Below are 461,373 nucleotides of genomic sequence, written 5' to 3'. Positions count from 1 at the left end.
CCGGCTTTGACAATCCCGACAGCATATCTTTAACGATAAGTTCAGGGCTTTCACTGCGAGGGTTATCGTCTGTTAACACCACTCTGTCACCCAGTCGCTCCGCAATTTCAGCCATCATCGGACGCTTGCCAGCATCACGATCACCGCCGCAACCTACAATAGCCCAAAGCTGACCTTCACAATGCACGCGCAGAGCCTGCAACGCTTTTTCTAGCGCATCAGGTGTATGAGCATAATCGACGACGACTTTGGCACGCTTTTCTGCCTGAAACAGTTCCATCCTGCCTAATACGGGTTGAAGTTGACTTGCTGTAGCCACAAGGTCCTGTTTGCTGAAACCTAAGCTTAGCAGAGTGGCAAATGCCAGCATCAGGTTCGTCGCATTGAACTCACCAATCAGAGGCGCGTAAAGCTCACCTGCGCCAAACTTACCATCGAATTCGATAGTAATACCGGATTCAGCATACGCCACACGCTTGGCCCAAAGGGCATTCTTATACTCAGAAGTCGGCGTTAAAGAGACGGCAATCGCATTCGTCAACTCTCTCGCCCAGTCTGCACCCACTTCATCATCAACATTGATGATGGATTTTTCGCATTGATGCTGGGTAAAGAGCGTAAACTTAGCGCTGGCATAATCTTCCATCGTGCCATGGTAATCAAGATGGTCACGGCTCAGATTGGTAAACACACCTGCGGTAAATGACAGAGCTTTCACTCGCCCCTGCACCAGACCATGGGAAGAAACTTCCAGCGCGGTGTATTTCGCTTTCTGGTCCGCCAGTGAGGCTAACGTGTGCTGGATCTCTACCGCGTTACCCGTGGTGTTTGCAGCTTCTTGCAGCTGACCAAGAAAACCATTCCCCGTGGTCCCCATGACGGCCGCTTTGGAACCGGTTAAGTCAATCCACTGCGCAATCAGCTGGGTAATAGTCGTTTTACCATTGGTACCTGTAACACCTATAAGCTCCATTTCCGGGTAGGTGTAAAGTTGACCTGCGATGGCAGACAGACACTGATCCAGAGCATCTAAATAGATAACCGGGGTTTCACCGACCATTTCTATCGTGCCATGCACTTTGACATCACATGCTTGTGCAATAACAGCATTCGCACCGTGTTCAATAGCAGAAGGGATAAATTTTCTCCCATCCACTACGTGACCAACAATCGCAACAAATGTTGTTCCGGGTTGGACTCGTCGGCTATCGAGTTCCAGTTTAGAAACAAGAACGGACGCGAGGCTCGGGCACTCAACCCAAGAAGATAATAATGCGTCCATACTGATGGCTTTAGTCATATTTGTTCTCCGAGCTTTAGCTCAGGTTTACTCAAGTTGTTTAGCAGTAAACTAAGCGAGTTTACTGCTGGAATTTATTTTCATCTGGCGCAACGTTCAGGATCTGTAGTGCGCCTTTCATGATTTCAGAAAAAACAGGAGACGCTACCGAACCACCATAGTAATCATCACCTTGTGGCTCATTGACGATCACAACCAGTGCTATTTTAGGGTCGCTTACAGGTGCAAGCCCCGCGGTATAAGTAATGTATTCATCGCTGTATCCCCCGGCTGAAGCTTTACGAGAAGTACCGGTTTTGGCCCCAATCCGGTAGCCTGGTACTGCAGCACGGCGAGCCGAGCCCCCCTCCTGCGTCACCGTTTCTAACATATTCAGTACCTGACGCGCATGCTCAGGGCTAACCACTTGCCGTGACATATCACGGGCATTGCTTTTAATAATATGGATTGGCTCATATTTACCGAGATTACCCAGCGTCGCATAAGCGTGAGCCAACTGAATAGGTGTGATCGACAGACCATAACCAAAAGAAATTGTGGCATGCTCTATCGGAGACCAACGTGAACGGGTAGGGAAAATACCGGTGACTTCCCCGATGAGATTCAGGCCAGAAAGCTCACCAAACCCAACCGAACTGTACAAGCCGAGCAATGCTTCAACGGGCATCTGCATCGCTAACTTGGTCACACCGACGTTACTGGATTTTTTCAGTATCGTCTCTAGATTCGCTTTACCGACAGGAGAAACATCCTTTACCCGGCTGCCACCTAATCGAAGTACACCATTACCGGTATCAACAATAGTGCTGGTATCTGCTATCTCATTCTCTAAGGCGGCCAGAACGACGAAAGGTTTAATTGTTGAGCCCGGCTCCATAGAGTCGGTGATCACACGGTTGCGCATTTTGTAACTTTGCCAGTCAGTGCGATTGTTCGGGTTATACGATGGTGCATTGACCATCGCCAGTACCGCACCGGTTTTTACGTCCAACATCACTGCCGAACCGGAAGTTGCACGATGATCGGCAACTGACTGTTTAATTGCACGATAAGCTATGGATTGCAGGCGCTGATCTATGGTCAGTTGCAGCGATTTACCTTCCTGTTTTTCCTGCCACGCAATGTTTTCTACCACTCGGCCATAGCGATCTTTACGAATGGTTTTTCTGCCTTCTTCACCCGTCAACCACTCATCGTAGCTGCGCTCGACGCCCTCCAGACCGTGGCCATCAATCCCGGTAACACCAACAAGGTGAGCACTGACCTCACCTGCCGGATAATAACGGCGGGATTCTGATTTAAGTCCGACTCCAGGTAACTTCAGCTCTCGGATATAATTCGCCATTGCAGGGCTGACCTGACGCTGCAGATAAATGAAACGGCGCTTCTCATTGCGTTTAATTTTGTCAATCAAACCTTGACGATCGACACCAAGTACATCCGCTAGTGCGTACCAACTCTGGGTTTGGCTCAAAGCATTATCTTTAAAGATGGTCGCGGGATCAGCCCATACAGCCTCGACAGGTACACTGACAGCAAGTGGCTCTCCATTACGGTCTGAGATAATACCGCGTGCGGAAGGAATCGACTTTACACGTACCGAACGAAGGTCACCCTGCTTGATCAGGTTATCGGGCTCAATGATTTGAATGTAGGCAACCCGCCCGACAAGAAGGGCAAAAGCAGAGAAGACAAAAAACAGTAACAGGTGAAAACGCCAACGAATCAAGAACGATTCTTCAGCCATGACATTGGCAGATTTATTTTCGACTTTTTTCTCATCGACGGCCGCTTTAGTTTTGGCCAGGGACTTGCGTTTATTTCCTTGTCTGGAACTGGTTTTCTTTCTGATCATTTTAGTGTGATAACCACTTCTTTATCGCCATCAGGCCGTTTCATTTCAAGCTCCTTTTTTGCAAGGTCCTGAACTCGGCTGTGTTCTGCCAGGGCTGTTTCTTCCAACATCAGGTTGCGCCATTCGCTGTCTAAACGCTCTCGCTCAACCAGCGTGTGATCTCTTTCAGTGATCGCCTGACGCGCGTGGTGGGTCGCGAATACCACTCCCATTGCCGAAGCCAGAATTAGCAGCAACAGCAACAATGGCCAGCGACCAATAGTAAGTAAATCCATCGCGATCAACTTAGCAAGGTTAGGAGTGGATTTCGTCATAGTAATTAGGGTCTGTTGACCTAGAGCTTTTCAGCAACTCTTAACACAGAGCTGCGTGAACGTGGGTTCATGTCTATTTCTTGTTTAGTCGGTTTGATTGCTTTACCGACCGCTTTCATATTTGCGCTGCCAAGCTCTTTAATTTGCGCTTCGGTTAAAGGAATGCCGTGTGGAACTTCTGGCCCCTTGCTCTCTTTACGGATAAACCGCTTAACCATGCGGTCTTCCAGAGAGTGGAAGCTGATAACCGACAAACGTCCTTCAGGAGCAAGGATACTCGCGGCACCTTTAAGTGCTGTATCAATCTCTTCTAATTCACTGTTGATGTAAATACGAAAAGCCTGAAATGCGCGAGTCGCAGGGTGTTTCTTCTCTTTAAAACTCTTAGGCGCAGCTTCTGAGATCAATTTAGCTAACTGACCTGTGCGAGTAAGTGGCTCATTTTCTTCATTTTCACGATAATCAACAATTGCACGAGCAATACGGCGCGCGTGTTTGTCTTCACCAAACTCACGGATAACCCAAGTGATGTCGTCCAGATCCGCTTCCACCAACCACTGTGACACCGGAATACCAGATGTCGGATCCATCCGCATATCCAATGGGCCATCTTTCATAAAGCTGAAACCACGCTCAGCATCATCCAGCTGAGGAGAAGAAACACCAAGATCGAGCAGGACGCCATCCACTTTACCTACCAGGCCATACTCCTCGGCATATTGTGCCATACCGGAGAATGGTCCGTGAATGATGGTAAAACGAGGATCGTCGATGTTGCCTGCTTCCGCGATAGCCTGCGGATCGCGGTCAATACTATAAAGTTTGCCGTTTTCGCCTAGCTTAGACAAAATCGTACGGCTGTGACCGCCTCGGCCAAATGTCCCATCAATGTAAATACCGTCTGGCTTAATAGCTAGCCCATCAATGGATTCATTTAATAACACGGAAATATGCTGGAAGGTTTCGGTCATAGCTTTCTCGTTGAATAATCTTGAAGCGGTTTTAAGGTCCTGTTGAGCACTTACGCTGATAAACTCAGCGAGTGAACAACATTCCCTAGTGTACTGATTTCCCACATCATCGCCACCACAAGTCTCGGGTTAGACGTGACTTAATACCAAGTTTATGGGTAATGACGTAGTCTGAGTCAATAAAATGCAAAAAACCCATCATTACTATGAAGTAATGATGGGTCTCGAATAGTTGGAGTCGACACATAAGCCGGGTTCTGTTCCGCTTGCGCGGCGGTAGCCATTCGTCTAGGCCAGCAATCACTCACTGGCTCAAGCAACCTACCCGCCTCCTTACGCGAGCAACGCAATGTGGAGGCCTATTTGGTCTTGCTCCGGGTGGAGTTTACCCTGCAACGAACTATTGCTAGTCGTCCGGTGCGCTCTTACCGCACCCTTTCACCCTTACCTGTGCACCACTATTCGAAAATAGGGGCCATCGGCGGTCTTCTCTCTGCTGCACTTGTCGTAGGCTTGCGCCCCCCAGGCGTTACCTGGCACCCTGCTCTATGGAGCCCGGACTTTCCTCCCCTTTGTCAGTCTCCCGAAGGACATCAACAAAGCAGCGACTACCCAGTCAACTCCGAGGGCGGATTGTATAGAGTTCTCGACCCAGAGTCTAGTGAGATCACACATATGATGAAAGGAATGCATCAATTGGTGCCTTTTTGCTCAAGTGACATTTTACATTGCGTCAAAACCTGCAAAAAACAAAGGGCTGATGAATATCATCAGCCCATAACATAGTTAACTACACAACAGTTCTGGTTGTTAGTCCAAGTTTTCTAAGCCCCACTTGTACAGTGCATTCTTTTTAAGATTATGAATTTCCGCCACCAGTGCCGCTGCTTTTTTAAGTGGCAACTCTTTAGTCAGTATTCCTAACGTTCGCAGAGCGTCATCCGGCAGTGCATCGTCTGCAGTCTCACGGTGTCCATGAACAAGCAACACCATTTCACCACGCTGTTGGTTATCGTCACTTTTCACCCAGTCGATAAGATCACCAAGAGGCATACCCTGAATAGTTTCAAAGGTTTTAGTGAGCTCACGCGCCAAAACGACTTCTCGTTCCGGACCAAGAACGTCTAACATATCTTTTAGAGAGTCCAAAATGCGGTGTGGGGATTCATAGAAGATACAGGTGCGCTCGACCGAGGCAATTTCTAAGAACTTATCTTTGCGCCCTTTGCTTTTCGGCGGTAAAAAGCCCTCGAAACTGAAGCGGTCAGATGGCAGGCCGGAAGCACTTAACGCAGTGATTACCGCACACGCACCAGGAAGAGGCACAACTCTTACGCCCGCTTGACGACATTTTGTTACCAAATGGTATCCTGGGTCACTGATTAACGGTGTACCAGCGTCTGAAACCAAAGCGATGGACTGACCTGAAAGTAGTTTTTCCACCAAAACCTGAGCTTTTTGCTGCTCGTTGTGGTCATGCAAGGCAAAGGTTTTGGTTTGAATATTGAAGTGCGACAGTAGCTTACCCGTATGTCGAGTATCCTCTGCGGCAATGATGTCTACATTCGACAGAACTTCGATAGCACGTTGGGTGATATCTGCCAAATTTCCGATTGGAGTCGGTACGATATAGAGAGTTGGCCCATCATTCGGCAAATTATTTTTATCTGTCATTTGTTTACCATCACTTCAACGATTAATATAAAGACAATTTTGTACAAAATTTTATAGAGAACTCACGGCAATGATTAACCATAAGAGACTCAGTGTACCACGCATACTTACTCCTGTTGCACTAGCAATTACACTCGCCGCCTGTTCTTCAGGCCCGAGACAACCAGATGTAGTCGATGTAACACTTGAGCCAACCCAGTCGGTACAGCAGTACATGATCCAGGCTGACAGCACGGAAGGCAGTATACAAAACGACTGGTTGATCATGGCAACTAAAGCCGCAATTCAAGCGAATCAGTTTGATCAGGCGAACCAGCTAATCACACGTCTTTCTCGCCAGCAACTGTCTGAAGTACAGCAGGCAGAGTGGCAACTCGCACGTGGAACCATTGAGCAAAAGCAAGGGAACTACTCGCAGTTACTCCAGGCACTCAACTTTAAATCATGGTGGCAACTGCCAAACGATCAGTGGAAAGATTATTATGCACTTCGTGCAGATGCCTACCAAAGCCTTAACCAGCCCTTTGAAGCCAATCGAGAACTGGTGTCATTAAGCCAGTATGCTTCTCCTGAAGAGCAAGATGAAATCTCCAGCCGTATCTGGATGAACTTTGGTAGCTACTCAGAATCTGAGCTAACGTCACTCACAACCAATCCAAACGAAGATATTCTGAATGGCTGGTTACAACTAGCCATTTACTCAAAAGCCCTTTCAGGTAACCTCTCTCAGTTAAGAAATACTTTAGAGAATTGGCTAGCGGAAAATCCATCGCACCCAGCCGCGGTTTACACGCCAACAGAGCTTCAAAACATTCTGTCTCTGGATTTTGTCAAACCAAATAATACCGCACTGCTGTTACCACTGACGGGACAGTTTGCCCCTCAAGGACAGTTGATTCGTGAAGGCTTTATGTTTGCGATGATGAATGATGAGTACCGGGAGCCGAGCGCAAGCGTAACCGTCATTGATACCAATGCCTACAGCGCTGAACAGATCAAACAGCGCCTTATCAGTGAAAATATTGACTTTGTTGTCGGGCCGCTGCAAAAAGAAAATGTTGAGCTGTTCCAGGCAGACATCGACGGAACCGCTAAAGGACCAACGATTCCGGCACTGGCACTGAACATTCCCGAGGTTATTCAGCCTGGTGGTAATATCTGCTACTTAACACTATCGCCAGAACAAGAAGTCGCGCAAGCGGCAAAATATCTGTTCAACCAGGGCTATAACTTCCCGCTGATCCTTGCTCCAAAAGACAATTTCGGTCAGCGTGTAGTAGAAGCATTTAATGAAGAGTGGCGTAAATACAGCACCAACAAAGTCGCAACCAGCTATTTTGGTGACAACCGCCAACTTCAGAAAGACATTAACGATGTATTCGGTCTTCAAGAAAGTAAGCAACGCATTGCCCAGATGCAATCATTAATGCAGATTAAACTGGAAGCACAACCGCGCAGCCGTCGTGATGTTGATGCCGTGTACATAGTGGCAAGAAGTACTGAACTCACTCTGATTAAGCCGTTCATCGAAGTGGCGATTAACCCTGACGCAAAAGCACCAAAACTGTTCTCTAACTCTCGCAGCAACAGCGGTGGTACAGCGTATGAAGATCTTACCGGCATCATATATAGTGATATCCCGCTACTGATTGATTCAGATCCGACAATTGCAGCAGAAATGAGTGAGCTTTGGGGTCAGCAGTCCAATATGGAGATCCGTCTGAAAGCGCTTGGGATGGACGCCTATCAATTAATTGGTGAGCTACCTCAGATGAAAGTGATTCCCGGACTTTCCATCCGTGGTCAGACTGGTACTCTAAGTATCGACGAAAACTGTGTGGTACAACGAGAGCTAAGCTGGGCAGAGCGTGGGGCTCTTTAGTAAACGCCAAATAGGAACTCAATATGAAACCCTGGCTAAGCAGTTTCTGCTGCGCCAGGGTTTGCGCTTTCTAGATCAAAATTTTCTGACAAAAGTCGGGGAAATTGACTTAATCTTTCAACAAGATGAAACTATCGTCTTCGTTGAAGTCAAATACCGTAAGAACGATCGTTATGGCTCAGCCGCAGAAATGGTCACTTACGCAAAAATGCGCAAATTGGTTAAAACTGCACAAATTTGGCTCAGCCGTCAAAAACACCTGGGACATACCATTGATTATCGGTTTGATGTCATCGCCATTCACGACAGTGGCAGAGATATCAACTGGATACAAAACGCAATATCTGAAGGATAAGCAATGCTAGACAGCATTAAAGACAGCTTTACAGAAAGTATTCAAATTCAAATTGCGGCAGCAGAAGCGCTGCCAGATGCCATTACTCATGCCGCCCAAGCTATGGTTTCGAGTTTACTCAATGGCAACAAAATACTCTGTTGTGGTAACGGTGGCAGTGCCTCTAATGCGCAACAGTTTGTTTCTTGCCTTTTAAACCGTTTTGAAACTGAGCGTCCTAGCCTGCCAGCGATGGCCCTCACTGCAGACAATACAACGTTAACCGCAGTAGCCAATGACTACCATTACCAGGAAATTTTTTCTAAACAGGTACGTGCGTTTGGCCAGCCGGGTGACATTCTTCTGGCACTTTCAACCAGCGGTAACAGTAAAAACATCATCAAAGCAATGGAAGCGGCGGTAACCCGTGATATGACGATCATCGCGCTGACAGGAAAAGATGGTGGTGAGATGGCCGGTTTACTGGGTGAAAATGATGTGGAAATTCGCATCCCTTCTCACCGAACGGCTCGCATTCATGAGGTTCACCTGCTGACTTTACACTGCTTATGTGATCTCATTGACCAGGTCCTTTTCCCTGCCCACGAAGAATAACGAAAATTAAGAGTAAGAACTAAACTGGGAGTAAAAAGTAAGATGCGTAGCCTTGTCATTTTATTTACTGTGCTGAATCTCAGTGGTTGTGCTGGCCTGTTTATCGCAGGTGCAGCTACCACAGCGACCATTGTCACAGACACACGTACTACCAAGCAGATATGGCAGGATAACAACATTGAGTTTGAAGTTGCCGCAATTGGTAATAAACAACCGTTCAAAGGAAATACTCGCGTATTTGCCAGTTCTTACAACGGTACGGTCGTTCTAATGGGTCAGGCCCCGACTCAGGCACTCATCAATGACCTTGGCAACAGAACCCGCCAATTACCCGGGGTCAAAGTCATTCATAACCAGATGAAGGCTAAAGAACCACTCAGCGTTACTCAAATCAGCAACGATAGTTGGATCACCACAAAAGTGAAGTCAGCACTGCTTACTGACGACCAGCTAAATGGTGTGAAAGTAAAAGTGATCACTGAAGACAGTGAGGTCTTTTTGTTTGGCTATGTAACAAGAGAGCAAGGTGAGCGCGCGACGGATATTGCCCGTCATGTAACTGGTGTGAAACAGGTCATTAAAGGCTTTCAATACGGTGACGTGGAATCAGTGAATTAAAAATACCGCTAAAGCGGAACCAATACATTGAATAAAAAAAGCAGCGTAAACGCTGCTTTTTTACTACTTAATTACTCTTAAGCTTGGTTTGCCTTTCGGACGAGGAGCTTCAGCCTCTTCCTCGGCAGGCTCAGAATTCGTATCCTGAGGTAAGTCATCACTCACAGTGGTAAACAGTGGTGCTTGCTCTTCTTCCACTGTTTCCTCTTCAATGTGATCGTAAGCCTCTTCCGGCTCAAACATGGTACCCGCACCATTTTCGCGCGCGTAAATAGCCTGAACCGCATACATAGGTACAATTACCGAGTGCGGACGTCCACTAAAGCGGGCATGGAAGGTAATCGCATCATTACCCAACTCGAGATTACCAACGGCACGAGGTGCAATATTCAAGATAATCTGACCATCCTGAATAAACTCAACAGGTACACGTACACCAGGCATGGTTGCATCAACAACCAAATGAGGAGTTAAGTCATTGTCTACCAGCCAGTCGTAAAATGCGCGAAGCATATACGGACGGCGAGCAGTCATTTTTGCAATATCCATAACGTCTCGACCGCTTAACGAACCAGACGCATTTCACGTTCAGCTTCAGTTAATGACGCAAGGAAAGAATCACGCTCGAATACACGGTTCATGTAAACCTTGATCTCTTTTGAACCCGGACCGATAAGCTCGATACCAAGTTGAGGCAAACGCCACAACAGTGGAGCTAGGTAACAATCGATCAGGCTGAATTCTTCACTCATGAAGTATTCGTATTCAGCAAAGATTGGTGCCAGAGTCAGAAGGTCGTTACGAAGTTTCGTACGTGCTTTTTCTGATTCTTCCACATTACCTTTAACGATTTTGTCAGCTAGTGAATACCAGTTGCGTTCGATACGGTACATCATCAGGCGGCTGTTACCACGAGCAACAGGGTAAACCGGCATTAGCGGTGGATGAGGAAAACGCTCGTCCAAGTACTCCATGATGATTTTTGAGTCGTAAAGCGCGAGCTCGCGATCAACAAGAGTTGGCACTGATTTATATGGGTTTAGCTCAATAAGCTCAGCAGGAAGGTTTGCTTCATCAACAAGCTCAACTTCAACACTTACACCTTTTTCAGCTAGTACAATGCGAACCTGATGGCTATATAAATCTGATGCACTTGAGAAAAGAGTCATTACAGAACGTTTGTTGGCAGCTACAGCCATGGAGCCCTCCAGTACACTTACAAATAAAAACAATGGAGGCTTAGCCTCCATTGTAGATTAATCAAAATTGGGAATTAGCACGATATTTTAGCACAATTAATGCACATCACGCCAATACTCTTTCTTCAGCAGCACAACAATGATAGTAAGGATAACTAGGAAGCCCATTACCCACCAACCAATTGAGTGACGCTCTAACTGCACCGGGTCACCAGAATAAACTAAGAAGTTAACCAGATCGCCTACCGCTTTGTCGTATTCGCCAGTGCTCAGCTCACCAGTACCGTCTGTTTCTGTACCAACAACAATTTGTACTTCTTCACCGTCAACATGCTTCGTACCGTAAACTGGCGTTGGAATACCTTGCAGCTCTTCGAGTACATGTGGCATACCAACACTCGGGAATACAATGTTGTTCACGCCAAACGGACGAGATGGATCCACGTAGAAAGAGCGTAAGTATGTGTATAACCAGTCAGCACCACGAACACGAGCAACCAGGGTCAAATCCGGTGGCGGAGCACCAAACCAGTTTGCCGCTTGCTTAGGTGGCATAGAGTTAACCATCAGATCACCGATTTTCGCCTCTGGGTTGAAAATCAGGTTCTCCTTCATCAGGTCTGCTGGTATTTCCAAATCTGTTGCGACACGCTCATAACGCTGGTATTGCGTTGAGTGACAGCCAAAACAGTAGTTCATGAATAGCTTCGCGCCGTTTTGCAGCGAAGCTTTATCCGTTAAGTCCACGTGCGCTTTATCTAGAGGCACGCTGGCACCCGCTGCCATCGCTAGAGATGGCAACATAGCAAATAGAATTACAATCCACTTCTTCATTTGAATGTCACCCTCTCTGGTAATGGTTTGGTTGCTTCATTTTTGCTGTAGAAGAACAGCAGTACAAAGAACATGAAGTAACACAAGCTAAAGATCTGAGATAGTAGTGTGTACAGCGGCGTTGCCGGCAGTGCACCTAAAATACCAAGAGCAATAAAGGCGATAGTGAACTGAATAATATTCAGCAGGTGGATCTTGCTACGGTAACGGTACGAACGTACTTTACAGCGATCCAACCACGGAAGAACGAACAGTACTGCAATAGACGCGCCCATCAGGATAACACCCAATAGCTTGTCAGGAACCGCACGCAAGATTGCGTAGAACGGCGTGAAGTACCATACAGGAGCAATGTGCTCAGGTGTCTTCAGAGGGTTTGCTGCTTCAAAGTTAGGCGGCTCAAGGAAGTATCCACCCATTTCCGGGTTAAAGAACAGCACATAACAGAATAAGAACAAGAAGCCGGCAACACCAACCAAATCCTTAACCGTGCCATACGGATGGAAAGGAATAGAGTCAATGATGTCGTATTTCTTAGAGTAGTAATCGTGGAACTTGAACTGTGTCTGGTAATCGTCGCCCATCGTGCCTTTTGGCAGTTTAGTTTCGATACCGTCAGGGTTGTTCGAGCCTACTTCATGCAGTGCCAACACGTGAAGAACTACCAGAAGAAGTAGTACGATTGGTAGTGCAATAACGTGAAGTGCGAAGAAACGGTTCAGCGTTGCACCAGAGATGATGTAGTCACCACGGATCCAAAGCGTTAAATCATCACCGATAACTGGAATCGCACCAAACAGTGAAATGATTACCTGTGCACCCCAGTATGACATCTGCCCCCATGGTAGTAAGTAACCCATGAAAGCTTCCGCCATCAGAACCAGGAAGATCAACATACCGAAGATCCACAGTAGTTCACGAGGTTTCTGGTAAGAGCCGTAGATAAGACCACGGAACATGTGCAGGTAGACAACAACAAAGAATGCTGAAGCGCCGGTAGAGTGCATGTAACGCAACAACCAGCCGTACTCAACATCACGCATGATGTATTCAACAGACGCAAACGCACCTTCACCAGAAGGAACGTAGTTCATCGTTAGCCAAATACCGGTAAGGATTTGGTTAACCAGAACCAACATAGCCAGAGAACCAAAAAGGTACCAAAAGTTGAAGTTCTTCGGCATCGGGTATTCAGACAAATGCTTCTTGTAAGCATTCATGGCTGGAATACGTTTTTCTACCCAGTCTAACAGTGCTTGCATTATGCATCCCCCTCATCAATACCGATAACGAGTTTCGTGTCACTTAGGTACATATGCTTAGGAATAACAAGGTTCAACGGTGCAGGAACACCCTGGAACACTCGACCAGCCATATCAAATTTAGAACCGTGACAAGGACAGAAGAAGCCAGACTTAACGCCCTGAACTTGCTCTGAGAAAGAGTCCGGTAGATAGGTAGGTGAACAGCCTAAGTGTGTACAGAAGCCAACAGCTACAAAAAACTCAGGTTTGATCGAGCGGTACTCGTTCTGAGCGTATGCTGGCTGCTGTTCCATTTCAGATTGAGGATCACGAAGCTTATCATTGATAGTCTTCAGGTTATCCATCACTTCCTGAGTGCGGCGTACAATCCATACAGGCTTGCCCTGCCACTCAACACGAACCATCTGGCCCGGTTCAATTTTACTGATATCCACTTCCACCGGTGCACCCGCAGCTTTTGCTTTGGCACTCGGATTCCATGATTTTATAAAAGGAACGGCGACGGCAGCTGCCCCTAAACCACCAACAACTGCCGTTGTAGCGGTTAGAAAACGCCTGCGACCGTTATTTAAAGGCGCGTTGCTCATCCAAACATTCTCCCATTTGCTCCCTTGGATAGTTATTATTCCGCTTATAAGAGCATGGCTAACACATAATGAATTTTGTTCTAGTAATGGGGGGAAATGATAAAGAAAACCCTACTTTTTGACAAGATAAAGCTACCTTTTTGTAACATCCGTGAGGCAAATCGCCCGTGTCGTCACAAAAGCGGCAAATTTATAAATGTTTGATGTGATTTGTAACAAGAAAGCAGAAGCATGAGGCCTGACAAAACACGCTACGTGCCTTTTATATCAGATGTTTTCAGCAAATTATGCAGGAAAGTAATTTATAAGAAATGAGAATTCGGTGACTTCCATAATAAAAATTATGTAGCACACAAATTAAGGGAAAAATGAATGATGATTAAGAGAAAATATGCCCGGATATCCCGAAACTTAGAAAAAGAATAATATCGAGACAGAGTGCTGTTTTTTACGGTCGAATAAAAACAAAAAGCCCGGCATATAGCCAGGCTTTTGGTGCACAGTTTCCAGAATAACTCTGGAAAGCATAATTTCCGATAATTGGAAATTAACGCTTAGAGAACTGTGGACGACGACGTGCTTTACGTAGACCAACTTTCTTACGTTCAACGCAACGAGCGTCACGAGTAACGTAACCAGCTGCACGTAGAGCAGGACGTAGAGACTCATCGTATTCCATAAGCGCGCGAGTGATACCGTGACGGATAGCACCAGCTTGACCAGAAATACCGCCGCCTTTAACTGTTACGTAAAGGTCTAGCTTCTCAGTTAGTTCAACTAGCTCTAGAGGTTGCTTAACAACCATGCGAGAAGTTGGACGACCGAAGTATTCATCAAGGCTACGCTTGTTTACTACAATGTTGCCGCTGCCTGGTTTAATAAAAACACGTGCAGCTGAGCTTTTGCGACGGCCAGTGCCGTAGTATTGATTCTCTGCCATTTTCGAAATCCCCAATTAGATGTCTAGTACTTGTGGTTGTTGAGCAACATGGTTGTGCTCAGCGCCTGCGTAAACTTTAAGCTTACGGTACATAGCACGGCCTAGAGGACCACGTGGAAGCATGCCTTTAACTGCAAGCTCAAGAGCCATCTCAGGTTTACGATCGATCAACTTTTCAAAAGTGATAGATTTTAGACCACCTGGGAATTCAGAGTGACGGTAGTACACTTTGTTCTTAGCTTTGTTACCAGTTACAGCAACTTTCTCAGCGTTGATAACGATGATGTAATCACCAGTGTCAACGTGAGGAGTGTATTCAGCTTTATGTTTGCCACGTAGGCGAGATGCAATTTCACTTGCTAGACGGCCAAGAGTTTTACCTTCAGCGTCTACAACGTACCAGTCGCGTTTTACAGTTTCTGGTTTAGCAACGAAAGTTTTCATGCTAATAATAACCCGTTAATTAAAATTTAAACTTTAAGGAACACCCTCTTGGTGCTCCCACACTGTCTAAGAGCCCAGTCATCACCCCTTCGAGTCGTTGGTACTCTCGACCTTCTTTAGTCGAAATAACTTCGATAATCCGGTCTGCAGTAACGGTGGGTCGCAGGATTATAGAGAAGAGCGAAGAAAAAATCACCTTTTTTTGCGCCAAATCACTAATTTTTTCTTCACTTTTTTATGAACCGGACAGATTTAAGCTAAATGCTCTCTGGCAAGGTACTCATGGCTCTGCATTTCAGTCAAACGGGATAAACAGCGTTTAAACTCAAACTCCAGTTGCCCCTCGGTATATAAGCTATCCATAGGCACTTCCGCCGAAATAATCAGCTTCACATGACGCTCGTAAAACTCATCCACCAACGCAATAAACCGTCTGGCAGCATCATCAATTTTGCCACTCATCTGCTGGACGTCGGCCAGTAATACTGTGTGGTAAAACCGCGAAATTTCAATGTAGTCATTCTGGCTTCGCATGGTCTGGCATAACTGTGCAAAAGAAGCGTGCAAAACACCGTCACTGGCTTCAATCACGTCAATATTGCGATGGTTAATTTCAATCTGGTGAGCGACACTCTTTCGCTCTCCGGTTAACTGTTGGTAGTACTTATTAAGATTTACCGTTGCCTGCTCATCAAGCGGATGGTGGTAGATCTCAGCCTGCTCAAGTGTTCGCAAGCGGTAGTCTACCCCGCTATCCACATTAAGAACCTCACAGCGTTCCAGAATCATATCAATCGCAGGCAGGAAGCGGGCTCTCTGTAAACCGTTGCGGTATAAGTTCTGAGGTTCAATATTTGAGGTAGCAACCAGTACCATCTGGCGTTTGAACATTTCTTGTAATAGCGTGGCAAGAATCATTGCATCTGTAATGTCAGAAACAAAAAATTCATCAAAGCACACCACGTCTGATTCTTTTTTAAACTGATCAGCGACTTTCGACAGCGGGTTTTCCACATCCCCTAACCGCTTTAACTCATCATGAACCCGATACATAAAGCGATGAAAGTGTACGCGCATCTTTCGCTCTGTTGGCAATGCATCAAAGAATGCATCCATTAAGTAAGTCTTGCCGCGCCCTACTCCGCCCCAAAAGTACAGGCCTTTTGGCGGCTGAGGTATTTGCGTTTTTTTACCCATGAGTTTCTGCCATTTAGAAAGCTCAGGCGCTGGCGCAGACTGAAATGCAACAATAGCATGGTAAAGCTTATCCAACGCAGCGACCGCTTTATGTTGTGCTTCGTCTCGCTGAAATCCATTTTCTGCTATATCATTTTGATATCGTTCTAGTGGTGTCATCGCATTAAGTCGTATTAGAGGTACACGGAGATTGTCACCTCGGGGGCAATGTCAGAATAGAGTAAATTAGTTCGATGTCCCCGAAGACATACTTCTATTTTTCTTTATTGGCTCTTGAAGCCATAGTACCATGGACTGGCACCTCGTGTAACTAAGTAGTAAAAGACTTGTTAAAACAAATATAAGGAGCAGTTATGCCTTGGATTCATGCCATTGTGGGTTTGCTGGTCGGTACAATCATAGGCGTAGTCGTTAGTCGACTCACCATCCCTGGATACAAAAAACAAAAGTCTGTACAGAAAGAACTTGAATCAGCTAAGTTTGAACTCGAGCAACAACGTCAGGAACTCGTTGACCACTTTGCCCAATCAGCAGAAATGCTGGATACCTTAGGTAAAGATTACACCAAGCTGTATCAGCATTTCGCAAAGACATCTTCAGAACTCTTGCCTAACCTTCCAGAGCAAGACAACCCGTTTGATATGAAAACGGCGATGACTGCAGAGCAGATAAGCGAAGACCAGCCTGATTTGGGTGAACAGCCGAAAGACTACGCCAGCGGAGCTACGGGCCTGTTAAAGGATCAAGAGAAAGAAATCATCAACGCTCCTGAAGCAATAACTGCAAAAGCATCATAACTCCTTTCTTCTTCTACATCAGGTCGATACAGCATTTATTTTGTATCGGCCTCCTTGAACTTTTCTTTCCCGCCCCCCTCTAACTTAATTGTGAACTGCTACCCCTTTTGATTATCCCGGCTAATCCCTATATCAATAGTAGTTGCTTATCTTTCGAACAAAAATTAACCGAGAAAGGTAAACAGCCCCTGGATAGTTAGGATATTTCTTTTTGGCAGACACGTTTAAAGAGGAGTTCTTGGATGAAAAAATCACTGCTTGCACTAACCGTTCTTTCTTTGAGTTTGAGTTCAGTTCTGACGCCGATACAGGCTACAGCTGCATTGCCGCTCAGCATGGATGGTCAGCAATTACCTAGCCTGGCACCGATGCTGGAAAAAGTAACCCCAGCGGTTGTCAGCATCGCGGTAGAAGGTAAACAAGTGCAAACCAACCGTATTCCTGAGCAATTTCAATTTTTCTTTGGCCCTGATTTCCCTATGGAACAAACGCGCGAGCGTCCGTTCCGTGGTTTAGGATCAGGTGTCATTATTGATGCGAGCAAAGGTCATATCGTAACGAACTATCACGTAATAAAAGGGGCGGATGAGATTCGGGTACGTTTATATGACGGGCGAGAGTATGACGCAAAGTTAGTCGGCGGTGATGAGATGGCTGATGTCGCGCTGCTGAAACTGGAAAAAGCGAAAAACCTGACTCAAATTAACATTGCCGATTCGGACAAACTGCGTGTCGGTGACTTTACTGTGGCCATCGGTAACCCATTCGGTCTGGGTCAAACCGTCACTTCCGGTATCGTTTCTGCGTTAGGCCGAAGCGGTTTGAATGTAGAAAACTTTGAAAACTTCATTCAGACCGATGCTGCGATCAACAGCGGTAACTCAGGCGGCGCACTGGTCAACCTGAATGGCGAGCTGATAGGTATCAACACCGCAATTCTGGGACCAAATGGCGGCAACGTCGGGATTGGCTTTGCCATTCCTTCTAACATGATGAAAAATCTTACCTCACAGATCTTAGAGTTTGGTGAGGTGAAACGCGGCATGCTGGGCGTTCAGGGTGGCGAGGTCACGTCTGAACTGGCAGAAGCTCTTGGTTATGAATCCAGCAAAGGTGCGTTTATCGGTCAGGTCGTTCCGGACAGTGCTGCAGATAAAGCAGGCCTGAAAGCAGGTGACATCATTGTTTCGGTGAACGGTAAATCAATTGATACCTTCTCTGAGTTACGAGCCAAAGTAGCAACATTAGGCGCAGGTAAAAAAGTGACCTTAGGCGTTGTGCGTGACGGTAAAGATAAGACCTTCGATGTGACACTTGGTGAGTCGACTAACATCAAAGCGAAAGCCGAGACGCTGCACGATGGGCTAAAAGGTGCCGAGCTGAGTAACACAACGCCGAGTGATGAAGTACAAGGTGTGAAAGTAACCAGTGTTGCTGAAAATTCAGCGGCCGCGCAATACCAGCTAAAGGAAGGTGACATCATTATCGGCGTCAACCGCCAACGAGTGAAAAACCTTGCCGAACTGCGCGCAATCGTAGAGAAGCACAAAGGCGTTCTGGCACTGAACATACAACGCGGTGAACGTACTATTTACCTTGTGATTCGTTAATTCTACTGGTTCGCTGATGAACCGGTAAACGAGCTCCGTACAGACGACATTCGGTGATAGAGCTCGAAGAGTTCAGCAGTTAATCAATCTGGTAATCAAAAGGGCAGCATGATCACATCCTGCCCTTTTGTTATTTATCAATGTAATGCTATTCTTCACCTTTCTATGCCATTTTGGCGTTCATGCATGGAGAGGATATGCTTAGCTTTCTATTACGTTCTATCTTTTTAGGCTTAGCGACCGCCGCCGTTGTTTTACTGGCCGTTCCATCACTACGTCATAACGTGATTCCAGCAGCACTTGATCCGCAACCAAGCAACATCGCTTCTCTTGAGATCTCATTTAATCAGGCCGTACGAAAAGCCGCGCCTGCCGTGGTGAATATTTACAGCCGTAAATATGTAGAAAATGATCGCAGCAAGCTATCAACACAAGGTCTTGGTTCCGGAGTGATTGTGAGCGAAAAAGGCTACATCATTACCAATTACCATGTTGTCGCGCAAGCCGATCAAATTGTGGTAGCACTGCAAGATGGCAGAGCAGCAGCAGCTCAGCTTGTCGGTACAGATAAGCGCACCGATATCGCTGTATTACGTGTAGATGGCTCTAATCTGCCTGTGATACCGCTCAACTCAGAATACAAGCCCCAGGTTGGTGATGTCGTACTCGCCATCGGTAATCCGTACAACCTAGGACAAACCACCACCTTTGGCATTATCTCGGCAACCGGACGCTCTTCTATCAGTGATGGCCGCCAGGCCTTTATTCAAACCGATGCGGCGATTAACGAAGGTAACTCAGGTGGCGCACTCGTGAATACCCAAGGTGAACTCGTCGGCATTAACACCGCCTCTTTTCAACAGGCAACCGATTTAGAAACCTACGGAATTTCCTTTGCAATACCAGCTCCGCTGGCAAGTAAAATCATGCAAAAGATCATCGCTGACGGCCGTGTAATTCGTGGCTATATCGGCATCGATGGTCAGGATATCAATGCAGTGACTGCCCGCTTACTCGGTAATGAGCACATCGGCGGTATCGTAGTGCTTGGCATCGATCCAAATGGTCCGGCAAGTGCGGCGGGCTTTGAAAAGCAAGACGTTATTATTAGTATTGATGGCAATAAAGTTCAGGGTAGACAAAGCGTCATGGACCTTGTCACCGATTTGCGCCCAGGTACGACAGTCGACGTCGGCATCATCCGTAAAGGTAAGAAGATAACTCTCAAAGTGACCATCGCCGAAGACAAACAAGAGACATAAAAAAATCCCAGCCTAGGCTGGGATTTTTATTTCTATTCGCTTTCGCCTGGCTCATCCGTAGCGCCGGGCTCACCGAGCTCCACTTCAATTCCCGTTACTCGCTGTAATCCTCTTGGCAGCAGACTGCCTCGACGACCACGCTCTCCTCGGAAGTTATCCAAGTCCGTCGGCTTCAGGCCCAGCTTGCGCTTACCCGCATAAAGCGTCAGAGATGCGCCCTGCGGCAGAGCCATCAAGTGTGACAATACTTCTTCACGCTCTTTCGCCTTGGCAGCCGGAATGTTGATGATCTTGTTACCCTTACCTTTGGCTAATTGCGGCAGGTCTTTAATCGGGAACAGCAACATACGTCCCTGGTTCGTGATCGCCAGGATTTCATCAGAGTCTAAATCCTCAATCTCTTTAGGCGTCATTACTTCAGAGTTAACTGGCAAGGTAACCAGTGCTTTACCACTGCGGTTCTTCGACAGCAAATCAGAGCCTTTACATACGAAGCCGTAACCCGCATCAGAACCAACCAGCCAAAGCTGATCTTCTTCACTCATGATCACCTGACGAATACTGCTGTTAGCAGTGATGTTAAGACGACCTGTGATCGGTTCACCCTGACTACGTGCAGATGGTAAGGAGTGCGACTCAAGTGAGTAGCTGCGGCCATCACTGCCAAGGAAGACCGCTGGCTGATTACTCTTACCACGTGCATGCGCCAAGTATTTATCACCAGACTTGTAGTTCAGGCCTTCGGCATCAACGTCATGGCCCTTAGCATGGCGGACCCAGCCTTTTTCAGACAGTACAACGGTAATTGGTTCACTCGGAACTAAATCACGCTCAGTCAGTGCTTTTGCTTCTGCGCGCTCAACCAGTGGTGAACGGCGATCGTCGCCGTATTTCTCAGCGTCTGCTTTGACCTCTTTCTTCAGCAGCGTGTTCAGACGACGTTCAGAGCCTAGCAGCTGTTCCAACTTCTCGCGCTCTTTCTCCAGCTCTTCCTGCTCACCACGGATCTTCATCTCTTCCAGCTTGGCAAGATGACGAAGTTTGGTGTCCAGAATTGCGTCGGCCTGAATATCCGTAATACCGAAACGTTCCATCAGCACTGCTTTAGGATCGTCTTCAGTACGGATGATCTCAATCACTTCATCCAGGTTCAGGTAAGCAACCAACAAACCTTCTAAGATGTGCAGACGAGCCATCACTTTATCTAAGCGATACTGTAGACGACGGCGAACTGTCGTGCGGCGGAACTCAATCCACTCAGACAATATCTGAACCAGACCTTTGACCTGAGGACGGTTATCCAGACCAATCATGTTCAGGTTAACGCGGTAACTGCGCTCAAGATCGGTGGATGCAAACAAATGGTTCATCAACAGATCGCAATCAATGCGGTTAGAGCGAGGCACAATAACGATACGCGTCGGGTTCTCATGATCCGATTCGTCACGAAGATCCTCAACCATTGGCAGCTTCTTCGCACGCATCTGGTTTGCGATCTGCTCAAGCAGCTTCGAACCGGATACCTGATGAGGAATCGACGTGATGACGATATCCGAACCTTCTTTGTGCCATACCGCGCGCATCTTGATACTGCCGCGTCCGTTACGGTAAATCTTCTCGATTTCTGCCTGAGGTGAAATAATCTCCGCTTCAGTCGGGTAATCCGGACCTTTCACAAACTGCATCACATCAGGCAGCTCTGCTTTAGGGTTGTCGATCAGATGAATTGTGGCATCAGCAACTTCACGCACGTTATGCGGAGGAATATCGGTTGCCATACCAACCGCGATACCCGTTACGCCATTAAGCAGGATATGCGGCAGACGTGCTGGCAACATTTGCGGCTCTTTCATTGTGCCGTCAAAGTTTGGCTGCCATTCAACCGTCCCCTGACCTAACTCACCGAGTAGTACTTCAGCAAATTTAGACAGTTTCGCTTCGGTATAACGCATCGCCGCGAAAGATTTCGGATCATCCGGTGCACCCCAGTTACCCTGACCGTCAACCAGTGGGTAACGGTAAGAGAATGGCTGCGCCATCAATACCATCGCTTCGTAACACGCGGAATCACCGTGCGGATGGTATTTACCCAACACGTCACCAACGGTACGTGCTGATTTTTTGTATTTTGCTGATGCCGACAGACCAAGCTCTGACATCGCGTAAATGATACGTCGCTGAACCGGCTTTAAACCATCGCCAATGTATGGCAATGCGCGGTCCATAATTACGTACATTGAGTAATTCAGATAAGCGTCTTCAGTGAACTTGCGCATTGGCAACTGTTCAACGCCATCATAAGTAATTTCTGTAGACATTCGTTAAACCTCTGCCATGTCGCCGTTGTTTTGTAGCCACGAACGACGGTCATCTGCACGTTTTTTGCCAAGCAGCATATCCATCATTTCCATGGTCGCCGCAGAGTCATCGATGGTTAGTTGCACCAGACGACGTGTATTCGGATCCATGGTGGTCTCACGCAGCTGCAGCGGGTTCATCTCACCCAGACCTTTAAATCGCTGTACGTTGATTTTGGCTTTCTTCTTCGACAGACGCTCCAGAACACCATCTTTCTCATCGTCATCAAGTGCGTAATAAACTTCCTTACCACAGTCGATTCGGTACAGCGGCGGCATAGCAACGTAGATATGACCTGCTTCCACTAGAGCACGGAAGTGGCGGGTAAACAGAGCACACAACAGGGTTGCGATATGAAGACCATCCGAGTCCGCATCGGCAAGAATACAGATTTTGCCGTAACGAAGACTTTCGAGGTTGTCACTGTCAGGATCAATACCTAAGGCAACAGAAATATCATGCACTTCTTGAGACGCTAACACCTGATCAGCAGAAACTTCCCAGGTATTCAGAATCTTACCTCGAAGCGGCATTACAGCCTGAAATTCACGGTCACGTGCTTGCTTAGCAGAACCGCCCGCCGAGTCACCCTCGACAAAGAAGATTTCAGTACGGTTTAAATCCTGTACCGAACAGTCGGTCAGTTTACCTGGTAATGCTGGCCCTGAAGCGACTTTCTTACGTACGACTTTTTTACTCGCACGCATGCGGCGGTGTGCGTTAGCAATACAAACTTCTGCCAATTGCTCTGCTAGTTGCGGTTTTTCATTCAACCACAGACTGAAAGCATCTTTAACCACACCAGAGACAAACGCTGCGGTCTGGCGGGATGAAAGACGTTCTTTGGTCTGACCGGCGAATTGTGGATCCTGGATTTTCACCGACAGAACGTATGAACAACGGTCAAAGACATCATCGCCTGTCAGTTTCACACCACGCGGAAGCAAGTTACGGAACTCACAGAACTCACGCATGGCATCTAACAGCCCCTGGCGCAGACCGTTTACATGTGTACCACCCTGAGCAGTAGGGATAAGGTTAACGTAACTTTCGGTGATCATCTCACCGCCTTCTGGCTGCCAGATCACCGCCCAGTTCGCGGCTTCAGTTTCCGCTGAGAACTCACCGGTAAATGGTTCTTCCGGTAAAACGGTATAACCTTTAACCCCTTCTGCAAGATAGTCTTTTAAACCATCTTCATAGAACCATCTGTAGTCTTTGTTGTTAACTTTATCTGTGAAAGTAATTTCCAGGCCCGGACAAAGTACCGCCTTAGCGCGCAGGTTGTTGACCAGACGAGTCACAGAGAAATTGGCAGAGTCAAAGTACTTCGCATCCGGCCAGAAGTGCACGCTGGTGCCTCGGTTACGACGACCACATGTTCCCGTCACCGTCAGATCAGAGACTTTATCACCATGTTCAAACGCAATGTCGTATACCTGACCATCCCGGCGTACGGTGACTTCTACACGCTTAGAAAGCGCGTTCACAACCGAAATACCTACACCGTGAAGACCACCGGAGAACTGGTAGTTTTTATTGGAGAATTTACCACCAGCATGAAGCTTACATAAAATCAGCTCAACGCCGGATACTTTCTCTTCCGGGTGGATGTCTACAGGCATACCCCGACCATCATCGATCACTTCCAGTGATTGGTCAGCATGCAGGATAACCTGTACTTTAGTGGCATGTCCGGCCAGCGCTTCATCGACACTGTTGTCGATAACCTCTTGACCCAAATGGTTCGGGCGCGCTGTATCCGTATACATCCCTGGGCGGCGACGCACTGGCTCTAGGCCATTCAGTACTTCAATAGCCCCAGCATTATATTGTTCAGTCATAATACGGAATCGTTCTCAATGTTTACTTGTTTCCTGCGCGACTCATTAAATTGTGCGAAAACAGGAAACGAAAAAGCTACCTTGTTTGTATCTTTAATTATTTGTAAATCTGATACATAACAAAGCAGCCAGAGTCCATGACTCTTAAAATAGTTTGGAAAGCATAGTCGGAAAGCAAACCGACGATGTCAAGAAACGCTTGGATATATCAATAAAAACTATGAGCGTATTCCAAACGTTTGTTCGAATTACAAATTACAGTTCAAGAAATTTAATAATCTCTGCAGGATAACGCTCAAAGCCTACAAAACTATGATCACCACCTTGTTCGACCGTTTGCTTAGCCTCTACAAACTTATCGACCGCCTGACGGAAATCTAAAACCTCGTCGTCGGTTTGTTGCAGAAGCCAAAACGACTCTGGTGATGTGATGCTTTGTACATCAAGCGCTTTTAGCTCGTCAATATGGCGAGCTTCAAGTGTATAAGTTTCATCCGTGTATGGATTGGTTTGCTCACCTAAATAGTCGACTAACAACTCGTAGGGTTTTACCGCCGGATTAACAAGCACAGCTTTAAACCCGAACTTACTATTCAGCCAGGTTGACATAAAGCCACCTAGAGAACTTCCTACTAACCCAATTCTATATTCGTCTTTGTGCTGCTCAATAATATCCAGCAGCATTTGCGCAGCTTGCTGCGGAAAACACGGTAACTGAGGCACAATCACTTTAATGTCCGGACGATACTGCTGGCAATAATCTCTCATCAGACTAGCTTTCATTGAAAGCGGAGAGCTGTTAAAGCCGTGGATATATAATAAAAGTGAAGGTTTACTCATTGATGTCTCACACAAAAAAGCGAGCCCGAACTTTGAGCCCGGGCACGATTAGTATCCGCTGGAAGAGAAGTCTGGCTGGAATTGCCCTTCTGGCAATCGATTGACCAACGTCGTAATGTCACCGCTTGGATGCAACTCTAACTCGCGCCAGCCGGGTGATGTAGTATCCAGCGCAAAATCGTCAGAGTTCGGCTTGAACTGTACACAAGTTGAGGGGGTTGCCATCACTCGAATGCCATTATGAAGCACATTCATATCCTGATGAACATGACCGCAGACCACCCCTTTCACGGTGTCAAAACGTTCAACAACCTGCCAGAAAGCATCTGCATCTTTCAGTGTATGCTGGTCAAGCCATGCGCTCCCCACCAAAAGTGGATGGTGATGCAATAACACCAGCGTATAACGCTCCGGAAACTCAGTAAGTTTTTCTTCCAGCAGAGCAAGTTGTTGATCGCTTAAGCGTCCGTGAGGAACGCCTACAACTTGTGAGTCGAGCATAATCACTTGCCACTTGTCACCAAGCAGCACATGTTCAGTTGCCTTAATCTGCTCGGATGGAAGCACACTGCCCATGTTCGGTTTGTAGTCGTGGTTGCCCGGTAGCCAGAAACAATCTTTTTCAAGGGCGCTAATGCCCGCAGCGAATCGTTGATAGGATTCAGCACTGTGATCCTGTGAAATATCCCCGGTCGCTAAAATATAATCAAACCCCACTTTGCGGCGTAAAACTTCTTCAACCACAGCAGAAAAGCTGTCGGCTGTTTTTACGCTCAGCAAACTTCCCTCATCTGCGGCAAACAAATGAGTATCCGTGATTTGTAATAGTTTGATGCTGTCACTAGATGTTTGCAAAATGAAAACCTGATTCGTCCACTATATCGTTATTTGTTATCTTCCTTTAGTGGCGAGACGAGTGGTTATTGAAGGCTAGTGGTGTTCTACTGATGCCACTTCTTAAACAAAACGTCAGCCATTCACCAAGGAATGTGTTGAGTTGATGCTTTTCATCTTTCTGCATCAGCTTGTCGTTGGGATAATCATATTTAGCTTTGATACGGGAGAAGTCTCCGCTTGAGCATACTTCAGCTACCCTCGCATCGTGATAGAGCCTGACAGACATTGTCGGTAAAGGAAACACTGGTGTTTCATCACTCTGACATATCTCAACAACTGTGGTGTATTTTGTGACTTCATTCACGGTCAGCTGGTAAACCATATTCGCCGCCTGATAGCAACGAACGTCACCGACCTCGGCAGATGCAGGCAGCAAGGCATTTAACTTAGCGTAATTGGTCTCATAAGTTCTCATCAGACCCGCTAAATCGACATGATATCGCTGTTTTGCAGCTATCTGCGCCATTAGTTACTCTCCACCGTTTGGGGGTATCCCCACTTTGATTTCAACTCCAGATGGTTTAATTGCAACCACTGTACTGCAATAATTGAAGCAGCATTTTCAAGTTTTCCGTCTTTCACCCATTGATAGGCTTCCTCACGACTGATCACATGCACCCGGATATCTTCATCTTCATAGTCTAAACCATGAATGCCATCAGCTTTAGAGGCATCAACTTCTCCGACAAAAACATCCAACTTTTCTGAACACCCGCCTGAAGACGGGTAATAAGATGTCATTGGAATGATACGTCCAACTTCAAGCCCCGCCTCTTCCTGAGCCTCTCGGCGGACAACCTCTTCCACAGACTCATCCCGATCAATCATGCCTGCAACAATTTCAAACTGCCAAGGGTGGTCATGCTCCAAAGCGCCAACACGGATCTGTTCAATGATCACTACCTGATCCGTTTTAGGATCATAAGGCAGCATTGCTGCAGCGTGCCCACGCTCGAACATCTCCCTTTCGACGATCCCACTCCAGCCACCAGCAAACAGCCGATGTTTGAAACGATACTTCACCATTTTAAAGAAGCCATGGAACAGCGTCTCTTTCGAAACAATTTCCACATCTTGTGAAGTAAACTCATCTTGTTGCTTATTACACTGTTGCATTCAGCACCTCCCTGAGTGAATCTTGTAGTGTACTCATTGTTATTCGCTTGCTCAAAGGACTTGGCTCAACTTTTTGTATAATAGTTACAAATAATTTTAAGTGTCACTCAAATTATTTATTGCACAAGTGGATAATTACATGTAAAAAAGTGCAAAGTTTCGAGTAAATATCGTGCAAACTAAGTTAAACTACTGAGAATTAACCAATCTATGGAACGCGGGAATAGAAAATGAAAAAATTGCTTCCACTATTTATTAGTGCAGCGCTAGGTAGCATAAGTGCATCAGCTTATGCGGACTCTTTGGCTCAAATCTATGACTTAGCAAAACAGAACGATCCCCAATTGCTTAGTGTAGCAGCACAACGAGATCAGGCTTTTGAAGCCATCACATCTAGTCGCAGTGCTCTTTTACCACAAATCAATTTAACTGCTGGTTACGACTTAGTCCGCGGTGATTATAACTCTCCAAATACAACAAGTTATGACAAAAACGATCTAACTGCTGGCATCAACTTTACTCAAGAACTGTACAACCGCGCTTCATGGATAACGTTAGACACTGCTGAGAAAACAGCCCGTCAGGCAGATGCGACTTATGCAGCAACTCAGCAAGGATTGATCCTTCGAGTGTCACAAGCTTACTTTGAAGTACTGCGCGCCCAGGATAATCTGGTTTTTGTCCGTGCAGAAAAAGCCGCCGTTGGCCGTCAGCTTGAGCAAACTAAGCAGCGCTTTGAAGTTGGTCTTTCAGCCATCACTGACGTTCACGACGCGCAAGCTCAGTACGATGCGGTACTGGCAGATGAAGTATTAGCCGAAAATGATCTGATCAACAGCTACGAATCATTGCGTGAAATCACTGGCCAGGAGCACAAAAACTTGAATGTGCTTGATACCGCTCGCTTCTCTGCAAGCGGCTCAAACAGCCCAGCTGAAATGCTGATCGAAGAGGCGAAAGAGAAAAACCTGAGCCTACTGTCATCTCGTATTTCTCAGGATATTGCTCGTGACAACATTTCACTGGCAAGTTCAGGCCACTTACCGACTTTGACTTTAGACGGTGGCTACAATTACGCTGACCGTTCTCAAAGTACAAGTGATTACGATCTTGATGCGCTGAATGTGGGTATTAACCTGGCACTTCCTCTGTACTCAGGTGGTCGTGTAACTTCGCTAACCAAACAAGCAGAGTACGCGTATGTTGCAGCAAGCGAGAATCTTGAAGCGGAGTACCGTAGTGTAGTCAAAGAGGTTCGTGCACAGAATAACAACATCAACGCATCGATCGGTGCTTTACGTGCTTACGAGCAATCGGTGGTTTCTGCGCGCTCTGCTTTAGAAGCAACTGAAGCGGGTTTTGACGTTGGTACACGTACGATTGTTGACGTTCTGGACGCAACCCGTCGTTTGTACGATGCAAACCGAAACCTGTCTAACGCGCGTTATGATTACATCCTAAGTCGTCTGCAGCTACGTCAGGCAGTAGGCACTCTAAACGAGCAAGACATCTTAAGCATCGATGCTGGCTTAAAACCATCGATGTAACTCTAGATGAACATTAATACCACTCTACATAAGTATTTGATCTTTCTTGCTGATTAAAATCGCTAATAGCGGCGTTATAGATTTTGCAATTAGAATAACTAGTTACTGCAATCTATGCCTTGCTCTAAGCGACTTTCCTGTGCAAAAAGTCCTGCGCAATAAGTAGACCACTTACTTATCCAGAATGGTATAAAAACGCAGCTGCTTGTCAGCTGGCGTTTTTTTTAATTCTTCGGAATGCCTGAAAGCAAGGTCCCGGATAGGATCAAAAAAGGTCGCTTAATCAGCGACCTTTTGTGTAAATACTAAATGCAGTAGGGCTTAGCCTTTACCACCTTTAATTGCGTTGATGATTTCACTGGTTGAACAGCCGTCTTCAAAATTCAAAACACGAACCTCACCACCAGCCGCAATAACTTCTTTACCACCGGCAATCTCTTCTGGTTTGTAGTCTCCGCCTTTAACCAGCATGCTAGGAAGGACTTCAGAAATTAGGCGCTGCGGCGTGTCTTCACTAAACGGTACAACCCAGTCAACTGCACCTAAACCAGCCAATACCGCCATGCGGCGATCCGTCGGATTTACCGGACGCCCAGGGCCTTTAAGGCGCTTAACCGACTCATCAGTATTCACCGCAACAATCAGGCGATCACCCAGCTCAGCCGCATGGTTCAGGTAAGAAACATGGCCGGCGTGAAGAATATCAAAGCAGCCGTTAGTCATAACAACCTTCTCACCCTTCGCACGCGCTTTTTTCACCGCTTCAATCAGCGCTTTTTCTGAAATCACGCCGTAATCGGTGTCTTTGCTGCCGTGTACTGCTTCCGCTAGCTCAATTTCAGACAGTGTTGATGTACCTAGTTTACCGACCACAACACCTGCCGCTGCGTTCGCCAGTGCACACGATTCTTCAAATGATTTGCCCGCTGCGACTGAAGCTGCCAGCACAGAAATAACCGTATCACCGGCACCGGTTACGTCATAAACTTCTTTCGCCTGAGTCGGCAAATGGAATGGCTCCTGACCACGACGAATCAATGTCATACCGTGTTCACTGCGGGTAACCAGCAGAGCTTCAAAATCAAATTCTTCGACAAGTGCCAGGGCTTTATCCACCAGATCTTGATCGGATTTCACTTTGCCGACGACATCTTCAAACTCTTTCAGGTTCGGGGTCAGCAACGTTGCGCCGCGGTAGCGCTCAAAATCCGCACCTTTTGGGTCAATAAACACAGGGACATTTGCTGCTCGCGCTTTCTGAATATACGCTTGTACGTGCTCAAGTGTTCCTTTGGCGTAATCAGACATGATCACCGCTTTCACATTAGACAACGCTGAATCCATACGGGAAAGTACCGGCTCTGCATCGGTATTTTCGAACTTGTCTTCGAAATCCAGACGAATTAGCTGCTGACCACGGCTCATCACGCGCAGTTTGGTGATAGTCGGGTACTCTGGCAGTGCCACAAAGTCACATTTTACTTTGAGCGAGTTAAGCGTTTCAGTCAGTACCTTGGCAGGCTCATCCATTCCAGTCAGACCAACAATGTGAGCATGGCCACCCAATGAAGCGATGTTCATCGCGACGTTAGCAGCACCACCCGGACGCTCTTCATTGTTTTCTACTTTCACAACAGGAACCGGCGCTTCAGGGGAGATACGTCCGGTCGGTCCATACCAGTAACGATCCAGCATGACGTCACCGATGATTAGCACACCAGCGCTGTTGTAATCAGGTAGAATTGGTTTCATTATTGGTCTCCAAAAATTAAATCGTGCAGAGTTTAGCACAGCCCTTATCGCGGCTAAACATATCGTCTTAACTCAACCACTGCTGCCAGGCCTGTTTAACCCACCCTCGTTCAGCCACAAACTTATCTTCGACAACATCCGCCTCTAAATTAAGCAGGTTGCGGCGATGTATCTCATTTCGCATAGAGGTATAAGCGTTTATCAGCTGCATGGCCTGATCTTCGTCCATAACTCCCTGCGCAATCAGTGTTTCAAAAATTCGCACATTATCACACCAACGCGTAAGCTTAGGTTTGTCATGGCTGAAGTTGAGCACAAGATACTGGGCAAGAAACTCGATGTCCGTTATTCCCCCGGCATCTTGTTTAAGCATAAAGCGCCCGGCTTTTTTCCCGCCCAGGTGGTCACGCATCTTCTCTCGCATCTCAACCACCTCTTTTTTAAGCGCTTCCTGCTCTCTTTCTATACAGAGCACTTCATGGCGAGTATTATGAAAAGCCACGGCGAGCGGTTCATCACCATAGATCATCCGGGCACGGACCAGGGCCTGATGTTCCCATGTCCACGCTTCCTGATGCTGATACTCTTTAAAAGCATCGGTCGGACTAACGAGTAATCCGGAAGCACCTGACGGGCGTAAGCGAGTGTCTACTTCGTACAGAATGCCCGATGCAGTGCGGGTTGAAAAAATATGGATAATACGCTGCGCCAGGCGAAGGTAGAACTGACGACCATCAATTTCTTTCTTACCATCAGTGTACACACTGACCGGACAGTCATGCATGAACACAATATCCAAATCGGAGTTGTAACCCAGCTCCCATCCACCCACTTTGCCATAGCCAATGACAGCAAAACCTCTGCCTTCACGGTCTTTAACATGGGTAGGCTCGCCATATTTTTCAGAGACCTGTAACCAGGCCTGACTCACTACGGCTTCAACAATGGACTCTGCCAGATAAGTTAAGTGGTCGCTCACTTTCATCACTGGTAATACACCAGCAATATCGGCAGCAGCAATACGTAGAATACAAATCTGTTTGAACTGACGCAGCGCTTCCATCTGCTGCTCCATGTCATCTTCCGGAATTCGCGCCAGAAAATCACGCAGTTCAGTCCGGTAGCTTTCTAACGGGATTGGGTTATACAGTTGCTGCGGGTCGATAAGTTCATCAAGCAGGATCGGGTAGCGGGATAACTGCTCGGAAATCATCGGACTAGCCGTACACAGCCGCACGAGCTGTACTAGAGCCGCAGGGTGTTCATCCAGCAGCTCTAAATAAGTGGTCCTGGTGCAGATTTTGTGTAGCAAATGCAGCACTCTCGGCAAACCAAACTGCGCATCCGGATGGGCAAATATCGCATCGAATACTTTAGGCATCAGTTTAGTGAGTACTTCACGTCCGCGAGGTCCCAGCGTTTTCTTGGCGATGTCTTGCTTAAACTCAATGATGGCTTTCGCGCAGGCTGCAAAATCTTCCACCTGAATGTCATGCTGCAGAATATGTTCAATCACATCCGGCTTCTTCGCCATGTCCCATAACTCATGGAAGTAGCGAGCTACATTGTTGCCTTCATCTTCTTCATCGGCCCCAATCAAAGTGTCAAATACTTGATGAACATTACCCATATGTCGCTGGGTTTGAGTAATTAACTGTTCCCACGACCCGAACTTCATCGCAGTCGCCAGTTTCAGTCGTTCAGTATCGCAATCCGGTAGTGTCTGAGTCTGTTTATCCGCCATCGCTTGCAGCAGGTTTTCCAGCTGACGTAAATACTTATACGCCGCTTTCAGATCCTGAACTTCATGAGACGTCAACAAAGCCAGCTCTTCAATGCCTTGCAGTGTTTCTAGTAACCCCCGGTTACGCAGAGAAGGTTCTCGCCCGCCCCGGATCAACTGAAACACCTGAGCAATAAACTCAATTTCACGGATACCGCCCGCACCAAGCTTAATGTTGTTATTCAGACCACGGCGGCGTACTTCACTGCTTATCATAGACTTCATACGGCGCAGAGATTGAATGGCACTGAAGTCGATATAACGACGGAACACGAACGGACGCAGCATCTGGCGCAGTTCCTGATACTGTGGATACATTTCACAGCCCATGACCCTGGCCTTAACCATCGCATAGCGTTCCCAGTCCCGTCCCTGCTCCTGATAATAATCTTCCAGTGCCGCGTAACTCATCACCAGAGGGCCGCTCTCCCCGAACGGACGCAGACGCATGTCAACACGGTAGCAGAAGCCATCAAAGGTTTGTTGATCAAGCGCTTTAATGATTCGCTGGCCAAGACGGGTAAAGAACTGCGCATTGGCAATACTGCGGCGCGCTCCCTGAGTTTCGCCGTTTTCAGGGTAGGTAAAAATCAGATCGATATCAGACGAGAAATTAAGCTCTCCCCCGCCAAGCTTGCCCATACCAATGATCAACATCGGCTGCGCTTCACCTGTAACGTTAGTTGGCGTTCCCCACTCTTTGCAGCATGCCTGATATTGCCATTGATAAGTCTCGAAAATCAGCGCTTCTGCCAATTGTGAAAGATGGCTCAACGACTCTTCCAGACTCCAGGCATGGAGAAAGTCCTTCCAGGCGATATAAACCATTTCACGATTACGGAACTGACGCAGTACCCGATGGCCTGACATTTCATCCTGACACTCAGCCAGTAGTGCTGCGAGTCTCTTCCGGTAAGACGCCTGACGGCTCGGTTCCGCCAGCATGTCCGGCAATACCTGAGCCAGTTTTTCATCTCGGTGGATGGTCTCAGTGACAAACTGACTCAGAGTAGCAACATATTGAAATTGCTCTGCAACTTCACTTGGCCACATTTGCAAGTAACCCGCTTGCTGAGCATTTTGAACGGCAGATTCAGCGACAGAAATCAATGACGAAGGCAGCTGCATTTTTCTTCCTTGTGAAAAGCGCGAATGATGAGGTTTAAGTTATACCAGAGTTGGAATAAATAAAAACGCCCACAAAAGGTTTGTGGGCGTATTATCAAAGCTAGTAAGAGTTATACATTGAATGACTTAATTTTTTTATCAAGTTCTTCAGCGTTGTTTTGCATTGTTTCAGACGTTTCCAGAAGTTCAGTCACTACTACTACAGAAGCTTCAACCAGCTCTCTGACATTAGTCAGGTTCTTGCTCATTTCTTCAGCCACACTGCTCTGCTGACCTGAAGCCGTCGCGATCTGGAAGTTCATATCATTAATCTGCGTAACCTGGGTAACAATGCCGTCCAGTTCAGTTCCTGCATTAGAGACCAGTTCATTACCTTCTGCCGCCTCAACCACGCTTTTCTCCATCAGCTCTACTGCCGATTCTGCGCTAGTTTGCAGTTGGGCGATCATTTCCTGAATCTCAACCGTCGCCTGCTGAGTACGTTGTGCCAGATTTCGAACTTCATCTGCTACTACCGCAAATCCCCGGCCAGCTTCACCTGCTCGCGCTGCCTCTATCGCGGCGTTAAGCGCCAGCAAATTGGTTTGTTCAGAAATGCCCTGAATGGTACCCACAACACTGCCAATAGCCTCTACACGCTCTTCAACTTGATTAACCGCCTGAGCAGAAGAAGCAATATCGGTAGAAAGCAGACGCATTTTCGTCACTGTATTCTGCAGGAACTGCTGACCAGTCACAGCTTGTGATGATGCCTGCTCAGTAAGTGAAGATGCTTGCTGCGCATGTTCCGCTACTGTCTGAATTGTAGAAGACATCTCGCTCATAGCTGTCGCGAGCTGGTCAATTTCATTAAACTCTTCCTGAGCCGACTCTTTGGTTTCTGACATGCTGAGCGTCATGACTTCGGTGAGAGTCGCTAACTCATCGGAAGCAGTGATTTGTGTTTGAATCATATCGTGTAACTGCTGGCGCGTTTTTTCCAGTTCGCGTGCAACATCACCATATTCATCTTTACAGTCCATACCGAACGGAACCGATAAGTTCTTGCTGGCCATAAGTTTGATCGCATCACTTAAGTATTGAGTCTGACGCAACATGACGCGCGCAGCCGCAAGCAGAACAACAACAAAAACGATGATGAGCAAGACTGTCTGCCAGACCACCTGAGTGAGATACGCTTCATAATGCTGTTGCGCCACTTCAGTATTCTGGGTCGCTGCCAAAAGCGAATCATAAAAAGTGCTCGCGTCCCAAAGTTGTTTTGCTACGATCAAAACCGTACTGACGACCATTAACATGATCATCTTGGGTACTAGGCGAATGTCGGATATGACCCTTTCCCATGGCTTAAATGCCAGCTTTTCCATTGTCAGTTCTCCACCGAGTCTTATAGTGATTTTCAGCTCTTATAGTAATGTTTATATTCGGGTTCTATGACGCGTTTTACTTCGCGTTTCATATGAAAGTCAACGATATCAAAAACAGCATATGACCAATGAGAGTTTTATCATTTAGCCCTACCCTTTTCATGGTATTTGTGACCTAAAGCCTGTCAGATGCTGCAATTATCCGCAAAACCCGTCCACCTCTTATCGGTCCGGAATAGATAATCTGTAATATTTTTCTCTTTGAATCCCCATTGATTTGAGCTAAAGCTATCAATGGGGATTTATGAAACAGCATTGAATATATTCAATAGAAAAGGCGCTTTAGCTAACAGATTCTCTTTGGGGTTGCGGCAAGCAGGTAATCAGCACAAACAAAAACAGGACCTGTAAGGTCCTGTTTTTACTAGATGAGGTTAGATTATTCTCGCCAGTAAGGCTGAGCTTCAATGCTGATCGCGCGGGTTTGATCCATAGCATGTAAAATCGAACGCTCCTGACGATGTAGCCAGCGCTCTAACTGCTCTTTTTCATCATCCTGCAGCATATCCACCAACGGCAGCAAATGATTCAGCATCAGCAGATCATCTATACCGTGCGCCAGATCGGCCCATGGCAAACGGAAGCTGTTGCGGTCATCGCTGCTGTAAAGACTGGCAAAGCCAATTCCGGTGTAAAGATTGCGCAGCAAACGGTAACGCTGGTCAACATAATCCTGCGCTGAAAGATCCCGCTCAACCGGGAAGGCTTCCATTAACTCCGCCCAGGTACGATCCAGCTGTGTCACAGAAAAAGGTAAGATGTTGCTTGCCATTTTCTCACGTGCTTTGTCATCAAGAAACGGCTGCCATCCGCGAGCGAGGATCCAACGACTCAGATCAAGTAGCAAGCCGGTGTAGCGCGCTGAACTCAGCAACTCCAGGACTTCTTCACGGCCCGGCAATTCCTGCAGCTGTTGAGTTAACTCAGAAACTAAGAATTTACGCGCATCCAGCTTACGCAGTACATTGCCCTTGTCATCAAGTAACTCTTCAAGGTGAGCATGTTCATCCAGCCATACAAGCTCTTCTTCAAGCCATTTCAGCTCTTGGCGCAGTATTGCACTCGCCCGGCGAGGCACGATATCGCCAAAGATGGTCAGTGTCTGACGAATAAAGCGGATTGCATTGTTGATTTCACGCAGCGCTTCAACACACTCACGCTCTGCGTAAATTTGTTCATGGTAATGCCAGTGTGATAATGCGTGCTCTAAAGAGTTAATCAGGCAGTACTCTACAGTGTCAGTGCTGCTGCTGTTTACTAGAGCAAGCGGTTTAACTTCATCACCCGTGTATCCTGTCGCTAAACGGTAGCCTTTTGCTGCCTTGCTCAGGTTTCCGAGACGCATTCCGCCGCTTTCACAAAAACTGCGGGCCAGCGTGAACAGCGCATCCGTCTGACCAGATTTCAGTTCCAGCTCGACTTCACAAATGGGTTCCTGTCTCTCTTCTCCGTCCTCACCTTGCGCGACAACCATACCCTGATCGAAGGCAACCTCAACCTGACTACCATCAGGCATGCCAATCAGCCACTGCTCGCGAGTGAAATTGGTGGAAAAAAGCGGAGAAAGTTCGAATTGCAAGGTCTCGACATCTTTGCCGGCAGGCCAGATATCAGAAGGGTGAAGCGAGAGCTTAGGCTCATTGCCCGTGTGTTCAGCATTGTATTCGGGTCTTTGGTGCAAACCTGCGACGACGCGTCCTGCGGTTTTCACTGTCTGGACAAAAACATCATCAAAACGGCGAATTCTTAAACCAATGTCATGCTTTCTTAACCACTTGTCGGCGGTATCAAAGTAGGTGTTACCCAAGTCACGACAACTATGCTGAAGTACTTTTGTCTCAGAAATCTTTCCCTTTAAAGTTTCTGAAAATTCAGGAGAAACAAAAAACTTCAGTTCTATTTCGGTTTCCATAGCTATACCTTTCAAAGCAGATAGAAACAGGATATTGCGTATTTTCTTACACGGCAAGAAAGAAATATCGCCAGATTGATGATCTAAAACAGTTTAAATGAGCGATTTAATGGGTTAACATGCGCGCCTTTATAGCCATCGCTCAACATTTCGCCAAGACTCAAGAAATGGTGTATGTTTTTTTAAGGTTATAGTTATTAGGTTGAATGACCATGCCAGTAAATACAATTATGGGGTTATTTGCAAAGTCCCCAATTAAGCCTTTGCAACGCCACGTTGTCTGTGTCAACGAATGTTGTTCACACCTAGTAAACTTCTTTGAAGTCTCTTCAAAGGGTGACTGGGAAAAAGCAGCTGAAATCCGTGCTCAGATTTCTCATCTGGAGAAAGAAGCGGATGAGCTGAAACGTGAAATCCGTCTAAAACTGCCTCGCGGTTTGTTTATGCCAGTAGACCGTACTGACATGCTTGAGCTTCTGACTCAACAGGACAAACTTGCTAACTTAGCGAAAGACATCGCAGGCCGTGTATATGGTCGCCAACTTGTCATTCCTGAGGCGCTCCAACCAAATTTCCTCGCTTACGTTCAACGTTGTCTTGACGCTGCTGATCAGGCACAAAAGGTAATTAATGAACTTGATGAATTGCTAGAAACCGGCTTCAAAGGCCGTGAAGTAACACTTGTTGCTGAAATGATTCATCAGCTAGACGTCATAGAAGATGATACCGATGCAATGCAGATTGAACTTCGCCAGCAACTAATGGCAATTGAATCTGACATGAACCCTATCGATGTCATGTTCTTGTACAAGATTCTTGAATGGGTAGGTGGTATTGCCGACCAGGCGCAGCGCGTAGGTGCTCGTTTGGAAGTCATGCTGTCTCGATCTTAAAACATAAGTTAACGACATAACGAAGAGCATAATATGCACGTGTCATTAGGGACGATGACCATTTTCATCTCCTGTGGATTTGGCGCGCGCAGAATTGTGTTCCGCTTGTTATAAAACAACTAGGTATTACGATGGATATCCTTGCGAACTACGGCACTGTCCTGATTATTGTTGCAGCTGTTTTTGGTTTTATGATGGCTATTGGTATTGGTGCGAATGACGTTGCCAATGCGATGGGTACATCAGTAGGCTCAAAAGCGCTAACCGTAAAACAAGCTATCATCATTGCGATGATCTTCGAATTTGCGGGTGCATATCTTGCAGGTGGTGAAGTAACCGACACTATCCGTAAAGGTGTTATCGAAACATCTCTATTTGCCCACCAGCCTGATGTTCTGGTTTTCGGCATGATGTCAGCGCTACTAGCGGCTGGTACTTGGCTACTGCTTGCGTCTTACATGGGCTGGCCTGTGTCAACGACACACTCTATCATCGGTGCAATCATCGGTTTTGCGTGTGTATCGGTAGGTACAGAAGCAGTCGACTGGGGCAGTGTTCAAGGGATTGTAGGTAGTTGGATCATTACTCCGGTTATCTCAGGCTTCTTTGCTTACGTTATCTTTGTCAGCGCTCAACGCCTGATCTTCGATACTGAAAAGCCATTATTCAACGCTAAACGCTTTGTTCCGGTATACATGTTTATCACAACTATGGTGATTGCACTGGTAACCATCAAAAAAGGTCTGAAGCACGTTGGTCTTCACCTGACTAACGGCGAAGCATGGATGTGGTCAGCAGCGGTATCAGCTCTAGTGATGGCTGGCGGCTATGTTTACATTCAGAAGAAGTTCGCTAACCGTGAAGACGATCATGGCTTCTCTGGTGTTGAAGGTATCTTCAGTGTGCTAATGGTTATCACCGCTTGTGCAATGGCATTTGCACACGGTTCAAACGACGTAGCAAACGCGATTGGTCCTCTGTCAGCGGTAGTATCTACTGTTGAACACTTGGGTCAGGTTACCGCGAAAAGCACTATCGCATGGTGGATTCTTCCACTGGGTGGTATCGGTATCGTTGTCGGCCTTGCTACAATGGGTCACAAAGTAATGGCAACTGTTGGTACTGGCATCACTGAACTGACACCAAGCCGTGGTTTTGCCGCTCAGCTTGCAACAGCATGTACAGTAGTTCTGGCATCTGGTACTGGTCTGCCAATCTCAACCACACAGACACTGGTTGGTGCGGTTCTGGGGGTAGGTTTTGCTCGTGGTATCGCAGCCCTTAACCTGGGCGTAGTACGTAACATTGTTGCTTCTTGGATTGTTACTCTACCAGCTGGTGCGTTATTAGCCGTGGTATTCTTCTACGCAATCCAGGCGATGTTTGCTTAAAGACATCCGTCAGTAGAATGTTAGCGTTTTGTCATTATTGACGAAAATCATACAGAAAGGGAGGCATTGCCTCCCTTCTTTGTTGCACCAACGTTTGAAACTGCATACTATTCACCTAATTCCGGCTCCAATCATTCGGTGGCCACGCTAATCCAAGAAAAATCGTTAAGGGATTTACTGTGAAAAAACTAATCATCACGGTTTTGTTTACTCTGCTAGCCGCGCCAACAGCACTAGCTGCAAACCGTTATATTGCTGATGAACTATTCACTTATATGCACTCAGGTCCAAATAACACTTACCGCATCATTGGTAGTATTGACGCTGGCTCTCAGGTACAACTACTCAACGTAAACAAAGAGACTGAATACACGCAAGTACGTGACTCCCGTGGTCGTACTGGCTGGGTTCAAAGCAAATTTGTCACTAATAAAGAGAGCATGGCAATTCGCCTGCCTCGCATCGAAAAAGAGCTGGCTGAAGTAAAAGAACAACTGGCAAACGCTCGTCAGACTTCAGATACAGAAAAAGCAGGTCTGGTGGAATCCCTGGACACGCGCAACCAGCAAATCGCAGAGCTTGAGAACAAGTACTCTGAAATCAGCGATCAGCTGACTTCCGTTGAGACTGAGAACCGTGAACTTCGCGCTAAGCTTGATACGCAAAAAGATGACATGCTGCTTAAATACTTTACCTATGGTGGTGGTGTTGCTGGTGTAGGTCTGCTATTTGGTTTGGTCCTTCCTCACCTTATTCCTCGCAGAAAGCGCTCTCCTAACGGCTGGGCTTAATAACCAACCGTAGTAATACCAATTCGTAGTAGATAATTGCTCACGGACAAATACTATAAAGGCCACAGATTGTGGCCTTTTTTTATATGGGACTCGGTAAGAGTATTAGCCTTGCCACTCATAAAGTGCAGGAATACGGATCTGCTCGCCCTGAAACTCGACGATCACCGCTTGCGGTTGAATCTCTTTAAGCGTCACCTGGCCGTCCACCACTTCCCCCTGATGATATTCGACGTTATTAATTTTTACCCATCGGCGATTTGCATCACTAGCATACATATGCGTCTGTAAGTTCAGCGCAGGAAGACGCCCTCGCCATCGCTGAGTATTGCCCTCCAGATCATTCAATGATGTCGGGGGTTGCAAACCAGATTTACCCTTACCGGAAAGCGCATTCTCGACCTTCATCGCTAAACCGGGAGACAGAGAAGACAAGTCGATATCCCCCAGAGATAACCCTAACTCTTCGTCGTTAACACGGGATGATGGGGAATTGTCAGTACTGCTCACATATTCTGCTGCCGGTAAGTTAGCTTCGGTGCCACCTGAATGCTCAGCAGTTGGCCACTCTCTTGTCAGCTGAGTCAGTTTATTGCTTTCAGGGTAATCGAGCACTTGGAATCGCTGAATACTGGCTGCAGTATTGGCTTTAGTTTTAGTGTCAGTCTTTGCATTCTGCATCTCAAGATAGTAAGCAGCAGCAAGGACAGAAACTCCAACAGGTAAAAGTAACAGGCTGGTATGTTTTACAACAGACACTACACGTCCTCCCTAACTATACTTACCAGAGACGGCGCTTCAGGCTGCACACTTTGCTGTAATCGATCCAGAGTAAGCTGTCCGGCAATACCATCGACCCCAATACCTTGCATGCGCTGGAAGTACTCGACACGTTTTTTCATCTCAGTATCAAATATGGACTTACCTAAAGGTGCTTCATTGAGTGCTTCTGCAAGTAATTGATCCAGCACTTCAATTGCAGCCCCTTCCATATTCATACGTAATGTACCTTTGAGCGGCGCTTGCCAGAGTTCAATGATATTACCCTGCCACATCGGTGTCAGCCAGGAGATCGGCAGTCGTAGACGTTGCTTACCATTAAGCACTTCGACTTTATCCTTTCCGATAGCGTATAAAATCACATAGCCTGTCTCACCGTGATCATTAAGCTCTAAAATTACAGGCCTGCTTTGTTCCATCAACATTGGCCATGTCGCCACTTTTCGCTCACATACCATAGTGGATAGCGCTTCAGATAAGCAGAGGCTATCTCCGATGTAAGCGTGATACCCCCATAGACGGTATAGCTCTTTAACCAAAAGATTCGATTCTTTCTGTAAAAACAGCTGTTCACGCTGATCATTGCTGAGTTGCTCAGGCACCACTGCCCGGTCTAAAGCGCCGACCGAAACCGTTTGTTGTAAAAACTGTGAAACTGGTGGTACCGGATAATTGATTACCGCCCAACCGACGCCACACGCTGCGGCTATACCGATAAGCGCCGAGCCCCATGTAGGCCAGGTGAGTGTTCTGCGCACAAACGGGCGAGGTTTGCTGCCCTGCTGATAAATATCAGCCTGAAACTGCATAACTTCATGACAGGCGTTTGAAACTGTCTGTCTGTCGACAACCACACTGCCTTGCTGATAACTGATGTACAGCGCTTTATCACAGATAAGGTTTATCAGCCGCGGGATACCGTGGCTGTATTTGGCAATTGTCTTACAACAGCTACGACTGAACAGCTGTTGGTCACCACCGGCAGTATGCAATCGAAATGCGATGTAATCCGCTGTTTCATTTATATCAAGAGGTAGCAGGTGATAGCGTCCGGTAATACGTTGTGCAAGCTGACGTAGCTGGGTCGTTTGCAATAAACGCTGCAACTCTGGCTGACCGACCAAAAGCACTTTAAGCAGCTTTCGGGACTCTGTTTCTAAATTGGTCAGAAGACGCAGCTGCTCTAAAACTTCAGAGGCTAGATGTTGCGCTTCATCTATAACCAGCAAAGTCTGCCAACCGGCATTGTGGTTGCTCAACAGGTAATTATGAATGACTTGGCTTAGCTGTTTCAGCGTTGCATCTTGCGGGTAGATAATCTTAAATTCATCGCAGATCGCCTCAAGTAAGTCCCGCGTCGAAAAGGTTGGGTTAAGGATCAAGCCAGCCTTAGTGCTTTCGTCCAGGTTCGCCAGCATCGCTTTCGCCACCGTGGTTTTACCCGTACCGACTTCCCCTGTGAGCATGGCAAATCCGCCACCATCGCCCAGCCCGGCTTTTAAATGCGTGATCGCCTCCTTATGCCGTTGGCTCAGATACAGATAACGTGAGCTTGGAACAATCGAAAAAGGTTGCTCTACAAACCCGAAAAAGTCCTTATACATAGGATCTCCAGCTAAAAACCCGCCCGCTTAACCATCAGACACAAAATACATCTGTTGTTGAGATTAAAGAAAAGTACCATTGCTTGCTACAATGTCCAACGACATATCAGTAAATTAAGAGGTTATTCGTGCAAGTTTACTTAGTTGGTGGTGCCGTACGGGACAAATTGCTCGGGATCGAGAGTTATGATAATGACTGGGTTGTGGTTGGTGCCACACCGGAAATGATGCTCGCCAAAGGATACACTGCTGTCGGGAAAGATTTTCCCGTTTTTCTTCATCCACAGAACAAAGAAGAACATGCGCTTGCACGAACAGAGAGAAAGTCAGGAACCGGATATACAGGTTTTGAATGCTTCTTTGATCAGGATGTAACGTTAGAAGAAGATCTAATACGACGCGATCTGACCATCAATGCGATGGCAATGGATGACAATGGCAAGCTGTACGATCCATACGGCGGCCAAGATGATCTTAACAGCCGGGTTCTGCGTCATGTCTCCGATGCCTTTATCGAAGATCCGCTCAGGGTCCTGCGTGTGGCCCGCTTTGCTGCCAAGCTCGCACCATTCGGATTCACAGTAGCCGGTGAGACAATGCAACTGATGCTGGATATGTCCCAGTCCGGTGAGCTCGATACACTAACACCAGAGCGCGTCTGGCAGGAATGGCATAAATCCCTCTCTTCACCGCGTCCCGATGTCTTTCTGTCTGTATTGCGTGAGTGTGGAGCTTTGGCCATTGTACTGCCAGAAATTGATGCGCTGTTTGGTGTGCCTCAACCTGAAAAATGGCACCCTGAAATCGATACCGGAATTCATACCCTAATGGTGGCGGAGCAAGCCGCGAAACTTAGCTCTTCGCTGCCAGTACGCTTCGCCGCGCAAGTTCATGATCTCGGTAAAGGCGTCACACCAAAGAGTGAGTGGCCAAGCCACAAAATGCACTGTCATACAGGTTTAAAGCTGATAAAAAAACTGTGTGAGCGGGTGCGTGTACCCAACGAGTTCCGTGATTTAGCCCTAATGGTCTGCGAGCAGCATTCTAACATTCACCGCGCTGCCGAGTTAAAACCACAAACCATCATCAAAGTACTCAATAAATTTGATGTATGGAGAAAAGCCGAACGCCTGCAGGATATTCTGTTGTGCTGTCAGGCAGATCACTCGGGGCGAAAAGGACTGGAAGAGCAGCCTTACCCGCAGGCTGAAATTTTCACCACGGCTTACCAGGCCGCAGCCGCGGTAGATGTTCAGGCAATCATCAAAGATGGTTTCAAAGGACCGGCCATTCGCGATGAACAAGAAAAGCGCCGGATTGAAGCAGTAAGAATCGCGTTACATAAGTGAACTGAGCTTATCTCCGTCATTCCAGCGAGCCTTCGCGAGACTAGGAATCTACTATCAGCGCGCTGAGAGGTGCTAGGAATGAGCTGAGACAAAAATACTGGTGAGAAGATTCTGAATCACGCTCCTTCGTCGCTGTTCAAAATGACACAGTAGTGTAGTAATGCAGCTTGCGGTTAAGCAAGCTGCAAAACAGACGTTTTGTTATGCACTAAGCAAAAAAGCAAATAAGCCCACACCCAGAATAAGACGGTAAATCACGAACGGTGTCATGCCCATGCGTGAAATCATCTTTAGGAAGAAGTAGATACAAAGGTACGCACTCACAAACGACGTCACTATTCCTGTCAGCAAAAAGCCGACATGTACTGGCTCACCACTGGTCACCAGTTTCATGCCTAAGTAACTACCGGCAAGCGTGATGATTGGAATCGACATCAGGAATGAGAAACGAGCAGCAGCCTCACGGGTAAAGCCAAGGTAAAGTGCAGCCGTAATAGTTGCGCCAGAGCGCGAAGTACCCGGTATCATTGCTAATGCCTGAGCAATACCGATAAACAGCGCTTTCTTCCAGCCAGTCTGATATTCGTCTGCCACAAGTTTTGCGTTTTTATCCGCCCACCAAAGCAGTAAGCCAAATACGATTGTCGTTGTTGCGATGACATACGCACTACGCAAATAGACTTCAATGATGTCTTTCATCAGTAAGCCAAACACACAAGCCGGAATCGTGGCAATTACGATCATCCATGCCAGTTTCGCTTCTTTGCTGCGATCACCTTTGAAGATCGACGCAAACAAAGCCCGAAACAAAGTGATCACTTCATGACGGAAGTAAATCACGACTGCCATTAGCGTTCCGACATGCACTGCCACATCAAATGCCAGCCCCTGATCTTCCCAGCCAAGAATCGCGGAAGGTAAAATCAGGTGCGCAGAGCTGGAAATTGGCAAAAACTCCGTCAGTCCTTGGATAAGAGCCAAAATAAAGGCTTCAAAATAACTCATGTCATTAACTCAAATTGAAAGTGAAAAAGAAACAGGCGTAAGTGAATCCACCGGCTGCATCGCATGCCAGATATCTGCGACCGTACGGCCATCACCGGGGATGACTAAATGAGGCTCGAGATCATACAAAGGCTTTGTGACAAAAGGATATTTGTAAATATCGCTGCGAGGTAATTCAGGGTTTTGCTTCGATACGTACTCACCGAACAAAACTATATCGAGATCCAGTGTCCGATCCTGATACTTTTGTGCATTTTCCTCACGTCCCCACTTTAACTCAATCTCACGGAGTTGATATCTCAACTCTTCTAGTGATAAGTCAGTGCGAAAAACAATTACAAAGTTGTAGAAATTCTGACTACTAAAGCCAATCGGCTCGCATTCATATATCGGAGATACCAGTAGTTCTTCACCAAGCTTTTGCAGCTCCTGGTAAGCAACCAGAGCATGTTGCTCTCTGTCTATGTTTGTACCTACACCGATATAAGCGGTGATCATGCCTGACCTCGTTCAATCACTACCCCAACAGCACGAGCTTGCGCAACGGCACCCGGTTTTGCCAGACGAATCTTCACCCAAGGAACGGAGAAACGCTGCATAATCAGTTCGGCAACTTCTTCTGCTACTCGCTCAACCAGTAAAAAGCGGCCATTTTCAATATGATTAAGAACCGCCTCACTGACTTGCGAGTAATCTAGCGCATCCTGAACATCATCACTTTTTCCCGCTGGTTTGTTATCGTGTGCCATTTCAATATCCAGCACCAACTTTTGCTTAATTTGTTGTTCCCAGTCGTACACGCCAATCGTGGTGATAACTTCTAGTTGTTCAATAAACACTTTATCCAGAGCCATCTTATGTCCTTCTGTTTCAGAGGTCGGATACCCGTCGAGGGCAATTTGATCGTAATATTCAATACCTAAGTACGATCGCTTTGAGTTCATTGCAATCCAGCTTAGGTATAAAACCGCGAAGTACCTTTATAAACAGGTACTCACATAATGCAAGTTACTTCGCAGAGAGTATTTCTGCTCTAAGCAGATTCGCGCTATGATAGCAACTACGCTGGAACTGAGCATTAAATTCCACTCCCTCAAGGACTTCTATGGACGCACAGGCACTTATAATGACAATCGCCGCTTACTTACTGGGCTCTATATCCAGTGCGGTGTTGATTTGTCGCCTGTTAAAACTGCCAGATCCGCGTAAAGTTGGCTCCAACAACCCGGGAGCAACGAATGTGTTGCGTATTGGTGGAAAAGGCGCAGCCATATCAGTGCTACTATGTGACATGCTGAAAGGTACCATCCCTGTGTGGGGAGGCTACTTTCTCGGTATCGGACCTATTATCCTAGGTGTAATTGCTATCGCAGCCTGCCTTGGCCATATGTACCCTATTTTCTTCCATTTTAAAGGCGGAAAAGGTGTAGCTACAGCACTGGGGGCGATTGCTCCGATCGGGCTGGACCTCACCGCATTAGTTATGCTGACCTGGCTATCGGTAGCGCTCTTATTTCGCTATTCATCACTAGCAGCACTGGTCACTGTTTTGCTTACGCCTTTCTATACCTGGATGTTCAAGCCACACTACACTTTGCCTGTTGCTATGCTGTGCTGTCTGATTGTGTTCAAACACCATCAGAACATCCGCCGCTTATTGTCTGGTGAAGAGCCTAAAATTGGCCAAAAGAAGCTGAGTGAAAAAAACTCGGCATAATGCCGAGTTCTTGTATTAATACCGCTCGTTTAAAAGCAAGTGGCCTCTTGTCATCCTGAACCGCGACGAAGGAGCGTGATTCAGGATCTTCTATCCGAACACTCTATTGCCAGATAGTATTTCTATATTTTTTTCAGTGCGCTGATATTAGATTCCTAGTCTCGCCAGGGCTCGCTGGGATGACCCTATTAGAAACTTTAAGCGATTGTAACTAACCTTAACCGTGGACTTTAGCCAAGAAGCTCAGCAACATCTGATTGACGAATTCCGGTTGTTCTAGCGAACTGATGTGGCCGGCTTCCGGAATCTCCACCAGTTCACTCCCAGTAATACAATCATTCATCAGATAAGATTCAAATACCGGACGAGGCTTATCCTCACGGCCAACGGCGATTAACGTAGGTAATGCAAACTTTTCCGAATCTTCAATAACATCTCGTCGGCCAAATACCATACGACCAATCCGAGCCACTTCGACAGCGCGCTCACCTTGGAGCTCTTGTAAGCTTCGCTTAAATGACGCAATGAGCTCAGGGTTATCTTGCTCTGCATTGTTAGCAAAGAAAAGTGGTGCCACGGCTTCAATAACACTCTCGGGTACTGACTGAACCTGATTGATGCTATCTAGCATCTCAGAGTATTTCTTGAGGGTGATTTCCGGCTCCCAGCCAATAAACGTATCCATCAGAACCAGAGACTTCACTCGCTGCGGTGCCTGAGCCGTTAACTCAGCCCCCCACATGCCGCCTACAGATAAACCAACAATAGAGAACTCTTCTATCTGCAAGTGATCCATCAGAGACAACATCTGCTGTGCATAATCGACCAGCGAACGAGTCGATGCAGGTGCTGCCTCTGACTCACCGTGTGCCCATAAATCAGGCACGATACAGCGATAAAACTGGCTCAGTATTTCCACCTGCGGAGCCCACATCTGGCTGTCCCACAAATAACTGTGACCAAACAGAAGAACAGAACCTTCCCCTTTATCCAGGTAAGCGAGTTGCTGCCCTTCAATTTCAAACTTATTCATTGCTATATCCATTACTTCTTTTTCTATCCGGTCTTGTCAGTGGACCAAACACTCACAGGCAATTACAATATTCAGCGATTCTGAGTACAAATATCTCATCAGTAAAAAAGGCCTCTATCAGTAGAGGCCTAGTAGGGTCTGTTGACCTTTCGCGGTTAAATTTTGTTCGAGATAAAAGCGTTTTAATCGCGGCGAGAGGTTTGTAGCCTAGTCATTCTAAGCAAACACCTCTCAACAAAGAGTAAAACGCTTTTAGCCGAACCCTTCGGGCAGCATTTGTGGCTCCCTTCTACTGCGTTATCGGCTTATCAAGTAGAATAACTACATTTCAAAGCCTCTGCCTTGTATAAAGAACCCACAAATTGCTGCAAAAATCAGCTCGAAAGGTCAACAGACCCTAGGATAAATCGACTTAAGCGATCGGCGTTAGTTGATCAATCGGCCAGCGAGGTCTTGCTTCCACTGACAAGTCAGATACTTCACCGTTTTTCAGACGTTGCATACCAGCGTAAGCGATCATTGCGCCGTTGTCAGTACAGAACTCAGTACGAGGGTAGTACACTTCCCCACCTACTTTCTTCGCCAGTTTTTCCAGTTCTGCACGCAGACGGCGGTTTGCACTCACACCACCGGCAATGACGATACGCTTCATACCGGTCTGTTCAAGTGCTCTCTTACACTTAATCGCTAACGTCGCACATACCGCTTCTTCAAAAGCCAGTGCAATATCAGCGCGCGTTTGCTCATCATCACCATTTGCCGCAATGGTGTTCGCCGTGAACGTCTTCAAACCAGAGAAGCTCATATCCAGACCTGGTCGGTCTGTCATCGGACGCGGGAACTTAAAGCGCCCCGGCGTGCCTTTCTCAGCTAGCTTAGACAGTAATGGCCCACCTGGGTAATCCAAGCCCATCAGCTTAGCCGTTTTATCAAACGCTTCACCGGCCGCATCATCGATGGATTCGCCAAGGATCTGGTACTCACCAATTCCTTTTACTTCCACCATCATCGAGTGACCGCCCGATACCAATACAGCAACAAATGGGAACGGAGGCGGGTTATCTTCTAGCATAGGTGCCAGTAAGTGACCTTCCATATGGTGAACAGGTACCGCAGGTACACCCCATGCATAAGCAATACTTCGACCAATGGTTGCACCAACTAATAAAGCACCAACCAAACCAGGACCAGCCGTGTATGCCACGCCGTCAATGTCTTTTGAGGTAAGATTCGCTTCTTTTAGTGCCTCTTTAATAAGAGGAATGGTTTTCTTCACATGATCGCGTGAAGCCAACTCTGGCACCACGCCACCATAATCCGCGTGCAGCTTTACCTGACTGTAAAGCTTGTGTGACAACAGACCTTTCTCATCATCATAAATCGCGATGCCAGTCTCGTCACAGGAGGTTTCAATACCAATAATGCGCATGGTTTTCTCAGTATGCTTTGTGTATAGAGGAAATTTGGGCGTCATATTACCTCGCCTTGCTGCTGCAAACAAATTTTGTACAGACAATAAACGATAAAAGGCTTTACAAAGCTGTTGCGATCGGATTAAAATTCCGCACCATTTTTGATCAGCTGGTAAATGACCAATCATTTGTGATTTGGTCTGCAGAATATCAGCATTAACGAATAACCCCTGAGGTGAAAGGCATATGCCAGTAGTTAAAGTACGTGAAAACGAACCGTTCGACGTTGCTCTACGTCGTTTCAAGCGCTCTTGCGAAAAAGCAGGTATCCTTTCTGAAGTGCGTCGTCGTGAGCACTACGAAAAACCAACTACAGTTCGCAAACGCGCTAAAGCAGCAGCTCAAAAGCGTCACGCTAAGAAGCTAGCTCGCGAAAACGCTCGTCGCGTTCGCCTGTACTAATAACTGAGCTCCGGTAAAGGAATTTAGTTATGGCTCTTATTGACCAACTCAAAGAAGAGCAAAAATTAGCGATGAAAGCCAAGGACAAATTGCGCCTTGGCACTATTCGTTTAGCCTTAGCGGCAATCAAGCAACGTGAAGTTGACGAACAGATCACTCTGAACGACGACGACATTCTTGCAGTATTGACGAAAATGGTTAAACAGCGTCGCGACTCTGTATCGCAGTTTGAAGCAGCGGGTCGCCAAGATCTTGCTGATGCGGAACAAGCAGAAATTACCGTTCTTGAGGACTTTATGCCTCAACCACTGACGGACGAAGAAGTGGCTACTCTTATTGAGAAAGCGATTGCTGAATCTGGTGCAGCTGGCATGCAAGACATGGGCAAAGTAATGGGTGTTCTGAAGCCGCAAATTCAAGGGCGTGCAGATATGGGTAAAGTAAGCGGTTTAGTTCGCGCTAAATTGGCTTAACACCCGACCAATTGCAGCAAGCCGTGCTATCCTTTGGAACGCACGGCTTGTTTGTATCTGGATGAATGAAATAACATAAAGCTTAATACACGCTTTTATCTTCATTCGCACCAATCATGATTTTTCTTTTTTGTTAGGTTTTATGGCTGGACACATCCCTCGCAGTTTTATTGATGATCTCCTGGCTCGACTTGATATTGTCGATATCATCGACGCGCGCGTGAAACTTAAGAAAAAAGGCAAAAACTACGGTGCCTGCTGTCCATTCCACAATGAAAAAACGCCCTCTTTCAGCGTCAGCCAAGAAAAGCAGTTCTATCACTGCTTCGGTTGTGGCGTGCATGGTAATGCCATCGATTTCATCATGGAATTCGAACGCCTGGACTTTGTCGAGGCAATTGAAGAACTGGCCTCATACTTAGGTCTGGATGTCCCGCGCGAACAGCGCAGTGGCGGTGGTGGTCAGTTTCAGTCCGGACCACAAGCCAGCAGCAGCGAAAAACGCAACCTTTACGATTTGATGGGCAGCATCGCTCAGTTCTATCGTAATCAGTTAAAACTGCCAGCAAGCAAAGTTGCTATCGAGTACCTGAAAGACCGTGGTTTATCAGGCGAAATCGTTCAGAAGTTTGGTATCGGCTATGTGGCTGACGAATGGGACTTAGTCCGTAAAAACTTCGGCCAGCAGAAAGACGCGCAAGACATGCTCGTGACTGGCGGCATGTTGATAGAGAACGACAAAGGCAACCGCTACGATAGATTCCGCGGCCGGGTGATGTTCCCTATCCGAGACCGTCGTGGACGGGTTATAGGCTTTGGTGGCCGGGTACTGGGTGATGGCACACCGAAATACCTCAACTCGCCAGAAACACCAATATTCCATAAAGGTAAAGAGCTTTACGGTCTGTACGAAGTGTTACAGGCGTACCGTGAACCGCCACGAGTTTTGGTGGTTGAAGGTTACATGGATGTTGTCGCACTGGCTCAGTATGGCGTAGATTATTCCGTTGCTTCACTCGGCACCTCAACAACCGGTGATCACATTCAAATGCTGTTCCGCCAAACCAATACGGTGGTGTGTTGTTATGACGGAGACCGTGCTGGTAAAGAGGCCGCGTGGAGAGCATTAGAAAACGCGCTTCAGTATCTGAAAACAGGAAATACACTTAAGTTTCTGTTTTTGCCTGACGGCGAAGACCCGGACAGCTATGTACGCAAGTACGGTAAAGACGCGTTTGAGCAGCAAATAGAACAGGCAACACCATTATCAAATTACCTGTTTGATAACCTGATTGAGTTGCACCAGATTAACCTGGGCAATAATGAGGGTAAATCAGCGTTAAGAGCCTACGCGAGTGCCTTGATAGACAAGATTCCTGATCCATACTTTCAGGAGCTACTAGAAAAACTGCTCGATGAACGCACCGGTTTTGATAACCGCCTGCGCCAGGCACGTAAAAAAGTTAACGAAGCCCGGCCTCAGCCGCACAAAGAGATCAAACGAACGCCAATGCGCGAGGTTATCGCTCTGCTTATACAGAATCCGAGCTATGCTCAAATGGTACCGGATCTTGCTTCAGTAAGAGATTTATCAATACCAGGCCTCAGTTTGTTTGTTGATGTCCTTGAAAAATGCTCAGCGCATCCCAATATCAATACAGGCCAATTATTAGAGCACTGGCGAAATAGCCAGAATGAGGCGCTTCTGTCTCGTCTTGCGAGCTGGGATATTCCACTCGATGAAGACAATCAAGAAGAAATATTTTTAGACTCACTGGACAAAATTATCGCCCAGTGCGTAGAAAAGCAAATTGAAAACCTGCAGGCCAAAGCAAGAAGTGTCGGTTTATCAGCCGAAGAGAAAAGGGAGCTGCTAGCGTTAATGCTAGATTTAAAAGCGTAACCCTGTTTAATTAGTCAGCATCAATTTAATTTGCTATAGTAAGTGGTTTGCATTTCGCATACTAATTCCTTCACTAGATTACGAAGTTGGATACCGTCTATGGATCAAAATCCGCAGTCACAGCTAAAATCACTTGTTATTAAAGGCAAGGAACAAGGCTATCTGACCTACGCCGAAGTTAATGACCACCTGCCTGCTGAAATCGTAGATTCAGAACAGGTAGAAGACATCATTCAGATGATCAATGACATGGGCATTAAGGTAGTAGAAACTGCTCCTGATGCTGATGATTTAGCACTTAATGATGACACAAATATTACCGATGAAGATGCTGCTGAAGCCGCAGCCGCTGCACTTTCTAGCGTAGAAAGTGAAATTGGTCGTACAACAGACCCAGTACGCATGTACATGCGCGAAATGGGTACTGTTGAACTACTGACCCGCGAAGGCGAAATCGACATCGCAAAACGCATTGAAGAAGGTATTAACCAGGTTCAATCGTCTGTTGCGGAATACCCGGGTACTATTCCATACATTCTAGAGCAATTTGACAAGGTTCAGGCTGAAGAGCTTCGTCTTACCGATCTGATCTCTGGGTTTGTTGACCCTGACGCTGAAGATACAGCGGCTCCGACTGCAACTCACATCGGTTCTGAGCTGTCTGAATCTGAGCTGGAAGATGAAGACGGCACAGATGATGACGAAGATGAAGAAGATAGCGACGACGATTCAGAAGAAACTGAAGAAGATGTTGGTATCGACCCAGAGCTTGCTTTGGAAAAATTCAATCAACTTCGTAGTACCTACCAAAATCTGCAGTTAGCAATCAACGAGTACGGCTATGAAAGCCCGAAAGCGACAGTTGCTAACGAAATGATGCTGGATGTGTTCAAAGAATTCCGTCTGACACCAAAACAGTTCGATCACTTAGTAAACGAACTGCGTACTGCTATGGATCGCGTTCGTACTCAAGAACGCTGATCATGAAGTCAGTGGTTGAATACGGCAAAATGCCGAAGAAATCGTTCATCGCCCTGTTCACTGGTAACGAATCAAGTGATGCTTGGTTAGACGAAGTACTTGCTTCTGACAAGCCATACGCTGAAAAAATCAAGCGTAACGAAGAAGAGATCCGTCGTTCAATCACTAAGCTAAAAATGATTGAAGAAGAGACATCTCTGACCGTACAGAACGTTAAAGACATCAGCCGTCGTATGTCTATCGGTGAAGCGAAAGCACGCCGTGCGAAGAAAGAGATGGTTGAAGCGAACTTACGTCTTGTAATTTCTATCGCTAAGAAATACACCAACCGTGGCCTACAGTTCTTGGATCTGATTCAGGAAGGTAACATCGGCTTGATGAAAGCGGTAGATAAATTCGAATACCGTCGTGGTTACAAGTTCTCGACTTACGCAACGTGGTGGATCCGTCAGGCAATCACTCGTTCAATCGCGGACCAGGCACGTACGATTCGTATTCCGGTACACATGATCGAAACGATCAACAAGCTAAACCGTATCTCTCGTCAAATGCTGCAAGAGATGGGTCGCGAGCCGCTGCCAGAAGAACTGGCAGAACGCATGCAGATGCCAGAAGACAAGATCCGTAAAGTACTGAAAATCGCTAAAGAGCCAATCTCAATGGAGACACCTATCGGTGACGACGAAGATTCGCATCTAGGTGATTTCATCGAAGATACTACGCTAGAGCTACCATTAGACTCAGCAACTGCGACAAGCCTGAAAGGCGCGACGAAAGACGTGCTTGCTGGCCTGACACCGCGTGAAGCGAAAGTACTTCGTATGCGTTTCGGTATCGACATGAACACTGACCACACTCTTGAAGAAGTTGGTAAGCAGTTCGACGTTACCCGTGAGCGTATCCGTCAGATTGAAGCAAAAGCGCTACGTAAGCTTCGTCACCCAAGCCGCTCAGAAACACTGCGCAGCTTCCTGGACGAATAAGCAAAGCGTTAATTAGCTTTGAAAATCAAAAAAGGTGACCTCAGGTCACCTTTTTTATTATCGGTTATGCTAAGTGGATAAAAACTAAGCGCAATTAGCCTTACTAGCATCTAGACACCTCGCTAAGCTTCCCCTATAATCTTTGACCTATCAAGGCCCCTTAGCTCAGTGGTTAGAGCAGTCGACTCATAATCGATTGGTCCCCAGTTCAAGTCTGGGAGGGGCCACCAAATTCCAGAAGGTTAGTAAGCGTAGTGTTTACTAACCTTTTTTTGTACCTGACGATTTTGGGTCAGGTAATGGGTCAGGTAAGCCCCGATCACGCACTCTTCTCTGTCTTCTCCCAATATTAATCCGAATACTACGCTGTTGCCAAATGCGTCCTTCTGGCTGATAAAACTCTCTCATAGAGAACAAAGAGAGGTATTAAACTCGCAAACCAGCCATAAGTAACTTAAATTACACTTATAGCTAATTTCTTATACAGTCACGACAAAAGTGAGTTATAGTGAACTTATATATTAAGACGAACCCAATAGTGACAAAAGTACATTAAAAGGCACTTATGAAAAAAGGTAAGATGGTAAAGGCACAACCTATGCCTGATTTGAATACCGAGTTCAGTATGGAAACGCTGGGGAGCGCCATTCGCTCAAAACGCACCGATAGAGGCTGGCGTATTGATGATCTCGCTTCAAAAGCCAACTTATCTCGTAGAACAGTCATGAAAGTAGAAAAAGGCGATACCAGTGTCACCTTTGCCAATGTACTCATCCTCATGGACATCTTAGGGCTGTCGTTACGCCTTATCGATGTAAACCTATTTGTTCGTCCACATAGCCAAATACCCTCCCAAGCTGAAAACAGCGTGAGAAGCAATGAGGACGGTTGGTATGAGTAAGTTACAACAATTAGACGTGTTTATCGGTACGAATACCAAAATTGGTCGTTTGATTCTTCCTGTCGGAACAGAAACAGAGTTCTCATTCATCTATGAAGATGAATGGAAACACTCTGGTTTCCCAATTTCGCCACACATCCCTTTCGATGATCGGGCTTCGCCACGTAGTATTGAGAACTACCTCAGAAATCTCCTTCCTGAAGGAGAAGCCTTTGAGGAGATGATACAAAACACCACTATATCCAAAAGCAACACGTTCGGGCTGATTCGTAAGCTTGGTGCGGAAACATCTGGCGCATTGTCTTTTCGAGTTCCAGAATCAGAACCTCAAGAAACTAGTTTTAGACCTGTACCTGATGATGAACTAATAGAACGACTAGAGAGAAATCTAGCGCCATTAGTATATTGGGACGGTAAGGTTCGCCTTTCGGTTGCTGGTGTGCAAAACAAATTAAACTTACTTAAGCGCGGCGATGAATGGGGGTTTGGTGAAGGCAAATTAAGTTCGAACTACATTCTGAAGTTTGAAAGCGGTAGAGCACCGTGTATTGCTGTTAATGAGTTCTTTTGCATGACATTAGCCAAGCTAGCAGGTTTGGACGTCGCTAATGTTGAGTTAACTCGCATTGGGAACACTAGGACACTGATCATAGAGCGGTTCGATCGTGCCTATATTGAAGCTCGTGATGTCGTTCAACGAAAACATGTGATTGATGGCTGTCAGGCAACTGACTTACCACCAGGTTACAAATACGAGCGTCAGAATGGGGATGAAGGCGATGGCGTATATATGCGTGATGGCGTTTCTTTCCCACACCTACTGAGCGTCAAAACCATAGACACGGTAATCACCAACCTAAAGCTCACCCAATGGATGCTCTTTAATCTAGCAACGCTAAACTACGATGCCCATGGTAAAAATATTAGCTTCTTCGTCACCCCTAAAGGGCTGGAACTAACCCCTTTTTATGACTTATTAAACATAGAAGCTATCGCTCAAGAGGGAGCAAAACGCAACTCACGAAGCGGTAAATTGTCCGCTGATGAGGGTCGTGCCGCCAGTATCCCTCAATATTTTGCAATGTCGATTGGAGATTGGGAAAGTGAAGACTTTCAAAATCCGCCGAAAGGTAACTTCAAACGCCCTATCACCAGCTATGATTTAGCTGAATTCGGCGCTCTGCTGGGTTATTCAGGCACCAAAATGGCTTCCATAATGGTAGAAACCGTTAGTACTATAAAAAATGCCCTGAAGGAAGCGATTGACCTTACCGAAGCTCAAGGAATCGAGGATGGAGAACGTGAACACATAGAACTATGTGTGTCACTCATCCAAACAGAGTGCGAATACTTGCTAGCGCAAGCCGACAGCGTGCCAGAAATGAGTGGGCTTCTTTAATGGCTAATGCAGGGGCTATAGCAAACAATTTATAAATTATTTCTGGGCTAAACCATGCTAGCTACATTGCTAATTTAGCAACCTCTAAATCAAGTCAAGCATGGAAAGTCGCTTTGCTAAGCATCCAGTCTGAGTGATGCAGAACAGAATACTTCTCTCAATAATCCTCTCACTATGTTGTGCCAAATCGTTGGTTTTCATAGAATGGAGTGAAAGAATATGGCAAAGCTCATATAAATTATATGTTGGTTAAGTAGCAGGTTATGACTCAAGACGAGCGCATTGAAATTATCAATAAGATATCCCGAACACTATCAATATTGATGTGTGACATGAAGTTGCAGCAGTCAATGAACATCTATGCATTAAACATTCATGCGGAAGATTTTTACTGTAATGTGTTCAACTTTCTTTACCTAGGTAAAAACTTCAATAATGCGAATTCGGCTAGTTCAAACGAGGCATACATAGACCTTGTTGATCACAAATCGAAACACATGATTCAAGTGACGACATCAACGGGTAAAGAAAAAATAGATAACAGCCTCAAGATATTGGAGTCACATAACTCACATTACAAGCAGTATGAGTTTGATATCTTTTTCTTACTGGACAAGCCTAAAAACCTCCAGAAAGCAACAATTGAGTCATACAAGAACAAGTATGGTATTGAAGACATTAGAGAACATCTGAAAGATCATACAGATTTGCTCAATGATATTAAGAACTTAAAAGATGATAGGTTACGAGTCATCTATGAAGAGTTCTTCAAGGACATCAGTGAAAAGTACACTGATGAAATGACGTTGCAAATCGTATTCGACCTACTAGTTAAGGACAGTAACTCTAAGAACGTGGATTACTCTGTTGACTTCAACAATGTAGGCCTAGAAAAGAAAATTGGGATAAACAATTTAAATCGCCGAGTTTCTAATCAGTTATTTATAGGCAGTGAGGCTTCTCTGCCTATATATGAACACATTGAAGGTGCAGTCTTAACGGAGTTGCGAGTACTGATTGTTGACGGTTTATACACTAGTATTATTAAACAATATCTTTCTAATGCTGGTGCAGCTCCTAGAGAGTTAGCTAAAAAGAAAACCGACGAGCTTCACCACCTAGCGAGTAAAGATTATAAGTTAGACTTTTCTACGATACTTGGAGAACTTTGCCACAAGATTGAAGATAAAACGTACAAGGTTAGCTACCAAGAAACGTCCATGGCTTGGGTTATCATCGCTTACTTTTTTGAAGAATGTGATATTGGAATGAAACAATGATTTTGCCAACCAAAGTCTTAAAACCAGTTGACTCTTTGTATTGTATCTCAGCCTATGTGGTCGAGATTTTACAGGGGACAGATGGAGTTGATTTTGATGTCCTCTTGGATGAGCTAAACCATACGTATCCAATCGAAATTTCCATTGAAAAACTACAATATTGTTTAGACTTCCTATTCATTTTGGGAAAGCTGGAGCTAGAAAATGAAACTCTTAAAGCTGTATTCAAGTAATCCTAACTTTAAAACCATCAATTTTAATGAAGGGATGAATATTGTCGCAGGTCTACAAACTAGCTCACTGTCAACTCGTACCTGTAATGGAATCGGGAAGAGTACTTCTCTTCAATTAGTCCACTTGTTACTTGGTGGGCAATTAGATTCAAAATACCCAAGTGATAGAACGCTACAGAGCTATTTGTCTGAATACGGCACATTTTCATTGGACTTTAAAGTTGGCTCAGTACCTTACACCTCCACCGTCAACTTTAAGAGTGGTATCTACTATTTAAATGATGAAAAAATTGGAAAGTGTAAGACGTTTTCGAGCAAGCTCTCTGAGAAAATATTAATGGGAGCAATCAGTGATGTGTCTTTTAAACAAGCATTAAATTGTTTTGCTAGAAGATACCTCCCTGGTCGTAACTATTACTCTGATGCATTGATGCAGCAAGGAAGGCCTACTGAAGACTTTTACCAACGAATTACAAACCTATCGCTTCTTGGGTTAGATGTTTCTCTAGCTAAACAGTTTAAAAGTGTTCGTGAAGAGTTGGATGAAATCAAGAAAATAAAAGATTCGCTTCAGAAAGCAAACTTAACAGCTAATGAAAGTGAGCTGCGAGACCTAGAAGATAAACTAGAGCGTTTACTTAAAAGTAAAGCTAACTTTGATATTGCCCCAAATTACAATGAGTTGAAGCGTGATGCTGATTTACTGACCGATGAAATGAATAAGTTTCGAAATGAAGTATTTAAAATTGAACGTGACGTTAGGAACAAAGAGCGGGCGCTCGATGAAAGCCAAGAAGTAAAATCAGTAGATCTAGATAGAGTGGAACAGATTTTCTCTGAAGCTGCTTTCCACTTCCCAAATTCAGTTCAGGTACAGCTTCAGCAAGCACAAGATTTTCACGTACGTATTCATAGCGCTCGTCGAGAACGCTTGATATCTCAGGTAAAAATGCTCAATGATAAGCGTGAGCATCTAGAGGCTTTGTTAACAGAAAAAGAAGAGCGCCGAGATAGCATTCTTAAAGACTTGGATTCGAAAGGTGCACTTGAAGAGTTTAACTCAATCGTTGAGCATATCCGTACGACAGAAAATAAAATCGCAGAGCTATCAAGTTACCAGAATACTTTTGCTGGGGTTGAGAAACAAAAACTCGCATTAGAAAGTAAAAAAGCGGCTTTAAACCTCAAAGCTATAGAGTACATTGATGCTCAAAGCGCTCATATTCAAGGGATAGAGAAAAAGTTCCGTACATTGGTTCGACGATTCTATGATGATCATGGTGGCGCGATACGAATTCAGAAGAACAGCGGTGATGCAAAGTACCTCTTTGACATAGAACCATATATTCAAAAAGATTCATCTCAAGGTGTAGGTGAAGTAAAAATATTCTGTTATGACATGCTGTTATTTGAACTAAACAAAAAATTATTAGGGTTCATGGCTCATGATAGCGCACTATTTGGTGGGGTAGACTTACGTCAAACTAAGATGATGTTTAAGATTGCGCTGGAAATGTGTGAAAAGCATGGGCTTCAGTATTTTGTGAATATCAACAAAGACGTCTATGAAAAACTTATCTCTACAGCCCAAGAGGATGACGTTCTTACTATTGAAGATAAGCAAGCCCTACTAGATGGAACCGTGCTAGAACTATTCGATGATAAACCTGAACATACTCTCTTTGGTGAGTACTTCGGATAAGCAAACCAATTCGATATGTGTAACAAAGTTAAAAATAGCCTCGTAAGAGGCGCTTTTCTGGGTTAATTAGCTTTTCTGGGTTAATTAGCTTACCCCAGAAACAAGACTCAACATTAGTCTTCCAAAGCTCATCTCAGATAGCTTTCGGTATGGCAAAAAAGATGAGCAAGATATGAACCATTTTCTACTTTAAAGAAGAATGTGCAAAAGTGTTTCAGAGCTTACGTTCATTACCCCATTGGTTCTGACAAACCCACTTATGAAAGATAATGGGTAACACATTTTCCACCACAGAGTTCTGCGCTGAGAGATCTTTTTATCTATCAATTAAATGAGCAAACTTTAGTTTTTGATGATTTTAGCGAGAACAGTGTTCTCGCAGTAGCGTTCTTCTCAGGCAGCTAGACTCAAAAGGTTAACTTTTATGTTCTGAGAACCCCCTTCTATAAGGTTAGACTGCTTAAATCCTCACTCATATTCAACAGTCGCAAGTGTAGCGACACTTAGGATAAGCAGAGCAACCATAGAAACTTTTACCCGCATTACGACCTTTTTTAGCAACACGAATCACAAGGCTAGACTGGCAGTTTGGGCAAACCTTGGAATGAGGCTCGGGTGTAGGCTCATCAATGACTGGCTTATTCATAAAGCTACGACCATCTTCAATCATGTGGACTAGCTCGCTACCATTGACCAACCACAGGCGCTTCTCTTGAGCAAAGGCGATGGCTTCAGAAGTAAAATCTCCCGATGTTACGATGATCATTTTGCTAGCACGATTGTCGATCATCACACCATACATTTCTCTTAAGACTTGAACTCCGACTTTTCTAGCTTTCCAGTGCTTACATTGTACAAGACTCAACTCACCGTCTTTAGTTAACCAAATATCTACCCCGCCATCGGCCTGCTTTGAGAAAGATTGTTTAACGTCGTAGCCTTGCTGCTTAAAGTACTCGCCAATGTAGCTTTCAAATTCAATCCAACTGAGGGAATTAAGCGGAGTCGTGTTTTTGTGTGCTCTGATTTGAGACGTCGTCGCAAGATAATTATGCTTTCGCTGATACTGCTTAAAGAACGCAATTGGAGCTGGAATTAAAAACAAAAAAGCAAAATACGGTGCCATTTGCGGAAGATTCGGCCCAATGGCATTGAAGATGAAGTTATCACTGCGAGCCGCTAAACCTGGCAATAGGAAAGATAAACCAACATAAATGCCTGCTGAGAACAAGATACTCACCCACCACGGCGCATCCATCAAATGCCAAATAATTCCATCATTTTTCCGAGCCATAACTCCTCCCAATAAGCATCAAAATGCATTAAAGCACAATTGCCAGACCTAATACATAGAGTTAAATCATGTATTTAGTGGGAGAACAAACAGCTAGAACATTGTTCTAGCAAGAGCATTTTTATTTATTAATTAAATAACCAAACTTTAGTTTTTGATGATGTGAGCGAGAACAGTGTTCTCGCAGTAGCGTTTGAACGCTACCAGCCTTTGCCTATATACCCAAACACGAGTCGGATAATACCTAACTCTGTCTTTCGCCATTCGGAGAACATCGTTCTCCGTTCAACTGATGAAGATTTAAGAAGAAATTAGCTCCCTGAGATAGACAAAAGCAGGAACAAGGTTCCTGCAAGAGCATTTTTATTCGTGTTATTAATCATGTAAACAATGACTTACTTTATATTTACGAAGGTTAAGCGAGAACACTGTTCTCGCAGTAACAAGTTGCATCTATTTTTGTTCTTCTAGCCAGCGCTCAATGTCTTTTCTCTGCCACCCAACAACTCTAGAACTAAGCGTAACAACAGGTGGCATTTTTCCATCCCGACGCCAGCGCCACAAAGTACTTACGCTTACCCCGATTTCTTTCGCTAACTGCTCTTGTCTTACAAACATTTTATTACCGTTATTTCTCTATTATTTAGTCGCATCTTAGATTCTCATCGCCCAACTCATAATATAGAATAAGCAACAAACCATATTGACATGATAACGAATGGACTTAGATCAAAAGCGTAATGCATTGAGAGTACAGCTAGAAACAGCAATTAATGACTTAAAAAACCAGTCAGAATCTCAAGGTTGTAAAATTGCTCAGCGACGTCGAGTTGGGTATTTATACGCTGTTGATGCCGCTCGGAACATTGTTCTAGAACCATGGTTTACCAAGTTACTCAGACAACATGGAACCATACTCAAAAAGTACAGCCGTTCTAATGCTATCCATCTTGCTGAGATCATCGAAAGTTACGGTGGATTAAATAAAACAATTAAACTTATTGAAACGGTGCTAGCTCTACGTGGATTCAGTCTTCATACTCAACGACGCGTCAATTATGCCGATCAAGTACTGTTGGGCTTAAAGGATCTGCGTTCACTCACTCCACAACATCAAGAAGAAGAGGTTCGTTGGAACAGTGTTCTACCTTACTGCGCACTATGCTGGCGTCTACGCAGCCGATCTCACTACTACTGCGAAAAACACCATCCCATCAAGTCCACTAAACTTTATAAACAGCAAAAATACGCAGTTATCACTGCATTGAAACACCTGCCCAACCAGAACAGTACAGCTTACGAAAAGTACCTAGTACAACCTAACAAACAGAAAAATCTGGGACGACAACTGTATGATCTGGTCGGCGGCTATGCGCCGCATCCACGAGTATTTCTACGCCACTGTAAAGATAGCGCGAAGGCAGGAGACTGGCTCTCGCTATCAAAGAACATTGTTCAGACATGTAAAGTAAACTACCCAGCGAGCTATAAAAAAAATAAATCAGATCAAGTCAGATGATTTTGGTCAATGGTCATCATGGTGTATCGCGATAGTGAGATGTTTAGATCCTAAAGAACCAAACGCGTGGAGTGATAAAGAGTGCCTAACGCTTTTCAATGAGTTGAATACTTGGACCACACTGATTGGGATCTTGCATCGCTTCGAATGTGTAGAACGAATCAATAGCATTGAAACTAAGCGTGGCCCGAGCGTTGGATATAGAGCTAATCTAGAACAACACCAGTTGATCAAAGAGCTGTTAAAACAACAACTAAACACGAATAGCAAAACTAACTTAAGTGATATCGCCAGAACGCTTGGGCTTAGCAGACAACGCATACACCAGATCATTAAAAAACATCAATTGCTCTCCTAAGCAGCAAAGTAACTGTGCAAAAAACAATCAAATTTATTTTACATTTTTAATTATTAAATCAAATAAAAATCATAAATATAATTACGAATAATTTAATTATTAAATTTAGCCAAGATAATTATGGCAATAAAATAATTTTTACTTGTTGACTTTTTCATGTTATAACTATTATAATTATTATAAAGTTATAATTCTAATATAACGTTAATCTATTAAAATTTGGATTCATAAACGGAATGTTCTAATTTTTAGGTCTAAATTTTAGTGCCACCATTGGCACATTCACTGCCAATCCTGACACTTCCTCTGCCACTACTGGCAGTCTCGTTGCCAATCTTGGCAAAAAAATGTGCCACGCAATTTTGGTTTAAAAAACTTAGGCAAACATACAGTGCATTATTTTAATCAATAAAAAGCAAAATTTTGTGTTTATTATTTTCTATATATTAGATTCAAAGTAATGAAAACATTTAATTTAAACCACATCCCAGATCAAGAGTATATTTTTGATAATATCTCAGTGGTATTGGGGAATTTTCAGAAAGTTCTTCTAATCGAAAAAAGGCTGCCACTGTTCGGCAACACCTTCTACTGATTAGCCTCATTACAAAACTCTCACTGCACACATAAACCTATTGATGGCAGCATATTCAGAGCCTTAGCCTTAGAGACTCACCCATACCGTTACCCACTTCACCGATAATTCAGTATCTTTTCTGCTTTTATGCATCCTTTGGTATAGTCATGTAATGCATTTGTACTGAGCTGGCTAATCGCATGGAATCGACAATCAATAAATCAAAGTTATCTGAAAGCGACATCATCACGAAGTTCATTCTTCCTTCTATCAAAGGTGCGGGATGGGATGATATGTCTCAAATCCGTCAAGAGGTTAAACTGCGCGATGGTAAGGTCGTTGTTCGTGGTCAGGCAGCGGCGAGGAAAAAGGTTAAGTCTGCGGACATCGTCCTTTACCATAAACCGAGCATGCCTCTAGCCGTTGTCGAAGCAAAAGCGAATAAGCATGAAATCGGCAAAGGTATGCAACAAGGACTAGATTACGCCAGCTTACTTGAAGTCCCTTTTATCTTTGCCTCAAATGGTGACGGTTTTATCTTCCACGACAAAACCAACCCAGCTCAACTCGAAACCGAAATTCGACTTGAAGACTTCCCAACACCTCAGCAACTATGGGACAAGTACTGCGTTTGGAAAGGTTACAAAACCGAGCACCTTCCAGTCATTACTCAAGATTACCATGATGATGGTAGCGGTAAGTCTCCGCGCTACTATCAGCTACAAGCGATAAACAAAACCGTAGAAGCGGTAGCCGCAGGACAAAACCGTGTGCTACTGGTTATGGCAACGGGGACGGGCAAAACTTACACTGCATTCCAGATTATTTGGCGACTATGGAAGTCCCGAGCCAAAAAACGCATCCTGTTTTTAGCGGACAGAAACATTCTGGTCGATCAAACTAAGACCAACGACTTCCAGCCGTTTGGCACCGCTATGACCAAAGTCACTGGTCGAACAGTCGATCCCGCTTACGAAATCCACCTAGCTCTGTATCAAGCTCTGACAGGGTCAGAAGAGCACCAAAAAGCATACAAACAAGTCGATCCTGATTTCTTTGACCTTATTGTTGTTGACGAGTGTCACCGTGGCAGTGCCGCTGAGGACAGCGCATGGCGTGAGATTCTTGAGTATTTCGGTTCAGCGACTCAAATAGGACTAACCGCGACACCAAAAGAAACCGATATCGTGTCTAACACCGAGTACTTTGGCGACGCCATTTATACCTACTCTCTAAAGCAAGGTATTGAAGACGGTTTCTTAGCCCCTTACAAAGTCGTGCGTGTGGATATCGATGTAGATTTACAAGGTTGGCGACCAACCAAAGGGCAGGTCGATAAGCATGGTGAAATCATCGAAGACAGGATCTATAACCAGAAAGACTTCGACAGAACCATGGTCATTGATGAGCGAACTGAGCTTGTTGCGCAGACCATCACTAGTTACCTCAAGCGCACCGACCCGATGGCTAAAACCATTGTGTTCTGTAATGACATTGACCATGCGGAGCGTATGCGTCGGGCGCTAATCAATTGCAACCCTGAGCAAGTTGCTAAAAATGAAAAATACGTAATGAAAATTACAGGTGATGATGAAATCGGCAAAGCTCAGCTCGATAACTTCATCAACCCCAAAAAGGCTTACCCCGTAATCGCGACCACCTCAGAACTTATGACAACAGGTGTCGATGCAAAAACTTGTAAACTGGTTGTTCTTGACCAGGGCATTCAGTCGATGACCAAGTTTAAGCAGATCATCGGTCGTGGTACTCGTATTGATGATCGTTACGGAAAGCTATGGTTTACCATTCTCGACTTTAAAAAGGCGACAGAACTGTTCGCGGATGAGCGCTTTGATGGTGTCCCTGAGCGAGTTAAAGAGACAAAACCAGAAGACTTCGAAACCGATGAAGAACTCGATGAGATCATCGATGGTGAGGATGAGCTTGAACAAGATGATCCATTTGAAGGGGAAGATATCGACCCTGAAAGCATCCAAGAACCAGAAGCTCCATACGACTCAGGTTCATCTCCTTCTAACGGTAGCAATTCCGATGATGATTGGCAGGATGAAAACCGAGTTAGAAAGTTCCATGTCAACGGTGTAACGGTGAAAGCCATTGCCGAGCGTGTTCAATACTACGATGCCGACGGTAAACTCGTAACTGAATCATTCAAAGACTATACCCGCAAGACGATGGCAAAACAGTTCACCTCGATGGATGACTTTGTTAAGCGCTGGCAAGATGCCGATAAAAAGCAAGCAATCATCGATGAGCTGGCAGAAGAAGGCATCATCTGGGAAGCATTAGAGCTGGAAGTCGGCAAAGATCTCGACCCATTCGACATGATTTGTCATGTTGTGTATGACCAACCAGCACTCACCAGAAAAGAACGCGCTGACAACGTCAAAAAGCGCAACTACTTCACTAAGTACGGTGAAACGGCTCAGCAGGTATTGAACAACCTACTGGACAAGTACGCAGACGAAGGCGTTCAAGAGATTGAAAATATTCATGTACTCAAAGTTAAGCCTTTTGACGAGATGGGACGCCCTGCTGAGATCGTCAAAAAGTGCTTTGGAGGTAAAGAACAATACTTAGAAGCGATTTCTGAATTGGAAGCTGAGATTTATCAATCAGCCTAATCACCATTTAAACCAAGCTAGCGCTTCTTTAGCTTGGTTAATGACCTCAAGTCATCATGCATATCTATATTTTTGGTAACCTAAATTCAGGCAAAACAACGTTAAGCAAACAAATACAAGGACGTTTGCCTGATTTCATTTATTTATCATTAGATGAGTATCGAATTCGCTTTGGCGATGGAACCGAGCAAGGTGAGCAACTTGCTTGTGAGCATTTCCTTGCTGCGGTTAAACAACAGGAAAATGCGATTGTTGAATTTACAGGATACGGTCAAACGGCTAGCCTTCTTACTAATCAATTAGATAGAAAAACAGGCATATTAATCTGTTGCACTAGAGATATTGAGCAGAGCATCAATGCAATAGATGACGAGAAATACTCAGAAATCCCTTACCCATCATCCTATAAAAAACTGCAAGCTGTTGATGAAACTATTAGATTTTTAAAAGATAAAATCATACCGACAGAGCTAGAAGCTCACTGGCAAAGACAGATTTGGCAGTCTTACTGTTTTGACTTCTCAGATAACTTTGATACCTTCTGGGCGGCCTTCCCATTATCTCAACACACTTGGGTCAGTAAGCTGAATAAAGTATTGAGCACAGATACAAGCGTACCTACAGCTCTACTTTACGGAAGCTTGGGGGCTAATCAGTTAACAAAGCGCTCCGATATCGATTTATTTATTCAGTCATCGATTTCGGTTCAGAGTTGGCATGAAAGACTCCTCAGATTGTTCGGTGAACAATTGGCTCATACCGATATTTTGGGGTCGAAAATCACTCTTAGAACACAAGAGCGTTTGCTTATAGAAATCGTTATAGGCCAATCGCTGTCTGACATTTCTCTTTATTATCGCGAGTCACAAATCTACAACGTTCACTTCACTATTTTAAAGGGTGAGCTTGGCCTTGCAGAACAATTAGACGCCGTTACCAAAACACATACAAGCGAGCGAAAGCAAGCCAAAGAGTTGGCCGCTCAGGTTTACTTTTTGTTTTGCTCCTTACCGAACCTTATCACTAACAACGACAGTTACAAGTACCACTTTCACTGCTCTATCATCCAGCACTATTGTGTTCAGCTAGAACATTTATTGCTAAGTGAGTTTAAACACAACTACCTTCCCAAACATGCCGCCACAACATTGATTGATTTCCCATGGCAAGTATTTAACTGCTCAGCAACTCATATCAATACAGTGCAATATACTGAACTTTATCAGTACCTAATCTCACTGTTCGAACGGCTTAGAAAGAAACAACTGATTAAAAGTAATGGCTATTTCTCTGTGGAGAGTCGCTTTCTCCACGAGATCCCTAGTGAAGATAACAAGGCTTAAAAATTGAAAAATCATCAAATAAAAACAATCAACTACCAACTGTGGCTAGTGCTGATTCTGACAAGCTTAATACCATTAATCTACTCAACTACACGAATCCATTTCTTGGGCAGCATCCCTAGCCCATGGACTTTTAGTATTGCAGCACAAGTTGCATGGCTAAATGTAGGATATGAAGTCCTCAGCGAAGCATTACTTATCCCTCTAGCATTTATTCTAGGCAGAGTTATTCATAGTAATGAAGCTTTTCGCGAACGAGCCAGCCTATCTCTTTTGGTTACCTTAATTTGCTACTTTGTGGTGACCTTAATGGTATTGTGGCTAGCCCCGAACTTTGTAGATGCTATGCAGCAACAGGCTGAATTATTGGCCCAAACGATCCAATACATTCGATTGGAATCTGCCGCTATTTTGCTCTCTAGCTTCTATGCTTTTTTGTCTTTGGTTCTAGTCCTAAGAAATGAACGAAAGGCGCTGTATGGTCTCCTAATAGTACAAATGCTCATGACTGTCCTTTGTGACAGCGTCTTCGTCAGTCAACTACCTTACTCCCTTCAGTTAGGAGTGAATGGTATTGCTCTGAGTAATATCGTAGTCAATAGTCTTCTCGCACTATTTGCCCTGATTTATTTATCGAAATCAGGGATCACTCTGAGCTTCAAGTTTTCTAAAGGAGATCAATCGCAATGGCTCAAAGAATGGGCAAAGATTGGATGGAAGTCAGGGCTTGAGTCACTCGTGCGAAATACTGCCTTTATTGTCATGATTCTTCAGCTTATTAACCAAGTACAACAAGCGGGAACATTCTGGATTGCTAATCAATTTATTTGGGGCTGGCTACTACTTCCCGTTTTGACATTAGGACAACTGGTTAAGCAAGATGCTGCGACAAACAATGGGTTAACATCTGAGCGAGTTAATAGCTACCTTTGGATAACGTTAGGAATCATTGCTGTTTGGATACTCACCGCACCGCTTTGGAACAGCTTTATAGCCAATGTCATGGGGATAGAGAACCCAGAATCAATCACCAGTCTAGTTTGGCTAATGGTTGGGTTCTATGTCATTTTCAGTTTAAACAATGTCATAGACAGTTACTTTTATGGTATTGGACGCACGGATTTGATGCTATATCAATCACTTATCGTAAACACCTTGTTTTACGGTTGTGCTTTTGTGCTTTATCAAATCGGTATCTTTGTACCTACGCTTGAACGAATCGCCATAATGTTCGGCTTGGGCATTACTGCTGATGCACTCATCACTTGGGTGTTGTACCTTGCCTTACGGAGCAAAATGAGCATGAATCAACAACCAGTAAGCCATTAATTTATATATTTATCATAGATGTAAATGCCCACTAACCTCCACCGTTATTGGGCATCACCTCTCCCCCTTTTCAGTACTCATAATGACGTAGAAATGCTATAATCAGCCCCAATTTTTTCAGTCAGTTAGTAGTAGAACTCCATGTCAATCAGTTCAGTTATCAAGTCTATTCAAGACATCATGCGTAAAGATGCAGGTGTTGATGGTGACGCGCAGCGTCTAGGCCAAATGTCGTGGCTTTTATTCCTTAAAGTGTTTGATGCTCAAGAAGAAGAGCTAGAGTTCGAGTTAGATGATTACCGCGAACCTATCCCAGCAAAATACCTATGGCGTAACTGGGCGGCAGATAACCAAGGCATTACAGGTGATGAGCTGCTGGAATTCATCAATGATGACCTATTCCCGACGCTAAAAAACCTAACCGCACCGAAAGACACCAACCCACGTGGTTTTGTGGTGAGAGAAGCCTTTAGTGATGCTTTCAACTACATGAAAAATGGAACACTGCTGCGCCAGGTGATTAACAAGCTCAACGAGATCGACTTTACTGACTCTAAAGAACGCCACCTGTTTGGTGATATCTACGAGCAAATCCTACGCGACCTACAAAGTGCAGGTAATGCGGGTGAGTTCTATACCCCTCGCGCGGTGACTCGCTTTATCGTCAATCGTCTTGACCCTAAACTGGGTGAGCAGATTATGGATCCCGCCTGCGGCACGGGTGGATTCCTGGCTTGCTCGTTCGATCACGTTAAAGAGAACTACGTGACAAGCACAGCCGATCACCAAACTCTGCAAAAACAAATCCATGGTGTAGAGAAGAAACAACTGCCACATTTGCTGTGCATCACCAATATGATGCTCCACGGCATCGAAGTCCCTGTGCAGATCAAGCACGGCAACACGCTTAACAAGCCGCTTTCAAACTGGGACAGCAATATCAATGTGATTGCAACTAACCCACCGTTTGGCGGCACCGAAGAGGACGGGATTGAAAAGAACTTCCCTGCCGAAATGCAAACTCGTGAAACGGCTGACCTGTTCTTGCAGCTTATTGTCGAAGTATTGGATAAGGATGGTCGCGCTGGTGTGGTGTTGCCTGATGGCACCTTGTTTGGTGAAGGTGTAAAAACCAAAATCAAAAAGATGCTGACGGAAGAGTGTAACCTGCATACGATTGTTCGCTTACCTAATGGCGTGTTCAACCCATACACGGGTATTAAGACCAACATTCTGTTCTTTACCAAAGGCCAACCGACCAAAGAAGTGTGGTTCTATGAGCACCCTTACCCAGAAGGCGTGAAGAACTACAGCAAAACCAAACCTATGAAGTTTGAAGAGTTCCAGCAAGAGATCGATTGGTGGGGTAACGAGGCCGATGGATTCGCTAGCCGCATCGAGACCAAGCAAGCTTGGAAGGTATCGATTGAGGAGATCATCGAGCGCAACTTTAACCTTGATATTAAAAATCCGTATCAGGACGAAATCGTCAGCCATGATCCTGAAGAGTTACTGGAGAACTATCAGCAGCAACAACAAGACATCAAAGCACTACGTGACCAACTGAAAGGCATTCTCGGTGATGCGCTTAGCTCTACCATTCAAGGTAAAAAGCAAGGTGGAGAGCAATAATGGCTTTAGAAAACCTGATCACCGAGCATATTGATATTTGGACGTCGGCAGAAAAGACCAGATCGACCTCTGGTAGAGGCAGCAGTAAGAAGCTAGAACTGTATGGTGTTAAAAAGCTACGTGAGCTGATATTAGATTTAGCGGTGCGAGGAAAACTCGTTCCTCAAGATCCTAATGATGAGCCTGCTTCAGTGTTGCTTGAGCGTATCGCGCAAGAAAAGGATCAATTGGTAAAAGAAAAGAAGATTAAAAAGCCAAAACCATTACCAAAGATTTTGACAGATGAGGTCAATTTCAGCCTTCCCCCTAGCTGGCAATGGACTCACTTTAGCAATATCCTAGACTTCAGCGGTGGTGGACAGCCTCCTAAAAGCTATTTTTCAGAGGAAAAAAAAGAAGGTTTTGTTCAATTAATTCAAATTAGGGACTTAGGCCCTAATCCACAACCAGTTTATATCCCTCGTGAAAAAGCATCTAAATTCTGTACTGAGAATGATGTAATGGTTGGGCGCTATGGAGCATCTGTAGGCAAGGTATTTTGGGGGAAAGATGGAGCTTATAACGTAGCTCTGATAAAGATTCATAATGACTTTAATGCTTATACGCCAAACTTTATACATTTGCTTCTACGTAGCCCTCTAGGTCAATCACTTTTTGGTGGAATTTCAAGATCGGCACAAGATGGGTTTAGTAAAAAAGATATTGAGCATAAGTTAATTCCCTATTTATCTATAGCTGAACAACACCGTATCGTCGATAAAGTCGATGAGCTAATGACGCTTTGCGATCAGCTAGAGCAACAAACCGAAGCCAGTATCGAAGCGCACCAAGTACTGGTAACAACGTTGTTGGATACACTTACCAACTCTGCCGATGCTGACGAGTTAATGCAAAACTGGGCGCGAATCAGCGAGCATTTCGATACCTTATTCACCACTGAAGAGAGTATCGACCAGCTTAAGCAAACCATTCTACAACTGGCAGTGATGGGTAAGCTTGTTCCGCAAGATCCAACCGATGAACCAGCTTCTGAGTTACTGAAAAGAATTGCGGAAGAAAAAGCACAGTTAGTTAAAGAGAAGAAGATCAAGAAGCAAAAAGCGCTACCGCCGATTTCTGAAGATGAAAAGCCGTTTGAACTGCCGAATGGTTGGGTATGGGAAAGGATTGATAACCTATCCAACTTGATAGAGTACGGTTCATCACAAAAAACTGTTGACCCATTTCCTGGCGGCGTCCCTGTATTAAAAATGGGAGATATACAAAATGGTCAACTTATATTAGGCGACCATAAAATGATGAGCGCTGATGTAGAAGAACTTCCAAGCCTATATTTAAAAAACAACGACATACTCTACAATCGTACCAATAGCGCGGAGCTAGTAGGTAAAACAGGCATTTTTAAAGGTGAAGATGATAAATACTCATTTGCGTCCTATTTAATCAGAATTCGCTGTAACTCTAGAAATGTACTTCCAGATTACATTAACTTGTCGATGAACACACCTTTATTTAGAGCAACTCAAGTTGAACCACACATTAAAAAGCAATGCGGGCAAGCCAATGTTAACGGTACATTGATGAAGTCAATGCTGGTATCTATACCGCCTTTAAACGAACAAAAACAGATAATCAGTAAAGTAAATCAGCTGATTTCGGCATGTAATTCTCTGAGAAGAACAATAGAAAAATCCAAATTAAAGCAATTGAATATTGCTAACTCAATTGTGAAACGTTTGGTTTAAAAGTCTTAAAAGCAGCTCAAAGTAAGCTGCTTTTTCATATAAGAACAAGAATTATGAAATTAAAGCAACTATACATAAGTAACTACAAGAATCTTAATGAATTCACTTTAGACTTCTCAGAGGAATCATTTATCGAAACTTTAGTCGGTAAAAACGGTTCAGGAAAATCCAACTTCATAGAGGCACTCTTAGAGGTTTTCAGACATATATTCCAATATGATTGGCGAGACAACAGGTATGATATATTCTTCTCTTATACCCTTACTTATGAAATCGAAGGTTCAACTCAAACTATAGAATACAACTCAAATGTGAATCAGCTCATTATAAATGGACGCAGTAGAGCAACCGTAGGTCAGACCCCACTACCTGATTATATCTTAACCTATTACGCTGGGCACAACTCCACTGTAAGTGAGCATCTGAGTTCATTCGAAGAAAAGTTTGCTACAAATCTTGTTAGAGCAGATCAAACTGACAGTAGACCTTTCATAGGCCTCAATAAAAGTTACAACGATATATTACTAACAGTCTTTTCTCTTCTTCCTGATGATTCAATCGCAAAGACGTTTGTTTTTGAGAAACTTTCAATTGATGAAATTTATGATGAACTAAGAATCGAGTTAGAACGCCCTCACTATGCAACTACAGCGCGTTTTGACGTTCAATCCACAGATGAAGAAGATCCTTCGAAATATTGGAAACTTGCAGGTACAACCAGAAATATGTTGGATGAGTTAGACACTCACTGTAACGCCCCTATAGCAGAAGGAGTTAGAACTGAAGGCTACTTAGCAGGCTCGGATACTTACCAGAGATATTACTCAATCCGTCGCATCAAAGAACACTTTGCAACAAATACAGCTCATGACTTTTTCCGAATGTTAGATAACTTCAAAACATTAGGGATGCTAAAATCTGTTGTACTGAATATAAAGTTAAGAGACAACACCGATGTGGCGTCAAACGTTTTTAGTGACGGGCAATTTCAAGCCATTTACCTGTATTCGATAAGTGAAATTTTTAAGTCAGCCAATAGTATCACTATCATGGATGAACCTGACTCTTTCTTACATCCTGAATGGCAAGCACAATGCTCAGAGCAGATACAGTCTATATCCAGAGAAGCAGCATCAACAAACCACATAATCACAACGACTCACAGCGCGGTATCCTTAATAAGTAGCCCACAGACTAGAATAAGGTACTTTGAGGAGCATGAAGGATCTGTCAGAACTTTTACTCTACCAAAAAGAGAAACGGTTAGACGCCTGTGCCAAGGTGTTATTACTTACACTGAAGAAGAACAAATGCTCAGTGTCTTAAACGCCATCCACATAGAAAATAAACCCGTTTTGTTTACGGAGGGCAGTACGGATCCATTAATAATAAAGTCTGCATGGTACAAGCTATATCCAGATACTGAAATGCCATTTATCCCCTTCTATGCATTCAGTTGCTCATATATAAATCAATTGATCACTGATCAACGCATACACAATGAAATGAATGGCCGCAAGGTGTTCGCCCTGTTCGATTTTGATGAGGCCTATAATCAATGGAATAGCCTTAACGGCCGAGTTTTGCTCGACAATGTTTCGAATGGACTAGTCAAGAAGTGGGACGGCGGTGAAGCGTACGCTATCATGCTTCCAGTCCCTCAACACCCAGATATCCAGAGACAAGTGTTTAAAAATGAGGCTTTAGAGGAGCACTTTGGTGGCGCATCTTTTTGTATGATTGAGCATCTGTTCTATGGTCTGGATTTAACTGCACCATTTTTCACAAACCAAAATGTACCAGGAGGGCAGTTAATTCAATTCCAAGGCTGTAAAACTAATTTTGCTAAAACTGTAGTACCAACTCTACCTCCCGAGAACTTTGAAGTATTTCGTCCAATGCTTGACTGGATAAGAGAGCTATGTGCATAAGGGAGCGAACATGAGCCTATATAATATAACTAACAAAAACCTCACCGCACTGACGCCGACCAGTGGAGCCTCAGCAATATCACTCGATTGATTCACTTTGCAGAGCAAAGTGACATGGTTGTAGAGAAAGCAGACTGATGTAATGATTCATCTACCCAAAGTCGCAAGTAACAAGCTTTGAGTAGAACATCGTTCACCTCGAAGCATTTTTTATTTGTTAATCAAATACGCAATCTTTAGGTTTTGATAATTTAAGCGAGAACACTGTTCTCGCAGTATCAATAGCCAGCTCACCAATCCCCTGTTACGCAACTCGTTACTCAGAGAACATTGTTCTCTGTGATGAGAATCGGCTTCACTTTAAGTTGGCGTTGTCACTGACTATTACTCGCTTACATTCATCTACTTTTATTTTGGATACTGTTTGCTCGCTAATCGATACACGACCATAAGCAAATGTCCGTCCCTCACTCCCAACTGACCACACCTTTTGGTGTCACAATTGATATCATTAACCAATTTGGTGTCAGAAAATGGATGTTTTTTGATACTACCAATATGTTTACATCTCGCTAAATTTGACTACTTAAGTCAAGAATTTAGGCAAACCACCTTTGCCTAAAGAAAATCTAGAAAATAAACTTAACCCCATAGATAATAATCATGACTCTAAAGTTATTTCCATATAATTAAAAACAAATTAATTATAAAAACACTTTGACATTAAAATTCAACATGAAAAACTAAACTTTATTTATTTAATTTTTCATGTTATAACTATTATAACCGTTATAACTATTATAAAGTTATAATTCTAATATAAGGTTAGCTTTTACAAAAATGAAGGTTAAACTCAAATAAGTCTAAATTATTGCAGAAATTCTTCTGCCACGACTGGCACTTTCAACGCCAGTAGTGGCACATTGATTGCCAGTCTTGGCAAATTCTCTTGCCACGAGCTTTGATGACGGAATTTTTAAGGCTTTCATCATTTGTCTGATAAAAGTCCACTGGCTTTAGAGTTGTGCAAAAAAAGAACAGCGTTAGAATACGTTTAATGTCTCATTTTTTCTTGACTTATAGCGGTTGCAGCCATATAAGCCTGGCACTCGGCATTCTTTCTTTTCTTTAATATCTTTTCTTTTCAAACGAAATTTTGGAACATTGTTCTTTTCATCTAAATTAATAGAATTTGCTCTGCGTAATGCTTCTTCATCTGAAATTTCATTGTAGATCACTTTAAAATTATTGAGCTTAGTTTCACGTTCTTCTCTTACGGATAGATAACTCATTTCACGATTACGTTTAGAATAAACCAGAACTTTAGACATATCGACAACCCTCTTGATATATATAGATAAATTCAATGACCATTATATTTATCAAGTAATATCCTCTTTGTAAAGGACCTTTTAATACTATTTAAAAATCACTTTAGCATTTAATTATTAAATATAAATCGTTTGTTTTTTTAATTATTAAATTAGATAAATAGTAATTAATTTCACTCTTCCCTCAAAATGAAAAAGATCCGATTATGGCTATTATTGTTACCATCCCCCTAACTAAAAATAATCATATTCATCATCATAATTTCTGAGTTAGGATCCTAACCGAGAATGAACATCGAATTCTGGCTACGATTAGTATTGCTGTTTCTCCTAGCCTCATCGCAACCACGTCAAACACTACAAATTCCAAGTTAGGATCCTAACCAAGAATGAACATCGGAGTCTGGCTACGATTAGTACAGCTATTTTCCCTAGCCTCATAGCAACCACGTCAAACACTACAAATTCCAAGTTAGGATCCTAACCAAGAATGAATATCGGAATCTGGCTGCGCTTAGTACAGCTATTTCCCCTAGTCTCAAAGTAACCATATTCATCCCAAAAATTCCGAGTTAGGATCCTAACCGAGAATAGAGAACAGATTCTTACTACTATTGGTGATGCTATCCCCCTCCTCAAAGAATCATATTCATCATCATAAATTCCAAGTTAGGATCCTAACTCGGAAACACCAATCAGGGATCTCTAAGGGTATTCGCGATCACCATTCGTTATCTTCAATCACAAGTGGACAAAAATATATGTCATACTTACTTTTTGTGACTACTTATGAGCATTGACGTGAAGATTGAGACTGCATTAGAGCGCCTGCATAGGTTTGACAAGCAAGGTATACATGTTTATCGGAAGAGTGATCTCAGAAGGTTATTTTTTGATGATTCACTTACTGCATTCCAGCAAAGCTTGCTACGTTTAGTCAAAGCGGGAGTACTAGAGCGGGTGTGCAACGGTGTTTATGTATTCTCATACAGTCGTCACAAGGGCGGTTATACTATTGAATATATTGCTAAATGCTTGCGACGAGGAGAGTACAACTATATCTCTCTAGAATCGGCACTCTCAGAATACAGTGTCATTTCACAAGTGATGGTCGATCGAATTACTATCATGACAACAGGGCGTAAAGGGGAGTTTAGAACTCCCTACGGCGTTATCGAGTTCACACATACGAAACGTGATGATATTGACATTATCAGCAATACCATATCTTCAGATCGGCCCCTTCTGATTGCGAAGAAAGAAACAGCACTTCGTGATCTAAAAAGAGTTGGAAGAAACACACACTTAATTGTGACGGATCACGATTAGGCAGTTTGCATTAGATAATAGACATTGCCTTACACTCGCACAGCTCACTTCCACCACTGTTGGCGAAAAATTCGAACAAGTCTACTTGACCTGTCTACTACTCTACAGTTCATACTATCCCAATACTAAGAACACTTGGGTCAAATCGCACATGTATTTGATTTCTGAACTGGCGGCGAAGGCGGGTATCTCTCGCACCACCTTACTCTATTACGAGAAGTTAGGGCTGATTAACGGCCAGCGTCTTGACAATGGATATCGCTATTACAGCGAAAACGATTTGCAGCGACTGTTATTGATTCAGCAACTTCAAAGTGCAGGACTCTCATTGAAAGAGTGCGAACAATGCTTGGATGCGAAGTTAAGTAGAAGCTTATTGGAAAATCGGCTGACGCAACTCAACCATGACATTGATAAAAAAATCCACGCTCGTGAGTTGCTACTGGCGTTACTTGGGGAACGTCCACAAAGAGAGTTACACCATTCCCTGAGTCAAAGTGCGCCTAGCGCTTACTTAAACTGGTTAAGTACGCAGGGTTACAGTGAAAAAGAAGCGCTCCGATTAAAGTGGCTATCAAAAGATATGAACGAACACGAGAGTTACATGAAAGACTTTATGACGGTCTTTGCAACATTAGAAAGATGGGGGCCAGGGAGTCACAAGGACTCTTTAAAAGCGATTTCATTAATGTCGCCTCAGACAATGACCGATATTTTAGACATTGGTTGTGGCACTGGCATCTCAACGTTACTGCTAGCTGACAACAGTAACGCACACATTACAGCTGTGGATAATGAGCCTATTGCCATCGAACTGCTCGATAAAAAAATCCAAAACGCACAGTTACATGAGCGAATTTCTCCTGTTTGTGCCTCCATGACGGAACTGCCATTTCTGGCAAAATGTTTTGATGCCATTTGGGCGGAAGGCTGTGTGTACATTATGGGAATGGAGAACGCACTAAAGCAATGGAAGCCTCTGTTAAAAGACAATGGCGTGTTGATGGTGAGTGATTTGGTTTGGCTCACTGACTCTCCTGACGAAGAGACAAAACAGTTTTGGCTGGCAGACTACCCAGACATTCAATCGATACCTAAACGGCTAGCTCTGTTCAAAAAGCATGGCTACGACGTGATCGAACACTTTTCATTAGGCGTCGATGCATGGCAAAACTACTGGCAACCTCTGCAAGACCGAGTTGAGGAATTACAAGCTGCTATGCCTGCGTCCCAAGTGTTATTGGACATTAACAAAGAGATTTCTATTTACGAGCGCAGTGCTGCAAAAGATTTTACCTATCAGTACTTTATTTTAAAAATTGCAAACTAGAGATAGATATATGAAATGCGCTTTGTACAAACAAGAACAAGCTCAAGAAATCATTACACTGTTCAATAACACATTTTCGGATTCCGAGGGTAAAGAAGAAGGTGCATTAATTGCGAAACTCGTGGAAGACTTTCTCACTTTACCAACCAAAGATGAGGATCTTTATGTGTTTATTGCTCAAGATGAAAGTGAACGCATTATCGGTAGCATCATTTTCTCTCGCCTATCGTTTCCAAATGGTGAAAACATATTCCTTTTAGCCCCCGTGGCCGTTGCAACAGAGTGTCATGGGCAAGGTGTAGGTCAAGGATTGATCAAGTTTGGGTTAGCGACACTGAAAGAAAAAGGCGTCACCGTTGCCATTACTTACGGGGATATCAACTTTTACTCAAAAACAGGATTCGCTCCAATCAGTCAGGACATAATTCAAGCTCCGCTAGACTTGTCCTACCCTGAAGGTTGGATTGCACAATCTTTAGTCAGTAAAGCGCTCCCTAACATTGAGGGAAAACCAACATGCTTACCCGCTATCGACAATCCATATTATTGGTAGTTAATTGGCGTGAAAACTCCTTCGTTTCTGAATTTAGATGGCTATGCTTAAACGCTATTTTCTAAGCGGCGCTCTTACCATGCTCACCTAGTCACAACGGACATACCGTGTATGTTCTAAGCAATTATTCTTTGATAACCTTTAGAAACCACTGATAAATTTGAGGGCTATGATGAAAGTAAGAAAAGCCGTTTTAGATGACTTACCCTACCTTGTTAACTTCACTTCTGAAGAAGCAAGAGAGGCTGAGGGGAGTATTAAGATCCCAGAAACACTTGAAAAGGGCATTCTGGTTGCGCTGCGTGACCCTTCAATTGCTACCTATTGGGTTTTAGTTGATGAGAACGATACTCCCGTAGGGAGTGTCTCTGCGGTTCGGGAATGGAGCGACTGGAACGCTGGTTATTACTGGTGGATTCAAAGCATGTTCTTATCCAAATCACAGCGAGGCAAGGGTCGTATGTCATTGCTTTTGGATGCGGTAAAACATGAAATGAAAGTACAAAAAGGCTTAGAGCTGCGCCTATATGTTCACAAAGACAACTGTACGGCTGTTAGAGCTTATCAAAATGCTCATTTTTCAAAGTCCGATTACGAAATCATGACGTTAAGCAATTAAGTGGATATAACATATCCACTTTTTCTTTCAGAACAGCGTTGTATACACTAGGGTTTTACTATTTCGTACTGAGAGGGATACTCATGAAAGCTCGCATTGGGGTTGCATCGGAAGATCTCATTCGTACGCATATGATTAGTGTGGCCGCAGGCAACATTAGTCATAACAAGCATCTACCGACATTTTGGTTCACATCACTAGATGAAGTCTCAAAGTTACTGTGTAATGAAAATATCGAACTAATGCTTCTGATCAGTAGAGAAAAGCCTGAAAGTCTAGCTGAGCTTGCGGAGATTAGCGGTCATCATATCCTCGAACTGTCACGAAAAATCGACGCCTTATCATCAAAAGGATTTATCCAGTTCGGGGAAAAAGGCAGTACTTGCTGTCCTATTGCTGTATTTACTGACTTTGAGATTATTCTCGGCAAAGAATTAGAGAATACATTGCAAGAAGGCTATCTTGCATGATACCGAACACTCGTTACTGCGGCGCATGCCGCTTGGGTAGCACAGCTTCATGCTGTGCAGACTCGAATGGTGATCGTTCTTGATACTTTCCGTCTAGGCCAACTTGATAGCCATCGATGATCTCTTCCAGTTCTATTTTGAGGGCTTCAGTTACTTCAACTAGCTTATCAGTATTGAAGTCCATTTAGCGTAACCTTACTATCCTTTGATTCGGCTTGCTCGTTATCACTTCTTTTAGCCTTATGCGTCATATAAACCTCATTCATAAATATGCCTACCCGCAGTTACGGTAGCACAATGACATTCTCACTAGTCTCAGCGGTGTTGCTCAAATCAAAAAACCTTAACTATTTACAATAAAAACGATTAATTTCAGACAGTTATAAACCACTAAGATTTAGACACTAAAAGTTAGTGTCTAAATCTTAGTGCCGAAAATCAAACAAAGCGGCCAATCATTGTCCTCCATAGAAGTTTCACTTTAAGCTACTGATGTTAAAGCGCTTAGCGTATGTGCTCACTTCTCTAATCTAAAAAACCCCTGTACCATGGAGCAGTCAATCAGCTTTAAGGCCATGATAGTTTGAAGTTTTACGTTGTTTCCGATCTGCATCTCGACATTCACGGAATACGCCGTGATTTCTGGTATAGCTTCGATAACGAAGCCACTTTAGTCGTTGCAGGTGACACAGCGAACGGCCTCTCATGCATGGCGTATGTAAAAAATGTACTTTGTCGCCACTTTAAGACTGTGATAATGATTGCAGGAAACCATGAATGGTATAGCAATAAGAGTAAATCCTACCGCCATATAAGTACGCCCGTTGGGTGCAAATCTAGTGCAAACTCTGACGTTCTCAAAGATTCTAGGAGTTCCGTACTATCCAAGCTTAAGGCTCATAGTGATACAACTGAAAACCTGTTCTTTTTGAATAATGAGTCAATAAATTTAGATGGATGTAGTATTTATGGAGGAACTCTTTGGTTTCCTATCCACACATACTCGTCTGCGCTGATTGATGTGTACTCAGAACTGATGAATGATACAAAGTACATCAGCCATCAAATGATTGAAGAGCAGCACAAAGCATTCATTAACAACTTTCCAGAGAAAGTTGATATAGCAATATCTCACCACCTTCCATCTAAAGAAGCTTTTGCTTTCGAGCAAAATGCCAGCAGCGATTATGCTCCGTATTATCATGCAGGGTTGAGTAATGAGTTGATCTCAAGAGCTAGGTATTGGGTGGCAGGGCATCAACATGATGCTGTAGAGAAAGTCATTGCTGGCGGTAAGACCACATTTATTTGTAACCCCAAGGGTTCTGTCAGCTTAACCAGTGGAATACTTACTAATAAAGCTTATTACCTATAAGAGCTAGCCAGCAAGAAACTTCGGCATCTGAAAGTCCGTTAGGGCTTTCTAGCTGCGATAATTGATCACCTTGCCAAGCAACCAATCAGAAATGATGCATAGGTTCATCACCTCCCTTCACAATCCCAACACTATCATTCGCACAAATACACACAACACTTTTACGCGCATAAAAGTGTTAATTAATTCATTTTTACGCGCGTTTAAATGTTTCTACTTGCATTTTATTGCGCATTTTTGTGTAATAAACAATCGACCAGATAAGCACTTTAACTGAGGTGGCTAGATGAAACGAACACTACTTGAAAACCTACTCACCTGGAAAGACAAGCCGACAAGGAAGCCTTTGCTGATTGACGGTGCTAGACAAACTGGTAAAACATTCCTATTGCAGGAACTATTAGGAAGTACATTCGAAAATGTCCTAAGAATCGATTTTCTAGAAAGCCCTGAGTTAATGGAAGCCTTTTCAGGCTCTCTAAACCCTGATGACATCATCACCAACATTGAACTCTTAACAGGACAAATCTTCGAGCCATCGACAGATCTTCTTATTTTAGATGAAATTGGTGAATGTCCAAGAGCGGTCACCGCTCTTAAGTACTTTGCAGAAAAGGCTCCCAAAGCTTATGTTGCAGCCAGTGGTTCAAATATCGGATTGCTCACGTCCTTTCCCGTTGGAAAAGTTGAGCAGCACAACTTAAGGCCACTGACTTTCAGGGAATTCTTGTGGGCATCTGGAGAAAAAGCACTTCAAAAAGCATTTGACCAAAAGCTGAACTCTTCAGCGGCTCATACAAAATTAATCGAACTACTGACCGATTATTATTTTGTTGGCGGCATGCCTGAAGCCGTAAACTCATGGTTCGAAAACTCAGAACTCAGTATTATTGAACGCATTGAAGCCGTGTCTGAAGTCCATAGGAACTTAATTGAGGGCTACATGCGTGATTTCGGAAAGTACTCTGGAAAAGTGGACGCACAGCTAATCGAATCTGTATTTCGAAGCATTCCCGCTCAACTATCTTCGGTATTCGACGACTCCGTTAAACGGTTTAAGTTCAAGGGAGTTCACGAGCGCAAGTCTCGCTATACTGAATATGAAAGTGCAATCACATGGCTTCACAAGTGTCGGCTTGCTTTAAAAAATCATCCTATTGAAGGGCAGCCTCGTTCTCCTTTAGCTGCTTATCAAAAGGAAAATACGGTTAAACTATTTCTCTTTGATGTCGGGCTATTGAACCATATGCTCGGCACTGGTTACCGTGAAATCAAACAGCAAGGCTATGAATACAAGGGATATGTCGCCGAAAACTATGTTCAACAGGAAATCGCTGCGCTAGGTATTGAACCAAGCTTCTCTTGGGGAGACGCAAGAGCAGAGATAGAGTTCATTATCGCTGATGACCTAGGTCGAATCGTACCTGTAGAAGTAAAAAGCGGTAAGCGAACTCGTGCGAAATCATTGCAATCCTACATCGAGAAATGCAAGCCCCACAAGACAATCAAACTTACAGGTACTCAAGGCTCTCCAGCAACAGAGAAAGAGCACATCGTGATGCCGCTTTACTACACCGAATACTTACTTGATCACCTGAATGATCTAGACAAGAACTAGGTAGTAACAAAATTAACAGAAAGCCCCAATGGGGCTTTCAAAAACAATCTTTATTTAAGATTAGCTCTTAGCGACTGAGTACTTTTAATGTCTGGAAAAGGTAACGTTTCAGCGGAAGGTACAACTGACAACGCTGGTGGAACATATCCAATCAACTCTTTCAATTTACTGCTCCAGGTTTCAAGCCCACCTAACTTATCGTCAAAATAGTCATAGCGATCATAGTGACGTGTACTCACATCTTGTAACGCGTGATTTTGAATACGATCCCTGACTTCTTTGCTGATTCGGCATGCCCCCATCAAAGTTTTACACGTTCGACGCAAATCCTTAGGCACAAACTTATCGAACCCCACGGCATCGCGATAACGAGTCACTGCACGACAAATTGAGCTAGTCTTCATGGGTTCTTCTGCATCTTTTGGATTTGGAAAAACATATCGTCCACCGCCAGAAAGCTCATATTGTTTCTGAAGTATTTCAAAAGCCAATCCGTTCAACGGTACGATATGATCTTTTTTGTTTTTGGAACGTTCTTTAGTGATGCAGACAAACCTTTCTTCCCAATCAACATTCCACCATTCAAGCGTAATCACCTCATATGGTCGTTGCCCCCCTAGATAGATGCACAGTTGAAGTAAGTGCCTCAAATCTTGTCCGATAGGTACAAGATCATAGTTTTCACGAAGATCTTTTAGCAGACGCCGTAACTCTCGCCATTCTAAGAACCTTTCACCAATGCGCTCTCCATCTTTTTGCTTAGGAATTGGTGCTACTGGATTGTATTTTATGCCAAATTTCGACTCTAAAGAGAAATAGCGAGGATCGTTATCAAAGCGCATCCCATGGTTAAACGCCGCCATCACATAGCTACGTACTCGGTTGCTTTGGGTGATAGCTCCGCGCTGAATCATCTTACTAATAACGTATTTAATATCATCTGTCGTTACATCACACGCTTTGGTGTTTTTGTCTATATATGGATAGAACTCGCGTACCAGCGCATTTCGCACGTCTTCATACGTTCTCTTTCCATCTATTTTCATGCGCTCCGTATAGCTATGAAATAGCTCATCAATGGTTCCTAAGCTTTTACTCTCTGCATCAATTTTTTTCTGCTCGCTCTCTTGTTGTTCAAGATGCAATTTAGGATCTTTTCCGCCGAGCAACAGTTGTGAGAAGACCTGGGCTTTCTCGCGAGCTTCTGTAAGAGTCATACTGCCAGCACGTGTACTGAATAAACCGATTGAGATAAATTTTTCTTTCTGTTTCTGGTAGTAGCGAAACACGAACTGCTTTTTCCCACTAGTGAAAATTTTTACTCCCAAACGCCCTGTACCTCGTTGACCTGACTGATCCCAGAGATAATAGGAATTTTTACTACTGGTCGCGGATTGAATTTTAGTAACAGTTAACATTCTGATTTTCTCTTGTCTTTTTTGGCGAAGTTAACTTTCTAGGCCAACAGGCATAACCTAAAAGCCGCCAAAAATGATATTGACAGATTTCCTACCTAAGCAAAGCTAGGTCAGGTAATGGGTCAGACAAGAGAAAAGTGACATGGAAATCAATGCAAACTAACGCAACAAAGACAAACAGATAAACATTTGAATTTAATAGAAATTACCAAGCATTGCATACTCATAAAAATGAACCTGGTAGGACTCATAATCGATTGGTCCGCAGTTCAAGTCTGCGAGGGGCCACCAAATTCCAGAAGGCTCGTAGAGAAATCTACGGGCCTTCGTCTTTTCTGGTCCGGTCTATATCCTGTCCGCAATTACTTCCGGTGAGCTCTGGTCCATTAGCACCACTGAAACTCTCCACGTAGTCTCCACAGAGTCACACCTCACCTATCAGAGTGATATCCACTGTCAGAATCTTCTCTCATCTTTACAACACGAATCAGAGCAGATACATATCATTCAACACCAGAAAAAGTCGCAGCCTGAACTGCGGGCCATCTATTATGAACTAGGAATTAGATGTATACGTCTGTCAAAATTTCTGGTTCATTAAATTGTTAAGTATTCTTAGGTTTGATAGCTAGTGAAATAGTACTAATCTCAAATGTAGGTATTCATTAAACATGTAATTTTTCCAAATAGCGACACTCATCAATCAGTCAAATTTGTATGATTTAGGCGTTATAATTCTGTCACTATATATCGAAGTATTAAAGGAGTACTCGTTTGTACAAAGGCGACTATAAGAAAGGTGAAATCGAAATCGAGAAAGAGAATATAGTTTTCCAAAATAACTATGCGACTCTATACAACGATGATGTAATTTTTCCATCTGGTTCTAAGGGAAAGTATTTGCGATTTGAGTGGAACTCTCCATATGGTGTGATGGTTTTCCCTAGAGATAATCAAGGTAGAATTCTATTGGTAAAAAATTTTCGACACGAAAATAGAAGTTGGTCTTGGGAAATACCAAAAGGCTTTGGGGAGAAAAATCTAACTCCTATAGAATGTGCTCAGAAGGAGCTATTAGAAGAGACTGGTTGCATAGGAAAAAATTGGAAGTTGATAAAAACAATTCCAGACAAAAGTTCTAAAGGCTATGTTTTCATGACTGAGGTGGATAGCAGCACTACTATAGCTAATCAAGAGCTATCTGAAGCAATATCGGAAGTTAGTTTTTTTGAAAGGTCAGAACTACTTTCCTTGCTAAAAGACGATATGATTTCTGACCCTATGACTATGTTTTTTATATCTTATTGCTTAGCCAACATTGACACTGACGTGTAGATAGTCTCATTAATGTCAGTACTAGAAAATTGGTGTGCCTCAATTTTTTTAGGTTCACCATTACTTTCTCTTTTGATATTTGAAACTAATTTTTCTTTTTCTAGTTCAATACGGTCAGCTGACAATTTCTCCCTTTTTCCGAGCAATTCACTTAAAAAGAAGTTTGCAATTGATAGCGCTACGGCTGAAGTCGGTTCTACCAAAGTTAAACCAAAAGCAGTTACGGATCCTTCTTGTGAAATTTTACGGATAGGTTCTATAAAACGTTTCCCTTTAAAGCTCTTAGGTGTTTTTTTCCCCAACTTTCTCCTAATTATGAGCTCATCGATTTGACGTTGGTAGGCTTTTAAAGCCATTAGGGCGTTATCTAGTTGACTATCCGTAGATACACCATTTCTTACATGTTTTTGGTACTGCCTAAATTCATATGTATCCCTCAAGTAAAAAATATCGTCAGGCTGAAGCATCGCTAGTGCTTGTTCATAAGTACTAAGATTTAGTCCTGTCGACATATCTATCCCAGTGCCTTTCTCAATAATTTCAGGCTTCTGAGTGTAAGCAAGTTGAAAGCTCTCCTGGTGGCTAGGGGAATATATAGGGTTAGTTCTAAGTATTTGGGGGATACCTGTGACGTAAGGTGCATCAGATAGCGATATAATATCTTTTTTATGTTTTTGCCAAACATCAAGTTTTCCTATTTTTTTAAGATCATCTTTAAAGTTCTGTTGCAAAAATATTCTGCCTAATCCCTTATCACGTTCAGACTCTCTCTGTAGTCGCTCAAGAAGTATTTGTTGAGTATCTAAACCAAATATCGTTCGAGCTTTATGACCACTAAATATTTTGAATATTCCATTAGTATAATTGTCTCTAAGCGCATCGTAGGTATATGGAACAATATTGCTCTGTTCATTTAACAGAGCTAAATCATAATCTTCCAAAAACTCAGCATCAGGCATATGCTGTTTTCTCTCTTTGTGAAACGCATCTCGGACATCTGATAAGTGCTGACCTTTTGATGTTCCTAGTGGGTCTCTAACAGCTATTGAGAGTAAATCTGGTGTTATTAGTTCTTTGAAGTTGTTTTTTTTTTCTAATCAAGTTTCTCAAGTTAACGCAGTTGACTGCCTGTGCGTCTGATATCATTATTTTTTCGTTGAATAGCAACCCGTGTTTAAAGTGCGCTTCAAAGGAGTTTTCAAAACTCTTTTCTTTTGCGATTGGTAACTCAGTATCAGCAAGCATCCAGTACGCTATATTATCCCTACTTTTATTGTTACCCTTAAACATAAGTAAATCCCGCTTTAACTAGCAAATTAGTAATTAGCTAATAATACTCTAATTTCACATTAATATTTATAAACCTGTAGGTTTATCGTGCTTTATTAATCATCACCGAGTACATAGCCAGCCATCCCGCCAACAACACCAACAGGTCCAAAGTACCTTTCGATCACCATTCCGGTTGCAGCACCTTTAAACGCTCCTTTGGTACTAGGCTTTATATCTATTTCTGTTTCTCACTCTCGCTTGGTAATCCTTACCGATCCAACGGCATTCATCACACTACACTTACTTAGACCTTTCATTTTGTTCTCCTATAAAAAGCCGAATAAGCACTGTGGCGTATCCGACTGTGGTCGTGAATTAGGTTATTCAGAGCACTGCTGACTAAGTGCCAGCAATTCTTCTCGGTGTTTGTGAAAATTTGGCGCTAGAACTTGCAGGAACACAGATTTCTCCGACTGGATGGTTAACTCCATGTCACGAAGACAAGCCGCTAAGAATCCAGCATTGTTGGCACTCTTGCTGCTAAATACCGTTCTAAGCACACTGCTCTTAAATGGTTTGTCTTTTTGACTAGAAAGTACATCCAGCACATCAACAAGCTTGACCCACTCTTTACTGTGAAGCCCGCCACCTTCGTTAGTAACCAGTCTTACGTACAAGTCTCCATCATGTGGCTCGCGACCTACCTCATAGAACACATGATTCGTTGATTTAGGGCTTAGCTTTCGGGCCTTGCCTTCTTTCAAAATATGATGTGAACCCTCGGAATCGACCTGTTCCTGCTTTCTATCGTTTGCAACCGTGTTTTCAGCCGAATCACTAGCGCTCATACTTTTACTACTTGTTTTACGGGCCATGTTGCTTGCTCCTTATTCTGTTAGGTAACTGCACTCTCTATGTCTTGGCAGTGAATGAACCAAATACAAAAATGCCCATACTGGCACAAACCAATAAGGGCATTACAAATCATTGATATAAGTTCGATATCTGAGTTGATACTAGTAGTTAGTGGCCTGTCTTTTTCCGGTCCCGTTCCTGTCCCCAAGCAACAAACTCACCCCAATTCCCTCGTCGGCGTCGTCGTAAAATCTCAGTTACATCTGTGCCGCGACACCGTCAACCGAGTCATGAGAATAGTTGGATGATGAGATTTTTCAGGGTCGATACGTGGGGAATTTATCGGGTTAGTCCGGTGTAGAGTATGCGATCAGACCTTCGCTCATAATCGATTGGTCCGCAGTTCAAGTCTGCGAGGGGCCACCATATTCCAGAAGGCCCGTAGATTTCTCTACGGGCCTTTGTCTTTTCTGGTCCGGTCTATATCCTGTCCTGAGTTTACCTCACAATACTTTCCTGTCTGACTTCTCTCAGTAATCTTTTTCCTCTAGCTGTCAGCAGACGTTAGCAAGCCCATATCATGCATCCAACTAACCTTTAGTATGTGAAGTGTCCTAGTTCATCTCATAGGGCTTCTCAGTGCAGTTTTAGCTAAAAGTACATCTCAGCTAAAGATGCCCTTTTAAGTGCATTTAACTACGGCGACAACTTGCGTAAGAATTTATGTGTTGGAATGTGGATAGGGTGTTAGGCACACAAAAGATTACCGGGTCAGTCGGGAGCCAACAATCCGGCAATCCATTCCTAAGAAATTAACTAATGAGTGCTCTTAAGCTTATCAAGCCCGTTACAAACATCTTCACTCAACTTTCGATGCTGATTCGCAGAAGCATTAAGCTGACTGATGCCATCATTAACTTGTTCCAGCCTACTAAGAATACCTTTTACAAACTCAACTTGTTCAAAGTTAGCTACGACTGCGAAATCTACATTATTACTTATTCGTTCCATTCCCTTCGCAGAAGAGTCAGCCTGTGCAATGACGGTAGCGATACCACGCTCTATATCAACACTCGAAGACTGGGCGCGGGTAGCTAACTTTCTCACCTCATCAGCGACAACCGCAAACCCACGGCCGTACTCCCCTGCACGCGCAGCTTCAATTGCAGCATTCAGAGCGAGTAGATTAGTCTGCTCGGAAATATCATTAATCTCCAGAACCAGTCCATTGATGTTTGCCACTGTCTCGCTCAGTTTGGCTATATCACCTTTAAAGCCGGTAATAAAGTCAGCATCGTCTTTTGTCGCTTTTGCACCTGCTTCTAATCCTTCACAAGATTTTGCCAAGTCCTTAATCAGTCCGCTGGTCACTTCAGTGATATCCCCCGCTTTATCAACCATTTCTGAAACTACGTTACTCATGTCAGATGCAGCATAAGCAACAGGCTCTAAACGGTTATTCAAGTCATTGTGACTTTTTTGCGCTTCGAAGTTCTGGATTTCACTTTCAAGTTGTTTCTGGTTTTGCTCCATGAAAACTATCTTAGCTTTACATTCTTCCAGCTCACTCACCAGATGGCTTGTACCTGAATCTAAACGAGATAATAGATCCGCACCTCTCGATGGATTACTCTCAAACTTGCTTTCAATCTTCTGAAGTCGATTGGATAAAGAGAAATACAACGACAGAGCATTTAAACTCATAAGTGCAATAATGCTGATGAAGTAGAAAGTTAAAGGCAGGCCATTTTCGGCAAAGAGGAGGGAAAGTAGTAACCCCAAAGCAACTATAAAATCAGCGGCTATTAGTTTATTAAAAACCGGTAGTTTCGACAGCATAAAACACCCAAAAAACATGACAAATCAAAGACCTTCACCCCTAGCAAGATGAAGGAACATATAAGTTTCAAGAGTATATAATACAATTATTAATAGCCGCCATCTATAAAAGCAAACGATTGCTAGACAAGACAACAATAAGGTCACCCTTGGCAATGGCTACGACTACCGGGTCTGTTAGAGATGGCACTATGCCTCTTGTGCGATTTGACATTCTGCTTAGCTTCGATGCGCATAACACGAGGTATGTTTAAAGAAACAGCTCTTTGCGTAACCGCTTTAAACTGGTCTATACATAAACAATGTGTAGAGCTCACGGGAAACTAATTTACTGTATTAAACAAAAAACCCCACTCCGAAGAGCGGGGTTAAACTTCTACAGGAGCTTCCGTGTAGTTGTTTTTGGGGTGTTATAGAAGAGGTTCTATTTCCCCTTTCAGAATCTCAGAGTGAGTACCGAAGATTGCTTGTAAATTGTTCTCAGAAGGACGGACAACAGCCGTAGCGCCAAGTTTTTTCAAGCGGTCTTGATCCACCTTAGACTCATCTCTTACCGTCATACGAAGACGAGTAATACATGCGTCAATAGATTCAATATTCTCTTTACCACCAAACGCTTCAAGTACTAGTTGTGCTTGCTCAGAAGTTTCCATTGTTGCTACTTCGTTTAGCTCTTCGTCTTCACGACCAACTGTTTTTAGGTTCATTGCTTTGATAAGAGTAGTAAATACAACAAAGTAAATCGCCGCATAAACAAGCCCCATAACAATCAACAACCAACCGTTAGAAGAGTTCCCGTACAGTAGAGTGAAATCGAACAGACCATGACTAAATGTTGTACCGTGCTTAATACCCAGCATAATCATCACTGGGAATGCAGTTGCCGCAATAAGAGCATGAACAACGTATAGGACTGGAGCAACGAATAAGAAAGCAAATTCGATTGGCTCAGTGATACCTGTAAGGAATGAAGTTAGTGCAGCAGAACCAAGAATAGAAGCAACTTTTACTTTGTTTTCTGGCTTAGCTGTAACATACATAGCTAGACACGCAGCTGGCAAACCAAACATCTTAAACATGTAACCACCAGCCAGGTTGCCCGCAGTTGCATCACCAGCCAGGTAACGTGGAATTTCACCAGTAACGACTTCGCCCGCTGCGGTAGTGAATGAACCAACTTCATAGAAGAATGGCGCGTTCCAGATGTGGTGTAGACCGAAAGGAATAAGTGAACGCTCGACAAAGCCGTAGATACCAAAAGCCAGTTCCGGAGATTGGTAAGCAGCCCAGTGAGAGAATGCCGCGATAGCTGCACCGATAGGTTGCCATATAATGGCAAGGACACCAGCAACAATACAAGCAGCCAGTGACGTTACGATAGGTACAAAGCGTTTACCGCCAAAGAAACCTAGGTAAGTAGGCAGCTTGATATTGTGGTATTTATTGAACAGTTGAGCAGCAACTAAGCCCATGATTACGCCACCAAATACCCCGACGTCTGTGCCCTCTGCCACTACGCCAAGTACGCGTGTCATTGTCAGGTAGCCAAGTGTTGCAGCCAGTGCAGCGACACCGTCATTCTTTGTGAAGCCCAAAGCTACACCAATAGCAAACAAAAGCGCCATATTGGCAAACACACCAAGGCCGGCCTCGGTCATGACTTGTGCAACAATATCTGGTAAGAACTTAGCAACCTCCGAGTTACCACCGATTCCGAGTAGAATCCCCGCTGCAGGCATACATGCCACTGGCAGCATTAAGGATTTACCCATTTTCTGCATTGTGCCGAAAATGTTCATATTTACACCCCTTGTTTCATATTCACTAAATTGTAAGATTAAAGATATGTTTTAATTAAATTTTTTATTAGAGATTGAAAAGCCCGCTCTCTTTGATTGGCTTAATTTTACGGAGTGAAATAAAAAATAATCAGAGTGAACTCACATTAGATGGATGTTTTAATTTTAAGATAAATAAATGTGACCGGTTTCAGGTTGTGTTGAGCTTGTTAATATTTACAGTAAAAAAAGTGGGAACTTGATAAGATTCACAATACTTTATATCTAATAACTTGTGTTTTTTCGGCTCAATATTCCATTCATTAGTCGATAACTAGACAGGGGATAAGTGGACGTTTTCAGAACAAAAGAGATCTTGAAGATACAAAAATATAAATCCGTACCTAGCTGAGTATATGGGTTCTTAATTTCTGTTTAATCTGTCCAACGAAAGCTATTCTGATTAGTTTTTTGTTCACTATTCGAAGTTTCAAAATTTAAAAAGGCGCAGCAGATTAATACCTGCTACGCCTTTGTATATTCAGAGATAAAGTTAATATCTGCGTATTTCAACAGCTCCTAGTCACTGTACTCAAAGTACATCGCCTCCATAGCTAGTGCGTCTTCGTAAGCTGACTGCCATTTTTTAACAGCTAAATCTTCAAACTCTGTATTAGCGCACTGGCCACGATAACGTATGCCTCGATCTCCTTGTTCGTAAGCGTTATCGGGTAAGCAATATTCGGATATGCCCTGCATGTAGCCTTGCTTGTACTGCTGAACTCCCGCATCACCAAGCTCATTGAGTGCTATAAGTTCAGTTCGTGCACGCTGGTAATGACCTTGCTGACCATCGAGTAAACCGATTTTATACCACTCTCCCGACTGCGCCAGCATAGCTTGCTCTGAAACTGATGTGCATCCAATCAGGACAGAACCCAACAACATGACAAGTGGAAATCTCATAGTAACCTCCCCTATCGCAACCTTTATTGACATTTCACACATCCCAAATTGAGTATAGGAGAGGTTGTACTATTAAAAATAATTCCAGGTACGTCTTTACCCAAATTTACGCAAGGTAATATAAAAAGGCTCATGGTGTTCTCCATGAGCCTTTGCACTTTTTAGTTCTAAGCCAAGAGTTGTTTACTATGTTGTTGGCCTAATAATGCTCAGCGTTCTTGCGACGCTCTGCCTCAATTTTCATCGCCAGGTAGTCTTGTGCTGCGATAACTAAGTCCGGGCGATTGATAAGCTTCCAGAGAAAATATGGCGGGATGAAAAATACAATAAAATACAATGACTCATGAAAAAATATACGAGCAATAGAATCCTGGTGCTCAACAAATGCTGTCAGAGCAAAAAGATCCAACATCAAACCCAGAACTCCAAAGACAACACAGACCACAATGGCTAATCCCAATAGCTCCCGAATAAAATATTTTAATGCCATGCTACTACTTCCTTCTTGTAGTGAGTCAGTTCACCATACTCTTCTAATCATTCTCTAAACTTGATTATTATCAATATCCTGCAAAAATATATAAGAACTTAGTTTTATAAAGCGGTACTCGGTTTAATAAAATAGATATAAGTAGCATGTCTTACACTGCGCGCTTTGTATGAAGAAAAATAACTTTGGAACCCGTGTCTTTCCTTTTGCACAAACATGGAAGATTTACCCCTTCATTACGCCGCAATGACATTTATTCTCGCTTCTAAGTGTAAGATTTTTCAATTATTAGCAGTGTGAATATATAAAAGAGGAAACATGAAAAAATATACTTACCCTCTACTTGCAATTACAGGTGGTCTGTTACTGACTGGCTGTAACAGCGATGACTCTTCTTTCAAAACAGAAACCGCTACTTTTTCTTTGGCAGTTTCTGATGCTCCTGTCGACGATGCAGAAAAAGTCGTTTTGGCTTTTGAAGATGTGGTTTTAATTCCTTTCGACCCGGAAACCGGTGAGCAGACTGGTGACCATATTATTATGAACGTCAGTGAAGACGGAGAATTGCGTCAGATAGACTTGATGGAGTATCAGGGCAGCAACGCAGAAACTATTATCAGCGAGCAGACCCTTGCACCGGGAGACTACGCAATGTGTCTGTATGCTAAAGATGGTACTCAGTTGAATGACACGTCGCTTTCTTACGTCGAAAAAACAGATGGAACAGTGAAAGGTCTCGTCGTTAACAGCCGAGGTAGCTGCTACGGCGCGAAGCCGGATACCAGTGACCAGGGGCGCTTAAAATTCTCTCAAAAAGGTGAGTACGTAAAAGTACATACCGGCAATAACAGCTACGTTGTAGAGTTTGATTTACGTAAGGGTCTGGCTGATCCTACCGGCAAAGATTACATGAACATGAACTCTAACGCGGTAAGCTTAGTAAATGCAGCAGAGGCTGGTCATATTGGTGGTGACGTGAGCTCAGTACAATACCAGGCTTGTGAGGCAGACAGCGCTGCTTTGAATGCCATTAATGATGATACAGCTGTACATGCTGTTTATCTGTATGCCGGTGAGATGGATCGCAGTGCGATGGGTGATCTAGGAGCGCCAGCGGAACTTAACACACCTGTTGCAATTGCCGATGTTAACGAGACTGAAGACGAGCTAGGTAACGTAACCTACAACTACGAGTTCGGATATATCGGTCCGGGTACTTACTCTGTCGGTTACACATGTACAGCATATGTGGACAATGCGGATACTCATGAAGCTTCTGAAGATGGTTTCCTGATCTATCAACACTACACGCCGGTAGTCGTGTTTGAAGGCGAACGCACTGAGCAAGACATCGAGCCGATTTTGTAGATCTCATTTTTAAAAAGAGAAAGCCGCTTACTGACCGTAAGCGGCTTTGTTTTATCTGCCAGATAACAAGCTGATGCTTAAATTTAGCTGTGCTAATCTCAGATTCTCTGCCCCGATGAAAGCGTTGCCAGACGCTTCGCCGCACGGCTATGACGAGCCATCAAGTCCTGTAAATCGACACCAATAACCTCACCATCATGCACTCTCCATTGGCCTGCGACCATGACTCTGTCAGCCTGCTGAGCGCCACATAACAGCAAAGCTGCCAGCGGATCATGACTACCGGAAAAACGAATGTCATCCAGTTTGAACATCGCGACATCAGCCTGAAAACCGACGCTCAGCTCCCCGATGTCCTGACGCCCCATCGCAAGCGCCGAACCTTTCGTCGCCCAGCGCAGCGCATCAAAATGCGTCACTTTCGCCGAGCCGTACTGCAGCCGTTGCAGGTACATTGCCATACGTACTTCAGCAATCATATTCGAGCCGTCGTTTGAGGCAGAGCCATCCACACCAAGACCGACTTTTACTCCAGCCTGTTCAAGCTCTAAGTTCTTGCACATACCAGAAGCCAGCATCATATTAGATGTCGGACAGTGACTCACCCCGACCCCGGCTTTACCCAGGCGTTGAATCTCTTCAGAGTTAAAGTGAATTCCGTGAGCAAGCCAGGTACGCTCGTTCAACCAGCCAACATCTTCGAGGTAATCGACCGGACGCAATCCGAACTGCTTGATGCAGAAGTTCTCTTCATCAATGGTTTCACATAGGTGAGTGTGCACCATGACATTCTCATCACGTGCGATTCTCGCAGTCTCTTTCATCAGATCGGTCGTGACGGAGAACGGAGAACATGGCGCCAGCGCAATTTGCGTCATCGCACCATCATGATGCTGGTGATACTCACTGATGAGTCGTTTACTGTCATCAATGATCGCTTGCTCAGATTGGATCGTGTGTCTTGGCGGCAAACCGCCCTGATCTTCGCCCAGACTCATTGAACCGCGGGTGAAAATAGCCCGAACGCCGAGCTTTTGTGCGGTTTCTACCTGAAGATCAATGGCATGTTCCAGTCCGTCAGGGAGCAGATAATGATGATCCGATGCGGTTGTACATCCAGAGCGCATCAGCTCAACCAAAGCCAACTCAGTAGCGACACTCATCATCTCCTGATCCAGATTAGCCCAGACCGGATAGAGGCTTTTCAGCCAGTGAAACAGTTCTTTATTGAGCGCGTCAGGATAAGCGCGTGTCAGGGTCTGATAGAAGTGGTGGTGGGCATTGATCAGCCCCGGAGTAATGACGTGCTGGGTGGCGTTGACGACCGAGTCGATCTTAGTATCAGGTGTGGCATTGAGCGCTACCAGCTCAACAATTTTGTTTCCGCGAATGACCAGCCCTCCGCGAGCATCCTGCTCATTGCCAGTGTAGATCGCGAGTGGATTCTTAATCCAGATTGTTTCCATTCATAAATATCCTTAGCCGTTTCAGCCATTTCAGGGGAAGCGGACTTGTACCCAAACCTTTATAGAATCTGGGTGGTTATATTGATTGATAAAAACCGATGCTTTCGGTGAGTAAAGGCTCAGTAAATAAGCCTCGTCTAACATAGCATAAGACGGTGAAAAACGAACAAACAATCACCACCAGATTAAGCAATCCCTTGATTTGTTGAATAAATCGTCACTCCTTTGTCATCAAAGACTCACGAATCTGCCTCTCAATTGTCATCTGCGATTTCTACTATCCGGTAATCAACTCACATGCTGAGGTAAATATGGACAGCTCTACCCCCTTTCGTCTCCCGCGTAAAACGCCGTTTGGCATTGGTGAAAATGTCGCAGAGTGGGCAACCGGATTAAGCCAGCTTGATAAGTTCTATGTTCAAAGACCACTCAATGCGGATATTCAAACCTTCTTACGTTTTACTCTCTCCATTTTAGGTATCGATTACCGTATTGCTCATGGTTCAACCGATTCAGTACCGAGACACGGTCCGACAATAATCGTTGCCAACCATCCACTCGGCTGTGTTGAAGGGGTAATTTTGGCTGAACTGCTTCTTATGGTGCGCAGCGATATTCAGATTCTTGCTAATCAATACCTTAAAACGGTCCCGGAGCTTGATCAGCTGTTTATCGGTGTAGATGTCTTTGACGGAAAAGAGGCAGTGAAGTCAAACATGAAAGCACTGCGTGCAGCAAACAAGCACCTGGCTAACGGCGGGTTGCTGCTCGTTTTCCCTGCAGGTGAAGTTTCTCAGTTGGTTGATTCAAAACAAAAGCGGTTAGAAGACAAAGAGTGGAGTCGTAGCGTCAGTACCCTGATTCGTAAAAACAAAGCGACGACCGTACCTGTGTTCATTAACGGGCAAAACTCGAAGCGCTTTTATATGGCCGGAAAAATTCACCCTTTACTGAGAACTCTGATGCTAGGAAGGGAACTGCTCAACAAAAATTCGCAAACCATAGAATTATCGTTTGGACAAGCAATTAAATATCAAGAACTTAACAATCTAAGCGATGATCAAGTCGTTAATTATTTAAGGCTCAATACCTATCTGCTTAACCGTAATTCAAGTTCTGCTCAGCAAACAGTCTCAGCAGATGATTTGCCGCCTATCGCGGCAAGGTTACCTGTAGGCCAATTGCTTGAAGAGCTGCACAGCTTGCCTCCAGAAGCCAAACTGCTTGAAAGCGGTGATTTTGAAGTCTACTGCACCGGAGCTAAGGAGATCCCATACCTCCTGCATGAAATAGGTCGCCTGCGTGAATACCACTTCCGCAAGGTTGGCGAAGGAACCGGGCTAGCGATCGACATCGATCATTTCGATCACGATTATCTGCACCTGTTTGTCTGGGATCGCAAAAATCAGTCCATGGTGGGGGCTTATCGTCTGGGCCTGGTGGATCAGTTACTGATCAAACATGGCGTAAACGGCTTGTACTCGAGGACTCTGTTCCGCTATGACCAGCGCTTTCTCGGTAAAATGGGCAAATCGATTGAGCTCGGACGCTCGGTGATTGCAGAGCAATACCAAAAGAGCATGAGCGCCCTACTCCTGCTATGGAAAGGCATTGCGACATTTGTGTACAAAAACCCGGAGTATACTCACTTGTTTGGGCCCGTCAGCATCAGCAATGACTACAGCCAGAGTGCACGTCAGCTGATTGCCCAATCGATGGCACTGCACCATTACGACAGCACCTGTGCAGAGTATGTTACACCAACAAATCCGCTACCGGAGGTAAACCAGAACTGGAACATCAGTATGCTCGCCGCTTTGGGGGATTTACAATTGTTGTCCCGTGTCATTGCTCGTATCGATGAAGGTAAAAGCATTCCTGTACTGCTGCGTCAGTATTTAAGCCTTAACGGAAAACTGGTCTGCTTTAATGTTGATCCGGCCTTCAACAACGCGCTGGACGGATTGATCATGGTGGATTTACGCGAGGTACCAGACAAGACACTGGCACGTTACATGGGGAAGGAAAATTCCGCAGAGTATTTAGCTCAGCACAGCTAAAAACATTTTTCAGACCTTCTGTGCATTGCTTATCCAATCCAAAAGGGCTGCAATGCACTATCCTTTTGTTTTTCTAGTGAAAACAATAAGGAGCCGTCTACACTTTCAGCTCAGATACATTCACACGACCAATAAATTGCCACGTACGCAATTTCATCCGTGAATATCGTTACAAAATTTCAAAAAACCTACAAGTTGATTTAAATCACACTTTCAAGCCAAGACCAGCCAGGCCAAAGTGTGAGTAAGATCGACACAAGTATTTAATTTGATATTCAAAAAAATCAAAAGTGACACTGATCACAATATATTTTTATTTCATATTTGTCATAAGATCGAACTGATCACTAAAATTTTTATTGACAGATTTAAAAGCTGAATTTTGTCACTAAGTTACAGATCAATTAATTGATCTTCATCACTTAAAAAGTGCTTTTTATCTGAAGAAGTGCTGGTACTGATCACGAAAAACCCGTTGTCAGTTCCAAATGAAAATTGTGTGATAAATTGATTGGGTACTAAGCAATCAAACAAGCGGTTTTGGCGAACCGTTTACAACAACAATATTCATCAGAACATCGAACGGGGAATTGTTATGATATCACCAGATGCTAAGATCAAGATACAAAATTTTGGTCGTTTTCTGTCTAACATGGTAATGCCTAATATTGGCGCATTTATCGCGTGGGGCTTTATCACTGCTCTATTTATTCCAACTGGTTGGCTACCAAATGAAACGCTAGCTTCCATGGTTGGTCCTATGATCACTTACTTACTGCCACTGCTTATCGGTTACACCGGTGGTAAATTAGTCGGCGGCGATCGTGGTGCGGTTGTTGGCGCAATCACCACGATGGGCGTCATTGTCGGCACAGACATCCCAATGTTTATGGGTGCAATGATGGTCGGCCCTATGGGCGGCTGGGCAATTAAGAAATTCGATAACTACATCGATGGCAAAGTGAAAAGTGGCTTTGAGATGTTGGTAAACAACTTCTCTGCCGGCATCATCGGGATGCTATGCGCAATTCTGGCCTTCTTCTTGATTGGTCCTTTTGTGAAAATACTTTCAGGCGCGTTAGCAGCCGGAGTAAACTTCCTTGTATCAGCCCACCTTCTGCCTCTGACTTCAATTTTTGTAGAGCCAGCGAAGATCCTGTTCCTGAATAACGCAATTAACCACGGTATTTTCTCGCCGCTGGGTATCCAACAAGCGTCCGAAACCGGTCAATCGATCTTCTTCCTTATCGAAGCAAACCCAGGCCCTGGTTTGGGAATCCTGCTAGCTTACATGGTGTTTGGTAAAGGTACCGCTCGCCAAACGGCAGGTGGCGCATCAATTATCCATTTCTTCGGTGGCATCCACGAGATTTACTTCCCATACATCCTGATGAATCCACGTCTCATTCTTGCCGCTATTGCGGGCGGTATGACAGGTGTGTTCGTTCTGACAATGTTCAACGCCGGTATTGTCTCTCCTGCCTCTCCGGGTTCTATCTTCGCAGTACTATTGATGACGCAAAAAGGCGCTATCCTCGGTGTTCTCGCCTCTATCGCATCAGCAGCAGGCGTGTCATTCGCAGTAGCAGCACTACTGATGAAGACCCAAACGTCGACAGAAGAAGACGGTGATGAAGCAGCGTTAGACAAAGCAACTTCGCAAATGAAAGACATGAAATCTGCATCTAAAAACAATGCAGCGGTAAACAGTGAAAGCAAAGGTGACGTAGACCTTGCGACAGTACAAAGCATTATTGTCGCTTGTGACGCGGGCATGGGCTCAAGCGCCATGGGTGCGAGCATGCTACGCAAGAAAGTTCAGGACGCAGGTCTGAACATCAACGTGACCAACCTTGCTATTAACAACTTATCAGAGAGTGCAGATATCGTGATTACTCATAAAGACTTGACGGATCGTGCTCGTCAGCACGCTCCTAACGCACACCACATTTCACTGACTAACTTCCTTGACAGCGAAATGTACAACCAACTCGTGACCAGACTGCTGGCGGCACAAAAAACGTCATCGGCAAACGACGATCAGATGGTCAAAGTTTCGGTTCTTGCTGCAAACGACGACAGTTTTGAGCCACAACAACCATCGGTATTCAAAATCCAACGTGAAAACATTCATTTGGGTTTAAGCGCGGCCAACAAAGAAGAAGCGATTCGCTTTGCAGGCAACAAGTTAGTTGAGCTTGGCTACGCAGAACCAGAGTACGTAGACGCCATGTTTGCGCGTGAAGAGCTGGTTCCAACCTACCTTGGCGAATCTATCGCGGTACCACACGGTACGATTGAAGCGAAAGATCGCGTGAAGAAAACCGGCATAGTTATCTGCCAATACCCATCGGGTATCCAATTTACTGAAGACAAAGACGATGTAGCGAAACTGGTTATCGGCATTGCCGCTAAAAACGATGAGCACATCCAGGTGATTACCACCATTACGAACGCGCTCGACGAGCCAGAGGCTATTGAGAAGCTGACCAGCACTACGGATGTAGAAGAGATTCTCAGCATTCTTGGCGGTCAACAGGCAGCTTAATCACTCTGTTTAATTTGCTCCTGAGCAAACCGAGGTCAGCTGTCACCCCCTATGCGGTTGACCTCACCCTAGATTCGTTAGTCAACATTTCAGACATTGGTAGGTAAGAATTATGAAAAATGCAGTTCATTTTGGCGCAGGTAACATCGGTCGTGGTTTCATTGGCAAACTACTAGCAGACGCAGACGTTGAGGTCACTTTCGCTGACGTTGATGCCCCTTTAGTAGACCAGCTAAGTCATAAACAAGAATACAAAGTAAAAGTCGTCGGTACTCAATGCCAAGTCGATACAGTAACACACGTCACGGCAGTTAACTCTGCCAGCGAAGACGTGATTGACCGCATCGTGAAAACCGATCTGGTCACCACCGCCGTCGGTCCAAACGTGTTGGATATCATTGCCAAGACTATCGCGGCAGGTATTACTAAACGTTTAGAAGCAGGTAATGAAGCTCCACTGAATATCATCGCTTGTGAAAATATGGTTCGTGGCACCACGCATTTAAAAGGCGAAGTGTACAAACATTTGGATGAATCACTGCACGCAAAAGCAGATGAGTTAGTTGGCTTTGTTGATTCAGCAGTAGACCGCATCGTGCCACCGGCAGAAGCAGCCAACGATGATCCACTGGAGGTCACTGTAGAAAGTTTCAGCGAGTGGATTGTTGATGAACAGCAGTTCAAGGGCGAAGTCCCTGATATCACAGGAATGGAAAAGACCAATAACCTGATGGCATTTGTCGAACGTAAACTTTTCACACTAAACACTGGCCACTGCATCACTGCTTACTTAGGCTGCTTGAAGGGCCATCGAACCATTCGTGAGGCCATAGAAGATCCTGAAATTCAGGCAGAAGTGAAGCAGGCGATGGTTGAAAGTGGTGAAGTGCTGATTCGCCGCTACGGATTTGACCGCGACATGCACAATGCCTACATCGAGAAGATCCTGGGCCGTTTTGCAAACCCATATTTAGTTGATGAAGTCGACCGCGTTGGCCGACAGCCAATTCGCAAACTAGGCGCTAACGATAGATTAGTGAAACCATTACTCGGTACAATTGAATATGGCACTGAAAACCAAACACTTTTAAAAGGGATTGCGGCGGCATTGAAGTACACTAACGACACCGATCCTCAAGCAGTTGAACTGCAAACATCGCTGCAAGACGTTGGTGTGAAGAAAACTCTCGTGAAGTACACCGGCCTTGCAGAAGACAGCGCTGAAGTAGTTCGAATAGAAACACTTTACAATCAGCTGTAATTGACTTTGGGGAGCATTGCTCCCCATTAAATAATGAATTAACGACAACTCAGTATATGGCAGATAACATCAACGAAACCGAGATTATTGAACGACTGAACAGCGCACCATCGGTACGAGGCTTCTTTATTGCTACTGTCGACGTATTTAACGAATCTATCGACGGGCTGATACAAAGAATCTTTCGTAAAGATAACTTCGCGGTTCAGTCCGTTGTCGGCCCGCTATTACAAGACTCTGGCCCTTTGGGTGATCTCTCAGTTCGTCTAAAGTTACTGTTTGGTTTAGGTGTGTTACCCGACGATATTTACCATGATATCGAAGACATCATTAAGCTTAAAAACCGACTCAACAGTGATGCTGCAGACTATGAGTTTACCGACCCAAATATCCTCGATCCGATCAAAAAACTTCACCTGGTCAAAAACATGGGCATGGTACAACTGGAAGTCAATGAACCGGACGACGACATCGACCTTGAGTTTTACCAACTTCAACTACAGCGCCAGCAGCAAATCATCAAATCCGGACTATCTCTCGCGATTGTCGAGATCTGTAATGAACTGGGCAAGGATAGCCCGTTCTAACCCCAGTAATCAGAGAGTTAACCTGAGCTCGGATAATCAAAGTTAAGTGACTCCACTCCTCACCAATAACATCATCAAATATTCATCAGGACTGCCACATTATATTGCGCTAATAGTCTGCCATTTATAGGCTTTGTACTGCGTTATCCAATGCTCAACTTCTGTATTCACTCATTACTCTAACAATAAAAAAGCGGCACATACTCTCGCATGTGCCGCTTGTGATTTGTGCTGTTAAGCGTGATTACTCAACTGTTACCGCTTTTGCAAGGTTACGAGGTTGGTCAACGTCAGTACCTTTGATTAGCGCGATGTAGTATGACAACAACTGCATCGGGATGGTGTAGTAAATTGCCGCCGTAATTTCGCTCACATGAGGTAACGTGATGATCTTCATTGTCTCATCCGCTTCAAAACCTGCATCAGCATCTGCGAATACATATAGCAGACCGCCACGTGCGCGTACTTCTTCAACGTTAGATTTCAGTTTTTCCAGCAGATCGTTACTTGGAGCAACCACAACTACCGGCATGTCTGCATCGATAAGCGCCAGCGGACCGTGTTTCAGCTCACCGGCTGCGTAAGCCTCTGCATGAATGTACGAGATCTCTTTAAGCTTTAGAGAGGCTTCCATCGCGATTGGGTAGAATTCACCACGGCCAAGGAACAACGTATGGTGCTTGTCTGCAAAATCTGTAGCTAATGATTCAATTTCTTTCTCGAAAGAAAGTGCCGCATTGATTTGCTTCGGCAATGCGTGCAGCGCTTCTACGATCTCTTTTTCTTTCTCTTTGCTAATGCGGTTTTGTTGCTTACCAAGCGCCGTAACCAACATCAGCAGTGCCGCAAGCTGAGTAGTGAATGCTTTGGTTGAAGCCACACCAATCTCTACGCCTGCACGAGTCATAAATGCGAAGTCTGATTCACGAACCAGAGAAGAACCAGCCACGTTACAGATAGTCATCGCAGCCATGTAACCCTTTTCTTTCGCAAGGCGAAGTGCAGCCAGAGTATCTGCGGTTTCACCCGATTGAGACAGTGTGATCAATAGACTGTTCGGACGCGTAACAAACTTGCGGTAACGGAACTCAGACGCGATCTCTACGTCACAGCTCACGCCGGCAATGTCTTCGAACCAGTAACGAGCCGTCATACCTGCGTTGTAAGAAGTACCACATGCGACGATTTGTACGTGTTCAACTTTACTTAGGATGTCTGCTGCATTGACACCAATCGCTTCAGTTACCACAGAATCTGCCGTAATGCGTCCTTCCATAGTGTTGATAAGTGCAGTTGGCTGCTCGTAGATTTCTTTCTGCATAAAGTGACGGTACTGACCTTTGTCACCTGCGTCGTGCTCTGCATTAGACTCAACAACTTCACGTTCTACTCGCTCACCTGTCGCATCAAATACCGTCACTTCACGACGAGTAATTTCTGCCACATCACCTTCTTCCAGGTACATGAAACGGCGGGTAACGTTAAGCAGTGCAAGTTGGTCAGATGCCAGGAAGTTCTCACCGACACCGAAACCGATCACGATTGGGCTGCCGGAACGAGCAACTACGATACGAGAAGGATCTTTACGATCCAGCGCAACCGTGCCGTAAGCGCCTTCGAGTTGCTTCGCGGTTTTCTGTACCGCTTCAAGCAGTGTTTCAGAGGTACGAAGTTCCCACTCAACCATATGGGCGATAACTTCTGTATCAGTTTGAGATTCAAATACGTAACCACGTGACTGAAGCAGCTCACGTAATGCTTCGTGGTTTTCGATGATGCCGTTGTGTACAACCGCAATGTCACCGGACATGTGTGGGTGCGCATTGGCTTCTGAAGGTTCGCCGTGTGTTGCCCAGCGTGTATGTGCGATACCCGTACCGCCAGAAACAGTGTCCTTTTCTACCGCATCCGCCAGCTCCTGAACTTTGCCCAGACGACGTACGCGGGTCAGGTTAGATTGTGCGTCGACAATCGCCACACCCGCTGAGTCATAACCGCGGTACTCCAGACGACGTAGACCTTCGACCAAAATTTCTGCAACATCTCGTTGTGCCACTGCACCTACGATTCCACACATGTGTTTATCTCCGTTTGTAGTTTTGTTCTTCCCCAGCCATTCATTCATATAGAGGCAGCAAGCAAAGGCCTGTACATGAGGGAAGTAAAATTAAAATAGTTTGAAAAGACTTAAAGTGTTAACTTTCTAGGCGCAAATCACTGTCACGCCATGCTGTTCTATCTGTAATTTATGTTCAGCTTTTATGTCAGAATCAGTCACTAGTACATCCACTTGCTGCCAGGCAAGTTCAAGATTCGGGATCCTGCGGCCGATTTTTTCAGACTCAATCATCACGATAACTTCACGCGAGACCTCCGCCATCACCTTACTCAGGCCAACCAACTCGTTAAAAGTCGTGGTGCCACGCTCTAAATCGATGCCATCCGCGCCAATAAAAAGCTGGTCAAAGTCATAAGCTCTCAAAACCGATTCCGCGACTTTGCCCTGGAAAGACTCTGAGTGTGTATCCCATGTCCCTCCTGTCATCAGCAGAGTTGGCTCGCTCTCTAGTTCATTAAGTGCATTGGCAACATGCAGTGAGTTGGTCATGACAACTAAGCCACGCTTGTCGTTCAGCTGCTGGATCAATGCCGCGGTTGTACTGCCACTGTCGATAACAATCCGGTTGTGATCCCTAATCAGAGATGCTGCCGCTTTTGCTAAACCGATCTTTCGAGTCGAAACATTTGTACCCAATTCTTCATGAATCACTTCAGTCGGGATCGCGATTGCTCCACCGTAACGACGCAAAAGTTGGCCGTTTTTCTCCAGAGAGGCCAAGTCCTTTCTAATCGTGACTTCTGAGGTTTCAAACTTCTGAGCCAGTTCATCTACGCTGACTTCTCCCTGCTCAGAAACCAAGTTAGAAATAGCGTGTCTTCTTAGTTGAGTGTTTCGTTTCGACATTTGGCACTTAATCTTAAGTTTCGATTTGAAAGTTATTATAGTCAAGTCGAAACTTTTAAGTCCATTTATTTCGATCCAAAAAATTAATATTTCTCGCTGAAACCTTGTCCTAAGACAATTCTTAAACAGTGATATTGGATTCATTAGGTGGTAGAATTCGCCACCGAAAAGAAAATAAATTACAGAACTGACGGCTATTTTTTTGCAACATTCTGCATATAAAGTGCACTTAGTCACAAAAAGGTAACCAAAATCGCCGACCTTTAAGTCATAAAATGACTAAACTTGGTGAAAGACTTTCAGAATCTGAAGTTCATTGAAGTGGTGGAAAATCGGTGGATGGCAGGCACAAAATGTCATCAAAAACACCTTAACTTCAGAGTAATAACCGACTTTCAAATTGTAACTATACTTACCGGAGAGTATCTTCCATGAAAAAGACCAAAATCGTTTGTACGATTGGCCCTAAAACTGAATCTGTAGAGAAGCTAACTGAACTAGTAAACGCAGGCATGAACGTAATGCGTCTTAACTTCTCTCACGGTGACTACGAAGAACACGGCACTCGTATCGCGAACTTCCGCCAAGTAATGGAAGCTACTGGCAAACAACTAGCAATCCTTCTAGACACTAAAGGTCCAGAAATCCGCACTATCAAACTAGAAGGCGGTAACGACGTTGATCTGGTAGCTGGTCAAGAATTCACTTTCACAACTGACATTTCAGTTGTAGGTAACAAAGACAAAGTTGCAGTAACTTACGCTGGTTTCGCAGCTGACCTAAACACTGGTAACACTATCCTGGTAGACGACGGTCTAATCGAAATGGAAGTTATCGCAACAACTGATACTGAAGTTAAGTGTAAAGTTCTTAACAACGGTGCACTAGGCGAAAACAAAGGTGTTAACCTTCCAGGCGTTTCTGTAAACCTACCTGCTCTATCTGAAAAAGATAAGAACGACCTTAAGTTTGGTTGTGAGCAAGGCGTTGACTTCGTAGCGGCTTCTTTCATCCGTAAAGCTTCTGACGTTCAAGAGATCCGTGAAGTTCTTGCTGCAAACGGCGGCGAGAACATCCACATCATCTCTAAGATCGAAAACCAAGAAGGTGTTGATAACTTCGATGAGATCCTAGAGCTTTCTGACGGCATCATGGTTGCTCGTGGTGACCTGGGTGTTGAAATCCCAGCTGAAGAAGTAATCTTCGCTCAGAAAATGATGATCGAGAAGTGTAACCGTGCACGTAAGATGGTTATCACAGCAACTCAAATGCTTGATTCTATGATCAACAACCCACGTCCTACTCGTGCGGAAGCAGGCGACGTAGCTAACGCAGTAATGGACGGTACTGACGCAGTAATGCTTTCTGGTGAAACTGCAAAAGGTAAATACCCAGTAGAAGCAGTAACTATCATGGCTCAAATCGCGAACCGTACAGATTCAGCTCTTAAAGCTGAGCTAGGTTCTCGTCTGGACAGCCCACGCCTACGCATCACTGAAGCGGTATGTAAAGGTGCTGTAGACACAGCTGAAAAACTGGCTGCTCCACTGATCGTTGTTGCAACTGAAGGCGGTAAGTCTGCACGTTCAGTACGTAAATACTTCCCAACTGCAAACATCCTAGCGCTAACAACTAACAAGAAGACAGCTGCTCAGCTAGTTCTTACTAAAGGTGTTACACCTGTCGTTGTTGACTCTATCGAAAACACTGACGCGTTCTACGTTGCAGGTAAAGAGCTTGCACTAGAATCTGGTCTGGGTAACAAAGGCGACATCGTTGTTATGGTTTCAGGTGCTCTAGTTGCTTCTGGTACAACGAACACAGCTTCTGTACACGTACTATAAGACTGAAGAGTTAATCATCAGTTAATTGAGAAGAGGGCTTTATGCCCTCTTTTTGTTTTTGGTATTCGTGAGTTTGATTCACTTAGCACTAAAAACAGAAAAGCCACCATTAACTTATAAGAGTCATGGTGGCTTTTGTTTAATAATTACTATCGGTACATACTAAGCTTTAAGAGCACGCTCTCCACGGGCAATACCAACTACCCCGCTACGTGCGACTTCTACTACCTCAGTAACTTCTGAAATGGCTTTAATGAACGCATCCAGCTTTTCACTGGTCCCCGCCAGCTGCACGGTGTACTGCGCTGCGGTAACATCGACAATCTGTCCACGGAAGATATCTGCTGTACGTTTGACTTCAGCCCGGGCAAAGCCACTGGCTTTTACTTTCACCATCATCAGTTCACGTTCAAGATGTTCAAATTCAGTCACTTCCTGAACTTTTAATACATCAATAAGTTTGTGTAACTGCTTCTGAATCTGTTCAAGCTGCATCTCATTTGATGTCGTTGTGATATTCAAACGAGACAGGGTTTCGTCATCCGTTGGCGATACTGTCAAAGATTCAATGTTATAGCCACGTTGAGAGAACAAGCCTACAACGCGAGACAAAGCACCTGGTTGGTTTTCCAATAGCAATGAAATAATGTGTCTCATAATTAAGTTCTCTCCGTTTTGCTTAGCCACATTTTGTCCATACCCTCGCCTTTAATCTGCATAGGGTAAACGTGCTCAGTTTCATCGACGTTAATGTCAACAAACACCAGACGGTCTTTCATATCGAGTGCTTTTTGTAGACCGGCTTCTAACTGATCCGGCGTTTCGATACGAATACCAACGTGACCATAAGCTTCTGCGATAGCTGCAAAATCAGGAACAGAACTCATGTATGAATTTGAGTGACGACCTTGGTAAATAATGTCTTGCCACTGTTTTACCATGCCTAGGAATCGGTTATTCAGGTTGATGATTTTCACCGGAATATCGTACTGCATTGCCGTCGATAACTCCTGGATGTTCATCTGAATACTGCCGTCACCGGTTACCACTACAACTTCTTCTTCCGGCATCGCGAACTTCACGCCCATACCAGCAGGAAGACCAAAGCCCATCGTGCCCAAACCACCGGAGTTAATCCAACGGCGCGGCTTATTAAACGGGTAGTAGAGCGCGGCAAACATTTGGTGCTGACCTACATCAGAAGCAACGTACGCGTCACCATTGGTCAACTTATGCAGTGTTTCAATAACTTGCTGTGGCTTGATGCGTTCTGGTGAAGTTTCATAGGCCAGACACTGACGATCACGCCATACCTGAATATCAGCCCACCATGCCTGAATGGCTTCTGCGTCATTGGTATGCTCTTGTTCAGCCAGTAAAGCCAGCATAGTCGTCAGCACTTTTTCGGCTGAGCCTACGATTGGCAAATCAACCTTAACGTTTTTGGAGATCGAGGACGGGTCGATATCGATATGCATGACCTTGGCGTTCGGACAGTACTTTTCCAGATTATTCGTCGTACGGTCATCAAAACGGACACCGATGCCAAATATCAAATCAGCATCATGCATGGCCATGTTAGCTTCGTAGGTACCATGCATACCCAGCATGCCAAGCGAATTCTTATGTGTGCCCGGAAAAGCACCCAGTCCCATCAGGGTACTGACTACCGGAAGATTGAGTTTATCTGCTAACTCATAAATATGTTCATGCGCGCCTGAGATCACCGCACCGCCACCGATATAAAGTACCGGCTTTTTCGCTTCCACCAGCGATTTAAGTGCTTTTTTGATCTGCCCTTTGTGACCCGAAGTCGTTGGCTTGTATGAGCGCAACGAAATGCTTTCAGGATATTGGTAAGGCAGCTTAATTTGCGGATTCATCACATCTTTTGGCAAATCAATCACTACCGGACCAGGGCGTCCAGTTGTCGCAATGTAGAATGCTTTTTTGATGGTTTCAGGAATGTCTTCTGCTTTCTTTACCAAAAAGCTGTGTTTCACCACCGGGCGAGATACACCCACAATGTCACATTCCTGGAATGCATCGTTACCGATCAGGTTGTTAGGGACGTTACCTGAAATAACGATCATCGGGATAGAGTCCATATAAGCGGTCGCAATACCGGTAATGGTATTGGTCGCACCGGGACCTGAACATACTAGTACCACACCAGGCTTACCCGTTGCACGGGCATAACCGTCAGCCATGTGCGTCGCCGCCTGTTCATGTCTTACTAGTACGTGTTTAATTTGGTCGGTTTTGGCGTGCAGTGCGTCGTAGATATCTAGAACGGAACCGCCAGGGTAACCAAAGATCTGAGATACATTCTCTTCGATCAGAGATTGCACAACCATCTCTGCGCCTGACAACATTGCTGTCATAATTGCTCTCCTTAACCAGTTTCCTCACCGTAAGGTCAACGGTTTGGTCTGGTTTCACATAGTTTAGGGCTTATTCGTAGCCTAATCGAAATACTTCCACGGTTTTCGGCTATGTCCTGCGTTCGTCATAACTTCCCGCAGGGTTACTCAATAAATGTAACGTTTAATCATCAACGGGTCTAATGAGAGGAAGATCTAATTTTTTAACAAGATACTAGAAAATAGCACCTCAAGAGGGATAGGCGCTAAAGAAGATTAGAATAGCAGTAGAAGATAAAGCCTGCTCAATAAATAAAGAACATTATTTCATATAAAACTCTATCTAACAGAGAAGAACCATTGATCCTGAAATATAAACAGGGACAAAGTACCCGCAAACAAAAATCCCCACAAACGCGCTAGCACTTGTGGGGATTTATTGAACAATCTGAAATTTTAATCAGTTCGACAAAGCAGAGTTAGTGCTTTTCTTTGTACATTTCTTCGATTTCATTCTGATATTTATCGTTAATTACTTTACGACGAAGTTTTTGCGTTGGCGTCAGTTCACCATTGTCCATAGAGAAAGCCTTCGGCAGCAGTTTGAACTTCTTAACCTGTTCAAACTTAGCCAGCTCTTTCTGCAGATCATTCACCCGCTTTTCAAGCATTTCGACCACCTGATGGTTCTTAATCAGTTCAACACGGTCGTGATAGGCAATGTTCAGCTCTTTGGCGTACTCTTCCAGTGAATCAAAACACGGTACGATCAGCGCCGAAACAAATTTACGCGTATCTGCGATAACCGCAATCTGCTCAATAAAGTGATCTTTACCAATGGCACCCTCAATCATTTGCGGCGCAATGTACTTACCATTCGAGGTTTTCATCAGCTCTTTAATGCGGTCAGTAATAAAGAGGTTACCGTTCTCATCGATATGGCCTGCATCACCCGTCTTTAAGAAACCGTGTTCATCAAAGGTTTTTTCAGTCTCTTCCGGCATTTTGTAATAGCCACGCATCACCATCGGCCCACGAACTAAGATCTCGTTGTTTTCGCCAATTTTCACTTGTGCGCCCGGCATAGACATACCAATAGAGTCCGGGGCAAAGCAATGGTCATCCCAGCAAGACACAGTTGCCGTGGTTTCAGTCATGCCGTAACCCAGCTTAACGTTGATACCGATAGCATGGAAGAACCGGCCAATCGTCTCGTCCAGTTTGGCACCGCCACAAGGCATGAAGTTGATGCGCCCGCCTAACAGTGCACGTAGTTTACTCAGTACCAGCTTATCTGCCAGAGCATAAGATTTGCGTAACAACAAGGATGGCTTACGTTGCTCCTGACGACATGCCGCCATTTTTGCGCCCATGTTCACCGCCCAGGTGAACATGATCTTACGGTGGATCGGTGCGCGGGAAACTTTTTCATGAATCGCCGAGAAGATCTTCTCGTAGAAGCGAGGTACGGCACACATTACGGTCGGACGAACCTCGCTTAGTGCATCACGCACCTGCATTGTATCCTGCAGGTAACAGTTGGTTGCGCCTTTGTACAAAACATAGAAAGTCCACGCACGCTCGAAGACGTGAGAAAGCGGCAGAAAACAGAGAGAAACGTCATCTTGCGACAGTTTTAAGCGTTGGTCGTGACCTTCAAGCTGCGCAGCGATGTTGGCGTAGTCTAGCATTACACCCTTTGGCTGCCCCGTCGTACCAGACGTATAAATTAAAGTTAGAAGGTCATCTTGTTGTGCCTGTTCTAAACGTGTATTTAGCTCGTCCTGGTAACTTGTATTGCCTTTAGCAAGGAAGTCCTGCCAAGAGATGGTAAAATCATGCTCTCCCAACTCAACATCATCAGACATGGCAACAATCAGCTCTAGCTGAGCGCACTGCTCGAAAATGCTGACTGCGGCATCAAACTGAGCCTGTTCACCGACGAACAGTACTTTCACATCCGCATTGTCGATGATATATGCCGACTGAGCAGCGGTATTAGTCGGGTAAATAGGAACCGTTACGCCGCGTAATTGCAGAGCAGCGAAATCAGCGATCGTCCATTGCGGCATATTATTTGAAAAAATGCCGATCTTATCCTGGATTCTCAATCCCTGAGCCAAAAGAGCAAGCGATAAGTTATCCACTTGCAGACCAAACTGCTGCCAGCTAATACCTTGCCACTCTTTACCCACTTTGTGTTTAAGAGCAGTACGGTTACCACCTTTCGCAATTTGTTCACGAATACGTTTAACAATATGAAAATCTAATTTGGCCATCTCTACTTACCTTTGGCTTACAGGTGTAAGCTAATTTGAGCGAGCAAGTGTACTCATAGAAGACGAAAACGCAACTGACGGACATCATACTTATCGCGAATATGAGAATAATCTTACATATAAAGTGAACATTAGGGTCTGTTGACCTTTCGCAGTTAAATTTTGTTCGAGATAAAAGCGTTTTAATCGCGGCGAGAGGTTTGTAGCCTAGTCATTCTAAGTAAAACACCTCTCAACAAAGAGTAAAACGCTTTTGGCCGAACCCTTCGGGCAGCATTTGTGGCTCCTTTCTACTGCGTTATCGGCTTATCAGGTAGAGTAGCTACATTTCAAAGCCTCTGCCTTGTATAAAGAACCCACAAACTGCTGCAAAAATCAGCTCGAAAGGTCAACAGACCCTAGGATCACTTTAGGCGATACCACGCTCATTTTCCTCTACGCAAAAAAGAAAGCCCCGAAGGATACACATCCCCCGGGGCTTTGAATTATTCTTCAGTCTGCAGTTACTTATTTTGAGGCAACAACCTCACCGCAAATCACCATCAGCTGATCGCGCAGCCAAATATGACCTTTGTCCTTTTCACTTGACTCATGCCAGCTCAGGAAGCCACTGATTTCTTTGTTAGCAAATGGGAAATCCAAAATTTGTAACTGGTCACTGTTTACTGCATTTTCAGCCATCCAACGCGGAACAATCGTCACCAGTTCAGATTGTCCAACTACGTATAGCAGGTTGCTCAGGCTCGAACCTTCATATGCCGCCAGACAATCAAGTTCGCGATACGCCTGCTCGGAAAAACTGCGCTGACCGTGGATTCTTGATAGTTTCGCGTGTTTTTCATTGATCAGCTGCTCAGCACTCACCGATCCATAAACGCGCGGGTGGGTTTTAGAAGCAATCACCACCAGCTCATCTTTAAAGATTTCAGTGCTTGAGAAGCCTTGCTCATCAAAGCGAGCATAATCAATCACAAAATCGATTTCCTGATAACGCATGCGCTCAGAAAGGAGACGGTCAAATTCCGCATCTAAATGCAGCTGAACGTTTGGTGCCTGCTGATCTACTTCAGCCATGATCTTTGGTGCAAAGCGCATATCACACGGACTGCAGATCGCCAGTTTAAACAGACGCGTTGAAGATTCTGGCTGGAATACGGAACTTGGCAGTTCGTTACGGATCAGCTGCAACGCCTGGCGGATAGGGCCGAATAGCTGACGTGCACGTTGTGTCGGTTGGATGCCGCGCCCCTGACGCATAAACAGTTCGTCGTTAAACATCACTTTCAAACGTGCTACGGCATTGCTCACTGCTGGTTGAGACATGCCTAAATTGTGTGCTGCGCGAGTGATGTTTTGCTCCTGCATGACAGCATCAAATACTGTCAGCAAGTTCAAATCTACTCCACGCAACGTGCTTTCCATACGGTAGCTAGCAATTGCGCTCATTGCGTCTTTCTTCTCTAACATCGAGTGCGCCTCTTGTGTAATCGTCAATTTGGTTCAATGAATTCATAGCGAATAGAATCTCATGTCGCACAAAAGACGGCGGCTGGATTCGAATCATTTCACGAATGGATAACCCGTTTTATCAATCGACCGCATAGGTACGGCTCGGACCGTACTATCAACGAATCAATCAAGGTCTAACAACTCGATTGATATTTAATCACTAAATTTTATGCAACCAGGTATTTATAAGCGCATTATCATAGCGTTGAGAAAAACATAAAAAAGTCTAAAACCACGATTTCAGAGTTTTCTGACAACCTATTCAGCGTATTTATAAGAACACCTGTCAGCCCTGTCCTTCATGTGCCAGAGTTATTGTTCTTTCCTGGGCTAAAAAGCCACATCAATGGATCAGAGAACTAAGTACACAGTCCAGTTTAAGAAGATTAAAATTGCAGTGTATGAATTGATGATAAAGAGACAGAAAATGCAGCTACTCAAACTTTAGGTAGCTGCTTTCCAGAGATGGCGTTACGACTAAATATTAGAAACATAACTCGGAAAATCGACCTGTTCCCACAACTGCCTGGATAGCTCTTCCTGAGAATCCCATGCCCCCTGCAACACCCAGTCAGCCACAGCCTGAGCGACATCCGGATACTTAACACTTTCTGCGTGCTGTTCCTTCAGCCAACGGCGTACCGTTGAAATTTCTAACCCGTCCATCGAAGTAGCCAGACCTAAGTCTTCTAGCGTCGCCACATTGCTCTGCTGCTCAAACTGCCCTGCCAGTGGTTTCAGCAACAGCTTCTTTCCCAGAGAAAGCGCTTCTGACGGTAACTCGAATCCACCGTTAGCGATGACCCCACTACATTGATGCAGGTGACGCTGGAACCGAGAGTGAGACAAGGGACGCAGCTCAATGTTCTCGATAACTTCACGCTCTGTTACATCCGGGTGGTAGCAGATGAATGACTGCTGATTAAAGTGAAACAGCAGATCCGCGATATCATCAATCGATTCAAAAGGAAGATAAACCAACACAAAACTGTCATATTGCTCCTGGCTGGTCAACGTATGAATGATGGGCGGCAGTATAGGTTGGTCAAAATGATACCAGTGCAATCCCAGATGATGCTGAGATGGAGCAAAATACTCAATCATCGACTTGTCCAGCCAGCTCGCTCCTTTCAGCGGAACCGGATAACGAAAAGCGTTCTGGTGACTGATACCAATACAAGGCTTTTTCTGCTTTCGTGCCGCCCACGCCGTTACCGGTTCAAAGTCATTAAGAACCAGGTCATAAGATGATAAATCTAGCTCACTCACTTCTTTGTAAAACTGAATCAGGTTATTGTTGAGTGCTGTTTTAGCGTAATTCACCGAACCTTTCTCAGTGACAAACGTGAATCCCCGGCGCGTCTGATAATCACCAAAGGCTTCCATCGAAAAGTATTTCCTGGGATCACGCCCGGAAAACAAAAAGTCGACCTGTACGTCATGCTGTGAAAATGCATTACTCATCGCTCTTGCACGAGCAATATGACCGTTTCCGGTGCCCTGAACACCGTATAGGATTTTCATCAATCAAACTCCGAAGACAGAAATTGCAAATCCACCACACAGACTTCCCAGCGCCGCGCCGATGACAATGTCAGTAAAAAAGTGCACCCCAAGAAAAATGCGCGCAGCACCTATCAAGCCAGCCCAGAAAAACGCGGCGTAACCCAGTGCAGGGTAAAAGTGCTCGATAAGTGTGGCCATCAAAAACGCGGCAGAAGTATGCCCGGAAGGTAAGCTATAGCGATCAGAAGGGGTAATAAAAGTAGGCAGTAATACGCTTAACTCTTCGGGACGACGGCGTTTAAAACTGTTTTTCAACGCCCAGTAGACGGGTAATTCAATAGCAAAGGCCAGCAATCCCGTAAGCAAAAACCATAAGCCATGTTCTTTATCCAGATACCAGGCTAATAAACCCAGAACCACGTAAAGATGACCATCACCACTGTGTGAAACTCCCCTGCTGATATTCGCGACCTGGTGGTTAAATCGGTGCTGAAGACAAACGCTGGAAAATGCTAAGTCAAGCTTAGCGATGGTTGCTATCGGCTGAGTAATCGTCTCTATCGTTCTCATATGAGCTTCCCTCACTTTGATACACCTCTATTGGCAAAGTAGGGGGTTTTAGTGACAACTAAATGACGGGAAGTTGGACAATTAATGACAAAGTTTAGATTGGTAAAATCCACTTAGTGATACCACGACTAAGTAGATGGTATTTCAAACCTAACGAGAAGCGTACAATTTAAGATTGAAGTGCGGTGTCGATGTACCAAACCTTTCTTTGCTTACGACACGCCCGCAACGACCCTGTGGTGTAGTCACCATCTTTGCTCAGCTCGTAACTTAGCATCCGGCAGGTGTAGCGACCGTTCATATCATATTGATTTTGCAATTTTTCATTTATTGAAGATGATGTTACCAACAGCGGATTTGGTGGCGTTGACAGAATGTCCCGCTCTCCTGCATTGCTTCGCGCGTAATCTTTATGCATATAGCCTTTGATCACGCCTCTTTGTTCAACAAGAAACCAGGGAGACTCATCAGTTATCGCGAGTACATTAAATACCTCACCTTTGCTTATCTGGCTGAGTTCCTCGGCATCCGGGCTCGGTTTAGAGCGTAAGTTCATGGTTGTTTTCGACCGGTAAGGAACATCCATAAACGTCAGCTGTCCGTATGTTTCAACCCCCTCTTCCATGGGCAAAGTAGCCCTGGCCTGATGCCATTCGTTGGGTTGAACGCGGATTTTCCACCAAGCGTAAGTTTCCGGATCTTTTCCTTTAAATCTGTCGCGAGTATCCGACTCAAGAGCAACTAACAGTTGATTTAAAAAGTACTCCCGGCCTTCAAAACTCAAATACATATCCATTTGGTCACGGACCAATGCGACCACATGAGCATGACCACTCGCTACGAGCGGCGAAACTGTCGCTTGTGGGTGTGATGGAAATGTGTGTGATTGAAACAGCTGACAACCTGATAAGCTGATCAATGTTAGTGCTAACGCTGAACGTCCGAGTTGTTTTGCTTTAGCCATTAATCCTCTACCTTCTGTAGACTATAAGCTCTATCTAAAAGCACTGGCCTAACAAATCAATCATTGTCTGGGTAGCTTGTAATCGTGATCCCTTTATGAGGAGATTGTTGGTTGAACATTGTGATCTTTCTCGAGAGTTATAATTGCCGGAAATAATCCTTCCGGCCGAAAATTTATGTCAGTTCATAAAATCCCCACCTCTCAGGACTGATCCGATATGAACAAAAAATCGACTTTAGGGTTGACGTAGTTGATGGAGTGCGGTACTAATCTGTTAACTTAATTTTGTGGAAAGCTTAACAACTATGTCAGCTCATTTTTCTATCCTGCTTAGCCTCCTCCTGATCGTGACCAAATCGCGCGGGTAGGCTGTGGAAGAAAAATAACCACAACGAATTCTAAAAGCCCGCATGAAAATGCGGGTTTTTTTATATCTAAATACTGGAAGTAAACGATTAACTGGCGCGAAAGTGCAGAAATCAGGAAGGAAGCAAACATGAACGATCAAGTCATTATATTCGACACCACCTTGCGTGATGGCGAGCAAGCGTTATCAGCAAGTTTGACGGTTAAAGAAAAACTGCAGATTGCCTATGCGCTGGAAAGACTGGGTGTCGATGTTATCGAAGCTGGTTTTCCTATCTCTTCTCCTGGCGATTTCGAATCAGTACAGACTATCGCAAAAAACATTAAAAACAGCCGGGTTTGTGCACTTTCGCGTGCCGTTGCGAAAGATATCGATGCGGCAGCCGAAGCGCTAAAAGTTGCTGACCAATTCCGAATTCATACCTTCCTGGCGACTTCCACTATTCACGTTCAAGATAAACTTCGCCGCACATACGACGATGTCGTAGAAATGGCTGTCAACGCAGTAAAACATGCCCGTAACTATACAGACGACGTAGAGTTTTCGTGTGAAGATGCAGGCCGTACGCCAATCGACAACCTGTGTCGCATGGTCGAAGCGGCCATCAACGCCGGCGCTACAACGGTAAACATCCCAGATACTGTGGGCTATACCGTACCAAGCGAGTTTGGCGGGATTATTGAGACCCTGTTCAATCGCGTTCCAAACATCGATAAAGCCATTATCTCTGTGCACTGCCACGACGATTTGGGTATGTCGGTAGCTAACTCTATTGCGGCCGTACAAGCTGGAGCCCGTCAGATTGAAGGGACAATAAATGGCATCGGTGAACGTGCGGGTAACTGTTCACTTGAAGAAATCGCGATGATCATCAAAACGCGTCAGGAATTATTGGGCGTACACACTGGTATCAAACACGATGAAATTCACCGCACCAGTAAGTTAGTCAGCCAGCTATGTAATATGCCTATCCAGAGCAACAAAGCGATCGTCGGTGCCAATGCATTCAGCCACTCTTCTGGCATCCACCAGGATGGCATGCTTAAGAATAAAAACACCTACGAAATCATGACACCGGAGTCGATTGGTCTTAAGAACCAGGCACTAAACCTGACAAGCCGCAGTGGCCGTGCTGCGGTGAAGAGCCACATGGACAGCATGGGTTACAAAGAAGACGAGTACAACCTTGATGCGCTATACGCTGACTTCCTGAAGTTGGCGGACCGCAAAGGCCAGGTATTCGATTACGACCTGGAAGCCTTGATGCACTTCTCTAACTTGCGTGAAGAAGATGATTTCTACAAATTGAATTACCTGAGCGTGCAGTCAGGCAGCGTGATGGCAACCACCAGCATCAAAATGCAATGTGGTGATGAAGAAATGTGTGAAGCTGCAGTCGGTAATGGTCCGGTGGATGCGCTATACCAATGTATCTACCGTGTGACAGGTTACGACATCGTGCTAGACAAATTTGACCTGACGGCAAAAGGCGAAGGTGAAGATGGTTTAGGTCAGGCAGATATCATCGCCAACTACAAAGGCCGTAAATATCACGGTACTGGCGTTTCAACTGACATAGTAGAAGCTTCGGGCCAGGCGCTACTGCACGTAATCAACAGCATTCACCGTGCAGACAAAATTGCAGAAATGAAGAGAAAGAAAATCGCTGCCGTTTAATCTGAGCAAACCAGATCTAAAAAGAATAAATTCGTTTTAAATTAAGCTAAAAATAAGAAATTTAAAGGACTAACATGACAGACAAATCATACAAGATTGCCGTTTTACCCGGTGACGGCATTGGCCCGGAAGTGATGGAACAAGCGCATAAAGTTCTGGACGCAATCGAGAAAAAACACGGCCTGGCATTTGAGCGTGAGCAACATGATGTTGGTGGTATTGCTATCGATAATCACGGCTGTCCACTTCCAGAAAGTACCGTAAAAGCGTGTGAAGAGTCTGATGCGGTTCTGTTTGGCTCAGTAGGCGGCCCGAAGTGGGAACACTTACCGCCAAACGATCAACCAGAGCGTGGAGCGCTACTTCCTTTGCGCAAACATTTCCAACTGTTCTGTAACCTTCGTCCGGCGCAAATTCACAGCGGTCTGGAAGCATTCTCTCCGCTTCGTGCAGACATCTCTGGGCGCGGTTTTGATATCGTTGTAGTTCGCGAGCTGACTGGTGGTATCTACTTTGGCCAGCCAAAAGGCCGAGAAGGTGAAGGTGCAACGGAGAAAGCGTTTGATACTGAGGTTTACCACCGCTTTGAAATCGAGCGCATTGCGAAAATCGCCTTCGAATCTGCTCGTCTGCGCCGTAAGAAAGTCTGCTCAATCGACAAAGCGAATGTTCTGCAGAGCTCTATCCTGTGGCGCGAAGTGGTAGAAGAAATCGCGAAAGATTACCCGGATGTCGAGCTTTCTCACATGTACATCGACAACGCGACTATGCAGTTAATCAAAGATCCAGCGCAGTTTGACGTCATGCTGTGCTCAAACATCTTCGGTGACATCATCTCAGATGAATGTGCAATGATTACCGGCTCTATGGGCATGCTACCTTCAGCAAGCCTTAATGAAAGCAAGTTTGGCCTTTACGAACCAGCTGGCGGCAGTGCACCTGATATCGCAGGTAAGAACATTGCAAACCCGGTTGCACAAATCCTTTCTGCTGCACTAATGCTGCGTTACAGCCTAGGTGAAGAAGCCGCGGCTCAAGATATCGAATCCGCAGTTTCTAAAGCGCTGTCTGCTGGTGAGCTAACTGCCGACCTAGCAGGTGACAAACCGGCGCTGACGACGTCAGAGATGGGTGACAAAATCGCCGAGTACATCTTGAATTCATAAACAGACTAATTTTATAAATATAACAGTCGTTCATAACCGATACTGCAACCAATAACTTAGGCTTCCTCTAAGTCATTGGTGCTACAACAAGGCATCAAGTTAATTTAACCCCGGGAGTTTAGTTCACTAAATGACCGGGGGAAATTAACGCCGATAACGCAGTTGTGGTGACAAGGACGACGAGGAATGGAAGTAATGGGCAAAACACTATATCAAAAAGTCTACGACGCACACGTTGCTGTCGCAGCCGAGGGGGAAACCCCGATCCTTTATATTGACCGTCATTTGGTACACGAAGTCACCTCTCCACAGGCGTTTGATGGCCTGCGTGAAAAAGGTCGTAAAGTGCGTCAGGTGGGCAAAACGTTCGCGACAATGGATCACAACGTTTCAACTACAACCAAAGACATTAATGCTTCCGGTGAGATGGCTCGTATCCAGATGGAAACGCTATCAAAAAACTGTGAAGAGTTCGGTGTCACCCTTTATGACATCAACCACAAATATCAGGGCATCGTCCACGTTATGGGTCCTGAGCTAGGCATCACCCTTCCGGGCATGACCATCGTTTGTGGTGACTCTCATACCGCTACTCACGGTGCTTTCGGCTCACTGGCTTTCGGTATCGGTACTTCTGAAGTTGAGCACGTACTAGCAACTCAAACGCTGAAACAAGCACGTGCGAAAACGATGAAAATCGAAGTAAAAGGCAAAGTGGCTCCGGGTATTACCGCCAAAGATATCGTGCTGGCGATCATCGGTAAGACAACGGCAGCTGGCGGCACCGGCTACGTAGTGGAATTCTGTGGTGAAGCGATTACTGACCTTTCGATGGAAGGCCGTATGACCGTATGTAACATGGCTATCGAATTAGGTGCGAAAGCAGGTCTGATTGCCCCGGATGAAACCACTTTTGATTACATCAAGGGCCGCAAATTCTCACCACAAGGTGCAGATTTTGATGCAGCTGTAGAGTACTGGAAAACACTAAAAACTGACGCAGATGCCGAGTTTGATGCCGTAGTCACGCTAAACGCTGCAGACATCAAACCGCAAGTCACATGGGGCACTAACCCAGGTCAGGTTATCGCAGTTGACCAACCGATTCCTTCACCAGAAAGTTTTTCAGACCCAGTGGAAAAAGCATCGGCAGCAAAAGCGCTGGCTTACATGGGACTAGAAGCTGGCAAGTCACTGGCAGATTACCCAGTTGATAAAGTGTTTGTTGGTTCTTGTACTAACTCACGTATCGAAGACATGCGCGCAGCAGCAGCGGTTGCTAAAGGTCGCAAAGTTGCGTCACACGTTCAGGCATTGATTGTTCCTGGTTCTGAGCAAGTCAAAACTCAGGCAGAAGCGGAAGGCTTGGATGTGATCTTTAAAGAAGCGGGCTTTGAATGGCGTCTACCGGGCTGTTCAATGTGTCTAGCAATGAACAACGACCGCTTAGGTCCTCAGGAGCGTTGTGCATCGACTTCAAACCGTAACTTTGAAGGTCGTCAAGGCCGTGATGGTCGTACCCACTTGGTTAGTCCTGCAATGGCTGCGGCGGCGGCTATCGCTGGTCACTTTGTTGATATTCGTGAACTAGATTAAGGAAAGAACATATGTCAGGTTTTAAACAACACAAAGGCTTAGTTGTTCCTCTAGATGCAGCGAACGTTGATACTGATGCCATAATACCAAAGCAGTTCCTACAAAAGGTGTCTCGCCTGGGTTTCGGTAAGCACCTATTCCATGACTGGCGTTTCCTTGATGATGCTGGTGAACAGCCAAACCCTGAGTTTGTAATGAACGCACCACGTTACCAAGGTGCTTCTATCCTGCTTGCGCGTGAAAACTTCGGTTGCGGCTCTTCTCGTGAGCACGCACCTTGGGCGTTAGCCGATTACGGCATTAAAGCGATGATTGCGCCAAGTTTTGCAGACATTTTCTACGGCAACTCAATCAACAACCAAATGGTGCCGGTTCGTCTGACTGAACAAGAGGTGGATGAACTGTTCCAATACGTAGAAGCTAACGAAGGCGCTCAGATTGAAGTGGATCTGGAAGCACTGAAAGTTCGCGCTAACGGTAAAGAGTACGATTTCGAAATCGATGAGTTCCGTCGTCATTGCCTGCTAAACGGCTTAGATAACATCGGGTTGACGCTACAGCACGAAGACAAAATTGCTGAGTATGAAGCAAACATCCCGAGTTTTCTGCGTTAAGTTGCTGTAAACAAAAGTTAAAAGGCTGACCGTTGTCAGCCTTTTTTAGTTTTATGCGTTGATAAAGAAAGAAAGCAAAGACTAAAAAGGTCTACACTAACAACAAAGTTTCACTGCAGGTATCCCTATGAAACATCTCTTATTATTGTGTTTCTTATTCTCTTTCTCCGCTTTAGCAGCCCCAAAAGCCGATTTATGGCCATACTGGCAGCAATCCGATGAAACCAGCCAAGTTCAGATTTCGCACCAGGAGTGGCAACAGTTACTCGACAGCTATCTAGTAAGCCGAGGTGAAAATACACTCTTTAGCTACGGTAAAGTCTCAGCAGCAGATAAAGAAAAACTGAAACAGTACATTCAACGCCTTGCGAAGCTCGATCCACTTCAGTACCGCAAAGCGGAGCAGTACGCTTACTGGGTGAATCTGTACAATGCGATTACGGTGGATCTGATTTTGGATAACTACCCGATAAAATCGATCACTAAGTTAGGAGGGTTGTTTAGCTTTGGACCATGGGGGCAAGACGTCGTGGCAATCAATGGCAAAAATCTGACCCTGAATGATATCGAGCACCGGATCCTAAGGCCAATCTGGCAGGATCCGAGAACTCATTACGCGGTCAATTGTGCAAGCTTGGGCTGTCCTAACCTGCAAGCCAAGGTATTTACTGCAGATAATACCCAAGCCCTGCTAGAAAGCGCCGCAAAGACCTTTATCAACAGTCAAAAAGGCGTCAGCATCCAAGGAGATACCGCTAAGGTTTCTTCCATCTACGACTGGTTTTCGGTCGATTTTGGTGGTGAAGCACAGGTATTCAATCACATCAGAAAATACGCACCGCAATACAACAGTTTTTCTGGCCGGGTAACGTACGACTACGACTGGAGTTTGAATCAGGCTGACTGATTTCACCTCGGGCGTACAGCTTGAAAAGCTTTAAGTCACCAGTAACCCAAAAGCTAAAAAAGGCACTGGATGAACTCCAGTCAATTAACGACTCTTACTGGGTCATTCCTGCGAGCCTTAGCGAGACTAGGAATCTAATATCCGCGCGCTGAGAGTATAGTGAAATACCTTTAACAACAGAGAGCTCGGATAAAAGATTCTGAATCACGCTCGTCCCTCGCTTTTCAGAATGACGGTATGACACCAATACCTTGTCATTTTCCTTCTTTGATGGAAAACGAGGCTACTTAAAGCCTTTGACCTTCTTAATAAGATCATAAGCATTTTGAATTTCTTGTGATTTTTCTTTCGCGACGTTCATCATTTCTGGCGGAAGACCTTTCGCCATCAGCTTATCCGGATGGTGCTCATTCATCAGTTTACGGTAAGCACGTTTAACAGCTTTGCTGTCTGCATCCGATGACACGCCCAGGATTTTGTATGCATCAGCTAAGTGATCCGCCTGAGAGGCTTGCTGCCAACCCGCGCCGGAAGACTGGTATTGCCCCTGATGCTGACCATTAAATCCGCCTTGATGCTGGAAGCGGAAAGCAGCTTCCTGCATTTGCAAACGACGCTCTAGCTGATCAGACGAAAAACCTAACGCCCTGGCAATCTTATGTAATACGTTACGCTCACTAGGGTGAATTTCACCATCGGCGAAAGCAGCGGAAATTTGCAGCTCCAGGAAAAACTGCAGCAGATCGAAACGACCAGCAGTGGAGATTTTTACCCGAACCAACACTTCTTCGAGCGGGAAATCACTTTCCTTCCCCTCGCGAAACGCATCCTGCGCTGCTCGGCGTTGGTCACCATGTAAATTCATACGATCCATCATAGCTGTCGCCAGTTGAATCTCTTCTTTGGTAACCTGACCTTTGGCTTTTGCCACATGTCCCATCACAGCGAAAGCCGCTTTGAAAAACTCTTCCTGACGTTGCGCCTGACTTGGTCCTTTTCCAAATCCGCTAGTAGAGAAACCAGCCTGACTCAAACGGCGTGCTTTATCAAACTGATGGCCAATAAACAGGCCAAACAACAGGCCAAATGGCCCGCCCAGTAACAAGCCAAAAAAGGCACCAAGAATTTTGCCAAAAATATGCATTATGTGTTCTCTATCAATGAATTTTTATCGACGACAGCGGTCTTATAGTGCCGGATGCAACGATTTCCTTTATGATAATGGAATTAGTTTTATTTCGGCCAGGCCATTTCGCCTGCTTATCTTTGCAGCTACTTTGTTATCATTATGCCACAGCGAATCTACGCACAGGGATAAATGCGACAATAGTAGTTGATTCATTTGGCTATTACGCCAGGGTACAACAAGCCCTTTAGCCATCGAGTAATCATAGAGTAATAGTGACACAGGAAAGTTCGATTCAATGCAACATTTCTCCCGCACATGTTTAGCGGCCTCTATCAGCACCGCCTTGTTTGTACCTACCACTCAAGCTGAAGCGAATATCCATGATAGTGTGCAGGAAATGCCCACCACAGATCAATGTTTGGTCGAAACAAGTGGTGAGGAAGACGCTCTCAACGCACCAGTAGTGGTCGAAGCTGACAAACTGCAAGCCATTAGCGGCGATAAAGCACAATACTCTGGAAATGTCCAAGTCACACAAGGTCAAAAGAAAATCACGGCAGATAGCGTTACCCTGCACCAGCAAGACAATGTCGTTGTCGCTGAAGGTAACGTAACGTTCAATGACGGCCAGGTGGAAGCCCGTTCAGATCGCGTGACCAGCGATATCGACCAAAACACCTTCTCACTCGAGAACACTGACTATCACTTTATTTGTCAGCAAGGACGGGGGACTGCAGCCTACATTGCCCGTACCGGGCAATCAGTTTATGAGCTGGAAGATGGCTCTATCACTTCCTGCCCTCAGGGAGATAACTCGTGGCGTTTAGTCGCTTCAGGTATCGATGTCGATCAGGATGAAGAGACTGCGACACTAACACACCCTCGCTTTGAAGTACTGGATGTACCCATTTTCTATTTCCCGTATCTGACCATGCCGATTGGGGATACACGTAAAACCGGTTTACTCTTCCCTTCTTTATCGTATGGCTCCAGCGATGGTTTTGAAGTTGAAGTTCCGTTTTACTGGAATATCGCGCCTCAATACGACATGACCTTCACCCCGCTCTACATGCAGCAGCGGGGCACGAAAATCGATACTGATTTCCGCTACCTGACTAACGGCTGGGGAAGTGGTGAAATCAAGGGCGAATATCTCGGCTCCGACAGAAAATATGAAGATAAGTCTCGCTGGGGCTACCAGTTCGCACATCGGGGAATAATAAACAAACAATGGATTGTGGATGTCGATTACTCAGAAGTGAGTGACATTGATTACTTCCTCGATCTCGACTCTGATATCGGTAACCGCGAAGATGGTCAGCTAGTGCAGGAAGGTGAAGTGAAATACCGCTCAGATTTCTGGGATGCTTCACTTACAGTCCGTGACTTCCAAATCTTACTGCAAGAAGAAAATCAGCCTTACCGTCTGATGCCGCAGCTGGCTGTAAACTATTACACACCAATATGGGGAAACTACCTCAATTTCGATGTGAAGAGCCAGCTCAGCCGTTTTGAGACCGACGATACCACAAAACCAAATGCTACCCGTTTTCATATCGAACCCGGTTTTACTGTGCCGCTGTCAAACTCCTGGTCGACGTGGACAACCGAAGCCCGAGTTCTTGCTACCTATTATTCCCAGGATCTCAATGGTCTGACTAATACGGAACTGGAAAACCAGCTTGATGAGGAAGTTTCTCGTATCATTCCTGAATTTCGTTCCAATGCACAGATTTACCTGGAGCGGGATACCAGCTGGATAGAAGGCTACACACAAACCCTAGAACCGCAGGTTCAGTATTTGTATGTACCAAAAGAAGATCAGACTAACATCTACAATTACGATACGACGTTGCTGCAAACCGACTACTACGGTCTGTTCCGCAGTCGTAAGTACGGTGGTATTGATAAAATCGCATCAGCTAACCAGTTGAGCTACGGTGCAAGTACACGCTTCTTTGATGACGATTATAAAGAGCGTCTCAATGTGTCATTCGGCCAAATCTACTACTTTGATAAGAAGACTAAGCTGAGCAATAGCCCGACAGCACCAGATCAAACAACAAATTACTCATCTTGGGCCGTTGAAGTTGACTTTAACTTCAACGATTACTTGTTCTACCATGGTGGTATCCAATACGACATTGACTTGAGTTCAATGCAGCTTGGAAACAGCACGTTAGAGTATCAGTTTGATGGTGGCTTTATTCAGGGTAACTATCGCTATGTTACCCGAGAATACATCGAAGATACGATCATTCTCGAAAACCTGGACACCATTACTCGCGAAGGTATCTCTCAGGCAGGTATTGTGGCGGCTTACGAATTTAACCCAAGATGGTCGGCTAGTGGTCAGTACTATTATGACCTAAATGAAAACAACAATTTAGAATGGCTGGCAGGACTGCGCTACCAGTCCGACTGTTGGTATATCGGTTTGACCTATTCAAACCAGCTGTTAGGTTGGGAAAACCAGACCATTGGTCGATCCGGCGCCTCAGCAGAATACGAGAACAACTTCAGTTTCAGCATCGGCATTCAGGGCTTTGCCACCAACCAACGCAATGACACGGCAGCCAAAGAACTGGAAGGCTCTGATAATACCATCAAATATGGCCGTCCATTCTATCTGAACAATTAACCGAATTAGGCGTCTTAAACTAAATAAGAAGCTAACTAATAACGACTTACGGAATGTTAAATGAAAATTTGGAAATCAATCTTATTTACGACACTGTTCTCTTACGGAGTAGTTGCAGCACCAGTAGAGCTTGATAAGGTTGCAGTCATCGTTAACAACGGTGTGGTTCTGCAAAGTGACATCGATACGGCAATGAAAACGCTGCAAGCCAATGCACGCCAAAACGGTAAGAGTTTACCTTCTGCTCAAGCTCTGCATGATCAGGTCGTGGAAAAACTGATCATCGATACACTTCAGGGTCAGGAAGCAGAGCGCATTGGTGTCCGTATCGATGACAGCCGTCTGAATCAGGCTATTGCAGAAATTGCACGCAACAATAACCAAAGTATTGAACAGCTGACGGCTTCTATTCAAAGTGAAGGTCTAAGCTACCCGGAGTTTCGTGAGCAAGTCCGTAAGGAAATCGCTGCTTCGGAAGCTCGTAATGCGCTTGTACGCCGCCGCATTAACATTCTGCCAGCTGAAGTCGATAGTCTTTCTGAACAGCTATCCAAAGAGACAAACGCAACGACCCAGTACAAAATCAGCCATATTCAGCTGCGTTTCTCCGATGATAAAGATAAATCAGAAGTAGAAGCAGAAGCCAAAGCACTGGCGAAAAAGATCAACGATGGCGCTGATTTCTCTGAAATGGCATACACCTACTCAAAAGGTCCAAAAGCCTTGCAAGGTGGAGACTGGGGCTGGATGCGTAAAGAAGAAATGCCGACAATCTTTGCTGATCAGATCCATATGCAGAACAAAGGAACCATTATCGGCCCATTCCGCAGTGGTGTTGGTTTCCACATCCTAAAGATTGACGATGTAAAAGGTCTGGAGACCATCGCTGTTACTGAAGTTAACGCTCGCCATATTCTGATCAAACCAACGGTTATCTTGAGTGATGAAGGTGCGAAGAAGCAGTTGAACGAGTTTGCTCGCCGCATCAATGCCGGTGAAGCAACCTTTGGCCAGTTAGCTTCTCAGTATAGTCAGGACCCGGGCTCTGCGGCACAAGACGGCGAACTTGGTTACCAAACGCCAGATCTGTACGTGCCTGAGTTTAAACATCAGGTAGAAACTCTGCCAGTGGGCTCAATCAGTGAACCGTTCAAAACCGTTCACGGCTGGCATATTGTCGAAGTCGTAGACCGCCGACAAGTTGACCGTACCGACTCTGCGATGAAGAATAAAGCATATCGCATTCTGTTTAACCGTAAGTTTAATGAAGAAGCAGGCGCATGGATGCAAGAGTTGCGTGCGAGTGCGTTTGTTGAAATCCTGGATGACGACAATGACAACTAATACTATTCGCAGGATCGTTGTTACCGCGGGGGAACCTGCGGGTATCGGCCCAGATCTTGTGCTTGCCCTGTCAACAGAAGACTGGGCGCACCAGATTGTTGTCTGTGCCGATAAAAACATGTTAATGGAGCGAGCCAAACTCCTTGGCATCGATGTCCAACTTACTGATTATCATCCTGAAGAAGCGCCAAAAGCACAAAAAGCCGGCACGTTAATCGTTGATCACATCGGGATAACGGAAAGTGCGGTTGCCGGTGAGCTCAATGAAGCCAACGGACACTACGTACTAAAAACGTTAGAAAGAGCCGCTTTAGGCTGTATGAACGATGAATTTGATGCTATTGTCACCGGCCCTGTACATAAGGGGGTGATCAATCGCTCCGGCGTTGCATTCAGTGGTCATACTGAATTCTTTGCTGAGAAGTCAAATACCCCGCTGGTTGTGATGATGCTGGCAACGGAAGGGCTGCGTGTTGCGCTTGTGACCACGCATATTCCTCTGGCATACGTATCAAAAGCGGTCACTGAAGAGCGATTAGAAAAGGTGATTGATATTCTTCATAAAGACCTGGTAGATAAATTTGCTATCGAGCAACCAAACATCTATGTTTGCGGGCTTAATCCTCATGCGGGTGAAGATGGCTGTTTAGGTCGCGAAGAGATCGAAACCATCACTCCAACACTGGAAAAAATTCGAGAGGAAAAAGGTATCAACCTGATCGGCCCGTTGCCGGCAGATACCATTTTCAATGAAAAGTATTTAAACGATGCTGATGCTGTTTTAGGCATGTACCACGATCAAGTATTGCCGGTATTAAAGTACAAGGGCTTTGGTCGTTCTGTAAACATTACGCTAGGTCTACCTTTTATCAGAACATCGGTGGATCACGGTACTGCATTAGAACTGGCAGGGACAGGTCAAGCGGATACAGGAAGTTTCCGGACAGCGCTCACGCATGCGATAGAACTGGTAGAGAAGAAACAATGAGAAATGATGTCCACTTAGGACACAAAGCGCGTAAACGTTTTGGTCAAAACTTCCTGAACGATCCATATATTATTGATGGTATCGTATCAGCGATAAACCCAAAACCAGGCCAGAATCTGGTTGAAATCGGTCCTGGTCTTGGTGCGATCACCGAGCCAGTCGGCCGTGAAGTCGACAAGTTCACTGTAATTGAACTCGACCGCGATCTGGCAGAGCGTTTACGCAACCATCCGGAACTGGCAGATAAGCTAACGATCCATGAAGGCGATGCGATGCGTTTCGACTTCACTCAGCTAGTAAAGCCGAATAACAAGCTGCGTATTTTCGGTAACCTGCCATACAACATCTCTACACCATTGATGTTCCATCTTTTTGAATTCCATAAAGACATTCAGGATATGCACTTTATGCTTCAAAAAGAAGTGGTGAACCGTCTGGCAGCAGGTCCCGGAAGTAAAGCGTACGGGCGTCTGACTGTAATGGCTCAGTATTACTGTAAAGTGGTGCCTGTGCTCGAAGTGCCACCAACGGCATTCGTACCGCCACCAAAAGTAGACTCAGCTGTAGTACGTCTGGTTCCTTATGAAGAGTTACCGTGCCCGGCTAAAGATCTGCGCTTGTTGGATCGTGTATGCCGTGAAGGCTTTAACCAACGCCGTAAAACAATACGTAACTGCTACAAATCACTACTGAGCACTGAAGTATTGGAAGAGCTGGGGATCAACCCGGGAATGCGACCGGAAAACCTGACTCTGGAACAATTCGTCGCGATGGCGAACTGGCTGGCAGATAACCCTCAACGCTAAGTTCGTTAAACGGCTAAGTTCGTTAAACGAAAGTAACTCAATACAATGAGCCAAACTATTGCCAGTTTGGCTCATTGCTAAGTTTCTCAAGGAGTGCACATGGACGTCATTCAACCCTGCATCAAAATTCAGGTCCACACCAAATACATTGAAGAGCAATCGAACCCGGAACTGCAACGCTACGTTTTTGCCTATATCATAACGATTAAAAACCTCAGTCAGCAAACAGTACAACTGATCAGTCGCCGCTGGTTAATCACTGACTCTAACGGTAAGCAGATGACGGTTGAAGGCGATGGTGTGGTTGGCCAGCAGCCATTTATCCCTAGTAATGATGAGTACACTTATAGCAGTGGTACCGCGTTAGAAACACCGGTTGGTGTCATGCAAGGACACTATAAGATGCTGGATGAAAAGGGTCAGGAGTTCATCGCTGAGATAGAACCATTCCGCCTGGCTGTACCAAATGTTTTAAATTAATAAAATTGGAGAATCGGTGGCTACCTACATTGTTGGTGATATCCAGGGCTGCTTTGATGAACTGCAGCGACTATTAGAACAAGTATCCTTCTCTCCAAGGAACGATCAACTCTGGCTTGCTGGCGATCTCGTTGCCAGAGGTCCTAAATCATTAGAAACCTTACGCTTCGTTAAATCACTGGATGACAGTGCTAAAGTTGTGCTTGGCAACCATGACCTTCACTTACTCGCTGTCTCTCATGGCGTAAAGAAACTAAAAGAAAAAGACAAAACCTCGCCGATTTTCACAGCTCCGGACAGTAAAAAGTTATTACGCTGGCTATCCCATCAACCTCTCCTCGCTGAACATAATGAATTTGTCATGTGTCATGCTGGTATTTCACCGCAATGGAACTTGGAAACCGCTCGTCAATGTGCACGAGAAGTGGAAAGTATCCTGCAAAGCGATCATTTATCTTGGCTGCTACACAATATGTACAGTAACACACCAGATTACTGGGATGAATCTCTGAAAGGGCTGGAGCGCTATCGCTACACGATCAATGCATTCACTCGTATGCGCTTTTGTTTCCCTGATGGCCGTTTAGATATGGATTGCAAACTACCTCCGCAGCAAGTATCTGCAGATGAGTTGATTCCATGGTTTGAGCTTCCGCAGCGAGTCTCACTGGGTAAACCCGTTCTGTTCGGTCACTGGGCTGCATTACAAGGGCATGTTAATGATGAAGTGATCGGCCTTGATACCGGCTGTGTTTGGGGTGGAGAACTGACTATGATCCGCTGGGAAGATAAGAAAATCTTTACTCAACGGGCATTAAGTTAAACACTGAATAATAGTCGGTAATCCATAGTAGGGAGAATACCTGTCACCTAACATCTCCTATAGGGTCATTCCAGCGAGCCATAGCGAGACTAGGAATCTAATATCCGCATACTGTGAATAGATAGAAATACCTTTGACAACAAAGTACTCGGATAGAAGATCCTGAATCACGCTCCTCGTCGCTTTTCAGGATGACGGCAGGCTGGGATGGCCGCTCGCTGTTATACGAACGGCATTACCGTATTAGCTATGCTATTTTAATCTCGAATTACTTCTCTAATACCGTAAAACGCATGTTGTAAGCGTTTTTCTCGTCAGCGTGATACGTTTCTGAATAAGTTTCTTTAAAATCACTCCCCCAGTCAGGGAACTGAGTATCACCGTCAATTTCAGCTTCAATGTGTGTCACATATAGCTTGTGAGCCATGGGTAGACAAGCGGCATAAATCGCACCACCACCAATGATCATCACCTCTTCCACATCACCTGCCGCCTCTAACGCCTGCTCAATAGAAGTCACTGTTGTAACACCTTCAATCCTAAGCGCTTCGTCACGACTGATCACGATATTCTGGCGGCCGGGTAACGGGCGTCCTATCGATTCATAGGTTTTACGCCCCATAACCACAGGCTTACCCATGGTACAACGTTTAAACCAAACGAAGTCGGCAGGTAAATGCCATGGCATCTGATTATCTTTACCAATGATGCGGTTGTCTGCCATCGCGGCAATCATACTAATGATCATGTCATGTCCTTATACTATCGGTCTGCGGCGATAGAATAACAGCCCAGGTACTGCAAGACCAACAGCTAAACCAGCAATAATAAACATGGCTTTAAGAAAGTTTTCCATACACGTAGCAAGCAGTTCTGGCGAATAACCAAGATGGTTTATCTCAACCATCGCTATCATGGCTTTATAGGCGAACACTCCGGGAACCATAGGAATCAATGCTGCAACAGTAAATACTTTGGGATGGGCTAAAAAGCGATGAGACCAGTGCACACCTATCATGCCAACCAGTGTCGCAGCAAAAAACGTCGCCCACTCTATCGGCACACCAAACTGCATCATCAGATAACGGCTGCCATGACCAAGAGCACCACCTACAGCACAATAGATCAAAGCTTTCTGTGGCACGTTGAAAACCAATGCAAAACCCACGGCTGGAATCGCAGCGAAAAACATGTCATTTAAGAGGCCAAACAGTAATTCTAAAATGTTCATCAGATACTCCAACCCCAGATTCCCGTCACACTCATAGCAGCGACAATGCCCAAGCAGGTTGCGAGCGTCAGTAAGCTGGCCATGACAAACCGCGCAATCCCCATGTTGATATGGCCTTTTAGCATATCAGCGACGGAGTTAATCAATGGGAAGCCAGGGACTAACATCAGAACTGATGATGCCATTGCAACGGTAGGTAGGTTACCAATCTGATAAATCTCGGCCTGAGCTGAAATTAACGTGGTGACAAACGCCGTTGCTGCGAAGTTGAGTAAGGGATTGAAGTGACGATGACCAATTTCCTGACGAACGATCATCCCGACTGCTGACGCTAAGAAAGTCATCATAAATACGCCACTGTCGCCACCGGCTAAATGACTGAATGAGGCACATGACAGACCAATCATAAATACGACCAGCCAGCGGTTATATCTCTCCGGGCTAATCGTGTTGAGCTTTTTCTTAGCCATATCAGCATCAAGCAGGCCACGTTCCATCATGATGCAAATACGTTGAATTTGCGTAATAACGCGCATGTTAATACCACGATCGGCACAACTTCGCGTGGTGGTAATACAGTGATCATTCATCAGTGTGGTTACGACCAGAGCATTTGCCGAGAGCGCGACTGCTACCTCATCAACGCCGCAGGCAAGGCCAATCCGGCGCATGATATCGCTCACCAAGGTACTTTCTGCTCCGTGCGCAAGTAGCATTTGACCTGCCTGAGCAACAAGGCGGGAGATCGCCCTTTGATTTGATACCGCTTGCGGTACTGGCGGTATAGTTTCCAATCCCATAGATACGTCTAATTCCTTTTAAATTCCATTAAGTGTGTGGTGGCCAGCTCCAACATTTCCACACTCTGGCTATTGTGCCGGAAATAAAACCAACGAAAAATGATTAGATACAAAAAAAGCCGCAATAGAGATTGCGGCTTTATAAAAATATTCAGCTAGACGTAAGCTTGATAAGAATGATTAGTCACGAACGTAGACAACGTGGCCGTCATCTTCTTCATCGTCCCAGTCATCCCAGTCGTCGTCATCTTCAGTAACAACGTCCTTACCAGCCATCGCGTCTTTATGGTAATCATCCCACATGAAGTTAACTTTATCTTCTTCAGCCACTTCTTCCTCTTCACGAGGTAGGTTTTCCATAAAGTCAGCCAGCTTGTAACAAAGCTCTTTTGTACCAGAACGGTTGATCGCCGAGATCTTAAAGTACTCGTCTTCCCAACCCAGCGCATCCAAGATCTCCTGGATCTTTTCATTCGCTTCTTCTTCTGGCATCAGATCAACTTTGTTGAACACCAGCCAACGAGGTTTGTCTGCCAGTTTTTCGCTGTACTGCTCTAACTCATCAATGATCGTTAGTGCATTCTGCACCGGATCAGACTGATCAATTGGCATAATATCGATCATGTGCAATAGTACGCGGCAGCGCTCCAGGTGTTTTAGGAACCGAATCCCTAAACCGGCACCATCCGCAGCACCTTCGATCAGGCCAGGAATATCAGCAACCACAAAACTCTTCTCAGGTACCACACTCACGACACCTAAGCTTGGGATAAGCGTGGTAAACGGGTAATCCGCGACTTTTGGTTTTGCAGCAGACACTGCGCGAATAAAGGTTGATTTACCCGCGTTTGGCAGGCCAAGCATACCAACGTCAGCCAGCAACAGTAGCTCAAGACGGATTTCACGAACTTCGCCCTTCGTACCCAACGTTCTCTGACGAGGCGCTCGGTTTACAGAAGATTTGAATCGCGTGTTACCCAGGCCGTGCCAGCCACCCTTCGCAACCATTACTTTCTTGCCGTGCTCAGCAACTTCAGCAACAATTTCGTTAGTGTGGATGTCAACAGCACGCGTACCAACAGGTACACGCATTACAATATCTTTACCACGCTTACCGGTACAGTTACCACCGCGGCCATTTTCTCCACGCTCTGCTTCGTAAAAGCGTTGGAAACGGTAATCAATCAGGGTGTTGAGGTTCTCATCAGCCTGGATATAAACATCGCCGCCGTCACCACCATCACCGCCATCAGGACCACCTTTAGTGATGAATTTTTCTCGCCAGAAACTAACAACGCCGCTACCGCCGTCGCCTGCCTGAACTTTTACTACAGCTTCATCTACGAACTTCATCTTTTACTCCGACTACTTCGTACGTGGATTATACCAATCAGCGTAATTTACTGTGATTGGTATTAATTCTACTTTGTCACCTGACAATTTTAGCAGATGACAGATCTAAGCTCCCAGATTCGGATCGCTCCAAACTTAAACGAGAAGCTTCGATATGCCGACTGCTGATAAATAAAAAACCCCGCCGATTCGGCAGGGCTTTTGAATTCAGCTTAAAGCTATTAAGTAACTGGTTTAAAACCTAATTACTCAGCTTCGATGCTAACAAACTTACGGTTCTTAGGACCTTTAACCTCGAACTTCACTTTACCTTCAGTAAGAGCGAATAGAGTGTGGTCTTTACCGATACCTACGTTGTTACCAGCGTGGAACTTAGTACCACGTTGACGCACGATGATGTTACCTGCTAGTACAGATTCACCACCGAAACGCTTAACACCTAGACGTTTGCTTTCTGAATCGCGGCCGTTACGAGTAGAACCACCAGCTTTTTTGTGTGCCATTGTTAAACTCTCCTAATAGATTAAGCGTTGATACCAGTGATCTTCACTTCAGTGAACCACTGACGGTGACCCTGTTGCTTACGAGAGTGCTTACGACGACGGAACTTAACGATTTTAACTTTATCGCCACGACCGTGTTGTACAACTTCAGCAACAATTTTGCCGCCCTCTACAAGAGGAGCACCAACTTTGATGTCTTCGCCGTTAGCAACAAGAAGAACTTTATCAAATTCTACAGTTGCACCAGTTTCAACGTCTAATTTCTCTAAACGAAGAGTTTGACCTTCGCTTACACGGTGTTGTTTACCACCAGATTGGAAAACAGCGTACATATTTTACTCCGCTTTTTCCGCACAGCCTTTACGTGAGGGTGTGCGCTAAACTAATCATCAATAGGGCGCAGATTCTACAGAAGAGACGACCCTATGACAAGCCATATTTTGAAAAAATTGGCGAAAAGCTAATCGCCAATGAAAAGTGCGGCAATCATGCCCTTTAGTAATGTATTAATCAACGTTTTTTAGTGTATTATTCGACAATTATGTAAATCGAATAAGCCTTGCAGGGTCTAACTTCAGCCGGATGTATAATGGATTTTAAAACTATCCAAGCGCTTACTGCCGATGACATGGCAAAAGTGAATGAAACAATTCAAGCCCAATTAAATTCTGATGTCTCTTTAATCAACCAGCTCGGTTTTTATATCGTTAGTGGTGGAGGCAAACGCCTGAGACCGCTTCTGGCAATTTTGTCTGCCCGAGCACTTGGTTACCAAGGCAGTGGTCATACAATGGCCGCTGCGTTTATTGAGTTCATCCATACTGCTACTTTGCTGCACGATGACGTAGTCGACGAATCAGACATGCGCCGTGGCAAAGCGACCGCAAATGCCGCTTTTGGTAATGCCGCCAGCGTATTGGTTGGGGACTTTATCTATACTCGCTCATTTCAGATGATGACTGAGTTGGGATCAATGAAGATCCTTAAGCTAATGAGCGATGCCGTAAACGTGATTGCAGAAGGTGAAGTGCAGCAACTAATGAACTGCAACGATCCTGACACGACAGAAGAAAGCTACATGCAGGTCATCTATTCTAAGACGGCACGCTTGTTTGAGTCTGCGACACAGATTGGCGCGATCCTTACTGATGCTCCTGAGCACGTTGAAATTGCATTACAGAATTACGGTAAGTATTTAGGTACTGCATTCCAGCTCATTGATGACGTCATGGATTACACCTCCGACGGTGAGGATATGGGTAAAAATGTAGGCGATGATCTCGCTGAAGGTAAACCTACCCTTCCTTTACTGCATGCGATGCGTAACACCACTCCTGAAAACGCTCAGATGATTCGTGAAGCGATTGAAACATCGAACGGTCTGGAGCGTCTGGATGACATCCTTACTGTGATGAAAGAAGCAGGCTCACTGGAATACACAACTCAGAAAGCACTGGAAGAGGCCGATAAGGCCATTGCAGAACTCGCAGTACTTCCGGAGTCCGAATATAAAGAAGCACTTATCACACTGGCTCATGTCGCAGTAAATCGCACTCGATAGTAAATGACAGGCCGCCAGTATGTGAAAATAAAAAGGAAGAGCTGAGCTCTTCCTTTTCAATTCTAGTCCTCACTAATAATAGCGTTCACTGCCACCATGCAGTTGTGGGTCATCTTCTATCTCATCAAAGGTCACCGCGACTTGCTCATCTGTCCCCTGTTTCGACAATAAGACAGTTTCTGCTTCGCGATCCACGGCTAGTATCGTACCAACCCCTTGCTGACATTCTACGACCATACCTGTACGGATTCGACTCGCTTCCATATTCTCCCCTCCCTAACATTTGTCGTACTCCGACGAGTTGTACGCAGAGGAAAATAAACGGATCAAAAAAGCCGATCCTAAGATCGGCTTTTTATTACTAACTTATTACTAGCGATTAACGCTTGAGATTACTTCGCGAACTCAACGCCAATGCTGATATCGCCATTAAGCGTTTCCAGCATGCTGTCCAGAGCTGACTTTTCGTAGTCACTTAGTGCACCGTAGCTCAGTACTTCTTCAACACCTTCTTTACCCAGCTTCACTGGCTGAGCAAAGTAAGGAGCGTGCTCGCCGTCACCTTCAACGTACGCACACTCTACTACGCCTTCTTCACCTTGAAGAGCACGTACCAGAGACAGACCGAAGCGACATGCCGCCTGACCCATAGACAGAGTCGCACTACCGCCACCCGCTTTTGCTTCAACTACTTCAGTACCCGCGTTCTGGATACGTTTAGTCAGAGCTTCTACTTCTTCAGCAGTAAACTCAACACCTTCAACCTGTGAAAGCAGAGGAAGGATCGTTACGCCTGAGTGACCACCGATAACAGGTACACGAACATCACTTGGATCTTTGTCTTTCAGTTCAGCAACGAACGTTTCTGAACGAATAACGTCAAGTGTTGTTACACCGAACAGCTTACGCTTGTCGTAAACGCCAGCTTTCTTTAGTACTTCTGCTGCGATTGGCACAGTGGTATTTACAGGGTTAGTGATGATACCAACACATGCTTTAGGACAAACTACTGCAATTTTCTCAGCAAGCGCTTTAACGATACCAGCGTTAACATTAAACAGATCCGCACGATCCATACCTGGTTTACGCGCAACACCAGCAGAAATCAGAACAACATCTGCACCTTCAAGCGCAGGCGTTGGATCTTCACCCGCATATCCTTTGATCGATACTGGAGTTGGGATGTGGCTAAGATCAGCAGCAACACCCGGAGTAACAGGTGCGATATCATACAGGGCTAAATCAGAACCTGCAGGAAGACGGTTCTTAAGTAAAAGGGCAAGGGCTTGACCGATACCGCCAGCGGCACCAATAACGGCTACTTTCATGTAGTTCTCCTTGAGAGTATTCTCTTATAAACGTATTCATAGGGTAGTTTGTAACCAACCCGACAAAGCTAGCGGAATCACAACTTGATTACAATCAATTAACGTCAGCTTTGCGACCTCGCGCAACCCAGTTCAGTCGTGCTACAAAAACCGGTTGGATTATTCTGTTATTGGCGTGAAATGACAAGAAATTAGAAAAAATAAGCAGATATTGAACAACTCGTAACCATTAGCTTTATGGAATCACATTCCGTTAATGATTTACAGTGATGTAACTAACATTATCCTGGGACTTTTTGGCACTGTATGAATACATATGCGAGAATATGCAAATTGCTGTTCCGTAATTTAAGAGAAACATAATGACTATGCGCAATACTGAAAAACAAGACAACTTAGTACGTGCTTTTAAAGCCCTGTTAAAAGAAGAGAGCTTTGGCTCTCAGGGCGAAATTGTCGACGCACTGAAGCTACAAGGTTTTGAAAGCATTAACCAATCTAAAGTATCTCGCATGCTGACCAAATTCGGTGCCGTTCGTACCCGTAATGCGAAAATGGAAATGGTTTACTGCCTTCCGGCTGAGTTGGGTGTACCAACAACAAGCAGCTCTCTACGCGAACTGGTACTGGACATTGACCATAACGCCGCATTGGTTGTCATCCACACCGGCCCTGGTGCTGCACAACTGATCGCGCGTATGCTGGACTCCCTAGGGAAGTCAGAAGGCATTCTTGGCGTTGTCGCTGGTGATGACACTATCTTTATCACCCCAACCTTGCCAGTCTCTACAGAGCAACTGTTCAAATCTGTTTGTGAACTGTTCGAGTACACAGGCTAAAAACGATTAACTTAGCTAACGCTATAGTGAGCTACGAAATAATCTACTTTGTAGCTCACAACTTCTGTTACACACCTCTATTTCCGATTACTTTCTGACCATTTTCTTTGTGATCTCACTCACGCAGTTAATTTTTTACCCTCCCTGGAAAAAACAAGCATAAACTACTGTTATAAAAAGGATAAATTGACAGACTAATCACTACCCCACCCCGAAAACCTCAGAGTTATTCGCTATAAATGTTTAAAGCTAGATAATTTATTACCAAATTTTTGTTATCATTTGTTTGTTTTTTCAAATAATTAGGTTGAAAAACGTGCCGTTTCCAAACAGGAAACCCCAGAAGTGATTTATGGATATTTCCGAATCAATAATGAATATAAGGAAGTGAATTTCATGGCATTTAACAAATTGCTCAAGGCAGGTGCTATTGCTGCGGCCGTCATCGGTACTGGCGCAGTTAACGCTCAAGAGTTTATTACTATCGGAACGGGCTCTGTTACCGGGGTTTACTACCCGACAGGTGGTGCCATCTGTAAATTGGTAAACAAAGGTCGACAAGAACACAAAATTCGTTGCTCTGTTGAATCGACTGGCGGTTCGATTTACAACGTCAATACTATCCGTGCTGGCGAACTAGACTTTGGTATCGTGCAATCAGATTGGAAATACCATGGCTACAATGGTACGAGTAAGTTTGCGGAACAAGGGCCGTACAAAAAACTGCGCGCTATGTTCTCTCTGCATACTGAACCTTTCAACATCATTGCCCGTGCAGATTCAGGCATCAACAACGTTAGTGACCTCAAAGGCAAGCGTGTGAACATCGGTAACCCAGGCTCTGGTGACCGCGCGACAATGGGCGTAGTCATGGACGCAATGGGCTGGACACTAGACAGTTTCCAACTTGCTTCGGAGCTTAAAGGTTCTGAGCGTTCCCAGGCGCTTTGTGACAATAAGATCGATGCCTTCATTTACATGGTTGGTCATCCAAACGGCTCAATCAAAGAAGCAACTACTTCTTGTGACGCAAAACTCGTTTCAGCAACGGGTCCGGAAATCGATAAGATCGTAGCAGGCAATCCTTACTACGCGTACAGCTCAGTTCCTGCGGGTATGTACCGTGGCACCGATCAGGATGTGAACAGTTTTGGTGTCGCGGCCACCATGGTTACATCTGCGGATGTTTCAGATGAAGTAGCATACAACGTAGCAAAAGCAGTGTTCGAAAACTTCGATACGTTCAAACGTCTGCACCCTGCTTTTGCCAGCCTGAAGAAAGAAGACATGGTTAAAGCCGGTCTTTCAATCCCTCTGCATCCGGGAGCGGAGAAATACTACAAGGAAGTGGGTCTGATTAAGTAATCTCCCTTACTTGTTAACCAAGGCAGAAACACTTTGCTCTCTGCCCGACAAAGTATGCTGGCAACTACAGCTACGCCAGCCTACTTTGTCGATATCCAAGTCATATATTCGTCGGTTTTTAACAACCTCACATGCATTCCACGCAAACGCGATAACACCACCAATAAGAGCGTTAGACAAGACTGTCCTGACTTCAGGCAGCGGAATACTCGATAACAAGCCGACAACAAACTTCGCTCAGTTCACTACACTGATATAGACGAATTGCATTTTCGACCTATAAAACAGGCAGAACCATCAATAATAAGGATAAAGTACATGGCGACGAATAAAGCCCCGTCACAAGATGTGCAAGATATGGTGGCTCAGGCAGACACAGGGGCCCGCAGCCCATCAGGAATACAGGGACGAATCCTGTGGTTTGTTCCTCTGTGTTGGTCACTATTTCAACTATGGTACGCATCTCCGCTACCATTTATTTTTAATTTTGGCGTACTGAATGACACTGAAGCTCGTGCAATTCACTTAAGCTTCGCGATCTTCCTGGCGTTTACTGCATACCCTGCAATGAAACATTCTCCTCGCGACCACATTCCGATTGTCGACTGGATTCTCGCATTAGCAGGTAGCTTTTCAGCGGCTTACATTTATCTTTTCTACACGGAACTCGCCGGTCGTTCCGGAGCGCCAACAACGACCGATATCGTTGTGGCGGTAATCGGCATGGTTCTGCTGCTGGAAGCAACGCGACGTGCGCTGGGTCCACCATTAATGCTCGTTGCTGCTGTCTTTCTCACTTACACCTTTGCCGGCCCATACATGCCGGACGTGATCGCTCATAAAGGCGCAAGCTTAAATAAAGCAATGTCGCATTTATGGCTGACCACCGAAGGGGTATTCGGTGTCGCTCTGGGTGTTTCTACCTCCTTCGTATTTTTGTTCGTGCTGTTTGGTGCAATGTTAGAGCGTGCTGGTGCAGGTGCTTACTTTATTAAAGTGGCATTCTCCCTGCTCGGACACATGAGAGGCGGTCCGGCTAAAGCAGCGGTTGTCGCTTCAGGTCTGTCTGGTCTTGTGTCAGGCTCTTCGATTGCCAACGTAGTAACGACCGGTACCTTTACAATCCCGTTGATGAAACGTGTCGGCTTTCCGGGCACCAAAGCTGGTGCGGTAGAGGTTGCAGCCTCAACGAATGGTCAGCTAACTCCACCAATCATGGGCGCTGCCGCATTCCTAATGGTGGAATACGTCGGTATCTCCTACGTTGAAGTCATCAAAGCTGCGATATTGCCAGCTCTTATCTCGTATATCGCACTGATTTACATCGTTCACCTTGAAGCATGTAAAGCAGGTATGACAGGCCTGCCGCGTCGTCATAACCCAACTCTGTTGCACAGCCTGTTATCCTTTACCGGAACGATTTTAGGCCTTTGTATTATCAGTGCACTGGTTTACTACGGTGTAGGCTGGACCAAAGACGCCTTTGGCGCAGCAGCAACTCCAATCGTGATGGTTGCGCTGCTTATTGCCTATGCGGCTCTGGTTAAAGTCTCAGCAAACCATGCTAAAGATGGCGAGCTGAACATTGAAGAAGAGCTGACGGAAGTACCGGAACCAGGCCCAACCGTAAAATCAGGCCTGCATTATTTGTTGCCGATTGTGGTGCTGGTGTGGTGTTTGACTGTAGAACGCTTCTCACCAGGGCTCTCTGCATTCTGGGCAACGGTATTTATGATCTTCATTTTGCTGACTCAGCGCCCTTTGATGGCTCTGTATTCAAGACAAGGCGATTTACTTCAGCAAACCAAAGACGGCTTTGTCGATTTGGCGGAGAGTTTGGTCTCTGGTGCGCGTAACATGATTGGTATTGGCGTTGCGACGGCGGCAGCTGGTACCGTCGTTGGTGTCGTCACGCTAACCGGTATTGGCCTGGTCATGACCGACTTCGTCGAATTCATATCAGGCGGTAGTTTGTTCCTGATGCTGCTGTTCACCGCGGTGATCAGTTTAGTGTTGGGGATGGGTCTGCCAACGACGGCAAACTACATTGTGGTATCTACACTGATGGCACCGGTTATTGTCACGCTTGGTGCAGCACATGGCCTGATCATTCCTCTGATTGCCGTACACCTGTTTGTGTTCTATTTCGGTATTTTAGCTGACGATACGCCGCCGGTTGGTTTGGCCGCTTTTGCTGCCGCCGCGATTGCGAAATCCGATCCGATTCGTACTGGTATTCAAGGCTTCACCTACGATATCCGGACAGCTATTCTTCCTTTCATGTTTGTCTTCAATACCCAACTGTTGCTGATGGGGATCGACACTTGGTGGCATTTAGCGCTGACAGTCCTCTCTTCCATCATTGCGATGCTGATATTTTCCGCGGCCACGCAAGGATGGTGGCTGACTCGCAACAAGTGGTGGGAAACCGTTCTATTATTAGTACTGACTTTCTCCTTCTTCCGTCCGGGGTTCTGGTGGGACATGCTCTACCCTGCCAAAGTGGTTTCTCCCGGTGTTGAAGTGGCTCAAATTACAGAGAACTTAAAAACAGGACAATCGTTAGAACTCAGGGTTGCCGGAGATAACATCGAAGGTGAACACATTGAAAAAACCGTAGTGCTGCCATTTGACGACAATGCCAAAACAGCAGAAGAACGCATCGCGTCTATGGGTCTGATGCTGACCGAAAATAACGGAAAAATGATTGTTGATATGGTGGAATTTGGTAGTCCGGCAGAGTCCTCTGGTATCGACTTTGACTGGGAGATCAAGTCGGTAGTTCAGGATGCCGAGCGTCCGATGAAAGAGTGGGTGTTCGTTCCGTGCTTGTTAATTCTGCTGGTGCTCGCTATGAACCAGAAACGTCGTGCGCGTAAAGAACAACTCAGCGCATAACCGATTTGCCCCTGGGAGACCGGGGGCTGAGAGAGAGAAATTGCATGTATAAACAAATTCTTGTTCCGGTTGATCTCAATGATCAAGGATTCTCAGACCGAGCCGTTGAACTGGCAGTCTGGCAGGCGAAGCAGGCCAATGCCGTTATTCATTTGCTGACGGTTGTGCCGGGTATCCATATGTCGATGGTTGCGAGTTATTTCCCGAAAGATGCCGCCCTGAAAATGAAGCAGGATGTCGAACATCAGTTAACGGAATTTGCAAAAGACAACATCAAAGAGGACATTGCCTACAGTATCCACGTTGCTGAAGGTAAGCCGTACACAACCATCATCGAACACGCTAAGCGTTTAGGGGTAGACCTTATTATCATGCCAAGCCACAAGCGTTCGAAGATCAATAAAGTGATGCTAGGTTCTGTCGCCAGTAAGGTAGTGGAATACTCCCCCGTTAACGTGATGGTGGTGAAGCCAAGCTAGCTTCAATAAATAAACGTCGTAAACTAAAAGGTTGATGCTCACATCAACCTTTTGCTTTTTATCCTGACCAGTTATTGATAACGAATGGTATTACCCGGCCGCCCGAACAAAGGCTTGTAAAACTTGACTCGGATGCTCAGTCGAGAGCTCACTAATTTCACCCGCCGCCTCGATTTTTCCACCAGCGACAAACGCGAAATGGGTTGCTATGGCTTTCGCATCACTCAGATGATGAGTCACCATGAGTACGGTAATCCCCCGCTCGGCAGCCAGTTTTTTTACTAAACCCAGCATTTCTTCACGCAGGACAGGATCCAGAGCCGAGAATGGTTCATCCAGCAACCACATCAAGTGAGGCTGGACAAAACAACGTGCCAGAGCCACACGCTGACGCTGACCGCCCGATAGGTGTTCTGGCAACCGGTCTAGGTACTCTGCGACTCCAACCTGCTGTGCGGCCTGCTCGACCTGTGATTTTTGCTCAGGCGTAAGTTTCAAACCCGGATGCAATCCCAGGCTGATGTTGTCGCGCACCGACAAGTGAGCAAACAGGTTATGCTCCTGAAACAGCATGGAGAAAGGACGCTGATAAGGTTCTTTAAGTACAATGGATTCTCCCCCGACAAAAATATCACCCTGGTCCGGATTAATGAACCCTGCCACTAAGGCCAGCAACGTCGATTTTCCGGCTCCGCTTGGCCCCATCAGTGAGACAATCTGACCGTGCCCAATAGTTAAATCAAAACGAAACAGTTCACGCTGGTAGGTGTACTGCACATCATCCAACACTAGCATTACGCTTCCTCTTTCGTTTTTAAACCTTTCTCAATCAGAGTAAAACAGCCCACACTAAGCAATAGTAAGGTCACTGATACCACGGCAGCCGCTTCCATCTGATAACTGCCGAGCAGCTGGAACAAGTACAGCGGTAAAGTCCGAAACTCCTGCCCGCCAAATAACGCAATCGCACTTAAATCCCCGATAGCAAACATAAAGCTAATCGCAAAGGCATGAGCAAAGGGTTTACGCAGAGCTCGCCACTCCACGACTTTAAAGCGCTGCCAGCCGCGCATTCCTAAACTGGCACAGACATACTGATACTGCTGTTCAATGTGCAGCATAGGTTGCGCCATTGTCTTAATGACATAAGGCAGAGCCATCAGACCATTAACCAAGATGACCACGAAAAATGCCAGGCTAAATACATCAGTGAAAGAGCGTAGCAGCAAGAACAATCCGGTACTGATCACTAGTCCCGGCGTCACCAGAATGATAGTGCCAATCAGCTCAATATGGTCTGCACGCGCGTTCTGATACTGCAAGCGCCAGCGACGGCTGGTGAGCAAAATGGAGACACCGGCGGTAACGGCGAGGGTGCTGGCTAATCCCGCCACTTTGAGCGAGTTAAATAGCGCAGACCAAAAGCGTTGGTCACTCAATACCGGACCAATCTGGTAATTGATACCACTCAGAACCACCATTGCAAGCGGCGGAACAACCAGTAAAAAGGCACCTATGATCCAAAAGCTATCCCAAGCTTTTGACCACCCATGATCCTTCGTTAAGTATTGCTGTACAGAGATGCTACCAGCACTTATGGAGACTGGCTTTGTCAGCTTCTGAACTCCCACAGCAAGTACACCGCACAACAGCATCTGCCACAGTGCTAACAAAGCGCCAGCTTGCAGGTCAAAATCAAATTTAATCGCTTGGTAGATTGCCAGTTCTATCGTGGTCGATTTAGGTCCGCCGCCCAGCGCCATGACAGTAGCAAAACTGGTGAAACACAGCATAAAGACCAGCCCACTGACATGCGGAAGCTGCTGTCTTAATCGCGGCCACTCAACCCAGCGAAACTTATCCCAGTGACTCATGCCAAGATGCGCGCACAACTTATGTTGTTCAGCAGGAATCGATTCCAGCGCCTGCAACAATAATCGCGCAGCATAAGGCAGGTTAAAGAACACATGCGCCAGCAAAATTCCGTTCAGGCCATAGATGGAAAATGGCAGCCTGGCATCAACACTTTGTAACCACTGAGCAATCAGACCGCTGTTCCCGTAAATCGCCAGTAATCCGAAAACACCGACCAGAACGGGCAATACTAAAGTGGAAGCAAACAGTTTGAGTAACAACTGCTTGCCAAAAAATGTACGCCGAGAAAGTGCATGCGCGACAGGAACGGCAAAACCCACACTGAGTAAGGTAGACAGAAAAGCCTGATAAAAGCTGAACTTAGTGACATGCTGATAATAAGGATCATCCCAGATTACCGACACATCTAAAGGCGGTGCCTGTAAAACTAAAGCGCTTAAGGCAGAAATAACAAAGGCCGCGATGACTATCGCGACCCCTATTCCTATTTTTGGTACATTATTCAAAAGAACCGCTCTTAGAAAGTCAGGGCGCTTTGCCACTCACGAATCCAGGTCTTACGCATTTTTGCCACTTCATCAGCGGTAAAGCTCAGTGACTTACCTGGTACGCTCAAGGTTTCAAAACCTTCAGGCAGAGCCACATTGGTAACCGGGTACATCCAGTTACCTGTCGGCATAGCTGACTGGAACTCATCACTCAAAATAAAGTTGAGGAACTCGTCCGCCAGTTTCGGGTTTTTGGTACCTTTAACCTTAGCAGCCACTTCCACTTGCATGTAGTGACCTTCAGAAAAATCAGCTGTAGCAAATTTAGCGTCATTTTCTGCGATCAGGTGATAAGCAGGTGAGGTAGTGTAAGAAAGCACTAAATCAGACTCACCTTTAAGGAACATCGAATACGCCTCTGACCAGCCTTTCGTCACCGTCACGGTTTTAGCTGACAGCTGCTGCCAGGCTTGTGAGGTATTGTCACCATAGATTGACTTCATCCACAGCATCAATCCCTGCCCCGGTGTAGAAGTACGGGGATCCTGATAAATCACTTTCAGATCGCTGCGCTCTTCAACCAGCTCTTTCATGCTTTTAGGCGGGTTAGTCAGTTTGTCTTTGTTATAAACAAATGCAAAATAACCATAGTCATAGGGTACAAACGTTTTGTCACTCCACCCATCTGGCAACACGGTACCGGAAGTATCGACATCATGTTCTGACAGCAAGCCTGTTTTCTTCGCCTCAGCCATTAAGTTGTTATCCAGACCTAACACGATATCTGCTTTGCTGTTATCGCCCTCCATTCGGAGACGGTTTAGAATCGATACGCCATCATCCAGTGCAACGAAATTAACGTCACAACCGCACTTGGCTTCAAAAGCCTGTTCGATTTTAGGACCAGGTCCCCAATCTGCGGCAAACGAATCATACGTATAGATGGTTAAGGTGTTGTCAGCGGCAAACGCTGAAGTCGTTGTGATTGCAGCAAGGGCAATCAGGCTTAGAGTGGGTTTCACGGCTCGCTCTCCATGTCTGGGAATTTGTGAGCGGCACAGGTTTGAGGCGGCTATTTGGGATGACGAATATCCAGACTCAATTCCTACGCCAGCATTATCTGGTTCAGGTAATACGGGTCCCCGCAGCCTAACTAGGTTAAGCCTTTAGGTCTCAGCGCCCACATATTGATAAACACAATACAAAATGGGTTTGCTCCCCGATGAGTTGCGTGGATTGTAACCCCAAATAACCTTGCGATGCTAGCAAGGTCATTGCGATTTATGAGTACTGCTGAAGATAAAAGTCTGTATTAGCAGCAAAACTCGTTCAGCAACGCTGATCATACCCCCAGCGAGGCACCAGACCTTGCTCAATGCCAAGATGATCGAGAATACGTGCAACCATAAAATCGACTAAATCTTCAATGCTCTTTGGCTGGTGATAAAATCCCGGAGCTGCTGGCATGATGGTGACTCCCATCTGTGACAGCTTATGCATGTTTTCCAGATGCAGGGTCGAGAATGGCGTTTCACGCACCACAAGCAGTAACTGACCACGTTCTTTCATGACTACGTCAGCGGCACGCTCGATAAGATTATCCGACATGCCATGCGCAATCGCCGCGACACTGCCTGCCGAGCACGGGCAAACTACCATTTGTTTCGGCGCAGCAGAACCGGAAGCAACAGGAGAAAACCAGTCATCTTTACCGCACACGGTGATATTGTCTGGCTTGCAATTCAGGTGAGCCACCAGAGCTTCTTGCGCCGCTTGCGGACCACTCGGTAGCTTGAGATCATGCTCGGTCGCCATGACAACGCGCGCAGCAGACGATATCAACACGTACACGTGATAGTCCGCAGCAACCAGACACTCCAAAAGCCGAAGACCATAAGGAGCTCCTGACGCACCAGTAAGTGCTAACGTAATGGCTTTTTTTTGCTGCTGTTTTTTGTGGGACATAACTGATTAAGCTTTTTGTTTTAACTGTTCGAGAAGTTTACCGTGAATACCGCCGAAACCACCATTACTCATCACCAGAATTTGGTCTCCGGATTTTGCTCTTTCAACGATTTTTGCGACAAAACGGTCTAAGTTAGCATCAACATAGGCCGGTTGCGGGCACTGGTCAGCGATTTCCTGTACAGACCATTCAATGCTGTCTGGCTGAAATAAGAACACTTCATCTGCACTGTGCAGTGAATCGGCCAGTGTATTCTTATGCACACCACGCTTCATCGTCGCGGAACGAGGTTCCAGTACCGCCAGAATGCGTTTATCACCAACTTTGTTGCGCAGGCCACCTACGGTCAGTTCAATAGCGGTTGGGTGGTGAGCAAAATCGTCATAGACGGTCACACCTTGCTCTTCACCTTTCAGTTCAAGTCGGCGCTTGGTATTAATAAAGCGACCAAGTGCCTGGCAGGCTAACTCAGGCGCCACACCAACATGCCTTGCGGCAGCAACGGCCATCAGCGCATTATCCACGTTATGATCGCCGACTAAATCCCACTCGACGGTCCCCACTTTCTTACCTTGCAGCGACACCTCAAATTTCGAGCCGTCGACAACCAGTTTATGCGCCTGCCAGTCTCCCTCTTCACCTGAAAACTGCTTTTCTGTCCAGCAACCACGTTCAAGCACATCACTCAGCGCCTTATCCTGCTTGGGAGCAAGAATCAGACCATTCCCCGGAACAGTACGCACTAAATGGTGGAACTGCCGCTTAATCGCTTCAAGATCGTCGAAGATATCCGCATGATCGAATTCCAGGTTATTCATGATTAAAGTGCGCGGATGGTAATGCACGAACTTAGAACGCTTGTCGAAAAAAGCACTGTCGTATTCATCTGCTTCTACAACAAAAAACATGCTTTCACCCAATCGGGCCGATACACCGAAGTTCCCTAATACACCACCGACTAAGAAACCCGGCTGGTAACCACAGTCTTCCAGTATCCACGCCAGCATACTTGAGGTTGTGGTTTTACCATGAGTACCGGACACTGCCAGTACCCAGCGGTCATGCAGCAAGAATTCATTCAGCCATTGCGGTCCGGAGGTATAACGCATATTGCTATTGAGAACGTGCTCAACACACGGATTACCGCGACTCATAGCGTTACCAATCACGACCAAATCAGGTTCAGGATTAAGCTGAGAAGGGTCAAAGCCTTCAATTATTTCAATACCTTGAGACTCTAATAGCGTACTCATTGGTGGGTAAACATTGGCATCAGAACCCGTCACTTTATGTCCTAACTGACGAGCTAAAATTGCTGCGCCGCCCATAAACGTGCCACAGATACCCAAGATATGGATGTGCATAAGCTTAACCTTGTAATGCCTTCTTTAATGCTTTTATTATCGCGAGAACCAGCTGATAAAGCGAGTGACTTTGGCGCTCTTCTGGCTGCCCCTTTCAAAAATATGACAAGATTGAACACAGACTGTACAGCCTTGTGACTAATTGATGAGCTCCTCATTGACCAGACAAATAAATTGAGATCTCAGGCGGTTAGTTTATTACCATTAAAAAGATCTTCGACATAAAATTACGTTTAGCGCAAACGTTTAACATCCATAAAGAGATGCACTCTTTGCGCAACACCCCCAACAAAATGAAAATGTAAGGATTGACCATGTCAGGATTACGCACCCTAGGCGAATTCATTGTCGAAAAACAAGCGGACTTCCCCCACGCTAGTGGTGATCTCTCATCTCTTTTAGCTTCGATTCGTTTAGCTGCTAAAATCGTTAACCGCGAAATTAATGCTGCTGGCCTTGGTGATATTACTGGTGCTGTGGGCACGGAAAATGTCCAGGGCGAAGCTCAGCAAAAACTCGATGTTTATGCGAACGACAAATTTAAAGCGGCACTTGAGGCTCGCGATCAGGTTTGTGGTGTAGCCAGCGAAGAAGAAGATGAAGCAGTTGCGTTCAACAAAGAACTCAGCCAAAACGCCAAGTATGTTGTATTAATGGATCCACTGGACGGGTCTTCTAATATCGACGTAAACGTCTCTGTCGGTACGATTTTCTCAATCTACCGTCGTGTGTCTCCGATTGGTACTCCAGCGACAGAAGAAGATTTCCTTCAGCCTGGTCATAAACAAGTCGCCGCTGGTTATGTAATTTACGGCTCCTCTACTATGTTGGTTTACACCACTGGTAACGGTGTTAACGGTTTTACCTACGATCCTTCTATCGGCAGCTTCTGTCTGTCACATGAAAACATGATGATCCCGGAAGATGGCCAAATCTACTCAATCAACGAAGGTAACTACATCCGCTTCCCACTGGGTGTGAAAAAGTACATCAAGTACTGCCAAGAGAATGAGCCTTCAGATGGTCGTCCGTACACCTCCCGCTATATCGGTTCTCTGGTTGCAGATTTCCACCGCAACCTGCTTAAAGGCGGTATCTACCTTTACCCAAGCACACAAAGCCATCCGCAAGGCAAGCTTCGCCTGCTTTACGAGTGCAACCCGATGGCATTCCTGATCGAACAGGCCGGCGGTATTGCCTCTGATGGTGTTAACCGCATCATGGACATCGTACCGACTGAACTACACCAGCGTGTACCTTTCTTTGTTGGTTCGAAAAACATGGTACGCAAGGTTGAAGAGTTCCTTGAACTGAATCGCGACGAATAATTTCAGACCTTTGTCCAACGCGGCAGGTGTTTACCTGCCGCGTTTTTGTCGCTAAAGTGAGTTGCGAATCAATCGTAATTACTCATCCTCACTGAAAAGGAAGTTTCAAATGAGCCTAAACCACGTACCAGCAGGTAAATCTCTGCCTGAAGATATCTATGTCGTTATCGAAATCCCTGCTAACGCAGACCCTATTAAATACGAAGTAGATAAAGACTCTGGTGCTGTATTTGTCGACCGTTTCATGTCTGCGCCAATGTTCTACCCGTGTAACTATGGCTACGTGAACCATACGCTGTCTCTTGATGGAGACCCGGTTGACGTACTTGTTCCGACGCCTTACCCGCTGATGCCGGGTTCCGTTATCCGTTGTCGCCCTGTCGGCGTACTGAAAATGACGGATGAGTCTGGTGAGGATGCAAAAGTTGTGGCGGTCCCTCACTCTAAAATCTCTAAAGAGTATGAGCACATCCAGGATGTCGGTGACATCCCTGAGTTACTGAAAGCGCAAATTACCCATTTCTTTGAGCGTTACAAAGAACTGGAAACAGGTAAATGGGTGAAGGTTGATGGCTGGGCAGACGTTGAAGCTGCTAAAGCTGAAATCCTCGAATCTTACGAGCGTGCACAAAACAAATAAGCAAGCTGACTTCCACAAAAAAGAGCTGCAACAATGCAGCTCTTTTTTTACCCGAATTTTTACCCGAACTCCGGATTCGATTAACTCGGTGTTCGGTAAGCAAAATACGACTAACGTCGTAGCCGGAGAAAACGACCGGGCTCGCAGAGGTTAGTTATACTCTTTGACACCAATCCCCGGAGCCTATCTCTTCTGTCAGTTGCTCCGTATCCTGATAAATATAAATCCAGGCCTCTCCAAAGGGCGTACTGATGCTCTCTCGGCGGTACTCAACGGGTACATCTTCCAGTATGTCCAGTGCGGCAAGCGTATCGTCATCAATCATGTACACTTCACCCTGCACGGATTGCTGACCTTCAGAGACTCCCGGGTAGGGCCCCAGATCATACAACGTGAACTGAGCATCACTTTCATGGAGGCCGAGGAACTGCGCCGAGCTCAAATAGTGATGATTGTATTCGCCCTGACGCAAAGTCCCGTATACAAACACTAGATGCTGCATAACCACTCCTTAGCTTATGAATTACGCTCTTGCGCTTTAATCGAACTCAAATTGATAGAGTAGGTCAACTGCGCTGTCTACACCAGAAACGGCTTCTAAATATAGATCCTGCATTAAGCGGTAACGAACCGTAAACTCACCCAGAGAGTTGAAGATACCCACACCATATTTGACCTGCAGACCAGGCAGTATGTAACCACTTACCGTCACCTGAGAATCGTCTCCCGAACCAGCCGTATCGAGCTGCAAGTCCTGAACACCAAAGGCTTCACCAATTTCACCAACCACACGGCCACTTTTCGCCAGACTGATACCGATCAAAGCGGTTGTCATAGCGTCCCCGCTGGATTCTGCATCAATATCCTGGCCACGTAACAGATAAGAAAGCGCATTCGCCTGAGGCATCGCGGGATCCGAGAAAATCGCCATACTTGGGTCAGATGCAGGGCCGGTAACTCGCACCCCAGCCGTCACGTCATCCTGAGTGTTGTCAGGATTACGAATCGCCTTAATAGAAACATACGGCTGGTCCGCTGGGCCACTCATGATGATCTTACCTTCATCAATCACCAGATCCTGACCAAAGGAACGGTAGGAACCGTCAACAATGTTAACTTCACCAACAATATAAGGCCCTTTATCGCGCTGACTGACTTTGAGATTACCCCGCAATCCGCCCTCCAGACCAAACGCAGACAGTTGGAAATCGTTACCGATCTTAATGTTGATATCAGTTTCAACGTTAAATGGTACCGCCACCGTATCGTCTATTGGCTGCATGTTTTCATCGAGAATCACCAGATCACTCGAAACACCAACTGCACTTGGTGGTAACTCTTCTACGACAATTCGTGCCCATGGCAGGTTAATGTCTCCCTGCACTTTAGCGAGTTTTGGGGTTACCTCGATCGTCATATCAGGTTCAACTTTGATTTTCACCATTGGTGGTATATCAACTTTGAGTTCTTTGGCGAACACCCGCGCATTGGAGTGCCAGTTTTGTAAGTCCTGCCAGTCCGCGTCGCCCGTGATTTCTAGTTTTCCATCAGGGGTGATGATGCCTGCATTTAAGTCGGCCTGATGACCTTTAAAGTTAATCGCCACCTGACCGGAGTTGATATCAATTGGTGTAACCTCACCCTGCAGTTTAATTTGGTCAATCAGGAACTGACCGTTTATCCGCGGATGCATGACATCGCCGGACAGAGCCAGATCAGTTGTCATGCTTGCCTTGAACAAACTGTACTCGCCAATCAATGGGGCAAGGAAGTCCAGATGGAGCGTTGAAAGTGATACAGTACCTGCAATCTCAGGGGATTCTGAAGACACATTAACCAACGATACATTACCGGAAAGATCACCGTTGTCCGCCACATCAATAAGCCACTGTGCATCCAGCTTATCTTTGGCGAGAGCCGCTTTCAGGCTGACACTTTCCCAGCCGACCGTTATCGGCTGTCCCAATGTCTGCTCTGCCTGACCTTTTGGCATTTCAACATCCAGCGTCACTTGCGGCTTAATGTCCGGAGCCCACTTTGCAACAGCCAGTGCACTCACGGAACCTTGCAGCTTAGTCTCTGGCGGTAACAGATCTTTGATTTGGCTGAAATCAAAATTGTTGACTACGACCTTCGCCTCGCCACTTTTACCGACACTGATGTCTTCAGACAGACACACACTTGATTGCGCCTGTACCCAGCAATGCGCCTGAACATCGGCAATCTGCTTATCGACATTAACCTTCACAGCCGTTGATTTTTGCAGAGCCCAGTCACCCTGAGGAGTTTCAAGTGACAGACGAGTCAGAGCCCCTTCCCAGATCATTTGCGGCTTTTGTTCTAGTGAGCCCAGAATTTCCAGGCTGGCTGAAGCAATATCCGAGACAGCATCCAGAGTCAGCTGATGCCGTTTCTCATCCCCTGACAGTTCGAGATCAACACTGTCAATATTCATACTGTCGTAGACAATATTGTTCGCGACCAGACTGACATCGGCTTTCGGCGCAGGCAGTGCTGAAATATCGCCTTTCAGGGTGACCGTTTCTACCTTGGCCAGCTTCTGCCAGTTCAGCTTGTTTAACGCTAAATCTAACTTTATGTCCGGCTCTTTCAAGCTACCACGCACGGCGACATTACCGTTCATATTACCGCTAAGTTCAGGCACTGTTTTCGCAAAATCGGGGAAGTTAACCTCAACATCTACCAAAATTTGATTATCTATCTCACCTTTGGCGTTTAACTGGTTAGGCCCATGTGCAAGAACTAATCCTTGCGTCGTCAGCTTGATATCCTCAGCTTTACCGCTCTTATCTGAAGCTTCCAGCTGACCTTTCATTTTAAGCGGATAACCGCGTAATACACCGTCAATATCCAGCGTAGGAAGGCTGACCTGCCAACCACCTTGGTCGGTTAATGAGCCAGAGGTGGACAAGCTACCACTGATGTCCCCTTCTGCTTCAGGCCACTGCAAACCAGGCTGAATATGTTGCAGGTTAAGATCGGCTTGCCAGTTAACTGGTGCTGCCCAGTTCGCCATCACCTTACCGGACAGCTCACCACCCAGGGTTTTGATAATCAGACTGTCCAGATCGATTTGCTCAAGCGTCCCTTTACCGTTTAGAGTCACATCGACATCCGGAATCTCCTTACCGGATGCTTTGGTCTCAAGGGTAACGTCATAACCATCAAGAGAGCCTTTCGCAGCCAGACCTGGAACCGAAACCTGATAATCACTTTCTCCGTGAAGCGGCCACTGCGCTTCTGCATTCTGAATGGTGACATCAAATGGCAGCTGAGCTTTAAGTGGCTGAACTTTACCTCGGATCTCGCCTTTAGCCAGTTCTGAAAGCGTTGCTTCAAGCGATAAATCACCGACAGAACCCGAAGCTGATAGCGACAGCTTCTGTCCTTTAACATCCTCTTGTTTGACTAGCGCATCCAGTTGCGCCTTGATCGGATAGTCAGCAGAAAGGGTTACTTGTGTACTCAATGTAGCCTCGGCTTCAGGCATATCAAGTTCAAGCGTATTCACATCAACAAGTTCACCTCCTGCCCGTGCAACCAGACCGAGATGATGCACAATGACAGGTGTCTCACCAGCTAACCTGAAGTTGTTAATATCAAAGCGCTCAACATCCATCGTGAGAGGAATCCAGACTTCAGGCAAAACAATATCCTGAGCAGCAGTCTCCTCAGGTTTTACTATCTCAGTTTTGGCTGGCTCTGATTCCGCCTCACTCTCGGCTAAAGCAACATTGATTTCTTCTAACACAGTCGGTTTAATCACCAGCTGATCATCCTGCATCGATAACGCTGTCGAAAACTGCTGCCAATCAATTTGGTTATCTAATATGTTGAGGTGAATGTCGTTGAAACTGACGTTATCGATAAAAATTGGTACCGGCGTGCTGACAGAACGCAGTGGTGCTGTCTCCTCTTCCAGCTCTTCACTTGCAGGTGGGAGTTCCGGCATCTGGAAATTAACGCCTTGCAGAGCCAGTTCATCTACACAGACTTTAGGCTCAAAGAAACATCGGAAGCTGATCGCCAGAGCCAAACGTTCAACCCTTGCATCAATGTTCAGGGCTTCGTCAACAAAACTGACGTCGTGCATTGAGAAGCCAGGGAACAGTGCCCCCTGAATTGTCCCAACTCGTAATTGTGGCAGCGCTTTTTCTGCGCCCCATACCGCCAGCTTCAAACCAGGATGAGTAAACATCACGGTCGACACTAAAATGACGAGCAACAGCAGAAGACCAGCTAAGCCCAACAACAGCCATTTGGTCCACTTAAACATCATTTTCATCATAATTCAGGCCCCAAAGAGAAGTGGATGCGGAACTCGTTCTTATCAGGCTCATCCAATCCCCATGCAAAGTCGAAGCTGACCGGACCGACAGGAGAAGCCCAGCGAATACCAACCCCGGTACCCGCTTTCAATTCAGGGGTATCATTAAACGCATCACCCATGTCGTAAAAGGCTGCGCCCCACCAGTTTCCGGTAATGCGATACTGGTACTCAAGTGTGCTGCTCAGGATGTATTTCGCCCCCGTTAACGCGCCACTTTCATCAACGGGAGAAATAGATTCGTAACCATAACCGCGAATGTTGTTATCACCACCAGCAAAGAAACGCAGAGACGGAGAGAGCTTTTCAAACTCTTCCGAGATATTGGCGCCCCCTTCAAGGCGGAACAACCCCCTATGATTCTCGCCGACACTGCGAATCCAGGACGTTCTTCCTAACACACGCAGCACTCTGGTTGCAGATAGCACAGCCGGATCGCCGTACTCCACCGTAACGGTTTGCTTATCGCCCCACATAGGCATAGCGCCGCCGCGAATACGGGTACGTGAGAAGGTAGCTCCCGGTAGTAAGAATTGCAGGCCATCTTCCTGTAGACCCTGAGAGAAGTTTTCGTAAAGATGACGCACATACACCGTCTTATGCCAGCCATTATCCTCTAACCAATGGCGCTCTACGGCCAGATTAGACTCTAAGCTCTGTGTATCGCGGTTATCCAGATTCTTCAAACCAAACTGAAGCTGGTAGTACTCGTGCAGAACATCATCCAGCGGGATTTTATAACCCGCGGTGATGGTTTGCTCTGGCTGAGAAAGAGAGAATGCGGTATCGAGGCTGTGCCCCCGGGCACTGATCCACGGTTTTTTCCATTTCAGGGTACCGCGCACACCAGTGTCAGTAGAATAACCGATACCGGTTTCGATCTGGTTTTCGCTGCCGGAGCCAAAGAGACCTTCACTGGTAATTCCCGCCCAACCTCAAGTTGGCTCAAATCAGGCTCAACAAAAACGGATGAGAACCAATCCGTGTTAGAAAGGTTTTGGTTATATTCACCCACACTCGACACTAAGTAAGGTTCGCCCGTCTTAAAGGGACTCATTGAAGCGACACGCTCTTCCCAGATCTGACTGCCGGTAATAGTAAGCGAGCCAAAGTGATAACGAATACCACTGTCATAATGCAAACGAATATTCGCTTCATTAAGTGCCGGAATAACCTCCAGGCGATTGAGCTGATAATCCCCTTTGAAATAACCACGCTGTAATGCTAGGTTGCGTATCCCTGATTTAAGGCTGTCGTACTCCCCCTGGTTGAGGGTCCGGCCAACTTTTAAAGGCGATGCGGCGATCAAATTCGAGAACTCTTCATCCTCTTTAGCTTCACCAGTGATCACGACATCCATCACCTTGACTTTAACCGGTGAGCCTTTTTCGATATTAATGATCAGCTCATCGTTATTTTCAGTAACAGTGTATGAAATTTCGGCATGATAATACCCAAGCGCATTGAGCGCTTCAGTGATACTTTCGTCCAATCGCGCCTGAAAACGCAATGAAGTCGAAATGTCATCATCAGGAATTGAGGACAGGTAAGCTTTGACATTATCTTCCAGCGCACCGTCAATGCCTTGTAGCTTCATAGAGACTTTGGCAGAGGCGTTATAGGGAAAAGAAAATAAGCCAACAACAATGATCGGGAGAGCTTTTTTTATCATGCGTTTTAGCTGAGTATGATGAAGTAAACAAGAATAATGATAGCGCCAATTCCGCGCTAAGTCTGTAATATTAATGGCTTTAGCACGGTCTTTGTCATTACACTAACAGATAAAAACGAACTGGGAAAAGTTCGCAAACTTAAGACACATTTAGAAGGACAGATAGCATGCTCGACAAACAGACATTAATCAGTATAGAAGATGCCCTACCGGGCAGAGAGCAGCCGATGCAGATTGAAGATGTTCATTTCGTTAATCAATCAAGTCTGACTGCACCACTGCAACCTCACCAGCAGCAAATTCTGTTGGGTATGGGCTGTTTCTGGGGAGCGGAACGCCTGTTTTGGCAGCTTGAGGGGGTCGACTCAACTTCGGTTGGCTACTCAGGCGGATATACAAAAAACCCGACTTATGAAGAAGTATGTACCGGAGCAACTGGTCATGCGGAAGTCGTGAGAGTGGTATTCGATGAACGCAAGATTTCTCTGGAGCAGCTGTTGGCAGCATACTGGGAAAAGCATGATCCGACTCAGGGTATGCGTCAGGGTAATGACCTTGGTACTCAGTATCGTTCTGTGATTTATACCTATTCTGCGCAGCAACAGGAGATCGCAGAACAATCGAAGCAGCAGTATCAGCAAGCCTTGCAAGAAGAGCAGCGTGCTAGCATCACCACTGAAATACAATCAGCAGGGCCGTACTACTTTGCAGAAACCTACCACCAGCAATATCTGGCTAAAACCCCTGAAGGTTACTGTGGTCTGGGCGGTACTGGTGTTTGCTTCCCACCAAGCTTACAAGGCTAAAAGACAAGTGATATAACGAAAAAGAGCGACCATGGTCGCTCTTACTGTCTGTCTCTTAATCCACTATTTCGTTTACTTAACCTGTAACGTGGTAATCGCCTGATTCACTTCTCTATATACGGTAAGCCTTTTTTGATCTTTGACATCAGGAAGCAGAACCTTGCCATTATCAAAATAGAAACTGCCAATCCCTGCGATGAAGAACTGACCTTTAAATAGTGTCTTAACAAAACGAGCCACCTGGAGTGGCCGATACACTGCGAATTCACGTAACATCTTTAACCTCAATTCCTTTGAGCAAATACAGATTGTCTATCCCTAACAATCTTGTTGCATAATTTGCGATCGACTTCATTCTAGCAAATCCTAATCACAACGCAATATTACACGGCCCAATACGTTAAATAAATGTTAACAAAATATATAAATTTATTAGTGGTGCTAATATACTGGCTACGCCCGAATGAGTTGAAAATAAACATTTTGAGGTTATTTGGGTATAAACTACGCCAATCTTGCTTTACCAAGTGCCTCTACGTACTTGAACATAAGCCTCTACACTTGTACGGACTATAATAATATGAAAACTAAGACTCTCCTCTCTGTTGTACTCTCAATGACCCCAGGCCTAGCGCTCGCGCATAATCTCTCTGTGGGAGAAAGCGTTCCTGACGTAAAAGTCGCTGCGTACGGTGAAATTGTTATGCAGGATAAAAGTGTTGCCTACCAACCATGGGCAACACAGCACATGCTGGGAAAAACACGTGTGATTCAGGCGATTGCCGGACGCAGCAGTGCGAAAGAAATGAATGCTCCCCTTATGTCAGCTATCACTGCGGCTAAGTTCCCTGAAGACAGTTACCAGACTACGACGATAATCAACCAGGATGACTCGATTTGGGGAACCGGTTCATTTGTTAAATCGTCAGCACAAGACAGCAAGCAGGAGTTTCCCTGGTCATCAATGGTACTGGACAAAAATGGTGTAGTGGCAAGTAACTGGGCGCTGCAGGAAGAGAGCTCTGCAATCATAGTCCAAGATAAACAAGGCAAGGTCTTGTTCATCAAAGAAGGCTCGCTGACTACAGATGAAATCGATCAGGTTATCAGTCTAATCCAGCAAAATATCTAGGATCTGTCATTGTCCGCTCCTTGTTCCACTGGACAAGGAGCATTTTCAGCGCCTCTAGTCGTAAGCTCTTATTCCATCAGAGATAAATTATTCGGCATTAATAAAAGAATGAACTTTTAACGATACTTGGTGTTATATTATAACACTCAGTCTCATTTCAGGTTTTAAGATGCACTACCGCTGGCAAGCAACCACAACTCATTGGCGTCGCACTGTTGTCTTAATCAGTGTTGCACTACTGATCGCGTGGAACTTTGCCACCATAGACCACCAGCTCGATCTAAACCCTGAACACCACAACCACCATTGCCAGATGTTTGCCGGAGCTCACCACGGTCTGGTTAAGGCTCTGCCAGCACTGTCCACTCCGCCTTATCAGCATGTAACCATTTCCGATGTCATTGAAAAGCAGTTCAGTGCGAAAAAGATCCGTTACACAGCCCGGGCCCCTCCTGTTTTTGCTAACAGTTAAAAACTCCTCATACTAGTAAAAACGAGTTGCTGATAACCAATTGATTAAACTCAGCAACCAGACCAAAGAATTACGCAAAATCAGGAAAATAATCATGCCATCTAAACACGCTCTCGCTCTTGTTATCGGCCTATCTCTAACATCAGCGGCTAACGCAGAAGAATACCGTCAACACGACGCTCATGTTCACGGCCACGTAGAGTTTAACATCGCTCAGGACGGCAAGGATTTGTTAGTTGAAATCACTGCTCCGGGAGCTGACGTAGTAGGCTTTGAGCACGCGCCAGAGAACTCAGAACAAGAGCAAGCGCTGAAGCAAGCCGTTGCTGCTCTGAAAGATAGCGGTAGGCTGTTCACTATCAACCAGCAGGCAAAATGTGTGATTGAAGACGTTCACGTCGCTCATACGCTGGAGCAAGATGGACACGACGGTCATGATGACCACGACAAACATGACCACGAAGATCATGATGAGCATGCTCACGATGACCACCACGATCATGACGCTCATGATCATGACGACCATGAAGGTCACGAACATGAAGAGCATAACCATGACAGTGAACATAATAGTCATGGAGAGTTCAGTGCTCAATACCGCTTCCACTGTGACGCAGTATCTAAACTTAGCAGCATCGATACCACTTGGTTTAAGCAGTTCCCAGCGACTGAGTCAGTCAGTGTTAACTTATTCACTGACACCACTCAGTCAGCAACCAAGTTGAACAAAGGCAATACAAAAATCGTGATTAAGTAACCCACTCGGCGTGTAAGTGCCCACTTACACGCCATTTTCCGGTAATTATTATGACTGAATCTGCGTCAAACGTTGTTGAGCTGAATAACGCCCGGTTTGTCTGGCCTGGCTCGGAAAACGCAACCATCAATATCCCACAGTTACATATTGCACAAGGTGAGCATGTTTTTATCAAAGGGCCTAGTGGTTGTGGTAAATCGACACTTCTCGGTCTGCTCACTGGCATTAATACCCTGACTTCGGGGTCACTCTCTGTACTGGAAACAGATATCGCAAAGTTACGAGCAAGCCAGAGAGATAAATTTCGTGCCGATCATATTGGCTATATCTTCCAGCAATTCAATTTGTTGCCATATTTAAATGTGATCGAAAATGTCCTGATCCCGTGCCAGTTCAGTGCCGTTCGCAGAAACCGTGTTGCGCCTGGTGCATCTGCTTCCCTGCTGGAAGAGCAAGCAGCGACGCTACTCGAGCGCTTGCACCTGCCAAGAGAACTGCACGATAAGCCTGTTTCAGAGCTGAGTATTGGCCAGCAACAACGGGTTGCCGCAGCCCGGGCACTGATCGGCCAGCCTGAACTGGTCATTGCCGACGAGCCCACATCCGCCTTAGATCATGATAACCGCACAGCCTTTATTGAACTGCTGATGGAACAAGCGAACCAAGCCAACGCCACTCTGGTTTTCGTCAGCCATGATCCGACACTCGAAGCTTTGTTTGACCGAACGCTTAATCTGCCTGAGTTAAATCAGGTTCAAAACCTAGGAGACGCATCATGAGTGCCGTAGTAAAGCTCGCCTGGAAAAGCCTGATGAACCGCAAAGCGACCGCACTGCTTACCGTTCTGACAGTGGCAATCTCTGTGGTTTTACTGCTCGGTGTCGAACGTATTCGGACCCAGGCCAAAGACAGCTTTGCCAATACAATATCTGGTACCGACTTAATCATCGGCGGACGCTCAGGTCAGGTCAATTTATTGCTCTATTCAGTATTCAGAATCGGCAATGCTACCAACAATATTGACTGGAAAAGCTATCAGGAATTCGCAAACCACCGCACCGTAGACTGGGCAATTCCCATTTCACTGGGAGACTCGCACAAAGGCTTTCGTGTAATGGGCACAAACCACAGCTACTTCGAGCATTATAAATACGGGAGTAAGCAAGCACTAACTTTAATTGAAGGCAAGGAATTCAATGGGTTATTTGAAACGGTTCTTGGCTCTGACGTAGCCAAACAGCTCGGATACCAAATCGGCAGCGAAATCATCATTGCCCACGGCATCAGCGACGTTGGTTTTAGCCGACATGATAACTTGCCATTTAAGGTCGTTGGTATCCTTGCGCCTACAGGCACACCGGTAGATAAGACCGTCCACGTTTCGCTTGAAGCGATAGAAGCTATCCATATCGGATGGGAAAGTGGTGCCCGTTTAGGTCCGACACCAAACGCGGATGAGATTAAAACCAGAGCGTTCCAGCCAAAGCAGATCACCGCGATGTTGGTCGGTTTGAAATCTCGTATTCAGACATTTGCTCTGCAAAGACAAATCAATACTTATCCCAAAGAACCATTGAGTGCCATCATGCCAGGTGTTGCGCTGCATGAGTTATGGGGCATGATGTCTGTTGCTGAACAAGCTTTGATGGCCGTATCAGGGTTTGTCGTTGTCGCCGGATTACTCGGAATGCTAAGCAGCCTGCTGACCAGCCTGCAGGAGCGCCGCCGCGAGATGGCGATTCTAAGAGCGATGGGAGCAAGGCCGAAACATGTGTTCTCTTTACTCATCAGTGAAGCCAGTTTGCTTACATTTGCCGGTATTTTTGTTGGCGTAGCGGGCTTGTATTCCATTCTTGCTCTATTGCAACCTATCATCCAACAAAGCTATGGTATACACCTTACATTAACGACATTGTCGCCATATGAATGGATGCTGCTTGGCTTTATACAATGTGCAGGTATTGTGATTGGCTTCATTCCGGCATTTCGCGCTTACCGACAATCACTCAGTGACGGAATGACAATAAGGATATAGAAAAATGTGGAAAAAAATACTCGCTGGCTGCTTGCTGATGATTTCATTCACTGTTCCTGTGATGGCCAGTGAAGAACCGCTAGCGCTCGACTGGATTGACCTAGTGCCTGAGTCAGAACGGAAAATGTTCGACAGTGTCGGCATGCCTGCCTCGTCAGAACATAGTGGTGGAGCAGCCCAACAATCTACAATCGGCGGGGTACGGACCGAGCTGAATGGAAGTCTGGTAAAAATACCGGGGTTCGTGATACCTCTGGAAGGCGACTCTAATACCGTGACTGAGTTTTTATTGGTACCGTATTTTGGTGCTTGTATTCACGTGCCACCGCCGCCACCGAATCAAATTATCTATGTGAAATTTCCCGAAGGCGCACCCGTACAGGAGCTTTGGGATGTGGTCTACGTTGTAGGTAAGCTAAAGACAGAGGTCATCAGTCATGAGTTAGCGCAAACGGCTTACATGATAGAAGGTACCAAGCTGGAAACTTACGACGATATGTAGTTTTTCATCGTCAGCAACGGGAAAGTATATTTGAGGCGTCACTTAGGCGCCTTTTTCATACCTGAAGATATACCAATCAGAATTAAGTGAGTGAGTAACTACTAATTTAGATTGGTATTACATTATGTAGCGAGACAGATACGCTAATACACCGACATATAGCGCGAAGAGAAACGCTATCGACAAGTGCTTCTTAAATTTGCTTTCTTGTGAGAACTTCATCGCCCCTCCAAAGTAACGATAACAATTTTAACAATTCATTATCATTTTGGATAGCGTTATTTGATCAAATTCTGACTCTAGGTCTCTGGTCGATAGAATTAATACGGTGTAAATTACGGTTATATCAATTCCAGCCATTAACTGAACATCAAATTACTGGTATTGGTATAGCGCTAACCGCAGCCCCCGGTAGGAACATAAATGGCAGAATCAGAAAAGCAACCTGTAGTCATCGAGCACCAGCCCAACTCAAAGCAAAACCGTCATCACGACAATAAAAGCAGCTATATCAAAGATAGTGCCAGCCGCATTCAGAGCATCGCTCAGATCTATGGACTCGATGCTTTGCTGCAAACTGAACCACCCGCTAAATCCACATTAGAACGAGCACAGCTGCGTGAACAACGACGTCAGGAACAGCGCCAGAAAAACCTCGAACAAGTGTTAAAACTGGCACACAGTTCATGCAGAGATGAAGCTGCTGGTGAACCAGATCAGGACTGGCTTTACCGCTTTTTTGAAATGGCGCAGGATATTCACAACCGCTCCATGCAAAAGCTTTGGGCGCAGGTACTGAAACGTGAGGTCACCAACCCCGGCTCCACTTCCATGAAAGCACTCAAAGTTCTTAAAGATATGTCTCCGAAAGAAGCGCAAACTTTACAAAGAGCGGCCTCCCTCGCTTGTAGTTTTGGCAGCGACGGAAGCCGTAAACTATTGATTGGATACAAAGCGCACAATGGAATTTTCAGCTTCGGAAAAAGAGATACTACAAGTAACTTAAATATGGGCTCTTTTCAGCTCCCTTACTCCAGCTTACTAGTACTGATTGAATTAGGTTTACTCCACAGCAGCGAACTGGAGTCGGGAGAAATCAGCGTAGAAACGCCGCTGGCTCTTGCCTATCAAGGTAAAAGCCTGGCACTGCACGTCAACACTAAAGGAGTGAGACTGCTTTATTACCGGTTTACCCCGACTGGTAATGAGCTGTGTAAGCTGCTGGGTAACAAACCGAATTCAGAGTACTACGATCAAATTTTATTGATTTTAAATCAGAAGTTTAATGTACACTCGGAAGCAAATACCAGCGTCAGTCATACCGTTTAGTTCAGGTTAAATAGCTTTAGGTCACCTATGATCCAAAAGCTCTTTAACCTGCTCAATGAGCTTTAGACCACCTGTGATCTAAAAAGTATGTCAGCTGATCACGCCACGCTGTTTCAGATCTTTGATACACAGTTCTACCAGTTCATCGACGCTTTTCTCGCCTGCAGGCAAATCAATTTCCGGGGTTTCAGGTGCCTGATATTCGGAGTCAATACCGGTGAAATTAGGGATTTCGCCCGCACGAGCTTTGCGGTACAAACCTTTAGGGTCGCGACCTTCGCAAACTTCCAGAGAAGCATTCACGAACACTTCAATAAATTCGCCTTCTGGTAATAAATCGCGAACCAGTTGACGCTCAGCACGATGAGGGGAGATAAACGCAGAAAGCACAATCAGGCCAGCATCTGCCATCAGTTTAGCCAGCTCTCCGATACGGCGGATATTTTCACGACGATCCTGCTCAGAGAAGCCTAAGTCACTGCACAAACCATGGCGGACATTATCACCATCAAGTAGGTAAGTGTGGTAACCCAGTTCAGCAAGACGATTTTCTAATGCACCGGCTACCGTTGACTTACCCGCACCAGATAACCCTGTGAACCACAATACGGCTGGCTTTTGTTTTTTTAAATCAGCGCGAAACTGTTTATCGACCGAATGCTGATGCCAAACAATATTTTCATCTTTTACCTGAGTATCGGCAGTCATAACGTATCCTTGTAAAAATCGGTATTAAAACGGGAAGAAGACCGGGATCAGTGTCAGTACCAAAACGGAATACACAATAGAAATCGGTACACCTATACGTACATAATCGGTCAGTTTGTAATTACCTACACTGTATACCAACAAATTGGTTTGGTACCCGTAGGGAGAAATAAAACTTGCACTTGCGCCAAACAGTACCGCCATAATAAATGGCATAGGGTCGACGCCGTACCCTACCGCCATACTATAGCCGATAGGAAATGCGAGTGCAGCGGCGGCGTTATTGGTCACTAGTTCTGTTAACACCAGCGTCATGATATAAGTTGCCACCAGTGCACCAAATACGCCCCAGCCGTTAAAAGCTTGGATAAACATCTCCCCCATTCTGATCGACAAACCGGAAGAGATCATCAGCTGAGCGATGGATAATGCCGATCCTACAATCACCACTATATCAATCGGGAAACGGCGGCGCAGCTCAGAAACCTGTACAATACCAAATGCAATAAGCGCAATAATGTATACCGCTAACCCCTTAATGATCGGGACAAGTTCCAGCAACGCACAGCCAATCACGGCGGAAAAGCCAAGTAATACTATAGAAGATTTGTGCGCATCTAGTCGGGCGCTGGAGTCCAGATCGTGCACTAAAACAAACTCTTTACGGTGCGCGCGGCGCTCAGACTCGAATCGCTTTCCCGGAACCAGAACTAAGGTATCACCAGGCGCCAGAGTAATGCTCCCGAGTCCTCCTTCTAACCGCTCATGCCCACGGCGAATCGCGACGACGACTGCGTCAAAACGGTCACGGAAACGGCTCTCTTTAAGTGTTTTGTGGCAAAAAGTAGCAGAGGAGCTGACCACAACTTCAATAAAGCTCTGGCCGTTCAGATGCTGATGGCCAAACAGAGTCAATCCCGGAATCTCTTGCAGGGTTGCCACACTTTCTACATCACCACAAAACAGTAAGCGGTCTTTGGCTTTCAAGACAAAATCAGGCCCCACCGACGAGACTGTTACTCCATCGCGAACCACTTCTGCCAGGAACAGTTTGCGTAGTGCGCGTAAGTTATTCTCGCTGACCGTACGTCCAACCAACGGCGACCCCGGCTCTACACGAGATTCGAGAAAATAAGGTAAATCTTCCTGGCCCTGATCATCATACTCCGGAAGCAAATAGCTCAGTGGGATCAGAATCAGCAATCCGCCCACCAGCACAGCTAAACCTATCAGTGTCGGGGTAAAAAAGTTAAGGCTCGGCAAGCCTGCATCTTCAACAAAACTGTTAATAATTAAGTTAGTTGAGGTGCCAATCAGCGTCAATGTGCCACCAAAAATCGCCGCATAGGAGAGTGGGATCAATAGCTTTGATGGTGCATGTTGCTGATTACGCTTGATCGCTCCTATCAGAGAAACCACCACAGCAGTGTTATTGGTAAATGAAGAGAGTAATGCTGTAGACAAACCTAACTTAGCGACAACACTACCGAGATGACCTTTTGAAATACTTCGGCTTACCCAACTGATAAGCAGCGTTTTTTCCAGCGCACATGAAGCAAGAATCAGCAATACAAGAGTTAGTAGTGAAGAGTTGGTAAAGTTGGCAGCAATAGTCGTTAGATCAATCATTCCTGCCATAAATGCAATGAAGGCAGCGCTGGCAAATATGGTGCCTGGCTTAATTTTGGTGACAAGCAAACAAGTAATAATGCCAAGCAGAATCGCTAATACAAATCCTTGTTCCCACATAGCCTTTCCTTACCAAAGAACCCATTCAGGGCCAAACAAGCCGCGACACAACAATATTGTGCAGCGCGACAAAACAGTAACTAATACAGAGTAATGCAAGCGAAAAAGAACGCCAGAATGCTCAGCGTTCACCGAGACATTCTGGTTTCAGGGGAAAACTGCCTGACTGCATCTTTATCACTCAGTCAGGCAAGCCAGTTACTTCTTAAGTAATTGGCTTAGGTCTTTTGCTTCCCAGTGCGGGAAGTGCTTACGAACCAGCGCGTTCAGCTCTAATTCAAATGCTGAGATGTCAGCCACACCGCGTTCGACAGCCGTAAGACTTTCTTTCACCATACCCGCACCAACGGTAACGTTAGTCAGACGGTCAATAATGATAAAGCCACCGGTATCAGCGCAGTCCTGGTAATTATCCAGCGCAACAGATTCGTTCAGCGACCACTCACACAAGCCGATACCATTCAGTGGCAACTCGGCCGCACTGTGTGTAGACAGGTTGTTAATGTCATACTGATGACGAATTGCCTCAACGTGACCAACTGTTTTCTTGCCCGCAATCTTGATATCGTAATCACGACCCGGTTGCAGTGGCTGCTCCGTCATCCACACTACATCTGCCAGAAGATGGTTGGTAGTTTCTACCTGAGCGTTGTCGAGAACGATTAAATCACCACGACTGATATCGATTTCGTCTTGCAGTGTCAGAGTGACAGCAAGTCCTGCCTGTGCCTCTTCAATGTCACCGTCAAAAGTAACGATTCTCGCCACAGTTGAAGTCTTACCTGATGGAAGTGCTTTAATCGCATCTCCTACCTTTACAGAGCCTGATGAAATCGTGCCTGCAAATCCGCGGAAATCGAGATTAGGACGGTTTACATACTGCACAGGGAAACGGAACTCACCGCTGCCTTTCTCCTGGTCAACATCAACATTTTCAAGCAGCTCAAGCAGTGACGGGCCCTCAAACCAGCTCAGGTTTTGTCCCTTGTCGACAACGTTATCACCTTCAAGCGCTGAAATCGGAATGATCTGGATATTGATGTCACCGGTCAGGTTTTCTGCGAACTCAATGTAGGCCTCGCGGATCTCTTCAAAACGCTCTTGCGAATAATCCACCAGATCCATTTTGTTGATTGCGACAACAAAATGCTTCAACCCTAAAAGGTTTGAAATGAATGAGTGACGACGAGTCTGATCAAGAATACCTTTACGTGCATCCACCAGGATCACAGCCAGATCACACGTCGAAGCACCCGTCGCCATATTACGTGTGTACTGCTCGTGCCCCGGAGTATCAGCAATGATGAACTTACGCTTCTGTGTAGAGAAGTAACGGTAAGCCACATCGATGGTGATGCCCTGTTCGCGCTCTGCCTGCAAACCATCAACGAGTAGAGCCAAATCTGGTTTCTCACCAGTTGTACCTACACGCTGACTGTCTGAATGTACTGCCGCCAGCTGATCTTCATAAATTTGTTTTGAGTCATGGAGTAAGCGACCAATAAGCGTACTCTTACCATCGTCCACAGAACCACAAGTCAGGAATCTGAGCAGAGATTTGTACTGATGTTGTGTTAAATAGCCTTCGATACCAAGCTCGGCTAATTGAGCTTCAACTGCACTGTTCATTATCTTTCCTTAGATCCTTTAGAAGTAACCTTGACGTTTTTTCAGTTCCATCGATCCTGATTGATCGTGGTCGATCGCCCTGCCCTGACGCTCACTCGATGTTGCCACCAGCATCTCTTCGATAATGCCCGTCAACGTATTGGCTTCTGATTCGATCGCACCGGTTAACGGGTAGCAACCTAGGGTACGAAAACGTACGCTCTTCTCTTCAACGACTTCATGAGGCTGAATTTCCATACGGTCATCATCCACCATGATCAGCATGCCATCACGTTCAACGACAGGTCGTTTATCAGCAAGGTAAAGTGGCACAATCTCGATGTTTTCCAAGTAGATGTACTGCCAGATGTCAAGCTCAGTCCAGTTTGATAATGGGAACACTCGAATGCTCTCACCTTTATTGACCTGGCCGTTGTATGTTTTCCACAGTTCAGGACGCTGGTTTTTCGGATCCCAGGTATGGTTTTTATCGCGGAATGAATACACACGCTCTTTCGCACGTGATTTTTCTTCATCACGACGCGCGCCGCCAAAAGCCGCATCAAAACCGTATTTATTCAGAGCTTGTTTCAGTCCCTGGGTCTTCATGATATCAGTGTGCTTTGACGAACCATGAACGAACGGGCTACAACCCATCGCAATACCTTCCGGGTTCTTGTGCACTAAAAGCTCAAAACCGTATTTTTCTGCAGTACGGTCACGGAACTCAATCATCTCGCGGAATTTCCAATCCGTATCTACATGTAGCAGCGGGAATGGGATCTTACCCGGGTAAAAAGCTTTGCGTGCCAGATGCAGCATGACTGATGAGTCTTTACCAATCGAATACATCATGACTGGGTTATCAAACTCGGCCGCAACTTCACGGATGATATGAATACTCTCCGCTTCGAGTTGTTTAAGATGAGTTAAACGTTGTTGATCCATGTTTTGTATTTCCTTTTAAGCTTGAAGGCGCTTTATATCTCTAATCTTTAATTTGAAATTATATGGAGTTGGCAATAGCACTTTTGTTGAATTCAGTACTAGATAAGAACCAGTCTAATTTTTGAGATAACCGAACAACTTCTCCAACTACGATCAAAGAAGGAGATTGAGCTTCCTTCGACAAATCAGATAGTTGCGACAACTTTCCGATAAATACTTTTTGTTGTATTTGCGTACCACGTTCAATAATGGCAATCGGTGTGGATTCAGATCGTCCATGTTGAATAAGCTGATTCTGAATATAGTGTGATTTCATTAATCCCATGTAGATCACTAAGGTCTGATTGCCACGGGCCAGGGTAGACCAATCCATCTCGTCACTTTCTTCTTTCAGGTGTCCGGTAACAAAAATGGCCGATTGAGCATAATCACGATGCGTCAGAGGAATGCCGGCATAAGCCGTCGCTCCTGCTGCAGCGGTAATACCGGGAACTACCTGAAAACGGATTCCGGCATCTGCCAGAACTTCAAGTTCTTCTCCACCACGACCAAAGACAAAAGGATCACCGCCCTTGATTCTCACCACCCGGTAGCCTTGCTTGGCAAAATCCACCAATAGCTGATTGGTTTTTTCTTGCGGTACGCTGTGGTGCCCTGCACGCTTGCCGACACAAACCAAGATCGTATCGCTTGGTACTAATGCCATAATCTCTTCCGAGACCAGGTAGTCATACAAAATAACATCCGCCTGCTGTAAGCAGTTCAGTGCTTTCACGGTAAGAAGCTCAGGATCGCCAGGGCCGGCACCAACGAGCGCGACTTCGCCGGGCTGCAGTGAACGCTTTGCAAAACGTGTAGTCCCGGATACTTGGTTATCAGAAACCAAGCGCGGTTTTTTTAAGGGAAAAGAGGTAACTGAATCGGTCACTGCCATGTGTTTGCTCGTCATCCATAGATATCGGTATTCGTGCATTATGGCGGCGCGTTTATATTACCTGAAATTCTAAAATTTCATTTTTTATTCAAAAATCTGCTAAGAAGTTTTTCTTTGGTCTCATTCAAAATCGTGAAAGAGTCGGCGTTTAATATGAAAATGGTTCAGTAAAATGCTTTTACTCACAACTTTTTGCGCTTTAACCACATAGTTGCACTAAGGTTTGTTAAATCGATCCCAGTCAAATTGGAGAACCTCATGAAACTGGCCGTTAACCCTATTTCCGTCGCAGTATTAACCGGAATGCTCACACTCGCCAGCTCAGCGATGGCTGACACGATAAAGTTACGCATTATTGAGACGACTGACATTCATACCAATGTAATGGACTACGACTACTACAAGGACCAGCCCTCCCAGCAAATCGGCTTAAGCCGCGCGGCCACATTGGTCAAACAAGCTCAGTCCGAAGCAGAAAACAGTGTCTTAGTTGATAACGGTGATCTCATTCAGGGCAGTCCGATGGGCGATTACATGGCAGCAAAAGGCATCAACGCTGGAGAACTACACCCCGTATATAAAGCGATGAATCAGCTCAATTATGATGTGGGTAATATCGGCAACCATGAGTTCAACTATGGTCTGGATTTCCTGAAAACCACCCTGACCGGAGCTAACTTCCCTTACATCAGCGCTAACGTATTCGATAAAGCGACTGGTGATCACTACTTCAAGCCTTATCTGATCAAAACGCACACGTTTAAAGATACTGAAGGTCAAAGCCATCAAATCAAAGTCGGCTACATCGGCTTTGTACCACCACAAATCATGGTATGGGATAAAAAGAACCTGGAAGGCAATGTTTTCGCCAAAGACATCAAGAAAACCGCCGAGAAGCTTGTACCTCAGATGAAAGCAGAAGGTGCCGACGTAATTGTAGCGATTCCCCACTCAGGCATTTCAACCGACCCTTATAAACTCGGTGCTGAAAACTCGACTTATTACCTAACTCAAGTCGACGGCATTGACGCAATCGCTTTTGGTCACGCTCACGCGGTTTTCCCAGGCAAAGGATTTGAGAACCTGCAAGGCGTGGATAATGACAAAGGCAGTATTAATGGGGTAACTGCGGTGATGCCGGGACGCTGGGGCAGCCACGTCGGGGTAATGGATCTGGTCATCAAACAGCAGAACGGTAAATGGCAAGTCGTTGGAGGGCAATCGGAAGCACGCCCTATTTTCGATAAAGCGGGTAAAAAATCTTTAGCAGAAGCTGATCAGGGTATCATCAAAGCCTTAGAAGAAGACCATAAAGGCACTCGTGATTTCGTCAACCAGCCTATTGGTAAAGCGAATGACGTGATGTACAGCTTCCTTACTCTGGTTCAGGATGACCCGACGATTCAAATCGTTAACTTAGCGCAAAAAGATTATGTGGAACGCTTCATTCAGGGCGACCCTGATTTAGCTGACATTCCGGTATTGAGTGCTGCAGCACCATTTAAAGCCGGTGGCCGTAAGAACGACCCAAATAACTTCACTGAAGTAGAATCAGGCCAATTAACTTTCCGCAACGCGGCTGATCTGTATTTGTACCCGAATACGCTGGTAGCTATGAAAGTGAAAGGCAAAGAGGTTAAAGAATGGCTCGAGTGCAGTGCTGGTCAGTTTAATCAAATCGATGTCAACAACACCCAACCGCAGTCTCTGATTGACTGGGATAACTTCCGCACCTACAACTTTGATGTAATTGATGGTGTAAATTACCAGATCGATGTCACGCAAGCACCAAAGTATGACGCAAACTGTAAAGTCATTAACCCAGACTCCCAGCGTATTGTGAATCTGACTTTCAACGGAAAGTCAGTTGATCCTAAACAAGACTTTATTATTGCGACCAACAACTACCGGGCATACAGCAACACCTTCCCTGGTACCGGGCCAGATTTCGTCGCGTTTGATTCACCAGATGAAAACCGCTCTGTGGTTGCGGCGTACATTTCTCGCGTCAGTGAAGAGAAAGGCGAAGTCACACCAAGTGCCGACAACAACTGGTCTTTCGCACCGATAAAGTCGGATAAACCACTGGATATTCGCTTTGAAACCTCGCCAGGTGATAAAGCGGCACAGTTCATCAAAGAAAAGGCACAGTATCCGATGAAACGTGTGGCGACCGATGACATCGGCTTTGCTGTCTATCAAATTAACCTGAATAAGTAAGCGCAGTTCTATTGAGATAAAGCGGCTCTGGTAGCCGCTTTTTTATTACCTGGATTTTTGTACAGAAGAAAGAAGCGGTAGAATGTCCTCTACTACAGTTAAACATTTTCAGAGCTAATGTCAGAAGACGTATTGTACAACTTAACTCAAAGTGGCTTTTCTGAATCAGAAGCCTTACAACTTAGCGAACACGGGCAAGAACTCGAGCTTCCGACCAGACACATTCTCTGTCATCAGGGAGAGTTTAACTCACATATCTACTTCATTCTCGAAGGGTTATGCCACGCCAGCTACCTGACAGAACAAGGAAAAGAGTTCAGTAAAGAGTTCTATTGGGAACAAGACTGGGTGATAGGCTTCGAAAGCGTTATCAAGGACCAGCCTTCAGCATATTTACTGGAAACACTCACGGCTTGCCGCTTGTTTTGCCTGCCAATAGAAACACTGCACCACTGGCGGGCCAGTAAACATTCCATTTACCTGAAACTGTTAGAAACTCAGCTGATGAATAAAGAGCACAAAGAACGCTTCATGCTGCTCTACTCGCCGGAAGAACGTTACCAGTTGTTCTGTGCTCACTATCCAGATCTGGAACAGCGTATTACTGACAGTCAAATCGCGGCTTACCTTGGAATTACACCAATCAGTCTGAGCAGAATCAAATCGCGTTTGGGTAAAGAGAAAGATTAAGAAAAACAAAGGCTCTTCAACTGAAGAGCCTTTTTGTAAAAAACACAGAAGTTACTTAAGAATCCGGGCACGGAACTGACGCCCTTTCATCTTACCGGTACTGATGGTTTGCAGGGCTTTCTTAGCTACGGACTTATCTACCGCTACGTAAGAGCGCACAGGGAACAAGTGGATCTTACCCACTTGTGAGCCTGGGATGCCATTTTTACCCGTCAGACAGCCAAGAATGTCTCCTGCACGGACTTTTTGCTTCTTCCCGCCATCGATATTGATAGTAACCATCTTCGCTTGATAAGGCTGCTGGTTTGATTTGGTTGGCAAAGTTGCTGGAACCACGTCCATATCCAAATACTCTTCGATACGTGCTACCCGCAGGCCGTCCTTCTCACCATAGAAACTGAACGCTAAACCTTTGCTTCCTGCTCGACCCGTACGGCCTATACGGTGTACATGTACTTCAGGATCGCGTGACAACTCGAAGTTAAAGACCGCATCAAGGTTATCAACGTCTAATCCGCGCGCAGCAACGTCAGTAGCAACCAGAATTGAAACACTCTTGTTAGCAAACTGAACCAAAGCCTGATCACGTTCTCGCTGCTCTAAGTCTCCATGAATATCAATGACGCTAAAACCTTTATGATGCAGCTCATCAGCCACATTTTGCACTTCTTTCTTGGTATTACAGAACACTACCGCCGACTCAGGCTGATAGGTAAGAAGCAGGTTTGCCAGCGCCTCATCACGAGCTTCGGAGCCTTCAACCTGGTAAAAATGCTGAGCAATGCTTGAAGTATCGTGAGTCGACTCGACTTTTATCAGCTCAGGCGACTGCATGATACGCTGAGCAATCTGCTCGATTTTCTCAGGGAATGTAGCACTGAAAAGCAAAGTCTGACGCTTTTTAGGTGCAGCCTCAATGACGGCATCCAGGGCATCCTGAAAACCCATCTCGAGCATACGATCCGCTTCATCCAAGACCAGTGTGTTCAACTCTTCAAGATTAATCCGGCCTTTTTCAAGGTGATCGAGAATACGTCCCGGAGTACCAACCAGGATATGTGCTCCATGTTCGAGTGAACCGATCTGCGGCCCCATAGGCATACCGCCACAAAGGGTCAGAACTTTAATATTATGGATACCACGACCGAGTGTGCGGATCTCCTTCGCTACCTGATCAGCAAGCTCACGTGTCGGGCATAACACCAATGACTGTACGCGAAAGCGCTTCACATTTAGATTCGACAAAACCCCGAGGCCAAATGCAGCGGTTTTACCCGAACCTGTTTTGCCCTGACCAATCACATCACGCTGGTTCAGAATCGCCGGTAAGCTCAACGCCTGAATCGGCGTCATATGGGTGTAATTCAATGAATCAAGCGTCTCTAGTAACGCAGGGCTTAGCCCGACGTGGTCAAAAGTTTGTTTGCTCACAGGGATGTATCCTCAGGTAGGATGAAAAAGAGGGCACATTATCGCCAGTTTTATCAGGAAGACCAGTTAAAATTAACCATTGTTAATGAGTATTAGCAGAAAACCGAGTAAAGTCTGTAGCCTAGCTTGAATAACGGATTACGGAAATGCTCACCTGGATAACTTTACCTTTTACCCAACTGACAACACTTCAGCTCTACGAACTGATGCGTTTACGTGTCGATGTTTTTGTTGTTGAACAAAACTGCCCTTATCCGGAACTTGATGGTAAAGACACACTTGAAGGCGTTTATCACCTTCTCGGTTATGATGGTGATGAGTTAGTCGCTTGTGCTCGTCTGTTACCTACGGGAACGACCTATGACAACGTTAGTATTGGGCGGGTCGTCACCAAACAGAGTGCACGTGGCGGTGGCTTAGGGCACAAATTGCTTCAGCAGGCCTTAGCTCAGTGTGAATCACTATGGCCAGAGCAAACCATAGACATTGGAGCACAAGAACACCTTATCCAGTTTTATGCGAGCCACGGGTTTAACGTCATTTCAGATAGTTATCTTGAAGATGGCATTCCGCACGTGGACATGCGTAGAGCCACAGCTTAACGGCACCTGAGTTTAAAATTAAAAAGACGCGAGGACACGCGTCTTTTTATCAACTTATGCTTAGAAGGATAACTGTGAGAAAAGTTACTTGTTGCGGCCAAAGCTTCCATCGGACAAACGGAAGAACATGACAGAATGATCACCTTTCTCAAGCTGTAACATATCTAGATCACCTTCGTCTGAGAATTTAAAGCGAATCAGCTGGCCCTGCTTGATATGACTAAGCGGCTTATCACTGCCCTCAATTTTAACTAACGAGCTGAGATCCGCCATTGATAACTGGTTACTACGAAATACCTGTGCCAGCGTATCACCATTCTTTACCTGATACTCTTTCCAGTTTTCAGACTTAGGCCCTGAGTTTTGCGATGTTCTTTGCTGGCTCAGACTTTGGGCATTAAGCTCAATAGAAACTCTCTGTTGATCTGCTGGCTGATTCTGTTCAGCTGACTCTTCCGTTTTCTTTGGCAGCGGTACTATAAGAAGTAAAAGAAAAAGTGGTACCAGCACCATCAATGCCCGTTGATGGAATTTAGGCAAACGCTGCCAAAACTTAGGAACAGGCTGCGCGTTTTCTGACTGTTTGTCTTTGTTGAACGGCTGCTTCCAGTCGATAGCAGCGAATTTTTGTTTGATCAGTTCGACGTAGTCGACTTGCTGCTTTTTCTTTCTGCGACGATTCATTGTTCTAAGCCCCTTAACACTTCTACTGCCAGTATAAAAATACCAGCGCGGAGAGTATATGTTTTCATCCAAGTAAAATGGAATTTGGTACAAATTAGCAGAAATTTCACTTGGAGTAAGAGATAAGTCACACCTTACGTGCTCATACAACACAATCGGAGCCAATCATTTAAACCTAAGCCCGAAACTGATATCCTGTTACCTTTATCACTCCTAATAAGAGCGACAGTCATGTCTGAAATTAAATTTGAAACTGCAGAACAAAAAGCAAGCTACGGTATTGGTCTACAAATGGGTCAGCAACTTGCTGGTTCTGGTCTAGAAGGTCTTAGCGTTGATGCTATCGCTGCAGGTATTGCTACTGCACTGACTGGTGATATGCCAGCAATTGAAATCGACGAGATCAACAAAGCACTGCAAGAACTGCACACTCGCGCAGAAGCTGTACGCCAAGAAGCAGCTAAAGCTGCAGCTGCAGACGGTGAAGCCTTCCTAAAAGACAACGCACTACGTCCAGAAGTTAAGGTTCTTGAATCTGGTCTACAGTACGAAGTTATCACTGAAGGTACTGGTGAAATCCCAACTTCAGACAAGCAAGTACGTGTTCACTACCATGGTGAGCTAACAGACGGTACTGTATTTGACAGCTCTGTATCGCGTGGTCAACCTGCTGAGTTCCCAGTAACTGGCGTAATCAAAGGCTGGGTTGAAGCTCTACAACTGATGCCTGTTGGCTCTAAGTGGAAACTATACATCCCACAAGACCTTGCGTACGGTGAGCGTGGCGCAGGCGCTGCAATCCCTCCATCCGCAGCACTAGTATTCGAAGTTGAACTACTAGACATCCTATAATTGAAGTTTGCTACTTCTCTTAAGAATGACAAAGCGGCGCACCAGCGCCGCTTTTTTTATCTATTCGTAGTGCTCGTATTGCTCTTCAGTTTTCAAGCAGGATACGAACGACAGATACAAAAAAGCCGAGCTAACGCTCGGCTTTTTCGTTCTTACGAACTGATTACTCAGCAGCTTCTTCAGCAGCTGGGCGATCTACAAGCTCAATGTAAGCCATTGGAGCTTTATCACCAGCACGGAAGCCAGCTTTTAGGATACGAGTGTAACCGCCCTGACGAGCAGCAAAACGTGGACCTAGTTCGTTAAATAGTTTTGCAACTACTTCGTTGTCACGAGTACGTGCAAATGCTAGACGACGGTTAGCAACACTGTCAGTCTTAGCTAGTGTAATCAAAGGCTCAACTACACGACGTAGCTCTTTTGCTTTTGGCAAAGTAGTCTTGATAACTTCATGACGTACTAGAGAGCTAGCCATATTGCTGAACATCGCTTTGCGATGTGAGCTGTTGCGGTTGAGTTGACGACCACTCTTACGATGGCGCATGACCTAATCCTTCTAACTAGTATCGATTAATCTTCAGCGATTGATGCAGGTGGCCAGTTTTCTAGGCGCATGCCCAGAGACAGACCACGTGACGCAAGTACGTCTTTAATCTCAGTAAGAGATTTTTTACCAAGGTTAGGCGTTTTAAGTAGCTCAACCTCAGTACGTTGTACTAGATCACCGATGTAGTGAATCGCTTCTGCTTTCAGACAGTTAGCAGAGCGAACTGTTAGTTCAAGATCGTCTACAGGACGCAGTAGGATCGGATCGAATTCTGGCTTCTCTTCCTTCTCCTCAGGAACACGTACATCACGAAGATCTACGAATGCATCCAATTGTTCAGCTAGGATAGTAGCTGCACGACGGATTGCTTCCTCAGGTTCTAGAGTACCGTTCGTTTCCATGTCGATAACAAGCTTGTCTAGGTCAGTACGCTGTTCTACACGAGCTGCTTCTACAGCGTAGGCAATTTTGTCTACTGGGCTGTAAGTAGCATCTACTAGTAGGCGACCGATTGGACGCTCATCTTCTTCAGTATGGATACGAGCAGAAGCTGGAATGTAACCACGACCACGTTCTACTTTAATACGCATTGCGATTTCAGCGTTGTCATCTGTTAGATGACAAATAACGTGTTCAGGGTTAGCGATCTCTACATCACCATCATGGGTGATGTCACCTGCAACCACAGGGCCCGAGCCTGATTTGTTCAAAGTAATGAACACTTCATCTTTGCCTTCAGCTACGCGCACTGCCAAACCTTTAAGGTTTAGAAGGATTTCAAGAATATCTTCTTGTACGCCTTCTTTAGTGCTGTACTCATGAAGTACGCCTTCAATTTCTACTTCTGTGACTGCACAACCAGGCATAGAAGATAGAAGAATGCGGCGAAGTGCATTACCCAGAGTATGACCAAAGCCACGCTCTAATGGCTCAAGAGTTACTTTTGCGTGAGTCGAGCTGATTTGTTCAATGTCAACTAGACGTGGCTTAAGAAATTCTGTTACAGAACCCTGCATTGTGTCCTCTCTTTAGTTTAAACCTTACTTAGAGTAAAGCTCGACGATCAATTGTTCGTTGATGTCAGCTGACAGATCAGAACGCTCAGGCATACGCTTGAATGTACCTTCCATCTTGCCACCATCTACTTCAATCCAAGTTGGTTTTTCACGTTGTTCAGCAACTTCTAGAGCTGCTTTGATACGAGCTTGCTGTTTAGCTTTCTCGCGGATAGATACAACGTCATTAGCCGCTACTTTGAAAGAAGGAACGTTTACAACTTTACCGTTAACTAGGATAGCTTTGTGGCTAACTAGCTGACGTGCTTCTGCGCGAGTTGCGCCAAAGCCCATGCGGTAAACTACGTTATCAAGACGACCTTCAAGAAGCTGAAGCAGGTTTTCACCAGTGTTGCCTTTAAGGCGAGCAGCTTCTTTGTAGTAGTTACGGAATTGTTTTTCTAGAACGCCGTACATACGACGAACTTTTTGCTTCTCACGAAGCTGAACGCCATACTCAGATAGACGACCGCGACGAGCGCCGTGTACACCTGGTGCGTTATCGATTTTACACTTGGTATCGATCGCGCGAACACCAGACTTAAGGAATAAGTCAGTGCCTTCACGACGGCTAAGCTTCAGCTTAGGACCCAAATATCTTGCCATGATTCTTCTCCAATAGTCCTAGAAACGTTATACGCGACGTTTCTTAGGTGGACGACAACCGTTATGAGGGATTGGTGTAGCATCAACGATGTTTGTGATGCGGAAACCAGCTGCATTCAGTGCGCGAACAGTAGATTCACGACCTGGACCAGGACCCTTAACCATAACTTCCAAGTTCTTTAGACCGTATTCTTTAGCCATTTCAGCACAACGCTCAGCAGCAACCTGTGCAGCGAACGGAGTAGACTTACGAGAACCACGGAAACCAGAACCACCTGCAGTAGCCCATGCTAGAGCATTACCTTGACGGTCAGTAATGGTTACGATTGTGTTATTGAAAGAAGCATGGATGTGCGCAACGCCATCTGCAACTTGCTTGCGTACGCGCTTACGAGCGCGAGTTGGTTGTTTAGCCATTGTACTCTACCTTCCCGATTATTTCTTGATCGGCTTACGCGGACCCTTACGGGTGCGAGCGTTGGTTTTAGTACGCTGTCCACGTAGTGGTAGACTGCGACGATGACGAAGACCACGGTAACAGCCAAGGTCCATAAGACGCTTGATGTTCATAGATACTTCACGACGTAGATCACCTTCTACAGTGTACTTAGCTACACCATCACGCAGTTGATCGATCTGCTCTTCAGTTAGTTCACTGATCTTAACATCTTCAGCAATACCCACTTCAGCTAGGATAGCTTGAGAGCGAGTTTTACCGATACCGTAGATCGCTGTTAAAGCGATTACAGCATGTTTTTGATCAGGAATGTTAATGCCTGCTATACGGGCCATTATTCACTCCTAAGTGTTTCTATAAAAGAATTAGCCGCAGCAAAGCCCGTTATGGATACGCTGCGGAATACTACTTCTTTTGCACGCAAAAGGTAGGCCGAGGAATATACTCGACCTAACCTTCGTTTTCAAGTAAAAATTTCTGCTAATTAGCCTTGGCGCTGTTTGTGCTTTGGCTCACTGCAAATCACGCGAACGACACCGTTACGCTTGATTACTTTACAGTTACGGCAGATTTTTTTAACGGAAGCACGAACTTTCATTGCTAAACTCCGTAAATGAAACTGAGTATACCGCCGGATTAACGGCCGTATCCTTTCAGATTCGCTTTCTTCAACACAGAATCATACTGTTGGGACATCAGATGAGTCTGTACCTGTGCCATAAAGTCCATAATTACAACAACTACGATAAGTAGTGATGTACCGCCGAAGTAGAAACGTACGTTCCACGCGACCATCATGAACTCGGGAATCAGACAGATAAAGGTAATGTACAGTGCACCAGCAAGGGTTAAACGTGTCATTACTTTATCAATGTATTTCGCTGTCTGCTCACCTGGGCGGATACCGGGTACGAATGCACCAGACTTCTTCAAGTTATCTGCTGTTTCACGCGGGTTGAAAACCAACGCCGTGTAAAAGAAACAGAAGAAGATAATTGCTGCTGCATAAAGCATTACATACAGAGGTTGACCTGGGCTAAGAGCCAAAGACACGTCAGTTAACCAACCGAACGTGCTGCTCTCACCGTTCTGACCAAACCACTGAGCCAGTGTTCCTGGGAACAGGATAATGCTTGATGCAAAAATCGCTGGAATAACACCTGCCATATTAATTTTAAGTGGCAGATGCGAGCTTTGCGCAGCAAATACTTTACGACCTTGTTGACGTTTCGCGTAGTTAACAACGATTCGGCGTTGACCACGTTCCATGAAAACAACGAAGTAAATTACTGCAAAAGCTAATACCGCGATTAGCAACAGAAGAAGTACATGCAATTCACCTTGACGCGCTTGCTCGATTGTTTGACCGATTGCAGAAGGCAATCCAGCAACAATACCTGCAAAAATCAGTAACGAAATACCGTTACCAATTCCACGCTCTGTAATTTGTTCACCTAACCACATTAAGAACATGGTGCCGGTTACTAAACTTACGGTAGCAATAAGCGTGAACATGGTTTGGTTGATAACAACCAGATTGTCGACCATGTTCGGTAAGCCTGTTGCTATACCTATAGCCTGGAATGTTGCAAGTACAAGCGTGCCGTAGCGTGTGTATTGGCTAATCTTACGACGGCCTGCTTCACCCTCTTTTTTGAGTTCAGCTAACGCTGGATGAACTACAGTTAGCAATTGGACAACAATAGATGCCGAAATATACGGCATGATGCCCAATGCTAATATAGATGCACGCTCAAGAGCACCACCGGAGAACATGTTAAACATTTCAACGATGGTACCTTTTTGCTGGTCGAACAAATCGGCAAGTACAGCAGCGTCAATACCAGGGATCGGCACAAAAGAGCCTGCTCGGAATACTAAAAGTGCACCAATTACGAATAATAAGCGCGACTTCAGCTCACTTAAGCCGCTCTGAGCACTACGAAAATCTTGTCCTGGTTTCTTAGCCATCTGTACCTCGTTCCTCGAGATTATTCCTCGATTTTACCGCCTGCAGCTTCGATTGCAGCTTTAGCGCCTTTAGTCACACGTAGACCTTTAACAGTCACTGCTTTGTTGATTTCACCAGAAAGAACAACTTTTACGAATTCGATGTTCTTAGTGATGACGTTAGCAGCTTTAAGGCTGTTTAGATCAACCACGTCACCAGAAACTTTCGCTAGCTCAGCTAGACGAACTTCAGCAGACACTAGGCTCTTACGAGAAGTGAAACCGAATTTTGGTAGACGTTGTTTCAGAGGCATCTGACCGCCTTCGAAACCTGGACGAACTTTACCGCCAGAACGTGATTTTTGACCTTTGTGACCACGGCCACCAGTTTTACCTAGGCCAGAACCGATACCGCGACCTAGACGCTTAGGAGCGTGCTTAGAGCCAGCAGCCGGTGCTAGAGTATTCAAACGCATTCTGATTACTCCTCAACTTTAACCATGTAGTAAACCTTGTTGATCATGCCGCGCACGCACGGAGTATCTTCAAGTTCTACTGTGTGGTTGATTTTACGAAGACCTAGACCGCGCAAAGTAGCTTTGTGCTTAGGCAGACGACCAATTGAGCTTTTAGTTTGAGTTACTTTAATAGTTGCCATGGTGTTCTTACTCCGAAATAGATTCAACAGTTAGACCACGTTTAGCAGCAACCATTTCTGGTGACTTCATGCTACCTAGTGCATCGATCGTTGCACGAACGATGTTGATAGGGTTCGTAGAACCGTATGCTTTAGATAGTACGTTGTGTACACCAGCAACTTCTAGTACTGCACGCATCGCACCACCTGCGATAACACCAGTACCTTCAGCAGCAGGCTGCATGTAAACTTTAGAGCCCGAATGGCGACCTTTCACTGGGTGGTGAAGAGTGCCTTCGTTTAGAGCGATCGTAGTCATGTTACGACGCGCTTTTTCCATTGCTTTTTGGATCGCTGCAGGTACTTCACGAGCTTTGCCGTAACCGAAACCTACACGACCATTACCGTCACCAACTACTGTTAGTGCAGTGAAGCTCATGATTCGACCACCTTTAACCGTTTTAGAAACACGGTTAACTGCGATTAATTTTTCTTGCAAATCATTCGCTTGAACTTGTTGTTCTTTAGCCATCTTCCAACCCTACCTTAGAATTTCAGACCAGCTTCGCGAGCAGATTCTGCTAGCGCCGCTACTCGACCGTGGTATTGGAAACCAGAACGATCAAATGCAACTGCAGTTACGCCTTTTTCAAGAGCGCGCTCAGCAACAGCTTTACCTACTGCTTTAGCTGCATCAACGTTACCAGTGTATTTCACTTGCTCACGGATCGCTTTTTCTACAGTAGAAGCTGCTGCGATAACCTCAGAGCCATTAGCCGCGATAACCTGTGCGTACACGTGACGAGGAGTACGGTGTACAACTAGGCGAGTCGCACCCAGTTCTGCAATCTTACGACGTGCGCGTGTAGCACGACGGATGCGAGATGCTTTCTTATCCATAGTGTTACCTTACTTCTTCTTAGCTTCTTTAGTACGCACATTTTCATCTGCGTAACGAACACCTTTACCTTTGTAAGGCTCAGGTTGACGGTAAGAACGAATGTCAGCCGCAACTTGACCAACTAGTTGTTTGTCACAACCAGTGATCACGATTTCAGTTTGGCTTGGACATTCAGCTTTAATACCCGCTGGCAACTCGTGCTCAACTGGGTGTGAGAAGCCTAGTGTTAGACCTACAGCGTTGCCTTTAATAGCAGCACGGTAACCAACACCTTTAAGAGTTAGCTTCTTAGTAAAGCCTTCAGTAACACCAACAACCATGTTGTTAACTAGTGCACGAGCAGTACCTGCTTGTGCCCATGCGTTAGCAAAACCTTCTTTAGGACCGAAAGTTAGGTTGTTTTCTTCCTGAGCGATCACAACTGCATCGTTAAGAACGCGAGTTAGTTCGCCTTTAGCACCTTTTACAGTGATTTCTTGGCCGTTTAGTTTCACCTCTACGCCAGCTGGAATAGCGACAGGTGCTTTTGCAACACGAGACATAGTCTACTCCTTATTAAGCTACGTAGCAGATGATTTCACCACCAAGACCTGCTTTACGTGCAGCGCGGTCTGACATAAGACCCTTGGAAGTAGAAACGATAGCAATACCAAGACCACCCATTACAGAAGGAAGTTCATCTTTCTTCTTGTAAACACGTAGACCTGGACGAGAAACACGTTTAAGTTGCTCGATTACTGGTTTTGCTTGGAAGTACTTAAGTGTAACTTCTAGCTCAGGTTTTGCTTCGCCTTCAACAGCGAAGTCAACGATGTAACCTTCAGCTTTTAGTAGTGCAGCAATTGCAACTTTAAGCTTTGAAGAAGGCATTTTTACAGCAACTTTGTTTGCTGCCTGACCGTTACGAACGCGGGTCAGCATATCCGAAATCGGATCTTGCATGCTCATATGATTTACTCCAAATGATTAAGTGGCAATTACCAGCTAGCCTTACGAAGACCCGGAATCTCGCCTTTCATGCAAGCTTCACGAACCTTAATACGGCTTAGACCGAACTTACGTAGGTAACCGTGTGGACGACCAGTTTGGTTGCAACGGTTGCGCTGACGTGATGCACTTGAATCACGTGGAAGAGATTGCAGTGTAAGAACTGCGTTCCAACGATCTTCTTCAGATGCGTTTACATCGCTGATGATAGCTTTTAGCGCTGCACGCTTTTCAGCGAACTTAGCTACTAGCTTCGCACGTTTTGCTTCACGTGCTTTCATTGAATTTTTAGCCATAACAGTAACCCTTCACCTTACTTACGGAATGGGAAGTTAAAGGCAGCCAGCAGAGCACGGCCTTCCTCATCAGTACCAGCAGACGTCGTAATAGTGATGTCTAGACCGCGTACTCGATCAACTTTATCAAAGTCGATTTCCGGGAAGATGATTTGCTCGCGAACGCCCATGCTGTAGTTACCGCGTCCGTCAAAAGACTTAGCGCTAACGCCACGGAAGTCACGTACACGTGGTAGAGCGATGTTAATTAAACGCTCAAGAAAATCCCACATACGTTCGCCACGCAAGGTTACTTTACAACCGATAGGGTAGCCTTCACGGATTTTGAAACCTGCAACAGATTTGCGCGCTTTTGTGATAAGTGGCTTTTGACCAGAGATCGTTGCCATATCAGACGCTGCATTTTCTAGCAGTTTCTTATCGTTGATTGCTTCACCAACACCCATGTTTAGGGTGATTTTCTCGATTCTAGGGACTTGCATGACGCTTGTGTAGCTGAACTGTTTGGTCAGTTCAGCGACTACAGACGACTTGTAGTAATCATGCAGTTTCGCCATAGTAGAACTCCAAATTACTTCTAATTAGTTAGAAACGGTTTCGCCGTTAGACTTAAAGAAACGAACTTTCTTACCATCTTCAAAACGGAAACCGATACGGTCAGCTTTACCAGTAGCTGCGTTAAAGATTGCAACGTTAGAAGCATCAATTGCTGCTTCTTGTTCAACGATGCCACCTTGTTGACCTAGAGCCGGAACCGGCTTTTGGTGCTTCTTAACAAGGTTGATACCTTCAACGATAACTTTACCGGTTGCTAGAACCTTAGTTACTTTACCTTTCTTGCCTTTGTCTTTACCAGCAAGAACGATTACTTCGTCGTTACGACGGATTTTAGCTGCCATTTCTACGTGCTCCTTACAGAACTTCTGGAGCCAGTGAAACGATCTTCATGAACTTATCGCCACGAAGTTCGCGTGTCACAGGACCAAAGATACGTGTACCGATTGGTTGCTCTGTATTGTCGTTCAACAATACGCAAGCATTTCGGTCGAAGCGAATGACAGAACCGTCAGGACGACGTACGCCTTTACGGGTGCGCACTACCACCGCCTTCAGAACATCACCTTTTTTTACTTTACCGCGAGGAATTGCTTCCTTCACAGTAACTTTGATGACGTCACCGATATGTGCATAACGGCGGTGAGAGCCACCCAGAACCTTAATACACATTACGCTGCGTGCGCCTGAGTTATCAGCTGCGTCCAGCATACTTTGCATTTGGATCATGTTAGTGCTCCGCTAAATATTAATAACTAGACCCATCACGGGTCGGGCTGCCTCTTTAAAAGGGACGCGAATTGTACCACCCTTTTTTGTGATTGGGTAGTCAAAAAATAAACGGCTCCAAAAATTATTTTGGAGCCGCTTTAGTTTCATAGAATTAACGAGATTAAATCTTCGCCTTTTCTAGAACTTTTACCAAAGTCCAAGACTTAGTCTTAGACAGTGGACGACACTCAGCGATTTCAACTGTGTCGCCTAGGCCACACTCGTTGTTCTCGTCATGTGCGTGTACTTTAGTCGTACGCTTAACGTATTTACCGTAGATAGGGTGTTTTACGAAACGCTCGATAGCAACAGTGATAGACTTGTCCATCTTATCGCTAACAACACGACCTTGTTGAGTACGTTTTACTTCGCTCATTATGCGCCTGCCTTCTCAGTCAAAACAGTTTTCACACGTGCGATATCACGGCGTACAGCTTTCAGAGTATGAGTTTGCTGTAGCTGACCAGTTGCAGCTTGCATGCGCAAGTTGAACTGTTCACGTAGCAAATTCATAAGCTCAGCGTTAAGCTCTTCAACGCTTTTCTCGCGTAGATCTTGTGCTTTCATCACATCACCTGCTTAGTTACAAATGTAGTTTTGAAAGGCAGTTTACGTGCCGCTAGACGGAACGCTTCACGTGCCAATTCTTCAGGTACACCACCCATTTCGTACATAACCTTACCAGGTTGGATTTGGGCTACCCAGTACTCAACGTTACCTTTACCCTTACCTTGACGAACTTCAAGTGGTTTTTCTGTGATTGGTTTGTCTGGGAACACGCGGATCCAGATTTTACCTTGACGCTTAACGTGACGTGTCATTGCACGACGTGCCGCTTCGATTTGACGAGCAGTTAGACGACCACGGCCAACAGCTTTAAGACCGAATTCGCCGAAGCTTACATCAGTACCTTTAGCTAGACCACGGTTACGACCAGTCTGAACCTTACGGAACTTAGTACGTTTAGGTTGTAGCATCTGTCGACTCCTTACTTACGGCCTTTACGCTGCTTCTTAGGCTTGTCGCCTTTAGGCTCTACAGCGTTAGCTGCTGGCATACCACCTAGGATTTCACCTTTGAAGATCCAAGTTTTAATGCCGATCACACCGTATTGAGTGTGAGCCGAAGAAGTTGCGTAATCAATGTCAGCACGTAGAGTGTGTAGAGGCACACGGCCTTCACGGTACCACTCAGAACGTGCGATTTCAGCGCCGCCTAGACGACCGCTTACTTCCACTTTGATACCTTTAGCGCCTAGACGCATTGCGTTTTGTACCGCGCGCTTCATAGCACGACGGAACATAACACGACGCTCTAGCTGAGACGCGATGCTATCACCAACAAGTTGTGCATCTAGTTCAGGCTTACGTACTTCAGCGATGTTAATTTGCGCTGGTACACCTGCAATTTTAGCTACAGCTGCGCGTAGCTTCTCAACGTCTTCACCTTTCTTACCGATAACAACGCCTGGACGAGCAGTGTGAATAGTCACACGGATGCTCTTAGCAGGACGCTCGATAACGATGCGTGATAGAGACGCTTTTTTCAGTTCACTTGTAAGGAACTGACGTACCTTGAAGTCGCCGTCTAGGTTGTCAGCGAAATCTTTGGTGTTAGCAAACCATGTAGCATTCCAAGGCTTAACGATGCCTAGACGAATACCATTTGGATGTACTTTTTGACCCATTGCTTACTCTCCTAGTCTCTAGCGATCTGCTACAACAACAGTGATGTGGCTTGAACGCTTCAAGATACGATCCGCACGACCTTTAGCACGAGGCATAATACGCTTCATGGTTGGGCCTTCATCTACAAAGATTTTTGCGACATTCAGATCGTCAATATCTGCACCTTCGTTGTGCTCCGCGTTAGCGATAGCAGACTCTAGAACTTTCTTAACTAGTGCAGCAGCTTTTTTGTTGCTGAACGTTAGGATTTCTAGAGCTTGGTCAACAGATTTACCACGGATTAGATCCGCAACTAAGCGAGCTTTCTGAGGCGAAATGCGAGCAAAGTTATGTTTAGCAATTGCTTCCATTATCTACTCCTTAGCGCTTCTTAGCTTTCTTATCCGCAGCGTGACCGCGGTAAGTACGTGTTGGCGCGAATTCGCCCAGTTTGTGACCGATCATTTCATCAGTTACAAATACTGGTACGTGCTGACGACCATTATGGACAGCGATGGTCAAACCGATCATCGTAGGGATGATCATTGAACGACGGGACCAAGTCTTAATAGGCTTTTTGTCTCCGCTTTCCACCGCTTTCTCTACCTTCTTCAGCAAGTGTAGGTCAATAAAAGGACCTTTCTTGAGAGAACGTGGCATGGCGATTCCTCTTTATATAGATTACTTGTTACGACGACGTACGATGTACTTGTCAGTGCGTTTGTTCTTACGAGTCTTGAAGCCTTTAGTTGGCATACCCCAAGGAGATACTGGATGACGGCCACCAGAAGTACGACCTTCACCACCACCATGTGGGTGATCAACCGGGTTCATTACTACACCACGTACGGTTGGACGTACGCCGCGCCAGCGTGAAGCACCAGCTTTACCAAGTTCACGTAGCATGTGCTCAGAGTTACCAACTTCACCGATCGTTGCACGACCTTCAGAAAGAACTTTGCGCATTTCGCCAGAACGTAGACGGATAGTTACGTACGCACCGTCGCGAGCAACGATTTGAGCGTAAGCACCAGCCGAACGAGCTAGCTGACCACCTTTACCAGGCTTAAGTTCAACGTTGTGTACAGTTGAACCTACTGGGATGTTACGCATTGGTAGAGTGTTACCAGCTTTGATTGGTGCATCAACACCAGACTGAATAACATCACCAGCTGCAACGCCTTTAGGTGCTAGGATGTAGCGACGCTCACCGTCTTTGTAAAGAACTAGAGCAATGTTTGCGCTACGGTTTGGATCGTATTCAAGACGCTCAACTGTTGCTGGGATACCATCTTTAGTACGTTTGAAGTCAATTACACGGTAATGATGCTTGTGACCACCACCGATGTGACGTACTGTGATACGACCGTTGTTGTTACGACCACCGTTCTTAGAGTTTTTCTCTAGAAGAGGTGCGTATGGCTTGCCCTTGTGTAGGTCAGCGTTAACAACTTTAACGACGTGACGACGACCAGGGGAAGTCGGCTTACATTTAACAATAGCCATTCTTAACTACTCCTGTTATTCCGCGCCGCCAACGAAGTCAAGATCTTGACCTTCTTTCAAAGTAACGTACGCTTTCTTAACGTCGCTGCGGCGACCTTGGCGTAGACCTTGACGTTTGGTCTTACCCTTAGTGATAAGAGTATTTACAGACTTAACTTCAACTTCAAATAGCTTTTCTACAGCTGCTTTGATCTCTTTTTTAGTTGCATCTTTCGCTACTTTGAAAACGATAGTGTTCGCTTTCTCAGCTGCCATAGTTGCTTTTTCAGAGATGTGCGGTGCACGTAGAACTTTTAGGATACGCTCTTCAGTGATCATGCTAGCATTTCCTCTACTTGCTTAACTGCTTCTGCAGTCATTACAACTTTGTCAAACGCGATTAGAGAAACTGGGTCGATACCAGCAACATCACGTGCGTCAACTTTGTATAGGTTACGAGCAGCTAGGAATAGATTCTCATCTACTTCGCTAGTCACGATTAGAGCGTCAGTTAGCTCAAGCTCTTTAAGCTTAGCAACTAGCTCTTTAGTCTTTGGTGCTTCAACTGAGAAGTTATCAACAACGATTAGACGCTCTTGACGAACAAGCTCAGAAAGAATGCTCTTCATAGCACCGCGGTACATTTTTTTGTTTACTTTTTGGCTGTGATCTTGTGGTTTCGCAGCAAAAGTAACACCACCTGTACGCCAGATTGGGCTACGAATTGTACCAGCACGCGCACGGCCAGTACCTTTTTGACGCCATGGCTTAGCGCCACCGCCAGAAACTTCTGAACGTGTTTTTTGAGCACGAGTACCTTGACGAGCACCTGCTGCAAATGCAACAACTACTTGGTGTACAAGAGCTTCGTTAAACTCACGTCCGAAAGTAGTTTCGGAAACAGTTAGTGCATCAGCACCTTTAACCATTAGTTCCATTACTTACTCCTGAGACGTTATGCTTTAACAGCTGGTTTAACGATCACGTTGCCGCCAGTTGCGCCTGGGACTGCACCTTTAATAAGAAGCAGGTTGCGCTCAGCGTCAACACGTACGATCTCTAGGTTTTGAGTCGTTACACGCTCAGCACCCATGTGACCCGCCATTTTCTTGCCTTTAAATACGCGACCTGGAGTCTGACATTGACCGATAGAACCAGGAGCACGGTGAGACAATGAGTTACCGTGAGTAGCATCTTGAGTACGGAAGTTCCAACGCTTAACAGCGCCTTGGAAACCTTTACCTTTAGATGTACCAGTAACGTCTACTTTCTTAGTTTCGTTGAATAGTTCAACAGTTAGTTCTGAACCAACTTCGAACTCTTCGCCGTTTTCTAAACGGAATTCCCAAAGACCGCGACCAGCTTCAACGCCAGCTTTAGCAAAGTGACCTGCTTCAGCTTTGTTTACACGGTTAGCTTTCTTTGCACCAGCAGTAACCTGGATTGCAGCGTAGCCATCAGTTTCTAGAGTTTTCACTTGAGAAACGCGGTTTGCTTCAACTTCAACAACAGTTACTGGGATAGAAACGCCGTCTTCAGTAAATACGCGGGTCATGCCCACTTTACGACCGATTAGACCAATCATTATTCTAATCTCCCTTAACCTAGGCTAATTTGAACGTCAACGCCCGCAGCAAGGTCTAGACGCATTAGAGCATCAACAGTTTTGTCTGTTGGCTCAACGATGTCGATTAGACGCTTGTGAGTACGGATTTCGTACTGGTCACGTGCTTTCTTGTTAACGTGTGGAGAGATAAGAACTGTGAAACGCTCTTTACGAGTTGGCAGTGGGATTGGACCACGAACCTGTGCGCCAGTGCGCTTAGCTGTTTCAACGATTTCCGCTGTAGAAGCATCGATTAGTTTGTAATCGAAAGCTTTTAGGCGGATACGGATACGTTGGTTCTGCATGAGACAGAGCTCCAATAATAAAAAATTACACAAACAATATCGCCACTCAAACTCGAAAAGACGAGAGAATGCCGATTGATTTATGTGAAACCGTAGCATCCAAGATTAGGACGCATTGTCAGTTAATTTTCGATTAACTATCCCTACATACCAGAGTCACCTCTGGGGATAGTTTTTCCGAAGAAAAGATAGCTAATTGTATTAACCGCGAACATAAGCTGAGTCTACATTACCTAATAAATCCGTGGATTCATCAGCTCCTCACTGCTCATTGGTTCACAACTGGCTTAACCAGTGCGCTGCATTATACAGATCACACTTTAGGTTGCAAGCGTTGAGTGAAAAATAATCGAAACTATTTTTAACTATCTGTTTTAAGTCCTAACTGACGGTTCAAAGCTACCAGCCAGAGTGACGACAAATAAGTTCACCATAAACAAAAAGGACGCCGAAGCGTCCTTTTCTAAACTGTAATCGTAATAGCGTACTATTATTTCTTACTTGATAGTGCACCGAAACGCTTGTTGAAGCGATCAACACGGCCGCCTGTATCAACGATACGTTGCTTACCAGTGTAGAATGGGTGGCACTTGTCACATACGTCTAGGTGGATTGAATCTTTACCTAGAGTAGAGTTGAACTCAAAAGAGTTGCCGCAAGAACAAGTAGCGTTTACTGCTTTGTATTCTGGGTGGATACCAGCTTTCATGGGATAACCTCAATAGTAGGCCGTGTCGCTATACGAGTCTAAGCCGCACACCACACGTAATTAATATCAAAAGTGCGATACCGCATCAGCTTATTGCTAAAGCCATATCTCAAGGCGCGATATAGTAATGAATCACATTGTTCGAATCAACTGATTTGGTAATTTTTTCGCCACTTTTTTAATCTATCGATTTGTATTCGCGAGTTTCCTGTATTGGTGCTCAGCTTTACTCGAATTTTGATACTGATTTTAATAGACTCTAACCTTTATCACCTCTTTATATAATAGCCAGAGTCTATGCGTCCATCCATTGCCAGAGTGGCATTGCCCGTTCCACTCGATAAACAATTCGACTATGCCATCCCCGGACACCTTTTTCCAATCATCGGTGGACGCGTATCTGTGCCGTTCGGGCGTCAGACGTTAGTTGGTATCGTCACTGCAATGGTCAACCACTCTGATTTTCCCAAAGATCAACTCAAGCCAATAAAAAGCGTATTGGACTCCCAGCCAGTCTGGTCTGAAACCGTGTACTCTTTGCTCACCTGGTGTAGTCAGTTTTACCAGTATCCACTGGGCGATACTCTTCATAATGCAATGCCCGCCGCACTGAGAAAAGGTAAACCTGCTGATTTTGCAACACTTCAGGAGTGGAAGATCACTGAATCAGGTAAAGACAAACTGATGCAGGGGCTGGGGCGAGCAGTAAAACAGCAGCGCGCGTTGCAAATGATGACTTATGGAGCGATCCCTCATCAAGAACTTGTTGAACAAGAGATCACATCAAGCGTACTAAATACCTTAGAGGAAAAAGGCTGGATTGAACGAATAGAGAAAAAACCAACCATCTCTAAGTGGGCTCAATCGGTTGAGAATGATGTCGATAAGCCCAAACTCAATCATGAACAAGCGTTAGCGATCGCGAGTGTGAATAGTCAAACCGGATTTGCCTGCTATCTATTAGAGGGTGTGACAGGTTCTGGAAAGACAGAAGTTTACCTTAACCTAATAAAGCCGGTACTTGAAAAAGGCAAGCAAGCCTTAGTTCTGGTTCCAGAAATCGGTCTTACGCCACAAACCATCAACCGGTTTAAACGCCGGTTCAATGTACCGGTAGATGTCATACACTCTGGTCTAAACGATACCGAGCGTTTAAATGCCTGGTTATCTGCCCGCGATAAAGCCGCAGGGATCATTATCGGTACCCGCTCTGCCCTGCTCACGCCATTTGCAGAATTGGGCATTATCATTGTCGATGAAGAGCACGACGCGTCATACAAGCAGCAAGACTCTCTGCGCTATCACGCTCGTGATGTAGCCGTGATGCGGGCCCATAAAGAACAGATTCCAATCGTGCTAGGCTCTGCGACTCCCGCGTTAGAAACACTACATAATGCATTATCCGGGAAGTATCACCATCTTACACTAACCCAGCGAGCCGGTTCAGCCGTGCCGACAACCAACAAAGTGCTTGATGTCAAAGGCCAGTATCTGGAAAGCGGTTTATCTGCACCACTGATTGCCGAAATGCGCAAACACTTAAAAGCCGGCAATCAGGTCATGTTGTTTCTTAACCGACGCGGGTTCTCCCCCGCTCTGATGTGTCATGAGTGTGGCTGGATTGCAGAATGTAAACGTTGTGATGCCTACTACACCTTCCATCAATACAGTAACGAAATACGCTGCCATCACTGTGGTTCACAGCAGCCTGTCATTCATCAGTGTCAGGGGTGCGGATCAACCCAGCTGGTTACTGTTGGTGTTGGTACTGAACAGTTAGAGCACCAATTAGCCCAGCTGTTCTCAGAATACAAAGCTATCCGTATCGACAGAGACAGCACGCGCCGTAAAGGCAGCCTAGAAGATGCGCTTGAATCGATTCGTAAAGGTGAATACCAGATTTTGATCGGCACACAGATGTTGGCTAAAGGGCACCACTTCCCGAATGTCACTTTGGTTGCATTGTTAGATGTGGATGGCTCTTTATACAGCAGTGACTTCCGCGCTTCTGAACGCCTTGCTCAACTGTTTATTCAGGTGGCCGGGCGCGCGGGGCGCGCCAGTAAACCCGGTGAAGTCATCTTGCAAACTCATCACCCGGAACACAGTTTACTACAAGCGTTGCTGCAAAAGGATTACCGTCACTTTGCGATGACCGCTCTGGAAGAGCGAAAACTCGCTCAGCTCCCTCCATACAGTTACCTGACTTTATTTAAGGCAGAGGCTAACCACAGTGAACTGGTGGAGGATTTCCTGAGGCAGGTCCGCTTTACTCTGGAATCCCATCCCTTATTTGATGATGGCTGTATGGTACTCGGCCCGACACCGTCTCCTTTAGCCAAGCGAGCCGGCAAGTACCGCTGGCAGCTTTTACTCCAGACTCAGCAACGTTCGCTGATGCAGAAGTTATTAACCAGTGCTAAACCTGCTATTGAGTTGTTGCCTAATGCGAAGAAAGTGCGCTGGAATTTAGACATAGAGCCACAAGACCTCAGCTAGCAAACGATTACCCATGTAATGAATTGCGCCTTTATGTGATAAGAATCACATCTTTGATGTGGTTTTTGTTAAATAGACCGTAACTTTATTTATAGAAATGAATAGACTAGGCAGATTAGAAAAGTCTGAAGTATATCGAACTGAAAGACTTAAGTTATCAGTATGACTATTCCGACGAATTGAGTTAGCGACACAGAAATAAGTGTTCACCTGCATCTGACAAAAAATCAAACAGAGTGGCCGTTTATCTGTGATAAAGGACAACAATTTGCTCCAGGGAAGAACGTCATCCAAGCGAAATATTTGAGAGGTTAAACACTATGGCGACAATGAAGGATGTTGCCCAGCTTGCGGGAGTGTCTACCGCTACGGTATCTCGAGCGTTAATGAACCCGGAAAAAGTTTCATCTTCGACCAGGAAAAGAGTAGAAGATGCAGTTCTGGAAGCAGGTTACTCACCAAACTCTTTAGCGCGTAATTTGCGACGCAACGAATCAAAAACCATTGTTACTATCGTTCCCGACATCTGCGATCCTTACTTTTCTGAAATCATTCGTGGTATCGAAGATGCGGCAATGGAACACGGTTACCTGGTATTGCTCGGCGACAGCGGTCAGCAGAAAAAGCGCGAAAGTTCATTCGTAAACCTGGTATTTACTAAACAGGCTGACGGGATGCTGCTGCTTGGTACCGATTTACCTTTTGATGTCAGTAAACCTGAGCAGAAGAACCTGCCACCTATGGTCATGGCTTGTGAGTTTGCTCCCGAGCTTGAGCTGCCAACCGTCCACATCGATAACCTGACATCGGCATTTGAGGCAGTAAATTATCTCACTCAGCTTGGTCACAAGCGCATTGCCCAAATTTCGGGTCCGGATACCGCGGCTCTGTGTCAGTTCCGCCAGCAAGGTTATCAACAGGCACTACGCCGAGCAGGAATCAATAAAGACCCTCAGTACAGCGTTATCACTGAGTTCTCTTTTGAAGGCGGGGCAAAAGCGGTACGCAGACTTCTGGAGCTTCCGGAGCCACCAACTGCTATTTTCTGTCACTGTGACACAATGGCAATCGGCGCGATTCAGGAAGCGAAAAAGCTGGGGCTGCGTGTTCCTCAGGATTTGTCGGTGGTGGGCTTTGATGATATCGCGTTCGCTCAGTACTGCGATCCACCGTTGACGACTATCTCCCAGCCTCGCTATGAGATAGGCCGACAAGCGATGCTAATGATGCTTGAGGTCCTAAAAGGACATGACGTCCACTCAGGCTCCCGTTTGCTAGAAACAAACCTGATCGTACGCGGAAGCGCAGCGCCTCCGCAACGCGCATAAGTTTCCATAGCAGCACGCATTAGTTAAAGCGACGCATATAGCGTCGTTTTTTTGTTTTCCGGGAAGGAGAACTTAGCCAGTCTGCAGCCCTTATATTTCCTGTACGTAGCTAACAAGATTACATGAACAGGGTGTTTTCTCACCCCGTTCTGGATTACCATATTTGGAATAATTCTTGATATCCAGAAGTAACCGTGGCGAACAGAGATTACGTGAGACGGGGTCGTGGCACCCCTAAAAAGTCGGCAAAAAAGCAATCATCCAGAAAAAAACCTTGGCGCAGTGGTCTGCTGGCAATCCTGCTAGTCGGTGGTTTTGGCTACGGGCTCTACCTTTTGAACAATGACCCTGAACCGAAACCTCCAGTAGTCAGTCAACCTAAGGCTCCGGTCAGCAAACCGAAGCCGAAGAAAGATTTACCACCGCCGCCGGAAGAAAAATGGGAATATGTCGAATCGCTGCCTAAACGTGAAGTCGAAGTAGTAGCGAAAGAGATCGAAGTATCAAAGATCCCGTACATAATGCAGTGCGGTGCCTATAAAACACAGACTCAGGCTGAAGATAGGAAACTAGCCATCGCCTTCCAGGGGCTTTCCAGCAAAATCCGTAAGAAAGAAGGCAGTTCCTGGTATCGAATTGTACTTGGTCCATACAAGTTCAAACGTGATGCGGAGAAAGATCGTCACAAACTGCAGCGCGCTAAAATTGAGCCGTGCGCAATTTGGAAAGAGAATTTTTAAGAAAAAAGAAGATCCTAGGGCCTAGATTGATAGGCCCTAGCTATTTTCGAACACCCGAATACCAAGCGCAGCACTCACGCAATACTGAGCATAAGAACCAACCAACATCGTCATTCCGATGAGCCTAGGCGACATCAGGAATCAACTCACATCAAGTATATCAATCGGAGCGAGGACCTTTCGTCCCTAGGACCTTTTTTTAATTCCCCTTGAATCCCAATTACCCCTCCCCCATATACTGTTTACATCCAAAGAGAAATAATTAAGAGGTCGACTGTGACTACCATTGTATCTGTACGTCGAAATAATAAAGTCGTCATCGCAGGTGATGGCCAAGTATCTCTGGGCAATACCGTCATGAAAGGTAACGCGCGCAAAGTTCGCCGCCTGTACAACAATCAAGTGCTGGCAGGATTTGCTGGCGGTACTGCCGATGCTTTCACTCTTTTCGAACGCTTCGAAAGCAAACTGCAAATGCATCAGGGTCACCTGACCAAAGCTGCCGTTGAACTTGCTAAAGACTGGCGCAGCGATCGTGCCCTACGTAAACTTGAAGCTCTGCTTGCTGTCGCAGACGAAACCGCATCTTTAATCATTACCGGTAACGGTGATGTTGTTCAGCCTGAAAATGACTTAATTGCGATTGGCTCTGGTGGTGCTTATGCACAAGCTGCGGCTACAGCTCTGTTAGAAAACACAGACTTGGATGCCCGTGAAATTGCAGAAAAAGCCCTGAACATTGCTGGTGACATTTGTGTATTCACCAACCACAACCACACTGTAGAAGAACTCGAATCTACTGCAGAACTGGCAGCACCAACCGAGTAATCGTAACGAAGTAAGGAAAAACTATGTCTGAAATGACCCCTCGCGAAATCGTTCATGAACTGAACCGCCATATCATTGGTCAGGACAAAGCCAAACGTTCGGTTGCGATTGCACTTCGTAACCGCTGGCGCCGCATGCAGCTTGAAGAGAGCCTGCGCGTAGAAGTCACCCCAAAGAATATTCTGATGATCGGTCCAACGGGTGTTGGTAAGACCGAAATCGCCCGTCGTCTGGCGAAACTGGCTAATGCGCCGTTTATTAAAGTCGAAGCAACAAAATTCACCGAAGTAGGTTACGTTGGTAAAGAAGTCGAAACCATCATCCGCGACCTGACTGATGTTGCAGTTAAGCTGACTCACCAGCAAGCGATGGAAAAAGTAAAATTCCGCGCTGAAGAGCAGGCTGAAGAGCGCATTCTTGATGCTCTGTTGCCACCAGCGAGAGACAGCTGGGGTCAGGTAGAGCAGAAAGAAGATACATCGAACACTCGCCAAGTCTTCCGCAAGAAACTGCGCGAAGGTCAGCTAGACGACAAAGAGATTGAAATTGATATTGCCGCGCCACAAATGGGCGTAGAGATCATGGCACCTCCTGGCATGGAAGAAATGACCAACCAGTTACAAGGCATGTTCCAGAATCTCGCTGGCGATACGAAGAAAAAACGTAAGCTGAAAATCAAAGACGCGATGAAAGCACTTGCTGAAGAAGAAGCTGCGAAGCTTGTGAATCAGGAAGAGCTAAAAGAAGCGGCAATTTTCAACGTTGAAAACAATGGTATCGTGTTCATCGATGAGATCGACAAGATCTGTAAACGCGGTGAAAGTTCTGGCCCTGACGTTTCCCGTGAAGGTGTTCAGCGTGACCTGTTGCCACTGATTGAAGGCAGTACTGTATCAACTAAGCACGGCATGGTTAAAACAGATCACATCCTGTTTGTAGCGTCGGGCGCATTCCAGGTGGCGAAGCCGTCTGATCTGATCCCTGAGCTGCAAGGTCGTCTGCCAATTCGTGTAGAGCTGGAAGCATTAAGCAGTAACGACTTCAAACGAATTCTTACTGAGCCAAAAGCCTCTCTGACTGAACAGTACATTGCACTGATGAAAACTGAAGATGTTGACATTGAGTTCACTGAAGACGGCATCACGCGAATTGCTGAAGCAGCGTGGACGGTAAACGAAACCACAGAAAACATCGGTGCTCGTCGCCTGCACACAGTGATGGAACGTCTGATGGACGAAATCTCTTACGACGCAGCGGAACAGTCCGGTGCAAAGTTTGTGATTGATGCAGCATACGTGCAAGCACGTCTGGGCGATACCATTGAAGATGAAGACTTAAGCCGCTTTATTTTGTAAACATGAGGTTCTAGGATCCTAGGTTTTAGGTCTTAGGGGAGCTAACCGAGACTTCGGTATTTCTTGGTTAGCATTTGTACTTGTTGCCTTGGATTACGGATTACGGATTACGGATTACGGATTACGGATTACGGATTACGGATTACGGATTACGGATTACGGATTACGGATTATTTTTCGCCCCATCCAACTCGACGTCAAATACTTCTGTATTCTGTAATCAGTATTCCAAAAATAACAAACACCATCCTCACGTTTATCACAGGCCTTACCACAAACACCTCTAGGACCTAGCCACCTAGGATCTAGTCCTTTCTTTCCCTCCGACTTTCATTGACTTGCTTTAGGTCAATAGCGTATCTGCCTCTTTATGCTTATACTGGACAAATCGGTTACTAGCACGAATTATCCATGAAACAATCTTTGCAGGTCTGGCTTGACGCCGCTCGTCCAAAAACATTACCACTGGCATTAGTCTCCATTCTTACTGGTAGTGTGCTCGCTTATGCAGCTGGTCAGTTTTCACTGGCTATCTCCATCATGGCTTTTGTCACGGCGACACTACTGCAGATCCTTTCTAACCTTGCCAATGATTACGGTGATGCAGTCAAAGGTACGGATAATGAAAAACGTCTAGGCCCTCTGCGCGCGATACAGTCCGGAGCAGTCAGCGCGCGACAAATGAAGCAAGCGATTATTTTTAATATCGTGCTGACTATTATTTCAGGCCTAACCTTGGTGTTTTATTCACTTAGCTCTCTGGAAAGTATCTTAACCTTCATCGGATTGGGTGTTTTTGCTATCCTCGCCGCGATCGCCTACACCATGGGCAGTAAGCCCTACGGTTATGTCGGCTTAGGCGATATCTCCGTATTCCTGTTCTTTGGTTTACTCGGTGTCTCTGGTACATACTTTCTGCATACCGGGCATGTAGACACCACACTATTCTTACCTGCTCTGGGCTGTGGTCTTCTCGCTGTTGCCGTACTAAACATTAACAATATGCGCGATATTGATAATGACCGTGCATGTGGTAAACGCACTGTTGCTGTTCGTTTAGGTCAGCACAAAGCCAAGCAGTACCACTTCATTCTGTTAGGTAGTGCCATACTCGCTTTCACCACTTACCTGCTCATTCAGGACAAGCCAGTCTGGATCAGCCTGCCATTCCTGTTAAGCATTTATTTTGTCGTGAACCATAGCAAAGCCGTTTGGGAAACCCGAAAGCCGGTTCAGATCGCCCCTATGATGCCAGTCATCGTAAAGTGTTCTCTGGTCACCAACGTTTTATTTGCAACAGTAGTGGTAGCTCAAACTCTGGTAAGTTAAAAATGGATTGTCATTGCATTGACTTAATGCCTCGATATACTCAAAGACAACCAGTTTCTGTTTAGAAAGGTACGTTATGGAATACAACACCTCAGCACTCTGTGATATTTATCTCGATCAGGTAGATGTGGTTGAACCAATGTTCAGTAACTTTGGCGGCCGCGCATCATTCGCAGGTCAAATCACAACAATTAAGTGTTTTGAAGATAATTCACTGATCCGTGAAACGTTAGAGCAAGACGGGCTCGGACGCGTATTATTAATTGATGGTGGCGGTTCCTTACGTAAAGCCCTTGTTGATGCAGAAATCGCATCTCTCGCTGAAGAGAATGAGTGGGAAGGTTTGGTCGTATACGGCTGTGTGCGCGAAGTCGACGAGCTGGAAGATATGAATCTTGGTATTCAGGCTTTGGCTTCTATCCCTGTGGGTGCATCCAGCCAGGGTATCGGTGAGTTCGACGTGCCAGTGAACTTCGGTGGCGTCAGCTTTCTGCCAGAAGACTACATCTACGCTGATAGCACCGGCATCATCCTGTCTCCTGAGCCACTCAATATAGACTTAGAGCTGGATGAAACGGAAGAAGCAGCAGAAGAACAACTCTGATTGGCTGAAAGCGTAGTAGCTCGCTCTTTCGTCATTCCGAGGAGCATAAGCGACATCAGGAATCTATTTATCGCGAGTACGTGTCTGAGGTTTACACCTTTACCAGCAGTGTACGCGGATAGTAGATTCTGAATCACGCTCGTTCCTCGCGGTTCAGAATGACGAGGATTTACTCCCACGACACTAACATCTCCCCTGCAATACCAAAACACCCGCCTGAGCGGGTGTTTTCAATTCTGGATGGATATACCACACGTTGTAAACAACGGGATTATTCCACTTCTTCCATTTTGCCAAGTAGTGCACGAATACGCTCTTGCCACTGCGCGTGCTCTTGCTGAGCTTCCTGCGCTTTTCGCTCAAGTTCTTCACGTTGAGAGCGAAGTTCGTTTGCTTCAGCTTCCAGCTTTACTTTATCTTCTTTCAGCTCTTCAACTTCCATCTGAAGAAGAGTGATCGTGTCAACTGCAGTTTGAATTTTAGATTCTAGTTGTGCTAATACTTCAAAAGACATTCTTGGCCTACCTATATTGTTCCGTTGGGATGATGCATGAGACATACGTACATCTAACCTGTATGAAGTTCATTCTACTCAGCGTCGCGACGAGAAACACTTACTATATTCGATATTCTGCATCATTCGGTTAAAAAACCGGCGCAATCTCACTAAACGCTGACATTTCCTATCGACGACATATTTTCGTGCAAGGTTTTTGCGTACCGCTATGGCAAAAACTCACCTAGTATTGATCAATTTCAATTTAACCAAAGTAAAAGCTCGGCAAAAAAGCAAACGTTTAACCCTCGTTATGCTAAAATCGCCGCGCAAATTATTCTTCCTTCTTGCTTACTTGGAGACATCATGAAACGTGATTTAGCAATGGCATTTTCCCGTGTTACTGAAGGTGCAGCGCTGGCTGGTTACAAATGGCTTGGCCGCGGCGATAAAAACGCAGCAGATGGCGCAGCTGTTGAAGTTATGCGTGCTCTGCTGAACAAAACAGAAATCAGTGGTGAAATTGTCATTGGCGAAGGTGAAATTGATGATGCACCAATGCTGTACATTGGTGAGCAAGTGGGCATTGGCGGTGATGAGGTAGACATCGCAGTCGACCCGATTGAAGGCACCCGCATGACTGCGATGGGTCAATCGAACGCATTAGCAGTGCTAGCTGCCGGTGAGAAAGGCAGTTTTCTAAAAGCGCCTGACATGTACATGGAAAAACTGGTTGTTGGCCCTGGTGCAAAAGGCGTGATCGATTTAGAAAAGCCACTAAAGGAAAACCTGGAAAACGTCGCAAAAGCACTCAACAAATCTCTGGACACGTTGGTGGTGATCACGCTTGCCAAGCCTCGTCACGATGACGTAATTGCAGAAATGCAAGCCATGGGCGTTCGCGTCTTCGCGGTGCCTGATGGTGATGTCGCGGCCTCTATCCTGACCTGTATGCCAGACAGTGAAGTAGACATGATGTACTGCATCGGCGGCGCACCAGAAGGCGTCGTTTCAGCAGCAGTCATTCGTGCACTGGATGGTGATATGCATGGCCGCTTACTACCACGCCATGAAGTCAAAGGCGAAACGGAAGAAAACCGTATTTACGGCGCGGCAGAACTCAAACGCTGTGAAGAGATGGGCGTGAAAGCAAACGTCGTGTTGAAAATGGAAGACATGGCACGCAGCGACAACGTTGTATTCTCAGCAACCGGCATTACAAAAGGTGACTTACTAGAAGGTATTTCTCGCCAGGGTAACATTGCGACAACGGAAACCCTTCTGATTCGTGGTCGCTGCCGCACCATTCGTCGTGTCAAGTCTACTCACTACTTAGAACGTAAAGATCCAGAAGTTCGCGATATTATTTTATAAAAGATTAGGGCCTAGGGATTAGGTTCCTAGGTCCTAGGAAAAGACAACAGATTACGGATTACGGATTACGGATTACGGATTACGGATTACGGATTACGGAGAAGTATAGGGCCTAGGATCCTAGGTCCTAGAACCTCGCTCCTTCTGTAAGCGCAGCGCTCCGTATTCCAAAAACCAAAGCACCAACTCCTGCGTTTAAGCACTGAATCCCCAACAAGCCCCTCCGTACTCTGTAATCTGTATTCCAAAACAACAGACACAATAACCACCGTTTATCACTTCAGTTACAGCGCGTTCCCCTAGACCCCAAGATCTTTCTCTTACCTAGGACCTTCTTTTCCCTAGGATCTAATATCCTAAAAACCTAGGACCTTTCTTCCCCCCCCCCCTATTATAAAGCCTTTTCTTTACAAAACTCATCGCGCATAATATGTACTGATGTATAGATGGTGGGAATATGAAGACCGTAGACAGGATATTACAAATCGTTAAGCGTGACGGCTCCGTCACGGCAAAACAACTCTCTTCTGAACTGGGTATGACTACCATGGGTGCGCGTCAGCACCTGCAAGGGTTAGAAGACGAGGGCATCCTGTCTACTCACGATGTGAAAGTGAAAGTCGGACGCCCGACTCGTCACTGGGCGCTGACACAAAAAGGCCATGAGCAGTTTGCCGATCGTCATGGTGAACTCACGGTTCAGTTCATTGAAGCGGTCGAGCATATCTTCGGTAAAGAAGGGCTTGAAAAAGTCACTTCCGAACGTGAAAAACTCACTTTACAAAACTACCGCCAGCACTTAGCAAGCTGTGACTCTCTCAAAAGCAAGTTGCAAAAGCTCGTTTCTTTGCGTGAACAAGAAGGCTATATGGCAGAGCTTGAACAAGATGAACACGGCTTTATCCTAATTGAAAACCATTGCCCTATCTGCAAAGCCGCAACTCGTTGCCCGAGTCTGTGCCAGTCCGAGCTGAATGTATTCCAGACTCTGCTAGGAAATGAAACCAGCATAGAGAGAACAGAGCACATCATCAGCGGCCAGCGCCGTTGTATATATCGCATTCAAGCATAACTGTTCATCCTTTCCTATCTAATACCCAAGTAAACTCAAGATAACCGGTTCAGCGAGAATGATTTGGCTTACAGACGAGGCAACGATTTGATGATCTAATGGTTCTAAATCAAAAATCGTTAACAAAGTATGTAAGCCAAGGCAACTCGCCCTTTGGGAGCATGCCACTGAAACAACTTCATCGTCAAACAACTTGGAAATAGCCAATTATTCCACTGCGTCGTTTTTCTTGAAATTGAATCAGTGGCATTGCTCTGAATCCTGCATCTTGAAGTCACTTGGGTATACATATAAAACTACCGCCTTATATGTGAGACTAAAGAATAACCTCTCTATCCTCCTCTTCTCATTTAAGTGCGCTACGCTTTAAATAGTGAGATGCAATTGTCCATAAGGATTTGGAGAAAAGCGATGGAGACACGACCTACTTACAAACAGCATACCCTCCCCTCTTTCGATGAGCTTGTGCTAATGGCTCAAAAAGATCCCGAAGCATTTGAGCAGTTCCGTAAAGATAAAGCTCGCGAGATGATAGAAAGCGCCTCTGAAGCCATGCAACCAAGGCTATGGGCACAGCAAAGTCATATCGATCGGGTGATAAGCAACTGTAAGAATCCCCACCATGTCAACGTAGTATTGATGAAAGAGTTGCAGAAACAAGTAGTGAAATTTCAGCAAGCACTGCAAGGAAAGCAGCACGTGGACAAACCCGACAACGTTGTGAAGATTTATTGAGGTTCTAGGGCCTAGGTTCCTAGATCCTAGGCTCTAGAACCTAGTTCCTTTCTTTTCCCTAGGCCCTATATTTTTCAATTCACCACTTTTTGAAAGCAATCTACATCCATGTCGCGAACGTTCACAGTCAAACTGTGTACGTGACTGGCTTGTTCCTGAAGCAATGCCATCAGGTCTCGTGATAACGTACGTTTTTGTTCGGGAGTTCTGCCGGCCAGAAGTTCAAAGTTGATATGAATAAAGTCAAGACTGTCTCCCTCCTCTCCTATCAACCAGTTATGGCATCTGAGTGTTCTGGATTTGACGGATGCCAACTCAAAAAGTCCGCTGTCTAGTGCCGCTTTATGCAGGTCTTCCAATAAGCCCTGAACATTAACTCGCTCTTCCACAGAGTTCGTATACTCTAAAACAAGGTTTGGCATTTTGATTCCTTTCTACAACACAAAAAAAGTTCAGTGCGTAGTAATACCAATCCAGGGGGCAATTTCCGAGGAATGAACTATCATTCTGTCTACGTGATCACCAATCGATTGCTCTTGATAGAAATAACAGAACAACTTCAGCTCCAACCAGAGCCAGAAAGGCACATAAGTCATGATACCAATCATGATCTGTTCATATTATTCTGTTATATTCTTTCGTAGATTTTTTACATTAATTAAGAGATAAGGGAGATATTCCTATGCGTCGTCCTGTAGTGATGGGTAACTGGAAACTAAATGGCAGCAAAGCAATGGTAACTGAGCTGCTAACTGGTCTTAATGCTGAGCTTGAAGGCGTTGAAGGTGTTGACGTAGCAGTAGCTCCACCAGCACTTTACCTAGATCTGGCTGAGCGTGTAATCGCGGAAGGCGGTAACAAGATCATCCTGGGTGCTCAAAACACTGACCTGAACAACAGCGGTGCTTTCACTGGCGACATGTCTCCAGAAATGCTGAAAGACTTCGGTGCTACACACATCATCATCGGTCACTCAGAGCGTCGTGAATACCACAACGAATCTGACGAGTTCATCGCGAAGAAGTTCGCTTTCCTGAAAGAGAACGGTCTGAAACCAGTTTTCTGTATCGGTGAATCTGAAGCTCAAAACGAAGCAGGCGAAACTGAAGCAGTATGTGCTCGTCAAATCAACGCAGTTATCGATGCATACGGTGTTGAAGCTCTTAACGGCGCAATCATCGCTTACGAACCAATCTGGGCTATCGGTACTGGTAAAGCAGCAACAGCTGAAGATGCACAACGCATCCACGCTTCTATCCGTGCGCTAATCGCAGCGAAAGATAAAGCAGTAGCTGAGCAAGTAATCATCCAATACGGCGGTTCTGTAAAACCAGAAAACGCAGAAGCTTACTTCTCACAGCCAGACATCGACGGCGCGCTAGTTGGTGGTGCTTCTCTGGATGCTAAGAGCTTCGCAGCAATCGCTAAAGCAGCGGCAGCCGCAAAAGCTTAATTAAATCGAATTTTCTATATGACAAAAACCGACGTTAAGGCGTCGGTTTTTTTGTTGAGCCAATAAATCTTAGCATTTAGATCGTCATTCCGAGGAGCATAAGCGACATCAGGAATCTATTATCAGCGCACTCGGAGAAAAGAAGACATAAGCCAGCACTGCACACACTGCCAGTAGATTCTGAATCACGCTCGTCCCTCGCTGTTCAGAATGACGTTGATATTTAACACTTACTCTACCCTGTCATTCCGAGGAGCCTGAGCGACATCAGGAATCTAATATCAACGCACTCGAAGAAAAGAAGACATAAGCCAGCACTTCACACTCTGCCAGTAGATTCTGAATCACGCTCGTCCCTCGCTGTTCAGAATGACGTTGATATTTAACACTTACTCTACCCTGTCATTCCGAGGAGCCTAGGCGACATCAGGAATCTATTATCAGCGCACTCGAAGAAAAGAAGACATAAGCCAGCACTTCACACTCTGCCAGTAGATTCTGAATCACGCTCGTCCCTCGCTGTTCAGAATGACGTTGATATTTAACACTTACTCTACCCTGTCATTCCGAGGAGCCTAGGCGACATCAAAAACCTAAGATCTCTCTCGCAGTTCAGCACTTTCCCAACTAATTGCATCCAATCCACTACGCCGTAAATTTTACTCTTTAGCAATCTGCTCGCCTATGCTGAACAAGTAAGGAGAAATTTAAGCATGACGACAACACTCTCTGACATTGCAAGCGTAATCCATCACGGTGGCAAAGATACCGTTACTGGCTCTTGTCATGAACTCAAGCTATCTAATGGAAGTATTCTGATTGATTGCGGACTGTTCCAAGGGCAGGACCTCAGTTTTGGTGGTCGCAATGCCTCTCTGGATATCGAGTTTTCACTAGAACATGTTCAGGCACTCGTTCTCACCCATGCGCATATTGATCACATCGGCCGCTTGCCGTGGCTACTGGCGGCAGGATTTAAAGGGTCAATATACTGTACTCAAGCAACCGCAGAACTTGTGCCTTTAATGCTCGAAGACGGCCTGAAGCTACAACTTGGCCTGAACTACCAACAGCGCCAACAAATATTGAACATAATCAGAAAGCAGCTAAAACCTTGTGATTACGGACAATGGGTACACCTTCCCAATCTCGCTGATGTTCGCTTTCAACCTGCGGGGCATATACTTGGTTCGGCTTATGTAGAGTTTAAACTGCTAAGCGAGGAAATCATCGTTTTCTCCGGAGACTTAGGGCCATGCGACACACCACTTTTGCCAGATCCTATACCGCCTCAACGCGCCGACTACTTGTTTATCGAATCAACCTATGGCGATAAACAACACGAGGATATCGCAACGCGCACGCAACGTTTAAACAACATCATTGACCATGCATTAAAAGATGGAGGTGTTATTCTGATCCCTGCGTTTAGCGTCGGGCGCACGCAAGAACTGTTATTTGATATTGAACAGCTGATTAACCAACGTGACATAGCCTCTTCATTGCCTATCATCCTGGATTCTCCTCTTGCTACAGAAGTAACGAAAACGTATCGACGATTCAAAACCTTATGGGGACAAGAAGCGAAACAAAGATTGAAGAACCAGCGCCATCCGCTTGCTTTTGAGCAGTGTATTACGGTCGAGAGTCATACCGAACATAAAGCACTGGTTAACCGCCTAGCCTCGACGGATGAGCCTGCCATTGTTGTGGCGGCTTCCGGTATGTGTGAAGGTGGTAGAATTGTAAACTATTTAAAAGCCTTGCTCCCGGATGAGAGAAACGATGTGTTGTTTGTAGGATATCAGGCGCAAGGAACATTAGGCTCTGAGATACAAACAGGTAACTCAAAGGTAGAAATAGATTCACAACAAATCGAAGTTAATGCTCAGATTCATACCATATCGGGTTATTCAGCACACGCAGACAAAAACGACTTACTAAAATTTATTACGGGTATTCCGACACCACCAAAAGCGGTTCATTTCATTCATGGTGAACAAGAGGCCAAACAAGCACTGAGGCAGGAACTGGAGAGGAAAGGATATAAGGTGGTTTATTGATAAGGAAAGATTAGTTTAGAACCTAACGAGGCACATGCCTCGCTAGGTTGTCGCTTGTTACTTGTTATAAAACTCTTTATACCAAGATACAAACTCAGCAACGCCTTCTTTTACGGTTACCTTTGGCTTGTATCCGGTTGCAGCAAACAAGTCCTCTGTATCAGCATAAGTTTGGTATACATCACCAGGCTGCATCTCGCGGAAATTCTTTTTCGCTTCAATACCAAGCTCATCCTCAATGGCTTTAACAAAGTCCATTAAGTTAATTGGAGATCCATGACCGATGTTAAAAACCGCATATGGAGCAGAACTGCTAGCTGGGGTACCTGACTCGACAGTCCAGTTATCATTTCTTTCTGGTAGCACATCAGCAATACGTACCACGCCTTCAACGATATCATCGACATGTGTAAAGTCTCGCCACATGTCGCCATTGTTATTGATATCGATAGTCTCACCATCCAAAATCTTCTTAGTGAAGATAAATGGTGCCATGTCCGGACGTCCCCAGGAACCGTAAACGGTAAAGAAACGCAGACCTGTAGTTGGGATATCATAGAGATGAGAATAGCTGTGCGCCATCAGCTCATTAGATTTTTTGGTCGCGGCATACAAGGAAACAGGGTGATCCACGCTGTCTGATGTTGCAAAAGGCACTTTTGCATTCAGGCCATACACCGAACTAGAAGAGGCATAAACTAAGTGCTTCACTTTTGTCTGGCGACATCCTTCAAGGATATTGAGGTGCCCAACTAAATTAGAGTCCGCATAAGCATGCGGGTTTTCGAGCGAATAGCGAACACCAGCTTGCGCCGCCAGATGAATCACACGGTCGAACCTCTCTTCTGCAAATAGCTTTGCTACTTCATCTCTGTCAGCTATGTCAATCTGCTTAAACCGGAAATCAGAATGATTAATATGCTCCAAGCGAGCGTATTTTAGGTTAACATCGTAGTAATTATTGAGATTGTCGATACCCACAACCTCATGACCATCATCATTGAGTCGCTTAGCGACTGCGCTACCTATAAACCCCGCAGCACCAGTAACCAAATACTTCATAATTTTCCCTATCCTTGGAACAAAAAAGCCAGTTTTAATAAACTGGCTTTATGAATTATAGATGGCTTATCAATCACTACCAAACAAATCGCGCGTATAAATTTTATCAGCAACATCAGAGAGTTCTTCCACCATTCGGTTGGAGACAATCACATCGGATGTTTTCTTGAACTCGTTCAAATCTTTTATTACACGAGAATTAAAAAACTCATCTTCATCAAGAACTGGTTCATAAACGACCACTTCTATGCCTTTCGCTTTAATACGCTTCATGATGCCTTGAATAGAAGAAGCACGGAAGTTGTCGGAGCCCGCTTTCATTATCAAACGGTAAATGCCTACGACCTTTGGCTGACGTTTGATGATTGATTCAGCCACAAAGTCTTTACGCGTGCGGTTCGCATCGACAATCGCACCAATAATGTTGTTTGGTACTTCTTGATAATTTGCTAATAACTGCTTGGTGTCTTTCGGTAAACAGTAACCACCATAGCCGAATGATGGGTTGTTGTAATGATTACCAATACGTGGGTCTAAGCCAACACCCTCGATGATTTGACGAGCGTCTAAACCATGCGCTTCTGCGTAAGAATCCAGCTCATTAAAGTAGGCTACGCGCATAGCCAGGTAAGTGTTCGAGAAAAGTTTAACTGCTTCAGCTTCCGTTGAGTCAGTAAACAAGACCTGAATATCTTTTTTCTCTGCACCTTCAACCAACAAACCAGCAAATGTCTCTGCACGTTCACTACGTTCACCGACAATAATGCGAGATGGATGTAAGTTATCGTAAAGCGCTTTACCTTCACGTAAGAATTCTGGCGAAAAGATGAGGTTTTCACAGCCAAGCTCTTGTTTGATACGGGCAGTGTAACCAACCGGAACAGTAGACTTAATTACCATTACTGCATCTGGATTAATCGCCATCACATCTTTAATCACCGCCTCAACTGAAGAAGTATTAAAGTAATTGGTAACTGGGTCATAATCTGTCGGGGTTGCAATGATGACGTACTCAGCGCCCTTATAAGCCACTTCTTTATCTGTTGTTGCGACAAAGTTTAGTTCTTTGTTGGAAAGAAAGTACTCTATCTCAGCATCGACAATAGGAGATTGCTTGTTATTTAATCGCTCTACTTTTTCAGGAACAATATCCAGCGCAACCACTTCATGATTTTGCGCTAACAACATGGCGTTTGACAGCCCGACGTAGCCGGTCCCAGCAACTGCAATTTTCATTATAGTTCTCTCTAACTTGTTATATTTACCCGAATACTAATAATTCGCATAACTCAAATTTTAATCTACCTGCGAACACTCGCGTGAAGTAATAACGCAACATTCAAGAATTGCTCAAAATGCTCCCAATCATACTAACATTTCGTTATTTATGAACTTACGCATTCACGGCATCGTCAGCTTTGACCAACTCTAATTGACAAATTTGGTTGTGATTCCAAACAAGATCACCAATACCATCCGTTGGATTAAAACCCGCAGGAGCTTCTAATAATAGCTCCCTAATACGGTCATGATCAGCAGCATGGCAAGCAAAATCGAGTTTATCGAGGAGCGTTTCATACTCAGGTAAAGGAAGATAGACTTCATGAGCGGTCATAATACGCTCGTGAGCAGTTTCTTTTACGTTATCGCCAATCAATAACTCTTCATAGAGTTTTTCTCCGGGACGAAGGCCCGCAAACTGAATTTCAATATCCCCGTGAGGATTGTCTTCGGATTTAACCTCTAAACCTGACAAATGGATCAGATTAGTCGCCAAGTCGGTAATTTTAACCGACTCGCCCATATCCAACACGAAAACGTCACCACCTTTACCCATCGCACCGGCTTGGATAACAAGTTGAGCTGCTTCTGGGATAGTCATAAAGAACCGAGTAATTTCTGGATGTGTAACCGTAACTGGACCGCCTGCCGCAATTTGCTTCTTAAACAGAGGTATGACCGAACCTGACGAACCTAACACGTTGCCAAAGCGCACCATACAGAAACGCGTTCCATTGGTTTTCTTATTTTCTTGCTCTGCCAATGCTTGCAGGCCAAGTTCAGCCATACGTTTTGTCGTACCCATGACATTTGTCGGGCGAACCGCTTTATCTGTTGAGATCAATACAAAAGACTCAACGCTAGCTTCGATAGCCGCGCATGCTGTATGATAGGTTCCATAAACATTGTTACGAACCCCTTCTACTACATTGTACTCAACAAGTGGAACGTGCTTGTACGCTGCTGCGTGATACACCGTCTGAACTCCAAATGACTTCATAGCGGTTTCTATGCGGTGACGGCGTTGGATAGAGCCAAGCAGAGGGATAATTTCGCAAGTCAAACCATGTTCAACTTTCAACTGATTGAGCTCTCGGTCGATTTGGTACAATCCAAACTCAGACAACTCAAACAGTACTAGTGAGCTCGGGTTCTGCATAACAATCTGTCGACACAACTCAGAGCCGATAGACCCTCCAGCACCGGTAACCATAACCACTTTACTTTTAATGTTGGCTTCCAACAAAATCTGTTGGGGTGCGACAGGGTCGCGACCAAGTAAGTCTTCTATTGCAACATCTTTCAGCTCATCAATTTTAGCTTTACCGGTAACAATATCTGTCATATCAGGAACAGTTAACACTTCAACCGGCAACTTAGCTAATTCATCTAGAATCAACTTACGACGAGAACGACTCGCGCTAGGGATAGCGAGCAGCACTTTCGATACGTCATGTTTGTTTATTAGTGGCGTCACATCTTCTAGTGCTATCACAGGAAGACCAAGAATGACGGTATTTGCCAATGTGGGATCTTTGTCTATAAAAGCTCGGACCCGATATTCACTAGAGCCACGAAGCGCCATAGCAAGCTGCCGACCTCCTGACCCAGCTCCGTAGATTAATACTTCCTTACTTTTTTTAGCGTAACTCTGAGCCACTAACGAACGTACGACGACTCGAGGCCCGCCACACAAAAGAGATAAAAACGCACCGTAGATAATTGGAAGAGTCTGCGGGAAAGGCTCACTCATGTAAAAGCTTAGGACTGCCAACAATAAAGCAGAGACTATAGCACCAGCAGTGACAACAAACAGAGCTTGGAAGGTTAAGTATCGTAAGACAGCTCTATAAAGCCCAAGCTTAGCGAAAACCATCACGGTAACAATCGCCAAGACAGAATAAATAAGCCAAACTTTAGGTTCAAAAAAGTAATCAGCATTTCCCAAGCGCACCAACAGTGACATGTTAAATGCCATAAGAATCAACACCATGTCAGCCATTACGCTGACAATGCGTTTATTGGTACGAGATAATTGCCAAAGAAATTGTAGACGTCGCATATAAATAATATTTTTTGTTTATAAAAAGCAGGCAATGAGTAAAAGTAATATTATCCCTAATAAGGGTAGTAGTCATCACTATTTAGTTAAGGAAAGGAGCACTCATAGCAAGTAACGCTAAAAATGACTCAGAACGAAGCTTACATCAAATGACTGACTTTTAATCAACCCAAAACAACGTAAAACGGCCGACTTCAATATTATTTAACAGCATCACCGGCACCACTACCTGTAACTGTCATCATTATATACTTAAAGTACGATTTAATCGTTAATGAATCGATCATTTGCTTGTCTGTTCTCGCGAGTAACTCCGGCGTTGACATATCAATGTTTTGTACCTGAGCTAAACCTGTGATACCAGGTAAAACGTTGTATACACCGCAGGCATCACGTTCTGCAATCAATTCTTCTTGATTGAAAAGGTTTGGTCTTGGACCTACAAGGCTCATATCACCTTTCAACACATTGATAAGTTGTGGAAGCTCATCAATTTTTGTTTTACGCAAGAAACTGCCAAAATTAGTTATAGATGAATTACAGGCCAAATGGCTGGCTACAGATTTGGTTTCTACCGACATCGTGCGAAACTTAATAAGTTTGAACGGTTTTTTTGTTTCGCCCGACTCGCTCTTGTATGAATACTGGTGAGCCCGTATCAAATAAACCAATAATCACCACAATAAGTAGAACTGGCCAAAGGAAGAGCAGACCAAAAATGGCTGCAAAAAAATCTAGTGTACGTATCATTTATTATTTCCAGAACTTCGTAACGTTGCCATAGCTTGTTTCATATTTAGAGAAGGTCTCCACCCTAGTACATCTTTAGCATTTGATGAGTCTACTTCAAGATTCCCAAACAACTGTTCTATCATTGTTGATTTGCCTATTAATCTTCCAGCTAAGCGTATCAAACTAGTGGGGATAGGAAGTTGTATTACTTTTTTGCCCAAGCCTTCTGCTATAGCATTGGTAAACTCTTTGGTAGAGACAGTCTCTCCGTCACTTGCTAAAAATGTATGCCCATCAGCATTGGGATGAGTGGCACAAGTCACTAACAAATCGCAAAGATTTTGGACGGCAATAAAATCACGCTTATTATCAGCGGCCCCAAAAGGTAACATAGGTAGCTTCTCGATTATCTTTATTAGCATACCGAAATTGCCAGGTGCATTCGCCCCGTAAACCAGCGTCGGGCGGACAATCACCACTCCTAAGCCAGTTTCTTCCGCTATTTGTTTTAAGCCCAACTCTGCGTCAAATTTAGACTGTGCATAATCGTTATGTGGCTTTTCAGGAGTCATACTAGCAAATGGAATTTGATCAGTTGCCGTGCCGTTTACCCCTATTGAGCTCACGTAAACAAATCTTCTTACTCCAGCAATAGCAGCTTGCTTAGCCAAATTAAGAGTACCATCAACATTGACTGATTTGTAAAGTACGGATGAAACATCTGGAGCGTGAGCAATGCCCGCAAGGTGGATAATCGAATCAACATTCGTAAATACGCCGTCCCAATCTGTTTTATCATCTATAGTGCTGACGACAATGCTATCTTTAAAAGTGTCAGTCTCACTCTCTCTTACCACCGGAATAAAATCGGCTACTTGCTTTACTAAATGCCGCCCAATAAAACCCGTTGCGCCAGTTATTAATACTGCCATGTCTATGTTCTTTTCTTAATAGCATTAATTACGTAAGAGATATAACTAGTTAAACGACTGCTTATACTAAGTTGAGATATCCCGAGATAAACTCTAAAGGTGACCACTAACATTTTTAGTTTATTACTACTAACGCTACCACCTCTAACCCGATATTTTACCAAAACGCGGTTAAGGCCAAAAGACTTGTGACCGTTTCCTAGAAGATCAATCCATAGCCTTAAGTCTTGTCTCGCCCTTAATGGTTTAAAAGCGATGGGTTCTACAACAATTGCTCGATCAATAATAGCTGTTGAAGTACCAATCTCTGTATTTTTCAAGTTTGATAATAGATCTACACTATGGCTTGCTTGGACTCGTCCAGAGAAGCAAGCCCCCTTTTCATCTATATATTCGTATGACGTATGACAGATAGGAGCATTATGTTCAGCCATAAATGACAGTTGTTGTGATAACTTATCTGCGTACCACAAGTCATCCGAATCTAAGAAAGCGATGTATTGACCCGTTGCTAGTGACAGAGCCTTGTTTCTGGTAATACCCGCACCTTGATTTTTAGAAGACAAATAGTATCGAATTCTAGAGTCAACCTCCGCCAGTTTTTTTATTAATTCTGGAGTGTCATCATTTGAACAATCGTCGACAACGATTAGCTCCCAATTTGAGTACGATTGATTTATAACACTATTTACCGTCTCCTCAAGAAATTCTGACACATTATAGGTAGGCATCACTATAGAAACTTTTTCTTTTACATAATTCATAGATAATAGCTAATTAAATATTATACTAGAGTAATCATATTCGGCGGTTGGAAAGGCGATAACTTTTAAACAGTAACCGAATAAAGTATATACAAGAGCCAAATAGACCAAGTTCTTTTTGTTTAATACATATAAGTAGTAAAACGGCACAAACATGAAAGGTGCAAAGAAATAAAACACCCGACTGAAACGACCAAAATAAAACACAAATAAGGCACTATTGATAGTAACAACCCATGCGGCTATTAAACCCAAATCAACCCTTCTTAATTTGTTAAGATCCGACTTGGACAGATAATATATAAACAAGAGATAGAATGGATAATTATACAGCCTCGTAGCCAATTGTATTAATGATACAGTTTTTTCTCGCTCCGCGTTGAGGTAATGCTTATACATTGGAGCTATAGCACCTACAACAATATCAATAAATTGATAAAGAACACCACTACCAAACAATATAAGGGTTGCAAAAAAAAACAACTTTGACATTTTTTACAACAAAAATACCTAATTTACCCCTCAGTAAAAAAAGAGGAAATGTGAATATTATTGACTTATGCCATACAAACCCTATAAGGATCATCAATATAGATAAAAAGCTCCTCCCCTTTATAAAATATACATATGCATTTAAGAAAAACAGCACTGCAACATATGCTCGCAATACGTTCAACTGATTATGAAAAACATTAGTAACAAAAAAGAAAAAAGAAAAAACTAGTGCAATATGAACGTAGGGGTATCTGGGGTATGCTATACGTATAAAATTTAGAAATAGTAGAACCTGAATAAAACCTACAGACACAAAGAGACTTTGACTATTGAAACCTAAATAGTTTAAAAAAACGACCAGATAGTAAAATGCATACTCATGTTTACGATAGTAATAATCTAAGTCAGTCGGTGTATCAAAAATCCTTATGTAGTTAAAGTAGTCCGTACCAACCCCATATTGCAGAGAGGGTATAAACCATAACAGTAGAAACACTGATAGAAAACAAAAAACATCAAGAACAATGTTTCTTTCATATTTAGCAAAGATAAGAAGCCAAAAAACACAAAAGGTATAAATTAAAACGAATAACAATTTTGAAGCTACCTTATATTAAGTGCTTTTTTTACTGCCATAGAGCTCGGTATTAAATCCCTAGAAATGCTAAACTCAAAAGCGGCTAAGTAGCTTAAAAATGACCGAGCGTCCTGTTTGAACAACCTAAATAACAAAGGAAAGATTGAAATCCTATACTTATTTTGCTCAGCATTTGACAACTCTTGATTGTATCGTATCAAAACATCCAGTCGGTCAAGCAACCTCGAGACGCTATCATTTACCGTTAAGCCAGAGTTGTGCTCCTGAACAGAATAATAAGATTGTTTACTAACAAATATCGCTTTCGCCTTTATACCTGCTTTTAAAGAAAACATTACGTCATTAGATGCTGAGACTTCATCAAATGACAAGCTATGCTCGATGACAAAATCTCGTCTATAAATCTTCGACCAAGGGACATGAAACTTATATCTAATGGCCTGGTCCCCATTACCAATATACGACGACACTAAATGAGAATATCGATTGCTTCTTGAGCCTAGGCTACCATCTGGCTTATGACTTTGAGGAGAAAAGAAGTAAATGTCATTGTAAACTTTCGATTCAGGCAAAGAGTTTAAGAAAGCAGATAAAACAGGTTCATTTACCATATCATCAGCATCGAAAAAGGCGACATAATCCCTAGTAGCAAGCTCCAAGCCGATATTTCTGGCAGCACCTGCTCCTAGGTTAGATTCCAAGCGTTTCACGACTACATTACTTTGTAAGCCTTGCTGGACTGCTTCTTCTGCCAATTCCAGCCCATGATCATCAACAATGATAACTTCGTAAAGATTCTTATCGCTTATCAATGGTAAAAGCTTTTTCAAATTATCATTTGCGTTGTAAGCTGGAATAATTATAGATAACATCCGAAAATCTCACACTATATATGATAATTCGTACACTCTTGCCATGAATGTCATCAAATCGACCTCATTATTGCAAAAGCAATTATGCTCAGCATTCCAATACTTATTAAGTTCTTTGTTCATATAGTTCTCATACTCTTGTTGAGATAGAGTCATCAAGCCCATAGTAGAAAAAGATTGGTAGATGAAAGGAAGCTCAAATGCAGATACATTGTAGTGGGAACCATAGACATTATCTTCTTTAGATAAGTCATTTAGAAAATCAAGGCTCACATACTTAAGTGATTTACAGAAGTTATCACTTGAAAAAAAGTATTTTGAGGCTGTTTCGCATAGATCTTAGCAAACGCGAACAGGTTAAACAAATGGTAACCTCGCTCCTTATAATTAACCTTCCTTCCTCTAGTTAATTCCGCACGCTTATACGCCAATTTATTAATCTTATTTTTAAATGAGCTTCCATGATAAAGATGGTTAATCAATCCATTATCTCGGATCTGAAAAGCACCACTTAAAGCACTGGACAAAAAACTATTCACAAAATCAGATTTGCTGTGAATTTTGCTATCTTCTAAGCAAGCGGCCAGCCATAGTTGGTGGTTGAAGGTGAAGTCAGGAGCTAACTTGCCTTTTTGGCAATCGAACCGGTATGCGTAGCTATATGTGTTATCGAACTCAGCTCGTGCTGACATTGCTTGTAAAATCGCTACTCGACCACTCTGGTTATCTACATCTAAGTTTTCATCTTCAATACTAAGCGCTTCAAGGGCCCAAGCTTCACCAATAACACCATTACAAGTGTCGTTAGCAAGGCCTCGTTGAATAAACTGACCTTTCTTATAATACGGGTTTTCACCAACTAAGTATCTGACAAGTTCGTTCAAGTGCTTTTTAAAGCTCTCTGCTTTCTCACTTTCCAGATCGGTTTTTAGCAAGTTAGCCAACAAAACTACGAAGTGAGATGTATTTCTAATCGGAGTTTCGGGGTGAAGGTATGGGCCATTGTGCCCTCCTGGGAAAAACATTTTGTTTTCGCTTACACGAACTAATACATTACTGATCACATAGTCTGCATGCTCCATCAACATGCGTAACACTCTACTTCTTAAGCATTCCATAAACAATTCCAACTGCACTAACTAGTCTTAAAAACCAACCCAATAGAGTAATCGATAATTTGTCGAAGATTGACAAATCCACCTTTCTTCTCCTTGCTGTATTAAAAAGCTGAAAGGGGTTCGGTGGAATAAAAAACAATAGAACGCGTTTCACAAAGTTTGGTATAACAGTTCCATCTCTTTTCCAAATTTTGTACCACCCAGAAGATACACGGAATTGCTTCTTAATCAATCCCTGTGTGTTTCGTGACTCTTTACTAACTATCCAGTTAGGCAAGAACACAAGTTGAAAACCTAGCGATGTAGATTTCGATGTCCATAAAACATCCCCACCGCTTCGGATTTTTTCTTCGAATAAACCAACTGTCTCAATCGATTTTGAACTCACAGCTAGACAAGCTGTTTTTGCAACACCGGACTGTTTGACAGTTTTTTGGTTATCGATATTAATGATAGAGTCATAAATGTCTCCAGCACTAGTCTTGCACTTGCTGTAAAATTGAACATTAGCAGCATAGATTCTATCCTCTTGGAAGTTTTTTAATTCATCGAACCAATCTAGAGCCGGGATACAAGTTGAATCAAGAAAGATATACCAACCTGAATTAATTAACTCCACGCCACGATTTCGAGCAGAGTAAGGGCTACATAAATGTTCATTTTCATCGATTAACTTTAATTCAAACGAATAGCTTTTAGATGGAGAAAACATAAGCCCACCATTATTTACACATATAACGTTGAGCTTGATGAATTCTGAATTATTACTATTCAAATATGCTTTATCTATAGCGCTTAGCACGCTATCTAGTTCATCATTATAATATGGAATTACAATCGAAAACTCTAATATTTTAGACATCAAAACATCTTCCTATAGCACGTAGAAACCTACATGAATACATTTTATCGTTGTCTGTACCATATCAGGAAAACAACCTTATTAATGCTTTTGCTTCCATGTCGTTATTGAATTGGGTTTCAATTTTTTCTCTAGCGCATGCAGTAGTTTTATTAATTTCGGAATAATTGTAACTGCTGACAGTGTAAATTGCCTTAGATAACGCCTCTACATCTCCCTCGTTAACAAGGAATCCACTCACTCCGTCATCAATAAGCTCCGGAATACCCGAATGGTAAGTGGAAATAACAGGAATACCAACGGCCATAGCTTCCATCAACGCTACAGGAACTCCCTCCATATCGCCATCATCAGCAACTTTACTTGGCAATATATATGCATTCGATTGAGACAGTAGTTGCCTTACCGACTTGTTTGGCAAGGAGCCATGAAATTTTACTATACTAGATAAACCCAGTGTTCTAACTAACTCTTGGGCTTCACCTTCTAGCTCACCAGATCCGATGATATCTAAATGAATATTAAAATCTTTAGGCAATAATGCGATAGCATTAATAGTATCGAGCACCCCTTTTTTCTTCGTCAATCTACCAACCTGAATAAGCTTAAATACTTCGCTTTGTGAACTTGTAGTTTGATAGACGAAATCATCTAAATCGATCCCCATACGAGAAACATACACTTTATGACTCGGACACCCCATTTTGATCAACTTTTCTTTCCAAAGCTTTGAAACAGGCAGGAGCATATCGCACGAATCAAAACAAGCTCGGTAAGCATCTAAATTCTCTGTTAGAACTTTATCTCTTGATATTTCATAACCATGGAAAATGACTGCTACTTTCCCCTCTACAACACCACAACTTTTTAGTTTGGAAATATAGTAGCCAAAATTACCAAAATGAACCAAAATGACATCGTAACTTAGTTTAATCCCTTTAGATAAAGCAAAGAGAATAGATAGTTTTTGAGAAAAAGCTAATTTATCATCTTTTGAAATAGAGAGAGCTACTTTACCCTTACCTTTCATTGCTATTAAAAGAAAAGATAAAAAGTAAAAAACAACCCTTATTAATTTATTGTTAAAACTTGGGCTAAAATCAATAACCTCGAGATCTGCTTTAACTATAGAAGGAAAATCAGATTTTTTATCTGTTAAAATCGTCACATCACAACAGTTATCGACAAGAGCATTAATTTGCTTATCTACGAATGTTTGAGATAGTTTTGGATAACCACTTGAATAAACCCCTAACCTCATACGAAACCTTAACCAATATAATCTAAGAGCTATACTTAAATAACAAACCAATTAAATATAAACTATAATCAGCAGGAATTTAAAAAACCCACTTTAAAACGGAAGAATAACTATATAAGTTGAATGTTTAAAGTTGCCATTCAACTTATAAGGGTAAAATATTAGTCTATATATTCAGCCACTTTATCAAAATAAGCTTTATGCCAGTCTACTGTAGAGAAGTCTGAACTAGTTAAAACATTTTCAAATGCAACAGGTACATCTTCAATGCTATCTGCAAATTTTACGAAATTAACAGAATCGAACCAGTCAAATGCTGATGTAAGTTTATGATCTACAGTAGGTAAAACTACCGTCGGCTTCTTACAAAGCACTGAGAAAATCAAACCATGAAAACGATCAGTAACTATAGCATCATATTCTGAAAACATATTAAGCGTTTCATCAAGTTTACTCTTACGATCTTCGTTTCGAATGTGTTGGCTAATTGTTGTATCGAACACATCATAAGGACGTTGTATAGAGCTTAATAGACTTTGTGTCTCTGTATCATTAAGTGCAGATTCACTGTCCTCTCTCAAACAGAAGAGTACCTTGCCATTCGTCTTACGGCCTAGATTTAGATGGTCGGTATTGTAAGAAAGTACAAAGTCAGGAGCTTCGTCTGTCTTACACTTATCGAAGTACTTATTGGCAAGTGCAAAGCTTTGATGATCTCGTGCAATAATCGTGAGATCCTTGTGAGCGTTATAGATACCTTTAGATATGGAGAGTTCACGCTGACCAGATTCTGTATCGTGGAAATTAATGGTTTGCGGGAGGCTAACAATTTTATTTTTTGGAAAGTTTTTTATCATGCAACGACGAGAGCGCTCAGACCACATACCACGATCTCCCATATTACCACCACTATGAAGAACAATTACATCGTCATCGTTAATTAGTGGCTTAACATACTGGTAACAGTTTAGAACTTCATCTTTATTTAGCTCGATAACTTGCTTGTTTGGAAAGTTCTTTTCAATCCAATCATAAATAGCTACGACTTGAGCCTGATCTCCAAGGTTGCTCAGCTTTGGTGGAGGTGTAATTGCGTAAATGATTCGGCCTTCTGTATGAGTATCGCTAAAGCGTTTTTTAATTTCTCCCACTTTAAGCGACCAAATTGCTTTTCGCTTAATCTTTCCTAAAGCACTTCTCATTTTACGTTTCACTGTTTAATCTCTCGGTGTTAAATTTATGTTTACAATTTAGGGGAAGTTAGACTATTGATAAGCATGCGATTTCTATAAAAACTCTACGCCAACTATCTAATTTATTACTAGTTACTATCTATATTCAGCCAAAAAGTATGTCTTTATGTGTATTTGAACTTGACCCATTCGACAAACTAAAGGCTGATTACCTTACGTACGTGTTTAGATCATAAACTCAAAGTAATTTAATAATTCTTCGATAAATGTAACCAACTTTTGTGCGAACGCTAGGCATTTCGCCAAGATTCGCAAACGATCCAACCTGCTTATCTCTAACGGCCTCAGCCTTCCAATTTATAGATTTAAATGTTGGTTCTTGAATAAAATCACGCAAACATTTATCCAAGCCTTTTTCGGGAGTTAAAAACTCATTACAACTCAAAAATTCATTAATTTTGCTATTATCAAATTCCCTATTATATAGTCGGTCATACTCCAACTGCCTTATATTCACATGATGCTTGCTAAACTCATTAAGTTGTTGAAAGTATACCTTAGGCTCTGTTCCTAAATATTCACTAAGCACACCAATGTATATCTCAAATACCTTGCTCCATTTAATGCTGTAAGGTGAGGTAATATGGAACGCTTCTCCTAAGGCTTTTGGTTGGTTAATAATTGCGGCAATACCTTTCGCGACATCAAGGCCGTAAGTCAAAGTAGTTAATTTGTCATTAACGTCAGATGATAGAGCGATTGGCCTTCCATGAATAGCTCTATATAACCAAGACTCCTTCTCTAACGCCCCTAGTTGTAGCCTCTGTTCGCTGTAAGTGATGTAAGGCCTTATGATAGTCCAATTTGAAAACGAAGAACCAAAAAGCACATTCTCTTGACGTGCTTTGGACAGTGCGTACTCATCAGACAAAAGGTACTCATTATCTTGTACTACATCTAAAAGTCTAGGAGATTGTTCTGTAATTATATTATCTTTATCAGCATAAACTCTTGAAGAACTGATATAAACATATTGCTTAGTAGACGCTAGTAAACTATCACATCTCTCTTCGAACTCTGCGGTTGAGTAGAGCATAAAGTCGACAATTGTATCCCACCTCTCCTGCAGTAGTTGAGCAAGAAATCTCGACTCCTTAGCATTACCTGTAACAAACCTAAGGTTGCTACTATTGGTGTTATGGTGTCGGCGGGATGTTACTGTCACATTAAAACCTCTACCAACCAATAATGAAGACAGGTGCTTGCCCATCGCACCAGTTCCCCCCAAGATCAGAACTTTCACTAATTCCTACCTTTACTCTGAAGTTTTCTTTGCAGTTGTTGCCTAACTTTCTGTCGCCACATCTTATCTAAACCTAAGAAATACATTGATATAACTGTAATAGTCACGCTAATAGTTCCACTCATAAAATTGAACAGAATTCCATCCGGAAAGTTAAATGAAATTAAACAACTTAAAAATCCTGAAATGAATACTACTATAAGCATGGGAACACACACTTTATTTATAAACAAACTTTGTCTAATGTTTATCATATCTGAAACTAAATTTAATCTAACAAAAAACATTAGTAAGTTTACTAATATCGCCACCATGAACACCGTTTCTGCAGGAAAATCTTTATTTAGAAGCAAATAGGAAAATATAAAAATAGAAGCTTGAAGACAACCTAAATAAACCTCATAGCGCTTAATTTTTCCTGTTGCTCTAGCCACTGTAGTCAATGGTAAGCTAATAGAAAGAATCAGTGATTCAATAAGAGCTAGTTTGGTAAACAGGACTGCATGTTCCGGGACTTCAGCTAGCCAAAAACTTAACACACCTTCCATTTCTAATAACAATGGAAGAACCAAGATCCACATTAAAAAGAACGTGAGCTTAGATCCATTCAGTAGAAGTGGAATCAAAACATCCCTATTGTCACTAGAATAGCTCTTGACTATACCTGGGTACATACCTGTATTAAAGTTACTCGAAAAGATATTTACTTTAGATGATATTGTGATCGCAATAGCTCTTGCAGCGACCACACTAGGATTAAAGAATTGATTCAATAATATTGTAATTGCTTGCACACGGGTGATGGTCGTTATTTGGCCAAACAAAGTCCAACCAGTGAAAGAGCACATATCTTTAAATAGGCTGTAGCTCCAATAGTAATTTTTAAACTGACACTCCAAGTATTTTTTCTTACATATCGAAAAATACACTATGAATATAGACATAGATATAGCTAACTGCATGCCTCCATACAGTTCTAACTTGTCACCATTCATATATACTAATAAAGTTACTAATACCAATCTCAATATTGCTTCTATTACTGAAATTATCGCAAAGTAGTGCATATCTTCATGTGCTATTATCAGAGCTAAAAATGGCGCTGATAATATTGTGAAAATGAATGATATAACCGAGTATCGGTAGAGCACTAAAGTTGCTTCAAAACGTGCTTCAGGTATGTTAATTTTATTTTCAATAACCCAAAGTCCTGGCCCCATTAGAATTAGTGTAACTAAAGCAACTATGACACAGTAGATAGTAATATTTACAGAAAAAGTAGAATTGAGTAATGAATCATCTTCTTTTCCCAGAGCAAAGGAGAAGAACCTTTGAGTTACAGAGGTCATACTATTACTTAAAAAGGAGCATAGCGCGACAAAACCAGCTACGAGGCTGTAAATACCAAAGTCTTCAATCCCTAAAGCGTCAAGAATAACACGTACAGTATAAAATCCGACCAACAACAACAGCACTTGTCTAACATAAAGCATCATTGTGTTTTTAAAAATTTTCTTTGCAACCATCGCCAGTGTTCAAATAATATTATAAATAAGCAAAGTAAATACTTTCGCCACATAAGTTTGCAAATTAATATAGTGAGCAGGTGCAAACTATCCACCTACTCACTATTTCATAGTCGACCTAAGAGCTAGCTATAGTTCGATTAGATCAAATGAACATATTCTAGCTAATACAAAATCTATCTTCCTATAGCTTTCTTGACAATGTTTACGCCTGTTTTGCCGATAATTTTCTTCGCGCCAGACTTCAATGAAACTTTACCATCCTTACCAATAGTATTAAGAAGTCGAATCGATTCACTTTCATCTTTACTGTCGGTAAAAATCTCTAGGATCATTGGTTTATCATTTAGTCCTTCGCCAATGAAACGAGTATGGACCTTCATGAACTCTTCTTTGTTTTCTGCACTTAAATATTCAAAGCCAAGGCTCTCGGAGAAATTCTTAACTGTACTTCTCGACTTGTTACCAAAATGCTCAGCTGCAGCGATAAATTCATCGGCATCATCACCAAAGTATGCAGAAGCAGAGTTATATCTTCTGAACTCCGTTCCCTTACCGTTGTTAATTACTAAGATTCGAACATTTTTCCCTAGATGACGGTTTCCTATAACATTCATATCATAGAAAAAAGCCAAGTCACCCAAGATACAATAGTATGTTGAATCTTTATTATTTAAAGATGCACCTACTAGTGATGAAATACATCCATCAGTACCAAAGCCACCTACATTTGAGGCAGTTCGAACACCTTCTGGTACTTCGAAATAGTTCCAAGAGCGGAGGCTGCTCAAAATACCTAGGTGGACAACTGAATTCGCAGGAATTTTAGATGATAATACTGATGCAGCCCAAGCATTGGAAAAAGGCAGTTCTGGAATGTTACTTCTCAACTCATTAAGCTTTTGAGTACATTCTGTAAAGTAACACTCTTTCGCTTTGTTTTCTTTACCGCTACTATTATAAATATTGAAAAAATCCGACTCATTCATTTCAAAAACATATCGCAATTTTTTAAACGTATCTCGAATTTCTCCGTCTTCATTGACTCTCCAAACTTGGTGGCCAGAAAGGCCTAAAGTTGGGTAGTCTCCACTAATCTCTCCAATATGGATCAAGATGTCCGGCTTGAACACAGACTTATCCATCATCTCTTGGGCTGCTAGCAAAGAAGAAAGAACGCGGTATTTTCCGTTATAACCGCTTGTATGATCACAGAAAACAGCGGCGTTGTTCCTTTCACAAAATCTATCAAGTGCTTCAACCTCTGATGGATTCCACTTTTTATGAGAGCCTACAAAAACAGCGACTTTTCCTGCCAGATCAGGCAACTTATCTTGCTTAAGGATGCGTTTAATAACTCGATAGTTTGGTATTGTCTTCGAGTCAAAAGGCAACACGTATTTTGTTGGCAAGTTGATGTGAACAGGGCCGCCACCTTTACGAGTCAATTCCAAAAGAGCTTTGTTAACTTTAATTTCACAATCCCATAAATCATCACTATCTTTTACGATCGGAAGTGATACGCTTAAGTTTACAATGTCATTTTGTATTGAACTTCTATCTGTTACTTGCGCAACATGGTGCCCTACTTCAGCTATATCTCGTGTTGAAGTCAGAGCCAGTATAGGTAATTTACGGTAGTATGCTTCTGTTAAACCAGGTATGTAATTACGAGCTGCGGTAGCCCCCGTACAACTAATAACAACGGGTTCACGACTTTCTTCAGCTAAACCACACGCCATGTACGCAGCCGAACGCTCATCGACTGATGAATATATTTCAAAATATGGATCTTTTTGAATACTACCTACAAAGGCAATATTAGTTCCACCTGGAGATGTAATAACCTTTTTTATACCGTGTGCTTTTAACAGAGAAATAACAATCTGCGTGTTAATTTCTTTTGTATGTAAACTACTCATTTATCTTTGTCCTAATTTGAGCGAATTCTTTTCGCTTTCTTTCTGTTTTTCGGGAGTAGGTCGCTATATTTTACGCTAGTCACATGAGCATACCCATATCTCAGTACCTCGAGCATATACCGCTAGCAACTCATCCTAAGCATACTTAATGCGCTGCTGAGTATACCTCCCTTAAATCAAAAAACTGGTGTGGGTTTTTAAAAGGCTCCCTAGTGAGCATTAACTCACTCAATTTCCTTAATTAAAAACACTGTATCAAAACTTCTTCACGGCATTTCTTCGGGGAATATAAATCAGTAGACATTTTTGTTCTGGAGCGTACTTTTTTATCTGACCGATGATGACCATCATCCTGACGCTTTACAAATGTAACTACTCATAATCTAACACATAAAAATAACAGCTCGCCCATCTCTAATGCACAAAGTATGTTCTTATTACCAAAGTCAATACTTTTGGCTTATGTAACCAATCAAGCCAAGAAACTATTAAAAAAAACAACGAGATAAACCAGGAGATATTATATTCCTATTTTACGCGGGTAACCCTTCGTATCTATCGTGACTAAAATTATGCAATTCGACTAGAAACCAGAAATTGTCTTAATCCTACATATGTTTGTTATCTACGAAATGCAAAACGTCCCAAAACAATCGCGGTACCAAGCATACCACCAAGTAGTGCACCTAAAACGCAGATCAGTGCTCTCTTAGGTCCTTCTTTAAGCTCTGGCACTATAGCGGGATCGACAATTTTAAATACAAACTCCTCTTGAACTTCAGCCAACATTAAGCTTTTAGTTTGCTCTTCAATCAGCTTATAAAAAGTGCTTTGCATATCTGCAACCGCAGTTTTTTGTAATTGAGTGTTTAGGTACTCTAGATTTTGCGACGTTTCAGCTATGATGCGTTCGCGCATTACTTTGTTGATGTCTTCAATTAACCAGTCCACCCACTGTTTGGCGACATAGGGGGAAAGGTGCTGAACCGATACGGTGTATAATCCACTGTCTTTATCTTGGCTGATACTCAGAGTATTTTTGCTGAATACTTCGAATGCTTCTTGTGCGGTTGGGGTTACGCCTCGTAAACCTTTCGCTTCTCTAAGCCAGTCTCCTGTAGTAGGGTTATAGAGCTCTTCATTAAGGATTAGCTTGTTACTGGCTAAATCCCAGTCTTTCACGGCCAATAGAGGCACCAATAGATCGTGTTTATTAATAAAAGCTTCTACAAACTGGCGCGATTTCATCACTTGGACCGCCAAACTAGTTTGCGAAGACTCCCCCCCCACCCAAATTGACACCAGCCAACGCCGCTAAGCCGCCTAGCTGTCCCGCCATTTTGGATAGACCACCACCGTTAGAACTTTCTGCTGGTGCTAATAATGCGTCTGCTTTGTATGTGTCCGGTAAACTCAGAGTATAAACTACCGAGGCCACTGCAAATAAAAAAGTCGTCGCTATGATGATCCATTTATCCCTCCAAAAGGCTTTGAAGAGTTCTCGCAAGTCTATTTCATCATTCGCAATGACTGGAGTGTGCGGGGGATATGATAAATAACTTGATCGAAGTTCTTTTTGTGGTTCCATGAGGTAAAAGGTCCTAGGGCCCTAGATTCTAGCTCCTGATAATAACCAGGAACTAGGCATAGGATCTGTAAAATTAATTATTGACTACAATATCTCAATCCTAGGAGTCCCCCCTAGGATCTAAGCTCTCTACTTCAATGCGTTGATCGCGACACCGGTTTGGTACAATATTTGGGTTGCTGCAGTCCAGGTGCTTAGAGCATCTCGGTAATCAGTATCGATTGGCACGACAATCGTGTCACCAGCTTGGAGTTCTTTCTTGTTGTTCCCAAACCAGTAACCGGATGTTGGTTTGTACACCGAGCCATCGGCACGGATAACGAATACACGGTCTTCGTCCGCTTGTTTTTTAGCACCGCCAGCTTTATCTAGGTAGTCGGAAACGTCTAGTTTATTATCTAATAGATAAGTGATTGGGACCTGAACTTCACCCATGATCGATACGGTATTTCGGAAGGTCGGCACAAACAGGAAGTCGCCATCTTCTAACATAAAGTCAGCTGAGCGCTCATCTTTAATAATACGATTTAGCTGAACAACCATACGGCCTAACGCTTTACTGCGACTAGCCTCTTCAACAAACTGAAGCGTTTTGTCTGGGTCAGAAATGATCGAGCTTAAGTTAGTATCAGCGCGGAAGGTCTTCTTCGCGGTTTCTGCTCTCATATCCGCAGCGTATTGATTTAACAACTTCTGCTCCTGAAGACGCAGCGCTTCGCGAGTGAAGATCGCACCTTGCGGATGTGCATACTCAGTCAATCCACCAGCTCGCTCCAGTAACTCCCCAAGCGTCTCACCTTGGCGCACGGTATAAGTACCAGGGAAGCGGACTTCACCTTGCAGAGTAACGGTGCTTTGTAATTTCACACTTGGCTTTTCAAGAATGTTTAAGCGGTCTCGGCCAGCGATGACAGCGTCAACGGCTGTATTACCCTGAATCGCTTTGCGCAGGTCAATACGATCTACATCGATGTAGGCACGCTCATCCACACTATTAATTACTGTACGGGCAAGCTCTGCGTTAATGGTAAACGCGTTGTATGTGAGTCCACCTGCTGCTTCAAGCAAGGTAGACACTGTCATGCCAGGAGTAATTGGGTAACGGCCTGGGTGCTTAACTTCACCAAAAACTTCCGCGATTTGTGGTGCTAAACCTAGTTTGGACTGTTGCTGTAGCTGTAAAAGAACAGGAGCCAGCAAAGTTCGGCGAGTATTTTGCTTTAACTTATCCAAGTCTTCCTGGGTGATCTCTTTGCCCCGGAAAATAATTTTAGGTTGAGGTATTTGAGAGACATTCATAGCTTGGTTTGCAGCACTTGCGGAGTTAACACCGCTTCCCGCATTAGCCATGTTGTCCATATTCCCAACACTGCTAACAGTGTTGTTCATTGGCGCTGTTGACACGGCGACAGAAGAGCTCATCACTTGTTGCTCTTTGCGCTGATCTCGTTCTGCTTGTTGCTGTGCCTCTTCGAGCGTTTTCGCTTTAGTGACCATTTCTTCTTCTGCAAGCGTATCCAGATCTTCATGATTAAAACGGTTAAAGACCAGAACACGGTCGCGAGATTGAAGTTGTAGGTTATCTTTACTGGTTGGTGCAAGAATTGCCTTAGCAAGGTTCACCTGGTAGGTTTCGATGTCGCGTTGCGAGTTAATCTCTCGCACGACAACAGCATAGTTAACGTCTGCCGTTGAGTTAAAAGCGGTGTCTACTGAATGAAACAAGTCAGCAATGCGTAATCCACTCTTCCATTGAACAAAACCAGGATGACGTACATCACCTTCTATTTGAACGTAGCGGGTCAACTCTTCACTTTTCTTTAATACATTAACCGCATCGCCATTTTTGATAGGAACTTGCATATCGTTCGATTGGGTAAAGTCCAGAGTCAATGCTTCACGTGTACCTTTTGCGCCGTAACGCTTAACTTCAACCTTCTCACCATACGCATTTGCAGAAAAGCCACCCGCCATGAGTATTGCGTGTCTGTAAGTTTCACCCGGCTTAATTTCATAAATTGCAGGGCGGTTTACTTCCCCATCAATAGCAACGGTCTGTTTAACTGCCCCAATGAAGACCACATCGCCTGGTAATAAGCGCACGTCATTGCGAGCATCACCTTTTAATAGCAGCTCATACATATCAAGCTTACGAATTACCTGACCATTACGTTTTAACTGAATGTCACGCAGAGCGCCACTATCGCCAAAACCACCACTGTAATAAATAGCCTGAGAAATCGTAGTTAACGCACTGACTGTGTAAGCGCCTGGTTTGTAGGCATCACCCATTACAAATACTTGCATGGTGCGCATTTCGCCAAGAGAAATGTCACTGCGTACACCAATCATCTGTTCCTTTACGCGCTGGTTAAGCGAATCACGGACTTCAGAGAAGCTCATGCCTGCTACTTGAACCGGACCTAACGAAGGAAAATTGATAATACCAGCACGGTTAACGCGAAGGCGGTGAGTCGTGTTCTCTTTACCAAACAGTTGAATAACGATTTCATCACCTGCGCCTACAGTATAATCAGCCGGAACGGGAACATCACTGATAGGAGCAAATGTACTTGGAGAGCCTGCAAAAAGTTCTAAACCAAAACGTTTTAGCTCTTCATCTTTGCTTTGCAGCGTTTGCTGGCCAAGTTGTCCCTTTTGTAAAGGTTCATCTTTTGACGCACGAGGGTCAATTACCTGAGGGTTTTGGTAACTCGTTGACTGAGAAGATGAAGAAGATGGGAGGGAAATGCCATACTTACTTGCTAACGCTTGTTGCTGAGCGGCAGGTAAGCTCTGAAACATTTGGACCTGTTCTGGAGTTGGGGTTTGCGCCAACGTGTAAGGCGTAAACATACCTGCCAATACACAAACCGCAATGGAGAAATATCCTTTAAGCATGATCATTCGCTATAAATTATTATGATGTGGAAAACCTAAGCATGAATCCTGCGCGATAGGCCTTTATTTAAAAACGGACAGCTAAAAACGGTGCTGAAAGCCGAGAGAGATTGAATTTAAACGCACTTTGTCTTCGGCTACGTTATCAACAAATTCAAATACTACGGCACTTCGCTTATCAAGCGCATAATGTGCGCCCATACCAAAACTAAAACCCTGTTCTTTATCGGAACCGACCTTTTGTTGATCAATCAGCACGCTTGAGTAGCCAGCTAAACCATAAAGAGCCACTCGCTCAGAAACAGGAATATTAAACTTAGCAAAGCCACTTGCGACATTATCAACCGACAGTCCGTTATCGCGCTGAACAGAGGTTCCGTACCGCGCTTCTAAAGCAAGGTAGTCATTGAAGAAGTAGCCAGCTTGCGCCTGAAGAAGAAAAGGGCTTCCCTCGGCTATTGAAGATGAAGAGGAGTGGTGATATTCGGCGTTAGAGTAACTCAATAACGCACCAGCATAAAAATCTGCTGAGGCAGAAAACGAGTACAAAGCCAAGCTGATTGCACTCAACGCCCCTAGCCACGGTCGTTTATTAATCACGTAATTGTTTTCCCTAAGTATCGACCTGACACTGCATACAAATATCAATCGTAATAGACAATTGGTATAAACGAGCAATAAGGCCTGTAAAATCTCTCACGCATTCCACGCTACCGCCCTGCGGCATATACGCGTTAGCCACTGTTCGCTTAGCGCCGAATTACTTTTTTTATTCGGCTTATTAATATAAATATTTTTATTTAAGTGCGTTGTCTGGAAGGCAAAACCAAAAAACTATCGTTTTGCACACTCTACAAAGCGGGCAAATTATGCATGTATTGAAGGAAAACGGCAAGGGGACAAGGGTGCCGACAATGTGAGAATTGGATGAATGTTAGGCTCTAAGGTTGTTTGAGATTAAGGAATACGGATTACGGATTACGGATTACGGATTACGGATTACGGATTACGGATTACGGATTACGGAAAAGAATAGGCCCTAGGTTCCTAGATCCTAGGGCCTAGAACGCTGAAATTGCAGTGAATAACGCAAGGCTTGAGAGTACGATTTTGGAATACGGAATACCGAACCCTCATCAAACGCCTCCGTATTCCCTAAGCGAAGCGCTCTGTACTCCAAAACAACAAATACAAACCTGCCATTTGACACAATAAATTCAACGCGCACAACTAGGATCTAGGCCCTTTCTTTTCCCTAGGCCCTTCTCCGCATTCCCCTAAGGACTTTGTATTCCTAATAAAAAGAATACGAAACAGTTTACACGCTGATCATTTTTTATCTAAAATACGCATTGGGACACTTAGTTTTGTCACCAGACATCGATGTTTTTATAACGTATATACAAGGATTAATAATGAAAAACACAGCTCTAGCTATTCTTATGGCCCTAAGCGCGTCAACGGCATTCGCAGCAGAAGAAGCTGGTTCAGCTGGTGCAGCATCAGGCTCAGCAGTAGGTTCAACTGCAGTGGCAGTAGGCGCAGCGGCAGCAGCAACAGTAGTAGCAGTAGCAGCGACAGACAGCGACTCGAGCACTACAACAACTTCTGCTTCTGCTTCTGCTTCTGCTTCTGTGGAATAATATCGCAGTAATCTTTAAGTAGATTCGTAGATAATTAATCGCCCTGATTTATTCAGGGCGATTTTATTTTCAAGAGGGAACAATGAACACCTTTCTAGCCAAACAATGGAAGCGCTTACTTCTGATCCTACCTGCCTTTAGTCTGATCTTCGGTTGTACTCAAAAGTTCAATGATGTCTCCGCAACCATTCAAGACGCTTACGGTAACTACATCGATGTAGAAATGACGCCTCAGGAGATTGAAGCAGTCCCTTACGCCAGTGCATACCTCAAGATAGGCAATCAAAAACAAGTTTTTGTTGTGTTGGCATTTGCCGAGCAAAACCCTCTTACCGGTAAAACTCAGTTAAAATGGGTCAGTGCAGACAAAGCGATGGTGGTGACAGAAAACGGCCATATCGTTAAAACACTGAAATTGCAGAATAACAATGTTGCTGGTGTCTATGGCTCAGTACCAGCATACAGCAACTCAAATACGGAATATGCCCTTTCTTATGACTGGGAAGAGCAATATCGATATGGTTTCCCGGCACGAGTAGCGCGAACTTACTTGGGTAAAAAAGTAGTCACAACGCCAATCTCTTCGACTTCTGCTGATTTATATCGAGAATCCGTTGAGTTCCCGACCCTATCTAAAATCGTTGATAACTATTATTGGGTAAATGAAGCAGGGCAAGTTGTAAAAACTCGCCAGCATTTAGGGCCGAATATGGCGCCGATTGAGTTAACGATACTGAAAGGATACAGCAAGCCATGATTAAGCGACCACTATCCTTATTAAACATAGCTTTAACAAGCCTCATACTACTGGCGAATACAAGTACGGCTTCTGCTCAGTCAACCTCAGAACAAGCACCCTCTTTAAATGTTGAGTTAACAGCCGTTGGTAAAGAAATGCAATTTTCTCAAGCGGTTCGCTTATCTGATGTTCTGAAACAGGCTCAGCAGCAGGATCTGATATTACAATACCCTCTAGCAACAACATTATTTAACAGTTCGGAAGAAGCATTGCGCGAGTCAGCCTCTCTGAAGAACTCGATATTGAATCAAATGGTTCGATATAACTTGAATACGCACCCGATGCATCAGTTTATCCAACAACATCAGTTCGCTCCGCGCCTGCTGTCAGCCATTGATTTAGATGATGTCCGCCTGGACAAATTTAACAACCCACTATTAAATGGTCAGTTAACCTTGATTTCGCCAAGACGCGTAGAGGAAATTACATATTTAGGAAATCTCGACAAGATATACTCCGTCAAAGGACAAGCCGGTATTCCATTACAAGACCAAATAAAAAGCCTAGAAGGTGATATTGGTAAACTGACCAATCCGCCCGTTATTATTTATCCGGATGGTAAAGTGATTCAGCCGCATCACGGTTCCTGGCTAACGACTCAATATTACCTGCCGCCATTGACCATGGTTTATATCCCTTTTGATGAATATGAAACCTCGAAAATAGATCAGGATATTGTCCAGCTACTCACGCAACTCAAGCCAACCGTAATGAAGAAGCCAAAATGATGTTGATTAGAAATACTTTAACCCTTTCTTTAATGGGGCCAGCATTGGTTTGGGCTCAGGACATGCCATTTGAAGCTCCTCCACTACAGCCCTCACAGATGGACTTTGGCGGTGTCGGCCTTATGCAAATGCCAACTGGCCGCATGGCACCGGAAGGTGAATTTAACGTTGCGGTCAACTTCAGTAATGAATACCAGTTTTATAATGTCACTCTGCAAGTGATGCCTTGGCTCGAAACGACCTTACGCTACACCTTGGTCAATGATCTTTTCTACAGCAACGATCCAGACTTTTCGGGAGATACAAAATACACCGATAAGGGCGTAGACTTTAAAGTTCGCCTGCTAGAGGAATCCCAGTATTTTCCAGAGCTTTCTGTCGGCGTTCGTGACTTTGCGGGTACGGGACTATTTGACGCCGAATTCTTCGCCGCGACCAAGCGATACTCCAATCCGAACTTAGGTACCTTCGATTTTACCTTGGGCATGGGCTGGGGTTATTTAGGTACGCGAGATAACATCACGAACATTGCTTGTAAGGCATCAAACAAATACTGCGAGCGTCCATCTGACTTTAAAGGTAGAGGCGGCAGCGTAGACTTCGAACGTTGGTTCAAAGGCCCTGCTGCGCTATTTGGTGGAGTGGAATACCAGACACTCTACGCTCCGCTGCGCTTTAAACTGGAATACGACAGCAACGATTACAGTGAAGACTTCCCTGCTCGTCGTGGTGGCATAAATATGACTCCGTATACGCCTTGGAACTTTGGCGTGCTGTACCGCTTAGGTCATATGGCAGATCTGCGTTTGAGTTATGAGCGTGGCGATACGCTCGTAGCGGGTTTAAGTCTGCACACTAACTTTAATGACATGCCTTCTTTCTGGCGTGATACACCAACACCAGAAGTAGAAGATAACCAACCAGCAGAACTTTCTGATGTGGACTGGAAGCGCGTAACAGAAGACTTGCATAAGATTGCCGGTTACCAAAATATCCAAATTTACGCACAAAACGATAAGGTATCGATTGTCGGTGAACAGAAGAAGTACCGTGACCGTAACGAGGCACACGAAAAAGCGGCAGCTGTACTCTATAACCAGGTACCAGACAGTGTCGATACCTTCACAATTAATGAACGAAACCGTGGTTTAATCACCGAACAAACCGCAATTTCGAAAGATAAGTACCGGGATTACGCCCAAGTAAACTACATCAACCCTCAAATCGAAGATGCGACTTCAACGTCGAGCCTTAAACCACAAGGTCAAACAACCTATGACGGCTTTAAGCGCTTCGATTGGGGCTTTGCACCTAAACTGGCGCAAACATTGGGTAATGCTGAAGACTTCTACCTGTTTAGTGTTGGTTTAAGCGGCAGTGCATCTTACTGGCTGACCGATCAACTTGAGATTGCCGGTTCACTTTACTGGGATTGGTACAACAACTACGACAAGTTCAACTATGTCACGCCACCTGATGCAACAACGATCCCGCGTGTGCGTACCATGTTCCGTGCTTACCAAAACGAGCACGATGTTACCATTTCGAACTTGCAATTAACCTGGTTCCAGGAATACTCAGATACGATGGACCAGCAGTTCTACGCAGGTTATCTGGAGAGTATGTTTGCCGGTGTCGGTACGGAGTTATTATATCGTCCGAAAGGCGCTAACTGGGCAATTGGTGCTGACGTTAACTTAGTCACTCAGCGTGACCCGCAAAGTTACTTTGGTATTTATGACGAAAAGTGGCAGAACGTTCCAGAGTACGGTCGTCCATTCCAAGTCATCGAAAAAGGATTTACAGGCTTTGTGTCTGGCTACTACTTCCCGCAGTGGGAGTTTCTATCTGATACCATGCTTGAGTTGAATGTAGGTCAATTCTTAGCAGGTGATAAAGGCGCTCAGTTCAGTTTCTCTAAACAGTTCAAGAGTGGTGTGATTGCCGGCGCGTTTGCGTCTATCAGTGACTTATCAGCTGATGAGTTTGGCGAAGGCAGCTTTACTAAAGGCTTCTACATCTCCATTCCATACGACATCATGACAGTCAAACCAAGTAACAATCGCGCGAACTTCAACTGGCAACCGCTGACTCGCGACGGTGGTCAAAGGCTAGGACGTAAATACGGCTTGATAGAACTGACTGATGAGCGAAACCCTTGGTATCAAAGACCAAATCGTTCAGAAGCAAATTAATAACAAGAGGGCCTAGGATCCTAGGCCCTAGAAGTTTCTATCCTCAGCGAGCTACTGTGCATTACCCAAGCAGTTATCCGACTCCAAATTGGAGAGCAGCGCCTTGATAAACAAGAAATACACGATGATTGTTTGTGCGTGACTCATAGGAACATCAGTTAGTGAAGCGACAATATATGCCAGAGAGATAACGCTTGCTGCTAATGTCGCTAAATTATTAGTTTGATAGTGATAATAAAACGGCAATAAAAGCAAAGCCAGAATGACCAAAAAACCAATGATACCCGTTTTCACCAATGCTTCGATAAACTGACTGTGATAATGAGTAAATGAAATGGCATTTTTGGAAATAATCCCCTCTTCATATTGCATTTCTTTCTGCTCGAGGTGTCCATCACCATAACCAAGAACCGGAGCTTTTTTAAACATTTCTAACCCACTCTTCCACATTTGAAGACGCAAACCTATAGAAGAATCAAGATTTCCGCCAGCGATCGTGGCTGCTTCTTTATTGGTTTGCTCTATCCTGTTCTCTATGGTTTGTTTATTCATGAAAATCAAGGTCGCCATCGCGATCCCCAGAATCAACACATACTTTCCTATCAGGACATGATTGCTGAATTTGATAACAAAGAAAAAAGCGAATACGGCTACATAAAATGCCAATAACACCCCACGAGCCTCACCTAAAATGAGCGCATTAAAAGAAAGCATGAAAGATGCAAATGCTATAACTTTAGTTCGAGAGCTAGCTTTTAAAACCAATAGCATCGCACTGAGTAAAGAAAACACACACGCTACCGTCGTATAAGGAATAGGATTGATATTCCACCATCGACCTAACTGCAAAATATGGGCTTGATAAAAGGTAGAAACAAAACAGGTCAATGCGCCAACCAAGACCCAAATAGGTACATGTTTTTGCTGTTTACGCCAGATATGTGCGGGAGTAAAAGTCAAAATTACAACGACCACAGAAAATGCTCGAATCACACTGGAGCCGTAGCCTTGATATACATCAACCGCAATATAAAAGCCTAAAGTCACCAAAAGCAATTGAAGGAGGCGGTGCGCTTTTATGTTACTCAATGCTAGTTGAAGCCCATACTGGCTAAAAGAAACCAACATAACAATAAGTGCAAACAGCACCATGAGTTTATGTCCATCTCTATAAAGCAACATTCCAGTCACGGCCCAGGTAAGAGGAAGAAAGTACAGAAATGATAACTTCTCATTTATCGATGGTTTTAGAATCACTTTAACTCCAATATGAGGTTCTTGGGCCGATAATGGCATAATCTATGATCATGCTTATCCTTGCACTTAAGAGCGTTATTCTACTCTGCTCCCTATTTTGTTCAATGCGCACGCCAAGCATAACGAAATAATCAAAGCAATTTGCTTCTAACTCTTTGAGCTTTGCTCCTGACTCTTTCTTCCCTCCCAATAGCGCTGCATTCCGTTTCTTGCTAGAATTCCAGAGAAATTTTAATCTATGGTGGAAGTTCTATGATTATCGTAACTGGTGGTGCTGGCATGATTGGCAGCAACATTGTGAAAGCACTCAACGCAGCTGGTATGAACGATATTCTGGTTGTCGACAACCTTAAAAATGGCAAAAAATTTAAGAATCTAGTTGATCTGGACATTACCGATTACATGGATCGTGACGACTTCCTTACCCAAATTATGGCGGGTGATGATTTCGGCCCGATCGAAGCCATCTTCCATGAAGGAGCGTGCTCTGCGACCACTGAATGGGATGGTAAATACATGATGCTGAACAACTATGAGTACTCAAAAGAGTTGCTGCATTACTGTTTAGACCGTGAAATTCCATTCCTTTATGCCTCCTCTGCAGCAACATACGGTGAGACAGACACCTTTGTTGAAGAGCGTGAGTACGAAGGCGCTCTTAACGTCTATGGCTATTCGAAACAACAGTTTGATAACTATGTACGTCGCTTATGGCAAGATGCTGAACAACACGGTGAAACCTTGTCGCAAATCACTGGCTTCCGTTACTTCAACGTCTACGGCCCTCGTGAAGATCACAAAGGCAGCATGGCATCAGTCGCATTCCATCTAAACAATCAGCTAAATGCGGGTGAGAACCCGAAATTGTTTGCCGGCAGTGAAACCTTTAAACGTGACTTTGTCTACGTGGGTGATGTATGTAAAGTCAATCTGTGGTTCCTGGAAAATGGTGTATCGGGTATCTTTAACTGTGGTACCGGTCGTGCGGAATCATTTGATGCTGTAGCAAAAGCCGTAATCACCCATCATGGAAAAGGCGAAATCCAAACTATCCCGTTCCCGGACCACCTTAAAGGTGCGTATCAAGAGTTTACTCAAGCTGACTTGACTAAACTACGCGCTGCGGGCTGTGATATAGAGTTCAAAACAGTTGCAGAAGGGGTTGCTGAGTACTTAGCCATTCAGAATCGCTAACATGTAAGCGGCGGTGTATTACTTTATACTGTTGTCCTGTCTCGAGATCCTAAAGGGAGCGGAGTTTAACCTGCTCCCTTTTGAGCTACTTCACTATGAATACTGGTACCTGTAATTTCATTGTGTTCGACATCTCTCCCTGTGAACAAGCCCTACAATCTTTCTATATGACATACATTCGATACCTGGCTTAACCGTTGTACCTTTAAGAAACCCGATCACGCTAAACTTAATTTTTGTTATTCAAACGAGTATTATGATGAAGACCTTTGTCTTAAGCCTTAAGAATTCTATTGATCGCCGAGAGCGAGTTGAGACAAAGCTCAACGCGGCCAATATACAATTTGAGTTCTTTGACGCATTAACACCTCAAGATTTAACGAATACGCAGAAAGAGCTCATAAGACCTGAAAAAACACTTAGACTGAAAGGTTACACGCTAAAAAAAAGGTGAAATCGCCTGTTTTTTTAGCCATATGGCGATATGGCAATGGTGCGTTAAGCATCAACAAGATGTTCTGGTTTTGGAGGACAACGTCGATATTCATCCAGAAATTGCATCTGTGGTAGCCGAATTACAACACATCCGCTCTCAATTAAGTCTTCGCTCTCTCGTTAAGTTAGCAGCATCCAAACAAAATATAGCGTTTAACAAGACGACTGCGCTCTCAGAAACCTTTGCTCTTGGTGACTATGCTTGCCCCACATCAGGCGCTATGGGCTATTTGCTCCGCCCAGAAGCAGCTGAGCAGCTTGTGAACAATGCAAAAGAAATACTGTTCCCTGTGGATGACTACATGGAAAAAGTCTGGATTCATGACATCAATATTATAAGTATCTATCCAGATGTGGTTTTTAGAGCCGCGATCCCCTCAACTATTGGACATACACGCAAAAATAAAGATCACTTAAGTGTAATAAACAAATTTTATATAGAAGCGTTTCGGTTCTATGAGCAGATAAGAAGGAAGTTTTACTTGCTAACAAAGCGTCGTTGTTAACACCTCAGTTGAACGCCGCACGAATAGACTTTATCTTATCGTCAATGAGTACCCATAGACACCATCACCTCGTACGCTAGAATACATAACTATCAGCTCACGAGAGTAAAAAGAGCCAAAGTTTTGCCCAACAAAAAGGTTGTAAATTACGACAATGACAACGGAAAGTAACGACTTCGACCCTAAAGCCTACAATCCTGAGTTTAAGCGCCACTTTTTAGCGCCTAAATATTGGGGAACTTGGCTAGGCGTCATTCTCTCTTTGCCTTTAGCCCTGATGCCACTTAGCGCGCAAAAGTGGCTTGCTAAAACGGCCGCGAGAAAATTATCGAAATCACGTAAAGGTCCAGCTCATCGAGCACGCGTAAACTTTGAGTTGTGCTTCCCAGAAAAGTCCTTTGAGGAACGTGAAGCTCTGATTGAGAAAACGCTGTACACGGCGGCGCTCTTTTTCCTCCGTTTTGGGTTGTTGAGTTTACGCTCACCAAATTGGCTACAAAAACGTTGCAATATTCAGGGGCAGGATATTCTTCGAAAACATATTGATAACGACGAGAATGTGATCTTGATGGTTCCCCACTCTTGGGCCATTGATGTTCCCGCAATTTTGCTCGCTTCAATGGGAATGCCGGTATCTGCAATGGCAAAAAAACAGAAGAACGAGGTTGCTGACTGGTTGATGCACAAGCAAAGGGTACAGTATGGTGGACGGGTTTATGAGCGCTCTGGTGGCATCAAGCCTTTTTTAAAATCGGTTCGCGATGGCTATATTGGATATTATTTACCCGATCAAGATCATGGTCCTGAGCATAGCGTCTTCGTAGACTTTTTTGCCACTCGTAAAGCGACGCTACCTGGCTTAGGTAAAATTGCGAAACTATCACGTTCGAAAGTGTTACCTTTGTTTGCATCGATGAACACAGAAGATGGTACGTTTGATATCGAGATTTTACCTGCATTTGAGCTGGATAAAAGCGAAGAGCAAGACGCGCGCACTTGCAACGAAGCGATTGAATACTTCGTTGGCAGCAAACCTGAACAGTACATGTGGGTACTGCAATTGTTGCATTCACAGGAAGACGGTAATAACTATTACAATATCTTTAAGCAGAGATATAACACTGACTGGCAAATCAAAAAATGAAAAAAATCTTAGTTATTGGTCCTTCTTGGGTCGGCGATATGGTGATGTCGCAATCGCTCTACATCGTTTTAAAACAGCTTAACCCTGATAGTGAAATTGATGTCATAGCGCCTGGATGGTGTAAGCCGATCTTAGAACGCATGCCAGAAGTGAATATGGCTATTGAAATGCCAATCGGTCATGGTGAGTTTAACCTTCTTGGTCGTCGCGAAATTGGCAAATCCCTGCGTGAAAAGAAATACGATCACGCTTATATTCTGCCAAAGTCGGCTAAATCCGCTCTGATTCCGTGGTTTGCGGATATTCCTCTTCGTACTGGCTGGAAAGGCGAAATGCGTTACGGCTTGCTCAATGATATTCGATCTAACATGAAGTCGTTCCAATACATGGTAGAACGCTATGTGGCTTTAGCGTATCCAAGAACAGGGATGGTTGACTCGTCATCATTAGGTGGATTAGAGGCTCTTCCCCGCCCTCGTCTTGATATCAATGAAAAAGAGCAACAGGAAACCATCCAGAAGTTTAGCCTAAACCAAGAGCGTTCGATCATCGGTTTATGTCCGGGTGCCGAGTTTGGCCCGGCAAAAAAATGGCCAGAAACCCACTATGCAGAAGTGGCTACACAAATGTGCAAAGAGGGTAATCAAGTCTCGTTATTCGGCTCACAAAAAGATCTTGAGACTTGCAATAACATCCGCTCGCTGGTTCCAAGCGACTATCATCAATACATTCATGTTTTGGCGGGACAAACCAGCTTGATTGAGGCCGTTGACCTGCTTGCTGCCTGTAAAACGGTTGTGGCCAATGATTCAGGTTTGATGCACGTTGCAGCGGCGGTTGGCTGTAATGTTGTCGCTGTGTACGGTTCGACCTCTCCAAAATATACGCCGCCACTTGCGGAAAAAGTCGAGATTGTTCATACCGACATTGACTGTCGCCCATGTTTTCAGCGTGAATGCCAGTTCAACCACCTTAAGTGTTTGACGGAATTGTCACCAAAACAAGTGCTGAATAGCATTCAAAAACTCGAAGCGATTACCATTAGCTCATGTTAATTCGACTCATATATACCCTGTTGCTGACTTTGGCTTCGCCGGTTCTTTTGTTTGGTTTGTATAAAAGCAAACCAAACAAACCTAAATTTGGTCCGCGCTGGAAAGAGCATTTTGGTATTACACCAAAGCTTAACACTGACCAACGACCAATATGGATTCATGCCGTATCCGTTGGTGAAAGCATCGCGGCAGCACCGCTAATAAAAGCGTTAAAAAAGCAAAACCCTGATCAAGCGATTCTGGTTACCACGACAACCAGCACCGGGGCAGAGCAAGTGGCAAAACTAGGTGACTTAGTTGAACATCGCTACATGCCAATCGACTTTAGCTTTGCGGTAAAAGGCTTTTTGAAAGCGACAAATCCGAAGCAAATGCTGATCATTGAAACCGAGCTTTGGCCAAACACCCTTAACACTGTGCACAACGCGGGGATTCCTATTACTGTGGTTAACGCTCGCCTGTCTGAAAAGTCGTGTAATAACTATAAAAAAGCTCAACCACTGTTTAACATGATCCATCCATGTTTAACAAAAGTGCTATGCCAAGCAGAATCGGACGCTGAACGCTTTGAGCTTTTAGGCGTAAACAAAGATAAACTCTTTGTGACTGGCTCGATTAAGTTTGACATTGAAATTTCGGATGAAGTGAAAAAGCAAGGCAAATCACTTAGATCAGATTTAGGCGTGAACCGCCCTGTATGGATTGCAGCAAGTACACATAAAGGTGAAGACGAGCAGGTACTTGCCGCACACAAAAAGATACTAGAGTCATTCCCAGACGCGTTACTCATTTTAGTTCCACGACACCCGGAACGCTTCGATAGTGTATTTGAACTTTGCCAAACACAAGGCTTTGACACTGTCCGTCGCACTACTCAACCTGAAGTGACCAAATCTACTCAGATTTATCTAGGCGATACCATGGGTGAAATGCTGATATTAATCGGCGCAGCCGACGTGTGCTTTATGGGCGGAAGCCTAATTGGCGATAAGGTTGGTGGACACAATGTATTGGAGCCAGCGGCTTTGAGCGTCCCCGTGATTACTGGGCCAAGTTACTATAACTTTAAAGAAGTCGTGCAAACTTTGGCTGAAACCAACGCAATTATAATTACAAATAAATTGCCATCCTCTATTGTAAAAACATTATCTGACTTTCGACTTCGACAAGAGATGTCTTTCAATGCTGAACTTTTTATTAAAAATAGTAAAGGTAGCATTCAGAGTTCACTGCTATTTATACTTACGGCCAACGAGAAATGTTAAGTATTATCATTCCTATATATAATGCAGAAAAAACTATTGAAAGATGTATTAACTCAATAATTACTGCTGACAAAAAAAATCCTAATATCATATCAGAAGTAATAGCAATTGATGATGGCTCTTCTGATAACTCACTGTTATTACTAAATAAAATAGCATCTCAATATGAAAAACTAAATGTAATATCTCAAGAAAATAAAGGCGCTGGCGGAGCAAGAAACAAAGGACTAAATGAAGCAAAATCCAAGTTTATCTCCTTCGTTGATAGTGATGATTATGTTCACCGTGATTACCTTTCCCCTCTTTTGGATAATAGCAACAGCAGTATAATTTCTTTCAACATACTCAAAAAATCAAAGTCTAGCTCCGACTCTGTCATTCTACCGGGAGAAACAAGCGGATCAATGGCAAGCGCTTTTTTCTATAAGAGTATATTTATAGATAACAATTTACTTTTCCCAGAGAATATAAATTATGAGGATAATGCTATTAGCTTTATAGTTTGGACATTAAATAAGGAGAGTAGAATTCATATTGATAAAGAGCTGTATATTTACCAGTATACAAGTACTAGCCAAAGCAATACAAAGTCCAAGCACCACTTATTTAGCCGAATAAAATCAATGGCTCATTTACAAGACAAAGCAAAAAGTCTAGGTTTATTTGAAAAACACAAGTCAGAGCTAGGAGAAATGGCATTCAAACTAGCTTATATACCTGCATTATCACTTTGCTTCAGAGGCTTTTCTAACTATAGCACATACATTAAAACCAAAGATCAATTATCTGGCTTATACATTAAAAAACCAAGTAACACTCCATTTAAGAAACAAACATTCTATTTTTTTGTAGAACATATGGGGTACATTGGTTATTTGCTAATTTGTTTAAAACGATTGAATAAAATCTATAGGTAAGTTGTATGAATTTATTTTCCGTAACTTCCCCTTTCCAATACATATGTGCTATAGAGGCTAAGGCTCACTACAAAACAAAGAATAATATTCTATTACTAGTAGAGCAAGCATCAGAACTTGGCTTGAGCCAGCAAGAGAAAATCGTTAAAAAAAGTGAATGGGATTACGTGATAACCATTCCTCGAACAGACAGAACTAGAAATCTACCTAAAGCGATAAAAAAAATACGCTTAATCACCCAAGAGCGCAACATAGAGCACTTCTTCCACGCAGAATATAATGGTTGGAGAACCAAACTTCTTTTAAAAAATTTACCGATAAGTAAAGAGGTGTACTTTGACGATGGAACGCTTACTATCAACGAATATGAAGAGGTAATTAGAAATAAAGCAACATATTCTAGAAAGCGTTTTTTCAACGATTCTCTTTTAAGGTTACAAGGTATTATTCCTATCGGAGAATTACCTCAAAGTAACAACCTTGAACTGTTCACACTATTTGATATATATGAACCTGATCACCCAATCGTCAAAAATAGATTTCAAGAGTTGAGCCATAAATATAATATCAGTGCAACTTATCCTAATACCAATACTGTCGGATTTATTGGACAGGGTGCCATTGGGCATAAGAATCAGAAATCAGAATCGCAGTATTTAAATGAAGTAATTAAGTTCTGCCAACAACACGAGCATATTGTTTACTTCCCTCATAGAACCGAGTCAACAGAGCTAAAAGAAAAAATACAAACGATTTCTAATCTTACCTATCACCAGTCTGAATACCCTTTAGAGATTGAGATATTAGAAAAAAATTTAGCCTTGTCAAAGCTTGTTGGTACAAACTCAACGGTTTTATTCACTGCGAAGCTTATTTTTCCAGAAATGGAAATTTTTTACGTACCGCCCAATACAGATGGTTACTCTGAAAAAAATAGGTTAAGAAATGAGAGGATTGTCCAGTACTTAGATAGGGCTGGAGTCAAAGAAGCAAACACGTAAATATGCCACCAAGTAGGTTGCTCAAACTCCCTACTTGGTGACACTTCAACTTAGTTTAAGTGTTCCAACTGCAAAGCAGTACCTTTCGCCAAATCTTGGGAAACTACCTTGCCTAGGACGATATCTAGATATTTAGGCGCTAATCCAAAACCAGGCCTAATACTACGCACATGCTCTTCTGTTAACACTTCACCCGCTTTAATGTCTTTAACAATATATAAAGAGCGACGGAATTTTACGTTACCCTTTTCTGCTTCGGTACGTTCATAATTCACCTTGCCCATCGCACGCCATGCCGTTTTGGTATCTCGACAAAGCGCCTGAAGCTCCTTAGGCTCTAAAGAAAAGCTGTCATCAGCCCCACCGCCATTTCTATCCATAGTGACATGTTTTTCAATCAAACAAGCGCCTAGTGTTACAGATGCCACCGCCGTTGCATTGTCTATCGTATGATCCGATAGACCTGATAGGACACCAAAACGCTCACTGATATCTGCAATGGTTTTTAAATTGTATTGCTCTGCGGGTGCTGGGTAACCACTCACGCAATGCAGTACAACTAGGTCTTCACAGCCATTGTCTGTCGCCGTTTCAATCGCCTCGGCGATCTCTTCCTCATTGGCCATCCCGGTTGAGATGATCATCGGCTTACCGGTTTGCGCGACACGCCTAATCAAAGGCAAATCGATCACTTCAAAAGAAGCAATTTTGTAAGCAGGAGCATCGAGTTCTTCTAAAAGATCAACCGCACTAAAATCAAACGGCGAACTGAAGATGGTGATACCGAGCTCTTTCGCTTTCTCAAACAATGGTTTGTGCCAGTCCCATGGCATGTGAGCGCCTTTGTATAATTCATATAGCGTCTGACCATCCCACAAGCCGCCATGAATTTGAAACTCTTCTGAGTCGCAATCAATGGTAATCGTATCGTGGGTGTAGGTTTGCAGCTTAATGGCATCAGCACCCGCTTTCTTTGCTTCTTCCATAATTTGAAAAGCTCGGTTTATATCACCATTATGGTTTGCTGAAAGCTCAGCAATAATATAAGGCGGGTGATCAGGACCTATTTTTCGGCCATCAATAATAATTTCTGACTTCATTATCATCTCTCTTAAATTGGGTAGCGAATATACGTTTCTGCGTCTAATTGTGTGTAATTCGCTTTCTGAAATAGCTTTTGGGAGGCCACATTCTCTTTCAGTACGGTCGCATGGAGTGTCATTTCGGGATGAAGTTCATCCACCATAGAAAGTGCCGCAATGGCAACGCCTTTGCCGTAGCTCTCTGGAGCGACATAGATAGAAACCAAGTAATGACCTGGCTCCGTATTATCCAGTCTAACAACACCCAGGGGTTTATGATTTTGCTTATCGATGACGATATAAAAGTAGTCTCGAACGCTGTCGAGTTTTCTTGTCATCCACTGCTTATGTTCATCCCAACTCGGTACTGTCGCATTAAGGGCATATTCACGAGTTTTAGGATGGCACTGCCAGTGGTAAACGGTGTCGATGTCATCTCGCCTTGCACGGCGTAACTGCAGAAGAGAATGAGCTTTTGGCTCTAACATCTGCTGTATTTCCAGCACGACGCGTCGTAGGCCTAACCCGTCACAGAGTCTAAGATTGTTAGTGTGATAGGTTGCCCAGCCAGAGATAAGCTGCTCATAAGCAACTAACAGCTTCGCCTTAATCTCAGGCAGAGTGACTTTTAGGATGGCTTGATGAGCCAGAAGCTGCGCGCAAATCATCGACTGATTTTCTGCGAGAGGAATGAGAATACTAGGCAGCCCTAAGCAGGCACGCTCCCAACTGGTGGTGCCTGGAGCGCCGATGGCTATATCATGCTGCAGCATCAGCTCAGCCATATTGCTCTCAAACTCTTTATGCTTTACGTCATCATGTTGATGACACCACGCTTTCACTTCTTGATAGTGCGGAGCACGAGTGCTCAATAACACGGTAAAGCTCGCATCAACCCTACCTACCAAGGCTTTTAAAACCGATAAGGTAGCATTGGGGTTGTCTATCCCACCCATAGAGATCAGTACTCGTGGCTTCTCTTTAGGTGGAACTCGATTTAATCCTCGCTCTCTCAGTGCGAGGAAATTAGGTGCTAATAGTGCGTAGTCACTGCCTGTTAACGCTCTGGCTGATCCGAAATATTCATTAGGGTTGCGTCCCAATGTTTGGTCGATGATGAGGTCTGCATCATGAGTACGAGCTAAGTCATCGAGCGCCATTAGATGACAACCTAACTCATTTTTCACTTGCTTTTGCCAATCATCTTCAATGGCATAATGATCGGTCACGACTAAATCTGCGGCTTTGATATGGGAAAGGAAGTCCCTCGCATCCTCACAGACCGAACGCTGCAGCCATCCACAATAATCCGCCTCGTGAGTTGGTTGAATATACTCTGAAGGCGCTGTCAATGTCACAACATCGAAGCCTCGGCTCTTAATGTAGGAAATCATATCCCCTTTTTGTGGCAAGCAAGCAAACGAGACGCGATAACCGTGCGACTTTAGTTCATCAGCCAAAACGAGGCAACGCATCACATGACCGCTGCCAATCCAAACGGAGGCATCCACCCTAAATACAACGTTCATAGCACTAACTCATGACGGAATACAGCGCTTGCGCCAAATCCCAATCTTCTGGTGTATCAATATCTTGCACACGGCTTCTTGGTAGTAGCACCACACGTGAATGCGGTGCAAAAATGGCTTTTCGCTTTAAAAACGCGCTTTTCTTGCCCCAATAAAACTGACCCGCATCATGATATGCTTCCTCTAAGTCCTGAGAGCGCACCTGCTCGTTTTCAGGGGCAAACATGTTAACTTCTCCATCAGTCGAGAGCTTAATCGCTCTTTGAATAGGAAAAGGAAAGGTCGTGGCACTGAACACAAACTCACACGCTTCATCCTGAAGCGTATTCAAGCCTTGCAACAAAGACGACTCGGTCACGAAGGGAGCGGTTGCGTACAAGCAGCATACATATTGGACATCCATTCCTTGGCTGTCGCACCATTGAATCGCATGCTGCATGACATCCATCGTGGTTGCGTGGTCATCAGATATCTCGGCAGGGCGAATAAAGGGTACTTCCGCACCAAACGCCATCGCGACATCAGCAATCTCTTGGTCGTCTGTCGATACGATCACTTTATCAAAACAGCCCGACTTAAGAGCCGCATCAATGGAATAAGCGATCATCGGTTTCCCATGAAATAGCTTGATGTTTTTGCGAGGAATACGTTTACTGCCACCGCGAGCAGGAATGATCGCAATGTTCATTAGTGACTTACCTCTGCAATATCTCTGACAGCACGCTTACCACTTCATCTTGTTGTTCATTACTCATCGAATGGAACATCGGCAATGAAATCGCCTCTTGGTAGTAGCGCTCTGACTCAGGGAAATCTCCGGCATGGAACCCCATTTTTTTATAATAGGGCTGGGTATGCACTGGAATGTAATGGAGGTTGACGCCAATGCCATTCTTACGTAGAGAATCAAAGACTTCTTTATGTGATAAAGCTATTTTTTCCAGCTCCAAGCGGATCACGTACAGATGCAAACCCGAGTAGGTATTGTCTAGCTGGTACGGCAACACAACGGGTAGAGATTGCAATAACTGGTTGTAACGCTCAGCCAGCCGATGACGAGCGGTAATGAACTGCTCAAGACGCTGCATCTGAGTGACACCCAATGCGGCTTGTAATTCCGTCATTCGATAGTTAAAGCCCAAGTCGACTTGCTGGTAATACCATGAGCCATGGCTTTCGCCTTCCATTTGCTCCGGGTCACGAGTAATACCATGACTGCGCAGCAGCGCCATTTTCTCGGCCAACCCTTTATTGTTGGTCAACGCAGCGCCACCTTCTGCTGTGGTCACGATTTTTACCGGGTGAAAACTAAAAACAGTGATGTCTGAGTATTCACAGTTGCCAATCGGCTTGCCATGATATTGACCGCCAATCGCGTGCGATGCGTCTTCGATGACTTTAAAACCGTACTGTTTGGCTAACTTGGCAATAGCTTTCATATCGCAAGGTTGACCACACAAATGCACTGGCACTACGACTTTTGGTAAGGTTCCATTCGCTTTGGCTGAAATTAGTTTTTGTTCCAGCTTTTTCGGGCACAGGTTATAGGTAGCTGGGTCGATATCGACAAAATCTACTTTTGCACCGCAATACAAGCCGCAGTTTGCAGAGGCCACAAAGGTAACTGGCGATGTCCATAGCCAATCACCTTCCTCCAATCCCAGAGCAAGACAAGCAATATGTAACGCTGACGTTGCACTGTTCACCGCCAAGGCATATTCCGCGCCGGTATGATCGATGAGCGTTCGTTCAAATTCGGGAACTTTTGGACCTTGCGTCAAAAAATCGGAGTGTAAAACTTCGATGACACCATCAATATCTTGTTGGGTGATGTCTTGTCTTCCGTATGGGATCACGCTACTTCTCACACTGTAAAATTAGGGTCTACATGCTCTTTAACTAAAGCTCGTAAGCTTTCAATCGTTTCCCACTCGGTATTCGTTCCAGAGTTGTACTTAAATCCAAACGGCACTTTTTCTGCTTTATGGTGCGTTAGATACTCTTCTTCGGTGTAAGTAAAAGATACCGAAGGCAAGATCGCGTAGTACTTGCCTAGGTCGATAGTATTTAAGGAGTCCGTATCTGTGATCATTTCTTCGTGCAGCTTTTCACCAGGGCGAATACCAACCACTTTAGTCTCACATTCAGGTGCCACTGCTTCTGCAATGTCTAAGATTTTGTAAGATGGGATCTTCGGTATGAATATCTCACCACCTAAATGGTGCTCAAGTGCGTACATCACCATATTTACGCCATCTTGCAAAGAGATGTTAAAACGGGTCATCTCTTCATGCGTAATTGGCAATACGCCTTCTGAGCGTTTGTTCAAGAAGAAAGGGATAACCGAACCACGTGAACCCATTACGTTACCGTAACGAACCACACTGAATCGAATGTCTTTAGAGCCTTTGATATTGTTGGCCGCGGTAAACAGCTTGTCTGAAGCCAGTTTCGTCGCGCCGTACAAGTTGATAGGCGCACACGCTTTATCTGTCGACAACGCCACCACATCTTTAACGCCGCATTGAAGTGCCGCGTGAATAACATTTTCCGCACCATCGACGTTCGTACGAATACACTCTGTCGGGTTGTACTCTGCGGTATCCACTTGTTTGATTGCAGCCGCGTGAATGATCACATCAACGCCTTCACAAGCTTGGATCATGCGATTTTGATCGCGCACATCACCGATAAAGAAGCGAAGTTGAGGAAAGTCTTTAGCCGGATACTTCTGCTTAAGTTCGAACTGTTTAAGTTCATCGCGAGAAAAAATGATGATTTTCTTTACTTGTGGGAAGCGCTCAAGAATGGTTTTGATGAACTGTTTACCGAACGAACCAGTGCCGCCCGTGATTAAAATTGATTTAGAATTCAACATATTTTGCTCTTAATAAATATTCAAGGGTCTAATAGCCCATAAATAAGTTCGTTTGAATACTAGCTCTTCACTTGTCTAATATTCAATTAACCTTACTCTACCTGCATCAAGAAGGCTTAGTGAGTAAGTCATTCAACTGTTAGCCTTTCTCTCAAGTATACCCGTTTCAAGATATAAAGCCTCAAAATCAGACTCATTCCATTGTATGTCTCGCTTAATTTTTTCTTTCGAAAATGAACGTTTCAATCTTTCTAGATTACGTTCTTGCCATTGACCTTCTGATGCCAAGTGACATTTATCAAAGTCAATAATCCACACTCTATCTTGATTATCAATTAGAATATTGTGGATATTTAAGTCAGTATGATTAACGTTTGCCGTATGCATTTTGGCAATTTCTTGCCCAATTTTTTTATACATTTCCTTCGATAACGCACGTTCTTGCAAAATACTGACCAGATCTCTAGCATTTGGAATACGTTCGCTCAATAAATCTGCTTGATATGTAGAGCCGAGTTTAACGGCACGCGCTGCAATCGGTCGAGGTACGTTAACTCCTGCGTTTCTCAATGTGAGTAACAGTTGGAACTCTTCAGCGCTGCGTGTTTGCTCCCAACCGGAAAACCAATACTGATCTTTAACCAACTTACCAAATAAGCCACCACGACGGTAATGACGCAATGCCGCCTGCATTCCATCAAGCTGAACAAACCAAGTAGTACCCCGTCCCTTAGCACTACCAACAACCTTGTTAATTGACTGCCAGTATTTTTGATCAAAGATTGGCTGACTAGGGTCTGATATCAGTTCATCATCAAACCAAACTACCTGATTGTTATCTTGATACTGTTGAATCATTTTTTGCTCTCTAGACCAGGTAACGACTGATTAAAATGTATACCCACGTAAAAGTGGCGAAAACTAGCGCAACCATAACGGCAGCAGACCCTATATCTTTAGCGCGTCCACTAAGTTCGTGATGTTCAACACCAATACGATCGACTACCGCTTCAATCGCTGAGTTTACCAGCTCTACAATAAGTACCAATACGACGACGCCTATCATCAAAATTCGCTCAATCACACTAACATCGAACATAATGGCGAGGATAAGAGAGATAAGCAGTAGCAAGATCTCCTGCCTAATTGCAGCTTCATGTTTAAATGCGGCTCTTAATCCTTGGATCGAATAGCCCGTCGCTTTGACAATGCGCTTTATGCCACCACTGCCCGGCTTTCCAGATTGCTTCGATTGTTCTGGTGTCGTCTTTAACATTAAAAACACTTATCAGTATTGCGCTATATACGAGCTGTGCATTTTACATTTATTAGGGATGTCTGCATAATTTACCTGCCTCTATTCATCTTAACAGACAAGAATTATGTTCACTTCTGCCCCTTCGTCATTATGTATCTTGCGTTTATCCGCTATTGGAGATGTTTGTAATACCATCGCTACGGTACAAGCTATTCAAAAACAATGGCCAACCACTCACATTACTTGGATTACCGGTAAGCTTGAATCACAGCTATTAGCCGCCATTGAAGGTATCGAAGTCATTGTATTTGATAAAAAAACGGGGTTAGAGGGCTATAAATCCCTGTGGAGACAATTAAAAGGCCGAGAGTTCGATGCTCTTTTGCATATGCAATATGCTATTCGAGCAAGCGTTGCTACATTGGGTATTAAGGCAAAATACAAACTCGGTTTTGCTTATGATAGAAGCCAAGATTTTCAGACGCTTTTTACCAATATCAAAGTCCCTTCCCCGCAATCTTTGCATGTGGCAGATGGCCTTATGGCGTTTGCACATCAAATTGGGGTTCCTAAAGCAGAGCTAAATTGGACGCTATCCTACTCCACGCAAGACCAAGTGTGGGCTCAGAGCCATATTCCACACCACAAGCCAAATCTGCTCATTGTGCCAGGAGCCAGCAAAGCCTATAAAAACTGGCATGCTGAAGGGTATGTAGATGTGATAGAGCACGCTAGAGCGAAAGGCTGGAACGTGATTCTCGCTGGCAGTCCTGCCCAAGTTGAATTGGATTTAGCAGAGGAGATTCAGTGCCGATTGGAGGAGCCCTGTCTAAATGTAGTGGGGAAAAGTTCGATACTGCAAATGCTTGCTTTGATTGACAACGTTGACATGGTTATAGCTCCAGATACCGGGCCAGCCCATATGGCGAGTGCAATGAACACCCCAATTATCGGTTTGTATGCTCACCATAACCCGCTTCGAGTTGGCCCCTACCGCTATCTAAAATACGTCGTATCCGTTTACGAAGAAGCTATTTTGGCCGAAACAGGAAAAACTAGCCAAAAGCTTAGCTGGAGAACCCGGGCTAAAGATGAAAAAGCAATGAGTCGTATCACGAGTGATCAGGTGATGAGTATGTTCGATCTCGTCATTGAAGATTTGTATCCGCAATACCAGTAAACTCCCTGTATTGATTTGTTAAGAAGGAAGTCACCTTGTCCAAGCCAACTTTAGCCGTTGCCTTAATCGTAAAAAATGAAGAGAAGCATTTAAAAGCTTGCCTAGACACAGTAAAAGATTGGGTTGATGAGATTGTCATCCTAGACTCTGGCAGTACTGATCGTACCGAATCCATCTCAAGACAATACACAGATAAGTTTTATACTAACTTAGATTGGCCTGGATTTGGCAAGCAACGCCAAATTGCTCAGCGTTATATCGACTCTGATTTTGTTCTTTGGCTAGATGCAGATGAGCGCGTTACTGATGAACTGAGCAAAGACATACTTTACGTAATAACTCATCACAACGATAAAAACGTCTACCGGGTGAATCGACTAACGACAGCCTTTGCCAAAGAAATTCGCCACTCCGGCTGGTCTCCTGACTGGGTAGTACGTTTGTATAAGACATCAGAGACTCAATACAATGATGCGTTAGTGCACGAAAGCGTCGTTATTCCTGATGGCTACAATATCGTATCGCTGAATGGACGACTCAAGCACTTCACCTATGAAAAACTGGGGGAATACACGCGTAAAACTCAACTTTATATGCAGTCTTGGGCGGATCAGCGCGAAGGAAAAAAAACAGCATCTTTACTCAGTGCCTTTACGCACGGTTTTTTCCGCTTCTTTAAGATGTACATCATCAAACGTGGCTTCTTAGATGGACGACATGGCTTTTTGCTTGCGGTGCTGAGCGCCAATACCATCTTTACTCGCTATGCCGACTTATGGCTGCGTGATTACGTTAAGAAGCACAATAAAGAGCAATAATATGAACATTTGCCACGTTAATTTAGCTTCTGGGTACCATGGGGGAGAAAACCAAACCCTGCAACTCCTTAAGCAACAAGTCAAAATGGGTTATAACCTCACGGTTGTCGCTAACCCTAAAAGTCCGTTCGCTGATGAAGTTCAAAAGCTAGATGTTAAGCTCGTTTTAGCTAGCCACTTTACTAAAGCACACTCAAAGTCCACCACCCAAGATTGCTCACTCATCATGTCCATGAAGGAAGGGCGATTTATTGGGCTCTTATTCAACATATGCTTTATGGTGTTCCTTATATCATCACTCGCCGTATCGATAACAAACTGAAAAAGAAGTGGCTGGCGAACTTAGCCTATTCAAAAGCAAGTGCAGTAGTTGGCTTAAGTACAGAAATTGTTCAAAAAATCAAAGACGCTTATCCTACTGCTAAGACTTATAAAATCCCAAGTTCACCAGTCAAGTATCCTGTTAATGAAGAGAAAGTCGAAGCTATCCATAACCGCTTCGAGGGCAAATTCTTAATGATTCATGGCGCGAATATGCTCAAACACAAGGGATTTGATGTCTCCATTTCTGCAGCAAAGATACTTGAAACCTCAGGTATACCTATCCACTTATGCCTTCTAGGTGATGGCCCTGAAAGGAAAGCTCTTGAGCTACAGTCAAAAGACTTAAGCAACGTCAGCTTTGAAGGCAAACAAAAAAATATGGGGGATTGGTTTGAAGCAGCCGATCTACAAATCCACCCGTCTTACACCGAGGGCTTAGGCTCCGTGATCCTCGAAGGGATGGGAGCAGGCTTACCAGTTATTGGCACCAATACTGGCGGCATACCTGACATCATTGAGACTGAATTGACAGGGATTCTAATTGAACCTGGTGATGCTAATGCGTTGGCTGATGCAATTACCAGGGTCGCTAGCGATGCAAGCTTGAGAGAGCTCTTTATAAGAAACGGACAAGAAAAGTTAAAAACGTTTGATATCAACTACACTGCGAATCAATACGCGGCTGTTTATGAGAAAGCACTACGATGAAAAAAGTCATATACCCAGGTACTTTCGACCCTATTACGAATGGTCATTTAGACATCATCACTCGCGCTGCGAATATGTTTGATCACATCATTATCGCGGTCGCCGCTAGCCCATCTAAAAACACGTTGTTTTCTCTCGAAGAACGAGTAAGGTTGGTCGAAGAGTCCTCCTCTCACCTGAATAACGTTTCAGTCTCAGGTTTCAGCGGTTTATTAGTTGATTTTGCTCAAGAGCAAGAAGCCAATATTCTTGTACGTGGTTTACGTACCACAGTAGACTTCGAGTACGAATTTGGCTTAACAAGTATGTATCGCAAGTTGTTGCCAGGAATGGAAAGTGTATTCCTTACTCCGGCCGATGAATATGCCTTCCTTTCTTCTACCATCGTTCGTGAAGTGGCCATTCATGGTGGAGAGGTAAAACAGTTCGTACCGGAATGTGTTCATACCGCTATCAACAAAAAGGTAGCACAATGAGTTTCAGGAAATTTAAGTATTACGTTACCAATGGCTTGAAAGTACTAATACCTAGCTCTATTAGAATTAAGTCGGCTCATCACCTTCTCGATTCTCATCCAATGGATTCCTACATCCAGGATCGAGTCGACTACTACAACAAGGTTAACGATCCATTTGAACTTCCCGAAAACAAATCGACACATGTTGGCGATTACAAAAAGACAGGCGGTACAACATACTATTTCGACCTACACAAAGTGATTAAATCCTTTCCGCCTAGATGCTTTTTCCAGTATTTAAACGGTGATATTCGAGATATCCCAAAATACCCGTGCTTTCTAAAAAGCAGACCAGTTGGGGAAAACAATCAAAACTCAGTCTTGCTAAAATTGAACGAGATTCGCCACTTCCAGTTTGTTTCCGATGAACGTCTATTTAGAAACAAGAAAGACATGGTGGCATGGCGAGGTGTTGGATACCAACCACATCGTAAAAAAGTCATTGAGCAGTTTTATAACCACCCGCTGTGCAATATTGGTCAAACCAAGCCTTCCAATGGCGACCCATGGGAAAAAGGGTTTATGTCGATTGAGGAACAGCTGGAGTATAAATTTTTACTGGCCATCGAAGGCAATGATGTTGCGACGAATTTAAAGTGGGCAATGTCATCGAACTCACTTGTGATCATGTCCAAGCCTAAGTACGAAACGTGGTTTATGGAAGGTCGCTTGCAGGCTGGTATTCATTATGTCGAAGTCGCAGATGATTACTCTGACTTAATTGAAAAAATGGAGTATTACATCGACCATCCTGAAGAAGCTGAGATCATCATTCAGCGTGCACACGAATGGGTTGAACAGTTTCAAGACCCTAAACGAGAAAGGTTGATATCACTTTTAGTTGCGAAGAAGTACTTTGAAAAATCAGGGCAACTGTAATTTGCGCTGACTTACTTTTTACTTCTGACACTCATCACAGAAGAAGGTATTCCGCTGACCTATCTTCTGCTCCTGAAGTAGCTCTCCACATATAGGGCAAGGCTCACCCGCTTTGCCGTATACCAACAACTCCTGAGCAAAATACCCCGGTTTACCATCTGCCTGCGCAAAGTCTTTGAGGGTAGTCCCGCCTTGGTTGATGGCGATTTTCAGCGTCGCTTTGATGTTATCCACCAGTAACTTCCACTCTTGTGAGGTGACTTTACCTGCAGGTCTGGTTGGATGAATCCGAGACTTAAACAGGGACTCGTTCGCGTAAATATTGCCAACGCCAACCACTACCTTGTTGTCCATAATAAACTGCTTGACTGCGACTCGCTTGCCCTTCGCTTTCTCTGCTACATACTCCGAATTGAACTCATCGGTTAGCGGCTCTGGCCCCATATGTTCCAGGACAGCGTGTGACTCGCCCGGAGCACACCACAGCCACGCACCGAAACGGCGGGGATCGTTGTAACGCAGTACTTTGCCATTGGTCAGTTTCAGATCAACGTGATCATGCTTAGCCGGAGGAAAATCCGCGTCCAGCACACGCAGTGACCCCGACATGCCCAGATGGACAATCGCCGTTCCCGCATCGGTCTCAATCAACAGGTATTTTGCACGGCGACGGATAGCACTAATGACCTGACCTTCTAGCTGTTTCAGCTCTTGCGGAATATCCCAGCGCAGCTTGGGGGTACGAAACACAAATGCCTGGATCGTTTGCCCCAGCATATGAGGAGTGATTCCCATTCGGCTGACTTCGACTTCAGGTAATTCAGGCATTGGTGTCTCCAATAAATCGGCTTATCAATTTGCGCGGCTAGCATAATCGAAAGACAGCAAGATATACACTGCTCAACTTTAAGGTTATTCAGATAAACCAGCTTATTCCGGAAGGAGATAATTACCTTCAACCGAAATCGCAATCCATTTATCCTGCCAGTTTTTAAATAACCAGAAGTCGGCTAAACGATAGAATGTCACGCGCTGCGGTTCGTCCAGCCCCTGATACCAAACTTCGACCGTTTCTGGTGAATCGAGTTTCGGCTTTAGTGAGTCATACTGCTGCTCGGAGAGCTCTGTACCCTGTAGCGATTGCCAGCGCGCAACCAACTCCTGAACAGGAATGTTAGCTTTAATGTTGGACTGCCACTGGCCATTGCTCTTCTCGATTTCCCAGCCGCTATAGTAAATCGCACTCACCTCATGTTCGGAACGCAATAAGCTTGGGTAGGGAGCGCTCTCTTCCGTTAATAAGTAGCTTTTGATCCACATCGGCGCATTCAGGATCACAATAAAAGCAATAATGCCCAGAATAAGAATATTATTCCATCGGCGGCGACGTGCCGGACTAACGCGCATTTTTTTAGATCCGAGATTAAGAGGTCTTAAGATTATAAGGTGATAGGATCCTAGGTTCTAGGGGAAAAAAGGCCCTAGGGGAATGAAAGGTCCTAGGCTCCTAGGTTATAGACCCTAGGAAAATATTATGGACTAAATATCTATTCCCGTAATCTGTAATCCGTATTCCCAAACAGCAAACACAAGTGCTAATGAATAAACACCGATGTCTCGGGTAACGCCTCTAGGACCTAGTCACCTAGGAGCTAGGACCTCTTTTTAAACCTAGGACCTTTCCCGAATTTTAGACAATAAAAAACCCAACTCGAAAGTTGGGTTTTTCAATTCGTAAAAGAGTCAGAAACCAATTACTTGATTTTTGCTTCTTTGTACATAACGTGCTGGCGTACAACTGGATCAAATTTCTTGATCTCAAATTTGCCTGGCATGTTACGCTTGTTCTTATCAGTTGTGTAGAAGTGACCAGTACCTGCAGAAGATACTAGACGGATTTTCTCACGAACGCCTTTCTTTGCCATTGCCTATTTCCTCTTAAACGTTTTCGCCACGTGCACGAATATCAGCAAGAACAGTATCGATACCTTTCTTGTCGATGATGCGCATACCTTTTGCAGTAAGGCGTAGTTTAACAAAACGTTTTTCGCTCTCTACCCAGAAACGATGAGTTTGTAGGTTCGGCAGAAAACGACGCTTAGTAGCATTTCGTGCGTGTGAACGGTTGTTACCCGTTACTGGACGCTTACCAGTTACTTGGCATACTCGTGACATGAATGTCTTCTCCAAAATCGTTTCAGCTCGATATCAACCTTGGTGGCCGAACCTCTCTATCTCGCAAAAAGAAGTTAGAGGTTAAGAACCGCTATGGAAAATCCATACAAGGCTATCAAAGGTCGCGCATTATACTAACTTGATATGCATTGCTCAAGACCCGAACAGATCCTTTTTACAGGTTTTCGTGATCTTTTTTTAGACAGCAGGTTTTTTCTAGCAGTCCAAGCTGAATTCAGTTTAAATTTAGTGGCGAGGATGATAGCAGATTTTTTGCAACTAACAACCTAAAAAACGCACAGTTATATCCATCCTCTTTCAGCAAAAGAAACACTCTCTCCGTCACCAATGACAAAATGGTCCAAAATGCGTATATCCACCAGCGCTAAAGCGTCAGTTAAGCGGCGGGTAATCCGTCTGTCTGCCTGGCTTGGTTCTGCCACTCCAGACGGGTGATTGTGTGCTAATATCAGCGCTGCCGCGTTGTGATGTAAGGCGCGTTTCACCACTTCCCGAGGATAAACCGACGCGGAATCCAATGTCCCTTCAAAGAGAATTTCATCTTTTATTACCCGATGCTGATTATCGAGGAAAAGAATGTAAAACGCCTCTCTTTGCCGATCTCTTAAAATAGAAGAAAGATAAAGTTTGGTCTGTTCCGGGCTGGTCAGGGCATCACCGCGCTTTAACGTCTCAGCCAGGTAACGCTGCGTCATCTCCAGTACGGCCTGTAACTGGACATATTTTGCCTGGCCTAGGCCTTTATGCTGACAAAACTCCTTTTCTGACGCGGAAAACAGCTGCCTGAGCGACCCGAACTCCTGCAAAAGGAAATCGGCCAGCTCTATCACATTCATGCCTTGTGTGCCCGTACGAAGGAATATAGCCAGTAATTCGGCGTCAGTCAGCGCTTGCGGCCCTCTGGCAAGGAGCTTCTCCCGGGGCATGGATTCATTTGGCAGAGATTTGAGTATCATCAGAACTCTCTTGAAAGATAAAAGTCCCCTATTCCACAAAACAAAAAGCGAAAGTCGAGCATGACTTTCGCTTTCTTGCTGCGGTTCTGATTTTTTGTGTAATTCAGAAGTTCATCAGATCTTAAAGTTGCCGACCAGATCGTTTATCTCAGTTCCGGACTGCGACAACTTGGTGCTGATCGTCTCAGCGTGCTGAAGGGTGTCAGTGATGTTGTTGACTATCTGCTGGATCGCCACCAGGTTCTGGTTGATATCTTCAGCCACTGCACTTTGCTCTTCTGCTGCCGATGCCGTCTGAATCCCCATGTCACGAATGGTGCCGATAGAATGGTGAACACCAGACAAAGACTGCTGAATCAGCGCTGACTCTTCAGCGGTCTTCACGCCACGTTCCTGACTTGCAGACATAGTAACCACTGCACGCGATACGCCACCTTGCAGCTGTTTTAACATGTCGCCAATTTCATGAGTGCTGTTTTGTGTACGGCTTGCAAGTGAGCGTACTTCATCGGCTACGACCGCAAAACCGCGTCCCTGCTCTCCGGCACGGGCGGCTTCAATTGCAGCATTCAGTGCGAGCAAGTTAGTTTGTTCTGCAATTTCACCAATCACGTCCAGTACCTTGGTGATGTGATCTGTCTGCTGGCTCAGCTCTGAAATAGCATCCGATGTGCTGTCTATCTCCGCGACCAGCTTGGTAATACCCTCAATAGCCTGCTCGACTTCACGCTGCGCTTCAGTTACCTGGCTGTTTGCATCCTCAATCGCCTCTGCCGTAGCGTTGGTATTACTCGCCACTTCTTTTGCGGTCATGCTCATCTGCGTTACTGCAGTCACCACTTTATCTGTTTCCAGACAGTGATTTTGCATCTGATCACTGGCTGTAATGGTTTTTTCATTCAGCTCTTCAGAAACACTCCGCACTGTAGAAGCAGAATGATGGATATCCCGCATTAAAGGATGCAGCTTATCCATAAATTCATTAAACGCCGCCGCCACTTCACCGACTTCATCTTTGCTTTCTACTTTCAGGCGCGCAGTTAAGTCACCACCGCCTGCTGCAACGTCTTTAAGCGAGTTAGCCACGTGCTCCAGAGGTTTGATGCCTCGGGACACTGCGATACTGGTCAGGATACTGGTCACAATAAGGCCAATCACTGAGATCATCACTGCAAACCATGTATTTTGTTTCAGCTCCTGAGTACGTAACTCACGCTGCACGGCGACCTGATGGTCAATATCATCAATATAGATGCCGGTACCCAGTACCCAATCCCATTTCTTCAGATACTCAGCGTAACCCAACTTTGGCGCCTGTGCATCGATGGTTGGTTTATGCCAGGAGAAATACAAAAAGCCATCACCCTTTTGTGAGGCATCAATTAAGCCGGCAATCACAGCAACGCCATTTTCATCTTTAAGGCCATACAAATTTTTGCCTTCTAACGCAGGGTTGATGGCGTGCAGGGTATTCACACCCTTGGAGTCGTAAGCAAAGAAATAGCCGTCACTCTCAAAGCGCATTGCCTTCAGAATTTCTTTGGCCGCCTCTTTATTGCTGCCATTAACATCAGAGTCGTACAGCGGCTTGATCGCTGTTACACCCATCATCATATAAGCTTGCAGTTCATTCTTGCGAGTTTCTAACAGTTCTTGTCTGTATCGGGTCAACTCATCTTCCAAGCTATTACTGCCGTTGACGTAGTACACCACTGAGATCAGTGTGGTGATCAAAATCAGCGGGATTAAGGTTATCAACAGCAATTTGTTTCGACTTTTTAATTCCATGGTGTACCACCTTGTTATTGTTATTTTCATTTTTGCAGGCTCAGTGCAAACATTCTGCGCAGTATACGAAAAAATTTACGCTGACCATCTGTTTCTATTCAGGAGTTTGACGTGGGTTAGATATACACAGGCGGCCAGAGTTTGAGTTGTGATAAACTCCTCGCCAGAAAAATTGGAGATCTCAAATGCAAACACTAGCAGGAAAGAAAATTCTACTCGGCATCAGTGGCGGTATTGCCGCTTATAAATGTGCGGAGCTGACCCGTCGTCTAATAGAAAGAGGCGCGCAAGTTCAGGTTGTCATGACCAAAGCAGCCAAGGAGTTTATTACTCCGCTGACCATGCAAGCCGTTTCTGGCCGACCAGTCTCTGACAGTTTATTAGATCCCGCAGCAGAAGCGTCTATGGGCCACATCGAGTTAGCAAAATGGGCCGATTTGGTGCTGCTTGCTCCTGCGACAGCCGATTTGATTGCCCGCATGTCTGCTGGTATGGGCAACGATTTACTTACCACTCTAGTGTTAGCAACAGATTCACCAGTCGCGGTATCTCCGGCCATGAACCAACAGATGTACCGCAATGTCGCAACGCAGGAGAACATCGCGACATTAGAACGCCGTGGTATGCAAATCTGGGGACCAGCCGCCGGTGAGCAGGCGTGTGGCGATGTTGGTCCGGGTCGCATGCTGGAGCCAATGCAGCTGGTACACTTGTGTGAACAGTTTTTTCAGCCAAAAGTACTCGAAGGAAAATCCGTTTTGATCACGGCCGGTCCGACCCGGGAGTCCATCGACCCGGTTCGCTACATCTCTAACCACAGCTCGGGAAAAATGGGCTACGCTCTGGCAAATGCAGCAGCGAAAATGGGCGCTAAAGTCACTTTGGTTAGCGGCCCGGTAAGCTTAAGCACACCAGCTGGAATTGAGCGTATTAACGTCTCAAGCGCGCAGGAAATGTATGATGCAGTGATGGATAAAGCTGGCAGCCATGATGCATTTATCAGCTGCGCTGCCGTTGCCGATTACCGGCCTGAAGAGATCGCATCTCAAAAACTGAAAAAGACCGAAGACAACGACCAGATGATCGTCAGAATGGTAAAAAATCCTGATATCGTTGCCTCGGTTGCAGCCATGACAGACAACCGTCCATTTACCGTTGGCTTCGCTGCGGAAACCAACGACGTTGAAACTTATGCCCGCGGTAAGTTAGTGAAGAAAAATCTCAATATGATCTGCGCGAATGACGTCTCGGTTGAAGGTCAGGGTTTCAACAGCAATGACAACGCGATAACGCTTTTCTGGCCGGAAGGTGAACTTGTTCTCGATTTGGAATCTAAAGAAGCACTGAGTTTTAAAATCCTCGAAAAAATGTATGCACTTATGTAATTGATGCATATTTTTTGATAAAAACTTGGCAAAAAATTAGTACAACTATGACAATTGAGGGTGTTACATCTCCCAATCCACCCTCAGTAGTCTAGTTTGATCCGGCTTAGCACCTTATAATCCCCTCCGTTCAATTTTGTATTTTGAAGGAAATAACTAATGGCCGGCAGTAAAAAATCCAATCGTCGTGAAGAGATCTTGCAAGCATTAGCTCAAATGCTTGAGTCAAATGAAGGTGCTTCACGTATTACTACGGCAAAACTGGCGAAACAAGTTGGCGTTTCAGAAGCGGCGCTTTACCGTCACTTCCCAAGTAAAGCCCGTATGTTTGAGGGATTGATCGAATTCATTGAAGAAGCTTTAATGACTCGTATTAACCGCATTCTGGACGATGAAAAAGATACCTTAGAGCGCATTCGGATGGTGATGCACCTGATCCTGGTATTCTCAGAACGTAACCCAGGGCTGACACGCATTCTTTCAGGTCATGCTCTAATGTTTGAAAATGAGCGTCTGCGCGAGCGAATCAACCAGTTATTCGAGCGCATTGAAACCCAGCTGCGTCAGATCCTGCGCGAACGTAAAATTCGTGAAGGGAAATCCTTCCCGGTTGAAGAGCGTATTCTTGCAGCGCAGATTCTGGGACAAGTCGAAGGCAGCCTGAACCGCTTTGTTCGCAGTGATTTCAAATACCCACCTACTGCAAACTTTGAGGAGTATTGGGCACTGCTCAGCGCACAAATTAAGTAGAGATTATGAGTAAAGACAAATACATTCAGCCCGAGTTTTCTGTTTCTCTTCTTCATCCCCGTAATTGGGGAGTCTGGCTCGGGTTTGGTTTGCTGGCAATCATCGTCAATATTCTTCCGTACCGATTACTCCTGGCGTTAGGTCAGTCGCTAGGTAAACTCGGTATGCGCTACGGTAAAAAACGCGTTCATGTTGCAAAGCGCAATCTGGAGTTGGCGTTTCCGGATAAATCTCAAGAAGAGATTGAGCATATCGTCACAGAGAACTTCAAAAATACTGGCATGGCTCTGATCGAAACCGGCATCACCTGGTTCTGGCCGACCTGGCGTTTCAAAACTCTACTGGTAGAAAAAGATCTTGGCGCACTGCGGGAAAAAGCGGCAGAGGGCAAAGGTGTTCTACTCTGTTGTGTCCACGCTTTGAATCTGGAAATCACGGCCCGAGCTTTTGCCGTAATGGGGCTTGCAGGTTACGGCGCATTTCGTCCGCACGACAATCCGGCTTATAACTTTATCCAGTATTGGGGGCGTACCCATAACGGTAATAAACTGATTGACCGTAAAGACTTGAAGCAGATGATTCGTGTAATGCGTAATGGTGAACGTCTGTTCTACCTACCAGACCATGATTACGGGCGGAATAAATCCGTTTTTGTGCCCTTCTTTGCCATAGAGGACGCCTGTACGACCACTGGTACAAGCATTCTGGCTTACACCTCTAAGTGTGCAATTATTCCGGGCTCAGGCTTCCGCAATAATCAGGGTAAATACGAGCTCATCGCGGATAAGTGCATTGAAGGCGACTACCCGCAAAAAGACGAAGTTGCCGCAGCAGCATACATGAACAAGTATGTAGAAGAGGTTATCTTGCGCGCACCAGAACAGTGGATGTGGCTGCATAAACGCTACAAGACCATGCAGGATGAAAGCGTGCCGAAAGGGATTCGCTACAGATAAATAAGAACCAGATTAAAGAGAAGGGGCTGATGGATATCCACCAGCCCCTTTTGCTTTTTTAAGCTATTAGCCAAGAAAGCCTAGCTTATTAAATGCCGTACTCAGCTCGGTACGTTTTTACTGCGTCCAGGTGCTCAGTCGCGTTACCTTTCTCTTCAAGGTAAGTAACTAGATCACCTAAGCTCACGATAGAAATCACCGCGCAGCCGAAGTCGCGCTCAACTTCCTGAATCGCAGAAAGTTCACCCTTGCCTTTTTCCTGGCGGTCGATAGCAACTAATACACCAGCCAGGTCAGCACCGTTCGCTTTGATGATTTCCATTGATTCACGAATCGCTGTACCGGCAGTAATAACATCGTCAACCAGCATAATGCGACCTTCAAGTGCAGAACCGACCAGGTTACCGCCTTCACCGTGATCTTTTGCTTCTTTACGGTTGAAGCAGTATGGCGTGTCAATATCGTGGTGGTCAGCTAGTGCTACAGCGGTTGTTGTCGCGATAGGGATACCTTTGTACGCAGGACCAAACAGCACATCAAAATCGATGCCTGAATCTGCCAGTGCTGCTGCGTAAAAACGGCCAAGACGAGCCAGATCACGACCAGTATTGAAAAGACCAGCGTTAAAGAAGTAAGGGCTCTTACGGCCTGATTTCAAAGTAAACTCACCAAACTTAAGAACTTCTTTCTCAAGTGCAAACTCAATAAATTCACGCTGGTATGCTTTCATGGATTTCCCTCAATTTTCTTTTTTGTGTATGGATATCAGTGTCATTGTCTAGGTTCGAGCCCCGACTAACACTCAAAAAAATAGCTTCCTTTTCGGGGAAGCTATTTTAATAATTAATTTTCTAACGCCGCCTTCTGCGCCGCGACAATTTCGGTAATGCCGATTTTCGCCGACTCCAGCAACGCCATCAGCTGCTCATGACTGAACGGTTCACCTTCTGCGGTGCCCTGAATTTCAATCATCTTACCTTCTTCAGTCATAACAACGTTCATGTCTGTATCGGCTGCTGAATCTTCTACATATTCAAGGTCACAAAGAACTTCATCACCCAGTAAGCCAACAGAAACTGCCGCTACGTGGCCTTTCATCGGGTTCGCTTTTATCTTGCCGTTATCAACCAGGTGCTGGAATGCATCTGCAAGAGCAACGCTTGCGCCGCTGATAGAAGCTGTACGAGTACCACCATCAGCCTGAATAACATCACAGTCAACCGTGATCATGAACTCGCCCATGGCTTTCAAGTCCACAGCAGCACGCAGGCTGCGCGCGATAAGACGCTGGATTTCCATGGTTCGGCCACCCTGCTTACCACTTGCTGCTTCACGGCGAGTACGAGAGTGTGTTGCACGTGGCAGCATACCGTACTCAGCAGTTACCCAGCCTTTACCTTGGCCTTTTAGCCAGCGTGGTACAGATTCTTCGACGGTCGCATTACACAACACTTTAGTATTACCGAACTCCACTAACACTGAGCCTTCAGCATAAGCAGTATAGTTACGGGTAATTTTGATTGGGCGAACTTGATCCGCCTTGCGATCGTTTGGACGCATGGGCATCTACCTTAAATATGAGGAGAAGACGATTTGGTTGGGCGCAGATTATAGCGGAATCGACTCCGGATTCCTAGGTCACAAAGCACCCAACTCAGAACATTTAGCAGTGATATCACTCGACATCGCGCACCAAGGCTCACTCCGTGATACACTCTCAGGGTAATTTTCAAAAATTGAAGACAGGAAAATTCGATGATTTACAGTATGACTGCGTATGCGCGCAAAGAAGTGAAAGGCGATTGGGGTTCGGCTGTATGGGAAATCCGCAGTGTAAACCAGCGCTACCTGGAAACTTATTTCCGCATGCCAGAACAGTTTCGCGGCCTAGAGCCAGTACTGCGTGAGCGTTTCCGTAAGCGCCTTGCGCGCGGTAAAGTTGAGTGTAACTTGCGTTTTGAAGCCAACCCGGCAGCAAAAGGTGAGCTTAGTATCAATGAAACACTGGCTAACCAAGTGATCAAAGCAGCAGAACAAGTGATGCACATGACGGGTGAACTCAGCCGTATCAACCCGTTCCAGGTGATGCAATGGCCTGGCGTGATGGAAACGCCTGAGCAGGACATGGATGCAGTCAATAAAGAACTACTGAGTGCATTTGATGAAGCTCTGAGCGAGTTTATTGATGCACGTGGCCGTGAAGGCGACAACATGAAAGCACTGATTGAACAACGTTTGGATGCAATCACAGCTGAAGTCGTCAAAGTGCGTGCGCGTATGCCAGAAATCCTGGAATGGCAGCGTGAGCGTCTGTTCTCTAAGTTTGAAGACGCCAAAGTGGAACTCGATCCTTCTCGCGTAGAGCAGGAACTGATCCTACTGGCTCAGAAGTCTGACGTGGCCGAAGAGCTGGATCGTCTGGATTCGCATGTGAAAGAAACCACGAACATCCTTAAAAAAGGTGGCGCCGTTGGCCGTCGTCTGGATTTCATGATGCAAGAGTTCAACCGCGAATCGAACACGCTGGCATCTAAGTCTATCAGTACTGATATCACCGCTTCCGGCGTTGAGTTAAAAGTACTGATCGAGCAGATGCGTGAGCAAATTCAGAACATAGAATAAGGTTTCGACCTGTTTCAGGACCAGACAATCCTTGTATTTTCAAAGCCCTTACTGATAAGGGCTTTTTTTGTTCTCTTCAGCACGACCAATTAGATTAACTAAAATATAAGAACAATAATTAAACTTTTTTTGATTAAAAATTTGACACTAATCACACTGGTAGTAAAATGCATCCCGTTGTTATCTTAGATACAAACCAATAACTACGGTGAAAAAATGAACTCAGCACTTTTATCAATTTTAGACGGCAAAAATAATCTTAAACTGGATAAAGTGTTAACGCCTTCAATGACTGCTATCACAATGTATGTACCTACATTCGCAGTGATTGGACTGTTATGCTTTATGTCTGTTGCATAAGATACAGCCGGAATTTCAAATAAAAAAGACGCTCACTAGAGCGTCTTTTTTATTATCAGCTTGTTCCGGACTAAGGAAATGTAACCTGAACTCGAGATAAGGTTATTTACATTTACTTAAGTGATCCACAAAGTGCTATCAGCTCACCAAAACCAGCTTGTTTCTACATCTGAAACCACGATTAGAATGCGTAGATGATTGTCATGCCTGACAACGTATCGTCCTGCTTACCTGCACCTAACTTATCCTCTTCCGTTTTTCTCACCTCACCGGAGATAATCAGCTGCGGTGTCGCATGGTAGCTTAAGCCGAAAGAGTAGATACTGCGCTCACCATCAATATTTACATCGCTGTCATCGAAGTCTACCTGAGACAGGTATACATAAGGACGCAACCCGATATCAAAGTAGTAGTGAGCGTAAAGATCGTAACCCGTTGCATCTGCATAGTAATTAGACTTTCCTGTCGGCGCAGTTCCATCAAATCCGTAACCTAACAGATCAGTTTCATGGGCTTTCTTACCATCGGTAATGGCAGCAGAAACCTGCAGACCTTTGTACGAATACTTAGCTGCAATCGTTGTCAGTTGTTGAGAGTCTCCGTCATCGAGACCTGCTACTGAGCCTTCTACCTTGTTCTGCATATGAGTCGCACCCAGACTCAAACCGAAGTCAAAGTCATAGCTTGCCGCTACCGCATAGTTGTTATCACGAGATAAGTCACCGGCGACATTAGACACATTGTTAAAACCATACTGAGCGGAAAGGTTCAGATCACCAAAACCCTTGCGATACACAACCAGGTTGTCACCGCGCGCCGTTGCCAGGAAACCACCATCTTTGCCATCGCTGAACAGCGGAGTTGCATCCGGATCGAATACAATCAGGTTATCCATATAACCAGCTACATCATGGTATGCCGAATATTGTTTACCAATACGTAAGCTACCGTATTCTTCATTATTAATAGTGATGTAGCCCAGGCGGTTGCGGAACTGGTCATGACCAGTATCACCAATTGTATTAGATGGCGGATTTACAATGGTATCCCATTCTAACTTCACATCACTGGACCAGCCGTTATCCATTTGACGTTCAATCGCGATGCCTAAAGTCGTACGGCTGGCATTAAAATAGTGATCTAAAAAGTGAACCGGTTGCCAGTAATCCATCAGGAATGCGCCCGAAACGTCTACCTTATTAGTGTCGTCCTGATAAACCGTCACTGCCATCGCCTGGCTGGACATAACTAAACCAGCGGTGAGTAATAGAGTTTTAGTATTATTTTTCATATTAAGTTCCGACATGAGTGGATTTAAATAAAAAGGCACAACAAAAAATCATCTCCTGACTTCCTGTCATGCCTTGAATTCCAGATTGGAAAATTATTGTTATTAGGGTTTGTTAAACTTCGTGGTTAATTTACTTAGTCGCGATCACTTCAATTTCGACTTTTGCATCCATTGGCAAGCGAGCCACTTCCACACAAGAACGGGCTGGGAATGAGGCATTGTGACTTTCAAAAAACTCACCGTAGGTTTTGTTCACAACAGGGAAGTCATTGAGATCTTTCACGAACACCGTTGTTTTCACGATGTTCTGAGCCGTTAAACCCGCTTCCTGAATAATGGCTAAAGCGTTATTCAATGACTGCAGAGTTTGCTCTGCCACATCTTCTGGCATCGCTTTTGTTTCAGGGTTAATCGGTAACTGACCAGAAGTAATGACCATACCTCCTAGGTTCACACCTTGTACGTAAGGACCAATTGCAAGCGGCGCTTTTGAAGTATTTAAAATATCTGTCATTGTTATTTCTCAAATTTATTGGATGAATCAGGAATAGAGCCCGCCCAAAGATATGAGCAGACTGCTTGCTTATTTAACCTGCGAATACAGGGAGTAGGTTCAGCATTGACATGAAGTGGAATGCGGCGGTCAACACACCAAAGATAATTAAAATGGCAATCATGACGTTGCCTCCCGGAGCCATAAAGCCTTCATTACCACCTTCCATGCTACGAGACTTACGAGCGAGGAATGCCGGTGTCAGACAAGCCCAGACTGTCGCGGCTGCGCCTGCATAACCAATTGCAATAACGAAACCGAACGGGAATAGTAGAGATAACACTAGTGGTGGTAAGAAAGTGGCACCCCAGGTTTTTGCACGACCCTGCTTAGTGTCTTCAAACTTGAAGAAGTCCGCTAAAAAGTCGAAAACACCCAGACCAACACCAATAAAAGAGGAAAGGATTGCCGCCATAGAGAATGCATTAATAGCGTTCGCGACTTTATCTGAATCAATAGCACCGCCAAGTGCAGCAAGTAGCGCTTCTACGTTACCGCCTTGCTCGATAACAGGGCCAAACTCAGTACGAGGAAGGTTACCGTATATACTTACCATCCACAGGAAGTAAAGCGTCAGCGCAATAACCGTACCGCCAAGAATGGCTTTTTTAGCACGGTTTTCACAACCGTAGTAAGAGCGCATACTTGCGACTGAATGGTGATAACCAAAAGATGTTAGCGCAACAGGAAGCATGGCCATGGCATAAGGTGCATAACTTGATTCTTCACTGATACGGTCAAATAAGACTGATGTATCGACGTTAGAAGCAAGTCCGGAAACACCGAATACAAAGCTTAATCCCATGAATGCGATTAATACGACAGAAATTCTGTCTACTGCGCGAGTAGAGTGCCATACAAAAAGAGAGAATACTGCGACAAAGAGAACTGAGGCTATTTTATTATTTATATCTAAAACGCCTTGAAGAATTAAACCTGCAGAAGTTGTATACGCATATAGTAAAATACCACCAACAAAATAGACGGCTAAATTGTTAATGTGATTAACCTTACTCCCTAACATATCTTTGGTAACAGTATCAAACGATACTTTTAAATCGTAACGTTTAAACGCTTCTAACAACATCCAACCGGATACTGTCATCATTACCATAGTAAATGCAATTGCAATTAGCGACCATGTTGTCCATGCTCCGGCGCCTGCGCTGGGCAATCCCAACATACCGGCACCAACACAGACACTTGCAATAATACAAGAGCCGCCTAATAAAGATGGGCTTTTTTTCATAATAATTTCCCGCGAAATTGTTTCAAGTTTGGATAGTAGAATTCATTTTAATTTTTAATGTTTTTATAATTTTTTATTAATCAAAGAAACAGTCATATAAAATATCCAAATTTCATATAACAATTTAATGTAAGTTAAGTAATGAGTGATTATTGATTTTATGCGCACCTAAAAAGAGGGAAAGGTGCGCATATTATTAAAGGTTTAATTTGGGATTAAATTAGACTTCTTTTAGTCGAGCAGTGAAGTGACGTAACACTGGTGGCTCGTAAGTGAAATCCAGACCTTTCACGTTCTCGGCATTTGCTTTTACTTTCTCAAATGCTTCGATAACAAAGTCCATGTGAGTCTGAGTGTAAGTTGCACGAGGAATAGTCAGGCGCAGTAGCTCAGCAGGACACTCATGTTGCTTGCCAGTTGCCGGATCGCGACCTAATAGCAGAGAACCGATTTCAACCGCACGAATACCCGCAACTTTGTAAAGCTCACAAGCCAGTGCGTGTGCCGGGAACTGGTGTGATGGGATATGAGGCAGAAGTTTACCTGCATCAACAAACGCTGCGTGACCACCCGCTTGCTGACATACAACGCCAATCGCTTCCAGACCGTCAACCAGGTACTGCACCTGACCGATACGGTATTCCAGCCACTCCTGACGCATACCGTCGTACAGACCAACAGCCAGACGTTCCATTGCGCCGCCTTCAAGACCGCCGTATGTCGGGAAGCCCTCCTGAACAACACAAAGAGTGCGAGATTCAGTGTATACATCCATCATGGATTCGTCTTTGAAACATAGCAGGCCACCCATTTGTACCATGGCATCTTTCTTCGCAGACATTGCTAGTGCATCTGCGTATTTGTATGTTTCACGAGTGATTTCTTCGATTGTCCAGTCCTGGTAGCCAGGTTCACGCTGCTGAACAAAGTATGCGTTCTCTGCGTAACGTGCTGAGTCCATAATGACCGGGATATCGTAGCGTTTAGCAATCTCGTAAACCGCTTTAAGGTTCGCAATTGAAACTGGCTGGCCACCTGCCGAGTTACAGGTAATTGTGCTTACAATGTAAGGCACGTTTGCCGGACCGGCTTCTTCAATTGCCAGCTCCAGTTTTTCCAGATCAAAGTTACCTTTAAAGTCCGCATTTACTGAAGTATCAAAAGCTTCTTCTGTATAAACGTTTTTCGCTACACAGCAGTTAACCTGAGTATGACCTTGTGTGGTATCAAAGAAGTAGTTAGACAGAGCAACCATCTTAGAACGATCAAGACCTTTCTCTTGCTCACGTTTCTTAATAAGAATCGGAATGTAGATTTGCTCTGCACCACGGCCCTGGTGGGTCGGGATTGTAAGCTCATAACCGAAGATATCTTTCACTGCATTAGACAGAGCGTAGTAGCTTCGGCTGCCACTGTATGCTTCATCGCCCATTAACATTGCCGCTTGCATTTTTTGTGTAATAGAACCTGTACCACTGTCGGTTAACAGATCAATAAACACATCTTCACTGTCTAGCAGAAATGGGTTCATACCCGCTTTTAAAATAGCTTCTTCACGGTATTCTCTGGTTGTTGTTTTTACTGGCTCAACAACACGGATGCGGAATGGTTCTGGTAGATGCTTAAAGTTTTCCATAATAATACCTATCAATAATATTTTATTAATCAGACGAGTTCATTTACACCTACGATTTAATTAGGGCGCAAGAGGTCGCACTGAATAATGAATCAGTTAAGTTAAAACAAATTAATTTTAGATAAAATACGACCATTGAACTGAATTATAAATACAGAACGTAAATATCGAACTTTAAAAAGATGTCACAAGGGTAACGAATATTTAACGAAAGCAATATATTGCTAAATAGACGTATTAATTAGGCGTGAATGCAAGAAGGAAGAATTTTTAGATCGAAGTCGTGTGTATACCAAGCTAGTGAGCTTGACCATAACTTATTTTGATTTTTTAGATTTTCACTCATTTCTAATTCCATCATTAGTTATAGTTGTTGACCGATGAGTTCATTTTCAGAAAAAACATAAACAAAGTAAATTGCGTAAAATAATAAATGTGACAAATATCCTTATAGATAAATAGGTAATAAGCCCCAGGTCACAAATAAAACAGAGTAAATAAAATAACCACCAGAATAACTTGATGAACAGCAACATTGTTACTACAAAAAAGTAGCCGAACTGAAACAGTCCGGCCACAAATTAATATGGTAGTAAAATCAATAAAGTAACGTGGCTTATTCGTCTTTTTCTGCCGTACGGTTATCAACATACGGCCAGTAATGATGACCCGCACGAATTAACAAAGTCGCAGCCGCCAGGATCAGTGCCGCCAGAGACAGCCAGACAACCGGAACTGCATCCAACTCCTTCATTCCAAGCGTGATATAGCGGGCAATGGCCATCATCGCGATATAGATCGGATATCGTACCGGGATCTTACCGTTCATCACGAACTGTCTTACCATCGCCAACACTTCGAGATAGATAAACATCAACAGGATGTCTGTCAGTAAAACACGCCTTTCAACAAAAACGTGGATAAACTCCTCCACCATCGCATACAAGGTTGCGAGGGTAATAGCGACAAGTAATATCGCTTCAAAGATGTGGAAAATTTTTAAGAACGGTCGACTGAAAGATTTAGGTAGCTCTGACGCCATAGCCAATTATCCAAATGAAACCAAAGAGATAAACCTGAGTGTAGCATTCAAACTCAAAAAGAATATCAAAAAAAAACGCTCCGCCTATGTGGCGGAGCGTTTCTTGTTTGCTATTGCCGTGGCACTGCTTACGCCACTTGCTGCTTTTTTTCCGCTGAGCGCTTTTTCTTCCTGTATTTAGGGTGCGTAATAGGAATCGCAGAAAGCAGCTTCTTGGTGTATTCGTTCTGCGGATTAGCGTAGATCTCTTTTACACTGCCCGCTTCAACCACCTTACCAAAGTACATCACGGCGACTTTATCAGAGACATGCTTAACCACCGATAAGTCATGAGAGATAAAGATGATCGCTAAGTTCATTTCCTTTTGCAGTTGCAGCAGCAGGTTTAGGATCTGTGCCTGAACCGATACATCCAGTGCCGATACGGACTCATCACAGATCAGCAATTTAGGTTTAAGCGCAATCGCACGTGCGATACCGATACGCTGGCGCTGACCGCCGGAGAACTCATGCGGGTAACGGTTTACTGCTGTTTCCGGCAGGCCGACTTTCACCAGCAACTCTTTCACCCACTGCTTGCGTTCCGCCGGCGTACCGATTTTGTGAATAACGAACGGCTCTTCGAGAATCATACCAATGGTATGACGCTGGTTGAGCGACTCCATCGGATCCTGGAAAACAATCTGCATATCTTTACGAAGTGAGCGCATCTCTTTTACCGAATGCCTGGTAATGTCTTTGCCTTCGAAAAATATTTTGCCTTCAGTTGGTTCATATAGCTTTAATATGGTACGACCCAAGGTACTTTTACCGCAGCCGGATTCTCCTACCAGACCAAGTGTTTCCCCTTCGCCGACCGACAGCGAGACTCCATCTACCGCTTTAATCGTATACCCTTTCTTAAACAGCCCCTTACCAGATACAAAGTGCTGTTTAAGATTTTCAATTCTTAATACTTCTTTTGCCATAACATCCTCTTTTATGACTCGACTTTGCACCAGCTAGCTTGCAAACATACTTGCATCTATAGGTTTGATATCAATCATCTGCTTAGGTTCATTATCTAAGCTCGGCATCAGGCCCATCAGACGCTCTGTGTACGGGTGTTGCGGGTTATCAAACAGCTCAAAAATCTCTGCGTTTTCAACAATACGCCCGCCGTACATCACCGCTACGTCATCACATACTTCTGCTACCACACCAAGGTCGTGCGTAATGAAGATCATCGCCATACCGGTCTCTTCCTGAAGCTCATTCATTAGTTCAAGAATAGACGCCTGTACAGTTACATCCAGCGCAGTTGTTGGTTCATCACAGATCAGGATGTCAGGCTTACAGGCCAGTGCCATTGCAATCATCACACGCTGGCGCATACCACCGGATAGGTTATGTGGGTACTCATTGAGACGTTTATCCGGCATCGGAATTTTCACTTTATCCAGCATTTCAACCGCATAGGACTCACGTGATTTCTTATCCAGCTCCGGACGGTGAAGTTCCAGCACTTCACATATCTGACGGCCTATGGTGTGGACAGGATTCAGGGCAGTCATCGGATCCTGGAAGATGATCGAAATTCGGTTACCGCGCATGGCATACATTTCGTTTGCTGGCAGCTCCACGAGGTTGGTTCCGCGATAATTCACTTCACCGTTAACTATATTTCCGTATGGTTTAGGCAGTAGTCCCATAATAGACATAGAGGTAACACTCTTGCCACAGCCCGACTCACCAACTAAACCCAGTGTGCGTCCGGCACGAACATCAAAGTTCACACCGTGAAGCACTTTTACCGGACCATCGTCGGTGGTAAATTCTACTTCCAAGTCTCTAACACTTAAGATTACATCGTTTTCCATAACATCGCCCTACGGCTTATTCCTTACAGTTTATAAGTGTCGTCGATTTCAACTACAGGTTCGAATGCCTTACCTGATTTCATCGCTTTTTCAGTTTCTTTCTTCATATCACTGTCGATCCAGTATGTACCGTCACCAATCATGCCGTCACTGTACAGCGACTCTGTCATGCGGTTCATCGGTTTCTCCGGTAATCTCAGCCAGCGCCAGTGACCGTAGCGTACGTAAGGCACCATATAGCCGGAGATGATCACATGCGCATCGATAATGTCGCGCTGGATATCGTGTCCTAGCCTGACCTTCTTATCCATATCTAAGCTAAAGCGATACTCCATGATTTTTTCATCCAGCTCAGGGGTGCTGTAATTAGTGAAGTTATTAGTTTGCGGTTTGTTAGCATTGACCGAGTGGAAGTATTCCCAGTAGGTCGGGATCTCGGAAGTACTCATCGTCAAGAATGCAAGATCATGCTTTTTCTCGCGAACATATTTAAACATCGACGAGCCGTCAATCAGCTTCAGCTCAATGTCCAGCCCGGCCAGCTTAGCCTGCTCTCTGAGGTAAGCAATGCGCGGAGTATGGACAGGCGTACCATAAGTCAGCTCAAAGCTCAGGCGCTGACCTTTGTCATTAACACGAATACCGTCAGGGCCAATCGAATCAAAACCTGCCGCTTCAAAAGCGGCAATCGCTTTCTCAACCTCAAATGCCGGTGCTTTAGTATCCGGCAGCGAGTACTTACCATGGCCGAAACCAAGCGGACTAGGCTTGCGTGAGTAGTCACCACGCAGGACGTTTTCAATCATACCGTCGAAGTCCGTCGCGTAAGTCACGCCTTTACGTACATTAAGATCGCTTAACAGCGGTTGCGCCGTATTGATCCAAATGCCACCAGCGCCGACCGGATATTGGTTGTAACCCCAGAACTTTTCGATATAGCCTTTCTGATACGGCTCTGAGTTAGATTTGTCGTACCAGAGCGTTGGCAGTACTAATGGGAAGGAGTCAAGACTGCCTTTCTCAAAGTGCTTCATCGCGATGTCATTATCACGGATGACGGTGATACGAATTTTGTCGACGTTAAAGCGGTTTTGATAGTACTTGTTGCTGTAACCCCACCAGTCTTTGCCTACGTGCTTGAAGGTCACGCTTTTACCTTTCTTAATATCGTCCAGGTAATAGGCACTGGTAGTTGGTTCGCTTTTAAAGTTGTAGTAACGCACAAAGTCATCATGGATGCCGTCGCCGTTTTCATCTTTTGAAGGGTTAGCATAAAAGTGGGCAGGACGCGGGCGCAAAGCTCCCATTCTCAGCATCAATTCTTCCGGGTTGAACTCTGTGGCAGCGACAACAGAGAAAGTGTGCTCATCGTATTTAACGACATCAGCGACTGTTTTGTTGTAGTAATCGTTGTACCAGGGCTCAAGAATATCTTTGGAGCGGTAGAAATGAAGCATAAAAACAAAGTCGTCCGCGGTCACCGGCTTGCCATCTGACCATTTCGCTGCAGGGTTTAGTCTGAAATAAACCGTTTTATTGTCACCAGCTAATGCCCACTCATTCGCCAGCTCCGGAATGAACTCCAGCGTATCAGGGTGACGAACAACTAACCCAGGCGTTTCATCCAGGAAAAACGAACGCAGCCCGGCATTCGCATCAGGGCCAACGCTGCGAAGCGTCTGAGGAAAACTCGACATGTAGGTACGATATGTACCACCACGTTTTGCTTCAGGAGACCGTACTGAGGTTCATCCCAGTTCGTCTGCCATTCAAGGTCAGCCGGAAGCGTCGCGGACATCACACCGAAACTCAGGGCGGTTAACGTAGACGCTAAAAGTAATCTATTCATAAAACTTCCCTATTTTATGTTCTGTTCAATATGCTTATTTACACCAACCACAGTAAATGAGTGTTCAGATATAGCTTAGGAGAAATTCTTGAGAACAAGGCACAAGCTTTCGATAAGTCGTTATTCTGCAATCAAAATTTGTAACCAAGTTCTCGAGTATTCTAACAAGCAGACATGAGCCATTGTTTACTGCGATGAGCATTAAACATAGCGTGTGAACTTTTTCGGGTCGAATGCTGCACGGATCGCTTCACCTATGAAAGTCACCATCACCAGTACCAATACAATTGAAGCTACTACCGAAGATACAATCCATGGAGAGTCTAAATTTGACTTACCTTGCTGCAGCAGTTCACCCCAGCTTGGTGTTGGTGGCATCAGCCCTAAGCCTAAGTAATCTAACGCGGTGAGTGCCGTAATGTTGGCCGCAATCGTAAATGGCGCCAGCGTTACAATCATAACCATGGTATTAGGAAGTATATGGTTAAACAGAATGCGGCCGGTTGACGCCCCCAAAGCACGCGCTGCCATCACATACTCACGCGCCGATTCTTTATAGGTCATGGTCCTCATGTACCAGGTCATCCCCATCCAGGAGAAGAGCACGTTGATGGCAACAAACAGAGCAAAGGTCGGCTGCACAATCGAAACCAGAATCATGATGACGTAGAGGAATGGCACCATAGACCAGATCTCGATAAGTCGCTGAACAAACAAGTCAAACTTACCGCCCCAGAAGCCCATTGCACAACCTACCGCTGTGCCAATCGCATACGACACTATCATGGTCAGCAAAGCGAACCCCATCGCCGTTCTGAAGCCGTATACCAGACGTGCCAAGATATCCCGACCGATAACGTCAGTACCTAAATAGTGCTTATTCTCGGCGCTCGGCGCAGTTGGCGGGAAATCACCGCTGAAGTCCTGCTCGAATGGGTTCCAAGGCACCAGTGGTAATATTACAAAATTATCACCGCCTTGCTCTTCAAAGGCTTTTTGCAGCACGCGGTAATCCGCTTCACCTGCGGAATCCTGACCGAAATCACTGCCCAGACGCACATCGCTCACGACAGGAAAGTAGAAACTACCGTCGTATTTAACCACCAGTGCTTTACTGTTGATCAGCAGCTCTGCAAACAGGGAAAGGATCAACATGATCGACAACACCACAAACGACCAGTAACCACGTTTGATCTCTTTGAAGTGGCGAATTTTCTTTTGAGTTAACGGACTGACTTTAATCATATTACGCTCCAAACTTCACACGAGGGTCGACTAAAGCAACACAGATATCGGAAATAATGTTACCAATCAGCAGCAGGATCGCGTTGATAGCAACAATGCCCATCACTACGGGATAATCACGTTCCATGATGGATTCATAACCCAGCAGGCCTATACCATCGATATTGAAAATAACTTCGATCAGGAAGGCACCGGTCATAAAGAACAGTAAAGAGTTACCAAAGTGACTCGCAATAGGAATTAAGCTGTTACGCAACGCGTGTCGGCGAACGGCTTTCTTGAACGGCAGGCCTTTAGCGATTGCGGTACGAATGTAATCTGAGGATAAGTTTTCCATCAGGTTGTTTTTCATCGTCATGGTCAGCGTGGCAAAGTCACCGATCAGGTAACAAATCAACGGCAGTACCGCATGCCACATGATGTCTTTTGCACGCTCGAAGAAGGTTTCATAATCATCAAAGTCATCGCCGACGAAGCCGCCCATCGGGAACCATTCGAGGTGATAACTGAACAGGGTGATCAACAGTACGCCTACCACATAGCCGGGTAAGGCATAACCGACGAATATCAGTATCGAGGAAGCAGAATCAAACACGGAGCCATGTTTGAGTGCCTTGTAGTAACCAAGGGGAATGGATATGAAATAACTGATAAAGAACGTCATTCCACCGTAAAACAGCGAGACTGGCAAACGTTCTGCGATCATCTCCGATACCGGCTCGTAGTAACGGGTCGACTCACCCAGGTCCAATGTAACCAGACGACTTAACCACTCAACGTACGCTTCCATAACCGGCTTATCGAGGCCATAGAAAGCATTCAGTTCAGCAATTTGGTCATCTGAAAGTGCAGTGTTACCGCCTGCAGTGGTCATTGACGCAGCGCCATCACCCTGAGCCTGCATCTGTGACAACATGCGTTCAACAGGACCACCTGGTACAAAACGAGTGATAGCAAATATAAGAATGGTTATCCCGAGAAACGTCGGAATGACTAACGCTAAACGGCGTAAAAAGTACGACAGCATATACAACCTGCTCCTTGTCTACTGTCCAATTCAGGCCGGCTGAACTGAGAAATGACCAGCCCCAAATGGTGAATATCTATTTTGCAGAATCTCAGACTAGTGAAGCACGTTCCATGTGTTTCAACGGCTTGAGATTTTTAACTACAAAAAATGTCAGCGTAATATTTAGCTTGAATCCACATTCGCTTCAAGTGTTTAAAAACAAAACATGACGCACTTTGGGCGCTATTAAAAAAAAACGCAATGTATTAGAAAAAAATGATAAAAAAACCACAAAAAAAAATTCATACAGAATATCAACCTGGGTCTTTTAGAGCCAAAGCACTACATAAAAACGCACTTTTTCAGAATAAAAATACATATGTGACCTAGGCATATTGACTCAAAAACACGAGTGAGCCCTTTGCTAGCAACGGGTATCATATTTTGATACCACTCAACGTGCTAGAGCCAACATGATTAGCATTTCATATAAAACTCGTATCAGAATTATTCACTGGGAAAATACATTTTTTCAGACTCAATTGCCCGCTCAAAAAGTATACACAATATAACCCATTAAAGTTTACAAGAATGACAAAACACGGTGTTTTATCGAGCTTTAATGTCATTCTTAACACTTACATTAGACAATTATCCTGCATTTTAATTCCATCTTGGTCTTTTACATCTTTTTTACAATTAACCATCCCCGTTTACCACTGGTTTGACTTCCATTTTTGACCTCGGTTATACATTGGTCGCACGTTAACGACACATTAACGTCACATTAGGCCGCTATGCGGCCAGACATAGGGAAATAATAATAAATTGGAGCAACAAGGATGTATAAAAAAACAACGGCTTTGTCTGTTGCTATCAGCCTTGCATTAGGGACAGCCGCAGCTTTTGCCCCTGTAGCAGCCCAGGCAGAAGAGCAACAAGTTGAAAAACTTCAAAAGATGAAGGTAACTGGCTCGCGTATTTCACGCGTTGACATGGAAGGGTCGGAGCCTGTACAAGTTCTTTCATCTGAATATATTGAGAACACCGGTCTAGTATCGGTAGGTGACATTCTACGCCAAATACCGAGCGTGTCAGGTACAGTGCAAAGCTCAACCGTAAACAACGGTAGTAATGGTTCAGCAACCGTTAACCTGCGCGGCCTTTCTTCAGAGCGTACCTTAGTACTGGTAAATGGACGAAGAATGGTTTTAGGCGGCACTGGCGCAGATGCTAGTGTTGACTTAAATATGATTCCTACAGCAATGGTTGAGCGTATTGAAGTTCTTAAAAATGGTGCGTCTTCAGTATATGGTTCAGACGCGATCGCCGGTGTTGTAAATATCATTACCAAACAAGACTTCGAAGGATTTGAAGTTAACGTAAAATCGGGCCGCACTTCGGAAAGCGATGGTGAAGTAGTTGAGGTCAGCATGCTAGCAGGCACCTCGAATGATCGAGGTGGCCTGACTTTCTCGGCAGGATATACTGAAGAGAAAGAAATCAGTAGCGCAGATCGTAGTTTTGCAAACACTGACCTGATGCATGATGGTATGGGCGGAAGTTACGTCGGTGGTAGTAGTGCGACACCTTGGGGCTACTATGACGGACAAACTTACGGGCCGGAAGGCAGTGAAGACCTGCGTGACTATGTCCATCCGGATGACACATACAACTACGCACCTGACAACTACCTCAAACGACCAGCTAAGAAAATGTATCTTGCAGCGCAAGGTCACTACCTGCTAACTGAGAATGAGTACGTTGGACCTGTAACAGCAAGCTTCGAAGGGCTTTACTCTAACTCTAAATCAGACTACCTGCTGGCTGCAGAACCTATTTTTGGTAAATTCACACCAGGCTACGATCCTATTTCTGCAGACAACGAGTACAACCCAACTGGCGAAGATATTGTCGACTGGCGTCGTCGTATGGTGGAGACCGGTGGCCGAAACCGCTTCTTCGAATCTGATACAGCGCGCTTTGTCTTCGCTCTCGATGGTGAATTTTCCAACGGTTGGCTTTGGGACACCAGCTTTAACTGGGGTAAAACAAAAACAACTCAGATTGAAGATAACGTATTCATGAAAGATCGCGTTAACAATGCGATTGGTGCTTCAGAAAATGGTAAGTGTCTTGATTCTGCTGGTGATGAAATTGAAGGCTGTGTGCCAATGGATCTCTTTGGTGGTATCAGCCAAGAAGCTCTAGATTATATGACCTTCACTCGCCAGGATACCGGCTACAATCAACAGCGCACATTTGATGTTAACGTCAGTGGTGATATCTTCGAATACCAAATGGGTACTATTGCGTTCGCAGCTGGCTACCAAACACGTACAGAGAAAGGCGCAAGCCAACCTGATGCGTTGGTAGTACTGGGCAACTCTAGTGGTAATGCGGATTCTCCTACTTCTGGACAGTACACGGTTGATTCTTTCTATGGTGAACTGCTCGTCCCATTGCTATCTGAAGTAACGCTAGCTGAATACCTGGAAGCAAAAGTTGCTGTCCGCAGTGATGACTACTCAACCTTCGGTCAGAATACGACCTGGGGCTACAGCATGCTGTACCAACCGGTTGAGACATTGATGGTACGAGGTAACTACAATGAAGTATTCCGAGCACCAACCGTGGCCGATTTATATGGTGGCGTTTATGAATCATACCCGACTCTTACCGATACTGCAGGCCTGGACACCAGTGAACGTGCTCAGTTCCCAGTTTACTACGGCGCAAATGAAGATCTAAAACCAGAGCAAGGCCACAGCGCATCGGTGGGTTTTGTTTACGCACCTGACTTTATCGATGGCTTTTCAACAACAGTGGACTACTGGCAGGTTGAACTGGAAGACTTGATCGATGTTATTGACCCACAGCTAATGCTGGACAAGTGTGCTCTTGAAGGACAGTACTGTGAAAACATCCAACGCTTTGATGATGGAAACATCGAGTACATCAATGCGCGTCTGACTAACGTGGGCAAACTTGAAACCTCTGGTATCGACTTCAACATTCGCTACGCATATGACTTCGATTTCGCAACATTAAGAGTGAACTGGGAAAACACTTACACACTTAACTACGATATCGAAAAAGCAGACGGTACAGTAGATGAGATCGCTGGTACGTACAACCATACTTACGATACCTACTCTAAGTGGCGCTCGAACCTAAACCTTGGCCTAGCTGATGATCAATGGCGCACCAATTGGACTGCACGCATGATCAAAGGTGTTGATTACTCACTAGCCGGTGAAGATGCAGATGGCAACGCAGTATTCTACGACTTTAATGTTCCTACTGTGGTGTACCATGATGTGAGTGCGGCGTACATGTTCGATAATGACATCACGCTATCTGGTGGTATCAACAACCTATTTGATAAAGAGCCACCTCTGATTCTGGATACCATTGCAGCTAACACAGATGCCACAACATACGATGTGACTGGCCGCTACTTCTACGTAAACCTAAATGTAAAATACTAATTTTAAGTATTCACAATTTGCTGGCACAAATCACTGTGCCAGCCTTATCTGACTGACTTTATACACTAACAAGGATGCTACTATGACGTTAAAGGAATTTGGCGTAAGTGCTGTTGCTACCGCGATCCTCTCGGTAAGTGGTGCTGTAATGGCTGCTGACTCAGGAACCGTCGTCGCTAATCAGGCACAAACCACTAAGTCTTCACAGGCTTCTCAAGAAAAAATCGACAACTATGCTGAAAGTACTGAAGGCATGTTGGCTGAATACAAAGGCTTACTTCGTCAAATCGACAGTATGAAAGTCTACAACGAGCAAATTAACCGTATGGTTCAGTCACAGCAAGGCGAGCTGGACTCACTCAATAACCAAATTGCTCAAATCGATCAAACGGCAACAGAAGTTGTCCCTCTAACTCTGAAAATGATCGATGCGCTAGACGAATTTGTCACTCTCGATCTGCCATTCCAAAAAACAGAGCGTAATAAACGCGTTCAGGAGTTACGTCGCCTGATGGACCGCGCTGACGTAACGACTTCAGAAAAATTCCGTAAAGTGATGGAAGCTTACCAAATCGAAGATGGCTTCTCGCGCTCGATCGAATCTTACAAAGCCAGCCTGGATCGTAATGGCGAAGTGGTCACTTACGACTTCTTACGCATAGGTCGTACGGCGCTTCTGTTCCAATCTCCGGACGGTGGTGAAACAGGTATGTGGAACCAACAGACCCGTCAATGGGAATCATTACCTGAAAGCTACCGTATCGCTGTACAGCAAGGCCTGCGCATCGCTAAGAAGCAAGCGCCACCATCGCTGATCAAACTGCCTGTATTTGCTGGGGAGGAATAAGAGATGAAAGGATTCAAAACTCTGGCCGCTGGCCTACTAGCTAGCCTATTTATGATTTCTGGCGTTCAGGCAGAAACACCACAAACCCTATCGGAACTACTGAAAAGCGTAAAATCAGAAAGTATCGTTGAGTCGAAAGAGAATAAAGAGCGTGAAGCAATCTTTAAACGCGATCGAGACCAACAAGCGGCGTTGCTACAACAAGCTCGCAACGAACTGGCTTCACAACAAGCGCTTGGCGATCAGCTCAAAGCAACATTCGATGATAATGACAAACAGCTGACTGAGCTGACTGAAACGCTACGCGTTCGCTCAGGTACCCTGGGTGAGATGTTTGGTGTGGTTCGTCAGTACGCTGGTGAATTTAAAGGTCTATTTGCCGCTTCGCAAAATGCCGTTCAGTTCCCGGAGCGTGACGCACTACTGACTAAACTGGCAGAAAGTAAAGAGCTGCCATCAACTCAAGAGCTGGAAGCATTCTGGCACACTATCCTTCAGCAAGTGATTGCGTCTGGTGAAACAACAACGACACCTGCAACTGTCGTTTACGGTGAAGGTAAAGAAGCGGTTCGCGACGTTAAGCTAATCGGTGAATTTAACGCAATTGCTGATGGTAAATACGTCACCTACGTTCCTCAGACTGCGAAGTTTGAAGAGTTGTCACGTCAGCCAAGCAAAAATATCACAGGTCTGGTTGGTGGATTCGAGTCAGCAAAAGGCACTTACGAACCACTATTTCTTGACCCGTCTCGTGGCGTAATCCTATCGCTACTTGTACAGAGCCCTACCGTTGAAGAACGTATTGACCAGGGTGGCATCGTTGGTTACGTCATCCTGGCTATGGGTGCTTTGGGTGTAATCATCGCACTATTCTGCTTCCTGCGCCTTCAGATTATCGGCGGCAAAATGCGTAAACAGGCGAAATCTGAGACCGTTATTCCTGGTAACCCACTAGGTGAAGTTATCCAGGCTTACCAAGAGCACAAAGGCGACAACCTTGAAGATCTGGAAGCGAAACTGGACGAAATCATCCTGCGTAACGCGCCAAAAATCGAACGTTTCGTTAGCTCTATCAAACTGTTTGCATCTGTAGCACCTCTGTTAGGTCTACTAGGTACAGTAATGGGTATGATCGGTACGTTCCAGGCAATCACGCTATTTGGTACCGGCGATCCGAAACTGATGGCTGGCGGTATCTCTGAAGCACTAGTAACAACCATGCTAGGTCTGGTTGTGGCAATTCCTCTTCTGTTCCTTTACACCCTTGTACACAGTAAAGGTCGTCGTTTGGTTCAAACTCTTGAAGAACAGAGTGCAGGTTTCATCGCTCGCTATCAGGAAAAACTGCATAAAGCCGAAAGCTAAGGAGGCGTTATGTGGTGGTTAGTTGGAGAACTTGAATCAATTAAGCGCTTCTTGGGAATGGGTGGTGACGTTCTCGTCGCCATCTTCATCCTCAGCTTCGTGTTGTGGGCAGTACTGTTAGAGCGTTGGTTCTACTTTACCGCTGTTGCTCCGAGAGCCGCGAAAAAAGCCGTGGGTCTTTGGAGCGAACGCTCTGAACATCAAAGCTGGAACGCAAAGATGATCCGACAAGAAATCGTTTCTCGTCAGGATATTGAGAATAAAAAGGGTCTGCCAATTGTCAAAGTACTGATTGCGCTCTGTCCCCTGCTTGGCCTGCTTGGCACTGTCGTCGGCATGATCCAGGTATTCGACATCTTAGCGGTAACAGGAACAGGAAGCCCCCGGGCAATGGCCTCGGGGATATCGAAGGCAACAATCCCAACGTTAGCCGGGATGGTGGCATCGCTATCAGGACTGTTCTTTAGTTCACGTCTTGATCATTTAGCCAAAGTCACAACGCAAAAGCTGGAAGACAAGTTAAAGCATATTGCCTGAGTAAATGGAATTAGAGGTATAGGTCATGAAAAGACGCTATAGCAGTGATAGCAGTGATGAAAACGCTATCGATATGACACCGATGCTCGACATCGTATTCATCATGTTGATCTTCTTTATCGTAACAACATCGTTCGTTAAAGAAGCTGGTATTGAAGTAAACCGCCCGACGGCAAGCTCAGCACAAACCGTGAAGAAAGGTAACATCATGGTTGCAGTTGGTGCTGCAGGGGACGTGTGGGTCGATAAACGACGTATTGAAGTCGATGCTGTTCGCGCCAACATCGAACGTCTTCGCGCAGAAAGTCCTGACGGTGCTGTTGTCATCCAGGCTGATACCGAAGCTAATGCAGGGGTAGTCGTGAAGGTAATGGACCAGATTAAGATGGCGGGTGTAGAAAGCATCTCCATTGCCGCAACCGGTAAGGATTAGGCTTATGCGGTATCTGGCCTCAATTGCACTGGCGCTCATTGTCTCCCTCGGACTGTTCTGGGGGATGGACAAGCTGGTAAACAAAGAGCGCCACGAGCTAGTGTCGAATGACGACAAACGTATGGTCGACTTCATTCGCATTAAACCAGACGAAAAAGTACAGGAGAAAAAACGCGAACTGCCGAAACCGCCACCGCCTAAGCGTCCGCCGCCACCACCAGAAATGAAGGTGACGTCGACAGTGAAGCCGGTGATGGATCAGGTTCCGATGAATATGCCTAAGCTAGACCTGCCAGTCAACGTAACCGGCGGTTCAGTACTGGGGCACTACACACAAGGTGGTGGTGCTCAAGTTATAGGCGGCGGAGGCCCGGTTCCTCTGGCCACGTTCCAACCTCAGATGCCACGTAAAGCGGCACGTGCAGGAATTGAGAAAGGTATCGTGCTTGTAGAGTTTACGGTTAACGAACGCGGTGGCGTTGAAGATGTAACAGTCTTAAAAGAAACACCGCGTAAGTTAGGCTTGGGTAAAGCAGCGAGCAAAACAGTATCCAAATGGACCTTCAAACCTAAAATGGTCGATGGTAAAGCGGTCAGTTCGCGCCTTTCTCAAGAAATCGAGTTCTCTACCAACTAAGGGGTCGCAATCATGAAATCGTATACAAAATTGTTGGCTTCTCTGGTGATTATTGCAGGTGCGTATGGCGCGCCTGCTTTATCCGCCGCTCCTGAGTTGTCAGACAGAACGTTCAGAACAGTAAACAAAGTACAGGAGTTGATCGCTACCGAGAAATATTCGGAGGCGCTTTCTAAGCTAAGCTCAGCACTGGAGAGCACCGAAAAGCGTAAATATGATCGTGCAGTCCTGCTGCAGCAAATGGGTTTTTTGTACTCTCTGCAAGATAACTACTCGAAAGCTGCAAAATATTTCGCAGATGCGCTGAGCCTGAATGCTCTGCCAGTGCCTGTTGCACAGCAAGTACGCTACAGCCTGGCTCAGTTATATCTTGCTGAAGGTCAGTTCAAAAAATCCGTCTCTACGATGAATGAATGGTTCAAAATTGCAGAGACGACAGAAGAAAAACCACAAGCTCACGCTTACATCACGTTAGCCAGTGCTTACATTCAACTAGAAGATTACAAAAATGCGATTCCGCCGACTAAGAAAGCCATCGCAATGAGTAAAGACCCTAGTGAATCCTGGTACCAGTTACTGATGTCAGCGCATTATGAACTTAAACAGTTCAAGAGTGTTGCAGGAGTTCTGAATACTCTGACGACTAAGTACCCGAGAAATAAGCGTTACTGGACGCAACTGTCTGGTATCTACATGGAATTAAACCAAGAGCGTAATGCGCTTTCAACTCTGGAGATGGCTCATAAAATGGGACTTCTGGAAGAGGAGAAAGAGTACTTACGTCTGGCAAACTTCCAGGCTTACCAAGGGGTCCCTTACCGAGCAGCAAAAACGCTTCAGGCAGCCTTCGAAGAAGGTCATGTTGAGCGTAATGCAGAAAACTTAGAAAAGCAGGGAGCATTCTGGCAGCAAGCGCAAGAGCTTGGGCGTGCAATCGAGGTCTATCAGCAGGCTTACCATCTTGCGCCAACAGCAAAAACTCAAATAAAAATCGCTCGTCTGATGATTTTAGACAAGCAGTATTCAGAAGCGACGAAGTTTACGCAAAACGCGGCTTCTGATGCCAAGCGCGATCAAAAGGGTGAATTAGCCTACATTCGCGGGATGGCATATTTTGAGCTTAATCAGCCGGACAATGCACTCAAAGCGATGCAGAGTGCCGCTCAGTCCCCTGACCTAAAAGCAGTTGCGAGCCCCTGGATTAATTTCTTAGAGACTCAAGGCTAAACCAAGTCGCGACAATTAAAATTAAGTGTGAGTCAGTCGCACGTCTGGGGAAGTGAAAGCTTCCCCTTTTTTCTACCTGATTTTAGGTAACTTCTTTGTTTATTTCGGAATTAAAGATCAACTGGCAACAAAATAGAGATCATGATACTCTTCGCCTCCATTTTTCTGGCGGGATTATCACCAATATCAGTCCCTGTAGTGGTTGATTCCACACGGCCAGTGCTATCGTAATAAGACTGTCGGGGCTTCTTCCGGCATTCATTCAATCTAATCAGAAGTGGAACAGTACAATGGGCAAAGGTACTCTCTATATCGTATCTGCACCTAGCGGCGCAGGTAAATCCAGCTTGATCTCAGCAATGCTGGAGCGTAATCCGACATACGCTATGAAAGTGTCTGTGTCTCACACCACTCGCGACATGCGTCCTGGTGAAGAAAACGGTACTCACTACCACTTCGTGTCAAAAGACGAGTTCGAAGCGTTAATTGCGCAAGGTGACTTCTTGGAGCATGCGGAAGTGTTTGGCAACTATTACGGCACCTCTCGCATCTGGATTGAAGAAACGTTGAACAAAGGTATCGACGTGTTCTTAGATATCGACTGGCAGGGCGCACGACAAATTCGTCAGCAAATGCCAGAAGCAAAGAGCATTTTCATCCTGCCACCATCCAATGGCGAACTAGAGCGTCGTTTAAACACTCGTGGCCAGGATAGTGATGAGGTGATTGCCAAACGTATGGCAGAAGCCAAGTCAGAGATCTCGCATTACAACGAGTACGATTACGTGATTGTAAACGACGACTTCGATACCGCACTGGTGGACTTTAAAGCCATTCTGCGTGCGGAAAGATTGAAGGAAGAAAAGCAAGCTGCTAAATATAAAGGTATGCTTGACGCGTTGTTAGCAGAGTAACTTTAAGAAGAAGTCTCGCTGTAAACATAAAGAATTTTTGTTTCTTTACTAGTACTTTTGCGTAGTAAAGAACAGACAATAAAACATTGTAGAAAGTCCACCAACCGTGGCTTGTCTAATTGCTAGTAAATAAAGTAGTTAGGCTGTATACTTTCTCGTCATTCTAAAATTTTAGTTAACTAATTGGAGTCCTCATGGCACGCGTAACTGTTCAAGACGCTGTTGAAAAAGTTGGCAACCGTTTCGACCTAGTACTGATTGCGGCTCGCCGCGCTCGTCAAATGCAAACTGGCGGTAAAGATGCACTAGTGCCAGAAGAGAACGATAAACCAACGGTTATCGCTCTTCGCGAAATCGAAGAAGGTTTAATTACGAAAGAAGTTCTGGACGCTCGTGAACGTCAGGAACAACAAGAGCAAGAAGCGGCAGAGCTAGCGGCAGTAAGCAGCATCGCTCACAACCGTTAATTCTGACTCGAGAATTCAACAACCTCCCGGGCCTATAATTTGTATCTATTCGATAGCCTCAAAGACGTTGCCCAAGAATACCTAACAGAGCCTCAGATTGAGGCTCTGCGTCAATCTTATGTGGTAGCGAGAGATGCCCATGAAGGGCAAACCCGTTCTAGTGGTGAACCGTACATCATCCACCCTGTTGCTGTGTCTCGAATCCTGGCCGAAATGCGCCTAGATATTGAAACCCTCCAAGCAGCCCTGCTGCACGATGTCATTGAAGATTGTGATGTCACCAAAGAAGACCTCGAAGAGCAATTCGGCACTACCGTCGCTGAACTGGTTGATGGTGTCTCTAAACTAGACAAACTCAAATTCCGTGACCGTAAAGAGGCTCAGGCAGAGAACTTTCGCAAAATGGTTCTGGCCATGGTGCAGGACATCCGCGTTATTCTGATCAAACTGGCCGACCGAACGCATAACATGCGAACGCTTGGTGCACTGCGACCAGACAAAAAACGCCGTATTGCCCGTGAGACGTTAGAAATCTATTCACCGCTCGCTCACCGCCTTGGTATTCACAATATCAAGACAGAATTGGAAGAGCTGGGCTTTGAAGCGCTTTACCCAAACCGTTATCGCGTACTGAAAGAAGTAGTAAGAACAGCGCGTGGTAATCGTAAAGAGATGATCCAGCGTATTCACAGCGAGATTGAAGGCCGGTTGCTCGATGTAGGTCTGAGCTCCCGTGTGGTCGGGCGTGAGAAGAACCTGTTCTCCATCTATAACAAGATGAAGACCAAAGAGCAGCGCTTCCATACCATCATGGACATCTACGCATTCCGCGTAGTGGTTGACACTTCTGATACCTGTTATCGCGTATTGGGTCAGGTACACAGCCTGTACAAACCACGTCCGGGCCGGATGAAAGACTATATCGCGGTACCAAAAGCGAACGGCTATCAATCACTGCACACTTCTATGGTCGGCCCTCACGGGGTTCCGGTTGAAGTTCAGATCCGTACTGAAGATATGGATCAAATGGCAGATAAAGGTGTTGCCGCGCACTGGTCTTACAAAGACAAAGGCGACCGCTCGGGTACCACCGCACAAGTTAAAGCTCAGCGCTGGATGCAAAGTCTGCTTGAGCTGCAACAAAGTGCCGGTAACTCATTTGAATTCATTGAAAACGTAAAGTCCGACCTGTTCCCGGACGAAATTTACGTGTTCACACCAAAAGGTCGTATCGTCGAACTGCCACTGGGCGCAACCGCGGTTGACTTCGCTTATGCTGTGCACACTGATGTGGGTAACTCCTGTGTTGGTGCGCGTGTTGATCGCAACCCTTACCCTCTCAGCAAAGCGCTGAAGAACGGCCAGACGGTTGAAATCATCAGTGCACCGGGCGCGCGTCCAAATGCCGCATGGCTGAACTATGTGGTGACCTCTCGTGCCCGCACTAAAATTCGCCAAGTATTGAAGACAATGCGCCGGGAAGAGTCGATCACATTAGGTCGTCGCTTGCTAAACCATGCCCTTGGTCGACACTCGATTGATACGATTTACCCAGAAAACGTTAAAGAAGTTCTGGCCGATCTTCGCTTAGCCAGCACAGATGACTTGCTCGCTGCGATTGGTCTGGGTGAGTTGATGAGTATCGTCATTGCGCGTCGTCTGCTTGGTGACACCGAAGAACTTACTACGACCAGTTCGATTCCAACCGATGCGAAGAAGAAACTGCCGATTCGTGGCGCTGAAGGGTTACTGCTGACCTTTGCCAACTGTTGTCACCCTATTCCAGATGATTCGATTATTGCTCATGTCTCTCCAGGACGTGGCTTAGTGGTGCACCGCGAAACCTGTCCAAACGTGCGTGGCTACCAGAAAGAGCCGGATCGCTACATGGCGGTGGCGTGGTCTGACGATTACGACAAAGAGTTCATCGCTGAACTGAAAGTCGACATGTTAAACAGCCAAGGAGCGCTTGCAGAGCTCACCAATGTCATTTCGAAAACAGGCTCAAATATTCATGGCTTGTCAACGGAAGAGCGCGATGGTCGCCTGTATACCGTCACGGTACTGTTAACCACCAAAGATCGGGTCCACCTTGCTAGCATCATGCGAAAAATCAAAGCGATGCCACATGCGACCCGAGTCAGACGCAGAAGAAGATAACACTCATCGCCACCTACAAGGTGGCGATTTTTTTATAGTTAAACAAAGATGAATTTAGAACGCTACAACCGTATCCACCAAGTCCTCAAAGCTCGCCAGACTGATCTGACGTTATGCCTTGAAGAAGTCCACAAACCCAACAATGTCTCTGCGGTTATCCGTACTGCCGATGCTACCGGCCTGCATAAAGTCCACGCGATTTGGCCAGATAAGATGCGCACCCTAAGCCACACTTCAGCGGGCGCACGTAACTGGGTAGAAGTTGACACTCACGACTCAATTGAAGCCGCCATTACCGAACTTAAAGCGCAGGGCATGCAGGTACTGGTGACAAACCTGTCGGAGAAAGCGGTCGATTTTCGTGACATTGACTACACCAAACCAACTGCAATCATATTAGGCAGCGAAAAAGTAGGTGCTTCTGAACAAGCGAAACGGCTCGCCGATCAAGACATCATCATCCCGATGATTGGCATGGTGCAGTCGCTTAATGTTTCTGTCGCCAGTGCGGTAATTCTTTATGAAGCTCAGCGTCAGCGCGAAGCGGCTGGCATGTATGAGCGTGAAGAAAGCGCTTTGCCAGAAGAAACCATCAACCGAATCCTATTTGAACGCGGACATCCAGTTCTAGCCAAAGTGGCCAAACGCAAAGGCCTCGCCTACCCATCACTGGACGACGAAGGTCAAATCGTCGCAGATGAAGCATGGTGGAAAGAGATGCAGCAAAAATAGGTTCTAGGTAAAAGAAAGGCCCTAGATCCTAGGGGGAGCTTGTTGGAAATAAAGCGATAAACGTAGATTGTTATATTTGCTTTTTGGGAATACAGACTACCGAATGTTCGCTTTCCGTATTCAGCCTCCTTTTCCGTCATTCCGAGGAGCCATAGCGACATCAGGAATCTACGTACAACTAATGCAGAAGCGAAGCTAACGCCTTAAGCACCAGTACTCGCGGAAAGTAGATTCTGAATCACGCTCCTTCGTCGCTGTCCAGAATGACGAATTTTAACCATTGAGCTCTGTAATCCGTAAGCGAAGCGCTCCGTATTCCTAGTCTTTTTCTAGGACCTAGGACCTTCTTTACCCTAGGATCTTTATTTATTCCTGTACAAAAACACAGCTCAGTGGTTAACATACTGCAATGTTAACCATTTTCCTGAGCCTGCTATGTCTGCCCAACTGTTATCTGCTGTTCCATTATCCTCACTTTCCGGGGTTGGCGCTAAAGTCGCAGAAAAACTTGCCAAAGTTGGCTTGCACTCGGTTCAGGATTTATTGTTCCATCTTCCTCTCCGCTACGAAGATCGTACTCGTATTTACCCTATCGCCAAACTGCATGCTGGTCTCTGGGCTGCCGTTCAAGGTAAGGTCATGGCGGTAGATACCATCTTCGGTAAGCGCAAGATGCTGACGGTAAAAATCAGCGACGGTAATGGCACCATCACGCTGCGTTTTTTTAACTTTACCGCAGGCATGAAGAACAACTTTGCTCAAGGTAAGTTAGTACACGCTTACGGAGAAGTAAAACGTGGCGGGGTTGGGCTGGAAATCGTTCATCCTGATTACAAGTTTTGCGTCGGCGAGCAAAAGCCCGACGTCGAACAAAACCTGACTCCCGTTTACCCAACGACAGATGGGCTAAGGCAAATCACGCTGCGTAACCTCACTGAGCAGGCACTGACGTTACTTGATAAAGCCGCAGTGCAAGAGTTGTTGCCGTCCGGATTGTACAATCATCAAATCACCATGTCGCAGGCGCTGCATACTATTCACAGGCCGCCGCCAACCATTAATCTGGATGAGTTTGATGAAGGTAAACACCCGGCACAAATTCGCCTGATAATGGAAGAACTGCTAGCGCAAAACCTCTCTATGCTGGCGGTGCGCAGTAAAGGGCAACAAGACATTGCCTTGCCCCTTTCCCAGTGTGAAAAACTGAAAAACCAACTGCTGGCACAACTGCCATTCTCACCGACTAATGCCCAGTCACGGGTAGTGAAAGAGATTGAAAGCGATCTCGAAAAACCACATCCGATGATGCGTCTTGTCCAGGGCGATGTGGGTTCAGGTAAAACGCTGGTTGCGGCATTAGCTGCCGTCCGGGCGATTGAACACGGTTATCAAGTAGCACTCATGGCACCAACCGAGCTTCTTGCTGAGCAGCACGCGATTAATTTTGCCAACTGGTTCGAAGCTATGGGCATTCAGGTCGGCTGGTTGGCGGGCAAACTAAAAGGTAAAGCCAAAGAAACAGAACTCGCACGTATTGCCAGTGGTGAGGCGCAGATGGTAGTGGGTACTCACGCGCTGTTTCAGGAACATGTCGAATTTCATCACCTGGCACTGGTCATTATCGATGAACAACACCGTTTTGGTGTCCACCAGCGCTTAGAGCTGCGCGAAAAAGGCGCTAAGCAAGGCGCTTATCCGCATCAGTTGATCATGACCGCCACGCCTATTCCGCGCACTTTAGCTATGACCGCCTATGCAGATTTAGAAACCTCGGTGATTGACGAGCTACCACCGGGACGAACGCCGATTCAGACCGTCGCGATTCCAGATACTAAACGCGATGACATTGTTGAACGTGTTCGTCACGCCTGTCTTAACGAAGGCAAACAGGCTTACTGGGTGTGTACCCTGATTGATGAATCAGAAGTGCTAGAAGCGCAAGCCGCCGCCGATACTGCGGAAGAGCTGCAGCGCAAACTGCCTGATGTGAAAATTGGCCTGGTTCACGGCCGCATGAAACCGACGGAAAAACAGGCGGTAATGCAGGACTTTAAAGACAACAAGCTCCACCTGCTGGTCGCAACAACCGTGATAGAGGTTGGCGTAGACGTACCGAACTCTAGCCTGATGATCATCGAAAACCCAGAACGACTGGGTCTGGCTCAGCTGCACCAGCTAAGAGGCCGTGTAGGACGAGGCTCTGTCGCCAGCCACTGTGTTTTGCTCTACCACTCGCCACTGTCGAAAACAGCCCAAAAACGTCTCGGGGTACTGCGTGAAAGCAATGACGGTTTTGTTATCGCACAGAAAGATTTAGAAATACGTGGTCCTGGTGAGTTATTAGGTACCAAGCAAACTGGTCTGGCTGATTTTAAGATTGCCGACTTAGTCAGAGATCAGCGCTTAATTCCCGAAGTTCAGCGCATTGCGCGCCACATTCATGACAATTACCCTTCGAACGCGACTGCCATTATTGACCGTTGGTTAGGTGAGCGTGACATTTATTCCAAGGCATAGTCCCCCCAAAGTTTAATAAATAAAATGGCGAAAAAAACAGAGTTATCGCCATTTATTTCCGCAAGAAGCAATCGTTTGCTTTTTAGTTAAATCACTCTATAATCGCGCACAACTTTTAGGGTCTGTTGACCCCAACCAACCTGAGCTGACACTGATTAACAGCAATCACAGATCAAAACATCAGCTCCGTCCAGACCTCCCATTCAGCGAGCTCTGGGGAAGAAACATTGCGACAAGCGAGAAAAACATGACAACTTCAAACCGACCTTCGGAACTGGTCTATCAGTTAAATGATCGTCCACCACTGCCACAAACGATTTTTGCAGCCGTTCAGCACCTGATGGCGATGTTCGTTGCCGTTATCACTCCCTCATTGATCATCTGTCAGTCTTTAGGTGTTCCGGCAGATCAGACCAATACCATCATCAGCATGTCTCTGTTTGCATCAGGGGTCTCTTCCTTTATTCAGATCCGCACCTTTGGTCCGGTTGGTTCCGGGCTGCTGTCCGTACAAGGCACCAGCTTTAACTTTTTGGGTCCAATCATTGGTGCCGGTTTATCCTTAAAAGCCGGCGGAGCAGACATCAGTACCATGATGGCGGCGATATTCGGTACCATTCTGGTCGCCTCATTCGCGGAGATTCTGCTTTCCCGAGTCCTTGAGCACGCGCGCCGCATCATTACCCCGCTGGTGTCAGGTATCGTAGTCACTCTGATTGGTCTGACACTGATTCAGGTCGGCTTGGTCTCTGTGGGCGGAGGCTACGCCGCGATGGGTGACGGCACGTTCGGCAGTCTGGACAAGCTTGCGCTGGCAGGAACCGTACTTGGCTTAATTGTAATTCTGAACCGCTCTAACAATCCGTACATACGCGTAGCTTCTATAGTGATTGCTATGCTGGTTGGCTATGTAATGGCGTACTTTATGGGCATGGTAGACACATCAAAACTGAGTGAAACCAATCTGGTTGCACTGCCTATACCAATGCAGTTTGGTTTATCTTTTGACTGGTCACTGTTTATCCCGCTGGTACTGATTTTCTTTATTACCGCGCTGGAAGCCATTGGTGATATTACCGCAACATCAGAAGTATCAGGCGAACCGGTAAAAGGACCGGTTTACATGAAACGTATCAAAGGCGGCGTTTTGGCAGACGGCCTGAACTCTGCTATTGCTGCTATCTTTAACAGCTTTCCAAACTCTACGTTCAGCCAGAACAACGGCATCATTATGCTGACAGGCGTAGCAAGCCGCTACGTTGGTTATTTCATCTCTGGCATGCTGGTTGTACTTGGCTTATTCCCGGGTGTGGCGAGCTTCGTACAGCTTATTCCTGAACCTGTGCTTGGCGGCGCAACGATCGTGATGTTCGGTACGATTGCAGCAGCAGGTGTACGTATTATCTCTCGTGTGGAGCTAGACCGCCGTGCCATTCTTATCATGGCGCTATCATTTTCTATGGGTCTGGGTATTGCTCAGAAACCAGAGATTCTGCAGTTCATGCCGGAGTTTATTAAGAGTATTTTCTCAACTGGTGTGGCTGCCGGTGGTATCACGGCGATCATCCTTAACCTGCTGTTACCTGAAAAACTGGCAGACGAAGAACTTGCTACTCAGGAAGTTAAAGAATCCTAAACTGATCATAGGATAAGACAAAGCCCGACCTCAAAGCTGAGGTCGGGCTTTTTATTTGTATCGGTGATTATCTAAGTTGGCAAACTCACTTAGTCGGGAAACTGATTTGTACGATCAAGCCACCTTCACTGCGGTTGCGCATCACCACCGAACCTGAATGCTGGCTGACAATTCGCTTAACGATTGCCAGACCAAGTCCGGTGCCCTCACTGCCACGGGCGGTGTCACCCCGCGTAAACGGTTCAAACAGTTTACCGATCTGCCCCGGTTCAATCCCAGGTCCGTTATCTTCAACGGTTACCCAGACCAGCTGATTATCTGCCGTCATCCCCGTCGAGACTTTAATCCATCCATTTCCGTAACGAACCGCATTAACCACTAAATTGGTCACCGCGCGTTTTATCGCGATCGGGTTACCTAATGCCGGTTTGATCGATTCTTCTATTTGCGTCTCAATTTCCTGCTCATAGCCACCCTCTGCGCTGGCTACATCACGAGCGATGTCATTGAGATACACGGCTTCAAATGTCTGGTTATTCACCGGTTTGAGATAATCCATAAACTGGCTGATGATTTCGTTACACTCTTCTGTATCACTGATGATGCCTTCCGCGAGATAGCTGTCCTCTGGTGACATCATTTCCGTTGCTAGACGAATTCGGGTCAGTGGTGTACGCAAATCATGACTGATACCCGCCATCAGCAGTGCGCGATCCTCTTCTAACTCCTGAATACCTTTCGACATCTGATTAAACGCCCGCGTTACAGAACGAATTTCAATCGCACCTTTCTCTGGTAAAGGTGGTGGAATCTCGCCCCGCCCCACGCCTTTAGCCGCCTTCTCCAGGGCAACTAACGGGCGGTTTTGTAAGCGGATAAATAACCAGCCACCGGCGATAATCAGCAGCGCCATAATTAGGCTGTTACGGAACAGCGGTGCGAAATCTTCTTCCTGCAGCTCAGAAAGCGGGATTCGGATAATCGAGTTAGGCATCTGATCGATGTGCATCCACAAGATGTAACTGTCACTGCCTAACATCAGGCGTACTTCTGTCGGAGAATCCAGTTCCTGGGTCATCTCTTCCGACATCAGATCGATCGTCATAGCATGGTTAAACTCTTCTGCTTTTTCGCTGTCGATACTGTGAACCGTCACACCCAGGCGTTCCAACAACTGGCGTCGCAGTGGTGCCTCAGATTTCAGTTCTCCCTCTGCATCGAGAACCAGATTCAGTTCATGGGCAAGAATCTTATTGAACTGCTGCAGACTCGGCATCAGGGCGTAGTTGAAAACGGCGTAATAAGAGAAGACCTGGCTGGCGAGAAGCAAAGAGATAAACAGAAGAATAGATTGGGTGAGTGAACTTTGGATTCGCATGAAAAGTTCCTAGTCGGAGAAGGCTCCTGATAGTGAGTTTTCCGCCCTCGACAGGAGGGTTGAGGACGGAATAACTGGAGTTAAGGATGAACGGATTACGCTTCTTTGCCGTCAGGGACAAACACGTAACCTAAGCCCCACACCGTTTGTATGTAGCGTGGTTTGCTCGGGTCATCTTCCAGCATACGACGCAGGCGGGAGATCTGTACGTCGATAGAACGTTCCATCGCTGAATATTCACGGCCACGTGCCATGTTCATCAGTTTGTCGCGCGACATTGGCTCACGAGCATTGGTAACCAGTGCTTTAAGAACCGCAAACTCACCGGAGGTTAACGGCATCGCTTCATCGCCGCGGAACATTTCTCGTGTTCCGAGGTTAAGGCGGAACTCACCAAACTCAACCACTTTTTCTTCGGTACTTGGAGCACCCGGCAGCTCTATCGTCTGGCGGCGTAATACCGCTTTAATACGTGCAAGCAGCTCACGCGGGTTAAATGGTTTTGGCAGGTAATCATCTGCGCCCACTTCTAAACCGACAATACGGTCAACCTCGTCACCTTTTGCAGTCAGCATCAGAATAGGCAACATGTTGTTGGCATGACGTAAGCGGCGGCAAATGGACAAGCCATCTTCTCCCGGTAACATCAGATCGAGTACCATCAGGTGAAAATTTTCACGCGTCAGTAAGCGATCCATCTGTTCGCCATTAGCTACACTACGAACCTGAAACCCCTGCTCAGAAAGGTAACGCTCCAATAGAGCACGTAAACGAGCATCGTCATCAACCACTAATATTTTATGATTTTCCTGCATTGAAACATCCTTTCAGAAGCATCTGTTGTCGAAAATGTATCACTGTTTCTGCAAACGTGCTTGAGCAAATTGTTACTCTTTTTATCTTAGCGGTACTTTTCAGGTTTTTTAGTGAGTTAAGTTGTACTCAATTGAGTTGATGAACCACTCTTTATCGCCCTCTGGCGTCTTAACCGTGAACTCTTCATCAACCTGTTTTTTGAGCATCGCGCGCGCCATCGGGGAGTCGATCGAGATATAGTCTTTAGCATCGCCATAGATCTCTTCCGGCCCGACAATACGGAACTTCTTCACGTCACCCGCTTCATTCTCTATCTCAACCCAGGCACCAAAAAAGACTTTCCCTTCCTGCTGAGGAGAGTAATCGACAATGGTGACTTCCGGTAAAAACTTTCTGAGGAAACGAACTCGGCGATCAATCTGACGCAACAATCGTTTATTGAAGGTGTAATCTGCATTTTCAGATCTGTCTCCCAGACTGGCAGCCCAGGTGACAATTTTTGTAATTTCCGGGCGTTGTTCATTCCAGAGATAATCATGCTCTTGTTTGAGTTTGTTATAACCTTCACGTGTAATCAGCTTGGTTTTCAATTGCTTTCCTTTTCCGGTGGACAAGTGGTTGTGGTCTGGTTGTCATTCCCGATACGAAGCCCGGAATTATACCCAAAAGCCAGTCTACCCAAAAACCAGAGTGGCGTGATACACAGAGCCACTTTGGCTGTTTTATTGCGCGTTATTTTTTATTATCCAGTTTTTCAGTCAGGATATAATTAGTGTCGCTGGATACCAGTACACCATGTTTTAAAAAGTTTTTACCCAGAATCATACTGAATTTAAAGCGTTCGCGATCCTGTAAATTAACCTCAATTTTCTTCTCCAACTCACCGAGTTTGACACGCATTTCCACTACAGGCCGGACATTCTTTTTCTCGCCTTTTTTCGCCGTGATTTTCATAACGTTGACCACTTCACGGGTAAACTCTGTCTTCACGCCATAGTCATTTTCGTAAGTAAAACTCACCATCTCTTTGCCGTCTTTTTCAAACTGCTTAATATCCGTTGCACTAATCGAGCTTACGTCAGCACCGGTATCCAGCTTAACGGGAAAAGACATACCTTCCACGTCTGCCACTTCAATGTGGCCTGCGCGGAACAGTGGTTTGGCATCTAAAAGATGATCGGCGCGGGAGTTAAACAGCACGCCACCTGCGGCCATGTCATGTCCGAAGACAAAGAATGGTTCAGTTTCGTTGTTCTCCAGAACATCAATGGCGAACTCCAGTGTCTTCTCCTGAGTGCCATAAGAAAAATCACCTTCTACCACTGGGCGCACCATATCGCCCACCTTTAACTTTTTCACAACCGGCTTGGTAATTTTTTCTTCTTTACCCTCTTCATTATTCAAGTAGTAGGTGACGGTCTCCTTCTTACCTTGTCCGCTCATCTCAAAACCGTTGACCCGTAAAAGCGGGGTTTTCACCGCAAACGTCGGGTATGCGGATAGCTGATAACCGTCTATGTTGAGTGTTTCTTCTGAAGAGACCACCAGAGGCTTAGTCATCAATGCACTCTTGAAGCTTTTTTCGATACCACCAAGCAAATTTTCTCTATCGGTATCCACGACAAAATGCTGATTCAATACGTCTTTACCCAAACGAAGCTGAGAGTCGAACCGGCCACGGTCACGCAGATACACCAGCCAGTGCTGGGTTTCATTCTCCGCCACCTTCACTGGCAAATACACCAGAGGTCGTTCACCTTTAGTAGTTTTCAGCATACGAATCAGCGGTTGTGTCATCGGGTGACGCTTACCATTTTCACCTTCCAGGATAAACGAGACCTTTCCTGCTTTCTTATCCACTTTGATATCTAGTGCGTGAGCATTGGTGTAGCGGCTCTTAGTGGAAATACTGACCTTGTACGAAACATCCTCAATGGTGACGAGTTCTTGCTTGCCGATCATTTTCGCTCCGGGTTGTTGCTGCAGATAGTCGTATCCTGCAAATACCCAGGCGTTATCCTCCAGATAAGTTTTACCAATCAGGATCGGCGCGGAAAATTGCTTACGTGCGGTCAGGTTGACCTCTGTGTCGACCTGACGTCCGGCGATTGAGAGAGGTAACTTCACATTCGGCCTTAGAATTGGCTCAGAACTCGTCCGGCTTCTAATCGCGCTGATCCTTTCCAGGTCATCCTCAATTTCTATACGCTTCCCGCTATACGGATGAAGAAGTGAATAAGTCACCTTCAGTTTATAAGGTATAAATTTCTTGGCCCGCCAGTTGGTTTTTGTGCCACCCAAATCGTTCATGACCGCCCACATCAGATCTTTATCTTTGAGATGCTTAAACTGGGGATGTGAGCTGCTCACATGGATGTTTTCAGCATGCATGGAAGTGGTATCTGCGCCGGTATCAATCTTGCCCATAAACGGGACGCCACTCAGCTCCGGAATATCATCGTAATACACGTTTTCCACCCGGCCTAAAACCAGTTTGTCATCCAGTTGGAACAGCGGTTCCTGAGTAGTTGCAGAGAGAGACTGTGCCCAGCTAAACGGAGCAATAAGTAAGGCACCCGTAAGCGCTAAAGCCAAAGACAGTTTTTTCATTATGATTATCCTTATTAACTAAGGTTTATGAACTAAGGTACGTACAGTCGTTCGTTGAAAAATGTTCAATTTAATCAAAGTTTGACAAAAACATGACTGATGTCCACCAGCGTCCGGTAAATTTTTGCGTTGCTAGTTTAAATCATTGCAAATTCGCTCAATGACCCCAATGTTCTACACAATATCCAAACTAAATAGAAAGAGAATACACGGATGAGCCAAGCTATCTGTCGCATGATTGCTCAGGAACTGAATGTTCGCCCTGAGCAAGTCAACGCCGCTGTCACCCTGATTGATGACGGCAACACAGTCCCGTTTATTGCACGTTACCGTAAAGAGGTGACAGGTGGTCTTGATGATACCCAACTGCGCACACTGGACAGCCGTCTGTCTTATCTTCGTGAGTTGGATGACCGCCGCCAGACCATCCTCAAATCTATCCAGGAACAAGGTAAACTGACCCCAGAGCTGGAGCAGGAAATCACTCAGGCAGACAGCAAAACCCGCCTTGAAGATCTCTACCTGCCATATAAGCCGAAGCGTCGCACCAAAGGCCAAATTGCCATTGAAGCAGGCTTGGAACCGCTCGCTGACACGTTGTGGGATCACCCGCAAACCGAACCGGAAAGCGAAGCAGGCAAGTACGTTGATGCAGGCAAAGGCATTACCGATACCAAAGCCGCACTGGATGGTGCACGTGCGATCATCATGGAACGCATCGCAGAAGACGCCAACCTGTTAGAAAAGATCCGTGCTAACCTGAACCGCAACGCTGAGCTAGTTGCCCGAGTTGTCGAAGGCAAAGAAAACGAAGGCGAAAAGTTCAAAGATTACTTTAGCCACAACGAGCCACTTAGCAAAGTACCTTCACATCGTGCACTCGCGATGTTGCGCGGCCGTAATGAAGGCTTCCTCACGCTGGCAATGAATGCCGATCCGGAGCAGGAAGAGGGCGCTCGTCAGTCTTACTGCGAAACCATTATTGCTGATCACTATGGCGTGACACTAAGCAGCGCGCCTGCAGATGCATGGCGTAAACAAGTGATCAGCTGGGCATGGCGCATCAAAGTATCGATGCACATGGAAACCGAGCTGATGGGCGCAATGAAAGAGCGCGCTGAAATCGAAGCGATTGATGTGTTCGCCACCAACCTGAAAGACTTGCTGATGGCAGCGCCAGCGGGTCCACGTGCGACGCTGGGTCTGGATCCGGGTCTGCGTACAGGTTCTAAAATTGCTGTGGTTGATTCCACCGGTAAGGTGCTGACCACGGAAACCATCTACCCTCATCCACCGCAAAACCAATACGACAAATCAGCGCAGGTTGTCGACCAGTTGGTACGTAAGTACAACGTTGACCTAATTGCGATTGGTAACGGTACCGCTTCTCGTGAGACAGACAGCTTTGTCGCGGACCTAATCAAGCGCGGCAACCTGAAAGTACAGAAAATCATGGTCAGTGAAGCAGGCGCTTCAGTTTACTCAGCATCCGAACTGGCCGCGAAAGAGTTCCCGAATATGGATGTGTCACTGCGTGGCGCGGTGTCGATTGCACGTCGCCTGCAGGACCCTCTGGCAGAGCTGGTGAAAATCGATCCTAAATCAATTGGTGTGGGTCAGTACCAGCATGATGTTAGTCAGTCTATGCTGGCGAAACGCTTGGACGCTGTAGTTGAGGACTGTGTAAACGCGGTCGGTGTGGACGTAAACACCGCATCGGCAGCCCTGCTGACCCGTGTAGCGGGTCTTTCCAGTACCATCGCACAGAACATCGTTGATTTCCGTGATGAAAACGGCCGCTTTGATGCCCGCACCACATTGAAAAAAGTACCGCGTCTGGGGCCTAAAGCCTTTGAGCAGTGTGCCGGCTTCCTGCGTATTATGGATGGAAAAAACCCTCTGGATGCCTCTTCGGTTCACCCAGAAGCATACCCGGTGGTTAAAGCAATTGCCGAGAAGAACAGCAAAGACATCAAAGTTCTGATTGGCGACACTGCATTCCTAAAAGGACTGCATGCCGTTGATTACACTGACGATAACTTCGGTGTTCCGACCGTCACTGACATCATCAAAGAACTAGATAAACCGGGCCGTGACCCGCGTCCTGAGTTTAAAACCGCGACTTTTGCTGACGGCGTAAATACCGTTGCTGACCTTGAAACAGGCATGATTCTGGAAGGTGTAGTATCGAACGTGGCAAACTTTGGCGCTTTCGTCGATATCGGTGTCCACCAGGATGGACTGGTGCACATTTCTGCTCTGACAGATCGCTTTGTCTCTGATCCGCGAGAAGTGGTGAAAGCCGGCGACATCGTCAAAGTAAAAGTAATGGAAGTGGATGTTCAGCGTAAACGTATCGCTCTGTCGATGCGTCTGAGCGACGAACCAGGTCAGGACAACCGCAGTCAGCGTTCTGCTGCGCCGCGCCGAAATGACCAGAAAGCGCGTCAACCTCGCCGCGATAATGCTTCAAACCAAGCATCAGGAAACAGTGCAATGGGTGGTGCATTTGCCGCCGCGTTTGCCAAAGCGAAGAAATGACCTTTATCTAACGCCATAAACTGAAAAAGAAAACGCTCCAATCAGACTGCTCTGAATGGAGCGTTTTATTTTATGCTAATCACAACACGGCTATCACGTCTGATGGAGTATGGGGCGCTACCGAGTGACCATAATGAAACCTTATCACCTTCCTGCGCTTTTCCATCAATCCCTGATTGATCGCAGCATCCAGAATGTGCCTGGGTAAGCGAAAGCGTATCGCATAGCCCTTGCCCTGCTCTTCACTGTACGATTTGAGTGCCAGTAAATCGAATAACCTTTCAAACGGGTCTTCAGGCTCTTCGTGATAACGCGCATCGACTTCATGATCCACTTCATAGCCGGGATGCTCTGACGGATCCCAAGAAGATTGACGTCGTCGCTTATCGTCACCTTTTACTTTGCGCTCAGCATTTGCTTTCGCCAATGCGACCGCAGGAGTCACAGGCTCCCGGACTTTGTTATCACGGGCAGCTTGTTCCGTTTGCACATTCACGGATGGGGCGATCAGTGGCACACTTACGTTGGTCGGTGACACAATCATTGCGAACCCTCCTCAGAGTCGCCCAACTCGTCAATATGGCCAGCAAATAAATCCTGGCCTGAACTTTATATCGTCCATTTTTTAAACAACTTTAGTTTTTTAACGATCCAGATGTTAGCGGTAAGCAAATTCCCGGACCTGCTCGCAAAAAGCGTCATGTTCCGTCATGAACGGGGCATGAGAAGACTGGCTGAAGATGGCGTGCTCTGTATTGGGTAGCAGTTCATTCAGATCGCTGGCAACTTTAATCGGCACCAGACCGTCTAGTCGCCCGTACAAACGCAACATGGGCATCGTCAGTGAAGCCAGTTCCTCACGCAGATCCACGTCCGCTAAGATATTTAAGCCTACCAGCAGAGAAGCTGGGTTAGGCTGAGGGCGTGAAAGTACCGCCTGTTTGAGCACTTTTACGTCTCTGCGTGCGGATGGACTGCCCATAGCCTGCAGCGCCATAAAACGCTCGATAGTGAGCGAGAAATCTTCAAGCAGCTGCTCAGTAAATGCACTCAGCACCTTCGGCTGAATTCCCCTCCAGGGCTTCTCCGCTGCAAATTTAGGAGAGCTGGCAACCGTAATCAGCTTACTGACACGTTCCGGTGCACTGAGAGCAATATGAGTGGCAACCAGGCCACCTAAAGACCAGCCAAGCCATACCGCTTTATCGGGGGCATCCTCAAGAACCAATTGCGCAATATGATCTAAGTCTTCGCCATGTTGCTTCGCGCTGTGACCATATCCCGGGAGGTCAACCACATGCACGCGAAAACCAGACTGAAGAGACTCAACAGTTTGCTGCCAGACCGCACCATTCATTCCCCAACCGTGCAACAACACCAAATCCGGTCCCTGACCAAACGACTGCCAGTGTAAATTCGTGCTCATGCTCTCAGTTTCTCCCACTAAACTTATTCCTTAAGGTTTTTCTACAGCGTTAGTCTGTGCAAAAACTAACCTTGAATGGGCGCTATGTTATCTCATCACTGGCAAAACATCATGCATCATGTGCTCGGCAGTCAGTGTGGTTTGTGCAGGCTTCCGCTGGACAACACAAACCCGCCTAATGCTCTTCGTTGGTGCGGCCAATGCTTTCAGTCACTTGCCCCGATAAAAAGATGCCCTGTCTGCGGTTTAACAATGAAGGATGAAGAGGAAAATCATATATGGTGTGGTCAGTGTTTAACCGAGCCACCGCCATGGCAGCGACTCATCACACTCGGCGATTACGACTTTCCGCTTGCGCGCGAAGTACAACGCTTTAAGGATAATGGCGATCTCTGGCACGTCGACGCACTGACTCAGCTGCTAGCGGAACGCATTACTACGCCCGCCCCGCTCATCACCACTGTACCTTTACACTGGAAGCGCTATATATCTCGCGGATTTAACCAAAGTGACATACTCGCCAGACGCTTAGCTGCCCATCTTCAAAGCGATGCAGACTGCCGGATATTTCGTCGGGTCGCGCACGCAGGATCACAACGAGGCCACAATAAATCTCACCGGGAACACAACCTGAAAGGTGCGTTTGTCCTCAATAAAAAACCATTGAGTAAACATGTAGCGATTGTTGACGATGTGGTTACCACTGGCAGTACTGTCCGACAATTATGCCAATTACTACTTGAAGTTGGCGTAGAAAGCATTGATATTTACTGCATCTGCAGAACACCTGCTCCTACTTCGGTCTAGAGCTCTTCTTCAAAAAAGCTAGATCCAGACGCTAACAAGAGTAGAATAGCAGCAGTAACCTACAAATTTACTCGGGTATTCGTCGTGTCAAATATTACTATTACAGAAACTGCTCAAACGCATTTCGCTAATCTTTTAGGTCAACAGCCTGAAGGTACTAACATTCGTGTTTTCGTTGTGAACCCTGGTACACAAAATGCTGAATGTGGTGTGTCTTACTGCCCACCAGAAGCGGTGGAAGGAACTGACACTGAGTTCTCTTACAGCGGCTTTTCAGCATACATTGATGAGCTGAGCCTGCCATTCCTTGAAGACGCTGAAATCGACTTCGTTACAGATAAAATGGGTTCTCAGCTTACGCTGAAAGCACCAAACGCTAAAATGCGTAAAGTTGCTGATGATGCACCATTGGTTGAGCGAGTTGAGTACGCAATTCAAACTCAGGTTAACCCACAACTTGCAGGTCATGGTGGCCATGTAAACCTGGTTGAAATCACTGAAGAAGGCGTTGCTATTGTGGCGTTCGGTGGCGGCTGTAATGGCTGTTCAATGGTGGACGTAACACTAAAAGAAGGCATCGAGAAAGAGCTGCTAAACCAGTTTAGCGGTGAGTTGACAGCTGTACGTGATGCTACTGAGCACGACCGCGGTGACCACTCTTACTACTAAGCGACTAGGGCCTGTTGATCTTTCGCGGTTAATTTTTGTTCGAGATAAAAGCGTTTTAATCGAGGCGAGAGGTTTGTAGCCTAGTTATTCTAAGCAAAACACCTCTCAACAAAGAGTAAGACGCTTTTATCCGAACCCTTCGGGCAGCGTTTGTGGGGCCTTTTTACTGCGTTATCGGCTTATCAGGTAGAATAACTACATTTCAAAGCCTCTGCCTTGTATAAAAACCCCACAAACTGCTGCAAAAATCAGCGAGAAAGATCAAAAGACCCTAACACTAAGCTTAGAGCAGTGACTGAAAATGGGAGACGTATGTCTCCCATTTTTGTATCTGGTGGTGGTTAATACAACAAATTCCAGCTAGAAACTCAGGCAGACTTTTCATATATTAAGAATCTTACTATGAGTCACGACACCAAGGAGCCAGCGCTATGTCGAAAAGGACCCCACCAGAGATTCTCTCTTGTCAGACGGTCGCGAAATCAAAACTGTTTGCAGTGGAAGCCCTCGACCTTCGCTTTTCTAATGGTGAGCACCGTACCTATGAGCGCCTGAGACCAAGCGGCCGGGATGCGGTCATGATTGTGCCTGTCACTGAGCAGGGAGACCTGTTGTTAGTGCGTGAATACGCCGCAGGTACTGAACGTTATGAGCTTGGGTTCCCTAAAGGCCTCATCGACCCGGGCGAAACACCGCATCAGGCCGCAGATCGTGAGCTCAAAGAAGAAATCGGCTTTGGCTGTAATCAGCTGACTCCTCTGAAGCAAGTGATTCTCGCACCATCTTACTTCTCAAGTAAAATGACCCTGTTTTTAGGTCAGGCGCTGTATCCGGAAAAACAAGAAGGTGATGAGCCAGAACCTCTGGAAATTGTGCGCTGGCCGCTGGCACAAGCTGAAGAGCTGTTAACACATATGGATTTCTGCGAAGCGCGCAGCATCACCGCATTGATGTTAGCGCTGAGACATTTAACTCACAATAATAATCAATAAAAGCGAAGAATCGTTGTGAGTAAGGACCACCACTAATGCCTATGACAAAAGATCTATCTCACCTGCTCCCTCAGGTTATCGAAATTGCCCGTAGCGCCGGGCAACTGATCCTCGATATCTACCAAAAGAAACAATACGAAGAATATACTAAAAGCGATGAAACCCCGGTCACCAGCGCTGACATTGCCGCGCACAAACTCATTACAAAACGCTTAAGCGAGCTGACACCAGACATTCCGGTACTGTCTGAAGAGGCTGCGGATATCAGTCTGGAGCAACGAGCGCAGTGGCAACGTTACTGGCTGGTTGACCCGCTAGACGGTACCCAGGAATTTATCGCACGTAGTGGCGACTTCGCTACCATCATCGCATTGGTCGATAATAACCAGCCCACCATGGGAGTGGTGTACGGCCCGGTTTCCGGCGTGACGTATTATGCGTACAGCGGAAAAGGAGCGTGGAAAATTCCTGACATGTCTGAAAGTGTAAGAATCCGCACTCATAAGCACGAACAACCCGGGCAAAGTATTGCGATTGCGATCAGCCGCCGTCAGGACATCAACCGCATAACCGGCCGTATGAGCAGTGCCTGGAACTACGAACTGATCCCTCTGGGCTCTGCGGCGTTAAAGGCATGCCTGGTTGCCGAGGGAGCGGTGGATTGTTACCTGCGATTAGGCCCGACCGGCGAGTGGGACACCGCAGCAACACAATGTATCGTTGAAGAAGCCGGCGGCCGAATCCTAAGTACTAAATTAGAGCCCCTTTCTTACAATGAGCGGGAAACTCTCGAAAACCCTAACTTCATTGTGTTAGGTGATGAAGCGTTACCCTGGGATAACATCCTGCAGCGCAAAGATTAATTGCAAACCATCACAAAACAATCCAATAAGGCCACGAATCCCGTTCGTGGCCTTTTTTTGTTCTACAGCATATCCTGTACAGCGTTAAGACTATTTGGCCTACCATGTTCCAAAAGCTATTCAAGCTGTACAAAATCCAGTTACCGTTTATATATCAAAAACTTAATAAAACCCTCTATAAGTGACACTTTCCATGTACAGCAATTAGAGGGTTTGGCCTGCCATGATCCAAAACCAAAAAGAGCTGCACATTGGCAGCTCTTTGTCGTCTTTGATTAAGAGGTTAAGTTAAAAACGTCCTTTGTAATCGAACTCATACTGACCTTGCGAATTCGGATTACCTAACCACTGCAGCTGCTCACTCATCGCTGCAGGAAATTCCAACCCCGGCTTAAACCACGCTTTGGTCGAATAACGTAGGTTAGGCATCAGCTCAGCAGAGAAAGCAGCAGACACCTGCGGACTTTGTTGTTGCCCTGAAGCGCTCAGCACACTGTCTTCACAACTCAGATTCGTAACGACAGGACCGAGATCTAAACTCCCGAGCGGGCTTTGAATTCCGCTGGCACTCCATACCAGAGTACCCTCTCCCGTTTTACACCAGGGACTCGCGTAGGTCGCATGATGGATATTGAGTTCCAGCTGACCTTCAACACCGACTGGTACAGGCAAAGGTGCCAGCTCAATCAACTTAACTGCTGGTAACGATGCCACCAAGTTTTTCGCGTACGCACCACCGAATAAGCTATAGCCAACGAAACCCCGGCCTCGCATTTCCGTATCACTGCCACGGCCGAAGCGCACCGAATACTCCGCTTTGCCCGTCAATAAAGCTGACCACTGAAAGTCCCAGCTCAGCTCTCCCAGGTTCCGGCGTTGCCAGGAAACACTAGCTGCCTGGCCCTGCCATACCGTGCCCTGAGCTCCCTGAATATCTAACCCTCGTAAACTCGGACTTTGATTGAGCACCCAGGATACCGGTATCCCCGTCAGTAAACTGACAGAGAAAAAGGAGAAGAAGATGGCGACGTACAGTACTACTCGTTTCACTTTATCCTCGCTTAAACTGCAAGCGGTTCACATCAATCATGCCCGCTTGATCGGTTCGGTCAATATCTAAGAACTCCACCTCAATACCTTGTTGTTCTTTCAGATGACGCAGCCAATCAATCAACTGGTTAAAGGCTAACGGTTTTATCCATACCTGGACACTCTCGTTACGTGGCTGCACACGGATCAGTTCCACTTTAAAACGACGCGCCGAAGAAGAAACTAACTGGTTAAGTGGCTGATTAGAGTAAGTTACGCCCCCGCTCTTGCGTAATGCTGTAATGTCATCAGCTTTATCTTGCACCCACTCGAGAAGCTGTCTTTCGCTCTGGATTCTCGACTGCGCCAACTCAGCTCGCTGGCTAACAGGCTGCAAAATACCCCAATATATGAGGCCAATAATCACTAATGCACCACAACCCATCACCATACGCTGCTCACGCTGTGAGATACTGCTCCACCAGGTTTGAATCTGAGAGATTAAATTCTTCATCTGCACCTCACAAACGCTTCAGAACAAAACTGCCCATCACAACCTTTCCGTTGCGATTAAGCTGTCCTTGCTCAACATTAAACTTTTCAGCAAGCTTGACACGAGCCTGCTCAAAAGGCTGGAAGTCAGAGCTGCGGGCCTGAATTCTGACTTCACTGCGCTGACCATCATATTTAAAGCTGGTGATTTCCAAATCTTTAACCTGACCGAGTGTTGAAGGGAGCGCAGCCAACCATGACAACATGGCTTCATCACTCGAATTACCGGACAAGCGACGCTCTTCATCTGTCATCTGACGCTTAAGATAACTCACTGTCGGAATACGTTTTCTATCCGGGAATATCTGACGGAAAACCCGCTCACTTTCCGCCCGGTAGGCTTCTGCCTGTGCCTCGTACTGGTGTACCATCAGCAACTGTTGAGCCACTATAGCCACCAGTAACACTCCGGCCGCAATGCTGGCTTTTTGCCATACTTTCCAGTACTTACCCCATGAGGATTTAGGCTTAAATTCTCCGGTGAGTAAGTTGGTTTTACTTTCTGTCACCCCTTTGGCTAATAAAGCCATGGTCATCTCTTCTGGCTGGGGTACCCATACTTCGCTGATATCAGACTCAGGCACCGAGCTGTAACAATCCAGTTTCCAATCTTCATGATTTTGCAAATAAGAAGAGAGATAGAGATCTAACCATGAAACATCAACCACGGCACCTTCAGCCTGGGAGTGACGAATAAGCCATTGATCACCTATTGCAGCCGCGCTGCTGTGCTCATTAAACGGCAGTGCCAGAACATCTGGTAGTAAGCGCTTGATGAACATTCCCTGAGCAGAGAAGCGCTGCAGGACAGTCTGAACCCAGGCACGATCCACAGCACATATTTGCGCCTTACCTGACTGCTTGCTTAATACGGTAAAGTGCAGGCTGTCGACATCCTGTGCGACTTCATCTTCCACCAGATATGGCAGCATGGTGTCGAACTGGCGCTCCGCGCCCGGTGGAATATCCACTTGAGTGAGCACCACATCGTTACCTGCCAGCAAAGCGATCACCGGACGCTGACCGGCATAAGACACCAGATCGTCCAGGTACTCCCACCCGGCCACTTCGCCGCTGGCAATCACTTCCTGCTGCCCTGTCGACCACACCACCCAAGGTATGGTACTTTGTTGTTCGCTACTCAGCCGAACGGTCAGAAACTCGCTCACTGATCCCTCCAAAACGACGGCGCACAACCGTCACCGTATCTCTGTTTGTACTTTGCAAAAGGCTGCGGATTCGCACGCGAGATTCATCCACCAGCACTTGTGCATCTAATTCGAAGAAGGCACTGTCAACGCCCAGATAAGCCCTAGCCTCTTTCGTCATGTTTTCGTTCAAGCCAGCCAGTTCTGACTCAGCTAAAAATGCTTCGATGTTATTCCATCCGTCAAACGGACGCTTTTCTATAAGCTGCACCGCATCACTATTGCTCAGTCCCGGCGAAAACATCGCTACTAATATCGGGGCTTGCTCAGCCTCGATAGTATTCACATTCAGACGCCAGTCATCACTTGGCAGTGCACAAACCAACGGTGCTAACTTTTGGTAAATTTCACCGCTTACCTGATAGACCGATCTCAGTTCTGTTTTATCTGCCATCCAGCTGTTCGCAGCTAAATAAGCAGGAGTCATCGATTCGTATGTACTGTCTTCCACACCAGTGGTGGATCTGACATCTGAATCACTGTCAATGTATTCCCAGGCTGAATCTGCAATCACTTCCGCCTGATAAGGCTCAACCTCAGACTCCTCCAGTAAGCGCTGCAGGACCTGAACCAGGTAAGGCCTTGTAGTTTGCTGCCCCGTAGGCTGAACTGCGCTCAGTACGTTGAGGTTGAAACAGGCTTGTTTATCACGGATATGCCCGGTAGCCTGGCCATAATCGAGCGGATAAACCTGATCTCTGATCGCCCATGGCTGGCTCATATTGATGGTATCGGAATCCTTGTAGCTCTGTTCAATGGCCACTTTGGCCAGGGCCTCGACCCCGATGCTATACCAGTAAGCCTGCTGGTAATGAAGCTGGTTACCACCACGCTTAAACTGAACAAACAAACGCTCAGACATGCTGGCAGCTACCGTCGTCATAATCGCCAGCAACATAAGAACGATGAGTAAAGCAACCCCTCTCTGACGTTTAACCATTGTCATCCGTCTCCGATGCAGCCAGTGTTCCGTCTGGAGTAAGATACGTTCGGGTGATCTTGCCGTAATCCTTGAGCGTCAACACCACCGATACCGCTTTGGGTAAAATGTCACTGCTGTTCCACTCATTTAGCCACTGTTTGCCATCATAGAAGCGCAAATCGAAAGACTCGACCTGAGTCAGTAGCGGCATAACGACGGCTCCCTGCCCCGTTGGTGTATCCGGGTAGCGCCACCATACACGCTGCAAAGTTTCACCTTTTAAGCGGTAACCGACTTTGGTGACTTCTCCGCGGGGAAACTGCTGCTGCGGATTGTGCCATCCCGTGCGTGCAAACATCACTCCTTTGGCGTCTGAATCCAGCAAGTAATCAGACCAGAAAATCAGTTTACTGCCGGGCTCTTCGCCTTCGGTTCGCATGCGACGCAAAGCCATCTGACGAAAGTCGTTATCCATCATTACCATGTTTCGCTGCAGCTCGTTCAGACGCGCTGTGCGCTCCTGAGACAACAGGTTACTGCGCTGTACCTGTGACACCACTTGATACGCCGCGACGCTGAGGCTGGCGAAGATAGCAATCGATACCAGTACTTCAATCAGGGTGAAACCTTTACCTCTGCTGCGCTTAGCAATGGAATCACAATGAGCAACGGAATGGTGCTTCACCACCGGCTTCTGTCTACTTCGCCACATGCTACTTAGCCACATAGCTTCTTACCGTCACAACAGGGCTCGCGTTTTTATCTGTCGCGACACTCACATCAAATGCTTTCAGCAATGGCTGCGTCGTGGCGACCGGGGAAACCTTCCAGTACCAAGTACGCCCAGCCAGCTCTTCGGTGCCATTTTTGGCTTTAAGCTCACCGGTATCCAGCATCACGCTGGCCATCTGGTTATCCACAACCATTGCTGCAAACATTTTTTCTTCTAAGTAACTGACGGTATTGATGTGCTGACTCACAGAACGAATCACACTAATTGCCGCTGTCGCAAAGATTGCCAGTGCAACCAACACTTCCAGTAACGTCATGCCCCTTGCCCGGGGGCTGCTCAAATTTGGATGAGGTTGTTTAAAATCTCGCATTCTCATCCTCTTCGGCCTCTTCTCCAGGTGCTAGCAATACGATCTGGCCTGATTCTTTACCCACCACACGCCATCCATCAGTAAAAGCATCACCGTTTTCAGGAAAAAAAGACAAGATAAATGGCGTCAGTTCTGCACTTGAAAAAACAAACACTTGCGGAGGTTTAACTTTATTCTCCTCTTCTTGTTCGGCGAACATGTCTTCATCAAACAAAGTGCCCGGCTCAAACAAGCGGTCATCCTCTGCCCAAGCACCTCCGCCCAATTCCAGCTGCAATGCGACGTTACCTTCCAGGGTATTTTTACTCGGAATTTGCTTCATTTCTAAAGGCTTCCAGCCCTCGGCGGTCAGACTCAGCAAACTGTACGTCGACTTGGCATCATCCACTCTTACACCAAAGTCTTTACCGCTTAGTACGGCCTCTTCATTAAGTAACTGCAAACGCTGAAAAAAGCTATGAGCGTATTGTTTAGAAAGGTCTTTCTGACTGGTGGGCAATGTCGAGATTACCGCTACGGCAGTAAGGGAAAGCAGCACCAGCACCAATAGAATTTCTATTAATGTAAAACCGTTATGTTTTCGCATCTGCATCACCGGTGCTGGCTTTTACTCTTTTTACTGGAAGTCTTGCATGTTCCAGTTGCCGATATCCGAAGCCGGACCTTCACCACCTTCCTGAGCATCTGCACCTAGTGTGAAGATATCAATAGTGCCGTTATCGCCTGGGCTCAGGTACTGATACTCGTTACCCCAAGGGTCGTTTGGCAGACGCTTGATGTAACCACCGTCACGGTAGTTACGTGGTTCCGGGTTTGAAGGTTTACTTACCAATGCGTCTAGGCCTTGGTCGGTTGTCGGGTAAACACTGTTATCCAGCTTGTACATGTCTAACGCATTTTCCAGCGCAACAATATCTGTTATCGCTTTTTGCTGGTCTGCCTTTTCTTTGTTACCCAAAAGGTTTGGAACAACGAAACTTGCCAGAATACCCAGAATAACAACGACAACCATGACTTCTAATAGTGTGAAGCCGTTTTGCTTACTACGCTTAAATTTCATTTTTTTCTCCGAAAGTTAGATTCAGCCATGTATTGACTATACACGCCTTAATCTGAATTTTATCCACTCATCAAATTATTCATTTCCAGCATTGGCATCAAGGTCGCCATGACAATAAACAGCACAAGACCTGCCATTAATGCGATCAGGGCTGGCGTAAACACACCTAATGCAATGTTGATAGTAGATTCAAAGTTTTGATCCTGATTGTCCGCTGCACGGGTTAGCATGCTTTCCAGCTCGCCACTCTGCTCGCCACTGGCAATCATATGTAGCATCATTGGCGGGAACAGACGGGTTTGATCGAGCGCCTTACGTAAACTTGCCCCTTCACGAACATTATCCGCCGCCACCAGTACTTGCTGTTTCACGTAACGGTTTGACATGACGTCAACAGCAACCCGCATTCCCTCGAGAATCGGAATGGCGCTGGACGTACAGATCGAAAGCGTACGGGCAAACCTCGCGGTATTCAGACCTCTGGAAATTTTACCAATCAGCGGCAAGCCGAGTATTTTTTTGTCCCAGGCAAGACGAAAACCAGGCTTTTGCAACGCAACCTTGAGGCCGTAAAAGAACGCCAACAGCACCACAAATATAATCAACCCCCATTGCTGAACGAACTCACTCGACGCTAACAGGATTTGTGTCGATTGCGGAAGTTCCTGCCCCATCTGAATGATGGGTTCGACGATTTTCGGCACAACTGTCGCCAATAGTAATGAGACAATCCCTATCGCGAATACAACTAAAACCACGGGATAAATCATGGCCTGCAACAATTTCGACCGCATTTTTTGCCGGTTTTCCACATAGTCAGCCAGACGCTCCAGCACCGCATCTAAATGACCTGATTTTTCACCGGCTGCGACCATAGAGCGAAACAGTTCATCAAATACGTGCGGATAGTCACTCAGGCTCTCTGCCAATGGATAACCTTCGGTCACTTTTGATCGTACTGCCGCCATCATAGATCGGATCCGTGGCTTTTCTGCCTGTTCAGAAACCGCTCTAAGACACTCTTCAAGTGGCATACCCGATTGCACCAAAGTTGAAAGCTGACGAGTTATCAAAGCCAGCTCAGCAGTCTTGATACCGCGCTTAAAGCCCACCGAACCTGAAGACTTGGTGGCCTTTGCTTTAGTTTCCACGACTTCAACAGGAATCATCCCCTGCTCTTTCAAACGCTGGCGTACCTGACGGGCATTGTCCCCTTCTATGGTGCCTTTCTTTTGCTTGCCTTTTGCATCCAGCGCTTTGTACTCAAATGCCGCCATTACGCTTCCTTCGTCACTCGCATCACTTCTTCAAGAGAAGTAATACCTCGACGTACTTTGCTCAGGCCGTCATCACGGATACTTGGCGTATGAGCCCGAACGGCTTTCTCAACCTCTTGTTCACCGGCTTCGCTGTGGATAAGTTCCTGAACCTTCTCATCGACCATGACAAGCTCATGGATACCGGTCCGGCCACGGTAACCTTTCTGGCTGCACGCTTCACAGCCTACTGCCCGATGCAGAGTTAAAGACTCATGTTCAGCGACACCAAACAACTTTTTCTGTTCTCTGTCTGCTTCATAGGGTTGTTTACAGTCCGGACAAAGCGTACGGACCAGACGCTGAGCTAACACGCCCAGCAGTGAAGATGAAATCAGGAATGGCTCAATCCCCATATCACGCAGACGGGTAATCGCACCAACCGCAGTGTTGGTATGCAGAGTCGACATCACCAGGTGACCGGTTAGCGAGGCCTGCACACCAATCTGCGCAGTCTCAAGGTCACGGATCTCACCGACCATGACGACATCAGGATCCTGACGCAGAATCGCACGCAGACCACGGGCAAATGTCATGTCTACTTTGGTATTAACCTGAGTCTGGCCGATGCCATCGATATCAAATTCGATAGGGTCTTCTACCGTCAGGATGTTGCGTTCGTTGCTGTTGATTTCCTGTAGACCTGCGTACAGGGTCGTTGACTTACCGGAACCGGTCGGGCCGGTAACCAGAATGATTCCATGCGGACGCTGTATAAGGTGACGGAAATTGTCATGTACTGAAGGTGTCATACCCAGACTATGCAAATCCAGACGGGTCGCGTTTTTATCTAGCAAACGCATTACCACACGTTCACCGTGTGACGATGGCATGGTAGACACACGCACATCGACCGCCCGGCCACCAATACGTAAGGAAATACGGCCATCCTGAGGTACACGCTTTTCTGCAATATCCAGCTTGGCCATGACTTTGACGCGGGAAACCAGAAGTGGTGCCAGCTTGCGGCTAGGGGTCAGTACTTCACGTAAAACGCCATCGACACGGAAACGAATAGACAGCTTTTTCTCAAACGTTTCAATGTGAATATCAGAGGCACCCTCTTTGATTGCCTCACCCAGCATGGCATTGATCAGCTTGATGATGGGTGCATCGTCTTCAGATTCGAGCAGGTCCTCATCCTGAGGTAACTCTTCTGCAAGCGAGAAAAAATCATCATTGTCAGCACCGATATCTTCCATGAGCTGACGAGCTTCAGAAGAGTCGCGCTGATACGCTTCGGTCAGTTTTTTGTCGAAGGTGTCGGGATCGATAGACTGAGGTACAAAACTTTGTTTCAGAACACGACGCACTTCAACCAGAGCCGCAGGATTAAGCGGCTCAACATAATAAAGAATAGGTGGGCGCTCTGGATGCTCTGTCTCCAGCACCAGTTTAAAGCGGTTAGCAAAACTGAATGGCAGACGACGCATACTCGGCGTTGTGTCTAACAACTCTGCCATCAGTTCATACTCATTTGGTCGATAAAGGCCTGGATTTCAGCCGGATGCTGACGGTCTTTCCCGTACTCAGGCATCAACGGAACCTTGTCGTCAGGCATCAGCTTCAGGCCTTGTTCCGCTTTGTACAACTGCTCAGCTCGAATGAAGTTATACTTGCGTTGGGTAATACCATCGGCTGTCACGCCATTACGGATAATGGTTGGCTTAATAAATACCATTAAATTACGTTTTTGCGTTTCAGTACTGGTTGATTTGAATAGATGCCCCAGTACTGGAATATCGCCAAGCAGAGGCACCTTTGACTCACTTTCCAGTGCACGCTCATCGACCAGTCCACCTAGCACCAGCATCTGACCATCCTGAATCATCACTGAAGTATTCAGCTGACGCTTAGCAAAACGCACATCTACCGCGCCATTAGCTCCCAGAACATTTGATACTTCTTGCTCAATATTTAGCTGAACCGAGTCACCCTCATTGATTTGTGGTACGACTTTCAGCTTGATACCGACTTCTTTACGATCGACGGTCTGGAATGGATTATCGTTATTCGAACCTGCAGTAGAACCAGTGATAACCGGCACTTCCTCACCGACAATAAAGGATGCTTCACCGTTATCCATTACTGTAATACTCGGAGATGACAGGATGTTCGAATTTGAATCGGTCGCTACCGCGCTGATTAATGCTGTCCAGTCACCCATTAAAATACTTACTGCCGCGCCGTTAACGCCTGACAAAGCAGAAGCAAGTGTAGAGAAGTCGCCTTCCTCAGTGTACTCACGAGTTTGCCAGCTACTCGAATCACTATCCCAGTAACTTTCTGTTTGTGTCGTGTCTTTGGCTTCTTCGAGACCTACCATCACACCACCGATAGATGCACCAGTATTACCGTACTGAACAATGGCTCCGGTTTCTAAATTCCCCCATTGCACACCCAGGTTAATGCCGTCACCCTCTGACATCTCGACAATCAGCGCTTCAATCAAAACTTGTGCACGGCGAATATCCAGCTGAGCAATCACATCTTGCAGCGCATTCATAATATCTGGCGGCGCAGTCAGTACGAGTGCGTTTGTTGCGGCGTGAGCGGCGATAACCACTTCACCACGATTTGCAGCCGGTGATTTCTGCCCTGCCTGCTTTTCTGCCTGTAAGTTGTCAGATACGCCTTTTAATACTTCAACCAAGTCTTCGGCTTTGGCGTTTTTCAGGTAGACCACCCGATTGTTACCTTTACTCGCCATCTCGACATCAAGCTGACGGATCAAACGCTTAAGACGTGCGCGCACTTTAGGATCGCCCGAGATCAAAATAGCATTGGTACGCTCATCCGCTACGATCTTAGGCTCCAGGAATTCCGGGGTACTTTTCTGGTTAGTAGTTTTGTTTAACGCTTCAACAATACGCACCATTTCTGCTGCAGAAGCATTTCGCAGTTCCACCAGCTCAATATCTTTATCGCCAGCCTGGTCGACTCGTTTAATGATTTCCGCCAGGCGATTAACCACGGCCGCACGACCTGTGATAAGAATAATGTTGGCCGGATCATAGTGAACCACGTTACCAGCACCGGCATTGTCGATCAGCTGACGCAGCAGCGGAGATAACTCACGCACTGAGACATTTCGTACAGCTACAACCCGGGTGATTACGCTATCGCCCTGCGCACTGCTATCACCCAAAACCGGAATTGCAGAAGTCTTAGAATCTTTAGCTTTAATCACTTTCAGTACGCCGTTGTCCATTTCTACAACCGCATAGCCGTATACTTCCAGTACATTAAGGAAAAAGCTGTAGTACTGATCTTCATTCAGGACGTCATAACTGCGGACGTCGATTTTTCCCCGAACCGATGGGTCAACAATAATGGTCTTTTCTAAGTTTCGTCCCACTATGTTGATGAATTCCTGGATGTCGGTACCTTTAAAGCTGGCACTAAATTCATTTGCTATCGCACCCGGGGTGCTGAGTAGGCTTCCTGCCAATAGCCAGGCACTTTTGCTTAACCAATGTTTCACATATTTCTCCCTGTACTTACGCTAATAGCCTAAGTATTACAATTGGATATAGATGTCGTACTGCTGGCCATCACGCTCAACAGTCAAATTCAGCTCTTGCGGCTCGCTCATTATTTGCATCACTTCTGCTGCAGAAGACGGATCTCTCAGGTCAATACCATTTAACTGAACAGCAATGTCGCCCGGCTCTAAACCAACATCATTAAACAGTGCAGCATCACGACCCGGAGCAACTCGATACCCCGTGATCTCGTCACCATTTTTCACTGGTGAGATACTGATGTACTTAAAAACACTCTTCGGATTTTGAGCTATCTCTTCACGGATCTGTTCTAACTTGTCAGCCGGGACAGCTGCTGCTTGCTGAGCAGGCTGAGATTGTCTAGCCTGCGGAGATTCAGATAACTTGTTGTATTCAATGCCCTGCATCATCAGGGTCTCATCGCGACCTTGGTTATCGATGATCACGCGGTCCACCAAGACGGCCTTTAGTGTCGCACGCGTACCTTCAATTTCTTCACCAACGCCATATGTCGCCTGCGAACCGCGGTTAGCAATAACTGCCAGACTGGTTTGTAATTTATTACTTGCCACTGCGCCTACGAGTGTTAGGTTCAGCCGAGTTTTTGGGGCGTCCTTAACAACAGGCTGTTCGATAACGGCCGCTTTCTGTTCGGTGTATTTACCGAATAAGTCAGCGTCTTGAAGGGATTTGAAATCAATAGTGCTACTTTCGCTGCGGACAATAGTGTTGTTCGCTGATGGTCTCCAAGGAGTCACATCAGACGTTTGAGGGATGACTAACCACACTATTTTCCCCAGTATCCAGCCAGTCAGTGCTATACATAAGCAAGTAAACAATAAACTGATCTTCGTCTGGAGCGCGTAGTTATTAGACTTAATCTGAGCCAGCAGTGGGCTGTTTGAGAATCCTGCACTCAGATCTATTCGCTTCACTAAATTGATTCCTTTCTTTCGACGTAGGTTGAACCGGCAACTATCAGGGCCGCCGACTCTATCTTGCTAAAATGACAGAAAAATTACTACTCTAAAAAAATAGCAGAGACTGTATCACAACGGAACTCTCATACCTTTTTCTTTCTCGGTTTTTGCAGTGTACCTTGAAAAAAATAAGCCTTGACTCCATCTGTAGGTGATTAATCCATCACTAACTGCCACAAACGGCAGTGGTTAGATAGCGTAGTGTCGTATGAGTTCCCTAAATGAAGCCGTCAGGCTGGATAAATGGCTTTGGGCCGCAAGATTTTATAAAACCCGCTCCATCGCACGGAACATGGTCGATGGCGGTAAAGTCCACTATAATGGCCAACGAAGCAAACCAAGTAAAATCGTTGAGCTGGGTGCCGAAATTAAACTTCGCCAAGGTAACGAAGAAAAAACGGTGATCATTGAGATAATCTCTGATCAACGCCGAGGCGCACCTATCGCCCAAACGTTATATCGCGAAACTGAAGAAAGTTTGGCGAAGCGCGAGGAGCACGCAACTCAACGCAAACTTAATGCCCACAACCCAAGTCCGGAACGCCGCCCTGATAAAAAGCAGCGCCGTGACATCATTAAGTTCAAGCACCAGTAATAAAGCCGGAAATACCAACGAGGAAATCACTCCATGGCAAATAATGTTTTAAACCGCTACCTATTCGAAGATCTTTCCGTTCGTGGCGAGTTGGTACAATTGGATGAAGCGTACCAGCAGATTATCTCCAGTAAGGAATATCCGGCAGCAGTACAAAAACTGTTAGGCGAGCTACTCGTATCAACCACTCTTTTAACAGCAACACTTAAGTTCGAAGGCTCTATCACTATCCAACTACAAGGCGATGGCCCTGTTTCTCTGGCGGTCATTAACGGAGACCACAAACAACGCATTCGTGGTGTCGCTCGCTGGGAAGGCGATATCGCTGATGACGCCGGCCTGCACGATATGATGGGCAAGGGTCATATGGTAATTACTATTGAGCCGAAAGTCGGTGAGCGTTACCAGGGCGTGGTAGGCTTAGAAGGCGATACGCTGGCAGAAGTACTGGAAGGCTATTTTGCAAACTCTGAACAGCTGAAAACGCGCCTTTGGATCCGCACCGGTGAATTCGAAGGCAAACAGCATGCTGCAGGTATGCTGATTCAGGTGATGCCTGACGGTACCGGCTCTCCTGATGATTTCGAGCACCTGGAGCAGCTTACCGACACCGTGAAAGACGAAGAACTGTTCAGTTTGGAAGCTAACGAACTGCTGTATCGCCTGTATAATCAGGACAAAGTACGTCTTTACGAACCTCAACCGGTTTCATTCCAGTGTGGTTGTTCGCGTGAACGCAGCGGTGCCGCAATCATTACGGTTGAGAAATCTGAAATTTATGACATTTTAGCCGAAGAGGGATCGGTTTCGTTACATTGTGATTACTGTGGCACAACATACACATTTGATGAATCTGAAATTACCGAACTCTATACGCAAGCCACTCCAGACAATAAAACACTGCATTAATTTTCATAGCTTAACAAGCACGTAATTCCCCCAACAAAAGGCCAGCTCAACGCTGGTCTTTTTGTGATCCAACCCCCGTAAAACCTAGCTTTTCACGTAATAAAATAACCGCTTAATTTTAAGTAATTATTAATCCTTTTACCCTGGCATAAAGGATTGCGCACACGATAAACTATTAATACCAATATGTGACGGGACACCTAAAACCCCAAGGAAAATACGGTTATTTTTTGAGCTATATCCCTGTTTTCTCCCCATCCCGTTGCTAGCATGGTGAGCAGATAAAAATTAAAACATTATTACAAAATCCCTACAAAAATCCTTATAAGGAGCACCTATGACCGTTATGGAACATACTATGGCTGCAACACTTGATCTAACCAAACATGGACTGCACAACGTAGAGGAGGTTATCCGTAACCCGAGCTATGAAGTGCTGTTTGAAGAAGAAACGCGTGAAGGACTAACTGGTTACGAGCGCGGTGTGGTTACTGAATTAGGTTCAGTTGCTGTTGATACAGGCATCTTCACTGGTCGCTCACCAAAAGATAAATACATCGTGAAAGATGCAACGACAGAAGAAAACATGTGGTGGACTTCTGACACGGTAAAAAATGACAACAAGCCAATCAGCCAGGAAGTCTGGAATGAGCTCAAAGAGTTAGTGACAAACCAACTTTCAGGCAAACGCCTGTTTGTGGTTGACGGTTACTGTGGTGCGAACCCTGATACACGCCTGAGCATTCGTGTTATCACTGAAGTTGCGTGGCAGGCACACTTCGTTAAAAACATGTTCATCCGTCCGACAGAAGAAGAACTGGCTTCGTTTGAGCCAGATTTCGTGGTGATGAACGGTGCGAAATGCACCAACCCGAACTGGGAAAAACAAGGTCTTAATTCAGAAAACTTCACTGTATTTAACCTGACAGAAAGAATGCAGCTTATCGGCGGTACCTGGTACGGCGGTGAAATGAAGAAAGGCATGTTCGCGATGATGAACTACTTCCTTCCTCTGCAAGACATCGCGTCAATGCACTGTAGTGCAAACATGGGTAAAGATGGCGACGTTGCGATTTTCTTCGGCTTGTCTGGTACTGGTAAAACTACCCTTTCTACCGATCCTAAACGTGAATTGATCGGTGATGATGAGCACGGCTGGGATGATGACGGTGTGTTTAACTTCGAAGGCGGCTGTTACGCGAAGACCATCAAACTGTCAAAAGAAGCGGAGCCTGATATCTACAACGCCATCCGTCGCGATGCATTGTTAGAAAATGTCACCATACGTGATGACGGCTCTATCGACTTTGATGACGGCTCTAAGACAGAAAATACCCGAGTATCTTACCCGATTCATCACATCGACAATATCGTCAAGCCTGTGTCTAAAGGCGGTCATGCGAATAAAGTGATTTTCCTTTCTGCTGATGCGTTTGGCGTACTTCCGCCAGTATCTAAACTTACTCCTGAGCAAACCAAGTACCACTTCCTGTCTGGCTTTACCGCTAAGTTAGCCGGTACAGAGCGCGGTATTACCGAGCCGACACCAACCTTCTCGGCATGTTTTGGCGCGGCGTTCCTGACCCTGCACCCGACCAAGTACGCAGAAGTACTGGTGAAACGTGTCGAAGCAGCTGGAGCACAGGCGTATCTGGTCAACACAGGATGGAACGGCAGCGGTAAGCGTATATCTATTCAAGATACGCGCGCCATCATCGATTCGATCCTGGATGGTTCAATTGAAGATGCCCCAACCAAGCAAGTCCCAATCTTCAATCTTGAAATTCCAAGCTCGTTACCTGGTGTAAACCCTGAGATTCTTGATCCTCGTGATACTTACGTTGATCCACTTCAGTGGGAAAGCAAAGCCAAAGATCTCGCAGAGCGCTTTATCAAAAACTTTGATAAATACACTGACAACGAAGAAGGTAAATCTCTGGTTGCTGCAGGCCCTCAGCTTGACTAATACCGAGAGAAAACCTGGTCGAGAGTGATTTGGTTACAAAAATATCCGACAAGCCCCTCTTTTGAGGGGCTTTTTATTGAATCCCGTTTAAGATTGAGACAAGCTAAAGACTGGCTTCACACTTTCATATAGGTTCTGGCAGGGATGAAAACCGTGCTCCGCATTCTAATTCTGGTACTTGTTCTGCTGCTCGCCATTCCGGCGACCATTATTGCGCTACTCACCACTTCCTACTCCAACCAGACCTGGGCTTTTGTTTCTGAGCATCTCAACCTGCCATATCAGGCCGAACAGGTGCACTATGACTTCCCCTACCATTTTAAAGTACAAGGTGTTCGCACTCAAAACGAGCAAATCTCCTATATTGATAAAATCGATGTATGGCTGAACCCGGACATACATCGCGATGGAAAGTGGATTATTGACAGCTTACTTATCGATGGCGTAAGCCTGCCAAAAGGGCTGCCTCCGCTACCCAAACTGAATACATTCCAGTTTCACCAGATTGCTGCTAAAAATCTTGATTACGCCGATGGCCAACTAGTAATTAACGGAGTAAACATACAAGTCCAGTCTCCAGCATGGCACAACAATACGCATAAGCTGCCCTATGGCGAGATCCAACTCTCTGCGACTCAAATCTACTGGAACGGAGAGGCATTAGACGACGTTCTGGTTGATATGAACCATCAACCAGAAAACAGTACCCTTTACGGGGCTTCGTTTAAATGGAGAGACAGCCAGGTCTCCGGTCAAGGCGAACAATACCCACAAGGCTGGTCGCTGGTGAACGTCACCATCGATAAGCTGAAAATGAACAACACCCAGTTTCAGTCTCTGCTTGCCAAGCCATGGCAAAAGCTCCCGTTCGAGATAAACCATATTAACAGCCTGGACCTGCTCAGTGCCGATATCGAGTGGGGCGCATGGCACTGGCAGAACCTGGAGCTTTCGGTCGAAGACGCTGAGCTGCCACTTTCTATCTGGAATGCCACAGCGCAGGTTTCTCTGCAGGCCGACAGTGTCCGCTTTCAGGAACAGGTAGCAATAGAACCGCGTCTGAACGCCTCATTGTCACCGCAGTTAATTGAGCTGAAAGAGCTCTATCTGGACTGGCAGCAAGGCCGTATTCAGGTATCAGGCCAGTTCCAACCGGCTAAGTGGCAGATTGAAACCGCTTCTGTCCAGGGTTTGAAATGGGCAATTCAACCAAATGAAAGCAGCGAATGGTGGGCAACGGCGACCAGAGAGCTTGAAGAAGTGGAAATCAAACGACTCGATATTGAGCGTAGCCAGATCATTCAGTTAGCTCAGGAACCATACTGGCAGCTAACAGGACTGAACTTAGAAGGCGACCAGCTCGAATTAAAACGCACCTGGTCTCGCTGGGCAGTGTGGAATGGTAAGCTGGACGCCAGCGTCGTCAACGCCAGTTACAATCAGATTCTGTCATCACACGCGGCACTTACCACCCAAAGTAATGATGGACTCTGGGAGCTGACCCGCCTGTTTGCCCCGCTAGAACAAGGCTATATTGAAGGCTACGGACAAATAGACGTCAGTACGACCAGTCAGCCATGGATGCTGCACTTAAATGCTGACGGCATTCCTTTGATGCTGTTCCACCCTTACCTGCCTGATGTATTAGCCGTCGAAGGTTTCTCCGATCTTAATCTTGAACTGCATGGCCTTGCCGGAGACCAGAACATGCTGGAATACAGCCTGACAGGCAGCATCGACGCCAATCTGCGCAACACGACATTACGGTCACGGGCGGACAAATCGCTTAAAGCGATAACCTTGTCTCCAATCCGCCTGCAAATGCAGCGCGGCGAAGTTTCAGTTCAGCCCGTCACCATCTCTGGTGATGCTATCAGTGGCCAAATCTCCGGCGATTTTGATTTAGCCAGTGACCCTTTAAGTGGCGTCGAGTATACGCTGCAGGAGGAATGCGGAGTCATTAAAGGCGACATCTTCAGCAAGGCGACCGCCGCTGGTCAATGCATTAAGCCAGCAGAAAACGCGGATTCTGCTTTGGATAAAAACCCAGCACAACCTCGGCAAGCACAAGATGCTGATACTTATACTGATGAGGCTGAACATCCTGTTTCACACATCAATACAGAGCGGCACATAGCAGAGCCTATTGAAGAGGCTGAATCAACAGATGAACCAGCAACAAACGATATTACGGCTGACAAAGCGTTAGCTACTGAGTAATTTGGAATAATTCGGCATCAGCATATAGGTTCCGACAAAATCGACCGCCGGAGTGTCTCCGCTATAAATCACGACGTGAATAACGATACGCGCTTTACGGCCCGTCGCCAGACGATCCAAATCGCCGCTAATACCATCCAGCGATGTGCTGGCAACCGGGTTTTGCTCAACTGGATGACGATAACGAATGGTACTGTCTGCAAGCACAATATCGCCTTGCAGACCGCGCTCTCTAAGCAACAACCAGGTCATACCCCACCCTGTCAGTGTCGCTAAAGTAAAAGCAGATCCGGCAAACATGGTGTTATGGGGGTTCAGATTAGGATTGAGCTGAGCGGAACATTCGAACTGGTAACCCGTATACTGGTTGATTTTAATCCCCATCTTATCGCTGATAGGGATTTGGGCTTCCCATCGCTTTTGCAGCTCGGTACACCAGTCAGGGCGACGTAAAACGTTCGCCATCGGCTCCAGTCGCTTGACCATTTGCTGATGACGAACCGGACCGCGTTCATCGGTAAGTTCACCGCGGCGCTCAAAACCACTTTTCTCGTAGAAGGCAATCGCATCTTCACGGGCATTACATACCAGACGTTTCGCACCTTCCTGGCGCGCCAGTGACTCCAGTGCCACTAATACAAGAGACCCCATCCCCTTACTGCGGCGATTGTTCTTCACCGCCATATAGCGGATCTGGCCGTCATTGTCCGGGGTAATATATAAGCGTCCAATAGCCATTGGTCGCCCCCGGCCATCAACAATCATGCGGTGATGACTCACACTATCGTATTCATCGCGCTCCGAGCCGACAGGCATTCGCCAAGGCTCTCGTAACATCTGCCAGCGGAACTGATAGTACTTATTTAGCTGGTTTTCAGTATTGGGAGTAATGAGTTTGAACATATCAATCCTTTGAAAGTACAAAACAAATATAGAAAAAAGTCACTCTAAGCCAATTCCATGAACTCAGAGTTAAAGCTTAGACTATAAGAAATGTGTTTCCAGATTACACCTGCAGCCAGAATGTTACCGGGCCGTCATTAACTAATGAGACTTTCATATCAGCAGCAAAACGGCCACGCTCTGTCGGTAAAACCTGTTCACATAAATCTGAAAAATAATCGTAAAGGCGCTCTGCATCTGCCGGATGTGCACCACGAGAAAATCCTGCCCGAGTGCCCTTTTTGGTATCCGCTGGCAGAGTAAATTGCGAAACAACGAGTACTTTGCCGTCCACCTGTTTGACGTTAAGGTTCATTTTACCCTCATCGTCTTCAAATACACGGTAAGTCGTCACACGCTCCATTAAGCGTTTTGCTTTGGCTTCATCATCGTCCTTCTCAACCCCTAGCAGGACCAGCAGACCTTGATCGATTTCACCCACCACTTCGCCGTCAACACGGACGGCCGCTTCACTGACTCGTTGAATTAGAGCTATCACTACGCTCGCTTCCTTTGTTTGCTAACTGAGATTCAGCGACCGAGTGTATCATGTCTAGGTCTTCACTCCAGTGCTCTCGCTCACCAAGAGCAGCCGTTACCTCTGCACCAATTAACACAATCATCCAGCACAGATACACCCAGACAAACAGGATAGGGATTGCAGCCAGTGCGCCGTAAATCAACTGGTAAGACGGGAACTGAGTAATATACAGCGCAAAACCTTTCTTACTCAGCTCAAACAGTATTGCCGCTAGCACAGCGCCGACGACACCATGAGCTAGATAGACTTTTTTATTCGGTACCAATATGTACAACCCTAAAAAAGCCGAAAAGGACAACATCAAAGGCAGCCAACGTAAAAACAGATTAAAAGCACCGGATAAGGTTTCATTTTCCAGGATTTGAAGCGACGTCACGTAAGAAGTCGCAGCAATACTGGCTCCGACCAGAATCGGACCAAGCGTTAACACCATCCAGTAAGTAGCGAAAGAAGGGACGAAGCCACGTTTCTGTTTGACTCGCCAAATGTAATTCAGGTTCTTATCGACATTGGAAATCAACATCAACGCTGCAATGAATAAGAATGCGCCACCCACCGCACTCATTTTACCGGTATTGGCAACAAAGGATTGCAGTGCGCTATGTACCGCCTCCCCAGAAGCAGGTACGAAATTGACAATAATAAACTCTTGCAGCACTTCGCCTACATTTGCAAAGGCAGGGAATTTCGACAATATTGAAAACAGCACCGTTAGCATCGGTACGATGGACAGCAAGGTAATATAGGCGAGGTAACCTGCATTTACATTCATGCGGTCGTGCGTCAGACGCTTAACAAGATACTTAATGAAAGCGACGCAACTTGGCAATAGGTGACTTAATCTCGCCTTGTAACTGTCTAACAACTGGTTCATAGTTCATTCCATAATTAGATCATAAAACCTTATCGGCTAGGACATAAAAAATGCCTTATTTATTAGCAATTGTACTATCAATTTTTACTTTAACAGGGTGTCAGTCTGCATATTATTCAGCAATGGAACAAGTGGGCTACCATAAACGAGACATCATGGTAGACCGTGTCGAAGATGCCAAAGAATCCCAACAGGATGCACAGGAAGAGTTCACCAGTGCCCTGGAAGCGCTATCCGCTCTGACCAATTTTGATGGTGGTGAACTGGAGAGCGTATACAACGACATCAACGACAAATATGAAGACAGTGAGAAAGCGGCTCAGGATGTCCGTGATCGTATCGCTGCCATTGAAGATGTCTCTGACGCCCTGTTTGAAGAGTGGCAGGCAGAGCTCGATCTGTACACCAGTGCCAGTCTGCGACGCTCAAGCCAGCAGAAACTGCGTGAAACCAGAACCTCTTATAACACCATGCTCAGCGCAATGAAGCGTGCTGAAAGTAAGATGACTCCGGTATTGAATACGCTACGTGACAACACTTTGTATTTAAAGCATAACCTGAATGCAAGTGCTATCGGTTCTCTGCAGGGCGAGTTTTCAAACTTAGAGAAAGAGATTCAATATGCCATCAGACATATGAATGAAGCAATTGCTGAATCAGACAGATTCCTCAGCAAGCTGAATCAGAACTAAGTATACAGCTTAACGCTATTCTCAACTGTCGAGGCATTAACCTCTATCAGAGATTAAGTTAGCGCAGACAAGAACTTAAAGACAAAAAGCCCCGAGCATTGCTCAGGGCTTTTTATTTTATCGAATCCGTTAAAACGGTCAGCCGTTATAACAAATTACTTCGCTGCACGTGAAGCACGCTTACGGTCACTTTCCGTCAGGAACTTCTTGCGGATACGGATGCTTTCAGGTGTTACTTCTACTAGCTCGTCGTCATCGATAAACTCAAGCGCTTGCTCAAGTGTCATGATGATTGGCGGAGTAAGAACCTGTGCGTCATCAGTACCAGAAGCACGAACGTTAGTCAGCTGCTTACCTTTCAGTGCGTTTACTGTCAGGTCGTTGTCACGGCTGTGAATACCGATAACCATACCTTCGTAAACTTCAACACCGTGACCGATGAATAGACGACCACGCTCCTGAAGGTTAAACAGTGCGTTAGTCAGTGCTTTACCTGCTGCGTTCGCAATAAGTACACCGTTAATACGCTGACCGATGTTACCGCCTTTGTGTGGGCCGTAGTGATCAAACGTATGGTAAAGAAGACCAGAACCAGAAGTCAGTGTCATGAACTCAGTCTGGAAACCGATCAGGCCACGTGATGGCATAATGAAGTCCATGCGCACACGACCTTTACCATCTGGAGACATATCTTTCAGCTCGCCTTTACGCATGCCGATGTTCTCCATGATGCCGCCCTGGTGCTCTTCCATCACGTCGATAGTTACCGTCTCAAACGGTTCCATCAACTGACCATCTTCTTCTTTGATGATTACTTCCGGACGAGATACTGCAAGCTCAAAGCCTTCACGGCGCATGTTTTCGATCAGGATAGACAGGTGAAGTTCACCACGGCCTGATACGCGGAATTTATCTGGATCGTCAGTTTGCTCAACGCGCAATGCTACGTTGTGAACCAGTTCCTTCTCAAGACGCTCAAGGATGTTACGTGAAGTTACGAACTTACCTTCTTTACCTGCGAACGGAGAAGTGTTTACCTGGAACGTCATCGTTACTGTTGGCTCATCAACTGACAGTGCAGGTAGCGCTTCTACTGCGTTTTGTGCACAGATAGTGTCAGAGATTTTAAGCTCACCAAGGCCAGTGATAGCAATGATGTCACCCGCATTAGCTTGATCCACTTCGTGGCGGTCCAGACCCAGATAGCCCATAACCGTACCCACTTTACCGTTACGGGTTTTACCGTCAGCGCCGATAACCGTTACTTGTTGGTTTGGTTTAACGCTACCGCGAGTTACGCGAGCAACACCGATAACACCCACGTAAGAGCTGTAATCTAGCTGAGAAACTTGCATCTGTAGCGGACCATCAAGGTCAACATTTGGCGCATCTACAACATCAACGATAGTCTGGAATAATGGCTCCATGTTCTCGCCAGTTTCGCCTTCTTCTAGAGCAGCCCAACCGTTTAGAGCAGACGCGTAAACCACTTTGAAGTCTAGCTGTTCGTCAGTTGCGCCTAGGTTATCGAACAGGTCGAATACTTGGTCCATAACCCAGTCAGGGCGAGCACCCGGACGGTCAATCTTGTTGATAACTACGATTGGCTTAAGACCGTGAGCAAACGCTTTTTGCGTTACGAAACGAGTTTGCGGCATTGGGCCGTCAACAGCGTCAACGATAAGTAGCACAGAGTCTACCATCGACATGATACGTTCTACTTCGCCACCGAAGTCCGCGTGTCCCGGAGTATCTACGATGTTGATACGGTAATCGTTCCAGTTAATTGCTGTGTTTTTAGCAAGAATGGTAATACCGCGCTCTTTCTCAATGTCGTTCGAGTCCATGACTCGCTCTTCAGCTTCACCGCGAGACTCAAGCGTGCCTGATTGTTGTAGCAGCTTGTCAACCAGAGTCGTTTTACCGTGGTCAACGTGCGCGATAATCGCGATATTTCTTAATTTATCAATCTGTGGAGTAGCCATGGATATTGATTCACTTAGATAAATGAAATGCCCCCAAGCTAAGAACGGGTGTTCTCTGGCGACATTTGCTGATTAAAAAAACGGCCATAATGTACCAGATTTTAGCAAAAAGCCTAGAAATATGTGATCTACTCCTGAGCTTTTCTGCGATTTATACGCTCAATGCACGCTTTCTCGTTTTGGACGATACCTTTAAACAAAACTTTGTTCTCTTCTGTGTTCAATACAAATTGACTATTGCTTAAAAGATGTGCTGAATAAGCCATATGGCTGTCACATCGTGGTGCAATAAAATCAATTTGCACCACAAGGGCGCACCAAGGGATCATTTTGGTGCAACAGCTTGCACCAAACTAGCGTCAAAAATTACAATTCATTGAAATTAATGAGATATTTTTTTTGGCACGCTTTTAGCTTTAGATAAAACAGCATCGGTTAATGAAAGTTAGTTTGATTAATCAATGCCGTATTTAACGAATAGTTCATAAATCGAACTTTTACCGCTTATTTAACACTGGAGGTTATCCAAGATGTCAGTAGAAAACGTTCTATCGCTGATCCAAGAAAACGAAGTTAAGTTTGTTGACCTACGCTTCACAGATACAAAAGGTAAAGAGCAGCACATTTCGATTCCTGCTCACCAAGTCGATGCAGACTTCTTCGAAGAAGGTAAAATGTTCGATGGTTCATCAGTTGCTGGCTGGAAAGGTATCAACGAATCAGACATGGTGATGATGCCAGACGCATCTTCAGCTGTCCTTGACCCGTTCACAGAAGACGCAACGCTAAACATCCGTTGTGACATCCTAGAGCCTGCGACAATGCAAGGTTACGACCGTGACCCTCGCTCTATCGCAAAACGCGCTGAAGACTACATGCGCTCTACTGGTATCGCAGACACTGTTCTTGTTGGCCCAGAGCCAGAGTTCTTCCTGTTTGACGACGTTAAATACTCAAACGACATGTCAGGTTCTTTCTTCAAGATTGACGACGTAGAAGCGGCGTGGAATACAGGTTCTGAAATCGAAGGTGGTAACAAAGGTCACCGTCCAGGCGTTAAAGGCGGTTACTTCCCAGTAGCTCCTGTTGACTCTTCTCAAGACATCCGTTCTGCAATGTGTCTGATCATGGAAGAGATGGGTCTGGTAGTTGAAGCACACCACCACGAAGTAGCAACTGCGGGTCAGAACGAAATCGCAACTCGCTTCAATACGCTAACTAGCAAAGCTGACGAAATCCAAATCTACAAGTACGTTGTACACAACGTTGCACACGCATTTGGTAAAACAGCGACATTCATGCCTAAACCACTAGTTGGCGACAACGGTTCTGGTATGCACGTTCACCAATCTCTAGCAAAAGACGGTGTAAACCTGTTCGCTGGCGATAAGTACGGCGGTCTGTCTGAAACTGCACTTTACTACATCGGTGGTATCATCAAACACGCTCGTGCAATCAACGCATTTGCTAACCCATCAACTAACTCGTACAAGCGTCTTGTACCAGGCTTCGAAGCGCCAGTTATGCTAGCTTACTCTGCGCGTAACCGTTCTGCTTCTATCCGTATCCCAGTGGTACCTAGCCCTAAAGCACGTCGTATCGAAGCTCGTTTCCCAGATCCAGCTGCGAACCCATACCTAGCGTTTGCTTCTCTTCTAATGGCTGGTCTTGACGGTATCAAGAACAAGATCCACCCGGGAGAAGCGATGGATAAAGACCTTTACGACCTACCTGCTGAAGAAGCGGCAGAGATTCCAAAAGTTGCTGAGTCTCTAGAAGTTGCTCTGAATGCACTAAACGAAGATCGTGAGTTCCTAACCGCTGGTGGCGTATTCTCTGATGACTTTATCGATTCTTACATCGCACTTAAGTCTAAAGATGTTGAGCGCATCAACATGGCAACTCACCCACTTGAGTTCGAACTTTACTACTCTGTGTAAGGTTAACACTGTGTAAAATGTAAACACAGTAACAAAATATTAGGCTCGCCTCGCAGGCGGGCCTTTTTTGTATTCGCCAGTCAGGAATAGCCGTTTAACATGAGGGTATAACTAAAATACGATTAGTCTCTTTTCATTTGCAGATCAAAGAGCTAAGCGATTAAAACGTGAAACTACCATACAAAAAGGTGAGCAATGAAAGTTCAGCTTATTACATCTATGTTCGCTCTTAGCAGCGTACTCGTAGTCCCGCTTGTATCTGCGCAAGTCGCTTATACCTGGGTCGATAAAGACGGCGTCATGCACTTCAGCGACACTCCCAATCAAGGCGCTAAAGCTATCGCCCTGCCCAATTTAAAAGCTGCTGCTCCTGCCCCGAAAGTGGAAAGCACCGAATCTCTCGTTCCGCAAGACAGCGCCGAGGAACCAGAAGAGATTCCCGCGACTCAAAGTGAGAAACCGCTGCCTTTAAAACTCACCATTCAAAGTCCGCAACACGGAGAGACGATTCGCAGCAATCGTGGTTTGATTAGCATTCAGCTTGAACTGAACCGCAAGCTTGGTATCGGCGAGCAACTGCAACTGATACTTGATGGTACCCCTTATGGCGCCCCTCAAAACAGCACGACCTGGCAACTCAGTAATATTGACCGAGGCGCGCACACTCTTTCTGTTCACGCTAAGAGAAGCGGCAAGCTTATTGCATCTACTAGCCCTATAACGGTGCATTTACATAGAGCAAGTATCAAGCCGAGCGTAAAAGGGGCAAATTAGAATATTAGGTGAAAAAATCGCACTTCAACGGCGCTTTTCACTTTTTCTTCTGAGGTTTATTCGCCATACTCAATGTTCTATTGCACCATTATTGTGCGTCGCACGATTTTAACGCAAACAAGGACGTAATGTGGATACCAATCTCTCTAGTGCCATTCTCAACAATATGGTCACCGCAACGCTGATTCTCGATGATGGTCTGGCAATCCGCTATGCCAATCCGGCAGCGGAGCTGTTGTTTTCACAAAGTGCTAAACGCATTGTCGAGCAGTCTCTGTCTCAGCTAATCCAGCATGCCTCAATGGATTTAGCACTGCTCACCCAGCCACTACAAAGTGGTCAGTGTATCACGGACAGTGATGTCACTTTTATCGTCGACGGCAAGCCGTTAATGCTGGAAGTTACCGTCAGCCCGATCACGTGGGAAAAGCAGCTCATGCTACTGGTAGAAATGCGAAAAATTGACCAGCAGCGCCGACTGACGCAAGAGCTTAACCAGCACGCGCAGCAGCAAGCAGCCAAGTTGCTGGTTCGAGGCCTGGCGCATGAAATTAAAAATCCACTCGGTGGATTGCGGGGAGCGGCGCAGCTTTTGGAAAAAATGCTGCCTGAGCCTTCATTAACAGAATACACCCACATTATTATCGAACAGGCTGATCGTTTGAGAGCTTTGGTCGACCGTCTGCTTGGTCCGCAAAAACCAGGCAAAAAAACCCAGGAAAACCTGCATCAGGTTCTGGAGAAAGTACGCCAGCTCGTCGAGTTAGAGTCCCAGAACTCGATCCTCATTGAGCGCGATTATGATCCAAGCCTGCCAGAAATTCTGATGGATGCCGATCAGATCGAACAAGCCATGCTGAACATCGTCAGCAACGCGGCACAAATTCTCGCCCCTCAGGAGCACGGTGTTATCACCATTCGCACCAGAACGGTGCATCAGGCCAATATCCACGGAAAACGCTGCAAACTGGCCGCGCGTATTGAGATAACAGATAACGGGCCTGGCATCCCGCCCGAATTACAAGACACCCTGTTTTACCCAATGGTTAGTGGCCGAGAAGGCGGTACCGGACTCGGACTGTCTATTTCCCAAAACCTGATCGACCAGCACAACGGAAAAATCGATGTTGAGAGCTGGCCCGGCCACACCAATTTCACAATTTATTTGCCGATCTGACCAAGTAAAAGCTTTCCGCTTTGTGTCAGTTTACGGATTTGCTGCAAGGACTAGTAGATGAGTAAAGGATATGTTTGGGTCGTTGATGACGACAGTTCAATTCGCTGGGTGATGGAAAAAACCCTCTCTTCAGCCAACATAAAGTGCGAAACCTACGCTGATGGGGAAAGCGTATTAATGGCACTAGAACGGGAAGTTCCCGATGTTCTGGTTTCTGATATTCGCATGCCCGGTATCGACGGTCTGGAACTGCTAAAACAGGTGCAGCGTGATTACCCCGATCTGCCTGTGATCATTATGACGGCTCACTCTGATTTAGATGCAGCGGTTAACGCATATCAGAAAGGGGCATTTGAGTATCTGCCTAAGCCGTTTGATATTGATGAAACGCTAACTTTGGTAGAACGAGCAATCGCTCACAGCCATGAAAACAAACGCGTGCAACTGGCACCAGAGGACATTCCGGCAGCAACGCCAGAGATCATCGGTGAAGCGCCAGCGATGCAGGAAGTCTTTCGTGCTATCGGTCGTCTGTCCCGCTCTTCAATCTCCGTATTAATCAATGGTGAATCCGGTACGGGTAAAGAGCTTGTTGCTCATGCCTTGCACCGTCATAGCCCGCGCTCGAGCAAACCATTCATAGCGCTTAATATGGCGGCAATCCCGAAAGATTTGATCGAATCAGAACTGTTTGGCCATGAGAAAGGTGCATTTACCGGCGCGAACAGTGTTCGTCAGGGACGTTTCGAACAGGCTAATGGCGGTACACTGTTTCTGGATGAAATCGGTGACATGCCACTGGATATTCAGACTCGTTTGTTGCGTGTTCTGGCAGATGGTCAGTTCTACCGTGTTGGCGGGCATTCGCCAATCAGTGTCGATGTCCGTATCGTTGCCGCAACTCACCAGAACTTGGAAAGGCTGGTGCATGAAGGTGATTTCCGTGAAGACTTATTCCACCGCCTGAATGTCATCCGTGTACAAATCCCGGCCCTTCGTGAGCGCAAACAAGACATCGAGAAACTGACCCAGCACTTCCTTATCCGTGCCGCAGATGAGCTCGGAGTCGAGACCAAAACACTGCACCCGTCTACCGTTGAGATCCTCAATCGCCTGGATTGGCCGGGTAACGTACGTCAGCTGGAGAACATCTGTCGCTGGCTGACAGTGATGGCAAGTGGCAGTGAAGTATTACCTAATGACTTACCTTCTGAATTACTTCAAGAAAAGAAAAGCATCGCTGATTCAACACAAGGCAGTTGGCAAGAACAATTGGCGGACTGGGCGCGTCAATCACTGGCTGCAGGAGATAAAGAACTGCTTTCTTACGCATTACCAGAATTTGAGCGTATTTTATTAGAAGCCGCGCTAGAACACACTAAAGGTCACAAGCAAGATGCCGCTAAAGTATTAGGGTGGGGAAGGAACACGCTCACCAGAAAGTTAAAGGAGTTGTACTGACGGTTTGATTAATAATGCAGCATGACTGTCATCCGATATTAACAAACGTATCAGTACAATAATGGCGCACCACCCTTCTTGTGATTAGGCAATGTCGACTGTTACGAATCAGATTACACTACGCACCGCTGTTCTCATCCCGTTTGTGATGATTTTCCTGCTGTCTATCGGTGTAATGGTCTACGTCCAGAAACAGAGCTATGAAGCGGTGGTGACCGATATCAGCGATAAGCAGCTATCGGTTTTAACTGAAAGTGTCCACGAACGACTCGACGGCTTTCTGCAGGAGCCATTTACTGCGGTTAACACGCTCGCTCACAACGTCAATCATCACAATGCGCCTCATTTCATCGAATCTGACGGAATTAAAGCGTACCTGCTGAGTACGTTTAAAACGTTGTACAGTTCGATCCCGCAGCTGGCTGTCATAGCATTTGGCACAGAAAACGGCGACTTTACCGGGTTTCGCCGCGAACCGTCTGATCAATACACCTTAATGCTTCAAAACCAGCAAACTGATAATAAACTGGTCATCTACGGGACCAGTCATGTCAGTGACGATATACGCTCCGTTATTACCTCTTACGACCCCCGAACGCGCCCCTGGTACGAGCCTGTGGTCAATAGTAATAAGTCTGCCTGGTCAGGTATCTACAGTAATGCCGATGAACGTCAGGATATTACCCTGTCTGCCATGGCTCCGGTTTACCTGAAACAAAAACTGGCCGGTGTACTGGTGACCGATATCCGCCTAAATACGTTTAATCAGTTTCTGCGCGAGATTGCCAAAAGCACTAAAGCCACGGTGTTTATTATGGATCAGGATCATCGTCTGGTTGCGCATTCCGGCTCAGGTAGCGTCATTTCCTGGGGTACGCGCTTCTCAGATAAAGGTCAGCGTCTGTTTGCCTCCGAAAGTACCGACCCGATCATTCAGGTCAGCGCAGGCCGCGCCCGTTCCTTAGATCTCTTTAATACCGCCCGACCATACACCTTTTCAATTGAACACGAAGGCCAGCGTATTTTTAACCGACTCACGCCGTACACAGACCCAAACGGTCTTAACTGGTTTATCGGTACTTCCATACCTGAGGCGGACCTACTCGGTATGCTGCCAGGCAACCAGGAAACAAGTTGGTTCGTTGGTATTATTGTCAGTTTAATCGGCATCGCCATTTACTGGGCGATATTCAACAGAGCGATTCAGCCAATCAATAACACCGCGGCAGCGGCGCTGCGCCTCGCTAAAGGAGACTGGAACAGCAGCATACCAAAGTCCGGTCACGTGTATGAGACAACCACTCTCGTTCAAGCGTTTAATGAAATGGCAGCCAACCTGAAAACATCGTTCAACGCTTTACGGGACCAACTGGTATATGACTCACTCACTCGTCTATACAGCCGCCAAGGATTGGTAGACATGTGTGACAATCAGCTCTGCCACTGTCAGGGAACGCTCTACTTGCTTGGTATCAACAGATTTAGGGATATCAATGACAGTGCAGGCCATCAAAGTGGTGATCAGCTGCTGATAGACATCGCAGAGAGGCTCAAACAACAGTTCCAGAGTGACACACTTCTGGCCAGAATCGGCGGAGATGAATTCGCTATTTTTGTCCCTCATGAACAAAGCAGTGATGAAATTAGGCTGACCGCACGTCGTTTGATGCAGGTATTTTCGACCCCGTTTATTACTCAAGAAGAAGCCGTAATCATGAAAATCTCCCTTGGTATTGTACAAGCCAAACACGGAGAGGACATGTCGCTACTGCTGCGTAACGCCAGCATTGCGCTGAGTCATGCAAAACAAAATACGCTTACAAAAGTCTGTCACTACACTCCGGAGCTTGCAAGCGCCTCTAAATTCCGTACTCAGATGGTGACTAAGATCCAAACCGGGATACAGAACCGGGAGTTCATCCCTCATTATCAACCAATCATCGACCTGACAACCGGCAATGTCTGCGGAGCTGAAGCACTCGCGCGTTGGGACAGTGAGTCCGGAATGGTATCTCCCCTAGATTTTATTCCAGTCGCAGAAGATAGCGGCACGATCAAAGCAATAGGTCAGCAAATTCTGTTACAAGCATGCCAGGATACCTATAAGGCAATCGCCCAAAAGCGGTGGCCGTCGGATTTCCAGTTACATGTAAACATCTCCGTCAACCAGTTATCATGGCCTGACTTTGTCGATAGCGTTATCCGAGTTCTGAAGATGACTCAATTACCCGCGAGCAACCTGACACTGGAGATCACGGAATCGCGTATCGTTGACAGCGCACCGACAACTCTCGACAACATGAATAAGCTGCGTGATATGGGTATCGGTATTGCGATAGATGACTTCGGTACCGGCTACTCATCACTGGGTTATTTACACTCCCTACCATTTACGTGCCTGAAAATAGACCGTACATTTATCAACCAGTTAACCAAAGAAAATCTGGATAGTTCTGTCGTGGCCGCTGTCATCAATATTACAGCCGGTCTGAAAACGACCGTCGTCGCCGAAGGTGTAGAAAACAGCACACAAGCTGAATTACTGCGTTCAATAGGCTGTCATCAGGTGCAAGGCTACTATTACAACCGTCCGATGCCGCTGGAAGAATGGCCAACACATTTAGTTAACATGAAGTAGAAAAGAGCGAGAATCGTTGATTTCCTCATCATACTCTACTGACAATCGACTAACCTGTTAATTATACTTATACCTATATCAGCAACTGCCTCATCCTTATTGCTGATATTAGCACTGCATCTTTACCCAATGATTGTCACAGATAATGTTTGGGGCTTGTTCCTGTTCTAACTATCCGGATCGACATAATGATAACTAAGAATCTTCCTCTCACTGATTTGCACCGCCATCTTGACGGTAACATTCGTACTAAGACCATTCTTGAGCTTGGCCAGAAGTTTGGTGTTGCTCTGCCTGCGTACGACATCGAATCTTTAACTCCACACGTTCAAATTGTCGAAGCGGAACCTTCTCTTGTTGCTTTCCTTTCTAAGCTTGACTGGGGCGTTGCCGTACTTGGTGATTTAGACGCATGCCGCCGTGTCGCTTATGAAAACGTTGAAGACGCACTCAACGCTCAGATTGATTACGCAGAGCTGCGTTTCTCACCTTACTACATGGCAATGAAACACAAACTGCCAGTTGCTGGTGTGGTGGAAGCCGTTGTTGATGGTGTTCAGGCTGGTATGCGTGATTTCGGTGTGAAAGCTAACCTTATCGGAATCATGAGCCGTACGTTCGGTACCGATGCGTGCCAACAGGAGCTTGATGCCATTCTTAGTCAGAAGGACCACATTGTGGCCGTTGACCTTGCCGGTGACGAACTGGGCCAGCCGGGTGACCGTTTTGTTTCTCACTTTAAACAAGTAAATGATGCTGGACTTAACGTCACCGTGCACGCTGGCGAAGCCGCTGGCGCAGAAAGCATGTGGCAGGCAATCAATAAGCTAGGCGCAACACGTATCGGCCATGGTGTAAAAGCGATTGAAGACCCTAAACTGATGGATTACCTGGCAGAACACCGCATTGGTATTGAATCTTGCCTGACATCAAACATCCAGACCAGCACAGTAGAATCGCTTGCGAACCACCCACTGAAACAATTCCTCGAACACGGCGTACTGGCGTGTCTTAATACTGATGACCCGGCAGTGGAAGGTATTGAGCTTCCTTACGAATACGAAGTTGCAGCACCAGCAGCAGGTCTGAGTCAGGAGCAGATCCGTCAGGCACAGATTAATGGCCTTGAGCTGGCGTTCCTGTCAGACGCTGAGAAAACAGCGCTGAAAGAAAAAGTAAAAGATCGCGTTTAATTGCGCGTAAAAATACAAAAAATGCCAGTATTTGCTGGCATTTTTTATGTTCATACCAATCACAGTAAATAAGTGATCAGAAATAGCGAAGTAAAAATTAGATAACCCGCGAAAACTGCTGCTGTCTAGCTTTTGCACGCAGGTATTTATCGAAACTCATACAGATATTACGGATCAGCAGACGACCACGCAGCGTTACACGAATTTCGTTATCATCCACTTCCACCAGCTCATCGTTGATGAAGGTTTGCAGTAACTCTAAATCTTCTCTGAAGTACTGGCTGAACTTAACCTTAAACTCTGCCTCAATGGCTTTTTTATCCAGTTTAAAGTTACATATCAGTTGCTTGATAACTTCACGACGGAGTAAATCATCCGCGTCCAGAGAAACACCTTTCCACAGAGCATGGCGAAGATCGTTCACCTGAGCATAGTATTTCTTTAGCTCTTTTTGGTTCTGTGCATAAGCGTCACCAACCATTGAGATCGCAGATACACCGAAACCAACTAAATCACATTCGCCCTGAGTAGTGTAACCCTGGAAGTTGCGATGCAACACTCCTTCACGTTGTGCCACTGCCAGTTCGTCATCTGGCTTAGCAAAGTGGTCCATACCGATAAACTGATAGCCCGCATCCGTCAGCGTCGCGATGGTATCTTGCAAAATCGCCATCTTTTCTTCAGCCTGTGGCAGGTCTTCATCTTTAATCTTTCGCTGAGCGGCAAACAGCTGTGGCATGTGGGCGTAGTTAAATACCGACAGACGACCCGGTTGCATTTCCAGCACTTTTTCTAGTGTATTAGCAAAAGAATCTTTGGTTTGTTTCGGTAAGCCGTAGATCAGATCTAGGTTTGTCGAACGGAAGCCAAGCTCCTTCGCACGAGCCACCATATCAAAAATGAACCCTTCATCCTGTTCACGGTTTACTAACTGCTGCACTTCTTTGTTGAAATCCTGAACACCGATGCTCAGGCGGTTGAAGCCTTCACCACGCAGGTGATCCAGCATGGTAAGCTCAATTTCACGCGGGTCGACCTCAATGCTGATTTCTGCATCATCACTGAAGAAGAACTCCTGGCGTAATAAGTCCATCACGCGCGAGATCTGCTTTTCAGACAGGAAGGTTGGTGTACCACCACCAAAATGGAGTTGGGTTACAGTGCGGCCAACCAGTAGTGAAGCACGCTGACGAATTTCGTGCTCAAGCACATCAAGGTATTCATCTGCTTTGTGCGAATGACGGGTTATAACCTTATTACAGCCACAGTAGTAACACAGCTTATGACAGAACGGAATGTGGACGTACAACGACAATGGGCGATCCGGGTACTGAGCACAAGCCATATCATAATCAGAAATGGTAAATGCTTCATGAAACTCCAATGCAGTCGGGTAAGACGTATAGCGAGGACCGGAATAATTGTACTTATCCAATACTGCTTGATCCCAAACGATTTGCTGTTCCGATTCAGTGTGTTGATTCGACATGGTGGTACTTTCCGTTAAATACTAGGGCAATGAAAACCGTCGCCCAATAATCAGAGCCGTTATTTTGCCATACGATAAAGACAACCGCGGCAATACCTTTTGGCTTTTTAATTATAAAACCAAAGAAGTGCTAGCGTGATCACGATAACCCCAGCTGTCTTAAGGACATAACTGGGGTAATTTCTAAAGCAGTCAAAATGAAGACTCAGTGTCTAACCGCCAACTTGGTCAGAGACGGGTTAGATCATCTGAATATTAATTTGATTATTCAGCGGCTGGACGTTTTTCTTCAACAATTTGAGCTCTTCAACAATCGTCTCTGTTAAGCGGCTTTCAGCTTTCTGACGAGCTAAATTTTGTTGCATACGCTCTTTCTTAGCAAGTTGCTGGCGATCTTCACCACGCGCCATATCTTTTACAATATGGTAAAGCTCAGAAATTGCAGGATACGTTTTATCGAAATCGATGCGTTCTTCACCCTGAACGTAGTCCATGATGCAGTAGACACGAATACTGATTTCCGACAAATCGCACTGGCCCTGAATACCCGCCTGACACAAGGTATGCACATTATCAAAAATGTTGGCATTACGTTTTTCGATAGCCAATTTTTGATGCTGCAGCTGCAATTCCTTTTGCTTTTTTAACTGAAGCAGAAGGTAACCTGCATAAGAAGCCAGAGCGATAATAATTACCGCCCCTGCCGTTGCTAATAAGGTTACGTTCATAACTCAATTATCCTTTGTAGTCATCGAAGTTGATGTCATCGAAGTCTGCAAGCAGATCATCGTCATTACGAGGACCTTTCTCTGCTGGTGCGGTGAAGTCTTCCTCTTCTTCCGGTTCTAGCAGACCAAGCTGACTCATCAGCTTCTCAATACGATCCAGCTTCTCATCAACGTACTTCTGCAGACCAGTACCCAGATTTTCACCCGCTTCGATACGATCCAGCAACACGTTTAACTGCGCGTCATTTTCCAGCATCTCCAGCTCTTGCTCTGCAGATAAACGACGCTCTTGCTTAGTCATTTTCTTCGCAGGCTCAACAATCAGAGGGATCTTCTTCTTGCTGCCTAAGCGAGGATCGCGGTTTTGAGCAGCTGCGTGTTTCTTCTGCTCGTTCGCCTCCGAATTACGGTTACCGGTTTTCAGACCTTTGCGTTTTTTCGCACGCTTGCGCAGGCGGCCTTCAACGTCCGATTCTGTACGGTTACGAGTGACAATAATATCAGGTGCGCCTGCAGCGCCCGGCTTTCTAGATTTTTTACTACGGCTCATTACTGGGTTTTCCTCAGTAAAATTACATCATTACCTATAAATTCAAGTTCGAGCTTATCCCGCTCAGCCAGGAACCGGAATGTATCACGGCTAAAGAACACCACATGCGTCGGGTCATTCTTATAGTGCCATGACTGAAATGCTTCTGCGTCGATAACCATCTTCGTCATCAGACCTATCCAGCCCCCGGGCTTAACTAAATTCAACCATTGCTTCCACACCATATCTGGGTGGTAGAGGTGTTCTATCACCTCTGTTGCTGTCATGAAGTCATACTGCGTTTCTAACACCGATGTATCAGGGTGATAGTAAATATCGTACAACGCCATGGTGTGACCTACTTCTTCTAGCATCAGAGAAAGTGTCGGTCCCGGCCCACAACCAAAGTCGATTCCGTTCGATTGTGGTGAAATTCGCGCTGTAATCGGATCAGCAATCCGCGACAGAAAACGTCGGTATCCGATATCTTCTGGATTGTTCTCATGCAAATCATAGTGAGCTTTTTCAGTATCTGCATCCAAACGTTGGTCTGGATTTACAAACACCAAACAGCACTGCTCACATTGAAGGTACTCGCGTCGCTTATCTTCAAAATAGTGGTGAGTGTGCTGACTGTGGCATAAAGGACAGGTATGCATGCTGACTTCCTCAAACAGGGATGCGAAACATACCAGAAACTAGACTTATATTGGAGTGCTATTGAGTGTTTTTTCAGCAGTTTTTGTTAAAAAAACTGAATAAGGCCGCCAGACGAAACCACACACTGACGTCAGAGGTAAATTTACCGCGCTGATGATATAAAAAAAGCGGCAGTTAAACTGCCGCTTTCTAATGCCAACATATGAGGCGAAATCGTGTTGCACGCATTAAGTGCCCCAAGAATCCTTTTGTTTTTCGAGCTTTCCCTGCGAAAGTGTTGTTCTTCATCTTCCTGATGAATTCTGGCTATCCATTTACTTCCTGTCTACTGGGCAACTTCCTGTGCCTGATCCCTTTCACTGTCTTAACCGTCAGACGAGATGACCATCCTTATCCGACAGGCTCCTTGCCTGCCCAAATCCTTTTTCACTTGCCAAGCATTCCTAGCCTGAGTCCCTGAGACCGAAACCTTGGCCTGTATTCCTTTTGCTCACTCCCTGTGAACATTTGCTACTTTACGCCGATCAGAACGACTCTCAAGCCAACGCCAGAAAAAATATCAGACTATTTTTTAGACACAAGGAAAAGAACAACTTAATCATAAAGTTAAAACCAGCAACGAGAAAAAGACACTAATTAGTATGGCGAATGTCTTACAAACTGCCGAGCCAGATCTCTACTTGCCCCCTAAATCCGGACGTGATCTGCATCACTAACAAAAATGCCCCAACGATTTCGCTGGGGCATTTTTGCAAAAAATTGCTCGAACTATGTAGGGGTATAAATTAGTGCAGACCGCCAACGTACTTCGACAGAACTTCGATATCTTCGTCTGTCATTTTCTTCGCGATGTCACGCATCATGGCATTCATATCGTTACCACGGCTACCATCACGGAATTTAGTCAGCTGAGCTTTAATGTAGTCAGCATGCTGACCAGAAATTTTAGGGAACCCTGAAAGCTCAGTACCGTTACCACGCGCACCGTGACAAGCAATACATGCTGTCAGACCACGCTCAGCGTCACCGGCAGTGTAAAGCACTTTACCTTTTGTAACGACATCTTCAGGCGTCGAGTTCTCTGAAATCGGGAGAGAAGCGAAGTATGCAGACAGATCCGCGATGTCTTCATCGCTTAGCGGCATTGCCATACCACTCATGACCGGATCGTAACGACCCTGCTTACCACCACTTGTCATACCTAACTTAAGATCTTGTAGCTGTTTCTCAAGATACTTAGCGTGTTGGCCTGCTAGTTTAGGGTACATTGCGATTGCACTGTTGCCATCTGCACCATGACAGGCGACACAGGTTTGGGATTTTGCTTTACCAGCCTCAATACTACCTTGGGCCCATACTGAGCAGCTGGCTAAAACACTCAAAATTAGCGCTAATTTCTTCATGACATTCCATTATAATTATCAAGCTTCCAGTACCACGGAATGTGAACATACCGTGTACACTCATGGTACAATAGGCGACCTTATGCCGAGCACGGTTATTTTACACATTTTCACAAAAAAGTAATCAATCGACTACACAAAGTCGAGATGGAGTTAACAGTGAGCGTAAAAATTCATTACCAAAACACGCATTTCATCACCAGCGCACCCGATATTCGTCACCTGCCGGAGGACGAAGGTGTCGAAATCGCGTTTGCAGGACGCTCAAACGCTGGTAAATCGAGTGCACTTAACCGTCTGACTAACCAAAAGAGTTTAGCTAAGACGTCAAAGACACCGGGTCGTACCCAGTTAATCAACCTTTTCAAAGTAGAAGAAGGTTGCCACATCGTCGATCTACCAGGATACGGATTTGCTCAAGTCCCAATCGAGATGAAAAATAAGTGGCAGAAGTCGTTAGGTGAATACCTGCAGAAGCGCGAGTGTCTGAAAGGCCTTGTGGTTCTGATGGACATTCGTCATCCGATGAAAGATCTCGACCAGCAAATGATTTACTGGGCTATAGACAGCCGTATTCCAGTGCAAGTACTGCTGACCAAAGCCGATAAACTTAAGAGCGGAGCACGTAAGCAGACGCTACTGAAAGTGCGCAAACAGGTTGAAACTTTCGGTGGTGATGTCGATGTTGACGTATTCTCTTCACTGAAAGGTTTAGGTGTTGATCAGCTACGCGCGAAACTGGATACCTGGTTTGCGCCAGCGTTTGCACATCTGATTGAAGAAGAGTCAGAAGCACCAGAAAGCAGTGAAGAATAATTAACGAAGACTATTTAACAAGCTTTGTTAAATTTTTCGACCCAGCCCTGCCATTCCGGCGGGGCTTTTGCTTATCTTACGCGGATAAAAATAAAAAATCCCCACCTTCCTGGCAGGGATAACGGGAGAGAAAACGTAGTAATTATTGTTATGCCACAAAGCATTGCCGAACTTTTGAATGATTTCAATAGCATGAGATACGTGACTTTCGTAACTCAGCGCCTCACCCGACACCCCAACCAACAACAAAAATCTTTATATTCAACACCTTGAAACACGAACTCCACATTTTTAGCTCACTTAGTTTCTTGCGAGAATAAATCATAGTGTGATTGTAATAAATTTACACAGCGTACAAGCCAGCGCTCTTAGCTACTCAGCTTGTAATGAAAGTCTTTGGCACAGTACTCGGAATCGGCATTTTCAGGCAATCCTGACATGATTTCTGCCTTCTTTTTAGTAATGTGTTGCTATAAGCAGTCATTTATTAATTAGAGAAAATTATGAAGCTATCTAAAGTCACTCCCCTATTACTTAGCATAGCCTTGGCGGGATGTAGTATTGCACCCTCTCCAACCCAGGAAGCACAGTGCGTAGGTGTAATGACTTCCCAGGATGCTTACGGACATATGAATCCCAACCACTTTACAGTTCAGGTATTAGCGCTTAAGCAGGAAGCGGATGTTCAGGAGTATATTCGTCATATTGAGCCGAGCTACCCTGTATGGGTAAACTGGAAATCAAGCCGTGGGACTCGTTGGTATGCAGTGACAGCAGGAGACTTCAAGACTAAAGATGAAGCCTATCGCGCAATTCAGAAGCTGCCTCACAACGTACGTCAGTCTGAGCCATTCATATTGAGCTTCGAACAGATGAAAAAGCAACAAGAGACCAATGTGGTCCGTATGCGCTAAAAACACATGCGCAAAAACAAGAAAGGGAAGCCAATTGCTTCCCTCTTTACATATTCAAAAACAGAAAATAGCTTGAGCTGAAAATTTTCTTTCGCCCAATAAAAAACGCCCCAGTCAAAAACTGACTGGGGCGGCTGAATCAGCCTAATCCAATAACGTGAAACAAAAGGTCTGAAAGATAGAACATCTTACCTCTGTACCCTACGAGAGTTAATGTACAACAATTGGTCATAATTGAAAAGTACTTTTGTAGTTTATTTTCATTAAGGTTTTATTAAATGACAGTAAACCGCAGAAAAGCCTAGCTTTATTTATCGCACAAAAAAGCCAGCGTTTGTGCGCTGGCTCATAATAAATTGACTAAATTGCTTTAAAAATGACTAGTGAGCCTGATCCCAGCTGTCACCATGGCCTGCTTCTGCAACAAGAGGCACTTTCAGCTCAGCCGCTGATTCCATCAATTTCTGTACTTTACTTTCAATTTCGGACAATGCTGACTCTTCCACTTCAAACACCAGTTCATCGTGTACTTGCATCAGAAGCTTCACCCGGCCATTGCCTTCAGCCTGAATCCACTGATCCACCAACAGCATCGCTTTCTTGATGATGTCTGCCGCGGTACCTTGCATTGGTGCGTTAATCGCAGCACGCTCTGCCGCTTTGCGACGCATACCATTGCGCGATTTGATTTCTGGCAGGTGCAAACGACGACCGAAGATGGTTTCTACATAACCCTTATCAGCGGCTGCGCTACGCGTGTCTTCCATATACTGCATTACGCCAGGATAACGCTCGAAGTACTTATCCATGTAGGTTTGAGCCTCTCCACGTGGAATACCCAGCTGCTTAGCAAGGCCAAATGCACTCATACCGTAGATAAGACCAAAGTTCACCGCTTTCGCCCGACGACGCTGTTCGCTCGATACTTGATCAATACTCACGCCCATAATTTCAGCCGCTGTAGCCGCGTGAATGTCTTTTCCATCACGGAACGCGTCAAGCAGCGCCTGATCACCTGATAGGTGCGCCATGATACGCAGTTCAATTTGCGAGTAGTCGACTGCTAATATTTTGTAGCCGGTAGGTGCGATGAATGCCTGACGAATACGGCGGCCCTCTTCATTACGAATTGGAATGTTCTGCAGGTTTGGATCAGTCGATGACAAACGACCTGTCGCCGTAACCGCTTGATGGTAAGAGGTATGTACACGACCTGTGGTTGGGTTGATCATCTTCGGCAACTTATCTGTGTAAGTCGACTTCAACTTAGCCAGACCACGGTATTCCAGAATCAGTTTTGGCAACGGGTAATCCAATGCCAGCTCCTGCAATACTTCCTCATTGGTTGACGGCGTGCCAGACGGAGTCTTCTTAACCACAGGTAAGCCCATTTTTTCAAACAGGATCGCTTGCAGCTGTTTCGGAGAGTTCATGTTGAACTCTTGCTCAGCAATTTCGTAAGCTTTTTTCTCAAGTTCTTCAAGACGGGCCGCGATTTCGACCGACTGGGCACCCAGCTTCATGTCATCAATCAATACCCCGGTACGCTCAATACGGGAAAGTACCGGAACCAGCGGAATTTCGATCTCTTCATAAACCGATTTCAGTTTGTCGTCTTGCTCAATATTAGCGAACAGACGGTTATGCAGGCGAAGTGTCACATCTGCATCTTCCGCCGCATAAGGAGAAGCCTGATCGAGTTCGATTTGGTTAAAAGTCAGCTGATTTTTGCCCTTACCGGCAATTTGCTCAAATGAGATACAGCTGTGCTGAAGGAAACGCAGCGCCAAGCTGTCCATGTCATGTTTACCGCCTACACTGTTGTAAACGTAAGAAGCGAGCATGGTATCGTGCTTAATGCCCTTCATCTCAATGCCGTAACGAGCCAACACAGAAGCATCATATTTGAGGTTCTGACCAACTTTGGCTTGTGCTTCATCTTCAAGAATTGGTTTTAGCTGCTCTAGTACCCAATCACGATCTAATTGCTCTGGCGCATCCAGGTAATCGTGCGCTACCGGAACATAAGCAGCGATGCCTTCATCAGTTGCAAACGACAGGCCGACCAGATTCGCCACCATGTAGTCAAGACTGTCGGTCTCGGTATCGAAAGCAAACAACTCAGACGCTTTTAGTTTCTCCAGCCAAGCGTTAAAAGACGCTTCGTCTAAAATCGTTTCGTACTGACTGCGATCAATAGTTACTGCTGACGTTTCCATCTCTGCATGAGAAGAAGCAGATGATGCAGCCTGAGAAGATCCGGCCATCTCTACCGCTTCCACTGCACCAGAGCCGCCTTCTAGCAATTCGTTCAGCCAGGATTTAAAGGTCAGCTGACCATAAAGCTTAATCAGTTCATCTTTGTTTGGCTCTGCTTTTAGCAAAGATTCCGGCGTCTCTTCCAGTTCCACATCCAGCTTGATGGTAGCCAGTTCGTAAGACAACATCGCATTGTCTTTGTTGTCGACCAGCTTCTTCGCCATGGTTTTAGATCCGCGGAAACCCAGCGGAGCGATATCATCTAAGTTTTCATACAGCTTAGTCAGACCGCCGATACCCTGTAGTAATGCCGTTGCGGTTTTATCACCAACACCTGGTACGCCAGGAATGTTATCGACTTTATCGCCCATCAGTGCGAGATAATCGATGATCAGCTCAGGTGGAATACCGAACTTTTCAATCACACCTTCACGATCCATCACTACGTTGGTCATGGTGTTGATCAGGGTGATGTTGTCATCCACCAACTGCGCCATATCTTTATCACCAGTACTGATCAATACAGGCATGCCTTTTTGCGACGCCTGGTACGCCAGAGTACCAATGACGTCATCAGCTTCAACGCCGGGAACACAAATTAATGGCAAGCCCATCGCACGAATCACGTCATGCAGAGGTTCAATCTGGCAGCGAAGATCATCTGGCATTGGCGGACGATTTGCTTTGTATTCTGCATACATATCGTCACGGAAGGTTTTACCCTTCGCATCAAAAACCACCGCAATACGTTCAGACGCAAACTGACGCATCATACTGCGTAACATGTTTACTACACCGTAAACGGCGTTGGTTGGGATATCACCGTTACTCATCGTGCCAGGGTAGGCGTGGAAAGCGCGATATAGGTAAGAAGAACCGTCGATCAGAATCAGCGGATTTTCAGGAATACTTGCCATAATTGTCTGTATCCAAGTCAGTACTTAATAGATCTGCCTAGAATGCCATGACTGCTGATCTGAATCTATCCTGTTCGCTCGATCCAGATCGCGGAAATATTTCGAGTGGATACGCAAAACAACCACCACCCTGTGGATAACTCTGTTTATAGTATTTATCCACTGGTTATCCCAGTCGAAAGGTGACAAGAAAATATCAAGATAATTCATTGTAATTAAAGTATTTATTTCCAACAAGCGAAAAAGATCGACGATCTTAAAATGATCATCCTGTGTGGACAAGTTATATTTCGTGGCGTCAAATGAAATCGCAGAAAAGAAAAAAGCGACCCTATTGGGTCGCCTAGCAGAAGTGGTGAAGCAATTTTTATTAAGCTGCTTAACCAAGAAGCTATAAATTACACTGGAAGCAATGTGAGCAATGTCGTGTCAAAAAGAGTTCGTACAAGTTCGGAGAGTATGTTTCATTATCTTCTCAACATCTGTTAATCAACTTTTGTTAATAGGTAATTCAACGTCCCTGTGAACTTTTCCTCATTCCCTAAGACAGAATTAATAATAATGATTCTCATTTGACAGTCAACAGTTAAATGAGAAAAAATCTCATTTATTTTCACAGTGCTTTAATGAAATGTACTCTGGACTCACGAAGATTCACTTTTTCCTCAAACTTTTCAATGAGGTAACCATTTCTCAATAATAGTCTGAGCATAGCGGGAAACTGGTTACGCGACTTCACTTTAAGCGTTTTATAACCTTGTTCGGCAACCCACTCTTCCTGTGCTTCTAACAGCATCTGTGCCACGCCTTCTTTGCGGGCTTGCGGCGCAACACCACCAAACCAACTGTAGAAGGTATCTTCATCCAGTTCATAGCCAATTTTAAAGCCGACAACGGCACCGTTCTTTTCCGCTACCAGAATCAAACTATTTTTATCGCCAAGCCGCTGTGCCATAGACTCCATTGTTTCTCCATTGGCAAACTCTTTCACATGAGTTACCACCTGAAGTGCCTCTTCCAACGTGCCTTCACGAATCAGCATTGTCATTGTTATCTCTCCAGAAATTTAATACCCAAGCACCTTGGACTGCCGCTATTTAATTAGCCTTAATTGATCCGCCAGAGGTTACTTGGGTATATACAGACGAACAACTATTGTCGGTCTGGTTTTTCTCACTAAGCAAGAATTACTCTTCTGTCGCTTCCTGAGGCATATTTAGGTGTTGAGCTGCCTGAGCATTTTCTTCCGCTAACCACTGTGCAACATCTTTAGCAAAGTAAGTCAGAATGCCATCAGCGCCTGCGCGTTTAAAGCAAAGCAGTGACTCCATTACGGTCTCACGCTCGTTTAACCAGCCATTAAGAATCGCGGCCTTATGCATTGAGTACTCACCTGACACCTGGTACGCAAACGTAGGAACCTGAAGCTCAGTTTTCACCCGGCGAACTACATCTAAGTATGGCATACCCGGCTTCACCATCACCATGTCTGCACCCTCATTGATATCCAATGCTACTTCGTGAATCGCTTCATCAGTGTTTGCCGGATCCATTTGGTAGTTCTTCTTATTACCACCTTTAAGGTTAGATGCAGAGCCAACCGCATCACGGAACGGGCCGTAATAGTTCGACGCGTATTTTGCAGAGTAAGCCATGATTTGTGTATGAATGTGGCCCGCTTCTTCCAGCGCTTTACGGATCTCGCCGATACGCCCATCCATCATATCCGATGGCGCAACCACGTCCGCTCCAGCTTCTGCATGAGACAACGCCTGCTTCACCAGGACTTCTGTCGTCTCATCGTTCATTACATAGCCGTCTTCATCAATGATGCCGTCTTGGCCATGGGTCGTAAAAGGGTCCAGTGCCACATCAGTGATCACACCAATTTGCGGAACATGCTCTTTAAGCGCACGCACTGCACGCTGAACCAAACCTTCAGGATTGTATGCCTCTGCTGCACATAAGCTTTTCGCATCCTGATTTACGACAGGGAAAAGCGCGATGGCAGGCACACCCAGATTCGCAAGGTATTGCGCCTCTTCAAGCATTAAATCAATAGACAGACGCTCTACACCCGGCATGGACTCTACGCTTTCGCGACGATCTTTACCCATCAGAATGAACATCGGGTAAATCAGATCATTAACAGAAAGTTGGTTTTCAGCCATTAAACGACGGCTAAAGTCATGCTTACGTAAACGACGCATACGGCGTGCAGGGAATGGACCTTGAATTGATACAGACACCATTTTCTCCTTGTCTGGACGGTTATGATGATCAAATCATCTGATGGACAAAATCATATCACTCTTGATGCACCTTGCGAGTGACAATCGAGAAAAAGGCACGGAAAAAAACTGAAAATGACCCAGCACTCACACTCAAGTATACTTCTCTGAGCACTAAGACAACGAAGTACAGAGACTAACCATGATCGATACCCATGCGCACATATACGCCAGCGAATTTGATAATGACCGTGATGAAGTAGTAAAACGCGCCTTAGAACAAGGCATTAGTAAGATTTTGCTGCCGAATATCGATCTGGATTCGATTGAACCTATGCTGCAAACTGAAGCGGCTTATCCCGACGTCTGTCATTCAATGATGGGGCTTCACCCTTGCTATGTGGACGGCAATGTCGAGCAAACGCTGGAAATCGTTCGGGGCTGGTTTGAAAAACATAAATTCATCGCTGTGGGTGAGATAGGCATTGATCTGTACTGGGATAAAACCTTCCGCGCCGAGCAAGAGATGGCATTTATCACTCAGCTCAACTGGGCGAAAGAGATGGATTTGCCCGTTGTGATTCACACCCGTGATTCGATTGAAGAAACTCTCACTCTGCTGCGTCAGGAGCAAGACGGACGTCTGCGCGGTGTGTTCCACTGCTTTGGTGGCAGCATCGAAGAAGCGCAAGCTATTAACGAGTTAGGCTTCCATCTCGGTTTAGGTGGTGTTTCGACCTTTAAAAACGGCGGCATGGATAAAGTCATTCCACACCTTGATATGCAGTGGGTCATTCTGGAAACAGACTGCCCTTACCTGGCACCCGTGCCGCATCGCGGAAAACGTAACGAACCGGCTTATACCTCTTTAGTTGCTCAGCGCGTTGCAGAGTTGCGCGATATGTCGGTTGAAGAGGTGGACGCGCTGACCACGAAAAATGCAGAGTCTTTGTTCAATTTAAGCTGAACTCGAGAAACCAGTTGCTACACTTATAACTTGTTCAAAAATCTGCATTACGTACAAGGAAGTACTCATGGATTTGGAGCGTGTTTATTTCGTTATCAGCATTCTCGCAGGCATCGTTTTCTTATATACCTTAGTCGCTAAACGGATCGAAAACTCCTCAATTTCTGGCCCGATTGTCTATGTCTTACTCGGCCTGCTGCTCGGCGGACATGGCCTGGGGCTTATAGGCTTATCAGCACAAGCCAATGACCTGCGGCTGCTTGCCGACCTGACTCTGGCATTAATTCTCTTCTCTGATGCCGCTCACTCCAATCTCTCCGTATTAAAACAGAAAGCCGTGTATCCGGTCAGAATGCTCCTGTTTGGTTTGCCGGGTGCCATTATTCTGGGAACGTTAGTCGCGGTTGTACTGTTTGACGTGTTGTCCGTCACCGAAGCCGCGATTCTTGCCACCATGCTTGCCGCAACTGATGCAGCGCTGGGTAAAGCGGTGATATCAAATCCCAAGGTTCCGACTCCGGTAAGTGAAGGGCTCAACGTAGAAAGCGGCCTCAATGATGGTCTTTGCGTTCCGATACTTTTGCTGCTGATTGCAGTGGAAACCAGTGCCACTCACACTGAAATCAGTACTTGGCATGCCCTGATGGTGTTTGCTGAGGAACTTGGTATCGGTATGGCTGTTGGAATGTCTCTGGCCTACATTGGCGCAAAGCTCCTTCACTGGAGTGCAAAAAAAGGATGGCTTGGTGAAGTGTGGGCACAACTGACGGTAGGCGCTATGGCCCTGGCCAGCTTTGGTTTAGCACAAACCCTGCACGGCAGTGGCTACATCGCGGCATTTACGGGCGGGCTTCTGTTTGGTCATTTAGCTTCAAGCCATACACACAAGTTGGTGCTAGCGACAGAGGGCATCGCCGAGTTATTGGCGATGTTAACCTGGATTCTCTTTGGTGCAGCCGTGGTTGGACAGGTATTGGGGCTATTCTCCGTCAGTATGATCGCGTACGCCCTTATCAGCTTGACGCTGGTGCGGATGCTGCCTATCTATCTCTCTTTCCTCGGCACATCCGTCCCTCCCCGTCATCGCTGGTTTATGGGGTGGTTTGGTCCGCGTGGTTTAGCAAGCATTGTGTTTACAATCATCGTATTAGACGCTGAGTTACCGGGAGGGCGCTTTATTGCTCTGACCGTAGTGTGTACCGTGATATTGAGTCTTGTATTGCATGGCATTACTGCGCGGGCTTTATCGGAGCGCGTTGGCAGCGATTAGAACTCATGTCAGAAACGAAAAAGCGGCTCAACAGAGCCGCTTTTTGCGAGTAACTTGTGGGAGAAGAAGACTACTCTTCGGCCTCTTCTTCCTCCTCACCTTTGCGGGTATAGAAACGCGCAAACAGCAAACCGACTTCAAACAGTAAGCACATCGGGATTGCCAGCAAAGTCTGGGAAATCATATCAGGTGGCGTTAACACCATCCCGACCACAAACGCTGCAACAATAATGTATGGACGCTTTTGCTTTAATTCTTCTGGCGTAGTAGCGCCTGTCCAGCACAGCAGAATGATCGCGACCGGCACCTCAAACGCGATACCGAAGGCCATAAACAGCGCCAGTACAAAATCCAGATAGCTGGAGATGTCCGTGGCGAACTCAACTCCGCCGAGTGAAATTGCGGTAAAGAAACCGAACACCAGCGGGAACACCACAAAATACGCAAATGCCACACCGCAGTAGAACAGCAAAGAGCTGGAAAACAGCAGCGGCATGATCAGACGGCGTTCATGCTTGTATAGGCCCGGCGCAACAAACGCCCAGACCTGATACAGGATAAATGGCACGGCAACAAATACCGAGGCGATCAGTGTCAACTTCAGGGGAGTAAAAAACGGCGATGCAACATCCGTCGCAATCATCGTCGCCCCTTCAGGCAAGCGCTCAACTAAAGGCGCAGAGACAAACTCGTAAATGTGGTTAGAGAAATAAACTAGCCCGACAAACACCACCAACACTGCCACGATTGAACGCAGTAGCCGGTTGCGAAGCTCCAACAAATGACTAATTAAAGGTTGTGTCTGCTCGACGGTAGACATGGCAAACCTCTTTATAAAGAACCAAATCAAAAAGGAGCTACCTATCCTAGTAGCTCCTCCTAATGAGACTATTCGGCTTTCTTATCTGCCGCTGTAACCTTGATATCTTCCGCTTTTTCTACCGACTCAACGGTTTGCTCTGCTTGCGCAGGTTTAGCGTCAGACTCAGTTTTTTCCGCGTAAGGGCGGTTTACAGATTGCGCAGCCTGTTTCAACTCTTCTACAGAAGATTTCAGCTCAGGAGATAAATCTTTCATCCCCATCTGCTCAGCTTTACGCAAGTTTTCTTGCAGCTCTTGGACTTTCAGCTCATGTGACAGTTCGTCTTTGACGCTACTAGCCATACTCCGGGCGGCACCGATAAAGCGGGACACGCTGCGGATAGCATGAGGCAAACGCTCCGGTCCAAGAACGACCAGACCAACAACAGATATTAATACCAGTTCCCAAAAACCGATATCAAACACGTTTTACGCCTGCTCTTTGTCTTTTTTCGTTTCAGGAGCAGCTTCTTTTTGTTGCTGCGTCTCTAAACTTTTTGGCTCGAAGTCTGCGTCTTTCACGTCTTTAGCATTTTTCGCAGCATCTTCATCATCGCTCATTGCTTTTTTGAAGCCCTTAACGGCACCGCCCAGATCGCCACCAATGCCACGTAGTTTCTTGGTTCCGAATAGTAATACAACAATTACAGCAATGATTAGAAGTTGCCAAACACTGATACCACCCATTCTTTTTACCTCGGGTCTCTAAATAAAATGTATTTCAAGAGTTTACCGCCTATCGACGATAAGCTCGCCAACTAAACAGCCAGAATGTGACACCTGCAATCCCGCAGGCGAAAGATAGCTGCTCATACGCGTTATCCACCAATATTGCCGAGCATACGACTAAAGTGGCGCCAACACCAAATAAAAACTTTCCTGTTGCCTGCTGCCGCTTGCTCTGACGGTAACCCTGATAAAGCTGATCCATGCGTTGGTTCATCGCTTTACCTTGTCTGAGACTGTCATAAAGCAGCTCCGGCAACTCCGGTAACTTCTCCGCCCAATATGGCGCGCGGTCTTTGATCGCATTAACCAAAGCTTGCGGACCAACCTGGTTCATCATCCACTCCTCAAGGAATGGTTTCGCGGTCTCCCACAAATCAAGCTGCGGATAAAGTTGTCTGCCAAGCCCTTCCACATACAGCAAGGTTTTTTGCAGCAACACCAGCTGAGGCTGAACCTCCATATTGAAGCGACGTGCCGTATTGAACAGATTCAATAACACGTGACCAAAGGAGATTTCACACAGTGGCTTAGCAAAAATCGGCTCACAAACAATGCGAATCGCAAACTCAAACTCGTCAACATTGGTATCTGCCGGCACCCAACCTGAATCCACATGCAATTCCGCCACTCGGCGATAATCACGATTGAAGAACGCAAGGAAGTTTTCCGCCAGATAACGTTTGTCTTCACTGTTAAGTGTACCAACGATCCCGCAATCTAACCCGATCCAGGTCGGATTCTCCGGATGTTCCGGTTTAACGAACACATTGCCGGGATGCATATCGGCATGGAAGAAGCTGTCCCTGAACACCTGAGTAAAAAACACACTCACGCCGCGTTCGGCAAGCAACTTCATATTGGTGCCATTTGCTTTCAGGCCTTCAATATCAGAAACCTGAATGCCATATATTCGCTCAGAAACCATGACAGTTTGATTACTGAAGTCAGGAAAAACTTCAGGAACGTACAATTCTTCACTGCCTTCGAAATTCCGGCGCAGCTGAATCGCATTCGCCGCCTCACGACGTAAATCCAGTTCATCAAGCAGAGTCTTCTGGTATTCACGAACCACTTCAACCGGCTTCAGGCGACGTGCATCAGGCATTGCCCCCGCAACTAAGCGTGCCATCCGGTGCATCAATTTTAGATCGGAATCGATGACCGGGCGAATATCCGGGCGAATTACTTTCAGCACGACTTCCTGATCAGTGTCTTTTAACCGTGCCGTGTGTACCTGAGCAATGGACGCAGAAGCAAGTGGTTTGACATCAAATTCAGTGAACCAGTTTTCAAGCGGCCCACCTAACGCTTTCTCCATCTGCTGCTTGGCCAATTCACCATCAAATGGTGCGACCTGGTCCTGAAGCAGTGCGAGCGGATCAGCGATATGAGGAGGAAACAGATCACGGCGGGTCGACATCATCTGGCCGAACTTAATCCATACCGGCCCCAGCTCCTGAAGAGCTAACCTAAGACGGTCACCTAACGGTTTTTCCGGATGCTTGTTCTTAATCCAGAACAGGCTTTTACGCATCCAGAGTGGAGCTTTGGTCAGCTGATGCTCTGGCAATAACTCATCCAGACCATATTCCAGTTGTACTTTTACAATGTGATATAAGCGTTTTATTTCTGCCGGAGTCATGGTTTCTCCAGCGAAGTCTTATCCGACAGTTTATCTAGCCTCGATTTTTCAAGCAATGCATTCAGGCGAGCCTCTATTCTTGAAGCCTGGCTGCGTACCTCATCCACCTGGTCACAAAAGTGAGCCACTTCGAGTGGTGGCGGCGCAAATTTCCACTCTTCAGTCACCACCTGAGATAAGTGACGCTGATGTTTTGTTGCCTGAGAGACGAAAAAGTTTCCGACGTTTTTTGATCCCTGCACAACGGTATGCGCGACCACATCTCCGGTGACTCGTGACAGCCACTCTTCAATGTCCGGTTTGCAATCGACCATTAGCTGGGAGAATTTCTGCGCCAGTTGGATATCCCCTTCAAGCTCAAGTTTATCCTGCTTGATAAGTCGGGTGATATTGGCCTGATCACGCAGCTCCGGCAACACGCTCAGATTAAGAGACAGGTAACAATCCGGCTGTCCTTCATAGTTACCCAGCACATCAATTTGCTGGCTGAATATAAAGGTCAGAGTCTTATTGATCTCTTTAAGGTGCACTTGAATAACCTGACCTTTAAGACGCGCTAAGCGACGACCCAGTGCCGGATCGTCTTTAATCAGCGTGTTCAGCGAGGTTTCAATGACGGCAGTGATAAGAGGTTCAAATGGCATGCCTTTACCCCTTAGAACTTGTAACCGCGGTGCAGTGCCACAATACCGCCCGTCAGGTTGTAGTATTTGGTGTTTTCGAAACCGGCATCCTTCATCATACCTTCCAGCGTATCCTGGTCTGGGTGCATGCGGATAGACTCTGCCAGATAACGGTAACTTTCCGCATCGTTCGCGACCAGTTCACCCATTTTTGGCAGCAGGTGGAATGAGTACGCGTCATAAATTTTAGACAACGGGTCAAGAATCGGTTTTGAAAACTCAAGCACCAGCAGACGACCACCCGGCTTAAGCACGCGGAACATAGAGCGCAAAGCTTTGTCTTTATCGGTTACGTTACGAAGACAGAAACTGATGGTAATGACATCAAAGTAATCATCAGGGAATGGCAGCTCTTCTGCGTTTGCCTGAACGTAATGCACATTACCTACAATGCCATTATCGCGCAGCTTATCGCGGCCGACATTGAGCATTGAGTTATTGATATCAGCCAGAATAACGTGGCCCTGGTCACCGACAATACGCGAGAATTTTGCGGTAAGATCACCAGTACCACCGCCAAGATCCAGAACACGCTGACCCGGACGAGCGCCACTGCAATCAATGGTGAAACGCTTCCATAAGCGGTGAATACCACCAGACATCAGATCATTCATAATGTCGTACTTCGCTGCCACGGAGTGAAAAACTTCGGCAACTTTGGTTACTTTTTCTTCTTTCGCTACGGTAGTGAAACCAAAGTGGGTGGTTTCGTTCTCTAATGCTGTATTGGATTGCAAGCTTGTGTCCGTCATTCTAATTCCTCTTGGGCAGCACGTTTCACTGCTGGGCGGTTGCTGACAAATAGAGTCGCCCAATGCACTGCGGGCGATTAGTTTACTTTATCCTCAGCCGGATGTCTTTCTACTAAAGGTTCATTTGATGATTCATTTTCCGAAAATGATTCACTTTGTGCCAACTGTACAAGGTCAGAAGAGATAGGACGTTTGACTTCCACTCCGAGATGCTTAAAACCCTCAGCCTGACGGATGACATTACCACGCCCCGTTGCGAGTTTATTCATTGCGCCCTGATAAGACTGATTGGCTCTGTCCAGAGCACCGCCAAGCCCTTCCATGTCATCCACAAACAAACGCAGTTTGTCGTAGAGCTTGGTCGCACGCTCGGCAATCAGTTTGGCGTTGTCATTCTGACGCTCATTACGCCATAAGTTATCGATGGTACGCAGTGCCACCAGCAGTGTGGTCGGGCTGACCAGGATGATGTTCTGCTCCATAGCGTCTTTGACCAGACTCGGATCCGCCTGAATCGCGACCTGAAAAGCGGGCTCAACCGGAATGAACATCAGCACATAATCGAGGCTCTGGATACCTTTCAGCTTGTGATAATCCTTCATGCTCAAACCCTTAATGTGCGCGCGCAGCGCAATAAGGTGAGCGTTCAACGCCTGATCCCGCTCTGTATCCGTTTCAGCGTTGAAGTAGCGTTCGTAAGCGACCAATGCCATTTTTGAGTCGACCACGACCTGTTTGTTTTGCGGCAGATGTACAATCACATCAGGTTGGTAACGCTTGCCCGCTTCGTCCTGCAAGTTCACCTGAGTCTGGTATTCATGCCCCTCACGCAGCCCAGATTCAGCTAACACTCTGGCTAAAACCACTTCACCCCAGTTGCCTTGCTGCTTGTTATCGCCTTTGAGAGCCTGGGTCAGATTGACTGCTTCACGCGTCATCTGTTCATTCAGGCGTTGCAGGTTTTTCAGCTCATGCACCAGTGTATGCCGTTCTTTAGCTTCCTGACTAAAACTGTCATTGACCTGTTTTTTAAATCCGTCCAACTGCTCTCTCAGTGGTGAGAGCAGACCTTCCAGGCTCTGACGGTTTTGCAGATCCACCTTAGCGGTTTTTTCCTCAAACAACTGGTTCGCAAGGTGCTCAAACTGCTGCTTAAGCCTGACTTCGGCTTGCTCGAGTATCTGCAGTTTCTCCGCATTAGCCTGATTCATCTGCTCGTGGCGCGCCTGCTGCTCGCGAAGCTGGGTTTCCAGACGTGATTTTTGCTCACGCATCAGTCCGAGCTCCTCAAAATACTGCTGGCGTTCCTGTTTTACCGCTTCGAAGTAGCGTAGTTTTTCCATCGCAGCCATTAACTTACCGTGCGACTGACGTACTTCAAAGGCGGCTTTATCACGCTCATCATCGAGTTCATCCAGCTCTTGCTGCGCGTCAGCCAGACGCTGATTGACCTGCTCAAGTTGCTGTAGATGAAGCTGTTTTTCTGAAGTCAGTTGTTGTTCGAGAAGCTGCGTTTGAGTGGTAAGACGCTGTTTTATCCACCAGCCTACAGTGGCACTGCTGGCAGCAGCTGCACAAAGAGAAGAGATAATAAGGGTCTGGTGCTCAAGAATCCATTGCATAATAGCGGGTTAGCCTGTGTTTTATATCTGTATCAATGGTATTTAGACACTGGATAAATGTCCAGTTTGTTGGATGAAAAATCCTCGCATACACTACGCATTCAAAATTATATTCTTTGGCTCGCCTGACTTTTTGTCACCAAAATGGGTTGTTATTCCCTGCAACCGCTGAACACCGAGCCTTCCATTACGATACAGAGGCATCATGAATGAGCGTCGCGCCCTAGGATTCGGGCTCTCAGCAGTATTACTTTGGTCAACGGTTGCGACCGCGTTTAAGCTCACGTTAGCCGAGTTCACTCCTGTTCAGATGCTGTGTGTTGCCAGTATCGTTTCTGCTATCGCCCTGACCATCGTGTGTGGCATTCAAGGCAAGCTAAATCAGCTTACCGGCACTTTTGCCTCTAATCCCTGGTATTACCTGCTGCTGGGGCTGATTAACCCGTTAGCTTACTATCTGATCCTGTTCAAAGCTTATGATTTGCTGCCTGCATCACAGGCACAAGCCATTAACTACAGCTGGGCGATTACCCTGACTCTTATGGCTGCGGTATTTCTCGGCCAGAAAATTCGCACCAAAGACTGGATAGCCTGCGCATTTAGCTATTTAGGTGTGATTGTGATTGCCACTCAGGGCAACGTTCTGGGAATGGAGTTTGAAAGCCCACTCGGTGTCGGACTCGCACTGCTTTCAACGCTACTGTGGGCCGGCTACTGGATTCTCAACACCAAAAATAAAGCCGATCCGGTGATTGGCGTATTGCTTGGCTTTTTGGTAGCCATTCCTCTCACTATATTTCTGAGTGTGTATGAAGGGGCAAGCTGGGAAACCATTTCAGCCAAAGGGTGGGCTGCGGTCACTTACGTCGGCCTGTTTGAAATGGGCATTACGTTCGTTCTTTGGCTAAGCGCACTGAAGTCCACACAAAATACCGCCCGCATCAGTAACCTGATTTTTGCCTCACCATTTATCTCTCTCATGCTGCTGGCTTCCATTATAGGTGAGGAAATTCACCCATCGACTCTGATTGGGCTGATACTGATCATCAGTGGATTGGTCATTCAACAAGTGACGCTCGGCAAGAAAAAACAGAAAACAACGCAGGCTTCTCAATGAAAAACGTTATCAATTCGCATTTTTCTAAACTAAAGCATTCTATTGCTTGGAATTATCTAGACCTTTAGTACGATACATCCATAGCCCAATAGCCTCTTGAATTGTAATGTTTCTATAACAATATTTATGGGCGTTCCAGGATACTCTACTAATTATGTTTCGCTTCTCTATTCCGTCTTGTTTATCAGAAGACTGGCAACACGCTCTGCAGCAGTGCTGTGATGCCAACCAAGCTGAGGGACATGTTTATCTCCTCAGCCACAGCCAGCAATGGATTCCCGGCGAGGTCTCAACTTCCCCTGCAGACCACAGCGCAATTATCAGCATCATTGAGCAGACCACTGAACAATTTTCTCCCTTACAGTTCAACCCAGTGAACAGTGAGCTGGGAAGTAAAGCCATCAGCATTTGGCCGGTGTGGTTACCAAATGGTGAGTTGTGCGCCGCCATAGCGCTGACATACTCAGAGCTCAAAAATCAGATGATTCCGGCGTGGATGAGCGCACTGGCAGGCCGCTTCAGTTTTGATGCAAGCCAGCATGACCAACAAGAGAAGACCCAAACCCTGAGCCAGCTGCCATCACTCCAGGAGTTTATCAATAGCCTTGAAGACCACATCTGGATTAAAGGCACGGATGGCCGATATGCCATGACAAACCGGAGTGTTGAGAGAGCCTGGCAAAAAACCAATCACGAGATCATCGGCAAAAACGATTTTGACCTTTTCAGTCCGCAGCGCGCAGACAAGTTCATCAGTGCCGACGCTTCTGTTATCGAAACGGGCAACCAGATTATTATCGAAGAGTGCCGGCAAAAAGATGAGAGCAATGGTGTAAAGTGGCTGGAAACCGTTAAGTCACCAGTACGCAATCAGACAGGTGAACTGATCGGCGTGCTCGGCATGACGCGTAACATTACACGCAGAAAGACGATCGAAACACAGCTGACGCTGGCATCAAAGATCTTCAATAACTCACAAGAAGGTATGATCGTCACTAATAGTGACGCGCGCATTATCGATGTTAACGCTGCGTTTACTCATATTACGGGCTACAGCGCAAAAGAAGTTCAAGGTCTGACGCCGAGAATTCTCCGCTCAGGACATCATGATAACGATTTTTATCAGAAGGTGTGGCAGGACATCGAAAGCAAAGGTCAGTGGACAGGTGAATTTATCAACCGCAAGAAAGATGGCAGCTTTTATCCTCAGCTTGCTACCATTAGCGCGGTCATGGACGACAAAGATCAGTTAAGTAACTATATCTGCGTGTTTGAAGACATCTCAGTGCGTAAAGCGCATGAGGAAAAGCTGCAAAGAATGGCGTTTTATGACCCATTGACTAACCTGCCAAACCGCTCACATTTACAGAGTTTACTTGAGCAGCACATCGAAGAAGGTCAAAAGAGCACCCAAAGCTTCGCCACGCTGTTCCTCGACATTGATCATTTTAAACACATCAACGACAGTATGGGTCATCTGTGTGGTGATCAACTGCTGGCCAAGTTAGCAACACGTCTGCGCAACACCCTACATCTCAGTGCACATGTATCTCGTATCAGCGGAGACGAGTTTGTTATTATTCTTCCCGATGTCCAGAGCGATGTTACTCTGATTGAGACGGTAGAAAACATACTGGGCTTATTCCAGCGTCCGTTTAAGCTCGCCAGTCACGACTCACTTCGTGTTTCCGCAAGTATTGGTATTGCACTGTACCCATCCGACGGACAAGACAGCGAAACCCTGCTGAAAAATGCCGATACTGCAAAGCATCTGGCAAAACAAAATGGACGTAATGGCTACGCATTCTATTCGCCAGACCTGACCGACAAGTCCATCTCACACTTGCGGATTCATTCAGCATTACATCAGGCTATCGAGCAGCAGCAACTGCATCTGGCATACCAGCCTCAATACTGCCTGGAGCAAAAAAGTATTGTGGGCGTAGAAGCCCTGCTGCGTTGGCAGCATCCTGAATTCGGCATGGTATCCCCCGCTGATTTTATTCCTATTGCAGAAAAGACCGGGCTTATCCAGAGCATTGGTGAGTGGGTACTCAGACAGGCCTGCTTACAAGGTCAGTCATGGCTGGCAGCAGGCATTAATTTCGGCAAAATCGCAGTGAACGTTTCAGCACTGCAACTGCAGCAATCCAACTTTATCGCGCGACTTGGCATGATACTTCAGGAAACCGGCTTTCCTGCGCACTATCTCGACATCGAAATTACCGAAAGCTTTTTACTGAACGACCCGCAGCAAGCCATCGCCTCACTGAATAAACTCAGGGATCTCGGCATTGAAATTTCTTTGGATGATTTTGGTACAGGCTACTCCTCTCTGTCATACCTCAAAGGCTTGCCGATCAACAAACTGAAAATAGACCGCTCCTTCGTCAAAGACATTCCTGGGCATGGTGACAGTAATGCTATCGTCAACGCAATCATTGCTATGAGTAAGACTTTATCACTGAAAGTTGTAGCAGAAGGGATAGAAACTTCGGAGCAGGCAAAGTACCTGTCAGATGGCGGGTGCATTTACGGGCAGGGGTTCCTTTTCAGCCCTCCCGTTAGCCCGGAGACACTGTTCGGTTAGTTTGACGTCTGTCTGAAAAATATAAAGGGCGGCTGTAGTGCCGCCCTTTGATGTTTTCTGATACAAATTACGCTTAACAATCAGTGTCGTCGGCGTTCATGCTTTCTTTAAGCTTCTCACACTCTTCTTTTACCGCGTCTTTTGTGTCTTCTGCCGCATCATCCAGTGTTTGCCCCGCCTCTTCCGCAGCGTTATCCAGTGATTTGCCTGCCTCTTCCATTGGCCCCTCATCAGTACATGCTGCAATAGCAAATACCAAACCGAGAACTGCAAGTAAACGATAAACAAATGGTGTATTACGCATGTGAACTCCTATCTATTAATGCTCATCTTTCCAAGTACCGTAAAAACTATAGACACAATTGCTGCAAGTAGGAAAAACCAAAGATGAGACTCGACATCACATTCCTAAAGTGACTATCTTGAAATAATAAAGTTACACCCAAAGTCGTGGCCGAAGGCATCGAGACGAAAGAACAAGTAGCTTACCTGGTCGACAAAGAACGTATCTACGGTCAGGGATATTTACTCATTCCACCCATTGCGGCGGAAAAGTTGTTTAACCAAAGACAACTTTCAACAAAGTGGCCGCTTTGCGGTTAGATATTCGTCGAACCTCAAAGCGCCAAACGATCCGCCAAAATGTTAATGCACACCAATAGCGGCACGCCAATCAACAGCCCCATTCCGCCCCACAACCAACCCCAAAAGACTAGCCACATAAAGATCACTAACGGGTTGAGGTTAAAACGCTTACCCAGCAAGGTTGGGGTGACCAACTGACTCTCAATCAAATTCAACAACAAGTATATCGACACCACCGTCAGCGTAAAACTGACCGAATCCAGCTGCAGGTACGCGACAAAACCAAAGCTCACCATCGAAATCACTGGCCCCAAATACGGAGCGAAATTCATCACACCCGCAAACGCCCCCCATAGAAAAGGATCTTCAAGGCCGAGGACAAAAAACACCAACCCAAGACAAAGCCCTAAACCCGCATTGACCAAAGTAATGGTGCCGATGTAGCGCGATAAATCTTTCTGCAAAGCCTGCACCAACTCCACCGCCTGACGTTGTTTCGAAAAACCACTCAAACGCGATACCGATTTACGAAATAGACTTCGACCATGATTAAGCATGAAATAAACCATAAACAGCACAATCATCGCCTGAATTAACAGCGTTGGTGTGGTGGTCGCGAGCGCTTTGAGCAGAGAAAACACCGTGTTGTTGCCCACCTCGTTAATGTTCATGTCACTGGCGAGTTCAAGCGGCGCATTCATGTGCTCTGACGACGTTTTGGTCACTTCATTCACTTCCTGCGAAACGTTTTTGATGATGCTTGGCAACTCAGCCCACCATTGTTTCGCGGGTTCTGACATCGCCGATAAACCGAGTATTGAAGCACTCACCAACAACGTTAGCGTTATCACCACCGTTATCGTGCGTGGCCAGCCTTTGTCTTCAAAATAATTGATCAGCGGGCTAAACAGCAGCGCCACAAACGTGCTAATCACCATAGGTAGCAGCACTGATTTGGCGAAGTACAGCGCTGGGACAAGCAATAAAACCAGCAGAGATACACCAATCACGGTATTAACGGGAAGGTTTAATTTTCCACTCATACGCGCCTCTATTGAGGTGGTAAATCGGATGGTTGAGCCGCTTCGTCACCAGCCACTTTTAAAGATGTAGCAGACGATGAAGAAGATTTGGCTAACTGACCACTCATATCCATCGCGCCATTAAGCAACAAACTGATGGAGGAGAGAGATGACGTGACGCGAGACAGTCGCCCAGCGTTTGCAACAGCAATCGCGGCAAAAGCGCTCAACCCAAGCGCTGTCCATGGGTATTCTCGCACGAATCGGTTCGAGGTAAATTTGAGGGTTTGTTTATCCAACAAACATTGCTCCAGAGCTGCTTTACCCTCGATGCGTTTTATCTGCATGGCTCGGTCGAGTTTGGTTAGAGAACGCATGCCAGCCCTCCTGCAATTGGTCGGTTGTATTTTTGAAACCAAGGAAGTACGTCAGTCGCTTCTGCCACCACGCCAGACCAACTAGCGCCAACCCCAACGAAACAATAAACACGCCAACACTTAGCAATATTTGAGCGGTAAAGTAGTACGTCACCATGCCCGCTGCCAAACACACACTGAAGATAAACAACACCGACAGCAGCGTAAAAATGATACTGAATATCACGATTTGACGCGCAGCCGCTACGTTGACTTTCATCTCTAGCAGAAACAAATCCAACGTCGAGCCCGACCACGTTCGCAGTGACGTCGAAAGGTCGTCAATCTGCGACAAAATGGCTCGTAGCCCATTAATGGCTTGTTCAACTTCCTGATTTTTAGCCCCGTTTAGGGCTCGGCTACTGTCTGCAGTAGCCGAGCCTTGGCGCTCATTGATGGTATGCTCGGAGTCATTCATAGAACTCTTCCTTCATGATTAAAGCGAAATGTTAGGAACAGACCTATTTGATGAGCTTAGAGACAGCCCAACCCGCCAGGAATGCACAACCGATACTCAACAGCGGACGCTCTTTAATGACGTTTTCTGCGGATTTGGTCGCTTGTTGAATGTTCTCCGCGCCAACTTCCAGCTTTTCTTTGGCATGTTCTTTCATTGCGCCAACCGCTTCGGAAGTGGCTTGCCCTGCAAGGTGATACGCTTCTTCAAATTGCTCTTGAGGTTTTACTGCGCTTTCTTTTGTATTAGTCATAACTAGCCTCCAATGATTGAGATTACCTTGGATTAAGCGGTTGTGATTCCGCTGATAAGTAATCTGATAAAAGTGAATTTTTTTCGTTTCCTCATGAGTGATACAGCGATTACCATGCCAAGTTGATAAGTCATTGTTTTTATTGAAATAGAACTCAAATATCTTCAGCCATTGCAAAATGACCTGTAATTATTTCCTTTGAATGGATTCTTATTTGTAATTTTTTCTTATTCCCCACAAGCAATCACGCGCAATAAATAACCACCTCCATTCTTACTCCTTATATTGTCTGGCATCACTCACATTCAATATTCATGGCATACAAAATGCTAGATATAAAATGCCACGTGATAAATATTGGTCATATTTAATGACTAAGTCGTTGCAATATAAATTGCACTTAAACACTGCAATAAAGTATCCGCAGTAAAATTGCACTTAAACACTGCAATAAAGTATCCGCAGTAAAATAAAGGAGAAGATATGAGAAATGAAAACATCGCCTCAATCATTGAGCTTATTCACAGCGGTAATGATATTTACAAGAAAGCGATTGATAACATCGACAACACATCGCTAAACCATGTATTGCAGGATCTGGTTCATGTACGAGAACACGCCGCATTAGAGTTGAAGCCTTATGCGATTGCGAATCCTCAAACTGCCGACGACACGCCCGTGTCTTACACCATCAAGGCACGCGAAGTGTACAGTGATGTAATGAAAGAAGTGTCGTCAGACAAAGAATCGATGTACTTGGAACAGCTCGAAGGCGTGGAAAGTAAGGTATTGAAAGAGATCGAAAACGTCATCACCGCGCAGCCAGAGCAAGCAGATAATGCCGTGCTACTCAAAGTGCGCAGTGACATCAAAAGCTGTAAAGAAAAACTCAGCAACATTAGCCTGATCAGCTAATCGATAAATAACCCTAAAAAGAATGGTCAACATTATTGGCCATTCTTATTCAGAACCATTGATGAATATTCACACATTCCAAAGCATAATGCTGAAATACTGAAAAGAGGTCAGTATGACATTGAATAATACGCGAGTAAGGGAATTACTCATTAAAATGGCGCACCATCGCCAAACGTGTTTACCGCTTGTCGATCCTCATTCACATATGAATATTGCTCGATCAGCCTATCGGTTCGTTAAAATAGAAAAAGTGATGATCAAAAAAATGGTCGACCTGTTTTTTGATCAAAATGGCGACGACTTTATCGCAGAACACGCCAACAAAACGGGAATTGCTACTCTCGGTAATTATAAAGAGATGCATTTTATGAATGCGCAATTACTGAGTGAGTTAAAACAGCTCCTCCGAGAGTTGGATGATGCCAACTTAACAGCGCTGGTCTCGTACTGGGTGGCGGCGTTGCAAGTCGAAAACGACGAGCTGGAAAAACATCTACCCCAAGGTGAGTAGCTCTGCTCACCTTTTTCCCTTCGCTTTACCTTCTCTATTTTTGCCCTCCGATCTTTTGCTTTGTCTACTCTACTCGCGATCGTCTTCACCGGCGTTAACCGGGAACAAACACATTGAGCGACTGGGGACGAATCTTGATCTCTAAACGACGGTCAGAATAGAGCTCACCGTCAATGACGTAGTCAACCGGCGTATCAGCAGTAATCGTCACCCCCGTTGCGCTCGCATACTGAAACTGATTCGACTCATCCTGTGCGCCGACGCTGGTTAAAGTTAGATCCGACAATGCCACTAGGCGTCCACCCAGCGACTGAGTATTATCAAGGTAGGTAATGTGCAGTTTCCCATCATCTGGCTGCGGCACGTCACCACCTTGCGCTAACACGGTACTGAATGGCGCGATGTTGGCAACGACGAAGCTGTGTACTTCCATCTCCTGACTCTTCCATCCTTGTTCACTCACCGCCTGCCCTTCTAGGCTTACTTGCAGACTTTGCACCTCTTCGGAAATAACGGCGTTAAAAAAGCCCGTTAAATATGCCAGCTGCCCAAAAGCATTTTTCTCTTCACGATGCGCGTGTTCAATCATCTTCTGTTCCAAGCCAATACCCAGCACCAACAGTATCAAACGCTGATTACATTGTGCGGTGTCTATGCGTTGGCAATGGCCTGTGAGAATGGCTTCACACGCTTTTTCAACCGGTGATAGTTTCACGCCGATGCCATACAGCACATGGCACAACGCATTCGCCGTCCCCAGCGGTATGATACCGAGCTTGATGTCCGTGCCGACCAGTTGGCTCGCCACTTCGGTCACCGTGCCATCGCCACCAGAGACTATCACTTGGTTCACACCACTTTGTTCAGCTTGCAGAGCGAGGCTTTCTGCACTGGTGGTTTCGTCCGTTAGGTGAATACTGAGACGATATTTTTTGGTCAACTCACGAATCACATGCTGTTCGTATTGCTGCCATTTCCCGCCGCCCGCGACAGGGTTCACCACCATCCAGGTCGGCTCATCGAGTGTTAGCACGCCTTTCTCGCTGATCGCGCGCAGGGTTTTGATCTGCAAGTTATTGAGCCTTGCGGTGCTGCGCACGCTGTTGATTTTCTGCATCACCGATTCCACCGAGAGCGATGGGTCTTTACTTAGCAAATAAGCCGCCACCACAAACACCGAACGGCCACGCCCAAGCGCGCAATGCACAACCACAGAGCGCCCGCAGGCGATTTGAGTATCAATCCAATTAATCGCATGACGTAAGCGCTCCAAGGTCGGCGCTTTATGATCCAGCACGGGAATAGAAAGGTAATTGAATTGCTTGTCAGTCATGGCGCTTTCTAAACCTGCGAACTCCGCCGTGACATCAACAATGCAGGAAATGTCGTGAGAGTCGAGAAACTCTAAATCGCTCGGGAACAAGCGCCGAGAGAGGTAAAGATTTTCGCTGACTTGCTGAATGGGAGGGACGGTATCGCGCCGCCTCTCCCAGGCATTGTAGGCTTTCGCCCCAAGTAAGAAGGGAATGAATGCCCAGCGAATCCACCAGACAATTTTTCCGTCTTGGCTTTTTCTAAAGATGGACGGGAAATCAAACAAATAAGCCGCACTAACTAACGCCAAGGACAGCGAAACCCAAAGCAGCAGTAAACTCACTACGATTTGAGGTATGTAGATAGCAGCAAGCAACGCAACCAGCGCGCCAAGTAGGTAATATTTGACGATGAACATTCGACCTCCTTAATCCTTAGCGATGAGATAACGCTTAGCTGGCCATCGCTTCGATATAATCATTAGCCAACTGTTGTTTTTGTTTGTCGGACATCACCTTACCTGCCATTTGGAAAAAGCGTTGCTCTTCCTCTTCCAAATGGTGCAGTACCTTATGACGCAGTGTTTTCATATGCATAAGCCAAACGGGCGAGCTCCAAGCGGTGTCATCCAACTGAGCGATCACTTTGTCGATGGCGTGGTGCTCAGCAATACCGTGACGTGTCATATCGATCGTCTTATCGCTCTCAATCAGCGGTGCGTAAAAGTAACGCTCTTCAGCGGCGGCATGTTGCTCAAGCTCGTGCTTTAGGTCGCGATAAAACTCTCGACGAGTTGGGGAATCTCCGGATGTTTCCATCAATGCATCCAGCAAAAGGCGCTGTTTTTCATGACTTTCTTTTAGCACATCGAATATGTTCTTCATCTCTGACTCCTTATCGGATTAAGAATAGTTGGTAAAACAAAGGGCGGTTATCACGCCGCCCTTTTTTGCTGTTGGTGGATGAGGTGAACGCTTAACACTCTTTGTCTTCCGCGTTCAGATTCTCTTTAAGGTTTTCACAACCATCTTCAATGGCGTTTTGCGCTTCTTCCGCAGTCTCATCCAATTTTTTGCCCGCTTTTTCCATTGGCCCTTCATCACTACACGCCGCTAAAGCAAACACCAATCCAAATACTGCGGCGATACGATAAATAAATGACGTAACTCGCATGCTAACTCCTATCTATTTACGTTTTTCTTTCCAAGTATCACAAATACTATTGATACAATTAATGACAACAGGAACAGATAAAATATCACTTGCGCGACAGTTGCGGCGGCACCGGCAATACCACTAAATCCGAGCACCGCTGAAACAAGAGCCAAGGCAAGGAAAATAAACATCCAACGAACCATGGTGTTGTCTCCTTATTTTTTTAAGTGAAAGCTCAATATCAGTTATTACTGAACAACTTCAAGCTTATCGACAACCTTATTTACATCGTTGGTATTATTTGCAATCGATAATGCCAGATCGTGCTCGGCATCTGAGTTCACTTTACCGGTTAAGGTTACGGTTTTATTTTCTGTGGTAACATCAATGTCTGTACCACTAACGCTGGTATCCATCAGTAAACGAGTTTTCACAATAGTAGTAATTTTTGAATCCGTTAATGCAGCAAATGCATCAGAATCGGCATCTTGTTTATTTTCACTCACTACCGTTAGCTCGTTATTTACTTTTTTCACACCATCAAGGCCTGAAACCAACTCTTCTGCCAGCGACTTTTCCAAATCGTTATTGACCGAACCTGTTAGCGTAACTACCTGATTTTCAACATCAGTGTTGATATCAAAAGAGTTCAGGTTGCTGTTGAGCAGTAAGGTGGTTTCTGCTTTACCATCTAGCCAAGCGTCCATGGATTCTTTTTCCCATTTATCACTGGCTAATACTGCGGTAGATGACGTTGCAAGAACTGAAGTAAGTACAATTTTAGCTGCGATGTTATTCATGGTAATTCTCCTATATTGACGTTGCAGTTCTAATAGAGCAAAGCATGTGCCAACTTTATAAGTAACTATTTTTAAAGAGTTTATTTAAAAACAGCCATTATATTTAAGATGAGAAAGAAATCATTCGTGAATAATTTACACAGAAGAAATGTAATTTTTAATCATTGAAAAAGAAAAGATAAATAGAGAAGAAATATCACCTCGTCCTTTCTTTTACTTTTGTACGCAAAGACCATCAGGAGAGATTAATTTCTAAGGATTACAATTCCACACAACAAATAAGGAAAGAAAAACGTTTCAGATATTTAACTTTCTGTTGCTCTCACTATATTAATAACCAACCAGATTCTAAACAGACTTTGACAATATTTTGTCTTGTACAGTTCAAATAATACACGTACATTGTTTCTGTTATAGTGAAGAGGACATTTCTATGTCACTGCCAAGCCTGTTTCTAAGAATACAAGACCCCACCCTCAAAGAGGCTATCGCTTCTTGTCAGGAATTACATAAGTTCCGTTTGTATGACACCGAAACGGACGATGATTGGATTGATCACTTCGTCGACATTCAACCGGACGTCGCGATTGTCGAAGTAGCACATTTCAGTCACGCTGATTACCAGCGACTTTCCGATATCGAAGCCAGTTACGACATGGACTTAATCATCATCAGTTCAGGCGCGCCTAACGAGAACCTCGATAAGCTGATGAACCTAGGTGCCATTTTTCACTACAGAAAACCCGTCGACCTCACTATCCTGTCTGATACGCTGATCGAAGTGAGCGAGTATTATCAACACAAGCAAGAGCAAGGACGTAAAGTCGCCACCAGCGATTTGGATCAGTTTGGCTTGCTAGTTGGTTCATCTTCTCCAATGCATCAGCTGTATCGCATGATTCGCCGAGTCGCGAAAACCGAAGCCAACGTGTTGATTGTCGGAGAAAGTGGCTCAGGTAAAGAGCTTGTGGCGCAAACCATCCACCTCGCCAGTGAACGTAAGCAGCAACCTTTTATTGCCATCAACTGTGGTGCCATTAGCCCGGAGCTGGTCGACAGCGAACTGTTTGGCCACGAAAAAGGCTCGTTCACTGGTGCGAATAAAACTCACCAAGGGGTATTTAAGCAAGCCGAAGGCGGCACGCTGTTTTTGGATGAAATTACTGAGATGCCAATCGAGCATCAAGTGAAACTGCTACGCGTGCTAGAAACTGGTGAATACCGCCCAGTGGGCAGTAATACCGTCCACATCGCCAATACCCGCATCGTCGCAGCGACCAACCGCGATCCTAAAGACGCGATCGAAGAACAATTTCTGCGTGAAGACCTATTTTTCAGGCTATCGCACTTCCCGCTAACCGTTCCACCATTGCGCGAACGCAGCGGAGACATCGTAGGATTAGCCAAACACTTTATTGCGCACCGCAACGCTAACGAATCCAAAACCAAGACGATTCTCGACTCGGCAATCCAAAAAATCGCTATTCACGATTGGCCTGGCAACGTTCGAGAACTCAAACACACTATCGAGCGTGCGTTCATTCTCGCCGACGATACTATTAAAGATGAACATCTGATTTTCGATACGCCGCCACTAGAAACTGGCACCCAACTAGAAGATATGGTGCCTGCTGGCGTATCGTTAGAAGAGTTGGAAAAGGCCGCTATTCTCAATACGCTTGAAGAGAATCAAGGCAACAAAACGGAATCGGCTCAGGAGCTTGGGATCAGCGTTAAAACGCTGTACAACAAGCTCGAAAAGTATCAAGACGAGTAAATAACCACCGCAAATAGAAAAAGAGCACTAAATTGAATTCAGTGCTCTTTTTTCATCGTCTCTTTCTATCTTGGTATGCAGCGCTTTATTACACCCACTGACCTGCCACAAAGCCACTCGACCAGCACCATTGGAAGTTATAGCCACCTAACCAACCGGTAACGTCCATCACTTCTCCGATGAAGTACAAGCCTTTGATGTTTTTACATTCCATGGTTTTAGAAGATAGATGATCAGTATCCACACCACCCAAAGTCACTTCCGCTGTACGATAACCCTCGGTACCGTTAGGTGCCACATGCCAGTTCTCTAAACGCTCAACTATGCTTGCGAGCTCCTTCGGGTTGAGCTGCTTGAGGGGTTTGTCCGTCAGCTCTTTGCGCTCAATCAGTACTTCCACTAAACGCTTTGGCAGCACTTTTGCCAGAGTATTCTTCAGCGATTGATTAGGATGTTTCTCAAGGCTTCGCTCCAGTAGAAGCGCAATGTCTTCATTAGGCACCAGATTGACAGAAACTTTTTGTCCTGCCCGCCAGAATGAAGAAATTTGCAAAACCGAAGGGCCGGACAGGCCGCGGTGAGTAAAAAGCAGCGCTTCTTTGAACATGGTGCCGTCTTCTGCGGTAATTTCCGCAGGTACTGCTATACCAGACAGCTCAGCGAAGTCCTCTTTGTCTTCTTTGTGTAACGTAAAAGGAACCAGCCCTGCCGTGGTTGGAATAACGGGAATACCAAACTGCTCCGCAACTTTATAGCCAAATGGCGTCGCACCGAGCTTTGGCATCGACAGACCGCCGGTTGCAATTACCAGAGATGTACATTCCACCACTTCAGTACCCGCATGCAGTGTGAAGCCAGTGTCCTTCTGTTCAATTGAGTGAACATCACACTGATAGCGCTGCTCAATATTTGGCATATCACATTCGGCCAGCAGCATTTTGACGATGTCTTTGGCGGTAAACGCATCCACACAGAACAACTGACCATGATCGCGCTCTTCAAATTCAATACCGTGTTTGCTGACCAAGGAGATGAAGTCCCAGTTGGTATACTGAGAGAGCGCCGATTTAACGAAATGAGGGTTCTGGCATAAGTAGTTATTCGCCGACACGTCATAGTTGGTGAAGTTGCAACGACCACCGCCAGAAATAAGAATCTTACGACCCGGCTTTTTGGCATGATCAAGCACTAATACACTGCGACCACGCTTGCCCGCTTCTGCCGCACACATCAAACCCGCAGCACCCGCGCCAATAACTACAACATCAAATTTCTTACTCATCGGTAACTCTTATACTTAGGGCTTGGCAACAGCAAATAAAAAAGGATGTGCTCAATGCACATCCTTGCTTTGTTTAAGCGATATTCTACCGAGAAATGTTTTCTGGGAAAAGCGCTTAAATTCCAGACTAAATCAACAACGTTTTCCATCCATTTAAACACGGGTCAATCAGGTGGTAGCTTTATGGGTGCCCCGAAAAGTCGTCACGGCCAACTCAAAGCATTGCTAAACGAGGAAAAATTATAATTTCATAAGATACGTCTGACTGACTATGGTAAGCGCATGGACAAATATCAAATAAATATAAAATCAAAGTTCATTTATCGGCCATACAAGTCGCTTTAAAACAGAGGGTACATTTCGTCTAAATTGCAAACAGAACAAATACTGATTTGCCTTAATTATTGATGAGTGTAATATATTCAGGGCAATTATATATCTCACTAATTAGAACATAAGCATTTATTCTGCTTTATAGAAAAGGATGTCTACGCATGTTGTCACTGTCTATTCGGGGAAAAGTGCTTGCCCTATGTCTACTATCCTTGTTCGGCTTTTCTAGCATATTATCCATAAGCGGCTCGACACTAACGAACAACACCGAACAAGTTCGTGACATCAACGAGTTATATTACCCGGTCATGAACTCCGCATCGCTTAACTCGATCCTGCTTTCCCAACTTGCGGAACGCTTCAATCTTGCAGTGACATTAGGTGACGAAGAGTTGCTTGAACTGAATCGATCTACTCTTGACAAGATCAACGCTAACTTTGCATTACAGGCAGACCTGCAGCCTGCTCTGCAACAACAAATATCCACCACAGAACAGCTGTTAGAGTCCTACTTCCAAAACACTTATGAGTTAGCACTCGGCATGATCGATGGTGACCTTGACTTAACTGCAGCAGCCGAAAAAGCGGAAGCAAATAATAAGCAACTGGAATTACTTACCAATGAAATGCAGCTTTTTTCTAAAGCTCGTATTAGCGAATTTGAAACTTCAGTCAATGAGTTAGAAGAAGATAATGTTTCAGCGACACAGCTGATGATGGTGCTGGGTGCGCTCGCGTTGCTGCTGATCGTCGTTATGGGATGGTTTGTCTCGCGTGGAATCCGTGTCGATTTAGGTTCGTTTGCCGATAAGATGCGAGATATTGCGGAAGGCGAAGGCGACCTTACTGTTCGCATCAACCATGATAAAAATGATGAGTTAAAGCCTGTTGTCGACTCCTTCAATGCTTTTGTCGACAAACTACAGCATAATGTCACACAAACCATCGAAAACATAAGTAAACTGGATCAAATTTCAAATACCTTGGTTACATCAAGCCGCGATACTGCGAACTTATCGAGTAATCAATACAAAGCGATTGAAGAAGTCTCCGAATCTCTGAGTCAGTTATTTAGTGCAGCAAGACATATCGCCTCGAATGCGAGTGAAGCGTCCACATCGGCAAACAGTGCCAGTCAAGAAGCGCATAATGGCGAAGTACAGGTCAAAAGCACCATTCAGGCGGTACAGGATCTGACAGAAGAAGTTCGCAATGCCGCTTTGGTTGTTCAGCAATTAGACCAAAACACTCAAAATGCTGGTTCCATTCTAGATTCAATCAGTGCGATTGCAGAACAAACCAACCTGCTTGCTTTAAACGCGGCAATAGAAGCAGCACGAGCGGGTGAGCAGGGCCGCGGATTTGCGGTTGTTGCTGATGAAGTCAGAACGCTTGCGTCACGCACCCAGTCTTCAACTCAGGAGATCCAGACTGTACTGCATCAGCTCCAGGAGCAGACAACGACGGCATCCAATATTATCTCCGAAAGTGCAGCCCGAGCTGAAGAGTGTGTGCAAAAGTCCTTGATTGCAGAACAATCCTTACAACGCATCACCAGTGATGTTTCGGATATTAGCAGCAAAAATGATCTCATTGCCTCTTCAACGGAAGAGCAAGAGCGAGCATCAAGTGAAATTGAAGCCATTGTGGACAACATCCGCAGTATGGCTCAGGGCACCGCAGACAGCGTCGACGAACTTGATGATGTTGCGCAAAACATCAATTCAATTACGGCAAACCTATCGGGATTGACCGGTCACTTTAAGGTGAAATAACCCTCGTACATCCAATTCCACTTGGTCATTCTGGCCAAGTGAGGGTTGTTGCATCTTGAGTTTAGAAAAACACAAAAATAACAATCACAGTAGTGGAGTTCAGAATGAAAAAAACAGTTTTAGCCAGCCTGCTTGCAGCTTCTGCATTTGGCGCTAACGCAGCCAGTCTTGACGGCCTGTCCATTAGTGGGTTTGGCTCCGTAGGTGTGGGCAAATCAGATAACAACATTGGCTATGCTAAATACACGGATGAGAAAGTCGATTGGGAGCAGGAAACACTGGCGGGTCTCCAGTTTGACTTTCAGATTAACGATAGAGCCAAGTTTGTTACCCAGATCGTGGCAAACAGCCGCTACGATTACGAACCAAAAATCGAAATGGCTTACGCATCGTACGATTTTGATCACTTCACAGCTCGCGCTGGTAAGCTTCGTCTGCCTTTGTTCTTCTACTCTGACTACATCGACTTAGGTTATGCCTACCCTATGATTCGTCCGTCGCAAGAGACTTACGAGAACATTGTACTCAAAGGCTACACCGGTGCAGATCTTCTTATTCCTGTTGAATTTGAAAATTCCAGCTTACTTCTGCAGCCTGTAATGGGCATCGCTACTATCGACGAAGATGACTCCAGAATTGGTGAAGTAAAGTTAGATCAAATGTTTGGTCTGTCGGCAAACTGGAACTACGAAGACCTGACGCTTCGGGCTTCTTACTTCATTGCAGAAGCTAACCCAGAGTGTGACGCTTCTGATCTATCGACAACGCAGTGTCAGAAAGCGGCTTTAGTCGGTATTCACGGGCAGGATGGCCAATTTGTCTCACTGGGAATGCAGTATGACAATGGGGACTTCCTGGCTAATGTAGAAGGCACAGATGTACAACTTGATGGTAAGTACAGTGATACACAGTCTGTCTCAGGTCTTTTCGGCTACCGCATCGGTGAGTTTACTCCATACCTGGCTGCAAGCTGGGTGGAGACCACTGACAACGAAGAACGTCCGGAGCCAAGTTTAGCGCTGGCTGCAACTGATCCAACAGCGTATGCACAAACGCTGGGATTAAACCGTCTGATGAACTACGAGCGCATGTCGTACTCAGTGGGCACTCGCTGGGACTTCTACACCAATATGGCGTTTAAGTTCGATGTTACTTTTGCCGATTACCAGGAGACCAGCGGTGGTTTTCAGAGCAACATCGATCAAACGGGTGCGTTCAACGAACAAGACAGTGTTGTTTATTCAGCCCGTCTAGATTTCGTATTCTAAGGAGACCATCATGAAAAAACTGATTACGCTTTTCGCGGCTTCACTGCTGTCTTTTAACGCAATGGCGGGTATGGTTGTCATTGGCAATGTATCCGGCGTCGATGCTTTATCTCAGAGTGATGTAAAGAAACTCTTTTTAGGTAAGAAAACTAAACTAGACAATGGTTCTACTGCTCGTATCGTAGAGCTGGCAGATGGCTCAGCGGGCCGTCTCGCTTTCCATGAATTAACAACAGGGCGCAGCGAATCTCAGCTGCAATCGGCCTGGTCTCGCCTGGTATTTACAGGTAAAGCGGAAGCACCAATTCAGGTTGCAGACTACGCTGGTGTTATCTCTGAAGTATCAGGTAATAGCGACGCTATCGGTTATGTTGAAGAATCCGCGCTGACTGGTGATGTAAAAGTGCTACTAAAGCTGTAACCACCTGAGAAAGTCAAAAAAGCCAGTGCGTGTCACTGGCTTTTTAATATCAACCTCAATGCGACCTTTATGGTAAGTGCTAAAGGATAAAGGCTGCGAGAAGAGTTACACCTAGTAGGGCTGTCGAAAGGACAAACAACTCACGTACGTGCTCACACTTGCTGGTGAAATTCTCATCATGGTGATGATGGTACTCTTTACTCTTAATGTAATGAAATAAACGCACCTGTTTAGTAACGTTTCCATGGGTAGTAAAAAAGCCATTGCCATCCACCTGCTGATACAACAACGGATGAGCTTCACGCATTATGTGAATTAAAGAACGAAGAGTGGTGAGATACCGGATCATATTGACCCCGGTTACTACCATTAGCGCAAATAAGATTGTGTCTCCACTGATCATCTTTTCCTCCCTACACCTTCAACAATGCTCAAGAGAAAAAGACGATCACTGCGATCTCTTTTAACCGCTACTTACTGCGCCGGGACAGCTTTATGTAGCTGGAGCATCCATAATTGAAGATGAACCTTCTTTTGCCATTTGTGCCAGATCTTTGTCAATGAAGAACAGTGCTTTACCATCCTCACCAACCAGTTCGATCTTATCCAAAATCCCTTTAAACAACTTCTCTTCTTCGTGCTGTTCAGCCACGTACCACTGTAGGAAGTTAAACGTTGAGTAATCTTGGCTTGTAAATGCACCATGTGCCAGCTTATTGATTTTTTCCGTGATCATTTGTTCATGTTCATAAGTCTCACGGAATACATCGCCCAGGCTTGCAAAGTCGTGCTTAGGCGCATCGATTGTGCCCAGAATTGGCAGTGCGCCAGTTTCACTTACGTAGGTAAACAGACGTTGCATGTGCTCCATTTCTTCTACCGCATGCTTGCGTAGAAATTCAGCCGCGCCTTCAAAACCCTTGTCTTCACACCAAGCACTCATTTGTAAGTATAGATTGGATGAAAAAAATTCCAGGTTAATTTGATCATTCAATTGATCGACCATAGTTTGAGACAGCATGTTAACTCCTATTTCTATTCATGCGTTTGATATAACTATAACATGATTAGCGATTTAAGACTTTGTACCTACACTATTGATATGGGATCACTTTAGCAAAATTCATCTGAGGTTAATGCTAATCTGAAACTATGACCTTACCAAGGAGATAGCAATATGAGTTACAAACACATACTTGTGGCAGTCGATCTGTCTGATGACAGTAAAGTACTGATTACAAAAGCGGTATCGCTGGCTAAACCTCTGGATGCGAAAGTCTCTTTTATTCACATCGATGTGAACTACGCCGAGCTCTATACTGGCCTTATCGATATCAATATGGCTGAAGCACAACACCAGGCGATGGAAGCATCACGCACACAATTGGCAAACTTTGCAGAATTCGCCGAATACCCTATAGCTCATACTTTGGTGGGCAGCGGTGATTTAAGTCATGAGCTGTGCGATACCATTCAGGATTACAATATTGATTTAGTCGTATGTGGTCATCACCAGGACTTCTGGAGCAAGATTCTCTCTTCGACCAGGCAGCTGATTAACCATTCGCCTGTCGATATGCTGGTCATACCGCTAAAAGACTGATTGGCGGTTTAATAAAACTTGGTTAGACTGCGGCATATTTGTTATTGATAAAAGTTATCATCTATGGCTTATCTATCTGCAGTCACCCTTCTATGGGCATTTTCATTCAGCCTGATCGGCGTTTACCTTGCTGGTCAGGTTGATTCATGGTTTTCAGTATTTATGCGTGTGGCGCTCGCCAGCATCGTATTTATCCCATTCCTGAAATTTCGTGGCGTCAGTAAATCGTTAATCGCGAAACTGATGATCGTCGGCGGCTTCCAGCTCGGGCTAATGTATTGCTTCTACTACCAGTCTTTCTTACTCCTTTCTGTACCAGAAGTACTGCTGTTCACTGTTTTCACCCCTATTTACGTCACGCTGATTTACGACTTACTTAAAGGTCGCTTTTCACCTTGGTATTTGGTCACGGCATTGATTGCTGTCTTAGGTGCAGCGTGGATTAAGTTTGCCGGTATCAACGAAAACTTCCTGCTCGGCTTTTTGGTCGTTCAAGGGGCGAACCTGTGTTTTGCTATCGGTCAGGTTGGTTACAAATACATAATGGAAAAAGAACCTATCGAACTGCCACAGCATACCGTGTTTGGCTACTTCTACCTTGGTGCTTTGTGTGTTGCGACAGTCGCATTTGCATTAATGGGTAACCTCGACAAACTGCCAACTACCGCAACCCAATGGGGTATTCTGACTTACCTTGGCTTGATCGCATCCGGCTTTGGTTACTTTGCATGGAACAAAGGCGCAACCTTAGTCAACGCGGGCGCACTGGCCGTTATGAATAACGCGTTGGTTCCGGCTGGCTTGATTGTCAATATAGTGATTTGGAACCGGGATGTGGACATTACTCGCCTCGCCATTGGCGGTGCAATCATCCTTTTCTCACTGTGGGTGAACGAAACCTGGGTGAAAAAGCGCGTTGAAATGAGCTACGCAAATAAAACAGCCCAAGCAAAATAACTAGGGTATCTTGATCCTAAATAGGCGAACCAATTGGTTCGCCTATTTTGCGATATAGCCCAATAAAATCACAACAGATAATCTCATCATTTTCCTAACTCTTCGAGCATCAGCTAAGTATTTAATCTCAACAGTTATTAAGCATTTCCATTAAAAGATCCACAAAGTAATTTAAGCCTCATTCATTATTAATCTTGGGGCAATTGTGAAAATACTACTATTAATATACACCCTCACCTCTATTTCACTTTTTCCTCTTTTAGTTAAAGCGGACTCAATGAGCATGTTTAAGAAAAGACTTGTCCATTTATGCCCAGAAATAAATGGGCGATTAATGGATGGCGATAAGCCTCTTAGTGGTGTGACTATAGAGCGTGGAATAGCTTACGAAAAAGAATATGTAAGTACTACAACAACTGATAATGAAGGATATTTTTCCTTCCCTGTTCATGAATATGAAACCAGAAAACCTTTACACCCACTAGACGAGCAAAGGGTCATAACTTATATATCAGCGAATATTGACGATGAAGATAAGAAGATTTGGCATTCCGTTATTTTTTCTCTCTCTCCTGTCGAGCAGTTATCCAAAAACTTAAACACTCTTAGTTGTGACATACATTCACCACTTAAAGTGTTTTCTATCAGTTATGGGCTCAATAACGCCATTGAAAGCGACATATACACTATCTGTAATTTACACAATATAAAATATAAAGGATTTTACTAATGAACTCGCTTTCACCCAAATGCGCCCTAGATTTTGCTGATCAAGCTTACGATGTGGAATTTAACTCCAAATTTTTTGAGCCCACTCCCAGATTAGAAAAGCTTTTCAGATTCAACAAAATGTATTTCGAAGCAAAAACAGGAGCGACCTTTAAAAGTCGCAGCTCAAAGTTCGTATTAACTGCAGAAGGAAAACAAAAGGGTAAACATAACGGCAGCTTAGTTTTAGCTTTTCGCGGTACTAACTTTGGCTATGCTGCTGATGTTCTGACTGATTTGCATGTAGATTTAAAAGGAAGTCCCAACGGTTCATTAGCTCATGCAGGATTCATAAACGTATTAGATAGTTTGAAAAGCCAAATATCTCAACATCTTTCAAACTCAATCGGAAAAATAAAAGTGATTCACTGCGTCGGGCATAGTTTAGGCGGAGCTATTGCCTCTATCTGCGCAGATTGGCTTCGCACTAAATATAAAGTTCAAGTATTTCTCTATACTTTCGGGGCTCCGCGGGTTGGCTTAAAGCCATATGCAATTAAGTCCTCTCACTCAAATGTAAAGATCTTTCGCTGCACTAATGGTGCAGATCCCGTACCTATGATCCCACTGTGGCCATTTACCCATGCTCCAATAGATAAACCCGAGTATAGGTTGGACAATTCTTATGGTATCAATTTTACAATGCATAAATTGCATTCAGAAACAGGCTACGTCAAAACATTGAAGTCTGACAATTGGGAACATTTAAATAAAGTCTCATCAAAAACGTTAAGCCGTCCAGAACGTCTGCACTTCCACAATCGTAATCAAGTTACCTTTAGCCAACGTTGGTCTGACAAAATCGCCTCAGCGATTATTACACTACTCAAAGATGCAGGGTATGCTTCTTTGGTTACGGCACAAGGATTAGTGATAGCAGGTATGAGCTTCTATGATCTCATTGCAAGAGCGCTAGAAAAAGTAAGTAAGGCTTCTAAAAAATTGGCGGAGCAAACTAAAGGTCTGCTTGGTCACATGCTCGTTTTTGCAGGAAAAGCCGTCAAAGAAATTACCGACTTGTCATATAAGTTTATAAAGTGGGTATTTGATATTACGGTAACTCGACTATACCGAGCTGCAAGGCTGGCTATTTCCTCTTAATTCATCGTTTCTACTTCTTAAGATAACTAGAGGTTGAAGGTAAAAAGAGAGGCCTAGTCATTAAGTGGGGAGGTTTCTACCAAGAGCAATACTAAACTTAAAAGAATTGCTCTTGGTGGAGAGCGTTATATTTGATCAATGCACTTTAGCTTGTTGGCTGTCACTGATAAAAGCGTTTAGGGGTGTTGGCAACAATACCTCTAACTGGGCATTTCGTTTTTCTAGTTTACGCTGACGCTTGAGCAGTTTTTGCTGCTTTTTGGCCAGTTTAAGCAACTTCTTCTGCTGCTTGTACTGTTTTTTCAGTGCCTTTTTCGCCTTCTTCAACGCTTTCCCATCGGCTAAGTCAAATAGGTCAGGAGCTTTTAAATCAGTCACTGGTGCTGCGACTTTGGCTGCCAGTTTTTTCGCTTTTGCTCTTTCCACCACACGTTTAACGATGGCCGCTTTTTCTGCACTTTGTTCCGGAGTCATTGCAATTGGTTTAGCAGGCAAGGCTTCTGCGAGCAGACCACAGGCTTGATGTTCATGAAGCGATTTATCCTGGCACGCCTGCGGTGGAATCGCAGCAGGTTTGCACAAGGTATTTTTAGAAGCAGAAGAACGTGCGCATGAACGACAGACAAATTTCGGTGCCACGACCAAGCGGTGAATATCACCCAGATTAGCCGCGATCTGCTTGCGGTTCATTTTACATAATCGTTTAGCCATACTTTGACTCCAGATAGCTAAGCATTACTTCACCACAATGTGAAATAATAATAATTCTTACTTAGATATACAGTCAGAATGGCGAATTAGCAAGTGAAAACTGTCGTCACGAATTGCGAAAGCTAGGTAAGCTCACAGCGCCAGAAACAGCGCTGTAATGAGAAAGATTGAAGTGTCAGATAGTTATGACATGGAAGCTTTGACATACACGTCGAAACGGTTCTTTTTGGTTTCTATCGCCATGCTTGGTTTTTTGTCGTGCAACCAATTGGCGTAGTCCGGGCGCTTTACCACTACACGCTTAGTCGCCAATGCCATCGCTGGTTCTAACAGATCGTCCGCATCGAGATCGGCACCAACTAAAGACTGAAATACACGCATCTCTTTTTTGACTAATGCCGATTTCTTTTTGTTTTCCGGATGCGGATACATTGGATCGAGATAAACCACATCCGGCTTCACAAACTCGCTGTCTTGCGCCAGCTTTTCTAGCGCATCATGGCTTGAAGCATGGATCAGCGACATGCGCTCAGACACCCAAGTGCCGATTTCCGGGTCTTGTTTTGCGCGAGCCAGACCGTCATCAAGCAACGCTGCAACAACTGGGTGACGCTCGACCATTTGCACGTTACAGCCTAAAGAAGCCAGTACAAATGCATCTCGCCCTAAACCCGCCGTACCATCGAGTACAGTTGGTGTCGCCCCCTTATTAAGACCGGCTGCTTTTGCGATTGCCTGACCTTTGCCGCCACCGAATTTACGCCGATGCCCCACCGCACCGCCAATCAAGTCTACAAAAATCGCCCCCAACTTAGGCTCATCTACTTTACGCAACTCTAATCGCTCTGCGGTTAGCACCAAAGCAAAGTCGCTGTCGTCAGAATGGGAAAGCTGCCATCGAGTAGCAAGCTCATCAAGATGAGACTGTTGAGACGAGTCTTCACAAATCAATTGCAGTTGCAAAAGGAGGCTCCAATAAAAATCGCGGTAACTGGCGCTGAGTTTACCTCACTACAGGCTTTCTTGCAGTAACTGCGAAGCGGGTTAAAATGAACCGATAACAAAAACCTATGGAACGAATCGTATGAATACGAGCCTGCCGAAACTCGATGATCTCGATCGCGCAATTTTAAAAACCCTGATGGCGGATGCCAGAACGCCCTATGCAGAAATGGCAAAGCAGTTCGATGTCAGCCCTGCCACGATCCACGTGCGGATTGAGAAAATGAAAGCCGCGGAAATCATCGAAGGTACTGAGGTGATCATCAACACCAAGAAACTTGGCTACGACGTGTGTTGTTTTATCGGTATCAACCTCAATGCGGCTCGTGATTACCACTCTGCACTGGAGAAGCTCAATGCGCTCGACGAAGTGGTTGAAGCTTACTACACCACCGGTGCGTACAATATTTTCGTCAAACTGATGTGTAAATCAATTGAAGAGCTGCAATTTGTCCTGATCGACAAGTTGCAGGCGATTGATGAAGTGCAATCGACTGAAACGTTAATCTCATTGCAAAACCCGATCAACCGCAATGTGAATCCATAGTTGACCGTCAACCGCAAAAAGCAGCGGCATTAAAAAGGCCAACCGAATGGTTGGCCTCAATATTAACTTTTGCGCTTACGCAGCAATACCAGAATGACGCAGCAGAGCATCAATTTGTGGCTCACGACCACGGAAGCGTTTAAACAGTTCCATCGGCTCTTCACTGCCCCCCATCTCAAGGATATTGCTCAGGAAGCTTTGACCTGTGTCTTTGTTGAAGATGCCCTCTTCTTCAAAGCGTGAGAACGCATCCGAAGACAACACTTCCGCCCACAAGTAGCTGTAATAACCAGCGCTGTAGCCACCAGCAAAAATATGCGCAAAGCTGTGCGAGAAACGTGCCCACTCAACCGCCGGAACCACCGCTACTTTCTGTTTCACTTCTGCTAGTGTTTCCAGCACTCGCGCACCTACTTCTGGGTCGTATTCGGTATGCAACGTGAAGTCGAACAGACCGAACTCTAGCTGACGCAGGATACCCATTGCCGACTGGAAGTTCTTCGCTGCCAGCATTTTTTCCAGCATTTCTTTAGGCAAAGGCTCACCCGTTTCGTAATGGCCAGAAATGAACGACAGCGCTTCTTCTTCCCAGCACCAGTTTTCCAGGAACTGACTTGGCAACTCGACCGCATCCCAAGGCACACCGTTGATGCCAGATACTGCACCGGTATCTACTTGCGTTAGCATGTGGTGAATGCCATGACCAAATTCGTGGAATAATGTTACTACCTCATCATGGGTAAACAGGGCAGGCTTGTCACCAACCGGACGGTTGAAGTTACAGGTCAGGTATGCAACTGGCGTTTGTAGCTCGCCAGATAACTTAACTCGGCGACCACGGCAGTCATCCATCCACGCGCCGCCACGTTTGTGTTCACGCGCGTAAAGATCGAGATAGAAGCTACCACGCAGGGTGCCTTCAGAATCAAAAATATCAAAGAAACGAACTGACTTGTGCCAGGTATCAACACCTTGACGTTCTTCAACTTTCATCCCGAACACACGGTTCAGCACTTCAAACAAGCCACTCACTACCTTAGATTCTGGGAAGTAAGGACGCAGCTCTTCATCAGAAATCTGGAACAGGTGCTGCTTTTGCTTTTCACTGTAGTAAGCGATGTCCCACACGTTCAGCTCTTCAACGCCGAACTCAGCTTTGGTGAATGCACGCAGCTCTTCAATTTCACGCTCCCCTTGTGGCTTCGCGCGGGTTGCCAGATCATTCAAAAAGCCCAAAACCTGGTCTGGCGTTTCTGCCATTTTTGTTGCCAGTGACTTCTCACTAAAAGTGTTAAAGCCAAGCATACGTGCGATTTCATGACGCAGTTTTAGCTGCTCAGTAATGATCTCTGTGTTGTCCCACTTGCCCGCGTTTGGACCGCGATCAGAGGCACGAGTGACGTACGCTTCGTACACTTCTCGGCGAAGCTCTTGGTTATCACAGTAAGTCATCACAGGTAAGTAAGACGGAATGTCCAGCGTGATCAGATAGCCTTCCAGCTCTTTCGCTTCCGCTGCCGCTTTCGCAGCTGCTAAAGCAGATTCCGGCATGCCCGCTAAGGCTTTTTCATCGGTAATGTGCTTGGTCCAACCCATGGTTGCATCTAACACATTGTTAGAGAACTTAGAGCTTAACTCAGACATGCGTTTGCTGATCTCGCCATAGCGTTGCTGCTCGTCAGATGGCAAGCCAATACCCGACAACTCAAAATCACGCAGTGCATCGGTAATGGTTTTTTGCTGCGCACGGGTCAGGGCTGCGAACTCATCACTGGCTTTAATTGCTTTGTACGCGTCGTACAACCCTTTGTGCTGACCAACCCAAGTGCCGTACTCAGACAAAATAGGCAAGCAGCTGTCGTACGCTTCGCGCAATGCTTCGCTGTTGACCACAGAATTCATGTGACCGACTGGTGACCAGATACGGCTGAGACGATCATCCGTTTCTTCCATCGGCGCAACGATGCTCGCCCAAGTGGGATGCTCGTTATCTTTTAGCACCTCTTCGACTTTGGCGCGGCAATCCGCTATCGCCTGCTCTACCGCTGGTTTGATATGTTCTGGTTTAATTTGCGAAAACGGAGGCAGTTCCGTAAACGTAAGAAGTGGATTAGACATGAATAATTCCTTTTGTGTTTTGGCTGTGTGACTACCTATAAAATAGGTCAACTCAAGGTACAGGAAAGCCAACAACATGGATGAAGAGATATCCGTCCTCTTTCTCTGTGCGGCAATGACCATTGGGTCAGCGAGAGCAACTCTGTCCTTGAGCTTGGTAATTTATGCCTAAGTGAGGCTTTTACTCTATAGGAGGTTCGCACTATTGGAGTACGCACTCTCACTTAGGTTCAATATGTTTAGTAAGTATGGGTGACTTAACGACATTTCAATAGTGATGTGTTCATTCGTTATACAAAGCCAAAGCATAGTCTGCATATTGGCAGTAGTTGGGTATATAATGCTCTTAACTATTTTATCTGACACCACAGACCACACTCAGTCAAAGAGTGTTTCGAGAGTTTAATTTGTTAAGTTACCGCCACAGCTTCCACGCAGGCAACCATGCTGACGTGGTCAAACACATCGTTCAAAGCCTTATCCTTGATGCACTAAAACAAAAAGATAAGCCATTCGTATATCACGATACCCATTCGGGTGTGGGCCGTTACGATCTGACTCACGAGTGGTCTGAAAAAACCGGCGAGTACAAACAAGGCATCGCCCGTATCTGGGATAACCCGAATATTCCTGAAGAAATCAAAAGCTACATCGACTCAGTTAAAGCGCTCAATAATGGTGAAAACCTGCGTTACTACCCTGGTTCTCCTCGCGTGGCCCGAGCTCAGATCCGCGAACAAGACCGTATGGTATTAACTGAGCTTCACCCAGCTGACCACCCGCTACTGGAGCAAGAGTTCCATCGCGATCGTCAGGTAAGCATATACAAAGAAGATGGTTTCCAGCGTCTAAAAGCAAGTCTGCCTCCGCAAGAGCGACGTGGTTTGGTGCTGATTGATCCACCGTACGAGCTGGCGAAAGAGTACCGCGATGTAGTTCGCGCGATTCATCAAAGTTACAAACGTTGGGCAACGGGTATCTACGCTATCTGGTATCCGGTGGTTAACCGCATCGACATTGACGATATGATCGAAGGATTAGAAGCGCTGGGCATTCGTAAGATTCTGCAAATTGAACTTGGCGTCTCACCAGACACCAATGAGCGCGGTATGACTGCATCTGGCATGATCGTGATTAACCCGCCATGGAAACTGGAAAGCCAGATGAAAGAGATTCTGCCGTTCCTACAAGACGCCATCGCGCCTGCAACTGGTCACTGGAAAGTCGACTGGATTGTTCCTGAGTAACACTCATACCAAATCGCCTGAGCGCAGCGACTTTTCGCTGCGCTTTTTTATGCCTCCACTTATTCATTACATCACCATTTATTCTTCTTTCGTTTCTTTCATCGCTATTTGTCATAAGCATTGTCGCTTTTTCCCATTTAGGAATTAGTCAGATTCGATTTATCATAGGCAGAGTTCTTAACAAAATGTTGCGGCGATATTGAGTTAACATCTCATTACCCCAATGTATTGGTTAACCAGAAATTCATACGCTCTTGGAGAAAGTAATGGCGACTCATTTTGACTATATCTGTATCGGTGGCGGCAGTGGTGGCATCGCATCTGCAAACCGTGCAGCCATGTACGGCGCGAAAGTCGCGCTGATTGAAGCACAAGATCTTGGTGGCACCTGTGTAAACGTAGGTTGTGTACCAAAGAAAGTGATGTGGCATGGCGCGCAAATCGCAGAAGCAATGAACCTATACGCGGAAGATTACGGATTTGATGTCGATGTGAAAGGTTTCGACTGGAGCAAACTGGTAGAGAGTCGTCAGGCTTACATTGGCCGTATCCACGAGTCTTACGATCGTGTTCTTGGCAACAACAAAGTGAATGTTATCAAAGGTTTTGCTAAGTTTGTTGACGAAAAGACAGTTGAAGTAAACGGTGAACACTACACAGCGGATCACATCCTGATCGCCGTGGGTGGTCGTCCTACGATTCCAAACATCCCGGGCGCAGAATTCGGCATCGATTCAAACGGCTTCTTCGACCTAGCTGAGCAACCAAAACGTGTTGCTGTGGTTGGTGCAGGTTACATCGCAGTTGAAATCGCAGGCGTATTACATGCACTGGGTACAGAAACACACTTGTTCGTACGTAAAGAGTCGCCACTGCGCAGCTTCGACCCGATGATCATCGAAACCTTGGTTGAAGTGATGGACGCAGAAGGTCCTAAACTGCATACGCACTCAGTACCGAAAGAAATTGTAAAAGAAGCAGATGGCAGCCTGACTCTGCATCTGGAGAACGGTGAAAGCCAAAACGTTGACCAGCTAATCTGGGCAATCGGCCGTCACCCAACAACAGATGCAATCAACCTTGCATCAACTGGTGTCGCGACTAATGATAAAGGTTACATCAAGGTAGACGAATACCAAGAGACTAACGTGAAAGGCATCTACTGTGTAGGTGACATCATGGAAGGCGGTATTGAGCTGACGCCAGTCGCGGTTAAAGCGGGTCGCCAGCTATCTGAGCGTCTGTTCAACAACAAACCAAACGCGAAGATGGATTACGACTTGGTTCCGACCGTGGTATTTAGTCACCCGCCTATCGGCACCATTGGTCTGACTGAGCCGGAAGCAATCGCGAAATACGGTGAAGACAATGTGAAAGTGTACAAATCGGGCTTCACTGCGATGTACACCGCAGTAACCAAGCACCGTCAGCCATGTAAGATGAAACTGGTATGTGCTGGTGAAGAAGAGACCGTTGTTGGTCTGCACGGCATCGGCTTCACGGTAGACGAAATGATTCAGGGCTTCGGCGTAGCAATGAAGATGGGCGCAACTAAAGCAGACTTCGACTCTGTAGTTGCTATCCACCCAACGGGCTCAGAAGAGTTCGTTACCATGTAGATCGGTGTCTGGAAAATCCACCCTGTAGATTTGTAAACACTGGAAAACATACTAGCCTCTATGTATATCAAATACATTGGAGGCTAGTATGGTTACTGTCGTAAATTCGAACAATTTTGACGTTCCCCGAATCTATCCGCCTTCAAGTAAATCAACATCTATTCATCTAACTGGGTTTCCTACCTTTTACTCCAAAGACCACGAATATCTACTGCCGGTAAACCTTTGGCTCAATTATTTAGTGAACATTCGAAAAGCAGCCGATATAACAGCAAGTGTTCGCGCTCTTAAAAGATATTGGCAGTTCTTAGAATCGAATAATTATTCCTGGGACAACTTCCCTGCGAACGACTACTTAAAACCGACCTATCGATTCCGAAATGATGATCTGTTAAAAGCGGCCAGATGTGGTGAGATCGCCTTTTCTACAGCGTCTATGTACATTCTTCATGTTATCAAATTCTATGAATGGGCAGCTCATGAGAGATTCATAACCTTCACTGAAGAGAACAAACCATTTAATTATCAGATAGTCCATATAGCTAACTCTGGGATGATGAGCCACAACAACCCTAGGTTTGCAGTACGTTCAACTGACCTCAGAATCAGAAAACCAGCAAGAAACGAACAACAAAAACTCAATCCATTATCTCAACAAGAACTACTTTTTTTCGCTGACTGCCTCAGAGAATGTTCCGAAGAATTTATCATTCATCAATTACTCCAAATACAGTCTGGGTTGCGCGTTGAAGAAGCTTGTACATTTCCATTTTCTATTGTTGAGATGCCTAACCCACATATTCATAGATATGAAGTAGAAATTGGTATTCACAATGGTGTACACACAAAATTCAACAAAACACGTAAAGTCGAAATACCCAACCAGCTAATGCGAAAAATGTATGATTACTCGGTTAGTGAACGTCGACTAAAGAGAGAAAAGAAAACAGATGGTGTAAATAAAACACTACTTCTTAATAATCTTGGAAACCCTCTTTGCAGCAATAACATCCAACAACATTTTCGTCGATTAAGACATCATATTCAAAATAAACATAATATTGTTTTTAGTCATCGGACTCACGATTTAAGGGCAACTTATGGTACCTATCGCTTAGACTCATTGTTGGATCACCTTCCAGTTGGTGATGCTTTAGCTTTAATTATGGGATGGATGGGGCACAAAGATGACAAAACCACATGGAAATACCTTCGATATTTAAGAAAAGAAAAAGCAAATCAAAATGCGATTGTAATGCTTGACCAAATATTGGAGGAAGCAATGTTATGACTTACACGCCTCCTAAGCTAACAATCAAACTTCGCACCGGAATCAAACAAACGTTCACTTATGACTTCACTCGTTTTTTCTACAAAGGAGTTGCTTTTAAAAGAGATTTACAGCGAGCAGAACCAGCACATCGAGATGCTGATGTTCTGAGATGGTACAGAATCTTTACTGAGACAAACGAATACTCTGATCTGACAAAACAAAGCTACCTAAGAGATTTTGCGAAATACGTTCGCTTTTGTGATACGAAAAGACTTAATCCGGAAAGCTCAGCCGCAGTTGAGTCATGGGAGAGACACTTAATAGAGCAAGTTCGTATATCTTCAATGAACGTCAATTCTGCGCGGAAAATGATTTCTTGTTCAAAAAAATGCTTGGAAATGCTTGGTAACCCAAGCTCAGAATGGTTCTCTCCTTATGGATTGTTTCGCTCTGAACTTAATCCTACTCAAGGTTATTCAGATCGAGAGCTGTCTTCCTTAATCAAAATTATTAACTCATTTTTCAGACAGGTATCCAAACAAATCATGGAGAACCCAAGCATACATTTGAATGCCTCAACCAATAAAAGAACCGCGACCTTTACCTACAACAATCATACACATGAAATCGCCTCACCAATAACAAAATGCTTTAGTGCCGCCTACTTCATGTTGTCCTATTACACTTGGGGCAATACAACCGTCCTCCTCAACATGACAAAGCCGAAAGAAAAAATATTTGAAGGTGGTAAATGGTTTGAGCAAAGTGTTTTAAAGCCTAGGGCAAATAAGTATGTATCTATATCGATTGGGGATAACGGTACATTTCATGTTCCCAAAATAGCACTTAGATTTTTTGAGCAGCTATTGCAGCTTAGTAGCCTTATTTCTTCGGATCCCCATTTGCTCTGGCAAACCAAAAGAGACCATATTGCTCCTTTGGAACAAGGACATATACAAACCTTCTCTAAATGGCTGTATGAGACGTTTGATCTAAAATCTGATGATGGTGAGCCACTAAGGCCAATGGCTTCGAAATTTCGTGCCAGTGGAAGTTGCCGCTATTTAGCAAAAACGGGAAATACAACTGAAACAGCATTGCTCTTAGGCAACACCCCATACACGTTATCAAAGCACTATTCTTCCGGAAATCAGGTTGAGAACCAAAAACAATTGCTTGCAGCAACTCACACAATTGAAGGCGCAGCTCGGTGTTCAGATATTAATTCCGCAAAAAAATTTGCAAAAAAAGAGTTGGGAGTAGAAGTTCTTCCGTACGAGGAGTTCCTTGCAAAATATGCAGATAAGCACGGCGAAAAAACGATTATAGGAACAGGCTGTAAAAATGTCTATTCCAGTCAGGCTGACAAATATCGAAGGAGGAATCACTTTAGCCCGAAAGACTTTAATGTTGACCACCTGGCTTGTTCTGACATTCATAATTGCTTCGATTGTGAAAATCAGGTCATCATTGAAAGTGTCGAGGATATCTGGTGTCTACTGAGTTATCGAGAATCGATCATTGATTCAAAAGTTCACCACCTCAATGAGCAGCATTTTAATAAAAACTATTCAGACCTTTTAAACTCGATCAATCGCATTGTCTTCACCATCCATCCCAAAGTAAAAAGATTAGCAGAAAAGAAACTGCAGAATGAAGGAAGACACCCTCTATGGCCAGAAGGAATCAACATCGATTTTTAAGGACAACCTATGACACCATTGTTTGAACTGCCTAAAAACATCCTCAAAGAGAACCTTTCTGAATATAAAAACATTGTTCAACTTTATTCTGACGGAAAACTAAAAAAACTCGATGATGTTGTAGTAACAAAGAATTTTGACGGTTCTCCCAACAGCCATTTTGGTGATGAAGAATGGGATTTCCGTGCATATTTAGATGCAAGAATCGTTTATAAAAAACGCATTGTTTTCTCAAAAATAGTTAGTGATGATTTGGCTAGAGAAATGAAGCTAATTTGCTTTTGCTGGCTTTATATTGCAGGACATCATAGAAAAGGTGCTGTCATAAAGCCTTCAACGTTAATTGCTAGATTTGCCAAATTAAGCATTCTTTATAAATTTATTGATTCTAAAGGCTTCCAATCTATTAACTCATTATCATCTGAAATCGTTTTTAGTGAATTTTGTGAATACCTTAAAGGGCAAAACTACAGTTCTGGGCAAGTCGAAGGTATTTACAATGCATTGATGCATGTAAAAAAAGCAGCGAGGTATCTCCCCATACAATTTGAAATACCACAAGGACGCACCCAGTGTAAATTTGGTAGGGAAATAACGGGGAGACTCTATGAAGGAAAAAATCAGTTCTATGCAATTCCGACCAGACTCATGGAAAAAATATACCGATATTGTTTTGATGTAGTAGAAACTTACCATCCCTATAAAGAAGCAATACATGAACTACTCTATGACATGAGGCAAAACTATGAAGAAGGGAAACGGAGAGTAGACGACAAAATACAAAGCGGTATATGGCAATGGATAAGTGAAGAATCCAATGAATATCGAGTTGAAGTTAATAAACATCAACCAGCAAGTTACAGCAGCATTATTGACGCCCACATTAAAGATACCCACTTAGAAAGCTTACTCCCCAAAAGTGCATTACGCATTCAAGGAACCATCATTGAAATTCAAACCATATGCTTTATTGTCTGTGGTGCATTAACCGGTATGCGCCGTTCAGAGCTTTTTTGTCTCCATTCAAATAGTTTCAAAGAAAAAGAAATGTACGGTAAAAAATACTACACACTTCAATCAGAACAACATAAATTTTCTCAAGGTCGAGGAAAAGTGGCGGAATGGGTAACAACAAAATTTACTCAAAAAGCAATTGAACTAGCAGAAGCAATATCAAGGTATATGCGCATACAATTACTTGAAGACGATGATCCAATGAGCGTTCATAATTCTAGCTGCTTATGGTTAGGCCAAGGACGAAAATCGCAAAAGCCCATTATTCGACAAGACAATAATATGCGTACTCATTTTTTAAAAATATGCGAGAAAGCGGGTGCTTTAATAACCGAAGATGACCTCGATGAGTTTAGAGTCATCAATCCAAACCGTGAACCAAATAATGCGGATGAGCGTTTAAAAGTCGGAAATGTCTGGCCCTTGACGACCCACCAACTAAGACGAACCTTCGCTGTATTTTCAAAACGTCATAATCTTTGTCACGATATTGCGATAAAACAACAGTTCAAACACCTAGATCTACCCACAACAGAATGGTATGGAGAAGGTGGTCTTGCCAGCAAAATAAAAGCACTACAGATCGATACAGAGCTTCAATCATTCCTCAATGACGTAATCCAAGAGTCTACGACACAAAAAATTCATGAATGGTATAAAGGCTGGGATTCAGGTCAACTGATGGGTCACATGGCCGGTTCAATCAATAAAAACCGAATATCTCTTCACAAAAAATATAAATCATGGGATGCGATTAATGAGCATGTAAAAGCAGGTCGATTAACCCTTGTAGGCACGCTACACTCTTACTGTATGGCTGGCTACGAATGCCAGATGCATAAGGTTAGTTCCCCAGCCAACTGTATGAGCTGTGAAAATCAACTCATAGATAAAGAAAAAGCTGAAAACTGGAACAAACGCTATCAATGGGTATGCAAACAAGTTATTGATATGGAAGCAATCGGTTCGTTAACCGCTTCCATGTATTCACATTTTATTACCCAAATCAGAGCCGCTGAAAAAGTTCTCCACAAATTTCAGATTCCATTCACAAGATTTGAGATAGGCAACGAAAATTATGAGCAAATCCCAAATTACGAAGGTTGAACTAGAGCAAGCACTAGAAAGAATTTTATCGGGAAAAACTCACCGCGTAGATCCTGCAAGGAAGATGTCCGTTAAGGCTGTCGAAGAAGAAGCAGGACTCGGTGATGGTTCTGCCTATTACTACAAAGATATAGTACAAAAAATAAAAGACTCAGCTATCCAAAACTCACCGAAAGCCAAAGCTCAAAACGCATATGAAGATAAGATTTCCAGCTTAAGAGAACGGTTAAAAAAAGAAATAAGCCTGAAAGAAAAATACCGAACGCAAACAGAAGATTTAAAAGAACAACTCTCTAATATGGCGAGCCAACACAACCAGCTCGCCTTAATGATTCAGCAATATCAGTACAAGATTGCTGAGTTAGATTCTGGAGTATCTATGCTTCCTTATCCTAAACCTAAAAGCCACCAATAACAGTTCAGATTCACGATACTTACAGACTATACTCTAACTCGGTTGGCAACTTTCACCGCTTGTAACGTCTGGTTTTGCTGAAGAACCAAGTTGTAAGTATTGTTATCACCCTGCGCTCTAATAGATATCACAAGTGAGTAGTTAAGTGGTTCCAGTTCTGTTTGGCTATCTCCACCTTGCTCTCTAGCGTGATACTTAACGTCAAACACCGGGTTGAAGAGGGTATCTTTTTTGAATCGTTGAGATCTAGAAATACACGTTTCCCATTTGTGTGCATCTTCCCTTAATTCCTCTTCAGTTTCATATAGATTACCAACGGAAAAGAACGTTTTAGAATCAGCATGATCAGATTCATCGCTTTTTTTCTTACTTTCATTTCCTCTAAACACAATATCAAGACCACTTCTCGTATAATGCAATGGGTGCTCTGGATCTGTAATTGCGTTGAAGCAAAACGTCGCTTTGAGGTGAACCCAAGTACAATCAATCCCATCAGGAATAGGGATAGGTATTCTCAAATGTTCTGACTTATTCAGTTCACCTTGATACACGATAATTGCTTCATCATCCAAGCATTCCACAATGGACTCTGGGGAATTTGGCAATAACCCCCACCCAACATCATTTTGTTCTTTTTCCTCACGACTCGCATGATGCACCATTAGCGCCTTTACTGTAGACGGATTCAAGTCAAAGTCTGTAATCGCATCGATGCCAGCCGCTACTCTTAAAGCATAAGGGGCAGCATAGCTTGTCCCTAATGTCCCTATGATTGAATGAGTCAAAGGAGAGTAAACTTTGAAAAGTTCACTGTATGAACCTCCAAAAATGACACCATCAGGCTTAACTACTCCTGGGCTTCTGCCTGGTCCAATACAGCTGTAGGGAGCTCTTTCCCACTTATCACTTTTAGAGTCACTCGCCCCAACAGCAAAACAGTTAACCATGTCACTTGGAGGTTGTATCCTAGCAAACTCACCGTCTAGCTCTCCATCATTACCAATGGCAACAGTGGCAAAGCAGTGGCCATCTTGTAGAAGCCTGTCAATAACCGAGGTCCATACGTGCACATCATCATCATCTATCGCCAGTCTTGGCCCTAGACTCAAATTTATGTATTTATATTCCTTTTTCTTTAAAACATCTTCTACTCTAGTCAATACATCGAATAGATCGGGATCTGTATCCGTAGCTGATAAAACACGAACAATATCGACTTTAGAATATGGTTCTCCCATTTGGGGACTTCCATCTATGTATGGCCCAAAGAGAAATGCAGAACATACTTCACTGCCATGGGCTAACAAGCTTGGGTGTCCATGAGTAACATCGGATGGAATATACTCTGTCACCCAATCATGGAGAATATGTTCCGTACCTATTCCGCCATCGAATATACATACCTTAAAATCATTGTTTAACGCTTTGAACTGAGGTAGTTCAAAGGCTTCTTTTAGGGACTCTCTCAGCACATCAGGGTGATTAAACCTGAGTTGAGGCATACTCCTTAGTGCCCTTAGATGAGAAAATTGTGCCAATTCCTGTTCTGTACCAGTGCCAATAGTCACGGGCAAGAAAGTCAGTCCCCCTACAGTTTTAGCTCTTTTCCAATCAACAATTCCCCCTAGGGAGACTGAATAGTCGTTAAATGAACGTTTAACGAATTCATCATGCTCAGAAGCATGCAACACTACCTCTAGCTTGAGTTCATCACTCTGCTCGTCTATATGCTTGATCTTTTCATCAGGAGTTATAGAGCTAATATTTTCGATTGATCTAATGATATCTTTTGTAGTCTCAGGTAAGTTGTCATGCTGAATACTGTTCAACATTGCTTCGAACTTCGATTTAGTTCCTGACACAAAAATACACGATGTAAGCCCTTCTTCAGGGTGTTTTTTAACGGCCCACTTTTCGGGTTTTATACGCTGGGATTTTGAGCCTACATCCTTAATATCATATCGATTAAATAACTTTGTCGGGTAATAGGACTTGGCAAGGTAAGAAGGGTGTTGTAAGAACTTTATTACAACCTCACCATTTGCACATTGTGCCTCTGGTTTTAAGTCTATGTCTTCGATAACACTAGACAGGTCTTTTACCAATCTATCTCTTGCTTCATAAAAAGTGTATGGATGCTTCTTTTCACCCCCACCGCTCCTTACTTCCACAGAGTTAGTAAGCGATTCACCATAGCCAATAATAAAGTTCTTCATTACTTTTACCCTTCCCCAGAGTCTTCAATCGACTTTTTAACCGTTGGTCTACTAATACCAAGCTTATTTGAGATAGCTCTTTGAGAGAGTCCTTGTTTATGAAGCTTTACAGCCATTACTTTCTTCTCTTCCAAGCTCAACTCTTCGTGATAACTTACATTCTCTTCTCCAACTAGCTTCCTAAGCGTCAGTGATGAAATTACATTAGCTCGCTTTTGCTGCGTCAATTCACGATCAATATTGCTGAATGACATACCTTCAAATTTATCGAGATATTCTTCTTTCTTATCAGCAACATCTGACCAATAATTGGATAAGTACTCATTTACCATTCCCTTTGTAGGCATTGTAAATGATATTTCCATATCAAACCGTCTCCATATAGCAGGATCTAGAAGCTCACCATGATTTGTTGCTGCAATAAGTAATGATGTTGCAGGCCATTCATCTATAGTCTGGAGAAGTACCGTAACCAGCCTTTTAAGTTCACCTAGCTCACGATCATCATCTCGACGTTTCGCTATAGCATCAAACTCATCAAGCAGCAGTACGCAAGGAAAAGACATAGCATGCTCGAGTACAGCCCTTACATTACTTCCTGTTTTTCCTAAAAAGCTACTCATCACGGTCGCTAAATCTAGAGTTAACAGTGGAAGATCCAACTGATTTGCCAACCACCTAGCGGAAAGAGTTTTACCAACTCCAGGTGGGCCTTGGAATATAATCGACTTAGTTGGCTGTAGCCCCTCTGATAAAAGAGCGTCTTTATACTCTCTTTCTAATAGCACTTGCTCAAAAGCTTCCGAAACATCCTTAGAGTAAATGGGCTCCTTCAGAAGCGACACTGGCTCTTCTACTTTGATTAAACTTTGTCTGCTATCTGCATCTACAGGTAGAGGTAACCGCCTAACGTTACTGCTCCTTAAAGCATCTGTAGCCAATTTTTTATTTATCTGCTCATATAGCGATGGGCTATCTAGTCGAACTTTTGAAGCCAACTTTCTAACAATCATTTGAGCTGTAGATTTATCTCCCTTAAGGGCAACATCTATCAAATTTAATATGAATTTATCTTCCATTTTAACCTACATGTTTAGGTTTCAATTTCAAAATGGTAAACCAACCACCACAAGATTACCACAAAAACATCCAATACTTACCACAAAAAATAATAATTTAACCACCATGAAGTCAAAAAAAACCCACCCGAACTGGTAACCAATGAGAACTACGAAAAAGCAGAAATGACGCGCTGTTTGAATCCCCCTAGCCGAAGGTCATCAACAGCACTAAGCGAGCCACCTGAACTGGAGCCGCTTTTAACTGTATTCCCCCAGATAAGATTTGAGTTAACTACTTCTTCACCTAACAAAGAGTTATTTTGATTTATTAGACTACGGTTATCAGCAAATTCAGATTCTTCTTGCGTGGCAAGTTTGGCAAAAAGACATGATTCAGGAATGTCTTGTTCTATCCGTTCTGCAAATTCAATCAAGCTTTTCTCTGCAAAAGTAAATAGCCAAGCTTGCTGGTTTATCAGCCCATTTACTCTAAGAATGCGTCCAAGTACTTGCCTAAAGTACAATTCAGTTTTGACCGAACTCATATGGCAACAAACTTGAAGACGAGGAATATCAGTACCTTCGCTAATCATTCCAACACTAACGATCCACTGAGCATCACTTTGACGATATCGTTCTATTTCAACTAAAGGCTCTTCATGACGGTATGTAACTATTGAGACTGTTTGGGAGTATTTATGAGAAAGTATTCTCTTAATTACTTTCGCATGCTGAACGGATGAAGCAACAACTAACCCTCCCGCACTTGGCGATTCAGAGCGTATTTCTGCAAGCTTTTTACAACCAAGACCAAGCAAGTACTCCATCGCTTCTTGATTATGTATGACACTCTGATAGGAGGTTTTAGTCTGTTTAATCATCTCTAGTATTGAGGAAAATGATTCAACCTTTTCATCACAAATTACCGACAAATGTTCATTGTCTACTAGGACCAACTTTGGAGATCTGCAAACCTTATCAGCAATAGCTTGCTTCAACGTATATTGATAGTCGACCTGAAGCTGCCCCTCAGAGTCACTGTACTCACCCAATACGATAGGTAAAGCATCCGAACGCCATGGGGTTCCCGACATAGCAAGTGTATAGGTCGCAAGTCCCTGAATTTTTGTAAGTACTTGTTGACCCCAAACATTTGCATTTTCTATCTCTGAGCCCGAGCAGTGATGAATCTCGTCAAAGACAACAAACACTCTTCGGTAACGGAGGGTTTGCCAAAATTCATCATTAAGGAATTGAATGGATTGATAGGTTAGCGACTGCCCAATTGAACCTAACCCACCATTAAAAGTGCAATTTAGAGTGTTCGAAAAGGTTTTTTTTATTCCATCCGAAACCGTTAAAGACGGCGAAAAACACAATACAAGTTCGACCATATCATCTTGCAACAGTCTTGAAGCAATCGTAGCTGCAAGAACGGTTTTACCAGCCCCCGGTGTGGCTTGGCAAAAGAAGTGACGATGATTATCTTTAAATTTTCTTAATGTTCTTTCTGAACACTCTATTTGCCAAACTCTTAACACGTTTGTTTTCCTTCATAGAGCATTTTCAGAACATTTGTTAACCCATTAACCTTTCCCAGTAGGTACGCAGAGCGTTCTTTTGCTTCATCAAGAAGCATGGTTAATTTCGGTTCCAATTCAGGAAATCGAACTTTAAGGGACTGGTATTCATCAATCTCACCTAAAACAATTTCTAGCTCTCCTTTGTATTGATTGCACTCACTCACTAACACCGAGTAGTCACGGCTCGAATAAATATCAATATCTACATTTCCTGATTTTGGCTCCACATTAAGAGATTTAAAGGTGTCTGTCTGAAAGTATCTTTTTTGACGACCGCTCCCTTCACTTCTAAGCCAGCCTTTCTTTATAAACCGTAAGATTTGTCGATAAACCTTTTTGCGCGCTTCATCAGGATCAACAGGAGAGCCTTTTAGAACAATAAACTCATCCCTTAATTCAATTACTGAAAAACCATCCATTGTTCTTTCAATCAACAAGTTATACATATCTGTACTGATCTTCATAGAACGTTTCATGTATTGCTAACACCACCAGAAAAACTAAGGATTGCTTAGTATACAGAAATCAGTAAAACTAAGAAAATCTTAGTTACCGTTGAGCTTTAAGATATGAACCATAAGTGTCATTCCAAAACCCAATTCCACTGCGCCTCAAAGAAGCGCGTAAAAAAGCAAAACTCTCTCAGAAGGCCTTGGGAGTAAAAATAGGTATGGATGAAAGCTCGGCAAGCCCAAGGATGAATCAGTACGAAAAAGGGAAACATTCGCCTGATGTTCAAACGCTGAAACTGATTGCGGATGAGCTTGATGTACCGTTAAGTTACTTTTTCTGTGAGGATAAGTTATCTGCGCACCTAGCTATTGCCATAAGTCGACTAACTCCTTCACAAAAAGAAGTACTTCTCAACTACATCTCACAGCTAGATGTTGATAGCTAGTTTTACTATTGCTTGAGCTAAGTACTATTAAAACTAAGAGGTTGTGATATATCATTCTCTGCGCATATGAACGGATATACTGCGAAAATGACCCATATTAACCTGCACTCAAAACTATTAGATAGTACGAAGACCTTCTGCGATGATTCTCTTGTTTCCGCCTGTGCTGACGAACAGAACACAGCGCTGACCGAGCTCGTTTTCAATATTTCTAGGTATCAAGAAGAAGGCACTAAGCTTCATCCAAAAGTGTATCTCACCAGCAATATTACACTTGCGCTCCAGATGTTACCTGGTTCAGATTCGATGCAGATTGGCTCAGAAGTTAACTTATCTAACGCTATGAGATCTGCGCTTAAAAAGTGTGCCCCTCTCGCTAATAATGGTTGGTGTATTTACATAGCCCAAGAAGATGCACAAGTATGCTACGGTATATTTAGAGGTGACACCAATCCCATTACGACTTCAATCGATGAAGTGGTTCTTACTACAGATGTTCCTTACAACACAATTAAAGTCCACCAAGTCACACAAGACCAAGTTGAAGTAAGATCGAACAAAGGCCCTACTTTATACATATCTTTAAGCCCAGCGGCGAACAAACACACATCAACACAAAGCGACTTATCAAAGCTCATAGACTGCATAACAAATGAAGTGCAAGAAAATAAAGAGTTCGTGCATAGAATACTGTCTGATTCTCTATCAGAAGCAATTAAAAAGAGTCATGGATGCTTAATTGCCGTATCGACCTCCGAGCAAACCCCGACCACTTTCAATGGCGATGGGATACAATTGTCACCTGTAATAGACTTCCATAAACTCGTAACTCTATGTATTAATGAAGATAAAGAAGCTGGCACACTAATCAGCTTTACTCATATTCTGGAAAGTATGATAAACACAGATGGTATAGTTATCTTCAATCAAAAAGCCCAGCTACTAGGTTTTAATTTTTTTATTCAATCCTCTTCGACAAATTCTTTTGGAGGGGCACGAAGTCGCGCATTTGAAGCACTGTGTTCAAAACTTGATACAGAGCTTTGTGGAGCTTATATGCAATCGCAAGATGGTTTAACTCAATTTAAAGGAGCTGATAATGAGTAATATCACACTCTGGCAGCCAGATAACATCGTCACTATTCCTGAAACAGCAGTTACAGCTACTGCAATTGCAGATTGTGCTCTACAGCTAAATACAAAAGATAAACATCAGATATCTTTTGCTTTAGACAACGGCTTTTATGAAATGGGTATGAACTACCTTTGGTCTCGCACGATAAATGCGCTTAAAGCAGAACTATCGAATGTCGGTGTTAGTCTAATAGGTGAAATGTTAGGTAAAGCTGACGTCACCGAAGATGATGATATCAACGATATTATTACTACAAGAGAGTCCATTAAAATCGCAGAAGAACTAGGTATGATTAGTTCAACTGAAGCAATGAGATTAAGGCACTCACATGAGCTAATAACTCATTTCTCAACACTAAGTATGACAGAGAGTGAGCAGCAAAATATAAATAAAGAAGAGGCTATCATGTCTCTGAAGGCATGCGTAAAAGCTGTTTTGGGTAAACCAAAAATTCCTGTAGCAACGCCCTTCATCGAGTTTCGCGAAGCATTAGAAACAGAAACACTCTCCGAGTCTGACCCTAAAGTCGACATGCTCAAAAGTTCTCCATATTTTTTCTACAAGTTAACAATTAGCGTTCTAATGAATGCAGCAAAAAAAGCTAATGGAGCCCCCTTAGAGCACGCTCTAGCTAACAGTAACCTACTCATACCACTTATGTGGCCAAGCTTACTCGATTCTGAAAAATGGCAAGTTGGTCATACGTATGCTGAAACTTTTGCTTCAGGGAAAAATATCTCTGTTAGTGGGCTTAAAAGAACACTACTAAAAGTCCATGGATTCGATTACGTCCCTGAAAACCTGAGAAGTGATTCATTCGTAAAAGCTGCGGATGAAATAATCAAAGCTCATGAAGGAATGGATAATTTCTACAATGAAGAAGCGCCAGTCAAAAACCTAGCGAATCTAGGGACAACCATCCCTACACCAGCTCTTCCTGCATGTGTGTCTGCTTTACTTTGTGTTGTACTTGGCAATCCATATGGAACATCTCATACAGCGAAACCTAAAGCACAATACTTGCTAGACATGCTTACCCCTGACCGCTGGGAATACTATCTAAACCATGTATTACCAAGTGACACTAGGATTCTAAACAAACTTTCGATTTCTAGACCGAGTGAAAACTGGGTAGATGACGTAGTAAAAAAATATAAGCTTGATCAATTAACAATTAAAAACAAGAACGTTAGTTCCCTTATCAACGTATCTAAACGCTCTAACTACTCCAAGATTAGATCTCTAGCAGCAGACTTAACCGCAGCTTATTATGGAAGAGAAAACAAATAATGAAGTATCTAATACCTAGTTGGAAAGCATTGAGAGTTCTAGGGGAAAGCAACACAGTTAAGCTAACTATGTTGACGCCAATCATTGGATACATGATCATATTTAGTGAAAAATTTCAAGAGTGGTTCACGTTAACCTCATCCGTTCTTGGAGTGGGCTCCACGCAAGTAGCTGAAACTACGATTTCCAACAGTTACTTTCTTTACTTTGGATTGATCGCGATTGCACTAGCATCTGGGCTATACAGTTTGTCAGCTCCCTCACTTGTTAAAGAGTACCGTTCTAATCGTGAATATGTACAAGAAAACATTGAACATATTACTCTATCTCGACTATTGGGGCTGTCCTCTTTTGTTGAAAAAGAGTACGGTGATAAAAAGAAAAGGCATGAGGTTTTCATCAATATTTCACAGTTTGAATCATCGTCAAAATCAACTGAGAACATAGATGCATCAGTACTAAGAACTCTTGCAATAGATCTTCACAATCACTTTTGGAACTGCACAGTATACAGCCGATGTGTGCTTAGAGCCCTGACCACTCTACTGTATATTTCTGGATTTATATTGCTGATGGTGCCGACCGCAAAATTGTTCTGGAACGTTATCTGTTAATTAATCCCTTAAAGTCTGGAAAAACTGTTTTCCAGACTTTAATTTTCTTCGAAAAACGTCCAGTTTTCGTCTTTTCTGGAAAAAAGCCCTTATAGCTTACCATCACAAGGTTTCCAGAAAAAATCCAGAGTTAGATATAAAGGGTATGATGCGACCATGCGTTAATCACTGATTAAAAGCATTAAATAAAAAGGGTCATCTTCAGATGACCCTTTTTCGTATCACGTTTAAAACGTTTGAGGTTATGGAGCGATTTAAGCCCGGTGGTGCAAATTACTTAACCGCACGCACCAGTTCAGCCAGACCTTCCCAGTCGCCATTGTCCATCATTGCTGTTGGTACCATCCACGTACCGCCACAGGCAACCACTGACTTCAGCGCCAGATACTCTTCTACATTAGACGGGCTGACGCCACCTGTCGGCATAAAGTTTACCGGGTAAACGGCTGTCAGAGCTTTTAGCATGTTCACGCCACCAGACGGTTCTGCCGGGAAGAACTTCAGCGTGCGCAGACCCATTTCCATGGCCTGCTCAACCAGGCTTGGGTTGTTCACACCAGGAACGATAGTCACGCCACGTTGCTGACAGTATTTCACTGTGGTCGGGTTAAAACCCGGGCTGACGATAAAATCCACACCCGCATCAATAGCGATATCGACTTGTTGCGTGGTCAGTACAGTACCTGCACCAATCAATAACTCCGGATATGCTTCACGCATGATACGAATCGACTCTGCCGCCGCATCAGTGCGGAATGTCACTTCTGCACATGGTAAACCGTTTTCTACCAACACTTTAGCCAGTGGCAGTGCGTGTGCGACATCGTTGATAGCGATAACCGGAACGATTTTGATCTCTCTCAATCGTTGTTCAAGTGTTGTCATGGGTAACCTCTAAAGAATAAAGCTTAATGTTGCGACGATAATAAACGCGATGCCGCCAAGTAGCGTTTCCATTACCGTCCAGGTTTTTAATGTGGTTTTTTCATCCATCTCAAGCAGGCGAGATACCAGCCAGAAACCAGAATCATTGAAGTGTGAAAGCACAGTAGCACCACCAGCAATGGCAATCACGATAAAGCAAAGATCAAGCTCGCTCAGACCAGTAGTGACCGCAACAACAGGGGCAATAAGTGCGGCTGTGGTTGTCAAAGCGACAGTAGCCGAGCCCTGAGCAACACGCAGACAAGTAGAAATAACAAATGCAGCAACAATAACAGGCATACCAGTATTGGTTAACACGCCTGCAAGCGCATCACCGATCCCGCTTGCACGCAGTACTCCACCAAACATACCGCCAGCACCGGTCACCAGAATTACGCCACAGATTGGAGCCAGTGACTCACCACAGAGTTTTTCCAGTTTTGCCATCCCGTAATCTTTAGCAAACACAGCAAGACACACTACCAGGGTAATAAGCAGGGCTACCGGGGTTTTACCCAGCATGCGTAGGAATGACACCAGTGAAGAGCCGCCATCAATAACACCAGCCACCGCTAAGGTGTTGAGAACCGTATCTAAACAGATTAGAAGGACAGGCAACACAAGCAGCGTCATCACTGTCGCAAACTTTGGCAGTTTGCTTTCATCGACTACCGCATCGCCGTCAAAGAAGGCTTTGGAAAGCGGGATCTCAAATTTCTTACCGGCATAAAGACCAAACAGGTAAGCGCCAAGGTACCAGGTCGGAATAGCAACCAAGATACCAACCACCAAAAGCAGGCCAATGTTTGCGCCAAGAAACTCTGCCGCAGCAACGGGACCCGGATGCGGTGGAACAAACGCGTGCATTACTGCAAAGGCACCGGCAGCAGGTAACGCGTATTTGAGTGGCGAACCACCAAAACGAGCAGCAACGCTGAGAATAATTGGCATCATCACAACCAAGCCAGCATCGAAGAAGATTGGAAAGCCAAATAATAATGAGGCGATACCTAGCGCAAGTGGTGCACGCTCTTTACCAAAGCGGCCAATCAGGGTGTCCGCCAGTACTTTCGCACCGCCGGTCACTTCAAGAATTTTACCGATCATCGCGCCAAGGCCGACCAGCAATGCGACGGAGGCCAGAGTACCACCAAAGCCGCCCATCATAGTCGGTACGACCTTATCCGTTGAAACGCCAGTGGCAATAGCAGTACCCAAACTCACCATTGTGAGGGAAGCAAACGCATGGACTTTCAGTTTAATAATTAAAACAAGTAACGCTGCAATGGCAAGGCCTGCAATCGTCAGTAAGTATGTAGGATCAGGGGCTTGGGCTAATTGCTCCATAGGTTCACCTTTAAGAATTATAGTTTGTGTTTTGGTTCACATTTATTTAAGTTACCGGTAACATGTTACCGATAACATGAATAAGATAAACCTAAATTTTCAAGTGAATTCAAAAATTGAGATCACGCGCAACTTTAGTTATGAGGATAAATTATGGCTGGTAGTAGTGTCATCGTTATGGGTGTGTGTGCTAGCGGAAAAAGCACAATTGGCGAGCAACTGGCAAGAAAGCTGGGGCGTAAATTCATCGATGGTGATGACCTTCACCCGCGAGCAAACATCCAGAAAATGGCATCTGGTCAGCCGCTTAATGATGACGACCGCAAGCCATGGTTAGAGCGCATTCGCGATGCGGCTTACAGCCTGGAAAGCAAGAATGAGCACGGCATTATTGTCTGTTCAGCACTGAAAAAGAGTTACCGCGATCAGATCCGCGAAGGCAACGACAACGTGACCTTCTTATTCCTTGATGGCGATATGGCACTTATCCTCAATCGCATGCGCATGCGCCAGGGGCATTTCATGAAAGAAAACATGGTGAAGAGCCAGTTCGAAACCCTGGAGCGCCCGGATAACGAACCTAAGACGCTAAGCGTGAGTATCGATGGCGACATCAGTGATATTGTCGAGCGCTCTGCAGCAGAACTGCAACAACAACCTGTTGAGGTAGCGTTATGACCCACCCTGTTATTCTCAACGTTACAGAGCGTTTGACCGAGCGTAGCCGGGAGGCACGCGCATCATTTCTAGCACGAACAGAAAGCCAGGCTGAAGCCGGAAAAGGACGAGTCGGCTTGTCTTGCGGTAACCTTGCTCATGCCGTTGCTGCGTCATGCTCTACAGAAAAAGAGAATATTCTCGATTTCACCCATTCCAATGTTGCACTTATCAGCGCTTATAATGACATGTTGAGTGCCCACCAGCCTTATCAGAGCTATCCGACGCAAATTAAACAAGTACTGGCGAAGTATGGCCACACCGCTCAGGTGGCAGGTTGTGTTCCCGCGATGTGCGATGGGGTGACACAGGGTCAGGCTGGTATGGATATGTCACTGTTTTCCCGTGACTTAATCGCGCAATCAACCGCGTTATCACTGAGCCACAACGTCTTCGATGCCACACTGTTGCTGGGTATCTGCGACAAGATCGCACCGGGTCAGCTGATGGGGGCGCTTTCCTACGCTCACTTGCCGACAGCATTTGTACCTGCAGGTCTGATGGCCACAGGTATCAGCAACGAAGAAAAAGTCGATGTGCGCCAGAAGTACGCTGCGGGTGAAGTCGGTAAAGATGCCTTACTGGATATGGAGTGCCGCGCTTATCACTCCGCAGGTACCTGTACCTTTTACGGCACAGCCAATACTAACCAGTTAGTGTTCGAAGCCATGGGCCTAATGCTACCAGGCTCTGCGTTTATCCACCCGTATAGTGAACTGCGTAAAGCGCTAACAGACCATGCGGCACTGAAGATAGCGTCCATGACTACAGGCTCCAGCAATTTCCGTCCTCTGGCTGAAGTTGTAACGGAAAAGAGCCTAATCAACGGTATCATTGCGCTGCTAGCATCTGGCGGCAGTACTAACCACACCATTCATATGGTCGCCGTCGCTCGCGCTGCTGGTATCTTATTAACCTGGCAGGACATCAGTGATTTATCAGAAGTTGTGCCACTGCTGGCACGCGTATACCCGAATGGTCCCGCGGATATGAATGCGTTTCAGGCAGCCGGTGGCGTACCCGCGCTGATGTACCGTCTGAACGAATCCGATCTCCTGCATCGTGACGTGAAGCCTGTGTTCGGGGAGTTCTCTGATCAAATGACGATACCACGTCTGAAAAATGACAAACTGATTTGGGCGACCTGTCAGGGTAGCGGGGACAGTGAAGTTATTGCCTCATCAGAAGCGGTATTCCAAAACACAGGTGGTACACGCGTGCTGAACGGCAACTTAGGTAAAGCCGTGGTTAAAGTTTCTGCCGTCAAAGAAGAACAGCGCATTATTGAAGCACCAGCGGTGGTATTCCAGTGCCAGCACGAAGTAGAAGCCGCTTACAAACGTGGCGACCTTAATAAAGACTGCATTGTCGTGGTGACACACAACGGTCCCGCCGCAAATGGTATGCCGGAGTTACATAAACTGATGCCTATTCTGGGTAACGTACAGAAAGCAGGCTTTAAAGTCGCGCTGGTGACAGACGGTCGTTTGTCAGGAGCATCAGGTAAGATCCCGTCTGCGATTCATATATCACCCGAAGCAATTCGTGGTGGCGCGATTGGTTTAGTGCGTGATGGCGATACGATTAGTGTCGATTGCCAGACTGGCGAACTGAATAATTTAGCTGACACTTCTGGCCGTGAAATATTTCAGCTAGATACCGAATCAATGCAGCAGACATGGGGGCGCGGATTGTTTGCGGTGATCCGTCATAATGTTTCCAGTGCCGACCAAGGGGCAAGCTTTATTGTCTAAAACAAAAAGCGGAGTGCTCCACACTCCGCTTTTCTTTAGCTTAGAAAGGAGTTACACACTCTCACCTGCCGTGATTTCATACCCCATGTCAACTACCTGCTCTGACTGGTCTTCGCCTTTGAGTCGCGCGATTAACAGTTCTGCACTCTTCTTGCCAATCTCAAAACGAGGCGTATCGACACTGGTCAGCTTCGGGCTGATTGTCTGGCCGATGTCCAACGCGTTATACCCAACTACCGCGAGCTGCTGAGGTATCTGAATGCCGCGCTGTTGAGCACTGAGTATGGTGCCGATAGCAATGTCATCGTTGGTACAGAACACACCATCCATATCGGGATAAATTTCCAGAGCTTGCGCTAAAAGCTCATGGGCCAGTGAATAACTGGAGTGTTCACCAGTCAGCACATGTTTTGATTCAAGACCCGCTTCTGCCATAGCTCGATCGTAACCTTGCATACGCAGCTTGGTACGGGTATCCAGACGCGCGCCAAAATAGACAATGGTTCGCTTGCCGGAATCTAACATACGCTTTACTGCGCTGTATGATGCATCTTCATGATCCAGACCAACCGCCATATCAATTGGCTGATCGGGCAGTTCCATGGTTTCTACAACGGGTATGCCCGCATTTTGGATCATCTGTAAGGTACGTGGGGTATGGTTGCTTTCAGTCAGGATCAGGCCATCAACCTGATAAGAAAGTAATGAGGCAATCTTGCGCTCTTCTTCCGCCACATCATAGCTAAAGTGAGCCAGAAGCGTCTCATAACCGTTAGCTTTAGTGACCATTTCTATGCCCTGAACAAAAGAGGCAAAAATCTGGTTGGACAGAGAAGGAAGTAAAATACCAATCGCTTTGCTGGAAGATTTGGACAGCATTGCCGGAGCACGGTTTTCGATATAACCCATCTCCTCAATAACTGCGGCAATTTTTACCCGAGTTTTTTCAGCAACGGATTCCGGATTACGCATATAGCGCGAGACCGTCATCTTTGTTACACCAACCTGGTCGGCGACATCCTGTAGTGTCGTGCGTGTCTTTTTATTATGTTGGGTCATAAGTGTGTGACTTGTTAATAATGTTACTAGTAACATTATGACCAATTGGCGATATTGTCACAAGCTTAGCGTACACATTCTCTGTCAGCTAACCAGATGTATTGCAGTCCCTTCCAGGCACCATTGTCCACCAGCATGCAGATAACGCGCACAATCATCACTTAACGCACAGCACATTCAGCAAAGAGGTCCCCGTTAGCTGGTTCGGTATGCGGTCAGCAAAAAGACCAATCTTATCTTTTCCCCAATACGGCAGTTGAAGCGGCCAACGATTCTTTTCCATCACCCCTGAGCTTCTCAGCGCTTTAAATTCATCATGGGTTACCAGAGACATACCTAACTGGTGACATATCTGACTGGCATCGTCGTAGTTAAGTCTATTCCAAGGTGTTCCATGTTCCATATAAAATTGGTTACGGTTCTCAACCAGATAAGGCACAACATAGGTTTTATCCTGTACCGAGGCTGTCAGACGTACGGTAATCGCATTATTGCCCTTCACTAATGGTTTAGATTCGGACTTTGTAGATGGCTTAGTGGTTGCCTGTGTGACGGCGGACTTCGTCTGTGCTTTTTTGGCGGGAACACTGATTACGTCAGCCGCAGGAGTAACAGCACTGGCAGGGGTTGTCGGCTTAGGACTTACGGCCTTAGCTTTAGGCGGGTTTGGTTTGACTTGCCTGGCATTGCTCTCTCCGACTACCCGGATAAACGCCTCTTTGTAATCTGGTAAGGTTTTAACTTCCCGTAAATCAGTAACTGCCTGACCTGCGTCTAGATATGGGCCAATCAGACAGCGGTAACCATTCTTTTCTGGCTTCATCCAGACATCGGTAGTTATTTTGATATACAGAGGTTTAGATTGTGCGACTGTCATCGGCTTTGGCAACAAACCACACTGAATCCAGTAGAATTCGCTGCCCTTAGGCGGCAGTTTCTTTCCCCATAACCCTTTGCCAATAGGACATGTCGACTCAAGCTTCGGGAGATCTTTATTACTGGACTGAACGGCATCACAAAGGAAATCGTCCGCCTTTACAGGGCTGGAAAACTGACTGAGTCCCAATAATAAACCCAGACTGAGGCTTAGTTGGATACGATGAGATGGGTATTGTGCCTTCTTCAATTCCATACGCTTCACTTTAAACTAGTAGGTAAGGTAATTATGACGACAAAGCGCCAAAAAACTGTGAACGAAGAATGACTTGCAAAAAAAGAGCCGAAAATTCATCCGGCTCTTAGTTTAGGAAGGATTTTAGTGAATTAACAACACTTAGTCGCTAAATTATTAACCTTTATACAGTTTTGGGTTAAATACATCACGCAACCAGTCACCCAGCAGGTTGATAACCAATACCAGTGTGACCAACACAATGCCAGGGAAAGCAGTAATCCACCATGCACCAGAGAAGATGTAATTAAAACCGATACTAATCAGTGCGCCCAGTGACGGCTGATCCACTGGCAGACCCAGACCTAAGAACGACAGCGCCGCCTCAGACATGATCGCATTCGCTACCTGTACTGTCGAAATAACCAGGATTGGCGACAGACAGTTCGGTAGGATGTGGCGGAACATGATACGTGGCGCTTTAAAGCCCATCACGCGTGCCGCTTCAACGTATTCCTTTTTCTTCTCTGCCAGTACCGATGCACGGATAGTACGTGCGTACTGTGGCCATTCTGCCACACCGATGATGACCACCAGCATCACTACCGCATATTGGCTGTAGAAATCACTGCCAAAGCTGGCCTTGAAAATCGCCGATACAATGATTGCTACCATCATGGTTGAGAACGACAACTGAACATCAGCAAAACGCATCAGGAAGCTGTCAATACGGCCACCAAAGTAACCTGCAGACAGACCAATGATGATACCCAGAACCAGCTGCAAACCTACGGCCAGGAAGCCGATAGTCAGTGACAAGCGCGAACCGTAAAGAATGGTCGATAAGATGTCACGACCTTGCTCATCCGTACCCAGAACAAAACGCTTGTCGCCGTCTTCCATCCATGAAGGTGGCAACTCTGAGTCCATGATGTCGATAGAAGTCAGGTCATACGGGTCAGTTGGTGCCAGAACTGGCGCAGCAAGTGCCAACACCAAAAACACCATAAACACCGTGAAACTCGCCATTGCCACTTTATCGCGCTTAAAGTAGTACAGGAAGTCCGAGTTTTTAAAGCGCTCCCATGCAGAAGGAGCAGCAGCTACATTAGATTGGCTCATGATTAAGCTCCTTTTCCAGTCAGGTTAACAGTCGGGTTGATGATGCCGTACAGCAAGTCAACGATGGTATTAGTTACCACGAAGATCAGACCAACAAAGATAACGTAAGCGGTGATCAGCGGTGTATCAACACGGTTAATCGCCTCGAGGAAAAGGAAACCGGTACCCGGCCACTGGAATACGGTTTCAGTCAGAATGGTGTAGGCCACCATGGTACCAATTTGCACACCACCCACTGTCAGTACTGGCAGCATGGTATTTTTCAGTGCATGTTGGTAATAAATCTTTTGTAAGTTCAGGCCTTTCGCTTTAGCGAACTTGATGTACTCAGAGCTCAGGACTTCCAGCATTTCTGAACGCACCAGACGGATAAACAGCGGTAACATGATAGAAGCCAGTGCGATACATGGCAGAATCAGGTGCTTGATACCGTCAATAGTGAAGAAGCCTGACTCCCAGCCGAGAATGTTAGCCGTCTCACCTCGCCCGTAGGAAGGCAGCCAGCCAAGTTCGATGGAGAAGACGTACATCAGCATGATTGCCGTCAGGAAGACAGGAATCGAAATACCGACACTACTCATCGCCATAACAAATTTGGTGAAAATACTTTTCGGGTGAATTGCGGAATACACCCCGAGTGGTATAGAGAAAACAATAATGATGAGCGTCGCGCCAAACACGAGCTCTAATGTCGCCACCAGCTTATCAAGAATAACCTCAACCGCCGGGCGCTTGAAAAAGTATGATGTACCTAAATCACCTTGTAGTGCATTACCGACAAAGCGAGTGTACTTTGTGATAAAGGGATCGTTCAGGCCCAGTTCATCACGCAGCGCTTGACGCTCCGACTCCGAAACCGACTGACCTACAAGCTCACGCAGCGGGTCACCCAGGTTGTCCTGAATGGCAAACGCCACCAAACTGATCACAAACATCACTATCAGTGCCTGAAACAGGCGCTTGACCAGAAACGAAAACATTCCTTGCCCCTTAACTATCCATAAATCTCTGTATACAGAGAGAAAATTCAGTCTTTAGACCAGCTCAATCCGACTGAAATAAAACTGAGCCAAGTGTTGAGTCCAAACAAAACTAGCTTGTTATGGCGCTCATGTAGGAGGGAGCGAACTCCCTCCTAAAAATTACTCAAGGTAATTATTCAACCACTAGGTCGCCAAAGTAAGGCATAACCATTGGGTTTACGATGTCTGCTGCTTTAACGTTAGACTTCGCGCCCCAAGCTTCACTTTGCCAGTGTAGCGGTACGAACGCTGCATCGTTGTAAAGCGTTGCTTCTACACCTTGAAGCATCTCTGCACGTTTCGCCGGATCCGTTTCAACGTTAGCCGCTTCTACTACTTTATCCATTTCTGGGTTTGAGTAGTGACCACAGTTGTACTGACCACGACCTGTCTCTTCGTTACGAGTCATAGTTAGGAACTCGTTGAAGTTCGCAGAATCTTCTGTGTCTGAGTGCCAGCCGATCATCAGCATGTCTGCTGAACACAAATCAAACTCAGGCCAGTATTGCGCTTTAGGCATAGTCTTCAGATCAACCTTGATGCCGATCTTAGACAGCATCGCCGCCGCTGCTTGTGCTACTTTCGCATCGTTCACGTAACGGTTGTTTGGCGCGATCATAGTCAGCGTGAAGCCTTTCTCGTAGCCCGCTTCTTTCATCAGCTCTTTTGCTTTCTTCAGATCGTAGCGAGGAACCAGTTTGTCATTGTGACCAACGTAGCCTGCTGGGCTTTGCTGACCAGCTGCCGTTGCGAAGCCTTTCATGATTTTCTTCACGATGCCTTCGTTGTTGATTGCGTGCACAATTGCCTGACGAACGCGAACATCTTTCAGCGCTTCATTGCTGTTTTGGTTCATTTGCAGCGTGATGATACGAGTACCTGGCAGAGTTACCAGATCGATGCCTTCTGCATCTTGTACACGTTTGTGATCGTTTGGCGCTACTGGGTGAATCATATCAACACCACCAGAAAGCAGAGCTGCAACGCGAGTCGCATCTTCTTTGATCGGTACCAGTGTAAGCTTGTCTACGTTACCTTTTGACGCTGTGTCCCAGTAATCGCTGAAACGTTCAAATTCAACTTTTACGCCCTGTTCACGTGATGTCACGATGAACGGACCAGTACCAGAAACGTGAGTTGATGCAAATGAGTTACCGTGCTTAACCAGCTCAGATTTGTCTTTGCCGTCTTCTGTCTTACCTGTGTAGAACTTGCTGTCCATCGGGAAGATGTAGGTTGCAGTTTGCAGAACCAGTGGGTATGGACCTTTAGTCACAAGCTCAATGGTGTTGTCGTCAACTTTAACGATTTTCTCGTACGGGTCGAAGATTGCTTTAAAATCCGGAGAGTTTTGCAGACGCTCAAATGTCCATACAACGTCATCTGCAGTCATTGTGTTACCAGAGTGGAACTTCACACCTTCACGCAGTTTGAAACGTACAGTTGTATCGTTAACACGCTCCCAGCTTTCTGCCAGGCGAGGTTCAAAATCCATTTCCTGAGTGAAGCGAACCAGTGGATCAAATACCATGTGTGACATTTGCAGAGTACCGCCAGACAGCTGCTCGTGCGGGTCAAGCGATACAGGGTCAGCAGCGTAGCCAACTTTAATGTCTGCAGCTAAAGCGTTAAAGCTAAGGCCAGCAGCCATTAGCGCCACTGCTAATTTGCTTTTCATGGTTTTCATTTGCATAACTCCTTCATGCTGGGATCTAAGTCCCTTGTTGTTGTGTTTGCGTTTTTATAGTCAAGATCAGCCAAGCGAAAACTTGGTTTATGCCGATTTGATATCTTCTCTTAGTCCGGTAAATTCCGGCATCAGAGAGATCAGTTTTTTGCTGTACTCATGTTGAGGAGCGGTAAACAGCTGCTCGGTCGGTGCAACTTCAAGTAGCGTACCCATCTGCATTACCCCCACTCGGTCACACATCTGACGAATAACTGGTAAATCGTGACTGATAAATAACATAGTCAAGTTCAGTTCACTTTGCAGATCTTTCAACAAGTTAAGAATCTGTGCCTGTACCGAAACGTCCAATGCCGACGTCGGCTCGTCACAGATTAAAAGACGAGGTCGCGTTGCCAGAGCGCGCGCGATAGAAATACGCTGACGCTGACCACCCGAGAATTCATGAGGGTATTTAAGACCAGCCATACGCCCCAATCCAACGTGATCAAGCAGGTCATTCACAATCTGACGTGTCTCTGCTTCGTTTTTAGTGAGCTTATGGAAACGGATTGGCTCTGCAATGATATCGGCCACCTTCATACGCGGGTTCATCGACGTATAAGGGTTCTGGAAAACCATCTGCATCTGACGGCGAACCGGACGACGCTCTTTCTCTGACTTCATCGCAGTCAAATCAAGGCCTTCAAATTTCACCTGGCCTGAGTTTGGCTCATACAGTCCGGCAATCACTCGCGCGATGGTTGATTTACCTGAACCAGACTCACCCACCAGGCCAAATGTTTCACCTTCGTGAACTTCAAAGCTAACGTTGTTCGACGCTTGAACGTACTCACGACGGCTTTCAAACAGAGAGTCCTTAGTGACAAATCGCAGATTAACGTTTTTCACATCCAATAAAGGACCGGTGTACTCACGCTGATCCTGGCTTTGACCCAGCCAGTGGGTCTTAATGTCTAGCGACTTCATTTCTGTCGCTTCTTCGATGTAGCTCACCAGAGGAAAACGCTCGAGCTTCACATCTGAACGCGGGACAGCTGAGATCAGGCTGCGAGTGTAAGGGTGATCCGGGTTACCCAGCACTTTAGCAGTAGGACCAAACTCAACCAGATCGCCACGGTACATAACCGCTACACGGTCAGTTACATTTGAAACCACACCCATGTCGTGCGTCACCAACATACAACCTACGTTGTTCTTGATACACAACTCACGGATAAGATTAAGGATTTGGTCCTGGATTGATACGTCCAGCGCCGTTGTTGGTTCATCGGCAATGATCAGATCTGGCTCACCCGCCAGAGCAATCGCAATAACCACACGCTGACGCATACCGCCAGAGAACTGGTGAGGATACTGTTTCAGACGGTTTTCCGGCTGAGGAATACCGACCTGCTGCATCAGAGAAAGTGCACGTTGATACGCTTCTTCGTCCGACACTTTCATATTGGCATGAATGGTTTCTTTCAGCTGCTGCTCAACCGTAAATAAAGGGTTGAGAGAGGTCATTGGGTCCTGGAAGATAAAACCAATCTTCGAGCCACGAACCTTACGCATTGCTTCTGGCGATAAGCCAGAAATCTTTTCTCCATCCAGGAATACGTCGCCACTGGCAACTCGACCTGGAGGACTAAGCAAATCAATAACAGCGTTACCAACGGTGGACTTACCCGCACCTGACTCGCCAACGACACCCACTATCTCGCCGCGCTCAATCTGGAACGACAATGATTTCACGGCTGCGTGAACACCGTGTCGGGATGGATACTCAATACGAAGGTTTTTCACTTCTAATAGTGACATTTCAGACCTCTACTGCCTTGTCTGTGGTATCGAATAACGCCGCAATAAAGGGGGCTATTCATCACCTGAATGAATCCGTTCAAATTCAGAATAATGCTCTGAAATTTAAATGCGGAGACAATGTGGCAAAAATCACACAAAAAAGCAACAATTAAAGTATATTACGCCATGAAAATGTTAATTCAACGCACATTAGGCGAATAAAAATGCATTAACAAGTATTTAACCACTTTCATATAAGCCTATTTTTGTGCGATATGCACCAATAAAAACAGAAAAATGCTCTAGTTTTATGCAAAACCCCGACATTAGCCATTGCAAAACTATTCACGCACAACCATTAACATTTAACAAACAATCTCTGGCACAAACTACGATAAACCAGAGTAAAGTACCAACTGATAGAATTAATTACAGATAAAAAACCAAAAATACAAATCATCAAGATAGATCGAAACGTGAGCAGATCGACATAATGACTCAATTTATTACTCTCGATGAGTTATTCGTTTATTAAGCGGTTTAACTGCCGTAACAAAAGCGCGATAGTTTGAGAATTTACCAAGGGAATAGAATGAGCAGATCAACAACGTGTAGGTCTTGAGGCTTTACGATGCTGTTGAGCGTGAGATAATAGGTTGACCAAGAGATCCCTCTCTAACCAGTAATTAAATATTGAATGAAGGAGCCCCAGTGCTTAAAGCGATTTTTTTTGATATGGATGAGACGTTATGTGGTACCTCTCAAGCCGATAAGGTGGCAGGACAAGAATTTGCGGCTTGGATTAAAACAACTTACCCACAACTGACAGATCCTGAAGCTTTCTTACAGCGCTACTTGCAGGGGGTATATAAAAAACTCAACGCAGAATTCCCTCAGCTTGTCGCCCTGCTGCCGAATGAAAATGCTTTTCGCTGCGGCCTGATAAAAACCATACTGGCAGAGCAAGGTATTGAGGTAAGTGCGGAAGAAGCTCAGCAGGCACAGAATTTTTTTGATTCTGCCCGTATGAACGCTTTTTCTTTCCTTCCTGGTGTTAAAGAGATGCTGGTTGAACTACGTCAGCACTACACTTTGGTCGTGATTACCAACGGTCCAATCTTCTCGCAACATCCGAAATTAGCCGCAACCAATATGAGTGAGTGGGTTGATCATATTATCGTCGGTGGTGAGGAGCCTGAAGAGAAGCCTGCAGCAAGTATCTTCCACAAGGCTCTCAGCTTAGCCGGCGTTAAACCACAAGAATCGCTTCATATCGGCGATTCTTTAGCTGCGGACATAGCGGGAGCAAACGATATGGATATTCTCAGCGTTTGGGTGAACCCGACAGGTTCAGAGAACCCAACAGCGATAGAACCAGACTACGAAGTAAGAAACACCGTCGAGTTAAAAGAAATACTCAAAACGCTCGCCCAATAGAAATACCAAGACCCCAGCTACTGCGCTGGGGTTTGTTTTATCGGCGCACAACACCTTTGGCTTTTGGGTTACTGGTGGTCAAAAACTCATTGACCTGTACGCACGCCAAAATTGCCTTTGTTTAGAATGCAAATAGGCCTCGATTTTTCTATCGCGGACGGCTAGTTGAGGCTTTCTAATAGTGGTCGCTGAAGAGCCAGAATTTGAACATCATGCGCCCCCCGCCCTTTTGGTCCGCTATGTTTCAAAGAAAGAGATGCACTACCAAGCTGCGCTATCCACAACCTACAGATGTAAAAAAGCCCCAGCTTTCGCTGAGGCTTTTTAATAGTGGTCGATGAAGAAGGATTCGGCGCGGCTGGGCTTCCAGACCCCGACCCTATTGTCCCAATTCTATGATTCAGAAAGCAAAAAACCTCATCATTTTTGATGAGGTTTTTTAATAGTGGTCGGTGAAGAGGGATTCGAACCCCCGACCCTCTGGTCCCAAACCAGATGCGCTACCAAGCTGCGCTATTCACCGAGCATATATTCTTTAAAGAAAGAATGGGGTGGCTAACGAGACTTGAACTCGCGACAACCGGAATCACAATCCGGGGCTCTACCAACTGAGCTATAGCCACCATCAAATTGTCATGTTTACCGCTTAGTGTAAGCCATAAACTAAATAGTGGTCGGTGAAGAGGGATTCGAACCCCCGACCCTCTGGTCCCAAACCAGATGCGCTACCAAGCTGCGCTATTCACCGACTAATGTTTTATCTCAACTTAATCAAGATAAGGAAGCAATGCTACCTTTTTCTCTCTTAAAAAGAAAGAATGGGGTGGCTAACGAGACTTGAACTCGCGACAACCGGAATCACAATCCGGGGCTCTACCAACTGAGCTATAGCCACCATTAATTTTTACCGATATATCCTCCAAGGCAATGGCGCGCCCGAAAGGATTCGAACCTTCGACCTTTGGCTCCGGAGGCCAACGCTCTATCCAGCTGAGCTACGGGCGCATGCCCTATCGGCGGAGTGGAATAATACGGATATCCCACTATGTCGTCTAGTACTTTTTTTACTTTTTTTATCGTTTGGTCTCTTTTTCGGCAGTTGTCTGCCTTTAAAGTGAATTTTTGATGTGATTCACGCCCTGTCATGGATAAGTTGTTGTTTAATGCAACAAGCGAACGGGATATAATCACTCATTATTTACATTGATTTAACAGCTGCAACCAAGTTGTCTAATCATTCTATGCCATTGAGGAGCGTTATCAGCCTCTTCAAGCGGCATCAATACTCTAACTATATAAATAGGTAAGTCACTTACCTCGGGAATGTGAAGTGGGTTTAATGGATATGTCTCGACAAATGATTAGCGTTTTGTTCGCTGCCTTAACGTTTTCTACGGCAGCTTTAGCTTCTGACATCAGCCAAAGTGAATACGATGCGATCGCAGAACGCATCAAACCTGTCGGTGATGTTTATCTAGCAGGCTCAGAGCCTGTAAAAGCTGAACCAACTGGTCCGCGTGATGGCGCAGCAGTTTACGGTACTTTTTGTATAGCTTGTCACGCCTCAGGTGTTAACGGCGCTCCAAAATCAGGTAATGGTGACGATTGGGCACCTCGTATTGCTCAAGGCAAGGACGTACTGGTCAAGCACGCACTTGAAGGCTTCAATGCGATGCCTGCTAAAGGCACCTGTATGGACTGTTCTGATGACGAGATCATCGCAGCGATCGATCACATGATTGAAGGCCTGTAATCAGATTTCAGCTGAATACGGAAAAAAGAAAGGCTTGCCAATGGCAAGCCTTTTTATTTGGTGTTCAGTTAAATGTCGTGTGAACCAACGTTACTTCTTAAACATGGAACGCAAGTTGGCTATGTGTGCCTGGCCTTTTGCCATTCGTTCTTCTTGAGATACCGGCTTTTTATTCACTTCCCATTCAACATCATCAAATGGAAGTTCATCAAGGAAGCGGCTTTGTGTTGGTTTGATCAACTCACCAAACTGACGGCGCTCTTTACACATAGTAAAGGTCAGTTCCCGCTGAGCACGGGTAATGCCCACGTACATCAAACGGCGTTCCTCCTCAACATTATCTTCATCAATACTGGTTTGGTGAGGCAATATGCCCTCTTCCGAGCCAATCAGATAAACATATGGAAATTCAAGACCTTTTGATGCGTGTAGCGTCATCAACTGAACCGCATCACTATCTTCGTCGTCTTCGCCGCGCTCCATCATGTCACGCAACGTCAGGCGCTGAACCACTTCTTTTAGGGTCTTTTCTTCTTGATCGTAATTGTCGCCTTCTAAATCAGCAACTATCCATGAATAGAGATCGGACACGTTCTTCATGCGCATTTCAGCCGCTTTTGGACTTGCTGAAGTTTCGTATAACCAGTCTTCGTAGTTAATATCACGAACCAGTGAACGTACCGCCGTTACTGTATCGCCTCTTTCTGCCTGATCGGCAATGGCGACTAACCATTGCATGAAGCGGCGTAAGTTTTCGAGACCACGGCCAGTTAGGTGCTGCTCCAGTCCCATTTCAAAACTGGCCTCAAACAGGCTCTTGCCACGCATGTTGGCGTAACTACCTAATTTTTCTAACGTTACCGGGCCAATTTCGCGTCGAGGAGTGTTTACGATACGCAGAAACGCGTTATCGTCATCCGGATTCACCAGTACCCGCAGGTACGCCATGATGTCCTTAATTTCTGCTCGAGCAAAAAACGATGTGCCGCCGGAGAGCTTATACGGCACTCGGTTTTGCATCAGAGATTTCTCAATCAAACGGGATTGATGGTTACCGCGATACAAAACCGCGTAGTCCCTGTAATCCGTCCGATTTAAGAACTTATGCGCAATCAATTCGCCCGTAACTCTTTCCGCCTCGTGCTCTTCATTTTTCGCCAGCAGCACCTTGAGTTTCTCACCGTCAGGGATCTCAGAGAACAGTGACTTCTCATACACGTGCGGGTTGTTAGCGATAAGAATATTGGCAGCACGCAGAATACGGCTGGTTGAGCGGTAGTTTTGCTCCAGTTTAATCAGGCGCAAGCTAGGATAGTCTTCACCGAGCAACACTAAGTTTTGCGGCTTGGCACCACGCCATGAATAAATCGATTGGTCATCATCACCAACCACAGTTAAACGTCCGCGCTCGCCCACAATCAGTTTTACCAGTTCGTACTGACTGGTATTAGTATCCTGGTATTCGTCCACCAACAGATAACGAATGCGGCTCTGCCAACGTTGGCGTGCTTCTTCATGGTTACGCAGGAGCAGCACCGGCATCAGGATCAAATCATCAAAGTCGAGCGCGTTGTACGCTTTCATCTGTTTCTGATACATCTCAAAACAGAACGCAAACAGCTCCTGCTGTTCACCTTTCGCCTGCGCTTTCGCCTGCTCTGGAGTGAGCATGTCATTCTTCCAGTTCGAGATACAACTGAGAAGCTGACGTAACAGATCTTTATCACCGTCGAGCTGCTTTTCGGTCAGTTCTTTTAGCAGAGCCAACTGGTCCTGGTCATCAAACAGGGAGAAGCCTGCTTTTAAGCCCAGCTGCTTATATTCTCGCTTGATGATGTTCAGACCCAAAGTATGAAATGTCGAGACCATTAACCCTTTGGACTCTGATTTACCGAGTGTCTGGCCCACGCGCTCTTTCATTTCGCGCGCAGCTTTATTAGTAAATGTCACCGCAGCGATGTTTCTTGCTTTGTAGCCACACTGCTGAACCAAATAAGCAATTTTATTGGTGATTACGCGAGTTTTACCCGAACCAGCCCCCGCCAGTACTAGACATGGACCAGATACATACTTAACGGCTTCATCTTGACTAGGGTTCAGCTTCATAGATTTTCTCTGCGGGTGATAAATGTGGCGCCTATGATAAAGGGGCTATCGTATGAAAGCTACGGAGATTTTCGGGTAATTTTTATGCCAACAATAGAAAGATTGTGTTGCATAACAGGCTTGAGTTTAAGTTATAATGAATGAACGTTCATTCACTAGAGGTCGATTCATGAAAGACGACTCTGCTGTCGATAAACGCGAACAAATCCTGAGCGCTGCGGAACACCTTATTGCTGAGTCTGGGTTTCTGGGGCTTTCGATGCAAAAACTGGCCAATGAAGCCGGGGTGGCCGCCGGAACGATTTATCGCTACTTCTCAGACAAAGAACATCTCATGGAAGAAGTGCGTCTTAGCGTATCTCAACGTGTGGCTACTGCAGTGCAGTCAGGAGTAAGCGAAGAGATGCCGTTGAAAGAGCGCTATCGGGCTATGTGGCTAAATATCTGGAACCTAGCGGGTTCAAACTTGAGTGCTATCAGTAACCGAACGCAATATGAGTCTTTACCTATTACTAATAACAACAATATTCGAGAGCTCGAAAGAAAGATGTTCAGCCAGGTCGATCGACTTTTCGATCAGGGTAAAGAGGAAGGGGTGTTCAAACCCCTCCATAACGATGTTCTCGCAGGATTAAGTTTTGAACCTAGCGTAGCTCTTGCCAGAAAACACGCTTTGGGGTTTTACCAATTGAGCAACAATGAGCTGGAAGCCGCCATTGAAGCCAGTTGGGATGCAATCATTAAACACTAACTTGGAGTTCTTAATCGAATGAAAAAGTGGACTTTCTTTATGTTACTTATCTCTGTGCTGCTGTTTGGCAGCGTGATAAGTTTCAATTTATTTAAGCAACATAAAATCGCAGAGTACTTAGCCAACCGCCCTGAGGCGGAGTTCCCGGTGACGGTCACACAGGTTCAGGCTGTGGATTGGGTACCTGTCATTGAGGCGATCGGTTTCATCGAACCAAATCAAGGTGTCACCGTAGCTAACGAAACCAGTGGCGTGATTAACAAAATCGCATTCGAGTCAGGAACTCAAGTGGAAGAAGGTCAAGACTTAGTGCTTCTGGATTCTGCGGTAGAGAAAGCAAACCTAAAGAGTGCAGAAGCTAGACTACCAGCAGCTCAGGCAAAATATACCCGCTACCAGGGGCTGTACAAAAAAGGGTCTGTTTCTAAAGAAGCTTTCGATGAAGCTCAAGCTGACTTCTTTTCTCTGCGTGCAGATATTGAAAGCTTAAAAGCGGCGATTGACCGACGTGAAATCAAAGCACCGTTTTCTGGTGTTGTCGGTATCCGTAATGTTTATCTAGGCCAGTACCTGCAAGCAGGTACGGACATTGTGCGCCTTGAAGATACCAGTGTAATGCGCCTGCGCTTTACCGTTCCTCAAACCGATATTTCCCGTATCCATATGGGGCAAGGTGTCGACATTTTCGTTGATGCTTACCCAGAGATCGCGTTCAAAGGCTCTATTACAGCGATTGAGCCAGCGGTTAATGTGCAAAGTGGCCTGATCCAGGTTCAAGCCGATATTCCAAACAGCGATGGTAAGCTACGCAGTGGTATGTTTGCGCGCGCCAACATCATTCTGCCGAAACTGGAAAACCAAGTGACACTTCCACAAACTGCCATCACCTTCACGCTATACGGTGACAGTATCTACCTCATATCTGAAGAAGATGGCGAAAAGCGTGTCACGCAGCAAGTGGTAAAAGTAGGCGAACGCACTAAAGACATCGCACATATTGTTGAAGGTGTTAAGCCAGGTGATGTGGTGGTGACTTCTGGTCAGGTTCGTTTGAGTAACCACGCTAAAGTACGGGTAGTAGAAAGCAATGCAACTACTCCTCCGTCTGAAACACCAATGCTGTAATTGGAGGATTCATGCGCTTTACTGATGTTTTTATTAAGCGTCCGGTTTTAGCGGTATCGATAAGCTTTTTGATCGCATTGCTTGGTCTGCAGGCAATATTCAAAATGCAGGTTCGTGAATACCCTGAAATGACGAATACGGAAGTAACGGTTTCGACCAGTTACTACGGTGCCAGCGCCGACCTGATACAAGGCTTTATTACTCAGCCATTGGAGCAAGCGGTCGCACAGGCAGACAATATCGACTATATGACTTCACAGTCAGTGTTGGGTAAATCCACCATCACTGTGAAAATGAAGTTAAACACCGATCCGAATGCCGCTCTGTCTGATGTACTGGCGAAGACCAACTCGGTTCGCTCCCAGCTGCCTAAAGAGGCGGAAGATCCTACCGTAACCATGTCGACTGGCTCGACTACAGCGGTACTTTATATTGGCTTCACCAGTGACGAGCTGTCTTCAAGTCAGATCACCGACTATCTTGAACGCGTAATAAACCCTCAATTATTTACCGTTAATGGTGTGTCAAAAGTTGATCTGTACGGAGGTATGAAATACGCACTGCGTGTTTGGCTGGACCCTGCAAAGATGGCTGCGTTTAACCTTACTGCAACCGATGTTATGGGTGTACTGAGTGCGAACAACTATCAGTCTGCTACAGGTCAGGCTATCGGTGAGTTTGTACTTTATAATGGCAGTGCCGACACGCAGGTTTCTAACGTTGATGAGCTTAAGAATCTTGTTGTCCGCACCGATAATGGTAACGTTACACGTTTGAGTGACATTGCCAAGGTAACACTGGAGAAAAGTCACGACGTATACCGAGCCAGTGCGAATGGTCAGGAGGCAGTCGTTGCTGCAATAAATGCAGCACCAAGTGCTAACCCGATTAACATCGCCGCGGATGTGCTCAACCTGCTGCCGCAGCTTGAACGTAACCTGCCTAGCACAATCAAAATGAACGTGATGTACGATTCAACTATCGCGATCAACGAGTCGATTAACGAAGTAATCAAAACTATCGTTGAAGCGGCAGTGATCGTACTGATTGTAATCACACTATTCCTAGGTTCATTCCGTGCGGTAATCATCCCGATCGTAACTATCCCTCTCTCATTGATTGGTGTAGCAATGGTCATGCAGTCAATGGGCTTCTCCTGGAATCTAATGACGCTACTGGCGATGGTACTGGCGATCGGTCTGGTGGTGGATGATGCGATCGTGGTACTGGAGAACGTTGACCGACACATTAAGCTCGGTGAATCACCGTTCCGTGCAGCCATTATTGGTACACGTGAAATTGCCGTACCGGTTATCGCAATGACACTCACCTTGGGTGCGGTTTACGCGCCAATCGCGTTGATGGGCGGAATCACGGGCTCGCTGTTTAAAGAGTTTGCATTAACGCTTGCTGGTGCCGTATTCGTATCAGGTATTGTCGCACTGACACTATCACCGATGATGTGTTCAAAAATGCTTAAAGCCCACCAAGCACCAAGCAAGTTTGAACAAAAAGTACACAGCGTTTTGGATCGAATGACAAACCACTACGCAAGAATGCTGAATGCAGTAATGTTGCACCGTCCTGTGGTTATCGGTTTCGCTGTGATTGTATTTGCCAGCCTTCCATTGTTGTTCAAGTTTATCCCGAGCGAACTGGCGCCTTCGGAAGATAAAGGCGTAGTTGTGTTAATGGGTACTGCTCCATCTAACGCAAACCTCGACTTTATCCAAAACACCATGAATGACGTGAATAAGATTCTGTCTGAACAACCAGAAGTGCAATTCGCTCAGGTGTTCTCTGGTGTACCTAACTCAAACCAAGCGTTTGGTATCGCCTCTATGGTGCCCTGGAGTGAACGCGAAGCAAGCCAAGCTGACGTAACTGGCCGTGTGGGTGGATTAGTTGCGGACGTGCCGGGAATGGCGGTCACTGCATTCCAAATGCCTGAACTTCCTGGTGCAGGTAGCGGTCTGCCAATTCAGTTTGTCCTGACCACACCAAATGCATTTGAGAGCTTATTCGCTATTGCAACAGACGTGTTGACGGAAGTGAAATCGAGCCCGATGTTCGTCTATTCAATGCTGGACCTGAACTATGACTCGGCGACGATGAAAATCAATATCGACAAAGATAAGGCGGGGGCATATGGCGTAACCATGCAAGACATCGGTATCACGCTGGGTACGATGATGGCAGATGGCTACGTAAACCGTATCGACCTGAACGGCCGCTCATACGAAGTTATCCCTCAAGTAGAGCGTAAGTGGCGTCTCAATCCGGAGTCGATGAACAACTACTACGTGCGTGCAGCCGACGGCAATGCAGTTCCACTCAGCAACCTGGTCAGTATCGATGTGGTTGCTGAGCCACGTTCCCTACCTCACTTCAACCAGCTGAACTCTGCAACGATAGGTGCTGTTCCTGCGCCGGGCACTGCAATGGGTGATGCAATTAACTGGTTTGAGAACATTGCAGAAACTAAACTGCCAAGCGGCTACAACCATGACTATATGGGTGAATCACGTCAGTTTGTAACAGAAGGCAGCGCGCTGTATGCGACGTTTGGTTTGGCCTTGGCAATCATTTTCCTAGTTCTGGCGATTCAGTTTGAATCACTTAAAGACCCAATAGTGATCATGGTGTCGGTTCCTCTGGCAGTGTGTGGGGCATTGATTGCTTTAGCCTGGGGGGCTGCATCGATGAACATCTACTCTCAGGTGGGTCTAATTACACTGGTTGGTCTGATCACCAAACACGGTATCTTGATCTGTGAAGTTGCCAAAGAGGAGCAATTGCACAACAACCTGGGTAAGACAGAAGCGGTGATGGAAGCGGCGAAAGTTCGTCTGCGCCCTATCCTGATGACTACTGCAGCGATGATTGCCGGTCTTATCCCATTGATGTATGCAACCGGTGCTGGTGCGGCTCAGCGCTTTAGTATCGGTATCGTCATCGTGGCTGGCCTGGCAATTGGTACGCTGTTTACCCTGTTCGTACTGCCAGTTATCTACAGCTACCTGGCTGAGAAGCACAAACCACTGCCAATCTTTGTCGAGGACAAAGACCTGGAAAAGTTAGCACGCGTTGATGAAGCAAAAGCCGCACAGCTCCAGCTCACTGACAAGTACTAAAAGCTAAATTATCAAAGGTCACTTCGGTGACCTTTTTTATTGCTTGATGTTTACTGTAGCCATCTCGATTTTTTGCAATCCAACTAGCGACTTTCCCGTATCAATTACTTAGAATGAGGGCAAATCTAAAGGAGTTTTAGTCACTATGTTTGACCCAAAGAAACTAGAGCAAATCGCTAAACAAATTCACGATTCTATGCCTGCACCTGTGAAAGAGCTTGGTGCTGATGTTGATCAGAAAGTTCGCCAAGTAATTCAAGGCCAGCTTAACAAGCTTGATGTTGTAAGCCGTGAAGAGTTTGATGTGCAGACCCAAGTTCTTCTTCGTACGCGCCAGAAGTTAACGGAAATGGAAGCAAAACTGGCAAAGCTTGAAGAGAAGCTTGGCTAACAGATAAATACACCAATCATATTATTACCCAGCCTCTAAAGCAGAGTGAGATAGCTCTGCTTTTATTTCCTGTAAAGCGACCAAGCACCACAAACACAATCAACAACCACCGTATTACTATACGGGCATCGGTTTGCCAATTTATTCTAACTTAACCAGCCCCACTCTTTTTCTATTGTATTTATCTCTGGCGAATATGGTGGGATGTAGCTGATAGAATTAGTGTGAGTACCCTTTCCAGATATAACTTTGATGCCAATTCGCTCAATCCAAATGATGACGGAATGTTTTTACCTTGGAGCAGTATCAAAAATGAGGTTTAAATTCTCGCACGCCGCTTCTCTATTGCTAAGTAGAGATACAATCTTCTGGCCTCTTTAGTAAAACAAGCAGCACCGAAGAGGTAAGCATCTTAGAACGATCGGTCTTTGGCTCTTAAGGAGTGTTTCGATTGAGGTTTTTTAGATTATCTCGCCTGCTGTAAGAGCTTAGAGAGGTTGAAGCGTTTAGTAATCCTGCTCAAACCAATATTGTGGAAGATTCGGTAGATATTGAATTGGTTTAATTGCTACTCTGACAGACGATAAGGACAACCAGTATAAGACTTCAAACCCAGATATGCTTAACTATCAAAAGCGTGGAAGACGGCAAAGTATCTAATTCCCGGTCCGTAGACGTTCCTTTTCTATAAACCGTCAGAGAATAAAATGAAAAAAGGCTCTAGTCTTTCAACTAGAGCCTTAAATATGGCAGGGGTGGAGAGATTCGAACTCCCAACACGCGGATTTGGAATCCGCTGCTCTGCCAATTGGAGCTACACCCCTAACGAATTTATTATATTCTAAATTCAATAAAACCTCGCATAAGCGAGGTTTCTGATAAGTGGCGGAGTGGACGGGACTCGAACCCGCGACCCCCGGCGTGACAGGCCGGTATTCTAACCAACTGAACTACCACTCCGCAGTGGTATCACCCGTTATTACAACGAATGTCCATAATTTAAAGCCTGGCGATGTCCTACTCTCACATGGGGAAACCCCACACTACCATCGGCGCTGTTTTGTTTCACTTCTGAGTTCGGAATGGAATCAGGTGGGTCCAAAACGCTATGGCCGCCAAGCAAATTCTTTAATCTGGAAAGCTGTTTTTAATTCTCGTTCTTACACATTCAATGTTCTTTCATTGAGTCCATCAAAACCCCTTGGGTGTTGTATGGTTAAGCCTCACGGGCAATTAGTACAGGTTAGCTCAACGCCTCACAACGCTTACACACCCTGCCTATCAACGTCGTAGTCTACGACAACCCTTTAGGATACTTAAAGTATCAGGGAGAACTCATCTCAAGGCTTGCTTCCCGCTTAGATGCTTTCAGCGGTTATCAATTCCGAACTTAGCTACCGGGCAATGCGTCTGGCGACACAACCCGAACACCAGAGGTTCGTCCACTCCGGTCCTCTCGTACTAGGAGCAGCCCCTTTCAATTCTCCAACGCCCACGGCAGATAGGGACCGAACTGTCTCACGACGTTCTAAACCCAGCTCGCGTACCACTTTAAATGGCGAACAGCCATACCCTTGGGACCGACTTCAGCCCCAGGATGTGATGAGCCGACATCGAGGTGCCAAACACCGCCGTCGATATGAACTCTTGGGCGGTATCAGCCTGTTATCCCCGGAGTACCTTTTATCCGTTGAGCGATGGCCCTTCCATTCAGAACCACCGGATCACTATGACCTGCTTTCGCACCTGCTCGAATTGTCATTCTCGCAGTCAAGCGGGCTTATGCCATTGCACTAACCTCACGATGTCCAACCGTGATTAGCCCACCTTCGTGCTCCTCCGTTACTCTTTGGGAGGAGACCGCCCCAGTCAAACTACCCACCAGGCACTGTCCGTAACCCCGATAAGGGGTCAACGTTAGAACATCAACACTACAAGGGTGGTATTTCAAGGACGGCTCCAACGATACTGGCGTACCGTCTTCAAAGCCTCCCACCTATCCTACACATGTAGGGTCAATGTTCAGTGCCAAGCTGTAGTAAAGGTTCACGGGGTCTTTCCGTCTAGCCGCGGGTACACTGCATCTTCACAGCGATTTCAATTTCACTGAGTCTCGGGTGGAGACAGCGTGGCCATCATTACGCCATTCGTGCAGGTCGGAACTTACCCGACAAGGAATTTCGCTACCTTAGGACCGTTATAGTTACGGCCGCCGTTTACCGGGGCTTCGATCAAGAGCTTCGACCGAAGTCTAACCCCATCAATTAACCTTCCGGCACCGGGCAGGCGTCACACCGTATACGTCATCTTACGATTTTGCACAGTGCTGTGTTTTTAATAAACAGTTGCAGCCACCTGGTATCTGCGACTCTCAATAGCTCCATCCGCGAGGGACTTCACCGTCGAGAGCGTACCTTCTCCCGAAGTTACGGTACCATTTTGCCTAGTTCCTTCACCCGAGTTCTCTCAAGCGCCTTGGTATTCTCTACCCGACCACCTGTGTCGGTTTGGGGTACGATTCCTTACAATCTGAAGCTTAGAGGCTTTTCCTGGAAGCATGGCATCAATGACTTCACTGCCGTAGCAGCTCGACGTCGTGTCTCAGCCTTAAAAAGAGCCGGATTTACCTAACTCTTAAGCCTACGCACTTGAACCTGGACAACCGTCGCCAGGCCCACCTAGCCTTCTCCGTCCCCCCATCGCAATTGTAAGAAGTACGGGAATATTAACCCGTTTCCCATCGACTACGCCTTTCGGCCTCGCCTTAGGGGTCGACTTACCCTGCCCCGATTAACGTTGGACAGGAACCCTTGGTCTTCCGGCGAGGAGGTTTTTCACCCCCTTTATCGTTACTCATGTCAGCATTCGCACTTCTGATACGTCCAGCATGCGTTACCACACACCTTCAACCGCTTACAGAACGCTCCCCTACCCAATATACAAAAGTATATTGCCGCAGCTTCGGTTTACTACTTAGCCCCGTTACATCTTCCGCGCAGGCCGACTCGACCAGTGAGCTATTACGCTTTCTTTAAATGATGGCTGCTTCTAAGCCAACATCCTGGCTGTCTGAGCCTTCCCACATCGTTTCCCACTTAGTAGTAATTTGGGACCTTAGCTGGCGGTCTGGGTTGTTTCCCTCTCCACGACGGACGTTAGCACCCGCCGTGTGTCTCCCGGATAGTACTTACTGGTATTCGGAGTTTGCAAAGGGTTGGTAAGTCGGGATGACCCCCTAGCCTTAACAGTGCTCTACCCCCAGTAGTATTCGTCCGAGGCGCTACCTAAATAGCTTTCGGGGAGAACCAGCTATCTCCAGGTTTGATTGGCCTTTCACCCCTAGCCACAAGTCATCCGCTAATTTTTCAACATTAGTCGGTTCGGTCCTCCAGTTGATGTTACTCAACCTTCAACCTGCCCATGGCTAGATCACCTGGTTTCGGGTCTATATCCAGAGACTAAAACGCCCAGTTAAGACTCGGTTTCCCTACGGCTCCCCTAGATGGTTAACCTTGCCACTGAATATAAGTCGCTGACCCATTATACAAAAGGTACGCAGTCACAGGACAAAGCCTGCTCCTACTGCTTGTACGTACACGGTTTCAGGTTCTATTTCACTCCCCTCACAGGGGTTCTTTTCGCCTTTCCCTCACGGTACTGGTTCACTATCGGTCAGTCAGTAGTATTTAGCCTTGGAGGATGGTCCCCCCATATTCAGACAGGATATCACGTGTCCCGCCCTACTCGATTTCACTGAATGTGCGTTGTCAACTACGGGGCTATCACCCTGTATCGCCGGACTTTCCAGACCGTTCGTCTAACGCATATAAAGCTTAAGGGCTAGTCCAATTTCGCTCGCCGCTACTTTCGGAATCTCGGTTGATTTCTTTTCCTCGGGGTACTTAGATGTTTCAGTTCCCCCGGTTCGCCTCGCTGCGCTATGTATTCACGCAGCGATACTAGCTTATGCTAGTGGGTTTCCCCATTCGGAAATCCCAGACTCAAGTGGCTTTTACTGCCTAATCTGGGCTTATCGCAAGTTAATACGTCCTTCATCGCCTCTGACTGCCAAGGCATCCACCGTGTACGCTTAGTCACTTAACCATACAACCCGAAGGAGTTTCGAATTGAAGTTAAACAACCAAAGTTGCTGTCTCATTATTTGAATGAGCGAGACAGCTTTCGATTTTGCCGGACTCAAATTCCAAGAACACTTGAATGTGTTGTTAGTTGTATTCCCTTAGGAATACTTTGAGAACTTTACAAATAATCTTAAAGATTATTTTGTCAGCTTTCCAAATTGTTAAAGAGCTAATCACTTCAATGAAGTAACCATTTTTAAAAGCACTCTGCTTTCTATTTCAAAGAAAATGCGCTTAAAGATGGTGGGCGATACCGGGCTCGAACCAGTGACCCCCTGCTTGTAAGGCAGGTGCTCTCCCAACTGAGCTAATCGCCCATTATTTCAAAATATGGTGGAGCTATGCGGGATCGAACCGCAGACCTCCTGCGTGCAAGGCAGGCGCTCTCCCAGCTGAGCTATAGCCCCATATTTTGAGTTTTAATTCCTAATGGAAGGAATGGTGGGTCGTGCAGGATTCGAACCTGCGACCAATTGATTAAAAGTCAACTGCTCTACCAACTGAGCTAACGACCCAATGGTATCCCGTAGGGGAGTCGAACCCCTGTTACCGCCGTGAAAGGGCGGTGTCCTAGGCCTCTAGACGAACGGGACACTAAGTGAACATCTTGGGGGATGTTCTATCTCTTAAACTTCATAAACCATATCAATCTGTGTGGACACTCATCGTGAGTAATCATCGTATAAGGAGGTGATCCAGCGCCAGGTTCCCCTAGCGCTACCTTGTTACGACTTCACCCCAGTCATGAACCACAAAGTGGTAAGCGTCCCCCCGAAGGTTAAACTACCTACTTCTTTTGCAGCCCACTCCCATGGTGTGACGGGCGGTGTGTACAAGGCCCGGGAACGTATTCACCGTGGCATTCTGATCCACGATTACTAGCGATTCCGACTTCATGGAGTCGAGTTGCAGACTCCAATCCGGACTACGACGCACTTTTTGGGATTCGCTCACTTTCGCAAGTTGGCCGCCCTCTGTATGCGCCATTGTAGCACGTGTGTAGCCCTACTCGTAAGGGCCATGATGACTTGACGTCGTCCCCACCTTCCTCCGGTTTATCACCGGCAGTCTCCCTGGAGTTCCCGACATTACTCGCTGGCAAACAAGGATAAGGGTTGCGCTCGTTGCGGGACTTAACCCAACATTTCACAACACGAGCTGACGACAGCCATGCAGCACCTGTCTCAGAGTTCCCGAAGGCACCAATCCATCTCTGGAAAGTTCTCTGGATGTCAAGAGTAGGTAAGGTTCTTCGCGTTGCATCGAATTAAACCACATGCTCCACCGCTTGTGCGGGCCCCCGTCAATTCATTTGAGTTTTAATCTTGCGACCGTACTCCCCAGGCGGTCTACTTAACGCGTTAGCTCCGAAAGCCACGGCTCAAGGCCACAACCTCCAAGTAGACATCGTTTACGGCGTGGACTACCAGGGTATCTAATCCTGTTTGCTCCCCACGCTTTCGCATCTGAGTGTCAGTATCTGTCCAGGGGGCCGCCTTCGCCACCGGTATTCCTTCAGATCTCTACGCATTTCACCGCTACACCTGAAATTCTACCCCCCTCTACAGTACTCTAGTCTGCCAGTTTCAAATGCAATTCCGAGGTTGAGCCCCGGGCTTTCACATCTGACTTAACAAACCACCTGCATGCGCTTTACGCCCAGTAATTCCGATTAACGCTCGCACCCTCCGTATTACCGCGGCTGCTGGCACGGAGTTAGCCGGTGCTTCTTCTGTCGCTAACGTCAAATAATGCAGCTATTAACTACACTACCTTCCTCACGACTGAAAGTGCTTTACAACCCGAAGGCCTTCTTCACACACGCGGCATGGCTGCATCAGGCTTGCGCCCATTGTGCAATATTCCCCACTGCTGCCTCCCGTAGGAGTCTGGACCGTGTCTCAGTTCCAGTGTGGCTGATCATCCTCTCAGACCAGCTAGGGATCGTCGCCTTGGTGAGCCCTTACCTCACCAACTAGCTAATCCCACCTAGGCATATCCTGACGCGAGAGGCCCGAAGGTCCCCCTCTTTGGCCCGTAGGCATCATGCGGTATTAGCCATCGTTTCCAATGGTTATCCCCCACATCAGGGCAATTTCCTAGGCATTACTCACCCGTCCGCCGCTCGACGCCGTTATCGTTCCCCGAAGGTTCAGATAACTCGTTTCCGCTCGACTTGCATGTGTTAGGCCTGCCGCCAGCGTTCAATCTGAGCCATGATCAAACTCTTCAATTTAAGATTTTGTTCGGCTCAATGAATACTGAACATTACATAAAGTAATGTTTGAATTGACTGTGCTGAATCCGAAGATTCAATGGTCACTTCGTATCATTGAAACCTAATTTGAAACCGAAGTTTCGAATTGGATTATCATCAACGAGTGCCCACACAGATTGATAGGTCTATATTGTTAAAGAGCTTTCCTGCTGAGCTTTGCTCAAACAGGACGGCCATTTTAGCGAGATAAAGTTTAGTGTCAAACACTTTTTTCAAACTTTCTTTCAGCGTTTCCGCTTAGCTAATTTGGCTTGCTAACTTCAACTTTGCCTCTTTCGAAGCGTTGCCGTGTCAGCGAGGTGGCATTATAGGGATTGCGATCACATTGGCAAGCCCTTTTTTATGATTTTTTCAAATTTTCTATCATTCGGGTGAATTTGCATCAAAACCTTTAATAAAAGCACATTATCTCTACAGTTCTTTGAATTTATCCGCGAAAAGAGTCACTTTTTCCCAGTTGGTATACTCGACTTCTTTCGTTGTGTCCGTTTCCCCGCCAGTCATCGACATAATGAATTTAATCATCATTTTGTCGAACCACCCATAACGCGGGTAATAAAGCGCACCTGCAAATACGCCTATCAACGCCGGCTTCCAGGGAGATTTCATCAAAAACTTGCGAATATATGCACTTCCTTCGGGAGTATCTTTACCCCGATCTTCTTTGCGTGCCGTCAAGTTCACGCAAAAGAATGCCACTTTATGCTGTTCCAACTGGCTGAGATGACGTTCAATAAATTGATATAGCTTCTTATTTAAATGGCCGTAACGAATAGAAGCCCCAACCAACACTTTGTCATAAGCGCTAAAATCAATCGTATCAACGGAGTGCAGATCCACTAAGTCACAATCAAAATCCGTGAGCTTCTCATCTATATAGTGAAGAATTTTTTTTGTTTGCCCTTCACGAGAAGAGTATAAGAACAACGCTTTTGCCACGATTCCCCCTTAACTACGCCAAAACGTCGGCGTGAACAGAATGAGTAAGGTAAATATTTCCAGACGGCCAAACAACATGGAGACAATCAGAACCCACTTTGCTTTGTCATTTACATCGCCAAAGTGCAGGGCAACCTCTCCAAGACCAGGACCAAGGTTATTCAACGTAGCCGCAACAGCTGAGAATGCGCTAAGTTCATCCATACCGGTTGCGATCAGGCCTAACATGCATACAACGAACACCAACGCATAGGCAGAGAAAAACCCCCACACCGCATCAACCACACGTTGTGGTAGTGCGCTTCCCCCTACTTTAATTGTGTAAACCGCGCGAGGGTGAACCAGACGTTTAAGTTCACGAGCGCCCTGCAGGGTAAGCAGCAGAATACGGATCACTTTCATGCCCCCACCCGTCGAGCCAGCACATCCACCGATAAAAGATGAAAACAGCAGCAGTACAGGCAAGAACAATGGCCAATCAGCAAAGCCTGTCGTGGTGAAACCTGCCGTTGTAGAAATAGAAACGGTCTGGAACAACGCCTGGTCAAAAGCATCGTAAGTTGAGGTGTATGAATGATGCTTGAGCAGTAATAAAAAGCAGACTATAAACAATAGCACCTGGATAAAGATGAATGCTCTAAACTCCGGGTCTTTCCAGTAGTATTTCGGATGAACACCGCCGGATGCAAACGCGGCAAAGTGTAAGGTGTAGTTACAGGCCGAGATAAGAAGAAATATGACTGTAATTAGGTTAATAGCATAGCTGTCAAAGTACCCCATACTTGCATCGTGAGTAGAAAACCCCCCGATTGCGATAGTTGAGAAGCTATGACTAATTGCATCAAATGGCGTCATTCCCGCCAGCCAGAAGGCGGTTGCACAGGCAATAGTCAGACTCAGATAGATATACCAAAGGGCTTTTGCTGTTTCAGCAATACGCGGAGTCATCTTGGTATCTTTTACTGGCCCCGGGATTTCTGCGCGATACAGCTGCATACCACCGATACCAAGCACAGGCAGAATCGCAACCGCCAATACGATGATCCCCATCCCACCGAACCACTGAAGTAACTGCCGGTAGAACAGAATCGCTTTTGGTAACTCATCTAAGCCAACAATTACCGTTGCCCCGGTCGTTGTTAACGCCGAGAAAGACTCAAAAAAAGCATCGGTTACGGAAATATTAGGGTTGTCCGCAATAAGAAAAGGAATAGAGCCTGCGCTACCCAGTACCGTCCAGAATAAAACCACGATAAGGAAGCCATCTCGAGACTTTAGCTCATGCTTATGCCTGCGATTCGGGAACCAACAAACGGCTCCGCAAAATAGCAGAACGAAAAATGTAGTGACGAAAGGCACACCCGCACCATCCCGGTATGTAAGCGCGACGAGAGCGGGCGCGAGCATTGTGACACTAAAAAGCGCGAGCAATAGCCCGACGATACGAATAATTGAACGAAATTGCATGGATTGATTGACTAGCGGAGCTGTCCCTGTCGCTTACTCTTTTTCATTATTTTCCGTCTAGCGGGGTAACTATAGCCTTTGCCCCACTTTTATTGATGATAGCTTGGGTAAATGAGGCCACTTCACGAAGCTCAATTTCGACCACCAGCACGACCTGATCGCTGTATTCTGCATCGACTTCAACCGCCCCAAACTGAGGCATTATAGACTGTGCGATAGGCATAAACCCATAGTCTAACGTTAGTCGCAGCTTTGTGGTGATTTTTTTCTCAATAGTTTGAAGCTGCCTGAGTGCTTGCTGCACTCCACCACCATAGGCCTTCACCAAACCGCCGGTACCCAATTTGATGCCGCCAGAATAACGAGTGACTACCGCTGTAATCTCTCCCACCCCAGAGCCAGAAAGCTGAGCCAGAATGGGTTTACTGGCAGTACCTGATGGTTCGCCGTCATCACTAAAACCCCACTTCATCGAATCTTCAGGCCTTCCTGCAACAAATCCCCAACAGTTATGTCTCGCATCCAAGTGCTTTACTTTTATTTGATCCACAAACGCTTTGGCCGCTTCGATAGAAGGCGTATGGGCAAGATAGGTAATAAACACACTCTTCTTGATTTCTTCTTCAAACTGAGCAGGCTGCGCTGGGATTAAATATGGCTGGTCATTCATAGGATTAGGTCATTTGTGTCTTTGTTTGAAGTTTATCACGAGAGGAATTATCAGGGAGCATTAGATCTGGCCCAGCGCACAATGTTAAACACTTGTTTGAAAAATGTATTGAAATTAAACATTCTCCGATCAAAACTAACATTAATGGTCAAGCCAGAATAACAATAAAACACTTCCTCGATACCTATTTCTTGAGGCTATTTTTACGAGGAATACAGCACTATTTAAATAGGTATACAGACAATCACCGATTGTATGTCATGGAGATAGACAATGATTTACCAAGCCGAAACCCTACAGGTAAAGGAAATACAGGATGGCATTGCAGAACTTAGCTTTTGCTCGCCAAAATCCGTTAATAAACTCGATCTAGCAACACTTGAGTCACTAGACAAAGCACTGGATGCACTGACTGCACACCAGGGTCTTAAAGGCGTAATGCTGACTTCAGATAAAGATGCGTTCATTGTAGGCGCAGACATCACTGAATTCTTAGGTCTGTTCGCAAAAACTGATGCCGAGCTGGATCAGTGGCTACAGTTTGCTAACAGCATCTTCAACAAACTTGAAGACCTGCCCGTTCCAACGATTTCTGTAATTAAAGGTCACGCTCTTGGTGGCGGTTGTGAATGTGTGCTGGCAACAGACATGCGTATCGGTGACAAGACCACCAGCATTGGTCTGCCAGAAACCAAACTCGGCATCATGCCTGGCTTTGGCGGTTGTGTACGTCTGCCTCGCGTTATCGGTGCAGATAATGCAATGGAAATCATTACTCAAGGTAAAGCATGCCGCGCTGATGAAGCACTCAAGCTTGGCCTGCTGGATGCAGTAGTCGAAAGCGACTCTTTGTACGAATCAGCCCTGCAAACCCTAACTTCTGCCATCAATGAGAAACTTGACTGGCAAGCACGCCGCACACAAAAGACATCAGCTCTAACGCTAAGCAAGCTTGAGTCTATGATGAGCTTCACAATGGCAAAAGGCCTAGTGGCACAAGTAGCCGGCCCACACTACCCAGCACCAATGACATCTGTGCTTACCATCGAAGAAGGTGCACGCTTTGCGCGTAATGAAGCACTGGATGTTGAGCGCAAACACTTCATTAAACTGGCAAAGTCAGAAGAAGCGAAATCACTGGTTGGCCTGTTCCTTAACGATCAATACATCAAAGGCATCGCTAAGAAAGCAGCGAAATCCGCAAGCAAAGATACTAAGCGAGCTGCAGTACTTGGTGCAGGCATCATGGGTGGCGGTATCGCTTACCAATCCGCACTGAAAGGTGTGCCTGTATTAATGAAAGACATCGCTCAGCCATCTCTTGACCTAGGTATGAATGAAGCATCCAAACTGCTGAATAAGCGTCTTGCGACTGGTCGTCTTGACGGCTTCAAGATGGCTGGTATTCTTGCTTCTATTACACCAAGCCTGCACTACGCTGGCATTGAAAACTCAGATGTCATCGTTGAAGCGGTCGTTGAAAACCCGAAAGTGAAAGCTGCGGTACTTAGCGAAGTTGAACAAAACGTTGGTGAAGATACGGTTATCACGTCAAACACATCAACGATTCCAATTAACCAACTCGCTCAGTCGCTGAAACGCCCAGAAAACTTCTGTGGTATGCACTTCTTTAACCCTGTGCATCGTATGCCACTGGTTGAAATCATCCGTGGCGAAAAGACGTCAGATGAAACCATCAACCGCGTTGTCGCTTATGCAGCGAAAATGGGCAAATCTCCAATCGTAGTCAACGACTGCCCTGGGTTCTTTGTAAACCGCGTACTGTTCCCATACTTTGGCGGCTTCAGCATGCTACTTCGTGACGGTGCAGACTTTACGAAGATTGATAAAGTTATGGAACGTAAGTTTGGTTGGCCAATGGGCCCTGCTTACCTACTAGACGTAGTCGGCATTGATACCGCTCACCACGCACAAGCCGTTATGGCAGAAGGCTTCCCTGAGCGCATGGGCAAGCAAGGTCGCGATGCAATTGACTCTTTGTTTGAAGCAAACAAGTTTGGTCAGAAAAATGGCAGCGGCTTCTACAGCTACTCCGTTGATAAGAAAGGCAAGCCGAAGAAAACCTTCTCAGAAGAAGTTTTGCCACTATTGGCAGATGTCTGTGCAGACAAACAAGACTTCGACGAGCAGACCATCATTCAACGCATGATGATTCCTATGATCAACGAAGTGGTACTGTGTCTGCAGGAAGGCATTATCGCGACGCCTCAAGAGGCTGATATGGCCCTGGTTTACGGCCTAGGCTTCCCTCCATTCCGTGGCGGCGTGTTCCGCTACCTAGACAGCGTTGGTATTGCTGAGTACATCGAAATGGCAAAACAACACGCAGAGTTAGGCGCGATGTACCAAGTACCACAATTGCTGATTGATATGACGGTTAAAGGCGAAAGCTTCTACGGCTCACAACAGCAAGGTTCTATCTAAGGAGGGATTCCCAAATGACTAATCAAACAAGAAATGTTGTCGTAGTCGACTGTCTACGTACTCCAATGGGTCGCTCTAAAGGTGGCGCTTTCCGTAATACTCGTGCTGAAGACCTTTCAGCACACCTTATGAAAGGCATTCTGGCGCGTAACCCTCAGGTTAACCCAAGTGAGATCGAAGATGTCTACTGGGGATGTGTACAGCAAACGCTGGAACAAGGCTTTAACGTTGCACGTAACGCAGCACTACTGGCTGGGCTGCCAATCGAAATTGGTGCCGTTACTGTAAACCGTCTGTGTGGTTCTTCAATGCAGGCACTGCATGACGGTACTCGTGCAATCATGACTGGCGATGCAGAAATCTGCCTGATCGGTGGTGTTGAGCACATGGGCCACGTACCAATGAATCACGGTGTGGACTTCCACCCTGGTATGGCTAAGAACGTTGCTAAAGCGGCTGGCATGATGGGCCTGACAGCAGAGATGCTAGGTAAGCTGCATGGTATCAGCCGTGAACAACAAGACGAGTTTGCTGCGCGTTCACATGCTCGTGCTCATGCAGCTACTTTAGAAGGACGTTTCAAGAATGAAATCCTGCCGACTGAAGGTCATGCTGCAGACGGCACACTGTTCACACTTGACCATGATGAAGTGATTCGCCCTGAAACCACAGTAGAAGGTTTGTCTCAGCTTCGTCCGGTATTCGATCCAGCAAACGGTACGGTAACCGCTGGTACCTCTTCTGCTCTGTCAGATGGCGCTTCAGCAATGTTGATCATGAGCGAAGAGAAAGCCAACGAGCTTGGCCTGAAGGTTCGTGCACGCATCAAAGGCATGGCTATCGCAGGCTGTGATCCTTCCATCATGGGTTACGGCCCGGTTCCGGCTACACAAAAAGCACTTAAGCGTGCAGGATTGTCGATCGAAGATATGGACGTTGTCGAGCTAAACGAAGCGTTCGCAGCACAGTCTTTGCCTTGTGCTAAAGACCTGGGTCTGCTTGATGTGATGGATGAAAAAGTGAACCTAAACGGTGGCGCAATCGCTCTGGGTCATCCATTAGGCTGTTCGGGCTCGCGTATCTCAACCACGCTGATCAATCTAATGGAAGCAAAAGACGCGAAATATGGTCTTGCGACTATGTGTATCGGTCTTGGTCAGGGTATTGCAACCGTATTTGAACGCCCATAGTGATCCAATCTGCATCCTGATGAAAAGAGCCAATACTAAAGCGATTTAGTATTAAACTTAAGGGCGACACCCAGTGTCGCCCTTTATTTTTTAAGGTGTTATCTGTAATAAATGCATACTGCGCATAGATAAAATGATGAACTTTCATTTTATTCATAATCAGACAAGACATACACTTAGAGGCAGTTAATATCTTGCTGCTGTGGCATCTCAGCCACACCACCGCTTACTCGGAGAACCTCATGTTTAATGCTCTAGTTCTAAACCAAGAAGACAAACGTACTATCGCCAATATCGAACAAATTGATGAAGCCCAACTACCGGAAGGTAATGTTCTGATTGATGTTGACTACTCGTCGCTAAACTATAAAGACGGCTTGGCTATTACTGGTAAAGGTAAAATTATCCGTAACTTCCCGATGGTACCGGGCATCGACTTAGCTGGTACAGTAGTAAGCTCTGAAGACTCTCGTTACCAAACTGGAGACAAAGTGGTGCTCACAGGTTGGGGCGTGGGTGAAAATCACTGGGGTGGCATGGCGCAACGAGCTCGCTTGAAAGCAGATTGGCTAGTCCCGCTTCCAAAAGGTTTAGACAGCAAAAAAGCAATGATGGTCGGCACCGCTGGATTTACCGCAATGCTGTGTGTTCAGGCGCTGCTTGATGCAGACATCAAACCAGAAGCTGGCGAAATCCTTGTCACTGGCGCGAGTGGTGGCGTAGGCTCAGTAGCTGTGACATTACTGGCGCAGCTGGGTTACAAAGTCGCTGCAGTCACTGGTCGTGTTGAGCAAAACGGTCCACTGCTAGAAAAGTTAGGTGCGAGTCGTATTATCGATCGTGCAGAGTTTGAAGAGCCTGCTCGCCCGCTTGAGAAACAGATCTGGGCTGGCGCGGTAGACACTGTAGGCAGTAAGGTACTGGCAAAAGTATTGGCACAAATGGATTACAACAGCGCGGTAGCAGCCTGTGGTCTAGCTGGCGGCTTTGACCTGCCGACTACGGTAATGCCATTTATTCTGCGTAATGTACGTCTACAAGGTATCGACTCAGTCATGTGCCCAACTGACAAACGTATTGCCGCATGGGAAAAATTGGTTGAGCTGCTACCTGATAGCTACTTCGAACAAGCTTGTACTGAAGTAGAGCTAGCAGAAGCACCTAAATACGCCGAAGACATCACCAATGGCCAGGTAACCGGACGAGTAGTGATCAAGCTATAAGCCCATCACTGCCAACTAAAAGAGCCAGCATTGCTGGCTCTTTTTAATTAATTTAATCCCATCTCTTCGATACGCTTGGCTATCAAACGCCCACACTCTTCTTTAACAATACCTCGCAACCACTCTTGTGCCGGCGAATGCTCACAGCGAGCATGCCAGATCATCGAATAATCAAAAGGGGTAAATTCGAATGGCAGAGGTTTTACAGTCAGATCATAACGTTCAGCCACCAGATACGCCAAATCTGCGGGAACGGTGATGATGATCGGCAGAGTATCGACAATAGCCAGTGCCGCTTCCAAATGGTAAGCACGCAACACCATTTTACGTGAAGGCTTATCAGTCAGAGCTTGCTCGATCAGCGCGTTCACCCCGTCACTGATGGCAATCATCGCATGCGGGTGACTTAGATAATAATCCAGACTCATCTCTTTATCCGCCAAAGGGTGTTGCTTTGATAATAAACATAACACGCCTACCCGGCCTAAAATTTCACTGTGCAGAGGCTCAACAGGACCTGTTGGCCGACAAATCGCGAGATCAGCACCTTCATACGTGAGCTGGTCAGCCAGCCTGTCATGCTGCAAGGGCAGAAAATTAAACGACACATTTGGCGCTTCCTGATAAATACGCGGCAGAGCAAACGGCAAGATGGTCTGCATCGCGTAATCAGTTGTGGCGATAGTAAAAGTCTGATCGCATTGCTGTGGTTCAAATTCAACCGGAGACAACAATTGTCGCAACGACTCTAACGGCTCACCTAACGAGCGATCTATTTCCAGCGCTTTTTGCGTGGGGATCAAGTGCTGACCCTGGCGGGTAAACAGCGGGTCACCCAATAAATCACGCAACCGGCCGAGCACGCGGCTCATTGCCGACTGGCTCAAACTAAGGCGGGTAGAGGCTTTACTCACGCTGTTCTCTTCAATCAGCACACGTAAAGCGACTAATAAATTCAGGTCTCGACGATAAATGTCTTCTAATTCCACAATGACCACATACAATAGAAGGGATTAGGTAAATTGTACTCTTCAGGCAAAAAAAATCCCGCCTTTCAGCGGGGAAGCCCAAGAAAAAATGGGGATAGTGTCGGAATGAAGTGTTTGGTAATAAGTAGTGAATAAAATCAACGTATTGGAATGAAATGATCAACACTAATTTTGTTGTCCTGATGCATCTGACCATTTATGCATCTCAATCCAAATACCCATAATTGTTGCAATTACGCCTACAAGAGGCAGGAATGATGTTTCAGCTGGGGTTCTGAGCACCAAGGCACAAAACGAAATGAAACACAGTACCGAGTAAATCGTTAGTCTGTCTAACGCTGTTAACATCGCTTCCCTCTCACAACTTGTTACCAACTTGTTAATTTAAGGTAAAGCAAAAATAACAATTTGCCAAGAGGTTATTGAATATTTTTTCTGCGAACGTAGAATTCACCGCTAAATTAGTTACGAGAATCACACTATGAGCTTTAATCCGGAACTGGCAACAACGACTTTAGAAGCAGAAGGACTGCGCTGCCCAGAACCAGTGATGATGGTCAGGAAGACAATTCGCAATATGCAGGATGGTGAAATTTTGCTGGTAAAGGCAGATGATCCATCAACTACCCGGGATATTCCGAGTTTCTGTCGCTTTATGGATCACCAGTTGATTGCAGCGCAAACAGAGCAGCTGCCTTATCAATATCTGATCAAGAAAGGCTTAGAGTAATCAAAAACGGCAGCCCACTAGGCTGCCGTTTGTTTATTCATCGTATTCTAAAGTGCGAATTTCTGACTGTAGCTTATTGAGTTGTTGTTTCATCGCTCGCATCTCTTCATGCATCGGAATGATGTGAGCTACGCGAATCCATGCTTCAACGGTTAATCCGGTGAGAATAAAAGATCCCGCCACAATCGGTAACCACATATCGGTTAACACCATAGCCAACAGGCACAGTGCCAAACCAAAAGTGAACAAATAACTCTGACTCTTTGGAGACATCCCCATGTAACGTGTAAGCATAAATTTGCCCTCTCGCCATCATTTCCGCTATTAAATTACCATGACAAGTATGGCACTAATATGCCCCTCGTCACGCTACTAGACGATTTTGAGTCAGAGTTTGAATTAGACCACGAATTGACTGATTATTGATAAGTAGCTCTATTTTGTTTGGTTTTTGGTAAACAAAATAATAGTCAGTCGTCTGTTTACTTATCCCTATAAACTAGAAGACTGCCGCACCGATCGCTAACAACAAGAATAAAAACGCAGTGATTTTACGAATAAGATCAAGTGGCATCTTATCTGCAGAAAGCTTACCTATCAGAACCACAGGTACATTGGCCAGCAACATGCCGATTGTGGTACCTAAAATAACCCAACTGAGTGTTTCCGCATATTGCGCGCCAAGAATAGATGTCGCAATCTGAGTTTTATCGCCAATTTCAGCCACAAAGAAAGCGATAAAGCTAGCAATAAAGGGACCGCGGTTAGATATCTTTTCGTCGTCATCCAGTTTGTCCGGAACCAGAATCCACAGTGCCATGGCAACAAAACTGACCACCAGCACCCACTTCAAAACTTCAGGAGACAGATAATCAGCGACCACAACACCTAACCAAGCAGCCAAAGCATGATTGGCAATGGTGGCTAAAAAGATTGCTGCAATAATAGGAACTGGTTTACGGTATCGACTGGCAAGTAACAGGGATAGCAATTGGGTCTTATCGCCAATTTCTGCTAACGCTACAGTAGTAATTGAAATAGCTAAAACGCTCACGACATGCTCATTGGGGCAGGGATTATTATTTTTAACCATAGACAAACCTCACGCCCCACCCCGGTTCGTGATGATTTGTCTAAGGTCTTGCTAAACTCGAAAGGCTTCGAGTCTCGAGCGCCATGGTGATTTTGCACCAATTATGTTGACGAACGAACCGGATGAACTAGAGACTTCATCAGGTAAGCTACTCCCCAAAGACAGGCGCAATTCTAGCCAACCTCGCTCGGCATCTCAAGAGTCAAATCAGGTAAAAACTCCCTTTTAAGAAAAATACCACAGATAACTCGGTAAAATTCCACTAAACGAGAAAAACGCCCACGAATTAATCAAGATTAGCTCTACTCCCATGCTCAATATCTGGGTATACTTGATTGTTAATTTATTCAACCGTAATTACTCCTTATCGCCCTTGTTTGAGTCGTAAAACTCAGCACTGAAGGCGAATTAACGAGTAACAAGAGAATCGCGCGAACCTGACTTATGCAAAAATACGATATCAAAACCTTCCAGGGAATGATCCTCGCGCTGCAGGATTATTGGGCTCAAAATGGCTGTACCATTGTTCAACCACTCGATATGGAAGTTGGTGCGGGTACCTCTCACCCAATGACCTGTCTACGAGCGCTTGGTCCTGAGCCAATGTCAACAGCTTATGTACAACCTTCACGTCGTCCTACTGATGGCCGTTATGGTGAAAACCCTAACCGTCTTCAGCACTACTACCAATTCCAAGTAGCGCTAAAACCATCGCCAGACAATATCCAAGAGTTGTACCTTGGTTCCCTTGAAGTTCTTGGTATTGATCCGCTTGTTCACGACATTCGTTTCGTAGAAGACAACTGGGAAAACCCAACACTAGGCGCGTGGGGTCTAGGCTGGGAAGTATGGCTAAACGGTATGGAAGTAACGCAGTTTACTTATTTCCAGCAAGTGGGTGGTCTTGAGTGTAAACCAGTGACTGGAGAGATCACTTACGGTATCGAGCGTCTTGCAATGTACATTCAGGAAGTAGACTCGGTTTACGACCTAGTTTGGAATATTGCCCCAGACGGTAGTGCTGTGACTTACGGTGACATCTTCCACCAAAACGAAGTGGAACAATCGACTTACAACTTTGAGCACGCTGACGTTGAATTCCTGTTTGGTTTCTTCGAGCAATGTGAGAAGGAGTGTAAAGAACTGCTTGAGCTTGAAAAGCCGCTTCCTCTGCCAGCTTACGAACGCATCCTAAAAGCAGGTCACGCATTTAACCTGCTAGACGCGCGTAAAGCGATCTCAGTAACTGAGCGTCAACGCTACATCCTGCGCATCCGCAATCTGACTAAATCTGTAGCAGAAGCATACTACGCATCACGTGAAGCGCTAGGCTTCCCAATGTGTAAAAAAGAACAAGCGTAAGGGGTAGAGTAACATGGCAAAAGAATTTTTAATCGAGCTAGGTACAGAAGAGCTACCACCAACGCAACTTCGTACTCTGGCTGAAGCATTTGCAGCAAACTTTGAAGCAGAACTAAAAGGCGCTGAACTGGCTCACGAAGGCGTGAAATGGTTCGCAGCACCTCGCCGTCTGGCATTGAAAGTCGCAGCACTGGCTGAAAGCCAATCTGACAAAATCGTTGAAAAACGTGGCCCTGCGGTTTCAGCAGCATTCGACGCAGATGGCAACCCAACTAAAGCAGCACAAGGCTGGGCACGCGGTTGTGGCATCACTGTTGACCAAGCTGATCGCATGGTGACAGATAAAGGCGAATGGCTACTGTTCAAACAAGAAGTGAAAGGTCAGCCTGCAACTGAGATCGTAGTTGAGCTAGCAGCAAAAGCACTAGCAAATCTACCTATTGCAAAACCGATGCGCTGGGGTGACAAGACCACGCAATTTATTCGTCCGGTAAAAACACTGACCATGCTAATGGGTAGCGATCTTATCCAAGGCGAAATCCTTGGCGTCGCATCAGATCGTACTATCCGTGGTCACCGCTTCATGGGTGAACAAGAGTTCACTATCGATTCTGCGGAGCAATACCCTGCGATTCTAGAAGAGCGCGGTAAAGTGATGGCAGATTACGAAGCGCGTAAAGCCATCATCCTCGCTGACGCACAAAAAGCGGCAGAAGCAGTAGGTGGTATCGCTGATCTGGAAGACGACCTGGTAGAAGAAGTGACCTCTCTAGTTGAATGGCCAGTAGTACTGACTGCTAAGTTTGAAGAAGAGTTCCTCAAAGTACCGGCTGAAGCTCTGGTTTACACAATGAAAGGTGACCAGAAATACTTCCCGGTTTATTCAGCAGATAAGAAGCTATTGCCAAACTTCATCTTCGTATCAAACATTGAGTCGAAAGAGCCTCGCTACGTTATCGAAGGTAACGAGAAGGTAGTACGCCCTCGTCTTGCTGATGCAGAGTTCTTCTTCAATACCGACCGTAAGCGTCCTCTAATCGACCGTCTTCCTGAACTGGAAAACGCCATCTTCCAGAAGCAGCTTGGTACGATCAAAGACAAAACCGACCGTATTGCAGCGCTAGCCGGTTACATCGCAAAACAGATCGGTGCGGACGTAGAAAAATCTACTCGCGCGGGCCTACTTGCTAAGTGTGATCTAATGACCTCGATGGTATTCGAATTTACCGATACCCAAGGTGTGATGGGCATGCACTACGCTCGTCACGATGGTGAAGACGAAGCTGTAGCAGTTGCACTAAACGAGCAGTACATGCCGCGTTTTGCTGGTGACGACTTGCCAACTGACGGCGTTTCAAGTGCGGTAGCCATGGCGGACAAGCTTGATACTATCGTTGGTATTTTTGGTATCGGTCAAGCACCGAAAGGCAGCGATCCATTTGCCCTGCGTCGTGCCTCTCTTGGTGTACTGCGTATTATCGTTGAATACGGCTACAAGGTTGATCTGGTCGATTTGGTTCGCGAAGCGAAAATGCTATTTGGCAACAAGCTAAGTAACGACAATGTAGAGCAAGACGTGATTGAGTTCATGCTGGGTCGTTTCCGTGCCTGGTACCAAGATGAAGGCTTTAGTGTCGACATTATCCAAGCAGTATTGGCTCGTCATCCAACCAAACCTGCAGACTTCGACCAACGAGTGAAAGCAGTATCTCACTTCCGTGAACTAGAAGCGGCAGAATCACTAGCGGCTGCGAATAAGCGTGTTGGTAACATCCTGGCGAAATTCGACGGTGAACTGGCTGAAGAGATCGACCTGTCACTTCTGCAGGAAGATGCAGAGAAAGCACTGGCAGAAAGCGTAGAAGTCATGACGGAAGCACTTGAGCCAGCGTTTGCAACAGGCAACTACCAAGAAGCGCTAAGCAAACTGGCTGACCTACGTGAGCCAGTAGACGCGTTCTTCGACAACGTAATGGTAATGGCAGACGATGAAGCACTTAAAAAGAACCGTCTAACGCTACTAAATAACCTGCGTAACCTGTTCCTACAGATCGCTGATATATCTTTGCTTCAAAAGTAACCTTCTGCAAAGATGAGTAGCTAACCACTAAGTTGCTGATGATTAAGCAATAACAAAATAACCAAAGGGAAGCAACAGCTTCCCTTTTTTGATCTTCTTTCACTTATCAATTCATTCATCTGGTCTGAACAGGCGCTTTTTTCTTCCTCGAGTTAATTCACACTTTGCGTCCTAATAACATTAAGGTATGGTCAAGTATTACACTATAAGCTGAAGCTCAATCAGCATCCCAGCCACATAAAGCAATCACAATGAATCAGGTATAAGTAAACATGCAGTACTCTAAGTTTGGCGATAAATTTAATCAGTATTCAGGTATCACACAGTTAATGGATGATTTGAATGATGGTCTGCGCACGCCAGGTGCCATCATGCTTGGCGGAGGTAACCCAGCCGCCATTCCTGCCATGCTTGATTATTTTCACCAGGCCAGTGAGGAAATGCTTGCCAGTGGCGAACTGATTGCTGCACTGACCAACTACGATGGACCACAGGGCAAAGATGCGTTTGTAAAATCGCTGGCAAAGTTATTCCGCGAAACCTATGGCTGGAACATCAGCGAAAAGAACATCAGCCTGACCAACGGCAGCCAAAGCGGTTTCTTCTACCTGTTCAACTTACTAGCCGGCAAGCAACCTGATGGTTCTCATAAAAAGGTATTACTGCCAATCGCGCCAGAATACATTGGCTATGGTGATGCCGGCGTTGATGAAGACATTTTTGTCTCTTATCATCCGGAAATCGAGTTGCTCGACAATGGCCTGTTTAAGTACCACGTAGACTTTGAACAACTAAAAGTCGATGACTCCGTTGCGGCTATCTGCGCATCACGCCCAACCAATCCGACAGGTAATGTATTAACGGATAAAGAAGTACGTAAGCTAGATAAACTGGCACGTGAAAATGGCATCCCGCTTATCATAGATAACGCCTACGGCTTGCCCTTCCCGAACATCATTTTCGAAGATGTTGAACCATTCTGGAATGACAATACGATTCTGTGCATGAGCCTCTCTAAGCTTGGCTTACCTGGCGTGCGTTGCGGCATTGTCATTGCTAATGAAGCCATCACCCAGGCTCTGACTAATATGAACGGAATTATAAGCCTGGCACCGGGTAGTGTCGGCCCTGCGCTGGCAAATCATATTATTGATAATGACGATCTTCTCAGACTGAGTTCTGATGTAATCAAGCCATACTACAAGCAAAAGTCGCAACGCGCCGTTGAACTACTCCAGCAAGCCATAACCGACCCGCGTTTTCGTATTCATAAACCTGAAGGGGCGATCTTCCTATGGCTGTGGTTCGACGAACTGCCAATCACTACAATGGAGTTGTACCAACGTCTGAAAAGACGAGGAGTATTGATTGTCCCGGGTGAGTACTTCTTTATCGGTCAGGAAGATGAATGGGATCATGCACACCAGTGTCTGCGTATGAACTACGTTCAGGATGACGAGATGATGCAGCAAGGCATTGCAATTATCGCCGAAGAAGTCGAAAAGGCTTACCTAGAAGATAAATAACTTTATCTAGGGAAATAGTTTAAAACTAAAAAGAGCGCCATTTCCAATGCGGAAGGCGCTCTTTCTCACTCTATAAGGAAGCTACTTGCTGATCAGTTGTTTTCTAGCAGGTTGCCACCGCCGATAGCAATTTTACGTGGCTGCATTGCTTCTGGAATTTCACGTACCAAATCAATATGTAGCAGGCCGTTTTCCATTGAGGCTCCGGTCACTTTCACGTAGTCCGCTAACTGGAACTTACGCTCAAAATCGCGTTCTGCAATCCCCTGATAAACATAGTTTTTATTCTCTTCCTCTTTACGTTCACCCTTCACAATCAGCATATTTTCGTTTTGGGTCAGATCAAGCTGCTCTTCAGCAAAACCTGCAACGGCCATAGTAATACGGAAGTTATGCTCATCTTTCTGTTCGATATTGTATGGAGGGTAACCGCCGGAAGAGTTCTTCGCAGAGCCAGCTTCCATAAGGTTTAGCAGACGGTCGAAGCCAATAGCATTACGGTATAGTGGTGAGAAATCTACATTGCGCATAAAATCTATCCTCTTAATCAAGCAATAGTCCTAAGCCCAGATGACAACCATCTAAAAGCGAGATTATGCAAAATCATCGCTGAGCTAAGGGATTCGATATTCCATTCCTCTGACCTACTGTTTAGGTACGGGAACATGGGTTCGAATCTAGGTTCAAGTTTTGTGCTAATACTGAGTATCCTCTTATTGAGCGATCTCGTTTAGCGTTACTGGAGCACTGAACTTCTAGTTTCTAGCAAGTCAGTCATCCTCTTCATAACTAGATATAAGGGCTTAAAAATAGCTTTCAAGGGAAAATAGGTAAAAAAGTAAAAAGGTCCTAGGAGCCTAGGTTCTAGAACCTAGGGAAAAGGCTTGGGAATACGGGACGCTTCGCTTACAGATTAAAGATTACAGGAAAATATTATCCCATGTTCTGTACTCCGTAATCTGTACAAAAACAAATACCGACAAAGGAACACCCAAGCCTCGTGTACCACACCTAGGAGCGAGGACCTGTTTTTTCCCTGGGTCCTAGGTTCCTAAAACCTAGGACCTTATTTACCTTCTAAAAAAACGCCACCTCTGACGAGATGGCGTTTTTATTAACAATGGTTGGCGAGCGCTATCGACTACACGTCCAGGTTCGCTACTTTAAGTGCGTTCTCTTCGATGAAGTTACGACGTGGCTCAACCTGATCACCCATCAGTGTGGTGAACAACTGGTCAGCACCCACTGCGTCTTCAATCGTTACCTGCATCATACGGCGAGTCTCTGGATCCATAGTGGTTTCCCAAAGCTGATCCGGGTTCATCTCACCAAGACCTTTGTATCGCTGCAGACTCAGACCACGGCGTGATTCTTTAATCAGCCATTCCAGTGCATTAGCAAAGCTAGATACAGGTTGAGTGCGCTCACCACGCTTAATGTAAGCACCTTCTTCAATCAGGCCGTTCAGCGCCTCAGAAAGGTCTGCAAGCTTGCCGTACTCTTTAGAGTTCAGGAAATCGATGCTTAGTGCGTGTTCATGCGTCACACCGTGAGTACGTACGATGATCTTAGGCAGGTTTAGACCAAGCTCGGCGTGTTGCTCTACTTCAAAGCTGTACTGGCTCGCACCAACTTCTTTCGCGTTTAGTTGCTCAACCAACTGTTTAGTCCACGCTTCTACTGCAGCTGAGTCATGACACATTTCAGCAGTCAGGCGCGGTGTGTAAACCAACTCATGCATTAATGCACTCGGGTAACGACGGCTCATGCGATCCGCCAGTTTAGTACCCGCGTTGTATTGCTGAACCAGTTTTTCCAGTGCTTCACCCGCCAGAGCCGGAGCTTCAGCGTTAACATGCAATGCTGCATTATCCAGCGCAAGTGAAACCTGGTATTGATTCATGGCATCTTCATCTTTGATGTACTGCTCTTGTTTGCCTTTTTTCACTTTGTATAGCGGTGGCTGAGCAATGTACACATAACCACGCTCAATCAGCTCTGGCATTTGACGGTAGAAGAAGGTCAACAGTAGCGTACGGATGTGCGAACCATCGACGTCCGCATCGGTCATGATAATGATGTTATGGTAACGCAGTTTGTCTGGGTTGTACTCGTCACGACCGATACCACAGCCAAGTGCCGTGATAAGCGTTGCTACTTCCTGAGAAGAGAGCATCTTGTCGAAACGTGCTTTTTCTACGTTAAGGATCTTACCTTTCAACGGTAGGATTGCCTGATTCTTACGGTTACGTCCCTGCTTGGCACTACCACCCGCAGAGTCACCCTCCACTATGTATAGTTCAGAGAGTGCCGGATCTTTTTCCTGACAGTCTGCAAGTTTGCCTGGTAGGCCTGCTAGGTCTAGCGCACCTTTACGGCGAGTCATTTCACGAGCTTTACGCGCCGCTTCACGAGCACGCGCAGCATCGATGATTTTCGAACAAACCATCTTCGCTTCAGCTGGGTTCTCAACCAAGAACTCAGACAGCTTCTCACCCATTGCCGACTCAACCGCTGATTTCACTTCAGATGAAACCAGTTTGTCTTTAGTTTGGCTTGAGAATTTTGGATCTGGCACTTTCACCGAAACAACAGCCGTCAAGCCTTCACGCGCATCGTCGCCTGAAGTTGCGGTTTTCGCTTTCTTAGAAAAGCCTTCTTTATCCATAAAGCTGTTCAGTGTACGCGTTAGCGCCGCACGGAAGCCTGCCAGGTGAGTACCACCATCACGTTGTGGAATGTTATTGGTAAAACAGAAGATATTCTCCTGGAAACCATCGTTCCATTGCATTGCCACTTCTACAGCGATGCCATCTTCACGCTCAAAGTTGAAGTGGAAGATTTTTTCTATGATTGGCGTTTTGTTGGTGTTGAGGTGATTAACGAATGCTTGAATACCACCTTCGTACATGAAGTGGTCATGCTTGTCTTCTTCGCGCTCATCAACCAACTTGATAGAAACACCAGAGTTCAGAAACGACAGTTCACGCAGACGTTTAGCTAGAATATCGTAGTGGAACTCAGTGTTAGTGAAAGTTTCCGCACTTGGCCAGAAACGAATAGTAGTACCGGTTTTATCCGTATCGCCCACAACCGCCAAAGGAGCCTGAGGCTCACCGTGATGGTAAGTCTGGCTATGGATATGGCCACCACGATGGATAGTCAGTTCAACTTTTTCAGACAGTGCGTTTACTACCGAAACACCCACACCGTGCAGACCACCCGATACTTTGTACGAGTTATCATCGAACTTACCACCAGCGTGAAGTACCGTCATGATAACTTCAGCTGCTGATACTTTTTCTTCCGGGTGCATTTCTGTTGGAATGCCACGACCATCATCGCTAACGGAGACCGAGTTATCCTCATGAATTGTCACAACGATGTCTTTACAGTGACCTGCCAACGCTTCATCAATTGAGTTATCCACCACCTCGAATACCATGTGGTGAAGGCCGGTGCCGTCGTCCGTATCGCCGATGTACATTCCTGGACGCTTACGTACCGCATCCAGACCCTTCAGTACCTTAATACTCGATGAATCGTAATTTTCAGACATGAGTTTCTCTCTTCTAGTTTGACTCTATCCTGCCATGTTCCACATGAAACAATTTACCATGCTCGTCCAACATGTCGGCGATTTGGTTTTCAGTAATAGAGCTTACAAATACTTGTGCGCCCGTCTCTTTCAAGCAATCAGCAAGACGCTTGCGACGTTGGCTGTCTAATTCCGACGCAAAGTCGTCAATTAGGTAAATACATTGTTTACCGGTCATCTCAGTCAGGTGCTGTCCCTGCGCGACTCGCAATGCACACACCATGAGTTTCAACTGACCGCGTGAAAGAACATCCTCAACGGGCGTTCCGTTCACTTTAATGCGCAAATCCGCTTTATTCGGGCCACTAAAGGTATACCCCAAAGCCTGATCACGCTCGAAATTCTTTTCCAGTATTTCCTGGTACGGCGTGTCTTTATCCCAACCACGATAATACTTTAACTGGATCTCAAACTCTGGCAAAAATGTCTGGCAGATGCTTTCCGCAACGGTTTTCATCTGTTCAATGTACAACGCGCGCCACTGGCTGATGTTTTCAGCCAACCGCGCCATCTCCTGATCCCAGTAACTGAGCTCCCGATAGCTGGTGGCGGTTTTTAGCAATGCGTTTCTCTGTTTATTGAGACGCTTAAAACGCCCCCACGCATCATAAAATGCGGGCTCGGTATGAAACACTCCCCAGTCGATAAATGCACGACGATGTTTAGGACCATCGGTAAGTAAATCAAACCCTTCCGGATGGATCAACTGCAGCGGCAACACTTGTGCCAGCTGCGCCAGCTTTTGTCCAGATTGACCGCCTATTTTAACCTCTGTTGAGCCATCGCGCTGCTTATTAATGCCGATTGGTAGCTCAAATTGATCCGAGTTCAAAAAACGCCCGTGAACAAAGAGTTCATCACACTCATTCTGAATCACCCGCCCCGTCAGGGAGCTTTTAAATGAGCGGCCGTGGCCAAGCAGATATACAGCTTCCAGAACACTGGTTTTGCCGCTGCCGTTAGGTCCGATAAGAAAGTTAAAGCCTGCTGATAAATCAATATCACAGGCTTTAATATTGCGAAACTGCTGAATAATAAGGCGAGAAAGAGGCATTCTGTTCGCTACAGACGGATTGGCATCACCACGTACATGGCACTGTCATCATCAGCATTCTCAATCAGTGCACTCGCATTCGCGTCCGACATCGACACTCGCACATTTTCACAACGCAGCGTATTTAGCACATCCAGTACGTAGCTGACGTTGAAACCAATTTCGATCGGCTCACCATCAAAACTGACGTCGAGCATCTCTTCCGCTTCTTCCTGCTCCGGGTTGTTGGCGGTAATGCGCATTTCTGTGTCCGCCAGATTAACACGTACACCACGAAATTTTTCATTCGACAAGATAGCAGCGCGGGAAAATGCCTGACGCAGCTCGTCACAACCCGCAATCAGAGTTTTGTTGGTACTTTGCGGTAATACGCGGCGATAATCAGGGAAACGACCATCAACCAGCTTAGAAGTAAAGATAAAGTTGTTTACTTCTGCACGTACGTTTGAGCTGCCAATTTGCAGAACAACCGGTTGCTCAGGCGCATCCATCAGCTTGACCAGCTCCTGGACACCTTTACGTGGCACGATAATTTGCTTTTGTGCAAAGTCCGTACCCAACTGGGTTTGTGATACCGCCATACGGTGGCCATCTGTAGCAACACTGCGCAATGTGGTTCCATCAATTTCAAACAGCATACCGTTGAGGTAGTAACGTACGTCCTGGTTGGCCATCGAGAACTGCGTTTTATCGATCAGCGTACGTAGATCAGCCTGGCTCAGTGATACTTCGACATCACTCTGCCAGTCTTCAATATTCGGGAAGTCATTCGCAGGTAGCGTAGCCAGTGAGAAACGGCTTCGGCCAGAGCGTACTTGGACGCGATCGCCTTCTAAAACGAAGGTAATGATCGATTCGTCCGGCAAGCCGCGGCAGATATCGAGAAACTTACGTGAAGGAACAGTAATGCTGCCCGCTTCAAAATCCCCTTCCAGAGTCACTTTACTGACCAGTTCCACTTCCAGATCGGTCGCGGTCATCGATAGCACGTTCTCTTCTACTTTAATCAGTAGGTTACCCAGAATAGGTAGGGTCGGTCGGCCACCTAAGGCACCCGAAACCTGTTGTAGCGGTTTAATTAAATGACTACGTTCAATAGTAAATTTCATGCTTGGCTCTTTACGCTGTCAGCTCAATAATTGTTTTGCTTAGAAGACTGCTATTCTAACCGATTAAGAAGACAGGGTGCGAATCAAGTTAGAGTAATCTTCTTTAATATCGTGGCTCTCTTCACGCAGCTGCTCTATCTTGCGACATGCATGAAGTACCGTTGTATGGTCACGACCACCAAAGGCATCACCAATTTCAGGCAAACTGTGGTTAGTCAGCTCTTTTGCCAGTGCCATTGCAAGCTGACGAGGACGCGCAACCGAGCGTGAACGGCGTTTCGAGAGCAGATCCGCCACTTTAATTTTGTAATATTCGGCGACCGTCTTTTGAATATTATCGATAGTGACCAGCTTTTCCTGCAACGCAAGCAAGTCGCGCAGTGCTTCACGCACGAAATCAATCGTAATTGGACGGCCGGTAAAATTCGCATTGGCGATAACGCGGTTCAGTGCACCTTCCAGCTCACGGACGTTGGAACGCAGGCGCTTAGCAATAAAGAAGGCCACTTCATCAGCAAGATGAATCTGGTGATCTTCCGCCTTCTTCATCAGAATCGCTACTCGGGTTTCCAGCTCAGGTGGCTCGATCGCAACCGTCAGACCCCAGCCGAAACGCGATTTGAGGCGATCTTCTACGCCGTTGATCTCTTTCGGATAACGGTCAGAGGTCAGGATGATCTGTTGGTTACCTTCTAATAAGGCATTAAAGGTGTGGAAGAACTCTTCCTGAGAACGCTCTTTATTAGCAAAGAACTGAATGTCATCGATAAGCAACGCATCCACACTGCGGTAATAACGTTTGAACTCTTCAATCGCATTATTTTGCAGTGCCTTAACCATATCTTGCACAAAACGTTCTGAGTGCATGTACACCACTTTCGCGTTTGGATTGTTATCCACAATCGCGTTACCCACGGCGTGCAATAAGTGGGTTTTACCCAAGCCGGTACCACCGTAAAGGAAAAGCGGGTTATAAGCCGCACCCGGGTTATCCGATACCTGGCGCGCCGCAGCCAAACCTAACTGGTTTGATTTACCTTCAACAAAGTTATTGAACTTATGTTTAGGGTTCATATTTGAGCGGTGGTTAATCTCCGCAATTGCTTGTGCGTCGTCATCCCAGGTTTTATGCACAGGCTTACGTGCCTGTAACTGAGCAGGAGCTGAGGATTCTGCTGCAACATCAGCAGGTGTGCGTGTCGGTGCCGGCTTAGGAGCTGCAACAGGTCGGCTCCCCACTTCAAATCGCAAGTTAGGTATGTCGTTACCGCAATACTGCTGTAGTAAACGGGTAATGCTGTTCAGATACTTATCACGTACCCAGTCCAACACAAAACGGTTTGGCGCGAATAGAGTGAGAGTATTGTCATTGAGCTCCGCTTGTAGCGGACGAACCCACATGCTGAATTCTGTTGCTGGTAGCTCTTCTTGAAGCTGCTGCAAACATTGCAGCCAAAGCGAAGATGACACGGTGCCCCCACTGAGTAATTGAATTTTCGGAAAGACTGGCGATTTTACCTGTTGATAACCAAGATCGCCAGCAATTGATCGACGATCCAGTGAATAAGATCTAAGTTATTCACAATTATTTCGCCAAACTTGATGAGATCAACACATCTTGCCCCAAAAATGCCCACAAAACGATCCACAATTGGGCAAAATTAGCGAGATCAACAAATTGGTGATAACTCTGTGTATTATTTTATTTCCATTACCTGTTTATCCGATCAACCCCCATGCCTGGATCTTTTTTCTCAATACTTAAAAAACATCCTTTTTAACCGGATCTAAGCCTAACTTATTACACTAAGGTCTAGATTATCGCACTTGGTTATTACTGAATTGAGTTAGCTGACAGTAGTATATATATCCATAAAACTGTGGAGATTTATGATGAAAAACTGGATTAAAGTTGCAGTGGCGGCTATTGCACTATCAGCAGCGACTGTTCAAGCAGCAACTGAAGTAAAAGTCGGCATGTCGGGCCGTTACTTCCCGTTCACTTTTGTTAAGCAAGATAAGCTTCAGGGCTTTGAAGTGGACATGTGGGATGAGATTGGTAAACGCAACGATTACAAGATCGAATACGTCACAGCAAACTTTTCAGGTTTGTTCGGCCTGCTGGAAACCGGCCGCATCGATACGATCTCAAATCAAATCACTATCACTGACGAACGTAAGGCAAAGTATCTGTTTGCAGACCCATACGTAATAGATGGTGCACAAATTACCGTACGCAAAGGCAACGATAGCATCAAAGGCATTGACGATCTTGCTGGTAAAACTGTAGCGGTAAACTTAGGTTCTAACTTTGAACAGCTGCTTCGTCAGTATGATAAAGACGGCAAAATCAACATCAAAACATACGATACGGGTATCGAACATGATGTGGCACTGGGTCGCTCAGATGCTTTCGTAATGGATCGTCTGTCTGCTCTGGAGCTTATCAAGAAAACAGGCCTGCCTCTGGAACTGGCTGGCGAACCGTTTGAGACAATCCAAAATGCATGGCCATTTGTTGACAACGAAAAAGGCCGTCAACTTCAGGCAGAAGTTAATAAAGCACTGGCAGAGATGCGTGCAGATGGTACAGTTGAGAAGATTTCTGTGAAATGGTTCGGTGCTGACATCACGAAGTAAATCGCTTTGTACTTTTAGACCCGGTGTGTGACTCATTCCGGGTCGATATAAACTCATGTTAAGGTGGAACGTTGTTTTCCACCTTTTCTTTTCTCTAGCCTTCAGGTAAGCCATATGGGATTTGATTTTAATTACATGTTGGAACTGTTGCCGATATTGCTAAAATATCTTGGCACAACTATGGAAATGGCGACATGGGGATTAGTATTCTCACTGATCCTTTCCATCATTTTAGCCAACATCCGCGTATTTAAAGTACCAGTGCTCGATCAGCTGAGCCAGTTGTACATCAGCTTTTTCCGCGGAACCCCACTTTTAGTCCAGCTATTCCTGCTTTATTACGGTTTACCGCAAATTTTTCCGTTTATGGTCGGTCTCGACGCCTTCTCTGCCGCAGTGATCGGGTTAACTTTGCATTTTGCCGCTTATATGGCTGAAAGTATCCGTGCCGCTATCATTGGTATTGACCGCAGTCAGATGGAAGCCAGCTTATCTGTGGGTATGACAACCACACAAGCGATGCGCCGGGTCATCATGCCTCAGGCAACCCGCGTCGCCCTTCCCTCATTAATGAACTACTTCATTGATATGATTAAGTCGACCTCTCTTGCCTTTACACTTGGCGTGGCAGAGATCATGGCCAAAGCTCAGATGGAAGCCTCATCCAGCTTCCGCTTCTTTGAAGCTTTCCTTGCCGTCGCTCTGATTTACTGGGGTGTGGTGGTGATTCTGACCCGGGTACAAATCTGGGCGGAGGCAAAACTGAATAAGGCGTACGTACGATGATCAGGTTAGAAAATATTCATAAACGCTTTGGCGATACTGAAGTGCTGAAGGGTATCGATCTCGATATTAATCAGGGCGAGATCATCGTTATCATCGGCTCCAGCGGTACCGGTAAATCGACCTTGCTGCGCACTGTGAACTTTTTAGAGCAGGCAGATGAAGGCCGCATCACCATTGATGATATATCTGTGGATGTAAACCAGCATACGAAAGCAGAAGTCCTGGCTCTGCGTCGCCGAACCGGCTTCGTATTCCAGAACTATGCGCTGTTTGCTCATATGACTGCACGCCAGAACATAGCTGAAGGTTTAGTTACCGTCCGTGGCTGGAAAAAACAGGAAGCACTTACCCGTGCTCAGCAGATTCTGGATGATATCGGCCTTGGTGATAAAGGCGACAGCTACCCAGCCGCTCTGTCTGGTGGTCAGCAGCAACGTGTCGGTATTGGCCGAGCCATGGCATTGCAGCCCGAACTTCTGTTGTTCGATGAACCAACTTCGGCACTTGATCCGGAATGGGTCGGTGAAGTGCTGTCATTAATGAAGAAGTTAGCTAACCAGCATCAGACTATGCTGGTGGTCACGCACGAAATGCAGTTCGCCAAAGAGGTCGCCGACAGAGTGATCTTCATGGCGGAAGGCAACATTGTTGAACAAGGTTCTCCACAGGATATCTTCGATAACCCACAGGATCCTCGTTTGAAAAAATTCCTTAACCAAGTGGGAATAGAGTAACGATCTAGCAATAGGATCGATTGATCCTTGAGATTTTACTCACACTCCGTATAATCGCCCGGCCGGAATTTCATACGCATTGAGTCATTGACACATAATGTGAGTGTGATTACAATTCCGCCTCTTTGTTGAGAGGCGTCGGTAGCCTTCTCTATGTAAAGAGCTTCTTTATATAAAGAAAGCACGTGCCCACGCCGGGTTAACAAGAACCTAAAACTACTGATCAGTAAAGGTAATTATCATGAAACGCACTTTTCAACCTACAGTTCTAAAGCGCAAGCGTACTCACGGCTTCCGTGCTCGCATGGCAACTAAGAACGGTCGTAAAGTTATCAACGCACGTCGTGCAAAAGGCCGTGCGCGCCTATCAAAATAATCGCTAGTTTATTTTGAACACGTACGCGTTTAATCGGGAGTTACGTTTGTTAACTCCCGAGCATTATCAAAACGTCTTCCAGCAAGCTCATCGAGCTGGCTCGCCTCATTTCACCATCATTGCTCGCAATAACACTCTTTCTCATCCACGATTAGGTCTCGCAGTTCCGAAAAAGCAGATTAAAACTGCCGTCGGTCGCAACCGATTTAAGCGCCTGGCACGTGAGAGTTTTCGTAATAAACAGCATCAGCTACCTAATAAAGATTTTGTTGTGATTGCGAAGAAAAGCGCGCAAGATTTAAGCAATGAGGAAATTTTTAAATTGTTTGATAAGCTATGGCAACGCCTGTCTCGCCCTTCACGTGGATAGCCATTGGGCTCATTTATCTTTATCGCTGGTTTATCAGCCCATTGATTGGTCCTCGTTGCCGGTTCACACCAACATGCTCCACTTACGCACTAGAAGCTTTGAGAGCTCACGGTTTTGTAAAAGGATGTTGGTTATCAGGCAAACGTCTATTAAAATGCCACCCTTTGAATGAAGGGGGGTATGACCCCGTTCCACCAGTCCAAAAACAAGACAGAGATAACTAACGATGGATTCTCAACGTAATATCCTGCTCATCGCTCTGGCACTGGTTTCTTTCTTGCTGTTTCAACAATGGCAAGTAGCAAAGAATCCAGCACCTCAGGCGGTTGAACAGGCTCAATCAAACAGCAGTCTGCCTGCACCATCTTTTGCTGATGAACTCGACCCAGCTCCTGGTCACCAGCAAGCATCTGCAAAAACTATCACAGTAACGACTGATGTTTTAACTCTGTCGATCGACACCGTTGGTGGCGATGTGGTACATGCCGATTTAAATCAATACAATGCCGAGCTTGATTCTGCAGACCCGTTTGTTCTGTTAAAAGAAGCGCAAGGTCACCAGTTCATTGCTCAAAGTGGTCTTGTTGGCCCGCAAGGTATTGACCTGAGCAGCACGAACCGCCCTCACTACAATGTAAGTGCTGATAGCTTTACACTAGCAGATGGTCAGGACGAACTGCGCATTCCGATGACATTCTCTGCAAATGGTCTTGAATACACCAAAACTTACATCCTGAAGCGCGGCAGCTACGCACTTAACGTTGAGTACGATGTAGTTAACAACTCGGGTAACAATGCGACATTTGGTATGTACGCTCACCTGCGTCAGAACCTGATGGACGATGGTGGCAGCATCACCATGCCGACTTACCGCGGCGGTGCTTACTCAACAGAAGATACCCGTTACAAAAAGTACAGCTTTGACGATATGCAGGATCGCAATCTGTCTATCAACCTAGCCAATGGCGAAGGTTGGGCAGCAATGATCCAGCACTACTTCGCAGCAGCCTGGATTCCACGCAACGAGCCGGGCACTAACCTTTACACTCGTGTGATCGGTAACCTGGGCGATATCGGCGTACGTATGCCGAACAAAACCATTGCAAACGGTGACCAGGCGAAGTTTGAAGCAACGCTGTGGGTTGGTCCGAAACTTCAGGATCAAATGGAAGCAGTAGCACCTAACCTGGACCTTGTTGTGGACTACGGCTGGCTATGGTTTATCGCGAAGCCTCTTCACTGGCTACTGTCTATGATTCACGGCTTTGTGTCTAACTGGGGTGTAGCAATCATCCTGCTGACCTTCGTGGTTCGTGGCGCAATGTACCCACTGACAAAAGCACAATACACTTCTATGGCGAAAATGCGCATGCTACAGCCTAAGCTGCAAGCTATGCGTGAACGTATCGGCGATGACCGTCAGCGTATGAGCCAGGAAATGATGGAGCTGTACAAGAAAGAGAAAGTGAACCCACTAGGTGGCTGTCTGCCTCTTATCCTGCAGATGCCAATTTTCATCGCGCTATACTGGGCACTGATGGAATCAGTTGAGCTACGTCACTCTCCGTTCTTCGGTTGGATTCACGACCTTTCAGCGCAGGACCCTTACTACATCCTGCCACTACTGATGGGTGCGTCAATGTTCATGATCCAGAAGATGAGCCCGACGACGGTAACGGATCCAATGCAGCAGAAGATCATGACCTTTATGCCGGTTATGTTTACCTTCTTCTTCCTGTTCTTCCCGTCAGGCTTAGTTCTGTACTGGTTGGTGTCGAACATCGTGACACTTATCCAACAGACTCTTATCTACAAAGGTCTGGAGAAAAAAGGCTTACACACTAAGTAACCTTGAAGAATAAGTAATCCTTCTGGAAATAATTGAGAAAGGCGGCCAAAAGGTCGCCTTTTTGTTTTTGGCTGATTACAATTCAGCTAATTAATTTAATTGGTTCGGCTCCCTAGGGGGATACCCCCTACAGCCCAGCTCAAAAGGCAAGATTATGACTACAGATACGATTGTCGCTCAGGCGACCGCGCCTGGTCGTGGCGGTGTCGGCATTATTCGTGTTTCCGGCTCGAAGGCCAGTCTGGTGGCTCAGGAAGTCACAGGCAAAATGCTCAAACCTCGTTACGCAGAATATCTGCCATTCCAAGCGAAAGATGGCACTGTACTCGACCAGGGCATTGCTCTGTACTTCCCAAACCCGCACTCCTTCACCGGCGAAGATGTGCTTGAACTGCAAGGCCATGGTGGTCCGGTCGTCATGGATATGCTTATCAAGCGAATCTTGGGTATTGACGGAGTACGCGCTGCACGTCCGGGTGAGTTCTCAGAACGTGCTTTCCTCAACGACAAAATGGATCTGACTCAGGCAGAAGCGATAGCAGACCTGATTGATGCCAGCTCAGAAGAAGCGGCAAAATCTGCCCTGCAATCGCTGCAGGGCCAGTTCTCCCAACGTATTCAGACGCTGCTGGAATCGCTGATCCACCTGCGCATTTATGTTGAAGCCGCCATCGACTTTCCGGAAGAAGAAATCGATTTTCTTGCCGACGGTAAAGTCGCGGGAGATCTGCAGGCTATTATCGATAATCTTGACGCAGTACGCCGTGAAGCTAATCAGGGCGCAATTATGCGTGAAGGTATGAAGGTGGTGATTGCAGGCCGCCCTAACGCCGGTAAATCCAGTCTGCTCAATGCACTTTCCGGTAAAGAGTCTGCAATCGTGACCGATATCGCGGGTACCACACGTGATGTTCTGCGCGAACACATTCATATCGATGGTATGCCATTACACATCATCGATACTGCAGGCTTGCGAGATGCTTCCGACGAAGTGGAAAAAATTGGTATCGAACGTGCGTGGGATGAAATAGCCCAGGCAGACCGCGTCCTGTTCATGGTTGACGGCACCACAACCGACGCCACCGATCCCAAAGATATCTGGCCTGACTTTGTCGATCGCCTGCCGGACAATATTGGCATGACGGTGATCCGTAACAAAGCGGATCAAACCGGTGAAGATATGGGGATCTGCCATGTGAATAACCCTACCTTGATCCGTCTGTCGGCAAAAACCGGTGCTGGCGTCGACGCACTACGTTCTCACCTAAAAGAGTGCATGGGCTTCTCCGGCAATACAGAAGGAGGCTTCATGGCCCGTCGCCGTCACTTGGATGCATTAGAGCGTGCCGCTTCGCATCTGCAAATCGGCCAGGAGCAACTCGAAGGCTATATGGCTGGCGAAATACTCGCAGAAGAGCTGCGTATCACACAGCAGCACCTGAATGAGATTACCGGAGAGTTCAGCTCTGACGACCTCCTCGGACGTATCTTCTCTTCATTCTGTATCGGCAAATAATAAAACGCGCGGTGTTAGACTCAGGTTTACCACCGCGTTTCTTTTTGTACTACCGCTCAATCGCTAAAAGCATGAGCGCAGGTTGGCTTTATAAGGAAGACAAATGATCCACATTATTACAGGCAGTACCCTGGGCGGCGCGGAATACGTCGGCGATCACCTGAGTGATCTGCTTATCGAAAACGGATTCGAAACAACAATCCACAATCAGCCAGATCTTGCAGAGATTGATAATCAAGGCACCTGGCTGGTGATTACATCTACACACGGTGCCGGTGACTACCCTGATAATATTCAGCCTTTTATTGCCGCACTGCAGAATACACCGCCAAAAATGACGGATGTAAGATTCGCGGTTATTGCGATTGGAGACTCGAGCTACGATACATTCTGCGCAGCCGGGCAGCATGCCTATGATTTACTTGAAGACATTGGCGCAACAGCTATTACAGACTGTTTGAAGATAGATGTACTCAACCACACCGTACCAGAAGACGCAGCAGAAGAGTGGCTAAAAGAACACATCGATCGTTTCTGATCTCCCCCTTCCGCTCTTGTAACAGAGTCGCATCTGCGGCTCTGTTACCCACATTGTGAATAACTTTCTTTATAAACCCTCTACCAAACGGTCAAAAAACAACCAAACCATTTGTGGATAAGTAAGCTAAGATCCAGTGATTTTCCTTTAGTTATCCCAATAATAACTTTGATCACTTTTACCCCCTGTGCATAACCCACCTTTTTGATCCCAGCTAATCCTCGGTTAGATCCAATCATGATCACAACTTATGATCCAAAGAAGATTCATGATCTTGTTGATCATTTTTAGCTTATCCACAGATCAGACCGATCCTAATAATAGATCTAATAAAAGATCATATATAAAGATCTTATATATATTATCTTGAAGCTTAAAACGGATAAAACGAGAAAACATTTTTCTCCGGGGCATAAAGCAGGTAAAATACTGCTCCTTTTATCTGTCCAATAAATCCTTTGAATACCTGAGGTCAGTT

General features: G+C 45.5%; 410 protein-coding genes, 12 tRNA genes, 3 rRNA genes, 1 other RNA gene, 5 pseudogenes and 1 riboswitch (1 of these 432 only partly in view). Of the genes and pseudogenes, 187 read left to right on the top strand and 244 right to left on the bottom strand.

Annotated features, from left to right (window positions below; translation table 11 throughout):
• The 6 genes from murE to rsmI all read right to left on the bottom strand — a co-directional run.
• Positions 1-1,300, bottom strand: partial view of a UDP-N-acetylmuramoyl-L-alanyl-D-glutamate--2,6-diaminopimelate ligase gene (gene murE, locus KHN79_RS02165; protein ID WP_182009579.1) — the 5' portion only. Its footprint begins 182 nt before the window's first position; the window shows 1,300 of its 1,482 coding nt (coding positions 1-1,300); it begins with the start codon at positions 1,298-1,300; the stop codon falls past the left edge of the window.
• A gap of 61 nt (positions 1,301-1,361) precedes the next feature.
• On the bottom strand, positions 1,362-3,155 hold the full coding sequence (locus tag KHN79_RS02160; RefSeq protein WP_182009581.1) for a penicillin-binding transpeptidase domain-containing protein: 1,794 nt from the start codon (positions 3,153-3,155) through the stop codon (positions 1,362-1,364).
• Positions 3,152-3,469 (bottom strand): cell division protein FtsL, encoded by a 318-nt coding sequence (gene ftsL, locus KHN79_RS02155; RefSeq protein WP_182009582.1) that lies wholly within the window; start codon positions 3,467-3,469, stop codon positions 3,152-3,154. The genes KHN79_RS02160 and ftsL overlap by 4 nt, the downstream gene beginning before the upstream one ends.
• Before the next feature lie 20 nt (positions 3,470-3,489).
• On the bottom strand, positions 3,490-4,440 hold the full coding sequence (gene rsmH, locus KHN79_RS02150) for a 16S rRNA (cytosine(1402)-N(4))-methyltransferase RsmH (protein WP_182009584.1): 951 nt from the start codon (positions 4,438-4,440) through the stop codon (positions 3,490-3,492).
• Between the two features lie 230 nt (positions 4,441-4,670).
• An RNA gene (rnpB, locus tag KHN79_RS02145) (RNase P RNA component class A) lies at positions 4,671-5,064 on the bottom strand.
• Between the two features lie 186 nt (positions 5,065-5,250).
• Complete coding sequence (gene rsmI, locus KHN79_RS02140; RefSeq protein WP_182009586.1) at positions 5,251-6,114, bottom strand: 16S rRNA (cytidine(1402)-2'-O)-methyltransferase; 864 nt, start codon at positions 6,112-6,114, stop codon at positions 5,251-5,253.
• Positions 6,115-6,184: 70 nt separating this feature from the next.
• Here rsmI and KHN79_RS02135 point away from each other — a divergent pair, with 70 nt between their 5' ends.
• The 4 genes from KHN79_RS02135 to KHN79_RS02120 are packed head-to-tail and all read left to right on the top strand — an operon-like array spanning position 6,185 to position 9,563.
• Entirely contained in the window at positions 6,185-7,996 is a 1,812-nt protein-coding gene (locus tag KHN79_RS02135) for a penicillin-binding protein activator (protein ID WP_182009588.1), read from the top strand.
• A complete protein-coding gene (locus KHN79_RS02130) occupies positions 7,983-8,351 on the top strand; it encodes a YraN family protein (RefSeq protein ID WP_182009590.1) in 369 nt (122 codons plus the stop codon). Before KHN79_RS02135 ends, KHN79_RS02130 begins: the two co-directional genes overlap by 14 nt.
• A 3-nt stretch (positions 8,352-8,354) precedes the next feature.
• Complete coding sequence (locus KHN79_RS02125; RefSeq protein ID WP_182009592.1) at positions 8,355-8,945, top strand: phosphoheptose isomerase; 591 nt, start codon at positions 8,355-8,357, stop codon at positions 8,943-8,945.
• Between the two features lie 42 nt (positions 8,946-8,987).
• Positions 8,988-9,563, top strand: a complete 576-nt coding sequence (locus KHN79_RS02120) for a BON domain-containing protein (protein ID WP_182009594.1) — start codon at positions 8,988-8,990, stop codon at positions 9,561-9,563.
• A gap of 63 nt (positions 9,564-9,626) precedes the next feature.
• Here the strand turns inward: KHN79_RS02120 and sspB are convergent, their stop codons facing one another.
• The 8 genes from sspB to zapE all read right to left on the bottom strand — a co-directional run bounded on the left by sspB (position 9,627) and on the right by zapE (position 16,188).
• A complete protein-coding gene (gene sspB, locus KHN79_RS02115; RefSeq protein ID WP_182009596.1) occupies positions 9,627-10,112 on the bottom strand; it encodes a ClpXP protease specificity-enhancing factor in 486 nt (161 codons plus the stop codon).
• A gap of 14 nt (positions 10,113-10,126) precedes the next feature.
• On the bottom strand, positions 10,127-10,762 hold the full coding sequence (gene sspA / locus KHN79_RS02110; protein ID WP_182009598.1) for a stringent starvation protein SspA: 636 nt from the start codon (positions 10,760-10,762) through the stop codon (positions 10,127-10,129).
• A 96-nt stretch (positions 10,763-10,858) separates the two neighbouring features.
• Positions 10,859-11,596 carry a cytochrome c1 gene (locus tag KHN79_RS02105; protein WP_182009600.1) on the bottom strand — a complete coding sequence of 246 codons (738 nt, stop codon included), beginning with the start codon at positions 11,594-11,596 and terminating at the stop codon, positions 10,859-10,861.
• A complete protein-coding gene (locus KHN79_RS02100; RefSeq protein WP_182009602.1) occupies positions 11,593-12,858 on the bottom strand; it encodes a cytochrome bc complex cytochrome b subunit in 1,266 nt (421 codons plus the stop codon). The genes KHN79_RS02105 and KHN79_RS02100 overlap by 4 nt, the downstream gene beginning before the upstream one ends.
• On the bottom strand, positions 12,858-13,448 hold the full coding sequence (gene petA, locus KHN79_RS02095; protein WP_182009604.1) for a ubiquinol-cytochrome c reductase iron-sulfur subunit: 591 nt from the start codon (positions 13,446-13,448) through the stop codon (positions 12,858-12,860). The genes KHN79_RS02100 and petA overlap by 1 nt, the downstream gene beginning before the upstream one ends.
• A gap of 547 nt (positions 13,449-13,995) precedes the next feature.
• On the bottom strand, positions 13,996-14,388 hold the full coding sequence (rpsI, locus tag KHN79_RS02090) for a 30S ribosomal protein S9 (protein WP_005458217.1): 393 nt from the start codon (positions 14,386-14,388) through the stop codon (positions 13,996-13,998).
• 15 nt (positions 14,389-14,403) lie between these two features.
• Positions 14,404-14,832 carry a 50S ribosomal protein L13 gene (gene rplM / locus KHN79_RS02085; RefSeq protein WP_005372872.1) on the bottom strand — a complete coding sequence of 143 codons (429 nt, stop codon included), beginning with the start codon at positions 14,830-14,832 and terminating at the stop codon, positions 14,404-14,406.
• A gap of 252 nt (positions 14,833-15,084) precedes the next feature.
• Positions 15,085-16,188, bottom strand: coding sequence for a cell division protein ZapE (gene zapE, locus KHN79_RS02080; protein ID WP_182009606.1), 1,104 nt, complete (start codon positions 16,186-16,188; stop codon positions 15,085-15,087).
• Between the two features lie 194 nt (positions 16,189-16,382).
• Between zapE and zapG the strand changes: the two genes are divergently transcribed.
• From zapG to degS, 3 genes are all read left to right on the top strand, one after another.
• The gene (zapG, locus tag KHN79_RS02075) at positions 16,383-16,826 is read left to right on the top strand and encodes a Z-ring associated protein ZapG (RefSeq protein ID WP_182009608.1); all 444 of its coding nucleotides are present in this window, start codon (positions 16,383-16,385) and stop codon (positions 16,824-16,826) included.
• A gap of 242 nt (positions 16,827-17,068) precedes the next feature.
• On the top strand, positions 17,069-18,436 hold the full coding sequence (locus KHN79_RS02070) for a DegQ family serine endoprotease (protein WP_182009610.1): 1,368 nt from the start codon (positions 17,069-17,071) through the stop codon (positions 18,434-18,436).
• Positions 18,437-18,633: 197 nt separating this feature from the next.
• The gene (degS, locus tag KHN79_RS02065) at positions 18,634-19,698 is read left to right on the top strand and encodes an outer membrane-stress sensor serine endopeptidase DegS (protein WP_182009612.1); all 1,065 of its coding nucleotides are present in this window, start codon (positions 18,634-18,636) and stop codon (positions 19,696-19,698) included.
• Between the two features lie 32 nt (positions 19,699-19,730).
• Here degS and parC read toward each other — a convergent pair whose 3' ends face one another.
• The 6 genes from parC to nudF all read right to left on the bottom strand — a co-directional run bounded on the left by parC (position 19,731) and on the right by nudF (position 26,753).
• Positions 19,731-22,016: a DNA topoisomerase IV subunit A gene (parC, locus tag KHN79_RS02060; protein ID WP_182009614.1), complete on the bottom strand. Its 2,286-nt coding sequence runs from the start codon at positions 22,014-22,016 to the stop codon at positions 19,731-19,733.
• 3 nt (positions 22,017-22,019) lie between these two features.
• On the bottom strand, positions 22,020-23,900 hold the full coding sequence (parE, locus tag KHN79_RS02055) for a DNA topoisomerase IV subunit B (RefSeq protein WP_182009616.1): 1,881 nt from the start codon (positions 23,898-23,900) through the stop codon (positions 22,020-22,022).
• 255 nt (positions 23,901-24,155) lie between these two features.
• Positions 24,156-24,740 (bottom strand): esterase YqiA, encoded by a 585-nt coding sequence (gene yqiA, locus KHN79_RS02050; RefSeq protein ID WP_182009618.1) that lies wholly within the window; start codon positions 24,738-24,740, stop codon positions 24,156-24,158.
• A 48-nt stretch (positions 24,741-24,788) separates the two neighbouring features.
• Positions 24,789-25,595 (bottom strand): 3',5'-cyclic-AMP phosphodiesterase, encoded by an 807-nt coding sequence (gene cpdA / locus KHN79_RS02045; RefSeq protein WP_182009620.1) that lies wholly within the window; start codon positions 25,593-25,595, stop codon positions 24,789-24,791.
• A 46-nt stretch (positions 25,596-25,641) separates the two neighbouring features.
• Positions 25,642-26,103 carry a DUF1249 family protein gene (locus tag KHN79_RS02040; RefSeq protein WP_182009622.1) on the bottom strand — a complete coding sequence of 154 codons (462 nt, stop codon included), beginning with the start codon at positions 26,101-26,103 and terminating at the stop codon, positions 25,642-25,644.
• Positions 26,103-26,753, bottom strand: a complete 651-nt coding sequence (gene nudF / locus KHN79_RS02035) for an ADP-ribose diphosphatase (protein WP_182009624.1) — start codon at positions 26,751-26,753, stop codon at positions 26,103-26,105. The genes KHN79_RS02040 and nudF overlap by 1 nt, the downstream gene beginning before the upstream one ends.
• Before the next feature lie 230 nt (positions 26,754-26,983).
• Between nudF and tolC the strand changes: the two genes are divergently transcribed.
• On the top strand, positions 26,984-28,300 hold the full coding sequence (gene tolC, locus KHN79_RS02030) for an outer membrane channel protein TolC (RefSeq protein WP_182009626.1): 1,317 nt from the start codon (positions 26,984-26,986) through the stop codon (positions 28,298-28,300).
• A 321-nt stretch (positions 28,301-28,621) separates the two neighbouring features.
• Here tolC and hldE read toward each other — a convergent pair whose 3' ends face one another.
• The 4 genes from hldE to KHN79_RS02010 all read right to left on the bottom strand — a co-directional run bounded on the left by hldE (position 28,622) and on the right by KHN79_RS02010 (position 36,302).
• Entirely contained in the window at positions 28,622-30,052 is a 1,431-nt protein-coding gene (gene hldE / locus KHN79_RS02025; protein ID WP_182009628.1) for a bifunctional D-glycero-beta-D-manno-heptose-7-phosphate kinase/D-glycero-beta-D-manno-heptose 1-phosphate adenylyltransferase HldE, read from the bottom strand.
• Positions 30,053-30,119: 67 nt separating this feature from the next.
• Positions 30,120-32,963, bottom strand: coding sequence for a bifunctional [glutamate--ammonia ligase]-adenylyl-L-tyrosine phosphorylase/[glutamate--ammonia-ligase] adenylyltransferase (gene glnE, locus KHN79_RS02020; RefSeq protein ID WP_182009630.1), 2,844 nt, complete (start codon positions 32,961-32,963; stop codon positions 30,120-30,122).
• 110 nt (positions 32,964-33,073) lie between these two features.
• The gene (locus KHN79_RS02015) at positions 33,074-34,330 is read right to left on the bottom strand and encodes a methyl-accepting chemotaxis protein (RefSeq protein ID WP_182009632.1); all 1,257 of its coding nucleotides are present in this window, start codon (positions 34,328-34,330) and stop codon (positions 33,074-33,076) included.
• A 439-nt stretch (positions 34,331-34,769) separates the two neighbouring features.
• Positions 34,770-36,302, bottom strand: a complete 1,533-nt coding sequence (locus KHN79_RS02010) for an inorganic triphosphatase (protein ID WP_182009634.1) — start codon at positions 36,300-36,302, stop codon at positions 34,770-34,772.
• A 212-nt stretch (positions 36,303-36,514) separates the two neighbouring features.
• Between KHN79_RS02010 and KHN79_RS02005 the strand changes: the two genes are divergently transcribed.
• From KHN79_RS02005 to KHN79_RS01995, 3 genes are all read left to right on the top strand, one after another.
• Positions 36,515-37,195, top strand: coding sequence for a TIGR00153 family protein (locus KHN79_RS02005; protein WP_182009636.1), 681 nt, complete (start codon positions 36,515-36,517; stop codon positions 37,193-37,195).
• Between the two features lie 131 nt (positions 37,196-37,326).
• On the top strand, positions 37,327-38,586 hold the full coding sequence (locus KHN79_RS02000; protein WP_182009638.1) for an inorganic phosphate transporter: 1,260 nt from the start codon (positions 37,327-37,329) through the stop codon (positions 38,584-38,586).
• Between the two features lie 179 nt (positions 38,587-38,765).
• A complete protein-coding gene (locus tag KHN79_RS01995; RefSeq protein ID WP_182009640.1) occupies positions 38,766-39,377 on the top strand; it encodes a TIGR04211 family SH3 domain-containing protein in 612 nt (203 codons plus the stop codon).
• 105 nt (positions 39,378-39,482) lie between these two features.
• Here the strand turns inward: KHN79_RS01995 and KHN79_RS01990 are convergent, their stop codons facing one another.
• Positions 39,483-40,136, bottom strand: a complete 654-nt coding sequence (locus KHN79_RS01990) for a general secretion pathway protein GspB (RefSeq protein ID WP_182009642.1) — start codon at positions 40,134-40,136, stop codon at positions 39,483-39,485.
• A complete protein-coding gene (locus tag KHN79_RS01985) occupies positions 40,136-41,761 on the bottom strand; it encodes an ExeA family protein (protein ID WP_182009644.1) in 1,626 nt (541 codons plus the stop codon). Before KHN79_RS01985 ends, KHN79_RS01990 begins: the two co-directional genes overlap by 1 nt.
• Positions 41,762-41,889: 128 nt before the next feature.
• Here KHN79_RS01985 and KHN79_RS01980 point away from each other — a divergent pair, with 128 nt between their 5' ends.
• Complete coding sequence (locus tag KHN79_RS01980) at positions 41,890-43,110, top strand: multifunctional CCA addition/repair protein (RefSeq protein WP_182009646.1); 1,221 nt, start codon at positions 41,890-41,892, stop codon at positions 43,108-43,110.
• A gap of 201 nt (positions 43,111-43,311) precedes the next feature.
• Here the strand turns inward: KHN79_RS01980 and KHN79_RS01975 are convergent, their stop codons facing one another.
• Genes KHN79_RS01975 through folB form a run of 3 tightly spaced genes read right to left on the bottom strand, consistent with a single transcriptional unit; the run spans position 43,312 to position 44,969 of the window.
• A complete protein-coding gene (locus KHN79_RS01975; RefSeq protein WP_182009648.1) occupies positions 43,312-44,115 on the bottom strand; it encodes an undecaprenyl-diphosphate phosphatase in 804 nt (267 codons plus the stop codon).
• Positions 44,116-44,124: 9 nt separating this feature from the next.
• Entirely contained in the window at positions 44,125-44,613 is a 489-nt protein-coding gene (gene folK, locus KHN79_RS01970; protein WP_182009650.1) for a 2-amino-4-hydroxy-6-hydroxymethyldihydropteridine diphosphokinase, read from the bottom strand.
• Positions 44,610-44,969 carry a bifunctional dihydroneopterin aldolase/7,8-dihydroneopterin epimerase gene (gene folB, locus KHN79_RS01965; protein ID WP_182009950.1) on the bottom strand — a complete coding sequence of 120 codons (360 nt, stop codon included), beginning with the start codon at positions 44,967-44,969 and terminating at the stop codon, positions 44,610-44,612. Before folB ends, folK begins: the two co-directional genes overlap by 4 nt.
• A 251-nt stretch (positions 44,970-45,220) precedes the next feature.
• Here folB and plsY point away from each other — a divergent pair, with 251 nt between their 5' ends.
• Positions 45,221-45,832, top strand: a complete 612-nt coding sequence (gene plsY / locus KHN79_RS01960) for a glycerol-3-phosphate 1-O-acyltransferase PlsY (RefSeq protein WP_182009652.1) — start codon at positions 45,221-45,223, stop codon at positions 45,830-45,832.
• Between the two features lie 217 nt (positions 45,833-46,049).
• Here the strand turns inward: plsY and KHN79_RS01955 are convergent, their stop codons facing one another.
• Both KHN79_RS01955 and tsaD read right to left on the bottom strand, forming a co-directional pair.
• Positions 46,050-46,865, bottom strand: a complete 816-nt coding sequence (locus KHN79_RS01955; protein ID WP_182009654.1) for an alpha/beta hydrolase — start codon at positions 46,863-46,865, stop codon at positions 46,050-46,052.
• 412 nt (positions 46,866-47,277) lie between these two features.
• Positions 47,278-48,294, bottom strand: coding sequence for a tRNA (adenosine(37)-N6)-threonylcarbamoyltransferase complex transferase subunit TsaD (tsaD, locus tag KHN79_RS01950; RefSeq protein WP_182009951.1), 1,017 nt, complete (start codon positions 48,292-48,294; stop codon positions 47,278-47,280).
• A 229-nt stretch (positions 48,295-48,523) separates the two neighbouring features.
• On the opposite strand from tsaD, the gene rpsU reads away from it, so the two are divergent.
• The 11 genes from rpsU (at position 48,524) to KHN79_RS01900 (ending at position 58,594) form a co-directional block, all read left to right on the top strand.
• Entirely contained in the window at positions 48,524-48,739 is a 216-nt protein-coding gene (rpsU, locus tag KHN79_RS01945) for a 30S ribosomal protein S21 (protein WP_001145625.1), read from the top strand.
• Between the two features lie 29 nt (positions 48,740-48,768).
• Positions 48,769-49,212 (top strand): GatB/YqeY domain-containing protein, encoded by a 444-nt coding sequence (locus KHN79_RS01940; RefSeq protein ID WP_182009655.1) that lies wholly within the window; start codon positions 48,769-48,771, stop codon positions 49,210-49,212.
• A gap of 142 nt (positions 49,213-49,354) precedes the next feature.
• A complete protein-coding gene (gene dnaG / locus KHN79_RS01935) occupies positions 49,355-51,115 on the top strand; it encodes a DNA primase (protein ID WP_182009657.1) in 1,761 nt (586 codons plus the stop codon).
• A gap of 99 nt (positions 51,116-51,214) precedes the next feature.
• Entirely contained in the window at positions 51,215-52,096 is an 882-nt protein-coding gene (locus tag KHN79_RS21800) for an RNA polymerase sigma factor region1.1 domain-containing protein (protein WP_348542128.1), read from the top strand.
• The gene (gene rpoD, locus KHN79_RS21795; RefSeq protein WP_348542130.1) at positions 52,012-53,079 is read left to right on the top strand and encodes an RNA polymerase sigma factor RpoD; all 1,068 of its coding nucleotides are present in this window, start codon (positions 52,012-52,014) and stop codon (positions 53,077-53,079) included. Before KHN79_RS21800 ends, rpoD begins: the two co-directional genes overlap by 85 nt.
• A gap of 154 nt (positions 53,080-53,233) precedes the next feature.
• Positions 53,234-53,309, top strand: a tRNA-Ile gene (locus KHN79_RS01925).
• Between the two features lie 335 nt (positions 53,310-53,644).
• Positions 53,645-53,980 (top strand): helix-turn-helix domain-containing protein, encoded by a 336-nt coding sequence (locus KHN79_RS01920; protein ID WP_025508603.1) that lies wholly within the window; start codon positions 53,645-53,647, stop codon positions 53,978-53,980.
• Positions 53,973-55,379, top strand: a complete 1,407-nt coding sequence (locus KHN79_RS01915; protein ID WP_182009661.1) for a HipA domain-containing protein — start codon at positions 53,973-53,975, stop codon at positions 55,377-55,379. The genes KHN79_RS01920 and KHN79_RS01915 overlap by 8 nt, the downstream gene beginning before the upstream one ends.
• A gap of 263 nt (positions 55,380-55,642) precedes the next feature.
• A complete protein-coding gene (locus KHN79_RS01910) occupies positions 55,643-56,659 on the top strand; it encodes an SMEK domain-containing protein (RefSeq protein WP_080608637.1) in 1,017 nt (338 codons plus the stop codon).
• The gene (locus KHN79_RS01905) at positions 56,656-56,892 is read left to right on the top strand and encodes an ABC-three component system middle component 6 (RefSeq protein ID WP_182009662.1); all 237 of its coding nucleotides are present in this window, start codon (positions 56,656-56,658) and stop codon (positions 56,890-56,892) included. The genes KHN79_RS01910 and KHN79_RS01905 overlap by 4 nt, the downstream gene beginning before the upstream one ends.
• Complete coding sequence (locus tag KHN79_RS01900; RefSeq protein WP_182009664.1) at positions 56,864-58,594, top strand: DUF2326 domain-containing protein; 1,731 nt, start codon at positions 56,864-56,866, stop codon at positions 58,592-58,594. Before KHN79_RS01905 ends, KHN79_RS01900 begins: the two co-directional genes overlap by 29 nt.
• 478 nt (positions 58,595-59,072) lie before the next feature.
• On the opposite strand, the gene KHN79_RS01895 is transcribed toward KHN79_RS01900, so the two are convergent.
• Complete coding sequence (locus KHN79_RS01895) at positions 59,073-59,888, bottom strand: restriction endonuclease (RefSeq protein ID WP_182009666.1); 816 nt, start codon at positions 59,886-59,888, stop codon at positions 59,073-59,075.
• Between the two features lie 453 nt (positions 59,889-60,341).
• Entirely contained in the window at positions 60,342-60,506 is a 165-nt protein-coding gene (locus KHN79_RS01890) for a helix-turn-helix domain-containing protein (protein ID WP_005480576.1), read from the bottom strand.
• A 100-nt stretch (positions 60,507-60,606) separates the two neighbouring features.
• Between KHN79_RS01890 and KHN79_RS01885 the strand changes: the two genes are divergently transcribed.
• From KHN79_RS01885 to KHN79_RS01855, 7 genes are all read left to right on the top strand, one after another.
• Positions 60,607-61,407, top strand: coding sequence for a hypothetical protein (locus KHN79_RS01885; protein WP_244812588.1), 801 nt, complete (start codon positions 60,607-60,609; stop codon positions 61,405-61,407).
• A 1,135-nt stretch (positions 61,408-62,542) separates the two neighbouring features.
• Positions 62,543-64,987, top strand: a complete 2,445-nt coding sequence (locus tag KHN79_RS01880; protein WP_182009670.1) for a DEAD/DEAH box helicase family protein — start codon at positions 62,543-62,545, stop codon at positions 64,985-64,987.
• 56 nt (positions 64,988-65,043) lie between these two features.
• The gene (locus KHN79_RS01875) at positions 65,044-66,330 is read left to right on the top strand and encodes a hypothetical protein (RefSeq protein WP_046267809.1); all 1,287 of its coding nucleotides are present in this window, start codon (positions 65,044-65,046) and stop codon (positions 66,328-66,330) included.
• A gap of 3 nt (positions 66,331-66,333) precedes the next feature.
• Positions 66,334-67,659 carry an MATE family Na+-driven efflux transporter gene (locus tag KHN79_RS01870; protein ID WP_065870347.1) on the top strand — a complete coding sequence of 442 codons (1,326 nt, stop codon included), beginning with the start codon at positions 66,334-66,336 and terminating at the stop codon, positions 67,657-67,659.
• A gap of 141 nt (positions 67,660-67,800) precedes the next feature.
• The gene (locus KHN79_RS01865; RefSeq protein WP_065870346.1) at positions 67,801-69,291 is read left to right on the top strand and encodes an N-6 DNA methylase; all 1,491 of its coding nucleotides are present in this window, start codon (positions 67,801-67,803) and stop codon (positions 69,289-69,291) included.
• Positions 69,291-71,036, top strand: a complete 1,746-nt coding sequence (locus KHN79_RS01860; protein ID WP_182009672.1) for a restriction endonuclease subunit S — start codon at positions 69,291-69,293, stop codon at positions 71,034-71,036. Before KHN79_RS01865 ends, KHN79_RS01860 begins: the two co-directional genes overlap by 1 nt.
• 53 nt (positions 71,037-71,089) lie before the next feature.
• A complete protein-coding gene (locus KHN79_RS01855; RefSeq protein WP_182009674.1) occupies positions 71,090-72,967 on the top strand; it encodes an AAA family ATPase in 1,878 nt (625 codons plus the stop codon).
• A gap of 1,043 nt (positions 72,968-74,010) precedes the next feature.
• On the opposite strand, the gene KHN79_RS01850 is transcribed toward KHN79_RS01855, so the two are convergent.
• Entirely contained in the window at positions 74,011-74,298 is a 288-nt protein-coding gene (locus tag KHN79_RS01850; protein ID WP_140292408.1) for a hypothetical protein, read from the bottom strand.
• A 789-nt stretch (positions 74,299-75,087) separates the two neighbouring features.
• Here KHN79_RS01850 and KHN79_RS01845 point away from each other — a divergent pair.
• The 5 genes from KHN79_RS01845 (at position 75,088) to KHN79_RS01825 (ending at position 78,599) form a co-directional block, all read left to right on the top strand.
• Positions 75,088-75,627 carry a hypothetical protein gene (locus KHN79_RS01845; protein ID WP_025591852.1) on the top strand — a complete coding sequence of 180 codons (540 nt, stop codon included), beginning with the start codon at positions 75,088-75,090 and terminating at the stop codon, positions 75,625-75,627.
• Positions 75,628-75,778: 151 nt separating this feature from the next.
• Entirely contained in the window at positions 75,779-76,957 is a 1,179-nt protein-coding gene (locus KHN79_RS01840; protein WP_140292409.1) for a MerR family transcriptional regulator, read from the top strand.
• Positions 76,958-76,967: 10 nt separating this feature from the next.
• Complete coding sequence (locus KHN79_RS01835) at positions 76,968-77,510, top strand: N-acetyltransferase (RefSeq protein WP_182009675.1); 543 nt, start codon at positions 76,968-76,970, stop codon at positions 77,508-77,510.
• Between the two features lie 169 nt (positions 77,511-77,679).
• Positions 77,680-78,129, top strand: coding sequence for a GNAT family N-acetyltransferase (locus KHN79_RS01830; RefSeq protein ID WP_140292411.1), 450 nt, complete (start codon positions 77,680-77,682; stop codon positions 78,127-78,129).
• Between the two features lie 83 nt (positions 78,130-78,212).
• Positions 78,213-78,599 (top strand): transcriptional regulator, encoded by a 387-nt coding sequence (locus tag KHN79_RS01825; protein WP_140292412.1) that lies wholly within the window; start codon positions 78,213-78,215, stop codon positions 78,597-78,599.
• Positions 78,600-78,612: 13 nt separating this feature from the next.
• Here the strand turns inward: KHN79_RS01825 and KHN79_RS01820 are convergent, their stop codons facing one another.
• Positions 78,613-78,783, bottom strand: coding sequence for a hypothetical protein (locus KHN79_RS01820; protein WP_172404981.1), 171 nt, complete (start codon positions 78,781-78,783; stop codon positions 78,613-78,615).
• Between the two features lie 399 nt (positions 78,784-79,182).
• Here KHN79_RS01820 and KHN79_RS01815 point away from each other — a divergent pair, with 399 nt between their 5' ends.
• Positions 79,183-79,974 (top strand): metallophosphoesterase, encoded by a 792-nt coding sequence (locus KHN79_RS01815; RefSeq protein WP_140292413.1) that lies wholly within the window; start codon positions 79,183-79,185, stop codon positions 79,972-79,974.
• A 286-nt stretch (positions 79,975-80,260) separates the two neighbouring features.
• A complete protein-coding gene (locus KHN79_RS01810; RefSeq protein WP_078581138.1) occupies positions 80,261-81,592 on the top strand; it encodes an AAA family ATPase in 1,332 nt (443 codons plus the stop codon).
• Between the two features lie 50 nt (positions 81,593-81,642).
• Here KHN79_RS01810 and KHN79_RS01805 read toward each other — a convergent pair whose 3' ends face one another.
• Positions 81,643-83,010, bottom strand: a complete 1,368-nt coding sequence (locus KHN79_RS01805) for a site-specific integrase (protein WP_182009676.1) — start codon at positions 83,008-83,010, stop codon at positions 81,643-81,645.
• Positions 83,011-83,784: 774 nt separating this feature from the next.
• Between KHN79_RS01805 and KHN79_RS01800 the strand changes: the two genes are divergently transcribed.
• Positions 83,785-84,345: an NUDIX hydrolase gene (locus KHN79_RS01800; protein ID WP_182009677.1), complete on the top strand. Its 561-nt coding sequence runs from the start codon at positions 83,785-83,787 to the stop codon at positions 84,343-84,345.
• On the opposite strand, the gene KHN79_RS01795 is transcribed toward KHN79_RS01800, so the two are convergent.
• The 6 genes from KHN79_RS01795 to KHN79_RS01770 all read right to left on the bottom strand — a co-directional run bounded on the left by KHN79_RS01795 (position 84,312) and on the right by KHN79_RS01770 (position 91,545).
• A complete protein-coding gene (locus tag KHN79_RS01795) occupies positions 84,312-85,304 on the bottom strand; it encodes a hypothetical protein (RefSeq protein ID WP_182009678.1) in 993 nt (330 codons plus the stop codon). The two genes, KHN79_RS01800 and KHN79_RS01795, sit on opposite strands and share 34 nt — an antisense overlap.
• Before the next feature lie 693 nt (positions 85,305-85,997).
• Complete coding sequence (locus KHN79_RS01790) at positions 85,998-86,492, bottom strand: hypothetical protein (protein ID WP_182009679.1); 495 nt, start codon at positions 86,490-86,492, stop codon at positions 85,998-86,000.
• A 796-nt stretch (positions 86,493-87,288) separates the two neighbouring features.
• Positions 87,289-88,311 (bottom strand): methyl-accepting chemotaxis protein, encoded by a 1,023-nt coding sequence (locus KHN79_RS21720; RefSeq protein WP_182009680.1) that lies wholly within the window; start codon positions 88,309-88,311, stop codon positions 87,289-87,291.
• 410 nt (positions 88,312-88,721) lie between these two features.
• Positions 88,722-90,110, bottom strand: a complete 1,389-nt coding sequence (gene ptsG, locus KHN79_RS01780; RefSeq protein WP_182009681.1) for a PTS glucose transporter subunit IIBC — start codon at positions 90,108-90,110, stop codon at positions 88,722-88,724.
• A gap of 558 nt (positions 90,111-90,668) precedes the next feature.
• Positions 90,669-91,055, bottom strand: coding sequence for a DUF2799 domain-containing protein (locus KHN79_RS01775; RefSeq protein ID WP_182009682.1), 387 nt, complete (start codon positions 91,053-91,055; stop codon positions 90,669-90,671).
• 199 nt (positions 91,056-91,254) lie between these two features.
• Complete coding sequence (locus KHN79_RS01770; protein WP_182009683.1) at positions 91,255-91,545, bottom strand: D-fructose-6-phosphate amidotransferase; 291 nt, start codon at positions 91,543-91,545, stop codon at positions 91,255-91,257.
• A gap of 318 nt (positions 91,546-91,863) precedes the next feature.
• Between KHN79_RS01770 and KHN79_RS01765 the strand changes: the two genes are divergently transcribed.
• The gene (locus KHN79_RS01765) at positions 91,864-92,913 is read left to right on the top strand and encodes a DUF4382 domain-containing protein (RefSeq protein WP_182009684.1); all 1,050 of its coding nucleotides are present in this window, start codon (positions 91,864-91,866) and stop codon (positions 92,911-92,913) included.
• Positions 92,914-93,011: 98 nt separating this feature from the next.
• Here the strand turns inward: KHN79_RS01765 and KHN79_RS01760 are convergent, their stop codons facing one another.
• Positions 93,012-94,379, bottom strand: a complete 1,368-nt coding sequence (locus KHN79_RS01760; RefSeq protein WP_182009685.1) for an 8-oxoguanine deaminase — start codon at positions 94,377-94,379, stop codon at positions 93,012-93,014.
• A gap of 311 nt (positions 94,380-94,690) precedes the next feature.
• On the opposite strand from KHN79_RS01760, the gene KHN79_RS01755 reads away from it, so the two are divergent.
• The 4 genes from KHN79_RS01755 (at position 94,691) to KHN79_RS01740 (ending at position 100,835) form a co-directional block, all read left to right on the top strand.
• Positions 94,691-96,439 (top strand): lysophospholipid acyltransferase family protein, encoded by a 1,749-nt coding sequence (locus KHN79_RS01755; protein WP_182009686.1) that lies wholly within the window; start codon positions 94,691-94,693, stop codon positions 96,437-96,439.
• 595 nt (positions 96,440-97,034) lie between these two features.
• A complete protein-coding gene (locus KHN79_RS01750; protein ID WP_182009687.1) occupies positions 97,035-98,987 on the top strand; it encodes a PTS mannitol transporter subunit IICBA in 1,953 nt (650 codons plus the stop codon).
• 112 nt (positions 98,988-99,099) lie between these two features.
• Positions 99,100-100,248, top strand: a complete 1,149-nt coding sequence (locus KHN79_RS01745) for a mannitol-1-phosphate 5-dehydrogenase (RefSeq protein ID WP_182009688.1) — start codon at positions 99,100-99,102, stop codon at positions 100,246-100,248.
• Positions 100,249-100,304: 56 nt separating this feature from the next.
• The gene (locus KHN79_RS01740) at positions 100,305-100,835 is read left to right on the top strand and encodes an MltR family transcriptional regulator (protein WP_182009689.1); all 531 of its coding nucleotides are present in this window, start codon (positions 100,305-100,307) and stop codon (positions 100,833-100,835) included.
• Between the two features lie 244 nt (positions 100,836-101,079).
• Here the strand turns inward: KHN79_RS01740 and glmS are convergent, their stop codons facing one another.
• Positions 101,080-102,912: a glutamine--fructose-6-phosphate transaminase (isomerizing) gene (glmS, locus tag KHN79_RS01735; protein ID WP_182009690.1), complete on the bottom strand. Its 1,833-nt coding sequence runs from the start codon at positions 102,910-102,912 to the stop codon at positions 101,080-101,082.
• Positions 102,913-103,038: 126 nt separating this feature from the next.
• Entirely contained in the window at positions 103,039-103,800 is a 762-nt protein-coding gene (locus KHN79_RS01730; protein ID WP_182009691.1) for a DeoR family transcriptional regulator, read from the bottom strand.
• 431 nt (positions 103,801-104,231) lie between these two features.
• Here KHN79_RS01730 and pykF point away from each other — a divergent pair, with 431 nt between their 5' ends.
• Positions 104,232-105,644: a pyruvate kinase PykF gene (gene pykF / locus KHN79_RS01725; protein ID WP_182009692.1), complete on the top strand. Its 1,413-nt coding sequence runs from the start codon at positions 104,232-104,234 to the stop codon at positions 105,642-105,644.
• Positions 105,645-105,806: 162 nt separating this feature from the next.
• Here the strand turns inward: pykF and ilvN are convergent, their stop codons facing one another.
• From ilvN to KHN79_RS01690, 7 genes are all read right to left on the bottom strand, one after another.
• Positions 105,807-106,301: an acetolactate synthase small subunit gene (ilvN, locus tag KHN79_RS01720; protein WP_182009693.1), complete on the bottom strand. Its 495-nt coding sequence runs from the start codon at positions 106,299-106,301 to the stop codon at positions 105,807-105,809.
• Positions 106,302-106,303: 2 nt separating this feature from the next.
• The gene (locus KHN79_RS01715) at positions 106,304-108,028 is read right to left on the bottom strand and encodes an acetolactate synthase 3 large subunit (protein ID WP_182009694.1); all 1,725 of its coding nucleotides are present in this window, start codon (positions 108,026-108,028) and stop codon (positions 106,304-106,306) included.
• A gap of 458 nt (positions 108,029-108,486) precedes the next feature.
• A complete protein-coding gene (locus KHN79_RS01710; protein ID WP_182009695.1) occupies positions 108,487-110,286 on the bottom strand; it encodes a long-chain fatty acid--CoA ligase in 1,800 nt (599 codons plus the stop codon).
• 507 nt (positions 110,287-110,793) lie between these two features.
• Positions 110,794-111,753, bottom strand: a complete 960-nt coding sequence (gene calR / locus KHN79_RS01705; RefSeq protein ID WP_182009696.1) for a LysR family transcriptional regulator CalR — start codon at positions 111,751-111,753, stop codon at positions 110,794-110,796.
• A 519-nt stretch (positions 111,754-112,272) separates the two neighbouring features.
• The gene (locus tag KHN79_RS01700; protein ID WP_182009697.1) at positions 112,273-113,319 is read right to left on the bottom strand and encodes an MJ1255/VC2487 family glycosyltransferase; all 1,047 of its coding nucleotides are present in this window, start codon (positions 113,317-113,319) and stop codon (positions 112,273-112,275) included.
• Between the two features lie 3 nt (positions 113,320-113,322).
• The gene (locus KHN79_RS01695; RefSeq protein ID WP_211907263.1) at positions 113,323-113,871 is read right to left on the bottom strand and encodes a phosphatase PAP2 family protein; all 549 of its coding nucleotides are present in this window, start codon (positions 113,869-113,871) and stop codon (positions 113,323-113,325) included.
• Positions 113,872-114,040: 169 nt separating this feature from the next.
• Positions 114,041-114,835 (bottom strand): SH3 domain-containing protein, encoded by a 795-nt coding sequence (locus KHN79_RS01690; RefSeq protein WP_182009699.1) that lies wholly within the window; start codon positions 114,833-114,835, stop codon positions 114,041-114,043.
• 496 nt (positions 114,836-115,331) lie between these two features.
• Between KHN79_RS01690 and leuA the strand changes: the two genes are divergently transcribed.
• The 5 genes from leuA (at position 115,332) to KHN79_RS01665 (ending at position 121,162) form a co-directional block, all read left to right on the top strand.
• Positions 115,332-116,879: a 2-isopropylmalate synthase gene (leuA, locus tag KHN79_RS01685; protein WP_182009700.1), complete on the top strand. Its 1,548-nt coding sequence runs from the start codon at positions 115,332-115,334 to the stop codon at positions 116,877-116,879.
• Positions 116,880-116,953: 74 nt separating this feature from the next.
• On the top strand, positions 116,954-118,045 hold the full coding sequence (leuB, locus tag KHN79_RS01680; protein WP_182009701.1) for a 3-isopropylmalate dehydrogenase: 1,092 nt from the start codon (positions 116,954-116,956) through the stop codon (positions 118,043-118,045).
• A 195-nt stretch (positions 118,046-118,240) separates the two neighbouring features.
• Positions 118,241-119,641: a 3-isopropylmalate dehydratase large subunit gene (leuC, locus tag KHN79_RS01675; protein ID WP_182009702.1), complete on the top strand. Its 1,401-nt coding sequence runs from the start codon at positions 118,241-118,243 to the stop codon at positions 119,639-119,641.
• Between the two features lie 11 nt (positions 119,642-119,652).
• The gene (leuD, locus tag KHN79_RS01670; RefSeq protein WP_140275167.1) at positions 119,653-120,255 is read left to right on the top strand and encodes a 3-isopropylmalate dehydratase small subunit; all 603 of its coding nucleotides are present in this window, start codon (positions 119,653-119,655) and stop codon (positions 120,253-120,255) included.
• Between the two features lie 127 nt (positions 120,256-120,382).
• Entirely contained in the window at positions 120,383-121,162 is a 780-nt protein-coding gene (locus KHN79_RS01665) for a DUF547 domain-containing protein (protein ID WP_182009703.1), read from the top strand.
• A 283-nt stretch (positions 121,163-121,445) separates the two neighbouring features.
• On the opposite strand, the gene djlA is transcribed toward KHN79_RS01665, so the two are convergent.
• Positions 121,446-122,306, bottom strand: a complete 861-nt coding sequence (djlA, locus tag KHN79_RS01660) for a co-chaperone DjlA (RefSeq protein ID WP_182009704.1) — start codon at positions 122,304-122,306, stop codon at positions 121,446-121,448.
• Positions 122,307-122,586: 280 nt separating this feature from the next.
• On the opposite strand from djlA, the gene lptD reads away from it, so the two are divergent.
• The 6 genes from lptD (at position 122,587) to apaH (ending at position 129,373) form a co-directional block, all read left to right on the top strand.
• Entirely contained in the window at positions 122,587-124,932 is a 2,346-nt protein-coding gene (lptD, locus tag KHN79_RS01655; RefSeq protein WP_211907262.1) for an LPS assembly protein LptD, read from the top strand.
• 60 nt (positions 124,933-124,992) lie between these two features.
• A complete protein-coding gene (surA, locus tag KHN79_RS01650) occupies positions 124,993-126,276 on the top strand; it encodes a peptidylprolyl isomerase SurA (protein ID WP_182009705.1) in 1,284 nt (427 codons plus the stop codon).
• Positions 126,266-127,264 (top strand): 4-hydroxythreonine-4-phosphate dehydrogenase PdxA, encoded by a 999-nt coding sequence (pdxA, locus tag KHN79_RS01645; protein ID WP_182009706.1) that lies wholly within the window; start codon positions 126,266-126,268, stop codon positions 127,262-127,264. Before surA ends, pdxA begins: the two co-directional genes overlap by 11 nt.
• Positions 127,261-128,070, top strand: a complete 810-nt coding sequence (rsmA, locus tag KHN79_RS01640) for a 16S rRNA (adenine(1518)-N(6)/adenine(1519)-N(6))-dimethyltransferase RsmA (RefSeq protein ID WP_182009707.1) — start codon at positions 127,261-127,263, stop codon at positions 128,068-128,070. Before pdxA ends, rsmA begins: the two co-directional genes overlap by 4 nt.
• Positions 128,071-128,169: 99 nt before the next feature.
• Positions 128,170-128,550 (top strand): Co2+/Mg2+ efflux protein ApaG, encoded by a 381-nt coding sequence (gene apaG, locus KHN79_RS01635; protein ID WP_182009708.1) that lies wholly within the window; start codon positions 128,170-128,172, stop codon positions 128,548-128,550.
• A 16-nt stretch (positions 128,551-128,566) separates the two neighbouring features.
• Positions 128,567-129,373: a bis(5'-nucleosyl)-tetraphosphatase (symmetrical) ApaH gene (gene apaH, locus KHN79_RS01630; RefSeq protein WP_182009709.1), complete on the top strand. Its 807-nt coding sequence runs from the start codon at positions 128,567-128,569 to the stop codon at positions 129,371-129,373.
• Positions 129,374-129,641: 268 nt separating this feature from the next.
• On the opposite strand, the gene folA is transcribed toward apaH, so the two are convergent.
• The 6 genes from folA to rplU form a co-directional block, all read right to left on the bottom strand.
• Entirely contained in the window at positions 129,642-130,121 is a 480-nt protein-coding gene (folA, locus tag KHN79_RS01625; RefSeq protein ID WP_182009710.1) for a type 3 dihydrofolate reductase, read from the bottom strand.
• 9 nt (positions 130,122-130,130) lie between these two features.
• Entirely contained in the window at positions 130,131-130,604 is a 474-nt protein-coding gene (locus KHN79_RS01620; protein ID WP_182009711.1) for a threonine/serine exporter family protein, read from the bottom strand.
• Positions 130,604-131,404, bottom strand: a complete 801-nt coding sequence (locus KHN79_RS01615) for a threonine/serine exporter ThrE family protein (RefSeq protein ID WP_182009712.1) — start codon at positions 131,402-131,404, stop codon at positions 130,604-130,606. The genes KHN79_RS01620 and KHN79_RS01615 overlap by 1 nt, the downstream gene beginning before the upstream one ends.
• 180 nt (positions 131,405-131,584) lie before the next feature.
• Positions 131,585-132,757, bottom strand: coding sequence for an Obg family GTPase CgtA (cgtA, locus tag KHN79_RS01610; protein WP_182009713.1), 1,173 nt, complete (start codon positions 132,755-132,757; stop codon positions 131,585-131,587).
• Between the two features lie 245 nt (positions 132,758-133,002).
• Complete coding sequence (gene rpmA / locus KHN79_RS01605) at positions 133,003-133,260, bottom strand: 50S ribosomal protein L27 (RefSeq protein WP_005383095.1); 258 nt, start codon at positions 133,258-133,260, stop codon at positions 133,003-133,005.
• A gap of 20 nt (positions 133,261-133,280) precedes the next feature.
• Positions 133,281-133,592, bottom strand: coding sequence for a 50S ribosomal protein L21 (rplU, locus tag KHN79_RS01600; protein ID WP_005383096.1), 312 nt, complete (start codon positions 133,590-133,592; stop codon positions 133,281-133,283).
• Between the two features lie 257 nt (positions 133,593-133,849).
• Between rplU and ispB the strand changes: the two genes are divergently transcribed.
• Positions 133,850-134,821: an octaprenyl diphosphate synthase gene (gene ispB / locus KHN79_RS01595; RefSeq protein ID WP_182009714.1), complete on the top strand. Its 972-nt coding sequence runs from the start codon at positions 133,850-133,852 to the stop codon at positions 134,819-134,821.
• Positions 134,822-134,893: 72 nt separating this feature from the next.
• Here ispB and KHN79_RS01590 read toward each other — a convergent pair whose 3' ends face one another.
• Entirely contained in the window at positions 134,894-135,085 is a 192-nt protein-coding gene (locus KHN79_RS01590; protein ID WP_182009715.1) for a hypothetical protein, read from the bottom strand.
• Between the two features lie 128 nt (positions 135,086-135,213).
• Positions 135,214-136,149, bottom strand: coding sequence for a malate dehydrogenase (gene mdh, locus KHN79_RS01585; protein ID WP_182009716.1), 936 nt, complete (start codon positions 136,147-136,149; stop codon positions 135,214-135,216).
• 368 nt (positions 136,150-136,517) lie between these two features.
• On the opposite strand from mdh, the gene argR reads away from it, so the two are divergent.
• The gene (argR, locus tag KHN79_RS01580) at positions 136,518-136,988 is read left to right on the top strand and encodes a transcriptional regulator ArgR (RefSeq protein WP_014230707.1); all 471 of its coding nucleotides are present in this window, start codon (positions 136,518-136,520) and stop codon (positions 136,986-136,988) included.
• A 396-nt stretch (positions 136,989-137,384) separates the two neighbouring features.
• On the top strand, positions 137,385-138,353 hold the full coding sequence (locus KHN79_RS01575) for a TAXI family TRAP transporter solute-binding subunit (protein WP_182009717.1): 969 nt from the start codon (positions 137,385-137,387) through the stop codon (positions 138,351-138,353).
• A 6-nt stretch (positions 138,354-138,359) separates the two neighbouring features.
• On the opposite strand, the gene KHN79_RS01570 is transcribed toward KHN79_RS01575, so the two are convergent.
• On the bottom strand, positions 138,360-138,533 hold the full coding sequence (locus KHN79_RS01570; RefSeq protein ID WP_182009718.1) for a hypothetical protein: 174 nt from the start codon (positions 138,531-138,533) through the stop codon (positions 138,360-138,362).
• 138 nt (positions 138,534-138,671) lie between these two features.
• Here KHN79_RS01570 and KHN79_RS01565 point away from each other — a divergent pair, with 138 nt between their 5' ends.
• Together KHN79_RS01565 and KHN79_RS01560 are read left to right on the top strand one after the other, a co-directional pair.
• Complete coding sequence (locus KHN79_RS01565) at positions 138,672-141,251, top strand: TRAP transporter permease (protein WP_182009719.1); 2,580 nt, start codon at positions 138,672-138,674, stop codon at positions 141,249-141,251.
• A gap of 44 nt (positions 141,252-141,295) precedes the next feature.
• Entirely contained in the window at positions 141,296-141,730 is a 435-nt protein-coding gene (locus tag KHN79_RS01560; RefSeq protein WP_182009720.1) for a universal stress protein, read from the top strand.
• A gap of 90 nt (positions 141,731-141,820) precedes the next feature.
• Here KHN79_RS01560 and thiQ read toward each other — a convergent pair whose 3' ends face one another.
• From thiQ to mpl, 5 genes are all read right to left on the bottom strand, one after another.
• Complete coding sequence (gene thiQ / locus KHN79_RS01555; protein WP_182009721.1) at positions 141,821-142,525, bottom strand: thiamine ABC transporter ATP-binding protein; 705 nt, start codon at positions 142,523-142,525, stop codon at positions 141,821-141,823.
• A complete protein-coding gene (thiP, locus tag KHN79_RS01550) occupies positions 142,525-144,111 on the bottom strand; it encodes a thiamine/thiamine pyrophosphate ABC transporter permease ThiP (RefSeq protein WP_182009952.1) in 1,587 nt (528 codons plus the stop codon). Before thiP ends, thiQ begins: the two co-directional genes overlap by 1 nt.
• 11 nt (positions 144,112-144,122) lie before the next feature.
• Positions 144,123-145,115 (bottom strand): thiamine ABC transporter substrate binding subunit, encoded by a 993-nt coding sequence (gene thiB / locus KHN79_RS01545; RefSeq protein WP_182009722.1) that lies wholly within the window; start codon positions 145,113-145,115, stop codon positions 144,123-144,125.
• 63 nt (positions 145,116-145,178) lie between these two features.
• Positions 145,179-145,325, bottom strand: a riboswitch (TPP riboswitch).
• Between the two features lie 97 nt (positions 145,326-145,422).
• A complete protein-coding gene (locus KHN79_RS01540) occupies positions 145,423-146,058 on the bottom strand; it encodes a flavin prenyltransferase UbiX (RefSeq protein WP_182009723.1) in 636 nt (211 codons plus the stop codon).
• A gap of 6 nt (positions 146,059-146,064) precedes the next feature.
• Positions 146,065-147,423, bottom strand: a complete 1,359-nt coding sequence (gene mpl / locus KHN79_RS01535; RefSeq protein WP_182009724.1) for a UDP-N-acetylmuramate:L-alanyl-gamma-D-glutamyl-meso-diaminopimelate ligase — start codon at positions 147,421-147,423, stop codon at positions 146,065-146,067.
• A 314-nt stretch (positions 147,424-147,737) separates the two neighbouring features.
• Between mpl and fbp the strand changes: the two genes are divergently transcribed.
• Both fbp and ppa read left to right on the top strand, forming a co-directional pair.
• Complete coding sequence (fbp, locus tag KHN79_RS01530) at positions 147,738-148,751, top strand: class 1 fructose-bisphosphatase (protein WP_182009725.1); 1,014 nt, start codon at positions 147,738-147,740, stop codon at positions 148,749-148,751.
• A 109-nt stretch (positions 148,752-148,860) separates the two neighbouring features.
• The gene (ppa, locus tag KHN79_RS01525; protein ID WP_182009726.1) at positions 148,861-149,391 is read left to right on the top strand and encodes an inorganic diphosphatase; all 531 of its coding nucleotides are present in this window, start codon (positions 148,861-148,863) and stop codon (positions 149,389-149,391) included.
• A 154-nt stretch (positions 149,392-149,545) separates the two neighbouring features.
• Here the strand turns inward: ppa and KHN79_RS01520 are convergent, their stop codons facing one another.
• The 3 genes and pseudogenes from KHN79_RS01520 to KHN79_RS01510 form a co-directional block, all read right to left on the bottom strand.
• A complete protein-coding gene (locus KHN79_RS01520) occupies positions 149,546-149,893 on the bottom strand; it encodes a gamma-glutamylcyclotransferase (protein ID WP_182009727.1) in 348 nt (115 codons plus the stop codon).
• Positions 149,894-149,929: 36 nt separating this feature from the next.
• Complete coding sequence (locus tag KHN79_RS01515; protein WP_182009728.1) at positions 149,930-153,700, bottom strand: translocation/assembly module TamB domain-containing protein; 3,771 nt, start codon at positions 153,698-153,700, stop codon at positions 149,930-149,932.
• A pseudogene (locus KHN79_RS01510) lies at positions 153,697-155,411 on the bottom strand (autotransporter assembly complex family protein). The gene KHN79_RS01515 and the pseudogene KHN79_RS01510 overlap by 4 nt, the downstream one beginning before the upstream one ends.
• A gap of 167 nt (positions 155,412-155,578) precedes the next feature.
• On the opposite strand from KHN79_RS01510, the gene msrA reads away from it, so the two are divergent.
• Positions 155,579-156,217: a peptide-methionine (S)-S-oxide reductase MsrA gene (gene msrA, locus KHN79_RS01505; protein ID WP_182009730.1), complete on the top strand. Its 639-nt coding sequence runs from the start codon at positions 155,579-155,581 to the stop codon at positions 156,215-156,217.
• Between the two features lie 72 nt (positions 156,218-156,289).
• On the opposite strand, the gene KHN79_RS01500 is transcribed toward msrA, so the two are convergent.
• Positions 156,290-156,493 (bottom strand): DUF1107 domain-containing protein, encoded by a 204-nt coding sequence (locus tag KHN79_RS01500; RefSeq protein WP_182009731.1) that lies wholly within the window; start codon positions 156,491-156,493, stop codon positions 156,290-156,292.
• A 304-nt stretch (positions 156,494-156,797) separates the two neighbouring features.
• Here KHN79_RS01500 and KHN79_RS01495 point away from each other — a divergent pair, with 304 nt between their 5' ends.
• The 7 genes from KHN79_RS01495 (at position 156,798) to KHN79_RS01465 (ending at position 162,444) form a co-directional block, all read left to right on the top strand.
• Positions 156,798-157,349 (top strand): YtfJ family protein, encoded by a 552-nt coding sequence (locus KHN79_RS01495; RefSeq protein ID WP_182009732.1) that lies wholly within the window; start codon positions 156,798-156,800, stop codon positions 157,347-157,349.
• 169 nt (positions 157,350-157,518) lie between these two features.
• On the top strand, positions 157,519-157,821 hold the full coding sequence (locus KHN79_RS01490) for a DUF2607 family protein (RefSeq protein ID WP_182009733.1): 303 nt from the start codon (positions 157,519-157,521) through the stop codon (positions 157,819-157,821).
• A 94-nt stretch (positions 157,822-157,915) separates the two neighbouring features.
• On the top strand, positions 157,916-158,578 hold the full coding sequence (locus KHN79_RS01485) for a DUF2796 domain-containing protein (RefSeq protein WP_182009734.1): 663 nt from the start codon (positions 157,916-157,918) through the stop codon (positions 158,576-158,578).
• Between the two features lie 50 nt (positions 158,579-158,628).
• Positions 158,629-159,357 carry an ABC transporter ATP-binding protein gene (locus tag KHN79_RS01480; protein ID WP_182009735.1) on the top strand — a complete coding sequence of 243 codons (729 nt, stop codon included), beginning with the start codon at positions 158,629-158,631 and terminating at the stop codon, positions 159,355-159,357.
• A complete protein-coding gene (locus KHN79_RS01475; protein WP_182009736.1) occupies positions 159,354-160,613 on the top strand; it encodes an ABC transporter permease in 1,260 nt (419 codons plus the stop codon). The genes KHN79_RS01480 and KHN79_RS01475 overlap by 4 nt, the downstream gene beginning before the upstream one ends.
• A gap of 4 nt (positions 160,614-160,617) precedes the next feature.
• Positions 160,618-161,115, top strand: coding sequence for a DUF3299 domain-containing protein (locus KHN79_RS01470; RefSeq protein ID WP_182009737.1), 498 nt, complete (start codon positions 160,618-160,620; stop codon positions 161,113-161,115).
• Positions 161,116-161,538: 423 nt separating this feature from the next.
• Positions 161,539-162,444 (top strand): TIGR03899 family protein, encoded by a 906-nt coding sequence (locus KHN79_RS01465; RefSeq protein WP_182009738.1) that lies wholly within the window; start codon positions 161,539-161,541, stop codon positions 162,442-162,444.
• 90 nt (positions 162,445-162,534) lie between these two features.
• Here the strand turns inward: KHN79_RS01465 and cysC are convergent, their stop codons facing one another.
• The 5 genes from cysC to cobA all read right to left on the bottom strand — a co-directional run bounded on the left by cysC (position 162,535) and on the right by cobA (position 168,391).
• The gene (gene cysC / locus KHN79_RS01460; protein WP_182009739.1) at positions 162,535-163,152 is read right to left on the bottom strand and encodes an adenylyl-sulfate kinase; all 618 of its coding nucleotides are present in this window, start codon (positions 163,150-163,152) and stop codon (positions 162,535-162,537) included.
• A 24-nt stretch (positions 163,153-163,176) separates the two neighbouring features.
• Positions 163,177-164,901: an SLC13 family permease gene (locus tag KHN79_RS01455; RefSeq protein WP_182009740.1), complete on the bottom strand. Its 1,725-nt coding sequence runs from the start codon at positions 164,899-164,901 to the stop codon at positions 163,177-163,179.
• A 198-nt stretch (positions 164,902-165,099) separates the two neighbouring features.
• Positions 165,100-166,530 (bottom strand): sulfate adenylyltransferase subunit CysN, encoded by a 1,431-nt coding sequence (gene cysN / locus KHN79_RS01450; RefSeq protein WP_182009741.1) that lies wholly within the window; start codon positions 166,528-166,530, stop codon positions 165,100-165,102.
• Positions 166,531-166,548: 18 nt separating this feature from the next.
• Positions 166,549-167,457 carry a sulfate adenylyltransferase subunit CysD gene (gene cysD / locus KHN79_RS01445; protein ID WP_182009742.1) on the bottom strand — a complete coding sequence of 303 codons (909 nt, stop codon included), beginning with the start codon at positions 167,455-167,457 and terminating at the stop codon, positions 166,549-166,551.
• Positions 167,458-167,515: 58 nt separating this feature from the next.
• The gene (gene cobA / locus KHN79_RS01440) at positions 167,516-168,391 is read right to left on the bottom strand and encodes a uroporphyrinogen-III C-methyltransferase (protein ID WP_182009743.1); all 876 of its coding nucleotides are present in this window, start codon (positions 168,389-168,391) and stop codon (positions 167,516-167,518) included.
• Positions 168,392-168,649: 258 nt separating this feature from the next.
• Here cobA and KHN79_RS01435 point away from each other — a divergent pair, with 258 nt between their 5' ends.
• The gene (locus tag KHN79_RS01435; RefSeq protein WP_182009744.1) at positions 168,650-170,611 is read left to right on the top strand and encodes a bifunctional 2',3'-cyclic-nucleotide 2'-phosphodiesterase/3'-nucleotidase; all 1,962 of its coding nucleotides are present in this window, start codon (positions 168,650-168,652) and stop codon (positions 170,609-170,611) included.
• 117 nt (positions 170,612-170,728) lie between these two features.
• Positions 170,729-171,301: a Crp/Fnr family transcriptional regulator gene (locus KHN79_RS01430; protein ID WP_182009745.1), complete on the top strand. Its 573-nt coding sequence runs from the start codon at positions 170,729-170,731 to the stop codon at positions 171,299-171,301.
• A gap of 51 nt (positions 171,302-171,352) precedes the next feature.
• Here KHN79_RS01430 and dbpA read toward each other — a convergent pair whose 3' ends face one another.
• Complete coding sequence (gene dbpA, locus KHN79_RS01425) at positions 171,353-172,732, bottom strand: ATP-dependent RNA helicase DbpA (RefSeq protein WP_182009746.1); 1,380 nt, start codon at positions 172,730-172,732, stop codon at positions 171,353-171,355.
• A 146-nt stretch (positions 172,733-172,878) separates the two neighbouring features.
• Between dbpA and KHN79_RS01420 the strand changes: the two genes are divergently transcribed.
• Positions 172,879-173,334 carry a GNAT family N-acetyltransferase gene (locus tag KHN79_RS01420; RefSeq protein WP_182009747.1) on the top strand — a complete coding sequence of 152 codons (456 nt, stop codon included), beginning with the start codon at positions 172,879-172,881 and terminating at the stop codon, positions 173,332-173,334.
• A gap of 84 nt (positions 173,335-173,418) precedes the next feature.
• On the opposite strand, the gene KHN79_RS01415 is transcribed toward KHN79_RS01420, so the two are convergent.
• A complete protein-coding gene (locus KHN79_RS01415; RefSeq protein ID WP_182009748.1) occupies positions 173,419-174,018 on the bottom strand; it encodes a LysM-like peptidoglycan-binding domain-containing protein in 600 nt (199 codons plus the stop codon).
• Positions 174,019-174,249: 231 nt separating this feature from the next.
• Between KHN79_RS01415 and KHN79_RS01410 the strand changes: the two genes are divergently transcribed.
• Positions 174,250-174,870 (top strand): FKBP-type peptidyl-prolyl cis-trans isomerase, encoded by a 621-nt coding sequence (locus KHN79_RS01410; RefSeq protein ID WP_182009749.1) that lies wholly within the window; start codon positions 174,250-174,252, stop codon positions 174,868-174,870.
• 163 nt (positions 174,871-175,033) lie between these two features.
• Here the strand turns inward: KHN79_RS01410 and rplQ are convergent, their stop codons facing one another.
• From rplQ to rpmE, 29 genes are all read right to left on the bottom strand, one after another.
• Entirely contained in the window at positions 175,034-175,414 is a 381-nt protein-coding gene (gene rplQ / locus KHN79_RS01405; protein WP_005383141.1) for a 50S ribosomal protein L17, read from the bottom strand.
• 26 nt (positions 175,415-175,440) lie between these two features.
• Positions 175,441-176,433, bottom strand: coding sequence for a DNA-directed RNA polymerase subunit alpha (gene rpoA, locus KHN79_RS01400; RefSeq protein ID WP_014230672.1), 993 nt, complete (start codon positions 176,431-176,433; stop codon positions 175,441-175,443).
• A gap of 24 nt (positions 176,434-176,457) precedes the next feature.
• The gene (gene rpsD, locus KHN79_RS01395) at positions 176,458-177,078 is read right to left on the bottom strand and encodes a 30S ribosomal protein S4 (protein WP_005383146.1); all 621 of its coding nucleotides are present in this window, start codon (positions 177,076-177,078) and stop codon (positions 176,458-176,460) included.
• A 27-nt stretch (positions 177,079-177,105) separates the two neighbouring features.
• Positions 177,106-177,495 carry a 30S ribosomal protein S11 gene (gene rpsK / locus KHN79_RS01390; protein WP_001118870.1) on the bottom strand — a complete coding sequence of 130 codons (390 nt, stop codon included), beginning with the start codon at positions 177,493-177,495 and terminating at the stop codon, positions 177,106-177,108.
• A gap of 18 nt (positions 177,496-177,513) precedes the next feature.
• Complete coding sequence (gene rpsM, locus KHN79_RS01385) at positions 177,514-177,870, bottom strand: 30S ribosomal protein S13 (RefSeq protein ID WP_005450559.1); 357 nt, start codon at positions 177,868-177,870, stop codon at positions 177,514-177,516.
• A gap of 149 nt (positions 177,871-178,019) precedes the next feature.
• Complete coding sequence (rpmJ, locus tag KHN79_RS01380) at positions 178,020-178,133, bottom strand: 50S ribosomal protein L36 (protein WP_000868186.1); 114 nt, start codon at positions 178,131-178,133, stop codon at positions 178,020-178,022.
• Between the two features lie 38 nt (positions 178,134-178,171).
• Positions 178,172-179,506 carry a preprotein translocase subunit SecY gene (gene secY, locus KHN79_RS01375; protein WP_182009750.1) on the bottom strand — a complete coding sequence of 445 codons (1,335 nt, stop codon included), beginning with the start codon at positions 179,504-179,506 and terminating at the stop codon, positions 178,172-178,174.
• A gap of 20 nt (positions 179,507-179,526) precedes the next feature.
• On the bottom strand, positions 179,527-179,961 hold the full coding sequence (gene rplO / locus KHN79_RS01370; RefSeq protein WP_182009751.1) for a 50S ribosomal protein L15: 435 nt from the start codon (positions 179,959-179,961) through the stop codon (positions 179,527-179,529).
• 5 nt (positions 179,962-179,966) lie between these two features.
• Positions 179,967-180,143: a 50S ribosomal protein L30 gene (rpmD, locus tag KHN79_RS01365; protein WP_000201159.1), complete on the bottom strand. Its 177-nt coding sequence runs from the start codon at positions 180,141-180,143 to the stop codon at positions 179,967-179,969.
• A 7-nt stretch (positions 180,144-180,150) separates the two neighbouring features.
• Positions 180,151-180,654 (bottom strand): 30S ribosomal protein S5, encoded by a 504-nt coding sequence (gene rpsE, locus KHN79_RS01360; protein WP_004745894.1) that lies wholly within the window; start codon positions 180,652-180,654, stop codon positions 180,151-180,153.
• A gap of 14 nt (positions 180,655-180,668) precedes the next feature.
• The gene (gene rplR, locus KHN79_RS01355; protein WP_005435088.1) at positions 180,669-181,022 is read right to left on the bottom strand and encodes a 50S ribosomal protein L18; all 354 of its coding nucleotides are present in this window, start codon (positions 181,020-181,022) and stop codon (positions 180,669-180,671) included.
• 9 nt (positions 181,023-181,031) lie between these two features.
• Complete coding sequence (gene rplF / locus KHN79_RS01350) at positions 181,032-181,565, bottom strand: 50S ribosomal protein L6 (protein ID WP_071651765.1); 534 nt, start codon at positions 181,563-181,565, stop codon at positions 181,032-181,034.
• 13 nt (positions 181,566-181,578) lie between these two features.
• The gene (gene rpsH, locus KHN79_RS01345; protein ID WP_005455656.1) at positions 181,579-181,971 is read right to left on the bottom strand and encodes a 30S ribosomal protein S8; all 393 of its coding nucleotides are present in this window, start codon (positions 181,969-181,971) and stop codon (positions 181,579-181,581) included.
• Between the two features lie 29 nt (positions 181,972-182,000).
• Entirely contained in the window at positions 182,001-182,306 is a 306-nt protein-coding gene (gene rpsN, locus KHN79_RS01340; RefSeq protein WP_004410442.1) for a 30S ribosomal protein S14, read from the bottom strand.
• Positions 182,307-182,323: 17 nt separating this feature from the next.
• Positions 182,324-182,863: a 50S ribosomal protein L5 gene (gene rplE, locus KHN79_RS01335; protein ID WP_005455660.1), complete on the bottom strand. Its 540-nt coding sequence runs from the start codon at positions 182,861-182,863 to the stop codon at positions 182,324-182,326.
• Positions 182,864-182,887: 24 nt separating this feature from the next.
• Positions 182,888-183,205, bottom strand: a complete 318-nt coding sequence (rplX, locus tag KHN79_RS01330; RefSeq protein WP_014230668.1) for a 50S ribosomal protein L24 — start codon at positions 183,203-183,205, stop codon at positions 182,888-182,890.
• Between the two features lie 13 nt (positions 183,206-183,218).
• Positions 183,219-183,590: a 50S ribosomal protein L14 gene (gene rplN / locus KHN79_RS01325; protein WP_004410450.1), complete on the bottom strand. Its 372-nt coding sequence runs from the start codon at positions 183,588-183,590 to the stop codon at positions 183,219-183,221.
• A 163-nt stretch (positions 183,591-183,753) separates the two neighbouring features.
• Positions 183,754-184,008, bottom strand: coding sequence for a 30S ribosomal protein S17 (gene rpsQ, locus KHN79_RS01320; RefSeq protein WP_005379575.1), 255 nt, complete (start codon positions 184,006-184,008; stop codon positions 183,754-183,756).
• Positions 184,008-184,199 carry a 50S ribosomal protein L29 gene (gene rpmC / locus KHN79_RS01315; protein ID WP_005379576.1) on the bottom strand — a complete coding sequence of 64 codons (192 nt, stop codon included), beginning with the start codon at positions 184,197-184,199 and terminating at the stop codon, positions 184,008-184,010. The genes rpsQ and rpmC overlap by 1 nt, the downstream gene beginning before the upstream one ends.
• Entirely contained in the window at positions 184,199-184,609 is a 411-nt protein-coding gene (gene rplP, locus KHN79_RS01310; protein ID WP_005379577.1) for a 50S ribosomal protein L16, read from the bottom strand. The genes rpmC and rplP overlap by 1 nt, the downstream gene beginning before the upstream one ends.
• A gap of 11 nt (positions 184,610-184,620) precedes the next feature.
• Positions 184,621-185,319: a 30S ribosomal protein S3 gene (gene rpsC, locus KHN79_RS01305; RefSeq protein ID WP_005383161.1), complete on the bottom strand. Its 699-nt coding sequence runs from the start codon at positions 185,317-185,319 to the stop codon at positions 184,621-184,623.
• 18 nt (positions 185,320-185,337) lie between these two features.
• Positions 185,338-185,670, bottom strand: a complete 333-nt coding sequence (rplV, locus tag KHN79_RS01300) for a 50S ribosomal protein L22 (protein ID WP_005383164.1) — start codon at positions 185,668-185,670, stop codon at positions 185,338-185,340.
• Positions 185,671-185,680: 10 nt separating this feature from the next.
• Complete coding sequence (gene rpsS / locus KHN79_RS01295) at positions 185,681-185,959, bottom strand: 30S ribosomal protein S19 (protein ID WP_004394525.1); 279 nt, start codon at positions 185,957-185,959, stop codon at positions 185,681-185,683.
• Between the two features lie 21 nt (positions 185,960-185,980).
• Positions 185,981-186,805 (bottom strand): 50S ribosomal protein L2, encoded by an 825-nt coding sequence (rplB, locus tag KHN79_RS01290; protein WP_140285777.1) that lies wholly within the window; start codon positions 186,803-186,805, stop codon positions 185,981-185,983.
• Between the two features lie 15 nt (positions 186,806-186,820).
• Positions 186,821-187,123 (bottom strand): 50S ribosomal protein L23, encoded by a 303-nt coding sequence (gene rplW, locus KHN79_RS01285; RefSeq protein WP_004398471.1) that lies wholly within the window; start codon positions 187,121-187,123, stop codon positions 186,821-186,823.
• Complete coding sequence (rplD, locus tag KHN79_RS01280) at positions 187,120-187,722, bottom strand: 50S ribosomal protein L4 (protein ID WP_005435074.1); 603 nt, start codon at positions 187,720-187,722, stop codon at positions 187,120-187,122. The genes rplW and rplD overlap by 4 nt, the downstream gene beginning before the upstream one ends.
• Before the next feature lie 17 nt (positions 187,723-187,739).
• Entirely contained in the window at positions 187,740-188,369 is a 630-nt protein-coding gene (gene rplC, locus KHN79_RS01275) for a 50S ribosomal protein L3 (protein ID WP_182009752.1), read from the bottom strand.
• A gap of 14 nt (positions 188,370-188,383) precedes the next feature.
• Positions 188,384-188,695 carry a 30S ribosomal protein S10 gene (rpsJ, locus tag KHN79_RS01270; protein WP_004410492.1) on the bottom strand — a complete coding sequence of 104 codons (312 nt, stop codon included), beginning with the start codon at positions 188,693-188,695 and terminating at the stop codon, positions 188,384-188,386.
• Positions 188,696-189,185: 490 nt separating this feature from the next.
• The gene (gene rpmE / locus KHN79_RS01265; protein WP_182009753.1) at positions 189,186-189,404 is read right to left on the bottom strand and encodes a 50S ribosomal protein L31; all 219 of its coding nucleotides are present in this window, start codon (positions 189,402-189,404) and stop codon (positions 189,186-189,188) included.
• Positions 189,405-189,701: 297 nt separating this feature from the next.
• Between rpmE and priA the strand changes: the two genes are divergently transcribed.
• The 7 genes from priA to rraA all read left to right on the top strand — a co-directional run bounded on the left by priA (position 189,702) and on the right by rraA (position 198,087).
• Entirely contained in the window at positions 189,702-191,903 is a 2,202-nt protein-coding gene (gene priA / locus KHN79_RS01260; protein ID WP_182009754.1) for a primosomal protein N', read from the top strand.
• A gap of 320 nt (positions 191,904-192,223) precedes the next feature.
• Positions 192,224-193,231, top strand: coding sequence for a DNA-binding transcriptional regulator CytR (gene cytR, locus KHN79_RS01255; protein WP_182009755.1), 1,008 nt, complete (start codon positions 192,224-192,226; stop codon positions 193,229-193,231).
• 194 nt (positions 193,232-193,425) lie between these two features.
• The gene (locus tag KHN79_RS01250; RefSeq protein ID WP_182009756.1) at positions 193,426-193,971 is read left to right on the top strand and encodes an SPOR domain-containing protein; all 546 of its coding nucleotides are present in this window, start codon (positions 193,426-193,428) and stop codon (positions 193,969-193,971) included.
• 276 nt (positions 193,972-194,247) lie between these two features.
• Positions 194,248-194,799, top strand: coding sequence for an ATP-dependent protease subunit HslV (hslV, locus tag KHN79_RS01245; RefSeq protein ID WP_182009757.1), 552 nt, complete (start codon positions 194,248-194,250; stop codon positions 194,797-194,799).
• 23 nt (positions 194,800-194,822) lie between these two features.
• Positions 194,823-196,154 carry an HslU--HslV peptidase ATPase subunit gene (gene hslU / locus KHN79_RS01240; RefSeq protein WP_182009758.1) on the top strand — a complete coding sequence of 444 codons (1,332 nt, stop codon included), beginning with the start codon at positions 194,823-194,825 and terminating at the stop codon, positions 196,152-196,154.
• Positions 196,155-196,565: 411 nt separating this feature from the next.
• Positions 196,566-197,483 (top strand): 1,4-dihydroxy-2-naphthoate polyprenyltransferase, encoded by a 918-nt coding sequence (locus tag KHN79_RS01235; protein WP_182009759.1) that lies wholly within the window; start codon positions 196,566-196,568, stop codon positions 197,481-197,483.
• A 76-nt stretch (positions 197,484-197,559) separates the two neighbouring features.
• On the top strand, positions 197,560-198,087 hold the full coding sequence (gene rraA / locus KHN79_RS01230) for a ribonuclease E activity regulator RraA (RefSeq protein ID WP_182009760.1): 528 nt from the start codon (positions 197,560-197,562) through the stop codon (positions 198,085-198,087).
• A gap of 271 nt (positions 198,088-198,358) precedes the next feature.
• Here rraA and zapB read toward each other — a convergent pair whose 3' ends face one another.
• On the bottom strand, positions 198,359-198,601 hold the full coding sequence (gene zapB, locus KHN79_RS01225; RefSeq protein ID WP_182009761.1) for a cell division protein ZapB: 243 nt from the start codon (positions 198,599-198,601) through the stop codon (positions 198,359-198,361).
• Positions 198,602-198,949: 348 nt separating this feature from the next.
• Here zapB and glpX point away from each other — a divergent pair, with 348 nt between their 5' ends.
• The 3 genes from glpX (at position 198,950) to KHN79_RS01210 (ending at position 201,764) form a co-directional block, all read left to right on the top strand.
• Positions 198,950-199,957 (top strand): class II fructose-bisphosphatase, encoded by a 1,008-nt coding sequence (gene glpX / locus KHN79_RS01220; protein ID WP_182009762.1) that lies wholly within the window; start codon positions 198,950-198,952, stop codon positions 199,955-199,957.
• Positions 199,958-200,414: 457 nt separating this feature from the next.
• Positions 200,415-201,029 (top strand): metalloregulator ArsR/SmtB family transcription factor, encoded by a 615-nt coding sequence (locus tag KHN79_RS01215; protein ID WP_182009763.1) that lies wholly within the window; start codon positions 200,415-200,417, stop codon positions 201,027-201,029.
• A 411-nt stretch (positions 201,030-201,440) separates the two neighbouring features.
• On the top strand, positions 201,441-201,764 hold the full coding sequence (locus tag KHN79_RS01210) for a DUF3135 domain-containing protein (RefSeq protein WP_182009764.1): 324 nt from the start codon (positions 201,441-201,443) through the stop codon (positions 201,762-201,764).
• A gap of 74 nt (positions 201,765-201,838) precedes the next feature.
• Here KHN79_RS01210 and KHN79_RS01205 read toward each other — a convergent pair whose 3' ends face one another.
• Positions 201,839-202,186 carry a 5-carboxymethyl-2-hydroxymuconate isomerase gene (locus KHN79_RS01205; protein WP_182009765.1) on the bottom strand — a complete coding sequence of 116 codons (348 nt, stop codon included), beginning with the start codon at positions 202,184-202,186 and terminating at the stop codon, positions 201,839-201,841.
• 260 nt (positions 202,187-202,446) lie between these two features.
• On the opposite strand from KHN79_RS01205, the gene tpiA reads away from it, so the two are divergent.
• Positions 202,447-203,217, top strand: coding sequence for a triose-phosphate isomerase (gene tpiA / locus KHN79_RS01200; protein ID WP_182009766.1), 771 nt, complete (start codon positions 202,447-202,449; stop codon positions 203,215-203,217).
• Between the two features lie 713 nt (positions 203,218-203,930).
• Entirely contained in the window at positions 203,931-205,280 is a 1,350-nt protein-coding gene (locus KHN79_RS01195) for an MBL fold metallo-hydrolase (RefSeq protein ID WP_182009767.1), read from the top strand.
• 57 nt (positions 205,281-205,337) lie between these two features.
• Here the strand turns inward: KHN79_RS01195 and KHN79_RS01190 are convergent, their stop codons facing one another.
• From KHN79_RS01190 to KHN79_RS01105, 17 genes and pseudogenes are all read right to left on the bottom strand, one after another.
• Positions 205,338-206,342, bottom strand: a complete 1,005-nt coding sequence (locus KHN79_RS01190) for an NAD-dependent epimerase (protein ID WP_182009768.1) — start codon at positions 206,340-206,342, stop codon at positions 205,338-205,340.
• Positions 206,343-206,411: 69 nt separating this feature from the next.
• Complete coding sequence (locus KHN79_RS01185; RefSeq protein WP_182009769.1) at positions 206,412-207,578, bottom strand: nucleotide sugar dehydrogenase; 1,167 nt, start codon at positions 207,576-207,578, stop codon at positions 206,412-206,414.
• Between the two features lie 157 nt (positions 207,579-207,735).
• Complete coding sequence (locus KHN79_RS01180; protein WP_182009770.1) at positions 207,736-209,685, bottom strand: nucleoside-diphosphate sugar epimerase/dehydratase; 1,950 nt, start codon at positions 209,683-209,685, stop codon at positions 207,736-207,738.
• A gap of 200 nt (positions 209,686-209,885) precedes the next feature.
• A pseudogene (locus KHN79_RS01175) lies at positions 209,886-210,435 on the bottom strand (sugar transferase).
• Complete coding sequence (locus KHN79_RS01170) at positions 210,432-211,349, bottom strand: NAD-dependent epimerase/dehydratase family protein (RefSeq protein WP_182009772.1); 918 nt, start codon at positions 211,347-211,349, stop codon at positions 210,432-210,434. Before KHN79_RS01170 ends, KHN79_RS01175 begins: the two are co-directional and overlap by 4 nt.
• A gap of 2 nt (positions 211,350-211,351) precedes the next feature.
• A complete protein-coding gene (locus KHN79_RS01165) occupies positions 211,352-212,113 on the bottom strand; it encodes a glycosyltransferase family 2 protein (RefSeq protein WP_182009773.1) in 762 nt (253 codons plus the stop codon).
• Between the two features lie 1,098 nt (positions 212,114-213,211).
• Positions 213,212-214,078, bottom strand: a complete 867-nt coding sequence (locus tag KHN79_RS01155; protein WP_182009775.1) for a glycosyltransferase — start codon at positions 214,076-214,078, stop codon at positions 213,212-213,214.
• A 269-nt stretch (positions 214,079-214,347) separates the two neighbouring features.
• Positions 214,348-215,175: a hypothetical protein gene (locus tag KHN79_RS01150; RefSeq protein ID WP_211907261.1), complete on the bottom strand. Its 828-nt coding sequence runs from the start codon at positions 215,173-215,175 to the stop codon at positions 214,348-214,350.
• 1 nt (position 215,176) lies between these two features.
• Positions 215,177-216,058, bottom strand: coding sequence for a glycosyltransferase family A protein (locus tag KHN79_RS01145; protein WP_182009777.1), 882 nt, complete (start codon positions 216,056-216,058; stop codon positions 215,177-215,179).
• Between the two features lie 64 nt (positions 216,059-216,122).
• Positions 216,123-217,319, bottom strand: coding sequence for a glycosyltransferase (locus tag KHN79_RS01140; protein ID WP_182009778.1), 1,197 nt, complete (start codon positions 217,317-217,319; stop codon positions 216,123-216,125).
• A gap of 161 nt (positions 217,320-217,480) precedes the next feature.
• Positions 217,481-218,533: a polysaccharide pyruvyl transferase family protein gene (locus tag KHN79_RS01135; protein WP_182009779.1), complete on the bottom strand. Its 1,053-nt coding sequence runs from the start codon at positions 218,531-218,533 to the stop codon at positions 217,481-217,483.
• A gap of 217 nt (positions 218,534-218,750) precedes the next feature.
• Positions 218,751-219,815: an NAD-dependent epimerase/dehydratase family protein gene (locus tag KHN79_RS01130; protein ID WP_182009780.1), complete on the bottom strand. Its 1,065-nt coding sequence runs from the start codon at positions 219,813-219,815 to the stop codon at positions 218,751-218,753.
• Positions 219,815-221,341 carry an oligosaccharide flippase family protein gene (locus KHN79_RS01125; protein WP_211907259.1) on the bottom strand — a complete coding sequence of 509 codons (1,527 nt, stop codon included), beginning with the start codon at positions 221,339-221,341 and terminating at the stop codon, positions 219,815-219,817. The genes KHN79_RS01130 and KHN79_RS01125 overlap by 1 nt, the downstream gene beginning before the upstream one ends.
• A gap of 176 nt (positions 221,342-221,517) precedes the next feature.
• Entirely contained in the window at positions 221,518-223,263 is a 1,746-nt protein-coding gene (locus KHN79_RS01120; RefSeq protein WP_182009781.1) for a thiamine pyrophosphate-binding protein, read from the bottom strand.
• Positions 223,264-223,884: 621 nt separating this feature from the next.
• Positions 223,885-224,851 (bottom strand): annotated as a pseudogene (locus KHN79_RS01115) (Wzz/FepE/Etk N-terminal domain-containing protein).
• 129 nt (positions 224,852-224,980) lie between these two features.
• Positions 224,981-227,752, bottom strand: coding sequence for an SLBB domain-containing protein (locus tag KHN79_RS01110; RefSeq protein ID WP_182009783.1), 2,772 nt, complete (start codon positions 227,750-227,752; stop codon positions 224,981-224,983).
• Positions 227,753-227,833: 81 nt separating this feature from the next.
• Positions 227,834-228,352: an outer membrane beta-barrel protein gene (locus tag KHN79_RS01105; protein ID WP_182009784.1), complete on the bottom strand. Its 519-nt coding sequence runs from the start codon at positions 228,350-228,352 to the stop codon at positions 227,834-227,836.
• Between the two features lie 815 nt (positions 228,353-229,167).
• Between KHN79_RS01105 and KHN79_RS01100 the strand changes: the two genes are divergently transcribed.
• The 4 genes from KHN79_RS01100 (at position 229,168) to KHN79_RS01085 (ending at position 233,117) form a co-directional block, all read left to right on the top strand.
• Entirely contained in the window at positions 229,168-229,395 is a 228-nt protein-coding gene (locus KHN79_RS01100; RefSeq protein WP_182009785.1) for a hypothetical protein, read from the top strand.
• 82 nt (positions 229,396-229,477) lie between these two features.
• A complete protein-coding gene (locus KHN79_RS01095; protein ID WP_182009786.1) occupies positions 229,478-230,152 on the top strand; it encodes a YjbF family lipoprotein in 675 nt (224 codons plus the stop codon).
• On the top strand, positions 230,149-230,922 hold the full coding sequence (locus KHN79_RS01090) for a capsule biosynthesis GfcC family protein (protein WP_182009787.1): 774 nt from the start codon (positions 230,149-230,151) through the stop codon (positions 230,920-230,922). Before KHN79_RS01095 ends, KHN79_RS01090 begins: the two co-directional genes overlap by 4 nt.
• Positions 230,919-233,117 (top strand): YjbH domain-containing protein, encoded by a 2,199-nt coding sequence (locus tag KHN79_RS01085; protein ID WP_182009788.1) that lies wholly within the window; start codon positions 230,919-230,921, stop codon positions 233,115-233,117. Before KHN79_RS01090 ends, KHN79_RS01085 begins: the two co-directional genes overlap by 4 nt.
• A gap of 51 nt (positions 233,118-233,168) precedes the next feature.
• Here the strand turns inward: KHN79_RS01085 and KHN79_RS01080 are convergent, their stop codons facing one another.
• Complete coding sequence (locus tag KHN79_RS01080; RefSeq protein ID WP_182009789.1) at positions 233,169-234,374, bottom strand: O-antigen ligase family protein; 1,206 nt, start codon at positions 234,372-234,374, stop codon at positions 233,169-233,171.
• Positions 234,375-234,626: 252 nt separating this feature from the next.
• Here KHN79_RS01080 and rfaD point away from each other — a divergent pair, with 252 nt between their 5' ends.
• The 7 genes from rfaD (at position 234,627) to KHN79_RS01035 (ending at position 241,951) form a co-directional block, all read left to right on the top strand.
• A complete protein-coding gene (rfaD, locus tag KHN79_RS01075; protein ID WP_182009790.1) occupies positions 234,627-235,568 on the top strand; it encodes an ADP-glyceromanno-heptose 6-epimerase in 942 nt (313 codons plus the stop codon).
• Positions 235,569-236,023: 455 nt separating this feature from the next.
• A complete protein-coding gene (locus KHN79_RS01065) occupies positions 236,024-236,569 on the top strand; it encodes a glycosyltransferase family 25 protein (protein WP_280519660.1) in 546 nt (181 codons plus the stop codon).
• Positions 236,570-236,723: 154 nt separating this feature from the next.
• Positions 236,724-237,713, top strand: coding sequence for a lauroyl-Kdo(2)-lipid IV(A) myristoyltransferase (lpxM, locus tag KHN79_RS01060; RefSeq protein WP_182009792.1), 990 nt, complete (start codon positions 236,724-236,726; stop codon positions 237,711-237,713).
• Positions 237,710-238,768, top strand: a complete 1,059-nt coding sequence (gene waaF / locus KHN79_RS01055; RefSeq protein ID WP_182009793.1) for a lipopolysaccharide heptosyltransferase II — start codon at positions 237,710-237,712, stop codon at positions 238,766-238,768. Before lpxM ends, waaF begins: the two co-directional genes overlap by 4 nt.
• Positions 238,762-240,033 carry a lipid IV(A) 3-deoxy-D-manno-octulosonic acid transferase gene (gene waaA / locus KHN79_RS01050; RefSeq protein WP_182009794.1) on the top strand — a complete coding sequence of 424 codons (1,272 nt, stop codon included), beginning with the start codon at positions 238,762-238,764 and terminating at the stop codon, positions 240,031-240,033. Before waaF ends, waaA begins: the two co-directional genes overlap by 7 nt.
• The gene (locus KHN79_RS21550) at positions 240,027-240,950 is read left to right on the top strand and encodes a glycosyltransferase family 2 protein (RefSeq protein WP_244812584.1); all 924 of its coding nucleotides are present in this window, start codon (positions 240,027-240,029) and stop codon (positions 240,948-240,950) included. Before waaA ends, KHN79_RS21550 begins: the two co-directional genes overlap by 7 nt.
• A 5-nt stretch (positions 240,951-240,955) precedes the next feature.
• Positions 240,956-241,951, top strand: coding sequence for a glycosyltransferase 52 family protein (locus KHN79_RS01035; protein WP_182009795.1), 996 nt, complete (start codon positions 240,956-240,958; stop codon positions 241,949-241,951).
• A 50-nt stretch (positions 241,952-242,001) separates the two neighbouring features.
• Here KHN79_RS01035 and pseI read toward each other — a convergent pair whose 3' ends face one another.
• The 7 genes from pseI to KHN79_RS01000 all read right to left on the bottom strand — a co-directional run bounded on the left by pseI (position 242,002) and on the right by KHN79_RS01000 (position 248,716).
• The gene (gene pseI / locus KHN79_RS01030) at positions 242,002-243,051 is read right to left on the bottom strand and encodes a pseudaminic acid synthase (protein ID WP_182009796.1); all 1,050 of its coding nucleotides are present in this window, start codon (positions 243,049-243,051) and stop codon (positions 242,002-242,004) included.
• An 11-nt stretch (positions 243,052-243,062) separates the two neighbouring features.
• A complete protein-coding gene (gene pseG / locus KHN79_RS01025; protein ID WP_182009797.1) occupies positions 243,063-244,562 on the bottom strand; it encodes a UDP-2,4-diacetamido-2,4,6-trideoxy-beta-L-altropyranose hydrolase in 1,500 nt (499 codons plus the stop codon).
• A gap of 4 nt (positions 244,563-244,566) precedes the next feature.
• Positions 244,567-245,250, bottom strand: a complete 684-nt coding sequence (gene pseF, locus KHN79_RS01020) for a pseudaminic acid cytidylyltransferase (RefSeq protein ID WP_182009798.1) — start codon at positions 245,248-245,250, stop codon at positions 244,567-244,569.
• Positions 245,251-245,257: 7 nt separating this feature from the next.
• Entirely contained in the window at positions 245,258-246,430 is a 1,173-nt protein-coding gene (gene pseC, locus KHN79_RS01015; RefSeq protein WP_182009799.1) for a UDP-4-amino-4,6-dideoxy-N-acetyl-beta-L-altrosamine transaminase, read from the bottom strand.
• Positions 246,427-247,440: a UDP-N-acetylglucosamine 4,6-dehydratase (inverting) gene (gene pseB, locus KHN79_RS01010; RefSeq protein WP_182009800.1), complete on the bottom strand. Its 1,014-nt coding sequence runs from the start codon at positions 247,438-247,440 to the stop codon at positions 246,427-246,429. The genes pseC and pseB overlap by 4 nt, the downstream gene beginning before the upstream one ends.
• 132 nt (positions 247,441-247,572) lie before the next feature.
• Positions 247,573-248,298 carry a 3-deoxy-D-manno-octulosonic acid kinase gene (locus KHN79_RS01005; RefSeq protein ID WP_182009801.1) on the bottom strand — a complete coding sequence of 242 codons (726 nt, stop codon included), beginning with the start codon at positions 248,296-248,298 and terminating at the stop codon, positions 247,573-247,575.
• Between the two features lie 10 nt (positions 248,299-248,308).
• Positions 248,309-248,716 (bottom strand): diacylglycerol kinase, encoded by a 408-nt coding sequence (locus tag KHN79_RS01000; protein WP_182009802.1) that lies wholly within the window; start codon positions 248,714-248,716, stop codon positions 248,309-248,311.
• Positions 248,717-248,822: 106 nt separating this feature from the next.
• On the opposite strand from KHN79_RS01000, the gene KHN79_RS00995 reads away from it, so the two are divergent.
• The 5 genes and pseudogenes from KHN79_RS00995 to KHN79_RS00975 all read left to right on the top strand — a co-directional run bounded on the left by KHN79_RS00995 (position 248,823) and on the right by KHN79_RS00975 (position 253,124).
• Positions 248,823-249,878 (top strand): glycosyltransferase family 9 protein, encoded by a 1,056-nt coding sequence (locus KHN79_RS00995; RefSeq protein WP_182009803.1) that lies wholly within the window; start codon positions 248,823-248,825, stop codon positions 249,876-249,878.
• Between the two features lie 35 nt (positions 249,879-249,913).
• Entirely contained in the window at positions 249,914-250,696 is a 783-nt protein-coding gene (locus KHN79_RS00990; protein ID WP_182009804.1) for a glycosyltransferase family 2 protein, read from the top strand.
• A gap of 1 nt (position 250,697) precedes the next feature.
• Positions 250,698-251,728 (top strand): annotated as a pseudogene (locus tag KHN79_RS00985) (glycosyltransferase family 4 protein).
• Entirely contained in the window at positions 251,725-252,204 is a 480-nt protein-coding gene (coaD, locus tag KHN79_RS00980) for a pantetheine-phosphate adenylyltransferase (RefSeq protein WP_182009806.1), read from the top strand. The pseudogene KHN79_RS00985 and the gene coaD overlap by 4 nt, the downstream one beginning before the upstream one ends.
• Positions 252,201-253,124, top strand: coding sequence for a glycosyl transferase family 90 (locus KHN79_RS00975; protein ID WP_182009807.1), 924 nt, complete (start codon positions 252,201-252,203; stop codon positions 253,122-253,124). The genes coaD and KHN79_RS00975 overlap by 4 nt, the downstream gene beginning before the upstream one ends.
• 18 nt (positions 253,125-253,142) lie before the next feature.
• Here the strand turns inward: KHN79_RS00975 and mutM are convergent, their stop codons facing one another.
• From mutM to KHN79_RS00945, 6 genes are all read right to left on the bottom strand, one after another.
• Positions 253,143-253,952 carry a bifunctional DNA-formamidopyrimidine glycosylase/DNA-(apurinic or apyrimidinic site) lyase gene (gene mutM, locus KHN79_RS00970; RefSeq protein WP_182009808.1) on the bottom strand — a complete coding sequence of 270 codons (810 nt, stop codon included), beginning with the start codon at positions 253,950-253,952 and terminating at the stop codon, positions 253,143-253,145.
• Positions 253,953-254,054: 102 nt separating this feature from the next.
• On the bottom strand, positions 254,055-254,531 hold the full coding sequence (locus tag KHN79_RS00965; protein ID WP_182009809.1) for a hypothetical protein: 477 nt from the start codon (positions 254,529-254,531) through the stop codon (positions 254,055-254,057).
• A gap of 347 nt (positions 254,532-254,878) precedes the next feature.
• Complete coding sequence (gene rpmG / locus KHN79_RS00960; protein WP_004410866.1) at positions 254,879-255,049, bottom strand: 50S ribosomal protein L33; 171 nt, start codon at positions 255,047-255,049, stop codon at positions 254,879-254,881.
• A 13-nt stretch (positions 255,050-255,062) separates the two neighbouring features.
• The gene (rpmB, locus tag KHN79_RS00955) at positions 255,063-255,299 is read right to left on the bottom strand and encodes a 50S ribosomal protein L28 (protein WP_005467944.1); all 237 of its coding nucleotides are present in this window, start codon (positions 255,297-255,299) and stop codon (positions 255,063-255,065) included.
• Between the two features lie 302 nt (positions 255,300-255,601).
• Entirely contained in the window at positions 255,602-256,276 is a 675-nt protein-coding gene (gene radC, locus KHN79_RS00950) for a DNA repair protein RadC (RefSeq protein WP_182009810.1), read from the bottom strand.
• Between the two features lie 114 nt (positions 256,277-256,390).
• On the bottom strand, positions 256,391-258,064 hold the full coding sequence (locus KHN79_RS00945) for a methyl-accepting chemotaxis protein (protein WP_182009811.1): 1,674 nt from the start codon (positions 258,062-258,064) through the stop codon (positions 256,391-256,393).
• 185 nt (positions 258,065-258,249) lie between these two features.
• On the opposite strand from KHN79_RS00945, the gene coaBC reads away from it, so the two are divergent.
• The 3 genes from coaBC (at position 258,250) to KHN79_RS00930 (ending at position 261,155) form a co-directional block, all read left to right on the top strand.
• A complete protein-coding gene (coaBC, locus tag KHN79_RS00940) occupies positions 258,250-259,449 on the top strand; it encodes a bifunctional phosphopantothenoylcysteine decarboxylase/phosphopantothenate--cysteine ligase CoaBC (protein ID WP_182009812.1) in 1,200 nt (399 codons plus the stop codon).
• 159 nt (positions 259,450-259,608) lie between these two features.
• Entirely contained in the window at positions 259,609-260,199 is a 591-nt protein-coding gene (slmA, locus tag KHN79_RS00935; protein WP_182009813.1) for a nucleoid occlusion factor SlmA, read from the top strand.
• Positions 260,200-260,204: 5 nt separating this feature from the next.
• The gene (locus KHN79_RS00930; RefSeq protein WP_182009814.1) at positions 260,205-261,155 is read left to right on the top strand and encodes a Kdo(2)-lipid IV(A) acyltransferase; all 951 of its coding nucleotides are present in this window, start codon (positions 260,205-260,207) and stop codon (positions 261,153-261,155) included.
• Positions 261,156-261,243: 88 nt separating this feature from the next.
• Here KHN79_RS00930 and pyrE read toward each other — a convergent pair whose 3' ends face one another.
• Positions 261,244-261,885: an orotate phosphoribosyltransferase gene (gene pyrE / locus KHN79_RS00925; protein ID WP_182009815.1), complete on the bottom strand. Its 642-nt coding sequence runs from the start codon at positions 261,883-261,885 to the stop codon at positions 261,244-261,246.
• A gap of 113 nt (positions 261,886-261,998) precedes the next feature.
• Positions 261,999-262,715: a ribonuclease PH gene (gene rph / locus KHN79_RS00920; protein ID WP_182009816.1), complete on the bottom strand. Its 717-nt coding sequence runs from the start codon at positions 262,713-262,715 to the stop codon at positions 261,999-262,001.
• A gap of 195 nt (positions 262,716-262,910) precedes the next feature.
• Here rph and KHN79_RS00915 point away from each other — a divergent pair, with 195 nt between their 5' ends.
• Positions 262,911-263,777: a YicC/YloC family endoribonuclease gene (locus KHN79_RS00915; protein ID WP_053313189.1), complete on the top strand. Its 867-nt coding sequence runs from the start codon at positions 262,911-262,913 to the stop codon at positions 263,775-263,777.
• A 541-nt stretch (positions 263,778-264,318) separates the two neighbouring features.
• On the opposite strand, the gene KHN79_RS00910 is transcribed toward KHN79_RS00915, so the two are convergent.
• The 10 genes and pseudogenes from KHN79_RS00910 to KHN79_RS00865 all read right to left on the bottom strand — a co-directional run bounded on the left by KHN79_RS00910 (position 264,319) and on the right by KHN79_RS00865 (position 275,888).
• The gene (locus tag KHN79_RS00910; protein ID WP_182009817.1) at positions 264,319-265,428 is read right to left on the bottom strand and encodes a porin; all 1,110 of its coding nucleotides are present in this window, start codon (positions 265,426-265,428) and stop codon (positions 264,319-264,321) included.
• A 130-nt stretch (positions 265,429-265,558) separates the two neighbouring features.
• The gene (locus KHN79_RS00905) at positions 265,559-265,942 is read right to left on the bottom strand and encodes a Rid family detoxifying hydrolase (RefSeq protein ID WP_182009818.1); all 384 of its coding nucleotides are present in this window, start codon (positions 265,940-265,942) and stop codon (positions 265,559-265,561) included.
• Positions 265,943-266,015: 73 nt separating this feature from the next.
• Positions 266,016-267,230 (bottom strand): aromatic amino acid transport family protein, encoded by a 1,215-nt coding sequence (locus tag KHN79_RS00900; protein WP_182009819.1) that lies wholly within the window; start codon positions 267,228-267,230, stop codon positions 266,016-266,018.
• A 220-nt stretch (positions 267,231-267,450) separates the two neighbouring features.
• Positions 267,451-268,866, bottom strand: a complete 1,416-nt coding sequence (tnaA, locus tag KHN79_RS00895; RefSeq protein ID WP_182009820.1) for a tryptophanase — start codon at positions 268,864-268,866, stop codon at positions 267,451-267,453.
• A gap of 616 nt (positions 268,867-269,482) precedes the next feature.
• The gene (locus KHN79_RS00890) at positions 269,483-269,908 is read right to left on the bottom strand and encodes a phosphate-starvation-inducible PsiE family protein (RefSeq protein ID WP_182009821.1); all 426 of its coding nucleotides are present in this window, start codon (positions 269,906-269,908) and stop codon (positions 269,483-269,485) included.
• A 128-nt stretch (positions 269,909-270,036) separates the two neighbouring features.
• Positions 270,037-270,876 (bottom strand): ATP-binding cassette domain-containing protein, encoded by an 840-nt coding sequence (locus KHN79_RS00885; protein WP_182009822.1) that lies wholly within the window; start codon positions 270,874-270,876, stop codon positions 270,037-270,039.
• A gap of 33 nt (positions 270,877-270,909) precedes the next feature.
• The gene (locus tag KHN79_RS00880) at positions 270,910-271,767 is read right to left on the bottom strand and encodes an ABC transporter ATP-binding protein (RefSeq protein WP_182009823.1); all 858 of its coding nucleotides are present in this window, start codon (positions 271,765-271,767) and stop codon (positions 270,910-270,912) included.
• A gap of 23 nt (positions 271,768-271,790) precedes the next feature.
• Positions 271,791-273,616: pseudogene (locus tag KHN79_RS00875) on the bottom strand (extracellular solute-binding protein).
• Between the two features lie 201 nt (positions 273,617-273,817).
• The gene (locus tag KHN79_RS00870; protein ID WP_182009825.1) at positions 273,818-274,861 is read right to left on the bottom strand and encodes an ABC transporter permease subunit; all 1,044 of its coding nucleotides are present in this window, start codon (positions 274,859-274,861) and stop codon (positions 273,818-273,820) included.
• A 1-nt stretch (position 274,862) separates the two neighbouring features.
• Positions 274,863-275,888 (bottom strand): ABC transporter permease subunit, encoded by a 1,026-nt coding sequence (locus tag KHN79_RS00865; protein ID WP_182009826.1) that lies wholly within the window; start codon positions 275,886-275,888, stop codon positions 274,863-274,865.
• A gap of 824 nt (positions 275,889-276,712) precedes the next feature.
• Here KHN79_RS00865 and KHN79_RS00860 point away from each other — a divergent pair.
• The 13 genes from KHN79_RS00860 to KHN79_RS00800 all read left to right on the top strand — a co-directional run bounded on the left by KHN79_RS00860 (position 276,713) and on the right by KHN79_RS00800 (position 292,833).
• Entirely contained in the window at positions 276,713-279,361 is a 2,649-nt protein-coding gene (locus KHN79_RS00860) for a TonB-dependent receptor (RefSeq protein ID WP_182009827.1), read from the top strand.
• An 82-nt stretch (positions 279,362-279,443) separates the two neighbouring features.
• Complete coding sequence (locus KHN79_RS00855) at positions 279,444-280,208, top strand: DUF3450 domain-containing protein (protein WP_182009828.1); 765 nt, start codon at positions 279,444-279,446, stop codon at positions 280,206-280,208.
• A 3-nt stretch (positions 280,209-280,211) separates the two neighbouring features.
• Positions 280,212-281,573 carry a MotA/TolQ/ExbB proton channel family protein gene (locus KHN79_RS00850; protein ID WP_182009829.1) on the top strand — a complete coding sequence of 454 codons (1,362 nt, stop codon included), beginning with the start codon at positions 280,212-280,214 and terminating at the stop codon, positions 281,571-281,573.
• Between the two features lie 9 nt (positions 281,574-281,582).
• Positions 281,583-282,110, top strand: coding sequence for a MotA/TolQ/ExbB proton channel family protein (locus tag KHN79_RS00845; RefSeq protein WP_182009830.1), 528 nt, complete (start codon positions 281,583-281,585; stop codon positions 282,108-282,110).
• 25 nt (positions 282,111-282,135) lie between these two features.
• The gene (locus KHN79_RS00840; protein ID WP_182009831.1) at positions 282,136-282,543 is read left to right on the top strand and encodes a biopolymer transporter ExbD; all 408 of its coding nucleotides are present in this window, start codon (positions 282,136-282,138) and stop codon (positions 282,541-282,543) included.
• A gap of 4 nt (positions 282,544-282,547) precedes the next feature.
• The gene (locus KHN79_RS00835; RefSeq protein ID WP_182009832.1) at positions 282,548-283,180 is read left to right on the top strand and encodes an energy transducer TonB; all 633 of its coding nucleotides are present in this window, start codon (positions 282,548-282,550) and stop codon (positions 283,178-283,180) included.
• 12 nt (positions 283,181-283,192) lie between these two features.
• On the top strand, positions 283,193-284,407 hold the full coding sequence (locus KHN79_RS00830) for a hypothetical protein (RefSeq protein WP_182009833.1): 1,215 nt from the start codon (positions 283,193-283,195) through the stop codon (positions 284,405-284,407).
• A 290-nt stretch (positions 284,408-284,697) separates the two neighbouring features.
• Positions 284,698-285,321 (top strand): guanylate kinase, encoded by a 624-nt coding sequence (gene gmk / locus KHN79_RS00825; protein WP_182009834.1) that lies wholly within the window; start codon positions 284,698-284,700, stop codon positions 285,319-285,321.
• Between the two features lie 194 nt (positions 285,322-285,515).
• Positions 285,516-285,788: a DNA-directed RNA polymerase subunit omega gene (gene rpoZ / locus KHN79_RS00820; RefSeq protein WP_005379346.1), complete on the top strand. Its 273-nt coding sequence runs from the start codon at positions 285,516-285,518 to the stop codon at positions 285,786-285,788.
• Between the two features lie 39 nt (positions 285,789-285,827).
• The gene (spoT, locus tag KHN79_RS00815; RefSeq protein ID WP_182009835.1) at positions 285,828-287,948 is read left to right on the top strand and encodes a bifunctional GTP diphosphokinase/guanosine-3',5'-bis pyrophosphate 3'-pyrophosphohydrolase; all 2,121 of its coding nucleotides are present in this window, start codon (positions 285,828-285,830) and stop codon (positions 287,946-287,948) included.
• Between the two features lie 48 nt (positions 287,949-287,996).
• Entirely contained in the window at positions 287,997-288,680 is a 684-nt protein-coding gene (gene trmH, locus KHN79_RS00810) for a tRNA (guanosine(18)-2'-O)-methyltransferase TrmH (protein ID WP_182009836.1), read from the top strand.
• 435 nt (positions 288,681-289,115) lie between these two features.
• Positions 289,116-291,197, top strand: coding sequence for an ATP-dependent DNA helicase RecG (gene recG, locus KHN79_RS00805; RefSeq protein WP_182009837.1), 2,082 nt, complete (start codon positions 289,116-289,118; stop codon positions 291,195-291,197).
• A 247-nt stretch (positions 291,198-291,444) separates the two neighbouring features.
• Positions 291,445-292,833: a uracil-xanthine permease family protein gene (locus KHN79_RS00800; protein ID WP_182009838.1), complete on the top strand. Its 1,389-nt coding sequence runs from the start codon at positions 291,445-291,447 to the stop codon at positions 292,831-292,833.
• 85 nt (positions 292,834-292,918) lie between these two features.
• Here the strand turns inward: KHN79_RS00800 and envZ are convergent, their stop codons facing one another.
• The 4 genes from envZ to KHN79_RS00780 form a co-directional block, all read right to left on the bottom strand.
• The gene (envZ, locus tag KHN79_RS00795; protein ID WP_182009839.1) at positions 292,919-294,211 is read right to left on the bottom strand and encodes a two-component system sensor histidine kinase EnvZ; all 1,293 of its coding nucleotides are present in this window, start codon (positions 294,209-294,211) and stop codon (positions 292,919-292,921) included.
• A gap of 95 nt (positions 294,212-294,306) precedes the next feature.
• Positions 294,307-295,026: a two-component system response regulator OmpR gene (gene ompR, locus KHN79_RS00790; RefSeq protein ID WP_182009840.1), complete on the bottom strand. Its 720-nt coding sequence runs from the start codon at positions 295,024-295,026 to the stop codon at positions 294,307-294,309.
• A 108-nt stretch (positions 295,027-295,134) separates the two neighbouring features.
• A complete protein-coding gene (gene greB / locus KHN79_RS00785) occupies positions 295,135-295,617 on the bottom strand; it encodes a transcription elongation factor GreB (protein ID WP_182009841.1) in 483 nt (160 codons plus the stop codon).
• Between the two features lie 142 nt (positions 295,618-295,759).
• Positions 295,760-297,637 (bottom strand): RimK/LysX family protein, encoded by a 1,878-nt coding sequence (locus KHN79_RS00780; RefSeq protein WP_182009842.1) that lies wholly within the window; start codon positions 297,635-297,637, stop codon positions 295,760-295,762.
• A 213-nt stretch (positions 297,638-297,850) separates the two neighbouring features.
• On the opposite strand from KHN79_RS00780, the gene KHN79_RS00775 reads away from it, so the two are divergent.
• Entirely contained in the window at positions 297,851-300,178 is a 2,328-nt protein-coding gene (locus tag KHN79_RS00775) for a Tex family protein (protein WP_182009843.1), read from the top strand.
• 79 nt (positions 300,179-300,257) lie between these two features.
• Here KHN79_RS00775 and KHN79_RS00770 read toward each other — a convergent pair whose 3' ends face one another.
• Both KHN79_RS00770 and bioH read right to left on the bottom strand, forming a co-directional pair.
• Entirely contained in the window at positions 300,258-300,722 is a 465-nt protein-coding gene (locus tag KHN79_RS00770) for an ATP-dependent Lon protease (protein WP_182009844.1), read from the bottom strand.
• A 114-nt stretch (positions 300,723-300,836) separates the two neighbouring features.
• Positions 300,837-301,604: a pimeloyl-ACP methyl ester esterase BioH gene (bioH, locus tag KHN79_RS00765; RefSeq protein WP_182009845.1), complete on the bottom strand. Its 768-nt coding sequence runs from the start codon at positions 301,602-301,604 to the stop codon at positions 300,837-300,839.
• A gap of 84 nt (positions 301,605-301,688) precedes the next feature.
• Between bioH and KHN79_RS00760 the strand changes: the two genes are divergently transcribed.
• The 4 genes from KHN79_RS00760 to cysQ all read left to right on the top strand — a co-directional run bounded on the left by KHN79_RS00760 (position 301,689) and on the right by cysQ (position 304,935).
• Positions 301,689-302,411, top strand: a complete 723-nt coding sequence (locus KHN79_RS00760) for a ComF family protein (protein ID WP_182009846.1) — start codon at positions 301,689-301,691, stop codon at positions 302,409-302,411.
• An 84-nt stretch (positions 302,412-302,495) separates the two neighbouring features.
• Complete coding sequence (nfuA, locus tag KHN79_RS00755) at positions 302,496-303,080, top strand: Fe-S biogenesis protein NfuA (protein ID WP_182009847.1); 585 nt, start codon at positions 302,496-302,498, stop codon at positions 303,078-303,080.
• A 431-nt stretch (positions 303,081-303,511) separates the two neighbouring features.
• Positions 303,512-304,072 carry an ADP compounds hydrolase NudE gene (gene nudE, locus KHN79_RS00750; protein ID WP_182009848.1) on the top strand — a complete coding sequence of 187 codons (561 nt, stop codon included), beginning with the start codon at positions 303,512-303,514 and terminating at the stop codon, positions 304,070-304,072.
• Between the two features lie 35 nt (positions 304,073-304,107).
• On the top strand, positions 304,108-304,935 hold the full coding sequence (gene cysQ / locus KHN79_RS00745) for a 3'(2'),5'-bisphosphate nucleotidase CysQ (protein WP_182009849.1): 828 nt from the start codon (positions 304,108-304,110) through the stop codon (positions 304,933-304,935).
• Positions 304,936-305,223: 288 nt separating this feature from the next.
• Here the strand turns inward: cysQ and KHN79_RS00740 are convergent, their stop codons facing one another.
• From KHN79_RS00740 to gspC, 12 genes are read right to left on the bottom strand one after another with little or no spacing between them, the layout of a single operon-like run.
• A complete protein-coding gene (locus tag KHN79_RS00740; protein WP_182009850.1) occupies positions 305,224-305,985 on the bottom strand; it encodes a type II secretion system protein N in 762 nt (253 codons plus the stop codon).
• Between the two features lies 1 nt (position 305,986).
• Positions 305,987-306,478, bottom strand: coding sequence for a type II secretion system protein M (locus KHN79_RS00735; protein WP_182009851.1), 492 nt, complete (start codon positions 306,476-306,478; stop codon positions 305,987-305,989).
• 7 nt (positions 306,479-306,485) lie between these two features.
• A complete protein-coding gene (gene gspL, locus KHN79_RS00730; RefSeq protein ID WP_182009852.1) occupies positions 306,486-307,685 on the bottom strand; it encodes a type II secretion system protein GspL in 1,200 nt (399 codons plus the stop codon).
• On the bottom strand, positions 307,654-308,664 hold the full coding sequence (gene gspK / locus KHN79_RS00725; protein ID WP_182009955.1) for a type II secretion system minor pseudopilin GspK: 1,011 nt from the start codon (positions 308,662-308,664) through the stop codon (positions 307,654-307,656). Before gspK ends, gspL begins: the two co-directional genes overlap by 32 nt.
• The gene (gene gspJ, locus KHN79_RS00720; protein WP_182009853.1) at positions 308,657-309,358 is read right to left on the bottom strand and encodes a type II secretion system minor pseudopilin GspJ; all 702 of its coding nucleotides are present in this window, start codon (positions 309,356-309,358) and stop codon (positions 308,657-308,659) included. Before gspJ ends, gspK begins: the two co-directional genes overlap by 8 nt.
• 1 nt (position 309,359) lies before the next feature.
• Positions 309,360-309,749, bottom strand: a complete 390-nt coding sequence (gspI, locus tag KHN79_RS00715; protein ID WP_182009854.1) for a type II secretion system minor pseudopilin GspI — start codon at positions 309,747-309,749, stop codon at positions 309,360-309,362.
• Positions 309,736-310,335 carry a prepilin-type N-terminal cleavage/methylation domain-containing protein gene (locus tag KHN79_RS00710; RefSeq protein ID WP_182009855.1) on the bottom strand — a complete coding sequence of 200 codons (600 nt, stop codon included), beginning with the start codon at positions 310,333-310,335 and terminating at the stop codon, positions 309,736-309,738. Before KHN79_RS00710 ends, gspI begins: the two co-directional genes overlap by 14 nt.
• 30 nt (positions 310,336-310,365) lie before the next feature.
• Entirely contained in the window at positions 310,366-310,809 is a 444-nt protein-coding gene (gspG, locus tag KHN79_RS00705) for a type II secretion system major pseudopilin GspG (protein WP_182009856.1), read from the bottom strand.
• 59 nt (positions 310,810-310,868) lie between these two features.
• Positions 310,869-312,086: a type II secretion system inner membrane protein GspF gene (gspF, locus tag KHN79_RS00700; RefSeq protein ID WP_182009857.1), complete on the bottom strand. Its 1,218-nt coding sequence runs from the start codon at positions 312,084-312,086 to the stop codon at positions 310,869-310,871.
• The gene (gspE, locus tag KHN79_RS00695) at positions 312,086-313,588 is read right to left on the bottom strand and encodes a type II secretion system ATPase GspE (protein WP_182009858.1); all 1,503 of its coding nucleotides are present in this window, start codon (positions 313,586-313,588) and stop codon (positions 312,086-312,088) included. Before gspE ends, gspF begins: the two co-directional genes overlap by 1 nt.
• Positions 313,588-315,609 (bottom strand): type II secretion system secretin GspD, encoded by a 2,022-nt coding sequence (gspD, locus tag KHN79_RS00690; RefSeq protein WP_182009859.1) that lies wholly within the window; start codon positions 315,607-315,609, stop codon positions 313,588-313,590. The genes gspE and gspD overlap by 1 nt, the downstream gene beginning before the upstream one ends.
• A gap of 36 nt (positions 315,610-315,645) precedes the next feature.
• Complete coding sequence (gspC, locus tag KHN79_RS00685; protein WP_182009860.1) at positions 315,646-316,566, bottom strand: type II secretion system protein GspC; 921 nt, start codon at positions 316,564-316,566, stop codon at positions 315,646-315,648.
• 253 nt (positions 316,567-316,819) lie between these two features.
• On the opposite strand from gspC, the gene hslR reads away from it, so the two are divergent.
• From hslR to KHN79_RS00665, 4 genes are all read left to right on the top strand, one after another.
• The gene (hslR, locus tag KHN79_RS00680; RefSeq protein ID WP_182009861.1) at positions 316,820-317,206 is read left to right on the top strand and encodes a ribosome-associated heat shock protein Hsp15; all 387 of its coding nucleotides are present in this window, start codon (positions 316,820-316,822) and stop codon (positions 317,204-317,206) included.
• A gap of 33 nt (positions 317,207-317,239) precedes the next feature.
• Positions 317,240-318,115: an Hsp33 family molecular chaperone HslO gene (gene hslO / locus KHN79_RS00675; protein ID WP_182009862.1), complete on the top strand. Its 876-nt coding sequence runs from the start codon at positions 317,240-317,242 to the stop codon at positions 318,113-318,115.
• A gap of 337 nt (positions 318,116-318,452) precedes the next feature.
• Positions 318,453-320,081 (top strand): phosphoenolpyruvate carboxykinase (ATP), encoded by a 1,629-nt coding sequence (pckA, locus tag KHN79_RS00670; RefSeq protein WP_182009863.1) that lies wholly within the window; start codon positions 318,453-318,455, stop codon positions 320,079-320,081.
• A gap of 144 nt (positions 320,082-320,225) precedes the next feature.
• A complete protein-coding gene (locus KHN79_RS00665) occupies positions 320,226-322,301 on the top strand; it encodes an AsmA family protein (RefSeq protein WP_182009864.1) in 2,076 nt (691 codons plus the stop codon).
• On the opposite strand, the gene KHN79_RS00660 is transcribed toward KHN79_RS00665, so the two are convergent.
• From KHN79_RS00660 to KHN79_RS00650, 3 genes are all read right to left on the bottom strand, one after another.
• The gene (locus KHN79_RS00660) at positions 322,287-323,204 is read right to left on the bottom strand and encodes a bifunctional GNAT family N-acetyltransferase/hotdog fold thioesterase (RefSeq protein ID WP_182009865.1); all 918 of its coding nucleotides are present in this window, start codon (positions 323,202-323,204) and stop codon (positions 322,287-322,289) included. The genes KHN79_RS00665 and KHN79_RS00660 overlap by 15 nt on opposite strands.
• 103 nt (positions 323,205-323,307) lie before the next feature.
• Positions 323,308-323,742, bottom strand: coding sequence for a D-aminoacyl-tRNA deacylase (gene dtd / locus KHN79_RS00655; protein WP_182009866.1), 435 nt, complete (start codon positions 323,740-323,742; stop codon positions 323,308-323,310).
• Positions 323,714-324,658: a virulence factor BrkB family protein gene (locus KHN79_RS00650; RefSeq protein ID WP_182009867.1), complete on the bottom strand. Its 945-nt coding sequence runs from the start codon at positions 324,656-324,658 to the stop codon at positions 323,714-323,716. Before KHN79_RS00650 ends, dtd begins: the two co-directional genes overlap by 29 nt.
• A 50-nt stretch (positions 324,659-324,708) precedes the next feature.
• Here KHN79_RS00650 and KHN79_RS00645 point away from each other — a divergent pair, with 50 nt between their 5' ends.
• Positions 324,709-325,350, top strand: a complete 642-nt coding sequence (locus KHN79_RS00645; protein ID WP_182009868.1) for a DUF2959 domain-containing protein — start codon at positions 324,709-324,711, stop codon at positions 325,348-325,350.
• A 155-nt stretch (positions 325,351-325,505) separates the two neighbouring features.
• Here the strand turns inward: KHN79_RS00645 and typA are convergent, their stop codons facing one another.
• The gene (gene typA / locus KHN79_RS00640) at positions 325,506-327,335 is read right to left on the bottom strand and encodes a translational GTPase TypA (protein WP_182009869.1); all 1,830 of its coding nucleotides are present in this window, start codon (positions 327,333-327,335) and stop codon (positions 325,506-325,508) included.
• 530 nt (positions 327,336-327,865) lie between these two features.
• Between typA and glnA the strand changes: the two genes are divergently transcribed.
• The 6 genes from glnA (at position 327,866) to add (ending at position 336,518) form a co-directional block, all read left to right on the top strand.
• Positions 327,866-329,275 (top strand): glutamate--ammonia ligase, encoded by a 1,410-nt coding sequence (gene glnA / locus KHN79_RS00635; RefSeq protein WP_182009870.1) that lies wholly within the window; start codon positions 327,866-327,868, stop codon positions 329,273-329,275.
• A gap of 195 nt (positions 329,276-329,470) precedes the next feature.
• A complete protein-coding gene (locus KHN79_RS00630; RefSeq protein ID WP_182009871.1) occupies positions 329,471-330,049 on the top strand; it encodes a DUF4124 domain-containing protein in 579 nt (192 codons plus the stop codon).
• A gap of 130 nt (positions 330,050-330,179) precedes the next feature.
• Positions 330,180-331,226 (top strand): nitrogen regulation protein NR(II), encoded by a 1,047-nt coding sequence (gene glnL, locus KHN79_RS00625; protein ID WP_182009872.1) that lies wholly within the window; start codon positions 330,180-330,182, stop codon positions 331,224-331,226.
• 57 nt (positions 331,227-331,283) lie between these two features.
• The gene (gene glnG, locus KHN79_RS00620; RefSeq protein WP_182009873.1) at positions 331,284-332,687 is read left to right on the top strand and encodes a nitrogen regulation protein NR(I); all 1,404 of its coding nucleotides are present in this window, start codon (positions 331,284-331,286) and stop codon (positions 332,685-332,687) included.
• 91 nt (positions 332,688-332,778) lie between these two features.
• Positions 332,779-335,325 carry an EAL domain-containing protein gene (locus tag KHN79_RS00615; protein WP_182009874.1) on the top strand — a complete coding sequence of 849 codons (2,547 nt, stop codon included), beginning with the start codon at positions 332,779-332,781 and terminating at the stop codon, positions 335,323-335,325.
• 188 nt (positions 335,326-335,513) lie between these two features.
• The gene (add, locus tag KHN79_RS00610) at positions 335,514-336,518 is read left to right on the top strand and encodes an adenosine deaminase (protein ID WP_182009875.1); all 1,005 of its coding nucleotides are present in this window, start codon (positions 335,514-335,516) and stop codon (positions 336,516-336,518) included.
• Positions 336,519-336,615: 97 nt separating this feature from the next.
• Here add and hemN read toward each other — a convergent pair whose 3' ends face one another.
• From hemN to KHN79_RS00585, 5 genes are all read right to left on the bottom strand, one after another.
• Complete coding sequence (gene hemN / locus KHN79_RS00605; protein ID WP_182009876.1) at positions 336,616-338,007, bottom strand: oxygen-independent coproporphyrinogen III oxidase; 1,392 nt, start codon at positions 338,005-338,007, stop codon at positions 336,616-336,618.
• A gap of 239 nt (positions 338,008-338,246) precedes the next feature.
• Positions 338,247-338,735 (bottom strand): DUF2489 domain-containing protein, encoded by a 489-nt coding sequence (locus KHN79_RS00600; RefSeq protein WP_182009877.1) that lies wholly within the window; start codon positions 338,733-338,735, stop codon positions 338,247-338,249.
• Positions 338,736-338,742: 7 nt separating this feature from the next.
• Positions 338,743-339,285 (bottom strand): Der GTPase-activating protein YihI, encoded by a 543-nt coding sequence (gene yihI / locus KHN79_RS00595; protein WP_182009878.1) that lies wholly within the window; start codon positions 339,283-339,285, stop codon positions 338,743-338,745.
• Positions 339,285-339,923, bottom strand: coding sequence for a class I SAM-dependent methyltransferase (locus tag KHN79_RS00590; protein ID WP_182009879.1), 639 nt, complete (start codon positions 339,921-339,923; stop codon positions 339,285-339,287). The genes yihI and KHN79_RS00590 overlap by 1 nt, the downstream gene beginning before the upstream one ends.
• A 786-nt stretch (positions 339,924-340,709) precedes the next feature.
• Positions 340,710-341,327, bottom strand: a complete 618-nt coding sequence (locus KHN79_RS00585) for a c-type cytochrome (protein ID WP_182009880.1) — start codon at positions 341,325-341,327, stop codon at positions 340,710-340,712.
• A 159-nt stretch (positions 341,328-341,486) separates the two neighbouring features.
• Between KHN79_RS00585 and yihA the strand changes: the two genes are divergently transcribed.
• Both yihA and KHN79_RS00575 read left to right on the top strand, forming a co-directional pair.
• Positions 341,487-342,143, top strand: coding sequence for a ribosome biogenesis GTP-binding protein YihA/YsxC (yihA, locus tag KHN79_RS00580; RefSeq protein ID WP_182009881.1), 657 nt, complete (start codon positions 341,487-341,489; stop codon positions 342,141-342,143).
• Between the two features lie 503 nt (positions 342,144-342,646).
• A complete protein-coding gene (locus KHN79_RS00575; RefSeq protein WP_182009882.1) occupies positions 342,647-343,057 on the top strand; it encodes an SPOR domain-containing protein in 411 nt (136 codons plus the stop codon).
• 380 nt (positions 343,058-343,437) lie between these two features.
• On the opposite strand, the gene polA is transcribed toward KHN79_RS00575, so the two are convergent.
• The 3 genes from polA to hemB form a co-directional block, all read right to left on the bottom strand.
• Positions 343,438-346,233, bottom strand: coding sequence for a DNA polymerase I (polA, locus tag KHN79_RS00570; RefSeq protein WP_182009883.1), 2,796 nt, complete (start codon positions 346,231-346,233; stop codon positions 343,438-343,440).
• A gap of 613 nt (positions 346,234-346,846) precedes the next feature.
• Positions 346,847-347,281 carry a GNAT family N-acetyltransferase gene (locus tag KHN79_RS00565; protein WP_182009884.1) on the bottom strand — a complete coding sequence of 145 codons (435 nt, stop codon included), beginning with the start codon at positions 347,279-347,281 and terminating at the stop codon, positions 346,847-346,849.
• Positions 347,282-347,420: 139 nt separating this feature from the next.
• Positions 347,421-348,482: a porphobilinogen synthase gene (gene hemB / locus KHN79_RS00560; RefSeq protein WP_182009885.1), complete on the bottom strand. Its 1,062-nt coding sequence runs from the start codon at positions 348,480-348,482 to the stop codon at positions 347,421-347,423.
• Positions 348,483-348,666: 184 nt separating this feature from the next.
• Between hemB and KHN79_RS00555 the strand changes: the two genes are divergently transcribed.
• Together KHN79_RS00555 and KHN79_RS00550 are read left to right on the top strand one after the other, a co-directional pair.
• Positions 348,667-349,431 carry a TatD family hydrolase gene (locus KHN79_RS00555; RefSeq protein ID WP_182009886.1) on the top strand — a complete coding sequence of 255 codons (765 nt, stop codon included), beginning with the start codon at positions 348,667-348,669 and terminating at the stop codon, positions 349,429-349,431.
• A gap of 67 nt (positions 349,432-349,498) precedes the next feature.
• Positions 349,499-350,701 carry a cation:proton antiporter gene (locus KHN79_RS00550; protein WP_182009887.1) on the top strand — a complete coding sequence of 401 codons (1,203 nt, stop codon included), beginning with the start codon at positions 349,499-349,501 and terminating at the stop codon, positions 350,699-350,701.
• Between the two features lie 70 nt (positions 350,702-350,771).
• On the opposite strand, the gene tatC is transcribed toward KHN79_RS00550, so the two are convergent.
• From tatC to rmuC, 7 genes are all read right to left on the bottom strand, one after another.
• Positions 350,772-351,521 carry a Sec-independent protein translocase subunit TatC gene (gene tatC, locus KHN79_RS00545; protein WP_182009888.1) on the bottom strand — a complete coding sequence of 250 codons (750 nt, stop codon included), beginning with the start codon at positions 351,519-351,521 and terminating at the stop codon, positions 350,772-350,774.
• A 68-nt stretch (positions 351,522-351,589) separates the two neighbouring features.
• Positions 351,590-351,988 carry a Sec-independent protein translocase protein TatB gene (tatB, locus tag KHN79_RS00540; protein ID WP_182009889.1) on the bottom strand — a complete coding sequence of 133 codons (399 nt, stop codon included), beginning with the start codon at positions 351,986-351,988 and terminating at the stop codon, positions 351,590-351,592.
• Positions 351,989-351,991: 3 nt separating this feature from the next.
• On the bottom strand, positions 351,992-352,249 hold the full coding sequence (gene tatA / locus KHN79_RS00535; protein WP_182009890.1) for a Sec-independent protein translocase subunit TatA: 258 nt from the start codon (positions 352,247-352,249) through the stop codon (positions 351,992-351,994).
• A 49-nt stretch (positions 352,250-352,298) separates the two neighbouring features.
• Complete coding sequence (gene ubiB, locus KHN79_RS00530; RefSeq protein ID WP_182009891.1) at positions 352,299-353,933, bottom strand: ubiquinone biosynthesis regulatory protein kinase UbiB; 1,635 nt, start codon at positions 353,931-353,933, stop codon at positions 352,299-352,301.
• Complete coding sequence (locus KHN79_RS00525) at positions 353,930-354,577, bottom strand: SCP2 domain-containing protein (RefSeq protein WP_182009892.1); 648 nt, start codon at positions 354,575-354,577, stop codon at positions 353,930-353,932. The genes ubiB and KHN79_RS00525 overlap by 4 nt, the downstream gene beginning before the upstream one ends.
• 11 nt (positions 354,578-354,588) lie before the next feature.
• Positions 354,589-355,368, bottom strand: coding sequence for a bifunctional demethylmenaquinone methyltransferase/2-methoxy-6-polyprenyl-1,4-benzoquinol methylase UbiE (ubiE, locus tag KHN79_RS00520; protein ID WP_182009893.1), 780 nt, complete (start codon positions 355,366-355,368; stop codon positions 354,589-354,591).
• Positions 355,369-355,445: 77 nt separating this feature from the next.
• Entirely contained in the window at positions 355,446-356,990 is a 1,545-nt protein-coding gene (gene rmuC / locus KHN79_RS00515; protein ID WP_182009894.1) for a DNA recombination protein RmuC, read from the bottom strand.
• Positions 356,991-357,195: 205 nt separating this feature from the next.
• On the opposite strand from rmuC, the gene KHN79_RS00510 reads away from it, so the two are divergent.
• Together KHN79_RS00510 and KHN79_RS00505 are read left to right on the top strand one after the other, a co-directional pair.
• Positions 357,196-358,107 carry a DMT family transporter gene (locus KHN79_RS00510; protein WP_182009895.1) on the top strand — a complete coding sequence of 304 codons (912 nt, stop codon included), beginning with the start codon at positions 357,196-357,198 and terminating at the stop codon, positions 358,105-358,107.
• 154 nt (positions 358,108-358,261) lie between these two features.
• Entirely contained in the window at positions 358,262-360,697 is a 2,436-nt protein-coding gene (locus KHN79_RS00505) for an EAL domain-containing protein (RefSeq protein ID WP_182009896.1), read from the top strand.
• A gap of 73 nt (positions 360,698-360,770) precedes the next feature.
• On the opposite strand, the gene KHN79_RS00500 is transcribed toward KHN79_RS00505, so the two are convergent.
• The 5 genes from KHN79_RS00500 to KHN79_RS00480 all read right to left on the bottom strand — a co-directional run bounded on the left by KHN79_RS00500 (position 360,771) and on the right by KHN79_RS00480 (position 363,430).
• Positions 360,771-361,001 carry a hypothetical protein gene (locus KHN79_RS00500; protein WP_182009897.1) on the bottom strand — a complete coding sequence of 77 codons (231 nt, stop codon included), beginning with the start codon at positions 360,999-361,001 and terminating at the stop codon, positions 360,771-360,773.
• Positions 361,002-361,314: 313 nt separating this feature from the next.
• Positions 361,315-362,325, bottom strand: coding sequence for an AI-2E family transporter (locus tag KHN79_RS00495; protein WP_182009898.1), 1,011 nt, complete (start codon positions 362,323-362,325; stop codon positions 361,315-361,317).
• 8 nt (positions 362,326-362,333) lie between these two features.
• Positions 362,334-362,681: a hypothetical protein gene (locus KHN79_RS00490; protein WP_244812580.1), complete on the bottom strand. Its 348-nt coding sequence runs from the start codon at positions 362,679-362,681 to the stop codon at positions 362,334-362,336.
• The gene (locus KHN79_RS00485; protein WP_182009899.1) at positions 362,626-363,138 is read right to left on the bottom strand and encodes a phage holin family protein; all 513 of its coding nucleotides are present in this window, start codon (positions 363,136-363,138) and stop codon (positions 362,626-362,628) included. Before KHN79_RS00485 ends, KHN79_RS00490 begins: the two co-directional genes overlap by 56 nt.
• 43 nt (positions 363,139-363,181) lie before the next feature.
• Positions 363,182-363,430, bottom strand: coding sequence for a hypothetical protein (locus KHN79_RS00480; protein WP_182009900.1), 249 nt, complete (start codon positions 363,428-363,430; stop codon positions 363,182-363,184).
• 483 nt (positions 363,431-363,913) lie between these two features.
• Here KHN79_RS00480 and KHN79_RS00475 point away from each other — a divergent pair, with 483 nt between their 5' ends.
• Together KHN79_RS00475 and KHN79_RS00470 are read left to right on the top strand one after the other, a co-directional pair.
• The gene (locus KHN79_RS00475; protein ID WP_005466482.1) at positions 363,914-364,345 is read left to right on the top strand and encodes a PA2169 family four-helix-bundle protein; all 432 of its coding nucleotides are present in this window, start codon (positions 363,914-363,916) and stop codon (positions 364,343-364,345) included.
• Between the two features lie 115 nt (positions 364,346-364,460).
• Positions 364,461-364,859 carry a hypothetical protein gene (locus KHN79_RS00470; protein ID WP_182009901.1) on the top strand — a complete coding sequence of 133 codons (399 nt, stop codon included), beginning with the start codon at positions 364,461-364,463 and terminating at the stop codon, positions 364,857-364,859.
• Positions 364,860-364,953: 94 nt separating this feature from the next.
• On the opposite strand, the gene KHN79_RS00465 is transcribed toward KHN79_RS00470, so the two are convergent.
• The 5 genes from KHN79_RS00465 to KHN79_RS00445 form a co-directional block, all read right to left on the bottom strand.
• Positions 364,954-366,591 carry a diacylglycerol kinase family protein gene (locus KHN79_RS00465; RefSeq protein WP_182009902.1) on the bottom strand — a complete coding sequence of 546 codons (1,638 nt, stop codon included), beginning with the start codon at positions 366,589-366,591 and terminating at the stop codon, positions 364,954-364,956.
• 34 nt (positions 366,592-366,625) lie between these two features.
• Entirely contained in the window at positions 366,626-367,057 is a 432-nt protein-coding gene (locus KHN79_RS00460; protein WP_182009903.1) for a hemerythrin domain-containing protein, read from the bottom strand.
• Between the two features lie 91 nt (positions 367,058-367,148).
• Positions 367,149-367,346: a hypothetical protein gene (locus KHN79_RS00455; RefSeq protein WP_140257017.1), complete on the bottom strand. Its 198-nt coding sequence runs from the start codon at positions 367,344-367,346 to the stop codon at positions 367,149-367,151.
• Positions 367,347-367,354: 8 nt separating this feature from the next.
• Entirely contained in the window at positions 367,355-367,531 is a 177-nt protein-coding gene (locus KHN79_RS00450) for a DUF1328 domain-containing protein (protein WP_156216655.1), read from the bottom strand.
• A gap of 45 nt (positions 367,532-367,576) precedes the next feature.
• On the bottom strand, positions 367,577-368,128 hold the full coding sequence (locus KHN79_RS00445; RefSeq protein WP_005496656.1) for a BON domain-containing protein: 552 nt from the start codon (positions 368,126-368,128) through the stop codon (positions 367,577-367,579).
• 433 nt (positions 368,129-368,561) lie between these two features.
• On the opposite strand from KHN79_RS00445, the gene KHN79_RS00440 reads away from it, so the two are divergent.
• Positions 368,562-369,905, top strand: a complete 1,344-nt coding sequence (locus KHN79_RS00440; protein ID WP_182009904.1) for a sigma-54 dependent transcriptional regulator — start codon at positions 368,562-368,564, stop codon at positions 369,903-369,905.
• Between the two features lie 88 nt (positions 369,906-369,993).
• Here the strand turns inward: KHN79_RS00440 and KHN79_RS00435 are convergent, their stop codons facing one another.
• The gene (locus KHN79_RS00435) at positions 369,994-371,187 is read right to left on the bottom strand and encodes an NAD(P)/FAD-dependent oxidoreductase (RefSeq protein WP_182009905.1); all 1,194 of its coding nucleotides are present in this window, start codon (positions 371,185-371,187) and stop codon (positions 369,994-369,996) included.
• Between the two features lie 641 nt (positions 371,188-371,828).
• Between KHN79_RS00435 and KHN79_RS00430 the strand changes: the two genes are divergently transcribed.
• The 3 genes from KHN79_RS00430 (at position 371,829) to KHN79_RS00420 (ending at position 374,984) form a co-directional block, all read left to right on the top strand.
• Positions 371,829-373,295 carry a methyl-accepting chemotaxis protein gene (locus KHN79_RS00430; protein WP_244812624.1) on the top strand — a complete coding sequence of 489 codons (1,467 nt, stop codon included), beginning with the start codon at positions 371,829-371,831 and terminating at the stop codon, positions 373,293-373,295.
• A gap of 104 nt (positions 373,296-373,399) precedes the next feature.
• On the top strand, positions 373,400-374,563 hold the full coding sequence (locus KHN79_RS00425; protein WP_182009907.1) for a hypothetical protein: 1,164 nt from the start codon (positions 373,400-373,402) through the stop codon (positions 374,561-374,563).
• 10 nt (positions 374,564-374,573) lie between these two features.
• The gene (locus KHN79_RS00420; RefSeq protein ID WP_182009908.1) at positions 374,574-374,984 is read left to right on the top strand and encodes a phosphate ABC transporter substrate-binding protein; all 411 of its coding nucleotides are present in this window, start codon (positions 374,574-374,576) and stop codon (positions 374,982-374,984) included.
• A 79-nt stretch (positions 374,985-375,063) separates the two neighbouring features.
• Here the strand turns inward: KHN79_RS00420 and uspB are convergent, their stop codons facing one another.
• Positions 375,064-375,387 (bottom strand): universal stress protein UspB, encoded by a 324-nt coding sequence (gene uspB, locus KHN79_RS00415; protein WP_182009909.1) that lies wholly within the window; start codon positions 375,385-375,387, stop codon positions 375,064-375,066.
• Positions 375,388-375,477: 90 nt separating this feature from the next.
• Positions 375,478-376,005, bottom strand: a complete 528-nt coding sequence (ftnA, locus tag KHN79_RS00410) for a non-heme ferritin (protein ID WP_182009910.1) — start codon at positions 376,003-376,005, stop codon at positions 375,478-375,480.
• Positions 376,006-376,161: 156 nt separating this feature from the next.
• Between ftnA and uspA the strand changes: the two genes are divergently transcribed.
• The 4 genes from uspA to KHN79_RS00390 all read left to right on the top strand — a co-directional run bounded on the left by uspA (position 376,162) and on the right by KHN79_RS00390 (position 379,413).
• Positions 376,162-376,587: a universal stress protein UspA gene (uspA, locus tag KHN79_RS00405; RefSeq protein ID WP_182009911.1), complete on the top strand. Its 426-nt coding sequence runs from the start codon at positions 376,162-376,164 to the stop codon at positions 376,585-376,587.
• A 63-nt stretch (positions 376,588-376,650) separates the two neighbouring features.
• Positions 376,651-377,544: a carboxylate/amino acid/amine transporter gene (locus KHN79_RS00400; protein WP_182009912.1), complete on the top strand. Its 894-nt coding sequence runs from the start codon at positions 376,651-376,653 to the stop codon at positions 377,542-377,544.
• A gap of 205 nt (positions 377,545-377,749) precedes the next feature.
• Positions 377,750-378,274, top strand: a complete 525-nt coding sequence (locus KHN79_RS00395; RefSeq protein WP_182009913.1) for a DUF6795 domain-containing protein — start codon at positions 377,750-377,752, stop codon at positions 378,272-378,274.
• The gene (locus tag KHN79_RS00390; RefSeq protein ID WP_182009914.1) at positions 378,274-379,413 is read left to right on the top strand and encodes a lipase family protein; all 1,140 of its coding nucleotides are present in this window, start codon (positions 378,274-378,276) and stop codon (positions 379,411-379,413) included. Before KHN79_RS00395 ends, KHN79_RS00390 begins: the two co-directional genes overlap by 1 nt.
• 135 nt (positions 379,414-379,548) lie before the next feature.
• Here the strand turns inward: KHN79_RS00390 and KHN79_RS00385 are convergent, their stop codons facing one another.
• Both KHN79_RS00385 and KHN79_RS00380 read right to left on the bottom strand, forming a co-directional pair.
• Entirely contained in the window at positions 379,549-380,124 is a 576-nt protein-coding gene (locus KHN79_RS00385) for a hypothetical protein (protein WP_182009915.1), read from the bottom strand.
• A gap of 183 nt (positions 380,125-380,307) precedes the next feature.
• Positions 380,308-381,087 (bottom strand): class I SAM-dependent methyltransferase, encoded by a 780-nt coding sequence (locus KHN79_RS00380; protein WP_182009916.1) that lies wholly within the window; start codon positions 381,085-381,087, stop codon positions 380,308-380,310.
• Positions 381,088-381,208: 121 nt separating this feature from the next.
• Between KHN79_RS00380 and asnC the strand changes: the two genes are divergently transcribed.
• Positions 381,209-381,673 (top strand): transcriptional regulator AsnC, encoded by a 465-nt coding sequence (asnC, locus tag KHN79_RS00375; protein ID WP_182009917.1) that lies wholly within the window; start codon positions 381,209-381,211, stop codon positions 381,671-381,673.
• A 75-nt stretch (positions 381,674-381,748) separates the two neighbouring features.
• On the opposite strand, the gene prlC is transcribed toward asnC, so the two are convergent.
• On the bottom strand, positions 381,749-383,791 hold the full coding sequence (prlC, locus tag KHN79_RS00370; RefSeq protein ID WP_182009918.1) for an oligopeptidase A: 2,043 nt from the start codon (positions 383,789-383,791) through the stop codon (positions 381,749-381,751).
• Positions 383,792-384,198: 407 nt separating this feature from the next.
• Here prlC and KHN79_RS00365 point away from each other — a divergent pair, with 407 nt between their 5' ends.
• The 6 genes from KHN79_RS00365 (at position 384,199) to KHN79_RS00340 (ending at position 392,169) form a co-directional block, all read left to right on the top strand.
• Complete coding sequence (locus tag KHN79_RS00365) at positions 384,199-385,038, top strand: 23S rRNA (adenine(2030)-N(6))-methyltransferase RlmJ (RefSeq protein WP_182009919.1); 840 nt, start codon at positions 384,199-384,201, stop codon at positions 385,036-385,038.
• 266 nt (positions 385,039-385,304) lie between these two features.
• Positions 385,305-386,657, top strand: coding sequence for a glutathione-disulfide reductase (gene gorA, locus KHN79_RS00360; RefSeq protein ID WP_182009920.1), 1,353 nt, complete (start codon positions 385,305-385,307; stop codon positions 386,655-386,657).
• Positions 386,658-386,745: 88 nt separating this feature from the next.
• A complete protein-coding gene (locus tag KHN79_RS00355; RefSeq protein ID WP_182009921.1) occupies positions 386,746-387,948 on the top strand; it encodes a site-specific integrase in 1,203 nt (400 codons plus the stop codon).
• Entirely contained in the window at positions 387,945-389,633 is a 1,689-nt protein-coding gene (locus KHN79_RS00350; protein ID WP_182009922.1) for a hypothetical protein, read from the top strand. The genes KHN79_RS00355 and KHN79_RS00350 overlap by 4 nt, the downstream gene beginning before the upstream one ends.
• 9 nt (positions 389,634-389,642) lie before the next feature.
• Positions 389,643-391,754: an integrase gene (locus KHN79_RS00345; protein ID WP_182009923.1), complete on the top strand. Its 2,112-nt coding sequence runs from the start codon at positions 389,643-389,645 to the stop codon at positions 391,752-391,754.
• Entirely contained in the window at positions 391,726-392,169 is a 444-nt protein-coding gene (locus KHN79_RS00340; protein WP_182009924.1) for a hypothetical protein, read from the top strand. Before KHN79_RS00345 ends, KHN79_RS00340 begins: the two co-directional genes overlap by 29 nt.
• Positions 392,170-392,195: 26 nt before the next feature.
• Here KHN79_RS00340 and KHN79_RS00335 read toward each other — a convergent pair whose 3' ends face one another.
• From KHN79_RS00335 to KHN79_RS00320, 4 genes are all read right to left on the bottom strand, one after another.
• Positions 392,196-394,385, bottom strand: coding sequence for a S8 family peptidase (locus KHN79_RS00335; protein WP_182009925.1), 2,190 nt, complete (start codon positions 394,383-394,385; stop codon positions 392,196-392,198).
• A 5-nt stretch (positions 394,386-394,390) separates the two neighbouring features.
• Complete coding sequence (locus KHN79_RS00330; RefSeq protein ID WP_182009926.1) at positions 394,391-395,464, bottom strand: ATP-binding protein; 1,074 nt, start codon at positions 395,462-395,464, stop codon at positions 394,391-394,393.
• A 149-nt stretch (positions 395,465-395,613) separates the two neighbouring features.
• Positions 395,614-396,987 carry a DEAD/DEAH box helicase family protein gene (locus KHN79_RS00325; RefSeq protein ID WP_182009927.1) on the bottom strand — a complete coding sequence of 458 codons (1,374 nt, stop codon included), beginning with the start codon at positions 396,985-396,987 and terminating at the stop codon, positions 395,614-395,616.
• Positions 396,981-397,493 (bottom strand): hypothetical protein, encoded by a 513-nt coding sequence (locus KHN79_RS00320; protein ID WP_280519659.1) that lies wholly within the window; start codon positions 397,491-397,493, stop codon positions 396,981-396,983. Before KHN79_RS00320 ends, KHN79_RS00325 begins: the two co-directional genes overlap by 7 nt.
• Before the next feature lie 116 nt (positions 397,494-397,609).
• Here KHN79_RS00320 and KHN79_RS00315 point away from each other — a divergent pair, with 116 nt between their 5' ends.
• The 4 genes from KHN79_RS00315 to KHN79_RS00300 all read left to right on the top strand — a co-directional run bounded on the left by KHN79_RS00315 (position 397,610) and on the right by KHN79_RS00300 (position 400,966).
• Entirely contained in the window at positions 397,610-397,927 is a 318-nt protein-coding gene (locus tag KHN79_RS00315; protein ID WP_182009929.1) for a helix-turn-helix transcriptional regulator, read from the top strand.
• Between the two features lie 87 nt (positions 397,928-398,014).
• Entirely contained in the window at positions 398,015-399,034 is a 1,020-nt protein-coding gene (locus KHN79_RS00310) for a hypothetical protein (protein ID WP_118121356.1), read from the top strand.
• On the top strand, positions 399,027-400,352 hold the full coding sequence (locus KHN79_RS00305) for a hypothetical protein (RefSeq protein WP_118121355.1): 1,326 nt from the start codon (positions 399,027-399,029) through the stop codon (positions 400,350-400,352). Before KHN79_RS00310 ends, KHN79_RS00305 begins: the two co-directional genes overlap by 8 nt.
• Complete coding sequence (locus KHN79_RS00300) at positions 400,352-400,966, top strand: hypothetical protein (protein WP_182009930.1); 615 nt, start codon at positions 400,352-400,354, stop codon at positions 400,964-400,966. The genes KHN79_RS00305 and KHN79_RS00300 overlap by 1 nt, the downstream gene beginning before the upstream one ends.
• Before the next feature lie 273 nt (positions 400,967-401,239).
• On the opposite strand, the gene KHN79_RS00295 is transcribed toward KHN79_RS00300, so the two are convergent.
• Entirely contained in the window at positions 401,240-401,851 is a 612-nt protein-coding gene (locus KHN79_RS00295) for a bifunctional 4-hydroxy-2-oxoglutarate aldolase/2-dehydro-3-deoxy-phosphogluconate aldolase (RefSeq protein ID WP_182009931.1), read from the bottom strand.
• A gap of 9 nt (positions 401,852-401,860) precedes the next feature.
• Positions 401,861-403,237, bottom strand: a complete 1,377-nt coding sequence (locus tag KHN79_RS00290) for a GntP family permease (RefSeq protein WP_182009932.1) — start codon at positions 403,235-403,237, stop codon at positions 401,861-401,863.
• 153 nt (positions 403,238-403,390) lie between these two features.
• On the opposite strand from KHN79_RS00290, the gene KHN79_RS00285 reads away from it, so the two are divergent.
• Positions 403,391-403,915 (top strand): gluconokinase, encoded by a 525-nt coding sequence (locus KHN79_RS00285; protein ID WP_182009933.1) that lies wholly within the window; start codon positions 403,391-403,393, stop codon positions 403,913-403,915.
• Entirely contained in the window at positions 403,912-405,708 is a 1,797-nt protein-coding gene (gene edd / locus KHN79_RS00280) for a phosphogluconate dehydratase (protein WP_182009934.1), read from the top strand. Before KHN79_RS00285 ends, edd begins: the two co-directional genes overlap by 4 nt.
• Before the next feature lie 51 nt (positions 405,709-405,759).
• On the opposite strand, the gene KHN79_RS00275 is transcribed toward edd, so the two are convergent.
• From KHN79_RS00275 to KHN79_RS00250, 6 genes are all read right to left on the bottom strand, one after another.
• A complete protein-coding gene (locus KHN79_RS00275) occupies positions 405,760-406,767 on the bottom strand; it encodes a substrate-binding domain-containing protein (protein ID WP_182009935.1) in 1,008 nt (335 codons plus the stop codon).
• Between the two features lie 157 nt (positions 406,768-406,924).
• A complete protein-coding gene (locus KHN79_RS00270) occupies positions 406,925-407,899 on the bottom strand; it encodes an SPOR domain-containing protein (protein WP_182009936.1) in 975 nt (324 codons plus the stop codon).
• Positions 407,900-408,055: 156 nt separating this feature from the next.
• Positions 408,056-409,000, bottom strand: coding sequence for an ABC transporter permease (locus tag KHN79_RS00265; protein WP_182009937.1), 945 nt, complete (start codon positions 408,998-409,000; stop codon positions 408,056-408,058).
• A 2-nt stretch (positions 409,001-409,002) separates the two neighbouring features.
• Complete coding sequence (locus KHN79_RS00260) at positions 409,003-409,980, bottom strand: ABC transporter permease (protein WP_025502013.1); 978 nt, start codon at positions 409,978-409,980, stop codon at positions 409,003-409,005.
• Between the two features lie 175 nt (positions 409,981-410,155).
• Entirely contained in the window at positions 410,156-411,709 is a 1,554-nt protein-coding gene (locus KHN79_RS00255; protein WP_182009938.1) for an ABC transporter substrate-binding protein, read from the bottom strand.
• A gap of 87 nt (positions 411,710-411,796) precedes the next feature.
• Entirely contained in the window at positions 411,797-413,512 is a 1,716-nt protein-coding gene (locus tag KHN79_RS00250; protein WP_182009939.1) for an ABC transporter ATP-binding protein, read from the bottom strand.
• A gap of 693 nt (positions 413,513-414,205) precedes the next feature.
• Between KHN79_RS00250 and KHN79_RS00245 the strand changes: the two genes are divergently transcribed.
• Positions 414,206-414,931 carry an HAD family hydrolase gene (locus KHN79_RS00245; protein ID WP_182009940.1) on the top strand — a complete coding sequence of 242 codons (726 nt, stop codon included), beginning with the start codon at positions 414,206-414,208 and terminating at the stop codon, positions 414,929-414,931.
• 446 nt (positions 414,932-415,377) lie between these two features.
• On the opposite strand, the gene KHN79_RS00240 is transcribed toward KHN79_RS00245, so the two are convergent.
• The 5 genes from KHN79_RS00240 to KHN79_RS00220 all read right to left on the bottom strand — a co-directional run bounded on the left by KHN79_RS00240 (position 415,378) and on the right by KHN79_RS00220 (position 415,936).
• Positions 415,378-415,454: transfer RNA gene (locus tag KHN79_RS00240), tRNA-Pro, on the bottom strand.
• A gap of 24 nt (positions 415,455-415,478) precedes the next feature.
• A tRNA-His gene (locus KHN79_RS00235) sits at positions 415,479-415,554 on the bottom strand.
• A 48-nt stretch (positions 415,555-415,602) separates the two neighbouring features.
• Positions 415,603-415,679, bottom strand: a tRNA-Pro gene (locus KHN79_RS00230).
• A 71-nt stretch (positions 415,680-415,750) separates the two neighbouring features.
• Positions 415,751-415,826 (bottom strand) — tRNA-His (locus KHN79_RS00225).
• 33 nt (positions 415,827-415,859) lie between these two features.
• Positions 415,860-415,936, bottom strand: a tRNA-Arg gene (locus tag KHN79_RS00220).
• A gap of 334 nt (positions 415,937-416,270) precedes the next feature.
• Between KHN79_RS00220 and KHN79_RS00215 the strand changes: the two genes are divergently transcribed.
• The gene (locus KHN79_RS00215; RefSeq protein ID WP_182009941.1) at positions 416,271-416,684 is read left to right on the top strand and encodes a cytochrome c5 family protein; all 414 of its coding nucleotides are present in this window, start codon (positions 416,271-416,273) and stop codon (positions 416,682-416,684) included.
• A gap of 90 nt (positions 416,685-416,774) precedes the next feature.
• On the opposite strand, the gene rep is transcribed toward KHN79_RS00215, so the two are convergent.
• Positions 416,775-418,790 carry a DNA helicase Rep gene (gene rep, locus KHN79_RS00210; protein ID WP_182009942.1) on the bottom strand — a complete coding sequence of 672 codons (2,016 nt, stop codon included), beginning with the start codon at positions 418,788-418,790 and terminating at the stop codon, positions 416,775-416,777.
• Positions 418,791-418,959: 169 nt separating this feature from the next.
• On the opposite strand from rep, the gene KHN79_RS00205 reads away from it, so the two are divergent.
• The 4 genes from KHN79_RS00205 (at position 418,960) to KHN79_RS00190 (ending at position 424,191) form a co-directional block, all read left to right on the top strand.
• Positions 418,960-419,541, top strand: a complete 582-nt coding sequence (locus KHN79_RS00205) for a TetR/AcrR family transcriptional regulator (RefSeq protein ID WP_211907255.1) — start codon at positions 418,960-418,962, stop codon at positions 419,539-419,541.
• A gap of 18 nt (positions 419,542-419,559) precedes the next feature.
• Entirely contained in the window at positions 419,560-420,666 is a 1,107-nt protein-coding gene (locus tag KHN79_RS00200) for an efflux RND transporter periplasmic adaptor subunit (protein WP_182009944.1), read from the top strand.
• Between the two features lie 11 nt (positions 420,667-420,677).
• A complete protein-coding gene (locus KHN79_RS00195) occupies positions 420,678-423,800 on the top strand; it encodes a multidrug efflux RND transporter permease subunit (protein ID WP_182009945.1) in 3,123 nt (1,040 codons plus the stop codon).
• 145 nt (positions 423,801-423,945) lie between these two features.
• A complete protein-coding gene (locus tag KHN79_RS00190; protein WP_182009946.1) occupies positions 423,946-424,191 on the top strand; it encodes an accessory factor UbiK family protein in 246 nt (81 codons plus the stop codon).
• Between the two features lie 747 nt (positions 424,192-424,938).
• Here KHN79_RS00190 and KHN79_RS00185 read toward each other — a convergent pair.
• The 12 genes from KHN79_RS00185 to KHN79_RS00130 form a co-directional block, all read right to left on the bottom strand.
• Positions 424,939-425,015, bottom strand: a tRNA-Trp gene (locus tag KHN79_RS00185).
• 59 nt (positions 425,016-425,074) lie between these two features.
• Positions 425,075-425,151: transfer RNA gene (locus KHN79_RS00180), tRNA-Asp, on the bottom strand.
• A gap of 44 nt (positions 425,152-425,195) precedes the next feature.
• Positions 425,196-425,311: ribosomal RNA gene (rrf, locus tag KHN79_RS00175) — 5S ribosomal RNA — on the bottom strand.
• A 92-nt stretch (positions 425,312-425,403) separates the two neighbouring features.
• Positions 425,404-428,295, bottom strand: a 23S ribosomal RNA gene (locus KHN79_RS00170).
• A gap of 279 nt (positions 428,296-428,574) precedes the next feature.
• Positions 428,575-428,650: transfer RNA gene (locus KHN79_RS00165), tRNA-Val, on the bottom strand.
• Between the two features lie 14 nt (positions 428,651-428,664).
• Positions 428,665-428,740, bottom strand: a tRNA-Ala gene (locus tag KHN79_RS00160).
• Positions 428,741-428,772: 32 nt separating this feature from the next.
• Positions 428,773-428,848 (bottom strand) — tRNA-Lys (locus tag KHN79_RS00155).
• 2 nt (positions 428,849-428,850) lie between these two features.
• A tRNA-Glu gene (locus tag KHN79_RS00150) sits at positions 428,851-428,926 on the bottom strand.
• A 90-nt stretch (positions 428,927-429,016) separates the two neighbouring features.
• Positions 429,017-430,569 (bottom strand): 16S ribosomal RNA (locus KHN79_RS00145).
• The 16S, 23S and 5S rRNA genes sit together here with 6 tRNA genes alongside, the layout of an rRNA operon.
• 453 nt (positions 430,570-431,022) lie before the next feature.
• On the bottom strand, positions 431,023-431,550 hold the full coding sequence (gene hemG, locus KHN79_RS00140) for a menaquinone-dependent protoporphyrinogen IX dehydrogenase (protein ID WP_182011257.1): 528 nt from the start codon (positions 431,548-431,550) through the stop codon (positions 431,023-431,025).
• 9 nt (positions 431,551-431,559) lie between these two features.
• Entirely contained in the window at positions 431,560-433,017 is a 1,458-nt protein-coding gene (locus KHN79_RS00135; protein WP_182011258.1) for a TrkH family potassium uptake protein, read from the bottom strand.
• A gap of 46 nt (positions 433,018-433,063) precedes the next feature.
• Positions 433,064-433,687 carry a YigZ family protein gene (locus KHN79_RS00130; protein ID WP_182011259.1) on the bottom strand — a complete coding sequence of 208 codons (624 nt, stop codon included), beginning with the start codon at positions 433,685-433,687 and terminating at the stop codon, positions 433,064-433,066.
• Between the two features lie 273 nt (positions 433,688-433,960).
• On the opposite strand from KHN79_RS00130, the gene fadB reads away from it, so the two are divergent.
• The 3 genes from fadB (at position 433,961) to KHN79_RS00115 (ending at position 438,545) form a co-directional block, all read left to right on the top strand.
• Positions 433,961-436,132, top strand: coding sequence for a fatty acid oxidation complex subunit alpha FadB (fadB, locus tag KHN79_RS00125; RefSeq protein WP_182011260.1), 2,172 nt, complete (start codon positions 433,961-433,963; stop codon positions 436,130-436,132).
• Between the two features lie 14 nt (positions 436,133-436,146).
• Complete coding sequence (gene fadA, locus KHN79_RS00120; protein ID WP_182011261.1) at positions 436,147-437,322, top strand: acetyl-CoA C-acyltransferase FadA; 1,176 nt, start codon at positions 436,147-436,149, stop codon at positions 437,320-437,322.
• Between the two features lie 242 nt (positions 437,323-437,564).
• The gene (locus tag KHN79_RS00115; RefSeq protein ID WP_182011262.1) at positions 437,565-438,545 is read left to right on the top strand and encodes an MDR family oxidoreductase; all 981 of its coding nucleotides are present in this window, start codon (positions 437,565-437,567) and stop codon (positions 438,543-438,545) included.
• 47 nt (positions 438,546-438,592) lie between these two features.
• Here KHN79_RS00115 and KHN79_RS00110 read toward each other — a convergent pair whose 3' ends face one another.
• Both KHN79_RS00110 and KHN79_RS00105 read right to left on the bottom strand, forming a co-directional pair.
• On the bottom strand, positions 438,593-439,534 hold the full coding sequence (locus KHN79_RS00110; RefSeq protein WP_182011263.1) for a LysR family transcriptional regulator: 942 nt from the start codon (positions 439,532-439,534) through the stop codon (positions 438,593-438,595).
• A 165-nt stretch (positions 439,535-439,699) separates the two neighbouring features.
• Complete coding sequence (locus KHN79_RS00105) at positions 439,700-439,882, bottom strand: hypothetical protein (RefSeq protein WP_182011264.1); 183 nt, start codon at positions 439,880-439,882, stop codon at positions 439,700-439,702.
• Positions 439,883-440,015: 133 nt separating this feature from the next.
• Between KHN79_RS00105 and tusA the strand changes: the two genes are divergently transcribed.
• Positions 440,016-440,264: a sulfurtransferase TusA gene (tusA, locus tag KHN79_RS00100; protein WP_182011265.1), complete on the top strand. Its 249-nt coding sequence runs from the start codon at positions 440,016-440,018 to the stop codon at positions 440,262-440,264.
• 33 nt (positions 440,265-440,297) lie between these two features.
• Here the strand turns inward: tusA and KHN79_RS00095 are convergent, their stop codons facing one another.
• Both KHN79_RS00095 and KHN79_RS00090 read right to left on the bottom strand, forming a co-directional pair.
• The gene (locus tag KHN79_RS00095) at positions 440,298-440,558 is read right to left on the bottom strand and encodes a hypothetical protein (protein ID WP_182011266.1); all 261 of its coding nucleotides are present in this window, start codon (positions 440,556-440,558) and stop codon (positions 440,298-440,300) included.
• A 205-nt stretch (positions 440,559-440,763) separates the two neighbouring features.
• Positions 440,764-441,318: a TMEM165/GDT1 family protein gene (locus KHN79_RS00090; RefSeq protein ID WP_182011322.1), complete on the bottom strand. Its 555-nt coding sequence runs from the start codon at positions 441,316-441,318 to the stop codon at positions 440,764-440,766.
• Between the two features lie 483 nt (positions 441,319-441,801).
• On the opposite strand from KHN79_RS00090, the gene glyQ reads away from it, so the two are divergent.
• The 3 genes from glyQ to KHN79_RS00075 all read left to right on the top strand — a co-directional run bounded on the left by glyQ (position 441,802) and on the right by KHN79_RS00075 (position 446,325).
• Positions 441,802-442,719 carry a glycine--tRNA ligase subunit alpha gene (gene glyQ / locus KHN79_RS00085; protein WP_182011267.1) on the top strand — a complete coding sequence of 306 codons (918 nt, stop codon included), beginning with the start codon at positions 441,802-441,804 and terminating at the stop codon, positions 442,717-442,719.
• 13 nt (positions 442,720-442,732) lie between these two features.
• Positions 442,733-444,799: a glycine--tRNA ligase subunit beta gene (gene glyS / locus KHN79_RS00080; protein ID WP_182011268.1), complete on the top strand. Its 2,067-nt coding sequence runs from the start codon at positions 442,733-442,735 to the stop codon at positions 444,797-444,799.
• Positions 444,800-445,071: 272 nt separating this feature from the next.
• Positions 445,072-446,325 carry a valine--pyruvate transaminase gene (locus tag KHN79_RS00075; protein ID WP_182011269.1) on the top strand — a complete coding sequence of 418 codons (1,254 nt, stop codon included), beginning with the start codon at positions 445,072-445,074 and terminating at the stop codon, positions 446,323-446,325.
• Between the two features lie 92 nt (positions 446,326-446,417).
• On the opposite strand, the gene KHN79_RS00070 is transcribed toward KHN79_RS00075, so the two are convergent.
• The 5 genes from KHN79_RS00070 to dnaA all read right to left on the bottom strand — a co-directional run bounded on the left by KHN79_RS00070 (position 446,418) and on the right by dnaA (position 453,556).
• Positions 446,418-446,855 carry an Hsp20 family protein gene (locus tag KHN79_RS00070; protein ID WP_182011270.1) on the bottom strand — a complete coding sequence of 146 codons (438 nt, stop codon included), beginning with the start codon at positions 446,853-446,855 and terminating at the stop codon, positions 446,418-446,420.
• 611 nt (positions 446,856-447,466) lie between these two features.
• Positions 447,467-449,884 carry a DNA topoisomerase (ATP-hydrolyzing) subunit B gene (gene gyrB / locus KHN79_RS00065; protein ID WP_182011271.1) on the bottom strand — a complete coding sequence of 806 codons (2,418 nt, stop codon included), beginning with the start codon at positions 449,882-449,884 and terminating at the stop codon, positions 447,467-447,469.
• A gap of 13 nt (positions 449,885-449,897) precedes the next feature.
• Positions 449,898-450,977, bottom strand: a complete 1,080-nt coding sequence (recF, locus tag KHN79_RS00060) for a DNA replication/repair protein RecF (RefSeq protein ID WP_182011272.1) — start codon at positions 450,975-450,977, stop codon at positions 449,898-449,900.
• An 8-nt stretch (positions 450,978-450,985) separates the two neighbouring features.
• Positions 450,986-452,086: a DNA polymerase III subunit beta gene (dnaN, locus tag KHN79_RS00055; protein ID WP_182011273.1), complete on the bottom strand. Its 1,101-nt coding sequence runs from the start codon at positions 452,084-452,086 to the stop codon at positions 450,986-450,988.
• A gap of 63 nt (positions 452,087-452,149) precedes the next feature.
• Complete coding sequence (gene dnaA, locus KHN79_RS00050; protein ID WP_182011274.1) at positions 452,150-453,556, bottom strand: chromosomal replication initiator protein DnaA; 1,407 nt, start codon at positions 453,554-453,556, stop codon at positions 452,150-452,152.
• A gap of 423 nt (positions 453,557-453,979) precedes the next feature.
• On the opposite strand from dnaA, the gene KHN79_RS00045 reads away from it, so the two are divergent.
• The 9 genes from KHN79_RS00045 to mioC all read left to right on the top strand — a co-directional run bounded on the left by KHN79_RS00045 (position 453,980) and on the right by mioC (position 460,895).
• On the top strand, positions 453,980-454,726 hold the full coding sequence (locus KHN79_RS00045) for an amino acid ABC transporter substrate-binding protein (protein WP_182011275.1): 747 nt from the start codon (positions 453,980-453,982) through the stop codon (positions 454,724-454,726).
• A gap of 114 nt (positions 454,727-454,840) precedes the next feature.
• Positions 454,841-455,512: an amino acid ABC transporter permease gene (locus KHN79_RS00040; protein ID WP_182011276.1), complete on the top strand. Its 672-nt coding sequence runs from the start codon at positions 454,841-454,843 to the stop codon at positions 455,510-455,512.
• A complete protein-coding gene (locus KHN79_RS00035; protein WP_182011277.1) occupies positions 455,509-456,246 on the top strand; it encodes an amino acid ABC transporter ATP-binding protein in 738 nt (245 codons plus the stop codon). The genes KHN79_RS00040 and KHN79_RS00035 overlap by 4 nt, the downstream gene beginning before the upstream one ends.
• Before the next feature lie 241 nt (positions 456,247-456,487).
• Positions 456,488-456,622 carry a 50S ribosomal protein L34 gene (gene rpmH, locus KHN79_RS00030; RefSeq protein WP_005378825.1) on the top strand — a complete coding sequence of 45 codons (135 nt, stop codon included), beginning with the start codon at positions 456,488-456,490 and terminating at the stop codon, positions 456,620-456,622.
• A gap of 46 nt (positions 456,623-456,668) precedes the next feature.
• On the top strand, positions 456,669-456,992 hold the full coding sequence (gene rnpA / locus KHN79_RS00025) for a ribonuclease P protein component (protein ID WP_244812576.1): 324 nt from the start codon (positions 456,669-456,671) through the stop codon (positions 456,990-456,992).
• Complete coding sequence (yidD, locus tag KHN79_RS00020) at positions 456,959-457,216, top strand: membrane protein insertion efficiency factor YidD (protein ID WP_182011279.1); 258 nt, start codon at positions 456,959-456,961, stop codon at positions 457,214-457,216. The genes rnpA and yidD overlap by 34 nt, the downstream gene beginning before the upstream one ends.
• A 2-nt stretch (positions 457,217-457,218) precedes the next feature.
• Positions 457,219-458,841 carry a membrane protein insertase YidC gene (yidC, locus tag KHN79_RS00015; RefSeq protein ID WP_182011280.1) on the top strand — a complete coding sequence of 541 codons (1,623 nt, stop codon included), beginning with the start codon at positions 457,219-457,221 and terminating at the stop codon, positions 458,839-458,841.
• Positions 458,842-458,995: 154 nt separating this feature from the next.
• Entirely contained in the window at positions 458,996-460,357 is a 1,362-nt protein-coding gene (gene mnmE, locus KHN79_RS00010; RefSeq protein WP_182011281.1) for a tRNA uridine-5-carboxymethylaminomethyl(34) synthesis GTPase MnmE, read from the top strand.
• A gap of 103 nt (positions 460,358-460,460) precedes the next feature.
• Positions 460,461-460,895: an FMN-binding protein MioC gene (gene mioC / locus KHN79_RS00005; RefSeq protein WP_182011282.1), complete on the top strand. Its 435-nt coding sequence runs from the start codon at positions 460,461-460,463 to the stop codon at positions 460,893-460,895.
• Positions 460,896-461,373: the final 478 nt, after the last annotated feature.

It is taken from the genome of Vibrio sp. B1FLJ16, assembly GCF_905175385.1.
Classification (GTDB): Bacteria; Pseudomonadota; Gammaproteobacteria; order Enterobacterales; family Vibrionaceae; genus Vibrio.
Note: the sequence above shows the minus strand (reverse complement) of the source record. Positions and strands in the feature narration are given on the sequence as shown.

Coding starts and splice junctions, on each gene's coding strand:
- KHN79_RS01865 (WP_065870346.1), top strand. CDS start 67,801: ATGTCAATCAGTTCAGTTATCAAGTCTATTCAAGACATCATGCGTAAA.
- KHN79_RS02040 (WP_182009622.1), bottom strand. CDS start 26,103: ATGGCGCAGATAGCTGCAAAACAGCGATATCATGTCGATTTAGCGGGT.
- KHN79_RS01855 (WP_182009674.1), top strand. CDS start 71,090: ATGAAATTAAAGCAACTATACATAAGTAACTACAAGAATCTTAATGAA.
- leuD (WP_140275167.1), top strand. CDS start 119,653: ATGTCAGGTTTTAAACAACACAAAGGCTTAGTTGTTCCTCTAGATGCA.
- KHN79_RS00335 (WP_182009925.1), bottom strand. CDS start 394,385: ATGAAGAACTTTATTATTGGCTATGGTGAATCGCTTACTAACTCTGTG.
- mnmE (WP_182011281.1), top strand. CDS start 458,996: ATGACTACAGATACGATTGTCGCTCAGGCGACCGCGCCTGGTCGTGGC.
- KHN79_RS01915 (WP_182009661.1), top strand. CDS start 53,973: ATGAGTAAGTTACAACAATTAGACGTGTTTATCGGTACGAATACCAAA.
- KHN79_RS01895 (WP_182009666.1), bottom strand. CDS start 59,888: ATGGCTCGGAAAAATGATGGAATTATTTGGCATTTGATGGATGCGCCG.
- KHN79_RS00470 (WP_182009901.1), top strand. CDS start 364,461: ATGACATTGAATAATACGCGAGTAAGGGAATTACTCATTAAAATGGCG.
- KHN79_RS00915 (WP_053313189.1), top strand. CDS start 262,911: ATGATTTACAGTATGACTGCGTATGCGCGCAAAGAAGTGAAAGGCGAT.
- ppa (WP_182009726.1), top strand. CDS start 148,861: ATGAGCCTAAACCACGTACCAGCAGGTAAATCTCTGCCTGAAGATATC.
- mioC (WP_182011282.1), top strand. CDS start 460,461: ATGATCCACATTATTACAGGCAGTACCCTGGGCGGCGCGGAATACGTC.
- degS (WP_182009612.1), top strand. CDS start 18,634: ATGCTTAGCTTTCTATTACGTTCTATCTTTTTAGGCTTAGCGACCGCC.
- KHN79_RS01085 (WP_182009788.1), top strand. CDS start 230,919: ATGATGTTGATTAGAAATACTTTAACCCTTTCTTTAATGGGGCCAGCA.
- rplE (WP_005455660.1), bottom strand. CDS start 182,863: ATGGCGAAACTGCATGATTACTACAAGTCGTCTGTAGTCGCTGAACTG.
- KHN79_RS01750 (WP_182009687.1), top strand. CDS start 97,035: ATGATATCACCAGATGCTAAGATCAAGATACAAAATTTTGGTCGTTTT.
- KHN79_RS00105 (WP_182011264.1), bottom strand. CDS start 439,882: ATGTTAACAGCGTTAGACAGACTAACGATTTACTCGGTACTGTGTTTC.
- KHN79_RS01185 (WP_182009769.1), bottom strand. CDS start 207,578: ATGAAAATTGCAGTTGCTGGGACCGGCTACGTCGGGCTGTCAAACGCC.
- KHN79_RS00260 (WP_025502013.1), bottom strand. CDS start 409,980: ATGTTTTCGTTTCTGGTCAAGCGCCTGTTTCAGGCACTGATAGTGATG.
- hemN (WP_182009876.1), bottom strand. CDS start 338,007: ATGTCGAATCAACACACTGAATCGGAACAGCAAATCGTTTGGGATCAA.
- apaG (WP_182009708.1), top strand. CDS start 128,170: ATGGACGTCATTCAACCCTGCATCAAAATTCAGGTCCACACCAAATAC.
- folA (WP_182009710.1), bottom strand. CDS start 130,121: ATGATCATTAGTATGATTGCCGCGATGGCAGACAACCGCATCATTGGT.
- rep (WP_182009942.1), bottom strand. CDS start 418,790: ATGAAGCTGAACCCTAGTCAAGATGAAGCCGTTAAGTATGTATCTGGT.
- rpsJ (WP_004410492.1), bottom strand. CDS start 188,695: ATGCAGAACCAACGTATCCGTATCCGCCTAAAAGCTTTCGATTACAAA.
- rplD (WP_005435074.1), bottom strand. CDS start 187,722: ATGGAACTAATGGTTAAAGGTGCTGATGCACTAACTGTTTCCGAAACT.
- envZ (WP_182009839.1), bottom strand. CDS start 294,211: ATGCGAATCCAAAGTTCACTCACCCAATCTATTCTTCTGTTTATCTCT.
- KHN79_RS00735 (WP_182009851.1), bottom strand. CDS start 306,478: ATGAAGAATTTAATCTCTCAGATTCAAACCTGGTGGAGCAGTATCTCA.
- KHN79_RS00860 (WP_182009827.1), top strand. CDS start 276,713: ATGTATAAAAAAACAACGGCTTTGTCTGTTGCTATCAGCCTTGCATTA.
- pckA (WP_182009863.1), top strand. CDS start 318,453: ATGACCGTTATGGAACATACTATGGCTGCAACACTTGATCTAACCAAA.
- KHN79_RS01740 (WP_182009689.1), top strand. CDS start 100,305: ATGGCAGATAACATCAACGAAACCGAGATTATTGAACGACTGAACAGC.
- gspJ (WP_182009853.1), bottom strand. CDS start 309,358: ATGTGGCGAAGTAGACAGAAGCCGGTGGTGAAGCACCATTCCGTTGCT.
- tatA (WP_182009890.1), bottom strand. CDS start 352,249: ATGGGTGGTATCAGTGTTTGGCAACTTCTAATCATTGCTGTAATTGTT.
- KHN79_RS00205 (WP_211907255.1), top strand. CDS start 418,960: ATGAAAGACGACTCTGCTGTCGATAAACGCGAACAAATCCTGAGCGCT.
- KHN79_RS01620 (WP_182009711.1), bottom strand. CDS start 130,604: ATGAACATTTTAGAATTACTGTTTGGCCTCTTAAATGACATGTTTTTC.
- KHN79_RS00070 (WP_182011270.1), bottom strand. CDS start 446,855: ATGCGCAATGTAGATTTCTCACCACTATACCGTAATGCTATTGGCTTC.
- KHN79_RS01095 (WP_182009786.1), top strand. CDS start 229,478: ATGAACACCTTTCTAGCCAAACAATGGAAGCGCTTACTTCTGATCCTA.
- KHN79_RS01835 (WP_182009675.1), top strand. CDS start 76,968: ATGAAATGCGCTTTGTACAAACAAGAACAAGCTCAAGAAATCATTACA.
- nudE (WP_182009848.1), top strand. CDS start 303,512: ATGTCGAAAAGGACCCCACCAGAGATTCTCTCTTGTCAGACGGTCGCG.
- KHN79_RS00420 (WP_182009908.1), top strand. CDS start 374,574: ATGAAAAAACTGATTACGCTTTTCGCGGCTTCACTGCTGTCTTTTAAC.
- yihI (WP_182009878.1), bottom strand. CDS start 339,285: ATGAGCCGTAGTAAAAAATCTAGAAAGCCGGGCGCTGCAGGCGCACCT.
- KHN79_RS02015 (WP_182009632.1), bottom strand. CDS start 34,330: ATGGAAAAGCTGGCATTTAAGCCATGGGAAAGGGTCATATCCGACATT.
- sspA (WP_182009598.1), bottom strand. CDS start 10,762: ATGGCTGTAGCTGCCAACAAACGTTCTGTAATGACTCTTTTCTCAAGT.
- KHN79_RS00865 (WP_182009826.1), bottom strand. CDS start 275,888: ATGCTGTCGTACTTTTTACGCCGTTTAGCGTTAGTCATTCCGACGTTT.
- KHN79_RS00900 (WP_182009819.1), bottom strand. CDS start 267,230: ATGAAAAAAAGCCCATCTTTATTAGGCGGCTCTTGTATTATTGCAAGT.
- glyS (WP_182011268.1), top strand. CDS start 442,733: ATGGCAAAAGAATTTTTAATCGAGCTAGGTACAGAAGAGCTACCACCA.
- KHN79_RS00845 (WP_182009830.1), top strand. CDS start 281,583: ATGTGGTGGTTAGTTGGAGAACTTGAATCAATTAAGCGCTTCTTGGGA.
- rpsD (WP_005383146.1), bottom strand. CDS start 177,078: ATGGCAAGATATTTGGGTCCTAAGCTGAAGCTTAGCCGTCGTGAAGGC.
- plsY (WP_182009652.1), top strand. CDS start 45,221: ATGGACGCACAGGCACTTATAATGACAATCGCCGCTTACTTACTGGGC.
- hslR (WP_182009861.1), top strand. CDS start 316,820: ATGAGTTCCCTAAATGAAGCCGTCAGGCTGGATAAATGGCTTTGGGCC.
- KHN79_RS01805 (WP_182009676.1), bottom strand. CDS start 83,010: ATGTTAACTGTTACTAAAATTCAATCCGCGACCAGTAGTAAAAATTCC.
- KHN79_RS00590 (WP_182009879.1), bottom strand. CDS start 339,923: ATGCATACCTGTCCTTTATGCCACAGTCAGCACACTCACCACTATTTT.
- KHN79_RS00455 (WP_140257017.1), bottom strand. CDS start 367,346: ATGCGAGTTACGTCATTTATTTATCGTATCGCCGCAGTATTTGGATTG.
- waaA (WP_182009794.1), top strand. CDS start 238,762: ATGTTAATTCGACTCATATATACCCTGTTGCTGACTTTGGCTTCGCCG.
- rraA (WP_182009760.1), top strand. CDS start 197,560: ATGGAATACAACACCTCAGCACTCTGTGATATTTATCTCGATCAGGTA.
- KHN79_RS00290 (WP_182009932.1), bottom strand. CDS start 403,237: ATGGAGCAATTAGCCCAAGCCCCTGATCCTACATACTTACTGACGATT.
- leuC (WP_182009702.1), top strand. CDS start 118,241: ATGGGCAAAACACTATATCAAAAAGTCTACGACGCACACGTTGCTGTC.
- KHN79_RS01875 (WP_046267809.1), top strand. CDS start 65,044: ATGCATATCTATATTTTTGGTAACCTAAATTCAGGCAAAACAACGTTA.
- lpxM (WP_182009792.1), top strand. CDS start 236,724: ATGACAACGGAAAGTAACGACTTCGACCCTAAAGCCTACAATCCTGAG.
- KHN79_RS01790 (WP_182009679.1), bottom strand. CDS start 86,492: ATGGCCCGTAAAACAAGTAGTAAAAGTATGAGCGCTAGTGATTCGGCT.
- KHN79_RS01410 (WP_182009749.1), top strand. CDS start 174,250: ATGTCTGAAATTAAATTTGAAACTGCAGAACAAAAAGCAAGCTACGGT.
- rpsI (WP_005458217.1), bottom strand. CDS start 14,388: ATGGCAGAGAATCAATACTACGGCACTGGCCGTCGCAAAAGCTCAGCT.
- KHN79_RS00650 (WP_182009867.1), bottom strand. CDS start 324,658: ATGAACCAGTTGTTAGACAGTTACAAGGCGAGATTAAGTCACCTATTG.
- KHN79_RS01955 (WP_182009654.1), bottom strand. CDS start 46,865: ATGAATAAGTTTGAAATTGAAGGGCAGCAACTCGCTTACCTGGATAAA.
- KHN79_RS01125 (WP_211907259.1), bottom strand. CDS start 221,341: ATGGTTGCAAAGAAAATTTTTAAAAACACAATGATGCTTTATGTTAGA.
- rplN (WP_004410450.1), bottom strand. CDS start 183,590: ATGATCCAAATGCAAAGTATGCTGGACGCAGCTGATAACTCAGGCGCA.
- KHN79_RS00910 (WP_182009817.1), bottom strand. CDS start 265,428: ATGAAAAATAATACTAAAACTCTATTACTCACCGCTGGTTTAGTTATG.
- ftsL (WP_182009582.1), bottom strand. CDS start 3,469: ATGACGAAATCCACTCCTAACCTTGCTAAGTTGATCGCGATGGATTTA.
- rpmE (WP_182009753.1), bottom strand. CDS start 189,404: ATGAAAGCTGGTATCCACCCAGAATACAAAGCAGTAAACGCTACTTGT.
- cgtA (WP_182009713.1), bottom strand. CDS start 132,757: ATGAAGTTCGTAGATGAAGCTGTAGTAAAAGTTCAGGCAGGCGACGGC.
- KHN79_RS00445 (WP_005496656.1), bottom strand. CDS start 368,128: ATGAATAACATCGCAGCTAAAATTGTACTTACTTCAGTTCTTGCAACG.
- KHN79_RS00760 (WP_182009846.1), top strand. CDS start 301,689: ATGTTATCTCATCACTGGCAAAACATCATGCATCATGTGCTCGGCAGT.
- prlC (WP_182009918.1), bottom strand. CDS start 383,791: ATGTCTAATCCACTTCTTACGTTTACGGAACTGCCTCCGTTTTCGCAA.
- rpsH (WP_005455656.1), bottom strand. CDS start 181,971: ATGAGCATGCAAGATCCGATTTCGGATATGCTGACCCGCGTTCGTAAC.
- KHN79_RS02010 (WP_182009634.1), bottom strand. CDS start 36,302: ATGGAAACCGAAATAGAACTGAAGTTTTTTGTTTCTCCTGAATTTTCA.
- KHN79_RS01920 (WP_025508603.1), top strand. CDS start 53,645: ATGAAAAAAGGTAAGATGGTAAAGGCACAACCTATGCCTGATTTGAAT.
- rplX (WP_014230668.1), bottom strand. CDS start 183,205: ATGGCAGCTAAAATCCGTCGTAACGACGAAGTAATCGTTCTTGCTGGT.
- KHN79_RS00345 (WP_182009923.1), top strand. CDS start 389,643: ATGACACCATTGTTTGAACTGCCTAAAAACATCCTCAAAGAGAACCTT.
- rpmD (WP_000201159.1), bottom strand. CDS start 180,143: ATGGCAACTATTAAAGTAACTCAAACTAAAAGCTCAATTGGTCGTCTG.
- KHN79_RS01515 (WP_182009728.1), bottom strand. CDS start 153,700: ATGATGAAAATGATGTTTAAGTGGACCAAATGGCTGTTGTTGGGCTTA.
- KHN79_RS01845 (WP_025591852.1), top strand. CDS start 75,088: ATGAGCATTGACGTGAAGATTGAGACTGCATTAGAGCGCCTGCATAGG.
- msrA (WP_182009730.1), top strand. CDS start 155,579: ATGCTCGACAAACAGACATTAATCAGTATAGAAGATGCCCTACCGGGC.
- KHN79_RS00095 (WP_182011266.1), bottom strand. CDS start 440,558: ATGCTTACACGTTACATGGGGATGTCTCCAAAGAGTCAGAGTTATTTG.
- uspA (WP_182009911.1), top strand. CDS start 376,162: ATGAGTTACAAACACATACTTGTGGCAGTCGATCTGTCTGATGACAGT.
- asnC (WP_182009917.1), top strand. CDS start 381,209: ATGAATACGAGCCTGCCGAAACTCGATGATCTCGATCGCGCAATTTTA.
- rpmC (WP_005379576.1), bottom strand. CDS start 184,199: ATGAAAGCACAAGATCTACGCGAGAAAAGCGTTGAAGAGCTTAACGCT.
- KHN79_RS01590 (WP_182009715.1), bottom strand. CDS start 135,085: ATGGAAGCGAGTCGAATCCGTACAGGTATGGTCGTAGAATGTCAGCAA.
- KHN79_RS01005 (WP_182009801.1), bottom strand. CDS start 248,298: ATGATTCAACAGTATCAAGATAACAATCAGGTAGTTTGGTTTGATGAT.
- KHN79_RS00550 (WP_182009887.1), top strand. CDS start 349,499: ATGGATTTGGAGCGTGTTTATTTCGTTATCAGCATTCTCGCAGGCATC.
- KHN79_RS00490 (WP_244812580.1), bottom strand. CDS start 362,681: ATGCGTTCTCTAACCAAACTCGACCGAGCCATGCAGATAAAACGCATC.
- KHN79_RS01615 (WP_182009712.1), bottom strand. CDS start 131,404: ATGGGATTGGAAACTATACCGCCAGTACCGCAAGCGGTATCAAATCAA.
- secY (WP_182009750.1), bottom strand. CDS start 179,506: ATGGCTAAGAAACCAGGACAAGATTTTCGTAGTGCTCAGAGCGGCTTA.
- KHN79_RS01575 (WP_182009717.1), top strand. CDS start 137,385: ATGGCATTTAACAAATTGCTCAAGGCAGGTGCTATTGCTGCGGCCGTC.
- KHN79_RS01890 (WP_005480576.1), bottom strand. CDS start 60,506: ATGTTTGTAAGACAAGAGCAGTTAGCGAAAGAAATCGGGGTAAGCGTA.
- KHN79_RS01205 (WP_182009765.1), bottom strand. CDS start 202,186: ATGCCAAACCTTGTTTTAGAGTATACGAACTCTGTGGAAGAGCGAGTT.
- KHN79_RS01700 (WP_182009697.1), bottom strand. CDS start 113,319: ATGAAAATCCTATACGGTGTTCAGGGCACCGGAAACGGTCATATTGCT.
- KHN79_RS00355 (WP_182009921.1), top strand. CDS start 386,746: ATGGTTACTGTCGTAAATTCGAACAATTTTGACGTTCCCCGAATCTAT.
- KHN79_RS01665 (WP_182009703.1), top strand. CDS start 120,383: ATGAAACATCTCTTATTATTGTGTTTCTTATTCTCTTTCTCCGCTTTA.
- polA (WP_182009883.1), bottom strand. CDS start 346,233: ATGGCAAGTATTCCTGAAAATCCGCTGATTCTGATCGACGGTTCTTCT.
- KHN79_RS01885 (WP_244812588.1), top strand. CDS start 60,607: ATGGACTTAGATCAAAAGCGTAATGCATTGAGAGTACAGCTAGAAACA.
- rpmB (WP_005467944.1), bottom strand. CDS start 255,299: ATGTCACGAGTATGCCAAGTAACTGGTAAGCGTCCAGTAACGGGTAAC.
- rplQ (WP_005383141.1), bottom strand. CDS start 175,414: ATGCGCCATCGTAAGAGTGGTCGTCAACTCAACCGCAACAGCTCACAT.
- hslO (WP_182009862.1), top strand. CDS start 317,240: ATGGCAAATAATGTTTTAAACCGCTACCTATTCGAAGATCTTTCCGTT.
- KHN79_RS01540 (WP_182009723.1), bottom strand. CDS start 146,058: ATGTCCCACAAAAAACAGCAGCAAAAAAAAGCCATTACGTTAGCACTT.
- KHN79_RS00295 (WP_182009931.1), bottom strand. CDS start 401,851: ATGACAACACTTGAACAACGATTGAGAGAGATCAAAATCGTTCCGGTT.
- rpoA (WP_014230672.1), bottom strand. CDS start 176,433: ATGCAGGGTTCTGTAACAGAATTTCTTAAGCCACGTCTAGTTGACATT.
- KHN79_RS00310 (WP_118121356.1), top strand. CDS start 398,015: ATGACCCATATTAACCTGCACTCAAAACTATTAGATAGTACGAAGACC.
- rplC (WP_182009752.1), bottom strand. CDS start 188,369: ATGATTGGTCTAATCGGTCGTAAAGTGGGCATGACCCGCGTATTTACT.
- fbp (WP_182009725.1), top strand. CDS start 147,738: ATGTCAGGATTACGCACCCTAGGCGAATTCATTGTCGAAAAACAAGCG.
- rph (WP_182009816.1), bottom strand. CDS start 262,715: ATGCGTCCAAACGATCGCAAGGCGGATCAAGTTCGCCCAATCAAAATT.
- KHN79_RS01215 (WP_182009763.1), top strand. CDS start 200,415: ATGAAGACCGTAGACAGGATATTACAAATCGTTAAGCGTGACGGCTCC.
- KHN79_RS00465 (WP_182009902.1), bottom strand. CDS start 366,591: ATGTTCATCGTCAAATATTACCTACTTGGCGCGCTGGTTGCGTTGCTT.
- KHN79_RS01455 (WP_182009740.1), bottom strand. CDS start 164,901: ATGTGGGAACAAGGATTTGTATTAGCGATTCTGCTTGGCATTATTACT.
- KHN79_RS00500 (WP_182009897.1), bottom strand. CDS start 361,001: ATGCGTAATACACCATTTGTTTATCGTTTACTTGCAGTTCTCGGTTTG.
- KHN79_RS00390 (WP_182009914.1), top strand. CDS start 378,274: ATGAACTCGCTTTCACCCAAATGCGCCCTAGATTTTGCTGATCAAGCT.
- tpiA (WP_182009766.1), top strand. CDS start 202,447: ATGCGTCGTCCTGTAGTGATGGGTAACTGGAAACTAAATGGCAGCAAA.
- KHN79_RS01235 (WP_182009759.1), top strand. CDS start 196,566: ATGAAACAATCTTTGCAGGTCTGGCTTGACGCCGCTCGTCCAAAAACA.
- KHN79_RS01690 (WP_182009699.1), bottom strand. CDS start 114,835: ATGGCTAAAGCAAAACAACTCGGACGTTCAGCGTTAGCACTAACATTG.
- KHN79_RS01795 (WP_182009678.1), bottom strand. CDS start 85,304: ATGCCTGATGCTGAGTTTTTGGAAGATTATGATTTAGCTCTGTTAAAT.
- KHN79_RS00630 (WP_182009871.1), top strand. CDS start 329,471: ATGAAAGTTCAGCTTATTACATCTATGTTCGCTCTTAGCAGCGTACTC.
- KHN79_RS00710 (WP_182009855.1), bottom strand. CDS start 310,335: ATGCGAAAACATAACGGTTTTACATTAATAGAAATTCTATTGGTGCTG.
- KHN79_RS01155 (WP_182009775.1), bottom strand. CDS start 214,078: ATGTTATCTATAATTATTCCAGCTTACAACGCAAATGATAATTTGAAA.
- add (WP_182009875.1), top strand. CDS start 335,514: ATGATAACTAAGAATCTTCCTCTCACTGATTTGCACCGCCATCTTGAC.
- KHN79_RS00770 (WP_182009844.1), bottom strand. CDS start 300,722: ATGATTGTGTCACCGACCAACGTAAGTGTGCCACTGATCGCCCCATCC.
- tnaA (WP_182009820.1), bottom strand. CDS start 268,866: ATGGAAAACTTTAAGCATCTACCAGAACCATTCCGCATCCGTGTTGTT.
- KHN79_RS01710 (WP_182009695.1), bottom strand. CDS start 110,286: ATGGCCAAATTAGATTTTCATATTGTTAAACGTATTCGTGAACAAATT.
- KHN79_RS00265 (WP_182009937.1), bottom strand. CDS start 409,000: ATGAGCCAATCTAATGTAGCTGCTGCTCCTTCTGCATGGGAGCGCTTT.
- KHN79_RS00660 (WP_182009865.1), bottom strand. CDS start 323,204: ATGTTCAAACTCATTACTCCCAATACTGAAAACCAGCTAAATAAGTAC.
- yidD (WP_182011279.1), top strand. CDS start 456,959: ATGGCAACGCCTGTCTCGCCCTTCACGTGGATAGCCATTGGGCTCATT.
- glnG (WP_182009873.1), top strand. CDS start 331,284: ATGAGTAAAGGATATGTTTGGGTCGTTGATGACGACAGTTCAATTCGC.
- lptD (WP_211907262.1), top strand. CDS start 122,587: ATGCAACATTTCTCCCGCACATGTTTAGCGGCCTCTATCAGCACCGCC.
- KHN79_RS01760 (WP_182009685.1), bottom strand. CDS start 94,379: ATGGAAACAATCTGGATTAAGAATCCACTCGCGATCTACACTGGCAAT.
- KHN79_RS01715 (WP_182009694.1), bottom strand. CDS start 108,028: ATGACAGCAATGTTGTCAGGCGCAGAGATGGTTGTGCAATCTCTGATC.
- KHN79_RS01420 (WP_182009747.1), top strand. CDS start 172,879: ATGCTCACCTGGATAACTTTACCTTTTACCCAACTGACAACACTTCAG.
- cytR (WP_182009755.1), top strand. CDS start 192,224: ATGGCGACAATGAAGGATGTTGCCCAGCTTGCGGGAGTGTCTACCGCT.
- KHN79_RS00905 (WP_182009818.1), bottom strand. CDS start 265,942: ATGACAGATATTTTAAATACTTCAAAAGCGCCGCTTGCAATTGGTCCT.
- KHN79_RS01465 (WP_182009738.1), top strand. CDS start 161,539: ATGGCAGAATCAGAAAAGCAACCTGTAGTCATCGAGCACCAGCCCAAC.
- glnE (WP_182009630.1), bottom strand. CDS start 32,963: ATGCAGCTGCCTTCGTCATTGATTTCTGTCGCTGAATCTGCCGTTCAA.
- cysN (WP_182009741.1), bottom strand. CDS start 166,530: ATGAACAGTGCAGTTGAAGCTCAATTAGCCGAGCTTGGTATCGAAGGC.
- folB (WP_182009950.1), bottom strand. CDS start 44,969: ATGGCTCTGGATAAAGTGTTTATTGAACAACTAGAAGTTATCACCACG.
- KHN79_RS00430 (WP_244812624.1), top strand. CDS start 371,829: ATGAACTCCGCATCGCTTAACTCGATCCTGCTTTCCCAACTTGCGGAA.
- rsmH (WP_182009584.1), bottom strand. CDS start 4,440: ATGACCGAAACCTTCCAGCATATTTCCGTGTTATTAAATGAATCCATT.
- gspI (WP_182009854.1), bottom strand. CDS start 309,749: ATGCGAGATTTTAAACAACCTCATCCAAATTTGAGCAGCCCCCGGGCA.
- dnaG (WP_182009657.1), top strand. CDS start 49,355: ATGGCTGGACACATCCCTCGCAGTTTTATTGATGATCTCCTGGCTCGA.
- KHN79_RS00855 (WP_182009828.1), top strand. CDS start 279,444: ATGACGTTAAAGGAATTTGGCGTAAGTGCTGTTGCTACCGCGATCCTC.
- KHN79_RS01565 (WP_182009719.1), top strand. CDS start 138,672: ATGGCGACGAATAAAGCCCCGTCACAAGATGTGCAAGATATGGTGGCT.
- KHN79_RS00645 (WP_182009868.1), top strand. CDS start 324,709: ATGCCTTATTTATTAGCAATTGTACTATCAATTTTTACTTTAACAGGG.
- pseB (WP_182009800.1), bottom strand. CDS start 247,440: ATGTTGAATTCTAAATCAATTTTAATCACGGGCGGCACTGGTTCGTTC.
- rplB (WP_140285777.1), bottom strand. CDS start 186,805: ATGGCTATTGTTAAATGTAAGCCGACTTCCCCTGGTCGTCGTCACGTC.
- KHN79_RS01435 (WP_182009744.1), top strand. CDS start 168,650: ATGAAACTGGCCGTTAACCCTATTTCCGTCGCAGTATTAACCGGAATG.
- KHN79_RS00460 (WP_182009903.1), bottom strand. CDS start 367,057: ATGAAGAACATATTCGATGTGCTAAAAGAAAGTCATGAAAAACAGCGC.
- rplP (WP_005379577.1), bottom strand. CDS start 184,609: ATGCTACAACCTAAACGTACTAAGTTCCGTAAGGTTCAGACTGGTCGT.
- calR (WP_182009696.1), bottom strand. CDS start 111,753: ATGTTAGAGAAGAAAGACGCAATGAGCGCAATTGCTAGCTACCGTATG.
- rpsQ (WP_005379575.1), bottom strand. CDS start 184,008: ATGAGCGAAGTAAAACGTACTCAACAAGGTCGTGTTGTTAGCGATAAG.
- KHN79_RS02005 (WP_182009636.1), top strand. CDS start 36,515: ATGCCAGTAAATACAATTATGGGGTTATTTGCAAAGTCCCCAATTAAG.
- KHN79_RS00485 (WP_182009899.1), bottom strand. CDS start 363,138: ATGAATGACTCCGAGCATACCATCAATGAGCGCCAAGGCTCGGCTACT.
- KHN79_RS00885 (WP_182009822.1), bottom strand. CDS start 270,876: ATGGCAAAAGAAGTATTAAGAATTGAAAATCTTAAACAGCACTTTGTA.
- KHN79_RS00830 (WP_182009833.1), top strand. CDS start 283,193: ATGAAATCGTATACAAAATTGTTGGCTTCTCTGGTGATTATTGCAGGT.
- pseF (WP_182009798.1), bottom strand. CDS start 245,250: ATGAACATTGCGATCATTCCTGCTCGCGGTGGCAGTAAACGTATTCCT.
- KHN79_RS00270 (WP_182009936.1), bottom strand. CDS start 407,899: ATGGAATTGAAGAAGGCACAATACCCATCTCATCGTATCCAACTAAGC.
- KHN79_RS00200 (WP_182009944.1), top strand. CDS start 419,560: ATGAAAAAGTGGACTTTCTTTATGTTACTTATCTCTGTGCTGCTGTTT.
- KHN79_RS01825 (WP_140292412.1), top strand. CDS start 78,213: ATGAAAGCTCGCATTGGGGTTGCATCGGAAGATCTCATTCGTACGCAT.
- KHN79_RS02160 (WP_182009581.1), bottom strand. CDS start 3,155: ATGATCAGAAAGAAAACCAGTTCCAGACAAGGAAATAAACGCAAGTCC.
- rplV (WP_005383164.1), bottom strand. CDS start 185,670: ATGGAAGCAATTGCTAAACATAACTTTGCTCGCATTTCGCCTCAGAAA.
- KHN79_RS01195 (WP_182009767.1), top strand. CDS start 203,931: ATGACGACAACACTCTCTGACATTGCAAGCGTAATCCATCACGGTGGC.
- KHN79_RS01975 (WP_182009648.1), bottom strand. CDS start 44,115: ATGAGTTATTTTGAAGCCTTTATTTTGGCTCTTATCCAAGGACTGACG.
- KHN79_RS01490 (WP_182009733.1), top strand. CDS start 157,519: ATGCACTACCGCTGGCAAGCAACCACAACTCATTGGCGTCGCACTGTT.
- KHN79_RS00565 (WP_182009884.1), bottom strand. CDS start 347,281: ATGACAATGCTGATTCGTGAAGGCACGTTGGAAGAGGCACTTCAGGTG.
- rplO (WP_182009751.1), bottom strand. CDS start 179,961: ATGCGTTTGAATACTCTAGCACCGGCTGCTGGCTCTAAGCACGCTCCT.
- KHN79_RS00075 (WP_182011269.1), top strand. CDS start 445,072: ATGCAGTACTCTAAGTTTGGCGATAAATTTAATCAGTATTCAGGTATC.
- KHN79_RS01830 (WP_140292411.1), top strand. CDS start 77,680: ATGATGAAAGTAAGAAAAGCCGTTTTAGATGACTTACCCTACCTTGTT.
- KHN79_RS00215 (WP_182009941.1), top strand. CDS start 416,271: ATGGATATGTCTCGACAAATGATTAGCGTTTTGTTCGCTGCCTTAACG.
- rpmH (WP_005378825.1), top strand. CDS start 456,488: ATGAAACGCACTTTTCAACCTACAGTTCTAAAGCGCAAGCGTACTCAC.
- ftnA (WP_182009910.1), bottom strand. CDS start 376,005: ATGCTGTCTCAAACTATGGTCGATCAATTGAATGATCAAATTAACCTG.
- KHN79_RS01850 (WP_140292408.1), bottom strand. CDS start 74,298: ATGTCTAAAGTTCTGGTTTATTCTAAACGTAATCGTGAAATGAGTTAT.
- gspE (WP_182009858.1), bottom strand. CDS start 313,588: ATGGCAGAGTTGTTAGACACAACGCCGAGTATGCGTCGTCTGCCATTC.
- coaD (WP_182009806.1), top strand. CDS start 251,725: ATGAAAAAAGTCATATACCCAGGTACTTTCGACCCTATTACGAATGGT.
- tolC (WP_182009626.1), top strand. CDS start 26,984: ATGAAAAAATTGCTTCCACTATTTATTAGTGCAGCGCTAGGTAGCATA.
- rsmI (WP_182009586.1), bottom strand. CDS start 6,114: ATGACAGATAAAAATAATTTGCCGAATGATGGGCCAACTCTCTATATC.
- KHN79_RS00330 (WP_182009926.1), bottom strand. CDS start 395,464: ATGGAAGATAAATTCATATTAAATTTGATAGATGTTGCCCTTAAGGGA.
- KHN79_RS00840 (WP_182009831.1), top strand. CDS start 282,136: ATGAAAAGACGCTATAGCAGTGATAGCAGTGATGAAAACGCTATCGAT.
- KHN79_RS01120 (WP_182009781.1), bottom strand. CDS start 223,263: ATGAGTAGTTTACATACAAAAGAAATTAACACGCAGATTGTTATTTCT.
- KHN79_RS21800 (WP_348542128.1), top strand. CDS start 51,215: ATGGATCAAAATCCGCAGTCACAGCTAAAATCACTTGTTATTAAAGGC.
- KHN79_RS00510 (WP_182009895.1), top strand. CDS start 357,196: ATGAATGAGCGTCGCGCCCTAGGATTCGGGCTCTCAGCAGTATTACTT.
- argR (WP_014230707.1), top strand. CDS start 136,518: ATGCGCAATACTGAAAAACAAGACAACTTAGTACGTGCTTTTAAAGCC.
- KHN79_RS00255 (WP_182009938.1), bottom strand. CDS start 411,709: ATGAAAACCATGAAAAGCAAATTAGCAGTGGCGCTAATGGCTGCTGGC.
- priA (WP_182009754.1), top strand. CDS start 189,702: ATGCGTCCATCCATTGCCAGAGTGGCATTGCCCGTTCCACTCGATAAA.
- ispB (WP_182009714.1), top strand. CDS start 133,850: ATGGATTTTAAAACTATCCAAGCGCTTACTGCCGATGACATGGCAAAA.
- KHN79_RS00190 (WP_182009946.1), top strand. CDS start 423,946: ATGTTTGACCCAAAGAAACTAGAGCAAATCGCTAAACAAATTCACGAT.
- thiQ (WP_182009721.1), bottom strand. CDS start 142,525: ATGCTAGTGTTGGATGATGTGCAGTACACCTACCAGCGTGAACTGTTT.
- rmuC (WP_182009894.1), bottom strand. CDS start 356,990: ATGCAATGGATTCTTGAGCACCAGACCCTTATTATCTCTTCTCTTTGT.
- KHN79_RS00045 (WP_182011275.1), top strand. CDS start 453,980: ATGAAAAACTGGATTAAAGTTGCAGTGGCGGCTATTGCACTATCAGCA.
- KHN79_RS01495 (WP_182009732.1), top strand. CDS start 156,798: ATGAAAACTAAGACTCTCCTCTCTGTTGTACTCTCAATGACCCCAGGC.
- rpmJ (WP_000868186.1), bottom strand. CDS start 178,133: ATGAAAGTTCGTGCTTCCGTTAAAAAAATCTGCCGTAACTGTAAAGTA.
- leuB (WP_182009701.1), top strand. CDS start 116,954: ATGACAGACAAATCATACAAGATTGCCGTTTTACCCGGTGACGGCATT.
- KHN79_RS21550 (WP_244812584.1), top strand. CDS start 240,027: ATGTTAAGTATTATCATTCCTATATATAATGCAGAAAAAACTATTGAA.
- rpsK (WP_001118870.1), bottom strand. CDS start 177,495: ATGGCTAAACAACCAACTCGCGCTCGTAAGCGCGTACGCAAGCAAGTT.
- coaBC (WP_182009812.1), top strand. CDS start 258,250: ATGCAAACACTAGCAGGAAAGAAAATTCTACTCGGCATCAGTGGCGGT.
- parE (WP_182009616.1), bottom strand. CDS start 23,900: ATGACTGAACAATATAATGCTGGGGCTATTGAAGTACTGAATGGCCTA.
- tatC (WP_182009888.1), bottom strand. CDS start 351,521: ATGTCTACCGTCGAGCAGACACAACCTTTAATTAGTCATTTGTTGGAG.
- KHN79_RS01905 (WP_182009662.1), top strand. CDS start 56,656: ATGATTTTGCCAACCAAAGTCTTAAAACCAGTTGACTCTTTGTATTGT.
- KHN79_RS01170 (WP_182009772.1), bottom strand. CDS start 211,349: ATGGCAGTATTAATAACTGGCGCAACGGGTTTTATTGGGCGGCATTTA.
- KHN79_RS01415 (WP_182009748.1), bottom strand. CDS start 174,018: ATGAATCGTCGCAGAAAGAAAAAGCAGCAAGTCGACTACGTCGAACTG.
- rpsE (WP_004745894.1), bottom strand. CDS start 180,654: ATGGCTAAAGAACAACAAGTTCAAGCGAATGATTTGCAAGAAAAATTA.
- KHN79_RS01090 (WP_182009787.1), top strand. CDS start 230,149: ATGATTAAGCGACCACTATCCTTATTAAACATAGCTTTAACAAGCCTC.
- KHN79_RS00890 (WP_182009821.1), bottom strand. CDS start 269,908: ATGGCGTCAGAGCTACCTAAATCTTTCAGTCGACCGTTCTTAAAAATT.
- KHN79_RS00945 (WP_182009811.1), bottom strand. CDS start 258,064: ATGGAATTAAAAAGTCGAAACAAATTGCTGTTGATAACCTTAATCCCG.
- KHN79_RS02135 (WP_182009588.1), top strand. CDS start 6,185: ATGATTAACCATAAGAGACTCAGTGTACCACGCATACTTACTCCTGTT.
- KHN79_RS02120 (WP_182009594.1), top strand. CDS start 8,988: ATGCGTAGCCTTGTCATTTTATTTACTGTGCTGAATCTCAGTGGTTGT.
- mpl (WP_182009724.1), bottom strand. CDS start 147,423: ATGCACATCCATATCTTGGGTATCTGTGGCACGTTTATGGGCGGCGCA.
- KHN79_RS01145 (WP_182009777.1), bottom strand. CDS start 216,058: ATGTCTAAAATATTAGAGTTTTCGATTGTAATTCCATATTATAATGAT.
- KHN79_RS00775 (WP_182009843.1), top strand. CDS start 297,851: ATGAGCCAAGCTATCTGTCGCATGATTGCTCAGGAACTGAATGTTCGC.
- gspF (WP_182009857.1), bottom strand. CDS start 312,086: ATGGCGGCATTTGAGTACAAAGCGCTGGATGCAAAAGGCAAGCAAAAG.
- KHN79_RS00275 (WP_182009935.1), bottom strand. CDS start 406,767: ATGACCCAACATAATAAAAAGACACGCACGACACTACAGGATGTCGCC.
- KHN79_RS00555 (WP_182009886.1), top strand. CDS start 348,667: ATGATCGATACCCATGCGCACATATACGCCAGCGAATTTGATAATGAC.
- KHN79_RS00965 (WP_182009809.1), bottom strand. CDS start 254,531: ATGCGCGTTAGTCCGGCACGTCGCCGCCGATGGAATAATATTCTTATT.
- KHN79_RS01100 (WP_182009785.1), top strand. CDS start 229,168: ATGAAAAACACAGCTCTAGCTATTCTTATGGCCCTAAGCGCGTCAACG.
- ptsG (WP_182009681.1), bottom strand. CDS start 90,110: ATGAACATTTTCGGCACAATGCAGAAAATGGGTAAATCCTTAATGCTG.
- ompR (WP_182009840.1), bottom strand. CDS start 295,026: ATGCAGGAAAATCATAAAATATTAGTGGTTGATGACGATGCTCGTTTA.
- KHN79_RS01485 (WP_182009734.1), top strand. CDS start 157,916: ATGCCATCTAAACACGCTCTCGCTCTTGTTATCGGCCTATCTCTAACA.
- KHN79_RS00780 (WP_182009842.1), bottom strand. CDS start 297,637: ATGAAAAAACTGTCTTTGGCTTTAGCGCTTACGGGTGCCTTACTTATT.
- KHN79_RS01180 (WP_182009770.1), bottom strand. CDS start 209,685: ATGCGACGTCTACAATTTCTTTGGCAATTATCTCGTACCAATAAACGC.
- cysD (WP_182009742.1), bottom strand. CDS start 167,457: ATGGATCAACAACGTTTAACTCATCTTAAACAACTCGAAGCGGAGAGT.
- KHN79_RS01730 (WP_182009691.1), bottom strand. CDS start 103,800: ATGTCGAAACGAAACACTCAACTAAGAAGACACGCTATTTCTAACTTG.
- pyrE (WP_182009815.1), bottom strand. CDS start 261,885: ATGAAAGCATACCAGCGTGAATTTATTGAGTTTGCACTTGAGAAAGAA.
- KHN79_RS00615 (WP_182009874.1), top strand. CDS start 332,779: ATGTCGACTGTTACGAATCAGATTACACTACGCACCGCTGTTCTCATC.
- KHN79_RS01470 (WP_182009737.1), top strand. CDS start 160,618: ATGTGGAAAAAAATACTCGCTGGCTGCTTGCTGATGATTTCATTCACT.
- KHN79_RS00400 (WP_182009912.1), top strand. CDS start 376,651: ATGGCTTATCTATCTGCAGTCACCCTTCTATGGGCATTTTCATTCAGC.
- KHN79_RS00870 (WP_182009825.1), bottom strand. CDS start 274,861: ATGATTAAAGTCAGTCCGTTAACTCAAAAGAAAATTCGCCACTTCAAA.
- KHN79_RS00525 (WP_182009892.1), bottom strand. CDS start 354,577: ATGCCATTTGAACCTCTTATCACTGCCGTCATTGAAACCTCGCTGAAC.
- KHN79_RS00350 (WP_182009922.1), top strand. CDS start 387,945: ATGACTTACACGCCTCCTAAGCTAACAATCAAACTTCGCACCGGAATC.
- slmA (WP_182009813.1), top strand. CDS start 259,609: ATGGCCGGCAGTAAAAAATCCAATCGTCGTGAAGAGATCTTGCAAGCA.
- ubiE (WP_182009893.1), bottom strand. CDS start 355,368: ATGACGGACACAAGCTTGCAATCCAATACAGCATTAGAGAACGAAACC.
- zapB (WP_182009761.1), bottom strand. CDS start 198,601: ATGTCTTTTGAAGTATTAGCACAACTAGAATCTAAAATTCAAACTGCA.
- KHN79_RS00425 (WP_182009907.1), top strand. CDS start 373,400: ATGAAAAAAACAGTTTTAGCCAGCCTGCTTGCAGCTTCTGCATTTGGC.
- fadB (WP_182011260.1), top strand. CDS start 433,961: ATGATTTACCAAGCCGAAACCCTACAGGTAAAGGAAATACAGGATGGC.
- pseG (WP_182009797.1), bottom strand. CDS start 244,562: ATGAACGTTGTATTTAGGGTGGATGCCTCCGTTTGGATTGGCAGCGGT.
- parC (WP_182009614.1), bottom strand. CDS start 22,016: ATGTCTACAGAAATTACTTATGATGGCGTTGAACAGTTGCCAATGCGC.
- KHN79_RS01695 (WP_211907263.1), bottom strand. CDS start 113,871: ATGAGAACGATAGAGACGATTACTCAGCCGATAGCAACCATCGCTAAG.
- rfaD (WP_182009790.1), top strand. CDS start 234,627: ATGATTATCGTAACTGGTGGTGCTGGCATGATTGGCAGCAACATTGTG.
- KHN79_RS00115 (WP_182011262.1), top strand. CDS start 437,565: ATGTTTAATGCTCTAGTTCTAAACCAAGAAGACAAACGTACTATCGCC.
- KHN79_RS01860 (WP_182009672.1), top strand. CDS start 69,291: ATGGCTTTAGAAAACCTGATCACCGAGCATATTGATATTTGGACGTCG.
- KHN79_RS01810 (WP_078581138.1), top strand. CDS start 80,261: ATGAAACGAACACTACTTGAAAACCTACTCACCTGGAAAGACAAGCCG.
- recG (WP_182009837.1), top strand. CDS start 289,116: ATGTCTGCCCAACTGTTATCTGCTGTTCCATTATCCTCACTTTCCGGG.
- KHN79_RS21720 (WP_182009680.1), bottom strand. CDS start 88,311: ATGCTGTCGAAACTACCGGTTTTTAATAAACTAATAGCCGCTGATTTT.
- KHN79_RS01035 (WP_182009795.1), top strand. CDS start 240,956: ATGAATTTATTTTCCGTAACTTCCCCTTTCCAATACATATGTGCTATA.
- bioH (WP_182009845.1), bottom strand. CDS start 301,604: ATGAGCACGAATTTACACTGGCAGTCGTTTGGTCAGGGACCGGATTTG.
- rpoZ (WP_005379346.1), top strand. CDS start 285,516: ATGGCACGCGTAACTGTTCAAGACGCTGTTGAAAAAGTTGGCAACCGT.
- KHN79_RS02125 (WP_182009592.1), top strand. CDS start 8,355: ATGCTAGACAGCATTAAAGACAGCTTTACAGAAAGTATTCAAATTCAA.
- KHN79_RS01480 (WP_182009735.1), top strand. CDS start 158,629: ATGACTGAATCTGCGTCAAACGTTGTTGAGCTGAATAACGCCCGGTTT.
- KHN79_RS00575 (WP_182009882.1), top strand. CDS start 342,647: ATGAAGCTATCTAAAGTCACTCCCCTATTACTTAGCATAGCCTTGGCG.
- yidC (WP_182011280.1), top strand. CDS start 457,219: ATGGATTCTCAACGTAATATCCTGCTCATCGCTCTGGCACTGGTTTCT.
- glpX (WP_182009762.1), top strand. CDS start 198,950: ATGAAACGTGATTTAGCAATGGCATTTTCCCGTGTTACTGAAGGTGCA.
- djlA (WP_182009704.1), bottom strand. CDS start 122,306: ATGCATATTTTTGGCAAAATTCTTGGTGCCTTTTTTGGCTTGTTACTG.
- KHN79_RS00340 (WP_182009924.1), top strand. CDS start 391,726: ATGAGCAAATCCCAAATTACGAAGGTTGAACTAGAGCAAGCACTAGAA.
- rpmA (WP_005383095.1), bottom strand. CDS start 133,260: ATGGCACACAAAAAAGCTGGTGGTTCTACTCGTAACGGCCGCGATTCA.
- KHN79_RS00835 (WP_182009832.1), top strand. CDS start 282,548: ATGCGGTATCTGGCCTCAATTGCACTGGCGCTCATTGTCTCCCTCGGA.
- KHN79_RS00435 (WP_182009905.1), bottom strand. CDS start 371,187: ATGAGTAAGAAATTTGATGTTGTAGTTATTGGCGCGGGTGCTGCGGGT.
- rplU (WP_005383096.1), bottom strand. CDS start 133,592: ATGTACGCTGTTTTCCAATCTGGTGGTAAACAACACCGTGTAAGCGAA.
- KHN79_RS01140 (WP_182009778.1), bottom strand. CDS start 217,319: ATGAGGTTAGGGGTTTATTCAAGTGGTTATCCAAAACTATCTCAAACA.
- KHN79_RS00135 (WP_182011258.1), bottom strand. CDS start 433,017: ATGCAATTTCGTTCAATTATTCGTATCGTCGGGCTATTGCTCGCGCTT.
- KHN79_RS00995 (WP_182009803.1), top strand. CDS start 248,823: ATGTTCACTTCTGCCCCTTCGTCATTATGTATCTTGCGTTTATCCGCT.
- KHN79_RS01500 (WP_182009731.1), bottom strand. CDS start 156,493: ATGTTACGTGAATTCGCAGTGTATCGGCCACTCCAGGTGGCTCGTTTT.
- KHN79_RS01110 (WP_182009783.1), bottom strand. CDS start 227,752: ATGCTTAAAGGATATTTCTCCATTGCGGTTTGTGTATTGGCAGGTATG.
- rplR (WP_005435088.1), bottom strand. CDS start 181,022: ATGGATAAGAAAGCATCTCGCATCCGTCGTGCTACACGCGCACGTCGT.
- KHN79_RS01210 (WP_182009764.1), top strand. CDS start 201,441: ATGGAGACACGACCTACTTACAAACAGCATACCCTCCCCTCTTTCGAT.
- gyrB (WP_182011271.1), bottom strand. CDS start 449,884: ATGTCTGAAAATTACGATTCATCGAGTATTAAGGTACTGAAGGGTCTG.
- uspB (WP_182009909.1), bottom strand. CDS start 375,387: ATGATCAGTGGAGACACAATCTTATTTGCGCTAATGGTAGTAACCGGG.
- KHN79_RS00305 (WP_118121355.1), top strand. CDS start 399,027: ATGAGTAATATCACACTCTGGCAGCCAGATAACATCGTCACTATTCCT.
- rpsN (WP_004410442.1), bottom strand. CDS start 182,306: ATGGCTAAAAATTCAATGAAAGCACGTGAAGCAAAACGTGCGAAGCTA.
- KHN79_RS01190 (WP_182009768.1), bottom strand. CDS start 206,342: ATGAAGTATTTGGTTACTGGTGCTGCGGGGTTTATAGGTAGCGCAGTC.
- rplM (WP_005372872.1), bottom strand. CDS start 14,832: ATGAAAACTTTCGTTGCTAAACCAGAAACTGTAAAACGCGACTGGTAC.
- tsaD (WP_182009951.1), bottom strand. CDS start 48,294: ATGCGCATTATTGGTATTGAAACCTCCTGTGACGAGACTGGCATCGCG.
- rpsS (WP_004394525.1), bottom strand. CDS start 185,959: ATGCCACGTTCTCTCAAGAAAGGTCCTTTTATTGACCTACACTTGCTG.
- KHN79_RS00665 (WP_182009864.1), top strand. CDS start 320,226: ATGAAAACCGTGCTCCGCATTCTAATTCTGGTACTTGTTCTGCTGCTC.
- edd (WP_182009934.1), top strand. CDS start 403,912: ATGACCCACCCTGTTATTCTCAACGTTACAGAGCGTTTGACCGAGCGT.
- KHN79_RS00495 (WP_182009898.1), bottom strand. CDS start 362,325: ATGAGTGGAAAATTAAACCTTCCCGTTAATACCGTGATTGGTGTATCT.
- petA (WP_182009604.1), bottom strand. CDS start 13,448: ATGAGCAACGCGCCTTTAAATAACGGTCGCAGGCGTTTTCTAACCGCT.
- KHN79_RS00040 (WP_182011276.1), top strand. CDS start 454,841: ATGGGATTTGATTTTAATTACATGTTGGAACTGTTGCCGATATTGCTA.
- KHN79_RS01745 (WP_182009688.1), top strand. CDS start 99,100: ATGAAAAATGCAGTTCATTTTGGCGCAGGTAACATCGGTCGTGGTTTC.
- KHN79_RS02105 (WP_182009600.1), bottom strand. CDS start 11,596: ATGAAGAAGTGGATTGTAATTCTATTTGCTATGTTGCCATCTCTAGCG.
- KHN79_RS00800 (WP_182009838.1), top strand. CDS start 291,445: ATGACAACTTCAAACCGACCTTCGGAACTGGTCTATCAGTTAAATGAT.
- KHN79_RS00300 (WP_182009930.1), top strand. CDS start 400,352: ATGAAGTATCTAATACCTAGTTGGAAAGCATTGAGAGTTCTAGGGGAA.
- KHN79_RS01910 (WP_080608637.1), top strand. CDS start 55,643: ATGACTCAAGACGAGCGCATTGAAATTATCAATAAGATATCCCGAACA.
- typA (WP_182009869.1), bottom strand. CDS start 327,335: ATGGCTACTCCACAGATTGATAAATTAAGAAATATCGCGATTATCGCG.
- KHN79_RS01880 (WP_182009670.1), top strand. CDS start 62,543: ATGGAATCGACAATCAATAAATCAAAGTTATCTGAAAGCGACATCATC.
- fadA (WP_182011261.1), top strand. CDS start 436,147: ATGACTAATCAAACAAGAAATGTTGTCGTAGTCGACTGTCTACGTACT.
- recF (WP_182011272.1), bottom strand. CDS start 450,977: ATGCCTCTTTCTCGCCTTATTATTCAGCAGTTTCGCAATATTAAAGCC.
- gorA (WP_182009920.1), top strand. CDS start 385,305: ATGGCGACTCATTTTGACTATATCTGTATCGGTGGCGGCAGTGGTGGC.
- KHN79_RS01475 (WP_182009736.1), top strand. CDS start 159,354: ATGAGTGCCGTAGTAAAGCTCGCCTGGAAAAGCCTGATGAACCGCAAA.
- folK (WP_182009650.1), bottom strand. CDS start 44,613: ATGATCACCGCTTATATCGGTGTAGGTACAAACATAGACAGAGAGCAA.
- KHN79_RS00035 (WP_182011277.1), top strand. CDS start 455,509: ATGATCAGGTTAGAAAATATTCATAAACGCTTTGGCGATACTGAAGTG.
- KHN79_RS01000 (WP_182009802.1), bottom strand. CDS start 248,716: ATGTTAAAGACGACACCAGAACAATCGAAGCAATCTGGAAAGCCGGGC.
- dnaN (WP_182011273.1), bottom strand. CDS start 452,086: ATGAAATTTACTATTGAACGTAGTCATTTAATTAAACCGCTACAACAG.
- KHN79_RS02000 (WP_182009638.1), top strand. CDS start 37,327: ATGGATATCCTTGCGAACTACGGCACTGTCCTGATTATTGTTGCAGCT.
- KHN79_RS00850 (WP_182009829.1), top strand. CDS start 280,212: ATGAAAGGATTCAAAACTCTGGCCGCTGGCCTACTAGCTAGCCTATTT.
- KHN79_RS01775 (WP_182009682.1), bottom strand. CDS start 91,055: ATGAGATTTCCACTTGTCATGTTGTTGGGTTCTGTCCTGATTGGATGC.
- rpsC (WP_005383161.1), bottom strand. CDS start 185,319: ATGGGTCAAAAAGTACATCCAAATGGTATTCGTCTAGGCATCGTTAAG.
- leuA (WP_182009700.1), top strand. CDS start 115,332: ATGAACGATCAAGTCATTATATTCGACACCACCTTGCGTGATGGCGAG.
- KHN79_RS00250 (WP_182009939.1), bottom strand. CDS start 413,512: ATGTCACTATTAGAAGTGAAAAACCTTCGTATTGAGTATCCATCCCGA.
- gspK (WP_182009955.1), bottom strand. CDS start 308,664: ATGGTTAAACGTCAGAGAGGGGTTGCTTTACTCATCGTTCTTATGTTG.
- mdh (WP_182009716.1), bottom strand. CDS start 136,149: ATGAAAGTAGCCGTTATTGGTGCCGCTGGCGGTATCGGTCAAGCCCTT.
- KHN79_RS00475 (WP_005466482.1), top strand. CDS start 363,914: ATGAGAAATGAAAACATCGCCTCAATCATTGAGCTTATTCACAGCGGT.
- radC (WP_182009810.1), bottom strand. CDS start 256,276: ATGATACTCAAATCTCTGCCAAATGAATCCATGCCCCGGGAGAAGCTC.
- rplW (WP_004398471.1), bottom strand. CDS start 187,123: ATGATCACTGAAGAGCGTATCCTAAAAGTTCTACGTGCACCGCACATC.
- KHN79_RS00975 (WP_182009807.1), top strand. CDS start 252,201: ATGAGTTTCAGGAAATTTAAGTATTACGTTACCAATGGCTTGAAAGTA.
- glmS (WP_182009690.1), bottom strand. CDS start 102,912: ATGTGTGGAATCGTAGGTGCAGTGGCACAACGAGATGTTGCAGAAATT.
- sspB (WP_182009596.1), bottom strand. CDS start 10,112: ATGGATATTGCAAAAATGACTGCTCGCCGTCCGTATATGCTTCGCGCA.
- KHN79_RS00440 (WP_182009904.1), top strand. CDS start 368,562: ATGTCACTGCCAAGCCTGTTTCTAAGAATACAAGACCCCACCCTCAAA.
- KHN79_RS01985 (WP_182009644.1), bottom strand. CDS start 41,761: ATGTATAAGGACTTTTTCGGGTTTGTAGAGCAACCTTTTTCGATTGTT.
- KHN79_RS01770 (WP_182009683.1), bottom strand. CDS start 91,545: ATGGCATTAAAATATTTTATTCGGGAGCTATTGGGATTAGCCATTGTG.
- KHN79_RS01820 (WP_172404981.1), bottom strand. CDS start 78,783: ATGGACTTCAATACTGATAAGCTAGTTGAAGTAACTGAAGCCCTCAAA.
- pdxA (WP_182009706.1), top strand. CDS start 126,266: ATGACAACTAATACTATTCGCAGGATCGTTGTTACCGCGGGGGAACCT.
- nudF (WP_182009624.1), bottom strand. CDS start 26,753: ATGCAACAGTGTAATAAGCAACAAGATGAGTTTACTTCACAAGATGTG.
- gmk (WP_182009834.1), top strand. CDS start 284,698: ATGGGCAAAGGTACTCTCTATATCGTATCTGCACCTAGCGGCGCAGGT.
- KHN79_RS00880 (WP_182009823.1), bottom strand. CDS start 271,767: ATGGAAAACGATGTAATCTTAAGTGTTAGAGACTTGGAAGTAGAATTT.
- cobA (WP_182009743.1), bottom strand. CDS start 168,391: ATGGCAGTGACCGATTCAGTTACCTCTTTTCCCTTAAAAAAACCGCGC.
- KHN79_RS00320 (WP_280519659.1), bottom strand. CDS start 397,493: ATGAAGATCAGTACAGATATGTATAACTTGTTGATTGAAAGAACAATG.
- KHN79_RS01520 (WP_182009727.1), bottom strand. CDS start 149,893: ATGCAGCATCTAGTGTTTGTATACGGGACTTTGCGTCAGGGCGAATAC.
- rpmG (WP_004410866.1), bottom strand. CDS start 255,049: ATGGCAAAGAAAGGCGTTCGTGAGAAAATCCGTCTAGTATCTTCTGCA.
- cysC (WP_182009739.1), bottom strand. CDS start 163,152: ATGACTGCCGATACTCAGGTAAAAGATGAAAATATTGTTTGGCATCAG.
- KHN79_RS00195 (WP_182009945.1), top strand. CDS start 420,678: ATGCGCTTTACTGATGTTTTTATTAAGCGTCCGGTTTTAGCGGTATCG.
- KHN79_RS01940 (WP_182009655.1), top strand. CDS start 48,769: ATGGCTCTTATTGACCAACTCAAAGAAGAGCAAAAATTAGCGATGAAA.
- rpsU (WP_001145625.1), top strand. CDS start 48,524: ATGCCAGTAGTTAAAGTACGTGAAAACGAACCGTTCGACGTTGCTCTA.
- pseI (WP_182009796.1), bottom strand. CDS start 243,051: ATGAAGTCAGAAATTATTATTGATGGCCGAAAAATAGGTCCTGATCAC.
- surA (WP_182009705.1), top strand. CDS start 124,993: ATGAAAATTTGGAAATCAATCTTATTTACGACACTGTTCTCTTACGGA.
- rplF (WP_071651765.1), bottom strand. CDS start 181,565: ATGTCTCGTGTTGCAAAAGCACCTGTCGCTATTCCAGCTGGCGTAGAG.
- KHN79_RS00505 (WP_182009896.1), top strand. CDS start 358,262: ATGTTTCGCTTCTCTATTCCGTCTTGTTTATCAGAAGACTGGCAACAC.
- cysQ (WP_182009849.1), top strand. CDS start 304,108: ATGCCTATGACAAAAGATCTATCTCACCTGCTCCCTCAGGTTATCGAA.
- KHN79_RS02100 (WP_182009602.1), bottom strand. CDS start 12,858: ATGCAAGCACTGTTAGACTGGGTAGAAAAACGTATTCCAGCCATGAAT.
- KHN79_RS00385 (WP_182009915.1), bottom strand. CDS start 380,124: ATGGCTAAACGATTATGTAAAATGAACCGCAAGCAGATCGCGGCTAAT.
- KHN79_RS00450 (WP_156216655.1), bottom strand. CDS start 367,531: ATGGTTCGTTGGATGTTTATTTTCCTTGCCTTGGCTCTTGTTTCAGCG.
- trmH (WP_182009836.1), top strand. CDS start 287,997: ATGAATTTAGAACGCTACAACCGTATCCACCAAGTCCTCAAAGCTCGC.
- KHN79_RS01755 (WP_182009686.1), top strand. CDS start 94,691: ATGGACAGCTCTACCCCCTTTCGTCTCCCGCGTAAAACGCCGTTTGGC.
- rsmA (WP_182009707.1), top strand. CDS start 127,261: ATGAGAAATGATGTCCACTTAGGACACAAAGCGCGTAAACGTTTTGGT.
- KHN79_RS00480 (WP_182009900.1), bottom strand. CDS start 363,430: ATGACTAATACAAAAGAAAGCGCAGTAAAACCTCAAGAGCAATTTGAA.
- mutM (WP_182009808.1), bottom strand. CDS start 253,952: ATGCCTGAATTACCTGAAGTCGAAGTCAGCCGAATGGGAATCACTCCT.
- waaF (WP_182009793.1), top strand. CDS start 237,710: ATGAAAAAAATCTTAGTTATTGGTCCTTCTTGGGTCGGCGATATGGTG.
- KHN79_RS01765 (WP_182009684.1), top strand. CDS start 91,864: ATGAAAAAATATACTTACCCTCTACTTGCAATTACAGGTGGTCTGTTA.
- zapG (WP_182009608.1), top strand. CDS start 16,383: ATGCCTTGGATTCATGCCATTGTGGGTTTGCTGGTCGGTACAATCATA.
- hslU (WP_182009758.1), top strand. CDS start 194,823: ATGTCTGAAATGACCCCTCGCGAAATCGTTCATGAACTGAACCGCCAT.
- KHN79_RS00130 (WP_182011259.1), bottom strand. CDS start 433,687: ATGAATGACCAGCCATATTTAATCCCAGCGCAGCCTGCTCAGTTTGAA.
- KHN79_RS01840 (WP_140292409.1), top strand. CDS start 75,779: ATGTATTTGATTTCTGAACTGGCGGCGAAGGCGGGTATCTCTCGCACC.
- glyQ (WP_182011267.1), top strand. CDS start 441,802: ATGCAAAAATACGATATCAAAACCTTCCAGGGAATGATCCTCGCGCTG.
- KHN79_RS01430 (WP_182009745.1), top strand. CDS start 170,729: ATGTCAGAAGACGTATTGTACAACTTAACTCAAAGTGGCTTTTCTGAA.
- KHN79_RS00285 (WP_182009933.1), top strand. CDS start 403,391: ATGGCTGGTAGTAGTGTCATCGTTATGGGTGTGTGTGCTAGCGGAAAA.
- KHN79_RS01900 (WP_182009664.1), top strand. CDS start 56,864: ATGAAACTCTTAAAGCTGTATTCAAGTAATCCTAACTTTAAAACCATC.
- rpsM (WP_005450559.1), bottom strand. CDS start 177,870: ATGGCCCGTATAGCAGGCATTAACATTCCTGATCAAAAACATGCTGTA.
- ilvN (WP_182009693.1), bottom strand. CDS start 106,301: ATGAGACACATTATTTCATTGCTATTGGAAAACCAACCAGGTGCTTTG.
- KHN79_RS02070 (WP_182009610.1), top strand. CDS start 17,069: ATGAAAAAATCACTGCTTGCACTAACCGTTCTTTCTTTGAGTTTGAGT.
- KHN79_RS00930 (WP_182009814.1), top strand. CDS start 260,205: ATGAGTAAAGACAAATACATTCAGCCCGAGTTTTCTGTTTCTCTTCTT.
- KHN79_RS01560 (WP_182009720.1), top strand. CDS start 141,296: ATGTATAAACAAATTCTTGTTCCGGTTGATCTCAATGATCAAGGATTC.
- glnA (WP_182009870.1), top strand. CDS start 327,866: ATGTCAGTAGAAAACGTTCTATCGCTGATCCAAGAAAACGAAGTTAAG.
- tusA (WP_182011265.1), top strand. CDS start 440,016: ATGAGCTTTAATCCGGAACTGGCAACAACGACTTTAGAAGCAGAAGGA.
- gspG (WP_182009856.1), bottom strand. CDS start 310,809: ATGAAATTTAAGCGTAGTAAGCAAAACGGCTTCACACTATTAGAAGTC.
- hldE (WP_182009628.1), bottom strand. CDS start 30,052: ATGAAACCAATTCTACCTGATTACAACAGCGCTGGTGTGCTAATCATC.
- KHN79_RS01165 (WP_182009773.1), bottom strand. CDS start 212,113: ATGAATTATGTAAAAGAAAAAGTTTCTATAGTGATGCCTACCTATAAT.
- pykF (WP_182009692.1), top strand. CDS start 104,232: ATGAAAAAGACCAAAATCGTTTGTACGATTGGCCCTAAAACTGAATCT.
- KHN79_RS00600 (WP_182009877.1), bottom strand. CDS start 338,735: ATGAACGTAACCTTATTAGCAACGGCAGGGGCGGTAATTATTATCGCT.
- KHN79_RS00585 (WP_182009880.1), bottom strand. CDS start 341,327: ATGAAGAAATTAGCGCTAATTTTGAGTGTTTTAGCCAGCTGCTCAGTA.
- ubiB (WP_182009891.1), bottom strand. CDS start 353,933: ATGACTCCGGCAGAAATAAAACGCTTATATCACATTGTAAAAGTACAA.
- yqiA (WP_182009618.1), bottom strand. CDS start 24,740: ATGAGTAAACCTTCACTTTTATTATATATCCACGGCTTTAACAGCTCT.
- zapE (WP_182009606.1), bottom strand. CDS start 16,188: ATGACACCACTAGAACGATATCAAAATGATATAGCAGAAAATGGATTT.